Source organism: Caballeronia sp. GAWG1-1 (genome assembly GCF_023631465.1).
In the GTDB taxonomy this organism is placed as follows: domain Bacteria; phylum Pseudomonadota; class Gammaproteobacteria; order Burkholderiales; family Burkholderiaceae; genus Caballeronia.
In genome coordinates this window covers 1-416,642 of sequence record NZ_JALQDB010000032.1, presented here as the reverse complement: position 1 = coordinate 416,642, position 416,642 = coordinate 1, and the positions used below count along the sequence as shown (strand labels likewise).

370 protein-coding genes and 3 pseudogenes are annotated in these 416,642 nt (G+C 61.1%); 166 read left to right on the top strand and 207 right to left on the bottom strand.

The annotated features are described in order from the left end of the window. Positions 1-78: 78 nt before the first annotated feature. A pseudogene (locus NCT03_RS23085) lies at positions 79-906 on the bottom strand (DNA-binding protein); the annotation flags it as partial. Between the two features lie 189 nt (positions 907-1,095). On the opposite strand from NCT03_RS23085, the gene NCT03_RS23080 reads away from it, so the two are divergent. Next, positions 1,096-1,821, top strand: a complete 726-nt coding sequence (locus NCT03_RS23080) for a DeoR/GlpR family DNA-binding transcription regulator (protein WP_244831370.1) — start codon at positions 1,096-1,098, stop codon at positions 1,819-1,821. 54 nt (positions 1,822-1,875) lie between these two features. On the opposite strand, the gene NCT03_RS23075 is transcribed toward NCT03_RS23080, so the two are convergent. The 8 genes from NCT03_RS23075 to deoC all read right to left on the bottom strand — a co-directional run bounded on the left by NCT03_RS23075 (position 1,876) and on the right by deoC (position 11,536). Continuing rightward, positions 1,876-2,937: an ABC transporter permease gene (locus tag NCT03_RS23075; protein ID WP_244831369.1), complete on the bottom strand. Its 1,062-nt coding sequence runs from the start codon at positions 2,935-2,937 to the stop codon at positions 1,876-1,878. Next, positions 2,934-4,463, bottom strand: a complete 1,530-nt coding sequence (locus tag NCT03_RS23070) for a sugar ABC transporter ATP-binding protein (RefSeq protein WP_244831368.1) — start codon at positions 4,461-4,463, stop codon at positions 2,934-2,936. Before NCT03_RS23070 ends, NCT03_RS23075 begins: the two co-directional genes overlap by 4 nt. 55 nt (positions 4,464-4,518) lie before the next feature. Next, positions 4,519-5,523: an autoinducer 2 ABC transporter substrate-binding protein gene (locus tag NCT03_RS23065; RefSeq protein WP_250468013.1), complete on the bottom strand. Its 1,005-nt coding sequence runs from the start codon at positions 5,521-5,523 to the stop codon at positions 4,519-4,521. 63 nt (positions 5,524-5,586) lie between these two features. Beyond that, entirely contained in the window at positions 5,587-6,630 is a 1,044-nt protein-coding gene (locus NCT03_RS23060; RefSeq protein ID WP_250494051.1) for an ABC transporter permease, read from the bottom strand. Then, the gene (rbsK, locus tag NCT03_RS23055; RefSeq protein ID WP_244831366.1) at positions 6,627-7,559 is read right to left on the bottom strand and encodes a ribokinase; all 933 of its coding nucleotides are present in this window, start codon (positions 7,557-7,559) and stop codon (positions 6,627-6,629) included. Before rbsK ends, NCT03_RS23060 begins: the two co-directional genes overlap by 4 nt. Continuing rightward, positions 7,556-8,029, bottom strand: a complete 474-nt coding sequence (locus tag NCT03_RS23050; protein ID WP_244831365.1) for an RbsD/FucU family protein — start codon at positions 8,027-8,029, stop codon at positions 7,556-7,558. The genes rbsK and NCT03_RS23050 overlap by 4 nt, the downstream gene beginning before the upstream one ends. 73 nt (positions 8,030-8,102) lie before the next feature. Then, positions 8,103-10,493, bottom strand: a complete 2,391-nt coding sequence (locus tag NCT03_RS23045; protein ID WP_250494050.1) for an aldehyde dehydrogenase family protein — start codon at positions 10,491-10,493, stop codon at positions 8,103-8,105. Between the two features lie 32 nt (positions 10,494-10,525). After that, the gene (deoC, locus tag NCT03_RS23040) at positions 10,526-11,536 is read right to left on the bottom strand and encodes a deoxyribose-phosphate aldolase (RefSeq protein ID WP_250494049.1); all 1,011 of its coding nucleotides are present in this window, start codon (positions 11,534-11,536) and stop codon (positions 10,526-10,528) included. 170 nt (positions 11,537-11,706) lie between these two features. Here deoC and NCT03_RS23035 point away from each other — a divergent pair, with 170 nt between their 5' ends. Next, entirely contained in the window at positions 11,707-12,387 is a 681-nt protein-coding gene (locus NCT03_RS23035) for a RibD family protein (protein ID WP_250494048.1), read from the top strand. On the opposite strand, the gene NCT03_RS23030 is transcribed toward NCT03_RS23035, so the two are convergent. The 5 genes from NCT03_RS23030 to NCT03_RS23010 all read right to left on the bottom strand — a co-directional run bounded on the left by NCT03_RS23030 (position 12,384) and on the right by NCT03_RS23010 (position 18,131). Next, positions 12,384-13,247: an alpha/beta fold hydrolase gene (locus NCT03_RS23030; RefSeq protein ID WP_244831361.1), complete on the bottom strand. Its 864-nt coding sequence runs from the start codon at positions 13,245-13,247 to the stop codon at positions 12,384-12,386. The two genes, NCT03_RS23035 and NCT03_RS23030, sit on opposite strands and share 4 nt — an antisense overlap. A gap of 113 nt (positions 13,248-13,360) precedes the next feature. Then, positions 13,361-15,082: a ubiquinone-dependent pyruvate dehydrogenase gene (gene poxB / locus NCT03_RS23025; RefSeq protein ID WP_250494047.1), complete on the bottom strand. Its 1,722-nt coding sequence runs from the start codon at positions 15,080-15,082 to the stop codon at positions 13,361-13,363. A gap of 161 nt (positions 15,083-15,243) precedes the next feature. Beyond that, positions 15,244-16,515, bottom strand: a complete 1,272-nt coding sequence (locus NCT03_RS23020; RefSeq protein WP_250494046.1) for a TRAP transporter large permease — start codon at positions 16,513-16,515, stop codon at positions 15,244-15,246. Positions 16,516-16,527: 12 nt separating this feature from the next. Further along, on the bottom strand, positions 16,528-17,100 hold the full coding sequence (locus tag NCT03_RS23015) for a TRAP transporter small permease (RefSeq protein WP_250494045.1): 573 nt from the start codon (positions 17,098-17,100) through the stop codon (positions 16,528-16,530). Further along, complete coding sequence (locus tag NCT03_RS23010; RefSeq protein ID WP_244831357.1) at positions 17,097-18,131, bottom strand: TRAP transporter substrate-binding protein; 1,035 nt, start codon at positions 18,129-18,131, stop codon at positions 17,097-17,099. Before NCT03_RS23010 ends, NCT03_RS23015 begins: the two co-directional genes overlap by 4 nt. 327 nt (positions 18,132-18,458) lie before the next feature. On the opposite strand from NCT03_RS23010, the gene NCT03_RS23005 reads away from it, so the two are divergent. The 7 genes from NCT03_RS23005 to NCT03_RS22975 all read left to right on the top strand — a co-directional run bounded on the left by NCT03_RS23005 (position 18,459) and on the right by NCT03_RS22975 (position 24,933). After that, positions 18,459-18,884, top strand: coding sequence for a MaoC family dehydratase (locus tag NCT03_RS23005; RefSeq protein ID WP_244831356.1), 426 nt, complete (start codon positions 18,459-18,461; stop codon positions 18,882-18,884). 4 nt (positions 18,885-18,888) lie between these two features. Continuing rightward, a complete protein-coding gene (locus NCT03_RS23000) occupies positions 18,889-19,692 on the top strand; it encodes an enoyl-CoA hydratase/isomerase family protein (protein WP_244831355.1) in 804 nt (267 codons plus the stop codon). Then, positions 19,689-20,852, top strand: a complete 1,164-nt coding sequence (locus NCT03_RS22995) for an acyl-CoA dehydrogenase family protein (protein ID WP_250494044.1) — start codon at positions 19,689-19,691, stop codon at positions 20,850-20,852. The genes NCT03_RS23000 and NCT03_RS22995 overlap by 4 nt, the downstream gene beginning before the upstream one ends. 25 nt (positions 20,853-20,877) lie before the next feature. Beyond that, positions 20,878-22,071, top strand: a complete 1,194-nt coding sequence (locus tag NCT03_RS22990) for a CaiB/BaiF CoA transferase family protein (protein ID WP_250494043.1) — start codon at positions 20,878-20,880, stop codon at positions 22,069-22,071. Next, the gene (locus NCT03_RS22985) at positions 22,068-22,520 is read left to right on the top strand and encodes a MaoC family dehydratase (RefSeq protein WP_244831352.1); all 453 of its coding nucleotides are present in this window, start codon (positions 22,068-22,070) and stop codon (positions 22,518-22,520) included. Before NCT03_RS22990 ends, NCT03_RS22985 begins: the two co-directional genes overlap by 4 nt. A 113-nt stretch (positions 22,521-22,633) precedes the next feature. Continuing rightward, complete coding sequence (locus NCT03_RS22980) at positions 22,634-23,530, top strand: helix-turn-helix domain-containing protein (RefSeq protein ID WP_244831351.1); 897 nt, start codon at positions 22,634-22,636, stop codon at positions 23,528-23,530. A 170-nt stretch (positions 23,531-23,700) separates the two neighbouring features. Continuing rightward, a complete protein-coding gene (locus NCT03_RS22975) occupies positions 23,701-24,933 on the top strand; it encodes an AGE family epimerase/isomerase (RefSeq protein ID WP_250494042.1) in 1,233 nt (410 codons plus the stop codon). A 40-nt stretch (positions 24,934-24,973) separates the two neighbouring features. Here NCT03_RS22975 and NCT03_RS22970 read toward each other — a convergent pair whose 3' ends face one another. From NCT03_RS22970 to NCT03_RS22950, 5 genes are all read right to left on the bottom strand, one after another. Then, complete coding sequence (locus tag NCT03_RS22970; protein ID WP_244831349.1) at positions 24,974-25,768, bottom strand: transporter substrate-binding domain-containing protein; 795 nt, start codon at positions 25,766-25,768, stop codon at positions 24,974-24,976. 37 nt (positions 25,769-25,805) lie between these two features. After that, positions 25,806-26,534, bottom strand: coding sequence for an amino acid ABC transporter ATP-binding protein (locus tag NCT03_RS22965; protein ID WP_244831348.1), 729 nt, complete (start codon positions 26,532-26,534; stop codon positions 25,806-25,808). Next, a complete protein-coding gene (locus tag NCT03_RS22960) occupies positions 26,518-27,171 on the bottom strand; it encodes an amino acid ABC transporter permease (RefSeq protein ID WP_244831347.1) in 654 nt (217 codons plus the stop codon). Before NCT03_RS22960 ends, NCT03_RS22965 begins: the two co-directional genes overlap by 17 nt. Continuing rightward, positions 27,168-27,914, bottom strand: a complete 747-nt coding sequence (locus NCT03_RS22955) for an amino acid ABC transporter permease (RefSeq protein ID WP_250468002.1) — start codon at positions 27,912-27,914, stop codon at positions 27,168-27,170. Before NCT03_RS22955 ends, NCT03_RS22960 begins: the two co-directional genes overlap by 4 nt. Before the next feature lie 93 nt (positions 27,915-28,007). Beyond that, the gene (locus NCT03_RS22950; RefSeq protein WP_250494041.1) at positions 28,008-28,865 is read right to left on the bottom strand and encodes an NAD-dependent epimerase/dehydratase family protein; all 858 of its coding nucleotides are present in this window, start codon (positions 28,863-28,865) and stop codon (positions 28,008-28,010) included. A gap of 209 nt (positions 28,866-29,074) precedes the next feature. Between NCT03_RS22950 and NCT03_RS22945 the strand changes: the two genes are divergently transcribed. After that, on the top strand, positions 29,075-29,800 hold the full coding sequence (locus tag NCT03_RS22945) for a FadR/GntR family transcriptional regulator (protein WP_250494060.1): 726 nt from the start codon (positions 29,075-29,077) through the stop codon (positions 29,798-29,800). A 55-nt stretch (positions 29,801-29,855) separates the two neighbouring features. Here the strand turns inward: NCT03_RS22945 and NCT03_RS22940 are convergent, their stop codons facing one another. The 3 genes from NCT03_RS22940 to NCT03_RS22930 form a co-directional block, all read right to left on the bottom strand. Then, entirely contained in the window at positions 29,856-31,199 is a 1,344-nt protein-coding gene (locus NCT03_RS22940) for an MFS transporter (RefSeq protein WP_244831343.1), read from the bottom strand. 210 nt (positions 31,200-31,409) lie between these two features. After that, positions 31,410-32,309 carry an SMP-30/gluconolactonase/LRE family protein gene (locus NCT03_RS22935; protein WP_250494040.1) on the bottom strand — a complete coding sequence of 300 codons (900 nt, stop codon included), beginning with the start codon at positions 32,307-32,309 and terminating at the stop codon, positions 31,410-31,412. Beyond that, on the bottom strand, positions 32,309-33,136 hold the full coding sequence (locus tag NCT03_RS22930) for an NAD-dependent epimerase/dehydratase family protein (protein WP_250494039.1): 828 nt from the start codon (positions 33,134-33,136) through the stop codon (positions 32,309-32,311). The genes NCT03_RS22935 and NCT03_RS22930 overlap by 1 nt, the downstream gene beginning before the upstream one ends. A 186-nt stretch (positions 33,137-33,322) precedes the next feature. On the opposite strand from NCT03_RS22930, the gene NCT03_RS22925 reads away from it, so the two are divergent. Continuing rightward, complete coding sequence (locus NCT03_RS22925; RefSeq protein ID WP_309847794.1) at positions 33,323-34,324, top strand: LacI family DNA-binding transcriptional regulator; 1,002 nt, start codon at positions 33,323-33,325, stop codon at positions 34,322-34,324. A 61-nt stretch (positions 34,325-34,385) separates the two neighbouring features. Here NCT03_RS22925 and NCT03_RS22920 read toward each other — a convergent pair whose 3' ends face one another. Further along, entirely contained in the window at positions 34,386-35,669 is a 1,284-nt protein-coding gene (locus NCT03_RS22920) for an MFS transporter (RefSeq protein ID WP_244831339.1), read from the bottom strand. A 425-nt stretch (positions 35,670-36,094) separates the two neighbouring features. Here NCT03_RS22920 and NCT03_RS22915 point away from each other — a divergent pair, with 425 nt between their 5' ends. After that, entirely contained in the window at positions 36,095-38,050 is a 1,956-nt protein-coding gene (locus NCT03_RS22915) for a methyl-accepting chemotaxis protein (protein WP_250494038.1), read from the top strand. A 12-nt stretch (positions 38,051-38,062) separates the two neighbouring features. Here NCT03_RS22915 and NCT03_RS22910 read toward each other — a convergent pair whose 3' ends face one another. Both NCT03_RS22910 and NCT03_RS22905 read right to left on the bottom strand, forming a co-directional pair. Continuing rightward, a complete protein-coding gene (locus NCT03_RS22910; RefSeq protein WP_250494037.1) occupies positions 38,063-38,371 on the bottom strand; it encodes a non-heme iron oxygenase ferredoxin subunit in 309 nt (102 codons plus the stop codon). 22 nt (positions 38,372-38,393) lie between these two features. Continuing rightward, positions 38,394-39,452 (bottom strand): fatty acid desaturase family protein, encoded by a 1,059-nt coding sequence (locus NCT03_RS22905; RefSeq protein ID WP_244831336.1) that lies wholly within the window; start codon positions 39,450-39,452, stop codon positions 38,394-38,396. Positions 39,453-39,597: 145 nt separating this feature from the next. Here NCT03_RS22905 and NCT03_RS22900 point away from each other — a divergent pair, with 145 nt between their 5' ends. The 3 genes from NCT03_RS22900 to NCT03_RS22890 all read left to right on the top strand — a co-directional run bounded on the left by NCT03_RS22900 (position 39,598) and on the right by NCT03_RS22890 (position 42,692). Beyond that, positions 39,598-40,650 carry a LacI family DNA-binding transcriptional regulator gene (locus tag NCT03_RS22900; protein ID WP_250494036.1) on the top strand — a complete coding sequence of 351 codons (1,053 nt, stop codon included), beginning with the start codon at positions 39,598-39,600 and terminating at the stop codon, positions 40,648-40,650. 638 nt (positions 40,651-41,288) lie between these two features. Beyond that, positions 41,289-42,371: a glycosyltransferase family 2 protein gene (locus tag NCT03_RS22895; RefSeq protein ID WP_244831334.1), complete on the top strand. Its 1,083-nt coding sequence runs from the start codon at positions 41,289-41,291 to the stop codon at positions 42,369-42,371. Positions 42,372-42,428: 57 nt separating this feature from the next. Next, the gene (locus NCT03_RS22890) at positions 42,429-42,692 is read left to right on the top strand and encodes a hypothetical protein (protein ID WP_250467994.1); all 264 of its coding nucleotides are present in this window, start codon (positions 42,429-42,431) and stop codon (positions 42,690-42,692) included. A 3-nt stretch (positions 42,693-42,695) separates the two neighbouring features. Here NCT03_RS22890 and NCT03_RS22885 read toward each other — a convergent pair whose 3' ends face one another. Then, positions 42,696-44,093: an HdeD family acid-resistance protein gene (locus NCT03_RS22885; RefSeq protein ID WP_250494035.1), complete on the bottom strand. Its 1,398-nt coding sequence runs from the start codon at positions 44,091-44,093 to the stop codon at positions 42,696-42,698. A 171-nt stretch (positions 44,094-44,264) separates the two neighbouring features. Here NCT03_RS22885 and NCT03_RS22880 point away from each other — a divergent pair, with 171 nt between their 5' ends. The 5 genes from NCT03_RS22880 to NCT03_RS22860 all read left to right on the top strand — a co-directional run bounded on the left by NCT03_RS22880 (position 44,265) and on the right by NCT03_RS22860 (position 49,906). Beyond that, positions 44,265-44,849 carry a DUF1349 domain-containing protein gene (locus NCT03_RS22880; RefSeq protein WP_250494034.1) on the top strand — a complete coding sequence of 195 codons (585 nt, stop codon included), beginning with the start codon at positions 44,265-44,267 and terminating at the stop codon, positions 44,847-44,849. Positions 44,850-44,944: 95 nt separating this feature from the next. Continuing rightward, positions 44,945-46,015, top strand: coding sequence for a LacI family DNA-binding transcriptional regulator (locus NCT03_RS22875; RefSeq protein WP_244831330.1), 1,071 nt, complete (start codon positions 44,945-44,947; stop codon positions 46,013-46,015). A 54-nt stretch (positions 46,016-46,069) separates the two neighbouring features. Continuing rightward, positions 46,070-47,044: a substrate-binding domain-containing protein gene (locus NCT03_RS22870; protein WP_250467991.1), complete on the top strand. Its 975-nt coding sequence runs from the start codon at positions 46,070-46,072 to the stop codon at positions 47,042-47,044. Between the two features lie 9 nt (positions 47,045-47,053). Next, a complete protein-coding gene (locus tag NCT03_RS22865) occupies positions 47,054-48,571 on the top strand; it encodes a sugar ABC transporter ATP-binding protein (RefSeq protein WP_250494033.1) in 1,518 nt (505 codons plus the stop codon). Between the two features lie 69 nt (positions 48,572-48,640). Beyond that, positions 48,641-49,906, top strand: a complete 1,266-nt coding sequence (locus NCT03_RS22860) for an ABC transporter permease (protein ID WP_250494032.1) — start codon at positions 48,641-48,643, stop codon at positions 49,904-49,906. Positions 49,907-49,915: 9 nt separating this feature from the next. Here the strand turns inward: NCT03_RS22860 and NCT03_RS22855 are convergent, their stop codons facing one another. Further along, on the bottom strand, positions 49,916-50,701 hold the full coding sequence (locus tag NCT03_RS22855; protein ID WP_250494031.1) for an aldolase: 786 nt from the start codon (positions 50,699-50,701) through the stop codon (positions 49,916-49,918). Positions 50,702-50,943: 242 nt separating this feature from the next. On the opposite strand from NCT03_RS22855, the gene NCT03_RS22850 reads away from it, so the two are divergent. After that, positions 50,944-51,147 carry a cold-shock protein gene (locus NCT03_RS22850; RefSeq protein ID WP_008347993.1) on the top strand — a complete coding sequence of 68 codons (204 nt, stop codon included), beginning with the start codon at positions 50,944-50,946 and terminating at the stop codon, positions 51,145-51,147. A 240-nt stretch (positions 51,148-51,387) separates the two neighbouring features. After that, the gene (locus NCT03_RS22845) at positions 51,388-51,831 is read left to right on the top strand and encodes a hypothetical protein (protein ID WP_250467987.1); all 444 of its coding nucleotides are present in this window, start codon (positions 51,388-51,390) and stop codon (positions 51,829-51,831) included. Positions 51,832-51,982: 151 nt separating this feature from the next. Here NCT03_RS22845 and NCT03_RS22840 read toward each other — a convergent pair whose 3' ends face one another. After that, the gene (locus NCT03_RS22840) at positions 51,983-52,753 is read right to left on the bottom strand and encodes a sulfite exporter TauE/SafE family protein (RefSeq protein WP_250494030.1); all 771 of its coding nucleotides are present in this window, start codon (positions 52,751-52,753) and stop codon (positions 51,983-51,985) included. 88 nt (positions 52,754-52,841) lie between these two features. Here NCT03_RS22840 and NCT03_RS22835 point away from each other — a divergent pair, with 88 nt between their 5' ends. From NCT03_RS22835 to NCT03_RS22795, 9 genes are all read left to right on the top strand, one after another. Beyond that, positions 52,842-53,723, top strand: a complete 882-nt coding sequence (locus tag NCT03_RS22835) for a LysR substrate-binding domain-containing protein (RefSeq protein WP_250494029.1) — start codon at positions 52,842-52,844, stop codon at positions 53,721-53,723. Positions 53,724-53,805: 82 nt separating this feature from the next. After that, on the top strand, positions 53,806-54,108 hold the full coding sequence (locus NCT03_RS22830; protein ID WP_244831322.1) for a hypothetical protein: 303 nt from the start codon (positions 53,806-53,808) through the stop codon (positions 54,106-54,108). A 94-nt stretch (positions 54,109-54,202) separates the two neighbouring features. Then, positions 54,203-55,105, top strand: coding sequence for a LysR family transcriptional regulator (locus NCT03_RS22825; RefSeq protein ID WP_250494028.1), 903 nt, complete (start codon positions 54,203-54,205; stop codon positions 55,103-55,105). 137 nt (positions 55,106-55,242) lie between these two features. Next, complete coding sequence (locus NCT03_RS22820) at positions 55,243-56,595, top strand: MFS transporter (RefSeq protein ID WP_250494027.1); 1,353 nt, start codon at positions 55,243-55,245, stop codon at positions 56,593-56,595. A 19-nt stretch (positions 56,596-56,614) separates the two neighbouring features. After that, positions 56,615-57,655: an amidohydrolase family protein gene (locus tag NCT03_RS22815; RefSeq protein WP_250494026.1), complete on the top strand. Its 1,041-nt coding sequence runs from the start codon at positions 56,615-56,617 to the stop codon at positions 57,653-57,655. Further along, positions 57,652-58,320 carry an RraA family protein gene (locus tag NCT03_RS22810; RefSeq protein ID WP_250467980.1) on the top strand — a complete coding sequence of 223 codons (669 nt, stop codon included), beginning with the start codon at positions 57,652-57,654 and terminating at the stop codon, positions 58,318-58,320. The genes NCT03_RS22815 and NCT03_RS22810 overlap by 4 nt, the downstream gene beginning before the upstream one ends. 71 nt (positions 58,321-58,391) lie before the next feature. Further along, positions 58,392-59,039, top strand: coding sequence for a VC0807 family protein (locus NCT03_RS22805; protein ID WP_250494025.1), 648 nt, complete (start codon positions 58,392-58,394; stop codon positions 59,037-59,039). 272 nt (positions 59,040-59,311) lie between these two features. Next, positions 59,312-63,262: a response regulator gene (locus NCT03_RS22800; RefSeq protein ID WP_250494024.1), complete on the top strand. Its 3,951-nt coding sequence runs from the start codon at positions 59,312-59,314 to the stop codon at positions 63,260-63,262. A gap of 1 nt (position 63,263) precedes the next feature. After that, complete coding sequence (locus NCT03_RS22795; RefSeq protein ID WP_250494023.1) at positions 63,264-64,205, top strand: diguanylate cyclase domain-containing protein; 942 nt, start codon at positions 63,264-63,266, stop codon at positions 64,203-64,205. 10 nt (positions 64,206-64,215) lie between these two features. Here NCT03_RS22795 and NCT03_RS22790 read toward each other — a convergent pair whose 3' ends face one another. After that, positions 64,216-65,136 (bottom strand): response regulator, encoded by a 921-nt coding sequence (locus NCT03_RS22790; RefSeq protein WP_250494022.1) that lies wholly within the window; start codon positions 65,134-65,136, stop codon positions 64,216-64,218. A 408-nt stretch (positions 65,137-65,544) separates the two neighbouring features. Here NCT03_RS22790 and NCT03_RS22785 point away from each other — a divergent pair, with 408 nt between their 5' ends. Next, a complete protein-coding gene (locus NCT03_RS22785) occupies positions 65,545-66,930 on the top strand; it encodes a sigma-54 dependent transcriptional regulator (protein ID WP_250494021.1) in 1,386 nt (461 codons plus the stop codon). Between the two features lie 17 nt (positions 66,931-66,947). Here the strand turns inward: NCT03_RS22785 and NCT03_RS22780 are convergent, their stop codons facing one another. Next, a complete protein-coding gene (locus NCT03_RS22780; protein ID WP_250494020.1) occupies positions 66,948-68,135 on the bottom strand; it encodes an acyltransferase family protein in 1,188 nt (395 codons plus the stop codon). A gap of 734 nt (positions 68,136-68,869) precedes the next feature. Between NCT03_RS22780 and NCT03_RS22775 the strand changes: the two genes are divergently transcribed. Further along, the gene (locus NCT03_RS22775; RefSeq protein WP_284503409.1) at positions 68,870-69,769 is read left to right on the top strand and encodes a phytanoyl-CoA dioxygenase family protein; all 900 of its coding nucleotides are present in this window, start codon (positions 68,870-68,872) and stop codon (positions 69,767-69,769) included. A gap of 39 nt (positions 69,770-69,808) precedes the next feature. On the opposite strand, the gene NCT03_RS22770 is transcribed toward NCT03_RS22775, so the two are convergent. The 4 genes from NCT03_RS22770 to NCT03_RS22755 form a co-directional block, all read right to left on the bottom strand. Then, on the bottom strand, positions 69,809-70,987 hold the full coding sequence (locus NCT03_RS22770; protein WP_250494018.1) for an alpha/beta hydrolase: 1,179 nt from the start codon (positions 70,985-70,987) through the stop codon (positions 69,809-69,811). 65 nt (positions 70,988-71,052) lie between these two features. Then, positions 71,053-72,408, bottom strand: coding sequence for an MFS transporter (locus tag NCT03_RS22765; RefSeq protein ID WP_250494017.1), 1,356 nt, complete (start codon positions 72,406-72,408; stop codon positions 71,053-71,055). A gap of 35 nt (positions 72,409-72,443) precedes the next feature. Further along, positions 72,444-73,247, bottom strand: coding sequence for a sugar phosphate isomerase/epimerase family protein (locus NCT03_RS22760; RefSeq protein WP_250494016.1), 804 nt, complete (start codon positions 73,245-73,247; stop codon positions 72,444-72,446). After that, on the bottom strand, positions 73,247-73,990 hold the full coding sequence (locus tag NCT03_RS22755) for an SDR family NAD(P)-dependent oxidoreductase (RefSeq protein WP_250494015.1): 744 nt from the start codon (positions 73,988-73,990) through the stop codon (positions 73,247-73,249). Before NCT03_RS22755 ends, NCT03_RS22760 begins: the two co-directional genes overlap by 1 nt. Before the next feature lie 112 nt (positions 73,991-74,102). Between NCT03_RS22755 and NCT03_RS22750 the strand changes: the two genes are divergently transcribed. The 3 genes from NCT03_RS22750 (at position 74,103) to NCT03_RS22740 (ending at position 76,401) form a co-directional block, all read left to right on the top strand. Next, positions 74,103-75,017: a LysR family transcriptional regulator gene (locus tag NCT03_RS22750; RefSeq protein ID WP_250467971.1), complete on the top strand. Its 915-nt coding sequence runs from the start codon at positions 74,103-74,105 to the stop codon at positions 75,015-75,017. Positions 75,018-75,105: 88 nt separating this feature from the next. Beyond that, positions 75,106-75,987: an isocitrate lyase/PEP mutase family protein gene (locus NCT03_RS22745; RefSeq protein ID WP_250467970.1), complete on the top strand. Its 882-nt coding sequence runs from the start codon at positions 75,106-75,108 to the stop codon at positions 75,985-75,987. 120 nt (positions 75,988-76,107) lie between these two features. After that, a complete protein-coding gene (locus NCT03_RS22740; RefSeq protein ID WP_244831306.1) occupies positions 76,108-76,401 on the top strand; it encodes a DUF1330 domain-containing protein in 294 nt (97 codons plus the stop codon). A 59-nt stretch (positions 76,402-76,460) separates the two neighbouring features. Here NCT03_RS22740 and NCT03_RS22735 read toward each other — a convergent pair whose 3' ends face one another. Beyond that, positions 76,461-77,183: a haloacid dehalogenase type II gene (locus tag NCT03_RS22735; RefSeq protein ID WP_250494014.1), complete on the bottom strand. Its 723-nt coding sequence runs from the start codon at positions 77,181-77,183 to the stop codon at positions 76,461-76,463. 296 nt (positions 77,184-77,479) lie between these two features. On the opposite strand from NCT03_RS22735, the gene NCT03_RS22730 reads away from it, so the two are divergent. Continuing rightward, entirely contained in the window at positions 77,480-78,856 is a 1,377-nt protein-coding gene (locus NCT03_RS22730; protein ID WP_250494013.1) for a GntT/GntP/DsdX family permease, read from the top strand. Positions 78,857-78,871: 15 nt separating this feature from the next. Here NCT03_RS22730 and NCT03_RS22725 read toward each other — a convergent pair whose 3' ends face one another. The 9 genes from NCT03_RS22725 to NCT03_RS22685 all read right to left on the bottom strand — a co-directional run bounded on the left by NCT03_RS22725 (position 78,872) and on the right by NCT03_RS22685 (position 87,101). Next, complete coding sequence (locus NCT03_RS22725) at positions 78,872-79,744, bottom strand: isocitrate lyase/PEP mutase family protein (protein ID WP_244831303.1); 873 nt, start codon at positions 79,742-79,744, stop codon at positions 78,872-78,874. A gap of 35 nt (positions 79,745-79,779) precedes the next feature. Then, on the bottom strand, positions 79,780-80,397 hold the full coding sequence (gene leuD / locus NCT03_RS22720) for a 3-isopropylmalate dehydratase small subunit (protein ID WP_502800407.1): 618 nt from the start codon (positions 80,395-80,397) through the stop codon (positions 79,780-79,782). After that, positions 80,394-81,812, bottom strand: coding sequence for a 3-isopropylmalate dehydratase large subunit (gene leuC, locus NCT03_RS22715; RefSeq protein WP_250494012.1), 1,419 nt, complete (start codon positions 81,810-81,812; stop codon positions 80,394-80,396). The genes leuD and leuC overlap by 4 nt, the downstream gene beginning before the upstream one ends. A gap of 2 nt (positions 81,813-81,814) precedes the next feature. Next, positions 81,815-82,591 carry an ABC transporter permease gene (locus NCT03_RS22710; protein ID WP_244831300.1) on the bottom strand — a complete coding sequence of 259 codons (777 nt, stop codon included), beginning with the start codon at positions 82,589-82,591 and terminating at the stop codon, positions 81,815-81,817. Further along, positions 82,588-83,346: an ABC transporter permease gene (locus tag NCT03_RS22705; RefSeq protein WP_250467965.1), complete on the bottom strand. Its 759-nt coding sequence runs from the start codon at positions 83,344-83,346 to the stop codon at positions 82,588-82,590. The genes NCT03_RS22710 and NCT03_RS22705 overlap by 4 nt, the downstream gene beginning before the upstream one ends. Further along, positions 83,343-84,119, bottom strand: coding sequence for an ABC transporter ATP-binding protein (locus tag NCT03_RS22700; RefSeq protein WP_244831298.1), 777 nt, complete (start codon positions 84,117-84,119; stop codon positions 83,343-83,345). Before NCT03_RS22700 ends, NCT03_RS22705 begins: the two co-directional genes overlap by 4 nt. Positions 84,120-84,211: 92 nt before the next feature. Further along, complete coding sequence (locus NCT03_RS22695) at positions 84,212-85,219, bottom strand: ABC transporter substrate-binding protein (RefSeq protein WP_250467963.1); 1,008 nt, start codon at positions 85,217-85,219, stop codon at positions 84,212-84,214. A 224-nt stretch (positions 85,220-85,443) separates the two neighbouring features. After that, on the bottom strand, positions 85,444-86,172 hold the full coding sequence (locus NCT03_RS22690) for a GntR family transcriptional regulator (protein WP_250494011.1): 729 nt from the start codon (positions 86,170-86,172) through the stop codon (positions 85,444-85,446). Positions 86,173-86,213: 41 nt separating this feature from the next. After that, complete coding sequence (locus NCT03_RS22685) at positions 86,214-87,101, bottom strand: LysR family transcriptional regulator (protein WP_250494010.1); 888 nt, start codon at positions 87,099-87,101, stop codon at positions 86,214-86,216. A gap of 177 nt (positions 87,102-87,278) precedes the next feature. On the opposite strand from NCT03_RS22685, the gene NCT03_RS22680 reads away from it, so the two are divergent. Next, positions 87,279-88,052: a glutaredoxin domain-containing protein gene (locus NCT03_RS22680; RefSeq protein ID WP_250494009.1), complete on the top strand. Its 774-nt coding sequence runs from the start codon at positions 87,279-87,281 to the stop codon at positions 88,050-88,052. A 220-nt stretch (positions 88,053-88,272) separates the two neighbouring features. Then, positions 88,273-88,968, top strand: coding sequence for a GntR family transcriptional regulator (locus NCT03_RS22675; protein WP_250494008.1), 696 nt, complete (start codon positions 88,273-88,275; stop codon positions 88,966-88,968). A 6-nt stretch (positions 88,969-88,974) separates the two neighbouring features. Here the strand turns inward: NCT03_RS22675 and NCT03_RS22670 are convergent, their stop codons facing one another. Next, positions 88,975-89,478: a universal stress protein gene (locus NCT03_RS22670; protein ID WP_250494007.1), complete on the bottom strand. Its 504-nt coding sequence runs from the start codon at positions 89,476-89,478 to the stop codon at positions 88,975-88,977. 151 nt (positions 89,479-89,629) lie between these two features. Between NCT03_RS22670 and NCT03_RS22665 the strand changes: the two genes are divergently transcribed. Together NCT03_RS22665 and NCT03_RS22660 are read left to right on the top strand one after the other, a co-directional pair. Continuing rightward, positions 89,630-90,907 (top strand): LysR family transcriptional regulator, encoded by a 1,278-nt coding sequence (locus NCT03_RS22665; RefSeq protein ID WP_250494006.1) that lies wholly within the window; start codon positions 89,630-89,632, stop codon positions 90,905-90,907. Positions 90,908-90,991: 84 nt separating this feature from the next. Further along, entirely contained in the window at positions 90,992-91,660 is a 669-nt protein-coding gene (locus NCT03_RS22660) for an O-methyltransferase (RefSeq protein WP_244831290.1), read from the top strand. Positions 91,661-91,677: 17 nt separating this feature from the next. On the opposite strand, the gene NCT03_RS22655 is transcribed toward NCT03_RS22660, so the two are convergent. From NCT03_RS22655 to NCT03_RS22645, 3 genes are all read right to left on the bottom strand, one after another. Further along, positions 91,678-93,246: a SulP family inorganic anion transporter gene (locus NCT03_RS22655; protein WP_250494001.1), complete on the bottom strand. Its 1,569-nt coding sequence runs from the start codon at positions 93,244-93,246 to the stop codon at positions 91,678-91,680. A gap of 70 nt (positions 93,247-93,316) precedes the next feature. Beyond that, positions 93,317-93,958 carry a carbonic anhydrase gene (locus NCT03_RS22650; RefSeq protein ID WP_250494000.1) on the bottom strand — a complete coding sequence of 214 codons (642 nt, stop codon included), beginning with the start codon at positions 93,956-93,958 and terminating at the stop codon, positions 93,317-93,319. Between the two features lie 162 nt (positions 93,959-94,120). Continuing rightward, the gene (locus NCT03_RS22645) at positions 94,121-94,963 is read right to left on the bottom strand and encodes an oxidoreductase (RefSeq protein ID WP_250493999.1); all 843 of its coding nucleotides are present in this window, start codon (positions 94,961-94,963) and stop codon (positions 94,121-94,123) included. A gap of 225 nt (positions 94,964-95,188) precedes the next feature. On the opposite strand from NCT03_RS22645, the gene NCT03_RS22640 reads away from it, so the two are divergent. Both NCT03_RS22640 and NCT03_RS22635 read left to right on the top strand, forming a co-directional pair. Then, the gene (locus NCT03_RS22640; RefSeq protein ID WP_244831287.1) at positions 95,189-96,097 is read left to right on the top strand and encodes an AraC family transcriptional regulator; all 909 of its coding nucleotides are present in this window, start codon (positions 95,189-95,191) and stop codon (positions 96,095-96,097) included. A gap of 52 nt (positions 96,098-96,149) precedes the next feature. Further along, positions 96,150-96,956 carry an alpha/beta fold hydrolase gene (locus tag NCT03_RS22635; RefSeq protein WP_250493998.1) on the top strand — a complete coding sequence of 269 codons (807 nt, stop codon included), beginning with the start codon at positions 96,150-96,152 and terminating at the stop codon, positions 96,954-96,956. A 216-nt stretch (positions 96,957-97,172) separates the two neighbouring features. Here the strand turns inward: NCT03_RS22635 and NCT03_RS22630 are convergent, their stop codons facing one another. Continuing rightward, entirely contained in the window at positions 97,173-97,925 is a 753-nt protein-coding gene (locus tag NCT03_RS22630) for a FadR/GntR family transcriptional regulator (protein WP_244831285.1), read from the bottom strand. Positions 97,926-98,412: 487 nt separating this feature from the next. Here NCT03_RS22630 and NCT03_RS22625 point away from each other — a divergent pair, with 487 nt between their 5' ends. Beyond that, positions 98,413-98,817 (top strand): hypothetical protein, encoded by a 405-nt coding sequence (locus NCT03_RS22625; protein ID WP_250493997.1) that lies wholly within the window; start codon positions 98,413-98,415, stop codon positions 98,815-98,817. Between the two features lie 48 nt (positions 98,818-98,865). Here the strand turns inward: NCT03_RS22625 and NCT03_RS22620 are convergent, their stop codons facing one another. Next, the gene (locus NCT03_RS22620; RefSeq protein WP_250493995.1) at positions 98,866-99,111 is read right to left on the bottom strand and encodes a hypothetical protein; all 246 of its coding nucleotides are present in this window, start codon (positions 99,109-99,111) and stop codon (positions 98,866-98,868) included. Positions 99,112-99,248: 137 nt separating this feature from the next. On the opposite strand from NCT03_RS22620, the gene NCT03_RS22615 reads away from it, so the two are divergent. After that, on the top strand, positions 99,249-101,930 hold the full coding sequence (locus NCT03_RS22615) for an excinuclease ABC subunit UvrA (RefSeq protein WP_250493994.1): 2,682 nt from the start codon (positions 99,249-99,251) through the stop codon (positions 101,928-101,930). 4 nt (positions 101,931-101,934) lie between these two features. On the opposite strand, the gene NCT03_RS22610 is transcribed toward NCT03_RS22615, so the two are convergent. Further along, positions 101,935-102,651, bottom strand: a complete 717-nt coding sequence (locus tag NCT03_RS22610) for a YdcF family protein (RefSeq protein ID WP_244831281.1) — start codon at positions 102,649-102,651, stop codon at positions 101,935-101,937. A gap of 405 nt (positions 102,652-103,056) precedes the next feature. On the opposite strand from NCT03_RS22610, the gene NCT03_RS22605 reads away from it, so the two are divergent. The 5 genes from NCT03_RS22605 to NCT03_RS22585 all read left to right on the top strand — a co-directional run bounded on the left by NCT03_RS22605 (position 103,057) and on the right by NCT03_RS22585 (position 109,227). Beyond that, on the top strand, positions 103,057-103,308 hold the full coding sequence (locus NCT03_RS22605; protein WP_244831941.1) for an acyl carrier protein: 252 nt from the start codon (positions 103,057-103,059) through the stop codon (positions 103,306-103,308). Further along, positions 103,305-104,570, top strand: coding sequence for an acyl-CoA dehydrogenase family protein (locus NCT03_RS22600; RefSeq protein ID WP_250493992.1), 1,266 nt, complete (start codon positions 103,305-103,307; stop codon positions 104,568-104,570). Before NCT03_RS22605 ends, NCT03_RS22600 begins: the two co-directional genes overlap by 4 nt. 5 nt (positions 104,571-104,575) lie before the next feature. Next, positions 104,576-105,643, top strand: coding sequence for an amino acid--[acyl-carrier-protein] ligase (locus NCT03_RS22595; protein WP_370652278.1), 1,068 nt, complete (start codon positions 104,576-104,578; stop codon positions 105,641-105,643). Then, positions 105,640-106,653 (top strand): DUF1839 family protein, encoded by a 1,014-nt coding sequence (locus NCT03_RS22590; protein ID WP_250467948.1) that lies wholly within the window; start codon positions 105,640-105,642, stop codon positions 106,651-106,653. The genes NCT03_RS22595 and NCT03_RS22590 overlap by 4 nt, the downstream gene beginning before the upstream one ends. A gap of 75 nt (positions 106,654-106,728) precedes the next feature. Beyond that, positions 106,729-109,227, top strand: a complete 2,499-nt coding sequence (locus tag NCT03_RS22585; protein ID WP_250493991.1) for a glycosyl hydrolase 2 galactose-binding domain-containing protein — start codon at positions 106,729-106,731, stop codon at positions 109,225-109,227. A 12-nt stretch (positions 109,228-109,239) separates the two neighbouring features. Here the strand turns inward: NCT03_RS22585 and NCT03_RS22580 are convergent, their stop codons facing one another. From NCT03_RS22580 to NCT03_RS22560, 5 genes are all read right to left on the bottom strand, one after another. Further along, on the bottom strand, positions 109,240-110,406 hold the full coding sequence (locus tag NCT03_RS22580) for an ABC transporter permease (RefSeq protein WP_250493990.1): 1,167 nt from the start codon (positions 110,404-110,406) through the stop codon (positions 109,240-109,242). 9 nt (positions 110,407-110,415) lie between these two features. Beyond that, on the bottom strand, positions 110,416-111,570 hold the full coding sequence (locus tag NCT03_RS22575; RefSeq protein WP_250493989.1) for an ABC transporter permease: 1,155 nt from the start codon (positions 111,568-111,570) through the stop codon (positions 110,416-110,418). Between the two features lie 3 nt (positions 111,571-111,573). After that, a complete protein-coding gene (locus NCT03_RS22570) occupies positions 111,574-112,266 on the bottom strand; it encodes an ABC transporter ATP-binding protein (RefSeq protein ID WP_244831275.1) in 693 nt (230 codons plus the stop codon). A 1-nt stretch (position 112,267) separates the two neighbouring features. Beyond that, a complete protein-coding gene (locus tag NCT03_RS22565; protein ID WP_250493988.1) occupies positions 112,268-113,476 on the bottom strand; it encodes an efflux RND transporter periplasmic adaptor subunit in 1,209 nt (402 codons plus the stop codon). A 196-nt stretch (positions 113,477-113,672) separates the two neighbouring features. Further along, positions 113,673-114,593: a LysR family transcriptional regulator gene (locus tag NCT03_RS22560; RefSeq protein WP_250493987.1), complete on the bottom strand. Its 921-nt coding sequence runs from the start codon at positions 114,591-114,593 to the stop codon at positions 113,673-113,675. Positions 114,594-114,701: 108 nt separating this feature from the next. Between NCT03_RS22560 and NCT03_RS22555 the strand changes: the two genes are divergently transcribed. The 3 genes from NCT03_RS22555 to NCT03_RS22545 all read left to right on the top strand — a co-directional run bounded on the left by NCT03_RS22555 (position 114,702) and on the right by NCT03_RS22545 (position 118,169). Next, positions 114,702-115,787, top strand: coding sequence for a tartrate dehydrogenase (locus NCT03_RS22555; protein WP_244831272.1), 1,086 nt, complete (start codon positions 114,702-114,704; stop codon positions 115,785-115,787). A gap of 155 nt (positions 115,788-115,942) precedes the next feature. Beyond that, positions 115,943-117,262: an MFS transporter gene (locus NCT03_RS22550; RefSeq protein ID WP_250493986.1), complete on the top strand. Its 1,320-nt coding sequence runs from the start codon at positions 115,943-115,945 to the stop codon at positions 117,260-117,262. Positions 117,263-117,329: 67 nt separating this feature from the next. Next, positions 117,330-118,169 (top strand): hypothetical protein, encoded by an 840-nt coding sequence (locus NCT03_RS22545; protein WP_250493985.1) that lies wholly within the window; start codon positions 117,330-117,332, stop codon positions 118,167-118,169. 3 nt (positions 118,170-118,172) lie between these two features. Here NCT03_RS22545 and NCT03_RS22540 read toward each other — a convergent pair whose 3' ends face one another. The 7 genes from NCT03_RS22540 to NCT03_RS22510 all read right to left on the bottom strand — a co-directional run bounded on the left by NCT03_RS22540 (position 118,173) and on the right by NCT03_RS22510 (position 125,598). Beyond that, positions 118,173-119,660 (bottom strand): M81 family metallopeptidase, encoded by a 1,488-nt coding sequence (locus tag NCT03_RS22540; protein ID WP_250493984.1) that lies wholly within the window; start codon positions 119,658-119,660, stop codon positions 118,173-118,175. Positions 119,661-119,662: 2 nt separating this feature from the next. Further along, entirely contained in the window at positions 119,663-120,922 is a 1,260-nt protein-coding gene (locus NCT03_RS22535) for a Zn-dependent hydrolase (protein WP_250493983.1), read from the bottom strand. A 49-nt stretch (positions 120,923-120,971) separates the two neighbouring features. Then, positions 120,972-121,670, bottom strand: a complete 699-nt coding sequence (locus NCT03_RS22530) for an ABC transporter ATP-binding protein (protein WP_502800406.1) — start codon at positions 121,668-121,670, stop codon at positions 120,972-120,974. After that, entirely contained in the window at positions 121,670-122,437 is a 768-nt protein-coding gene (locus NCT03_RS22525; RefSeq protein WP_250467939.1) for an ABC transporter ATP-binding protein, read from the bottom strand. The genes NCT03_RS22530 and NCT03_RS22525 overlap by 1 nt, the downstream gene beginning before the upstream one ends. Next, on the bottom strand, positions 122,434-123,432 hold the full coding sequence (locus NCT03_RS22520) for a branched-chain amino acid ABC transporter permease (RefSeq protein WP_250468044.1): 999 nt from the start codon (positions 123,430-123,432) through the stop codon (positions 122,434-122,436). The genes NCT03_RS22525 and NCT03_RS22520 overlap by 4 nt, the downstream gene beginning before the upstream one ends. Positions 123,433-123,455: 23 nt before the next feature. Beyond that, positions 123,456-124,316, bottom strand: a complete 861-nt coding sequence (locus NCT03_RS22515) for a branched-chain amino acid ABC transporter permease (RefSeq protein WP_244831266.1) — start codon at positions 124,314-124,316, stop codon at positions 123,456-123,458. Positions 124,317-124,389: 73 nt separating this feature from the next. Next, the gene (locus NCT03_RS22510; protein WP_250493982.1) at positions 124,390-125,598 is read right to left on the bottom strand and encodes an ABC transporter substrate-binding protein; all 1,209 of its coding nucleotides are present in this window, start codon (positions 125,596-125,598) and stop codon (positions 124,390-124,392) included. A gap of 179 nt (positions 125,599-125,777) precedes the next feature. On the opposite strand from NCT03_RS22510, the gene NCT03_RS22505 reads away from it, so the two are divergent. The 3 genes from NCT03_RS22505 to NCT03_RS22495 all read left to right on the top strand — a co-directional run bounded on the left by NCT03_RS22505 (position 125,778) and on the right by NCT03_RS22495 (position 129,523). Next, on the top strand, positions 125,778-126,653 hold the full coding sequence (locus tag NCT03_RS22505; protein WP_250467937.1) for a FadR/GntR family transcriptional regulator: 876 nt from the start codon (positions 125,778-125,780) through the stop codon (positions 126,651-126,653). A gap of 157 nt (positions 126,654-126,810) precedes the next feature. After that, complete coding sequence (locus NCT03_RS22500) at positions 126,811-128,388, top strand: sensor domain-containing diguanylate cyclase (protein WP_244831264.1); 1,578 nt, start codon at positions 126,811-126,813, stop codon at positions 128,386-128,388. 85 nt (positions 128,389-128,473) lie between these two features. Continuing rightward, on the top strand, positions 128,474-129,523 hold the full coding sequence (locus tag NCT03_RS22495) for an FUSC family protein (protein WP_250493981.1): 1,050 nt from the start codon (positions 128,474-128,476) through the stop codon (positions 129,521-129,523). Here NCT03_RS22495 and NCT03_RS22490 read toward each other — a convergent pair. The 5 genes from NCT03_RS22490 to NCT03_RS22470 form a co-directional block, all read right to left on the bottom strand. Beyond that, on the bottom strand, positions 129,520-130,665 hold the full coding sequence (locus NCT03_RS22490) for a DSD1 family PLP-dependent enzyme (protein ID WP_250493980.1): 1,146 nt from the start codon (positions 130,663-130,665) through the stop codon (positions 129,520-129,522). The genes NCT03_RS22495 and NCT03_RS22490 overlap by 4 nt on opposite strands. A 176-nt stretch (positions 130,666-130,841) precedes the next feature. After that, a complete protein-coding gene (locus NCT03_RS22485) occupies positions 130,842-132,131 on the bottom strand; it encodes an MFS transporter (RefSeq protein WP_250493979.1) in 1,290 nt (429 codons plus the stop codon). Between the two features lie 283 nt (positions 132,132-132,414). Then, positions 132,415-135,453, bottom strand: a complete 3,039-nt coding sequence (locus NCT03_RS22480; RefSeq protein ID WP_250493978.1) for an FAD-binding and (Fe-S)-binding domain-containing protein — start codon at positions 135,451-135,453, stop codon at positions 132,415-132,417. 76 nt (positions 135,454-135,529) lie between these two features. Beyond that, the gene (locus NCT03_RS22475) at positions 135,530-136,294 is read right to left on the bottom strand and encodes a 2-keto-4-pentenoate hydratase (RefSeq protein ID WP_250493977.1); all 765 of its coding nucleotides are present in this window, start codon (positions 136,292-136,294) and stop codon (positions 135,530-135,532) included. Next, positions 136,291-137,511: a pyridoxal-phosphate-dependent aminotransferase family protein gene (locus NCT03_RS22470; protein WP_244831258.1), complete on the bottom strand. Its 1,221-nt coding sequence runs from the start codon at positions 137,509-137,511 to the stop codon at positions 136,291-136,293. Before NCT03_RS22470 ends, NCT03_RS22475 begins: the two co-directional genes overlap by 4 nt. Before the next feature lie 163 nt (positions 137,512-137,674). Here NCT03_RS22470 and NCT03_RS22465 point away from each other — a divergent pair, with 163 nt between their 5' ends. The 3 genes from NCT03_RS22465 to NCT03_RS22455 all read left to right on the top strand — a co-directional run bounded on the left by NCT03_RS22465 (position 137,675) and on the right by NCT03_RS22455 (position 139,941). Next, the gene (locus NCT03_RS22465) at positions 137,675-138,421 is read left to right on the top strand and encodes a GntR family transcriptional regulator (protein WP_250493976.1); all 747 of its coding nucleotides are present in this window, start codon (positions 137,675-137,677) and stop codon (positions 138,419-138,421) included. 119 nt (positions 138,422-138,540) lie between these two features. Beyond that, positions 138,541-138,909, top strand: a complete 369-nt coding sequence (locus NCT03_RS22460; RefSeq protein WP_244831256.1) for a hypothetical protein — start codon at positions 138,541-138,543, stop codon at positions 138,907-138,909. A gap of 108 nt (positions 138,910-139,017) precedes the next feature. Continuing rightward, positions 139,018-139,941, top strand: coding sequence for a DNA-3-methyladenine glycosylase family protein (locus NCT03_RS22455; protein ID WP_250493975.1), 924 nt, complete (start codon positions 139,018-139,020; stop codon positions 139,939-139,941). Between the two features lie 220 nt (positions 139,942-140,161). Here NCT03_RS22455 and NCT03_RS22450 read toward each other — a convergent pair whose 3' ends face one another. The 9 genes from NCT03_RS22450 to NCT03_RS22410 all read right to left on the bottom strand — a co-directional run bounded on the left by NCT03_RS22450 (position 140,162) and on the right by NCT03_RS22410 (position 149,551). After that, a complete protein-coding gene (locus NCT03_RS22450) occupies positions 140,162-140,545 on the bottom strand; it encodes a response regulator transcription factor (protein WP_250493974.1) in 384 nt (127 codons plus the stop codon). A gap of 37 nt (positions 140,546-140,582) precedes the next feature. Next, on the bottom strand, positions 140,583-142,046 hold the full coding sequence (locus NCT03_RS22445; RefSeq protein ID WP_250493973.1) for an ATP-binding protein: 1,464 nt from the start codon (positions 142,044-142,046) through the stop codon (positions 140,583-140,585). A gap of 54 nt (positions 142,047-142,100) precedes the next feature. Next, positions 142,101-142,520, bottom strand: coding sequence for a hypothetical protein (locus NCT03_RS22440; RefSeq protein ID WP_250493972.1), 420 nt, complete (start codon positions 142,518-142,520; stop codon positions 142,101-142,103). A 61-nt stretch (positions 142,521-142,581) separates the two neighbouring features. Then, entirely contained in the window at positions 142,582-143,538 is a 957-nt protein-coding gene (locus NCT03_RS22435; protein WP_250493971.1) for a helix-turn-helix domain-containing protein, read from the bottom strand. Between the two features lie 309 nt (positions 143,539-143,847). After that, the gene (locus tag NCT03_RS22430) at positions 143,848-144,534 is read right to left on the bottom strand and encodes a response regulator transcription factor (protein ID WP_244831250.1); all 687 of its coding nucleotides are present in this window, start codon (positions 144,532-144,534) and stop codon (positions 143,848-143,850) included. Positions 144,535-144,728: 194 nt separating this feature from the next. Further along, positions 144,729-145,691, bottom strand: coding sequence for an HlyD family secretion protein (locus NCT03_RS22425; protein WP_250493970.1), 963 nt, complete (start codon positions 145,689-145,691; stop codon positions 144,729-144,731). A 20-nt stretch (positions 145,692-145,711) separates the two neighbouring features. Next, positions 145,712-145,912, bottom strand: coding sequence for a DUF1656 domain-containing protein (locus NCT03_RS22420; protein WP_250493969.1), 201 nt, complete (start codon positions 145,910-145,912; stop codon positions 145,712-145,714). Next, on the bottom strand, positions 145,896-147,377 hold the full coding sequence (locus NCT03_RS22415; protein WP_250493968.1) for an efflux transporter outer membrane subunit: 1,482 nt from the start codon (positions 147,375-147,377) through the stop codon (positions 145,896-145,898). Before NCT03_RS22415 ends, NCT03_RS22420 begins: the two co-directional genes overlap by 17 nt. Then, entirely contained in the window at positions 147,374-149,551 is a 2,178-nt protein-coding gene (locus NCT03_RS22410; RefSeq protein WP_250493967.1) for an FUSC family protein, read from the bottom strand. Before NCT03_RS22410 ends, NCT03_RS22415 begins: the two co-directional genes overlap by 4 nt. Positions 149,552-149,745: 194 nt before the next feature. Here NCT03_RS22410 and NCT03_RS22405 point away from each other — a divergent pair, with 194 nt between their 5' ends. The 8 genes from NCT03_RS22405 to NCT03_RS22370 all read left to right on the top strand — a co-directional run bounded on the left by NCT03_RS22405 (position 149,746) and on the right by NCT03_RS22370 (position 158,577). Then, complete coding sequence (locus tag NCT03_RS22405) at positions 149,746-150,465, top strand: TetR/AcrR family transcriptional regulator (protein ID WP_250493966.1); 720 nt, start codon at positions 149,746-149,748, stop codon at positions 150,463-150,465. Positions 150,466-150,644: 179 nt separating this feature from the next. After that, positions 150,645-151,130, top strand: a complete 486-nt coding sequence (locus NCT03_RS22400; RefSeq protein ID WP_250493965.1) for a VOC family protein — start codon at positions 150,645-150,647, stop codon at positions 151,128-151,130. Beyond that, positions 151,127-152,356, top strand: a complete 1,230-nt coding sequence (locus NCT03_RS22395; RefSeq protein ID WP_250467920.1) for an FAD binding domain-containing protein — start codon at positions 151,127-151,129, stop codon at positions 152,354-152,356. Before NCT03_RS22400 ends, NCT03_RS22395 begins: the two co-directional genes overlap by 4 nt. A 16-nt stretch (positions 152,357-152,372) precedes the next feature. Continuing rightward, entirely contained in the window at positions 152,373-152,738 is a 366-nt protein-coding gene (locus NCT03_RS22390) for a DUF485 domain-containing protein (RefSeq protein WP_250493964.1), read from the top strand. Further along, positions 152,735-154,378 carry a cation/acetate symporter ActP gene (actP, locus tag NCT03_RS22385; protein ID WP_250493963.1) on the top strand — a complete coding sequence of 548 codons (1,644 nt, stop codon included), beginning with the start codon at positions 152,735-152,737 and terminating at the stop codon, positions 154,376-154,378. Before NCT03_RS22390 ends, actP begins: the two co-directional genes overlap by 4 nt. Positions 154,379-154,415: 37 nt before the next feature. After that, positions 154,416-155,519 carry an amidohydrolase family protein gene (locus NCT03_RS22380; RefSeq protein WP_250493962.1) on the top strand — a complete coding sequence of 368 codons (1,104 nt, stop codon included), beginning with the start codon at positions 154,416-154,418 and terminating at the stop codon, positions 155,517-155,519. 152 nt (positions 155,520-155,671) lie between these two features. Beyond that, positions 155,672-156,586: a helix-turn-helix transcriptional regulator gene (locus NCT03_RS22375; protein WP_250493961.1), complete on the top strand. Its 915-nt coding sequence runs from the start codon at positions 155,672-155,674 to the stop codon at positions 156,584-156,586. A 200-nt stretch (positions 156,587-156,786) separates the two neighbouring features. Continuing rightward, a complete protein-coding gene (locus tag NCT03_RS22370; RefSeq protein ID WP_250493960.1) occupies positions 156,787-158,577 on the top strand; it encodes an ATP-binding protein in 1,791 nt (596 codons plus the stop codon). Here the strand turns inward: NCT03_RS22370 and NCT03_RS22365 are convergent. The 4 genes from NCT03_RS22365 to NCT03_RS22350 all read right to left on the bottom strand — a co-directional run bounded on the left by NCT03_RS22365 (position 158,564) and on the right by NCT03_RS22350 (position 167,125). Continuing rightward, complete coding sequence (locus tag NCT03_RS22365) at positions 158,564-159,385, bottom strand: alpha/beta fold hydrolase (protein ID WP_250493959.1); 822 nt, start codon at positions 159,383-159,385, stop codon at positions 158,564-158,566. The genes NCT03_RS22370 and NCT03_RS22365 overlap by 14 nt on opposite strands. Positions 159,386-159,524: 139 nt before the next feature. Next, positions 159,525-165,110: an AAA family ATPase gene (locus NCT03_RS22360; protein WP_250493958.1), complete on the bottom strand. Its 5,586-nt coding sequence runs from the start codon at positions 165,108-165,110 to the stop codon at positions 159,525-159,527. Between the two features lie 38 nt (positions 165,111-165,148). Continuing rightward, positions 165,149-165,790 (bottom strand): HD domain-containing protein, encoded by a 642-nt coding sequence (locus NCT03_RS22355; RefSeq protein WP_244831936.1) that lies wholly within the window; start codon positions 165,788-165,790, stop codon positions 165,149-165,151. A 405-nt stretch (positions 165,791-166,195) separates the two neighbouring features. Beyond that, positions 166,196-167,125 (bottom strand): LysR family transcriptional regulator, encoded by a 930-nt coding sequence (locus tag NCT03_RS22350; RefSeq protein WP_250493957.1) that lies wholly within the window; start codon positions 167,123-167,125, stop codon positions 166,196-166,198. Between NCT03_RS22350 and NCT03_RS22345 the strand changes: the two genes are divergently transcribed. From NCT03_RS22345 to NCT03_RS22320, 6 genes are all read left to right on the top strand, one after another. Continuing rightward, on the top strand, positions 167,124-167,282 hold the full coding sequence (locus tag NCT03_RS22345) for a hypothetical protein (protein WP_250467912.1): 159 nt from the start codon (positions 167,124-167,126) through the stop codon (positions 167,280-167,282). The genes NCT03_RS22350 and NCT03_RS22345 overlap by 2 nt on opposite strands. Next, complete coding sequence (locus NCT03_RS22340) at positions 167,279-168,427, top strand: FAD binding domain-containing protein (RefSeq protein WP_250493956.1); 1,149 nt, start codon at positions 167,279-167,281, stop codon at positions 168,425-168,427. Before NCT03_RS22345 ends, NCT03_RS22340 begins: the two co-directional genes overlap by 4 nt. A 37-nt stretch (positions 168,428-168,464) precedes the next feature. Further along, positions 168,465-169,679 (top strand): MFS transporter, encoded by a 1,215-nt coding sequence (locus NCT03_RS22335; protein WP_250493955.1) that lies wholly within the window; start codon positions 168,465-168,467, stop codon positions 169,677-169,679. Between the two features lie 106 nt (positions 169,680-169,785). Beyond that, positions 169,786-171,063, top strand: a complete 1,278-nt coding sequence (locus NCT03_RS22330) for a c-type cytochrome (RefSeq protein ID WP_250493954.1) — start codon at positions 169,786-169,788, stop codon at positions 171,061-171,063. Beyond that, on the top strand, positions 171,060-171,536 hold the full coding sequence (locus NCT03_RS22325) for a (2Fe-2S)-binding protein (RefSeq protein ID WP_244831231.1): 477 nt from the start codon (positions 171,060-171,062) through the stop codon (positions 171,534-171,536). The genes NCT03_RS22330 and NCT03_RS22325 overlap by 4 nt, the downstream gene beginning before the upstream one ends. Beyond that, positions 171,533-173,794, top strand: coding sequence for a xanthine dehydrogenase family protein molybdopterin-binding subunit (locus NCT03_RS22320; protein ID WP_250493953.1), 2,262 nt, complete (start codon positions 171,533-171,535; stop codon positions 173,792-173,794). Before NCT03_RS22325 ends, NCT03_RS22320 begins: the two co-directional genes overlap by 4 nt. A gap of 99 nt (positions 173,795-173,893) precedes the next feature. On the opposite strand, the gene NCT03_RS22315 is transcribed toward NCT03_RS22320, so the two are convergent. Continuing rightward, on the bottom strand, positions 173,894-174,424 hold the full coding sequence (locus tag NCT03_RS22315; protein ID WP_244831229.1) for a DsbA family protein: 531 nt from the start codon (positions 174,422-174,424) through the stop codon (positions 173,894-173,896). Continuing rightward, positions 174,421-174,930, bottom strand: a complete 510-nt coding sequence (locus NCT03_RS22310; RefSeq protein WP_250493952.1) for a redoxin domain-containing protein — start codon at positions 174,928-174,930, stop codon at positions 174,421-174,423. The genes NCT03_RS22315 and NCT03_RS22310 overlap by 4 nt, the downstream gene beginning before the upstream one ends. Positions 174,931-175,457: 527 nt before the next feature. On the opposite strand from NCT03_RS22310, the gene NCT03_RS22305 reads away from it, so the two are divergent. The 4 genes from NCT03_RS22305 (at position 175,458) to NCT03_RS22290 (ending at position 179,787) form a co-directional block, all read left to right on the top strand. Next, positions 175,458-176,726, top strand: a complete 1,269-nt coding sequence (locus tag NCT03_RS22305) for an MFS transporter (RefSeq protein WP_250493951.1) — start codon at positions 175,458-175,460, stop codon at positions 176,724-176,726. A 44-nt stretch (positions 176,727-176,770) separates the two neighbouring features. After that, positions 176,771-177,469 carry a VOC family protein gene (locus tag NCT03_RS22300; RefSeq protein ID WP_250493950.1) on the top strand — a complete coding sequence of 233 codons (699 nt, stop codon included), beginning with the start codon at positions 176,771-176,773 and terminating at the stop codon, positions 177,467-177,469. Positions 177,470-177,628: 159 nt separating this feature from the next. Beyond that, entirely contained in the window at positions 177,629-178,759 is a 1,131-nt protein-coding gene (locus tag NCT03_RS22295; protein ID WP_284503407.1) for a porin, read from the top strand. Between the two features lie 98 nt (positions 178,760-178,857). Beyond that, a complete protein-coding gene (locus tag NCT03_RS22290; RefSeq protein ID WP_250493948.1) occupies positions 178,858-179,787 on the top strand; it encodes a LysR family transcriptional regulator in 930 nt (309 codons plus the stop codon). A 15-nt stretch (positions 179,788-179,802) separates the two neighbouring features. Here the strand turns inward: NCT03_RS22290 and NCT03_RS22285 are convergent, their stop codons facing one another. The 4 genes from NCT03_RS22285 to NCT03_RS22270 form a co-directional block, all read right to left on the bottom strand. Next, positions 179,803-180,537 carry an LrgB family protein gene (locus NCT03_RS22285; RefSeq protein ID WP_250493947.1) on the bottom strand — a complete coding sequence of 245 codons (735 nt, stop codon included), beginning with the start codon at positions 180,535-180,537 and terminating at the stop codon, positions 179,803-179,805. Beyond that, complete coding sequence (locus tag NCT03_RS22280) at positions 180,534-180,905, bottom strand: CidA/LrgA family protein (protein WP_250467901.1); 372 nt, start codon at positions 180,903-180,905, stop codon at positions 180,534-180,536. Before NCT03_RS22280 ends, NCT03_RS22285 begins: the two co-directional genes overlap by 4 nt. Positions 180,906-181,010: 105 nt before the next feature. Continuing rightward, complete coding sequence (locus tag NCT03_RS22275; RefSeq protein WP_250493946.1) at positions 181,011-181,196, bottom strand: DUF2934 domain-containing protein; 186 nt, start codon at positions 181,194-181,196, stop codon at positions 181,011-181,013. A 122-nt stretch (positions 181,197-181,318) separates the two neighbouring features. Further along, positions 181,319-181,699, bottom strand: a complete 381-nt coding sequence (locus tag NCT03_RS22270) for a hypothetical protein (protein ID WP_250493945.1) — start codon at positions 181,697-181,699, stop codon at positions 181,319-181,321. Between the two features lie 268 nt (positions 181,700-181,967). Between NCT03_RS22270 and NCT03_RS22265 the strand changes: the two genes are divergently transcribed. The 3 genes from NCT03_RS22265 to NCT03_RS22255 all read left to right on the top strand — a co-directional run bounded on the left by NCT03_RS22265 (position 181,968) and on the right by NCT03_RS22255 (position 184,636). Further along, positions 181,968-182,870, top strand: a complete 903-nt coding sequence (locus tag NCT03_RS22265) for an SDR family oxidoreductase (protein ID WP_250493944.1) — start codon at positions 181,968-181,970, stop codon at positions 182,868-182,870. 112 nt (positions 182,871-182,982) lie between these two features. After that, a complete protein-coding gene (locus NCT03_RS22260) occupies positions 182,983-183,684 on the top strand; it encodes an SDR family NAD(P)-dependent oxidoreductase (RefSeq protein ID WP_250493943.1) in 702 nt (233 codons plus the stop codon). Between the two features lie 31 nt (positions 183,685-183,715). Continuing rightward, a complete protein-coding gene (locus NCT03_RS22255; protein WP_250493942.1) occupies positions 183,716-184,636 on the top strand; it encodes a LysR family transcriptional regulator in 921 nt (306 codons plus the stop codon). A 177-nt stretch (positions 184,637-184,813) separates the two neighbouring features. Here the strand turns inward: NCT03_RS22255 and NCT03_RS22250 are convergent, their stop codons facing one another. From NCT03_RS22250 to NCT03_RS22200, 11 genes are all read right to left on the bottom strand, one after another. Further along, positions 184,814-187,723, bottom strand: coding sequence for an ATP-binding protein (locus NCT03_RS22250; RefSeq protein WP_250493941.1), 2,910 nt, complete (start codon positions 187,721-187,723; stop codon positions 184,814-184,816). 178 nt (positions 187,724-187,901) lie between these two features. Further along, on the bottom strand, positions 187,902-188,345 hold the full coding sequence (locus tag NCT03_RS22245; RefSeq protein WP_244831215.1) for a DUF3331 domain-containing protein: 444 nt from the start codon (positions 188,343-188,345) through the stop codon (positions 187,902-187,904). Positions 188,346-188,378: 33 nt separating this feature from the next. Beyond that, positions 188,379-189,344 carry an MBL fold metallo-hydrolase gene (locus NCT03_RS22240; protein ID WP_502800405.1) on the bottom strand — a complete coding sequence of 322 codons (966 nt, stop codon included), beginning with the start codon at positions 189,342-189,344 and terminating at the stop codon, positions 188,379-188,381. Positions 189,345-189,427: 83 nt separating this feature from the next. Next, positions 189,428-191,146 (bottom strand): FAD-dependent oxidoreductase, encoded by a 1,719-nt coding sequence (locus NCT03_RS22235; protein WP_244831214.1) that lies wholly within the window; start codon positions 191,144-191,146, stop codon positions 189,428-189,430. 22 nt (positions 191,147-191,168) lie between these two features. Next, the gene (locus tag NCT03_RS22230; protein WP_502799784.1) at positions 191,169-192,707 is read right to left on the bottom strand and encodes an alginate export family protein; all 1,539 of its coding nucleotides are present in this window, start codon (positions 192,705-192,707) and stop codon (positions 191,169-191,171) included. After that, positions 192,631-193,566 (bottom strand): VOC family protein, encoded by a 936-nt coding sequence (locus NCT03_RS22225; protein WP_502800404.1) that lies wholly within the window; start codon positions 193,564-193,566, stop codon positions 192,631-192,633. Before NCT03_RS22225 ends, NCT03_RS22230 begins: the two co-directional genes overlap by 77 nt. 27 nt (positions 193,567-193,593) lie before the next feature. Continuing rightward, the gene (locus NCT03_RS22220; RefSeq protein WP_250493938.1) at positions 193,594-194,274 is read right to left on the bottom strand and encodes a YoaK family protein; all 681 of its coding nucleotides are present in this window, start codon (positions 194,272-194,274) and stop codon (positions 193,594-193,596) included. Positions 194,275-194,294: 20 nt separating this feature from the next. After that, the gene (locus NCT03_RS22215) at positions 194,295-194,519 is read right to left on the bottom strand and encodes a DUF1427 family protein (protein WP_250493937.1); all 225 of its coding nucleotides are present in this window, start codon (positions 194,517-194,519) and stop codon (positions 194,295-194,297) included. Between the two features lie 111 nt (positions 194,520-194,630). Then, positions 194,631-196,100, bottom strand: coding sequence for a mechanosensitive ion channel family protein (locus tag NCT03_RS22210; RefSeq protein ID WP_250493936.1), 1,470 nt, complete (start codon positions 196,098-196,100; stop codon positions 194,631-194,633). Between the two features lie 18 nt (positions 196,101-196,118). Beyond that, positions 196,119-198,005 (bottom strand): amidohydrolase, encoded by a 1,887-nt coding sequence (locus NCT03_RS22205; RefSeq protein WP_250493935.1) that lies wholly within the window; start codon positions 198,003-198,005, stop codon positions 196,119-196,121. Between the two features lie 96 nt (positions 198,006-198,101). Then, a complete protein-coding gene (locus tag NCT03_RS22200; protein ID WP_244831207.1) occupies positions 198,102-198,737 on the bottom strand; it encodes a hydrolase in 636 nt (211 codons plus the stop codon). 371 nt (positions 198,738-199,108) lie between these two features. On the opposite strand from NCT03_RS22200, the gene NCT03_RS22195 reads away from it, so the two are divergent. After that, positions 199,109-199,930 (top strand): alpha/beta fold hydrolase, encoded by an 822-nt coding sequence (locus NCT03_RS22195; protein ID WP_250493934.1) that lies wholly within the window; start codon positions 199,109-199,111, stop codon positions 199,928-199,930. Between the two features lie 20 nt (positions 199,931-199,950). On the opposite strand, the gene NCT03_RS22190 is transcribed toward NCT03_RS22195, so the two are convergent. The 4 genes from NCT03_RS22190 to NCT03_RS22175 are packed head-to-tail and all read right to left on the bottom strand — an operon-like array spanning position 199,951 to position 209,756. Then, a complete protein-coding gene (locus NCT03_RS22190; protein ID WP_250493933.1) occupies positions 199,951-201,126 on the bottom strand; it encodes a hybrid sensor histidine kinase/response regulator in 1,176 nt (391 codons plus the stop codon). Next, the gene (locus NCT03_RS22185) at positions 201,123-204,065 is read right to left on the bottom strand and encodes a hybrid sensor histidine kinase/response regulator (RefSeq protein WP_250493932.1); all 2,943 of its coding nucleotides are present in this window, start codon (positions 204,063-204,065) and stop codon (positions 201,123-201,125) included. The genes NCT03_RS22190 and NCT03_RS22185 overlap by 4 nt, the downstream gene beginning before the upstream one ends. Positions 204,066-204,077: 12 nt before the next feature. Beyond that, positions 204,078-209,060, bottom strand: a complete 4,983-nt coding sequence (locus tag NCT03_RS22180; RefSeq protein ID WP_250493931.1) for an AAA family ATPase — start codon at positions 209,058-209,060, stop codon at positions 204,078-204,080. Positions 209,061-209,075: 15 nt separating this feature from the next. Beyond that, positions 209,076-209,756, bottom strand: coding sequence for a response regulator transcription factor (locus NCT03_RS22175; protein WP_244831202.1), 681 nt, complete (start codon positions 209,754-209,756; stop codon positions 209,076-209,078). A 265-nt stretch (positions 209,757-210,021) separates the two neighbouring features. Between NCT03_RS22175 and NCT03_RS22170 the strand changes: the two genes are divergently transcribed. Both NCT03_RS22170 and NCT03_RS22165 read left to right on the top strand, forming a co-directional pair. After that, positions 210,022-211,494 carry an ATP-binding protein gene (locus NCT03_RS22170; protein WP_250493930.1) on the top strand — a complete coding sequence of 491 codons (1,473 nt, stop codon included), beginning with the start codon at positions 210,022-210,024 and terminating at the stop codon, positions 211,492-211,494. Positions 211,495-211,567: 73 nt separating this feature from the next. After that, complete coding sequence (locus tag NCT03_RS22165) at positions 211,568-212,482, top strand: LysR family transcriptional regulator (protein WP_250493929.1); 915 nt, start codon at positions 211,568-211,570, stop codon at positions 212,480-212,482. On the opposite strand, the gene NCT03_RS22160 is transcribed toward NCT03_RS22165, so the two are convergent. Further along, positions 212,474-213,274, bottom strand: a complete 801-nt coding sequence (locus NCT03_RS22160) for an alpha/beta fold hydrolase (protein WP_250493928.1) — start codon at positions 213,272-213,274, stop codon at positions 212,474-212,476. The genes NCT03_RS22165 and NCT03_RS22160 overlap by 9 nt on opposite strands. Before the next feature lie 238 nt (positions 213,275-213,512). Here NCT03_RS22160 and NCT03_RS22155 point away from each other — a divergent pair, with 238 nt between their 5' ends. From NCT03_RS22155 to NCT03_RS22140, 5 genes are all read left to right on the top strand, one after another. Further along, positions 213,513-213,989, top strand: coding sequence for a YybH family protein (locus tag NCT03_RS22155; RefSeq protein WP_250493927.1), 477 nt, complete (start codon positions 213,513-213,515; stop codon positions 213,987-213,989). A 101-nt stretch (positions 213,990-214,090) separates the two neighbouring features. Further along, positions 214,091-214,222 (top strand): hypothetical protein, encoded by a 132-nt coding sequence (locus NCT03_RS33860; protein WP_255784980.1) that lies wholly within the window; start codon positions 214,091-214,093, stop codon positions 214,220-214,222. Between the two features lie 8 nt (positions 214,223-214,230). Continuing rightward, positions 214,231-215,790: an FAD-binding oxidoreductase gene (locus NCT03_RS22150; protein ID WP_250493926.1), complete on the top strand. Its 1,560-nt coding sequence runs from the start codon at positions 214,231-214,233 to the stop codon at positions 215,788-215,790. Next, positions 215,787-216,185, top strand: coding sequence for a hypothetical protein (locus tag NCT03_RS22145; RefSeq protein ID WP_250493925.1), 399 nt, complete (start codon positions 215,787-215,789; stop codon positions 216,183-216,185). The genes NCT03_RS22150 and NCT03_RS22145 overlap by 4 nt, the downstream gene beginning before the upstream one ends. 225 nt (positions 216,186-216,410) lie before the next feature. Further along, positions 216,411-218,618: a TonB-dependent receptor gene (locus NCT03_RS22140; RefSeq protein WP_250493924.1), complete on the top strand. Its 2,208-nt coding sequence runs from the start codon at positions 216,411-216,413 to the stop codon at positions 218,616-218,618. Between the two features lie 42 nt (positions 218,619-218,660). Here NCT03_RS22140 and NCT03_RS22135 read toward each other — a convergent pair whose 3' ends face one another. Then, entirely contained in the window at positions 218,661-219,275 is a 615-nt protein-coding gene (locus tag NCT03_RS22135; protein ID WP_250493923.1) for a septal ring lytic transglycosylase RlpA family protein, read from the bottom strand. Between the two features lie 43 nt (positions 219,276-219,318). Here NCT03_RS22135 and NCT03_RS33855 point away from each other — a divergent pair, with 43 nt between their 5' ends. Beyond that, positions 219,319-219,450, top strand: coding sequence for a hypothetical protein (locus tag NCT03_RS33855; protein ID WP_255784979.1), 132 nt, complete (start codon positions 219,319-219,321; stop codon positions 219,448-219,450). Positions 219,451-219,508: 58 nt separating this feature from the next. Beyond that, the gene (locus NCT03_RS22130) at positions 219,509-220,297 is read left to right on the top strand and encodes an SDR family NAD(P)-dependent oxidoreductase (protein ID WP_250493922.1); all 789 of its coding nucleotides are present in this window, start codon (positions 219,509-219,511) and stop codon (positions 220,295-220,297) included. Positions 220,298-220,490: 193 nt separating this feature from the next. Here the strand turns inward: NCT03_RS22130 and NCT03_RS22125 are convergent, their stop codons facing one another. Both NCT03_RS22125 and NCT03_RS22120 read right to left on the bottom strand, forming a co-directional pair. Beyond that, complete coding sequence (locus NCT03_RS22125) at positions 220,491-223,694, bottom strand: bifunctional diguanylate cyclase/phosphodiesterase (RefSeq protein ID WP_250493921.1); 3,204 nt, start codon at positions 223,692-223,694, stop codon at positions 220,491-220,493. Between the two features lie 385 nt (positions 223,695-224,079). Further along, on the bottom strand, positions 224,080-224,748 hold the full coding sequence (locus NCT03_RS22120; protein WP_244831191.1) for a TetR/AcrR family transcriptional regulator: 669 nt from the start codon (positions 224,746-224,748) through the stop codon (positions 224,080-224,082). Positions 224,749-224,889: 141 nt separating this feature from the next. Here NCT03_RS22120 and NCT03_RS22115 point away from each other — a divergent pair, with 141 nt between their 5' ends. From NCT03_RS22115 to NCT03_RS22105, 3 genes are read left to right on the top strand one after another with little or no spacing between them, the layout of a single operon-like run. Then, positions 224,890-226,017: an HlyD family secretion protein gene (locus tag NCT03_RS22115; protein WP_244831190.1), complete on the top strand. Its 1,128-nt coding sequence runs from the start codon at positions 224,890-224,892 to the stop codon at positions 226,015-226,017. Next, complete coding sequence (locus NCT03_RS22110) at positions 226,010-227,578, top strand: MDR family MFS transporter (protein ID WP_250493920.1); 1,569 nt, start codon at positions 226,010-226,012, stop codon at positions 227,576-227,578. The genes NCT03_RS22115 and NCT03_RS22110 overlap by 8 nt, the downstream gene beginning before the upstream one ends. Before the next feature lie 19 nt (positions 227,579-227,597). Beyond that, a complete protein-coding gene (locus NCT03_RS22105) occupies positions 227,598-229,100 on the top strand; it encodes an efflux transporter outer membrane subunit (RefSeq protein ID WP_250493919.1) in 1,503 nt (500 codons plus the stop codon). Between the two features lie 5 nt (positions 229,101-229,105). Here NCT03_RS22105 and NCT03_RS22100 read toward each other — a convergent pair whose 3' ends face one another. After that, positions 229,106-230,329, bottom strand: coding sequence for a GAF domain-containing sensor histidine kinase (locus tag NCT03_RS22100; protein WP_250493918.1), 1,224 nt, complete (start codon positions 230,327-230,329; stop codon positions 229,106-229,108). Between the two features lie 570 nt (positions 230,330-230,899). On the opposite strand from NCT03_RS22100, the gene NCT03_RS22095 reads away from it, so the two are divergent. After that, positions 230,900-232,027 carry a sensor histidine kinase gene (locus NCT03_RS22095; RefSeq protein ID WP_250467873.1) on the top strand — a complete coding sequence of 376 codons (1,128 nt, stop codon included), beginning with the start codon at positions 230,900-230,902 and terminating at the stop codon, positions 232,025-232,027. A 14-nt stretch (positions 232,028-232,041) separates the two neighbouring features. Here NCT03_RS22095 and NCT03_RS22090 read toward each other — a convergent pair whose 3' ends face one another. The 3 genes from NCT03_RS22090 to NCT03_RS22080 form a co-directional block, all read right to left on the bottom strand. Beyond that, positions 232,042-232,434, bottom strand: a complete 393-nt coding sequence (locus NCT03_RS22090) for a response regulator (RefSeq protein WP_250467872.1) — start codon at positions 232,432-232,434, stop codon at positions 232,042-232,044. A gap of 85 nt (positions 232,435-232,519) precedes the next feature. Then, positions 232,520-233,332, bottom strand: coding sequence for a transglutaminase-like domain-containing protein (locus NCT03_RS22085; protein ID WP_250493917.1), 813 nt, complete (start codon positions 233,330-233,332; stop codon positions 232,520-232,522). Positions 233,333-233,512: 180 nt separating this feature from the next. Beyond that, positions 233,513-234,244, bottom strand: a complete 732-nt coding sequence (locus NCT03_RS22080) for a GntR family transcriptional regulator (protein ID WP_250493916.1) — start codon at positions 234,242-234,244, stop codon at positions 233,513-233,515. Positions 234,245-234,625: 381 nt separating this feature from the next. Here NCT03_RS22080 and NCT03_RS22075 point away from each other — a divergent pair, with 381 nt between their 5' ends. The 17 genes from NCT03_RS22075 to NCT03_RS21995 all read left to right on the top strand — a co-directional run bounded on the left by NCT03_RS22075 (position 234,626) and on the right by NCT03_RS21995 (position 253,252). Then, positions 234,626-235,513, top strand: a complete 888-nt coding sequence (locus NCT03_RS22075) for an ABC transporter substrate-binding protein (protein ID WP_250493915.1) — start codon at positions 234,626-234,628, stop codon at positions 235,511-235,513. A gap of 33 nt (positions 235,514-235,546) precedes the next feature. Continuing rightward, positions 235,547-236,608, top strand: a complete 1,062-nt coding sequence (locus NCT03_RS22070; protein ID WP_244831181.1) for an ABC transporter substrate-binding protein — start codon at positions 235,547-235,549, stop codon at positions 236,606-236,608. Beyond that, a complete protein-coding gene (locus NCT03_RS22065) occupies positions 236,605-237,516 on the top strand; it encodes an ABC transporter permease (protein WP_250493914.1) in 912 nt (303 codons plus the stop codon). Before NCT03_RS22070 ends, NCT03_RS22065 begins: the two co-directional genes overlap by 4 nt. A gap of 1 nt (position 237,517) precedes the next feature. Beyond that, a complete protein-coding gene (locus NCT03_RS22060) occupies positions 237,518-238,348 on the top strand; it encodes an ABC transporter ATP-binding protein (protein ID WP_244831179.1) in 831 nt (276 codons plus the stop codon). Further along, positions 238,345-239,220: a carbon-nitrogen hydrolase family protein gene (locus NCT03_RS22055; protein ID WP_250493913.1), complete on the top strand. Its 876-nt coding sequence runs from the start codon at positions 238,345-238,347 to the stop codon at positions 239,218-239,220. The genes NCT03_RS22060 and NCT03_RS22055 overlap by 4 nt, the downstream gene beginning before the upstream one ends. 35 nt (positions 239,221-239,255) lie before the next feature. Next, complete coding sequence (locus NCT03_RS22050) at positions 239,256-240,803, top strand: amidohydrolase family protein (RefSeq protein WP_250493912.1); 1,548 nt, start codon at positions 239,256-239,258, stop codon at positions 240,801-240,803. Continuing rightward, complete coding sequence (locus NCT03_RS22045) at positions 240,803-242,038, top strand: ArgE/DapE family deacylase (RefSeq protein WP_502800403.1); 1,236 nt, start codon at positions 240,803-240,805, stop codon at positions 242,036-242,038. Before NCT03_RS22050 ends, NCT03_RS22045 begins: the two co-directional genes overlap by 1 nt. A 31-nt stretch (positions 242,039-242,069) precedes the next feature. Continuing rightward, positions 242,070-242,804, top strand: a complete 735-nt coding sequence (locus NCT03_RS22040; RefSeq protein WP_244831175.1) for an aspartate/glutamate racemase family protein — start codon at positions 242,070-242,072, stop codon at positions 242,802-242,804. Between the two features lie 209 nt (positions 242,805-243,013). Then, a complete protein-coding gene (gene hydA / locus NCT03_RS22035) occupies positions 243,014-244,459 on the top strand; it encodes a dihydropyrimidinase (RefSeq protein WP_250493910.1) in 1,446 nt (481 codons plus the stop codon). Positions 244,460-244,539: 80 nt separating this feature from the next. Beyond that, on the top strand, positions 244,540-246,180 hold the full coding sequence (locus tag NCT03_RS22030; RefSeq protein ID WP_250493909.1) for an ABC transporter substrate-binding protein: 1,641 nt from the start codon (positions 244,540-244,542) through the stop codon (positions 246,178-246,180). 73 nt (positions 246,181-246,253) lie between these two features. After that, positions 246,254-247,294 (top strand): ABC transporter permease, encoded by a 1,041-nt coding sequence (locus NCT03_RS22025; RefSeq protein WP_250493908.1) that lies wholly within the window; start codon positions 246,254-246,256, stop codon positions 247,292-247,294. Continuing rightward, positions 247,291-248,142 carry an ABC transporter permease gene (locus NCT03_RS22020; RefSeq protein ID WP_250493907.1) on the top strand — a complete coding sequence of 284 codons (852 nt, stop codon included), beginning with the start codon at positions 247,291-247,293 and terminating at the stop codon, positions 248,140-248,142. Before NCT03_RS22025 ends, NCT03_RS22020 begins: the two co-directional genes overlap by 4 nt. Next, entirely contained in the window at positions 248,139-249,806 is a 1,668-nt protein-coding gene (locus tag NCT03_RS22015; RefSeq protein ID WP_250493906.1) for an ATP-binding cassette domain-containing protein, read from the top strand. The genes NCT03_RS22020 and NCT03_RS22015 overlap by 4 nt, the downstream gene beginning before the upstream one ends. Continuing rightward, complete coding sequence (locus NCT03_RS22010) at positions 249,803-250,729, top strand: NAD-dependent epimerase/dehydratase family protein (RefSeq protein WP_250467861.1); 927 nt, start codon at positions 249,803-249,805, stop codon at positions 250,727-250,729. The genes NCT03_RS22015 and NCT03_RS22010 overlap by 4 nt, the downstream gene beginning before the upstream one ends. Before the next feature lie 23 nt (positions 250,730-250,752). Then, positions 250,753-251,511, top strand: coding sequence for an SDR family NAD(P)-dependent oxidoreductase (locus NCT03_RS22005; RefSeq protein ID WP_244831168.1), 759 nt, complete (start codon positions 250,753-250,755; stop codon positions 251,509-251,511). A gap of 47 nt (positions 251,512-251,558) precedes the next feature. Beyond that, positions 251,559-252,461, top strand: coding sequence for a polysaccharide deacetylase family protein (locus NCT03_RS22000; protein ID WP_250493905.1), 903 nt, complete (start codon positions 251,559-251,561; stop codon positions 252,459-252,461). A 71-nt stretch (positions 252,462-252,532) separates the two neighbouring features. Then, positions 252,533-253,252, top strand: coding sequence for a GntR family transcriptional regulator (locus tag NCT03_RS21995; protein WP_244831166.1), 720 nt, complete (start codon positions 252,533-252,535; stop codon positions 253,250-253,252). Here the strand turns inward: NCT03_RS21995 and NCT03_RS21990 are convergent. The 9 genes from NCT03_RS21990 to NCT03_RS21950 form a co-directional block, all read right to left on the bottom strand. After that, a complete protein-coding gene (locus NCT03_RS21990) occupies positions 253,249-254,058 on the bottom strand; it encodes a hydroxypyruvate isomerase family protein (protein ID WP_250493904.1) in 810 nt (269 codons plus the stop codon). The genes NCT03_RS21995 and NCT03_RS21990 overlap by 4 nt on opposite strands. After that, positions 254,058-254,477, bottom strand: a complete 420-nt coding sequence (locus NCT03_RS21985; protein WP_244831164.1) for a RidA family protein — start codon at positions 254,475-254,477, stop codon at positions 254,058-254,060. The genes NCT03_RS21990 and NCT03_RS21985 overlap by 1 nt, the downstream gene beginning before the upstream one ends. Positions 254,478-254,489: 12 nt before the next feature. Continuing rightward, entirely contained in the window at positions 254,490-255,257 is a 768-nt protein-coding gene (locus NCT03_RS21980; RefSeq protein ID WP_244831163.1) for a transporter substrate-binding domain-containing protein, read from the bottom strand. 75 nt (positions 255,258-255,332) lie between these two features. Continuing rightward, positions 255,333-256,061, bottom strand: coding sequence for an amino acid ABC transporter ATP-binding protein (locus tag NCT03_RS21975; protein WP_250493903.1), 729 nt, complete (start codon positions 256,059-256,061; stop codon positions 255,333-255,335). Further along, positions 256,058-256,732 (bottom strand): amino acid ABC transporter permease, encoded by a 675-nt coding sequence (locus NCT03_RS21970; protein ID WP_244831161.1) that lies wholly within the window; start codon positions 256,730-256,732, stop codon positions 256,058-256,060. Before NCT03_RS21970 ends, NCT03_RS21975 begins: the two co-directional genes overlap by 4 nt. Further along, positions 256,729-257,421, bottom strand: a complete 693-nt coding sequence (locus NCT03_RS21965; protein WP_244831160.1) for an amino acid ABC transporter permease — start codon at positions 257,419-257,421, stop codon at positions 256,729-256,731. The genes NCT03_RS21970 and NCT03_RS21965 overlap by 4 nt, the downstream gene beginning before the upstream one ends. A 27-nt stretch (positions 257,422-257,448) precedes the next feature. Further along, entirely contained in the window at positions 257,449-258,153 is a 705-nt protein-coding gene (locus tag NCT03_RS21960) for a substrate-binding domain-containing protein (RefSeq protein ID WP_250493902.1), read from the bottom strand. Between the two features lie 16 nt (positions 258,154-258,169). Then, complete coding sequence (locus NCT03_RS21955; protein WP_250493901.1) at positions 258,170-258,832, bottom strand: aspartate/glutamate racemase family protein; 663 nt, start codon at positions 258,830-258,832, stop codon at positions 258,170-258,172. A gap of 12 nt (positions 258,833-258,844) precedes the next feature. Beyond that, positions 258,845-259,789 carry a glutamate cyclase domain-containing protein gene (locus NCT03_RS21950; protein ID WP_250467853.1) on the bottom strand — a complete coding sequence of 315 codons (945 nt, stop codon included), beginning with the start codon at positions 259,787-259,789 and terminating at the stop codon, positions 258,845-258,847. Between the two features lie 312 nt (positions 259,790-260,101). Here NCT03_RS21950 and NCT03_RS21945 point away from each other — a divergent pair, with 312 nt between their 5' ends. Further along, positions 260,102-260,944, top strand: coding sequence for a GntR family transcriptional regulator (locus tag NCT03_RS21945; protein ID WP_250493900.1), 843 nt, complete (start codon positions 260,102-260,104; stop codon positions 260,942-260,944). Positions 260,945-260,959: 15 nt separating this feature from the next. On the opposite strand, the gene NCT03_RS21940 is transcribed toward NCT03_RS21945, so the two are convergent. Next, positions 260,960-262,294, bottom strand: coding sequence for an aminotransferase-like domain-containing protein (locus tag NCT03_RS21940; RefSeq protein ID WP_250493899.1), 1,335 nt, complete (start codon positions 262,292-262,294; stop codon positions 260,960-260,962). Between the two features lie 94 nt (positions 262,295-262,388). On the opposite strand from NCT03_RS21940, the gene NCT03_RS21935 reads away from it, so the two are divergent. Beyond that, the gene (locus tag NCT03_RS21935) at positions 262,389-263,003 is read left to right on the top strand and encodes a DJ-1/PfpI family protein (protein ID WP_250493898.1); all 615 of its coding nucleotides are present in this window, start codon (positions 262,389-262,391) and stop codon (positions 263,001-263,003) included. Between the two features lie 25 nt (positions 263,004-263,028). On the opposite strand, the gene NCT03_RS21930 is transcribed toward NCT03_RS21935, so the two are convergent. The 4 genes from NCT03_RS21930 to NCT03_RS21915 form a co-directional block, all read right to left on the bottom strand. After that, entirely contained in the window at positions 263,029-264,258 is a 1,230-nt protein-coding gene (locus tag NCT03_RS21930; RefSeq protein WP_250493897.1) for a Gfo/Idh/MocA family protein, read from the bottom strand. Between the two features lie 48 nt (positions 264,259-264,306). Then, the gene (locus NCT03_RS21925; RefSeq protein WP_250493896.1) at positions 264,307-264,966 is read right to left on the bottom strand and encodes a DUF1275 family protein; all 660 of its coding nucleotides are present in this window, start codon (positions 264,964-264,966) and stop codon (positions 264,307-264,309) included. 159 nt (positions 264,967-265,125) lie between these two features. After that, entirely contained in the window at positions 265,126-266,415 is a 1,290-nt protein-coding gene (locus tag NCT03_RS21920; RefSeq protein ID WP_250493895.1) for an MFS transporter, read from the bottom strand. Between the two features lie 221 nt (positions 266,416-266,636). Then, on the bottom strand, positions 266,637-267,644 hold the full coding sequence (locus NCT03_RS21915; protein ID WP_250493894.1) for a zinc-dependent alcohol dehydrogenase family protein: 1,008 nt from the start codon (positions 267,642-267,644) through the stop codon (positions 266,637-266,639). Positions 267,645-267,742: 98 nt separating this feature from the next. On the opposite strand from NCT03_RS21915, the gene NCT03_RS21910 reads away from it, so the two are divergent. Continuing rightward, on the top strand, positions 267,743-268,672 hold the full coding sequence (locus NCT03_RS21910; RefSeq protein ID WP_250493893.1) for a LysR family transcriptional regulator: 930 nt from the start codon (positions 267,743-267,745) through the stop codon (positions 268,670-268,672). A 23-nt stretch (positions 268,673-268,695) separates the two neighbouring features. Here NCT03_RS21910 and NCT03_RS21905 read toward each other — a convergent pair whose 3' ends face one another. The 7 genes from NCT03_RS21905 to NCT03_RS21875 are packed head-to-tail and all read right to left on the bottom strand — an operon-like array spanning position 268,696 to position 274,826. Beyond that, on the bottom strand, positions 268,696-269,946 hold the full coding sequence (locus tag NCT03_RS21905; RefSeq protein WP_250493892.1) for an NAD(P)/FAD-dependent oxidoreductase: 1,251 nt from the start codon (positions 269,944-269,946) through the stop codon (positions 268,696-268,698). Between the two features lie 40 nt (positions 269,947-269,986). Beyond that, the gene (locus NCT03_RS21900) at positions 269,987-271,243 is read right to left on the bottom strand and encodes an FAD-dependent oxidoreductase (RefSeq protein WP_244831147.1); all 1,257 of its coding nucleotides are present in this window, start codon (positions 271,241-271,243) and stop codon (positions 269,987-269,989) included. Then, positions 271,243-271,623, bottom strand: coding sequence for a RidA family protein (locus NCT03_RS21895; RefSeq protein WP_244831146.1), 381 nt, complete (start codon positions 271,621-271,623; stop codon positions 271,243-271,245). Before NCT03_RS21895 ends, NCT03_RS21900 begins: the two co-directional genes overlap by 1 nt. A 55-nt stretch (positions 271,624-271,678) precedes the next feature. Further along, the gene (locus NCT03_RS21890) at positions 271,679-272,332 is read right to left on the bottom strand and encodes an amino acid ABC transporter permease (protein WP_250493891.1); all 654 of its coding nucleotides are present in this window, start codon (positions 272,330-272,332) and stop codon (positions 271,679-271,681) included. Then, on the bottom strand, positions 272,329-273,015 hold the full coding sequence (locus NCT03_RS21885) for an amino acid ABC transporter permease (RefSeq protein ID WP_244831144.1): 687 nt from the start codon (positions 273,013-273,015) through the stop codon (positions 272,329-272,331). The genes NCT03_RS21890 and NCT03_RS21885 overlap by 4 nt, the downstream gene beginning before the upstream one ends. A 1-nt stretch (position 273,016) precedes the next feature. Next, positions 273,017-273,820, bottom strand: coding sequence for an amino acid ABC transporter ATP-binding protein (locus tag NCT03_RS21880; protein ID WP_284503405.1), 804 nt, complete (start codon positions 273,818-273,820; stop codon positions 273,017-273,019). Between the two features lie 28 nt (positions 273,821-273,848). Continuing rightward, positions 273,849-274,826 (bottom strand): ABC transporter substrate-binding protein, encoded by a 978-nt coding sequence (locus NCT03_RS21875; RefSeq protein ID WP_250493890.1) that lies wholly within the window; start codon positions 274,824-274,826, stop codon positions 273,849-273,851. A gap of 280 nt (positions 274,827-275,106) precedes the next feature. Here NCT03_RS21875 and NCT03_RS21870 point away from each other — a divergent pair, with 280 nt between their 5' ends. Continuing rightward, the gene (locus tag NCT03_RS21870; protein ID WP_244831142.1) at positions 275,107-275,721 is read left to right on the top strand and encodes a helix-turn-helix domain-containing protein; all 615 of its coding nucleotides are present in this window, start codon (positions 275,107-275,109) and stop codon (positions 275,719-275,721) included. Here NCT03_RS21870 and NCT03_RS21865 read toward each other — a convergent pair. From NCT03_RS21865 to NCT03_RS21845, 5 genes are all read right to left on the bottom strand, one after another. Beyond that, positions 275,694-276,704 (bottom strand): helix-turn-helix domain-containing protein, encoded by a 1,011-nt coding sequence (locus NCT03_RS21865; RefSeq protein WP_250493889.1) that lies wholly within the window; start codon positions 276,702-276,704, stop codon positions 275,694-275,696. The two genes, NCT03_RS21870 and NCT03_RS21865, sit on opposite strands and share 28 nt — an antisense overlap. A 36-nt stretch (positions 276,705-276,740) precedes the next feature. After that, positions 276,741-277,526, bottom strand: a complete 786-nt coding sequence (gene eutC / locus NCT03_RS21860) for an ethanolamine ammonia-lyase subunit EutC (protein ID WP_250493888.1) — start codon at positions 277,524-277,526, stop codon at positions 276,741-276,743. Further along, the gene (locus NCT03_RS21855; protein WP_250493887.1) at positions 277,523-278,917 is read right to left on the bottom strand and encodes an ethanolamine ammonia-lyase subunit EutB; all 1,395 of its coding nucleotides are present in this window, start codon (positions 278,915-278,917) and stop codon (positions 277,523-277,525) included. Before NCT03_RS21855 ends, eutC begins: the two co-directional genes overlap by 4 nt. A 121-nt stretch (positions 278,918-279,038) precedes the next feature. Further along, positions 279,039-279,701: an HAD family hydrolase gene (locus NCT03_RS21850; protein WP_250493884.1), complete on the bottom strand. Its 663-nt coding sequence runs from the start codon at positions 279,699-279,701 to the stop codon at positions 279,039-279,041. A gap of 16 nt (positions 279,702-279,717) precedes the next feature. Further along, positions 279,718-280,302 (bottom strand): hypothetical protein, encoded by a 585-nt coding sequence (locus NCT03_RS21845; RefSeq protein WP_244831137.1) that lies wholly within the window; start codon positions 280,300-280,302, stop codon positions 279,718-279,720. 199 nt (positions 280,303-280,501) lie between these two features. On the opposite strand from NCT03_RS21845, the gene NCT03_RS21840 reads away from it, so the two are divergent. After that, positions 280,502-281,038, top strand: coding sequence for a YbaK/EbsC family protein (locus NCT03_RS21840; protein WP_250493883.1), 537 nt, complete (start codon positions 280,502-280,504; stop codon positions 281,036-281,038). A 13-nt stretch (positions 281,039-281,051) separates the two neighbouring features. On the opposite strand, the gene NCT03_RS21835 is transcribed toward NCT03_RS21840, so the two are convergent. Together NCT03_RS21835 and NCT03_RS21830 are read right to left on the bottom strand one after the other, a co-directional pair. Further along, a complete protein-coding gene (locus NCT03_RS21835) occupies positions 281,052-281,417 on the bottom strand; it encodes a glyoxalase superfamily protein (protein ID WP_250493881.1) in 366 nt (121 codons plus the stop codon). Positions 281,418-281,424: 7 nt separating this feature from the next. Beyond that, positions 281,425-282,165, bottom strand: coding sequence for a DUF2278 family protein (locus tag NCT03_RS21830; protein ID WP_250493880.1), 741 nt, complete (start codon positions 282,163-282,165; stop codon positions 281,425-281,427). Between the two features lie 121 nt (positions 282,166-282,286). Between NCT03_RS21830 and NCT03_RS21825 the strand changes: the two genes are divergently transcribed. The 4 genes from NCT03_RS21825 (at position 282,287) to NCT03_RS21810 (ending at position 287,691) form a co-directional block, all read left to right on the top strand. Then, positions 282,287-283,957: a purple acid phosphatase family protein gene (locus NCT03_RS21825; RefSeq protein ID WP_250493878.1), complete on the top strand. Its 1,671-nt coding sequence runs from the start codon at positions 282,287-282,289 to the stop codon at positions 283,955-283,957. Between the two features lie 284 nt (positions 283,958-284,241). After that, positions 284,242-286,464, top strand: coding sequence for a TonB-dependent receptor (locus NCT03_RS21820; RefSeq protein ID WP_250493877.1), 2,223 nt, complete (start codon positions 284,242-284,244; stop codon positions 286,462-286,464). A gap of 60 nt (positions 286,465-286,524) precedes the next feature. Next, positions 286,525-287,211: a Fe2+-dependent dioxygenase gene (locus NCT03_RS21815; protein WP_244831132.1), complete on the top strand. Its 687-nt coding sequence runs from the start codon at positions 286,525-286,527 to the stop codon at positions 287,209-287,211. A 99-nt stretch (positions 287,212-287,310) separates the two neighbouring features. Further along, positions 287,311-287,691, top strand: a complete 381-nt coding sequence (locus NCT03_RS21810) for a TraR/DksA family transcriptional regulator (protein WP_250493875.1) — start codon at positions 287,311-287,313, stop codon at positions 287,689-287,691. Positions 287,692-287,702: 11 nt separating this feature from the next. Here the strand turns inward: NCT03_RS21810 and NCT03_RS21805 are convergent, their stop codons facing one another. Further along, a complete protein-coding gene (locus NCT03_RS21805) occupies positions 287,703-288,587 on the bottom strand; it encodes a LysR family transcriptional regulator (RefSeq protein WP_250493874.1) in 885 nt (294 codons plus the stop codon). Between the two features lie 144 nt (positions 288,588-288,731). Between NCT03_RS21805 and NCT03_RS21800 the strand changes: the two genes are divergently transcribed. The 3 genes from NCT03_RS21800 to NCT03_RS21790 all read left to right on the top strand — a co-directional run bounded on the left by NCT03_RS21800 (position 288,732) and on the right by NCT03_RS21790 (position 290,908). Next, positions 288,732-289,199 carry a cupin domain-containing protein gene (locus NCT03_RS21800; protein WP_250493873.1) on the top strand — a complete coding sequence of 156 codons (468 nt, stop codon included), beginning with the start codon at positions 288,732-288,734 and terminating at the stop codon, positions 289,197-289,199. Between the two features lie 172 nt (positions 289,200-289,371). Continuing rightward, positions 289,372-289,911, top strand: a complete 540-nt coding sequence (locus NCT03_RS21795; RefSeq protein ID WP_250493872.1) for an ester cyclase — start codon at positions 289,372-289,374, stop codon at positions 289,909-289,911. Positions 289,912-289,981: 70 nt separating this feature from the next. After that, the gene (locus NCT03_RS21790; RefSeq protein WP_244831127.1) at positions 289,982-290,908 is read left to right on the top strand and encodes a LysR family transcriptional regulator; all 927 of its coding nucleotides are present in this window, start codon (positions 289,982-289,984) and stop codon (positions 290,906-290,908) included. 18 nt (positions 290,909-290,926) lie between these two features. On the opposite strand, the gene NCT03_RS21785 is transcribed toward NCT03_RS21790, so the two are convergent. From NCT03_RS21785 to NCT03_RS21775, 3 genes are all read right to left on the bottom strand, one after another. Continuing rightward, the gene (locus tag NCT03_RS21785) at positions 290,927-292,774 is read right to left on the bottom strand and encodes an FUSC family protein (protein ID WP_250493871.1); all 1,848 of its coding nucleotides are present in this window, start codon (positions 292,772-292,774) and stop codon (positions 290,927-290,929) included. 156 nt (positions 292,775-292,930) lie between these two features. Continuing rightward, positions 292,931-293,719: a COG4705 family protein gene (locus NCT03_RS21780; protein ID WP_250493870.1), complete on the bottom strand. Its 789-nt coding sequence runs from the start codon at positions 293,717-293,719 to the stop codon at positions 292,931-292,933. Positions 293,720-293,795: 76 nt separating this feature from the next. Then, positions 293,796-294,380 carry a 4'-phosphopantetheinyl transferase family protein gene (locus NCT03_RS21775; protein WP_244831124.1) on the bottom strand — a complete coding sequence of 195 codons (585 nt, stop codon included), beginning with the start codon at positions 294,378-294,380 and terminating at the stop codon, positions 293,796-293,798. A gap of 424 nt (positions 294,381-294,804) precedes the next feature. On the opposite strand from NCT03_RS21775, the gene NCT03_RS21770 reads away from it, so the two are divergent. Beyond that, a complete protein-coding gene (locus tag NCT03_RS21770) occupies positions 294,805-295,467 on the top strand; it encodes a response regulator transcription factor (protein ID WP_250493869.1) in 663 nt (220 codons plus the stop codon). Then, positions 295,464-296,780, top strand: coding sequence for an ATP-binding protein (locus NCT03_RS21765; protein WP_250493868.1), 1,317 nt, complete (start codon positions 295,464-295,466; stop codon positions 296,778-296,780). Before NCT03_RS21770 ends, NCT03_RS21765 begins: the two co-directional genes overlap by 4 nt. 154 nt (positions 296,781-296,934) lie before the next feature. Here NCT03_RS21765 and tssF read toward each other — a convergent pair whose 3' ends face one another. The 9 genes from tssF to NCT03_RS21725 form a co-directional block, all read right to left on the bottom strand. Continuing rightward, positions 296,935-298,788, bottom strand: coding sequence for a type VI secretion system baseplate subunit TssF (tssF, locus tag NCT03_RS21760; protein ID WP_250493867.1), 1,854 nt, complete (start codon positions 298,786-298,788; stop codon positions 296,935-296,937). Then, a complete protein-coding gene (locus NCT03_RS21755; RefSeq protein WP_250493866.1) occupies positions 298,785-302,351 on the bottom strand; it encodes an ImcF-related family protein in 3,567 nt (1,188 codons plus the stop codon). The genes tssF and NCT03_RS21755 overlap by 4 nt, the downstream gene beginning before the upstream one ends. Further along, positions 302,332-303,612: a KPHS_23130 family T6SS system protein gene (locus NCT03_RS21750; RefSeq protein WP_250493865.1), complete on the bottom strand. Its 1,281-nt coding sequence runs from the start codon at positions 303,610-303,612 to the stop codon at positions 302,332-302,334. The genes NCT03_RS21755 and NCT03_RS21750 overlap by 20 nt, the downstream gene beginning before the upstream one ends. Beyond that, a complete protein-coding gene (locus tag NCT03_RS21745) occupies positions 303,612-303,872 on the bottom strand; it encodes a PAAR domain-containing protein (RefSeq protein ID WP_250493864.1) in 261 nt (86 codons plus the stop codon). The genes NCT03_RS21750 and NCT03_RS21745 overlap by 1 nt, the downstream gene beginning before the upstream one ends. Before the next feature lie 3 nt (positions 303,873-303,875). Further along, a complete protein-coding gene (locus tag NCT03_RS21740; protein WP_250493863.1) occupies positions 303,876-304,430 on the bottom strand; it encodes an XAC2610-related protein in 555 nt (184 codons plus the stop codon). A 213-nt stretch (positions 304,431-304,643) separates the two neighbouring features. Continuing rightward, the gene (locus tag NCT03_RS21735; protein ID WP_250493862.1) at positions 304,644-305,255 is read right to left on the bottom strand and encodes a hypothetical protein; all 612 of its coding nucleotides are present in this window, start codon (positions 305,253-305,255) and stop codon (positions 304,644-304,646) included. Further along, positions 305,252-307,666, bottom strand: coding sequence for a M23 family metallopeptidase (locus NCT03_RS21730; protein ID WP_250493861.1), 2,415 nt, complete (start codon positions 307,664-307,666; stop codon positions 305,252-305,254). The genes NCT03_RS21735 and NCT03_RS21730 overlap by 4 nt, the downstream gene beginning before the upstream one ends. 4 nt (positions 307,667-307,670) lie before the next feature. Continuing rightward, entirely contained in the window at positions 307,671-308,438 is a 768-nt protein-coding gene (locus tag NCT03_RS34195; protein WP_350030172.1) for a DUF2345 domain-containing protein, read from the bottom strand. Between the two features lie 6 nt (positions 308,439-308,444). Next, the gene (locus tag NCT03_RS21725) at positions 308,445-310,040 is read right to left on the bottom strand and encodes a type VI secretion system Vgr family protein (RefSeq protein WP_350030170.1); all 1,596 of its coding nucleotides are present in this window, start codon (positions 310,038-310,040) and stop codon (positions 308,445-308,447) included. A gap of 219 nt (positions 310,041-310,259) precedes the next feature. Here NCT03_RS21725 and NCT03_RS21720 point away from each other — a divergent pair, with 219 nt between their 5' ends. Further along, positions 310,260-311,360: a LacI family DNA-binding transcriptional regulator gene (locus NCT03_RS21720; protein ID WP_250493860.1), complete on the top strand. Its 1,101-nt coding sequence runs from the start codon at positions 310,260-310,262 to the stop codon at positions 311,358-311,360. Positions 311,361-311,375: 15 nt separating this feature from the next. Here NCT03_RS21720 and NCT03_RS21715 read toward each other — a convergent pair whose 3' ends face one another. Next, entirely contained in the window at positions 311,376-313,193 is a 1,818-nt protein-coding gene (locus tag NCT03_RS21715; protein WP_250493859.1) for an IlvD/Edd family dehydratase, read from the bottom strand. Positions 313,194-313,407: 214 nt separating this feature from the next. Here NCT03_RS21715 and NCT03_RS21710 point away from each other — a divergent pair, with 214 nt between their 5' ends. After that, positions 313,408-314,796 (top strand): MFS transporter, encoded by a 1,389-nt coding sequence (locus NCT03_RS21710; protein ID WP_250467818.1) that lies wholly within the window; start codon positions 313,408-313,410, stop codon positions 314,794-314,796. A gap of 52 nt (positions 314,797-314,848) precedes the next feature. Beyond that, positions 314,849-315,304 carry a YaiI/YqxD family protein gene (locus NCT03_RS21705; protein WP_250467817.1) on the top strand — a complete coding sequence of 152 codons (456 nt, stop codon included), beginning with the start codon at positions 314,849-314,851 and terminating at the stop codon, positions 315,302-315,304. Positions 315,305-315,612: 308 nt separating this feature from the next. Here the strand turns inward: NCT03_RS21705 and NCT03_RS21700 are convergent, their stop codons facing one another. Together NCT03_RS21700 and NCT03_RS21695 are read right to left on the bottom strand one after the other, a co-directional pair. Continuing rightward, a complete protein-coding gene (locus NCT03_RS21700; protein WP_250493858.1) occupies positions 315,613-316,653 on the bottom strand; it encodes an aldo/keto reductase in 1,041 nt (346 codons plus the stop codon). A 29-nt stretch (positions 316,654-316,682) separates the two neighbouring features. Beyond that, on the bottom strand, positions 316,683-317,480 hold the full coding sequence (locus NCT03_RS21695) for an SDR family NAD(P)-dependent oxidoreductase (protein WP_244831106.1): 798 nt from the start codon (positions 317,478-317,480) through the stop codon (positions 316,683-316,685). 183 nt (positions 317,481-317,663) lie between these two features. Between NCT03_RS21695 and NCT03_RS21690 the strand changes: the two genes are divergently transcribed. Then, positions 317,664-318,134: a MarR family winged helix-turn-helix transcriptional regulator gene (locus tag NCT03_RS21690; protein WP_250493857.1), complete on the top strand. Its 471-nt coding sequence runs from the start codon at positions 317,664-317,666 to the stop codon at positions 318,132-318,134. A gap of 26 nt (positions 318,135-318,160) precedes the next feature. Here the strand turns inward: NCT03_RS21690 and aqpZ are convergent, their stop codons facing one another. Further along, the gene (gene aqpZ / locus NCT03_RS21685) at positions 318,161-318,892 is read right to left on the bottom strand and encodes an aquaporin Z (RefSeq protein ID WP_250493856.1); all 732 of its coding nucleotides are present in this window, start codon (positions 318,890-318,892) and stop codon (positions 318,161-318,163) included. Between the two features lie 393 nt (positions 318,893-319,285). Here aqpZ and NCT03_RS21680 point away from each other — a divergent pair, with 393 nt between their 5' ends. Then, complete coding sequence (locus NCT03_RS21680) at positions 319,286-320,032, top strand: glucose 1-dehydrogenase (protein WP_244831103.1); 747 nt, start codon at positions 319,286-319,288, stop codon at positions 320,030-320,032. 48 nt (positions 320,033-320,080) lie between these two features. Here NCT03_RS21680 and NCT03_RS21675 read toward each other — a convergent pair whose 3' ends face one another. After that, complete coding sequence (locus NCT03_RS21675; RefSeq protein WP_250493855.1) at positions 320,081-321,652, bottom strand: alanine/glycine:cation symporter family protein; 1,572 nt, start codon at positions 321,650-321,652, stop codon at positions 320,081-320,083. A 290-nt stretch (positions 321,653-321,942) separates the two neighbouring features. Here NCT03_RS21675 and NCT03_RS21670 point away from each other — a divergent pair, with 290 nt between their 5' ends. The 5 genes from NCT03_RS21670 to NCT03_RS21650 are packed head-to-tail and all read left to right on the top strand — an operon-like array spanning position 321,943 to position 326,574. Continuing rightward, the gene (locus NCT03_RS21670) at positions 321,943-322,743 is read left to right on the top strand and encodes a class II aldolase/adducin family protein (RefSeq protein ID WP_250493854.1); all 801 of its coding nucleotides are present in this window, start codon (positions 321,943-321,945) and stop codon (positions 322,741-322,743) included. Positions 322,744-322,774: 31 nt separating this feature from the next. Beyond that, positions 322,775-323,779 (top strand): aliphatic sulfonate ABC transporter substrate-binding protein, encoded by a 1,005-nt coding sequence (locus NCT03_RS21665; RefSeq protein ID WP_250493853.1) that lies wholly within the window; start codon positions 322,775-322,777, stop codon positions 323,777-323,779. A 23-nt stretch (positions 323,780-323,802) separates the two neighbouring features. Beyond that, positions 323,803-324,618 (top strand): ABC transporter permease, encoded by an 816-nt coding sequence (locus NCT03_RS21660; RefSeq protein ID WP_250467809.1) that lies wholly within the window; start codon positions 323,803-323,805, stop codon positions 324,616-324,618. A 3-nt stretch (positions 324,619-324,621) separates the two neighbouring features. Then, positions 324,622-325,338 (top strand): ABC transporter ATP-binding protein, encoded by a 717-nt coding sequence (locus tag NCT03_RS21655; protein WP_250493852.1) that lies wholly within the window; start codon positions 324,622-324,624, stop codon positions 325,336-325,338. Positions 325,339-325,377: 39 nt separating this feature from the next. Continuing rightward, the gene (locus tag NCT03_RS21650) at positions 325,378-326,574 is read left to right on the top strand and encodes an acyl-CoA dehydrogenase family protein (RefSeq protein WP_250493851.1); all 1,197 of its coding nucleotides are present in this window, start codon (positions 325,378-325,380) and stop codon (positions 326,572-326,574) included. 24 nt (positions 326,575-326,598) lie between these two features. Here the strand turns inward: NCT03_RS21650 and NCT03_RS21645 are convergent, their stop codons facing one another. From NCT03_RS21645 to NCT03_RS21615, 7 genes are read right to left on the bottom strand one after another with little or no spacing between them, the layout of a single operon-like run. Next, positions 326,599-327,897 carry an NtaA/DmoA family FMN-dependent monooxygenase gene (locus NCT03_RS21645; protein WP_250493850.1) on the bottom strand — a complete coding sequence of 433 codons (1,299 nt, stop codon included), beginning with the start codon at positions 327,895-327,897 and terminating at the stop codon, positions 326,599-326,601. A 15-nt stretch (positions 327,898-327,912) separates the two neighbouring features. Beyond that, positions 327,913-329,142 (bottom strand): acyl-CoA dehydrogenase family protein, encoded by a 1,230-nt coding sequence (locus NCT03_RS21640; protein WP_250493849.1) that lies wholly within the window; start codon positions 329,140-329,142, stop codon positions 327,913-327,915. 10 nt (positions 329,143-329,152) lie between these two features. Beyond that, a complete protein-coding gene (locus NCT03_RS21635) occupies positions 329,153-330,520 on the bottom strand; it encodes an LLM class flavin-dependent oxidoreductase (RefSeq protein WP_250493848.1) in 1,368 nt (455 codons plus the stop codon). Further along, the gene (locus tag NCT03_RS21630; RefSeq protein ID WP_244831093.1) at positions 330,517-331,596 is read right to left on the bottom strand and encodes an ABC transporter substrate-binding protein; all 1,080 of its coding nucleotides are present in this window, start codon (positions 331,594-331,596) and stop codon (positions 330,517-330,519) included. Before NCT03_RS21630 ends, NCT03_RS21635 begins: the two co-directional genes overlap by 4 nt. Positions 331,597-331,627: 31 nt before the next feature. Further along, positions 331,628-332,482 (bottom strand): ABC transporter permease, encoded by an 855-nt coding sequence (locus NCT03_RS21625; protein ID WP_250493847.1) that lies wholly within the window; start codon positions 332,480-332,482, stop codon positions 331,628-331,630. Then, positions 332,479-333,384 (bottom strand): ABC transporter permease, encoded by a 906-nt coding sequence (locus NCT03_RS21620; protein WP_250493846.1) that lies wholly within the window; start codon positions 333,382-333,384, stop codon positions 332,479-332,481. The genes NCT03_RS21625 and NCT03_RS21620 overlap by 4 nt, the downstream gene beginning before the upstream one ends. Then, positions 333,381-334,460: an ABC transporter ATP-binding protein gene (locus NCT03_RS21615; protein WP_250493845.1), complete on the bottom strand. Its 1,080-nt coding sequence runs from the start codon at positions 334,458-334,460 to the stop codon at positions 333,381-333,383. The genes NCT03_RS21620 and NCT03_RS21615 overlap by 4 nt, the downstream gene beginning before the upstream one ends. Before the next feature lie 225 nt (positions 334,461-334,685). Here NCT03_RS21615 and NCT03_RS21610 point away from each other — a divergent pair, with 225 nt between their 5' ends. Beyond that, a complete protein-coding gene (locus NCT03_RS21610; RefSeq protein ID WP_250493844.1) occupies positions 334,686-335,567 on the top strand; it encodes an alpha/beta hydrolase family protein in 882 nt (293 codons plus the stop codon). Position 335,568: 1 nt separating this feature from the next. On the opposite strand, the pseudogene NCT03_RS21605 reads toward NCT03_RS21610, so the two are convergent. Beyond that, positions 335,569-336,258, bottom strand: a pseudogene (locus NCT03_RS21605) (GNAT family N-acetyltransferase); the annotation flags it as partial. 149 nt (positions 336,259-336,407) lie between these two features. On the opposite strand from NCT03_RS21605, the gene NCT03_RS21600 reads away from it, so the two are divergent. From NCT03_RS21600 to NCT03_RS21590, 3 genes are all read left to right on the top strand, one after another. Beyond that, positions 336,408-336,587, top strand: coding sequence for a CsbD family protein (locus NCT03_RS21600; protein WP_244831087.1), 180 nt, complete (start codon positions 336,408-336,410; stop codon positions 336,585-336,587). A 155-nt stretch (positions 336,588-336,742) separates the two neighbouring features. Then, entirely contained in the window at positions 336,743-337,210 is a 468-nt protein-coding gene (locus NCT03_RS21595; protein WP_250493843.1) for a zinc-finger-containing protein, read from the top strand. A 42-nt stretch (positions 337,211-337,252) separates the two neighbouring features. Next, positions 337,253-337,723: a hypothetical protein gene (locus NCT03_RS21590; RefSeq protein ID WP_244831085.1), complete on the top strand. Its 471-nt coding sequence runs from the start codon at positions 337,253-337,255 to the stop codon at positions 337,721-337,723. Between the two features lie 2 nt (positions 337,724-337,725). On the opposite strand, the gene NCT03_RS21585 is transcribed toward NCT03_RS21590, so the two are convergent. Genes NCT03_RS21585 through NCT03_RS21570 form a run of 4 tightly spaced genes read right to left on the bottom strand, consistent with a single transcriptional unit; the run spans position 337,726 to position 341,837 of the window. Then, positions 337,726-338,973 (bottom strand): enolase C-terminal domain-like protein, encoded by a 1,248-nt coding sequence (locus tag NCT03_RS21585; protein WP_250493842.1) that lies wholly within the window; start codon positions 338,971-338,973, stop codon positions 337,726-337,728. 4 nt (positions 338,974-338,977) lie between these two features. Then, positions 338,978-340,285 (bottom strand): MFS transporter, encoded by a 1,308-nt coding sequence (locus NCT03_RS21580; RefSeq protein ID WP_250493841.1) that lies wholly within the window; start codon positions 340,283-340,285, stop codon positions 338,978-338,980. A gap of 27 nt (positions 340,286-340,312) precedes the next feature. Next, positions 340,313-341,080 (bottom strand): SDR family oxidoreductase, encoded by a 768-nt coding sequence (locus tag NCT03_RS21575; protein ID WP_244831082.1) that lies wholly within the window; start codon positions 341,078-341,080, stop codon positions 340,313-340,315. A gap of 37 nt (positions 341,081-341,117) precedes the next feature. Beyond that, the gene (locus NCT03_RS21570) at positions 341,118-341,837 is read right to left on the bottom strand and encodes a FadR/GntR family transcriptional regulator (RefSeq protein ID WP_244831081.1); all 720 of its coding nucleotides are present in this window, start codon (positions 341,835-341,837) and stop codon (positions 341,118-341,120) included. A gap of 913 nt (positions 341,838-342,750) precedes the next feature. On the opposite strand from NCT03_RS21570, the gene NCT03_RS34190 reads away from it, so the two are divergent. Continuing rightward, complete coding sequence (locus NCT03_RS34190; RefSeq protein WP_350030169.1) at positions 342,751-344,133, top strand: hypothetical protein; 1,383 nt, start codon at positions 342,751-342,753, stop codon at positions 344,131-344,133. Positions 344,134-344,148: 15 nt separating this feature from the next. Here the strand turns inward: NCT03_RS34190 and NCT03_RS21560 are convergent, their stop codons facing one another. The 10 genes from NCT03_RS21560 to NCT03_RS21515 all read right to left on the bottom strand — a co-directional run bounded on the left by NCT03_RS21560 (position 344,149) and on the right by NCT03_RS21515 (position 354,351). After that, positions 344,149-344,913: an SDR family NAD(P)-dependent oxidoreductase gene (locus NCT03_RS21560; RefSeq protein WP_250493840.1), complete on the bottom strand. Its 765-nt coding sequence runs from the start codon at positions 344,911-344,913 to the stop codon at positions 344,149-344,151. Positions 344,914-344,930: 17 nt separating this feature from the next. After that, positions 344,931-345,572, bottom strand: a complete 642-nt coding sequence (locus tag NCT03_RS21555; protein WP_244831078.1) for an ANTAR domain-containing response regulator — start codon at positions 345,570-345,572, stop codon at positions 344,931-344,933. Position 345,573: 1 nt separating this feature from the next. After that, a complete protein-coding gene (locus NCT03_RS21550) occupies positions 345,574-346,728 on the bottom strand; it encodes a transporter substrate-binding domain-containing protein (protein WP_244831077.1) in 1,155 nt (384 codons plus the stop codon). A gap of 74 nt (positions 346,729-346,802) precedes the next feature. Continuing rightward, positions 346,803-347,789 (bottom strand): acetamidase/formamidase family protein, encoded by a 987-nt coding sequence (locus NCT03_RS21545; RefSeq protein ID WP_250493839.1) that lies wholly within the window; start codon positions 347,787-347,789, stop codon positions 346,803-346,805. 13 nt (positions 347,790-347,802) lie between these two features. Next, positions 347,803-348,510, bottom strand: coding sequence for an ABC transporter ATP-binding protein (locus NCT03_RS21540; protein WP_250493838.1), 708 nt, complete (start codon positions 348,508-348,510; stop codon positions 347,803-347,805). Beyond that, the gene (locus tag NCT03_RS21535; RefSeq protein WP_250493837.1) at positions 348,507-349,217 is read right to left on the bottom strand and encodes an ABC transporter ATP-binding protein; all 711 of its coding nucleotides are present in this window, start codon (positions 349,215-349,217) and stop codon (positions 348,507-348,509) included. The genes NCT03_RS21540 and NCT03_RS21535 overlap by 4 nt, the downstream gene beginning before the upstream one ends. After that, a complete protein-coding gene (locus tag NCT03_RS21530) occupies positions 349,214-350,194 on the bottom strand; it encodes a branched-chain amino acid ABC transporter permease (protein ID WP_244831931.1) in 981 nt (326 codons plus the stop codon). Before NCT03_RS21530 ends, NCT03_RS21535 begins: the two co-directional genes overlap by 4 nt. Positions 350,195-350,260: 66 nt before the next feature. After that, positions 350,261-351,130, bottom strand: coding sequence for an ABC transporter permease subunit (locus tag NCT03_RS21525; protein ID WP_244831073.1), 870 nt, complete (start codon positions 351,128-351,130; stop codon positions 350,261-350,263). 63 nt (positions 351,131-351,193) lie between these two features. Further along, positions 351,194-352,426 carry an urea ABC transporter substrate-binding protein gene (locus NCT03_RS21520; RefSeq protein ID WP_244831072.1) on the bottom strand — a complete coding sequence of 411 codons (1,233 nt, stop codon included), beginning with the start codon at positions 352,424-352,426 and terminating at the stop codon, positions 351,194-351,196. Positions 352,427-352,608: 182 nt separating this feature from the next. Then, the gene (locus NCT03_RS21515; RefSeq protein ID WP_250493836.1) at positions 352,609-354,351 is read right to left on the bottom strand and encodes an IlvD/Edd family dehydratase; all 1,743 of its coding nucleotides are present in this window, start codon (positions 354,349-354,351) and stop codon (positions 352,609-352,611) included. A 321-nt stretch (positions 354,352-354,672) separates the two neighbouring features. Here NCT03_RS21515 and NCT03_RS21510 point away from each other — a divergent pair, with 321 nt between their 5' ends. Genes NCT03_RS21510 through NCT03_RS21495 form a run of 4 tightly spaced genes read left to right on the top strand, consistent with a single transcriptional unit; the run spans position 354,673 to position 358,372 of the window. Beyond that, on the top strand, positions 354,673-355,779 hold the full coding sequence (locus NCT03_RS21510; protein ID WP_244831070.1) for a sugar ABC transporter substrate-binding protein: 1,107 nt from the start codon (positions 354,673-354,675) through the stop codon (positions 355,777-355,779). Then, positions 355,779-356,792, top strand: coding sequence for an ABC transporter permease (locus NCT03_RS21505; protein ID WP_244831930.1), 1,014 nt, complete (start codon positions 355,779-355,781; stop codon positions 356,790-356,792). Before NCT03_RS21510 ends, NCT03_RS21505 begins: the two co-directional genes overlap by 1 nt. Continuing rightward, on the top strand, positions 356,789-357,577 hold the full coding sequence (locus NCT03_RS21500; RefSeq protein ID WP_250493835.1) for an ATP-binding cassette domain-containing protein: 789 nt from the start codon (positions 356,789-356,791) through the stop codon (positions 357,575-357,577). Before NCT03_RS21505 ends, NCT03_RS21500 begins: the two co-directional genes overlap by 4 nt. Positions 357,578-357,628: 51 nt before the next feature. After that, positions 357,629-358,372, top strand: a complete 744-nt coding sequence (locus NCT03_RS21495; RefSeq protein WP_244831068.1) for a FadR/GntR family transcriptional regulator — start codon at positions 357,629-357,631, stop codon at positions 358,370-358,372. Here NCT03_RS21495 and NCT03_RS21490 read toward each other — a convergent pair. From NCT03_RS21490 to NCT03_RS21475, 4 genes are all read right to left on the bottom strand, one after another. Further along, positions 358,369-358,689, bottom strand: coding sequence for a DUF1330 domain-containing protein (locus tag NCT03_RS21490; RefSeq protein WP_250467785.1), 321 nt, complete (start codon positions 358,687-358,689; stop codon positions 358,369-358,371). The genes NCT03_RS21495 and NCT03_RS21490 overlap by 4 nt on opposite strands. A 90-nt stretch (positions 358,690-358,779) precedes the next feature. Continuing rightward, the gene (locus NCT03_RS21485) at positions 358,780-359,586 is read right to left on the bottom strand and encodes a family 1 encapsulin nanocompartment shell protein (protein WP_250493834.1); all 807 of its coding nucleotides are present in this window, start codon (positions 359,584-359,586) and stop codon (positions 358,780-358,782) included. A gap of 1 nt (position 359,587) precedes the next feature. Continuing rightward, complete coding sequence (locus NCT03_RS21480; RefSeq protein ID WP_250493833.1) at positions 359,588-360,637, bottom strand: Dyp-type peroxidase; 1,050 nt, start codon at positions 360,635-360,637, stop codon at positions 359,588-359,590. A 48-nt stretch (positions 360,638-360,685) separates the two neighbouring features. After that, a complete protein-coding gene (locus tag NCT03_RS21475) occupies positions 360,686-361,009 on the bottom strand; it encodes a DUF6566 family protein (RefSeq protein WP_250467782.1) in 324 nt (107 codons plus the stop codon). Positions 361,010-361,416: 407 nt separating this feature from the next. Here NCT03_RS21475 and NCT03_RS21470 point away from each other — a divergent pair, with 407 nt between their 5' ends. After that, positions 361,417-361,557: a hypothetical protein gene (locus NCT03_RS21470; protein ID WP_250493832.1), complete on the top strand. Its 141-nt coding sequence runs from the start codon at positions 361,417-361,419 to the stop codon at positions 361,555-361,557. Between the two features lie 26 nt (positions 361,558-361,583). Here the strand turns inward: NCT03_RS21470 and NCT03_RS21465 are convergent, their stop codons facing one another. Together NCT03_RS21465 and NCT03_RS21460 are read right to left on the bottom strand one after the other, a co-directional pair. Beyond that, the gene (locus NCT03_RS21465) at positions 361,584-363,215 is read right to left on the bottom strand and encodes an NYN domain-containing protein (protein ID WP_250493831.1); all 1,632 of its coding nucleotides are present in this window, start codon (positions 363,213-363,215) and stop codon (positions 361,584-361,586) included. 45 nt (positions 363,216-363,260) lie between these two features. Further along, a complete protein-coding gene (locus tag NCT03_RS21460; protein WP_250467778.1) occupies positions 363,261-364,670 on the bottom strand; it encodes a replication initiation protein in 1,410 nt (469 codons plus the stop codon). Between the two features lie 635 nt (positions 364,671-365,305). Between NCT03_RS21460 and NCT03_RS21455 the strand changes: the two genes are divergently transcribed. Together NCT03_RS21455 and NCT03_RS21450 are read left to right on the top strand one after the other, a co-directional pair. Further along, a complete protein-coding gene (locus NCT03_RS21455; protein ID WP_250494055.1) occupies positions 365,306-366,517 on the top strand; it encodes a ParA family protein in 1,212 nt (403 codons plus the stop codon). Beyond that, positions 366,514-367,491, top strand: a complete 978-nt coding sequence (locus NCT03_RS21450; protein ID WP_244831059.1) for a ParB/RepB/Spo0J family partition protein — start codon at positions 366,514-366,516, stop codon at positions 367,489-367,491. Before NCT03_RS21455 ends, NCT03_RS21450 begins: the two co-directional genes overlap by 4 nt. A gap of 3,387 nt (positions 367,492-370,878) precedes the next feature. Here the strand turns inward: NCT03_RS21450 and NCT03_RS21445 are convergent. From NCT03_RS21445 to NCT03_RS34185, 3 genes are all read right to left on the bottom strand, one after another. Beyond that, positions 370,879-371,601, bottom strand: coding sequence for an OmpW/AlkL family protein (locus NCT03_RS21445; protein WP_409014804.1), 723 nt, complete (start codon positions 371,599-371,601; stop codon positions 370,879-370,881). Positions 371,602-371,703: 102 nt separating this feature from the next. After that, positions 371,704-372,438, bottom strand: a complete 735-nt coding sequence (locus NCT03_RS21440) for an iron-containing redox enzyme family protein (protein ID WP_250493829.1) — start codon at positions 372,436-372,438, stop codon at positions 371,704-371,706. Positions 372,439-372,446: 8 nt separating this feature from the next. Beyond that, complete coding sequence (locus NCT03_RS34185; protein ID WP_244831055.1) at positions 372,447-374,801, bottom strand: EAL domain-containing protein; 2,355 nt, start codon at positions 374,799-374,801, stop codon at positions 372,447-372,449. Between the two features lie 523 nt (positions 374,802-375,324). Between NCT03_RS34185 and NCT03_RS34410 the strand changes: the two genes are divergently transcribed. From NCT03_RS34410 to NCT03_RS21410, 4 genes are all read left to right on the top strand, one after another. Next, entirely contained in the window at positions 375,325-376,134 is an 810-nt protein-coding gene (locus NCT03_RS34410; RefSeq protein ID WP_284503403.1) for an H-NS family nucleoid-associated regulatory protein, read from the top strand. Positions 376,135-376,332: 198 nt separating this feature from the next. Further along, the gene (locus NCT03_RS21420) at positions 376,333-377,607 is read left to right on the top strand and encodes an extracellular solute-binding protein (RefSeq protein WP_250493828.1); all 1,275 of its coding nucleotides are present in this window, start codon (positions 376,333-376,335) and stop codon (positions 377,605-377,607) included. Beyond that, on the top strand, positions 377,604-380,522 hold the full coding sequence (locus tag NCT03_RS21415) for a bifunctional diguanylate cyclase/phosphodiesterase (protein WP_250493827.1): 2,919 nt from the start codon (positions 377,604-377,606) through the stop codon (positions 380,520-380,522). Before NCT03_RS21420 ends, NCT03_RS21415 begins: the two co-directional genes overlap by 4 nt. A 225-nt stretch (positions 380,523-380,747) precedes the next feature. Continuing rightward, complete coding sequence (locus NCT03_RS21410) at positions 380,748-382,583, top strand: diguanylate cyclase domain-containing protein (RefSeq protein ID WP_244831925.1); 1,836 nt, start codon at positions 380,748-380,750, stop codon at positions 382,581-382,583. A 4-nt stretch (positions 382,584-382,587) separates the two neighbouring features. Here the strand turns inward: NCT03_RS21410 and NCT03_RS21405 are convergent, their stop codons facing one another. The 11 genes from NCT03_RS21405 to NCT03_RS21355 all read right to left on the bottom strand — a co-directional run bounded on the left by NCT03_RS21405 (position 382,588) and on the right by NCT03_RS21355 (position 394,777). Beyond that, positions 382,588-383,337, bottom strand: coding sequence for a tetratricopeptide repeat protein (locus NCT03_RS21405; protein ID WP_250493826.1), 750 nt, complete (start codon positions 383,335-383,337; stop codon positions 382,588-382,590). A 29-nt stretch (positions 383,338-383,366) separates the two neighbouring features. Further along, positions 383,367-384,341, bottom strand: coding sequence for a type II secretion system F family protein (locus NCT03_RS21400; RefSeq protein ID WP_250493825.1), 975 nt, complete (start codon positions 384,339-384,341; stop codon positions 383,367-383,369). 8 nt (positions 384,342-384,349) lie between these two features. After that, positions 384,350-385,336, bottom strand: coding sequence for a type II secretion system F family protein (locus NCT03_RS21395; protein ID WP_250467770.1), 987 nt, complete (start codon positions 385,334-385,336; stop codon positions 384,350-384,352). Beyond that, on the bottom strand, positions 385,329-386,711 hold the full coding sequence (locus NCT03_RS21390) for a TadA family conjugal transfer-associated ATPase (RefSeq protein WP_250493824.1): 1,383 nt from the start codon (positions 386,709-386,711) through the stop codon (positions 385,329-385,331). The genes NCT03_RS21395 and NCT03_RS21390 overlap by 8 nt, the downstream gene beginning before the upstream one ends. 3 nt (positions 386,712-386,714) lie before the next feature. Then, positions 386,715-388,007, bottom strand: a complete 1,293-nt coding sequence (locus tag NCT03_RS21385) for a CpaE/TadZ family protein (RefSeq protein ID WP_250467768.1) — start codon at positions 388,005-388,007, stop codon at positions 386,715-386,717. After that, on the bottom strand, positions 388,004-389,416 hold the full coding sequence (locus NCT03_RS21380; protein ID WP_244831919.1) for a type II and III secretion system protein family protein: 1,413 nt from the start codon (positions 389,414-389,416) through the stop codon (positions 388,004-388,006). The genes NCT03_RS21385 and NCT03_RS21380 overlap by 4 nt, the downstream gene beginning before the upstream one ends. 15 nt (positions 389,417-389,431) lie before the next feature. Beyond that, positions 389,432-390,394, bottom strand: coding sequence for a Flp pilus assembly protein CpaB (cpaB, locus tag NCT03_RS21375; RefSeq protein WP_250493823.1), 963 nt, complete (start codon positions 390,392-390,394; stop codon positions 389,432-389,434). Positions 390,395-390,423: 29 nt separating this feature from the next. After that, positions 390,424-390,930: a TadE/TadG family type IV pilus assembly protein gene (locus NCT03_RS21370; RefSeq protein ID WP_244831917.1), complete on the bottom strand. Its 507-nt coding sequence runs from the start codon at positions 390,928-390,930 to the stop codon at positions 390,424-390,426. A 109-nt stretch (positions 390,931-391,039) separates the two neighbouring features. Then, a complete protein-coding gene (locus tag NCT03_RS21365) occupies positions 391,040-392,755 on the bottom strand; it encodes a ShlB/FhaC/HecB family hemolysin secretion/activation protein (RefSeq protein ID WP_502800408.1) in 1,716 nt (571 codons plus the stop codon). 111 nt (positions 392,756-392,866) lie between these two features. Beyond that, a complete protein-coding gene (locus NCT03_RS21360) occupies positions 392,867-394,348 on the bottom strand; it encodes a collagen-like triple helix repeat-containing protein (protein ID WP_250493821.1) in 1,482 nt (493 codons plus the stop codon). A gap of 255 nt (positions 394,349-394,603) precedes the next feature. Beyond that, the gene (locus NCT03_RS21355) at positions 394,604-394,777 is read right to left on the bottom strand and encodes a Flp family type IVb pilin (protein WP_244831914.1); all 174 of its coding nucleotides are present in this window, start codon (positions 394,775-394,777) and stop codon (positions 394,604-394,606) included. Positions 394,778-395,259: 482 nt separating this feature from the next. Here NCT03_RS21355 and NCT03_RS21350 point away from each other — a divergent pair, with 482 nt between their 5' ends. Further along, on the top strand, positions 395,260-395,508 hold the full coding sequence (locus NCT03_RS21350; protein WP_250493820.1) for a DUF3613 domain-containing protein: 249 nt from the start codon (positions 395,260-395,262) through the stop codon (positions 395,506-395,508). 3 nt (positions 395,509-395,511) lie between these two features. On the opposite strand, the gene NCT03_RS21345 is transcribed toward NCT03_RS21350, so the two are convergent. Further along, entirely contained in the window at positions 395,512-395,961 is a 450-nt protein-coding gene (locus NCT03_RS21345; RefSeq protein ID WP_250494053.1) for a response regulator, read from the bottom strand. A 293-nt stretch (positions 395,962-396,254) separates the two neighbouring features. Between NCT03_RS21345 and NCT03_RS21340 the strand changes: the two genes are divergently transcribed. After that, positions 396,255-396,689 (top strand): NUDIX domain-containing protein, encoded by a 435-nt coding sequence (locus NCT03_RS21340; RefSeq protein ID WP_250493819.1) that lies wholly within the window; start codon positions 396,255-396,257, stop codon positions 396,687-396,689. A 28-nt stretch (positions 396,690-396,717) separates the two neighbouring features. Here the strand turns inward: NCT03_RS21340 and NCT03_RS21335 are convergent, their stop codons facing one another. Beyond that, entirely contained in the window at positions 396,718-397,809 is a 1,092-nt protein-coding gene (locus NCT03_RS21335; RefSeq protein WP_244831910.1) for a lipopolysaccharide biosynthesis protein, read from the bottom strand. A 743-nt stretch (positions 397,810-398,552) separates the two neighbouring features. Between NCT03_RS21335 and NCT03_RS21330 the strand changes: the two genes are divergently transcribed. The 4 genes from NCT03_RS21330 (at position 398,553) to NCT03_RS21315 (ending at position 402,357) form a co-directional block, all read left to right on the top strand. After that, positions 398,553-398,837, top strand: coding sequence for a hypothetical protein (locus NCT03_RS21330; protein WP_250493818.1), 285 nt, complete (start codon positions 398,553-398,555; stop codon positions 398,835-398,837). A gap of 27 nt (positions 398,838-398,864) precedes the next feature. Continuing rightward, positions 398,865-400,976, top strand: coding sequence for a phosphocholine-specific phospholipase C (locus NCT03_RS21325; RefSeq protein WP_250493817.1), 2,112 nt, complete (start codon positions 398,865-398,867; stop codon positions 400,974-400,976). A 131-nt stretch (positions 400,977-401,107) separates the two neighbouring features. Then, the gene (locus NCT03_RS21320) at positions 401,108-401,878 is read left to right on the top strand and encodes an AraC family transcriptional regulator (protein WP_350030168.1); all 771 of its coding nucleotides are present in this window, start codon (positions 401,108-401,110) and stop codon (positions 401,876-401,878) included. Between the two features lie 77 nt (positions 401,879-401,955). Then, a complete protein-coding gene (locus NCT03_RS21315; RefSeq protein ID WP_250493816.1) occupies positions 401,956-402,357 on the top strand; it encodes a cupin domain-containing protein in 402 nt (133 codons plus the stop codon). Positions 402,358-402,369: 12 nt separating this feature from the next. On the opposite strand, the gene NCT03_RS21310 is transcribed toward NCT03_RS21315, so the two are convergent. Both NCT03_RS21310 and NCT03_RS21305 read right to left on the bottom strand, forming a co-directional pair. Continuing rightward, a complete protein-coding gene (locus NCT03_RS21310) occupies positions 402,370-403,023 on the bottom strand; it encodes a hypothetical protein (protein WP_244831905.1) in 654 nt (217 codons plus the stop codon). Between the two features lie 155 nt (positions 403,024-403,178). Further along, entirely contained in the window at positions 403,179-405,503 is a 2,325-nt protein-coding gene (locus NCT03_RS21305; protein ID WP_250493815.1) for a penicillin-binding protein 1A, read from the bottom strand. A gap of 101 nt (positions 405,504-405,604) precedes the next feature. On the opposite strand from NCT03_RS21305, the gene NCT03_RS21300 reads away from it, so the two are divergent. The 3 genes from NCT03_RS21300 to NCT03_RS21290 all read left to right on the top strand — a co-directional run bounded on the left by NCT03_RS21300 (position 405,605) and on the right by NCT03_RS21290 (position 407,984). Beyond that, complete coding sequence (locus tag NCT03_RS21300) at positions 405,605-406,063, top strand: cupin domain-containing protein (protein ID WP_244831903.1); 459 nt, start codon at positions 405,605-405,607, stop codon at positions 406,061-406,063. Between the two features lie 83 nt (positions 406,064-406,146). Beyond that, positions 406,147-407,262 (top strand): nucleoside hydrolase, encoded by a 1,116-nt coding sequence (locus NCT03_RS21295; RefSeq protein ID WP_250493814.1) that lies wholly within the window; start codon positions 406,147-406,149, stop codon positions 407,260-407,262. A gap of 176 nt (positions 407,263-407,438) precedes the next feature. After that, on the top strand, positions 407,439-407,984 hold the full coding sequence (locus NCT03_RS21290; RefSeq protein ID WP_250493813.1) for a DUF2628 domain-containing protein: 546 nt from the start codon (positions 407,439-407,441) through the stop codon (positions 407,982-407,984). Between the two features lie 68 nt (positions 407,985-408,052). Here the strand turns inward: NCT03_RS21290 and ppnP are convergent, their stop codons facing one another. From ppnP to NCT03_RS21265, 5 genes are all read right to left on the bottom strand, one after another. Then, entirely contained in the window at positions 408,053-408,373 is a 321-nt protein-coding gene (gene ppnP, locus NCT03_RS21285; protein ID WP_250493812.1) for a pyrimidine/purine nucleoside phosphorylase, read from the bottom strand. A gap of 61 nt (positions 408,374-408,434) precedes the next feature. Continuing rightward, positions 408,435-408,974 carry a cytochrome b gene (locus NCT03_RS21280; protein ID WP_250493811.1) on the bottom strand — a complete coding sequence of 180 codons (540 nt, stop codon included), beginning with the start codon at positions 408,972-408,974 and terminating at the stop codon, positions 408,435-408,437. Then, positions 408,971-410,023: a catalase family peroxidase gene (locus NCT03_RS21275; protein WP_250493810.1), complete on the bottom strand. Its 1,053-nt coding sequence runs from the start codon at positions 410,021-410,023 to the stop codon at positions 408,971-408,973. Before NCT03_RS21275 ends, NCT03_RS21280 begins: the two co-directional genes overlap by 4 nt. Positions 410,024-410,181: 158 nt before the next feature. Continuing rightward, positions 410,182-410,961 (bottom strand): alpha/beta hydrolase, encoded by a 780-nt coding sequence (locus tag NCT03_RS21270; protein WP_250493809.1) that lies wholly within the window; start codon positions 410,959-410,961, stop codon positions 410,182-410,184. A gap of 75 nt (positions 410,962-411,036) precedes the next feature. Continuing rightward, positions 411,037-411,384 (bottom strand): DUF4148 domain-containing protein, encoded by a 348-nt coding sequence (locus tag NCT03_RS21265; RefSeq protein ID WP_244831897.1) that lies wholly within the window; start codon positions 411,382-411,384, stop codon positions 411,037-411,039. 465 nt (positions 411,385-411,849) lie between these two features. Between NCT03_RS21265 and NCT03_RS21260 the strand changes: the two genes are divergently transcribed. The 6 genes and pseudogenes from NCT03_RS21260 to NCT03_RS21235 form a co-directional block, all read left to right on the top strand. Further along, complete coding sequence (locus tag NCT03_RS21260; protein ID WP_244831896.1) at positions 411,850-412,236, top strand: response regulator transcription factor; 387 nt, start codon at positions 411,850-411,852, stop codon at positions 412,234-412,236. Positions 412,237-412,361: 125 nt separating this feature from the next. Continuing rightward, positions 412,362-414,191: a PAS domain-containing sensor histidine kinase gene (locus NCT03_RS21255; protein WP_250493808.1), complete on the top strand. Its 1,830-nt coding sequence runs from the start codon at positions 412,362-412,364 to the stop codon at positions 414,189-414,191. Then, positions 414,175-414,849 carry a response regulator transcription factor gene (locus tag NCT03_RS21250; RefSeq protein ID WP_350030167.1) on the top strand — a complete coding sequence of 225 codons (675 nt, stop codon included), beginning with the start codon at positions 414,175-414,177 and terminating at the stop codon, positions 414,847-414,849. The genes NCT03_RS21255 and NCT03_RS21250 overlap by 17 nt, the downstream gene beginning before the upstream one ends. A gap of 163 nt (positions 414,850-415,012) precedes the next feature. After that, a complete protein-coding gene (locus tag NCT03_RS21245) occupies positions 415,013-415,231 on the top strand; it encodes a hypothetical protein (protein ID WP_250493807.1) in 219 nt (72 codons plus the stop codon). An 84-nt stretch (positions 415,232-415,315) separates the two neighbouring features. After that, positions 415,316-415,708 (top strand): DUF3331 domain-containing protein, encoded by a 393-nt coding sequence (locus NCT03_RS21240; RefSeq protein WP_250493806.1) that lies wholly within the window; start codon positions 415,316-415,318, stop codon positions 415,706-415,708. A 746-nt stretch (positions 415,709-416,454) separates the two neighbouring features. Then, positions 416,455-416,642, top strand: a pseudogene (locus NCT03_RS21235) (Crp/Fnr family transcriptional regulator); the annotation flags it as partial.

Below are 416,642 nucleotides of genomic sequence, written 5' to 3'. Positions count from 1 at the left end.
TGAAAGATCCTCAAACCGCTACCCGCTGAAAAGCGGGTTGCCTTAACTGCCTCAAACACAAAAAATCTGACAGTCCCCGCCGGCATGATGACGGCCGTCGCCAACTTGCGCTTGCAAGACATCGACGGCACGGCGATGGTCCACATCGCGCTTGTCGGCCCGTTTGACCGCCTCGGCCAGTTCCTTTTGAAGCTTGGCCGTGACGCTGCGTTCGCGATCGATTTCGAGCAGCGCGCGTTTCTCCGATGCTCTCAAACGCTCCTCGGCGCGGCTCGCCGCTTCGCGCAGCTTCTCGAGATCGCGCGAAAAGCCTTCGCGCACCTTGTCCAGTTCTCGGGCGCGTGCGCTTGCTTCGTCGTTGAGCCGTTTGATTTCGGCATCGACTGCCTTTCGCGTGGCCGCGTCTTCGGCGCGTTGCCGCTCCAACTCGCGAATCTCGGCCTGTGCCGCCGACAATGCAATCGTGCGCTGTTCCAGCGTCGTTTCCATGCGCCCCAGTTCCTCGCGCGCCGCAACTACCTTCTGCTCGGCCTCGGTGCGTTGCGCGTCAAGCTCTTCGCGTTGCGCGTTGAGTTCGGCCTGTGCCGACGTAGTTGCGCGCGTCCAAAGCGTGCCGATGAGTTCGCCAGCGGCATCGCTCAAATCCGGCGGCAGGTCCGGATGCTCGATGCGTACCCGGCTCTTCTCTCGCAACTCGGCCCAGAACTCGCCCAGCACCGATGCCGGCGTGCTCATGGTGCCGCGCCGAACCAGGCTGTAAAGGCGATTGGCCGTCGGCGGCACGCCGAATCGAAAGAACAGGAGCGTGCAGACTTCCCGGTAGAGCTCGCGCGTTTTCGGGAATTCGACTTTCAGGCGGTCAATGGCGGCGGCCAGTCGTGCGTCATCGGAGAGCGGTTCGGACATTGCGGTTTGGTCAGTTCTTGGAGGAGCAAGAATATAACGTAGAGCGGCCGATAATTAACGCTCGCTCGACTGCTTGGCCATATGGACAACCCCGTACTTACCCGCGCCAGCGTTCACACGCCGGTCCGCATTGTTATAATCCTTTCAACCCACGACTAAAACCTAACACCGCATAAAAGCCGTAATCCGATGGCCAAACCCGAACGCCTGCGCGTGCTCTCAAGCGCGCTCGAAAAGCAGAACGTGATGCGCTTGCGCGATGCAGCCGCCTTGCTCGGCGTCTCCGAGATGACCGTTCGCCGCGATATCGCAGCGCATCCCGGTCAATTCACTTACCTCGGCGGCTATATCGTCAGCGCGGCGGATTTGCCCAATGCAGCAGGCTATACCATCGAGGAAGAGAAGGATCACTTCGCTCAGGCCAAGGCGATTGCATCGAGCCATGCCGCGCATCTGCTTACCGATAGCGAGACCATCTTCATCGATTGCGGCACCACGCTCACCACGCTTGCGCGGCAGATTCCCACGGACATGCATCTCACCGTCGTGTGCTATTCGCTCAACGTGGCCGAGATTCTGCGCCGCAAGCCCAATGTCCGGCTAATCCTTCTTGGTGGCGTCTATGTGCCGTCATCCGAATCGTTTGCGAGCGATGAAAGCGTCGAGACGCTGAGGCGTATGGGCATCAACAAGGCGTTCATGTCGGCGGGTGGCGTGGATGAAGCGCGCGGTGTGACGTGCTGGAACTTTCACGAAGTGGCGATCAAGCAGGCGGCCATGGCAAGCGCCGTGGAGCGCCATCTCGTCGTCGATGCAAGCAAGCTCGGCAAGGTCAAGGCCGTGCGCTTCTCACAGATTTCCGAGTTCGACTCGGTCATCACCGAGGAAGGGCAGCGCAGACGCAAGCACGCGTAAAAAAGCCCGCAAAACGCTATGCGGGCTCTCTGCGGCTTCTGAACGACCAACCCACTACTGCCGTCGTCCGAGCGCGAACAACGTCCCTGCGACGAGAATGAATGCGCCGATGATCACCTTCTGCCAAGTGCTCGGCACGCCCACCAGAATCAGCACGCTGTTGATGAGCGTCACGAGCACGACGCCGAGCAACGTGCCCACCACCGTTCCCGTACCACCGGTTATACGTGCGCCGCCCAAAATCACGGCGGCGATCACATCGAGTTCCGTGCCGACCAAGTCGAAAGGATTAGCAAGCCGGTTGGTCGATACATGCAGAATGCCCGCGACGCCCGCAAGCAATCCCGTATAGCCGAACACGAACAGATGGATCGCGCGCAAGTTGTAACCGAGCCGTTCGGCGATGGTGAGACTACCGCCCATCGCGTAGACGCCGCGACCCATCATCGTGCGATTGAGCAGCCACCATGTGACGACCGCCGCGATCACGAGCGCGAGCACGGAGACCGGCAACACGGCACGCAAACCATCGGACGTGTGATAGAAGAAGAGCGGCAGGCGTCCGAACGTATCCATGCTGTGCGGAATGTTCATGAAGAACTGCGTGCCCACGAAAGTCAGCAACAAGCCGCGATACAAATACTGCGTGCCGATCGTCACGATCAGCGAAGGCGCCTTCAACCGATGCACGAGCATGCCATTGATGATGCCAAGCAAGACGCCGCCCAGCGCGCCCGCGATCAGTATCAACGCGAACGGACACTCCGGCCACCATGCGAAGACGGCCTTGGTGATCGAATACATCGTGAGTGCCGCTATCGCCGTGAACGACACGTCGATACCGCCCGAAGCCAGCACGACGAGCGTACCCAGCGCAAAGAGCGATACGGTGGTCGCCGAATGCAACAAGTCGAACAACGTGGCGAATTGGAAGAACCGCGGGTTCAGGCCACCCACGATCAGACACGTTACGAGAATCAGACCTAGGGTGAACCACTCGGGATTGCGCATCAGCCGCGCATAAAGACTGCCCTTGCGCACGCGCGGCGCGACGTCGCTCACGGCTTGCGGCACCGGCTCGCTTCCCGTGCGGCGGATGGATTCGCTCATACTCATGCTGCCTCTGAAAGTAACGCGTGATAAAGCTCGGCCTCGCTCAGACGATCCGCGCGATACTCGCTCGAAATCCGGCCCTTCTTCATCATCAAGATACGGTCGCAGTTTTGCAGCAGTTCGGGCAAGTCGTCGCTGATCAAAATGATGCCGATGCCCTCCTTCGAAAGCCGCTGCATGATGCGGTAAATGATGTCCTTCGATCCCACGTCGACACCGACAGTCGGTCCGTGCAGGATCAGCACGCGCGGATCGATGGCAAGCCACCGCCCGATCAACACGCGTTGCTGATTGCCGCCCGAAAGCGATTGCACGGGCTTGTCGACGTCGGGCGTGGCGATCTGCAAGTCCTTCACGGTGCGCTCGGCAAGCTCCTGCGCGCGCTTGCGATCGATCTGACCGAAGCGGTCCCGCAAGCTCGAAATCATCGCGGTCACGACGTTATCGCGAATCGGTTTGTCGAGAAAAAGCCCTTCGTTCAGGCGGTCTTCCGGGACATAGCCTATGCGTTGCGTCTTCGCATCCGCCGGCGTTTGCAGGCGCACGCGCATGCCGTCGAGCGTGACCGTGCCCATGTCGGCGGGCGCGACACCTGCCAGTGCGCGCGCGAGTTCGTTACGGCCCGAATCGAGCAGCCCCGTCACACCGAGTATCTCGCCCTTGTGCAGCTTGAACGATACATCGGCGAACTGGCCTTTGCGCCCGAGCGCCTGCACGTCGAGCACGATCTGCGATGCGCCTTCTTCCCCTTGCGCGCGATAGCGCTCGGTTGAAAGATGCTTGCCCGTCATGAGCTCGCTGATCTGCGCCTTCGTATAGTTTTCGATAGGACCTTGCGCCATCTTCTGGCCATCGCGCAGCACGATCACTTCGCCGCCGATTGCGTAGCACTCGTCGAGCTTGTGACTCACGAACAGCACGGCGACGCCGTCGGCACGCAAACGCGCGAGGACGGCGATGAGATTGTCCACTTCCTTTTGCGTGAGCGACGTGGTGGGCTCGTCCATGATGACAAACTTCGCTTCGCTGGCAATGGCGCGTGCGATTGCCACGAGCTGCCGCGTGGCGAGCGGCAATTGCTCGATCAACGTCTTCTGAAAATCCGCATCGCCCGGCAAGCCCACGGCTTCCAGCGCCCGTGCAGCGGTTTCGGCAAGCGCGCGGCGATCGAACGTGCGCGCGAGCTTGCCGTTGTGTTCGGCGAGCTCGGATGTGAGCGCGACGTTCTCCGCCACGTTCATGTTCGGCAGCAGCGACAAGTCTTGATAAACGGTCTCGATACCCGCGGAAAGCGATTCGAGCGGCGATAGCCGCGCATGTCTCACGCCTTCGATCACGAGTTCGCCTTCATCGGGCGGTTGCGCACCCGAGATGATCTTGATGAGCGTGCTCTTGCCGCAGCCGTTCTCGCCGAGCAGATGATAGATCTGCCCGCGTTCAAACGAGAGGCTCACGCCACGCAGCGCATAAACGCCTGTGAAACGCTTATGAATATCGACGACTTCGAGGAGCGGTGTCTCTTTGGTCATGGCTTATAGAAAGCAGGCAGCGCGAGGTAATGAACCACGCGCCGCGTACGTCACATCAGAACGGGTACTGCTTGTAGTTGGTCTTGTCGACATCGACCCAGCCGGTGCCGCGCACGATCACACCCTTGCCCGGGCCCTTGCTCACGGTGACTTTGTTGTATCCGGTAATGCCGAGGTCCGTACCGTTGTCGATGGTCTTGCCTTCCACCAACATCTGCGCGACCTTGTTCATTGCGAGACCGGCGAGCTTCGGGTCCCAGAACGCGATGCCGTTGACCGCTCCGCTTTCGAGGAACTTGCCTGCTTCAGTCGGCAGGCCCGTGCCATACACGCAGATCTTGCCGACCTTGCCCGCTTCTTCCACTGCACGGCCAATGCCGATCACATCCAGCGACGACGAGCCCTGAAAGCCCGTCAGATCCGGATGCTTGCGCAGCACTTCCTTCGCGACCTGATAAGCACGCTCGCCGTCGTTATTCGTCTCGAGCTTCGGCTCGACCAGATCCATTTTCGGATACTTGGCCTTTGCATTGCCGATACCGCCATCGGCCCATTGCACTTGCGAGCGGCTGCCGAGCGAGCCCACTAGCACGGCCCACTTACCCTGGCTTCCCATGCACTTCGCAAGACGTTCGTTCAAGCCCGCACCGTAGGCGGTGTTATCGAACGCTTCGATATCCACCATGGTGTTCTTCGCGTTGTCCGCTTCATGCGTGACGACCTTGATGCCGCGATCCATCGCCTTCTTGAGCGCGGGTTCGAGCGTCGGCGGATCATACGGCACGACTGCAATCGCCGTGACTTTCTTCGCGATCAAGTCTTCGATGATCTTCAGCTGTTGCGCGGCATCGGCACGCCCCGGACCTGTCTGATACACGGAGATGTTCGGATTGTCCTTGCCGAACTGCTTTACGCCTTCGTCCATGCGATTGAACCAGTTGATGCCGGTCACTTTAACGACCGTCACGATGGTCTCGTTGTTCGCAGCTTGCGCGGCTGCAATGGCTCCTGCCGCAAGCGCGATTGCCGTGAGCGCGGTGGTGATTTTCTTGAGTTTCATAGTGCTGTCTCCTTTGCCTCTGTCACTTGGTCTCTTTATGAATCACGGGGAAATAAAAGCGTTTCAACGTCCGGTCGATGCGGGCGGTTGCGGCACCTTGCTGGAAGGCTTCGCGCCGCCTATACCGAAGATTGCGCGCACGCGTTCGCCACCTGCGAATGCAAGCGATGCAAGCAGCAAGAAACCCCACGCGCAGTCACCGAAGAATTGCGACACGCCGAGCAGATTGAACAGGCTCGACAGAAACTGCAAGACGGTCGCGGCAAGAAACACGCAGACTATACGTCCATAGCCGCCAGCGGGATTCACGCCGCCCATGACCGCGATGAGGATTGCGATCAGCAAATACGAATTGCCGTAATCCCATTTCGCGCTCGACGTATGCGTCGCGCTGATGAGTCCGGCAAGCGATGCAAGCACGCCACAAAGACCATACGTGACGATCAGCATGCGCGTGCGCGGAATGCCCGCATAAAACGCGGCCTTCGGATTCGTGCCCATGAGATACAGCCGCAGACCGAACGGCGTGCGCTTCAATATCCAACCGAGCAACAAGACGGCGGCGACGAAAATCCACAACGATATGGGTACTTGCAGGAAGGTGCCGTTACCGATGTTGGAAAGCGGATCGACATATTCCACCCGCACCGAAGCACCGTTACTCAGCACCACCGCGATACCCGTGAATAGCAGTTGCGTGCCGAGCGTGCAGAGAATGGGCGTGAGCCTCAGCTTTGCGATCACCACGCCATTTAGGATACCGCCAAGCGCACCCATTGCCACGACGATGCATACGAACACGCCGGTATAGAGCGCCGGTGAATCGTCGCCCGAGACCATTTGCGGCAGCAACATTGCCGCGACCATGCCAGACAGATTCGCGAGCCCCACTCCGGACAGATCGATCCCGCCGTTGCCCGACACCATCGACAGCATGATGCCGAGTGCGAGCAGCCCGAGTTCGGGCAACTGTCCGCCCATCGACTGAAGATTGTCGATGTCGAGAAACTGTCCTTTGGAAAGCCATGTCGCGATGATCACGACCAGCAAGTTCACGCCGACCAGAAAGTTCAGTTGGCGATCGGCGAGCCACTTCGATCCCTTCATCGCACCTCGCTCCTTTCGCCGAGCACAGCGTTGATTTCATCGAGACGCGGCATCGACGGAGCGGTGCCCGCGCGCGTCACCGAAAGGCTCGCCAGCGCGCAACCGAAGCGCACGGCAGCCAGCGCCGAATCGCCGCGTGCAAGCGCCGCTGCGAAGCCGCCTGTGAAGCCGTCGCCCGCGCCTGCGGTCTCGACTACACGGCCGCAGTCGAAGGCCGGCACGAGTTCGGATTTGCCGCCCGACGTATGCAGCAATGCGCCCTTTTCTCCGAGCGTGACGATCACCGCACGCGCGCCCTTCTTGAGCAAGACATCCGCTGCCCGGCGAGCGTCATCGACCGATTCGATCGCCACGCCCGTGAGCGCGGTTGCTTCCGTTTCATTGGGCGTGATGTAGTCGCAGAGCGGATAGATGTCGTCGGTGAGCGGAAGCGCTGGAGCGGGATTGAACACCGTTGTCACGCCATGCTTGCGCGCGAGTTCGAGACCACGACGCGCAGCGGGCAGCGGCTGTTCGAGTTGCGTGACGAACACGGATGCACGTGCGATATCCGCTTCGATCGCTTCGATGTCTTCGGGTCCAAGCGTGCCCGCAGCGCCGGCCGCCACGATGATCGCGTTGCCGCCCGTGTTTTCGTCGACGTAAATATGCGCGGCACCCGTGGCGATGTCGTCCAGCACGGTCGCACGCGATGCGATGCCTTCAGCCGCCCACGTTGCCTGTGCGATTTGGCCGAACGCGTCGTTGCCAATGCGCGTGCAGAAGATCACGTCGGCGCCCGCACGCGCGGCCGCCACGGCCTGATTTGAGCCCTTGCCACCCGGACCCATTGCAAACGCCGAGCCTGCCACGGTTTCGCCAAGCAAGGGCATGCGTTGTGCACGGAACGCGAGGTCGGTGACGTAGATGCCGAGAATGACCACGCTCATCGCGCTTCTCCTTCAGACGCGTCGGCAGCGAGCTGCACGCCCTTCTTGAAGATGAAGCAGCCATAACCGCGCGCTTCGCCCGTGGCTATCACGCAATACGCATTCTTGGCGCGTTCGTAGAACGCAAAACGTTCGATCGGCGCGAAAGCCTGTGCACGCCCTTCTGCGTCGTCCACTTCGCGTTGCGCCTCGCGTTGCACGGCAGGCAAAGTAGTTGCATTGCCAACTACTTCCATGCGGCCTGCCGGATCTTCGACGAACGTATCGAGCGGCAACACCGAAAGCACGGCACGCACCGCACGTGGCGCGCTCGCGCCATCCATGCGCAGCACCTTGCCTAACACCGTTTTCCGGGCCACCGAGTCAGCTGGAAAATGAGCATCGCAGATCACCACTTCGTCGCCATGTCCCATCGCGGCAAGCGCGTACAGGATGTCGGCATTCAATAGTGGATCGATATTCTTCAGCACAGCGTCTCCTCCATGCATGGGCGCGCTTCGTCCCGAAGTCTTCGCCCTTCAATTCTCACATGCGTACCGTCGATCAATCGCCGTACGGCACCCAGATATTCTTCACCTGCACGGCCTGACGCAAGAACGGCAAGCCTTCGCTCGATGCATCGTGCCAGTCGAACACGCGACCGTTATCGACGAACGTGCGTTTCAGATTACCCACCGACTCACGTTCGGCCAGCGTCGAAAGGGCCGCGCCGTGGAAGGACCAGAGCGCGTCGACATCGTCGTGCTGCGCGAGCGTTTGAGCCAGCGAGCGTACATCGCCCGTGACGATATTGAGCGCACCGCCTGGCACATCCGACGTTTCCGCGATCTGATAGAAGTCCGTCGCCATCAGCGGACACGTCTCGCTCGGCACCGCGACCACGCGATTACCCAGCGCAAGCGCAGGCGCCACCAGCGACACGAAGCCGAGCAACGGCGCTTCGTCGGGGCACACCACGCCGATCACGCCGAGCGCTTCGTGCATGGCGAGCGCCACACCGTGCAAAGGCGGCGCATGCACCGCTCCGTCGAATTTGTCGGACCATGCCGCATACGTAAAGAAACGCGCAATGGATGCTTCGACTTCGCGCTTCGCATCGCGTTCGCTGGACCCGCCACGCGTGACGAGTTGCCTTGCGAACTCATCGGCGCGCGCACTGAGATTCTCGGCCATGTAATACAGCACCTGCGCGCGATTATGCGCGCTTGCGGCCGTCCACTTCGTCATGCTGCGCGCAGCGGCCACCGCGTTCCGAATGTCCTTGCGATTGCCCTCGCCCACTTCGCCGACAATCTCGCCCGACGGCGAACGCACGAGCCGCGAATAGCCGCTATCGGGCCGCGCTTGCTTGCCGCCGATAAAGAGCTTCGCCGTGCGGTCGATGGTGCTGACATTGCCCGTATCGAGCAACGCATCGGGCTGTGCCGGCGTTGCCTTCATTTCCCCGCGAACTGGCAGCTTCGCCCAGGCACGCGGTTTCAGGTATTCATAGACGCCTTCGCGTCCACCTTCGCGGCCAAAGCCCGACTCGCGATATCCGCCGAAGCCCACGGCTGCGTCGAAGAGATTGGTTGCATTGATCCACACGACGCCGCATTGCAGGCGCGGCGCAACGTCCAGCGCGCGGCTGATGTTCTCGCTCCACACGCTGGCCGCGAGACCATAGCGCGTGTTGTTGGCCAGTGCGACGGCTTCCTCGGGCGTGCGAAAGCTCATCGTCACGAGCACCGGACCGAAGATCTCTTCCTGCGCAAGCGTGCTTGCAGGCGCCACGTTGGTCACGAGCGTCGGCGGAAAAAACGCGCCGCCTTCGGGCAACGTGAGACGCGACGGCTGGAAGATGGCGCAGCCTTCGCTTTCGCCCTTGGCGACGAGCGAACGAATACGTTCGAGTTGCACGTCATCGACGATAGCGCTCATGTCGATGCCTTTATCGAGCGACGTCCCGACCCGCAGCGTCTCCATGCGGCGCTTCAGCTTGTCGACGAAAGCCGCTTCGATGCCTTCCTGCACGAGCAAACGCGAACCCGCGCAGCACACTTGTCCTTGATTGAACCAGATGGCGTCGACCACACCTTCGACCGCGCTATCGAGATCGGCATCGTCGAATACGATGAAGGGCGACTTGCCGCCCAGTTCGAGCGTGAGCGATTTTCCCGAGCCCGCCGTCGTCGCGCGAATCTGTCGACCCACTTCGGTCGATCCCGTGAACGCAATCTTCGCGACACGTGGATGCTCGACGAGCGCCGCACCCGTGCGGCCATCGCCCGTCACGACATTGAGCACGCCTGCCGGCAAGCCCGCGCGATGCGCCAGTTCGGCGAAGAGCAACGCGGTAAGCGGCGTGTATTCGGCCGGCTTGAGCACCACGCAATTGCCGAGCGCGATAGCAGGCGCGATCTTCCAAGCAAGCATCAGCAGCGGAAAATTCCACGGCACGATTTGCCCGATGACACCGAGCGGCGCCCAGTCGGCGAACTCGCGATCCTGCAACTGCGCCCAACCCGCGTGATGCAGAAAATGCCTTGAAACAAGGGGGATATCGATGTCGCGCGACTCGCGAATCGGCTTGCCGTTGTCCAGCGATTCGAGCACGGCGAAGAGCCGCGCATGTCGCTGCACCATGCGCGAAAGCGCATAGAGATGCCGCGCGCGTCCCGCACCGCCAATCGCTTGCCAGCCTTCGAGCGCGGCTTGCGCGGCCGCCACGGCAGCCGCAACATCGGCATCGGTGCCTTGCGCGATGGACGCAAGTACGCGCCCTGTCGCCGGCTCGCGCGATTCGAAACGCTCGGCGTTGTCGTCATCGCGCCATGCGCCATTGATGAAATGACCGAAACGGCCGGCGTGTTGATCGAGCCACGTGCGCACGGCGCGATCGTCTTCCGGTGCGGGTCCGTATTCCATCGAAGAAAAATATTCGGCTACGCTCATGAGGGCTGTCTGTTGGATGCGTGATGCGTGATTCAGGCGACGGGATGGCGATTGAACGACGAATACCGTCCGCTCACGTGATGTTCGAGTTGCCGCTCGATATCGGCGAGAAGGCTCGACGCGCCAATGCGGAACAACTCCGGTTCGAGCCATTCACGCCCGAGTTCTTCCTTCATGAGGATCTGATATTCGAGCGCGGTCTTGGCCGTCGAAACGCCGCCCGCAGGCTTGAAGCCGATGGCAACGCCGGTGCGCGCCAGATATTCGCGGATCATGCGCACCATGACGAGCGAGACGTCGAGCGTGGCGTTGACGCTTTCCTTCCCCGTCGATGTCTTGATGAAATCCGCGCCGGCCATCATGCAGATCATCGATGCCTTGGCGATGTTCGACAGCGTGCGGATGTCGCCCGTGCCGAGAATCGCCTTGACGTGCGCGTTGCCGCACGCGGCGCGGAAGTCGCGCATCTCGTCGTAGAGCGCCTTCCAGTTACCGGTCAACACGTACTCACGGGTGACGACGATATCGATGTCTGCCGCGCCGTCCTTCACCGAGGCCTCTATCTCGCGCAACTTGAGTTCGTGCGGATTGAGACCAGCGGGAAAACCCGTGGAGACGGCCGCGACCGGAATGCCGCTCCCGTCCAGCGCGTTCACGGCGGCTTTGACATAGCGGTGATACACGCAAACCGCGCCTGTCCTGATCGATCCAGGCATCATGCCGAGCGCTTCGAGCAAATCGTCTCGCACCGGGCGACGCGCCTTTGCGCAAAGACGTTCGACGCGCGCGGTGGTGTCGTCGCCGCTCAACGTGGTGAGGTCGATGCAGGTGATCGCCTTGAGCAGCCACGCGGCCTGTGCGTCCTTCTTGACAGCGCGACGCGTGCCAAGCGTGGACGCGCGGCGCAGCACGGCGGACTGATTCACGCGCAAGCCATCGAGCCACGAGAGGTCGAAGGGCACGCCAGGATTACGATCGCTCACATGCCCGGCTTGGACTTTCCCGGGCCACGCGACGACGGACTTCGTTGCAGTTTCCAGCATGAGATCGGGGTGCTGCGGTCTTGTGCGACGCACAACATGTTTTGATAGATTGATCTCATTCTAAATCACATTTGTGAAGATCGTAACATAGGGAAAGTTCGGAGGCGCTATGAGAGGATTTAGGGCATGGGGCTTGCGGACGGTTTGCTTTCTCATACGCTGGAGCCCCCATGCATATCATTTGCCACATGATGTCCTCGCTCGATGGCCGCAGCCTTACCGACGGCTGGCATCTCGACTTTCCATCGCCGTGTTATGAAGAAACCGCCGCGACCTTCAAGGCCGATGCCTGGGCGTGCGGCCGCGTCACCATGCAGGAAATCTCACACGGCAAGGACAAGGATTATCCGCGTGGCCTCGCCAAAGGTCCTATCGAACGCACGGACCATTTCGCCAAACGCGACGCAAGCCAGTACGCAATTTCAATCGACCCTAAGGGCCGCGTGACGTGGAAGACGAACACGGCACTCGACTCGCATATCGTCGAAGTGCTCGCGGAAGATGTCGATGACGACTACCTCGCCTATCTGCAATCCATCGGCGCGTCCTACGTGTTCGGCGGAAAGAAGGATATCGAGCTCGCGCGCGTCGTGGAAACGCTCGAGCACGAGTTGAAGATTGGCACGTTGATAGTCGAAGGCGGCGGGCATGTATCGGGCGCGTTCGTCAATGCGCAACTCGTCGATGAAGTCAGCGTGCTGATCGTGCCGCTCGTCGACGGCCGCGAGGCGCATCCCTCTTCATTCGAAGTGGCGATGGACAAATGGCAAAAGCCCGCTTATCTCAAGCTCGATTCGGCGAAGACGCTCGATAACGACATGGTGTGGCTGCGTTATAAGCGCAAGGACTAGGCTAGCGCATCCACGCGCGCGAGGAACGCCAACAATTCGCCGACAATCGCTTCGGGCGCATCTTCCTGCATGAGATGCCCCGAGCACGCCACTCGCGTGAACCGCGCGCCCGGAATGCGCGAAGCCAATTCGACGCCGCGTTTCGCTGGAATCCACTGGTCTTCCTCGCCCCAAAGAACCGTCACGGGGCAACGCAAATCGCCAAAGCGTGCTTCGATTTCATCGGTATAACGCTGGTCCATCTGCGCGATCTGTCTGTAGAAAGCCGCCTGTCCCGGTTCGCCGATCCACGGCCGCGTGTAGATGCGCAGCACGTCTTCCGAAAGCGGCCGATGCGCCGCGCCTTGCACATAAGCATCGACCATGGCCCGATGTATGTAGGGCGGCACGCCCGCGAACGCACTCTCATGTTCACGAACGTGCAGCACGAAGGGCGATCCCCACGGCGACAGCGCGACAGGGTCGATCAGCATCAAGGAACGATAAACGCAGCCGTTCAGTAGCGCGGCCCGCAACGAAGTGGCGCCACCAAAGTCGTGCGCGAGCACGTCGGGCAACGCGCCCTTCCAGTCACGCTTCCAGTGATCGAGCAATGCCGCGAGCACGCGATTCTGCACGCCGAGCGATACGTCCTGCCCCTCGCGCTTGTCCGACTCGCCGTATCCCAGAAGATCGAAGTAATGCACGCGATGCGTCCGCGCCATCACCGGCGCAATCCGCCGCCATACCTGCGATGAGAACGGCGTGCCGTGCACCATCACGAGCGGCGCGCCCTCGCCTATCGCGCCATAACGGATAGCCTGACCTTCGAAGTCGAAAACCTGGTCGAGCGGCAATGCGCCCGCTGATGAATCGCTCATGGCTCGCTGTCTGCGTTGGATGTGGTCCGACAGCATAAACCACGAACGCGAAATCGGCCGCAACTCTGTTTGCAACCCGTTTTGATGATACGAGTCGCGGCCAGTTGCCTTGCTTAACGCAGATTCGTGCGCGCCAGCTCGACGATTTCGTCGCCACGGCCGCTCAAGATAGCGCGCAGCATGTAGAGACTGAAGCCCTTCGCTTGCGATAGCTCGATGGTCGGCGGCATCGCCAATTCATGCTTGGCGGTGACGACATCGACGAGCGCGGGGCCGTCGTGCGCGAAGGCATTGCGCAATGCGCCCTCCAGTTGCTCCGACTCTTCCACGCGCACCGACCATATGCCCGCGCCCTTCGCAATCTGCGAGAAGTCGGTCTTGCTGAGATCGACATTGGTGTCGAGATAACCGCCCGCCTTGAGCTCCATCGACACGAAGCCGAGCAAGCTGTTATTGAACACGACGACCTTGATCGGCAGCTTCAACTGAATGGCGCTCAAGAGATCGCCTAGCAGCATGGACAAACCGCCATCGCCCGACAGTGAGACCACTTGCCGTTGCGGATGCGCCGCTTGCACGCCGAGCGACTGCGGCATTGCGTTCGCCATGGAACCGTGATTGAACGAGCCATGCAACTGACGCTTGCCGTTCATCGTGAGGTAGCGCGCGGCCCACAACGTGGGCGTGCCGACATCGACGGTAAAGATGGCATCCTCAGCGGCGATGTCATCCACCAGCTTCGTGAGATATTGCGGATGAATCGGACGGCCAGGCGCCGAAGGTGTCGCGTAGTGATCGAGATCCTTGCGTGCATCTGCATAGTGCTTGAGCGCGTTGTCGAGGAAGCGTCGTTCCGTCTTGCGCGTGAGCTTGGGCAAGAGCGCCGTGAGCGTCTCCTTGATGGTGCCGACAATACCCATGTCGAGCGGCGTGCGCTTGCCGAGCTGCGCCCCGCGCCAGTCTATCTGCACGACCTTCGCGTGCGGCGGATAGAACGGCCGATAAGGGAAGTCGCAACCGAGCAGCACGAGCGTATCGCAGGACATCATGGCGTGATAGCCCGAGCTGAAGCCGATCAAGCCCGTCATGCCGACATCGAAAGGATTGTCGTATTCGATGAATTGCTTGCCGCGCAACGCATGCACGACCGGCGCTCCGAGTGTATCGGCAAGCGCGACCACTTCGTCGTGCGAGCCCGCCACACCGCTGCCGCACATGATGGTCACGGCTTCGCAGCCGTTGAGCATGGCCGCGAGTGTGTCGAGTTGCGATTCGGCTGGAACGATTGCGCTCGGTTCGCTTGCGGTCCACCGTGGTTCGACTCCGGGTCCGTCGCTCAAGGCAACATCGCCCGGCAGCACGATTACCGCGACGCCACGTTGATCGAGCGCCGCGCGCATCGCACGTTCGAGCACGCGCGGGAACTGCGATGCGTTCGACACCAGTTCGACGAAGTGACTGCATTCCTTGAAGAGCTCTTGCGGATGCGTTTCCTGAAAGTATCCGAGGCCGATTTCCGTCGATGGAATATGCGCGGCAATGGCCAGCACGGGCTGTTGGTTACGATGACAGTCGTAAAGCCCGTTGATGAGATGCAGATTGCCGGGACCGCAACTGCCCGCGCAGACGGCGAGCTTGCCGGAAGAAGCTGCGTCCGCGCCCGCGGCAAAGGCCGCGGCTTCTTCGTGGCGAGTATGCATCCAACGAATAGACCCGACTTTATCGAGGCTGTAGGCAAGCCCGTTGAGGCTGTCGCCCGTCACGCCCCAGATGCGTTCGACGCCCGCAGCGGCAAGCGTCTTTGCCAGATAATCGGCGATGGTGCTTTTGGCCATGTTCACTCCAATGACATACAGGTTCGTTGGACGGTTGCACGTGTACTTAGACAGAAGAAATATCACAGTGCACGCTGACACGTCGTAAACCGTGCTGTCATACCAAGGGCCCGGTCCGAAGACCAGGCCCCTGGTGAAGCGTTTTCAAAGGTCGTCGAACGTTATTTCATCGACATCAGATGCGGCAGAAACTGCGGAATATGCGGGAAGAAAATGATCAGCAGTAAGTCGATCACGAGCGCGAGAATGAAAGGCAGAATCGCACGCGTCGCCTTTTCGACCGATACACCACCAATGGACGCCGCCGTGAAGAGGCAGAAGCCAATAGGTGGAAGATTGATGCCGATAGCCGAATTGATCAGCACGATCACGCCGAATACGACGGGATCGATATGCATCTGCACGACGAGCGGCAGGAACACCGGGATTATCACCGCGATACTCGAAATGGTTTCGAGCACCGTATGCGCCGCGATCAGAAACAGGTTGATGAGAATGAGCAGGATGATCGCGCTCGTCGTGATCGCAAGGAAACTGTTCGCCACATGCAAGGGAATTTGCGCTTCGATCAGATACCGGCCGAGCACGAAGGCAAGACCCAACAGGAACGACACGCGCGTCGTGTTCACCGACGTCTTGACGAGAATCTCCTTGAAATGCGAGAGCTTCAAGGTGCGGAAGTTGAACGCGCTCACCAGCGTGACGTACACCGCCGCAACCACGCCTGCCTCGACCGGCGTGAAGATGCCGCCAAGAATGCCGCCCAGAATGATGATCGGCGTGAGCAAGGCCCAGAATGCTTCGCGAAACGTAGTCCACAACTTGCGTGCGCTGAACGGCTCGACCGCGCTGTAGTCGTTGCGCACGGCGGTCACGTAGTTCACGATCATGAACGAAGCGACCACTAGGAGCATCGGCAAGATACCGGCAATAAACATTGTGCCTACCGATACATTCGCCGTGTAAGCATAGACGAGCATGCTCATCGATACCGGCGAAAGCAGCCCGAGCGATCCCGCCGCCGATTGCAATGCCACCGCGAACGCACGCGAATAGCCCTTCTTCACCATGCCCGGAATCATCACGGAGCCGATCGCCGCCGTATCCGCCGTGGCCGATCCCGAGAGGTCCGCGAAGAACATGCTCGCAACAATCGTGACCTGTCCGATACCGCCACGCATGAAGCCGACGAGCGCTTGCGAAAACTCGATGATGCGTCGCGAAACGCCGCCCGAATCCATGATCGCGCCCGTGAGCATGAAGAACGGAATCGCGAGCAGACCCACGTTATTGAGGTTCGAGAAGAGCTGTTGCGGAATGACGAGCAGCGGCGTGCCATTGATCGACAACGCCAGCGTCGCCGCGATACCAATACAGATGGCCACCGGTACACCGAGGCCAAGCAGCCCTGCGCCTAGAGCGATTGCCCACATGATGTCTTTATCCTAGAGATGGTCGGACACGCCTTCGATCAAAGTGGCGTTGGTCTGCGTCTGCGGCGCGAGGTGCGACACGACGATGCGCACCAGCGAATGAAACACGAGCAACGCGCCGCACACGGGAATGGAAAGATACGGATAGACCATCGAGATGGGAATCGATGCGGCTGTCTCCGTGCCCATCAACGCGAGCATGTCCGAGCCATACGCGACGAACACGGCGCCGAGCGCGAGAATCGCGCAGTCCGTGAAGTCCTTGAGCAAGGGCGCGATCGCCGCCGGCACGCGATCGGCCAGCACGCGCACTTCAGGATGTGCGCGTAACTTGACGCCTGCCGCCGCACCCAGGCACGTGAGCCAGACGAAGAGATACGCCGCGGCTTCGTCGGACCACGAAAGCGAGTCGTGCAGCACGAAGCGGAACACGACCCCGAGACCGGCGACGATCACCGCTGCCAGCAAGAGGCAACTGCTGACGAACAGGTTCAGCTTCAGAACCATGTCGTCGATGAACATCAAGCCACGCGCGAGCTTTTCCATACGGGTTTCCTCCGGCACTTCCGGTGACAAAGGCGTCATTTGGATGCCACGGACGAGGCCTGCTTGGCCGCGTTCATCTCGGCGTAGAGCGCGGCGCCATCCGGAATCTTCGCAACGAGTTCGTCACGCGCGGACTTCGTGGCTTCGGCCCACGGCGCAGTGTCGACCATCGTCACTTGAATGCCCTTGGCCTTCATCGTCGCGAGTGCGGCGTCGTATTCGCGCTTGTACTCCTTCAGGTCGAAATCGGCGGCGACCGCGGCTGACTCTTGAAAAGCCTTCTGGTCAGCAGGCGACAGCTTGGTCCAGGCGCTCTTGCTCATCGCGAGCACGACGGGCAGGTAGTTCACGTGCGTCACATAGAAATGCTTGGCGACGTCGGAGAACTTGTCCTGCACGAATTGCTCGGGCGATGTGTCCGCGCCATCGACGAGGCCTTGCGACAGCGCGAGGAACAACTGGTTATAGGCGAGCGGCGTGGGGTTCGCGCCGAGCGCCTTATAGCCCGCGATATAGCCGGGGCTTTGCATCACGCGCACCTTCAGGTCCTTCATGTCGGCAAGCGACGTGACCGGACGTTTGGTCGTGAAGAGATTGCGTTCGCCGACAGCAAGCCACGTGAGACCGACCATGTTGACCGGCTGCATCATGTCGAGATACTTGCGGCCGACGGGTCCTTGCAGCACCTTGTTCGCCTCATCCATGCTGCTGAAGAGATAAGGCATGTCGAAAATCTGCCATTGCTTGATCGTATTGTCGATAGGCGCTTGCGCGGAGATCATGAGTTCCTGCGTGCCGGTGCGCAACGCCTGCGCCATCTGCACTTCGCCCCCGAGTTGCGATTGGGGAAAGAGCTGAATCTCGACATGGCCATGCGTGCGTTGCGCGACTTCCTTGGCGAAGACCTGCGCGGTCAGTTGATAGTGATTGTCCGGTGCGAGCGTATGGCCAAGCTTCATCACGACCTTGTCCTGCGCCATCGCGCTGCCTGTTGCGGCGACGCACAATGCGGCGAGCACGGCGCTCATCGTCACGCGCAACGAGCGATGCGCCTTGAAAAGCGAATTCATGTTGTCTCCTTCCCACGTTCTTCACGATATGGACACCGCCTTCTGCCTCTTCTTGTGCCTCATGTGTCGTGCATGTCGAAGAGCGACGGGTTGACGCAAGTATTTGTGATCGCGTCAACGGTGCGTTAGGACCAGGCTCCAGATTTCTTGTACTTTTTAACGCTGGTTTCCATGCAAACGCGACGTGACGCTAAAAAGTCCAAAAGATCGCGCGAACCGTCCTACCGCGTGAACCAAGCGCATCTTTAAAGTGACTTCCACGTTGACGGTGTGTCGCTCGCAAGCGATACGCCGTGTTTACCCCACCTAATACACTGGTTCGTCAACATGGCCAAACGCCCGCACATGGACTGTTATGCAATCGGCGATACCGCCGATTTCGCAAAGACCGTATCCGAATACGACATCTATGGATTTGCCGGGATAGTCGGCGACTTTTACGCCGTGCATCTGAACGAAGAGTTCGCCAAGACCACGCGCTTCGAGAAGCGCATTGCGCAAGGCTGTCTCTCGGTCGGCTTTCTTTCGACAGTCATGGGCCATATGGCGGCGAAGGCGCCGAGTCCGGGCGCGGTGTCGTATCGCTATGACATCACGTTCAATGCGCCGGTGTTTATAGGCGATACGGTCACTGCGCGTCTCACGCTCGAAGAGAAGGATGAAGAGCGCAACGTGTGCGTATTCGTCGCCGATGTCACGCGGCAAGACGGCGTGGTCGTGGCATCGGGCAAGACTTACCTCAAGGTGCTGTGACACGATGCTGATGAACACCTCGCCCGTCATAGCGGAACAGCACGGCGCGCTGCGTCTCCTGACGCTCAACCGCGCCGATAAACTCAATGCCTTCACGCCGGAAATGCTCGCGGCGCTCGAAGCAGGACTCGACGATGCACTCGCCGACGATGCAACGCGCGTTATTGCCATCACGGGTAGCGGTCCCAAGGCCTTCGCTGCCGGCAACGATATCGAGCGACTGGTCACGCTCGACAGCGCGGGCGCGTATCGTGACATGGTAGCCGGGCAGCGCGCGTTGTTGCGCCTGCATGAAAGCGCCAAGCCGACCATCGCAATGGTCAATGGCTTCGCGCTAGGCGGCGGTTTCGAATTGGCGCTTGCCTGCGACTTCGTGATTGCATCGACGAAAGCGAGCTTCGGGTTTCCCGAGATCACGCTCAATACCATGCCAGGCTGGGGTGGCACGCAACTTGCCGTCGCCAAGATGGGGCTCGCCTGCGCCAAGCGATTCGTGTTGAGCGGGCGGCGTCATACGGCTCAGGAATGCGCGTCGTTCGGCTTTCTGCACGAGATCGTCGAACACGATGCATTGTTCGATACAGTGCGCGAGTTCGCCGAAACACTCGCCGTCTACGACCCCTTCGCAATGGAAATGGCGAAGCGCGCGCTCAATCGCGCGAACGAAATGCCCTTGTCCGCAGGACTCGACTTTGAAGCAGCGCAATACGCGGTGAATTTCACGAGTGAAGGCGCGCGCGCGGGCTTGAGGCAGTTCATGGAAAAGCGCCTTGCACGGCGCGCCTCGACCGTGACGGTGACTGAATGAGCACGATACATCGTTTGCCTCACTGGCTCGGCGAAGAGCACGCCATGATTCGTGAAGCCGTTCGCCGCTTTGCCGACAAAGAGATTGCACCGCATTCCGAGGAGCTCTGGGAGCAAGAAGCCTTTCCCTACGATATCTGGCGTCAAGCCGGCGAGCTTGGCTTCACCGGCCTGCCTTATGCGGAGCAATGGGGCGGTGGCGGTGGCGACTGGCTTTCGTTTGTCATCGTGCTAGAAGAACTGGCGCGCGTGGATTGCGCGGTCGCGAACGCCTTGATGGCCAATTCGACTGTCGCGAGTCTCTTGTCGAACTACGGCACATCGACGCAAAAGGACCTTTATTTAAGGCCTATTCTCGAAGGCCGCCAGATCGGTTCGATCGGTTTGTCCGAGCCCGATGCGGGATCGGATGCGGCCAACATCGCCACACGTGCGCGCTTCGATGGCGAGCGCTGGGTCATCGATGGCGCGAAGACTTTCATCAGCAACTCGGGCACTGAACTCGGCGGGCCGGTGGTAATCGCGGCTGTGACCGGTACGCGTGCCGATGGCAAGAAAGAGATTTCGAACTTCATCGTGCCTTCGGGCACTACTGGCTATCAAACGGGCCGCAAGCTGCGCAAGATCGGCTGGCGCGCTTCGATCACGCACGAGTTGTTCTTCGAAAACTGCGCGATTCCCGCAGAGAATTTGCTTGGTGAACGCGGCGCGGGTTTGCGTCAGACGCTCGCGCAGATCAGCACGGGCCGCATTTTAATCGGCGCGCTTGCGCTCGGCATCTTGCAAGGCTCGCTCGAACGGTCCGTCGAATACATGAAGACGCGCCGCGCGTTCGGCCGCGCGATAGCGGAGTTTCAAGGCCTGCAATTCAAGGTCGCCGACATGGCGACGCACGCGCATGCCGCACGTCTCATGCTTTACGACGCCGCCACATTGAAGGACAGCGGCGCGCCGTTCGACATGCAGGCATCGCAAGCCAAGCTCTTCGCCTCGGAACAGGCGATGCACGCGGCGCATCAGGCATTGCAGATACACGGCGGTTACGGCGTGATGGCGGAGTATCCGGTAGCGCGTGCATTCGGCGACGCCAAGGTGCTCGAGATCGTCGAAGGGACATCCGAAATACAACGCATGATCATCGCGCGTGCGGCGCTTGCCTGATAACGCGCGGACGAAGGGGGAGTTTATGCTGGAAGGCATCAAGGTACTGAGTTTCACCCATTTTCTGCAAGGGCCCGCCGCCGTGCAGATGCTCGCCGATGTCGGTGCGGATGTCATCAAGATCGAGCCACCGGGCGGCGCGTTCGAGCGAAGCTGGACCGGCGCGGACGCTTTCGTCGAAGGCGTGAGCGTGTTTTTTCTGCTGGGCAATCGCAATCAGCGCAGCATCTCGCTCGACTTGCGTGAGGAAGCCGCGCGTGAAATCGTGTGGCGTCTGATCCGCGAAGCCGACGTATTGATAGAGAACTACCGCCCCGGTGTGCTCGACAAGATGGGCTTCGGCTATGCGCAAGTGCACGAGGTCAACCCGCGTCTCGTGTATTGCTCGTGCACGGGTTATGGATCGTCGGGTCCCTATCTCAAGCGCCCGGGACAAGACCTGCTATTACAAGCGATGAGCGGCATGACCATGCTTTCAGGTGAAGCCGATTCGCCGCCGACGCCTGTAGGCTCCGCTATTGTCGATCAACATGCAGCGGTGCTGGCAGCGTTTGGCGTGGTTGCTGCACTTCAGTCGCGCGAACGCACGGGTATGGGTACGCGTGTCGAGAGCAATTTGCTGAACGCGGCACTGGATTTGCAGATCGAGCCTTTCACGTACTACATGAACAAGGGTCCGCTCTGGCAGCGCACCCAGCCGCCAACGGGCAGCCGCTTTCATCCTGCGCCCTATGGCGTCTATAAAACGCTCGACGGTCATATCGCGATCTCGCTTACACCGACGCAGAAGCTCTCCAATGCGCTCGATGTCCCCGCGCTCGCCGAGTTCACGCATCCGAAAGACAACGTGCGGCGTCGCGATGAAATCAATCGACTGGTCTATGACGCGTTGACCAGGCGCACGACAGAAACATGGATGCGCGTCTTCGAGGAGCACGATATCTGGTTCGCGCCGGTCAACGACTACGAGCAGGTCGAGGTCGACCCTCAAGTCGCGCATAACCAGATGATCATGTCGTTCGAACACGAAGAGGCGGGACCGATACGCGTACTTGCGCATCCGGTGCGCTATGACGGCGAGGCGCCGCCCATGCGACGGCATCCTCCGCGACAGGGCGAGCACACACGTGAGGTGCTGGCCGAACTGGGTTATGACACTACGCGGATCGACGAACTAGTCGATGCCGGCATCGCGCTGACTTCGAGGAGAAATGCATGAGCGCCCAACTACACGCTGCTCCCGCAGCACCCGAACTGCTGCGCTTCGACGATGTGGAAATCGGCCGCTCGCAGGTGGACGTCCACACCGTGGTCGAATCGGCGGTCAATGCGTTCGGTCATCTGTCGGGCGATCTGAATCCCCTGCACATGGAGCAAGCGTTTGCGGAGCGCTCACCGTTCGGAAGACGCGTCGTGCACGGCCTGTTGACGGCCTCGCTCGTCTCGGCCGCACACACGCGACTGACCGGTCCGGGCTTCGCTTATGTCGGACAAGAACTGCGTTTTCTGGGGCCAGTGTTCATCGACGACACCATCACCATCAACGTGACCGTGGTGGAGAAGAAGGACGCCAAGCGAATTCTCGTGATGGACACCATGGTTCGCAATCAACGCGGCAAGGTCGTGCTGAGCGGGCTTTCCGCGCTAAAAGAACTCAAGTTCGAATGAGACGCGTCGGGGAATCCGCCAGTTACGGGCGGCGCAAGCATTCGTTAGACTTCGATGTAGCGCCGCGAAAACGAGCGCAGCACGAATGAAGCGCCGCCCGCAGGAGACGAAAGTTGAGTACCGCATGTGGTTGCCACGTTCCGGTCATCAAGATCGAGAACTACGAATATGGCGCGCACGTCAAGTCGATGGACTTCCACTTTGCGCCGCTCGAAGTCATGAAGTCGACACTGCCTTATCCGCATCGGCATGACTTCTATCACATCGCCTGGGTGGTGACGGGCACGGGTCATCATGTCATCGACTCGGTGCGTTACGAGGTGCGTCCGCAGTCGCTGTTCTTCATGGCACCAGGCCAGATACACGACTTCGTTCTATCCCCCGATACGGTCGGCTGGTCGATCAGCTTCTCATCCGAGTTCTTTTCGTTTCGCGTGCAGAACCGGCATTCGGAAACCGAAGTGCCGGTGCACGACTTCGATCAGCTTGCCGCAGCGGTCTATCTGAACGACGCGCAAGCGCATGAAATGATGCGTCTCATCGACGGCATGATGGACGAGTATCGCTCGGAACTGCACGGCCATCAGGATGCAATCTGGGCTTATCTGCGTATCTTTTTGCTCAAGGCCGCGCGCATGAGCAGCGCGGCAGCGGTCACGGAGTCGGGCACGTCGCGTAACGTGTTGTTGTCGCGCCGCTTCAAAAGCCTTCTGGAGAAGCATTTTCGCTCGATGAACGATGCCGCCGACTATGCGCGTCTGCTCAACGTGACCGAGCGCGCGCTCAACGAAGCCACGCGCGCGGCGCTCGGCAGCACGGCTGCAAAGCTGATACGCGAACGCGTCATGCTCGAAGCCAAGCGCTTGCTGCTGCATTCCGAAGTGAACGTCGCGGAGATCGCATCGCAACTCTCTTTCGACGACCCCGCTTATTTCAGCCGGTGCTTTCGCAAGCACACAGGCCGCTCACCGATCGACTATCGCCGCAGCCTCGACAAGTTGCATATTTGAACGCGCATTCGGTATTCCATGCAGAAATGTCCAACAGATCCCGCGTTTCATCCTAACGTCGCGTGAGCATGGGTTTTTAAAATCGACGTGCGTGTTCAACGTATTCTGCAACCCACTTGCATGAGACAAGCGCGAATTAAGCGCGTCCGCTCTCGTCCACAGGAGACAAAGTGTCGAACGCTACAACCCCGCTTTCCGATATCTATTCACTCACGCAGGACCAGACGCGGCTCTTTCGCGAAACGCTCGACCGCACGGCTGTAAAAGTCGCGGCCGATGAATTGAGTTTCGGTGTCGATTTTCCGCAAGTCACGGGTCCCGATGGCGAATGGGTGCGTCTGCCCGCTTCGCTATCCGCCGGCTATGACGGCGACGCCTGGAGTCACGGCAACTGGTTCTGTGGCTTCTGGGTAGGCCTTTTGCTCACGTCGCATCTTCATACCGGTGACGCGAAATTTCTCGAATGGGCGCGTGCGCGCATGCTGCTCGTCGAACAACGCGCGGACGATCCGAACACGCATGACATCGGCTTCATCTTCGACAGCAGCGCGGTGCCCGGTCATCACATCACGGGCGATGCACGCTTTGCCGATATCGCGTTGAAGGCGGCGGACAAACTGCGCGCCCGCCTCGTCACCACGCGCGATGGCGCTTATCTCGCGTCATGGGGACCGCTCGCCGATCCGCGCGGCAGAAGTGCATCCGCAATCGATACGATGGCCAATCTCTCGCTGCTCTACTGGGCGGCGAATCATGCCGATGACGGCAGCTATCGGCATGCAGCGGACGCGCATGCCGCGATGACTGCACGCGCCTTCGTGCGTCCCGACGACTCGACGTATCACGCCGTCGAATACGATCTCGAAACGGGCGCGCGCAAACGTGGCTACACTTTTCAAGGCGCATTCGACGAGTCTGCATGGAGCCGCGGTCAGGCCTGGGCGATCTACGGGTATGCGAATTCCGCGCGCGAAACGGGCAAGCTCGCGTACATTGAACTCGCCGAGCGTCTGGCCGAATACTATCTGCGCCGTCTCGATGGCCGTCAGATTCCCCCTTGGGACTTCGACGCAACCGGCAGCGATGCCGACATCAAGGACACGGCCGCCGCCGCTATCGTCGCATCGGCTTTGCTCGAACTGGCGCGCATTCATCCATCGGCGGATGCCGCGGCAAAATGGAGCCGTCACGGAGTCGCGATGCTCGAAGCGTTGTGCCGCGATGAGTTCACCAAGGACGGCGAACACGGCCTGCTGCACAACTCCTGCTATTCGAAGCCGCACAACATTGGCGTGGATGGCGCGACCATGTTCGGCGACTTCTTCTTTGTCGAAGCCTTGTGTCGTGTCGTGCATCCGGGCAAGCTGCGCCCGCTCGACGCACCGCGCATTCCTCTAGCGTAAAGAACAATGCCGGCGACATACGCATGTCGCCGGCATTCGTTCAGCCCTTGCGGACGGCGTCGGGCAGATCGCGTCCGTGGAACTTCTTGTAGATCGCGTTGAGGTTGCCGTTCTTCTGGTTCGTGCTGACCCACTTGTCCACCCACTCTTTCAGAGCCGGTTGATCCTTGTTCATCGCAATGCCGAGATCGAAGTTCTTCTGTTCGAACTTGAGTTCGATATTGCGTGCGGGCGCACGTTTCTGCATTTCCTGAAGGTTCGACGGCGTGCTGGAGAAGATGTCGATCTGACCCGCGACCATCGACGTGATGAGCGTGGCGTCGTCTTCATAGCGCTGAATTTGCGCGCCCTTCGCTTGCTGCGTCGTCAGCGTGTCGTTGACCGTTGCACGCGTGAGCCCGATGGTCTTGCCATCGAGGTCCGCATAGTCCTTCACCTTGATGCTCTTAAGCCCACCCACGATGATGGTGATCACCGCATAGGGAATCGAGAAATCGACGACCTTTGCGCGCTCCGGCGTGATCGACAAGTCGGCGATCACGAGGTCGGCGCGCTTTGCCTGCAAGGTCGGAATGCGCGCGGCGTTAGTGATCTGCACGAGTTCGAGCTTGACGCCGAGATCTTTTGCGAGCGCGGCGGCGGTATCGACATCCGAGCCTGCGGGCTTGAGGTTTTCGTCGGCGTAACTGAAGAGCGGCGTGCCCATTGCGATGGCAACGCGCACGACGCCGGCCTTCTTGATGTCATCGAGCTGATCGGCCATTGCGCTGTGAATGGCGCCTGCCATCATCAATGCCGCCACGCATGCGCGTGCAATGTGTTTCTGTGCTTTCAAGTGATGTCTCCGTCTTCTTGGATTGAAAAAATGCCGTTCAAAGGCCGTTGTTCAGAAACGCTCGCAATTCGGGCGTGCGTGGCGCATCGAGCATGCTGCCGTCGCCCACTTCCCACACCTTGCCCTGATGCATATAGATGATGCGGTCCGCCACGCGCTTGGCGAACGCCATTTCATGCGTGACGAGCAGCATGGTCATGCCATCGGCCGCGAGGTCTTCCATGACACGCAGCACTTCTCCCGTGAGTTGCGGATCGAGCGCGGAAGTCACTTCGTCGAACAACATGACCTTGGGGTTCATAGCAAGTGATCGTGCGATCGCCACGCGTTGCTGTTGTCCGCCCGACAATTGCTCGGGATAGGCATCGGCCTTCTGCCCAAGCCCGACTTGTTCGAGCACGTTGAGCGCGACGCGTCTCGCTTCGTCACGCGATAACTTCTTCACGTGCCGCAATGCGAGCATGATGTTTTCTTCGACCGTTAGGTGCGGAAAGAGGTTATAGCTTTGAAACACGATGCCGACTTCGCGCCTCAAGAGATGCAGATCCACCTTCGGATCGTCCACGCGAATGCCGCATACCTCTATCTGCCCTTGGTCGATAGTTTCCAACCGATCGATACAGCGTAACGCCGTGCTCTTGCCGGAACCGCTCGCACCGATCACGGCGATCATCTCGCCCTTGTTGACATCGAACGAGACGCCTTTCAGCACCTGATTGGAGCCGAAGCTCTTGTAGACCTCGTCGACCTTAACGATTGCTGACATTGAGCTTATTCTCCATCGATTGGCTCCAGCGCGAAAGCGGATAGCACAGGACGAAATAGAAAGCGCCGACCAGTCCGAAGATGAGGAACGGCTGAAAGATCGAGTTGTTGATGATCTGCCCTGCGCGCGTGAGTTCGATAAAGCCGATCACGGAGGCGAGCGAAGTCATCTTGATGATCTGCACGAGAAAGCCGACCGTGGGCGGCAAGGCGAGCCGCATCGCCTGCGGGATGATGACGAGCCTCAGACTCTGCCAGCGCGACAGCGACAGGCACTCGGCGGCTTCCCATTGCGGCTTGGGCATGGCTTCGACGCAGCCGCGCCAGATGTCGCCAAGATACGCGCTCGAATAAACCATCAGCGCAAGACCCGCCGCAACGAGCGCGGGTACCTGATAGCCATACACGGATAACCCGAAGTACACGATGAACAGCAGGATCAGCAACGGAATGCCCTGAATCGCCTCGATAAACACGATGGCTGTGCGCGCGAGCCAGAGGCGCGGCGAGATGCGCGCCAGCATGACGAGGAATCCACCGATACCGCCGAGCACGAACGCAAGCATGGAGAGCACTAGCGTCCAGCCGATCGATTGCACGAGGTACACAAAATGCGATGCCGTGAATCCGCCGCTCATGCCGCACCTCCGGGAATGACGGTATCGATGCGCGGGGAGTCCGGCGGCGTCTTGCCCGCGCGTTTTGCGGCAAGACGGATGGCGCGGCGCCGCTTGAACAGATGCTCACCGACAGCCCATGCAATGAGCTTAATGATGAGCGACAGCCCGAGATAGAGCAGCGCGACGACGATATAGGTTTCGAGCGAGCGGAAGGTATCCGACTGCACGGTGTTGGCAACGGCGGTCAGTTCCTCGGCGGAGATTTGCGAAGCGATTGCCGAGGCTTGCATCATCAACAGGAACTGGCTCGTGAGCGCCGGATAAACCTTCTCGATAGAGGGCTGCAACATCACATTCCAGCCGATGCGCCAGCGCGAAAGACCCAGGCACTCTGCTGCCTCGATCTGCCCGCGTGGCACCGATTCCAGACCCGCGCGAATGATCTCGGCGGCATAAGCGCCGATGTTGATGGTCATGGCGAGCGCAGCCGCGGCAAAGGTCGGCATGCGCAAGCCTATACTCGCCAGCCCGAAATACAGCAGGAAGATCTGCACGAGAAACGGCGTGTTGCGCACCGCCTCGATATAGATGATGCAGAGGCGCGTCAGCACCGGCACCTTCGCGCGCTTGGCAAATGCCACGAGCATGCCGAGGATGAGGCCAAAGAACACCGCCACGCACGTCATCTTGAGCGTGAGCCACGCGCCTAAAAGGAACGTCGGCCAGTACGGCAATAACGGAGCAAAGTCGAGAGAGAACATGGCGGTCGTGCCTCAGTTCGAAGGAGCGAGTCAGACACTTCTGGATGTATGACGACTGACTACGCGAGTTCGGCATTCTGTATGCCGCATGCATTACACCGGATCGAACGGACCCGTCACCGTGAACACGCCGCCCTGATACACCGCAACTGGATCGGTCGGTGCGGGCGCCGGCGTGGCTTCGACCTTGTCGCGGAACTTCTCGGACGAGTCGCGCGGCTCGAAGCCGAGTACCGACGCGTCACGGTTGTCCCACCAGGTATGCGAATTTGCCGACATGCCGAAAACGATCGTGTGTCCGACGTCCGGAGTGAACAGCGCGCGGCGCAGCAGATCATGGAAGTCGTCGTAGCTCATCCAGCTCGCCATCATGCGGCGGTCCTTGGCCTCGGGAAAAACGGAGCCGATGCGGATACTCACCGTCTCGATGCCATAGCGGTCGAAGTACAACTGCGCCATGTCCTCGCCGAACGACTTCGACAAGCCGTAGTAGCCATCGGGACGCTTGCGCGCGCTGGCATCGATTCGTTCGTCTTGCCGATAAAAGCCTGTGACGTGATTCGAGCTCGCGAACACGATGCGCTTTACGCCGTTGAGCCGCGCCGCTTCGTAGAGGTTGAAGACGCCCTTGATGTTGGCTTCGAGTATCTCTTCGAACGGACGCTCCACCGATACGCCGCCGAGATGGACAATGGCGTCGCAATCGGCGGCGAGTGCATCGACTGCTTGACGGTCTGCCAGATCGCACGGCGCGATTTCTTCGTGAGGCGCTGCATCGCCCGACAATACGCCGGGCAGATCCGACACTCGCACATGCTCTGCAAACTCTGCGACACGATGCCGAATGGCTTTACCGATACCGCCCGCCGCACCCGTGAGCAGCAAGCGGTCGAAGCGCAATTCGGGTTCGAGGGTGCCCTGCAACGGCAATGCGTCCGTCTGTGATTCCATGAGTTTTGTCTCCTGCGTGCAATGCTAGGGATTACCCTGCGCGCATTTCTTGTACGTTGTCATATCACTCTATGCCGCATATCATCATTTGCAGAATGATTTGTCAACGTGTTGAAAGACCGATTCCCAGAACCTCTGGAAAACACTAAGAGAGCGCTGTGACACTAACGCCCGAACCTTCCGTCGACGTGTTCAATGTATCCGCATCCATGGATGTCGCCGCCCCTTCTCACGGCACACGCCGCAGTCTGACCACACAGCTCGTCGATGCACTGCGCGCACAGATCGACGCGCGGGAATTGCGAGCAGGTTGCCGAATCGCGACCGAGGCGGAGATGGTGCAACGCTTCGGCGTGAGCCGCACCGTGGTGCGCGAGGCGTTATCGCGACTGCAGGCCGCGGGCCTCGTCGAGACGCGTCATGGCATCGGTACGTTCGTGTGCGAAGCGAGTACCTCGTCGCTATTGCAGCTCGATCCCGCCGACGTCGCCGGCTCCATGGATGCACTCGCGATCCTCGAATTGCGTATCAGTCTGGAAACCGAATCGGCGGGCCTTGCTGCCATGCGTTGCGATGCCGGCAGACTAGCGACCATGCGCACGGCGCTCGCGGAGTTTGCGCGCGGCGTGGGTCAGGAAGATGGCACCGTATCGCCGGACTTTCGCTTTCATCTGGAAATCGCGCATGCCACGGGAAATCGCTATTTCGTCGAGATCATGGAGCATCTTGGTTTAAGGATGTTTCCAAGGACACGGCTAACCGCGACCGCCATTCCACACGACCATTACGCCGATTATCTGGTTCGCGTGAATCGCGAGCACGAGCAGATTGCCGATGCGATCGAACGCGGCGATGCGGACTCGGCGCGCACGGCAATGCGCTTGCACTTGATCAACAGCAGGGAGAGATTGCGAAGAGCTCAGGCCACGGCGTGAATCCAGCCGCAAAATTGAAAAGGGCCGCCGAATATTCAGGCGGCCCTTAAGCGTTTTACCTTGCCAGATTCGGCTCGGCATCGACTTCGTCGTGCGGATCGATACTCTCAAGCGCCGGGTCGTGATGCAGCAGCAATACCGCCGCGACGCCCACCATCCCCGCGCCGGCCAGGCAAAGCAGACCTGCACCAAAGCCGCCCGTGCTGTCCTTGATCCAGCCCATTGCATACGGCCCGAAGAAGCCCGCGAGATTGCCAAGCGAGTTGATTGCGGCAATACCGCCAGCCGCCGCCGCGCCCGAAAGGAACGAAGCGGGCAAGGTCCAGATAATCGGCAGACAGCCGAAGATACCGAAGCCGGCGATGGAAAGCGCAATCATCTTTGCTACCGGATTATCCAGGCCAGCTGAAGCCGCGATACCGCCTGCCGCTACCATCAATGCAATGGCCACGTGCCAGCGACGCTCGAGCTTGCGGTCCGAGTGGCGACCCCACAGCACCATGCTGATCACACCGACCGCGTAAGGCATGGCCGTGACGAAGCCAGTCTGCAAATTCGTCAAGCCGAATGCCTTGACGATCTGCGGCAAGAAGAAGCTCAAGCCGTAATTGGTTGCGTTGGCGCCAAAGTAAATCAAGGCAATGGCAAGCACGCGCGGATTAAAGATCGCTTCCTTCACGCTAAACGCATGAACCGACTCGCGATGCGCGCGCTCATGCGCCTGACGTTCGACGAGCCACTTGCGCTCGTCTTCAGCGAGCCAATGAGCGTCGGAGGGCTTGTCGGTCAGATAGAAGAACACCACGAATGCAAGCACCAATGCGGGCAGCGCTTCGATCAGATAAAGCCATTGCCAGCCTTGCATGCCGGCCAAGCCATCCATTTGCAGCAAGGCGCCGGAAATGGGTCCGCCGATCACGGTCGAAAGCGGAATCGCGGCCATGAAGTAGCCCACCACTCGCCCGCGATACTTAGCCGGAAACCAAAGCGTTAGCAGGAAAATAATGCCGGGGAAAAAGCCCGCTTCGGCGATGCCAAGCAAAATGCGCAAGCCATAGAACACATAAGCGTTCGACAAGCCCGTTGCTTGAGCAATGTGCGGAATCCACGCCATCAAGGCCGCAAGAATGCCCCACGTGAACATGATGCGCGCGATCCAGCGGCGTGCACCGAAACGTTCGAGCAGCAGGTTGGAAGGGACCTCGAAGAAAAAATAGGCAATGAAAAAGATACCGGCGCCAAAGCCAAACATACTCGCCGAAAAGCCGAGCGCCTTGTTCATCTGCAAGGCGGCAAAACCGACATTGACGCGATCGAGGTAAGCGATGAAGTAACACAGAATCAGGAACGGCACGAGACGAAACATCACGCGCTTCATGGTGCGAGTTTCAAGCTCCATCTATGTCTCCTCCGAATTGAATAATCGGTAGTTGGCTGGCATACGTTGGGATACTCGCGCAGCCTACTCTTTAAGCGGAGACGACAGAAGTGGTGTTTAGCCTGCCTCACGAACTTTCGTTCGCTTTAGCGCTAAATATTTGCGCGCCATTGCGGTGCGGCGCGCATTGCTAAAGGTGCGGAGCGGACTTGCCGCTCCTTGAGGCCGTCGTTATGCGACCGGTAACATCGCACCGTATGCCGGTTCGGGCAGGCCTTTGACGCCGGGATTCAGCGCGAAGACGCAGCCGTCGTCTTCGGTGGCGTTCGCACCGGGGCGAATCGACGTTACGTAGAGCGTCGAGAGGTCGCTGCCGCCGAACGCGCACATCGACGGCTTGCTGGCCGGCAACGCGATTTCACGGTCGAGTTCGCCTCGCGGCGTGAAACGCAAAAGGCGGCCGGCGTCGTTGGCGCAAGTCCAGTAACAGCCGTCGGCGTCCACGGCCGCGCCGTCGGGACGGCCCGCATAGTCATGCAGATCGGCGAAGACGCGGCGGTTACGCGGTGTGCCCGTGTCGAGATCGAAATCGAATGCCCAGATCACACGCTTGGTTGGATGCGAATCCGACAGATACATCGTGCGGCCATCCGGCGACCAGGCGAGACCATTCTGGGTGACGAGGCCATCGACGATAGGCTCCGACAGCACGCCGTCCGTATCGAACCGGAACAGCGCGCCAGCCGGACTTGCGAGCGACATGTCCTGCACCATCGTGCCGGCCCAGAAGCGGCCCTGACGGTCGCAGCGGCCGTCGTTGAAGCGCATGCCCGGCGCGGGAAAACTCGGTGCGGCCAGCTTCGATGGTCGAATGTCTTTTGTCGACTGCATGCCGAATGCAAACAGGCCGCTCTTCATGCCCGCCACGACAGTTCCCGTCGGATCGAATGCAAAACACGCGATCTGCTCGGGCAACGTCCACTCGCTGCGCTCGCCGCTCGCGACGACGAGACGCACGAACTTGCGCGCCGGAATATCCACCCAGTAGAGCGCGCCCTCTTCCGCGCGCCACACCGGGCACTCGCCGACCGCCGCGTGTCCCGCCGCTTCGAGGCGCTCCACGCTCGCCATTACTTGCGCTCCAGCGGTTCGCCGAGGACGTATGGACCGCCTTGAAAGCGTTGTGCGGGGTCGTCGCGGTCGGCTGTCGGCGCGGTTGTGGGGAAGAGTCCGTTGAACTGTTCCGAACTGTCTTGCGGACGGAAGCCCAAAAACGCCGCGCCCGAGTTGTCCCACCACTTAACCGGATTGTTGGATGCGCCGTACACCACCGCATGGCCGACGCGGTTGGCGAAGAGCGAGCAACGCACGAGCTCGATGAAGTCGCGGTAGCTCAGATAAGTCACCAGCATGCGCGGATTCTTCGGCTCCTCGAACGACGAGCCAATGCGCAAGTTGACCGTCTCGATGCCGAAGCGATCGAAGTAGTAGCGCGACAGCGACTCGCCGAAACACTTGGTCACGCCATAGAGACTGTCCGGGCGATGCGGCGAATCCGTGTCGAGCACCTCGGTGACCGGATGAAAACCGATCGCATGATTCGAACTCGCGAACACGACGCGCTTCACGCCATGCCGGCGCGCCGCTTCGTAGATGTTGTAAGTGCCGCGAATGTTCGCTTCGATCAGATCGTCGAAGGGCGCGTCGATGGAGATGCCGCCGAGATGCACGATCGCATCGACGCCTTCCACCATGCGCATTACCGCGTCGCGGTCCGCGAGATCGACCGCGCTGACTTCCTCGTGGGAGACTGCGTCATCGAGCGGTGCGATGTCCGAAACGCGCACGACATCGGCCCACTGCGCAAGCGCGGGCCGCAACTGGCGCCCGAGATTGCCGGCCCCGCCGGTCAGAAGCAGACGCTTGAACGGTTTGCCCGTTGCGGATGGCTGGTTCATCGAAACTCCTTGAGATACGTGAGATAAATTGAAAGCTCTATGGAAGAAAACGTTTTCGGCTTTATAGTGATGCCGATACGGCCACAGCGAAGGCGCTCCTCATCGATTTTATCGATGCGACGTTTCCCGAACCGACGTCAAAATCCGTTAACATTGGAAAAAGCCAAAGTAAACGTTACCCTCCGAATGAAGAAAACTTCTACGACCATTCGCGATGTCGCCGCCGCAGCGGGCGTCTCGGTCGCGACGGTGTCCAAATACATCAACGGCGCGCAGCGCTTTTCAGCACCCGTCGAGGCCAAGCTCAAGGCGGCGATCGAAACGCTTGGCTATCGTTCGAACCCGCTTGCGCGCTCGATGATCACCGGCCGCACGCGCACTATCGGCCTCACGATTCTCGACATCAGCAACCCGCACTTCACCAACGTCGTGAAAGGCGCGAACCGCATTGCGCTCCGGCACGACTACACGCTCTTGCTCGTCGATATCGACGAAACCCAGGCCCGCGAACGTCCGCTGATCGAAGCCCTCGCGCAACGCGTGGACGGTCTGATCGTCAGTTCGCGGCTACCCGACGAAGAAGCACACTGGATGCTCGATCTCGGCAAGCCCGTCGTGCTTCTGCGCAACGCGGAAGCGCTGCCGATTCCAAGCGTCGGTATCGACAACCGCCTCGCCGCGCATATGCTCGCGCGGCACCTGCTCAACCTCGGGCACCGGCGCATTGCATACCTCGGCTTCGGCCAGGCGCGCATCAACGACGAGCGGATTCGCGGCGTGCGCGAGTGTCTCGAAGACGTGGGCCTCGAACTCGATGTCCACGACGCCCACGCGCCCACTTCGCTTGCCGGCGAACACGCCTGCTCGCGCGTGATGCTCGGCCCGAGGCGTCCCCAGGCGGTCATCTGCTACAACGACCTGATCGCGCTCGGCTTCATGAAGGAAGCCGCAACCCTCGGCATTCGCGTGCCGGAGGACGTCTCCGTCACCGGCATCGACAACGTGCCGTACGGCGCTTACGCCGCGCCCGGACTCACCACCGTCGATATCCAGAGCGAGAAGATGGGCGAACTCGCAATGCAGAAGCTCATCGATTCCCTCGCCGGTCATCCCGACCCGGGTAATTCCATGTTCGAGCCGCGCCTGATCGTGCGTGAATCGACAGCCGCGGTGACTGCTACTGCATGATGTATTCATAACGCAATATGCCGCCGGCATCTTTCGAGTGTCGGCGGCATTTTGCATGCGATCAGGATTCCAGCTTGGCCGGCGTCATTTTCGGCGTGAGCACGTGCATGATGGCGAACGCGATCAGGTAAGCCGATGCGCCGATGGCGAACAGCGCCCAATACTGACCGGTGCGTTGGAGCACTTGGCCGATCACTTCCGAGAACAGCACGCCGCCGATCGAGCCGGCCATGCCGCCGATACCGACCACTGCACCGACCGCGCGCTTCGGGAACAGGTCCGACGCCGTGGTGAACAGGTTTGCCGACCAGCCCTGGTGCGCCGCTGCAGCGAGACCGACGATAGCGACCGCGACCCACAGATTCTGCGCCAGCGAAACGAATGCAATCGGCAAAACACAACATGCACAGATGAACATGGCCGTCTTGCGCGCCGCGTTCACGCTCCAGCCCGCGCGCATCAGCGCCGATGAAATCCAGCCGCCGCCGATACTGCCCACCGTGGTGATCGCGTAGATCACGACAAGCGGCAGACCGATATGCTGCATGTCCATGCCGCGCGATTCGTTGAGCCACTTCGGCAGCCAGAACAGGTAGAACCACCACACCGGATCGGTCAGGAACTTGCCGATCAGAAACGCCCAGGTTTCACGCTTCTTGATGAGCACCTTGAAGCCGGGAGCGCCTGCGTGAGCGTTGGCGGCATCGGCGATTTCGGTGTCGTCGCGTTCGATATCGTCGTCATGCGCGCTCGCGTCCGGTTGGCGATACATCACGAACCACACCACGAGCCACACGAGACCGATCGCACCGATCATCACGAACGCCGCGCGCCAGCCGAAAGCAACGGCGAGCGCCGGGATGATCGCCGGTGCGAACACCGCACCGATGTTCGCGCCGGAATTAAAAATACCAGTAGCGAGCGCGCGTTCGCGACGCGGGAACCATTCGGCCGTCGTCTTGATGGCCGCCGGGAAGTTGCCGCCTTCGCCGATACCGAGCAGCGCGCGCACCATGGCAAAGCCCATGACCGAGCCGACCGCCGCGTGCAGCATGGCGGCGATGCTCCAGACGAACATGGCGAGGCCGTAGGAGATGCGCGTACCGAGCCAGTCGACGATACGCCCGAAGCACAACAGTCCGATTGCATAGAACGCCGAGAACGCGATCACGATGCGCCCGTACTGAACCTGCGTCCAGCCGATGTCATGTTGCAGAACCGGTGCGAGCAGACCGAGAATCTGCCGGTCCATGTAGTTGATGACGGTGGCGAAGAAGAGCAGCGCACACACGGTCCAGCGATAACGGCTGGCTGCGCGCACGACGCCTACGACGGCTGTTTGCATGAATGTCTCCGTACGCGGCGGCGCTCGTCGTGCCGCGTGACTTGTTGCATTGACGGCGACGAGCGCCGTGGGCTTCGGCTTATCGCGTGACTAGAACGCGCTTGCCGGCCAGGTTTTGGAAAACGTTTTTTGAAGAATAATGGCTTCAGTGCGTGTTGCCTATCCCTGTACTTTCCCTAATGCCGCCAGAGCCGCTCCACATAAGGCCCCGCTGCTAAACGAAATGTAGTTGAAAGATTGAGTTAATCGTTTTCTGCGTTGTTTCCAATAAAGCTTGGCGCCCACGCCGGTTGAATCTGGTGTTTTGCATTCAGTCATGCGGCATCTTGTCTTTCGCATGCCAAACGCGCCGCGAAACGCTAAAGGCAGGTGGCTTCGCTGCCGATAACCGTCACTTACGTCTTTCACATCGCCCAGTGCTCCCCATGCTTCGTATTTGTCTAGCCCGCTTGAACGTCGGCACCAAATTCGCCGCGCTGGCGTGTTCTCTCGCGGCCGTCGTCGTCGCCACCCTCACACTTGTCGTCACCCGCTCGGCCGGCGAGCAAGTCGATGCGCACGCGCTCGCACGCGTCGAAAGTGAGAATCGCTCGATCGCATCGATGATCGGCCTCTACAACACGGCCGTGAGCGCCGAAGTCTCGCGCTTCATGACGATGTTCTCGAATCGCCTGCCTGCTGCCTTCTCGCTCGACGAATCGCATACGGTCGACATCGGCGGCGTTGCGACGCCTGCGATCAACGCGGGCGACAAGCCACTCAACGGCGATTTCGCCATTCCCGATGCGTTTCTCGCGGAAAGCGGCGCAATCGCGACCGTTTTTGCGCGCACTGGCGACGACTTCGTGCGTGTGACGACCTCGCTCAAGAAGCAGGACGGCACGCGCGCCATCGGCACGCTGCTGGATCGCAAGGGACCGGCTTATGCACCGATTCTCGCGGGCAAGTCGTACATAGGCGTGGCGGCGCTGTTCGGCAAGCAGTACATCACCGAATACAAGCCCGTGACGGATACATCGGGCCGCGTCGTCGGTGCGCTGTTCGTGGGCGTCGATGTTTCCGCGGAAATCGCGGCGTTGCAGGACAACATCCGCAAGCTCACGATCGGTGCGACCGGCTATCACTTCGTCGTCGACGCTTCGAATGGTGCGAACCGCGGCAAGCTTCTGGTGCATCCGGACGCGCAAGGCGAGATGGCCGATGAACGTGTTGCGCCGTTCAAGGCGATGCTCGACAAGCAGGAAGGCCAGCTCAATTTCGAAGGCGCCACAATCGCGGGCGCGGATGCGCGCGTGCATGGCGGCGCGAAGGAAATCGTCTTTATGACCGTGCCGCAATGGAACTGGATGATCGGTGGCATTGCATATCGCGATGAACTGCTCGCCGATGTGCACGCGAGTCGCAACCGCTTCTTGCTGATCGGCCTCGTGGTGATCGCGGCGCTAGTCGGCGTGTTGCTCTATGCCGTGGCGAAGCTCGTCAGCCGGCCGCTCGACGACGTCACGCATGCCTCGGAACGTATCGCCGCTGGCGATCTGACCGTTCGTATCGATACCACGCGCGAAGACGATATCGGCCGCCTGATGCGCGCCATCGACGGCGTTGCGCGCGGACTGACGGGCATCGTCGCGCAGGTTCGCAGCGCATCGTCCGACATGAGCGATGGCACCGCTCGCATCGCATCCGGCAGCACGGATATCGCATCGCGCATCGCGACGCAGGCTGCGAGTGTCGAGGAAACGGCCGCGAGCATGGAACAGATCACCTCGACCGTGCAGCAGAACGCGGCAAATACGGCGCAGGCGGGCACGCTGGTCGCGTCGGCATCCGAAGCTGCACGTGCGGGCGGCGAAGCCGTGGGCCGCGTGGTTTCGACGATGGGCGAGATCGATGCATCGTCACGACGTATCGCCGATATCACGGCGACCATCGAAGGCATCGCCTTTCAGACGAATATCCTTGCGCTCAATGCTGCCGTCGAAGCGGCGCGCGCGGGTGAGCATGGCAGAGGCTTCGCCGTGGTGGCATCGGAAGTGCGCGCGCTTGCGCAACGCAGTGCGGGCGCGGTGAAGGAAATCGAAGTGTTGATCAGCGAATCGGCGGGCAAGGTATCGCACGGCTACAGAATCGCCGAGGAAGCCAGCAGCACGATGAACGGCATCGTCGAACAGGTGACGCGCGTGAACGCTATCGTTGATGAGATCGGCGTGGCATCGCGGGAACAGGCGAGCGGCATCGAGCAGGTAAACATGGCCGTTATGCAGATTGGCGAAGCCACACAGCAGAATGCGGCGCTCGTCAGCGAAGCGGAACACTCGACCGTCGAGTTGCGCGATCAGGCCGAGCGCCTTGCACGCGTGGTCAGCATGTTCCGCATTTGAGGCATCGGCGCTTCAGATCTCCACGAAGATGCGTCCGTCCTGCACTTTCGCGGGGTATGTCTGCAAGTTGATGCAAACGGGCCCACCGAGCGCGCGGCCGTCGCGAATATCGAATTGCCCGTTGTGCTTCGGGCATTCGATCACGTGGTCGAACAAGAAGCCCTCGCTCAGATGAACCTGTTCGTGCGTGCACAGGCCGTCGCTTGCAAACACCTCGTCGTTCACTCGATAGATCGCGAACGTGCGGCCATCGTGATCGAAGCGTTTGACGTCTTCATCGTCGATGTCGTCTAACGCGGCGGCGTCGATCCATTGCGTCATGGGGCATGTCTCCTTTTCATACTCAGCTTTGCGTGGCGGTGGGCACCGGCCTCTCGACGTGATACGACGGGTCCCGCGTCTGCCGCATGAGCGCCGGGATGATCTCGGCATAAGCCGCGATGGAACTCGTGTAAGGCGGCGGCATGTCGTGCTTGACGGCATCGTGCAGATCCGGCAGCGCGTGATACGGCACCATCGGGAACATGTGATGTTCGACGTGATAGTTCATGTTCAGATAAAGGAAACGAAACACGGGATTCATCATCACGGTGCGGCAATTCTTGCGATGGTCGAGCACGTTCTCCGGCATGCCCGCGTGTTGCGTGAGCCCGAAGTACAGATAAAGCCATGCGCCGTAAAGACTCGGCAAGCCGATATAAAGCAGCGGCAACACACTGCGAAACGCAATGCATGTCACGATCACTGCTGCATAGATCGCGAGCCAGATGCGCGCCTCGCGCACGACCTTCGGCCATTCCGTCTCAGGCACGAAGGTCTTTTCTTCTTCACCGATATTGCCGAACGCAGACGCCACGACCTTGGGCAATTCGTTCGCCACGTGCTTCAGCGCGAAGACGTTCAGCACCAGCGCAAGCCAGTCCGTCGGCAATTGCGCACCGATTTCGGGATCGCGGCCCACTACCAAGGTATCGGTGTGATGGCGCGCATGACTCCAGCGCCATACGGTCGGTCGCCGAAACACCTGAAAGGACGCCACTTGATAAAGCGCCTTGTTCATCCACGCGGTCTTGAATGCGGTGCCGTGTCCGCTCTCATGCCAGCGCGAATCGGCGGGGCCGCAGTAAAGCGTCCCGTAGAGCAGAAACGCGGGGATGGCCCATAGCGAATGCGCCTGCCATGCGAACCAGGCAAGGACGCCGCTCGCGACGATGGCTGCGTACCAAAGAACGGTGTCGCGAATGGCTCGCGCATCACTGCGTTGCGTGAGTTGCTTGAGCACGGGGCGCGGCAAAGGGCATCTATACCAGGTGCCATTGGCAAGGCCCGCGGCTTTCGCCTCTTCGCCTGCCCCGCCTATCAGCCGATAGCGCCGCCGCTGCGTCTCCTCCAATTCCATCATGTCACCTCATCCGATGATTGGAATACATCATTTATTTTTATTGAAGTCGATGATATGAGCGAGCCCGTGCATGCGCAAGGAACGGTTGAATTTGCTATCTTTAAGCATCATTGCGTGCCCTCGCAAATCCATCATTTCCATCAAAATGACCAAGCGTCCCACGCTTCAGTCGGTGGCGGAAGCCGCTGGCGTCAGTTCGGCCACGGTGGATCGCGTGTTCAACGGACGCCTGACCGTGCGCGAAGGCACCGCGTTGCGCGTGATAGAAGCGGCAGAGCGCATCGGCTATCACGGTGCTCAACTGATGCGCGAACGCATGCGCGCTCAACTCGGAGCCATCGATGCCCCGCGCACGCTCGGCTTCTGTCTGCAGAAACGCGCCGACCCGTTTTATCAGGCGTTCGCGCGCATTCTGACGGAGACGGTCACGCGTCACGAACCGGAACGTTGCAAGGCAGTGATCGCGTATATGGACGAACTCGATCCCGCGTCCATCGCGCGTACGTTGCTGTCGCTTGGAGAAGAAGCGGATGCGCTCGGCGTCGTGGCGGTCGATCATCCGCATGTAACCGCGGCCATCGAAACCTTGCATGCAGCGGGCAAGCCAACGGTCACGCTATTGTCCGACCTGAGCGCGCCATTGCGTGCAGGTTATATCGGCGTGGACCCACGCAAGAGCGGCCGCACTGCGGCGTGGGCCGTGTGCCGGCTCACGCATCGCAAGGCAGGTACGGTTGGCGTATTCGTCGGCACGCCCCGCTATCTGGGACAAGAAAGCTGCGAAATCAGCTTTCGCTCTTATCTGCGTGAACATGCACCCGGGCTGCGAGTGCTCGACACGCAAATCAACCTGGAAGACAAGCAACTGGCCTATGAAGCGACGCTTGCCATGCTTGCGCGGCATGACGATCTCGCTGGTCTTTACATTCCTGGCGGCGGCGTGGGTGGCGTGATACGCGCACTGCGCGAGGAAGCAATAGGACGACACATCGTCACCGTTTGCTCCGATCTCATGCCCGACCGTCACGACGCGCTCGTGGACGGCATCATCGATCTGGTCATCGATACGCCATTGCAACAGATCGCTCAGACCGCAGTGCTTGCCATGCTTCGCGCGTTGAATACCTTGCCTGGAGAGACAGCGCAAGCAAGCCAATATCCACTTCCGGCGCAACTTTTTACGTCCGAGAACGTCTGACCGTCCTTGCATGGCATTCGCCTTGCTGAAGAGGTCATGCTTAGTGAACTTCTCAGAGCGTTCGCCAAGCACCGAATCTTTCAATCGGCTTGAGGTTACTTAAACAAGCGGTATCGCATGGGCGCATACGCGTTTCATAGACGCATCAACTTATATTTTGATGTGCTTAAGCGCACGGAGCGCAGCAATATGAAGGACAAACATCGATGAGATTGCAAACGAATGAGATGACTAGCGCTAAAGCGCCTGAACAAAACCGACAGGTAATCGCTGCAGCTTCTTTGAAGAATGCATCGCAATTCTGTTGGAGTCGCTGCGTCGACTAGCCGACATGTCATTGTCATTACATTGTTTTTTTGACCCGGTAATATGCAGCAGAACCCGGTCCGAAACTTGGGCCTTCCTCTCTGCCCAAGCCGACAATCACAGCTTGCGGGAACCTGCTTCAATCAATCTGATCTACTGCGATTGCTCTTCGCATCGCGCACAGCAAGCCGAAGCCAATGAGCCTCGGCAGTCCGGCCAAACAGGCGTGCAAATCGACACGCCGGCCGCCAGAAGGAGACCGCGTAATCAGGCCAGTGCATTGGCATGCACTGGCACGCCCCTGAGCCCCTTCATCCGACGGAGCATCCGATATGCCGTTTGAAAGTGACTCTTTGCGAGACACGGAACCGCTACTGACCATCGTGGTCGCGGCGTACAACATCGAGGGATACATCGAGGAAGCACTCGAGTCCCTACTGTCGCAACCCCATATCGACGCCATGCGCATCATCGTGGTGGACGACGGTTCTCGCGACGAGACCTATGCGGCCGCGGAAGCGATCGTGGAGCGCGATGGCGGCCGTCATATTCAGCTCATCAAGCAGCGCAATGGCGGTCTGAGCGCGGCACGCAATACCGGGCTTGCGGCAGTGCGAACGCCCTACGTCGGCTTCCTTGACGGCGACGACATCTATCTCGAGAATTTTTCGAGCAGCGTTATTCCCGCACTCAAGGAACGCGTGTGGGACCTCGTCGAATACAACGTGAAGATCATCGACGACGACGGCCGCCATATCGACGGCATCGATCTCGTCATGCATCACGCAAGCGGCGGTCACGCGATGAACCGCGCCGCGCTTCAGCACTTCGCGGACGGCTTCCATACCTTCGTCTGGGCGCGTATCTATCGCACGGACATGTTCAACGGCACGCAGTTCCCAGTGGGCCGGCACTACGAAGACATGGCGGTCGTGCCGTCCATGTACCTTCGCGCAAGCAGTATCTATCGCATTGCAGACCCGCTGATCGGTTATCGCCGACGTTTTGGGAGCATCACGCAGAAAGCGACACTCACCGACATGAAGGACCTCCGCACGAACGGGCTCGAAGCGCTCGCGCGTTGCGACGGCGGCGAGATGGACGATTACTGGCTCACGATCTTCGACAAGGCGTTTCATCGCGCATGTCATGTGTGCGCGCGGGTGGATCGCGGACAATTCAAGGCGGCATCGGAGACACTGGCGGCAATGGCGGTGGATCATCGCAGAACTCGCGCCAAGCTCTCGGAACGCAATGGTCGCGAAGTCGTCGCACTCAAACCGTTCGATTTCAACGTGCGCGCCGATCGCTCGATCTACTTCATCAAGGGCCTGCTGAAGAAGATGCTGCGCCGCAGTCTCGACCATCATCAGCGCGAGCGCCGGCATAGTCCGACGAATCAGTTTAGCGGCTAGAAACACGCGCCCAGGCCCGCCCGCGAAGCGCTTTGCGTTTCGCGGTAAACTGTTTGCATGGAAAAATGTCCTTACTGCGAGCGAATTCGCGATGAGTGGGACTGCCATGGACAGACCTGTCGCACGCTCATCGCGCGTGCCCTGCGCCGCCAGCGCCTGGGTCTGCCCATGGTGCCCAAGGTCATTCGCAACGAGATTCCGGCCGGCGCGAGCACGGGCGAGGTCATTACGCAGCTGTCGAAGCAGCGACTGCGTGCACGCCGCGCCAACGAAGCGCGACGCGAACGCAAGGCCGCAGACGATCTCGACGAAGGCGCTTGAATCTCAGGCGTTTGCAGGCGGGTCCATCGACGAAGAGCCTTCATGCCGCCATTGACGCCGCGATTGCCGCATCTTCGCTATCGCCATGCGCGCCACCTTGAGCCAGCCATACGGACGTGGATCGGCAACCATGCTAAGCGCACGCGCATAGTCGAGCGTGAGGCCAGGAGTCCAGGCCATCGTCACTGCACGCTTTCGGATCTGCGCGGCCACCCATAGTTCAGGCGTCACCAGCATACGAAACAGCGCGCCCCAGCCCGCCCGCGCGCCATAGAGCCGCCCAGCCGCCCCTTCGAGCGCCGCCTCCAGTGCGCGCGAGACGCTGCTCGAACAGTTGCGATGCGTGAGGTTGTACGTCGTGTCCTCGCGATACGTGCTCCAGAAGCGCGCTAGCCGCGTTGGATCGTAATTGCGAATGCGCACTCGCGTGGTCGAAGGACACCATGTCTTCGACTCGATCGGGTAGCTCGGCTGAAACACGCCTGGCACGTCGTTATCGCTCGTGGCACGCAAGAGGCGCGCAAAGTCATCGGGCGAGCGGTCTATCTCGACTGCCGGATAAAGGCTCACATATACGCCCTCAGGCGATTCGAGCGCGGCATGTCCCGTCGATATCACTCCATTGCAATCCACCGCCGCAATGTACCGGTCGACGATCAGATGCCGTTGCACCTCGCCCTTCGATGTACCCACGGGCGTCCACACATGCACGGTCAATGCGGGCTCGTTGTCCGCGGGCGGCCCGTCCCATTCGCTTGCCGGCAAGACGACTGGCGTACCGTCTTTCGTATCACTCGCTGCGCTCGCGGCCTCGGCGCTTGCATCGCCCCAGACTGCCGGATTGCTGTTCAGCTTGCGTACGCGCGACGCGATCATCACGAGATTCCAACCTGCGAACATGAAGAGCACGCCCACGCAATACACCACGGTGCTCTTGTAATGCGTCGGGTACGGTTGAATGACGAAGACCGCCAGCAATATTTCGAAGATCGCAAAACCAAGCGCCACGCGCCAGCGTCGATATCGCACGACAACAGCGGATGCGGCTTGCAAGAGGCCATCCGAGAGAAAGGCCGCGCCAATGAACAACGAAAGAATGAAGTTGGCGTGATGACGCGGCCCCTGAAGCACCAGCACGGCCGCAAGGACGAACACGATACCCTTCGAATAGCGCAACCTGCGTTGCCCGCCGACGCCGGCCCATGCAACCGCAAGCGTCAGCGCGCCTTCGATCAACAACAACCAGCCAACGAGTGGAATCGGAAAGCCGAGCGAACCGTCGAGTGCATCGATGAATATGCCCAAGCCAACGACAAGCAGCAGCCATCCTGTCACCATCAGACTGCGCCAGCGTCCGCGCAAATAGTCCACGCCCAGCAGGATCATCATTAACTTGACCATGGATTTGCCTTTCGTGTCGTTGCATGAGCGCAGAGAAGCCTCGCGCATTCATGTTAGTGCAGTGCGGGCCTTAAATGAAATCGCTCTGTCCGCTTCGTTAAGTACGACCATTCGATTCGGCATGCACGATGTGCCATACTGCCAACGCCCTTTCCACGTAGCGAGGCTGCCATGTTCGACCAATGTCAGTGGATCAACGAGCCCGCGCAATGGCGCATTGAAGACGGCACGCTGTTCGTCACCACGGACGCCAGCACGGACTTCTGGCGCAAGACGCACTACGGTTTCATCCGCGATAACGGCCATGTTTTCGCCGCGAGCGCGAACCGTGACTTCAGCGCCGAAGTCACCGTCGATGGCGATTTCTCCGCGCTCTACGACCAAGCGGGCCTGATGGTGCGCGAGAGCGCCGAGCGCTGGGTCAAGGCAGGCGCGGAGTACAACGACGGCGCGCTCACCTTCAGCACCGTGCTGACCAATGATTTCTCCGACTGGTCGCTTGGTTCGCCCGCCAGCGGCAACCGCTTCAGGCTGCGCATGACCGTCGCCGATGGCGTGCTCAAGATGCAGTGCAGCGCGGACGAGCGTCATTGGACCCTCATGCGTATCGCGCCCTTCGCGTCGACTACCGCGTCGCCGCACTGGCTCGTCGGACCCATGTGCTGCACGCCCGAGCGCGGCGGCCTCACCGTGCGCTTCTCCGACTTCAAGATCGGGCCGCCTATCGTAAAGGACCTGCACGATACCTCTCTGTAGCGCGGTAGCGTGCTCCGTACAAGTACTCACTTGCCCCGTTTGCGAACGCTTTCTAGAATTCTGAAACGTTTCAAAAAAAGACGGCAAAAGCACTCGTGGACTCACGTAAAAAGACTGCCAGCACCTTGAAGGATGTCGCCAGTGCGGCGGGCGTCTCGCTTGGCACGGCGTCGAAAGTGCTGGCAGGCGCCGAAGGCGTAAGCGAACTTCGACGGCAGCAAGTATGGGAAGCGGCGCGAGCGCTGGGTTATCGGCGCAACAGTCTTGCGGCGGAATTGCGCAGCAATCGTTCGACGTCCATCGGCTTCGTCGTGCCGGATCTCACGAACTCGTTCTTTATCGAACTGCTATGCGTGGTGGAGGATCATGCGCTGGCAAGCGGTTATCGGCTGCTGCTCGCGCATGCGCAGGAAGACCCCGAGCGCGAGGCCGAGCGCATACGTTTCGTGTTGTCGCGTCAGGTGGCGGGCATGATCATCATTCCGTGTCATGGCTATGCACATGCCATCGACGAATTGCGCGAATGCGACGTGCCGCTCGTGATGGCGGACCGCGTGGACAACAGCTTTCCGGCGAACACGGTGACGACGGACAGCCGCCGCGCCGCGAGCGATGGCACGGAACATCTCATCGCGCTCGGGCATCGGCGCATTACATTCATCGTCAATGCGCTCGATCTCGTGAATAGCCGCGAACGCGCGGACGGCTATCTCGACGCCATGAAACGCGCCGGTCTTACGCGACATGCGCGCGTGGTGGTATGCGGCATGACGGATACGGAAAGCCACGCGGCGACGCTCGGGCTTTTGTCTGCAAGCGAACGCCCCACCGCGCTTTTTACCGGTGCGAACGTGGCCACGCTTGGCGCACTGCGTGCCATACGCGATGCCGAATTGCGCCTGCCTGGAGAGGTTTCCTTGCTCTCTTTCGACGACGCCCCGTGGATGTCGGTGCTTCATCCGCGTATCAGTTCGATACATCAGCCGGTAGAAGCCGTGGGGCGTGCGATCTGGCAGTTGCTCCACAAGCAGTTGCAAGGTGAAACCGGCGAGCATGTGCATCTGCGCATGAAGGCCGATCTGCTCGTGCGTGAAAGCACGGCGCCTCCGATGAAAGCCATCGATCAAGCTGCTCGAAAGCGAACGCGCAAATCCGCCACGCTATAACGTTTTATTCGCCAATGCAGGGCCCGCAACCATAAGACGAAGGAGAGAGACAAAATGGACAGCAAACGACGCATCGTTACCGCAAGTCTTCTCGCTATACCGCTTGCCGGCGCAGTGGGAACGTTCTCCGCACTCTTCACGCAAACCGCATTCGCGCAGCAGAAGAAGTACCGTTTCGGCTTTTCTCAGGTCACGACCGTCGAGCCGTGGCGCGTGCAGTTCAACAAGGACATGCGAGCCGAAGCGGCAAAGCATCCGGAAGTCGAACTCATCATTGCCGACGCGGGGGACCGTACCGATAAGCAAAACGCCGACATGGAGAACTTCATCGCGCAGAAGATGGACGCGATCTTCATTTCGCCGAAGGAGTCCGCGGGGCTGACGGGCGTCGTCGAAAAAGCCTTCAAGGCGGGCATTCCCGTGTTCGTGCTGGACCGCGAAGTGAACGGCGATCAATACACGGAGTTCATCGGTGGTGACAACGTACAGATCGGTCAGGAAGCGGGCAACTTCATCGTCAAGGTGATGGGCGGGTCTGGCAAGGCGCAAGGCAATCTCGTCGAGATATGGGGCGGCTTCGGTGCGCAGCCCGCGCACGATCGTCACGATGGCGCGGATAAGGCCATCGCGCCGGAGAAAGGCATCAAGCGCGTGGGCGAACGCGTGGATTGCGACTGGAAGCAGGACAAGGCGTACGACTACATGAAGACCGTGTTGCGCGTGCAGCCGAAGATCGACGTGGTCTATGCGCATAACGACCCGATGGCCTACGGCGCATATCTCGCCGCGAAGGATGCGGGACGCGAGAAGAACATCAAGTTCGTGGGTATCGACGGCTTGCCGCAAGAAGGCGCGACGTGGGTCGAACAAGGCCTGCTCGCGGGCACCTTCATGTATCCGACGCCAGGCGCGGAAGGCATCCGTCAATCGCTCAAGGTGCTGAAAGGCGAGAAGGTGGAAAAGAAGCTTACGTTGCCGACGCAAGGCATCTTCAAGGACAACGCGAAGCAATATATCGCCACTCACTGAGTTCGATCGATGGCCACCGTAGCCACGCCGCTCATCGAAGCCGAAGGCCTGTCGATATCCTTTAACGGCAGCGCCGCGCTGTCGGGCGTCGACTTCGATGTCGCGGCGGGCGAGATACACGCGCTCGTCGGCGAAAACGGCGCGGGCAAGTCGAGCTTGATGAAGATCCTGGGCGGCCTCTATACGCCGGACGCGGGCAGCATCCGCGTGCGCGGCGAAGCAACGCGTCTTGTTAGCGTGAACGATGCGGCGCTCGCGGGCGTCGCCATCATTCATCAGGAATTGAATCTGGTCGACACCTTGTCGGCGGTCGACAACATCTTTCTTGGCAAGGAACTGCGTACACGTTTCGGCTTTCCGGATCGGCGCGCGATGCATGCGGCGGCAACTAAGGTCCTCGCGCAACTTGGCTTTCGTGTGCCGCCGAGTGCGCTCGTGGGCACGCTGCGTGTAGGCGAGAAACAACTCGTCGAGATTGCGAAGGCTTTGCTTGCCGATGCTCGCGTGCTCATCATGGACGAGCCCACGTCCGCGCTATCCGATACCGAGACGCAGGCGCTGCTCACCCTCACACGCGATCTGCGCGAGCGCGGCATGGGTATCGTGCTGATCAGCCATCGGCTTGGCGAAGTATTCGCGGTGGCGGATCGAGTGACCGTATTGCGCGATGGCCGGCGCATCGCGACCTTGCAGATGCCACAGGTCGAATCGTCGGCGGCGCTGGTCTCGATGATGATCGGCAAGGACTTCGCGCCGCCCGAGCGCAGCGAAGCCGAAGCGCCGCGTGAGCGCGCGTGCGCCCTCGATGTGTGCAACCTGACGCTCTGGAATGCGGCTCGCGCGCTCGTGGCGGACGTGTCGTTCGCGGTGCAGGAAGGCGAGGTGTTCGGCATCTCGGGGCTGCTCGGCGCGGGCAAGACCGAGATACTGGAAGCGATCTTCGGTGTGTCGCCGTATCGTCGCGATGGAGAGATACGCGCCGCCGGTCATGCGCATGCATTCGATTCACCTGATCGCGCGGCCGCGGCGGGGCTTGCCTTCGTCACCGAAGACCGCAAGAAAGACGGCCTCGTGCTCGATCAGTCGCTCGAGGCGAACCTGCTGTTGCCTTCGCTTTCGCGCGCGCCGGGCTTTCCGTTTTATCGACGCGGCGGGCTACATGCATGGGCCGATGCGCAGGCGCACGCTTCGAACGTCAAGCATCGCAGTCTCGCGCAGGATGCGAGCACCTTGTCGGGCGGCAATCAGCAGAAGCTCATCATCGGTAAATGGCTGATGACGAAGCCGCGTCTCCTTTTGCTCGATGAACCGACGCGCGGCGTCGATGTAGCAGCGAAGGCCGAGATCTATCGCCAGATTCTCGCCGCCGCGCGCGAAGGCGTCACGGTGATCGTGGCGAGTTCGGAGATCGACGAACTTATGCTGCTTGGCGACCGCATTCTCGTCATGTGCGAAGGACGCGCTCGCGGAATTTTGCCGCGCGAGCAATTTTCAGTCGATGCACTCGTCAGAATGGCGTCGCCCTGACGGCATTTTGAATGCCAAATGCTGGGATGCCGAATGCAAAACGCAACATGCAAAACGGAGAAGGACACCATGCTGCACGCCCGGGACCAACTCGCCGAGCCGGTGACCACCGCGCGCCAGCGGCGCCTGAGCGCATTGCTGACTTACCTCAAGTATTACCTCGGTTTGATTGTGTTGCTCGTGGTCGGTGCGTTCACGTCGCCTCACGCGGCCGATGGCAGCAATATCTTTTTGTCCAGCGCGAACATCTCCGACGTGTTTCGCCAGGTGGCGAACGTAGGCGTGATTTCCATCGGCATGACGCTCGTCATCATCACGGCGGGAATCGATCTCTCGGTGGGCGCGATCATGGGTCTCGGCAGCGTGCTCACGGCCATGCTGCTCACCACGGACGCCTGGAATCGCGCGGTGTCGGCATCCATAATTTTGAATGCAATCGCGGTCTTTGCGATCGCGCTCGCCGCGATGAACGTCGTCCGCGGCTTCAGGCGTGCTCGCGGCGCGCCCGCCACGCAGGCACCGCTCACGATGGACCTCGGCATAGCGCTCGTCGTGGCGGCTTTTGCATGCGCCTATATTGCGTTACATGGCGGGCATCGCATGCCGCTTATAGCCGTGCTCTGGATCGTGCCGCTCGCGGGCTTCACGCTCGGCGCGCTCAATGGCTGGATCATCACGCGTGGCCGCATGCAGCCGTTCATCGTCACGCTCGCCGCGATGGTCGGTGTGCTAGGCGCGGCGCGGCTTATCGCCGGGCAGGACACCGCCGTGTATTCGATTTACAGCGGCAGCAACGCCACCACCGATATCGAAGCGCTGCGCGCGCTGCTCTTCGACATCGTTCCCGTGCCCGCGCTGTTTTTTTTGGCAATCGCGCTGGTCGTCGGCTTCGTGATGAATCGCACGATCTTCGGCAAGTATCTGTATGCAATCGGCGGCAACGAGAAGTGCGCCGTCGTCTCCGGCCTGAACGTGGGACGCCACAAGATGGCGGCCTATGCCATCTCGGGCATGCTCTCGGCGCTCGTTGGCGTTTTGTATGCAGCGCAGTATCGACAGGGCAAGGCCGATGCCGGAATGGGCTGGGAACTGGATGCAATCGCCGCCGTGGTGATAGGCGGGACGAGTCTTTCCGGCGGCGTAGGACGCGTCTCGGGCACCGTGGCGGGCGTGCTGATCTTCGGCTTTTTGAGCAATATCCTTCTGCTCAATAGCATCGACAGCAACACGCAGCTTGTGCTGAAGGGCTTGATTATCGTGATCGCGGTATTTTTACAACAGACCGACGTCGGGCGGCGGCGCGGCTGGCTTAAGCGCCTCGTGCGCCGGTCTTGAATACTGCGCTCAGATGTCGAACGCGATACCCCGCGCCCGCAACTGCCGCATGCCGCTCGCCAGATGCGCCCGCGCGCTCTGCGCATCGCCCGCGCGCATTTGCTCGTAGGCGGCCTGCGCTACTTCATGCGGCACGGGCTTGAGCGGGCGCTGCGTGTTCATCGCACGGAGCTGCACTTCGGCCGCGCGCTCGAGGTAGTAGAGATCGTCCCAGGCCTCGGCGATGCTCGCGCCCGCCACCATCACGCCATGATTCTTGAGGAAGAGGATGTCCGCGTTGCCCATTGCCGCGGCGATACGGTCGCCCTCCGTTGCATCGAGTGCGAGGCCGTTGTAGTGCTCATCCACGGCCGTGCGGCCGTAGAACTTCAGCGCCGTCTGCCCAAGCCACAGGAGCGGCGGCCCTTCGAGTAGGCAGAGCGCGGTCGCGCTCGGCATATGTGTGTGGAATGCGGCCTTCACGCGCGGCATCAGCCGATGCAGCCTCGCATGAATAAAGAATGCAGTTGCCTCGGGCTGGCCTTCACCTTCGATCACGTTGCCGTCGAAGTCGCAGATCAGCAGATGCGACGCCGTGATCTCGCTAAAGGCATAACCATAGGGATTAACCAGAAAAAGGTCGTCGTGCCCTGGCACTGTCGCGGAAAAATGATTGCATACGCCCTCCTCCAGCCCATGCAGCGCGGCTAAGCGGAAACACGCCGCGAGTTCGCAGCGAGCCTCGGCGATAGCGGGTGCATCGAGCCGATGCGCAGACGCTAAAGCGGCTGTACCGGTGACAAGCGTATGAGCCATTGCATGTGGTCTTCTGTCTGAACGTGTTCTGCCTATAAAAACGGCATTTCTTTAAGCAACATCGGCAAATTGGTCCGTATGCAAAGGGCGATCAGGAAAAATCGCCCGTTATGACGCGCGTATGACCATAACCTTAGCAAAAACGCGTATTGGAAAAAAACTCTTTGGCGTGGTAAAAATCTATGCCGCTCGAAATTAAGGGCGCATTTTCAACGTAACTTGTCTCAATAGGGTTTGGACAAATGGCAACAGGTACTGTTAAGTGGTTCAACGATGCAAAGGGTTTTGGTTTCATCACGCCGGATGACGGCGGCGAAGACCTGTTTGCACATTTCTCCGAAATCCAGTCAAAGGGTTTCAAGTCGCTCCAGGAGAACCAGAAGGTGAGCTTCGAAGTCAAGCAAGGCCCTAAGGGCAAGCAAGCTTCGACGATCCAGCCGCTGTAGTAGCTGCTGATCTCGCCTTAGCGCAGGAACGGCCCTTCGGGGCCGTTTTTCATTGGAAACGCCACAAAATCTTAGGCGCGTCGCCGTCAGTTTTCTTAATAACTCAGTAGAATCAGCGCCAGCCGACGCGAGCCTTCGAAGTTCGCCTCATCTGCCCAAAAAACCATCCTCGTTACTTGCGTGAACTCGCGAAGCAATCGACAAATCGGCCGCGTATCGACGCGGTACACAACAAATGCATTGCTCGCGCTGCTGTGGTTTTTGACCGCAAGCGCCTACGCCGAAGGCTATGTGCCAAACGCTCGCGCCGCGCGCTTCGTCAATGCAATCGTCATGAACGACTTCCATACCGCGCAGGCAGGCGGCGGATATGTGTTTTCTTACGACAAGCAGGACACGGAAGCCACGCTCGAAGCAAAGCTCGACCGATGGCTGTCGGGCGCCGATCCCAATGCCATCGGCATGGAACCGGCCGAGAAACAGACGCTCTTCAGCTTCTATTGGGCCGCAAGCATGATGCCCGCGAACGGTGCCTGCTTCACCGACATGGCGAACCCCGCCTGCGGCACGGATTTGTCGAAGTGGATGGCGCGCGAACTCGGCGACGATCCGCGCTTCGTGCGTGCTTATGAAGCCGCGAAGAAACCGCTCGGCCTGCCGCCGCTTCAAACTGGCGGGCATTGAGCGGCTTTGACGGCGCTGATTGCAGAGCGTGCACGCGCGCGTCACCCGCCCACGCGATTTTTGCCGCCACGCTGGCCAGCACCGAAAGCGCTCCCAGGGTTTCGAGCAAGGCATCGATCATGGCGGCTCTCCCATCGAGTAAACGGACGCATCAGGCCCGATGCGCCAACATCGGGCCGTACGTTCGTATAAAGAATGCGATCGTGATACCAGCGCTCACCAGCATCGTACCGGCGCGAATCACAGCGGGCGGCGCGCGGCGTCCCACTTGCGCGCCGCCGTATCCACCTGCAATGGCAGCGACGAGCATCGCGATCGTTTCCGGCCAACGCACCGCTTGTGCCGCCGCGAAGGTCAGCACCGCGACCGAATTCGCCGCGCTCACGAGCAAAGTGCGTGGCGCGTTGAGGCTTTTGAGGTCGCGCGAGTCGAAAAGGCCCCACACAGCCATCATCATGATCCCCACTGCGCCGCCAAAGTAGCCGCCATAGACGCCAAGCACGAATTGAATCGACAACACCGCACCCGCGCCGATACGAAACCGCCGTCGCAATACCTCACCGAATTTGCGGCCGAATGCCAGCGCAAGGCTCGCGCACAACAAGAGCCACGGCAGGACAAACGAAAAGGTTTTGGAAGAGGTACAGAGCAAGAGCGCCGCGCCCGCCAAGCCGCCGATAAGCGTCACGACGAGCATCTTGCGGATCGCGACCGAGCCGACTGGCGCGAGGCCATCGCGATAGGCCCACGCGCTCACCAGGCCGCCTGGAAACAGCGCGACCGTGGACGACGCATTCGCCTGAACCGGTGGCAAGCCCGCGGCGATCAGGGCGGGCAGACTGACGAACGAGCCGCCACCGGCAAGCGCGTTCATCGCTCCCGCCAGAAACCCCGCGCCAATGACGATGAGAAGAGGTTCCATCGCCCGATGCTAGCGTCGCGTGAGCGCGCATACAATCTGGCTTTTCCAATGAGAGACTTCGGCTCAACCGAAGCGACCGGAGACAAACATGCGCTTCGACCTGACCGACATGCGGCTTTTTCTGACCGTGATCGAGCGTGGCACCATTACGGCGGGCGCGCAGGCCATGCATCTCGCGCTGGCATCGGCGAGTGAGCGCATCGCGGGCATGGAGTCCGCGCTCGGCGCGTCACTCTTCGAACGCAATCGACGCGGCGTGCAGACCACTGCCGCAGGCGATGCCTTCGCGCGCCATGCACGGATGATCCTTGCTCAAGTCGAGCAGATGCGCGGCGAGTTGCGCACTTATGCAACAGGTCTCAAAGGACGCATCAGGTTGCTGTCGAATACCGCTGCGCTCGCGGCGTTTCTGCCGCCGCGGCTTGCGCGCTTCCTTGCGGCTTATCCCGATCTTTCCATCGATCTCGATGAACGGCCTAGCGCCGACATCGTGCAAGCCATAGCGGAAGGACGTGCGGATCTGGGCATCGTCGCGGACTTCACGGACCTCGGCAATCTGCAGACGCATCTCGTGGCGGAAGATCAGCTTGTGGTGATGATGAACCGTGCGCATCGCATGGCGAATGAGCACGCAGTGGCCTTTGCGGAGATTGTCGGCGATGCATATGTCGGTCTTGCCGATGCCGCGCTCGAAATGCATCTCGCCGAACGCGCGTCGCGGCTCGGACGCCAGCTTGAATACCGCATTCATATGCGCAGTATCGACAACGTGGCGATGCTAGTGGAAGCGGGCATTGGCTTGGCGATTCTGTCGCAAGCATCCGCAGAGCTCGTTCGAAGGCCGGGTCTTGCCGTCGTGCCGCTTTCCGAACCGTGGGCAACGCGGCGCCTGCATCTGTGCGCACGCGCCTTCGATGCGCTCACGCCGCACGCGTCACTTCTCGCGCAGCAACTGATGTTGCATACGTAATGCATCATGCTGGGCGCAATCCTTGCGCATGCTATCAGTAGGTTGTCTGATTCTTGCAGACAGCCGCTTGAAGGAGGTCATCATGAGAAATCATCGCAACGGTATGCCGTGGCGCATTGCAATGGCGTTTGTCGTCGGCACGGCAAGCCTTGCCCTCACCACAGCCGCGCAGGCCGACAATCGCGCGGCGCAGAAGCTCGGGCAGATCGGCGTTATCAATCAGTCGCTTCAGCCGAAGCAGCCGAAGTCGTCGCCGGGATACTCGAACGGGCAAGCGAATTCCGCGAATGCCGCAAACGCGGCAAATACCGCTAATACGCCCACTCCTGTCACGGGCGGACCACATGTTCTGCCGGGTACGGGTGGCACGCCGCCGTCCAGATAATTGCAAGGCACATTTCCCGGGCTCTCAATGCGGCTCCCCTTTATCATGAGCGATGCCATTAATCGGAAGCGGGAGCCTGGGGAGCCTTTTTGCAATGAATCTACGGGGACTGCAATGCTTTATCGTGCTAGCTGAAGAACTGAACTTCAGCCGCGCGGCCGAGCGTTTGCATATCGCGCAGCCTGCGTTAAGCCAGCAGATTCGCGCGCTAGAGGAACGCCTTGGCAGTCAGCTCGTCGATCGTGGAAGCCGTCCCTTGCGGCTTACCGAAGCGGGCAGTTATTTTTATACCGAAGCGCGCCAAATTCTCGACCATTGCGAACAAGCGACGCAAGGCGTGCGGGCGATCGATGCCGGCACGCATGGTTGGCTCTCCGTCGGCTTTACGCGTTCGGCGATGTACAGCGTCTTGCCGCCCGCGTTGAAGGCCTTCCATGCGGCTTATCCGAAGGTCGAACTCAAGCTCTTCGAGATGCTCACCGAGGAGCAAGCCGATGCACTGCGCGATGCACGCATTCATATCGGCATTGGCAGACAAGCACCCGAACGTCCTGGCTGCACGAGACGCATCCTGCTGCATGAGCGCGTGATGGCGGTTCTGCCCGTCGATCATGCGCTTGCCGCACGTGACAGCGTGCGCGTGGATGACCTCGCGACATCGCCGCTCATTGTCTATCCGAAGCATCCGGCTGCGCAGTTTCCGCGCTTCATCGCCACGCTCTATCGCGACGCCGGCATCACGCCCATTGTCGGACATGAAGCCTACGAGATACAGACCGCGATTGCACTCGTGGCCGCGGGCCTTGGCGTAACGTATGTCGGTGAATCGGTGGCGCGGCATGGGCGCGCCGACGTCGTCTGCAAGCATCTCACGGGACCGGGCGCGAGTCAGATCACATCGTTGACAGCGAGCTTTCGTGAAGATGACAGCTCGCCGCATCTGCAAGCGTTTCTCGCTTGCCTGCCGAACGAAGCTCACGCTGCCAGCGCGCTATAAGCTAAAACGCATAGAAGCATGCGCAATCCGTGTTGGACGGAGGACGGCTCACGTCCCTATCATGTCCCTTGCGCTCTGCAAACAGGAGCGCGGATTGCAAAGACGCCTGCATCGAGCAAGCGCGGCATGGAGACGACATGATTCAGCCAACGAACGCAGCAATAGCCACGAGCGACTCCCCTATAGCGAAAGCGACCATGGCCAAGGTGTATCGCCGCCTGATGCCGTTGCTCTTCGCGATGATGTTCTTCAACTATCTCGACCGCATCAACATCGGCTTTGCAGCGCTCGATATGAATCGCGCGCTGAACTTCAGTCCAGCGGTTTTCGGCTTTGCGGGCAGCGTGTTCTTCGTCGGCTACATGCTGCTCGAAGTGCCGAGCAACTTGCTCCTGCATAAGGTCGGCGCGCGACGCTGGCTTGCACGTATTCTGATCACATGGGGCGCGGTCGCGGCGGCCACTGCGTTCGTCTTCAACGATACGACCTTCTACACCGTACGTTTTCTGCTCGGCGTGATGGAAGCAGGTTTTTTGCCGGGCGTCGCCGTGTATTTGACCAAGTGGTTCCCCGAACGTTATCGGGCGCGTGCAGTGGGCGGCTATATCATCGCAGGCTCGTTTTCAGCGGTGCTGGGTGGACCGATCTCGACGACGCTCATGACCTACGGCAACGACATTCTCGGTCTGCAAGGCTGGCAGTGGATGTTCATTTGCGAAGGCGTGCCCGCCATTCTTCTCGGCATCATCACGTTGCGCGTGATGCAGGAACGTCCCGCCGATGCCGACTGGCTCACCGCTGAAGAAAAGCACTGGCTCGAAGGCACGCTCGAAACGGAACGCGCGGCGCTTGGTGGCAGCGGTCATGTTTCGATGTGGCGTGTAGCCGCCGATATTCGCGTGTGGAGCCTTGCATGTCTCTTTGGCTGCGCGCTCGTTGGCATCTATGGACTCTTTCTTTGGCTGCCGCAAATCGTGAAGAGCCTCGGCCATCTGTCGAATATCGAAGTGGGCTTTCTTTCTGCTGCACCTCCGCTCTTCGGCGTGCTCGGCACCTTTCTCATCAGCCGCAGTTCTGACCGCACGGGCGACCGCAAGAAGCATCTGGCCTTCGTCTATGGCATGAGCGCCATCGCTATTGCAGGGAGCGCTTATGCGCCCTCGCCGATCGTTGCTTATGCGCTTCTGTGCGTGACTGGCCTCTTCATCTATGCGGGCAATCCGTTGTTCTGGAGTCTCGCTGCTTCGTTTCGCACGGGTGCGGCAGGCGCGGCGACCATTGCGCTCATCAATACCATCGCGCAGTTTGGCGGTCTCGTGGGACCGTGGAGCATCGGGCTCGTGCGCAACGCAACGGGCAGCTTCAAGTTCGCGCTCGTCACCATCGCCGCGTTTCTCGTGGTCGCGACGATCATCGCGCTCGTGATGCGTGTACGTCCGCCAGAAGACGAAGCCAGTACCACGCCTCGCCGCGCCCAACAAACGCTTTAAACATCGCGAGACTCATTCCATGATCATCGATTGTCACGGTCACTACACCACGTCACCGCCAGAACACGAAGCCTGGCGTACGAAGCAGATCGCCGCGCTGAAGGACGGCGTGCCCGTGCCGCCTCGTCCATCGATCAGCGACGACCAGATACGCGAGACCATCCAAAACGGGCAATTACGCGTGCAGGGCGGACGCGGTATAGACCTCACGATCTTCTCGCCGCGTGCGGCCGGCATGGGCCACCATCTCGGCGATGCAAGCGCCAACGAAGCATGGTCGAAGGAATGCAACGACCTCATTCATCGCGTGGTGTCGCTGTTCCCGCGGCAATTCATCGGCGTATGTCAGTTGCCTCAGGCACCGGGCGTCGATCCTGCAAATTGCATTGCCGAGTTGCGACGCTGTGTCGAAGAGATGGGCTTCATCGGCTGCAATCTCAATCCCGATCCTTCGGGCGGTCACTGGTCCGGTTTGCCGATGACCGACCGCCACTGGTATCCGCTCTACGAAGCGCTCGTCGAACTCGACGTGCCTGCGATGATCCACGTGTCGTCATCGTGCAATCCCAACTTTCATGCGACGGGCGCGCACTACATCAACGGCGATACCTCGGTGTTCATGCAGTTGCTGGCGGGTAATCTCTTCAAGGACTTTCCGACGCTGAAGTTCATCATTCCGCACGGCGGCGGCGCGGTGCCGTATCACTGGGGACGTTATCGCGGGCTGGCGCAAGACATGAAGCAGCCGCGTCTCAATGAGCATTTGCTCAACAACGTGTTCTTCGATACCTGCGTTTATCACCAGCCTGGCGCCGAGTTGCTTGCCAAGGTCATTCCGGCGAAGAACATCCTTTTCGCTTCGGAGACGATCGGCGCGGTGCAGGGTATCGATCCAGAAACGGGTCATCACTACGACGATACGCGCCGCTATATCGACGGCATTGCATGGCTCGCGGATGAAGACCGGCAGCGTATCTTCGAGCACAACGCGCGCACTGTTTATGCGCGTCTCGATTCACAAATCGCACGTCAAAGCTCACGGCAAGGAGTCTCGCAATGAACGCCCCCGGATGGCGGCAGAATGAATCTGCCGCGCAGGCAAGTCCCGAAGTGCTCGCGGCATTGAAGTCGCTTGCGGTATCGCTTCTCTCCGACAGCATGGCTCGCAGTTCGGGCACGATAGGACTCACGCCTTATCATCGGCCAAACACGCTGGCGGGCACGGCTGTCACGGTGCGCACGCGGCCCGGCGACAATCTGATGATTCATCGCGCGTTCGACTTTTGCCGCCCCGGCGACGTCCTCGTGATCGACGGCGGCGGAGAACTCACGCAAGCGTTGATGGGCGACATCATGTCGAGCTATGCAGAGAGCATCGGCATTGTGGGCCTCGTCATCGACGGCGCGATCCGCGATGTCGCTTCATTGCGTTCGCGCGATTTTCCAGTGTATGCACGCGGCGTTACGCATCGTGGGCCTTATAAGAACGGACCCGGTGAGATCAACGTGCCGGTGACGGTGGGCGGCATGGTCGTGTATCCGGGCGATATCATCGTCGGCGATGAAGACGGCGTGCTCGCCATCGCACAAGCCGATGCAGCCGATGTGATCGAGCGCGCGCGTCAGACCGAGCAAAAAGAAGCACAGGCTTTGCGATCCATCGCTGAAGGCACGTTCGACCGAAGCTGGATTGCCGCGCAACTCGAACGGTCGATGAAGGGCTGAAACAGCCGGTCGCGATCTTCTATACTCGGGCTCAAGGCCGCCTCATCGCGAAGGCGTCACGTCATGAGTCCATGAAAAAGATCAAACCCGCACTGGCACTGGAACTCGTCGCCAACCTGCTGCTGCCGTGGGTTGTATATCGCCTCGCCCTGCCGCATTGGGGCAACGTCGACGCGCTCTATGCGTCCGCCGCGCCACCACTTGCATGGAGCCTATTCGAGTTCACGCGCTCACGGCGCGTCGATGCGGTCTCTGCGCTGGTGCTGTTCGGCATTGCTCTCTCTATCGTTTTGCTCGCGCTCGGCGGTAGTCCGCGCATCCTGCTCGTGCGCGAATCGCTTGCGTCGGGCGCGACGGGCGTCGTATTTCTCGTGTCGATGCTGTTCGAGCGTCCACTGATCTTCTATCTCGCGCGCGCGACCGTCGCTCGCCAACAGAAAGGCGGCGCCGAACGTTTCGAGAGTTACTGGCGCGACAGCGCAGCGCTGCGCGACTCATTGCGACTCATGACGCTCGTCTGGGGCGTTGGACTGTCCATCGAAACGGCGTTGCGGTTCTGGTTAGCGTGGAACTGGCCCGTCGAACGCTACCTCGTCGTCTCGCCTTTCATCAGCTACGCAATCTATGGCGGTCTGCTCGCATGGACGTTCTGGTTTCGGGGACGACTCGTCAATCGGCAGCGTGGAGGCGATCCGTCGCGGGATGGCTTGCTTGGCTGAACGTGCTCGCGCCTGGAATTTTGCATGCCGAATGCCGGCACCATGCATGCTGCATGCAAAACACGATTCCTCCTTTTTACCGATGCCGGGACATACCGCCATCAAGATTTTTCCTGTGGCTGCCGTAAACATGTCGGATAACCGCGCACGACCCCGTACACGCCAGGCCCGCCCCTCGACGGTCTCCTCCGAATGGCACGATAAGATACGGCAGCGTTCAGAACAGAACCCCGGCCTGCGCCATTGGCACTCGCTTAAACGGAGATTCCGGCGTGTCCAGTCGCCAATCCCTCACTTTCAGGATGACGGCCTTCATCGTGGCCGTCTGTGTCCTGCTGTTCGGCACCGACGTGTGGCGCAGCATTGCCGCACGGCGCGTGCAGCTCGAAGAAATGACCACGGCCACGGCCAACCTCGCGCGCGCCATGGCGCAGCATGCAAACGACACCTTCAAGGAAGCCGATACCACGCTCATCGGCATGGTCGAACGTGTCGAGCAGGAAGGCACCGAACCGGCCGCGCTCGAACGGCTGCATCGCTCGCTCGTGACGCGGGTCGAACAGTTGCCTCAACTCAACGGTCTTTTCATCTACGACAAAAACGGCGCGTGGCTCGTCAACTCGCGCCCGGCGCTCAGCCAACGTTTCAACAATGCCGACCGCGAGTATTTTGAATACCATCGCACGCACACCGGGCGCGGGCCGCATATCGGCTTGCCGGTGAAGAGCCGCTCGTCCGGCAAGTGGATCGTGCCGATATCGCGGCGCATCGATGCGCCCGACGGCAGCTTCGCGGGCGTGGCGCTCGCCACCATCGACGTGGCCTTCTTCTCGCGCTTCTACGACAGTCTCGACCTCGGCCAGGGCGGCGCGGCGGCGCTGGTTTCGAATGACGGCGCGATGATCGTGCGCCGACCGTTCGAGGACCGTTTCGTCGGTAAGAGCATGGTCGACACGACGCTCTTTCGCATGCATCGCGCCGATAGCCGCTCAGGAAGCTTCATAACCAGTTCGTCGCAGGATGGCGTCACGCGTCTGAACAGTTATCGCGAGCTCGAGGATTACCCGCTTTTCGTGGCGGCGGCGCTCTCGCGTGACGAGATCGTCGCACCGTGGTGGCGCGACACGCTTTGGCATGCGGCGGTCACCGCATTGCTGGCACTTGCGCTCGCGCTGTTCGGCTTCAAGATCGTGCGGCAGATTACGAGCCGCATCAAGATCGAGCAGGAGCTCGCGCGCAGTCTTGCCACTACCCGAACCGTACTCGATACGGCGATCAACCCGATCATCACCGTCGACGAACGCGGCGCGATACGCTCGTTCAACACGGCGGGAGAGAAGGTCTTCGGCTATGCCGCGAGCGAACTGATCGGACAGAACATCCGCCTGCTCGTGCCGCCGGCCTGGCTCGAAACGTATAACGAATACATAACGCAATTCACTACTGGCACCGGCGTGCCCACGGCGAATGGCGAACTCGCCGGGCTTCGCAAGGACGGCACGTCGTTCCCCGCTCATGTCTCCACGGGCGCGATGCAACTAGATGGCGCTTTGCATTTTGTATGCGTCATTACGGACATCTCGCGGCAAAAGAAGGAGCGCAGTGAACTCGCCGATGCGCGCGACCAGCTGTTGCTCGCGGCCGATATCGCCGAACTCGGTATCTGGTCATGGGACATCGTTACCGGGCGGCTGCACTGGACGCCGCGCATGTTCGAGATTTACGGCTATCCGCCCGAACTACTCGACCACGGATTGAATATCGAGCACTGGCAGCAGCGCATCCACCCGGACGATCGTGACGCGACGCTGCAAAGTCTGCAGGCGGCCATCGACGGAGCGCCTGTCGTCATGCCGCCCTTTCGCATCGTTCTGGCGAATGGCGCGATCCGGCGCATTCAGAGCGGACTGCGCATTCAACGCGATGCGAGCGGCCGCGCCGTCTCGATGACCGGCGTAAATTACGACGTCACCGATCAATACGAACTCGAATACCACCTGCGTCACGCGAAGGAACAGGCCGATGCAGCGAGCGCGGCCAAATCCACCTTCCTCGCCAACATGAGCCACGAGATCCGTACGCCGATGAATGCGGTCCTCGGCATGCTGCATCTGGTGCAACTGACTTCGCTCAATCGTCGTCAGCAAGACTACGTGAGCAAAGCCGAAACCGCAGCCAAGTCGCTCCTCAACCTGCTCAACGACATTCTCGATTATTCGAAGATCGAAGCAGGCAAGCTGCAACTCGACAGTCATCCGTTCGAGCCTGAAAAGCTGATGGAAGAACTCGGTGTCGTACTCTCCGGTAATCAAGGCACGAAGGACGTGGAAGTACTGTTCGACCTCGACCCGGAATTGCCCGACACGCTCTTGGGCGACGGCTTTCGCCTGCAGCAGGTGCTCATCAACCTTGCGGGCAACGCGCTCAAGTTCACGACGGCCGGGCAGATCGTCGTGAGCGTGCATGGCATCGAAGCGGTCAAAGACGCGTCGGTGCGCGTGCGCGTGGCGGTTAGCGATAGCGGCATCGGCATCAGCGCGCTTCAGCTCGAACGCATTTTCGAAGGCTTCACGCAAGCGGAAGCATCGACTACACGCCGTTTCGGCGGCTCCGGGCTCGGACTCGTGATCTGCAAACGGCTCGTCGCGATGATGGGCGGCGAACTGCAGGTAGAGAGCGAAGTGGGCGTGGGCAGCCGCTTCTGGTTCGATATTGAATTCGGCATTCAATCGGCGGTACACAAAATTCAAACGGATGACATCGACTTCGATCATCCGGTGCGCCTCCTGATCGCCGACGACAACCCCATCGCGGGCGAAATCCTATTGCGCACGGTGCGCTCGCTGGGATGGCACGCCGATGTGGTCGAGAGCGGCATCGAAGCCGTGGAACGCATCGGCGATGCGGCACGCGACAACCAGCCTTACGACATCGCCCTGATGGACTGGCGCATGCCAGGGCTCGACGGTTTGAATGCCGCACGCCTGATCCACACGATGAAAGGCCGCGCCGCGCCGCCGCTCGTGTTGCTCGTCACCGCTTTCGGACGCGAAGTGCTGAGGGAAACGCAAGAAGGCGGCGCGCCGCCCTTCGCCGGCTTTTTGACCAAGCCGGTCACGCCCAAGCAACTCGTCGCCGCGATTCGCGTGGCAAGATCGAATGCAAACGACAAAGAGGCACTGCCTGTCCCGGTAAGCGCGCCGCGCACGCGGCGTCTCGCCGGACTCGAACTGCTCGTAGTCGAAGACAATGCGCTCAACCGGCAAGTCGCGGAAGGTTTGTTGCGCGCGGAAGGCGCCACCGTGACGCTTGCGGAAAGCGGACGTGAAGGCGTGAATGCCGTGCTCCACGGCAACGCGCGCTTCGACGCCGTTCTGATGGACGTGCAGATGCCCGACCTCGATGGACTGGAAGCCACCCGACTGATACGTGCGGATGGCCGCTTCGGCGCGTTGCCGATCATCGCGATGACGGCGAATGCATCGAATGCGGATCGCGACACCTGTCTCGCTGCGGGCATGAACGATCACGTCGGCAAGCCGATCGATGTCGAGCGGCTGGTGGCAGTGCTCAGTGCACGAGCCGTCGTGGAAGACGCGGCATCGAGTCATGCGGAAGACGATGACATCGTCGAGCCATCCGCGTCGCTGCTCGCGCGATTCGGCGGCAATCATGATCTGATTCGTAACGCGATTGATGGCTTTGGACCGCAGACCGCCAAGCATCTGACGCGGCTTGTTGCACGGCTTGCCGCGCGCGATGTTCAGGGCGTGGCATCGGTACTGCATACGCTTAAGGGTAGCGCGGGCACTGTTGGCGCATCGGCATTGGCAAAGCTCGCTGCGCGGCTCGAAGACGATCTCAAAGCCTCGGACGATACGGCGCGCGCGCTCGCCTCCATCGACGCACAACTCGCGCGCATGCAGCAGTTGCTTGCAACGAGCGTCGAGCGCCTCACGCAAGCATTCCCGCAAAGGCATGCAAGTACGCAAGAGAAGCCGCAAATACAGCCTCTCGCCGACGAAGACTGGCGCGCGCGCCTCAACGACATTGTTGCGTTGCTCGATTCATCGAATCTTCAAGCGATTGCAATGTCCGAGAGTTTGTGGCCGCAAGCGCCGGATGACCAGCGCGTTGCCTTTGAACAATTGCTTGCGCGCGTACGCGCTCTCGACTTTGAGCGCGCATCAAGACTCGCGCGCGACATGCTGGAGCAAAACTGATATGGAAGAGCTTGAGCAATGGCTCATGCATGTGCACCGTCGTCCCAAGCTTGTAATCGCGGACGATCAGCCTGTCAATATTCGCGTGCTGTATGAACTCTTTCGCGACACGTGCGACATCTTCATGGCGACGAGCGGCGCGCAAGCTATTCAAGTCGCGCAAAACGAACTGCCCGATTTGATTCTGCTCGATGTCGTGATGGACGATCTCGACGGACACGAAGTATGCCGCCGCCTCAAGTCCGATCCGTTGACGCGCGATACACCCATCATCTTCATCACCTCGCAGGATCACGAAGACGACGAAGTTAAAGCGCTCGAACTCGGCGCCGTTGATTTCATCACTAAGCCGATCAATCCTGTCATCACGCGAGCACGCGTGCGCACGCATCTGACGCTCAAGCTGCAAGGCGACCGCTTGCGCGCAAGCGCCCTGCTGGACGGTCTTACCGGTGTCGCTAATCGACGCAAGTTCGATGAAGACTTGCTTGCGGACTGGCGGCATTGCGCACGTGAGAATTCGCCGCTTTCGTTGATCCTGTTGGATGTGGATTACTTCAAGCGCTTCAACGATCACTACGGCCATCAGGCCGGCGATGCTTGTTTAAAGACGATTGCCAAGACTTTGGGGAAGAGTCTGCGCAGGCCCTATGACAAGATTGCGCGCTATGGCGGCGAAGAGTTCGCGTGCCTCTTGCCCAATACGAATGTCGATGGTGCCAAACTGGTCGCGCAGAAGATGCTGGACGCCGTGCGTGCGTTGGCCATTGCGAATCGCCTTTCGGACGTCGATGAGCATGTGACTTTGTCGGCGGGTGTGGCCGCGGTTTTGCCATCGCGCGAACTGCTGACCTCCGCTGTGCTCATCAAGGCCGCAGACGACGCTCTTTACGAAGCAAAGCGCGCCGGACGTGCGCGCTTCGCTCTTGCACCTTTAGAATAAATCGCAGCGCTCACGCATCACGGCCTTCGCGCGAAGCCGCTGGAAACGAATGCACGCTCGCGCCGCCCGGCGATTCACGAAGCGCATTGATTTCCTCTTCGACTTTGCGCGCCGCCGTCAATGCGTTGAGCACGCGAGCCTGCAATACTGCGGGCTTTGCCGGCTTGGCGATGACATCCGCCGCACCGCTATCCAGCGTGCGCTGCTCGATTGCGACATCGCATGCTTCGACGAGTACGACTATCGGCACATGCGGATGTGAGGCTTCCAATTGGCTCAAAGTTTCGTCGATACCATGTTCGCAGCAACGTGAATCGAGCACGATCGCGGCGGGCGCATGGCGGCTTGCAAGAACCAGCGCGGATTTGCAATCGGCCACGATGTCCAGCGCGCCGATCGCTTCGAGCGCGTCGCGATGCGCATCGGCTGTATCGTCCGCAAGAATGCCCACGACATAGATGCTCGCTGCCTTGCGTTGAACCTGCGGCGTTGTGTCTGCGCTCACAGCTTGCGTCCGTGCTTCCGTGACTCGGCGGCGCAAGCGCAGTTGAGCACGCACACGTGCCTGCAGTCGTGCAGCAACCAGCGGCTTGATAACGTAGTCGGCCGCGCCCATGCGAAAAGCATCGACCTCTAACGCGGGCGCGTCATGACTCGTCACGAAGATGACGGGCACGTGTGCAAGCTTAGGGTCGCGCTTAAGAACCTCGCAAACGTCGAAGCCCGTCATGTTTGGCAGATTGGCGTCGAGCAAAATCAGGTCGGGGATTGATTGACGAGCGAGCGTCAAGGCCGCTTCGCCTGTCATGGCAAAGCGCTGATCAGGAAATTCCGCAAGCATTTCGCCCACGATGCGAATCATGGCCGGATCGTCCTCGACGAACAGCAAACGCGGCTGACGAGAGGATGCAAGGGTGCTGAGCTGATCCATTTTCTGACTGGTATTCATCGGGCGGGCACACTCCACGACGTTACGCCTTGCCTTCAAAAATTCTGGTGTCTGGCAGACGAGTTCATTTGAGAATACAAATTATCCGATATTTCCGCTAAGGCTCAAACCAGCGCTAAAATTCGTTCACCCGATGCGGTCCCTGAAACCAGCAAGTAAAATGTACGGCGCGTTTTCAACGTTTGCCCTTGCTCCGACAGGGCCGATCGGCAGTGCGCAAGCGTACAGACACAGATCGCAAACCGCATCCGCAAATTTTTCTCTTTCGTTTTTAATCGATTTGTACAGATCAATGCAAACATTCAAAAACGCGTTATCGTTTGCGGGGCGTTTAAGCTCTTAGGAATAAAGCGCATACTATCGGCATATACAAATACGATGAGAAAAGCCATGCACGGGGAAAACAGGACGCTTTATTATGCCGGGCGCACCGTATCGGAAGAACTTTCCGAGCGCTTGCATGCTCGCGGCTGGACGATCGAGCAAATCGATCCCGCCAAGCCACCTAAAGCCGCCCGTCATGGCAAGCGCGCTGCCGCCGGCATTGTCGACCTGACTAAACGCGGGCTCGCAAAAGATACGGCCGTTGTCGCCGAATTGCTTGCACTCTGCCAGATTGGCTGGGTTGCAACGGTCGACGCCGAGCATGTCGAGAATCCCGAGATCTGTCGGCTTATCCGCGACTTCTGCTTCGATTACGTGACCGTGCCTTCATCGGCGGATCGCATAGTCGATGCAGTCGGTCATGCGTATGGCATGGTCGCCTTGCACGATACGGCGAGCGGCGCGACCGGCAACGAATTGCGTAAGGACGATGGCAAGGAAGGCAGCATGGTCGGTTCATGTGACGCCATGCAGGCGCTTTATCGATCAATCCGTAAAGTCGCCATGACGGACGCACCGGTGTTCATTTCCGGCGAATCAGGCACCGGCAAGGAATTAACGGCGGTTGCAATTCATGAACGCTCGGTACGTCGCGATCAACCATTCGTCGCAATCAACTGCGGCGCCATACCACCGCATCTGCTTCAATCCGAATTGTTCGGCTACGAGCGCGGCGCATTTACGGGCGCAAATCAACGCAAGATCGGTCGTGTGGAAGCCGCGGATGGCGGTACGCTCTTTCTCGATGAAATCGGCGATCTGCCGCTCGAGAGTCAAGCGAGTCTCTTGCGCTTTCTTCAAGAACGCAAAATTGAACGTCTTGGCGGCCAGACCTCGACGGACGTGGATGTGCGCATCATTTCGGCCACGCACGTCGATATGCAAACCGCGATGATCGAAGGCCGTTTTCGCGCGGACTTATACCACCGTTTGTGCGTCTTGCAGATCGACGAGCCCCCTTTGCGCGTACGCGGCAAGGATATCGAACTGCTCGCCAATCATATGCTCGATCGCTATAGAAAAGATGCGAGCCGACGCTTGCGTGGCTTCTCGCCGTGCGCCATCGCGGCGCTTCACAATTACGGCTGGCCGGGCAATGTGCGTGAATTGATTAATCGCGTGCGTCGCGCCATTGTCATGGCGGAAGGACGTCAGATTCTCGCTAGCGATCTCGAACTCGGCGAATACGCCGAAGCTGCGCCGACGACGCTTGCGCAAGCACGCGAAGCCGCAGAGCGGCAAGCCATTGAAGTCGCACTCTTGCGTCATCGCGGCCGCTTGGGTGAAGCGGCCGATGAGTTGGGCATTTCGCGAGTCACGCTTTATCGTATGTTGACGGCTTATGGTCTGCGCGCTAAAGCAGATCGCACGCTTGAGGCATCGAGCGCTTAAGACGCACGAGGCGAAGACTAATCAAAGCGTCTGTCGAGCGCTGCCAGTAAGTGCTGCGAGAGCCGCGTCGCGCGGCCCTGAATCGCTCGATCCGATAATCTCGACAACGCATACGACGCCGCCAGCACCGCCGTCAGCGTAGCGCCGTATAGCGCCAAGGCTGTCTCGTTGCTTGTCTCCTTGAACCTTCCCTCAAAGAAATGGAAGGTCACGTAGACACAAATGAAATGCCAAAGATAAATGCCGTAGCTCTCACGGCCTAACGCGGCGGCACAGCGGCGGATCATCGACAGGCTTTGTGTCTTGCGCATGATAGGCCGCGTACTTGCTTTGCGCGCGCTGCGCGTGCAAACGAACAGCAGGAAAGCTACGGCGCTACATGCCGCGAACAACGGTGCGAGAGCATGAGCTTTAGCGAGCCATACGCCGAGCATCGCGGTCACGATGGCAAAGCCAAGCGCCAGCGAAGCGTAGAGGTACGACTTAAGTCGCGTCACTCTTTCGTCGCCCGTCAAGTGCGAACGAAAGGCATACCACGCCCACATGCCAACGATGAAGCACGGTCCCTGCACGGGCAGCCAGAAGTAACTGTACGAGTTGTTCGTCACATCGCAATCGAGCACGCCGTGGCATTCGCTCATCGATGTAATGGCAAAGGAAAGCGCTAGCAATAAAACGGAGGCGAGGAGCAGACGCTTGCGATTTATCGCCAGGAAAAACAATAGCGGTGCAATCAAGTAGAAGAGCATTTCGACGCCAATAGACCATCCTCCCGGGACCACGTTATTGATGGCCGTTGGCGAGAGCGCATGCAGGAAAAGCATGTTGAGGAGGATATCGACCGGACCATGCACGCCGAGCACCCAGGCGTGTTCGTAACCGGAGCGCGTCGCCCCGTAACTGATAAGGCCGTAGATGACGATGGCCGCATAGTAAAGCGGAGCGATGCGAAAAAAGCGCTTGATATAGAAGCGTAGCGCGACGTGGCGCGCGTCGACACATCGCGCATGGTCCATCTCGAGGGTCATGAAGATCGTGATTGCGCTGATGACGAAGAACAACTGCACGCCGTACTGCCCCATGTGCGTCAGCAGCGTCACCGCCCCCGGCAGATTGGGGAACTGAAACGATAGATGTACTGCGACAACCCCGACAATCGCGAGCGCACGACCAGCGTCGAGTGCGGCAACGCGTCCTTGCTGCATCGATATCCTCCTTGCATGCATAGCGGCCTTCACAGCCGCGAGGTGCGTGGACATAGATGACTTTCAACGAGTTCCCTGATTTCTCCAGCGCGCGCAATTCGATACATGCCGAAACACCTTTGCGTAAATGTGGCCGGTATCGCTGTTGGCGGAGAATTGTTCGAGTTGAATATGTCTTAGCGGCATGTCTGCGATTCGCAACGATACTAAAAAAATCATCGAGATTACATCGCGATCAAATCGTTGCAACCGCTTAACAGTAAAACGTTTAAGCGGGAAATGTTGCTTGCTGATTGCCGCTCTCAGCCAGGCTTTGTCCGCCAATGCCGCTCGAATCCGCCAGATGGGTGCGTTGCAAGCGACTGTAACGCGCCAACGAATGAAAGCATGATGTATGCTCCACCACGTAGACTAAGGTTGGCGGCTAGCACATTTGATGGACCTCGGCGCGATTGCTAGCGATTTCTTCAAGATTAGCGTCAATTTGGTATCGCTTGTTGTTCTCTCAGTAAGCGGCAGCGAACAAAGGTGAAAGCACCTTTCGCGTAAAGTTCAACCGTGTGCTGCGTGCTAAAGACTTCAAAAAATCAAAGTCGGCAAGTTCAGCCAGACGTCGAGGGCCATGGGGGCGCTTTGTGCGAGACCGTACAGAACGCTGTTTTGTGTGCTGTTTCACTGTTGAAGCTTTATTCCAGTGATATGCATTTCTTTCTTTGAGCGGGGCGACAAGGGAGATGACATCGTTATCCCAAGCGCAATGCGAGGGCTTTTGGAAGGACGGATTTCTTCGTCTTGAGAAAGTTGCGGAGCATGCGGAAATTAAGACCTTGCGTACAATTGGCGACCGCCTGCTGCGCGAAAAGGCGGGATTCAAGCAAGGCATGCTGTTCGACTTTTATCCGGAAGGTGAGGGTCCGGACAAGCCTAAGCTCGCGCAATTGCATGGTCCGTCGCATTTCGAGCGAAGCCTCATGGAGAGCGAGCTGAATCGGCGCGTGCAACGTGTCGCCATGCAACTGCTCGGCCCCAAGGCACGCTTCGTGAGCGACAGCTTTTTTCATAAGCCCGCTCATACCGAGGCCGTGACACCCTGGCATCAGGATGAAGCATTCACCGACCCGCGCATCGAACATCGAGAGGTGAACTTCTGGTTCCCCTTGCAGCCGGTGTCGCTGACCAACGGGTGCATGCAGTTCATCGCCGGCTCTCATATTGGACCCGTGCTTCCGCATGGCCCCATTGGTGGCGATCCGAGCACGCATGGCCTTGAATGCGTCACGGGCTTCAATCCTGGCGAGGCGGTCGTTTGTCCGCTCGAACTCGGCGACTGCACCATTCATGCGGGACGTACGCTGCATTTCGCGGGTCCGAATCATTCGGATGCACCGCGCTATGCGTATTCGATGGTGTTTGGCTTGCCGCGACGGGCATCGAAAGAAGTCCGCAGCTTTCCCTGGAACGACAATCGCCGTCTCTCACGGCAGGCGCGTGTGAACGACTCCAGGACGCGAGACAGCTTTTGGCCATATTTGTCCCGCAAGGTGCGCGAGTTCGACTACACGAATCCTTATGAATGGCGGCTCGGCGCCGAACGCGTGGCGCGTCTTATCAAGGGTAAGCGCACCGCCGGTTGAGTATTAGAAGCATCAGGCAAAGAGGACGCGTGCGGCAGTCTAAAAGCCGAACGCGTCCTGCCTGAGAAATCGCAGAATCCGGTTAGCTACCGTGACCGGCTGTTCTTGCTGCACCCAATGCCCGGCACCTTCAATCATATGCACCGCGCGGAAATTGCTGCATGCGCGCATGCGCATCGCTTCGTATTGGCCAGGCCGCTGATACACGCCCCAGTCGCTACTTCCAGCAATGAAACATGCAGGCACGTCTATCGTGCTGCCTGACCATGTCTTAAGCGCGGCCGTGTGAGCGTCGCTAGTCGCGCAGCGATACCAGTTAAGCCCGCCTTGAAAACCGGTGCGCGAATATTCCCCCGCATAGACGTCGAGATCGCATTCCGGCATCCATGCGCATGATGCGATCTGCTCCTCCGAAGGCATATGCGGTGCGACCGTCTCATGCATGCTCTTATCTTTCTCCATCACATAGTAAGTCGGCAACGTAGCGAGTTCTTCCGCGCTCAACGCCGCTAAAGGATGAGGATGATTTTCCGGCCAGTCCGCACTCTTCACGTGAAAATAAGCGCGCAGAAATGCGGCCATGCCTTGCGGCGCGTGCCACATGTCTTCATTCGCATCGACACCCGAGTAATACCATTGATAGTGCTTACGGGGCGGGTCGAGCGCGTCTAGCGCCGCCAAGACAGTGGCCATCTCGTTCAATGCCGTATCGCCCGCCTCATGCAGCGCATGTTCCGATGCGGTGCCAAATGGAAATGTCGGCGGCCCCGCAAACGGCGCGCTAAGCATGACCACCGACCTGAAGACATCCGGCCTGATCAACGCGCACCAAGCTGCTACGGGCGAACCAAAATCATGGCCGATGACCGCTGCCACGCTGTGATAGCCCAAGGCACTTATAAGCCCAAGCACGTCCCGCACGAGATTTGGAAAATTGAAGTCGTCGAGATCCGTATCGAATATAGCAGCCGCGCCCGTGGTACGCCCGTAGCCGCGCTGATCGGGCGCGACGACATGATAGCCGCCATTGGCAAGCGCCGGCATCACCTTGCGCCAGCTAAAAGCAAGCTCGGGAAAGCCATGCAAGAGCACGATGCATGGTCTGCCCGGCGTTTCGAAACCTGCTTCCAGCACGTGCATGGAGAGGCCATTGCCGTTGTCGATCAGACGTGAGCGGATGCCATCGGGCAACGGCAGATCCTTCAACGTTTCGGTCATGCATGGCTCCTGTCGAGTTCGGAGCCATTATGCTTCATGCCGCGAGGGCTGCGTTGGCGTCAGCGCTAGAGGATCGAATTACGTTTGCCGAGCTGCTCGAGCGGAACGTCATAAGTCTCCCGCATAGAAAAGATGGACACTGCGGACAACAGACACACCAGCACCGCGAATGCAGCCGGCATGACCCACGACGCCGTACTGTATTTACCTATGAGCGCGGATTCCACTAGCGGCGCAAACCCGGCCACGGCGAAGCCAAACTGCGTGCCGATCGCCATGCCGGAAAGGCGGACTTGCGTCGGAAAGCGTTCCGCGTATGTCGCCGGCCACACGGCATTCGTGATGCTATAAGCGAAGCCGCCGAGCACTACTCCCGCTGCAAAGACGAGCGCATTGCTCCCCGTCGTGATCGACCACAAAAAGATCACGACGCTAACTGCGCACAGCAAGTTTCCCGCGATAAATACAGGTCGTCGGCCGATACGGTCGGATAGCGTGGCCCATAACGGAATGGTGAAGACCGCGATGAAGTTAGCGACGATAGCCGTCCACAGCATGACCGAAGTGCTGATGGGTTGCGCCTGTGCGCGCGAAAACGAAAGCGCAAACACGGCGAACGTCGTGCCTATAGACGCAATGAGCGCGGCAAAGAAAACCTGTAGTAATTCCTTGCGATAACCCGTAAGCAGCGTCTTGAGCGGCATATTCGGCACCTCGCCATGCGAGGCTTCGCTTTCGAAGGCAGGCGTCTCTTCGAGTCGGCTACGCACGATAAAGCCGACGATCACCACCGCCACACTCAACCAGAAAGGCAAGCGCCAGCCCCACGACAGCAATTGATCTTCGGGTAACAAAGCCGCAAGCGGCAAGACTACAGCGGGCGCAAGCACCTGACCGCCCTGCGTCCCGCTTAAAGTCCAACTCGTGTAATAACCCCGACGATGCGCGGGCGCGTGCTCGAACGACATTGAATTCGCCCCGGCTTGCTCCCCTGCTGCGGAGATGCCCTGCAAGATTCGCATCAACACGAGTAGCGCAGGTGAGAGCAGTCCCGCGGTCTGATAAGTCGGCAAGCATCCCACTAAGAACGTCGAGAGCCCCATCAAGAGCAAGGTGCCGACCATCACGACCTTTCTGCCGAGCCTGTCACCGTAGTGGCCCATGAGGAACGAGCCTAAAGGACGTGCGGCATAAGCCACGCCAAAGGTCGCCATCGATGCAAGCGTCGCGGCGGTCATGTCGCCGGGCGGGAAGAATATCTTTGGAAAGACGAGCGCGGCGACAGTGCCGTAGATAAAGAAGTCGTAGTATTCGAGCGCGCTGCCGATCCACGCCGCGATTGCGGCCTTTCTGGCATGCTTGCCGCCTGGCACGCTCGATGATGTCGTTCCCGAGGTTCGACCAATCGTTTCTGTCGTCATGTTGTCTCCTTGTTTTTTTATGGAAGTCGAAGCTTCTATCGTGTTACGCGAGCGCTCGTCTCAAGAAGGCTTTGACTAGCATGTTGTACGAGTATCGCGCGTTTAAGCGGATTGGTTTCGCGCTTAAGCGGCACTTCGACTGCTAGCGGAAGGTTATCGGGCAACACGGCAAGCAGCGCGCGTAAGGGCAACTCCCCTTCCCCGGGCAACAACCGATCTCCACGTGCCTCTGCAACGATGTCAGCGGGAGACGCCATTGGCGCATCACAAAGCTGAACGCTGCCGATGATTTGCGGATCAAGCGCCGCGACCTCTTCCACCGTTCCGCCTGAACGGATGAGATGAAGCGCGTCGATCAGAACAAACGCATTGGGCTTGCCAGAGCACAGCACGATATTCACAGCATCGGCTAGACGCGCGACAGGACGCCATAGCATGAACTCGACATCGAGCGACAAACCGAATGGCGCCGCGAGATCGCATAATGCGCTGAAGCGATCGATGACGCGTGCGCGGTCGGTATCGTCGATATTCACGCATGCACGGTGTGCTCCGAGTTCCGCGCCTGCCTCGAATGTGCTTTCATAGTCACCAATGGAAGTATTGGCCGCAAGAGTAATCACTTCGATATCGGTCACCTTCACGTCGAGCTCATGCAGCAAGCGCTTGGTCGAACGCAATTCAGATGACCTCGCAAGCAATGGATACTCGATACCGCCGTGCACGGGTGAGCAAAGACGAATGCTGATCGCTCGAAAGCCAGCGCTCGCCGCCAGTTCGATAAGATCTGGCGGGCCTACGTCCAGTACCGTGAGATGAGCGAGCGATAGGGGTTTCATCAATACGTTGCCCTTCCACCCGTCAAATCGAACGCCGCGCCGGTGGAAAACGAGCATTCCTCCGTGGCGAGCCATGTCACCATCGACGCAACTTCGTCTGGACGGCCCGCGCGTCCTAGCGGAATCTTGGCGAGCACGAAGTTGCGTGCATCCTCGGTCATGCCGCGCAGCATGTCGGATTCGATTGCCGCGGGCGTCACGCAGTTGACGCGAATCTCGGTATCCGCGAGCTCCTTGCCAAGCGACTTCGTCAATGCGATCACGCCTGCCTTCGACGCGCCATAAGCACCCTGGTTCGGGTTGCCCTCCTTGCCCCCGACCGACGACAGACTCACGATACGTCCATGCCGCGCGCGACGCAGATAAGGCAGCACTTCGCGGCAACAAATAAAAACGCCCGTAAGATTGATGTCGAGTACGCGCCGCCATGCGTCGATCGAATATGTCTCTACTGGACCGATATCTCCATTGATACCCGCAGCGTTGATCAACACATCGATTGATCCGAAGCGCTTGTGTGCTTCCTGCGCCGCGTTGACTACACTGGCGGCATTCGTCACATCTACTTGAGAAGCGAACGCCGCGCGAGCCTGCTCGGCCTTGGAAAAGGCAGCCTCGCTGTCGATATCCCAAAGCACGACCTTCGCACCCGACGCAACGAAGCGCTCAGCAATCGCATACCCGATACCACCGGAGCCGCCGGTGATGACACATACACGGTCCTGCAAATCCAGTTTGTTCATGGTCCCTTTGCGATAGAAATCACTCGAACCGATACTAAGGACAAACGCTGGCTTTGTCGTATGCTGAATTTCCTTTAAGCTATAACTTTTAGTTAAGCTGTACGGCGAACCGATGCGCTTCAAACTCCGCCATATGGAAGTCTTTCGTGCGGTCATGCTCACAGGCTCCATCAACGCGGCAGCCAAGTTGCTCTACGTATCGCAGCCTGCAGTGAGCAAGCTCGTGTCTCACATCGAGACGACATTGGACCTGCGCTTATTCGAGCGCTCCAAGAGCCGCCTCATTCCCACGGCCGAGGCACATGCGTTATTCAGGGAAATCGAGCAGGTTTATCAGGCTGCCGTGCGCGTGGATGAATTCGCGCGCGCGCTTTCGCTAGGGCCGTCGAGCCTTTTGCGCGTCACTTGCAGTGCATCGCTCGCAATGAGCGTCGTGGCTCCCGCGCTCGTCGATATCAAGGCCAAGCTGCCTGCACTGACCGTAGGCTGGCAGACCACACTAATGGCGGACATGCCGATGGAAATCTTGAGCAAGGAAGCAGAGGTCGCCGTTGCCGCAATGCCGGTCACGCACGAACATCTGGAAAACGTTTCGTTCATGTACGGCAGCATGGTTTGCGCCTTGCCAAGGGGGCACAGACTTGAAGCGGCATCGGTCGTGTCGCTTGCCGATCTGGTAAGCGAACCCGTGGTGCTGTTCAAGCGAGACATTCCGTTTGGAACCGTGATCGCACAGACGTGCCAGCAAGCGGGCGTCGAACTCAAGTCGACAATCGACGTGATGCGCGCCGATCAGGCACTGGCGCTCGTCGAAGGCGGGCTCGGCGTGACCATCGTCGATGATTTCGCCACGGCAGGCACAGCTCTCACCATACGCCCGCTACGCGAACACATACATTTGACGGCAAGCTTCGTTTATTCGCGCTTTGCGCCGCCATCGCGCAACGCGGTTCTATTCATGCAGGCAGTCTATAAGAATGCGCAGCGCCTAGGCCGCGCCATTCCCGATGCGCGTGTCCCCGGTTAAGCGACGACGCGCTTGACGCCAAGCGCCAAACCGCTGCACGCTTTAACATGAACCAAACGCAAAAATCTCTTACTTACGGAATCAAGCCATGACCACGTCATCCTCTCGCCGCCGCGCCGCCTTTCGCGAACTGGTCAACGCGCGCCGCGCACTGCTGTTACCGGGCGCTTTCAACGCGATGAGCGCACGCGTGGCCGTCGACCTCGGCTTCGAAGCAATTTATATAACCGGCGCAGGCGTTACGAATATGTCGCTAGGACTGCCCGATCTTGGTTTCATCAGCCTCGCGGAAGTCGCGGAACATACCTCTCGTATTCGCGATGCCGTCGATGTTCCGCTCATCGTCGATGCGGATACCGGCTTCGGCAATGCACTCAATGTGCGCCACACCGTACGCACGCTCGAGCGCGCGGGCGCGGACGCCATTCAACTCGAAGATCAGGTGATGCCTAAGAAATGCGGCCATTTCGCGGGTAAGAACGTGGTCTCGACCAGCGAAATGGTCGGCAAGATCCACGCCGCGGTCGACGCACGCGAGGACGCGAATTTCCAGATCATTGCACGCACGGATGCCTGCGCGGTGGAAGGCTTCGACCGCGCCATAGAGCGGGCGCGCGCATTTGTCGAAGCCGGGGCCGACATTCTTTTCATCGAGGCCATCGAGACGCCAGAGCAAATTGCCTCGCTAACCGAACTCGTCGAAGCGCCGCAACTCATCAATCTCGTCATCGGCGGAAAGACGCCGGTAACAGCGCGAGAGGACCTCGAGCGCCTTGGCTTTAGCCTCGTCCTTTATGCCAACGCCGCGTTGCAAGGCGCCGTGCGTGGTATGCAGACGGCGTTGTCGGCACTAAAGACACAAGGCCGTCTCGATGAAGATCCAGGCATAGTTGCACCTTTTTCGGAACGTCAGCGGCTCGTGAACAAGCCGCTGTACGACGAGCTGGACCGCAAATACGCAGCCGATTAAAGGCTGCTCTTAGCGCTCGCATGCCTCAAGCGAGAGTTTGCTATGCTGCCTTCGAACCGGACGAGTCGCACGTGACGAAGTCCGGCGCTCAATCACTCAGGTAACAAAACGGAGATAGAGATGGCAAAGGGATATTGGGTCAGCGCATACCGCAAGATCATCAACGCTGATCAGGCCGCGGAGTACGCGAAGCAGGCGACGGTTGCGATCAAGGAAGGCGGCGGACGCCCTCTCGCGCGCGGCGTGGCGTCGTTCATTCAGGGCGATGGCGTTAAGGAACGCACGGTAATCATCGAGTTCGACTCACTCGATGCTGCTAAAGCCGCTTACGACAGCAAGACCTATCAGGACGCGCTCGTTACGTTAGGCGATTCAGTGGAGCGTGATTTCCGCATTGTCGAAGGCGTTGAATAACGTCCTGCGCTTTGTTCGAAAGGCGATGACGTCCCCTCGTCATCGCCTTGAGTCGCCATTCAAGCGCCGGCTGCATCGGCCAGTTCGTTCAAGTCGTTCACGATGAAGTCCCAATCGCTTTCTGCTTTGAGGTCTGTGGCTTGTCGCGCACCGTGCTCATAAGGCCGAGCGATAAACGCAGCCTTCAGGCCGCACGCCCTTGCCGCGACGAGATCGCTATTATGGGCCGCCGCCATGCACACCTCTTCAGGCTTGAGCATGAGCGCATCGACCGCACGCAGATAAGCCTGCGGCGTTGGCTTATAAGCCTGCGCTGTTTCCGCGCCGAGAATCGCATCCCATGGCAGACCACCGTGTTTCGCCATGTCCACCATTAACTTGATATTGCCGTTCGATAACGGCGCAATGATGTAGCGCGTCTTGAGGCGCGCAAGTCCTTCTACGGAATCGGGCCAAGGGTCCAGACGATGCCACGCGAGATTCAACTCATCGAGCACATGCGTTGGAACGGCATCTTTGTTGATGCCGAATTCGGGCAACACGTCGTCCAGATTTTCTCGATGCAAGACATCCAGCCTTACGAACGGTCTTTCGCCACTGCGGACTTTCTGCATTGCGGGCGCATAGCGACTGCGCCATGCATCGGCAAACGCTTCCGGCGACGCGTTCGCTTGACCGAGAGCGTTTAGAAACGACGCAGCTTCCCGCGCTATGCCGCCGCGCCAGTCCACCACGGTACCGAAAACGTCGAATACGAAAGCCTTTACTAAGGGCTGGGTCACGAGACTTCTCCGTTGGCTTCAATTCTCAAAGCTAGTCTAGCAAGGCCACAGCTCCCTGCGCTTGGTTCTACCGCGTAAGACTGTTCGCAGTATGGCCAAAGCGCGTTAAATGACACTGCATTTTGTCGATTGCATGCATCATGCAAGACACCGAATGCAAAACGTGACGACGCCATATTTTGACCATCGCGAAAAAAAATGCTATTACGACGAGGCCTCGCGTCTGCTCAAGAGCGGACGAAAGCAAACCGTAAGCGCTCCGGCATGCCGCCGCCGCGCGCCAGCACAAAGTCACTGTGAACCCAACGACAACTCTTGCTTCGTGGTCAGCCCACGATACTCAGCTTCTGATCGCCTGCGCGCTCGGCCTTGCGGTCATCATCCTCTCAATCGGCGTTCTCAAGCTCGCGCCGTTCCTGTCTATCCTAGTGGGTACATTCGTTGCCGGTTTCGCTGCGCATCAACCGTTGGAAGCCATTGCGCAGGCCTTTAGCAAGGGTGCGGGAGCGTTGCTCGGCGATGTCGGCATCATCATCGCGCTCGGCGCCATGCTCGGTGCGCTGATGGCCGAGTCGGGGGCAGCGGATCGGTTGGTGACGACCCTGCTCGATCTTTCCACGCCCCGCAGTCTGCCGTGGATGATGGCGCTCGTCGCGATCATCGTGGGCCTGCCGCTCTTCTTCGAAGTGGGCCTTGTAATGATGGTGCCGATCATCTTCGTGATGGCACGGCGCTCCAAGCAGCCGATCCTGCGCATCGCGATCCCCGCGCTCGCCGGCATGACGACTTTGCATGCATTATTACCGCCGCATCCAGGGCCGCTCATTGCCGTGAGCGCATTGCATGCAGATCTTGGACTAACGCTCGGGCTCGGTTTGATCGTTGCGCTGCCGGCCGTGATTCTGGCGGGTCCGCTCTACGGCATCTGGCTTTCGAAGCGCATGCACGTCGAAGAGCCAGAAGAGATGGGCAAACTCTTTACCGAGCATGCGGATGGCGCAGCGACACCGGGCTTCGCAATCTCGCTTATCACGATACTTCTACCCGTCGTGATAATGCTCGGCCGCACTATCGCCAAGCTCGCGCTTACCAAGGACACGCTGCTTTACGACACGCTCGACTTCGTAGGCGAACCGTTGATTGCGCTTGCTCTAACGGTACTCTTCGCCATCGTGATGCTCGGTTGGTCGCGCGGCATGGCGCGCGATCGCGTAGGCGGCATCTTGCGCAAGAGCCTGCCGCCAATCGCGGCGCTTCTGCTCACCATCGGCGCAGGCGGTGGACTCAAGCAGACACTCGTCGCCGCAGGCATCAGCACGACCATCGGCAAGATCGCCGTGGGCGCGCATCTGCCGCTGGTCTTGCTTGCGTGGCTGATCGCAGTGGCGCTAAGGCAAGCCACCGGATCGGCAACAGTCGCCACGACGACGACAGCCGGTATCGTGGCGCCCGTGGTTAGCGGCTTGTCTGCCACGCACAACTCGTTGATGGCGCTTGCCATCGGCGCCGGCTCCGTGTTCTTCTGTCACGTCAACGACGCGGGCTTCTGGATGGTGCGCGAATATTTCGGCTTAACGCTCAAGCGCACCGTAGCCGTTTGGTCGGTCTTGCAGACCATCGTGTCGGTCGTCGGACTCGTGCTGACCCTCGCCTTGTGGGCGCTGCTCAACTAGCGATGTCTTTAATCTTTACGAGGTCGCAAAGTGCTTCTCGACTTCCATCGCTTTGTCGAGCCCGACAAAGCGGTTGTATTCCTCGAAGGTCGTGAGCCGGTCCGCAATGGCATCTGTCGTGCCTTCGCGCATGAAGTCGATCATGACTTCCTTGACAGCTTTATGCATGGCAAGCATCGACTCGATTGGGGCGAGGGTGTAATCGAAGCCTATTTCGTAGGCCTCTTTCATCGAGACGAACGGACTCTTTCCCGTTCGCGCCTGATTGAAAAGAATCGGCTTGCCTAACGGCTTAAGACGACGCGTGAGCTCGCGCATGTGTTCGAGGCTTTCGGGCGCATCGGCATAGAGGCCATCCGCGCCTGCTTCGGCGTAGGCTTCGAGCCGCGCGATCGCATCGTCGATTCCGGTTACTGCAATCGCATCCGTACGGGCCACGATGAAGAAGTCCGGATCGGTGCGCGCCTCGATCATTGCGCGCAACTTGAGCACCATCTCGTCCTTCGATACGAGCTGCTTGCCCGCATAGTGTCCACATTTCTTGGGCAATGCTTGATCTTCGAGATGCAGCACCGATGCGCCCGCTTCTTCCCATAGACGGATCGTGCGCTGCACGTCGAGGATGCCGCCGTAGCCCGTATCGGCATCCGCGAATATGGGCACTGTCGTCACGCGACAAATGCGGCGGATATGCTCGAACATTTCCGTCTGCGAGAGTACGCCGATATCCGCCTGCCCTGCAATCACGCCGGATGCAACGAAACCGCTAACGTATAGCGACTTGGCGCCGGCCTGTTCCGCCAGCATCGCGGTCAACGCATCGTGCGCGCCCATGCAGACGAATGGGCCCTCTTTAAATAATTCGCGAAAACGGGCTGAACGGGTCAAGATGATTCTCCGGCAAGTTGAATGATGTCGATGTGTCAAGCGAAGTAAGCCCAACTGCGCGCTTTTCGATCCCTCAAAAGAAAGCGCGCAATAACGTCTTTAAGAAGGCGCGTCTGATCGATCTCGTCGAGTCCTTCCAGAAGCGCTCGCTGCTGTGCCGGATCGAATTCGAAGTGAATCGTTTCCAACCCATGGGCGCGAATTTCGAGCACACCGAGATCGACCTCGATGGGCGTTCCATCGCTAGCAGCAACCGCTATGCGCTCGATCTCGGCAGCGTCGAGTCGCACAGGAAGCAGTCCGTTCTGAAGACAATTGTTATAGAAGATGTTGCCGAACGATGAAGCGATGACGCATCGAATACCCGCTTCCTCTAGCGCCCACACCGCCATTTCGCGCGAGCTGCCACAACCGAAGTTGCTACCACCGAGGACTGTGCATGCACTTCTGAATGCGGGCTGATTGAGAACGAAGTCCTCACGTTCACCACTTTGCGGACCGTCGCCGCGATAACGCAAAGTCTCGAGCAGATAGGGTCCCAACTGTCCGCGCACGAGTTGCGAAATTCTTTCGATGCGGATGATGAGATCCGTATCGACGTTATCTCGCATGAGCGGAGCCGCTGCTCCGGAGATGATCGTCACCGCTTTCATTGCGACGCCCCTTCCGTTTGACGCACACGTGGCGCGGCGATATGCCCCGCAATGGCGCTAGCTGCGGCAACTGCAGGGCTAGCCAGATGCGTACGCGCACCGGGACCTTGCCTGCCAATGAAATTGCGATTCGAGGTCGATACGCAACGTTCGCCACGCCCAACCACGTCGCCATTTGCGCCCACGCACATCGAACAGCCCGGCTCGCGCCATTCGAAGCCAGCGGCACGGAAGATCGCATCGAGCCCTTCCTGCTCGGCTTGACGCGCCACCGTGAGCGATCCCGGCACGACCCAAGCCTTCACGTTGCTGGCGACATGCTGACCATCGACCACATGTGCTGCCGCACGCAAGTCTTCGATGCGGCTATTCGTACACGAGCCTATGAATACGCGGTCCACGCTTAGTTCATCCAGATGCTGTCCGGCACGCACGCCCATGTAGTCGATCGCATTTTCGGCGGCATGACGGCGCGATTCATCATCGAGCGATGCGGGGTCGGGTATGACATCGTCCAGCGCAATCACGTGTTCGGGACTCGTGCCCCACGTGACCTGTACGCTGATGGACGACGCATCGATACCGATTTCGCGATCGAACTGTGCCTCCGAATCGCTTGCAAGCATCCTCCAGTCGGCGACAGCCTGGTCGAACTGCTCGCCTTGCGGTGCATAAGGCTTGTCGCGCAGATAAGTGAACGTAATTTCATCGGGCGCGACGAGGCCAAACTTGGACCCCAGCTCGATGCTTAGATTGCACAGTGTGAGGCGGCCTTCCATGCTCAATGCTTCGACCGCATCGCCCGCGTATTCGACGGCATAGCCCGTGCCGCCAGCCGCGCCAATCTTTCCGATGAGATACAGAATCATGTCCTTCGCGGTCACGCCTTCGCGCAGCTTGCCATTGAAGCGCACACGCATCGTCTTTGGGCGCTTCTGTCGAATGGTTTGCGTCGCAAGCACATGCACGACCTCCGTCGAACCGATACCGAAGGCAAGCGCGCCCATTGCACCATGCGTGCATGTATGACTATCCGCGCAAACGATGGACGTTCCTGGCAAAGAAAGGCCGAGCTCCGGTCCGATCACATGCACGATGCCCTGAAGGCCTGCCTGGCCTATGTCAAAGATGGGAATCGCGTGATGCGTCATCTGCGTGCGCATCGATTCGACCATCTCGGTGCTCCAGTCGGCATCGCCTGCGCGGCGTCCTGGGGCCGTCGAAATCACATGATCGACGGTGGCGAAGGTAAGCGCGGGACTATCCACGCCAAGGCCGCGCTTTTCAAGCACGCGGACCGCTTCCACGCCGGTGAGCTCGTGCATCAGATGACGATCCACGTGCAGCAGATCGGCGCCACCTGCGAGATGAGCAATGGTATGACTGTCCCACAACTTGTCGAAGAGCGTATGCATGATCAATCGCTATGCGTGAGATGACGCTGCCATTTGAGGAACATGAGATTTACCAGTGTGGCGAACACGAAAAGCATGAGCGCAAGCGCCATGATCGTGCTCGTTTCGTTGCGGTTCATGGCGATCATCAACATGCGGCCGATACCGCTTTGCGACGCGAACATCTCGCCGATAAGCGTGCCAAGCAAGGTAAGCGAAAAGCCGATGCGCAGTCCCGCTACGACTTCAGGCACGCATGCGGGCAGCAACACATGACGCGCGAAATCCATCGGGTTCATGCGGTAAGTGCGGGCCGCGCGTGCGTATATAGGCGGCATATTCTTTACCGCGTTCATGGTGAAGAGCGTAATCGGAACGATCCCGTGTATCACACCGAATACGATCTTGGCCCATAACCCGAGACCGCAAGCGAGCAGCACGACCGGATAAAGCGTGACCTTGGGAATGGAATAAAAGCCCATCATTAGCGGCTCCATCACCTCACCGGCCAAGCGTCGCACGCCAAGAAACAGACCGAGAAAAACGCCTGCTACGGCAGAGATGGCGAACGCCGAAGCAAAGGCAAGCGATGTGACATAGAGGCTTTCCGGAAAATCCGGGTCGCTGACTATATGCATTGCACGTTGGACGGTATGCAGCGGCGTGGTCAGCACATCGGGGCCAAGCCACCCGCTTGCGCCTTGCCAAAGCCCGACCAGCACCACGACGAGCACGAGCGCGTCCATCCATCGCCGCGTGTGTCGCGGCCTTGCCGTATGCGTGACGACGACAGTGCTCATGCGGCCTCCCTTCTGATGCGCCGATAGAGACGCGTTTCCGCTGTGCGTAAAAGGGCGTTGAGCGTGGCAACGAAGATCAGCATCAGGAGCATGAGGCCGTACATCGTCGAATTGTCGAACGCGTTGTAGGCGAATGCGATTTGATAACCGAAGCCCGACCCGGACAACACGAATTCACCCGCTACCACCGCGATGAACGCGTAGACCACGGTGAGCTTGATGCCTGTAAATACGAACGGAAGACTCGCGGGCAAGGTGATGAGGCGCACCTCGTCCAGCGTATTCAAGCGGCATACGCGCGCCGTGCGCAACAGCACACGAGGCACACGTTCAAGACCATTCAAAGTATTTACGGCCATGGCGACGACCGCAAAGAGAAACCCGATGCCAACCAGAGGCCAGCGGTTCAAGCCGAAGATCACGATCAAGATCGGATACAGCACGAAGACGGGCACCGCATAGTAGGAAAGCAGCAAGGGGTCCAGCACACGCCTTGCGCGCGGCAATCTGAACAGCAACACGCCGCCGATAAAGCCCACTACCACCGCAAGCGCAACCGCCAGCAATGCGCTGCTAAGCGTCTGCACGATATCCACGGTGTATTGCCCTGACGCGAGAATGTCCCAGGCACTCACCGCCATACGCGAAGGCGGAATGAACGAGACAGGATTGATCCATGCAAAACGAGTCGCTATCTCCAGCAACAAAATGAAGCCGATGACTATTCCCACGCGCCAGCGTGCGGCAACGCTCATGACTGGCTCCCTAGCGCTTTCATGGCCTCTTCGCGCAACAGCCCCCACACTTGCGCGGTCAGTTCGCCGAAGCGCGCATCGAGTGCGATCTTGCTGTCGCGAAGACGCGGCCAGCAGGTTTCAATGGTCGATATGAAGCGTCCCGGACACGCTGACATCACACCAATGCGATCGGACAGCAGCACCGCTTCGTCGATCGAATGCGTAATGAGCATGATGGTCGCGCCCGTATCGCGCCAAAGCTTGAGCATTTCATCGCCCATGAGGAGACGTGTCTGCTGATCTAATGCGCCGAATGGTTCGTCGAGCAACATGAGACGCGGACGCACGACCATGGCGCGCGCGATGCAAACGCGTTGCCGCATTCCGCCCGAGAGTTGCGCGGGATAAACACGCGCGAAAGACTTGAGACCCATGAAAGACAATGCATGATCGACGCGCGCCTTTACTTCGTTCTCTGCCACGCCTGCGCGACGCGCGGCAAAGGCTGCGTTGTCAAAAACGTTGAGCCATGGAAAGCTCGCGTCTTCCTGAAACACGACGGCCACGCCATCCGGAACCTCGCGTCCCACTGCATGCCCTTCGAATTCGACAGTGCCGCCGCTTGCGGGATTAAGGCCTGCGAGCACATCCAGCAAAGTGGACTTACCGCAACCGGAAGGGCCGACAACCGAAAAGAATTCACCCGCGCGCAATTCCAAACTTACGGGGCCGAGCGCATGAAAAGGAGGCTTGCCTGCAATGCCGGGATAAATGCGCGTGACATCGGTCACGCGCGCTTGCACACGATCCCCCGCCTGTGTCGCAGCGTCTGTGGAAACAACGGAAATTCGCGTGCGACGTGACAATACGCTCATCGCGTGCCTCACTTTTTCGTTTGCAGATCGGCGGGAAGCAGAGACTCGTCGACGATCTTCGACCAATCGAACGGGCCTTCCGGAATGGCCTTGACGAGTATCAGGCCCTTGAGCACTTCTTCCATGCCTTTGCGATCGAAGCTTCCTTCGCTCCAGTATTTCGGATCGGACTCGAGCACGTTATTGACCGCCGACGTCGCGACAGCGGGGTCCATCTTGTATTGCTTCGCCAGAATCTGCGCCGATTCTTCGCGGTGCGCGGCAATGTACTGCACCGCCTTGCGACGTGCATTGATAATTCCGCGTATCACCTCGGGATGCGACTTGAGATAGTCGGTGCGCACGATGCCCACGGTCTGTGTCTCGTTAGGCACGATATCGGAAGAGCGAAAAGCTATGCGCAACTGATCTTTTTTCCCGCTATAGGAAGGCTCCGTCATGTAAGCGACATCGACAGCGCCTTGTTGCAGCGAAGTCAGCATACCGCTAGAACTACCGACCGGCTTGCGCTGCACTTGGCCTGCGAGACCTGCACGGTCTAACGCAATCGTCACGACCGTATCCGTAGTCGACTTCGGGCTGCTATAGCCGATAGTCTTGCCCTTCATTTGTTTGATGTTGGTGATGGTGCCGTTCTTTAGTTCCACCCAGACAAGGTCGGCGAGACTCTGCACACCGCCATGCACAATTGTCAGATCAACACCTTGCTTGACTGCGGAAATAGCGGCCGGCAGGGCGACCTCGCCATAAGGAATCTCGGAAGCCATCGCATTGCGCACGGTGGTGCCGCCGCCTTCCGATGTGATGAAGCCTGTTACGTCCACGTTGGCTTCCTTAAAGAAGCCTTTTTCCATTGCGACCGCAAAAGGCACGCCATACATGCCGTCACCCCAATGCGTCACGGTAAGCGGCGCGGCCTGCACATGCGTCGCGCAAATGGACGCAGCAGCGAGAGACATTAAAAGAACACTACGGGCAATTCTCCGTATTCCAGACATGTAGGCGTCTCCATCCATGTTGGGCGGTCTCGCATTGTGCTTGGCGCATGCGGTCGCACTATGTTTTTAAGCTTCTTGACTAAGCGGACTATTCAGCCGCGCGAAATTGAGCTCGCACGACTGCCTTAACCGTGCAAGTTAATGTATGCATTAAATTCTTTAAAGTCCAGAAATGCCGGGGGCGGACATACCCGTGCTCGAGCTGGCTCGACTCTTGTCACGTGCCTTAGGAAGGCGCCGCCTTAGGCCTGTTGGATGCCGAATTGTTGCAGTACGCTCGTTTGGTCGCGCCAGCCACGCTCTCGATGTGCACGATATAGCGCGCTTGCCTTTGCCGCATCGCCGCATTGAATCGCGTCGATGATGCCGTAATGCTCCTGCACGGATTTCACGGGTTGCGGATGCGGTTTGACCATTTGCGTAAAGCGTCGCACGCGGTGCACTTGATCGCGACAATTCATGACCACGCTTTGCAATCGGGTATTCCCGCTAAGCGCAACGAGCGTTTCGTGAAAGACTTCGTCCGCGGCAGCCCAAGCCAACATGTCGCCGCGTTCGTATGCCGCGCTCATCGCCTCGCACGCGGTGACAAGGGGTGTGATGTCCACGCCCTTGTTCGACGCAATAAGGCTGGCAGCCGTCGATTCCAGGCTGATGAGGACCTGGTAGATGTTCCTGATGTCGGAGATGGAAGTTGGCACGATACGAATGCCATGCCTAGGCACGATCTGCACGAGTCCCTCGCCCTGCAGACGAATTGCGGCTTCGCGGATCGGCGTGCGGCTGAAGCCCAGCATCAAACCGAGTTCCTGTTCGAGCATGTAGGAACCAGGCGTCAATTCGCTTTCGATGATTCTGCGGCGCAATTCGGCATATGCAAGCTCGGTCGTGTTGCGCTTGACGGGTTTCGTTCCGTTAGCGGTTGCGACCGGTGGCTCGTCCTGCACGATCTTTACGCGCGTGGCGCTCATGGTTTGCGTCTCCTTAGCCGATGTTAGCACCGGCAATGACGTTATACGGCTGCCAGATGCGCGACGAGTTTTCTGCAGGCTTCGGGCAGGGCATCGAGCGACCGCATTCCTATCAGGAGTTCACGCGCGGCCCATTTATCCGTTAAAGCGACGACGCAGAGTCCCGAGGACCTTGCATGTTGGCGTGCGACTGCATCGGGCATGACACCAAGACCAAGGCCTGCACCGATCATCAGACATTGGGCATCGTAGCCTGTCACCTGAATGCGCACGTTGACGGCGCGGCCATCTTCGTTCGCGGCTCGCGTAAGACATTGGCTTATAGCAGTATCGGCTGGCAAGACGACGAATTCGAAGTCTAGTGCTTCGGCGAAAGCTATCGAATTTCTTAGCGAAAGCGCGTGACCCGGCGGCGTGACGAGCACGAGATTGTCGGTACGATAGGGAAGCGTCTGAATAGCACGACCATGCGGCACGGCTGTAAAGACGCCTATGTCGGCCGCGTTATCGGCGATCGCGCGCACGACTTGCATACTGGGCTTTTCGTCCACTTGCAAGCGAACATTGGGATAACTGGCCGCGAAAGACTGAATATCCTGAGGCAGGAATTGCACGATGGACGAGTTGTTCGCCGCGATGCGCACCATACCGCTAAGGCCATTGGTGAAGTCGCGCATTTGCAGTGCAATATCGTCGAAATGATGCAGCGCGCTAAGCGCTAAAGCAGCGAGGCGTTCACCCGCTTCGGTCGGCACTACGCCTTTATTCGTGCGATGCAATAAAGGCACGCCGAACATGGCTTCAATCTCGCTGATACGTCGACTTACCGCGGCAGCCGCAATGTGTTCACGTTCAGCCGCGGCGGCAATGGTGCCCGCCTCGGCAACCGCGACGAAGAGTCTCAGCGAAAGCGGATCGATCGAATGCATAGGGCTTGTTCAGGCCGTTGATGATCGTTAAGAGCGGCAATCGCAGTGTACTGAAAATTGACTCGTCATCGCATATCGCGATGGCGGCATGACGAAGCGTTGCTTTGCGACACTCACCGCATCAAACAGAATTAGCTCCAGCACGTCGTTGAAGGCCTTGACCTTAGGAGCATGAAAATGGAAGCCGAAGTCGCTCAAGCCACGCGTATTCGCGTGTTCTGGCAACCGGGATGTTCGTCGTGTCTGCGGACCAAGGAATTTCTTACGCGTCAGGGCATCGAATACGAATCGATTGACGTGCATAACGATCCGGAAGGCCGCGCGGCGCTCTTGGCGCTTGGTGCACGTAGCGTTCCGGTGGTCGCGCTCGGGCAGAAATACACGTTTTGCCAATCCATCAACGACGTCATCCGTTTTCTCGATCTCAAGACCACGGCAGCGCCGCCGTTGCCTCCCGAACAGCTCGTCGCAAAGCTCGCGCACGTACTCGAGTCGAACGCGCGCTATGCGAGGCAGTTCGGTCTTGAGCATTTTCGAAAGCCGTTTCGTAATCGCAATCGCACGCCGGCTGGTTTGACGTTTCACGTATTCCGCGTCGCCGAAATGGGTGTGCAAGCCGCGCATCAGATTGAATTGCGCTTCGAGGGCTTTGACGATGTGCCGCCTGACAATTGGACCGCAGAAGACATCGCGCGTTGGGGAGAAAGCGTGCGCGTCCGACTACTAAAGTGGTGGGAACAGGAAACCGATCGCACGCTTGCCTATGACGTGCCGACTTACTACGGCCGCCGCTCAATGCACGAAGTGCTTGAACGCACCGCATGGCATAGCGCGCAACACACCCGGCAGGTAATGCTCATGCTTGAAAGCGAAGGAGTCACTGTGGACCGACCCTTGAGCGCGGACGACCTCGGGGGCCTGCCTTTGCCGGACGAAGTCTGGGACAGATAATTTCAGGCCAAGACGGAAGCGAGCAGGCCCATTCAGCCGCCCGCCTAGGGCGGCTTTTTTTAGTCTGATGTTAAGCAAATCATCCGCCTTTTCGCTGCGGCATAACGTATACGTTGAGCGATACAAGACGCTTCTTCTCTTATAATGCAAGGCATTCCGTCCGTCTTCCTAGGCGGATTTTCGTCCATGCCCGGGCGATAACGCATCTGGAATGCCCATCATGGCTGAAGCCCGGACCGCCGAAGCGATCAGCAAGCCGCGAGAAAAATCGACCGCTACGGTCTACCAGAGAATTCGCGAGATGATCCTGCGCAACGAGCTGCGCCCGGGTACGCAATTGCTCGAGCAAGAACTGGTGCAGATGTTCGGCGTAAGCCGCACACCCGTTCGCGAGGCGCTCATCAGACTGCAAAACGAACATCTCGTACAGATCATTCCACGTCACGGTGTGCGCGTGCGCAATGTGTCGATGGCGGATCTCGAAGAAGTTTTCCAGGTGCAGACAAGTCTCGAAGCAACTGCGGTGGCAGCAGTCGCTTCGCGCAAACCAAGCGCGCGTGATATCAAAGCACTCGAAAAATCCTGCGCGGATATGGAGCGCGCTTTTGCTAAAGACGATCGCGATGCGTGGGCGGCGGCATGCGAGCTTTTCTATGCGCACCTCGTCGAAATGAGCGACAACCCGAGGCTGGCGCAAATAGTCGGTGAATGTGCCGATCAAGTGCGCCGCGTGCGCGAACTCACGCTAAAGCTCATCAAGCTCGACGACGCAAGCACCAGCGTCCTGCGCGATGTCATCACCGCGTTGCGAAATGGCGATGCCACGAATGCCGAAATGCTTTGCCGTGAACATCGCGCACGGAGCCTTCAAACGCAGATCGAAGCCCTGCAACGCTACCGGATTCTCGACGTGTGAGACCGATTACGCGTGACTTGCTTCCCACACCGTGCGTGACAGAGGTTCAGTGCAAGCCCGCTCATTCGCGCGCTCCGACGCAATCAGCACTTCACGGTCGGTATGACGGCACACCACATGGCTTACGCGTCGCACGCCGATGCCAAAGAGACTGCGCTTGCCGCCACCGAGCACGATGAGATCCGCTTCGAGCTCGTCTGCAGCCTCTGCGATGATACGCCCGACGTTGTGTCCATCGGCAGGCGTTCTGCGCGTCTCCCAGTGAGCTTCGACCCCTGCCTCCTCCAGCATCTTGGTGCTACTGCGATAGACGACGAGCGCAAGCTGGTTGACGAGATCGACCGTATCGCAGCAAATCACATCGGCTTGTGATGCCGTCCACCACGGAGCGCTGTCGATGACATGCAGCATGGTCAGCCGGGCATTGCTTTCACGTGAACGCGCGATCGCGACGGACAACGCGGCTTCGCTGAAGCCAGGACCCACGGCGACGAGAATATGTTGGTACATGGCGCTAGCTCCTGTCGATACGTTTGTTGGTTGGTGCATGTCGTCATCATCGTCGTCAAGAATTAGCAAACAGTGAGGAAATTGCATTCTGCATGCACCACGTCGGGGCGATAAATTAAACTGATAGGCTTCTACCCTCATTGCGGCTCGAATGGACCATCGCGAACTGCTCAATCTCGCCTATCTGCGCGCTTTCCGGCTCGTTGCGCAGACGGGCAGCGCGACGCGCGCCGCCGTCGCTTTGTTCCGCGCTCAGTCGGCAGTCACGCGCTCGCTACAGGAACTCGAAGCCGCCGTTGGCGAGACGCTGCTCGAACGCCGGTCATCGGGCATGCTTCCTACGCCGGCCGGCCGCGCCGTTCTTCTGCGTTGCGAACGCATCTTCACGGAGCTGGAAACCCTTGCACAGTGGTGTGCAGCGCGCCAGTCACGGCGCCGCGCCAGCAGCGGCGACGGCCTGCCGGCGTTTCTGCTGAACACGCGGCGCCTCCAGTTGTTTTCCGCGCTGGCGCGTCATCGACATATGCCGAGCGCGGCGCAGACGCTCGGACTTAGTCAGCCCGCGGTGTCTAGCGCCATTCGCATCATGGAAACGGGCGCGGGCATGCAGCTTTTTTATCGCAGCCCGCGCGGCTTGCTGCTCACGAGCGAAGGCGAAACTTTTGTCTTGCACGTGCGTCGCGCGCTTAACGAACTGCGCCATATTCCCGACGATATCGCCGCATTGCGCGGGACGATTCAGGGCTTCGTCACGGTCGGTTCGCTGCCGCTCGGGCGTACGTTGATCCTGCCGGGCGCGATAGCGAGAGTGGCCGCGCAATATCCGGGCGTGCGCATCATCACCGACGAAAGCGCCTATGAGACGCTCGTTGCCGGCTTGCGGGCGGGCGATATCGATTTCGTGCTCGGCGCGCTTCGGCAGAACGATGCATCGAGCGGTTTGACTAACGAACGTTTCATGTCGGAGGACATGGTCGTGATCGGGCGGCGTGGTCATCCGCTTGCCGAAATCGACGGACTCACTCTTAAGGAACTCGTCTCGGCACAATGGATTTTGCCGCGCAGCCACGCCCCCGCGCGTGGCATGTTCGAGGCGCAGTTCAAGCGATGGAAAATGAAGCCGCCCATGCCGACCGTCGAAACCGCCGACCTCGCGGTCATTCGCGGTTTGCTGATGAACACCGACATGCTCGCGGCGGTCTCAGCGCAGCAATTGCATTATGAATGCGAGTCGGGCCCGCTCATGGTGCTCGACATAGCGATGCAAAATACAAAACGCGATATTGGACTGACCTTGCGCGCCGGTAGCACTCCCTCGCCAGCTGCCCGAGCGCTGATCGACGCCATTCGGCTGACGGTGGACGAGGTCGGCCATACATTGCGGCGTGAAACGGCTCGGAAGGAGACCGGCACAACGCATCGTGTTTAGAATTTTGAATGCCACCGCGTGGTTTTTTGCATGCATGTCGGCGGGCGGAGTATCGTGGCAGTTCGCTCAAGACGAGGATTTCGGATGGACCAGCAGCAATGGGATGCCATGGACGCCTACCTGTGCCAGCAAACCCAGGCACACGACGAGGTACTCGAAGCAGCGCTCGCGGCGAGCAGTGCGTCGGGACTGCCCCCCATCAATGTCGCACCGAATCAGGGCAAGCTGCTGAACCTGCTCGCACGCCTGCGTAGCGCACGCCATATCCTTGAAATAGGCACGCTAGGCGGCTACAGCACCATCTGGCTCGCACGCGCCTTGCCGCCTGACGGCACGCTGCTTTCGCTTGAGGCCAATCCCGACTACGCCGAGGTGGCGCGCAAGAATCTCGAACGCGCTGGACTTGCTTCGGTTGCAACAGTCGTGGTCGGCGCGGCGGCCGCATCGCTTGAAGGGTTCGTGCGCGAAGGCATGCGCCCTTTCGACTTCATATTCATCGATGCCGACAAGAAAAGCTATCCCGAATATCTGCAACTCGCGTTGAGCCTTAGCAAGCCGGGCACGGCGATCGTTGGCGACAACATCATCCGTCGTGGCCGAATCGCCGATGCTGACAGCACCGAGCCCGATGTGATCGGATTGCGCGCCTATTTCGACATGCTCGCAACCGATCCACGGCTCTCCTCCACCGCCGTGCAAACGGTGGGCAGCAAGGGATGGGACGGATTCTCGCTGTCCATCGTAATGAGCTAGCAAGCTTTATTAGAAGCTCAAGCCGGGCGCCTTCTCCACTGCTGCCAGCGGGAACGCATGCGCGGCATGGCAAGCCGCGCTTCTGCAAGCGGCATTTGCCTGCACTCGACATGCATTCCTCTGGCGGGTGCTTCGCTCACGAAGTCATCGATGATCTCGCGTACGTCCGGGTCGATATGGTCCGCACGCGAAGCATCGAGAATGACAGTCGCGTTGTCAGGAATGGAGCGCAGAAGATGCTTTAGCGTGACCTTGCCGAGAAACGACACGTCCTTTCGAAACGAGAGTAGGTAATGATCGTCGTGCTGCGTCATCGTGATCGGCCGCTTGAGATTTGCGCGCACGGCAAGCACGAGACTACATGCGATGCCAAGCACAATACCCATGAGCAGATCGGTCAGCAACACGCCAGCGATTGTCACGACGAAGGGTGCAAATCGCTCGAAGCCTTGTCTGGCGATGGCGACAAACAGCGACGGCTTGGCAAGCTTGAGCCCGGTGAAAATCAATATCGCAGCCAGACATGCAAGCGGGATGAGGTTGATCACGCTCGTCAACGCAAAGACGCTTGCAAGCAGCAAGACACCATGTACGAATGAAGACCAGCGACTTTGCGCGCCCGCGTGAACGTTTGCCGAGCTACGCACGATGACCGATGTAATTGGCAATGCGCCGATAGCGCCCGCCATCATGTTGCCAATGCCTTGTGCTTTCAATTCGCGATCGGGATGTGCACTACGTTTCTTGGGATCGAGTTGCTCGACCGCCTCCAGGCTCAACAATGTTTCAAGGCTCGCGACAATGGCAAGCGTGAATGCGAGACGCCAGACATCCGGGTTGACGAATTGCGAGACGTTGGGCAATTCAAGCGCATTCGTGAATGCTGCGAACGTTTCAAGCGAAGGCAATGCCACGCGATGTTGCGCGGGCGGCGCCAAGCCCGGCGCGAACATGTCGAGCAAAAGCGTTACGCCGATACCGAACGCCACCACGGCAAGCGGCGCGGGCACGGCGCGCACCACGGCAAAACGTCGCATGGCGCGCGTTTCCCAGCCGGCGAGCATGACAAGGGACATCACGGCTACGGCACAAGCAGCGAAAGATACCGGACCGAAAGGCGTATCGAGCACGCCCGGTCCGCTCGCGGCTGGTGCGCCTGCATTGGCGAAGCCCGCGGCCAGGGGTATCTGCTTGATGACGAGCAATAGGCCAATGGCCGCAAGCATGCCCTTGATCACCGACGACGGCACATACGCTGCAAAACGTCCCGCCTTGAGCAAGCCAAAGCCGAATTGAATTGCGCCCGACAAAAGCACCGCAAGTAGAAATGCAGAAAAACTGCCTAGTCCCGCGATGCCATCGACCACGATGACGATAAGCCCCGCTGCCGGCCCGCTTACGCTCAATTGCGAGCCGCTAAGCAATGCCACGACAATGCCGCCTATGATTCCGGACAAAAGCCCCGCAAAGGGCTCCACGCCCGACGCATTGGCAATGCCAAGACACAGAGGCATCGCTACGAGAAATACGACTGTGCCGGCGAACAGGTCGCGCGGGAACTGGCTTAGACGATTGCTAAGGTTCATATGGATTTAGCCATGTGGGTGCCTGCTACGTTCAACGAATTCACGCAGCATGAAATGAGCGACGATCGAATCAGCGTCCCGCGGCTTCGACGACTTCCGCGTACAACGGCACCATACGGGGCGCGTCATAGCCGGAGGCAAGCACTTTGATAAGCCCGTCGTGCAGGCCGAAAATCCAGCCGTGCACGAGCGGCGGCTCGTCGCGATCGATTACGATCCGCGTCTGACGCAGAAGCCGCACTTGTTCGAGCACATTGAGTTCCGCAAGGCGATCAGCGCGCGCATCGAACTCTTCCAAGTCGTCGAGTTCACGTCGATGCCGCTCGCCTAAAGCGCACACCGGGGCAATACGGCGATTGACGTGCGGTATTTCATTCGAGAGCGGCAACAACGATGCTCGCACACCGCCGCATCCATAATGCCCGCATACGATCACATGATCGACCTTCAGCACTCGCACCGCATATTCAAGGACGCTCACAGTGTTGTCGTCCGACGGCGAGAACAAGTTCGCGATGTTGCGATGAACGAAAAGATCGCCTGGGTTAGCGTTCGTGATCGTTTCGGCAGGCACGCGACTATCCGAACACCCGATCCACAACACCTTGGGGTTTTGCCCCTCTGCAAGGCGTGGGAAAAATTGCGTGTCCGCCTGCGCGGTTTCGCGAGCCCAGGCAATGTTTTCCAGAAGCATGCGTTTCGGTCGATTCATGGCGTTCTCATGACGAGCATTCGATGGATTGCACCCGCGTTGCAGTGCAGCGAATCCTTACGAATCACTTTCGCCGAGAAAGTTCAGCGCCGTCCAAGAGAAAATAATTCGCCTCGCGATTTATTTCTCTTGAGATTTTCCTTGGACGACGCTAACACACGCTCAAGAAAAATCGGTCGAGCGCGACAAATGCTCCCACTTGTCGATTTCTTCGTTGAGCGCCACTAGCTTCGTTTTGACAAGAGAGATTGCATCGCTCCCAAGAAGAAGATGCGCAGGTGCATCATGGGCTTCGATGAGGCTTAGCAAGGCTTGGCCGGCCTTGGCTGGATCGCCCAATTGCTTGCCGCTCTTGGCCTCACGCGCCGCGCGGATCGGGTCGAACAGCGCGTCATAGTCTGCGATGCTGCGCTCCGTTCTGACCATCGAGCGGCCAGCCCAATCGGTACGAAACGATCCGGGCGCGACGGCCGTTACCCTAACGTTGAAGTCCTTGACCTCTTTGGCCAACGTCTCTGAAATGCCTTCCAGCGCGAATTTGCTGCCGCAATAGTACGCAATGCCCGGCATCGTGATGAAGCCGCCCATGGACGTGATATTGATGATGTGGCCGGCACGGCGCTTCCGCATGGAAGGCAATACGGCTTTGATCATGGCGACCGCACCGAATACGTTGACATCGAATTGCCGGCGCATTTCTTCCAGCGGCGATTCTTCAAGTGTGCCTTCGTGGCCATAGCCAGCGTTATTGACGAGCACATCGATCGGGCCGTATGTGCGCATTACTTCCTCGACAACCGGGCCTATGCGGTCAAACGCCGTCACGTCGAGCACGACTCCATGTGCCGATCGGGGCTTGATGGCCTCGAATTCCTTGAGGGCGTCACCATTGCGAACTGTGCCGATAACCGTGTGTCCTGCATCCAGCGCGCCTTGCGCGAAAGCGCGTCCAAAACCCGAACTCACGCCGGTGATGATAAACGTCTTGCCGTTTGTGTTTTCCATGTGAATCTCTCCTATTCGACTCGTCGCGCGCACCATGCCGCAACACCTGTCCCATATTAGAGAGCGCGCATCGTTCTTGATACGCCGGTTCTTCTCGCATGTTTGCCTAAAGCTATTGGCGTATGGATTCGCGGCTGCAAAGCTGGCAAATTAAGGGCTGTCGACACATCTTGCGGAGCCACCGTGATCACCCGCCGAACGCTAGCCACCGAAACCAGACGCCGCATGATCGAGCTGCTGATGCGGCTTGCCCCTTTGGAAGGCTATAACCTCACAGCATTGCCAGACGTGCGTTTTCTGCGTTCGAACAGACCACTGCGTCGCACGCCGGTACTTTATGACCCGGGCATCGTTATCGTCTGTCAGGGCCGCAAGCGTGGCTATTTCGGCGAGCAAGTTTATCTATACGATGAGCAGCATTACCTGGCCGTGTCGGTGCCCGTACCCTTTTCAATGGAGACGGATGCCAGCGCGCAAAAACCTTTGCTTGCCATCTATTTCCGGCTAGATCTCAACGTTGCAGCAGAGTTGATCATGCAACTCGATGAACACGGCGCAACCGTAACGTCCGAACCTCACGGCATGATCTCAACGCCGCTGGACAAACAACTCGGCGCGACGGTTCTGCGCTTTCTCGAAACCATGAGTGACCCGCTCGAAGGTCCGGTTCTTGGGCCGGCTCTCGTGCGCGAGATTTATTTTCGAGTGTTGACGGGCGAACAAGGTCCTTCGGTGCGCGCGGCTTTGACACGGCAAGGTCAGTTCGGGAAAGTCGCGCGAGCATTGCGCAAGATCCATCAAAGTTTCGATGAGCCGCTCGATGTTGCGCTGCTTGCAAGCGAAGCCAACATGAGCGTGCCCGCGTTCCATTTGCATTTCAAGACCGTGACCAACACGTCACCAATGCAATATTTGAAGTCAACCCGGCTGCATCAGGCGCGGCTGCTCATGGTGCGGAACGATGTCACGGCAGCCGTCGCATCGGCGCAAGTGGGCTACGAAAGTGCTTCGCAATTCAGCCGCGAATTCAAGCGTTTGTTTGGGCGCAGTCCCGTCGATGAAGCCCAGCGTCTCAAAGACAGTTTCGCGCTGCCAGATCCCGGACCGGGTTCGGGCTACGTGTCATCGCATTGATGCGTGGATCGTCTGTTAATCTTCCACGCAGAACAAACCTGCTACCAAACGCATGAACGAAGCCTTCGTCGAACTGAACTGCGGACCCTATCCGTTGCGCATCGAATATAAGTGGATCAATCCTTCGCGCATCGATGCTCCAATCGCGGTATTTGTGCATGAGGGGCTGGGTTCAGTTGCATTGTGGAAAGACTGGCCGCAGCGGCTATGCGACCGATTGAACTGCCGTGGTCTCGTCTATTCGCGTCCTGGCTATGGACGGTCGACGCCGCGCCCTCCGCATGAAAAGTGGCCTGTGACCTTCATGCATCGTCAGGCGACGAAGATATTGCCTGCGCTTCTAGATGCGCTCAAGGTAAATGCGTTCGAACGTTCTCGCATGTGGCTCGTAGGCCATAGCGATGGCGGGACAATCGCACTGCTTTACGCAAGCACCTTTCTCGAAGCGCTTGCCGGACTGATCGTGCTTGCACCACATGTATTCGTGGAAGCGATCACAGTCAAAGCCATAAAGGAAGTGCGAAGCGCCTATGAGCACGGTGCGTTGCGAGCAAAGCTCGCTGGCTACCATGAGGACGCAGATTCCGCCTTTTATGGCTGGAACGACGCATGGCTCAATCCGGAATTTCTGCGTTGGGACATTACAGACGAAATTCGCTCGATCAAACGGCCATTGCTCGCAATACAAGGCCACGACGATGAATACGCGTCGATGCTTCAGATCGACAAGATCAAGGCGTCCGTGAATCACACTCATCTCGTCAAGCTAGCGGCTTGCGGACATTCACCGCATAGGGATGCCACTCAGGCGGTCAATGATGCAATTGCAGATTTCGTTACCCGCTCGTCTCTGCCGTGAACTCGAGCGATCAATCGAAAGGCCGTCTGCGCCATGATGCCATCGCGCAAGCCCGCACGGCGATTAAGTGACCGTGCCGCGCGTTTGGGCAGATGATCGCAGTCGGTCCAATGCATCTTTTATTGCGGTTAAATCGACGTTGTTCGTCTCGAGCGAGCGAACCCTCAGGGGCTCTAACTGCTTAAACAAACCACTCGCCCGAAGGACGAATGCGGCTCAAGCCTCCGCAGGCTTAACCGCTGTTTCTTGTGACCGCCGCAAGCGTTCGCGGCTGTTCGACAAATGCATGCGCATGGCGGCGCGGGCAGCTTCCGGATCACGCCGCTCGATGGCGTCGTAGATATCCTCGTGTTCGCGGTTCACGCGATCGAGGTAACTGCCGGGGTCGTTATGCGCAAGCGCAGCGGAATTTACACGCGTGCGTGGAATGATCGTGTTGCCCAACTGGCTAAGGATGCTGTGGAAATAACGGTTGCCCGTAGCCTTGGCAAGCTCGAGGTGAAATGCGACGTCCGCGGCAACCGCGTTGCCCGTGCCTTCTGCAATGTGCCGCTCGAACTCGTCCAGAGCATGACGCATGTGCTTCAGATTCTCTTCGCTTCGCCGCATTGCCGCGAGACCTGCGGCCTCGGCTTCGAGACTGATGCGTAGTTCGAGGATGGCCATGACGTCGCGCACGGTGAGATCGCCCGCAGCTTCGATCTGGAAGCGATCGTGATCGGTCGCTTCGAGTACAAAAGTGCCAATGCCATGACGCGTTTGAACCAGGCGCCCCGCTTGAAGGCGCGATATCGATTCTCGTACGACCGTACGGCTAACGCCCAGTTGCGCCATGATCTCCGATTCGGTCGGAAGCTTGTCGCCAGGCTGAAGCGCGCCGCTGCGAATCCGTTCCGAAAGTTCGGCGACAACTTCCTCGGTCAGATTGCGAGAGCGGCGGAGACCGCCGGCTGCGAGAGCTGGTGACATAGGGCGATTGAAAAAGGTAGACGAGCCATTATAGGGGCGCAGACTTGCTTGTACGACGACTGATGCCTGATCGAATACAAAATGCCTTAAGCCCTCAACGCAAAACACAAAAAAACCGTTATGGTTCAGGCAACTAAAAATGTAACAAACTGTTGATCAACCATTTGACCGAGCGTAAAGTTCAAGTACCGCTTGAAGTCAAAGCGCGTGTGTCATGTTTTGCAAGGCATGTAAGCATTCAAGGCGCGCGCCTCGCTTTCAAGCGGTCGACTTCCGATCGAAGGCTCGCGAATCCTCGTCCGCATCCGTTGGATTCGCCATCACCTCGCGCACTCGCGAGCCTCCCTGAAGCGGTTCACCGGCTTACCGCGTCGCGCCTCTCACTCTCCGATTACGCGGCAAACCGGTGTGCTTAGAGCCTCCAAGTTGCGTTCGTGCGAACGCCTTCGTGGAGCGCGGCACCAAGTGGGCAGCAAGGAGACAAGCAATGATGCGTGAAGTGACTGGAGCTTTTTTTGGCTCCCGCAAGTTGGACGAAGCACTGGAAGACCTCAAGGCGGAGGGCATCACGAGCGACCGCGTTCGCGTCGCGAGCATGTCCGGGTTCGCCGATTTCACCGCCAGCATGGAACTGAGCACCAGTTCACCGACACAGTGGATCACCGCCGAATTTGCAGGCTATGCCGATCTAGCCACCACCGACGGCGGGTATGGGATTGCATCGACGGGCAGCGACGACATCCTACCTGGCTTCGATAACGATGAATCCGCTGCATACGGTATAACCCGAGTTTTCGTCAGCATTCGCGACGAAGCCGAAATGCGCGCCGTATGCGATATCTTCTCGCGCCTAGGCACTGATGATATCGACGCGGAAGTCGCGGCGGCCTGACCCGCCGCGATCACATTCAATCGTTTGTATGCAATAAACCTTGCTTGATTACTGCGCTGGTGCGGTCACGGGCTTCGCTTTCTTCTTGTGCTTGAAGTGAAAACCCTTGCTCGTACCAGTGGCAGCCGAAGTATTGTCACCGCCTGCCGTCGGCGCGGCCGTCGCTGCGCCGTGCGCGTTGCCGCCGCCAGCGCCGCCATTACCGTTGCCACCTTGCGCCATCGCCGCGCCCGACGCGCCCAGCATCAAACCCGCAGTGAGGGCGATAAGTGCTGCCGATCCATTCGTCTTCATGTCGTTCCTTTTTGCGTAAAGTCAGTCGAGTGTGTATTCACCGTGCAGGCTTTTGAATGCCGAATGCAATCGGCGAGCGGCTTGGCATGAGACCTGCTCGCCAGACGTATTCGCCTGCAAAGTCCAAAAGCCATAAGATGGATGCGCCCAAAGTCAAAAGCCCAGCCAAGCCGCCTCGGCGCAATAAAGCCGAAACGCCGACTGTCTCTCCAGCAGGTTTCGTGCGCGTTCGCGGCGCGCGGGAGCATAACCTCCAAAATGTCGATGTAGACGTCCCGCGCGATGCGCTGGTCGTCTTCACAGGCGTGTCCGGATCGGGAAAGTCGTCACTTGCATTCGGAACTTTGTATGCAGAAGCGCAGCGGCGGTATTTTGAATCAGTCGCGCCCTACGCGCGGCGTCTGATCGAGCAGGTCGGCGTACCGGAAGTCGATTCCATCGAAGGATTGCCGCCCGCCGTCGCCCTGCAGCAGCAGCGCGGCACGCCCAACGCACGTTCGTCGGTGGGAAGCGTGACCACGCTTTCCAGTCTCGTTCGCATGCTGTATTCACGCACGGGCAGCTATCCGCCGAAGCAGCCCATGCTCTACGCGGAAGACTTTTCTCCCAACACGGTTCAGGGCGCGTGCCCCGTCTGCCATGGTCTCGGCCGCGTCTACGAAGTGACCGAGAAGTCGATGGTCCCCGACGACTCGCTCACCATCCGCGAACGCGCCATCGCCGCATGGCCGCCAGCGTGGCACGGTCAGAATCTGCGCGACATACTCGTTACGCTGGGCTACGACGTCGACACGCCCTGGCGCGATCTGCCGAAGAAAGACCGCGACTGGATTCTCTTCACCGACGATACGCCCACCGTGCCGGTCTACGCGGGCCTCACACCCGCCGAGACACGTGCCGCACTCAAGCGTCGCGCGGAGCCGAGTTATCAAGGCACCTTTACGGGCGCGCGTCGTTATGTGCTTCATACCTTCGCCCACACGCAAAGCGCGCTCATGAAGAAGCGCGTGTCGCGCTATATGGTCGGCAGCGACTGTTCGTCGTGTCACGGCAAGCGACTGAAGCAGGAAGCGTTATCGGTGACCTTCGCGGGACTGGATATCGCGGAGTTCTCGCGTCTGCCGCTTACGCGGCTTGCGCAGATGCTCGCGCCCATTGCGCGCGGCGAATGGCCCGATCATGAAGAAGCACGCGAGCAAGACGTGCTTGCCAGGGACGTGCGGCAGGCGGCGATTGCGAAGCGTGTCGCGGCGGGTGGATCGGCGCATAAAGCATCGCCCGATGTACGGCGCACGCCCAACTTGTCCAATGAGAAGCGCGCCGCCGCCGAGCGCATAGCAGCCGATCTCGAAGAACGTCTTGGCACGTTGATCGATCTCGGCCTCGGCTATCTTGCTTTGGATCGCGCGACGCCCACCTTGTCGTCAGGCGAATTGCAGCGCTTGCGGCTAGCCACGCAACTAGCCTCGCAACTCTTTGGCGTGGTGTATGTGCTCGATGAACCCTCCGCCGGTTTGCATCCCGCTGACAACGAAGCGCTCTTTGCCGCGCTGCAACGGCTCAAGGCTGCCGGCAACTCGCTTTTCGTGATCGAGCATGACATGGAGACGATGCGTCGCGCAGACTGGCTCGTCGATGTCGGTCCCGCTGCGGGCGAAGCCGGTGGACATGTGCTTTATAGCGGCCCGCCCGCGGGTCTCGCATCGGTGGAGGCGTCACAAACGCGTCTGCATCTGTTCGCGTCCCATTCGAACACCGACCGCGCGCCACGCACGCCGCGCGGCTGGCTGAAGCTCGCGGGCATCACGCGAAACAATCTGCATGAGATCGACGCTGCGTTTCCGCTCGGTTGCTTCACGGCGGTGACGGGTATATCGGGCTCGGGCAAGTCGAGTCTCGTCAGTCAGGCATTGCCCGAACTCGTGGCGCAACATCTGGGAAGAGCGCTCGATGAGCCCGACGAAGACGAAGCCGATCCGCTCTTCACGGTCGCCGAAGCGCCTGCGGAAGGCTCAATCGTCGAAGGCATGGACGCCATACGGCGCCTCGTGCGCGTCGATCAGAAGCCGATTGGCCGCACCCCACGTTCGAATCTTGCGACTTACACGGGACTTTTCGATCACGTGCGCAAGCACTACGCCGATACGCCGCTCGCGCGCAAACGCCATTACAGTGCCGGCCGATTTTCCTTCAACGTCGCGCAGGGGCGTTGCCCGACTTGCGAAGGCGAAGGCTTCGTGAGCGTCGAACTGTTATTTTTGCCGAGCGTGTACACGTCATGTTCGACGTGTCACGGTTCGCGTTATAACGCCGAGACACTCGAAGTCACGTGGAATGGCAAAAACATCGCCGAGGTGCTGGCGATGAGCGTCGATGACGCCTGTCTCTTCTTCGCGGATGAGCCCAATGTGATGCGCGCGCTTGCCGTGCTGCGCGATATCGGCCTCGGTTATCTGCGGCTCGGTCAGCCTGCCACCGAACTCTCGGGCGGCGAAGCGCAGCGCATCAAGCTGGCAACCGAACTGCAGCGCGCGCATCGCGGCGACACGCTCTATATCCTCGACGAGCCCACGACCGGACTACATCCTGCCGATGTCGATCGTCTGATGGCGCAACTTCAAGGACTCGTCGACGCAGGCAATACGGTCGTGGTCGTCGAACACGACATGCGCGTCGCGGCCCAGAGCGACTGGGTCATCGATATCGGTCCGGGCGCGGGAGAAGATGGCGGCAAGATAGTCGCGGCCGGCGTGCCTGCGAGTGTGGCGACGCTGGCCGCAAGCCGCACGGCGCCTTATCTACAAGACGCATTGACCTGAGCAATCAATACAAGCCTAGCCAGCGCCACACGTGAAACTTCAACGTGCCGAGCATCTCGTGCAATCCGCTGTCGGAATCGATCCATCCTTCCGGGTGCGGCACGAGCCATGACTTTGGATTGCGCACGAATGCAACCGCAGGCTGCGGGTGTAGGTCGAAAGCATCGAATGCGAGCAACGCGCGGCGCATATGCAGTGAGGACGTGATGAGGATGGTCGTGTCGTATTGACGCGAGCGTAGGATTTTGTACGTATTGCGCGCGTTCTCGTAAGTGTCGAGACTCTGATCTTCGAGGATGAGATCCGCAGGCTTCACGCCACGATCCACGAGCAGACCGCCGTATAGTTGCGCTTCGGTTTGTTCGTGATGCTGCGGATTTCCGCCGCTCATGATGACCTGACACTGCTTGTCCGTTTCGACACAGGTTTTGTACAGGGCGGCAGCAAGGTCGACGCGATAGATGGAATCGGCCAGTGGAACGAGATGTTTGTTGCGATCGTATTCGGTCCCACCGCCCAGCACGATGATCGCCGTACGGTCCGCGAGCCGGGGCGCCTGCTTCGACCCATAGCCGATCTGCGCGAGGCTTATCATCGGCCCTGCAAGCCAGCTACCGAAGAGCCAGAACACGGTTCCGGCCACGAGGAAGATCACGAGGCGGCGTTTGCGCCACACGATGAACAAGGCGACGAAGACAAGCAGCAGGCAGAGTAGATCCAATTACGTTTCCCGTCGTTTTAAGGTTTCAAATACCTTGCATCATGCGCATGAAACTTGCAAGGCGAGGCTATGCAGTACGAATACCGTCGTAACGCCGCGACAAGTATCAGTCTGAACGATTTGCGTGACATCAAGCGTGGTCGATATCGCACACGCAACGCGTTGTCTTCCGGGCCTCACCGTGCGCCATCGCACGGACGATCACCCCCCGTAATTCGTTAAATACGATCAAACAAGATTCGACGGTGTTGCGAGTGCTCTTGAGTCGTTTGACCAGCGATTCACCGAGTGCACCACCGCCCGTTAGCAACGGGACTGAGCACGGTCCAAAAAATCGAATATTCGTTTGATACCCGCTTCAGTCCGTTTGCACCGTTGGCCATGGTTCAAGGGAAACCAGAGAAAATGAAAACTGAATTGCGCCGCATCCTTGCCGAGTCCGCACGCCTCGACGTGTCGATCGACACTCTCTCCGACAGCGACGACCTGTACGCAGCCGGCCTCTCCTCGCTTGCAACCGTGCACGTCATGCTCGCGATCGAAGACGAGTTCGGCATCGAAATTCCGGATCAAATGCTTACGCGACGTCTGTTCTCGAGCGTCGATTCGCTCGCGGCCGCCGTCAAGGAGCTGCAAGGTTCGCAGGCGGACGCATGAACGCCGCCACGCAAGAACTCGAAGCAGCAGGACACGTTGAAGGCGACGGCGTGATCGCGCCGCGCAGCGAAAGCGAGCTGCTCGAAGCCGCGCGTCGCGTCTCGGCCATCGCCGGCAAGCATGCGGCAGCGGTCGACAAGGATGCACGCTTCCCCGCTGAAGCCGTGGCCGCAATGCGTACGGAGCGTCTCTTCTCTGCAATGGTGCCGGCAAGCTTCGGCGGCGACGGGCTCTCGCTCACGGGCGTGGCCCGCTTGTGCGAAACGCTCGCGCAAGGCTGCGCATCCGCCGCGATGATCTACGCCATGCATCAGAGCCAGGTCGTCTGCATCGTCGATCACGGCGCGAATGTGCCCTGGCAGCGCGCGTTTCTCACGCGCATGGTGAACGAGCAACTGCTGTTGGCATCGGCGACATCGGAAGAAAATATCGGCGGCAACATGCGCACGAGCGCATGTGCGGTCGATCTTGCCGATGACGCCTTCAACATCGAAAAGCTCGCGCCGACGATTTCGTATGGCACATATGCCGATTGCATTCTCGTAACCGCACGCCGTCATCCCGACGCGCCGCCGTCCGATCAGGTGCTGATCGTCGCGCCTCGTTCGACGTGCACGCTCGAATCGCGCGGTACTTGGGACACGCTCGGCATGCGCGGCACGTGCAGTCAGGGGCATCGTCTCACTGCAAGCGGCAAGGCCGAACAGATTCTGCCCTCGCCTTTCTCGAAGATCGCCGATGAAAGCATGCTGCCGGTTTCGCATACCTTGTGGTCCGCGGTGTGGATCGGTATTGCGTCGGATGCCGTGAATCGCGCGCATCAGTTCTTCCGTAATCAGGCGCGTGGCAAGCCGGGCGCATTGCCGCCTTCGGCCGCGCGTCTTTCGCAAGCCGTCACGCTCGTGCGCATGATGCAGGCGCGTCTGCGCGAATCGCTCGCCTCGGTCGAGGCTGCGCAAGCGGAACGGCTCGCAAGGCAGGCATTGCAGACCGACGACAGCGACGCACCGTTGACCGCGTCCATCGGCATTGCCTCCGATCTGAACATGCTGAAGCTCGCCATTTCGCAATCGGCCGTGCACGTCGTGCAAGAGACGCTGATGATCTGCGGCATGGCGGGTTACAAGAACGATACGCCCTTCAGCGTGGGGCGGCACTTGCGCGATCTCCACTCGGCGCCGCTCATGATCAGCAATGACCGCATCGAACTGAACACCGCGAATCTGCTGCTCGCGCAGCGTTCCGCAACCGGGACCCTATAACGATTATGAACATGCCGAACGAACAGGCCGCGCTCATGCAGGCCGAAGAACAAGCACATAACGAGACCAGTCAAGTGCCCTACGATAAATCGGATTTGACCTTGCGCGACCGGCTGATGGCCGCCGGCATTCTCATCGATACGGGCGAAGACGGCCTCTATGGCCGCAGCGCGGTGTTCGAGGATGTGGTGGACCGTCTCAACAACGCGATCACGTTGCTCGGCGCCGACCAGCACGCGGAATCGTTGCGCTTTCCGCCGGCCATGCGCCGCCGCGACTTCGAAGACAGTGAGTACCTGAAGAGCTTCCCGAACCTTGCCGGCACGATTCACTCGTTCCAGGGCAATGATCGCGGACATCATCGTCTGCTCGAAGCGCTCGACAAGATCGTGCATATCGGCGAAGAAGAAGAGCGTTCCGATGACTGGATGGATCAGCAAAAGCCGACGCGTCTCGTGCTCACGCCCGCGGCCTGTTATCCGATCTATCCGCTCGTTGCCAAGCGCGGCAACCTCGCCGAAGACGGCGCGATCTTCGATGCGTTCTCGTATTGCTTCCGTCACGAACCGTCCATCGATCCGGGCCGCATGCAGATGTTCCGCATGCGCGAATACATTCGCGTGGGCAGCCCCGAGCAAGTAATGGCATTCCGTCAGAAGTGGATCGAGCGTGGCTCGCTGCTCGTGAATCTGCTGCAACTGCCGTTCGAAATCGATCTGGCTAACGACCCGTTCTTCGGACGCGGCGGCAAGATCGTGGCCGACAGCCAGCGTGCGCAAGAACTCAAGTTCGAACTGCTCGTGCCGGTTGCAACGCCCGACCGTCCGACCGCATGTTTGTCGTTCAACTATCACATGGACCACTTCGGCGAGTTGTGGAACATCCGTCAGGGCAATGGCGAAGTGGCGCATACCGCATGCGTGGGCTTCGGCATGGAACGTACGACGCTTGCGCTCTTCCGTCATCACGGTCTCGACGTGAACGCGTGGCCTGCCGCAGTGCGTGAACTGCTGTGGGGCAATGCGGCGCCGCTCGTCGCCGATGGCCTCGGCACACTGGGCAAAGACGCATGAACGCACGCTCGCCCGAGCACGCCGTGACTGGCGCGTCCAACGAACAGTCTGCCGCTCAAGACGAAGCGAGCCGCCATGCGTTGCATCGCGGCGAGCGCGTCTGGCTGGAGACCAACTGTTACGTCGATCTGTGGATCGAGCTCTTGCACCACTACGGCTGCGATCCGCACGCCGCATTGAGCTTCACCGTGACGCAGGCGTTCGAAGGCGATCAGTTCACGTTCCCCAAGTTCTCGCTCGACGATATCTCGCGGCTTTACGGCTTGCAGGCCCAGGAGCTCGCGATTTTCGACACGCTCGAAGCTCACGTGCGCGAGCAGACCAAACGCGGTCACGTAGTGGTCGCCGAAGTGGATGCGTTCTATCTGCCCGACACGCGTGCAACCGCGTACAAGCAGTCGCATTCGAAGACGACCATTGCAGTCGACTCCATCGATGCAGCGGCAAAGCGCATCACGTACTTCCATAACGCGGGCTATTTCGCGTTATCGGGCGAGGACTATGACGGCGTGTTTCGCCTGATGCCAGACCTTGCAAGCGACGTGCATGCGCTCTTTCCGTACGTGGAGTTCGTCAAGCGCGCGCGTGCGCCGCTCGAAGGTCAGGCGCTGGTGCAACGTTCGGTCGATCTGCTCAAGCTGCGCTTGCTCGATCGTCCGACATCGAACCCCGTCTCGCAGTGGCGCGCGGAGTTTCCCGAGCATCTACGTGCATTGCTCGAACGGGATGTGTCTTACTACCATCTCTACACGTTCAACGTGATGCGCCAGCTCGGTTCGAACTTCGAGTTGCTGTCGAAGTATCTGGTGTGGCTCAATGCGCACGGCGTCGAAGTGCCTGACGCAATCCAGACGAGCGCGCAATCCATGGCGAACGAAGCGATGGTCATGCAGTTCCGCCTTGCGCGGGCGCGCATGCGTTCACGGCTCGACCCGTGTACCGACTGCCTCGATTCGCTCGAAGCATCTTACGAGAAGGTCATCGAACCGCTCGCCGCGCGTTTTCTTTGAAGCACCGGGGCCACGCTGCTCGCGTGGCCCGTGCTTCGTTCATCATGTTCATCTTCGCCCATAGAAGGAAGGAACATGCATTCCATGTCCGATATGTCCAACGCTTGCCTGCCGCAACGCCTCTCCGAAGGGTGGACGTGCACGAGCACGGCTGCGGGCGCTTGTGCGACGCCTGCATCGCTCGATGAAAGCGCGCATTGGATCGATGCGCCCGTGCCCGGCACGATTGCATCGGCGCACCGTGCAAACGGCGTTGGCGAAGATGCGCTCGCGCAGCCCTACGCGATGTCGGATCACTGGTATCGCGTGCGCTTGCAGGGTGAAGGCAAGCGGCGCGTGCGCTTCAATGGCCTCGCGACGATTGCCGAAGTGTGGCTCGATAACGACAAGCTGCTCGACTCCAATTCTATGTTCGTCGCGCACGATGTCGATCTGAATCTGCAAGGCGACGCGACGCTTTATCTGTGCTTTCGTTCCATTCAGCCTGCACTTGCCGCAAAACGCGGCCGTGCGCGCTGGCGTCCGAAGCTCGCGCAGCCAGCGACGCTGCGCAACGTACGCACGACCTTGCTTGGACACATGCCCGGATGGTGCCCGCCGATTCAGCCAGTGGGTCCGTGGCGCGCAGTGGAACTGATTGGCGAAGCGCGCAATGGCATCGAGCGTATCGAGCTTGCGCCTTCAATCGATCGTGCCGATGGTCTGCTCGACGTCACTGTACATTTCTATCATCCGCAAGAGCCGGAGGAAATGCACGTCGAATGTGGCGATGGCGAGGCCACGGCGCCGCTGCAATGGCGTGACGCGCATACGCTCACGGGACAAGTGCGCGTGCCGCAAGCGCGGCTCTGGTGGCCGCATACGCATGGCGCGCCATCGCTCTATGCCGTGACCTTGACGAGCGAAACGCTTGGTCGTATCGCGCTTGGTCAAATTGGCTTTCGAAATATCGAAGTGGATCGCGGTGCGGACAAGACGGGCTTTCAGATCATCGTCAACGGCGTGCCGGTGTTCGCGCGCGGCGCATGCTGGACTTCCGCCGATATCGTCGCGCTCGACGCATCGCGCGACAAGCTCGCGGCCATCTTCACCCTGTGCCGCGATGCGGGGCTCAACATCATTCGCGTGAGCGGCATCACGCTTTATGAATCCGATACCTTTTACGAACTCGCGGACGAATTCGGCATTTTGATCTGGCAAGACTTTGCGTTTGCCAACTTCGACTATCCCTCGGACGAGGCATTCAACCGAAGCGTGCAACTCGAAGCAGAACAGTTTCTTGCGCGCACGCGGCGTTTTGCATCGCTTGCAGTGCTATGCGGCGGCAGCGAAGTGCATCAGCAAGCGGCCATGCTGGGTCTGCCATTCGATGCCTATCAACAAGGCCTTTTCACGCAACTGCTTCCGGAAGTCATCGCCAAGCATCGCGCCGATGTGGCGTATGTCGTGAACTCACCGAGCGCCGCGCCCGGCGACAGCGTCTCGATGCCCTTCGGCACGCGCAGCGGCATCACGCATTACTACGGCGTCGGCGCATATCAGCGCCCCTTCGACGACGCGCGTCGTGCGCAAGTACGTTTCGCTTCCGAATGCCTTGCGTTCGCGAATGTCCCCGACGATGTCATGCTGCGCTCTGTACCCAATGCGGCGCGCGCGCATGAGCCACGCTGGAAGACAAGCGTGCCGCGCGATCCCGGTTCCGCATGGGACTTCGACGATGTGCGCGAGCACTATTTGCGCGAACTGTATCGCGTCGACGTGGCGCGTCTGCGTTATGAAGACCCCGAGCGCTATCTCGAACTGTCTCGCGCCGTCGTCGCCGATGTGATCGGCGCTGTGTTTTCCGAATGGCGTCGCGAAGGTTCGACCTGCGCGGGCGGCATCGTATGGAATCTGCTGGATCTGCGTCCGGGCGCGGGCTGGGGTGTGATCGATGCGCGTCACAAGCCCAAAAGCGCGCTGCATGGGCTTGCGCGCGTGCTTCAACCTATTCAGGCGCTGATTACCGATGAAGGCCTCGACGGCCTCGATGTGCATCTCGTCAACGAGACGGCTCGCGAGATACGCGCACGCGTCGAACTGTCGTGCTTGCGCGATGGCGCGGTGAAGGTCGCAGGCGGTGCGAGCGATGTCGTGCTATCTCCGCGCAGCGTGCAGCGTATCAAATCGGCTTCGCTGCTGGGCGCGTTCTTCGACATCACCTATGCATATCGCTTCGGTCCTCGCGCGCACGATTTCACGCATGTGCTTCTGCGCGATCAGGATACCGGCGCGGTATTGTCAGAAGCTTTCCATTTTCCCGATCCTTCCATTGGCGAGCGACGTGATGTCGGATTGAACGCGACCATCGGTCAGGATGACAAAGGCTGGTTCCTCGACATTGCAACGACACAGCTTGCACGATGGGTGCACGTGGTCGATCCGGACTATTACGCGAGCATCGACTGGTTCCATCTTGCGCCCGGCGTGCCGCGTCGCGTGCCGCTCGTCGCGCGAAGCGCACATGTTCGCGCGGCGCCCGAAGGCGATGTGTTCGCGGTCAATGGATCGAAAGGTGCGGTGTATCGCGGTTGAGCAGTCTCGCGATTATCGGGCTCGCAACGCATCGACGATACTCAGCCTCGCAGCACGTACGGCAGGCAGAAAGCCACCGACGAACCCCATGATCATCGAGAATAAAACCGTTTGAATAACGACCGATGGCGTGAGCACGAACCGGAACGATAGGTCCGCGAACGTCTGAAAATTGGTCGTCGAAAACGAAGCGAACTGCATGAGTGCCGCGCAGCCGAGGCCAACGAGTCCACCGGCGAGTCCCAAAAGCAGCGCTTCGAGCAGAAACGCAATCAACACATCGAAGCGCTTGAAACCTAACGCGCGAAGCGTTCCAATCTCCGCGACCCGGTTCGCGACCGAGGCATACATGGTGATCATCGCGCCGATCATCGCTGCTATCGAAAAGATAATCGAAAGCGTGATGCCGAGAATATTGATGAACGTGGATAGCGCCTTCGACTGATCGCCGTAGAACACTTGCTCGCGCTTGGCTTCATCGGCAAGACGAGGATCGACGTCGATATCCGCGCGAAAGCGGTCGAAGGCATCGCTGCGGGCAAGCCTCACGACCATCGACGAATAACTCGTGCGGCGAAACGACTGCATGAGTTGATCGACATCGCCCCAAATCTCCGAATCGAAGCCGCTGCCGCCTGCATCGAAGTGGCCCACCACGGTCCAATCGCGCTGAGCGAAGCGCAGATGATCGCCAATGCGCGTGCCCGCAAAGCCCTTGGCGATACTGCTGCCGACGATGATCTCCGATGACCCGTGACTGAACATGCGCCCCGCCGTAAGCTTCACTTGCGGCCGCAGTTCGACGCCAGTCGGCGATACGCCGCGTATCACCACATTCGCTGGCGTATTCGAACCGAGCTTATAGAGCGAGATGAGCACCACGGTCTCTTTGGATGCGAAGGGCTCACCCTCGCCATTCATCGCGACAGACGGATGCATCTCCATCACGTTCGCCTGACTGCGGTCGATCGAGCTTTGAATCTCCGTTTCCGCGCCTTTGCGAATGACCACGACGTTATCGCGTTCGCCCGTGGACACGAGCGTTTTCTTGAGTCCCGCATCGAGCATGAGCACGGTCGAGAACACGAAGACGACGAGCGCGAGACCGCCTGCGGTCAACATCGTCGTGAGACGGCGAGCCCATAGGTTGCGCGCGATGTATGAAACGGGAATGGCCATATGCTCGCCTTATCCGATCGCTCGCAAGCCTTCGACGATCCTCACGCGGCTCGCCTGCACCGCCGGTACGATCGCCGCCGCCAGCGCGATGACGAACGCGCAGGCAGCTTGCAGCATCATCGTTTCGTGCGAGACGCGAAAGACCGGAAACACGCCGCCTGTCGCATTCTTGAAGAAATCGGCGACCGGCGGTGTCGCGAGTATACCGATTGCACCGCCCATCGTGCAAATCGCCAGCGACTCGCCGAAGACGAGCACGCTAAGAAACGTGGGTCCGAATCCAAGCGCCTTGAGCGTGGCGTATTCGACGGTGCGTTCGCGTGCGCTCATGGCCATTGCATTGGCCATCACGGCCATGATGATGAGAATCACCACGTAAGAGACGACACGTATGGCCGCAATGATCTGATTAGACATCGCGACGAAGCCCAGCTGAAACGCTTGCTCGGTTTCGGTAAGCGTCTCCGCAAGCGAGTTCTTGAAGACGTTATCGACATTGCGCGATACGGTGGCCGCCTGATCCGGATTTCCGATGCCCACGACATACACGCCGACCTGATCCACTTGACGCTTGGTGGTCTTGCGAATCGTCTCGTTGAGATACTCCCAGTGAAAGATGAGTTGCCGCGTGATGGTCGATTCGTCGCGCCCTTCCATGATGCCGCGCACCACGAAGTCCCACGTTCCTGGATAGATCGTCCCCTTGAGAGGAATGACGTCGCCCACTTTGAAGCCGTATTGCGTCGCAAGCTGTCGCCCGATGAGCACGCCCTTGCGATCGCGCTGGTAATCGGAGCGCGCTTGCGGCGTGACGATGTACTCGGGATAGAGATCCAGATAGTTGTCCGATACCGCGAATTGCGCGAAAAAATTCTTGGGGTCGCGATAGATGCCGCCGAACCAGTTCGAGCGTGCAACCCGCGTCACACCATCCACGCCGCGAATGCGATTCTCGTATGCAAGAGGCAGCGGAAACACCAGCGAGATCGCATTGCGAGTGACCAGGCGCGCGTTGGATGCCGCAGCCGCGCCCGCGTACCACGCATCCACGACCGTATGCAGCAGGCCGTATGCAAGCACCGCAATCGTGAGGCCCAGCACGGTCAGCGCCGTGCGGAGCTTGTGACGCGTGGCATTGCGCAGAATGAGCTTGAAGACGAACATGATTCAGCGCACCGCGCCGTCGATCAACTCGCCCTTCTCAAGATGCACCAGCGCCTTCGCGGCATTGGCGGCATGCGCGTCGTGCGTGACCATGATGATGGTCTTGCCAACGCGTTCATTCAGGCGTTGCAGCATCGTTAGGACTTCGGCCGCAGAGGTGCGGTCGAGATCGCCCGTGGGTTCATCGGCGACGATCAGCTTCGGGTCGGTAATCAAGGCGCGTGCAATCGCCACGCGCTGCTGCTGGCCGCCGGATAGCTCCGACGGATAGTGAGTCGTGCGCTCGCTCATGTTGACCATGTCCAGCACCATCGCGACACGTTCACGCCGTTCGGCGCGCGAGAGGCGCGTGAGCATCAGCGGCAATTCGACGTTCTCGAATGCGGTGAGCACCGGCATCAGGTTATAGAACTGGAAGATGAAGCCAACGTGAGCCGCGCGCCAGTCGGCAAGCGCGGACTCCGGCAAACGCGTGATATCGAGCCCGCCGACAAGAAGCTCGCCGCTGTCCGGCCGGTCGATGCCCGCGATCAGATTGAGCAACGTGCTCTTGCCCGAGCCGGACGGTCCCATCAACGCGACGAAGTCCCCTTCGGCGATGGACAACGAGATGTCGGTCAGCACGGGCACCGTCTGCACGCCGCGCCGGTATGACTTCACGACGTGACTGATCTGGACCAGAGGTGCAGTGCTCACGTTACTTCTTCGCCAGCGTAACGCTGGTGCCGTCTTTGATCTTGTCGTTTGGCGCGAGTACCAGCGTATCGCCTGGCTTGACGCCTTGCACCGCGAGCAGGTCGCCGATATGTTCGCCCGTTGTCACGGGCCTCTGAAGCGCCTTGTCGTTCTCGACGATGAACACGACCTGCTTGCCATCGCGCGTGACCACTGCTGCGGGCTGAACGGCCACCAGCGCCTTCTTCTGTTCGGGCGGTACGGGCTTCGAAAGGAACGCGACCTTCGCGCTCATGTCGGGCAGCACGCGTGGATCGTGTTCGACGAAGCGCACTTTCACGAGGACCGTGGCCTTCGAACGATCGACCGTTGGCACGATGCGCGATACACGTCCCGAGAAGCGAACATCGGGCAGCGCGTCGAGCTGCATTTCGCATGGTTGATCGACCATGATCTTGCCAATGTTCGACTCCGCGACATCCGCCTCGACTTCGAGCGTCTTCATGTCCGCAATCGTCACGACCGCACCCTTGCTGTCCGATGCCGACGAGAACGGCGTGATGTTATCGCCCACGTTCGCATGCTTTTCGAGCACGACGCCATCGAAAGGCGCACGAATGATGGTCTGGTCGACGGCTACGCGCGCCGCGAGCGCATTGGCTTGTGCCGACACGATCGTGGCTGCGTCGCTATTCACGGCTGCCTTGGCCTTGTCGAAGCGGGCGCGGTCGCTGTCGTGCTGAGACGCGGGAATCGCGCCTTGGGGAGCGAGGATATCGGAGCGCTTGAGACTGATCTCTGCGTCCCTCAACTCGGCGCGTTGCAACTCGAGGTTGGCTTGAGCAACTTTAACTTGCGCCTCGGCTTGTGCAAGCGAAGCGGACACATCATCGCGTTCGAGCCGCGCAATCACCTGGCCTTCCTTTACAGGCGTACCTTCGAGTACACCAAGCCATTCCACGCGGCCCTGTCCCTTCGATGCGACCGCCGCCTTGCGTTGCGGCACGACGTAGCCAGTCGCGTTGAGAAGCGTATAGCTTTGCGATGGATAAACCGACGTGACCGTAGCGGTCTCCACCGTTTGCGGCCCGGCAAAGCGCAAGCCGATGCCCACGAGTACGAGAATGATCGCCGCGACGAGCACATAGCGAAGCCACGGACGCCTGCGTCGCGGGACGACGGCAGCGGGACTGCGGTCGATCTTGAGTTTGTCTAAATCGTGTTCAGCCAATTTATCTGGAGTCGCGCCGCAGGTGACCTTGGAGCCGCTTGAGGACGGCTATCCGGTCGTGGGTCGTCATGCAATGGACAGGCAACCAGTATAGCGCCCGCAGGCCGCCCGCTTTCATTGCCTTTACTGGGTCGACGGAATTTTGCATGCGGTATGCCGACTACAAAATGCCATGCCTTTAACGATAGTCGGAAGTTCAAGTGCCGCGCGCATGCTTGAGATCGAGCGCAATGAAATCGACGAAAGCCCTTATGCGCGCGGACATCTGATGCCGTCCGGAGTACACGGCGTAGATGTCCGCATTGGGCGTCTCGTAATCGGGCAATACGGCGACGAGCCGGCCATCCGCCAGATAGTCTGCAATGTCCCATTCAGCTCGCATCAGAATGCCGTGTCCTTCGAGCGCCCATTTGACGGCGATTTCGCCATCGTTGGTCGTGAGATTGCCCTTGATGCGCACCGCCTCCGTCTTCTGCGCAGCACCCCGCCCGCTCGTCAGCCGCCAAACGCCGTACGCTTCGTCGCCCTGCCGGATGCCGATGCAGTTATGCCGCGTGAGATCGTGCGGCGTCGCAGGCAAACCGTGCGTGGCGATATAGCCCGGCGCCGCGCATAGCAGCCGACGATTCGACGCGAGACGCCGCGCGACCACACGCGTATCCGGTGGCTCGCCGAAGCGAATGCAAACGTCGAATGTGTCGTCCGTGAGCGGCGGCGGCGCGACCGACAACTGCAATTGCACCGACACTTGGCGGTGCCGCGCAACGAATCGAGAAATGGCGGGCGCCACATGACTGCGCCCGAAGCCGAGCGTCGCATTCACGCGAAGCAGGCCCTTTGGACTCTTCTTCGCGCTGCCAAGCAGCTCCGCAAGTTCGTCGATTTCGTCGAGAATGCGCCGCGCGCGCTCCAGATAAAGCTCGCCCTCGGGCGTGAGCATCATGCGGCGCGTCGTGCGATTGACGAGTGGCACGCCTGCCCGCGCCTCCATTTGTGTCAGGCGCTTGCTTACTGCCGCTGCCGTGAGGCCCAGCTCCCGCGCCGCTGCGCTCAGGCTGCCCGATGTCGCGAGCGTCGAGAAAAAGCTCAGATCGGCCGGCTGAACGGTCTCGGCCATGCGCCCTCACTTGTGAATCAAAGTTAAAGATGCTTTGAGTTTAGCACCGGTTTCTTATCCTTAAGTTGGGTAGAGTGAGCTCACACACCCACATCGAGGAACGGAGACATGAAAACTTATCGCATCGCAACCATCCCCGGCGACGGCATCGGCAAGGAAGTCATCCCCGCTGGCCAGCAAGTGCTCGAAGCGCTTGCCAAGACGTCGCGTAATTTTGCATTCGAATTCGAGAGCTTCGACTGGGGCGCGGACTATTACCGTCAGCACGGTTCGATGATGCCCGCCGATGGCCTCGATGCCATCCGCGACAAGGACGCAATTCTCTTCGGTTCGGCAGGCGACCCCGGCGTACCCGATCACATCACGCTGTGGGGCCTGCGCCTGAAGATCTGCCAGGGCTTCGATCAATACGCCAACGTGCGCCCGACGCGCATTCTTCCCGGCATCGACGGGCCGCTCAAGCGTTGCAAGCCCGAGGACCTCAATTGGGTGATCGTGCGCGAGAATTCCGAGGGCGAATATGCGGGTGTGGGTGGCCGCGTGCATCAGGGTCATCCGATCGAGGCGGCAACCGACGTCTCCATCCTCACGCGTGCCGGTGTCGAACGCATTATGCGTTTTGCATTCAAACTCGCGCAGTCGCGTCCGCGCAAACTGCTTACGGTCATCACCAAGAGCAATGCGCAGCGCCATGCCATGGTGATGTGGGACGAAATCGCGCTGCAGATTTCAAAGGAATTCCCGGACGTGAAGTGGGACAAGGAACTGGTCGATGCCGCCACCGCGCGCATGGTCAACCGTCCCGCCACGCTCGATACGATCGTCGCGACCAATCTGCATGCCGACATCCTGAGCGACCTGGCCGCCGCGCTCGCGGGCAGCCTCGGCATTGCACCGACCGGCAACATCGACCCGGAACGCCGCTATCCGTCGATGTTCGAGCCGATCCACGGTTCCGCTTTCGACATCATGGGCAAGGGGCTCGCCAACCCGATCGGCACTTTCTGGTCGCTCGTCATGTTGCTCGAACATCTGGGCGAAACGGAAGCCGCCAAGCGTGTGATGGATGCCGTCGAAGCCGTGACAGCCGATGAATCGCTGCATACCGGCGATCTCGGCGGCAAGGCGACGACAGCGCAAGTGACGGCTGCCGTGTGCGCGTTTGTCGAACGCGTGGAAGCCGCAGCCGCCTGAATCCGCATTTTGTATGCGATGGACCCCGGCCGCGTGCCGGGGCGCTTGACCGCGATGCAACGCACATCGCGGCAACAGGACGCTCGCGCCTAACGCCTGAGTCTTTCCGCACCGTTCCTTAGAAGAGCACCGCTCGCCTCCCAAGGAGGAGACACATGCATACCCCATCCGAGTCCGGCGTGGAAGCCCGCGTCAATCGCAAGCTGGCATTGCGCATCATTCCGTTCGTGATGCTGCTTTACTTCATCAGCTTTCTTGATCGCGTCAACGTCGGTTTTGCCGCCATGACGATGAACAAGGCCATCGGCCTCTCGCCCACCGCCTTCGGACTGGGCGGTGGATTGTTTTTCATCGGCTACTTTCTGTTCGAAGTTCCGTCGAATCTAATTTTGCATAAAGTCGGCGCGCGCATCTGGATTGCACGCGTGATGGTCACGTGGGGCATCGTCTCCGTTGCATCCGCATTCGTGGCAGGTCCGACGAGCTTCTACGTCCTGCGCTTCCTGCTCGGCGTCGCGGAGGCCGGATTCTTCCCCGGCGTGATTCTTTATCTCAGCCTCTGGTTTCCGGCCAAGCAGCGCGCCGTGGCCGCCGCATGGTTCATGGCAGCCGCGCCGATCTCGACCGCCATCGGCTCGCCGTTGTCTGGCGCGATCATGCAGATGCCGCCGATCTTCGGGCTCGCAGACTGGCAGCTGCTCTACATCATCGAAGCGATTCCGGCTATCGTGCTCGGCTTCGTCGTCCTCAAATATCTGACCGACACGCCCGCCCAGGCACATTGGCTCGCGAGCGAAGAGCGCGAATGGCTCATTGCAAGGCTGAAAAGCGAAGCCGACGCGAAGCAAGCGAATGCGGGGCATACGGAAGGCGCTTTGAATGCATTACGCGATCCGCGTGTGCTAGCGCTAGCGCTCATTTATTTCGGCACGTCGGCGGGTCTTTATACGCTCGGGTTGTGGGCGCCGCTCATCATCCGTCAGTACGGTTTCAGCGCGCTGGAGACGGGGCTCATCAACGGCATTCCGAGCGTGATCGCCGTCATCGCGATGATCCTGTGGGCCCGGCATTCGGACCGCACGCAGGAACGCACGTGGCACGTGGTCATTCCATGTGCGTTGGCTTGCGTCGGCTTCTTCTTTGCAGGTCAGGCGACGACGGCGCTCTTTATCGTACTCGCGCTCATCGTGGTCAACGTGGGCATCAGCGCCGCCAAGGCTCCGCTCTGGGCCATGCCGAGCATGTTCCTTTCCGGTGCAGGCGCGGCGGCAGGCATTGCGATGATCAACTCCATCGGCAACCTGGGTGGCTTCGTGGGACCGTTCGCCATCGGCTGGCTAAAGAATTCAACCGGTAGCTATGCCGCGGGCCTGTACGTCGTGGGCGCGACGCTCGCCATGTCGGCGGTCATCACGCTGATGTTGAGCCGCAAGGCGAAGAGCGAGCGGGAGCATGCGGCGGCCGCGCGAATGTGAAGCTGCGCGGCTTTTATTTTAAGATAGCCGCTTCATCAGACTCAGCGCGTGCGCCAGAGGAAGCGAAGTGCTTTTATCGAAGAGAAAGAGTAAGACGGCTATCGGCGCGGCTGGCATGCTGCTAAGTGTATTCATTATTTTGCATGCACCTTGCGCGTGGAGTGCTTCGGCCGATGCAGGCGTTGCGAGCGGCGCGGGCATTTTGTCGGCGGACGCACTCCCTGCCGACTTCACCGGCGACGATCCTCAACACGTCAGAGACGCGCTTAGCGGCAAGCCGTCGCCCAGCCAGCCGCCTTCCATTACTAGCCGCCTGCGCGGCTTTCTGGACCGTCCGCTGCAACGCTTGCGCAAGTCCACGCAATCCGCATCCGCGACGCAGACAGCGGCGCAAGCACAGGCAAATGCGCAAGCCGATCCCACTTTTGCATTCGTTATTCCAGCGTCTTACGGCGTCCGATACCAGACGAAAAAGAAGCTGCTTAGTGTGAACGTCTCCCTTGCCGCGCCCACGCAACCGGACGCCATCCTGCTCAAGGAGACGGTGAAGGGCCAGAGCGGTCGCAAACTGGTCGTGGCGCCCGAGGCCAAGGCTAAAGGCTTCGTCCAGACTTTCGACGTGATACAGCTTGGCGTTGAAGGCCGCGCAAGAACGAACGTGCGCGGCGGTGCAATCCTGGCCGATTTCGATAAGACGCACGGCGACGGCGACTTTGCGATTCTGCTGATCTGCACGCTAGAGCCGCCATATCTCATCGACCGCGTCGAACATAACGACCCCACGGATGAAGAGCCGACCGACATCACGCGTAGGACATCCACGCTGCATGGTCGCGTCGACGCCGTCTGGCTCATCGATCGCAAGACGGGAACCATCGTCACCAAGCGGCTCAATCTCGTGAAATGACGCTCAAGCGTCGAACGTCGCGTTCGAATCCAATGGATAAACCGGCCGCTTGAAATTGCTGAACGAGAAGAGCTCATAGTCCGAGCTCGTGACGCCCCGGCTGTCGCACTCCACCAGACCACCGGCAATCGGCACGAACACCGGCCGGCAATACATGCGCGACTTGAGGATAAGAAAGCGCGCGCCGCGTGGATCGATACCGACGCTCTCGAATACACCGAGATCCCAAGGCTCATGCGTGCGTTCGGTGACAAGAATCCGCGCGGCCGGTGTCTCGATGACGGCGGCGCGGCCCATATAAGCGCGTTGGCCGGTATAAGTCGGACCGCTGATGATGTACTCGCCATTCGTCAGGGCACGCACCACGCCTGTCACCTCGAGCGGAGGCTTGCCGCGCGATGCGACGCTCGGGAGCTTGTTGCCTATGCCGACTGTGACCGTCGCGCCGATGCCAGCATCGAATAAGGTTGCCACTGCTTGCGGGTCGCATAGCGGGCCGACGACGATGCCATCGAGCCCTTGTACAAGGGCTTCTTCGAATGCGTCGGTGGTGTCGCACGTGCCGCCCGACATGCAATTGTCGCCGTGATCGAGCAGCAAGACGGGCTTGTCGGCTTCTTGCGCCAGCTTCACGCCTTCCGCGATAGATGCTGCAAGCGGTGCGCTGCGATAAACGAAGGCCTCGCGTTCATTCCAGATCTGCTGCGCGATCTGGTTCGCGACTTTTTGCGCTTTGTCGATGTCGCCATTTGTAACCACGACTACGCTAATGCAAGGCGACGCGATATCCGCGAGAGAAAAGCCCGACAGCACCGAGACTGCGAGCACTCCTTCCTCTCCCTCCGCTGCGCGTGCCGCTTCGATGGCGCGCTTCATCGCACCGCTTGCCGTCGCGCTTCTCAACGTATGCGTGAGGAGCGGCGGTTGCGCCCACGCGATGACCGGGGTCACCTTTTCATCGATGAGATTGAAAAGCAGGCGGGCCGCGTGCTCGCCGCTTTCATACATATCCACGTGCGGATAGGTCTTGAAGCTCACGATCACATTTGCATTGTCGATGATCTTCTGCGTGACGTTCGCGTGCAGATCGAGCGAGACCGCAATGGGCGCGTGCGGCACCGCCTTGCGTACACGTTCGAGCAAATCGCCTTCGCCGTCCGGCGAATTTTCCGCAACCATGGCGCCGTGCAGGTCGAGCATCACTGCGTCGCATCCTTGCGCGGCTTGGACGATAGATGCGCATATCGCGTCGTAAGCTGCTGCGGCGACCGGGCCGCTAGGATTCGCCGATGCGGAGATAGGCGTGACGATCTCCGCTTCTACGCGTTCAGCGGCGTCGATGAAAGCAGACATCGCGGTGCGCATACCCGCGTTTTCCTGATATGCGGCTTCGTTATAGCAAGGGCCGTCGTGCCCGAATGCTTCGAGCGGTGTCGCCACAGGCGAGAAAGTATTGGTCTCATGATTCATCCGGGCGATCAGAATTTTCATGCTTACGCTCCTTCTTGAGCCGGTGCATTTGCGGCACGCAGCATGACTTGAAGCAGCACGTTACAGCCTGCTTCGAGATGATCGGCCTGCGCATCCTCTATTTCATTGTGGCTGATGCCATCCTTGCACGGCACGAAGATCATGGCAGCGGGCGCGACGCGCGCAAGGTACACTGCATCGTGACCCGCGCCGCTTACCGCATCCATCGACGTATAGGCTAGTGCGTTGGCGCTGTCACGCACCGAATCGACCAGCGATGCATCGAACGGTTGCGGTGCAAAGTAGACCACTTCGTCTACCGCTACAGGCAACGACGACTTGGCGCACATGTCACGCAGGGCGGCATCCATCTCATCGAGCGTGGCGTCGTCGGCAGCGCGGAAGTCGACGGTTAGCTTCACACGGCCCGGGATGACATTGCGCGAATTCGGATGTACGTCCACCCAACCGACCGTACCGCGTCCATGCGGAGCATGCGAGATCGCAATGCGATTGACCTCGCGGATAAGATCGGCTGCCACGAGCAACGCGTCACGGCGCAGTTCCATCGGCGTAGGTCCTGCATGCGCCTCCATCCCCTCAATGGTCACGTCGTACCATCGTTGACCGAGCGCTCCCTGCACCACGCCAATTACTTTGTCATTCGCTTCGAGCACTGGCCCTTGCTCGATATGCGCTTCGAAATAAGCACCGACGCGATGCGCCGCGACGTGTTCACCCTCATAACCGATCGACGCGAGCGCATCGCGCACGGAGATGCCTTCGCGATCCTTTTGCATTAGCGCGTAATCGAGCGTGAACGCGCCAGCAAAGACGCCTGAGCCCATCATGACTGGAACGAAGCGCGACCCTTCCTCATTGGTCCAGACCGCGACTTCGAGCGGCGCGACAGTGCGTACATCGTTGTCGTTCAGGGTGCGCAGGACTTCGAGGCCGGCGAGTACGCCATAGTTGCCATCGAACTTTCCGCCTGTCGGTTGTGTGTCGATATGACTGCCGGTCATAACGGGAGGCAGGTCGTCACGCAAGCCCGCACGACGCGCGAAGATGTTGCCGATTGCATCGATGCGCACCGTACATCCAACTCCCTTCGCCCAAGCGACGAAGAGATCGCGCCCTTTCTTGTCGAGTTCGGTTAGCGCCAGGCGACACACGCCACCTTTATGCGTCGCGCCGATGCGCGCGAGTTCCATCAGGCTGTTCCAAAGTCGCGCGCCGTCGACGCGCAAGCCAGCATGCGCTGGCAGATCGAGCACTTGCATCGGAATTCCTTCGATAGTTGCAGATGAAAATTGTCAGCCTTCGATGCACTCAAACAACGCCGACACCTAGATAGCGGTCTTTGACGGAGTCGTCGGCAATGAAAACGTCGTTGCTGGCTTCGTACACGATACGGCCTTGCTCGATGATGTAATGTCGATCCGCAAGCTGAGTACAGACCTCGAGATTCTGTTCGACCAGCAGGATTGCCACGCCCGCTTCCCGAATCAGCTTGAGTTGCGTCACGATTTCTTCGACGATCACGGGGGCAAGGCCTTCGACGGGTTCATCGAGCATCAGAAGCCGCGGATGATTCATGAGCGCACGGCCGATCGCCAGCATCTGCTGCTCACCACCCGACAGTTGACCACCGCCATTCGTGCGGCGTTCCTTCAGACGAGGAAAGATGCGATAGATGTCCGTCAACTGCCAAGGCGATTGCTTACGGGCGCCAAGACGAAGATTCTCTTCCACTGAAAGCAGCTTGAAGATACCGCGATGCTCCGGAACAAAACATATCCCGTGCGCGGCAATCTTGTGCGGCTGCATTTTCGCTACTTCAATGCCTTTGAATTTCACACTGCCCTGTTGCGGGGTTACGACGCCGGCAATACTCTTTAACGTCGTCGACTTTCCCGCGCCATTGCGGCCAAGCAAAGTGACAGTCTCGCCGTCCCGAACGCTAAGCGTCACGCCTTGCAAGACGTGACTTTTCCCATAGTATCCGTGGATATTCTGTGCTTCGAGCATCAGGCACGGCCTCCGGTAATCATGTTGCCGAGATATGCGGTACGCACGCGCTCGTCGCCGCGAATATCGCCAGGCTTGCCTTCGACCAGTACCCGCCCCTGCTGCATGACCGTGATCGTGTCGGAGATATCCATCACGATATCCATGTTGTGCTCTATGAGAACGACGGTATAGTCGTCGCGCAAACTGCGGATCAGTTGCTTCATGTCGTCGAGATCGTCGATTCCCATCCCGGAAGTCGGCTCATCGAGAAAAATTGCCTTGGGACGAGCCGCGAGCGCCATGCCTACTTCAAGTCGCCGCTGCTGACCATGCGAAAGCGCGCTTGCGAACGTCGACGCGAAACGTTGCAAAGAAAGGCGTTCAAGCACGGCATCCACCGTCTCGCGATGCTCAAGCGCACCACGCGGCGGCGTCCACGCATTGAGCGCGCGCTTTGCGTCCACGCCTTGCGCCGCGAGGCGAAGATTCTCGCGCACGGTCAGATTGGCGAAGAGACTCGTTACCTGGAACGATCGCGCGATGCCACGCTTCACGCGCCGATGATCGGGCTCATGTGTGACATCGTGTCCGTCGAACACGATATTGCCTGCGGTGATGGGCACGGTGCCCGTGAGCACGTGGAATAGCGTTGTCTTGCCCGCGCCATTCGGACCGATGACCGAATGGACCGTATGGCTCGCTATACGCAAGTTCACCTCGGTCAAGGCGGCGAATTTCCCATAGCGCTTGACGACATTCCTTGCTTCGAGAAGGGCCGTGCTCATGTTGCCTCTCCCCGATTGCGCCTGACGGCGCGCCAGACGCGTTCGCCAAGGCCCCACAAGCCACGCTGCATGAAAAGACTTACAGCGATCAACACGAGCCCAAGCAGGAGCAGCCAGCGCGGCCAAAGCGTGCTCAACCAATCAGCGAACAGCACATAGAAGGCCGCACCGAGGACCGATGAAAACAGATTTCCCGTACCGCCGATCACCGTCATCACGAGAATCATCTCGCTCGTGTGATAGTCGATGTTAGACAGCGGCGCGATACCGGTCATCATGGCGTGCAGCGCGCCCGCCAAACCCGTGACCGCACCGGAGATGACAAAGGCCGCGAGCTTGAAGCGCCTGACGTCGTACCCAACCGCGGCCGCTCGGGCTTCATTGTCGCGAATAGCCAGCAATGTGCGACCGAATATCGAATGCGAGACACGCATCATCAGCCAGAATGCGAGCAAGAAAAGCACCGCCACGAACGCGTAATACTGCCAGGGTGAGGTTATCGAAAAGAGCGTCTTGCCGAAGATGGACAAAGCGGGACGGGGGATATCGAGAAGACCGTTGTCACCGCCAGTTAGATCGGGCGTCGTGTAGGCGAGAAAGTAAAACATCTGGCCGAATGCGAGCGTCAACATCACGAAATAGGCACCGCGCTGACGGATGGAAAACCATCCGACGATGGCTGCGGCAACCGCTCCGGCAAGCACCGCCCCTAATAAGGCGACGGGAGCCTGTAGACCGAATTTCGTCAGGATGAGACCCGCGCTATAGCTGCCTAGTCCAAAGAAAATGCCTTGTCCAAAAGAGAGCAACCCTGTGTGTCCCAGGAGCAGATTGCACCCCAAGGCCGCAAGCGCGTAGACAAGTACTTCGGTCGCAAGCGAACCCGAACGTATCGTCATGGGTAATATGCAAACGACCAATAAGGCAAGCAGCAAGAAGCGATAGCGATGAAGCGCTTGCCGGGGCGACGAGCTTTGCGGCGCGTCGACGTCCAGCGCGTTCGAATCCTGTTTAGAAATCAAACTGCCCTCCCGAGCAATCCATTCGGACGCAGCAATAGGACAGCGGCCATCGCGACATAGATCATGAGCCGCGCGCCTTCGGGCCATAACGTGCTCATCACGCTCTGAACAATACCGACCAACAAGCCGCCAACAAGCGCGCCAAGGAAATTACCCATGCCGCCCACCACGACAACCACGAAGGCCACGCCCAAAGCTTCGATACCCATGAATGGATCGACGCCGCGTATGGGTGCGGCAAGGACGCCTGCAAGCGCTGCCGTGCCCGCGCCGAGCGCGAACACGAGACTGAAGACCCGCGTCACATTGATACCGAGCAAGGACACCATCTCACTGGATTCACTGCCCGCGCGAACGGCGCTACCGAGCCGCGTGCCTTCGAGTACCCACCAGAGAATGGCCGCGAGCACAGCCGTGAATCCGATCACGAAAAGGCGGTATTTCGGATAGACGAAGCTGCCCCAGATCACGACGCCATTCAGCACATCCGGCACCGCTACGTTGTCGCCGAGCGGTCCCCATAGGATGATTGCGCACTCCTGCAGCACGAGTGCGAGGCCCACTGTCGCGAGAATATGAAACTCGTGCTGCTGCGCATAGACGTGCCGCAATACGATCTTTTCTACTATCCACGCAAGCACGCCTACTACAACCGGCACGACGATGAGCGCCATCCAGAAGCTCATTGACCACTGCATCGCCTGATAGCAAAAATACGCACCAAGAAGGTAGAACGCGCCGTGCGCGAAATTCACGAAGCGCAGGAGCCCGAATACGATCGACAAGCCGACCGCAAGCAGAAAATACAGCATCCCCACGCCGATGCCGTTCACGACCTGCAACAGATAAACGTTCATGGCCTTGGCTCAAAAGAGAAACGGCGCGAACGCGCTTCAGGCGCATTCGCTTCCAGCTTGTGCCTAAGCATTGTCAAGCCATCTTGCATTGCGTCTTGTCGAGCGGAAGGAACGATTGTCCTGAACTGACGATATCGGCGTAGTCGTCCTTGTCTTTCATCTTGCTCTTTGGCTTACCCTTGAGCAAATAATAATTCTTGAGCACCTGATGGTCGCCTGCGCGGATTTCCTCAGGGCCCGTCAGACCTGAATACTTCATTCCTTCCAGCGTCGCGATGACTTTCTTGGGGTCTGCCGTACCTGCCTTCACGATGCCGTCCAGCAAAATCTTGGTACAGATATACGATCCCGCAAGACTGTAGTTCGGGTTCGCCTTGAAGGCCGCATTGGCGCGCTTGACGAGATCCTGATTGAGCGGGGAATCAATTGCGTGCCAGTACTGCGCGCCGAAATACACCCCTTCGCAGATGTCCGGACCCAGCGCTTCGAACTGCTCCAGACCGGACGCCCAGGCCATGAGAATCGTGCAGTTGTTCTTCATGCCGAAGCTCACGGCTTGTCGCAACGTATCCGACGACTGTGAGCCAAAGTTCAGAATAAGCAGGACGTCCGGCTTGGCCGCGACAGCGTTGGTCAGATATCCGCTGAATTCTTTTTCGTTTAGCGAGTGATAGCTGTTGCCCACATGCTCGATGCCCTTTTCCTTGAAGATGGCTTTAGCAGCGGATAAAAGACCATCGCCAAAGACGTATTGTGGCGTGATGGTGTACCAACGCTTGGCCTTGGGGAACGTCTGAATGAGCGGTCGAACCGTCTGCTCTATTGCGCCGAAGGTCGGCACCGACCACCGAAACGTCGCGCTATTGCAGTCTTTCCCCGTGAGCTCGTCGGCGCCCGCCGTAGTGATGAAAACGCCGCCGGCCTTCTCCACTTCCTTACCCATTGCAAGCGCTTCGGACGAAAGAATGCCGCCTGCAAAATAGCGCGCGTTTTTCTGTTGGGCTATTTCCTGAACGCGACGCACCGCGGTCGCGGGCTTGCCTTCGGTATCGAGCGTGGTATATGCGAGCGGCTGACCGAGCACCTTGCCATACTGTTCGATCGCGAGCTTCATGCCGAGATCGGCGTATTTGCCGTTTGCCGCAAAGGGTCCGGACATCGGCACCGGGCAGGCAAACTGAATCGGCGAACCTTGAGCGAGCGCGCTGCGCGACATGAGCGCCTCAAACGATCCGGGAACGGCCGACAGCGCGGCCAGCTTCAACATATTTCGGCGATTCAAAATTGACGCTCCTTGAGAAGAAGACCTGCGCGGCCACCTTGCGTTTTTTTCGTGGTACGTTCATGCGTCGGTTTAGCTTCATCCTATTTATCATGATAAATAGAACGAATCCGATGCTAGGTACAATAAATTCGGGTGTCAATAAGGCAATATTCCGGGGTGTGTAAAGGAGCATCGATATGGTGATGGACCGTGCTAAGCGCGCCAGCGCGGCGGCCGGAGTCGACCCGACTCAACAGGAAGTCTCAAGGCAGCCGCTTGCCAAGCCCATCAAGCAGCCCAAGCGCGCAGACCTCGTCGCTGAGGAAATCAAACGGCTCATTACGGAAAAAGATCTCAAGCCGGGCGACAAGCTGCCGCGCGAAGTCGAGTTGCAGCAGTTGTTTTCCGTTAGCAAGAGCACGATTCGCGAAGCGCTCAAGTCTCTGGAAGTGCAAGGGCTTATCAAGGTCACGACCGGTCCTTCGGGCGGCGGCACCATCGTTGAAGTGCCGCTAGATAGAACCCTTCAGCTCTTGCAAAATTATTTGTTCTTTAAGGACGTAAGCATCGACGACATCTATACGGTGCGTCAGTTGCTCGAACCCGAACTTGCTGCAGGGGCAGTGCCGCATTTGACGGAAGAGGATTTGGCCGCGCTCGAAGAAAATATAGCGAGTTGCGACGAACCCGCTTGCGCGCACGAGAGCCGGGATATTGTCAGGCAACGTCAGGAAGACGTGAATTTCCACGACATTCTCGCTGCGGCCAATCCCAATCCGTTCTTGCGGTTTAGCTGCGAGCTGATCAACGAAATGATCCGGCAACTGATCGAATTTCGAAACGATACACCGCAAGCGGAGCACGAACGTTTCGGCCGTGCAAACGTCAAGATTCACAAGGCCATCACCGAAGCGGCACGTGCGCGCGACGCTGAAAAAGTACGCGAACTGATGGTGATACACATGACGGAAGCGCCGCGCTACGTCAAACGCATGAAGGGCAAAATTCGCGGCAGGCTCATACTCGATTCAGAGATTCGCAAGCGCGTTATTAAGCGCGGCGGTAAAGCTTAAGCGAATTTCTTCTTCCGATTACAATCCTGTTGACGAGCGCGCCGCTCTCCAAGCGCGCATTTGAACCCTGTTTTTGTGGGGTTTTCGAAAGTTTCACGCTTGCAGCGTCGTGCTAATGGCGTCGCCTGAGCGAAGCGTGTCTCACGCGGAGAGATGAATGTCCCCGAGATTCGACGTCGTGCGCAAAACGGGCCGTGTGGTCCGGCGTCGGCTAGTCCGACGCAATAGCACCGCCACGATGCGCGTGGCAGATGCCTTCTCGCGCTTTCCCTTGCTTGCCGGCCTGATCGGCACGGCTATCGCTATTTCCATGGCGGTGCTTTCCTTTGCCGCGCTTTGGCAAGGCCGTGCGCAGGCGTTGCAGAACGCACATGAGGCGTCCGCCAATGTTGTCGCGACGCTCACTGCCGATATTTCACGCAACATTGAATCCATCGATCTTTCTTTGCGCACCATCGTAAGTGGAATGGAAAATCCGGCCGTGATGGCCTTGTCCGACGACTTGCGCAAGCTCGTCCTATTCGATGGCGCAACCGCAACGAATTACATAGGCGGCGCATTCGTGATGGACGGGCAAGGACGTATCGTAGTCGAGCGCGATGCGTCCGTTCCTAACGAATTGCGCTTTAAAGACCGCGACTATTTCACGGCGCACGCAGCAAGAGCCGACGTCGGGCTCTATATTTCAAAGCCGTATCAATCGCGCTTGCGCAACGGCGCATATTCGCTCGCGCTAAGCCGCCGCATTAACGCACCGGATGGCTCGTTTGCGGGCGTGGCGGTGATCGCGCTCAATATCGACTATCTCAAGGCGTTACTCTCTCGCGTCAATGTCGGCCGAGCGGGCTCCGTTTTCATCGTGCAGCCAGACGGCCTGATGCTTGCCCGCAAGCCTCCCTTGCCCGCTGGCGCCTCCAGCACCGTGGTTCGCTCGCCTACCTTTTCGTCGATGACGGATCAACTCAACGGCTCTTATATTTCGACTTCGCCCCTGGACGGCGTGCGCCGCATCTATACCTTTGCGCATGTGCCGGGCACGCAACTCATCGCGGCGGTCGCGCCTGCGGAAGATGATGTACTCCAAGGCTGGCGCGAACGCAGCACGATGATCGGCGGCCTGACTCTCATGTTCGGCGCTGGCTTCATCGTTCTGTCGTGGCTGCTTGCAATCTCGCTGCGTTCGCGCGCCATCGCTCAGGAAAAGTTGCAAAGGCTCGCAGGGACCGATTCACTCACCGGTCTCGCTAACCGGCGTGCGTTGGATCGCCGTCTCGACGAGGAATGGCGACGTGCGCGGCGCGCGGATCAGCCGCTTTCCGCATTGTTCGTCGATGTCGACCACTTCAAGCTCTACAACGACACCTACGGTCATGCGATGGGCGACGATGCGCTCGTCGCCGTGGCCGATTGCATACAGCATTCAGTCAAGCGACCGGGCGATATCGTCGCGCGCTACGGCGGTGAGGAATTCGTGATCGTGCTGCCTTCAGCAGCGGAGGAAGGCGCGGTGACCTTTGCTGAACGTCTGCGGATGATGGTCGAAGCGCTCGAGATTCCGAACAGCGGTTCGCCGAGAGGCTTCCTTACCGTGAGCATTGGCTGCGCGACGGCCCATCCGCGCCATAGCGATGACGCGCTCAAGTTGCTGAACAACGCGGATGCGGCGCTCTACCGTGCGAAGCGCGCAGGCCGGAACCGGGCTGTCCACGAAAATAGCGCAGCGGGCGGCGGCTGACGCGCTCGAATCCTCTCTCGAGATCAATCGACCAGTCGCGCTCCATTGGCATAATGCATACAAAATATCGTCGTCCAGGGACCGCATGAACGCGTTGACCTTCATCCGTCGCGGACCTCGCGGCATGTTCAGCGTCCCCGAGGGGCGCCGGCTTGCACGTACGCTCCTGGGCTGCGCGATTAGTTACGGCGCCGCAAAACTTATCGCGCTTCCCGAAGGTTATTGGGCGCTCATCACCACGCTCGTCGTGGTCACTCAGCCCAGCCTCACGCAGGCGCTGGGAGCCGCGCGCGATCAGATCGTCGGCGCTTGCATCGGCGCGGTGGCGGGGGTAATTGGGCTCATCGCCATCGAGCATGGCGCCGCGCCGCTCGCCGTATTCGCGATCGAACTCGTGCCGCTCGCCGCGCTTGCTGCGGCGCGGCCCGCGTTGCGGCTTGCATGCATCACGCTTGTCATTGTCGTGCTGATTCCGACAGGCGGCGGGCCCTTGTTTCAGCGGCCGCTGCATCGCGTGCTGGAGATTCTCATCGGCGCGGCGTCCGCGTTCATCGTCGCGGCTATCTTGCCGAACCGCTCGCTTACGACCGCGCATCGCTGCGTGGCCGACACGCTGAGGTGTCTTGGCCAGTTAGTCGCCTTGCATCTTTCCGACGACGCAGACGACCATGAAGCCCGAGCGGCGCAGCTCGAAAAGAAGAGCGCTCAGGCGCAGCAAGCGCTCGACGATGCCCTCGAGGAAGCGGAGCGCGAGCACATCATCGTGCCCCTGCAAAGCCGCCGCGCGGATGCCATCGACAAGGCTGCGCCCTTTCTGCGGCGACTGCACAGCGACACCCTCTTTCTCGCCAAGGCAGTCTCGCGTGACCCGCAAGCGGCACGAAGCGATCATCTGCAAGAAAGCGCTGCGGCGCTGCAGACCCTCTTCGACAAGCTCGCGCAAGTGCTCGGCAACGTGCATCGGGATGACGCCGAGCTCGACCACGTGCGTGCAACGTTGGAATCGCTGAAGGACGCGTGCATGAGAAGCGAAGGCTCGCACGATGTCGCGCAGTTCGTCATCAAGCTGATCGTGTCGGATGTCGATGCGTTGATCTCGGCCATCTATCCCGCCGCGCCGTCCGCGCCGGCTTAGCGCGAAAGACCGCGGGCATCCACCGGCCACAGGTCGACGACGCGATCACCGCGATAGCACACGTATTGATCGTAGAGGTTCACGGTGGGATCGCAATGGCCGGGCGGCAGAAGCAGACGCGCGCCGATAGCACCGCTCATGTTCACAGTCGTGCCGGCTTCCAGCATGCCGTGCTCGTCGTTGGCCGAGATGTATGCCAAAGCGGGTGCATCGTCCGATGCATGCAACCAACGCACGCTGCGCGGTAAGCCAGAATCGACCGCCAGCCCCTTCAGGCCGACATCGCAGACAGCCATGCCGGGCCGCGTCGCGCTCATGATGGTCGACAAAATGAATAATGCATGCCGCCAGCGAAGTGCGCCGTCCCAATCGAGGCGCCCATAATCCCCGTCGATGAAGAGGTAGGAACCGGGCTGCACTTCGGTATAGACACCGCTGGCCGCGTCGAACTCGACTGTACCGGTGCCTCCGCCGGTCACGATGCCGCATGCGATTCCGCGCGCTTCGATGGCATGAACATAGGCTGCCGTGCGCTCGGCGGCGCGCTGCGCTTCTTCCTTGCGGGCGCTCCACTGCACAATGTGCTGAGCGCCGCCGTGGTATGCCTGAATGCCAGTGAAGCACAGCGCGGCTTGCGCATGAATCGCGTCGACGAGCGCGAGAAGGGCATCTTCATTGGTGACGCCGCACCGATGCTGGCCTGCATCGACTTCCGGCAGCACGTCGATCTCGACGCCCGCGCGTGCGGCGGCATCGCCGAGCGCTGCGACTTGCGGCAACGCGTCGACGCAAACGGAAAGCCGTACATGCGCGGCGAGTTCCACTGCCATCGCCAGTTTGTCGGCGCCCACGAATTCGTTGCTGATATGAATGCTTCGAACGCCCGCCGCCGCGAAGGGATAAGCCTCGGAGAGCTTCTGGCAGCATACGCCAACGGCACCCGCCTCGATCTGCTTGCGGGCAATGACGCTCGATTTATGCGCCTTCGCATGCGGTCGGAGCGCGACACCCTTCTGTTTCGCAAACGCCGCCATGGCGGCGAGATTGACGTCGAAAGCATCCAGGTCGAGAAGCAACGACGGCGTGGCAACGGCGTCGAGTGTATCGCCCGGACGGGCAGCGGGAGGAGGAGCGAACGTCATGCGGTGATCGGTCGGGTTGGTAGACAAAATGCATGATAGCGCCCGACGGTGCTTTGCATATTGCATGCAAGCAGTAGGCACCCGCCTTCTGCCGCTTCGAAACATGCAAACGCGAAACCCGGCCACCGTAAATGCGCACGGCACCAGGTTTCACTTACAAGGTCGGCCCGGCGCGCTCAAACGTACTTTCGCGCCGGTGTTGTGTCCGGCTTCTCCTCGTCGACTTCGAGCGCTCGGTCCGGACGCATCGTGAACGAGAGGATGATGCCCGCCGCCATCAGAATCATCGACACGGTGAACGGCAGATTCCAGTTGCCGGTGCGGTCGATCAGCCAGCCACCCACCACCGGACTGATGATCGCCGCGAGCGCCGAACCTGAATTCATAATGCCGGATGCCGTTCCCGAGTGCTTCGGCGCGATGTCCATCGGCACGGACCACATTGGACCGATCGTCATCTCATTGAAGAAGAAGCCGGCCGAGAGGCAGACCGCGGCAAGCGTGATAGAGATGTCGGACACAAGCATGATCGGCGCAAGCGAAAGAAGCGTGAGCAGCATGCAGACGCCGACCATCACGTTACGAGCCATGCGCACGTTGCCGCTCTTGCGAAGGATACGGTCCGTGAGAGAGCCGCCGAGCCAGTCGCCCAGCACGCCCGCGAAGAACACGCCTGACGCGAATAGCGCCGACTTGCCGAGTTGCATGTGATAGCTGTGCAGGAAGTATTGCGGAATCCACCCAAGGAAGAGCCAGAGCACCCATCCATAGCAAAAGTAGACGGCGGTCACGGGTGCCATGCGGCCGAGCAGAATGCGCCACGGCACCGGCGAGCGCTGTTTCACGCCGGAATAGCTCGAAAGCGTCGCACACTCCCCTTCGGTGATACGCGGATGATCGCGCGGATTATCGCGGAAGTAGAAGACCCACACGAGCGCCCAGATGAAGCTGATGATCCCCGTGATGATGAACGCGCCGCGCCAGCTGGTCGCGACCATGAGCCACACGATCAACGGCGGCGCGACTGCATTACCAATGCGTGATGCTGCATGCGTAATACCTTGTGCAAACCCGCGCTGATCGGCCGGCATCCAGTTGGACATGGCACGCGTTGCGGTGGGAAAGGTCGCGCCTTCGCCGAGGCCGAGCAGCACGCGCGCGACGATCAGCGAAAGAAAGCCGCCGGACAAGCCGGTGAGCACTGTCGCTCCCGCCCAGATGATCGCGCAGAGCGTGAGCGTGCGGCGCGGACCGAAGCGGTCGCCCACCCATCCGCCGATGATCTGAAACACGAGATACGGATAGGCGAATGCCGAAAACACGAAGCCTACCTGCGTGTGCGACAAGCCCAGTTCGGCGCCGAACTGGCTTGCCGCGGTGCTTACATTGACACGGTCGATATAGGTGATGAAATACATCGCGCATAGCAGCAACAGCACGCGTGTGGTGGCTCGACGGAACATCATCGTCTCCTTGAGTAGTGGCGAGCGTGTCCGAGGCGTGTGGCACGATGCCAGATGCCCTTGAACGTGGCCTGCAAATCTGATCTCGGTACGTCTATGAACTGCTTCGATCGATGGCGAACGGATACGCCATGAGCGTGTTATTCCGTGCGGTCATGGAACCGTCGGATGCGTGGCTTACGCGGCGTTGTCATTGCGTGTCTCCTTTCGCGGGTCGTCGATGGCCCGTTGTCATGTTGTCGATGGTTCAACTCATATGCACGTCGTTTTGCGGGCTCAGGCGACCTCATGCAAGCGCATTGGCAAGCACCCGCGCCACGTGCAACGCTTCGGTCTGTGCACCATCCGCGATCTGATGACGGCAGCTCGTGCCATCCGCGACGATCACGGCATCGCGTGCATCTCTTGCCTTGCGTACCGCCGGCAGCAGCGACAGTTCCGCCATCGCCTGCGAGGCTTCGTAATGCTCCGCTTCGTAACCGAAGCTGCCCGCCATGCCGCAGCATGACGATTCGATCGTCTTCACTTCGAGACCGGGAATCCACTTGAGCACGGTTTCGACCGGACGCACGGCATCGAATGCCTTTTGATGGCAATGGCCATGCAGCAACGCGCGACTGTGATCTAGCGGCTTGAGGTCGATATCGAGTCGTCCCGCAACGCGCTCGCGAACCAAAAATTCCTCGAAGAGAAAGGATGCCTCCGCGAGCTTGCGCGCGGCATCGCCGTAGCCGTAGCCGAGGAACTCGTCGCGCAGCGACAGAAGACACGAAGGCTCGAGGCCGACAATTGCCACGCCGCGTTCGACATATGGCAGAAGCGTATCGAGCGTGCGCCGTGCTTCAGTCTTGGCTTCGTCGACGAGCCCGGCGGAAAGAAACGTCCGTCCGCAACATAACGGCCGTTCTCCCGCTTTCGTATTGAGATGAACCGTGTAGCCCGCCGCCTCGAGCACGCGCTGTGCGGCACGCGCATTGGCCGGCTCCATGTAGTTGTTGAAGGTATCGACGAAGAGCAGGACCTCCTTAGTTGCATTTGCAACTATTGTCGTCGACGCATCCGACAGAAAGGCCTTTTCAAAACGGGGAAATGCGCGTTGAGGCGCCAGGCCGAGTTTCGTCTTTAGCCAGCGCGCCAAGACCGGCATACGCGCTTCGATAGCGCCGCTCATGAACGGCCAGCGGCTCGCATAGGGCGCATAACGCGGCAGATAAGCGACAAGACGTTCACGCACGCTCACACCGTGACGTGCGGTGCGCGCAGCACGCGCTTCGATCTTGATGCGCGCCATATCAACGCCTGTCGGACAATCGCGTTTGCAGCCCTTGCACGACACGCACAGATCGAGCACGTCCTTCACGTCCTGACTCGCAAGACCCTCTTCACCCAATTGTCCCGAGAGCGCGAGACGCAAAGTGTTGGCACGTCCACGCGTGACATGTTGCTCGTCTTTCGTAATGCGATAGCTCGGGCACATGGTTCCCGCATCGAACTTGCGGCAATGGCCATTGTTATTGCACATCTCGACTGCCTTGGCCAGTCCGTTCGAAAGATCATTGCCAGAGCCCGGCGCACCCTCCAGGCCTGTCAACGGATCACGCGTCACGTTCCAAGCCGACCAGTCGAGTTGCGGCTCGAATGCACGTTCACGATACGACGGCGGAAAGCGGAAATTCACCGTATCGTCCATTTTCGGGGGCGCCACGATTCGGTCCGGGCTCAGGCGATTGTCCGGATCGAAGAGCTGCTTGATCTCGCGAAACGCCTCGTTGATGCGCGGCCCATATTGCCACGCAACCCATTCACCACGGCATAGTCCATCGCCGTGCTCGCCCGAGAATGCGCCTTTGTATTCGCGCACCATCGCAGCGGCTTCTTCGGCGATAGCTCGCATCTTTGATCCGCCATCGCGACGCATATCGAGGATCGGACGCACATGCAACGTGCCGACGCTCGCGTGGGCATACCAAGTGCCTTCGGTGCCATGCTTTCTGAAGACATCGGTAAGACGGCTCGTGTATTGCGCCAGATATTCGAGCGGCACCGCGCAGTCTTCGATAAAGGACACGGGCTTGCCATCGCCCTTCATGCTCATCATGATGTTGAGGCCGGCCTTACGCACTTCCCACAGCGCTTTCTGCGGGCCGGCGTCGGGCATCTGCACGACCGAATCGGGCAGGCCGAGATCGCTCATCAGATCGACAAGGCTTGCAAGTTTCGTCACTTGTTCAGCGCGATCGGCGCCCGCGAACTCGACCAGCAAGACTGCTTCTGGCTCACCCACCAGCGCCTTTTCGATGACAGGGCGAAACGCCTGATTCGACATTGCTAGATCGATCATGGTGCGATCGACCAGTTCCACGGCAACAGGTCCGAGCTTGACGATGTGTTGCGTCATCTCCATTGCATCGTAGAAGCTCGGAAAGTTCACCACGCCAAGCGTCTTGTGCTCGGGCAAAGGCGCGAGCTTCAACGTAAGTTGCCGGCTAAAGGCAAGCGTGCCTTCCGATCCCACCAGCAGGTTCGCCAGATTCGGCTCGCCGTCTTCGCTGAAGGGCAACGGGCTTTGGCATTCGAACAGATCGAGGTTATAACCAGCCACGCGGCGCAGAACCTTGGGTATGCGTTCACGCATTTCATCGCGTTCGCGCAATGCAACGTCGCGCACGCCTTCTACGAGCTCACGCATGCGTGCATCGAACTTCATTGCCGAGAGCTTACCGAAGCTGCCCTCGTATCCGTCAGCAAGAATCGCGTCGATGGCGAGCACGTTATGCACCATGATGCCGTATGCCATGGAGCGCGATCCGCACGAGTTATTGCCCGCCATGCCACCGATCGTGCATTGCGCGCTCGTCGAGACATCGACAGGAAACCACAAGCCATGCGGCTTGAGCCATGCATTCAGGTGATCGAGCACGACGCCCGGCTCGACTGTCACCGTTCGAGCGTCCTTGTCGAAGTGCACGATGTTGTTGAGCCACTTGCTCGTGTCGATGACGAGCGCCTCGCCTATCGTCTGACCGCACTGACTCGTCCCGGCGCCGCGCGCGAGCACGCTTGCCTTTGCCTCGCGCGCGATCTCCAAAGCAAGCCGCAAGTCTTCCTGATCCCTCGGCACGACCACACCTTGCGGCATGATCTGATAGATCGACGCGTCGGTTGCATAGCGTCCACGCGACGCGCGATCGAACAGCACATCACCCTTCAGCTCGCGTTGCAGACGCATCTGCAAAGGGGTCGGCGCCGCTGCGCGACCGGCGCGCGCGGACGCTGGCATCAGATGGATCGGCTTGACGAGTCGGTCTGTGGGTGTATTGAGCATCGTCGCTATCGGTTAGTGCGGGAGGCCTGCTTGGGCTTTTGCATGCTGAATGCTTTATGCCGGCACACCGCATGCATCATTCGAAATGCAATTCGACGGTAGGCAGGCCGTCGATCGAGCCCACGGCGTGGCCCGCCCCATCCGGGAAGGCAAGTCCGGTGTAAGAGCCCGCCGTGATCACCGTGCCCGCGGCGAACGCGACGCCATGCGAGACCGCGTGATTGACCGTCCACGCAAGCAGACGACGCGGATCGCCCGCCGGGTTCGCCGGTGGGCCTTCGAAGAGCGGCTTGCCGTCGAATTCGAAGCTCATCGTCGGGGCGACGAACGGGAACGCTTCGTCGTAAGGCACGCCCGCGCCGACGAGCAGCGCGCCGTGATTTTGCAGATCCGCGAGTTGCCACGGCTTCTCGACGTCTGGCCACGCGGCGAAGCGACTCGCCACCACTTCGATCGCCGCATGCACGGAATCGATCGCGCCGATGATGTCGGTATCGCTATACGGTCCGCTGCCTGCCTCGAATGCGCGATTGAATACAAAAGCCACTTCGAGTTCGAGCCCTGCTCGTCCGAAAGCCGACATCGATAGCCGCGCGCCCGAGGCATGCACGCCATCGGCCGGGAGCAACGCAGCCTGGATCGGACCATCTGGCGTCTTCGCGCCGACCTTCCACCCGCCGACGCTCGCGCCGAGTGCATGCAAAGTCGCCTTTTGCGCGGCGTAGGCTTCTTCCGCGTTCGATGGCCGCGCGTCTTCCGGCAATGCTTCGAGTTTCGCGCGATGCGCACGCGCTTCCACGAAGAGCCGCGCGAGCGCGTCGGCGTCGAAGGCCGCGCTCATGCCGCCGCCTTGAGTTCGGGTTTCGCGACGTGGCTCGTCAGATAGTCCATCGCCGCGGCCACGCCGCTCCCTTCGAGTTTGATGCCCGCGAGCTTCAGTCCCATCTCGCAGCCGGTGAGCGCGGCCATCAACGTGAGATCGTTGCAATCGCCCAGATGCCCGATGCGGAACATGCGGCCCTTCACCTTGCCGAGACCCGTGCCCAGCGACATATCGAAGTGCTCGTAGATGAGCTTGCGTACCGCATCCGCATCGACACCTTCGGGCGTCATCACACCGGTCAGCACCGGCGAATACACGGACGAATCCGCGCACTGGATTTCGAGCCCCCACGCGGTGACTGCCGCACGGCAGGCGGCCGCGAGCCGCTGATGGCGCGCGAACACGTTGTCGAGCCCTTCGCCGAGAATCATGTCGAGCGCTTCGGACAGGCCGTACAGCAGGTTGGTGTTCGGCGTGTAGGGCCAGTAGCCCTGTTTGTTCATTTCGATGATCTCTTTCCAGTCCCAGAAAGCACGCGGCAGCTTCGCCTCTTTCGATGCCTCGATCGCCTTCTGCGACACCGCGTTGAAGCTGATTCCCGGCGGCAGCATCAAGCCCTTCTGCGAGCCGGACACGGTCACGTCCACGCCCCATTCGTCATGACGATAGTCGGCGGATGCGAGACCGGAGATCGTGTCGACCATCAGAAGCGCCGGGTGGCCAGCCGCGTCGATGGCGCGCCGCACCGCCGCGATGTCCGAGGTCACGCCCGTGGACGTCTCGTTGTGAACGACGCATACCGCCTTGATCGTGCGCTGCTTGTCTTCGGCAAGGCGCGCTTCGATCATGTCGGCCTGCACGCCGCGGCGCCAGCCCTCGATGCCGGGCAAGCCCAGAAACTCCGGCTTCAGTCCAAGGTTGACCGCCATCTTTTGCCATAGGGTCGCGAAGTGGCCGGTTTCGTACATGAGGACCGTGTCGCCGGGGCTGAGCGTATTGGCGAGCGCCGCTTCCCATGCACCGGTGCCGGAAGCCGGATAAATCACCACCGGCTGGCTCGTCTTAAAGATTTTCTTGATGCCATCGAGCACCTTCAGGCCGAGTGCACCGAACTCCGGCCCGCGATGGTCGATGGTCGGATAACTCATCGCACGCAAAATGCGATCGGGCACCGGGCTGGGTCCCGGAATCTGCAGGAAGTGACGGCCAGCGGGGTGGTAATCGAGTTTCAGCATGGATGCGCATCCTCTTAAATTGAATTTTGCATGCAAAATACTGTAGCGCAGCGATGCGGCCGCGGAAAGGTTTAAATAGGCCAAATGGCCTAGGGATAACCCGCTGGAGGTTTTTTCCGGCAAGCTAGGGTTAAAATTGCCGCAAACGAATTCGAGGTATTGAATGCAAAATCGCGACTTACCCGACGCCAGTCTTTCGCCGCTCCTCCAGAAGGTCGAGCGCATGCGTTTGCACGACACGGTGGTGGATCACTTGCGTGAATTCATCGTGGAAGGCCTGCTTGCGCCGGGCGTGAAGCTAAACGAGCGCAAGCTTTGCGAGACACTCGGCATTTCGCGCACGCCCTTGCGTGAAGCGCTGAAGGTGCTGGCCGCGGAAGGGTTGATCGAGATAGCGCCGAACAGGGGTGCATCGGTCTCGCAGATGAGCGAACTCGAAATCCGCGAGATGTTCGAACTGATGAGCGGACTGGAGGCGTTCTCCGGCGAACTGGCTTGCGAGCGAATCACGCCGCAGGAGATCGCGGACATCAAGGCGCTTCACGCGGTCATGCTGGAATGCCGCGCGCGCAATGATTTGTCGGGCTATTACAGCCGGAATCAGGCTATTCACGACAAGATCAATGAAGCCGCGCGCAACACGGCGCTACGGCAAACCTACGTGTCGATCAACCGGCGCTTGCAGGCCATGCGCTTTCGATCGAACTTCCAGACGCCCAAGTGGGATAGCGCGATACGAGAGCATGAAGAGATGATCGAAGCGCTGGAAACGCGCGATGGCAGGCGCATGTCGACCATTCTTCGTCATCACCTGCTCGGCAAACGCGATGCCGTTCTCGCCGAACGCACGCTGACCACGGTGAAGGCGCCGGTTGCCAGGAAGCGGACGCACACCGGCGACGCTGGCTGAAAACGCCATACTCAAGCGCATCGAACGCTGCGTTCCCCCGCGCACAGTTCGATCGGCCGAATCCTCGCAAGCTTCGCTACGATTCGCGCCAATGGCCGAAGAGCCTGACATCGGGGGACATGTTGAACACAATAAGAGGTACATGCCTGGCGCTTGGGGCGGCGCTCGTCGTTGGCGGCTTCACGCTCTATTACGACGATCAGGACGTGAGCGTCGCGCAAGCCGATACGGACCGCGCAACGGTCGATTGCCTCACGCAGCAGCTCACGCATGATGAGAAGGTCAGCATTGCCCGCCTGACCGTCGATCACGATAACGCGAACATGCGTCGCGTCTACACCGATGTTCTGTCGCGCTGCGTACTACGCGCCGATCAGTGGGACCGGCGCTCGCAACTCGTCGCGAGCGCGCGTCAAACTCTCGCCTACGATACCGAGTTCCGGCGCATGCTCAGCGAAAGCACGATGCGCATTGCACAGCGACCCTGACATCGCCTTCTCGAAGCACGACGTTGGTCGAACGACATAGGCCGCCAGGCGATGGAGTAACATCGGCATCCATTGCGCGGCAATCGCATGCATCATTCGGCATTCAGAATGCAATCCACATCTCACGGCGATTCGACGACGATCGAGTTGCCCTTCAAGCGGCCCTTCGACTGGACTCGCCTGCTCGCCTTCATAGGCGGCCGGGCGGCGGCGGGCGTCGAGTCGGTGGAAGGCGGCGTTTATCGACGCGCGATCGAATGGCATGGCGATGAAGGCACCGTCGAAGTCAGGCCGCATGAGCGCAAACATCGCCTTGTCGTGACCGTCGACGGCGATGCGCAGCGGCATGCCGATGAACTTGCCGAGCCGCTCGCTCGTATGTTTGATCTGCATGCCGATCCCCGCCGGATTGCAAGCGTGTTGTCGCGCGACCCGTTGTTGGCGCCGCTAGTCGATGCCTCGCCGGGGCTACGCGTGCCGGGCGCATGGTCCGGGTTCGAGTTGGTGGTCAGAACCATCGTGGGCCAGCAAGTGAGCGTGAAAGGCGCTTCGACGATCATGGGACGAATCGTGCAGCGCGCGGGACGAATGATCGATGGGCATTCGCATGAGGCCACTGCCTGGCGGTTCCCGACGCCCGCCGAGCTCGCCGCCGCGGACCTGGATAAGATCGGCATGCCCACGAAACGTGTCGAAGCCGTGCAGCGGTTTGCGAATGCGGTGTCAACAGGCGCGTTGCCGCTCGACGAACCGGACGCTGATGCCGATGCGTTGAAGCGCGATCTGCTGGCGCTGCCGGGTATCGGTCCGTGGACAGTCGGTTATGTCGCGATGCGCGCCCTACGCGATCCAGACGCATGGCCCGATGCCGATCTCGTGTTGATGCAGGCCATCGCGCGGCGCAATCCGGCCCTGCTCAAGCCCGCGCAGCAACGGGCGCATATTGAGCGTTGGCGGCCTTGGCGCGCTTATGCCGCAGTACATCTGTGGAATGGAGTGGCGATGGAGACTGGGGCAGCGCGAGGCGGGTAGATCGAATACCAGACGAATGTATGCGGTCGACTGCATGCAATGCCACCGGCCAAACGAAGCTCCAGGGAACCTGAATTTCGCCAAGCCACCAGACGCCATCAGGTTTGAACAAGATCGCATTCGGTCGATTGAATACCACGCAAAGGCATACGGTCGACTGCATGCAAAAGTCGCGTGCGAGCCAGATTTCAAGAAACTGATCCGCCTTCGACCGAAAGGCTTAAGCCCCTGCCGCACCCCTTCTTCCCGCAGCAATCGCAAGCTCGATCGAAACCAGCAACCCCTCTTCATCGAAAGGCTTGCGCAGAAAACCCACCGCGCCACGCTGCATGGCTCGCTGAACCGTATCGTCGTCACCGTGCGCGGACATGAACACCACCGGAATGTCCCGATGCTCGGCGTTCAATCGACGTTGCACATCGAGCCCCTGCATCCCTCGCATTTTGATATCGAGCAGAACGCACATGGCATCGTCGACGGCCGACGATGCAAGGAACTCCTCGCCCGACGAGAACATCGCGGTCGCGTAGCCAACGGCCTTGAGCAAATTGCCGACGCCGCGTCTTACCGAGGCGTCGTCATCGACGATGCAGACAAAGCTCATGTATGCCAATGCTCCCGTGGCTCGCGTCGCGGCAGATTCATCGGGAAGCGGCCGATACCAACACGAGCCTGCCGCCGCGCGCCGCAGCACCTAGCGTTCGCATGCGCGGCTCAGTGCGTGCAGACGTCACGACGCTAGCATCGTCGGACTCGCCCGACTTGCGCAACGCATAGTCGCGCGTCGTCTCCAGCAGGAAATAGTCACGAGTCGTGCTGTCGAACGAAGTCATCAGAAGACACTTCGAGGCGAGGCCGACGATCGCCTCCATGACCTCGTTTCGCGATAACCATTCGCACGCGGCGACTGTACAAGCCTCATCCAGCGAAAAGCGGTCGGGGAATACGGCGAGCCGTCGCAGCACTACGCGTTCGGCCGCGCCGAGCAGTTTGTAGCTCCAGTCGAGCGAAGCGGCCAAGGTCTGCTGCCGAGGCGGCGCAGTCCTGCGCCCGCCCGTCAGCGACTGGAACCGATCATCGAGTTCCGCAGCCAGCCTGCGTATGCCGAACACAGCCGCCCGCGCCGCGGCGAGTTCGAGTGCCAACGGAATGCCGTCGAGCCGGCGGCAGATCGTCGCGAGCATGTCGAGACTGCCACGGTCCCGTTCGACCGACACATTCAACGCGCTCATCTGCGCGAGAAACATCCGCACCGAGGCGCTGGCGAGAATCGCTTGCGAGGTGGACTCGACATCGGGCATGTCGAGCGGCGCGACCCGGTAGCACTTTTCGTCGTGCGTGCGCAGTGGCTCACGGCTCGTCGCCAAAATTCGCAGCGCCGCGCACGCTTCCACGAGTTGTTGGGCGAGCGACGCGGCTGCCTCGATTACATGCTCGCAGTTGTCCAGCAACAGCAGTATCTTGCGGCTCTGAAGATCCGTGATGAGCGCTTTGATCGAACCATCGCTCATGGAACGGTCGATGCCAAGTGCTTCGGCGATGGCATACGCGACCATGCGCGCATCGTTCACGGCCGCGAGCGAGACGAAGCACACATCGATCTTTGCGTTAGCCGCAATCGAACGCGCCGCCGCGATGCCAAGCTGCGTCTTGCCAATACCGCCCGAGCCCAGCAACGTGACGAGATGCGCTTCCTGCAAGGCACCGACGATCTCTGCAAGCGCGCTCTCGCGTCCGATCAAAGCCGCGCGACCATGCGGCAGGGCATCGAGATGCGTCGCTTTCGGATCCATTGAATCGGCAGGCGCGGACACGTCGACCGCATTCGCGAGCCGATAACCTCGACCGGACACGGTATGGATAGCCTGACCGTCAGCGCCGAGGACACGCCTGAGCGTCGAAAGCTGCACATGGATGTTGTTCTCGCCGACCACCGATTTCGGCCACACGTGGCGCAGAATCTCATCCTTCGTGACCGTTTTGCCATTTGCGCGAATCAGCAATTCGAGGATGTCGAACGCGCGCGAGCCGACCTCGAGCAGTCGCCCATCCAGACGCGCCTCGCGCATTTCCAGCGACACTACGATTCGACCGATCTTGATCATGCCGCACTCACGCCTGGTTGATTAACGGAACCGCCACGTTGCGCGCATGCGCAATCAGTCCTCGTACGGACGAGCATCCGCGGATACGAGACACACGAAGGCGCTCGCCTTCAGCACGCATTCCACCGAAGACAGCAGAAACAGCAGCGGCGACACGCGGAACTCGACCGGCAGCCCGAATGACATTGCCATCAGACCGATCGTGCAGAGCAACGCATAGACGATGCGCGCGACGCGGCTGCCAGTCAGCACGAACCCAACGAGCGCCAGCCACAAGAGTTTGCCGACGATGCATGCAAGCGCATCGCGCGCCGAGAGACTGATCCATAACTCGAACGGCAACTCGACGAGCGCCCATAGACCGGTCGCGAGAATCAAGCGGCGCGTCCACGCCCCAAGCGCGATGCGGCCGCTCAAGAACGTATCGGCAGAACTGGCTCGTCGTGAGGAGACTGGATCGTCGAGAAAGCGCATGACAGTGGTTCCTTGGCGGACTTCCGCGCGTAACGACGCGGCCTTTATCGAACAACACGCATTACCCGGCGACGTTCGTCTTCGTCTTCCAGCAGTACGGGGTATCGCCGACCATTCGCTTGAATACGGTCGTGAAGTGAGCCTGCGAGCGGAAGCCGCAACTCAGGGCGACATCGAGCATGTTTTGCTTCGACTCGCGCAGCAGGCGCTGCGCGTATTCCACGCGGCGGCGCAGGAGAAACTCGTGCGGCGGCATGCCCGTCGCGCGGCGAAACTGCGAGGCGAAATGCATGCGCGTGAGCCCTGTGCTGCCGGCGATATCCGCGAGGCCGATCGAATCGGCGAGATGGGCATCGATAAATTCGATCGCGCGATTGAGCCGCCACGCGGGCAAGGCGCTGGCCTCGCGCTTTTGCCGGTCGGCCAGCGTGAAGTGCCGTGCAACCAGGCGCGACACGATGGCGAAGCTGACGCTATCGGTGAACACCTTGCCCACCGCCGCGTCCTCCGATTGCGATACCGCAAGCGCCTGTCCGAGCCGTTCCAGCGCGGGGTCGCGCACGAGCTTGGGATCGTCGATACGAATATCGCCTGCATGCGGCCGCCTGAACATGTCCTCGAAGCATTCGCTCAAGACCTGTTGCCCGACGAAAAGATGCAGCACGTCGGCAGGCGACTCGAACACGGCGCTGCAGCGCACGTCGGGCGCCGTGATCTGCACGGCCCCGGCGGCGACGCGTCCGCGCACGAGCGTCTTGCCTGCATGAGAAAACGTGAGTGACGTGCACTTGAGACTCAGTGCGATGCAATGATGCGTCGCGCTCTCGACACTTGCGACTTCCACCGGCGACTTGTCGTTGCAGGTCCATCGCGAGAGGAGAATGCCGCCGCGCGGACGGCTGCTGGCAGCGTCGTCGGGAGGTGTGCGCCATGCATGTTCCATTCCGATTCCGTTCGCCCAACTCTTCTGCGCGACCTCGATTACGGGTTCGGGATACGACATCGACGAAATGGTCATGACCGGTCATCCAGTGAAGTTGTTTGAGCGACTTTGCATGGACTCCACGGTATCGCACGGCAATTCGTACAGCCAGTCGTACGTTGGGGTGGCTTGAATGACCGATGGTTGGTTCAGATCATACGGAGGTTTAGTCGGGTTTCGATGCGGCGCGGGCGGGTTGACTAGCGCGAGGTCTGGCGCGGTGCGGTGTTCAGACGGAGGCGGTAGGTGAGTTATACGTGCGTATAGGGTGTGAGCGGTTCGTCGTCGCGTGATTCAGTACGCACACTGCGCAGTGCCAGTCGCCCTCGCCCAAGGCCAACCACCTCAAACCCCACCCCGCGCGCGCCTCACCGGCAATGCGACTCCCAACGCCTCCGCCTTCCTCACGAAATCAGCAAGGGAGCGCGCCCCCATCTTCCGCATGGCCTGCCCGCGATAGATTTTCACGGTGATCTCGCTCAGGCCCATCTCCGCCGCGATCTGCTTGTTCATGAGGCCCGAGGCGACGAATGCCATGACCTCACGCTCACGTGCCGTCAACGTGTCGTAGCAATGCCGCAAATCCGCTACCGAACGGTTCGTCGCGCGACGCTGCGCATCGTTGGCCAGCGCCTGTTCCACTGCATCGAGCATGTCCTGATCGCGGAACGGCTTGGCCAGGAAGTCCTGCGCGCCGGCCTTCATCGCCTTGACCGTCATCGCGATATCGCCATGCCCCGTCATGAAGATGATCGGCAGACTCAGTTCGCTCGATGCAATCTGCTCCTGCACCGCAAGTCCGCTTTGTCCCTTGAGACGCACGTCGAGGATCAGGCAACTCGGCACATCCGGCATGTCGAACGCCAGAAACTCCTGCGCGGAGCCGAAGGTTTCGACCTTGAGGCCCACCGAACGCAGGAGATTGCTGACGGCTTGGCGCATCGATTCGTCGTCGTCCACCACGTACACCATGGCGCTCGCGGTGTTGTTACTGGCGTCAGCGCTCGCATCGCTGCGCGGATGACTGCTCATCACATCTCCCTTCGTGAGCGGACAGAAGAAGATGTAAAGGCGCGCGGCCTTTTACATCGCCGAAAGCGCGCTGGAAGGAGCGGTCGAAGTGACGCGCTCCAGGAAAAGCGTGCTTCCCAAGCGATGATGCGCGAGGCCATCCACGCGACGGTACTTATTTTTCCTTAATCGTTCAAAAGGCGGCGCCGCGACGCTCACCCACGACCGCTCCCATGCGGCTGCAACGTCACCGTGCAAGTCATCCCCATCGCGAGCCTCATTCCCTCGGGAACACGATCGATATGAATCCGCACCGGCACTCGCTGCGCGAGCCGCACCCACGTAAAAATCGGGTTGACGTCGGCGAGCAAATCGCCGCTCGTCGGATTGTCACGGTCGGCGATCCCGCTTGCGAGACTATCCACGTGACCTTGAATGTCTTCACCGCCCGATAGCAGTCTGATCGTCGCCCGATCGCCCACTTGCACGTGCGGCAGCTTCGTTTCCTCGAAGTAGCCGTAGACCCAGAACGAGTGCGAGTCGATCAGCGCCATGCGCGCGGTCCCGGCCGTGGCGAAATCGCCCGGATAAAGGTTCAGGTTCGTGATGAAACCATCGGACGGCGCGCGCACCTCGCTGCGCGTCAGGTTCAGCGCGGCCGTCTCTTGCGCCACTACCGCTGCCTTCACGGCTGCCTCGGCCGCGTTGTAGGCGGCGACATCGGCGGCATGATCCGACGCCGATTGCCTCGCAAGCGATGCCGAATCCAGCCGGTTTTCGTCCGATATCACGTCGCCCGCAAGATTGGCGCGGCGCGCCGCCTGAGCGCGTTTCATCGCAAAACCGGATTCGCTTGCGGCCATGCGCGCCTTCGCCTGCGCCATTTGCGCCTGCGCACGCGCGAGATCGGCATCGGCCTGCGCCATGGCGTAATGGAAGCGAGCCGGATCGAGCACGAACAGAATGTCGCCCTTGCGCACGAGCTGGTTGTCCTTCACGCGCACGTCGCTGACGAGGCCGGAAACATCCGTCGCGACTTGCACGACCTGCGCGCGCACGCGTCCGTCGCGCGTCCACGGCGAGTACATGTAGTCGAGCCACAGCATGCGAACCAGCACGATCGCCACGACCAGTATCGTGAGCGTGAACCCCGCGCGCAGGATGGATTGCGTTTTCATCTTGATGTCATTGGGTGGTTTCATCGCCATGCGAGCAGCGAAGCGCCGCTGAACATCGCAGCGAAGAGCGCGACGCGAAAGAGGCTCGCGTGCCACGTAAAGCGATAAAACCCGAGCCGCGCCAGCACGAGATCGAGAACGACGAACAGCAGCACGCAGCCAGCAAGTATCGGCAGCAAGCCGGGCATGAGAAGCGAGAAGACGTCAATCTCGCGTGGCATCGGCGACTCCTTGGGTTGCTTCCCGCGGCATGGACGATGCAAAGCCGCCGCCCAGTTCCTTCATCAATAACGCCCAGGCATCGAGACGTTTCGCCCGAATCGTCGCGAGGCTTTGTTCCTGCTGCAACTGCGCATCCTGCGCGGCCAGCACGTTCAAAAACTCGGTGATGCCGCTGCGATACCCCGTGTCGGCAAGCTGAAACGACTTGCGCGCCGAATCGAGCGTGTCCTCGATCGACGCCTGCTGCTCGCCGAGCGAACGCAAGGTTACGACTTGCGTGGCAACGCCCTGCATCGCGCCGATCACGCTCTGGTTGTAGGCGTCGACGGCGGCATCGCGCGACGACACCGCGACGCCGTAGTTGCCGCGCCGCCGTCCGCCGTCGAAGATCGGCAGCGAGATCGCCGCGCCCACGCCGTGGCCCATGCCGTTGCTATCGACGAAGTTGAAGAAGCCGCCGAAAGTCGCCGCCGATCCCAGCGATGCCGTCGCCAGCAAGTTGATGTCCGGATAGAAATCCGCATGCGCCGCGTCGATGCCCTTGTCCGCTTGCAACACGCGCCAGCGCCCGGCCACCACGTCCGCGCGATGCCCGACGAGCTCGGCCGGCAGCGTCGCCGGCAGATCGACCGGCACGCTCAGCGCGAGGCCGGGACGGCGCAAGGCATCGGCATAACCCGGCCCCTTGCCCGCCAGCCCCGCAATGCCGATGCGCGAAAGCGCGAGTTGTTGCTGCGCTTCCTGCACGCGTGTCGTGCTCATGGCAAGTTGCGTCTGCGCCTGACTGACTTCGAGACCGCTGCCGACGCCCGCATGCCAGCGGCGCGTGGCGATATCGAGCGTGCGCTGCTGTTCGTTCTGCACGTCGCGATAGACATCGAGCAATGCGTATTGCAGCGACAACTGCACATAGCTGCGCACCACGGCCGTCTGCAGCTCGACTTCGGCGAAGCGCGCGTCGGCCGCCACCGCTTGCACGTTGTCGAGCGCGGCTTCGCGGATCGCGCGATTCTTGCCCCACAGATCGAGATCGTATGAAAGGTCAGCCTCGACGTTGTTGCTCCACACGGTCGTGCCGCCAGGCGGCGCGGGCGTGGTGTAGCGGGCATAACGTCTGCGCTCGAAGCTGCCGTTCGCGCTGACTTGCGGCAACTCGGCCGCGCCTGCGATCTGCGCCTGAAAACGCGCCGCGTCAATTCGCTCTTGCACCGCGCGCAGCCCGGGATTGCCTGCGGTCGCGTCCTGCACCAGCGTATCCAGCTGCGGGTCGTTCCATTGACGCCACCACGCGTCGGCGGGCCATTTCGCATCGGCTTGGGTCGCGCGCAGAGCGGCACCGGCGTCGAGCGTGGCGGGGTCGATCATCGACTCGTGTGGGTGGATGCCGCCGCTCGTGATGCAGGCGGAAAGAAGCAGCGCGCAGCCGCTCGACGACAAGACCCACGACAGGCGGCGCGTCTTCATGCCGGCGTCTCCTTCGTTTGCCATAACGCGAGGCTGTCATCGCGCAAGGTCAGCTCGGTGAAATGCAGCAACGCGCGCATGCGATACCGCTTGAGCGTCGCCGTATCGGTCGCGATGTTGTCTCCGAGCGGCAGCATGTCGAGCGCCCGGCGCGTCGCTATGAGCGCGTTCTGCGCGGCTTCGGGTGTCGTGTTCGAGAACACACTCGCCAGCGCCGCAAGCCATGCGTCCTGTTCCGCCGCCCAGCCTTCCGGCAAGGTCGCGCCGAGTTGCTCGGTGTCGAGACGAATCTGAATCATCGAGCGGCCGATTTCGAGCGCCGCGAACGCCCAGCCGATCAGACGGTCACGATTCACGCGGGCATCGACCGGCGCGGATGCAATCTGCAAGATGAAATCGCGCAAGCTCAGTTCGAATGTATAGAGCAGGTCGGCCAGGTCGCCATTGCGCGCGTCATGCACGATCAATCCGCGAATCTGCTTCATGTACTGCGCGGAGATCCAGTCGCCCGCGCGCGGCACGAGCACCGAGAACGCGACCGCCGCCACCGCGATTCCGCCTAGCAGCGCGAAGCCGGTGTCGAGATAAGCGCTCGGGTTATAGATCGTCGGGTTCGTAATGCCGACGATGAAGCAGAAGTACAAGCTGAAGCCGAGCCCGAGTATCGCCGTCTTCGGGAACGTGTTCAGATAGCTGCCGATCATCACCACGATCGCCATCGACGCCGCCAGCAACTCGAACGTCTCGATGCGCGGCAGCACGAAGAAATTGAACGCGAAGCCTGCAAGCCATCCTCCAAGACAGCCGCCGAAAATTTGCCAGCTCGCAACCGTCGGGTTCGGTGCAAGCGCGAATAACGCGCTCGTGATCGCCACCGCGACGATGGCGGTTGCGCCTCCGACCCAGCCCGAGGCGATCCACGCCGCGCCGACCGCAAGCACGGCGACGGCGGCGCGCGCACCGGCGATGGTCGCGGCCGTGCGATTAGCCGTGGCCCGAGTCCTGCCGATGCGGCCGATTGCCTGCAGCACCGACTGCGACCACGGCAAGCGGCCGATGGTGCGCGCGTCGATATAGCTTCGGCACATCAGGCGCAGATCGGCCATCGAAAAGAACAGTGCCGCGCCCGTCGTCGATACGAACTGACGCTGATGCGCCGACAGATCCGCGAGCGCCTGCAACAGCTTGCCGAGGCGCGTGGGCAAGGCATCCTCGAAGGCATCGAGATCGCGCATCAGCGTTTCCACCGCTTCGAGCGTGACGAGTTGCGCGTCTGCCTCGTTCGGCACGACGGCGAGCAACGCGTCGATGAGATCGTAAGCGGCCGCGAGAGCGCGCGGGTCAGCTTCGGCGGCGACACTTAACTTCAGTTGATGCAGCGCGTGAATCCACGCGACGGTATCGAGAAAACCGCGGTCGAGATCGAGATAGACATGGTTGTGAAGACGGATAGCCGGGTCTTCGAACACGGCGCCGCTGCGCAGGCTTTCCACTTCCACACGCTCGCGAATCAGCGAGAGGAAGGTGTCGAAACCGGTAAGCGTCGCGGTGCGGTCGAGCATCGCGTGCATGGCGTTGAGCAAGTCCGTGAAGTTCTTGCGGCTGGCCGCATAGAGCGCGGGCGTGACAGAGCGCGGAAAGATCACCGCGCTGACCACGCTCGCGCAGACCACGCCGATCACCACCTCGCTCACGGTGAATACGACGTTGTCGTACACGCCATAAGGATTGGACCACGCCGGTATGGCCGTGATGGCGGTGCCGTATCCTGTCAGCACGAAACCATACGACTGAAAATTGCGGTAGTAGGACGCGCCGAACACGCACACGCCGATCCACACCGCGAGCGCGATCAAAAAAAGCCACGGCTGCTGCGGAAACAGCGCGATGAGCACGAGCCCCGCAAAGCTGCCGCACACCATGCCGAGCCCGCGATAGAAGCCACGCGCGATCACCATGCCGCTTTGCTGATGCATCATCACGATGATGCACGAGACCATGGCGGTGGCCGGCGTGCGCAGTTCGAGCCGCATGCACACGCCCATTGCAAGCGACATGGCAAGCGCCACTTTCGCGATATGCCTGAAGCGGGGTCCGTCGTCGTTCCAGTATGTCTTCAGCTCTTCCCGCCATCGAGGCAGGGCCGCGCTGCCGGCATCGGCTTGCAGGGTCATGGGGCGCTCGTCGCTTGTTCGTGCGGATATTCGCGTGGTATGGAGTCTGCTGCGAACGCGGACCAGGCAATTGCACAATCGCACGCTTTTTGCGCATGCGCTGCATGAAATGACCGGCCATGAGACGTGCTCGCGTAGTCAGGTCCGGCTAATCTTTGTATGATGCGTCCCAACACAACAGGTACCAGCCAGCCATGCCGAGAAAAGCGCGGAACAGCGAAACCCCGCCGAAGATCGAAGACGTCGAACAGGAAAAGCTCGTCACGCGCCGCTTGGCGCCGGAGGTTCGCGAACGGCAGATCGTGCTCAAGGCCGTCGATCATTTCGCCACGCATGGATTCTCCGGCAGCACGCGTGAACTCGCGCGTCAACTCGACATCACGCAGCCGCTTCTGTACCGCTACTTTCCGAGCAAGGAAGCGTTGATCGACCGCGTGTATGAAGAGGTCTATCAGTGGGACACGAGCTGGGAGAACCTCATCAAGGACCGCGACCTGCCCATTCAGGAACGCATGGTGCGTTTCTATTCGGCGTATTCGGTGGTGATCCTGCGGCGCGAGTGGATTCGCATCTTTATCTTCGCGGGACTGACGCGCGAAGGCATCAACTCGAAATATCTGACGCGTCTGCGTGAGCGCGTGTTTCTTCCGGTGATGGCGGAGATTCGTCTTGCCTATGGACTGCCCGCGCCCGCCAGCGCGCGTCAGCGGGAGATCGACCTCGAACTGATCTGGAGTCTGCACGCCAGCATTTTCTATCTCGGCGTGCGCAAGTGGATCTACGGTCTGCCCGTCACCGACGACGTTGAAGATCACATCGCGCGTCAGGTCGACGCCTTCTTGAACGGCGTGCCCGCCGCGCTCAAACGCGCAACCAAGCAGCCCGCGCGCATCAAACCGGGCGCCAAAGCCTGAGTCCGCTTCCAGGCCGGCAAACGCGCCGGCCGTTCGTCTTATTCCCATCGCATCACTCCCGCCTCGTGGTTTTTCAGGGTAAACACCGGCGATGCGCCGCTTTATCCCGCTCCCCGCTTCACCTACAATTTATCAAACGATCACTAATCGATCGATAAATAATTTTTCAGGAGCCGAAGATGCCTGTTACGAAACTTGCCCACTACTCGATCCGCACGACCGATCTCGAACAGTCGTGCCACTTCTATGAACGCATCCTCGGCTTCAAGCGCGGCTATCGTCCGCCCTTCGACTTTCCCGGCGCGTGGCTCTACAAAGGCGGCGACGAAGTGGACTTCGGCACGGTTCATATCATTGGCGTGGATCCGAACAATCCCGAAGGACTCACCGCATATCTCGGCGACAAGGCCTTGCCCGCGAGCGGAACGGGCACGGTCGATCACATTGCGTTTCTCGCGACGGGCGTCGAAGAGACGTGGCAGACGCTGACGAGCGAAGGCATCGCGTGGCGCGATCGCACGGTGCCGAGCCTCGGCTTGCATCAAGTGTTCATCGAAGATCCGTCGGGCGTGACTATCGAACTCAACTTCCCCGCCGAAGAACTGAGCCGCCTCACGCATGCACGACCGTCGAGCAGGCAAAACCCCGTCAGCGAAGGAGAATGAGCATGGTCCAGAGTTCCAAACGATCCAGAGCGATCATCGTCGGCGGTTCGCTCGGCGGCCTTTTCGCAGCGAACCTGCTGGTGCGTAACGGCTGGGATGTAGACGTGTTCGAGCGCGTGCCGGATGAACTCGCCGGACGCGGCGCGGGCATCGTGACGCATCCCGAACTTTTCGATGCACTCGGCGCAGCCGGCATTCAAATCGACGATGGCATCGGCGTGAAGGTGCGTTCACGCGTGACCTTTGCGCAGGACGGCGCGGTGCTGTCCGAACGCGATCTGCCGCAAACGCTGACCGCGTGGGGCAAGATGTATCACGTGCTGCGCGCTGCGCTTCCCGACGTGCACTATCACGCTGGAGTAACGGTGGCATCGGTGGAAGATGACGGCGATCGTGCAACCGTCACGCTCGGCGACGGGGCGGTATTGCATGCCGATCTCGTCATCGCGGCGGATGGCTTCAAATCGGCTATTCGCGAGCGCTTGATGCCCGAAGTGAAGCTGCAATATGCCGGTTATATTGCGTGGCGCGGTCTTGTCGATGAAGCCTCGCTTTCGCGTGAAACTCGCGACGCGCTCTTCGACAAGTTCGCGTTCTGCCTGCCGCCGCGCGAGCAAATTCTCGGCTATCCCGTGGCCGGCCAGGGCAATAGCACGACGCCCGGCGAGCGCCGCTACAACTTCGTGTGGTATCGCGCAACGAGCGAAGATGTCCAGCTTCCCGATCTGCTGACCGATGCATCGGGCAAGCGCTGGACCGGCGGCATTCCGCCGACGCTCATTCGCGCCGACGTGCTCGCCGACATGGAAGACGCCGCGCTCACGCTGCTCGCACCGCAATTCGGCGAAGTCGTGACGCGCGCGACGCAACCGCTCTTTCAGCCTATCTTCGATCTCGAAGTGCCGCGCATGGCGATCGGCCGTATCGCGCTGCTGGGCGATGCCGCGTTCGTTGCGCGCCCGCATTGCGGAATGGGCGTGACCAAGGCAGCCAGCGACGCCATGACGCTCGTCAAGGCACTGAAGACGCACGGCGATGTGCAAGACGCGCTTGCCGGCTACAGCCTCGAACGCACGCAAGTGGGCACGGCTATCGTGCAGCACGCGCGCCATCTCGGCGCATACATGCAGGCGCAGTTGAAGACGGAAGTCGATCGCGAGATGGCCGAGCGCTACCGCACGCCCGATGCCGTCATGCGCGAGACCGCCGTTCCCGCGCGGTTCTGATGACAAAGGAGACGACGTGGATCACAGCGCCCCAACCTATGCGATGAACGCGCACGTCATCGCCGAAGAACCGCCGCCGCACATGGCGAACCCGTTGCTCGACGACCCGCGCTTTCACGCGCTCGTGCAAAAACGCCGCGCCTTCTCGTGGATGCTCACGCTCCTCATGCTCACGGTGTACTTCGCCTTCATCCTCACGCTGGCATTCGCGCCCGCGTTGCTCGGCCGGCCGATTGCCGCCGGTTACCCAGCGACGTGGGGCATTCCAGTCGGCTTCGGCATGTTCGTCTTCACGTTCGGCATCGTGGCGGTGTATGTCGCGCGAGCCAACACTTTCCATGACCGCGCCGTGAACGAAATCCGGCAAGGAGCACGGCAATGAAACGTATCTCTCTTTCGCTCGGCGCGTTGATGGGCGCTGTCACTTCGATCTCTGCCGATGCCGCCGAAGTCGCGTCGGCGTCACGCTCGCATAATCCGATAGCGATCGGCATGTTCCTCGTTTTCGTCGCATCGACCTTGTTCATCACGCGCTGGGCGGCAAGAAAGAACCACAGCGTGTCCGATCACTACGCTGCGGGCGGCAAGATCACCGCGTTCCAGAATGGCTGGGCAATAGCGGGCGATTACATGTCGGCCGCGTCGCTGCTCGGCATTTCCGCGCTGGTCTTCACGAGCGGCTACGACGGCCTCATCTATTCCATCGGGTTTCTCGCGAGCTGGCCGATCATCCTCTTTCTGATCGCCGAACCGTTGCGCAACCTCGGCCGTTATACGCTCGCCGACGTGGTGTCCTATCGCCTGCAACAACGGCCGATTCGTGCGTTCGCCGCGTCGAGCTCCATCGTGATCGTGCTGCTATACCTCGTCTCGCAGATGGTCGGCGCGGGCAAACTCGTCGAATTGCTGTTCGGCTTCGACTACACGGCGGCGGTCGTGCTGGTCGGCGTGCTGATGGTGGTGTACGTGTTCTTCGGCGGCATGCTCGCCACCACATGGATTCAGATCATCAAGGCAGCGCTTCTACTGGCGGGCGCGGCTTTCATGGCGTTCATGGTGTTGAGCCGCTTCGGCTTCAGCATGAACGCGCTCTTTGCACAGGCGATCCTCGCGCATCCGAAACACGCCGCGATCATGAGCCCTGGCGGTTTGGTATCCGATCCCGTCTCCGCCGTTTCGCTCGGCCTCGCGCTGATCTTCGGCACGGCCGGACTGCCGCATATCCTGATGCGCTTCTTCACGGTCGGCGACGCCCGCGCCGCGCGCAAGAGCATTCTGTACGCGACGGGCATCGTGGGAATCGGCTATGCGCTCATCATCGTCATCGGCTTCGGCACGATTGCGCTCGTGGCGACCGATCCGCTCTATCACAGCGCATCCGGCGGCGTGATCGGCGGCGTGAACATGGTGGCCCTGCATCTGGCGCATGCGGTGGGCGGCAACGTGTTCCTCGGCTTCATGTGCGCGGTCGCGTTCTCGACGATCCTGGCCGTGGTCGCGGGCCTGACGCTCGCCGGTTCCTCGGCGGTATCGCACGACCTGTATGCGAACGTGCTGCGCCGCGGACGCGCGACGGACCGCGAGGAAATGCGCGTGTCGCGGCTCACCACGCTCGTGCTCGGCGTGCTGGCCATCTTGCTTGGCATTGCGTTCGAGAAGCAGAACATCGCGTTTATCGTGAGTCTCACGTTCTCGATCGCGGCAAGCTCCAATTTTCCGGTGCTGTTGCTGTCGATCTACTGGCGCGGCCTCACCACGCGCGGCGCGGTGATAGGCGGTTCGCTCGGTCTGATCTCGGCCGTCACGCTCACCATCCTGAGCCCGACCGTCTGGGTCCAGGTGCTTGGTCACGCGCACGCCATCTATCCGTACGAATATCCCGCGCTCTTTTCCATGCTCGTCGCCTTCGTGAGCGTGGTCTTCTTCTCGATCACCGATCACTCGGCGCGCGCCGTGCGCGAACGTGCGCTCTATGGCAATCAGCTCGTGGACTGCGAGCTCGGCATGATCAAAAACGGCTGAGACAGGCCGATCGAATTCCATCACGGAGACATGACTCATGGATTGCACTTGCTGCATCTCGCCGAAGCGCCGTCGTCTGCTTGGAACCATGGCCGCGCTCGCGGGCGGCTTCGCTTCGGGCCTTCCGAACGCATCCGCCCGAGCCAATGCGACAGTCAAAGGCAAATCGATCGACATTCACGCGCACTATTACCCCGAAAGCTATTGCGAACTCGTCGGCAGCGACGGCGATAAATTCGGCGGCAAGTTCACCTGCGATGCGAGCACCTTCAGCTTTCAGACGCCTGCTGGCGGCCTCGGTCCGCTGCCGCTCAAATTCATCCGTATCGACGAACGGCTTGCCGATATGGACGCGTCCGGCGTCGACGTACAGGCGCTCTCGCTCAGCGTGCCGATGGCCTATTGGGCCGACCGCGCCTTCAACGCGAAGCTGGCAACGACATGGAACACGGCAGCATCCGCGGTGCACGTGCAGCATCCGACGCGCTTCGTCGTCCTCGCGACGCTGCCGATGCTGAACGCGCACGACGCCATCGACGAACTCGAACGTGCGTCCGAATTGCCGGGCGTACGCGGCGTCTATATGGGCACGAACATCAACAACCGCGATCTCGACGATCCGTTGTTCGAGCCGGTCTTCGCGCGCATCGAACAACTCGATTTGCCGGTGTTCCTGCATCCGCAACAGACGGTCGGCGGCGCGCGGCTCACCGACTTCTACCTGAGCAATCTGCTCGGCAATCCATTCGATACCGCCATTGCCGGATCGCATTTGATTCTCGGTGGCGTCATGGACAGGCATCCGCGACTCAACGTCACCTTGCCGCACGCGGGCGGCGCGTTGCCTATCCTCATGGGCCGTATCGATGCGGGCTGGAACGTGCGGCCCGAAACGCGGAGGCTTGCGCAGAAGCCGAGCAGCTACCTGCGCCGCTTCAATTACGACACGGTGTCGCATTCCGGGCCGGTGCTCGATTTCCTGATAAAGAACATCGGCATAGACAGGCTCGTGCTCGGCAGCGACTACTGCTTCGATATGGGTTATGAACAGCCGGTCACGTTTCTGGACCGCCTAGAGCTGCCGCCCGAGCAGAAGAATCTGATCCTCGGCGGCAACGCGGCGCAATTGCTCAAGATATGAGATTGACGCCCGGCGACTGAACGAAAATTAATATTTGTCGCGGACAATTTCCAAGATAATCCACGGATTCCGCCGGTTATGACCATCGCTTGATTATGGCAACGCAAACGCCGCATGCGTGAGTGCAGCGTGACGAGCAAGGGTGACGGACCATGTTCAACCAGACAGATATTTCCAGCACCACGGCGCCGCGTCAGAAAGACTCGCTCGGCTGTCTTTCGACGCAGCTGCACAAGGACCTCGAACTGCGCGCGGGCGACTTCACGTTCTATCGCAAATGCAGGCGCGAGGAAAAGACGAGCGAAGTCGTCACGCCCGCGTCCGATCGCGGCTTTCTCATCGGTGTCTCGCTCGCGGCGGGACATCGCCGGCGCATCATCACGGGTAGCCGTTCGGCGCTGCACGAGTTCAGGAAGGACTCGGTCTATATCCGCAATTTCGAGGACGACTACCGCGCCGATCTGCATGGCGCGTTCGACTTCGTGCTGATGGAATTTTCGCGGTCGTTCATCGTGAACACGGGCTATGAGCGAAACGGCACGACCATTTCCGGCTTCTCGGTGCCGCCCGGACGCGAGGACGCCATCTTCGGCCAGCTCGCGCAGGTGCTCGCGCTGACGCTGGATCGTTCGTCCGAGACCAGTGCGCTTTTCCTCGAACAACTCGGCGTCACCATCGGCACGCATCTCGTGGATCGATACGGCGACGCGACCGTGAAAGCGCTCAAGCCGGGGCCGCGTCTTTCGAGTATTCAGGAAGCGCGCGCCAAGGAGATGCTGCTCGCCAAAACCGATGACAACGTATCGCTCGAAGCCATCGCGAGTGCATGCAACTTGTCGCGCAGCTACTTCATCCGCGCGTTTCGCGAGACCACGCAGCGCACGCCGCATCAATGGGTGCTGGAGCAACGCATCGAACATGCGCGCATGCTGCTTCGCAAATCGACGTGGTCGCTTGCGGAGATCGCCATTGCATGCGGCTTCTCCGATCAAAGCCACTTCAGCCGCACGTTCTCGCAACTGGTCGGCACGCCGCCCGGAAACTGGCGCAGGCAAGCGGGCAATTGACACAGCCTTTCTTCAGTCGATACCTCGCGTCGTCACATCCATAGACTTTCATACAAAGCATCGCACTTACGTGCAATACGCATGAACGGCGCTGCGCTAACTTGATCGTGCCGAGGCTGCGCACGCCACTTTCTTATCCTGCGCCGACCTTAGCTTCTCCCTCCCGTCTCGCTCCCTTTCCCCAACCTGGAAACGTCACGATGCAAATAGGCGGATTTCAGATCGATCTGGAGATGCGCGCCTTATGGCGAAACGGCGAACTCGTGCGTCTCGGCTCGCGCGCTTTCGATATCCTCGCCGTGGTCGCGGCGGCTGGCGGCCGTCTCGTCTCGAAGGACGAGGTGATGAACGCCGTATGGCCCGACACCGTCGTCGAGGAGAACAATATTCATGTTCATCTCTCGGCGTTGCGCAAGGTGCTCGGCGCGGACCGCGACCTGATTCTCACCGTGCCCGGCCGTGGCTATCAACTCCTGCAACGCAAGCCGAGCACGCCATCCGATGAAGCGCGGCTCAAGCCCGCTTGCGGCCGCCGTCTTCCGCCGCAAAAATCCGCGTTGCTCGGACGCGATACGGAAATCGCCACGATCCGCGCCATGCTGCGCAACTCGCACGTGTTGACGGTGACGGGCGCGGGCGGCATCGGCAAGACGCGGCTCGCTATCGAGGCGGCCCGTCATAGTGCCGAAGACTTTCCAGAACCGGTGTGCTTCGTCGAACTCGCCGCGTTGACGACGCGCGAGGGCGTGCTGTGCGCCATCGCGGAGAGTTGCGGCATTGCCTTGCCCGATACGCAAATCGATGTAGCGCGCGTGGCCGCGACACTCGCCGGCCAGTCGAAACTCCTGCTGCTCGATAACGCCGAACATGTGGTCGGCGCCGTGGCGCAGATCGTCGATGCACTCGTCGCCGGCAACGAAAAGCTGCGCGTGCTGGTGACGAGCCGTGAGCCGTTGCGCGTGATGGCAGAGAGCATCTTCCGAGTGGAACCGCTCGACGTGCCTCCCGCCGATGCCGCGGACGCCGATATTCTCCGATGCTCCGCCGTGAGCCTCTTCATCCTGCGCGCCGATTCGTTGCAGGAAAGCGTGGCGACCGACAGCGCGGAGATCCGGCTCGTCGGTGAAATCTGCCGGCGTCTGGACGGCCTCCCGCTTGCCATCGAACTGGCCGCCGCGCGCGTCGCCGCGCTCGGCGTGGAAGGCGTCTGCCGCAGGCTGGACGACCGCATGGCGATTCTCGCGGGCGGTTACCGCACCGCGCTGCCGCGTCATCAAACCTTGCGCGCCACTTTCGACTGGAGCTTCGCGCTGCTGGACCGCGACACGCAATCCGTGTTCTGGCGGCTCGCGCTTTTTAGCGGCAGGTTCTCTTTCGAGTCGATGTGCGCGGCAGTCTGCGACGAAGAGCACACGACAGCGGACGCCATCGGCGGCATCACCGAACTGGTCGCGAAGTCGCTCGTGAGCGTCGAATTCGAGCGCGCCACCGCGCGCTATCGTCTGTCGGAATCGACGCGCGCCTATGCGCTGGAAAAGCTGCGCGCCAACGGCGAATTGCGCGAGATCATCCGCCGCAATGCGCGTCATGTTGCACGACAGATCGCGGCCACAGCTTGCGGCCTCGACGACCATCCGGCCGCCTTCCAGCACACGCTGGACGATGCGCGCGTCGCGCTCGACTGGGCGATGTCCGTGGACGGCGATGTCCGCGTGGGTATCGAACTGGCGTCGCATCTCGTCGGCGCACTAAGCGACGCGCATCTGTTCGAGGAGTGCCGCATGCGCGCCGCGCTCGCCGTCGATGCCATCGCGAAGCTGCCGGCGGGAACGGCAGACGCAGCGATCGAGAAGCGGCTGCGCGCCGCGTTGACAGCGGCGGCGCCCGTGGTCCACGAGACGCCGCCGCTGCCTGCGCGACCCGCCCGCTGGTCGCTTTCCAGGCGCTTGCACAAGCCTGCGCTGACCGCCACGCCGCTTACGACTGGATGAACTCCAGCAGGTCCGCGTTGACGCGATCCGCGTGCGTGGTGCACATGCCATGCGGCGCGCCTTCGTAAATCTTCAGCTTCGCGTTCGGCATGAGCTTCAACGAGAGCTTGCCGGAATCGTCGAGCGGAACGATCTGGTCGGCGTCGCCTTGCAGCACGAGCGCGGGCACCGTGACCTGCTTCAGGTCTTCGGTGAAGTCCGTCTCCGAGAACGCCTTGATGCAGTCGTACATGCCTTTGATCGAACCCAGCATGCCGAGCAGCCAGAACGAATCGATCGTGCCTTGCGACACTTTCGCGCCGGGCTTGTTGAAGCCGTAGAACGGCATCGCGAGGTCCTTGAAGAACTGCGCGCGGTTATGGTGCACGCCTTTGCGAATGTCGTCGAACACGGATAGCGGCAGGCCGCCCGGGTTCGCTTCGGTCTTGAGCATGATCGGCGGCACGGCCGAAACCAGCACGACCTTCGACACGCGCTTTGCGCCATGACGCGCGATATAGCGCACCACTTCTCCGCCGCCGGTCGAATGGCCGACCATCATGATGTCTTGCAGATCGAGCGCTTCGACCAGCTCGGCAAGATCGTCGGCATAAGTGTTCATCTCGTTGCCGTTCCACGGTTGCGATGAACGGCCGTGGCCGCGACGGTCATGCGCGATCACGCGATAACCGCGTTCGGCGAGGAACATCATCTGCGCGTCCCACGCGTCGGCATCGAGCGGCCAGCCGTGAGAAAACGTGATCGCCGGGCCCGTGCCCCAGTCCTTGTAATAGATTTCCGTGCCGTCCTTGGTCGTGATGTAAGCCATGTCCGCTACTCCTTCTCGATTGATTGACCGGCCCGTGCCGGTGTGTCATGCGTGAAGGGAGTATTCGCGATTCGTGGCACGGCACGCTTGGTTATCGCCCGGCTTTTGTGGATTTGCACGATAGCTTCACGCAACGACTTCAAGCGACCGCCGACAGCGTGAAGACGAACGCCGTCCCACGCGGATACGCCGGTCCCGCGGTGAGCGTCCCGCCATGCGCCTCGATGATCGACCTGCAAATGGCGAGCCCCATGCCCATGCCGGTGTCCTTCGTGGTGAAGAACGCGTCGAAGATGCGCTCGGCAATGTCTTCGCGAATGCCATCGCCGTTGTCCTGCACGGACACGATCACGGTGCCCCTGTCGTCGATGCAGGACGTGACGGCGAGCAGGCGCTGACGCGCATCGAGATGGCTCATGGCATCGGCGGCGTTCATGACGAGATTGAACAGCACCTGTTGCAGTTGCACGCGATCAGCCGTTACCGAACAACGCGCAGCCAGATCGAGCCGCACGAAGACACCGCGTTGTTCTATTTCCGCCGCCGCCAGTTCGAACACTTCGCGCACGACGTAATCGATATAGACCGGCGCGAAAATAGGCTTGGTTTCCTTCGCAAGCGTCTGCAATGCGCGGATGATATCGCCCGCCCGCTTGCCGTCCTTGACGATCTCGCGCAGGCCGCTCGATGCCTCGGCCAGATCCGGCTCGGGCCGGTTGAGCCAGCGCACGGACGCACTCGCGTTCGACACGATGGAAGCCAGCGGCTGATTGATCTCGTGCGCGATCGAAGCGGCGAGTTCGCCCATCGTCGATGCGCGCGATGCCTTCGCCAGTTCGCTCTTCGCGTTCTGCAAGGCGAGTTCGGTCATGTGCCTTTCGGTCAGGTCGGTGACCACGCCGACGAAGCTGCTCACGCCGGACGGTTCGCCCAGCACTTCGAGATGCTTGATGGCGCCGTCCGGCGCGACCACGCGAAACTTCTGCCGGAAGGGCACGCGCTTGTGCGCGGCACGCTCGACCATCTCCCGATAAAACGCGACGTCCTCGGGATGAATGCGCTCCATGATCGCGCGTGTCGCGGGACCGCTCGCTTCTATTGGCAAGCAAAACACGTTGTAGAGTTCTTTCGACCAATAGCGCTCGCCCGTCAGCGTGTTCCAGATATAGCTTCCCGAGCGGCCTATCCGCTGCCCGAGCGCGAGCGCTTCCTCGCTCATGCGCAAGGCCGCTTCCGTTTCCTTGCGACGCTTGTTTTCTTCGAGCAACTCGGCATAAAGACGCGCCGTTTCGAGCGATATGGCCGCCTGCGACGCGAGCAATTCGAGCACCGAGGTGCGGCTCTCCGTGAACACGCCCGTCGTCAGATCGTTTTCCAGGTAAAGCGCGCCGACGGCATGCCCTTGCTTCACGAGCGGCAGACAGCATACGGAACGAACCGGCCTGCTGGACAAGGCTGCATCGAAGGAAAATCGCGGATCGTGCTGCGCGTCTTCCACCACCACGGGCTTACGCGTGCGCAGCGCCGTGTACAGGACCGAAGCGGGCAAATCCTCGCGCACGGGCGCTTCGCCGGCCAGCTGAACCTGTACGCCCTCGGGCGTCTCCTGTCCGCGCGCTTCGGCCACGGGCACGTTGCCTTGCATGAGAATCAGGATGCCGCTGCGCGCGCCGGCGTGAACGATAGCGAGCGTGACGAGCGTGCGGATCAGCTTGTCGAGCACGATCTCCTCGGAGAGCGCTTGCGACGACTTCAGCGCCGACAGCAAATCGAAGCGATGCTGCGCATCCTCGATTTCGACCGATGGACGGGACGCCACCGGAACCTCGGGCAGCGCTTGACGCACGGCCGTCGCGCGTGCCGAACCCGCATCGCGTTCGAGTCGGCCGACGAGCGCATGCGCGCCCCAGCGCGCATAACCGTCGATCGCGCGCCGCCGATGTTCCCGCGCGGCCGTAAAGAGCCCGTTCGCTTCGCAGCACGCGCACGCCAGCCGATGCGCGAGTGCATCGATATGACTGAAGCCGCTTTCGGACGCTGCGGCTGCCGCTTCCTCATAACGCGCCAGCGCTTCGAGCGGCTTGGCGAGCAGACGAGCGATTTCGGCTTCGACCAGCAACAGCTTGTCGAGAAACGTCGCCGGATTGAGTTTCGCCCAGACCGTAAGCTTCGCGAGATGCGGTTCGATGCGCGCAATGGCTTCGTCCGCTTCGTACATTTGCGCGAGATTGAGCGCCGAATAGAAGTGATAGTCCAGTTGATGCACGTGCGCGGGCGTCGCCCACGTCAGCTCGCCGGCTTCAGCGAGGCAATACGACGCGTTGCGGTAATCGCCATGAAAGTAGCAGGACATGCCCTTTAGCAGCCAGATCCAGAAACGCAGCGTCGTCATCTGCGTGTCGAGCAGATCGGCGTCGAAGGTCATGCGTCCGTCCACCACCGAGCCGAAATTGCCCGGCAGTCCCGGCCCGCCCGTCAGGCTGTGTACGTATCGCTTTTGCAGTTCCAGGATGTCCTCGACATCCCGGAATCTCACGCGTCGCGCGAACGACAAACCCAGGTCGATTTCGCGATCGACCTGTTCGAGCGGTGCGCCCATCGTCAGCAGATCGGAGACGATGTGATTGCATGCGTAACAACTCATCGTGAGGTCGCCGCTCGGCCTGGCGGATTCGAACGCATCGCGCGCGCAGGCCAGCACGTAGGGCAGCGGCTGGGTCCAGACGGCGACCGTATCGAGCGCCACCAGCGTGCTCGTGGCGACCGTGTTGAAGCCGCGCGATTCGACCAGCGTGCGCGCCAGCCGCGAGAACTCGAAGCCTTCCTCGTAGCGCCCGAAGAACTCGGCGACATAAACGCCGAACCACGACAGACAGTGCGCCGATGCTGCCGTGATGCCGTGGTCGATGGTCATCTGCACCATGTGGCACAGATGCAGAAAACCGAGCCGTTCATCGACGAACGATGCGGGCGCGTAGACGCTCGCGAGCAGGTTCATCTCGGACTCGATCTTCTCGTCGCGCAACGTCGGCAGGTTCGCGAGCGAGGCGATGCTTCGCGATGCAAGCGACGCGTTGAGCTTGCCATACGCGGCTTCGACATCGGCGGCTTGCGGAAAGCGCGGCAGAACCGTGCCGAACAGCCGAACGCCTTCGAGCGCGGTTTCGACGGCGGCTTCATAGTCCGACAGATGCTGCTGCATGTCGACCTTGAGCTTGTAGACCGACGCGCGCGCGACGACAGACAGGTCCTCGCGCAAGAGCGTGGCGATCTCTTTACCGGCAGCGTCGAAATCGGCGTTCAGGATGTGACACTGCACGCGCAACACGCCCATTTCATAGGTTGCGGCGTGGGCCTGCGCCGCGCCGTTCGCGTGCAGCAGCGCCTGCACGACGTCCAGATAATTCAGCGCGGAACGGATAGCGATCGCTTCTTTCGCCTGACGCGCCGCTTGCAAACAGACCGTGGCGAACACGTCGGTCTCGTCTGCATCGAGTTCGAGAAGCGCGCCCGCCGCCTGAGCGCGTTCGATATGGTGCGCCACGTCGAACGCCGATTGCAGCGTCCGCGCATTGAAGTCTCGCAGCAAAATGCGCGCGATGCGGGCGTGTTCGACACCGCGCTCGTGCTCGGGCGTCAACGCATACGCCGCCTCTTGCACGCGGTCGTGAGCGAAGGCGAAGCCCGTGCGGTCGGATACGACGAGCCCTGCTTCGAGCGCGGGTTGCAGACGCCGCGCCGACTCGACGCCATCGCCGGGATCGATCAGCATGAGTGTCGAACGGTCGAGCCGTCGTCCCATGAACGCGAGCAGCCTGAGCACCGCCTGCGCCGCTGGCGGCAGGCGCGAAAGCCGCGTCACCATCAGATCGACGACGTTATCCGACGATTCGTACTCGCCGATACGTTCCAGGTCCCACGTCCAGCGACGCGCCTCGCCGTCGTAGACGATCATCCGATGTTCCGCCAGCACGAGCAGCAGTTGCTTGATGAAGAACGGGTTGCCGCCGGTTTTTTCGTGCACCACCGCCGCGAGCGGAAAGACATGCGCGGCATCGGAATGAAGTGCGTCGGCGAGCAAGGCCACGACATTCGCCGGATCGAGCGGCCCGACAGCCAGCGAACTCACGCGCGCGCCGGCATCGGGCAACGAATCGAGGAACGCCTTGAACCGTGGCGAGCGATCCACTTCGTTATCGCGATACGCGCAGATCAGGAGCACATGACGCATATCGGCATGCGCCACGAAAGCGGCGATGAAGTTCAGCGTGGCCTCGTCGAACCAGTGAACGTCGTCGAAGAAGAGAATCAGCGGATGCGCTTCTGTCGCGAACACGGACAAAAGCCGCGAGATCAGCGCCTGAAAGCGCAACTGCGCTTCCACGGGCGGCAACTCCGCTACGTCGGGCGGCTCGCCGAGCACGAGTTCCAGCTCGGGAATGAAGTTCACGATGAGTTTCCCCTGCAAACCGACCGCCTCGCAAAGCACGGCGCGCCAGCGGTCGAGTTCGCTGTCGCTCTCACCGAGAATGCGCTGAAAGAGCGAACGGATGGCCTGCATCAACGGCGCATAAGGCGCGTTCTGACCGTACTGTTCGAGCTTGCCGGAGGCGAAGAGCGCGGCACTCTGCGCGGTCGCGCGATGCACGCTGCGCACGAGTTCCGACTTGCCCGCGCCCGAATAGCCGGACACGAGGATGAGTTCGGCGGCGCCCTGTCGCGCGTTACGATCGAAGGCGTCCCGCAGCGCCTGATATTCATGCACACGTCCGAACAGACGATGCGTAAAGGCGAGATTCTTGACGTTGTCTTTCGCGGCCGGTTCGAACGGGACGATATGCTGCATCTCGTTCCAGTCGGCAAGACAGTGCCGCAGATCGGCTTCGAGACTCGACGCACTTTGATAGCGTTCCGCAGGACTCTTGGCAAGCAACTTGAGTACGATTGAACCCAGCACATCGGGCAATGACGCGCGGTAGCGGCGCGGATCGGCGGGCTGCCGCGCGACGTGATTGAAGATCCATTCAACCGCATCCGCCGCTTCGAACGGCAAGTGGCCGGTCAATAGCTCGTACAGGGTCACGCCGAGAGAATAGAGATCGCTGCGCTCGTCGGCCTGTTCTTCCGCGCGTCTCGCCTGCTCCGGCGACATATACGCCAGCGTGCCGCTCAAGGTATCGGCGTGGTCGATAGACTCTGCAGCTTCGCTCGTCGAAGCGCGAAAGCCGAGCAAGCGCACCGTGCCATCGGCGCCTTCCAGCAGGTTCGAAGGCTTGATGTCGCCGTGCAGAACGCCGCGTTCGTGCGCGAGCGCGAGCGACTGCGCCGCGCCCACGGCAATGCGCAGAAAGCGGCCGAGTGCAATCGTGCCATCGGCGCGTGGAAGAATCGGCGCGCCACCCTGGTCTTCATAGACGAGCACCGGCCCGCGTTCGAGCCTCAAGAGCGCGAGCGGCCGCACGGCCCACGCGGAATCGAGCTTCCCGGCCGGCGCAAACTCTTGCCCGAGACGCCGCAACACGGCATCGGAAGAAGGACCGGCAGGCGCCGCGACGAGCCAGGACCGCGCGCCGTCTTGCGTTCTCGCGCGATGCCGCACGATCTCGCCATCCACGAGCAGCGCTTCGAGTACGAGCTGATCGAACCAGAGCTGATCGAAATGCACGGCGATGCCGGAGCCAAACGACGCCTTGCGCGTCCCGTCGATGAATGCCTCGGTGCTCAATTCATCTCTCCTTCGGCCATGTGCAATAGCCTTCGATTTCAGTTCGGCCAGTCCGATCCCAACACCAGCCCGCAGAAATTCAGTCGCCGGTAATTCGGGTCCCAGCGATCGAGCACGTCGGCGTTCACCGTGCCGAAGGTCGTATCCGGCCGATGCTCCATGCCGCGCGCATACGCTTCGATCAACTTCTTCTTGAAGCCGGTTTCCCGCGGATACGCCTGCACGATCTCATCGCGCTCAGGCTCGCTGAACTGGTCGTAACGCGCGCCCGTCACGTCCATCTGCACGCCGGCGGCGATGAGCGCGACCAGCGTCGAAAGATGTTCCGGAATGCCGGGCGTCGTATGCAACGCGATGCCGAGCCACACCTCTTCGATCTGACGCTCGGCCACGCCGTGCTGACGCATGAAGTCGCGCGCGGCATCGGCGCTGTCCACTTCGAAACGGTTCGGCGAGTGCTGGAAGCGCGTGTTCAGTCCGACATCGTGAAACAGCGCGCCGAGGTAGAGCAGTTCGGCATCGAAGGGCCTGTTCTCGCGGTGGCCGGTCAGTGCGCCGAACAGGAACGAGCGAAGCGCGTGATGAAACATCAGGACGGATTGCGTGGCGCTGATCAGATTCGTGGCGGCCTGAGCCATCGCGGTATCGGGAATCGCCACGCCTGCAATCGTCAGCTTCATGCCCGCTCCTGTGTGTCGAGACATGGCGAGCGGTCCGTCACGACGCGCTGCATTCGCATGACGTCGAGGACCGTTCGCAGTCCGCGTTCTTTGTCAGAGGGTAGCGAAACGAATCTTTAAAGGCTTTGGCGGGTTCTAAAAAAGCCTTAAGCGCTGCGAGGCGGATTGGCGCCAAGAACCGTGAACGAGGGTGAATACGCGAGATGCCAGGCAGTCTCAACGCACCACGCCCGAACCACGCGCCAACTAAGCGCCAACTAAGCGCGACGGTCCTTAAAACTTCTTAATCCGATGCGCGGCGAAGCATGTCGTTCAAGCGTCTTTCCCGCGCCCACGCGCCGCCTCAGAACATTTCACGTTTTTTGCAGGACTTTAGCCGCGCGGCGTTCCTACACTGCACTCAGTTCAAGAGCCTCGGTCTTCGCCCGAAGCGCGCAGACGCGTTTCGAGAAACTGCACGAGCGCGCGCACCTTGCTGGATTGCCGGCGATTGGACAGATACGCGGCGTAGACCACGGCATCGCCCGAGTGAGGACTGGCGTCGAACTGTTCGAAGAGACGCACCACGCGGCCCGTGCGAATGTCGGGCGCGACTTGCCATTCGGGCAGCAACGCAATGCCTCGTCCGGACACGACGCCTTCGAGAAGGATGTCGAGATTATTCGACAGCAGATGACCGCGCACATCGACACGCTGTTCGTCGCCATCGCGCCGGAAGGTCCAGACCTGGCGCGTGCGATAGCCGCCGCCGTACGCGAAGCGCAGGCACTCGTGCGCGTCGAGGTCCTGCGGTGTCTGCGGCGTGCCGTTGCGGGCGAGATACGCGTGGCTTGCCACGACATGGCGCGGATTGTCCGCGAGCTTTTTGACGATGAGATTGGCGTCGCGGTCGGCGCGGCCGATGCGGATCGCAACATCGATTCGATCGAGCGCGAGGTCCGTGAAGTGATCGGCGATGACGACATCGAGAAACACGCGCGGATGCTCCGCGAGAAACGTCGCAAGATGCGGCGCGAGGCACAGGCGGCTGTACGTGGATGGCGCCGAGATCCTGAGCGTGCCCACGGGCGCCGCGCCGCTGTCGAATACGCTTTCGTCGGCTTCGGCGAGGTCGTCGAGCACTTTCGAAACCTGCTCGACATACGCGATTCCGGCATCCGTGAGGCTGACTTTGCGCGGCGTGCGCGTGAGCAGCGCGGCGCCGAGCGAGTCTTCGAGCGAATCCATGAGACGCGTGACCGATGACGTGGCTACGCCCAGACGTTGCGCTGCCTTCGAGAAGCCGCCAGCGTCCGCGACTTCCAGCAGCGTCCTGACCGCGAGGAGCTTGTCCATGTTCGCCCTCAATCCACATTTCGTTGCGCCCGACGCAACGCGAACTTGCATTCTATCCATATTCAACAATCGCGACGCAACGCATAAGCTGCGTGCATCGGCTCCAGAAGGGTTCATCACCGCGCGGCGTTTAGCGGCGCAAAGGAAAGCAGCATGAACGCGTTCGATAAACCGCGTGCCGTCGTCATCGGCGGATCGCTTGGCGGCTTGCTCACGGCCAACGCCCTGCGCGCGGCAGGCTGGCATGCCGATGTTTTCGAAACTTCGCCGAACCAAATCGAAAGCCGGGGTGGCGGAGTCGTGTTGCAGCCGGATGTGCTGGAAGCGCTCGCATTTGCGGGCGTCGCGGTGCCGAATCCGCCGGGCGTGAATTCGGGCGATCGCATCTATCTGGATCGCGAAGACCGCGTGCTCGAACAGTTCCTCATGCCGCAGATGCAGACGTCGTGGAGCCTGCTCTATCGCGCGATGAAAAACGCCTTGCCCGTGCAGGCGCTTCATGCGGGCGAGACCTTCGTCGATTTCGATCAGGACGGCGAGCGCGTCGTCGCGCGCTTCGAAAGCGGCCGCAGCGTCGAGGCCGATCTGCTGATCGGCGCGGACGGTATCCGCTCGACACTCAGGCGGCGGCTCTTGCCCGAGATCGTGCCGGTCTATGCAGGTTACGTGGCGTGGCGCGGACTTGTCGAGGAACCCGACCTGCCGATTTTCGCCGCGAACATGCTGCGCGACCGCTTCGCGTTTCAGGACGGCGACGGGCACTCGGGACTTTCATACCTCATTCCCGGCGATGACGATTCGACCGTGCCCGGCGAGCGTCGCTGGAACTGGGTCTGGTATCGCAAGTACGGCGCCGAACGGCTCGGTGAACTGCTCGTCGATCGTCATGGCGAGAAGCGCGCGTTTTCGCTGCCGCCGGGTTTGACCAAGAACGCCGACATCGTTCAGTTGCGCGACGAAGCGCGGACCATGCTTGGCCCGACTTTCCGCGCACTCGTCGAATCCACGGACGATCCGTTCATGCAGCCGATCGTCGATCTGCGCTCGCCGCAAATGGTGTTCGGACGTGCGCTGCTGCTGGGCGATGCGGCATCCGTGCCACGGCCGCATACGGCGGGCAGCACCGCCAAGGCGGCGGCCAACGCACATGCGCTGGCGCTGGCGTTGTCGGCGGCGGCGGATGGCGGCGAGACCATCGATACCGCTTTGCGACGCTGGGAGCATCAGCAATTGCAACTCGGCCGGCGCATGACCGATCTAGGAATTTCGCTCGGCAACCGCCTGATGAAGGTCGGGCATTGAGCGCGCCGCTTTCTTCTTTTTGATTCGAGGAGTCGTCATGTCGACCCAGGCATCCACCACGACGGGCAGTAGCAACCCCGTCAAGCTGACACGCGGCCTCATTGCGTTGTTCGCGTTCTGTTGCGGCGCTATCGTCGCGAATCTTTACTATGCGCAGCCGATCACCGAGCTAATTGCACCGGACATCCATATGTCGGGCGGCGCGGCGAGCATGATCGTGTCGCTCACGCAGATCGGCTATGCAATCGGCCTGTTCTTTCTCGTACCGCTCGGCGATCTGCTGGAAAACCGCAAGTTGATGATTATCACCGCGCTGGTGTCGATCGCGAGCCTTGCCGCCGCGGCGTTCACGCATCAGGCGGGCTTGTTTCTCGGCGTCTCGCTCCTGGTCGGCTTCAGTTCGGTTGCCGTGCAGATTCTGATTCCGCTTGCCGCGCATCTTGCGCCCGACGAGTCGCGCGGCAAGGTGGTCGGCACCATCATGAGCGGACTCTTGCTCGGCATTTTGCTGTCGCGCCCCATATCGAGCGTGGTCGCCGGTCACTTCGGCTGGCGCGCGGTATTCGGCTGCGCGGCCGTGTTGATGGCGGTCGTCACGAGCGTGCTCGCGTTGACCATTCCGCGTCGCCAGCCGGATCACAAGGCCACGTATTTCGAACTCATCGGCTCGCTTGGACACTTGATTCGCACGATGCCCGTCTTGCGGCATCGTTCGTTTTATCAGGCGCTCATGTTCGCTTCGTTCAGCCTTTTCTGGACCGCGATTCCCGTCGAGTTGACGCGTCACTTCGGACTGTCGCAAACGCAGATCGGCATCTTCGCGCTGGTCGGCGCTATAGGCGCGACGTCGGCACCGGTAGCGGGACGGCTCGCGGATGCGGGCCACACGGTGCGCGCGACGCTCATCGCGCTGGTGGTGGGCGCGCTGGCATACGCGCCGGCGTTGATTCATCCGGCATGGGGCGTGATCGGATTGGTGGCGACAGGCATCGTGCTCGACTTCGGCGTGCAGATGAACATGGTGCTCGGCCAGCGCGAGATCTATGCGCTGCACGCGGCGAGCCGCAATCGTCTCAACGCGCTTTACATGACGAGCATCTTCGTGGGCGGCGCGGTCGGATCGGCGCTGGCGAGTCCGCTTTACGAGCATGGCGGCTGGCCGCTGGTGGCAACGGTGGCAACGGCGTTTCCGTTGATCGCGCTCACGCACTATCTCGCCATCGGACGGGGACATGCGGCTCGTCACGCTTAATGAAAGCTCGTTTGCCTTAACAAGATTTCAGCGCCGCTTCAGGACATTTTCGCGGGCGGTCGATACTTTGACCGGTAGTTGCATGACCACTTCCAAAGGTGCGTGAATGACTCGCAAGTCCCGATTGCTGGCGGGCGTAAGCGTGGTGGTCGCCGCCGCGCTGATGATCGCCGCATGGCTGATGTGGCAACCGGCCATCGCACCGGTCACGCCACCCGCGCCGGCGTCGTTCGACGCAAACACGCGGCTCGCGGGCGCGCGCGTCGTCGCGTTGGGCGACTGCATCGTGTGTCACACGGCCAAGGGCGGCAAGCCGTTCGCGGGCGGCCTGCCGCTCGCCACGCCCTTCGGCACGATCTACGCGACCAACATCACGCCGGACGTTGCGACAGGCATCGGCGACTGGTCGCTCGAAGCCTTCACGCGCGCGTTGCGCCATGGAATCGCGCGCGACGGGCACCTGCTGTATCCCGCGTTTCCGTATATCCACTTCACGCGTATGCCTGACAGCGATATCGCGGCAGCCTATGCCTACCTGATGACGCGCGAACCCGTGAAAGCAAGCGCGCCCGCCAATCGGCTCATCTTTCCGTTGAACTTCCGGCCCTTGCTCGCCTTCTGGAACGTGCTCTTTTTACGGCCGGGTCCGGAGCATCCGGATGCATCCAAAGACGCCGAATGGAATCGCGGCAAGCTGCTCGTAGATGGCCTCGGTCACTGTGCATCGTGTCATTCGCCGCTCAATCCGATCGGCGGAGAAAAGGCCGGCCATGCGTTCGATGGCGGCATCGTCGACGGCTGGGAGGCGCCCGCGCTCAACGCACTGTATGCAGCACCGAAGCCGTGGACGCGCGAGCAACTCGTGACGTATCTGCGTACCGGTCGCGCGAGCGAACACGGCGCGGCCGCCGGCCCCATGCTGCCCGTCACGCGCGATCTCGCAACCGTGCCCGAAGAAGACGTGCAGGCAATCGCCGCGTATCTCATGTCGATACAGAAAGCGCGGCTCGCCATCGCCATTGGCGTCGCGCCGGAAGACACATCGCCCGCGATACGACGTGGCGCGACGCTCTTCGCCGCATCGTGCGCGCAATGCCACGGCCCGGCCGCGCCGATGCAGTCTATCGGCGAGCGCCCCACGCTCGCGTTCAGCAGCGCCGCCAATGCCGCGACGCCGCGCAACGCAATCCAGATGATGTTGAGCGGCAACGGCTGGCATGGCGAAGACAGCACGAACTACATGCCCGGCTTCGGCCAGATTTACGACGACCGGCAGATCGCCGATCTCGCGTCCTACATTCGGGCGACGTACTCGCAACGCGATCCGTGGACCGGCATCGACGCCATGGCGGCCAGCATCAGAAAGGAGAATCACGCGCGATGATCAACCTCACCGTCAACGGCGCGCAGCACGCGCTCGACATCGATCCTTCGACACCGCTGCTCTATGCCCTGCGCGAGAACCTGCAACTACATGGCGCGAAGTTCGGCTGCGGCCTCGGGCAATGCGGCGCTTGCACCGTGATCGTGGATGGCGAAGCCGTGTTCTCATGCCTGATTCCTGTCGCGGCCATCGGCAAGCGGCCTGTGCGGACCATCGAGAGTCTCGGCACGATCCAGCATCCCGGCGCGCTGCAAAAAGCGTTCATCGATCATCAGGCCGCGCAGTGCGGCTACTGCATCGCCGGCATGATCATGCGCGCGCAGGCGCTCATCGACCGCAATCCGCATCCGACCGAGAGCGAACTGCTCGAACACATGGAGCCGAACCTTTGCCGGTGCGGCACGCACATGCGGATTCTCGCCGCGATCCGCGAAGTCGCGCATCTGAGCGCACCGAACGGAGGCGCGCAATGAGCGTCGCGGAAGACAGGATCGACGAGAAACGGCGGCGCTTTCTCATGTCCGGCGCGCTCGTCGTGAGCTTCAGCATGCTTCCCGGCGTGAGCGCCATGGCTCAGGAAGTGATCGCCGACGAAGGCGCCGAAGTGCACATCGGCCGGGCGACGCAGGCGCTCGCGGGCAGCCTTAAGACCAATCCGTATCTCGATTCGTGGATCAAGATCGATCGTACGGGCAAGGTCACCGTCTACACCGGCAAGGTCGAGCTAGGCACGGGCGTACGAACCGCGCTCCTGCAGATCGCCGCGGAGGAACTGGACATGGCGCCCGCGCTCATCGACTTCCTCACCGCCGATACGGGCGCCTCGCCGGACGAAGGCCTCACCGCGGGCAGTCACACCATTGCCGATAGCGGCAGCGCGTTGCTGAACGCATCGGCACAAGTGCGCGGGCTTCTCGTCGATGCGGCCGCTCGTCATTTCGGCGTCGCCAGGAATGTGCTCCGCACGCACGATGCGGTCATCGAAGCGCCAGACGGACGAAGCATGACGTATGGCGAAGCGGTCGGCATGATCGATCTGCATCGCGTGGCGTCGGCGGTCTCGCCGCTCAAGAATCCCGCGAGCTTCGACATGATCGGCACGTCGTTGCCGCGCGTGGATATTCCGCGCAAGGTCACGGGCGGCGTGAGCTATGTTCAGGACATGACGATGCCCGGCATGGTCCACGCCCGCGTGGTGATGCCGCCCGTGTACGAGGCGCGGCTCATGGAAACCGACACGCCCGCCATCATGAAGATGCCGGGCGTCATCAAGGTCATCAGAAACGGCAGCATGCTTGCCGTGGTGGCCAAAGGCGAATGGCAAGCGGTGCAGGCGCAACGCGCGCTCGCCGCGGAAAGCCAGTGGAGCGCGGGGCGTGCGTTACCCGATCCGGCCACCGTGCATCGCGATTTGAAGACGATCTCGACGCAGCATATCGAGATCGCCGATACACACGGCGCGGCTGGCACGCCGGCAAAGACGCTCGACGCTCGCTACACGCGCCGTTACATGATGCACGGCTCGATCGGACCATCCTGCGCCGTCGCTATGTTCGAGCACGGCGCGATGACTGTATGGACGCATTCGCAAGGCGTGTATCCGTTACGCGACGGCCTCGCCGAGATGCTGTCCATGCCGAAGGAAAAGGTACGTTGCATCCATGTCGAAGGATCGGGCTGCTACGGTCACAACGGCGCGGACGATGTCGCCGCGCACGCCGCGCTCATCGCACGGGAACTGGAAGGCCAGCCCGTGCGCGTGCAATGGATGCGCGAACAGGAGCACACGTGGGACCACTACACGCCCGCGATGGTCACTGAAGTGAGCGCGTCGCTCGACGCCGGCGGGAATATCGTCGACTGGAATTATGCGCTTTGGAGCAGCTCGCATAACGAACGGATCGTGAACGCGGGCCGGTTGATTCCGGCGCAGATGCTGGAGCATCCGTTCGCGCCCGCGCCTTCGACGCCGATGGTGCAGCCTGAAGGCGGCGGCGACCGCAACGCCATTCCGCTCTACACGTTCCCCAATCTTCACGTGATGAACAACTTCTCGCCGACGATGCCGCTGCATACGTCAGCCATGCGTTCGCTCGGCGCGCATATGAACGTGTTCACCATCGAGATGTTCATGGACGAACTGGCGGCCGCCGCGAACGCGGACCCCGTCGCGTTCCGGCTGAAGCATATGCACGACCCGCGCGCCCGCGATGTCATCGCGCTTGCGGCGGAGAAGTTCGGCTGGCCGCGTGCGCCGCGCAAGCGCAATCACGGCGTCGGCTTCGCATTCGCCAAGTACAAGAATCTGATGGCTTATGTGGCGATAGCGGTCGAGGTATCCGTGGTTCCCGAAACCGGTCAGGTGGTGCTGGAACATGCCGAGGTTGCGGTGGATTCCGGGCAGATCGTGAATCCCGACGGTATTCGCAATCAGATCGAGGGCGGCGTGCTGCAGTCGGCGAGCTGGACGCTGTACGAGGAATTGCAGTTCGACACGAAGCGCATCCGCAGCTTCGACTGGAGCAGTTACCCGATCCTGCGATTTTCCGCCGTGCCCCGCGCGGTCAACGTGCATCTGATCGATAGACCGGGCGCGCCGTTTCTCGGTGCAGCGGAAGCGTCGATGGGACCGACCGCGGGCGCGCTCGGCAACGCGCTCTTCGACGCCACGGGGAAGAGGCTGCGCGACATGCCGCTAGCGGGCGACGAGCTGCGGCGGCGGTTGGACTAGCCGCCGCGCACGAATGCAGCGGGTTGAAACGCAAGCCGCTGGCTGACGAGAACTCACGCAATGCAGCGCCCCGGAAGACTTGAGGCGCTCGTGCTTCGGTTATTGCACGCGATCGAGCACCGCCCGCAACGCTTCGAGCAAGCTCGCCGCATCGCGCTCGCCGTCATAGCGATGCCCGTTGATGAACAACGTCGGCGTGCCATTCACGCCGCTTCGCAAGCCGCCATCGAAGTCTTGCTGGATGCGCGCGTCGAAGGCGCCATCGAACGCATTCGAAAGCGCGTGCGCGGGCACGCCGAGTTGCGCCGCGTATTGCGCGAGCGCGCGATCGCCAAGCGACGCCTGATGCTCATACAGCACATCGTGCGCTTCCCAGAACTTGCCGATGCTCGCCGCGGCTTCCGCGAACTCGGCCGCATGAAGCGCATGCGCGTGCATGTCGGTCAACGGAAAATGCCGGAAGACGAACCGCAATTGCGCGCCCATGGCCGCCTGCACGGCCTTGATTACGCCGTACTCGGCGCCGCAATAGGGGCATTCGAAATCGCCGTATTCGACGAGCGTCACGGGTGCTTCGGCGTCGCCCTGAATGTGATCGAGCGGGCCGACCGGCGGAGAAAGATGGCTCATTGCGCGTCCTGTTTCGTGGATGAGTTCAATTGCTCGAGCGCGTCGAGAATTCCATCGACGCCCGGATTCACGGTGATCGGAGAAACGTAGGCCCAGCGCACCACGCCGTTGGCATCGAGCACGAACAACGCGCGCTCGGCGACGCCTTCGGCCACGCGATACACGCCGTAGCGTCGCGCCACTTCGCCTTTCGGCTCGAAGTCGGCGAGCAGCGGAAAGTGCAGCTTGCGTTGCGATGCGAACGCCGCGTGCGACCACGCGCTATCCACGGAGATGCCGACGAGCTGCGCACGCAGCCGATGGATCGACGATAGCGCGGCGTTGAAGAGACCGAGTTCATCGCCGCAAACTGGACTCCAGTCCGCCGGATAGAACGCGATGACGACCGGCGTGCCGCGCAATTCGGAGAGCGAGATTTTCTGATCCGGCGTGGCCTGCAAGGTGAAGTCCGGCGCGCTCGTGCCAATCTGAACGATGGGTGCCGCTTGAGAAAGCGAGGTGGTCATGGCCGGCTTGTTTCCTCCGATGTGGGTGAACCGCCCTGCCGCAGCGGTCGTCGTGTAGAGGAGGATAGGCCGGATGTCGCTGCGTAAAAAGCTATCCGTGGGGATTGCCGGATCACGACCGAGGTGGATTTTTATAGACCTTCGTATAGTCAGCGACGCTGCCGTGCGTTTAAGGAACGGTTTTGCAAAGAATGGGGCGGTGGGCGATGCTTGAGTTGCCGCCGCGACTCCGTCTTTCTTCTTCACGTCCCTATTCTGCCGGCATTGGCGCGCCTGCTTCCGCGCCGCTTCAACCCCTCTGCATGGCAGCGAATGCAATGCTGCGTTGCCTTGAAGCCCCGTTTATCAATTTTTTTGGCATCAATAAGCTACATAACAAGTGGAGATACACCGGGTCCTCCGGTTCAAGTGGAATCGTGAGTTCTGTTCCATCTTGAGCTGTCTGCCTTGCTGAACGCTCAACGCTGCGCACATTTACGCGTCGTGCCGAACTTCTATTGATCAACCGATAATTGGCGATTGCTTCCATGAATGTCTCAACGAACACACCAGGCGAATTCAGACGCGGATGGGCGCAGTTGATCGGCTCGACCGTCGGCCTTGGAATTGGCGTAATCGGCCTGGGCTCCTACAATCTCGGCCTGTTCGCCAAAGACCTGCAAAGTGCGGTCGGCCTGACGAAGACGCAATACGGCGCGGGCTATCTGGCATTCACGCTCGGACTCGCCATCGGCCTGCAAATGTGGGGACGGCTGCTTTCGCGTTTCGGCGCCGCCCGCACCGCAGCAGGCAGCGCCCTCGCTCTGGCTGCGTGCTTTGCAGGGATGGCGGCGTTCATCTCCACGCCCATCGCGTATATCGTGCTCGTGGGCCTGGCCGGATTTTTCGGCGGCGGCACGAGCGGCCTCACGTTCACACGGGTAATCAGCGGCTGGTTCGACCGCAGTCGCGGATTCGCGCTGGGTCTGACACAAGTCGGGCTGGGACTGTGCGGAGCCATTTTGCCGCCGATCATCGCCATGACGATCGCCCGATCCGGCTGGCATGCCGGTTATCTGATGCTCGCGGCGATCGCGGCTATTGGTGCACCCGTCTCGCTCCTGATCCTTCGGGACAATCAGCAAGACATCTCGAACGCTTCAAACAATCCCGAAGTCGCCGATCCGAAAGCGCTGGCGAAGGAGTTTGCCGCGGTCAAGCGAAGCCGGACTTTTTGGCTCATGTTCGTGGCCTTCACGTTGTCGACGCTATTCGTTGCAGGCAGCGCGCAGCACATGGCGCCGATGCTTCGCGAACTCGGTGCGACACCGACCTCGGCGGCGAAGTATATGAGCCTGATCGGCGTGGGCACGATCTGCGTGCGCCTGATCGTCGGTTGGCTCTCCGACCACGTGCATGCGCCGCGCCTCATGGCGTTCTCCTGCCTCGTCGGGATGGGCGGCGTGCTGTCGCTCAAACTGGGCGGCCTCGCCTTTGCACCGCTCTATGCCTTCACGGTCGGCTGGGCATTCGGCGGAGAGATCGATCTGGTCGCTTATATGTGCACTCGCTACTTCGGGTTGCGCATGTTTCCACGCGCTTATGCATGGCAGTACGGCTCGTTGTGCATCGCGGCCGGTGTGGGCCCGCTTGGCATCGGCTGGCTCGCGGATCGTCTCGGCAGCTATCAACCGGCGCTCGTGCTGTGCGCCGCGCTGGCCGCTGGCGCCGCCTTTACTTTCCTCTTGCTGCCACGTTACGACGGCACCGCTGCCGCGCACCGGCAAGAGAACTTCGGACTGACCTCGACCGATTGAGCAGTCACATAACGAGTACACACCACTTCATCAGGAATGACGCAATGATCCACTTCGACCATGTCTGCCTTGCAGCGCTCAACGTCTATGAAGCCACGTTCCGGCTCAGCCGTGAAACCGGCTTAGGCAACTACGACGGCGGCTTTTTTCCACTCTACGGCATCGGCCATAAAGTCGTACCGCTCGCGCCGGATATTTATATCGAAGTGGAAGGAATCGTCGATCACACCGTTCTCCAGCGCGATCAACCTCTGCCAAGGTTTTTCGAGCAACAAACACGAAATGGCGACTGTTTCGTCGGCTGGTGCCTGCGGACCGATTCGCTCGATGAACTGAAAGCGTTCGCCCGGCATCACGGAACAGTGATCGATGAAAGCACGACCGGCAAGGATGCCGGGCGCCAGATGATGAACGGCAATCGCGGCTTTGCGCTGCAAACGCCCAGCGCGATGACAGCGTGGCCTATTGGCAAGCCAAACTTGTACTTCAAGCCCGGTAACGCTCCGCATACCGCGAGTCTGCCCGTGGAACCGGGAACCGGAAACGTACGCGGCGAAGGTCTCGACTGGATCGAGATCGGCGAAGACGAAAGCGCGCTGGCCAAGTGGCTCGGCGAGATTGCACGACCTTCCGATTTCCCGTTCGAGATTCGTTACAACGGCAAGACCTCGGGACTCTATGCGCTCGGCGTGAGAACGAGCGACGGAGAACGGGAGATCCGCCGCGCGTCCGTGCAGCTTTGAGCTTCCCGACATCGCAAACGGCGCAAAGGCAGTGACCGGCCTTTAGCCCGACGCCCACGTCCGTCTCACCGTGACGGGTGGGACAACCGCATCGACCCATTTCGTATTGCCGATATCGATCGTCGCGACCATGACGAGCCCGTTTGTCGCGCCAAAATCATGGAGTATCACGTGAAGTTCAAGCACCTCGCTGTTGCGGCAGGATTTTTGACTGGCCTGCAAGTCCCGATTGCGCATGCGCAAAGCAGCGTTACGTTGTACGGGTTGATATCGGTGGGCGTCGCTTATTCGCCGAATCAATCCGGTCATCATACGTATCAGGCCATCACCGGACAAAATCAGAGCCCGCGCTGGGGACTGCGTGGGATCGAAGATCTCGGCTCGGGCCTGAAGGCAGTATTCACGCTAGAAAACGGCTTCAATGCGTTGAACGGCGCATTGAGCAACAACGGCCGCGGGTTCGGCAGACAGGCTTTTGTCGGCCTTTCGAGCGACGCGTGGGGTACGCTTACCGCTGGCCGTCAGTACGATGCCGTCGTCGACTATCTGGGACCCAATACGGCATGGAGCTGGCTCGGGAGTATTGGCGATAGCGACAACACCTTCAACAATATTCGCATCCAAAATTCGTTGAAGTATGCGAGCCCGGACTTCCACGGTATCAAGGCCACTGCCTTGTATGGCTTCAGCAACTCATCCGGCGGCTTTGCGGACAATCGTGCCTTCAGCCTCGGCCTCCGATACGACCACGGTCCCTTCAACTGGAACGTTGCGTATGCGGAGTACGATTCGCCCTACAGCAACACCAACCAAACGGGCGCCGTCGACAACGATTACTCGCCCACGTACCTGCTATTCACGCACAGCGCGTTGCCTTCGAAGGCCTATGCCAGCAAACAAAGAATTCTCGGCACCGGCGGCTTCTATGTAGCAGGCCCGCTTCGCTTAGGCGCAATGTTCACGAACGTGGATTACAGCTATCTCGACCAGAGTCATCTGAATCTGAAAAACTTCAACGTGAGCGTCAACTACAACATTCGGCCCGACTTGCTGATCGGCACCGCCTACGTTTTCACGCGCGGAAAATACGACAATCCCGACCAGTCGCCGATGTGGCACGAACTGAACATCACGGTGGATTACATTCTTTCGAAGCGCACGGATATCGCCATGCTCGCCTTCGCCCAGCAAGCTGCGGGCGATGCCACGCACGCCACCGTGCTCGGCTACGGACCGTCGAGCAGCAAGCGTCAGCTCGTGGTGACGCTCGGCATTCGTCACAAGTTCTGAACGCGATCATTCGATGCACCGAGTCTGCCCTCCTCTTTCTGGATGAGTACACTGTCAGCGACGCTCGAAGGTCGCGGCGTCGAACTCATAGAGAGCACATGGACAAGCTGTTGGCATTGAGAACCTTGCTGGCGGTAGCGGAATCCGGCGGCTTCACGGCAGCCGCGCATGAACTCGGCAAGACGACGTCTTCCGTCATGCGACTGATGGACGGACTCGAAGCGTCGCTCGGCACGTCGCTTTTGACACGCACGACGCGCAGCGTCACGCTCACCGACGCCGGTGTGACCTACGTCGAGCAAGTGCGCCAGGTGCTGGCCGATCTGGCGGGCGCCGACGATAGCGTCATCGACACCGGTATCGATCCCATGGGCTCGTTGCGCGTGAGCGTATCGGCAACTTATAGCCGGCTGCATATCGCCCCGCATATCGCGACGTTTCTACGGCAGCATCCGCGCGTGAACCTGGAACTGGTCGTGTCTGACAGTCACATGGATCTGGTCAGCGAGAAGATCGATCTGGCCTTGCGCGTTGGCGTGCCGACCGCCGACCCTCGTCTCATCGTGAAGCGGCTCGGCCACAGTGCGCGATGCGTCGTGGCAAGTCCGGCGTACTTGCAGAGGCGAGGCCATCCACACGCAGCTTCGGAACTCGTTGCACACGACTGTCTGCGGTTTGCGTATAAGCCCGGCAACCGGCAGAAGTGGGTATTCCGCTACCCTGACAGAACCGAATCCGTCGATGTCGGCGGTCAATTGTTGACGAACAATCTCGACATGCTCGCGGGCGCGGCGCTCGGCGGGCTGGGCATCGCTCTGCTGCCGCAATGGCTCATCGGGGCGTCGGTACGCGACGGATCGTTGACTGCCTTGTTCGACGGCGCGCAGGTCACGCCGGAAGGCGGCGACGCTTTCGTCTATGCGACTTACCTGCCTAACCGGCGTCATTCGCGGAAGGTGCATGCGTTCATAGACTTCGCACAGCGCGCGATTGCGGCGCCGGGTCATGCGGTCAGAACCGGGCCTTAGTCCGTCGATACCGCATCAAACAAACCGCGCCAGCATCGGCAACAACACCGGCACGACGAACGCCGTGAACACACCGTTCAGCCCCATTCCAAGCCCGGCGAACGCGCCCATCTCCTCGCTCACCTGAAACGCGCGCGCCGTTCCGATGCCGTGCGACGCCACGCCGAGCGCAAACCCGCGCGCTTCGACTTCGTTCACACGGAGAAGGTTGAGGATGCCCCGCGCGGCAACCGCACCGAAGACGCCCGTCGATATCACCAGCACCGCCGTGAGCGACGGCAAACCGCCGACCTGTTTGGCAACCGCCATGGCGATAGGCGTCGTAGCCGACTTCGGCGCAAGCGATGCCACCGTCTGGCGCGATGCGCCCATGAGCGCGCCCACCGACACCGCCGAGACGATCGCCGTCAACGAGCCCGCCGCAAGGCTTACGATGATCGGCAACGCGAGCCGCCGCAGATTCGCGAGCTGCCGGTAAAGCGGCAACGCGAGCGCGACGGTCGCGGGTCCGAGCAGAAAATGCACAAACTGCGCGCCGTCGAAGTACGTGTCGTACGGCGTGTTGCTGGTCTTTAGCACGACGACGACGATCGCCACCGCGATCAACACCGGGTTTGCCAGCGGATTGAATTTGAAGGCTGCGTAGATGCGCTGCGCAATGAGGTAAGCGAGCAGCGTGATCGTGAGCCCGAGCAGCGGCGTGGCCGCCAGATAGACCCAAATACCTCCGAGGCGTGGGATCGCGGTCATGCGGCGCCTTTCGTATCGTTGGAGAGGCGGCGCTGTCGGCGCAGCATCGCACGCATGACGAGCGCGGTGACCGCAATCGCCAGCGTCGTGCTAACCGCGATGGCCACGACGACCGCGACGAGGTCGCCACTCAGCGCTTTCGCCGACACCATGATGCCGACGCCTGCAGGCACGAAGAGTAGCGAAAGATGACGGAGTATTTCGAGCGCGGTGGGTTCGAGCGCGTTGGCGGCCTGCGGACGTATCGCAAGAAAGCCGAGCAGCATGAGCATGCCGACTACAGGTCCCGGAACGGGAATGCTGAACAAATAGGAGACGCCTTCGCCCAGACACTGGAAGACGAGCAAGGTGGCTAGCGCTGCGAGCATGGAGTCTGTGTGGTCCGATTGAGAGAACGCGTTGCGCCCGTATTCTAGTCAATCGAACTCCGATGCGCCGCGTGACGCATCGGATGCCTTGCCTGCGAAGAGACGTTATTTGCCTTGCATGGCGCTGGCCGTGGCAGGTTCGTCGCTCGTGGAACTATCCGGGTCCTCGGCTTCCAGTTGAGTGCGTGCCTGCTCCCAGAATTCTTCGGCACGTCCATCGGGGCTGCCTTCTCGCTCCCATAGTTCATAGGCGCGGCGGCGAATGCGGTCCTGTTCCTTATGATCTTCCATGTCTTCTCCATGATTGGCTACGAACCGGCGCCGACGCGCTACTTAGAGTCGAAGCCCCGGCAATTGTGAATACCCTCAACAACGCTTATTGCCGCGATACCAGTCCGACCAACGAGGTCTTGTCATAGATCGCCACTTTCCAGCACGACGAAGCCGGATCGGCTGCGCGCCTGCTTGATCATCGCCGCCCGGCCGATTGCCGGCGCATGCCTGATGAACAGAGCGAGTTCGGGCTCGGACACACCTGGCACGCCGTGACGATCGCGCAAGGCGTCGTGCGTGACGGCTCCGCGGTGTTCCACGCCACGCACATTGAAGCGAAAGTTGACCGCTTCGGAAAAGCTGTCGTCGACCGCGCCGAATACGTCGGCGGAATCGATGTTCCTTTGGGCAGCGCTTTCCTCATCGACCAGACCTTTTCCCTTCAGAAACTGGGAAAACTGGCGACCCATGTCGAATGACACGCGTTCGAAGTCCACGTTTTGAAGAAATGCGAATCTCATGGCTCTCTCCGTTGCAGCATTTGAGTTATGACAAGCAGGCGGCGTGCCGGGACGGACTTTCTCTCGGACGACTGTGCGCAAGCGCACGGCCGCGGTGCGTTTCACATGCATCGGAAGACTGTGGATCGGGCTACGAGCGACTACCGCTGTCGCTAGGCATGGCCATTGCAGAGCCGAGCCGTAACCGTCGCGTACGCTAAATCCAGAATAAGCGCCCTGAAATGACGCCGCGAACACTCATCCCTTTTTGCAAGTAAGGAACGAAACGATGACCGCAACGAAGAACCAGTACACGATGCAGGACCCGCTCAAGCAGTACCCCGGTCCCGACTTCGAGCGCCAGCCGCAGTCCGCGCCCGGCCTCGCTCGGGACATGAAGCCGCGTCCCGATCACGGCGAGGAAAGCTATCAAGGGTTCGGCCGTCTCAAGGGCCGCCGCGCACTGATCACGGGCGCCGACAGCGGCATTGGCCGCGCCGTGGCGATTGCCTTTGCGCGTGAGGGCGCGGACCTCGTCCTCAATTATTTGCCGTCCGAGGAGCCGGACGCGCGCGAAGTGCTTGAACTCGTGCAGGCGGCAGGCGTGAAGGCCGTGGCGCTGCCAGGCGACATCGGCAGCGAAACCTTCTGCGGCGATCTCGTCAGCCGCACGGTTGCCGAGCTGGGTGGACTGGATATTCTCGTCAACGTGGCGGGCAAGCAAACGTCGGTGGAAACCATCGACGAACTGACGACGAAGCAATTCGAAGCCACTTTCCGCACGAACGTCTTCGCGATGTTCTGGCTGTGCAAGGCGACGCTCCCGCATATGCCGCCGGGCGGGACCATCATCAATACGACGTCCATCCAGAGCTATCAGCCGAGCCCGTCCTTGCTCGATTATGCGCCTTCGAAGGCCGCGATCACTGCGTTCACGCATGCACTCGCCAAGCAGGTCGCATCGAAGGGCGTGCGCGTGAATGCGGTGGCGCCGGGCCCGGTGTGGACGCCGTTGCAATCGAGCGGCGGCCAGCCGCAGGACAAGATCGAGGTATTCGGTTCCGAAGTGCCGATGAAGCGGCCCGGTCAGCCCGCCGAACTCGCGCCCATTTACGTGCTGCTTGCATCGCAAGAGTCTAGTTTCGTGACTGGAGAAGTCTATGGTGTGACAGGCGGCAATCACTTGCCTTGATGCCTCGGTGCGGGCGGGCGCGATTGGCGATCAACATTTATGATGCTCGTCATGGCTCTGGCGCCTCGACGCCAGAACCGAACCGAACCATGCTCTCTTAGGCGAAGAAACCATGACCGAGATGCCCTACCGCAACGCGTTGATCATCGGAGCGGGCTCCGGCATCAGCGGATCGCTCACCCGGCTTTTGCGCGACGCCGGTCTGCCGGTCGTGATTGCCGCGCGCAACATCGACAAGCTGAAGCCGCTCGTCGATGAAACCGGCGCCATCGCCCTGACCGTCGATGCCGCCGATCCCGCTCAGGTCGAGCGGCTCTTTGCGGAAACCGAAGCGCGCATCGGCGCGCCGGAGATCGTCGTGTACAACGCGAGCGGGCGAGTGCGCGGTCCCATTGCGGAACTCGATCCGGCGGAGGTCGGGAAAGCGCTCGGCGTCACGGCGTTGGGCGCGTTCTACGCGGTGCAGGCAGCGGCGAAGCGCATGACGCCGGCGGGCAAAGGCGCCATTCTGCTGACGGGCGCGACAGCGGGCATCAAGGGCTTTGCGCTCTCCGCGCCTTTCGCGATGGGCAAGTTCGCGCTACGCGGTCTTGCGCAGAGCGCGGCGCGCGAACTGGCGCCGAAGGGCATTCATGTCGCGCATATCGTCGTCGATGGCGGCGTGCGGGCGGAGCATCGGCCTGATCCCGTGGACAAGCCCGACAGCACGCTCAATCCGGATGCCATCGCGCAAACTTATCTGGATTTGCTGCGACAGCATCGCAGTGCGTGGTCCTGGGAGATCGAGGTTCGGCCTTGGGTGGAGACGTTTTGAGGGGATTTTCCTTTCGATACCGATGCTCCCCATGAACCTCTCCTTCGAAGTCCTCCAGGCCCTCGACGCCATCGACCGCACCGGAACCTTCGCAAAAGCGGCGGAAGCGCTTCACAAAGTCCCCTCGTCGCTGACGTATCTCGTTCAGAAGCTGGAGCTCGATCTCGGTGTGACGCTCTTCGACCGCACCGGGCGGCGCGCGACGCTCACGCAGGCAGGACGCCTCGTCGTCGATGAAGGCCGCCGTTTGCTCGAAGCCGCCGCCGATCTCGAACGCAAAGCCAAACGCGTGCAGCACGGCTGGGAAACGGAACTGCGGCTCGGCATCGACGAAATCATTCCATTCGACATGTTGTGGAAGCCCGTCAGCGCCTTCTACAGTCTCAAGCTCGACACGCGCCTCGTGCTCTCCAAGGAAGTGCTCGGCGGTTCGTGGGACGCGCTGCTCACGCGCCGCGCGGATCTCGTCGTCGGCGCGACAGGCGAGCCGCCGCTCATTCCCGATCTCATCGCCAAGCCAATCGGCTCGCTCAAGCATGTGTTCGTGGTCGCGCCCAATCATCCGCTCGCGTCGGCAAAAGGGCCGCTTTCCGCCGATACCGTCGCGCAGCACCGCGCCGTTGCCATCGGCGATACCTCGCGTGAACTCGCGCCGCGCACCATCGCCATCGGGCCGAATCAGGAAGTGCTCACCGTGCCGTCGCTCGAAGCCAAACTGCACGCGCAGTTGCAAGGCATCGCGGCCGGCACCATTCCCGAATGTCTCGCCGATGAACATCTCCGGCGCGGCACGCTCATCAGCAAGGAAGTCATCGGCATGCGAGATATCACGTACTTCTATCTCGCGTGGCGCAGCGATCGCGTCGGACGCGCGCTGCAATGGTGGGTCGATCAGCTCGATCGCCCGGACCTGATCGATGAAGCCGCGCATCAACGCATCGCGGCCGCGTGATGGCGATGCGGTTCTGAAAGGCGTGCGGCGGACGCATCGCCGCATGGCGCTCGCGTGAGATCGGCTCAACGCCGCCTTCCATCGAATGCGCCGAATCGAACGCGTTCTTAGCGTATTCAGAGGGCACGAAGCCGCGCACAAGTTTGTCCAACTCGCGCGCCAGAGCAAGCAGATGACTCAGCGCCGCGCTTCCCTCGAATCCGCGGAATCCGCCGAATCCGCTGAATCGCACGCGGTCTTGAGCGTGTTCAAAAGGCGCAACGCCGCGCGAAAATCGTCCCACTCGCGCCATTGCGGAAAGCGCGCGCACGCCGTTTCCAGCACCGTCATCGCCTGCGCGTTGCGGCCGCTCACATGCAAGTGACGCGCGTAGCTCGTGGCCGCGGTCAGATAGAACGAATCGCTACCCTGCATCGACGCCGTTTCCAGCGCGGACGCAAAGCAGACTTCCGCATCGAGCGACACGGCCTCGCCCGGCGGCCCCATCAGCAGAAGTTCGCCCTGCGTGCGCAAGAGTTCGCTCGCATACCACGCGTCGCCGTTGTCGTTGCAACGCTTGAGCGCGCGCACGGTCGTGTCGATGGCTTCGCCGTGCCGTCCCGCCTGCCCGAGCGCACGCGCATATTGCGCGGCAAGCATGGAGCGCGGCGCGTTGAAGCCGAGCGTATCGAGTTCCTTCAAGGCCGCGTCGAACGCTTGAAGGACGTCGGGCGTGATGTCATCGAGCGAAATCAGGTACGCGTCGAATGCCGCGCCGCACGCCTGCGCAACGTTCAAACCCGTGCGCATCGAAATCCGAAGCAGCATGTCGATAGCCTGCCGCGCCGCCTCCCGTTCGCGCGAGAGCAACGCCAGCGGGATGCGCGCTTCGATCAGCACATAAGCGGTCACGATAGCCTGCTCGGCGGCGCATGCATCCACGACGCACGCTTCGGCCAACCGCCGCGCCTCGTCGCGCGCGCCTTGCAGCCAGAGCACGCGCGCAAGCGTGGCCTCCCCGACGATCCGCTGATCGACCGATCTCCCAAGCGGCATACGCGTCTGCAAGCGCGCCGCATGCTGCAGAAAGTGTTCGAGCGATGCCCGCGCCTTCGCCTGTTCGCCCGCATAGTGGGAAGCAATGCCGAGCAGCCGGTAGCCGAGCAGCACATCGGTCGATTCCGGCTCGGCGTCGGTGGTCTGCGAATCGGCGGCGAGTGCCGCAAAGCGCCGGGCGAACGACAACGCGCTGCGCACTTCGCCCGCGCTTTGGCTCGCGTTCCACATGCCCCAGAGCGCGCGCGCCTCGAAGACGCGATCCGCCAGCGCCAGCGACAACGCCAGCACCTCCGACCACAACGCGCGAGTCTCCTTGTCCGGACCATGCACATAGACGAGCGCGGCAGCAAGCGCCGCCTGCAGACGCATCCGCACGCGCATGCAGCGATGCGAGAAAGCTTCCGCCTCGCGTCCGGTTTGCAGCGCGGCAAGCGAGCGCCGCGCCCACACGCAGCATTCCTCGACGAGCGAGAGTTCGAACAGCAGCGAGACGAATTTCACGCACAGCGTTTCCGCCAAAATGGCATCGCCTTTGGGCGAAAGCGTCCATGTCAGCGCGGCGCGCAGGTCGCCGAGCATGTCGCGCATGCGCCGCTGCCAGCCTTCGGAGTGATGTCCGCCGCCATGCTGCGCGTCGTCGTTCAGAAGACTCGCGAAATGATTGGCGTGACCGAGCGATACGCGTTGCCGCTCGCCGTTGTCATCGAGTTTTTGCAAGGCGTAGGCGCGCGTCGATTCCAGCAGACGATACGCCGCGCGGCCATTCCCCGTCTGCCGTGCGACGAGCGATTTCTCCACGAGTCCCGATACCGCCGCGATCACATCGAACTCGCGCAATGCATCGTCGCCGACGATGGCGACCGCCGCTTCCATCGAAAAGTCCGCCACGAAAATGCCGAGACGGCGCAGGGTCGTGCGTTCGGCGTCATCGAGTAAGGCGTGGCTCCAGTCGAGCGTCGCGCGCAAGGTCTGATGCCGTGGAAGCGCCGTGCGATTGCCGCCCGTGAGCATGCGAAAGCGGTCATCGAGATGCGCCGCAAGCGTTTCGACACCGAGTATCGTGGCGCGCGATGCAGCCAGTTCGATGGCGAGCGGTATGCCGTCCAGCCGCCGGCAAACGGTGCCGATGAGTTCCATACTGCGTTCATCGCACGAAAAGCGCAGGTCGATGGCGCGCGCGCGAGCCAGAAACAGTTGCACGGCGCTGCATCGCTTTATGTCGACGCCCGAGGCGCTTGGCGCGGGCACGCTGAGTGGCGCGACCCAGTAAAGATGCTCGCTCACCACCTTGAGCGGTTCGCGGCTCGTGGCCAGTACGCGAATGGAATCGCTCACCGTGCAAAGCGCATCGGCGAGACTCGCCGCAGGCGTGAGAACGTGTTCGCAGTTATCGAGCAGGACGAGCATGCGGCGCTCGCGCAATTCCTGCGCGATGACGGCAAGCGAGCGCGACCCCGCCGCCGGATTGATGCCGAGCGTGCCGGTGAACGCCGCCAGCACGCTTGGCAAATCTTGCGCGGGCGAAAGCGAAACGAGATACACGCCGTCGGGGAAGCGGTCGAGCGAGCGCCGTCCGGCTTCGATGGCAAGCCGCGTCTTGCCGATCCCGCCCGCGCCGATCAGCGTCACATGCCGCGCCGCTTCGAGCGCGAGCAGGATATCGGCGATGGCGGTATCGCGTCCGACGAGCGGAGACGTATTCGAAGGCAGGTTGTGTGCAACGCCGGCGTTGGCGACGCTCGTGGGCGCATCGGCCGGTTGCCTCGTCCTGACGAGCCGGTAACCGCGTCCCGAGACGGTCTGGATCAGCACGCGGTTCGCGCCCAGCACCTTGCGCAGCGCCGACATGTGCACCTGCAGATTGTTCTCTTCGACGAGCGTATCCGGCCATACCGCCGCGAGCAGGTCGTTCTTCGAGACGAGCGCGCCGTCGGCGGCCACGAGCACGGCGAGAATATCGAACGCACGGCTTCCGAGTCGAACAGGTTCGTCATCGAGCAGCAATTGCCGACGCTCGAGATCCACCTGAAGCGGTCCGATGCGAATCATGCGCAATGGTCCAGCATATGAAGGTTTGAACGTAGCCCCGGCGCCGCACCCAAATTCTGGCGCCCGGAAAGTGCCCCCGAAGCATAGAGCACCCGCCTTCTCCCATGTTTGGAAAAAACCGGGCTTATCGTTCAATAATTTTGCACATGCGTTTTGTACATGCGGCGCAGCGTCGAACCTAGTCGGGCAACGCGGAAGCCAAGATCATGGCGCGTGCATTGCCCAACGAAGCGCTGCGCCGTTGCGGCTTGTAGACGATATCGCCACGTACGATCCCCGCGCCCGTGAGCGCGCAACGGCCAATCTTGCGCGCCTGGCAACGCACCCAGACCTGATCCGCATAGCGGCAACGCGTCGCGTCCTGCCAGAGAATCGCGATGGTTCTCGACGACAGGCGCTCCAGCACCTCGATGCGCGCATGGTCCGCAAACGGCTGCGTCTCGCGTCCGCGCATGCGCTTCAAAGCTTCCAGCGCCGCACGATGCGCCATGTCGTTGCCGCCTTGCAGCGCATCGATCACATGCGTCCAGACCGCGCCGCGCGTGAGATTCGCGATCACCTCCGCCCCTCTTGCGGCACGCGGCGGCAGGGTTCTACGTTCTGCTACGAGGGCTTCTGGCATCGCGCATCTCCGCGTGGTCAGGCGCCGGGCGCGTCAATGGCCCGGATCGCCTTCGTAGTTGACGGGCACCCACTCGTAGCGGGCGCCCTCCTTTCTCACATGTCCCAAACCCGGAAACGCGATGTGCGCCGCCGCCACGAGATCGCCCTCGCGCGCCACGAGATCGAGCGCGGCGCGACGCGAACGGCGCGCGGCCGGTGCATCGGTGTCGTACTCGACGGACGCCTGCGGATTGCGCAACTGAATGCTCGCCACGTGGATCACGTCGCCCCACGCGAGCATCGTCTTGCCGCCGCTTTCGATGCGATACGTCGTGTGTCCCGGCGTATGACCCGGCGTCGCGATGGCGCGAATGCCGGGTTCGAGTTCGACATCGCCCGAGAACGGCACGAAACGGCCCGCCGCCACGTAAGGCGCGACGGATGCGCTCGCGGCATCGAAGAAAGTCGAGAGGAACGCAGGCGCCTTCGGCTTGTTCGCGGCATCGAGCCAGTAGTCCGCCTCGGTCCGGTTCACGCGCAGCACGGCGTTTGGAAACGCCATCGCGCCATCGACGATGACGCCGCCCACGTGATCCTTATGCAGATGCGTGAGCAGAATCTCGTCGACGTCTTCCGGCCGATACCCCGCCGCCCGCAGGTTCGCCATCATCCGGCCGCAGCACGCGCCGTACAACACGCCCGCGCCGGAGTCGATCAGAATCAGCTTCGCGCCCGTGTTGACGAGGAACGCGTTGATCGAGCCTTGAACCGGCGCATCGAGGAAATCGCGCCGCAAGTCCTCGGCGATTTCCTTCTTCGATACACCCTCCACCACCGTATCGATGGGAAACGGATGCGTGCCGTCGGACAGCGCCGTGACTTCGAATCGCCCGAGCATCAGGCGATAAAAGCCCGGCCCTTGCGTGCCGACCATCGGCGCGCGGGCGAATGCCGCGTCCGTCGTCATGAAGGCGCTGACGCAAAGCACGAGGCATCCGAGACTTCTCCACTTCGACATGAGCGTTTCCCTTGCACGCACCGGTTCTCACGAAGCATAGCCACGCATAAATCGGCAGACGCGCTAATCGTCCTTAAATGTTATTAATCGGCGGTGACCGACAAGCTCAGATACGCATGAATCTGACTGACCACCGCCGCGCCGTCGCCGACCGCGGAAGCCACGCGCTTGGCCGATTCCGAGCGCACGTCGCCAACCGCGAAGATGCCCGGCACGCTCGTCTCCAGCGCGAAGCGCAGCCGCGTGCCGTGTTCCGTGCGACCCGATCCCGTCATCACGAAGCCGCGGTTGTCGAGCGCGACGCCGCTCGCCGCGAGCCAGCGCGTCTCCGGGTCCGCGCCGATGAAGAGGAACAGATGCCGCGTCGCGATGGCCTCGTCACGCGCCTCGTCCGCATGATGGACGCGAACGTGCGTGAGGCCCGCCTCGTCGCCTTCGAGGCCGCTCAACGTGCAGCGCGTGCAGAGCATCACGTTCGGCAGGGAAGCAATGCGGTCGATCAGATACCGCGACATGCTCGCGCTCAGGCTTTCGCCGCGCACGAGCACCCGCACGCTGCGCGCGAAGTTGGCAAGAAAGACGATCGCCTGACCGGCCGAATTGCCGCCGCCGATCAACACGATGTCCTGCCCCTTGACGAGCCGCGCCTCGATGGTCGACGCCCAGTAGTACGTGCCGCGCCCTTCGAAGCGGTCGAAGTCCTCGACGTCCGGCTTGCGATACGCCGCGCCGCTCGCCGCCACGATCGTGCGTGCGCTCACGCGCTGGCCATCGGTGAGCGTGACGACGAAGACGTCGTTCTCGGGTGTGACGCACGTCACCTTGCCCGGAATGGCGAGGTGCGCGCCGAACTTGAGCGCCTGCTGAAACGCGCGGGCCGCCAACGCCTGGCCCGAGATGCCGGTGGGAAAGCCGAGATAGTTTTCGATCCGCGCGCTCGCGCCCGCCTGACCGCCCGGCGCGCGCTGATCGAACACGGCCACCGAAAGCCCTTCGGTGGCCGCATACACCGACGCCGCGAGCCCGGCCGGTCCCGCGCCGACGATGGCGACATCGTAGATATGCGAAGGCTCGAACGCCGGCACGAGTCCCAGGCACGACGCGAGTTGCGCCTCGTCCGGCGCGCGCAACACGTAGCCGTTCGGGCAGAAGACGAGCGGGAAGTCGTCCGGACCGGTCGTCATGCCGGAGAGCAGCGTCACCGCTTCGGGATCGGTGCGGGCATCGACCACGGTTGCCGGGTGCGCGTTGCGGCGCAGGAAGCCTTGCAGACGGATCAGCCGCGCATCGTCTCCATTGCCGACGATGATCGGCCCGAGCCCCTGCTCGATCAATCCGAGCCGCCGCAGGATCAGCGCACGCATGATGTGCTCGCCGAGTTGCGCGTCGGCGACGATCAGCGCGCGCAGCTTGTCGGGTTCGATGACGAGCGTTTCGGCGTCGGTGAGCGCGACGCCGTCGATCAGCGCGGGCTTGCCCGAGAGTTGCGCCATCTCGGCCATGAAATGCCCGTCGTCGTGTTCGGTGACGAGCGTGGAGCGCCCGAAGCTGTCGCGCGAAGAGATACGCACGCGCCCCTTCAGCAACACGAAAAGACCGAGCGCCACCTTGCCCGTTTCGAAGATCATGTCGCCTTTTTTGAACGACATGGGCCGCGCGAAACGCCGCACGCTTTCGATCTCGGTATCCGAGAGACGCGGAAACATCTGGTGCTGACGAAATTCAAGCGAGGAAAAAGGCACTTCGAGTTCGGATGGCGTCGCGGCACGCCCGAACGGCCTCGGTAGATCGGAATCGCTCATGACTCAGGCTCCATCGAATGCTTTACCAGCCGAACTTGAGTTCGGCGCCCACGTAGTCGGCATTGCTCGCGCCGAGATCGCGCAAGGACGAGCCGACTTGAAAATGCACGGCCTCGACCGAGGCCACGAGATTCGCCGCGACGTTATAGTCCGCGCGCACTTGCGTATAAAAGCCGGTCCAGCGCGAGCCGCGCCCGGCTGTTCCCGGCACGACCGCCGAGCCTTGTCCATAGACGGCGTCCGCGGTGGTCTCACGCCATTGCAAGCCGACGCCCGCGAGCAGCGAGAGCTTGCTGTTGGGCTTGAGCGTGAGCGACGGCTTGATATGAATCAGGTTGGTGTATCCCGTGTAGCCCGCGAGCGTGAAATAATAGCCGTTCGGAAAGAGCGGATTGAACGTGCCGACGCGCCCATCGCCCGGATGACGGTCGCCCGAGGCGGCATCGATCTGAATGCCCAGACGCGGGGTCCAGGGCGCCGCCGCCAACGTGTAACCGGCGAGCGAACCCACGGCCCATGCGCTGATCGTCTTCTCGCCGACATGACCGCTTTGATACATGCCTTCCACGTCCCAGTCGATATGCGAGACATTGCCCGCGTATCGCATGTCGAAGACATCGCGATGCTCGTCGCCGCTGGCATCGAGAAAGCGCGCATTGCTGCGGTTATAGCGCGAGTAATACGCGGACAGATCGCCCGGCCCCACGCCCTGACGTTCGACGCGCGCGCCGCTGAAGGTGAGATGACGATTGGAGACATCGTCGAAATCCGTGTTGAAGCGATACTGCACCGGCTGCGTTGCATAGGCGATCCAGCGCCACGGACCGGTCTCGTAGTCGCCCCAGAAACCGTCGAAAGCCTGCCGCACGTTCGGGCCGTCGCGCACCGATACGAAGCGCTGCAAGTCGAACGCCATCTCCTGCCGCCCCGCGCGAAATTTGACGAGCCCGCCCGCGAGCGGATGCGTGAACGCAATGAACGCCTGACGCAGATCGAGCGGATTCTTGTCGACGGAGGTCACGTTGTCCTTGCCATACGGACGCGCGTCTTCCAGTTGCGTGAACACTTGCACATAGGGGCCGAGATGCACATCGGCGTGGACTTCGAGACGTTGCAGCACGTAGGTATCGTCGCGGCCGGAGCCTAAGCCGAAGAGCGGCGCGTCGTTCATCTCGACGCGTTCCCGCAGCACCGCGCCGAGCGACACATACGCATCCGGATTGCCGAACAGCGGAATGTACTTGAGCGCGTCGAGCGGGCGTTTCGGCACGCAAGGCAGACCGAGCACGGACCAGTCTTCCTGCCAGCGATTGAACTTGATCGCCGGCCGCGCGCACGATGCCCCCGGCGCGGCGCTGGCGTTGGTATCGTCGCCTGCGCTGCCGAGCGCCGTATCCGCCGCGGATACGGGCAGCGCCGCCGCGATCCCCGTGCCGATCAAGAACATACGCAGCGAACGCAGCGCACGGCAGCGTCTGGAACGATCAGCGGCCATCGTGGATTTCGGCGATATATCCGCCCGGGAACTCGACCATCGCCGTCTTGTAGCTTGCGCTCGCATAAGGCGGGACCAGCACCTTCGCGCCTGCCGCTTGCGCACGTTGCAGGGTCGCGGCGAGGTCATCGACACCATAGCCGGTCGTTTCCTTGCCGAACGGAAACGGCAGCTTGCCATCGGTCACGAAGACGACCATGCGCCCGAAATTCGAGTCGATGCGAATCTGCCGGAACGTCTCGCCCGGTTTGCCGATCGCGCCCGCATCGGCACGCGCATTGTCCGAGACCACCTTGCCGTGAGAAAAGCGCAGCCAGCGGCGCACGAAGTTATTCGCTTCGTAACGCGAGACATAGACGCGGTTGTCGGGCACGCTTTGCAGCGGCGCGTAGTTCGGCGCCTTGGTGTGCCAGTAGAGCTGCATGACGAGGCCGCCCGGCCACTGGATGATCGCGTCCTTGCCGATGGGGTCGTCGAACGGTTCGACGATCACGTCCGCGCCCGCCGCGCGCGCGGCCTTCACGGCGTCGTCGATATCGGTCACGAGATAGCCCGTGCGCTCGTTGCCGAACGGATAAGGCACGGGCGTTTCGAAGCCGAACACGGACAGCATGCCCACGGGCGTCTGCACGTATTGCGAAGCCGTCTTGCTCGGCGTGGGCGTCACGGTGAAAACCGCCTTCTGCGATGCCTTGCCGCCGAAGGTCGCGAGAAAGCTCTGCACGAAGGTATCGACATCGGCGGATGCGACGTAGACGTGGGTCGTATCGTATTGCGGACCGACCGCGACTCGACCCTTGATGGCGGACGCAGCGGTAGCGTCATGCGGACCGGCATCCGCGAACGATGCGAGAGGCGCAATGCCGATGAGAAATGCCGCCGCGATGGCGCTTGAGCGAACGAGCTTGATCATGTCGATACTCATTGATGTTTGAAGTGAGCGAACCGTAAGTCACGCCGCCCGGGCAACGCGCGGCGGCCATGCGAGCAACAGAAGCAGCGCGATGGGCAAGATCAGGCCGTAGAACGAGAGATGCACGAAGGCGAGCGCGCCGCCCACCGCGCCGATAGCAAAGGCAAGCATGGCCGTGAGCGTGGCGCGCAAACGCGCAAGCACTTGCGGCCCTTCTGCATGATGCGAACCGCGATGCGCGAGATCGACCAGATCGAGCACGATCTGCGTGACATTGCCGGTCATCACTGTGTTGGGCAGCCCGGGCTTCTGCAAGACTTTGGGGCGCGCGTTCTGCACGCCCATTGCGGTGGCGCCCAACACGCCGCAGAGCAGCACCATGCCCGATGAAGCGTCATCGATAGGCAACGCGAGCAGTCCTGTGCCGAAGAACGCGAACAACAGCAACGCTTGCCACAGATGCAATGCTGCGGCGATGTAGGCGTCGCCACGTGCCTTCATGATCTTTGCCGCCACGCTCGCCGATCCCACGCCGACGATGAACGCCGGAAACGCCAGCAGCTTGAGCAGCACGCCTTGCCCCACGCCCGCGACCTCCGCGCCGATCAGCACGAAGTTGCCCGTCACATGCGCCGTGAAGAGGCCGAACAACGCGACGAATCCCAGCGTATCGACGTATCCCGCTATGAACGCGAGCACCGTCTCTTCATGCTCTTTCAAGGGACTTCTCCGGTGAAACCTCAGCCGCCTTCACGCGACGTGCCTGCCTTGTCCTTCGATACGACGTTCACGCTTTCGGTTTGCGCGAAGAACTGCGACTTCACGACCGGTATTGCGTGTTCGCCGAGCACCATGCCGAGCAGTCCCGCTAACGCGATCAAAGGCGGCGCGGGTGACTGCACGCGCAAGAGCCAATAGAGCATGCCGACCGCGAAGCCCACACCGAGTGAAATGACATAGCCCATGTTCTCTGTTCCATCCTTTCCTAAAGAAGAAACGCTGTCTCTCCCTTAAGGGAAAGCCTAGCAAGCCGATTGATAATTGGCCTTGGATAAAGCTTAAAAAACCTTAAGACCTCAAAAGGTCAATTGATGAAAACGCTTCACGCTCTCGCGGATCCATCCGAAAAGACTGCTATGTTCCGATGCCTGCCCGGCAGGCGCCGCGCGCAACATCTGGTCGCTCGCCCGATGCTCGGAAAGCAGCCTGCACATCTCGCTCGTGACCTCGGGACGTCGCGCGAGGATGGGCGTGAGCGCCTCCTTGTCGAGCCGGTACACGACGACGCGCGTCGTCGCACGCACGGTCACATCGCTTTGCACGCCCGCGAGAATGCCGGATTGACCGATGGAATCGCCGGGTGCAAGTCTTCGCACTTCGAGATCGTGCGATGCTTTCGGCACCGTCACGCTTGCCACGCCACGCGCAATGATGTGCAACGCCTGACCTTCGTCGCTGCCCGCTGCAAACACCGTTTCGCCCACTTCGAAAACATGACGTGTGAGGCGTTTGGAGAGCTCGTTCAGTTCGTCCGCATCGAGCGTATGAAAGATTGTCACGTCGCGCAACAACACGAGCTTCTCGTCGATGGCTTGCGTCGTTTGCCGTGGCGCCGACAACGGACGCAACACGACCGCACGCGAACCTAGATGCCGATGCGCCAGATCGAAGAGATCGCTGCGCACCGATACTTTCTTGTCGAGCGAATCGACGTAACAAAGAATCTCGTATTCGATGGCGTATTCAGTCGCGCGCCGCACACTTACGACCGGCGCGGGACGGTCGATAACGTCGATGCAACTCGCTGCGGCATCGCCGAGCGCATCGAGCACGACAGCGGGACGCACCGATGGATCCACCGAGAGCACGACGCTGATGCCGTTCGTATCGAACGGCTGATTCGAATTAACGATGTTCGTGCGCGCCGCGACGCTGTTCGGGATCACGACGATGTTGCCCTGCCCGTTGAGCAGGCTTGTCGCGCGCCAGTTGCTCTCGACGACCTTGCCTTCGGCATCGCCGATAGTGATCCAGTCGCCCAGACGAAACGGCTGCGTGGCGTTGAGCACGATGCCCGAGAACACATCGTTGAGCGTGCTCTGAATTGCAAGGCCGATGACAATGGCCACCGCGCCCGAGGTCGCCAGCAACCCGCGCACGGGCAACTGCAACACGAACGCAACGGCCGCGACCGCGGCAGCCAGATAGACGAGCGCACCGAGCACGTCCTGAAAGAGCCGCTCCTTGTGCCACGCCTCGGGCAGCACGATGCGGTCGAGCATGATCGTGACGAGCCGCGCGCCTTGCAGCCACCACATCAACTCCAGCACTTGGGCAAGCAGATGCCGCAGCGGTTCGTTGGGCCAGGGCGCCGCAAAGAGCGGATTCATGCCGTGCGCGAACAACACCCACGTCGATAACGCGAACATGGACGCACGAAACGCGAGCCGCATGGGCTCGCTTCTTCGGTCCATGAAGCGCCACGCGAGGAAGTCTACGACGAGTATCGCGATGCCGAAGAGCAGGCCGTCGGTCAGGGTCGGCATCGCGTCACTCGCCCTTGTTCAAAACGCGAAACAACTGCATCCCAGCGCGCCCCAGAAGCCGTTCGAGTCGCTGACAGGTATCTTCTTGCGCCACGCGAAACCGTGCGCATGCGCATGCACGTTGCAAAGATTCACGCAACCGTCCACGCAGGCAACCGCGGTCGGCTTGTAACGGCTATAACCGCCGAACTCCGCCACCGGCGACCATGACGGACTCACCGGCAAGTCCGGGGGACCGTATGGGGTGAACTCGTCGCTTGCATAGACGACCTTGCCGCCCACCACGGTCATGACCGAATCGAGAAACTTGATGCGGCTTTCATCGACGGTGAAGAAGTCTTCCGATAGCACCGCGAAGTCCGCGAACTGCCCCGCGACGAGCGCGCCCTTGCGATCGTCCTCGCTTGAAAACCACGCGCTGCCAACGGTATAACGGCGCAATGCTTCCATGCGGTCGAGTTTGTTCGCGCCGTCGTACATGGCCGTGCCGCCGACCGTCTTGCCCGACACCATCCAATAAAGCGAGACGAACGGGTTGAAGCTCGCCACGCGCGTGGCATCGGTGCCCGCGCCCACGGGCAGACCGGCATCGAGCATGTGGCGGATAGGCGGCGTGCGCTTCACGGCTTCCTCGCCGTATCGTGCGATGAAGTACTCGCCCTGATACGCCATGCGATGCTGGATTGCGATACCGCCGCCAAGCGCCTTTACACGGTCGATATTTTTCTGCGTGATGGTCTCGCAATGATCGAAAAACCAGCGCAAGCCATCGAAGGGAATGTCGGCATTCACACGTTCGAACACATTGAGGAAGCGTTCGATCGATTCGTTATAGGTGGCATGCAGACGGAACGGCCAGCGGTTTGCAACGAGCAGACGCACTACCGCTTCGAGTTCGGTTTCGAGCGTGTCGGGCAGGTCGGGGCGCGGTTCCAGAAAGTCTTCGAAATCAGCCGCCGAGAACACCAGCATTTCGCCTGCGCCGTTCACGCGCAGGAAGTCGTCGCCTTCGCCGGGCTTCGTCATCTTCACCCACTTCGCGAAGTCTTCAATCTCCTTCTTCGCGTTCTGCGTGAAGAGGTTGTACGCGATACGCACGGTCAATTCGTTGTGCTTCGCCAAGTCCATGATGACAGCGTAATCGTCGGGATAAGCCTGATATCCGCCGCCTGCATCAATCGCGCTCGTCACGCCAAGACGATTCAACTCGCGCATGAAGTGGCGCGTGGAATTGCGCTGCTCGTCGGGCGGCAGCTTCGGACCCTTGGCGAGCGTCGCGTAAAGAAGGCCCGCGTTGGGCCGCGCGATCAGCATGCCGGTCGGATTGCCGCGCTTGTCGCGCTGAATTTCGCCGCCGGGCGGATCGGCTGTTTCCTTCGTATAGCCGACCGCGCGCAAGGCCGCCGCGTTGAGCAATGCGCTGTCATACAGATGCAGGATGAACACCGGCGTGTCCGGTGCAATCGCGTTGATCTCTTCGAGCGTCGGACCACGGCGCTCCGCAAACTGAAATTCGTTCCAGCCGCCGACCACGCGCACCCATTGCGGGGCGGGCGTGCGTGCAACCTGCTTCCTCAGCATGTCGAGCGCGTCCGCAAGCGACGGAACGCCATCCCAACGCAACTCCATGTTGAAGTTGAGGCCGCCGCGTATGACATGCAGATGCGAATCGTTGAGGCCGGGAATCACGGTGCGCCCGTTGAGATCGATGAGGCGCGTCGCGTCGTTCGCATGACGCATCACGACTTCACGCGATCCTGCTTCGATGACCTTGCCATCGGCAACGGCGAGTGCATCCGCGAACGAACGCTTGTCGTCCTGCGTGGCAATCTTGCCGTTGAAGAATACGGTATCGGCGCGCGCGGGCGTGCCTGAACCCGTGCCTGAGCTCGTGCTTGAATTCATGGGCGTTCTCGTGTGAGGCGTGCCGCGACGCGGCGCTTGCTGGAAGCCGGCGCGATGAACTTCGCGCCAGCCTTTTCGATACGACTGCGAGCCGATTCAGCCCGCTTCGCTTGCGTGTTCGCCGAGAATCGATTTCGCATAACGCACGCCGATGCCATACGCGCTATGCGACTTGAGAATGTCCATGCAACCTTCGTAAGTCTCGGTGCGGCCCCAGTCGCGTTGCAGTTCGAACATGAACTGAAGCGACGTCATTGGCACCGCGCCGGCCTGGATGATTCGCTGCACGGCGCGTTCGTGCGCTTCGTGCGTGATGTCGCCACAAGCATCGGTCGGGACGTAGATTTGATAGCCTTCCGCGATCATCTGCACGGTCGGAAACGTCACGCACACTTCCGTCCAAAGACCCGCGAGCACGATCTTCTTGCGGCCCGTCGCTTCGATTGCTCGGCGAAAGCCCGCGTCTTCCCACGAGTTCATCGAGGTACGGTCAACCGGCTGCTGCTCCGGAAACACGCCTTGCACTTCGGGCACCATGTCGCCGCTAAAGGTTTTGGCGGCAACGGTAGTGAGAATGGTCGGCACCTTGAACAACTTCGCCGCCTTGGCGATAGCCTGCACGTTATGCAGGATGGTGGTGCGTTCATGCGAGGTCGTGCCAAAAAACATCTGCGGCTGATAGTCGATCAGCGCAACCGCGCAGGTATCCGGGGTCAATAGTTCTTGCGGCATTTGCAGGCTCCGTTGGAAAAGATGCGGCAGTCAGGACGAACATGCCGTGCTCGGGTGAGCGGCTGGAAGGATTGAGATGGATGATAGCCACGCGTCTTCGCCGAGTCCTTGAAAAATCCCTTAATTGTTCTTAACGAATATTCGCTAAGAAAATGCACTTCGATTTTTAGCGCGTGGGATTTTCAGGAAATGAATTTCAGGACTTCGCCTTTCGCTGGCGGGAGCATGCACCGCGATTAAACCGCCTTAAGAACAATTAATCTTTTCTCAAGTTCAGGCGTCTTCCACGCGGCTAAGATTCGGTCAACGCGTCGCGCTCAAGGAATGATTCTTAGCGCACGCGCTCGACCAACATCGCTAAAGGACACGCCATGAGCACCGTAAAGACCAAGGACAGCACGAATATTTTTTATAAGGACTGGGGCAGCGGCAAGCCGGTGGTCTTCTCGCATGGCTGGCCGCTTTGCGCGGATGCATGGGACCCGCAAATGCTGTTTTTGGCGCAGAAGGGATACCGCGTCATTGCGCATGACCGTCGCGGTCATGGCCGCTCCGACCAGACTTCGGAAGGCAACGACATGGACACGTATGCGGACGATCTAGCCGCCGTGCTCGACGCGCTCGATCTGAAGGACGCCATGCTCGTCGGCCATTCGACGGGCGGCGGCGAGGTTGCGCATTACATCGGACGTCATGGCAGCGGGCGCGTCTCGAAGGCCGTGCTGATCGGAGCGGTGCCGCCGATGATGCTCAAGTCCGAGAGTAATCCGCTCGGCTTGCCGATGTCGGTGTTCGACGGCATCCGCGACAATACGGCTTCGAATCGCTCGCAATTCTTCAAGGATCTGGCCGTACCGTTCTTGGGCTACAACCGTGACGGCGCGAAGGTCATACAAGGCAACATCGACGAGTTCTGGCGGCAGGGCATGATGGGTTCGATCAAAGGCCAGTACGAGTGCATCAAGCAATTCTCGGAAGTGAACTACACCGATGATCTGAAGAAAATCGACATTCCCACGCTCGTTTTGCATGGCGACGACGATCAAATCGTGCCGATAGAAGCGTCGGGACGACGCACGGCGGAGATCGTGAAGAACGCGACGCTAAAGGTTTATGCTGGCGCGCCGCACGGCATGTGCACGACGGAAGCCGATCGCGTGAATGCGGATCTGCTGGCGTTCTTGCAAAGCTGATGCTGCACGTGACATGCTCGCTACGAAGCGAGCATGTCAGCCGACCGAATAGTCAGTACCGCGCTTAATCCCGGATGCTTATCGGCGAATTCGATTTTGCCGTGATGCAACGTCGCCACCGCCTTGACGAGCGCGAGCCCAAGTCCCACACCGGGCGTCCCACGGCTCGCGTCGCCGCGATAGAACCGCTCGGTGACCTTGTGCTTTTCCGCGTCGGGAATACCGGGGCCATCGTCGGATACGGATAACTCTATGCCGTCATCGCGCGCCAGGAGCGACACTTCGACCTCGCCATTTTCACGCGCGAACTTGATAGCGTTATCGATCAGATTGCCGATAGCCTGCGCCAGCAGCAAGGGATCGACCACAGCGTACAGTTCGTCCGCCTGCGTCATGGAAAGCGTCACGCCACGCAGTTCCGCCACGGGCTGATAGAACTCGACTGCATCCGAGACAATGGCGAGCAAATCGCTGGACTCGAAACCCGAGCGACGCACGCCCGCATCGATTTCGGCGAGCCGCAAGAGCGCATTGAAGATGCCGATCACGCGATCGACATCCGCAAGCGCGGGCTCCAGTTGCGCGAGCGTGGCTTCATTCCCTTCCTTGCGCAAGCCGATCATCAGCACTTCGAGACGCGAACGCAGTTCGGCAAGCGGCGTACGCAAATCATGGGCGATTGCATTCGACACGTTGCGCACGCCGTTGATGACTTCGATCAGCGCTTCCTGCGCCTGCTTGCGCGTGTTGACCTCTTCCTGGAGCCGCACATTCTGCTCGCGCTGCAACTTCTGCAAAGCCCGCAACTTGAGATGCGTATGCACTCTCGCGGCGACTTCCTCCATGTGCAGTGGCTTGGTGACGAAGTCCACGGCGCCAGCGCTGAAGCCCGTGATCTTGTCCTCGGTCTGCGTGAGCGAGGTCATGAAGATGACCGGAATGTCGCGCGTGTTCGGGTTGGCCTTGAGCTGACGGCAGGTCTCGAAACCGTCGAGACCGGGCATCATCACGTCGAGCAGAATCAGATCGGGCTGCACGAGTTCGGCGCGGCCCAGCGCCTCGCGGCCATCGCGCGCAACGGTCACGCGCAGGTTGTTTCCTTCGAGCGCATCGACCACGAGGCCGAGATTCGTTGCGGTATCGTCGACAACGAGAACGACTGGCGTGGCGGTATCGGGTAAGTCTTGCGTACTCACGAGCTTGGGTCCAGATGTTCTTCGATCAGGGACAACAGCGCTTGCGATTCGTACCCGGCGGCAAGACATCGCAGACGCGTTGCGAAAATTTCATAGCGCTTGTCGAGTACCGTCAGATGCTCGGCCCGCTCGATGATGTCGCGCATCGAACCGAGCAGCGCAAAGCGATGCAGCAGCGCCATTTCCTCGGGCGGCGGCACGACGAGCGCTTCATCGGCCCGAGCATGTCTTCCCGTACGCGGCGCCCATTGCAACGCCAGAAGGCCGGTGATCTCCTTGAGCAGCACATGCAGATTCAGCGGCTTTTCGATGAACACATTGGCGCCCGCCGCGAGATTGGCCTGCGCATTGCCGCGCGATGCATCGGCCGATACGGCGATCACCGGCACGTCGCGCAACGCTTCCAGCGCGCGCAGACGCTCCAGCATCTCGATGCCACCCATCACCGGCATGAGCGTATCGACGACGATCAGATCGGGCCGGTCCTCGCTCGCCATCGCAAGTCCCTCGCGGCCGTTTTCTCCTTGCGATACGCGAAAGCCGCTACGTTGCAAGGTATCGACGAGCAGGATGCGATTGGCCGCGACATCGTCGAGCACGAGTATGTGACGCTCGCGGCCTTCATAGCGCGTGACGCCCACCGGCAGAATCGCGGGCACGGGTTGCGCCGTGGCGCCGGGCGCGTCGAGTTCGAACCAGAACGCGCTGCCTCGGCCAAGCGAACTCGCGACGTGAATATCGCTTCCCATCATGCGCACGAGTTGCCGGCTGATGGCAAGACCGAGTCCCGCGCCGCCGCTCCGACGCGTGAGTTCGCCCGCCTGCTCGAAGGGCTGAAAGATCACATCGAGCCGGTCGGGGCTGATACCTATTCCCGTGTCCTTCACTTCGAAGCGCAGACGTCCGGGCCATATTTCCGAAACCGCGAGACTGACTTCGCCCTGATCCGTGAACTTCACTGCATTGACGAGCAGATTGAGCAACACCTGACGCAAGCGCTTTTCATCGACGCTGATCGCGCGCGGCAGATTCGGCGCCGCATGATAGTGGAGTTGCAGGCCCTTTTGCTGGGCGCGCACGCCGACGATCTCCGCGATGACATCGAGAAACGGACCGAGTGGCACATCGCGCACCTGCATTTCGAGCTTGCCCGCACCGATGCGCGCGAAGTCCAGCAAATCGTTGATGAGCATGAGCAGATGCTCGCCACTCTGTTCGATCACGCCGAGACTAGCCAACTGTCTGCGGCTCAACGTTTCATCGCGTCGCAAGATTTGCGCATAGCCGAGAATGCCGTTGAGCGGCGTGCGCAATTCGTGGCTGATATTCGCGAGAAACTGATCCTTCGCCTTGTTGGCCGCTTCGGCGGCGTCGCGCGCCACGCGCACCGCATCCTCCAGTGCCTTGCGCGCCGAGATGTCCTGAATGATGGCGATGGTGTGACTCGTGTGCCCGGCAGAGTCGTATTGCAGCGCCACCGATAAATTGACCCACACGCGCTGACCGTCGCGTCTCACGAGCGGTTTCTCTTCCGAGTAATGCGAAACGCCGCCCTCGGTCAACATGAAATAGCGTTGCAGGCTTCCGGTCACGAAGTCGTCGTCGGTGACATCGCGCAGGCGCTTGCCGAGCAACGCATCGCGTTCGTATCCGACGATCTCGCAAGCACGCTGATTCACGCGCAAAAAGCGGCCTTCGAGGTCGCAATGCGCAATACCCACTGCCGCGTTCTCGAAGGTGCCGCGAAAGCGTTCCTCGCTCGCGCGTAGTTCGTTCTCGGCGTGCTTGAGCTCGGTGATGTCCACTAGACTCCCGACGAAGCGCACGGGCTTACCGCTCGCATCGCGCCTTGCCATGCCGCGTACCAGCACCTTGCGATCGCTGCCATCGCTATGCAAGAGGCGGTTCTCCATCTCGAACACGCCATCCGCATGTTCGAGGTAACGCTCGACGGCCGCTTCGGTCGCGGCCCGTTCCTGCGGATGCACCACGCTCATGTACGACTCGTAGTCGAGCAATGGCTCCTTGCCGCCATAGCCGAGCCATTCCCAAATGTTCGAGAAGCGTGCCTTGCCGTGGCGAAAATCGCCGTCGGGCATGTCGATTTCCCATACGCCGACATTCGATCCGCACATCGCCGCTTCGAATCGTGCATTGGTCTCACGCAAAATCTCCGCTTCTTCCGCGCGCCTCCGTTGCGTGACATCGCGGAACACGAACACGATGCCGAGCCCTTCGCCGCGTTCATCGACGATAGGCGAACCGCTCGCTTCCACCGGCACTTCCTGGCCGTGACGCGCGATCAGCAGATTGCGGCTCGGCAAGCCGATGTCTTCATCCGCGCGCAAGAACGACGACACCGGCTCGCGCGTGATTTCATCGACGACGCAAAAGACCTCGCCCAGCAAGCGGCCGCGTGCTTCATTGCGTGGCCAGCCCGTCAACCGTTCGGCCACCGCGTTCATGAAGTCGATGCGCCCTTCCGGGTCCGTTGCGATCACGCCATCGCCGATACTCGACAGCGTCACCGCATAGCGCTCGTCGCTTTCGCGCATGCGCCGCTCGGCCGCGTATTTGTAGAGCGCCATTTCGACCACGGTGCGCAATTGCGTGTCGTCGAATGGCTTGAGCACATAACCGAACGGCTCGGCCGTGGTGGCGCGCTGCACGGTTTCCTCGTCGGCATAAGCGGTCAGGAACACGACCGGCAGCCTGAATTGCTCGCGCAGAAGCCGCGCGGCGTCGATACCGTCGAGCTTGCCTTCGAGCCGCACATCCATGAGCACGAGATCGGGACGCACTTCCTTCGCCAGCAGGAGCGCATCTTCGCCGCGCGCGGTCGAGCCGACCACCGTATGACCGTTGCGGATCATTTGCTGGGCGATATCGCGGGCGACCACTCGGTCGTCTTCCACAATCAGGATGCGTGCAGGTGCCATCGTTCGTTGAGGTCAGCTTGCTTCGGCTTCGAAGGCTATGGTGAAGACCGTGCCGCCTGCGCGGTTCACATCGACATTGCCGTGCAATTGATGCGCGAGATCATGCACGAGTTGCAGCCCGAGCGTGTCGGCCTGATCGAGCGAAAACGCGGGCGACAGTCCCACGCCATCGTCGGCGATCACGAGGCGGCAACGGTCCTTGTCCGTGATACGAAGCTCTATACGCAACAGTCCGCCGCGTCCCCCCGGAAACGCATGTTTGAGCGCATTGGACACGAGCTCGTTGATGATGAGCCCGCACGACACCGCGCGATTCATGTCGAGCTGGATATCGTCGACGACCACGTCCATGTCCACGCCGAGACGCCGCATGTCGTAAGCCTGCGCGAGATGCTTGCACAGGTTCCTCACGTGCGGCGCCATCATGATGCGAGCGAAATTGCCAGCACGATAAAGGTTTTCGTGCACCATCGCCATCGATCGCACACGGTTGCGGCTTTCGGCGAAGAGTTCGGCTACCGCCTTGTCTTCTACACGCGAAGCCTGCAGATTGAGCAGGCTGCTGATGAGTTGCAGATTGTTCTTCACGCGATGATGCACTTCGTGAAGCAACGCTTCCTTCTCTTCGAGCATGGCCTCCTTCTGTTCGAGCGATGCGTTCTCGAGCGAAATAGCCGCCTGCGACGCAAGCAGTGTCAGCACCGTGATACGCGCTGCCGTGAACACGCCGGGCGCGAGATCGTTCTCGAGATACAGCACGCCCTTGAGCTTGGCCTGCTTGATGATGGGCACGACGAGCACCGAGCGCGCGCCGCTCGAACGCAGATACTCGTCGGCGGAGAATTCATTGGGCAACGTGGCGTCGTCGATATGCACGCGCTCCCGCATGCGCATGGCGAAGTGCACGATGGATACCGGCAATTCACGCGGCGTCATCGGAGCGCTTTCCATGCGGACCTGCACACCGTCCCTGCCGGATACGGCCTGCGCCTCAATCCAAAGTTTCTCTTCGCGCGGCAAGACGAGCACCGCGCGACGCGCGCCCGCATGTTCGAGCACGATGGTCATGAGCGTGCGCAAGAGCCGTTCGAGCACGATCTCGCCTGAGATTGCCTGCGACGCCTGCACGACGGTTTCCACATCGAAGCGTTCCGCCACGACATTCCTTGCCGTCAGGCTTTCGGCAGGGCTTTCGACGAGTTCCGGATAAAGCCGCTCCAGCGCGTGAACCTTCGCCATCGCGCCCCAGCGCAGATACGCGCGCCGTGCATGGCCCAGATAGACATGAGCGATAGTCGTGAATTCGCGTTCGATGTAAAAGCGCGCGGCCGTTTCATGGGCCAGCGCTTCGATCTGCACAAAGCGATGTTCGCGTGCGAGCGCGATAGCGTCTTCGTAATGACGCATCGCGTCGAACGGCCGGTTCTCGATGCGCGCGACTTCGCCTTCCACGAGCGCCGCCCGGCAGCCGAAATTCGCCGGACCGTGATAGGCCCAGACCTGCAACTTGCCGTGATACTCCGCAAGTGTTGACGACACATCGTGTTTGCGCGGATCGTGCATGCGTGCAAGCACCAGCGCCGCATGAAAATAGTATTCGGCCATTTCGAAGTGGCCGGCGGAGGTCCACAAGAGCGGCCTGGCTTTATCGCCCGCGGCGGCGGCGCCCGCTATGTCATCGGCGAAATGGAGCCATTGCTGCTTGCGAATCCAGTACCAGCATGCGGCAATCGCGAGACTGGCATCGGCTTCGAGGCGGCGCTCGAACTCGGCTTCGTCGAACCCCGCGAGAAGCACGCTGTCGCCACGCAAGTGACCGATCAGCCGCAACTGCGAAGTAATGATATCGACGATAAGCCCGAACTTCGCGCTCTTCACGATCGACAGCCGCTCTTGTGCCTCGCGCTCCACGTCTGCAAGCGGTTCGCCCGCAGCCAACAGACTCGTGATCAACGTGCAACTGCTGAAGCCCGTATAAGTCAGATCGCCGCTCTCCGTCGCGGCATCGAACGCGCGGCGCAACAAGGGCAGATTCGTGCGAATGTGCCGCGTCCACGGCGTGACGTGATAGGCGAAGCACATGTAGACGCGCGCCTTGAAGCGGTCTAGCGCGCGTTCGTCGACGAGCGCAAGTCCCAGGCGCCCAAAGCCGAACCCAGCCTGATAGTCGCCGAAGATAGGACCCGTCACCATGCCGAGATAGGCATAGCCGAGCGACGATGCATCGCTGTTGCCGTGCGCCACGCTCAGATTCGCCATGCGGCACAGCACCAGGCAGACGAGGTCTTCGTCGCTGAAGAACGCGGGCGGCAGCACGGCCGTGAGCACATCGAGCGTGGCGGCGAGATCGGACGCTTCGAGCAAGGGCAGGTCGATCAGGCGTTCGATCGGCTTCGAGCCGATCTGCCGAAGCAGCGCGTCGTATTCGAGGCGCGCGGCGGCGCGTCCCGGATGCGGCTCCCACTCGATACCGACGTGCCGCAAATACTCCAGACACGTTTGCACGGCAAGCTGCATCTGATCAAGCGCGGTGTAGAGCGTGACGCGCAGGAACGTGACAATGGCGCGATCCGGCAGCGTGTTTGCCCGCTCGGCGAGTTCGGTCAGTCGCTTGCACGCTGCTTGGGTATCGCCTGTCAGGAACTCGCACTCGGCGCGGTTGCTTTCCAGCGTGAACTTGCGCGCATAGTCGTCGTGCCATCGAGCGGTATCGAGAAGATCGCTTCCCGTCGAGAAGTACGTCAAGGCGGAACCGAACGCCGACGAAGCCTTCGCGCGCTTGCCCGCCTGCAAATTGAGCTCGACGATTCGCTCGCGCTCCGCCGCGTTATCGACCAATGCGATCGCGCGATCGTACTGGTTGACGATCTCGAAGATGTCGGCCTCGGCGTCATGCGCTTCGGTCGCATCGAACATTCGCGCGATTCGCAAGTGCGCGAGCGCGCGCTCGCCCGGCGGAATCATTGCGTAGGCTGCTTCCTGCACGCGGTCGTGAACGAATGCATAACCGTTCTCGCGCCTATACACGAGACCTGCTTCGACCGCATTGCCGAGCGCGGCGTCGATGTCGCCTTCGGCATCGGCGCACACTTGCGCGAGCGTCGCATCCGTTGCCGCGTTGCCGAGACACGCGAACCACTTCAGCATGTCTTGCGTCGCTTGCGGCGCGCGCGCAATGCGCTCCACCATCAGATCGACGACGCTTTCCGCAAGACGCGCCGCACGAATGCGGTCGATGTCCCAGCGCCAGACGCGTGTATCGCGGTCGAAATGCAACAGCCGTTCCTCTTCGAGAATGCGCAGGAACTGCACCACGAAAAAAGGATTGCCACCGGTCTTGTCGAATAGCAGGCTGGCGAGCGGTTCTGCTTCAGCGGCGTCGGCATGCAGCGTGTCGGTCAGCAGATTCGATACATCGCCGGGCGCAAGAGGCGCCAGCAGAATGAGATGCAGCGGCGTGCTGGTTTCGCGCACCGTCGCGAGCACGCGTGAGAGCGTGTGCGTGGGACCCACTTCGTTGTCCCGATACGCGCCGATGAAGAGCACGTGACGCGTATCCGCGGACGCCGCCATATATTCGATCCAGCTGCTCGTGCCGGAATCGAGCCATTGGAGATCGTCGAGAAAGAGCACGAGCGTCTCGCCTGGACCACAGAACGTGCCGATGAAACGCGCGAGCACCGCTTGCAGACGCACATGCGCCTCGCGTGGCCCGAGCGCCGGCACAGCGGGTTGCGGACCGATCACACGTTCCAGTTCCGGCACGAGATCGACGATGAGTTGCGCATGCGCGCCAAGCGCATCGGCAAGACGCGTCTGCCATGACGGCAGGTCGAAGGCTTTATCGTCGAGGAGTTGGCGGATCAATTGCCGAAAAGATTGCGCGAGGGTGGCGTAGGGAATGTCGCGCTTGTATTGATCGAACTTGCCTGATGCGAAGCGCCCGTTACCGGCCACGAGCCTCTTTTGCAGGTCGCCAACGAGCGCCGATTTGCCGATACCCGAGTAGCCCGACACCAGCACGAATTCCGAGCGACCTTGCTGCGCCACGCGCTGAAATGCGTTCGCGAGCGCCGCGCTTTCGACTTCGCGTCCGTAAAGGCGTTCGGGAATGAGCAAATGTTCGGGCGCGTCGTGCTCGCCCGGCGTGAACGCTTCGATACGCTCGCTGCGTTGCCATGAATCGAGACAGCGGCGCAAATCGTGTTCGAGCCCGAGCGCGGTCTGATAGCGTTCCTCGGCGGCTTTCGCGAGAAGCCGCGCGACGATGGCGGCCAACTGTCGCGGGACGTGAGGCGCTTGTTCGACAAGTGGAATCGGCTGACGCGCGATATGACAATGCAGCCATTCGGCGGGCGACGCGGCGCGATACGGCAGCTTGCCCGCGAGCATCTCGTAGAAAACGACGCCGAGCGAATACAAGTCACAGCGCGAGTCCACACCGCGATTCGTGAGCCCCGTTTGCTCGGGCGAAAGGTAAGCGAGCGCGTCCATGGTCACGGGCGCGAGTTCCGTTGCGGGACGTTCGCGCGTTGCTCTCGATGCGCGTCCGAAACCCGTGAGCGCCACTTCGCCGCTCGCTACATCGACGAGTATGTTGGCCGGTCGCAAGTCCTTGTGCATGACGCCGCGCGCATGCAGCACCTTGAGCGCCGCTGCAAGATTCACCGCGATGCGCAAGCTCTCATGCACGCCGAGTGTTCCCGCAGATATCGATGCAAGCGAAACACCGCCGCGATCTTCGAGCAGAAGCGTGGCCGCGCCACGCAACTCCACCAGCGCATGCGGCCGCGTGAGAACCGGGCTGTCGAGTAGCGCGCGCAGCTCGAACGCACGCGTGAGCCGCGCCTGACTCTCCACGACTTGCGCCACGTGCGCCACAGGCAGCGCCACGGCAAGCCAAGTCTGCGCGTCTTCGCGACGCCACAGCCGCGACAGGACGAACTCGCCGTCATCGCACAGGGTTCGCCGCTCGAAGTTCCGCAGTTCCAGCATGCTCGCGCCCTCCCGCTACGCTTCTGCGGTCAGCATATAGCCGGCATTGCGGACGGTCAGGAGCAGCGACTTGTCGAAGCCGGTATCGATCTTCTGACGCAGCTTGCTCACGTGCACGTCGATCACGTTGGTCTGCGGATCGAAGTGATATTCCCAGATATTTTCCAGCAGCATGGTGCGCGTCACGACTTGTTCCGCGTGGCGCATGAGATATTCGAGCAGCTTGAATTCGCGCGGCTTGAGCACGATAGCCTTGCCCGCGCGCACGACCTTGCGCGAAAGCAGGTCGATGCTCAGATCGCCTACCTTCAACGCCGTGTCCACGAGGTTTTCTTGCGAGCGTCGCGTTAATGCGTCGAGCCTCGCCGCGACTTCGCCCAGCGCAAAGGGCTTGACGACGTAATCGTCACCGCCGGCCTTGAGGCCGCGAATGCGTTCATCCACTTCGCCAAGCGCGCTCAGAATGAGGATAGGCACCTTGTTGCCGGTCGCGCGCAACGCGGAGATGATGCCGAGGCCGTCGATACCGCCCGGCAGCATGCGGTCGAGGATGATCGAATCGTAGGTCTCGCCGGCCGCGAGAAACATGCCGTCGCGGCCATTGTCCGCGCAATCGATGACATGGCCCATTTCGGCCAAACCCTTGCGCAAGAATCCGGCGACTTGCTCGTTGTCTTCGATGACCAGGATTTTCATTTTATGGCTCGTAACAGGCTCGAAGCGCACTCTGATTTTCGAGTACAGGGCTTCCCGCCGTGCATTATGCGCCCGCATGGTCCGCGCATAAATCGGGTCATTATTAAATTAAGTTAACGTGCGCGCGGAAAATGGCAAGGCATTCACGAATTACAAATGAAGGCGCGGAGTTAACTAAGCTTAATGATTTTCTCATCGGGCGCAAAGGCTGGGAAGCATAGGATCGGTTATGTGATCGGACATCCATCGCAAACGGAACGACACCATGAACGCCATTGCCAAGTTGCCCTTACCCGGATCGCACAGCGGCATTATCGATCTGGGCGGCATACGGATCGACCTCGAAGCGCGTACCTTGCACCGTCAAGGAGAGATCATGTCCGTGGGCTCGCGCGCATTCGATATTCTCGTCGTGCTGGCTAAAGCGGAAGGGCGCCTCGTCACCAAGGACGAATTGATGAGCGCAGTCTGGCCGCGCACCGTCGTCGAAGAAAACAATATCCAGGTTCACTTATCCAGCCTGCGTAAAAACCTGGGCAGCGATCGCGACATTATCGTGACCGTGCCGGGCCGTGGGTACAGACTGACAAGGCGAACTGTCAGACCTTCGTGTCCGCATGCCGAGGCGCGTTTCGCTCGACCGGTACTCATCGGACGAGAAGACGCGCTTGCCCGTATTTCCACGATGCTCGCCGCGACGCAAGTGCTCACGCTCGTGGGCGCGGGCGGCATCGGCAAATCGGCGCTCGCGCTCGAAGCGGCGCGTCAATGGACAGCGGCGCGCGCAGAGCCGATCTTCTTCGCCGATCTCGCGCGACTCGACCACCCGCGCTCGGTGCAAGAAGCCATCGCGCGCGCATGCGGTTTGCCGGAACACGAGCCGCTCGACTTCTCGTCGCTGCCCGAGCGTGGACTCGTGTTCATCGACAATGCCGAGCATGTGATCGCGCATGCCGCGCAAATAGTCGATGCGCTCGCCGCCGCCAATGACGGCATCCGCGTTCTGGTTACGAGCCGCGAGCCATTGCGCATCATGTCCGAGACGCTCTATCGCGTCGATCCGCTCGACGTGCCGCGCGCCGGATCGACCGATGCGCAAGCGCTCGAACATGCTTCCGTGCGGCTCTTTCTCCGCCGTGGCCGCGCCGTGCAGCGCAATCTCGGCGACGACAGCGCGCAGATCGGCCGCATAGGGACAATATGCCGGCGGCTCGACGGCAATCCGCTTGCCATCGAACTGGCGACGGCGCGTCTTGCCGCGCTCGGCCTCGAAGATATTCATCGGCGGCTGAACGACCGTATGTCCATGCTCGCTGGCGGATACCGCACCGCGCTGCCGCGTCATCAGACGTTGCGTGCGAATTTCGACTGGAGCTACGGGCCGCTCGCCGCGCAGGAGAAGACCTTGCTGCGCAGGATGGCCGTTTTCGAAGACTCGTTTTCGTTCGAAGCCCTGTGCGCTGTCGCATGCGATGACGGACTTGCGCTCGCAACCGTGATCGACGCCGCGAGCGAACTCGCCGCGAAATCGCTGTTGATCGTCGAATATGGCGGCCCCGTCGTGCGCTACCGGTTATCGGAATCGATGCGTGCGTATGCGCTGGAAAGACTCGCGGCGGAGAACGACAGCACGGCAATCGCCAGGCGTCTCGCGCATTATCTGGAACGTTGCGCCGACTTCTCCGGTGCCGACGAAGCGAATGAGCCCGACACCCCGCGAGGTCTCGTTGTCGAGTAAGGTTAGACGTTAAGCGAAGCGTGAGAAGATCACGCGGCACCAGGTCAATCCCGCCACGAAAGCCGAGGAACGCATGGACCGCCTGACCGGCATCGAAGTATTCGTCGCGACCGTCGATGGCGGCAGTTTCGCCGCTGCCGCGCGACGTTTCGGGTTATCGCCCGCGATGGCCGGCAAGTACGTGAGCGCAATCGAAGCCGAACTGAACGCGCGGCTTCTGCATCGCACGACGCGCAAGCTGAGTCTGACCGAGGTCGGCCAACACTATTACGAGCGATGCAAACGCATCCTCGAAGCCTACGAAGAGGCCAATCGCGAGGCGAGCGACGCACAGGACACGCCGCGTGGCGTGTTGCGAATCGCGGCGCCCGTCACGTTCGGAGCGATGCATCTCGGCGACGTCCTCGCTGCATATCTTGAGCAGCATCCGCATGTCACGATAGAAGTGTCGTTGAACGACCGCTATGTCGATCTGCTCGAAGCCGGCGTGGACGTGGCGATACGTATCGGTCGCCTCAACGACTCCGGCCTCGTCGCGCGCAGGCTCGCGCCGTGTCGAATGGTCATCTGCGCGTCGCCCGGTTATGTCGAACGACACGGCACGCCGCGCAGCCCCGACGACTTGCGGCAAGCGCCGCGACTCGCGTTCAGCGAAGCGGTGTCGGTGGGAGACTGGACGCTCGCCGATACGAAAGGCCGCGCGCATGTCATCGACGGGCCATGCCGCATGGCCGCGAACAACACGCAGATGCTGCTGGCTGCGGCGCTTGCGGGCGCGGGTATCGCGTATGGGCCGACCTTCGTGTTCGGCGAACACATCGCGCGGGGGAATCTCGTCGCGCTGCTGCCGGACTATCGGACGCCGGAGTTGGCAATTCAGGCGGTTTATCCGAGCGCACGACATATGCCGCTGAAAGTGCGGCTTCTGCTACATAGTCTGGTTGCCGCGTTCGGCGACGAGCCGCCTTGGGACCGCACGTCACGCTGATTCCGTTCCACGCGCTTGCAGTTCGTCGATGAACTTTTCGATAAGCGCAGCGACCGCTGCTGGCGCTTCAAGTGGCGATAAGTGCCCGACGCCGGGCAAGACATGAAGGCGCGCGTCCGCTATGCGAGGCAACAGTTCCTTCCGCAAGGTCTCGACGCGGTCCACCTGGTCGAGTTCGCCTGAGATCACCGTGACGGGAACACTGATCGACCCGACTTCATTCGTGATGTCTTCGAGCATGGCGGCGTTCGGCCACGCCGCCTTGGCTTGCGGCGCGCCACGCAAGCTGTCGGCAATCACTTGCTCGCGCAACTCGGGCGCAAGCGGACTTGCGGTGAGCACGTTATCCATGACCCATTCGACCGATTCGCGCGAGTCGTAGGCTGCGGCCATCGCGGCTCGCTGGGCATCGGGAAGCTGCATCGGCGAGGGCGGCGAGGGCGCGATAAGCACGACGCCCTGCAATCCGCGAGGCCTGCGCGATGCGAGCAATTGCGCGACCTTGCCGCCCATCGAATGGCCGATCAGGATGTAGCGATGCAAGTGCAGTGCTTCGACGACGTCTGCTGCGTCGTTTGCAAGATCGGCTATTGCGTAGGCTTGCTCGGTCGCGCTGGATTCGCCCCATCCACGATGATCGAGCGCGATGGTGTGTCGAGCGTTCGACAATGCGCCGATAACGCCGTCCCATGTCCGTGACGACCCGCCCCAGTAGTGGAGAAACACGAGTGCCGGCTCGCTGCTTCCTTGTTCCTTGACGTGAATCCTCGCGCCGCGTGTTTCGATGTTCATGGCGATGCTCCTTGGGTTTAGTGACGAAAGAGCATCTTAGGTGCGATCGTCTGGATTGATAATTCGCTCAACATGATCGGCACTCGATCACGCTGGGATCGAATTCGATGCCTTGGCAAAGCGCCGGACAGCGCGAATCGTGGACGTAAGGGAGGAAAGCAGAGCACCGCGGATGCCGCTCGACACCATGCATCTCACTTAGAATCGCCATCGGGTCTTGTCGACTTGGAGCGTTTTCATGATCAAGAGAGTGCTGACGACCGGTGCAATGCTCGCGAGCATTGTCTTGACGACGCCCGCTCACGCCGATGCAAACGCCGACAAGGCCGCCATCGCGCAAAGGCTGCAAGCATGGTCAAAGGCTTTCAACGCGCGCGATGCCAAAGGCGTCTGCGATATCTTCGCGCCCGACCTGGTCTCGACCGTCCCGGAAGCACTCGATGGCAATCGCGACACGATCTGCAAGAAGCTCGCGGTGCTGTTTGCAAAGCCCGGACTAAGCTTGAAATACGACAGCCCAGACATTCGCGAGATCATCGTTTCCGGCGATATCGCCATCGTGCGATTGTTCTGGACGCTCACCGCCCGCATGGGTGACAAAGAGAGCGTGACCGAAGAAGCAGGCATGGACATTTTCCAGCGGCAACCGGACGGTCAATGGTCCATCGCCCGCTTCATGTCGTTCAGCGCGACGCCTAACACCGTACTCGAATAAGCGAGAGCAGAACCAAGGGAATATTCCGCGCGCCCGGTTCGTTTAGATGGAGGATGCCGTGTCTTGCGGCCGCCTCGTAGCTATTCGACCTGGAGTGACCCATGAAACTCGTTCGTGCGTTTTCGCTATTGCTTGCCGTGCTCGCCCTATCCCTCGCTGGCTGCCAGACCGACGGCGCCGGTGCAAGCTCGTCGGGCACGTCATCGAGCAGCGGCAGCAGCGGCGGCTATTGACCCGCGCGGTGGCGACGCCGCCTCCGCGCGAATTTAAAAGCGCGCTGACTGCGTTCATCGACATAGTTGGCCGCGCCGCCGTGCTTTCGTCGAATGAGGCGCAGCCTGCTTATCTCGATCCTTTCGCTCCCGGCGATGCCCGCATGTGGCAAGCGTCAGCGGTCGTCATGCCATCAAGCGTGGAGCAGATCCGAGCGGTCCTGCAAGTGGCGAACCGATTCAAAGTGCCGCTGTGGAGCGTATCGACGGGACGCAACTTCGCTTACGGCGGCGCGGCGCCAAGGCTTGCGGGCAGCGTCGTGCTCGATCTGCAACGCATGAACCGCATACTCGAGATCGACGAAAAGCTGGCTTATGCGCTCGTCGAACCCGGCGTGAGTTACTACGACCTGTATCGTGAATTGAAGGCGCGTGGCACGCGTTTATGGCTCGATCCGCCAGCGGCGGGCTGGGGCAGCGTCATCGGCAATACGCTCGAGCGCGGTTACGGCACGACGCCGTATGGCGACCACGCCGCGATGCAATGCGGCATGGAAGTGGTGCTTGCAAACGGCGATGTCGTGCGCACCGGCATGGGCGCCATGAACGCGAGCCGCGACTGGCAAGTGTTCAAGCCCGGTTTCGGTCCTTCTTATGACACCATGTTCGCGCAGTCGAATCTGGGCATCGTGACCAAGCTCGGCGTGTGGCTCATGCCCGAGCCCGAGGGCTACATGATCGCGCGCTATGCCTTCAAACGCGATACCGACCTCGAACGGATCGTCGAAACGCTGCGGCCATTGAAGCTGGACGACACGATACAGAGCAGCGCTGTCATCGAAAGCGCGGTGCGCTGGGCGGCGGGCGTATCGACACGCAAGCGGTGGTACGACGGCCCCGGTGCGATGCCCGAAGCGGCCATCGACGCAATGGCGCGCGACATCAACATCGGCCGCTGGAACCTGCGCTTCTGTCTTTATGGACCGCGCGAACTGGTCAACGTGCGGCGCGACATCATCCATCGGCGCTTTGCATCGATTGCCGATGCACGCCTCTTCGACATGCCCTATCGCGACGCATCCGATGAACCGACAGGCGGCGGCGATCGCAGTCAGGTCGGCATTCCCGGACTCGATGCGTTCAACATGCTGAACTGGCGCGGCGGTTCGGGCGCGCATGTCGACTTCTCGCCAATATGCCCGCCAACCGGCGCCGATGCAACCAAGCAATACATGATGGTGCGTGACCGCGCCGCACAGTTCGGCTTCGATTACTACGGCGGCTTCACGGCGGAACGGCGACACATGCATCACATCTTCGCGGCCATTTTCGACCGCGACGACAGCGCTCGAACAAATGCTGCGGGCACGCTGGTGCGCACGCTGATCGAGGATGCGGGCCAGGCCGGCTATGGCCAATATCGCACGCATCTCGCGTATATGGACCTTGCGGCTTCGCAATACGACTTCAACGATCACGCGTTGATGCGGCTCACGAACACGCTGAAAACCGCGCTCGATCCGAATGGCATTCTGTCGCCCGGCAAGCAGGGTATCTGGCCTGCCGCTTGGTCGAAGGATGCTCGATGAGACGCGCCCGCCGCGAATTCTTGACTGGCGCATCCCTGGCGGCGGCGTATGCGTGGGCCATCGAAAGCATCGGCGATACGAAGGCGGCACGCATGCGTCTCCTCGTCGTATGCGATGAACGTTGCTCGGATAGCCGCGCGTTTGCGCATCGCGCGAGCTTGAACGGTGCGCGCGTCGTTGCATTGCGAAACGATGCCGGCTTGCTATGGCACGAACGCTTGCTTCCGGATGCATCGCTCGGCGTACCCCTTGCCGGTCTGACGACATACGCGGATGCCTTCGTTCTCTCGCGTCTCGCATGGACGTGCGGCCTGCGCATGACGAAGCTTGCATGCAATGCCGAGGCGCTCGTCGCATGGCGCATGGAGCAACTGAACCAATCCTCTGTTGATTGAAACACCGTCTATCTGCCGATCGATCGACGCAAACGCTTTCGGTTGTCGACCTGCAACACCGCTCGACGCGTTTGAAAAAACGTATATGCGAATCGTTCGCATTTCACTAAAATCGCAGCACGCATGCATCCGTCCTCTCGCGACGACCGCATCGCATCTTCTCAGCACCACACGTGGCAACGCATAGCACCTCTAACAGCGGTTCTCCTTCGGATTTTCTTCGCTATGTCAGCAACTGCTCTGTCGCGCCCGCGCGTTCGCAAAGTTCATGCGGCGGTTCTTCGACTCTTTGTCTGCGCCGTGTTGCCCGCCTCGTTAAGTGTCACCGCACGAGCGCAAACGGAGCCGCAGGCATCGCCGGCCAATGCAGACACCGCGTTGCCCGCCGTGAACGTGCGTGGCGTCGCCGAAACGCTTCCCGGCCATTTCGAACCCGCATACGCGGGCGGACAGGTTGCGCGCGGCGCCCAGTTCGGCGTGCTGGGCAGTCAGAAGCTCATCGATGTTCCGTTCAGCATGACGAGTTATACGGCGAAAGCGATCGAGGATTCGCAAGCGCGCACCATCGGCGATCTGCTGGCGCATGATCCCGCCGTTCGTCCCGCCTACGGCTTCGGCAACTTTTCTGAAGTATTCGTGATTCGCGGCTTCCAGCTCAATGGCGACGACATCTCGCTCAACGGCCTGTACGGCATCACGCCGCGTCAGCTCGTCTCGCCTGATGTATTGGAACGCGTCGACGTATTCAAAGGCGCCAACGCGTTCCTGAACGGCGCGTCGCCGACTGGCTCGGCAATCGGCGGCGGCATCAATCTCGAACTCAAGCGCGCCGACGATAAACCTCTCACGCGCGTCACCGTCGATGGCAGCGCGTCCGGTCAGATCGGCACGCACGTCGACGTGGGCCGGCGCTTCGGCAGCGAAGGACAATTCGGCGTTCGCGTGAATGGCTCGATAGACGGCGGCGAAACCAGCATCGACGACGAGTTCCGCCATAACCAGACCACCGCCGTTTCGCTCGACTGGCGCGGCGACAAGCTGAGGCTGTATGGCGATTTCCTTTACCAGCGCAAGAACATCGACCAGGGCCGCTCGACGGTTTCCGTCACGGGCGACGTGGTGCCCGAGCCGCTGTCCGCCACGCACAACTTCGCGCAGCCGTGGACGCATAGCACGCTGGAAGACACGGTAGGCATCGCGCGCGCGGAATACGACTTCTTGCCTGGATGGACCGCATACGCCAGTGGCGGCATCCGGCGCACACACGAGGACGGCACGTATTCGTCACCGACCTTCAACGCGCTCACGGGCACCACGAGCACGCGCGGCGACGTATTGCGCACCACCGACGCGCTGTCCGGCGAAGCCGGCGTGCGCGGCCGCTTCGTGACGGGTCCGGTCTCGCATCTCGTCTCGGCGGGTTTTGCCATCACGAGCGTCGAAGACCGCGAGGCATTCGCCTTCAGCGGGCCCTTCCCGACGACGCTCTATGGCGGCGGCGTCGTGCCGGAACCGGCGGCGACGAGCTTCGTCGCGGGCAGTTTCTCCGATCCGGGTCTCGCGGACCGCATCCTCACGCGCAGTTTCGCAGTATCCGATACGCTCGGCTTTCTCAACGACCGCGTGCTCTTCACCATCGGCGCGCGTCATCAGCAACTGCATCAGAACAACTATACGGTCGGCACGGACGCGATCTCGAACACCTACGATCAGTCGATCAACACGCCGATCTTCGGTCTCGTCGTGAAGCCGACCAACACGATCTCTCTCTTCGCGAATCGCGCCGAGTCGCTCGCAGCAGGACAGACGGCGCCGTTCGGTGCCGCCAATGTCGGGCAGACGCTCTCGCCGAACCGCACGAAGCAATACGAAGTGGGCACGAAGTACGACACGAATCGGTTTGGCGCGGAGCTCGCGCTGTTCCAGATCGAGCAGCCCACGGCGTACACGGACAGCACGAACAACATCTTCGCCACGAACGGAACGCAACGGCATCGCGGAATCGAAATGTCGGTGTATGGCGAACCGCTCAAGGGCGTGCGCGTGCTCGCGGGCGCGACGTTGCTGAACGCGAAGCAACTCGACACGAACGGCGGCGCAACCGATGGTTATCGGCCCATTGGTGTGCCGAGTTATCTCTTCAATTTGGGCGGCGAATACGATCTGCCTTGGGTGCCCGGCCTGACGTTCAACGCGGCGTGGATCCACACGAGCAATCAGTATCTGGACGCGGCCAACCATTTATCGATACCCGCGTGGGACCGCTTCGATCTCGGCGCGCGCTATACGACGACCGTGTTCAAGCACGTAACGACGCTGCGCGCCACGGTTGAAAACGTGACGAACAAATCGTACTGGTCGTCGACGACGGGCGCCTATCTGACAATGGGAAAACCGCGTACGTTGCTGATGTCGGTGACTGCGGACTTTTGATGCCGCGCGCGATCTTCGTTACGCCGATAATCGCGCGCCGGTTCAGTTAGAAGAAGTCGCGCCTGCGCCCGGCTTCACCGTACCATCGGCCTGTGGAACTTCCACGGGTTTGACTTCGACGGGCGCGGTGCCGTTTTCCTTCAAGCCGAGCTTATCGGCGGTTTTCGGCGATACATCCACGATCCGGTCTTTCACGTAAGGACCGCGATCCCTGATCTCGACTACGTCGCTATTGCCGTTCTCCAGATTCGTCACGCGCGCTTTCGTACCGAGCGGAAGCGTCTTGCTTGCCGCCGAATTGGATTGCGGATTCATCGGCGTACCGTCGGCCATTTTCTTCTTGTAGAAGTTTCGGCCGTAATACGAAGCCTTGCCCTTGCGTTCCTTGCCGGAGCGGTCGAGATTCACGGGTTCCGCGGCTGCCGCTTTTGCTGTCGCATTCACGTTTGCCTGGCTATGACGCGCATGCTTCTGCGCGCGCTTATGCGCGTGTGTGTGCGTTTGCGTTTGCGTTTTTTCCTGCGCCGCCGGGAATGCGGCATTGAGCCAGCACGTCAGCGTGACGAAGACAAGCGCTCGAATCTTCGATCCGCTTTGCGCTCGTTCCTTCAGATGTATCGTGCTAAGGGTGTCATTCCCCATCGTACGAAGTCGCATTCGTCTCTTCTCCTTGGGCTTTGTGCAGCCATTGACGCCTCGTATGTTTGATTTTGATTATTCGTACGACGAGCATGCGATGCTCTACGTGCTTTCCATCCATTCGCTACGCGTGCCGTGGATGCACGAATCGCTCCCGAACGACAAGTTGACGCTCGATGGGACCACGCTCTAACGTAAGATCTTTGGTGCGCGATACGCGCGACCTAGATAACGATGACGGAGTCCACGCAATGAGCCATGATCTCGACAACAAAATCGCCCTCGTCACGGGAACATCGGGAATAGGTGCGTCTGTCGTCTTGCGAATGGCTGCGGGAGGCGCGCACGTCGCGGCGTTAGGCATCGATGAAACGTTGAACGCCGCCTTGCGTCGACGCGCCGAGGATGCGGGGCTGAAAGTGACCGTGCTCAAGGCGGATGTGTCGGACCCGGCGCAAGTCGAAGCGGCGATGCGCGAGACGGTCGAACTATTTGGCGGGCTCGATATCATCGTCAATTCGGCGGCCATTCATCCTTATGGCGATCTCGTCGAGACATTGCCCGAGACGTTTGCGCGCTGCATGAACGTGAACGTAGGCTCGATTCATCTGACCGCGCACTTCGGCGTGCCCGAAATGCGCAAGCGCGGCGGTGGCGCGATCGTCAATATATCGAGCGTTCAGGGCTTTAGTTGTCAGGCAGGCGTTGCGGCCTACGTGGCATCTAAAGGCGCGATCCATGCAATGACGCGAGCGATGGCAATCGACTTCGCACCCGACAAGATTCGCGTCACGTCGGTGAGCCCCGCATCGGTACGCACGCCGATTCTCGAACTCGCCGCGCGAACCTTCGACGGACCGGACGCGAACGTCGAGGAAGCCTTCGCGCGATTCGGCGCAGCGCATCCGCTCGGGCGGATCGGCGAACCCGAAGAAGTGGCCGAACTGGTCGCGTTCCTCGTGTCGGATCGCGCGCTTTTCATCAGCGGCTCGGATCACAAGATCGATGGCGCGTTGCTCGCGGGGCTTGGAGTTCGGTAGATGAATGGCACGTTCGCGGCTTTATGGAATCGCTGTATCAAGCGGTGGAGGTGTATAGCGGATCACGTTGCGATGAAGTTTTCGCGAAGCTTCCTCACCGCCTGACAGTGAGGCCGGCAATACGCCGGCTTCCGATGGTCGATCATCATGGCAACCGTCTACCAACTCGACGACAAGTCGCCCGGACGCGCTTTCAGGGCTCCATCGAAAGTACAGGCGTTGCGTCGAGCGCGCTGGCCCATACAAGCAACTCGTTCGCTGGCAATGCTTGCGAGAAGAGAAAGCCTTGCAGTTCATCGCAACCGATGCCGCGCAGCGTATCCGCCTGATGTTCGCTCTCCACACCTTCCGCAACCACACGCAAGCCCAATTCGTGCCCGAGATCGATGATCGCCTTCACGATAGCGAGATCGGCTGGCGCATCGAGCATGTCGTGCACGAACGCTCGATCTATCTTGAGACGGTCAAGCGGAAAGCGATTGAGGTAACTGAGGCTCGAATACCCGGTGCCGAAGTCATCGAGCGAGAGCTTCACGCCGAGCGCACGAATCGCGCGGATGGCCGCGACGTAGCTCTCGGCGTTATCCATGAGCACCGTTTCGGTGATTTCGAGTTCGAGGAACTGCGGCAACACGCGATACTTCGTGAGACTGCGCGCGAGCACGCCCACGAGTTCGGGATCGCGCAATTGAATCGCCGATACGTTCACGGAAGCGCTTATTTCCAGACCATCGCGCTCGCGCCACGTTGCAATCTGACGACATGCTTCGTCGATGACCCACGCACCCATCGGAATGATGAGCCGCGTCTCTTCGGCCACGGGAATGAACTGCGAAGGCATGACGGAGCCAAGCGTCGGACTATCCCAACGTAACAGGCCTTCGACGCTCGTCAGCATGCCGGTGCGCGCATCGAGACAAGGCTGCCACGCAATGCGCAATTCGTTGCGTTCTATCGCGGTACGCAGACATGCTTCGAGCGAGAGCCGATAACGCACGTGCTCTGCCATGTCGGCCGAAAAGAACTTCACGAGATTGCGCCCCGCCGCTTTGGCCTGATACATCGCGGAGTCGGCGTTTTGCATGAGCGTGTCGATGTCCGCGCCATCTTCCGGATACAGCGCGACGCCCACGCTGCACGATACCTGCAACGTCACGCCGCTCACTTCATGCGGCTCACGCAAGAGCGCGAAGAAACGCTCTTCGACGGTACGCAGCACATCGGCTGCGTTGGTCACGCCGTTGAGAATGACGGTGAACTCGTCGCCGCCAAGACGGCTGACCGTATCGTTGCTGCGCACGGCCTTGAGGAGACGCCGCGACACCGAACGCAGCAGACCATCGCCGATATGATGACCCAGCGAATCGTTGATATTCTTGAAGCGGTCGAGATCGATGAACAGCACCGCTACGCGTTGCCGCGTGCGTTGAGCTTGCGCGATCGCCACTTCGAGACGCGTGCCGAACAACGCGCGATTCGGCAGTTCCGTGAGCACGTCATGCTCCGCCAGAAACTGGATGCGCGCCTCACTCTTCTTGCGGTCCGTGATGTCGATCAACGTGCAGATATAGTGCGACACGCTGCTATGCTTGTCGCGCACGGTGCTGACCATGAGCCACGCTGGATAATCGCCGCCTTGCCTGCGTCGCACCTGCGCTTCGCCGTTCCACGTACCGCTGCGTTCGATTCGATTCGCAAGCCGCGCGATGATGCCGCGCTCATCGCTTGCGTCGTGTGCCGCGATAAACGCGGGCGGCTTGCCGACCACGTCATCGCTGCGATATCCGGTTGCACGATAGAACGAGGGATTCGCGGTGACGAGCCGCGCGTCGGCATCGAGAATGACGATCGCCTCCGACGATGCCTCGAACACCCTGCCCCAAAGCTCAAGACGTTGCTCCATCAGCTTGATCTGGTTGATCGGCGTAAAGGCCGTGAGAATGGCGTCGCGGCCCTGGAAATTGAGGCGGCGCGCGGAGAGCATCGCCCACGTGGGTTGCGCCGTGGCTTTCCAGTGAACCTCGAATTCGTCGATAGCCTCGCGGTCGGACAGTTGCTGGAAAAAGCGTGCACGCGTCGATGAATCGAGACCGAAGGCCCACGGGTCTGTTGCGCAACCGTTGAGCCAGAAGAGGCCGGGCGTATTCGCGTGCAGCACTTCGTGGCCGGGAACGGCGGTGACGACCATCGGCACGGGCGTGGCTTCGACGAGTGCGTATTGCGCGGCGGATGCGCGCGTCGTGGCCGCGAGTTCCTTCTGCACGTCGCGTTCGTGGTCGAGTTGCGCAAGCATCTCGTTGAAGCCACGCACCAGTTGACCGATTTCGTCCTGACTATGCCAGCTTGCACGTTGCGAATGGTCGCCCGTTCGCCGCACGATATCCATCACGCGCGCGAGCTTGCGCAAGGGCGACGAAATCTGCTGCGCGACGCAATACACCATCGCCAGAATGCCGCATAAGAGAAAGAGCGCGGTGCCCAGATGCAGCCACATGCGTGAGAACAGCATATGTACACGCACATGCAGCAGCTCGTCGAGTTGCGTGCCTGTCACGCGCCAGCTCGTGCTTGCGCTTGCGACGAGCGCTTGCTGCGCGGTATCGACGATGGATACGACAGCGGGATCGGGCGCGGCGTTGCCATCCACGACGATGCGCGCCGCGTGACGAAACGCTTCGACCGAGGTACGCATGCGTGCAAACGAAGGCGTGAGCGCTGCATCGAGTTCGTGATTCGCGGCGCCTGCTTCAGCGAAGTCGGAGCGCAGACCTTGCATGACGCCATCGAGTTGTCCTTCGAGCACGAGATAGCGCGTGCGTACTTCCTCCCGCGAGCGTGCCGGATCGAGCCCTTCGTGCAGATGTTTGCCGATGCCATCGACTGCATCGATCAGCGCCGGATAGCGCAGAATCGATTGCGACATTGCGTAGTAGCTGTCGAGGTCGGGATCGAGAATCAGGTTCGATTGATTGCCGATGCGTGTGATGAGTTCGCGGCAGGCATCGAGCGCGGCGCTGGTCGTCGCGGGCTTGGGCGGCGTTTCGTGAGAGAGCGCGTCGAGCGCTTCGCGCAAGGTCCCGTTGAGCTCGGCGCTCTTCATGTGCTCGCCGTATTGCGCTTCCGCGTTCGCGAGATCGTCAATGGACTTGCGCCATGCACCCGATGGCAGACGTTGCCCCGCGCCCGCGAATGCGACTTCGACGAGCGCGTCTTTCACCACATGCACATAGGCGTTGCCGACGATCTCCTTGTTCGAGAAATCGATGGCTAGATACTTCTCGTGGATCAGGATGCCGCTGATGTAGATCACCGCGCTCAGGTCGAGCAGATAGATGAGCAGCAGCTTGTGCCCGACCCGCAGGCGCGCGAGCAGCCGGAAGAAAGGATTGCGCTTCATGGAGCGCTTCGCTTCGCGCGACTCAGCGGGATCAAGTGAACCTCGTGCAATGGTTGGCGCGCCGGCACTCGATGAGCCGGACCGATATCACGCGCTAACGGCCGGAGGTTATTGAACTTTAGTTATTGATCGAAGTTCACTGTTCGGGTGCTGGAGTGGGCGATTGAGGTGCGTAAAATGCGCTAAAGATGCGCGGAAATTTGCGTTTCACGGTGCTTAGTGTCGGTTCACGATCCTCAATCCAACTCGTGTATGCCATCCCATCGGCCGCCTCGGCCACACTCGACGACGCCCTCCTCAATCGCAAGGCTTCCGGCGTTTCGTTCAGCTCTTCGTCGCGCCCTTCTACTCCCGCGAAGACAACATCGACGAATAACGAACGACCTCACCCCGCAATCGACGCCTCCACCGCCGCGAGATACGCCGACAAAGCGCGCCTCACTTCACGCAGATAACGGCCGGCAAGCTGCACATCGCCCATGGCGGGACGCAGCTTGATGGCAAGCGCGCCCGTCGCGAGCGCATGCAGCATGTCCACATACAACGCGCGCTCGGACGCTTTCACGCCAGGAATGCGCGCGTCGAGGACCTTGCGTAACGTGCCCGCCTTGCGCTTGTTTTTGTGATCGTCGTCGTGCGGCATGATCGACATGAGAATCAGGCAGTCGGGATGCTGCTCAAGGTACGTGATATACGGCGTCATGAAGCGGTCGATCACCGCTTCCGCAGAAATACCGCGCCAGTAATCCGTGTCGAGTCCGACCAGCTCCGCTTCGATCTCGTCGGTCGCCGCCATATGGCGGTCCCACAGCGCGTTCAAGAGACTGTCGCGGTCCGGAAAGAAGTGATACATCGAGCCGATCGGCGTGCGTGCCTGACGCGCGACGCCGTGCATGGTCACGCCAGTCAGCCCCTTTTCGACGATCAGTTCAGCCGCCGCATCGAGCACCGTCTCGATGCGCGCGCGGCCACGCGCCTGCAATGGCGCACGCGCGCTGCTGCCGCGATCGCTCGCTGTCGTGGCTTCTTCCCGTGGCGACGATGGCTTCTTCATTGTCAATCCCCTCCATGATGAAACTGGACGCGTCCGTCTAGTCTGCGTCATACTAGACGATATCGTCTAGTATCAGCGGCCCCGATTGCTTGCCTTACACGCGTAATTATCTCGCGGTCGCGTTAAACGTTGGAGAGAAACATGGCAGCAGAAGCGCCCGCCGATAGCGGCAAGATCAACGACACCACCACGCGTAAGCCTTCGCGCAAGGGCGTGCTTATCGTCGTCGGTATCGTCGCGGTGGTAGTCGGCATCGCATGGGGCGTGCGCTGGTGGACGGTCGGCCGCTTCATCGAAACCACGGACGACGCCTATCTCAAGGCCGACAGCGTGACCGTCGCGCCGAAGGTGAGCGGCTACGTCACCGAAGTGCTCGTCGCGGACAATCAGACGGTCGCCGCCGGCGCGCCGGTCGCGCGGTTGGACACTCGGCAATATCAGGCGCAACTCGATCAGGCCAAGGCCACGCTCGACGCCCGCGCCGCCGACATCCTCCGTGCCGAGGCCGAAGTCAAACAGCAGCAGGCCAACGCAGAACAGGCGAAGGCGCAAGCGGAGGTATCGCGCGTGAGTTTGCGGCAAGCCGAAGCCGACGTGCGCCGCTACGAGCCACTTGCCGCGAGCGGCGCGGAAACCGCCGAACGTCTTGCCAATCTCGTCAGCACGCGCGATCAGGCGCGCGCCACGCTCGCCGCGAATCTCGCGGCGGCGCGTTCGGCCAGCACACAGATCGGCGCGACCGAAGCGCAAATCGTGCAGGCGAAGGCACAGATGGAAGCCGCACAGGCGCAACTGGATCAGTCCAGCCTCGACGTGCACGACACCACGCTTTATAGCCCGCTCGCGGGGCGCGTAGGCGACCGCAGCGTGCGCGTCGGTCAGTATGTGCAGCCGGGCACGCGGCTCATGACCATCGTCCCGGTCGAAGCGCTCTATCTCGAAGCGAACTTCAAGGAAACTCAAGTGGGCCGCATGCGCGTAGGCCAGCCGGCCACGCTGCATGTCGACGCCATCAAGGGCGCCGATCTGCATGGCGTGGTCGAGAGTTTCTCGCCGGGCACTGGCGCGCAGTTCGCGCTCTTGCCGCCGGAAAATGCCACCGGCAACTTCACGAAGATCGTGCAGCGCGTGCCGGTGCGTATTCGCGTGGATACGGGTCCGCAAACGCGCAAGGTGCTGTTGCCGGGTCTGTCCGTCACCGTCGATGTCGACACGCGCTCCGCCACCGACGACAGCCGCCATATCGCCGAAGAGAACAGTCATGACTGAGGCCCGTGCCGCGCGCGCGAGCGCCGGCGACTGGATCGCCGTCACGGCAGGCGCGCTCGGCGCGCTGATGGCCACGCTCGACATCTCCATCACCAACTCGGCGTTGCCGCAAATTCAGGGCGAAATCGGCGCGACGGGCACCGAAGGCACGTGGATCTCGACGGGCTATCTGATGTCCGAAATCGTGATGATTCCGCTCGCGGCGTGGCTCACGCGAGTCTTCGGCCTGCGCAACTTCCTCCTGAGCAACGCAACGCTCTTCACCTTGTTCTCGGTGATGTGCGGCTTCTCGCACTCGTTGCCCATGATGATCGCCGGCCGCATCGGCCAAGGCTTCACCGGCGGCGCGATGATCCCCACGGCGCAGACCATCATCCGCACGCGGCTGCCGCGCGAGCAGATGCCCGTGGGCATGACCATCTTCGGGCTGATCGTGCTGCTCGGGCCGCTGCTCGGTCCCGTGCTCGGCGGCTGGCTCGCGGAGAACATCTCGTGGTCGTGGTGCTTCTTTCTCAACATCCCCGTGGGCGTCGCGCTGATCGCGTTGCTGATCACCGGTCTGCCGCAGGAAAAGCCGCAGTGGGACGCCTTTTTCAAGGCGGACTGGCTCGGCATCGCGGGACTCGCCATCGGGCTGAGTTCGCTTACCGTCGTGCTCGAAGAAGGTCAGCGCAATCAGTGGTTCGAGTCGAGCGAGATCGTCTTGCTCACGTGCGTCACGGCATTCGGCTTTTTGCTGATCGCGCTGTCGCAAGTCTTCGCGAAGCGGCCTATCGTGCGGCTGTCTCTGTTGCGCAATCCTCGCTATGCAAGCGTGATTCTCATTGTCTTCGCGGTCGGCGCGGGACTTTACTGCGTGTCGTTTCTGCTGCCGCAGTTCCTGAGCATCGTCGCGGGATACAACGCGTTGCAGTCCGGCTCGATCATGCTGGTGTCAGGCGTGCCGGCGTTTCTCATCATGCCCGTGTTGCCGCGTCTGCTCGGCAAGTTCGATTTCCGCGTGCTCGTCATCACCGGCTTGCTGTTCTTCGCGGCGAGCTGTCTGCTCGACATATCGCTGACGGCGCAAAGCGTCGGACACGACTTCTACGCCTCGCAAATTTTGCGCGGCTTCGGCCAGATGCTCGCAATGATGCCGCTCAATCAAGCCTCCATGGCCGCGGTCTCGCGCGAGGAATCCGGCGATGCCGCGGGCCTCTACAACATGGCGCGCAACCTCGGCGGATCGGTCGGGCTCGCGATCATCGGGACGGTCATCGACCGGCGTAATGACTTTCACGGCGAGGCCATCCGCGAGACGCTCACGGCCAATTCGGTGCTCGGCCAGGACCGGCTCGCGGCCAACGCGGCGGGATTTTTCGCGCAAGGCGGCGACATGGCGCACGCCAAGATGCAGGCGCTAGGGCAATTGTCCGTGCAGATCGGCCAGCAAGCCATCGTCATGACCTACTCCGAAACCTTCTTCATCCTCGCGATCGCGTTGCTGGCCTGCGTGCCGCTCGCCCTTCTGCTCAAAACGCCGCGTCATCAGGCTGGCGAAACGCCATCCGCCGGCCACTAATGTCATGAACGATTCAACGATGTCTCTCAACTCCTTCCGCAGCCGGCGCGCCGTGCCGTTCTTGCTTGCGCTCATTTGCTCCGCGTGCACGGTGGGCCCGGATTACCGTGGCGCGCCGGATATCGCGGCGGAATCGCTCAAAAGCGGGACGTTCGTGCGTACGCCGCCGCAGGGCGTCGACGTCTCGCATGCACCCGCCAAGTGGTGGCTCGCGCTGAACGATCCGAAGCTGAACGATCTTGTCGATGCGGCGCTTTCCAGCAATCCCGATGTGAAAATCGCGCAGGCGAAACTGCGGCAAGCGCGCTCGCAATTGCGCGGGCAAGAGGCCAACGGCATGCCGAAGGCGTCGGCATCGGCGGCGGCGTTGCGTATGCGCTCGCCCGATCTCGGCAGCTTCGCGGCATCCAATGCGGGAGGTTCGGATCAGGGCACGGCGACATCCAGCGGGCGTGGTCCGCTCGACTTCTACACCGCCGGCTTCGATGCCTCGTGGGAACTCGATCTCTTCGGCGGCACGCGTCGCGCGGTCGAAGCGGCATCCGACGAAGCCGACGCCGTCAAAGCGGATCTCGCCGACACGCAGGTGTCGCTCGCGGCGGAAGTCGCGTCCACCTACGTCGGCTTGCGCGACCAGCAACGACGTCTCGCGCTCGGCCGCAGCACCGCCGAATATCAGCAGCAAATGCTCACGCTGACCGAGCAGCGCCGCGCGCGCGGCACGGCGGCCGACGTGGATGTCGAGCGCCTCACGACGCAAGTGGATACCACGCGCGCGACGCTCGTGCCGTTGCAGGTGCAGATCACCGATTCGCTGGATCAACTCGCCGTGCTCACGGGCCGCGCGCCCGGCGCGCTGGACGCGCAACTCGGTGAGGCCGCGCCCTTGCCCGACCTGCCAGCTTCGGTGGCTATTGGCGAGCCATCGGCGATGCTGCAACAGCGTCCGGACATCCGCGCGGCGGAACGGCGCCTCGCATCGAGCAATGCGCAGATCGGCGAGCATGTCGCGGACTATTTTCCGAAGGTGACGTTGCTCGGCGATATCGGCTTCACGGCGTCGGACCCGGGACATTTGCTGCGCAAGCAGAATTTCTCGTGGCTCGGCGTGCCGTATCTGCAATGGAACGTGCTGGACTTCGGCCGCACGGCGGCGAGCGTGGATACCGCGAAGGCTTCGCGCGACGAAGCCGAGGCGCGTTATGAAAAGACCGTGCTGGCCGCGCTCAAGGACGCCAATTCGGCGCTCGCGCGCTACGGCTATCAGCGCGAGCATCTAGTGCGGCTCGAAGAGGTCAATGCGTCGTCGGAGCGCGCCGCCATCCTCGTGCGTCAGCGCTACAAGGCCGGCGTGTCGACCTTGATCGATCTGCTCGATGCGCAGCGCACGCAGTTCGCCGCGCAGCAGGACGTGGTTGCGGCGCAGGGCGAATTGCTCAAAGACTTCGTGTCGCTACAAAAGAGTCTTGGCCTCGGCTGGCAACAGGGAGATGACGCGAACCAGCTTGCGGCGGCGCATTGAGCCGTTTAGAAGCCGGCGTCTCGTGCGCGAACCGGAATGCGCGCGGTGAATCTCGTGCCGATCTCGGCGCTCGATTCCACTCCGAGCGTTCCGCCGTGCGCCGAGACGATCTGCTTGCAGATATAGAGCCCGAGTCCGAGCCCGCCGCCCGGCGCGCTCGTCGCGGGACGCCAATAAGGCTCGAACACTTTTGAGAGCGTCTCCGGCGCGATAGGCTCGCCGCCATTGGTCACCGACAGCGTGAGGTGATCGCGCTCTACCGCAATCTCCACCGTGACGGGCGTATCGGCGGCGCCGTGAGTCATCGCGTTGCCGAGCAGGTTTGAAAGCAACTGCTGAATGCGGACGAGATCGCAACTGACCGCGGAATCAACCTGTATGGCGCGATTCACCGCGCGCGACGGGTTCGCCACGCAAAGCTCGTCGACGACCGCGCGCAGGTAAGGCGCGATGTCATCCACCGCGACGATGCTAACCGACATGCCCGAGCCGAGACGGCCGCGCGCGAGATCGAGCACGTCGTCGATCAGCCGCGCCATGCGCGCCGCCGTCGCCTTGAGCCGATTGCCGATACCGACGAGATCCGGCTCGCTCTTGCGCCGGCTCAACAATTCGCCATTCGCGCTCACGGCGCTCAACGGATTGCGCAAATCGTGACCCAATACCGCGATGAACTGCTCCCGAAGATGCGCCGTCTCGCGCTCGTCGAACAGTTGCGCTTCAGTGGACCATTGCCGCTTTTCGCTGGCGAGCTGCATGCCGATGAGATTTGCGAACACCTCGAACATGCGCACGACGCGCGGCTCGGATACCTTCGCCGGACGCGGATCGACTGCGCAGAGGTTGCCGAAATACTCGCCGTCCGGCAAAACGATAGGCACGGAAATATAGCTTTCGAGACCGTAAATGGCGGGTGTGTGATGATCGCGATACGTGGTGTCGCTGCTGAATCGATCGACGATGATCGGCGCACGCGAGGCCCGCGATTCCGAGCAGAGCGTGGTGCGCAGTTCGAGTTGTCCGCCCGGCACCAGTCCGAAATTGATGTTGTCCTGAACGGCGCAGGCTGTCCAGGTCGAGTCGGTGACGCGCGCGACGGCCGCGAAACCCATTCCGGTTTCGTCGCAGATCATCTTGAGTATCGACGGCACCGCGCCGATTCCAGCCACGGCGCCCATGTCGCGCGCCAATGCCTCTCGTGAATCCGCCGGTAAAAGTGGTCTATTCACGGCTTCCCTCCTCATCCGCGACATTGTGACAGAGCACGCTCATGCGGTACCAAAGTTTTACGGATAACCGTGCGGCAAATAGCCGATCGATCTGCGCTGCCATGCACCGCAAAGGTTTGCGCATCGCGGGTTAAACGTTATTCAGCGGGTTTGAACGTGCAAGCCGTTAATAAATACGCTGTGAGCCCGATAACAGGTGATTCCCGCTTATTTAAAGGATGCGAGGGACGTGGTGCGCGGCTCGCGTGCGAGTTGCATGATAATGAATCTTCATGCATAGAACTAAAACGATCTGGGGCCGACGAAATGCCGGCTGCGGTTATCAATCTCGCAAAGTGCACGGTGAATCCACTCACGGATTTGCAACATTGGACGCGCGGAATCAAATAACTTTTTCTCGGGAACCGGCTGCGTAGCATTGCAGCGCGAGCGCGCAAGGCGCTCTTTGGTTCGGCTCGGATCGCTCGGTCTTGTTCGAGCAATCGCGCCTTTTGACTCTCACTCTCACTGGCATAGCTGCTTCCTCCACATGGCCGGCCGGTCACGCGCGTGGCGCCAAGGACATAGGCCATGATGCACAACTTCCTCTCCAATAATCGCTCAGAGCTGGTGGAGCGGTGTCGAGCCAAGGTCGCGAGCCGCCCGACGCGCGCAGCCTCCGATGCGCAGCTCGAAAACGGCGTACCGATGTTTCTCGACCAATTGATCAAGACGCTGCGCATCGAGCAAGGCAGCGATCCGCTCGCGAGTCGCGCGGTATCGGGTGCGGCCGGCGGCATCATGACGGAATCGGAGATGGGCGCAACGGCCGGACAGCATGGTCACGCGCTGCATTTGCTCGGTTATACGATCGCTCAGGTCGTGCACGATTACGGCGATCTTTGTCAGGCCATTACCGATTTGGCGCACGAGCGCGATGTGCCATTCCAGATCAATGAATATCGGACGTTAAACCGCTGTCTCGATAACGCCATTGCGAAGGCTGTCACCGAATTCAGTTATCAACGCGCGCAAAGCACAAATCAGGAACAACAGCGCGCCTCTCAGGAACGGGCGGGTGAACTTGCACACGAACTGAGAAACGCACTGTCCATCGCGACAACGGCCTTCGAAGCCGCAAGAACCGGAAGTCTGAGCCTGACGGGCGCCACGGGAACGGTACTTCAGCGTGGCCTGGCTTCGCTGCGCACGCTAATCGACGGCTCCATTGCGGACGTCAAGGAATTGGCGGACGGCGGGACGTCGGCGGCGACGTTTTCGTTGGCCGACTTCATTACCGAGGTAGCGCACGCGGCTGAACTGGCAGCGCAAGTGCGAGGCGTGAAATTCACGGTGTCTCCCGTCGACAGCACGCTTGCCGTCAGCGCCGACCGCGATGCGCTTTATTCGGCACTTGGCAATCTGCTGCAAAACGCGTTCAAGTTCACGCGCCCGCAAAGCGAAGTGTCGCTCAACGCTTATGCCGTGGCCGGCCGCATTCTAATGGACGTGAAAGACCATTGCGGGGGACTTCCGCCCGACTCCACGCTCACCATGTTCGAACCATTCACGCAGCAGTCCGCCGACAAGAGCGGCTTGGGCCTGGGCTTGTCGATTTCCAAAAAGATCGTCGAGACGTATGGCGGCGTGTTGAGCGTGGCGAACCTACCGGGCGTCGGGTGTATCTTCACCATCAACCTGGCGCGCCATTCGGTTTGACGACGGCGCTCGAATCAGCGGGCGCTTTTTAGCGAACTGGCGTGAAGCGCCAGCGTTTCGAGTAGCGCGCTCAACCTGAGCGGCTTCGTGAAGTGGTAATTGAAACCGGCGCGTATCGATGCCGCGCGTTCCGCCATCGAAGACAACGCGGTCACGGCGATCAGGAGCGTCAGTTTGTGCTCGTCGGCCTGGCGCAACTGACGCGCAACCTCGCGCCCGTCCATGAGCGGCATTTCGACATCGATCAGGGCAATCTCGGGGCGCCACCGGCGAATCTCGGCCAGCGCGGCGCAACCGTTTTGGGCCGTATGGACATCGTAGCCTTCGAGCGATAGTGCTGAAGCGCAGGCCGCACGAATGGCGGCATCGTCGTCCGCAACAAGGAGACGGGGCAGGTGCTTGCGCATGATGGTGCTCGCTTTTTTAATGGCTAATACATCTATTCGAGCATTGAGCATTCCCGACCATGCAGACTATTCGTGCGGCGCGCCTCTAATAGCCCTGCTCGGGCTCGCAAACGACATGAAAATTGACGAGCGTGGTCTGCCCGAACGTGTTGCTGAGCGCGACATCGGCGGCGTCGCGGCCGTACGCCATCAGCACGCGGCCAACGCGCGGCGCGTTATTGCGCGGGTCGAAGACCTGCCACGTGCCGCCGACATAGGCCTCGAACCACGCCGCGAAATCCATCGGCGCATAAGGCGGCGGCAAGCCGACATCGCTGATATAGCCGGTGCAGTAACGTGCCGGAATATTCAGCGCGCGGCACAGCGTCACCGCGAGATGCGCGAAGTCGCGGCACACGCCCACGCGCTCCTGGTAAGCCTCCCAGGCCGTCTTGGTCGGGCGCGCATGGTGATAGCCGAACGTGATGTGATGATGCGCGAAGTCGCAGATTGCCTGCACGCGGGCCGCGCCCGGCGCGGAATTGCCGAAGAGTTGCCAGGCGGCTTCCGATAGCAGATCGGTTTCGCAGTACCGGCTGCCGAGGAGAAAGACAAGGCACTCGTCGGGCAGTTCTTCCACCGCGTGTTGCCGGCCATCCACGGGACGCGTTTCGAACTCGCCCGATACATTGAGCAATGCGGAAGTCGACAGTTCGAAACGCCCCGGCGGCGCCACGATCCGGCTGCACAAATTACCGAAACCATCGCGATACTGAGTAATCGGCACCGGCGGATTGGTGGCAAGCACGTCCGCCACGATCACATCGTTGGCATGCGAGTAATGCGTGTTGAGCATCAGCATCATGGGTGTCGGCTGCGGACACTCATAGGCAAGATCGTAGCCAACGCGGAGTCTCATCGGACGTCCTTTGCTGTGATGATTCGTGTGGGGCGTCTCGAAGGACGCCGCAAGCGAGGCGCTTGCAGCCACACTATACTGCGCCGCCCTGAAGTCATTAAAGCCGGAAAATTAATGTGGAGCGTGCGGTATCGCGCGGTTCAAAAGCGCGCGCCCGGCACGCATCGCACACATCGCACGCTACGCGCCACGCAGCAGGATAGCTTCGAGATCGTCCTCCTCTTCTTCCGCCGTATGCAGGCGCAGGGTAGCTTCGATGTGCGCGAGATGCTCGACCATGAGCTTTTGAGCCAGCTTGACGTTGCCGGCTTCGAGCGCATCGATCAGGCGCGCGTGCTCGTCGTGCGGACACGCCTCCGAGGTCGGCGCGTTGTAGAGCAGGATGGTCAGACACGTGAGCATCTGCAGGCCGCGCATGGTGCGCTCGATGAAGCGATTGCCGCCAAGCTGCGCCAGCAACACATGAAACTCCCCCGAGAGCCGTACAGCGGTGCGCCGGTCATTGCGCTTGCGTGCATCTTCCTCGCGCGCGACATGCGCCCTCAATGACGCAATGTCCTTCTTCGTCGCGGACCGGCAAACCTTCTCGACCACGGGCAGTTCTATCTGCCGCCGCGCCTCGAAAAGTTCGCGCGCTTCTTCCACCGTCGGGCTCGCGATAAACGCGCCCCGGTTCGGCACGATAGTCACCACCAGTTCATGCGAAAGCTGTTGCAGCACCGCGCGCACCACCGTGCGGCTCACGCCGAAGATGGCGGCGAGCCGGTCTTCCGCGAGCTTCGTCCCCGGATGCAGGCGATGTTCGGCGATGGCGTTCATCAACCGTTCGTAGATGGGATTGCGTTGAACGCCATCGAATGACCCTTTGACGTCGAGTTCATTCGATGCGCTTCGTTTCTTGTCTGTGGGCATGAGGTCTTCCTGAGTCCTGCGGTATTCCTGGCGCGATTATCCGCTTAGATTGCATACGATTCAAATCGGGATTGTATGTATCAGCACGGTGAAGCGCCGAACAAACCAAGCAAAAAGCAGCATTGTTGGTGCCAAAAAGCATCGCGAAGGTGCAGCGTTACACGCCGATGGTGCGAAATGGTCCAATTGAACCGCAGCAAGTCTCGTATACAAACGTAGCTGATTTTGTAGTCAATAATATTCATCGCTAGTAAACAAAGGCAGTCGCGGCTAACGTCAACTTACGTATGCAAAAGTGGCACGGTCTTCGCTAAAGCTCTCGGGCGATGCCTCTAAGCGCTGCACGACGTCTCACGGAACGAACCCACCACTGGGAACACGATGCGAAAGTTGTTGCTGGCGCACGGCGGTGCGCTTTCCAATCTGCCGCTCTTCGTCGCCATCGACGCGGGCTTGCTCGAAGCGCGCGGACTTCATGCCGAAGCACCAGAGCTGGCCGAATTCAAATCGACGGCCGCGCTGTTACGTACCGGTGCGGCGCAACTCGGCACCACGGGCTTCACGCAAGCGTTAGTCGATCACGCGTTGCCTGATCCGCTGCGCATCGTCGGCGGCAGCGGCAAGCTCGGCATGGCGCTGGTCGGGCAAGGCGGTTTGACCGTCGAGGCACTGCGCGGCCAGCGCGTGGGCACCTTCGCCGACGACCCCATGGAAGCCCTGCTCTACGACGCCTTGCGCATTTACGGCGTCGGCATGAGCGAGGTCGAGTGTGTGCACTTCGGCTCGCTGACCGCCGCCGCCAGCGATCTGCTCGCCGGCCGCATTGCCGCGTTGACGCTGGTGGAACCGTATATCTCGCGCTTCGTGGCGCAAGGCTTCGATGTGCTCTGCGACGGCATAGAAGCATGGGGCGGCGACTATCCCGACACACTGCTCGTCGCGCGTGAAAGTTTTCTCGTGGCACAGCCGGACATCGTGCGCGAAGTGCTCGCCGGCATGCTCGAAGCGCAAGCGCTCATCGAGCGCGATCCGCACGCCGCGTTGCGCGCGAGTGCGCATCGATGGCCCGAGTTTTCGCATGACGAGTTGCTCGCGGGCATGGCGCGTCAGCCATCCGATGTCGACATTCGGCCGTTACGCGCCAGCGTGCTCGCGCGGGCATCGGCACTCGAAGCGCTTGGACGCATGCGTATCACGCCGCGCTTGAGCGACATCTTCGCCCTCGATCTGCTCGACGGCTTGCTCAAGTCCGGACCGATTTTCCAATGAAACGCCTTTGTTCAATTTGACGGGGATATCACGATGTTCAGGAAATTCATCGATAAAAACGCGGCATCGCTGCGTCTTAGCGCAATCAGCCACGAGCGGCGCGACTTTCTTGCGCGCAGTGCCTGCATGGCGGGCGGCGCGATGCTCGGCGGCGCATGGCTCACCAACGCCAGCGCGGCCGGCGGTCTCACGCTCAAGGCGACGCACGGCACGGGCCTCTGTAATTGCCCGTTCTTTCTCGTGAAGGAGCGCAATCTGGCGCAAGGCGTGACGCTCGATTTCGTGACCACGCCGACCAATGCCGACATCGCGGCGCTCTTCGGCGCGGGCGTCGTGGATGTGAGCGTCGTGCCGTACACCAACTTCATGACGCTCTACGATGCGGGCGCGCCCATCAAGGTCGTCGCGGGATCGGGCGTGCAGGGCTGCGTGATCGTCGCGCAGCCGGGCATCACGTCGGCGGAGCAGTTGCGCGGCAAGACCATCGGCACGTTCCAGGCCGATACGCTCGAAATGCTGCCCTACGACTATCTGAAGAAAGCGGGCATGAGCTTCAAGGACGTCAAGGTGCGCTACTTCGGCACGTCGCCGGAACTGGCGCAGGCGTTCATCGCGGGCAATATCGATGCGATGTGCCATATCGAGCCGTACGCCACGCAGGCGCTGAAGTCGCGCGCGGGTTCGGTCATGCTTTCCAATGGCGTCGATGTGTACGGCGCGAACTATTCCGACTGCGTGCTCGCGGTGCGCGAGAAGTTGCTGCACGAGAATCGCGATGCCGTGAAGTCGCTCATCAAGGCCATGATGGTCGCGCAGCATCAGGAAGAACAGGATCGCGCGACCGCCGTGAAGGACACCGTCGGCAAATACTTCAAGACGAGCTACGACGCCACGCTCGACGCCGCCACCAAGCAGCCGCCGATGATCGATCAGCGTGGCAACGAAGCGTTCATCCTCGGCCGCGCGGAAAATCTGAAGGAGCTTCGCTACATCAAGAAGCTGCCAGGCAAGGACATGTTCGACTGGGGGCCGCTCACCGAAGTCATCAAGGAAAACGGCGACCTGTACGCGCAATTGCAGCGAAAGACCGCATGAGCAGCCTCATGGGATACGCCACTTCCCGCCTGAAGCGCGCGAGCGACAAGACCGCCGATGGACGCATGCGGGCGCGGCGCGCGCCGCTCCTTGCGCGCATCGTGCCGCTTCTGTGGGGCATCGCTTCGCTTGCGTGCTTCATCGCCGTGTGGGAAGCGGCCTGGGCGCTGCACTGGGCCGATCCACTCCTGCTGCCGCCGCCGCATATCTTTTTGCGCAACTTCGGCTCGCAGGCGCAGTACTTTTTGTCGAGCGATGTGATCGGCGAGCAGTCGAGCGGCACGGCGTTCGGCGCGCTGGCGATGACCATCGCCGCGACTACCTTGCGCGTGCTCGCAGGTCTCACGCTCGGCTTCGTTTGCGCGGTGGCGATGGGCGTGGCCATCCGTTACTTTCGTCTCTTCGGCAATCTCACGCTGCCCACCATTACGCTGCTTGCGCCGATCTCGCCCATTGCGTGGCTGCCTGTCGCGATCTTTCTGTTCGGCATCGGCAATGGGCCAGCGGTGTTCATGGTCTTCATCTCGCTCTTTTTCGTGATGACGGTATCGACCATCGGACAAATAGACAGCGTGAGCCGTACGCAGCTGAACGTGGCCGCCGTAATGGGCGCCACGCGCGCGCAGACGTTTCGCCATGTGATCCTGCCCGCGATTCTGCCGTCGCTTTTCATGGTGCTGCGCATGAACCTGTTCGGCGCGTGGATGGTCGTGCTGATTGCGGAGGCGACCGGCGTGGGCAGCGGGCTCGGACAAGTGGTGATGCTCTCGCGCAATACCTTCAACGCGAGCCTTTCGTTCTTCACGATGACGCTGATCGGCGTGCTCGGTTTCGCGTTCGATTACCTGTTGCGCATCGTGCAGCGCAAAGTGCTGTTTTGGGTGCCGGAAAGCGGCCTGAGGAAATGACATGACCGAACAAGCCTTTGCCGACGTTGCACCGAAGCGCCGCGGCCAGCCACCGCTCGTGACCTGCACGGGCGTCGGCAAGACGTGGGAGACGGACGGCGAACCGTTCGTGGCTTTACGCGACATCGACCTCGAAGTAGCGCGCGGCGAGTTCGTCGTCTTTCTGGGTCCGAGCGGATGCGGCAAGAGCACGCTGCTCTTTCTCATGGCGGGACTCGAACAGGCGACCGAAGGCCGCATTGTGTGCGGCGGCGCGGAAGTGCATGCGCCGGGCACGGATCGCGGGCTCGTGTTTCAGGAGGCGTCGCTTTATCCATGGCTCACGGTTGGCGAGAACGTCACGTTCGGCCTGAAGATGCAGCATGTGCCAAAGGATCGCCGCCGCCAGGTCGCGCAGGAGATTCTCGAACGCGTGGGACTTTCCGAAGCCATCGACAAGCGGCCGGATCAGTTGTCGGGCGGCATGCGGCAGCGCGCGGCCGTGGCGCGCGCGCTTGCGCTCAAGCCGGAAATCCTGCTGCTCGATGAACCCTTCGCCGCACTCGATGTGCAAACGCGCGCCCGCATGCAGGACTTTCTGATTCAGGTGTGGCGGCAAGCGGGCGTATCGATGGTCTTCGTCACGCATCATATCGACGAAGCCATTGCGCTCGCGGATCGTATCGTCGTGTTCACGGCGCGGCCCGGGCGGATCAAGACGATCATTCCCGTCGACATGCCGCGTCCACGCGATTCGCGCAGCCCGGCCTTTCACGCGCTCGCCGATCGATTGACCGACCTGTTGCGCGACGAAGTTGACCGCGCGTTCGCGGAGCAGGAGCGCATCAAGTGACCGACGACGTGCTTCGCGTAGCCGCGATTCAATCGCCGCCCTGCACCACCGATCTCGCGCACAACGCGGCCATCGCTTTCGATGCCGTCCGCCGCGCCGCAAACGAAGGCGCGCGTCTCATCGCGCTGCCGGAACTCGCGACGGTGCCGTATTTCGCGGGCTCGCCTGCGGGACGTTATCGCGAATGGGCGAATCCCGCGCAAGGCGCTTTCGCCGATAAGTGGGCCGCGCTCGCAAAGGAATGCGATGCCGCGCTCATCGTGCCGTTCTACGAGCACGATCCGGCGAGCGGTTGCTATCACAACGCGGTGCTTGGCTTCGATGCCAAAGGCTCAACGTTGCGTGCGAATGCAGGCCCGGTTGCCCGCAAGCTGCACTTGCCCGTCGGCGACGATCCCCCGCCCGGCTATGACGAGCCCGCGCATTTCACGCCCGGCTCGGGTCTGCATGTGGTGAACGTCGGCGTCTGGCGCGTGGGCGTGCTGGTTTGCTATGACCGGCGTTTTCCCGAGTGCTGGCGCGCGCTGCGGGCACAAGGCGCGGACCTCGTGATCGTGCCGGTGGCGGGCAGCGGCGGCGACGACATGGACTTCTTCGTCGGTGAAATGCGCACGCATGCCCGCGAAAACGGCCTCGCCGTGCTGTGCGCGAACAAGGCCGGCGACGAGTTTCTCGATGACGCGCGTATCGACAACTTCGGCGAATCGTGTGTGATCGCGGCCGATGGAGCGGTGCTCGCGCGACGGTCCGGCATGCTCGGCGCAGGCATCGTGAGCGCGACGCTCGTGCACGCGGATATCGCGCGCACGCGGCGTCGGCTCAATTATTACGCGCATCGGCGGACCGATCTATACGGCACGCCGTCGTTCTGATTTTCCCCATTCACTTCGAGAGAGCAGAGAACGCGATGTCCGAATCATTGATCGTGGCAGGATGGATTGTGAAAGGCGCGGCCGACCGGCATGCGGCCGAGGTGGTGCGCGACGCGGCGCTGTATCAACGCGATGGCGTGATCGTCGAGATCGGCCCGCGCGATGCGATGGTGCAGAAGTATCCGCACGCGCTGCGCCTCGGTTCGCCCGACACGGTGCTGATGCCGGGCTTCGTCAACAGCCACCATCATGTCGGTCTCACGCCGGTGCAACTCGGCTCGCCGGACCATGCGCTCGAACTCTGGTTCGCGAGCCGCATGGGGGCACGCGATATCGACTTGTATCTGGACACGCTCTACTCCGCCTTCGAGATGATCGCCTCGGGCATCACGACCGTGCAGCATATTCACGGCTGGCGTCCCGGTCCGCTCGATGCCATCCATCGGGCCGCGTCGCGCGTGCTCGATGCTTATCGCGATCTCGGCATGCGCGCGTCGTACAGCTTCGCGGTGCGCGATCAGAACCTGCTCGTCTACGAAGCCGACGACGACTTTTGCAACCGCCTGCCGTCCGAAACCGGCGATAAGCTGCGGGCGCATCTGCGGCGTTTTCGCATCCCGCTCGCGGATTATCTGCAACTCTTCGATGCCCTCACCCGCGAGAACGAAGGCCATGCGCTAACGGCCATTCAGCTCGCGCCGGCCAACCTTCACTGGTGCAGCGACGACACGCTGCTCGCGCTCAAGGAGAAGTCGGCACGGCACGGCGTGCCCATGCACATGCATCTGGTCGAAACCGCGTATCAAAAGGAATATGCGCGGCGTCGCTCGGGCAAGACGGCAGTCGGCCATCTGAACGATCTGGGCCTGCTCGGTCCTTCGCTCACGCTCGGCCACGGTGTCTGGCTCACCGAGGCGGACATCGAGACCATCGCGCATACGGGCACCTGCATCTGCCATAACTGCAGTTCGAACTTCCGGCTGCGCAGCGGCGTCGCGCCGCTTAACGCGTTTGCGCGGCATGGCGTGACGGTCGGCATGGGGCTCGACGAAGCGGGCATCAACGAAGATCGCGACATGCTTCAGGAGATGCGTCTTGCGCTCAACGTTCACCGCACGCCGGGCATGGACGACGACGTGCCGACATGCCCGCAGATTCTCAAGATGGCAAGCGAGGACGGCGCGCGTACGACGCCGTTCGGCGCGCGTATCGGCAGGCTCGAAGAGGGGCGTCTCGCCGATCTCGTGCTGATGAACTACAAGACCGCGACGTGGCCGTATCAGGACGACGACATTCCCATGCTCGACGCGTTGATGATGCGCGCCAAGACCAATGCCGTCGATGCCGTGATGATCGGTGGCGAAGTGGTGTATCGCGAAGGCCGCTTCACGCGTATGGATCGCGATGCGGTGCTCGAAGACATCGCGCGTACGCTCTCGCAGCCGCGCAGCCCGGAAGAGACCGCGCGCCGCGAATTGGGGCGCGCCGTGTTTCCGCACGTCAAGGCGTTCTATGATGGCTATCTAACCGGCGAAAGCGAGACGCCGCGCGAGCCGTTTTACGCGCCGTCGTCGCGCATCTGATGCGGAGACCGAACGTGCAGGCGCTTTTACAATCGATCGACACGCGCTTCGAAGCGCAAGTGGAATTTCTCGCGGCGCTCGTGCGCAAGCCTTCCGACAATCCGCCCGGCGACTGCGCGCAGCACGCGCACATGACTGCCGGGCTGCTCGAAGCGCTCGGCTTCGAAGTCGAACGTCACGCGGTGCCGCAAACGCTCGTCGAGGCGGCGGGCATGCAGAGCGTGACGAATCTCGTCGTGCGGCAACGCTTTGGCGTTGGACCTGTCATCGCGCTCAACGCGCATGGCGATGTGGTACCGCCCGGCGAGGGGTGGTCGAGCGACCCGTACGGCGCGCAGATTCGCGAGGGCGCGTTGTACGGGCGCGGCGCGGCGGTATCGAAGTCGGATTTCGCCACGTATGCGTTCGCGTTGAAGGCGCTGGTCGAAAGCGGCGTTGACCTCAAAGGCACGATCGAGCTGCATCTCACCTACGACGAGGAAACCGGCGGTCTGCTCGGGCCGGGATGGTTGCTTGCCGAAGGCATCGTCAAGCCGGATTACGCCATCTGCGCGGGCTTCAGCTACGCCATCACGGTTGCGCACAACGGCTGCCTGCATCTGGAAGTCACGGTGAGCGGCAAGTCGGCGCATGCGGCGCGGCCCGATACCGGACACGACGCGCTCGAAGCCGCGACCGTCGTGCTGAACGCGCTGTATGCGCATCGGCGCGAGTTGCAGGAGATTCGCTCGGCCACGCCCGGTATCGAGCATCCGACGCTCGTCGTCGGGCTGATCGAAGGCGGCATCAACACCAATGTCGTGCCCGACCGCGTGAAGCTGCGGCTCGACCGGCGCATCGTGCCCGAGGAAGATCCGACGCGCGCGCGTGAACGCCTGGAAAGCGTCGTGCGCGATGCGGCGCGCGAACTGCCGGGCATCACCATCACCACGCGCGAAGTGCTGGCCGCGACGCCCATGCGCACGCTGCCGGGCGCGGAACGTCTCACGCACGCGTTGCAGGACGCGGCGCTCACGATCATGGGCATCGACATACCTGCCGAAGGCGTGCCGCTCTATACCGACGCGCGCCTTTATTGCGAAGCGGGCGTGCCGACCGTGATCTATGGCGCGGGGCCGCGCACGCTGCTGGAAGCGAACGGACATCGCGCGGACGAGCACGTCAAGCTCGAAGACATGCGTATTGCGACGAAGACCGTCGCGCTCGCGCTGACCCGGCTTTTGGGCGGCGCTTGAGTTCAGGCCACGAATCGAACGAAAGGAAGTCATGCGCATCAAGCTCATCAATCCCAACACGACGCAAGGCATGACCGACGCGATGGCCCGCTGCGCGCGCGCGGTCGCTTCGCCCGGCACGGAAGTCGTGGCAGTCAGTCCGACAATGGGCCCGCCTTCGATCGAAGGCCATTACGACGATGCGCTCGCCACGCCCGGCCTCCTCATGGAAGTGGCGCGCGGCGAGCAAGAAGGCTGCGACGCGTATGTGATCGCCTGCTTCGGCGACCCCGGCCTCTACGCCGCACGCGAACTCGCGCGCGGACCGGTGATAGGCATCGCGGAAGCGGCGATGCATGCCGCGAGCGTGCTTGCGCCGGGCTTTTCCGTGGTGACGACGCTCGGACGCACGCGCGGACTTGCCTGGCATCTCGCGCAGCGCTACGGCATGGAGCGCTTTTGCCGCAACGTGCGCGCGACCGAACTCGCCGTGCTCGAACTCGAAACGCCCGGTTCGGCCGCGCGCGCCACGATCCTCGAAGAATGCCGGCGCGCACTCGACGAAGACGGCAGCGAGGCGATCGTGCTCGGCTGCGCGGGCATGGCCGATCTGTGCGCGGAGTTGCAGGACACGCTGGGCGTGCCCGTCATCGACGGCGTGACGGCCGCGCTCAAGTGGTGCGAGGCGCTCGTCACGTTGAAGCTCAATACCGCCAAGCGCGGGGAATTCGCACGGCCGCTGGCCAAGCGTTACGTCGGGGAACTCGCGGCATTTAGTCCGCTTTGATCGGTAAGACTCAACGCCCTCCGCTTCAAACCCTTCCTTCCTCACAAAACCACGCGCGCCCGGACCGTTGAACGTCCCGGCGCGCGTTGCCGCTGATCGGCTAGGAATCTAGTCAACAACGTTGTTAACAACAAAAGTATTTTTGACACGATATTTTTCGGTGTAGTTTACTTGAACATGTCAACAACGCCCGCTACACCGGAGCATGCATGGACGCAGAATTCGACCTCGTGATTCGCAACGCCCAAGTTGCCACCGCAAGCGATACGTTCCTCTCCGACATAGGTGTGAAGGACGGCCGCATCGTGCAGATGGGTTTGTCACTCGGCGCGGGCAAGCGTGAAGTGGACGCGCAAGGCCGCATCACCACGCCCGGCGGCATCGACGCGCATTGCCATCTGGATCAGCCCATCGCGCCGCCCGCCCGCATGACCGACGACTTCGAGTCCGGCACGCGCTCGGCGGCCTGCGGCGGCACCACGACGATCATCCCGTTCGCGGCGCAGCAAAAAGGGCAAACGCTGCGCGCGGCCGTAGACGACTATCACCGGCGCGCGGAAGGACGGGCGAGCATCGACTACGGCTTTCACCTGATCGTCTCGGACCCGACGCCGGACGTCATGGCGAATGAGTTGCCGCAGCTCATCGCGGAGGGCTACACGTCGTTCAAGATCTACATGACCTACGACGACATGAAGCTCGACGACGGCCAGATTCTGCGGCTGCTCGCGCTGGCCCGCGCGCACGGCGCCATGGCAATGATCCACGCGGAAAACAGCGAGTGCATTGCGTGGCTCACCGAAAGCCTGCTCGACGCGGGTCTCACCGCGCCGCGCTATCACGCCGCCTCGCGTCCCATGCTCGTGGAGCGCGAAGCCACGCATCGCGCCATCAGCTTGGCCGAACTCGTCAACGTGCCAATGCTGCTCGTGCATGTCTCCGCGCGCGACGCGGTCGAGCAGATTCAATGGGCGCGAAGCCGCGGCCTCAAGGTGCTGTCCGAGACCTGCCCGCAATATCTGTTTCTCACGGCCGAGGACCTCGGCATGGACGACGGCTACGAAGGCGCGCGCTGTGTGTGCAGTCCGCCGCCGCGCGACAGCGATAGTCAGGAAGCGATCTGGAGCGCGCTCGCGGACGGCACGTTCACCGTGTTCTCGTCCGACCACGCACCCTTCTCCTTCGAAAGTCCCACGGGCAAGAAGCCCGGCGGCGAGGAAGTCGCGTTTCCGTATATCCCGAATGGCATTCCGGGCATTGAAACGAGACTGCCGCTGCTCTATTCCGAAGGCGTGATGACCGGGCGCATTTCGATCAACCGCTTCGTCGAACTCACCGCGACCAACCCCGCGAAGACCTACGGGCTGCATCCGCGCAAAGGCACCATCGCGATCGGTTCGGATGCCGATCTCGTGATCTGGGACGAGCATCCCGACGACCCCGTGCGCCTGACCAACGCCATGCTGCATCACGCCGTCGATTACACGCCATACGAAGGCCGCTCGCTCGATTGCTGGCCGGCCTACACCATCACGGGCGGCGAAGTCGTGTGGGACGGAAGGCGCTACTTCGGCACGCCGGGACGCGGACGCTTCTTGCCGCGCGGCCTGCCCACCATCGTTCCGGCCAAACCTACCGGCCGCGCGGCGCGATGAAGCGCGACGCGTCTGTTTCGAGTTCGCATCAACGGTTCCATCCGATCCCACCGGTCTCATCTTCACGCAAGGAGCGTGTCATGTCGCAAACCTACGACGCCAAGCCCGCGTCCGCATTGACGCGAGCGGGTTCCATCCAGCTTGCGCGGCTTATCGCGGCGGCCGCCGCGCTCGGCATCGGCGCGCTTGCCATGCCCGTCTTCGCGCAGAACAACAATTCGGTTCTGGTCGTGGCCGGGCCGCGCACGCCGGAGTCGCTGGATCAAGAATATCCGCCGACCGAAGCCAGTCACGAGGCGCGCCGCAACGTGTTCGAACGCTTGCTCACCTATGAGATGAAGCCGGGTGAAAACGGCGTGACCGTCGAGGACTTCAGCAAGCTCAAGGGTGCGCTCGCTGAAAGCTGGGAGACTTCGCCCGACAAGACTTCGATCACCTTCCATCTGCGCCCCGGCGTCAAGAGCTATGCGGGCAACACGCTCACCGCCGACGACGTCATGTGGACCTTCCAGCGCGGCTGGAATCTGAAGGCGACGTTCCGCTGGTATATGACGCAGGTGCTGAAGATCACCGACTTCGACACGGCCTTCAAGAAAATAGACGACCACACGGTGAAGGTCACGCTGCCGGGTTCGTCGCCGCTGATCGAACGGCTGTGGGTGAACAACGATCTCGGCATCATCGATTCGGTCGAGATCAAGAAGCACATCACGCCGGACGACCCGTGGGGATCGCGCTGGCTCGCGAGCCATTCGGCATCGTTCGCGCCGTATCAGGTCACGAAGTATTCGCCCGGCCAGGAAGTGGTCTACGAGAGCAACAAGAACTACTATCGCGGCGCGCCGAAGCTCACGCGTATCGTGTTCCGCGAGATGCCGACGTCGGCCAACCGTCTCGCGGCGTTGCAGGCGGGCGCCGTCGATGTGGCCGAATGGCTCGCGCCGCGCGAACAGGCCACGCTCGAAAAAATGCCCGGCGTGAAAGTGTGGAAGGTCTACGGCAACTACATTCAGCGCGTGGAAATGAACAACGCCGTTGCGCCCTTCAACAACGACAAGGTGCGTCAGGCGCTGAACTACGCGGTGCCGCGCGAGCAGATCCTCAAGTCCGTGTTCTACGGCACGGCGCGGCCCACCAAAAGCCCGGTATCGGAGATCTATCCCGCGTACACGGATCAGTACTACCACTACACCGAGGACCTCGACAAAGCGCGTGCTTTGCTGAAGGAAGCGGGCTACGAGAAGGGCTTCAAAACGCAGTTGGGCTATCCCACCGGCGACCAGACCGAGGAAGAACTGGCGATCATCCTGAAGACGGCTTTCTCGAAGATCGGCGTGGACGTGGAATTGCAGAAGCTGCCTGCATCGACGCTCGTCGAGCGCTATTCGAAGGGCACCATTCCCATGTACTTCTTCCGCGACATGGCTATCGTGCCGGATGCCGCTTACGTGACGAATCTCTGGCTCAACAGCGCGTCGCTCATCAACTATTCGCATTACAAGGATGCGGAAGTCGACAAGCTCATCAACGACAGTCTTTCGATGACCGACGAAGCCAAGCGCAAGACTTCGATGGAGCGCGTGCAGCAACTCGTGATGGGCGAAGCACCGTGGGTGTTCCTCATCAATCCGGGTTATCAGCTTGCCACGCGCGCCAACATCAAGGGCTATAGCTGGAACACGACCAACGGCAATACCTGGTACGACTTTTCCAAGAACTGAGGTCCTGACGCCGTGACGCCGCCGCGCAAGCCAGCGGCGGCTTCGCGGCGCGATCCTCCTGAAGGAGTTCGCGATGTCCCTCTTCACCGCGTGGCGTTCGGCGCCGCGACCGCTTCGCATCGTCGTCGCGCGGATCGGCATTCTCATCCCGCAGATGTTCGGCGTGATGTTCGCGACCTTCCTGCTGATCCGCCTCCTGCCGGGCGACCCCGCGTTGCTCATGCTCGGCAACATGGCGACGCCAGACGCCATTGCATCGTTGCGCGAGAAGCTGCATCTCAACGGCACGGTGTGGTCGCAATTCGGCGGATATCTCGTCGCGTTGATGCACGGCGACCTCGGCACCTCGATGTTCACCTCGAACCCCGTCACCGTGGATCTGCTGCAACGCGTGCCCGCCACGCTCGAACTCATCACCTATTCGATGATCCTCACCGTCGTGCTCGGCGTTGGGATCGCCGTGACCTCGGCGGTGCGAGCGGGCGGACTGGTGGATCGCGCGAGCCGCGTCTACGGACTTGCCGCCGGCGCGATACCGGACTTCTGGGTCGGGCTCCTCCTCATCTACGCGCTCTTTCATATGGCGGGCATTGCGCCCGCGCCGTTCGGACGCGTCGATTCATTCGTCACGCCGCCGCCCACCGTCACCGGCTTCTACACCATCGACAGCGTGATTGCCGGGGACTGGGAAGCGTGGCGCTCGGCGGTCGCGCATCTGTGGCTGCCGGTGCTCACGCTCACCATCGTCAACATGGGCGGCCTGATGAAGCTCACGCGTTCGACTTTCGAGGGCATCTATCGCAGCGAGTTCATCCGCCATGCGCGCGCGTCCGGGCTTTCCGAGCCCATGCTCGTGCGAAGCGCGCTGCGCAACAGCTTGCCGCCCATCATCACCATGATCGGTTTTCTGTTCGGCTTCCTGCTTGGCGCGGCCGTGCTCGTGGAGACCATCTTCGCGTGGGGCGGCCTCGGGCAATACGCGGTGCAGGCCGTCATGAACAGCGACTATCCCGCGTTGCAGGGTTTCGTGCTCGTCGCGGCGGCCTTCATTCTGCTCGTCTACACGGCGGTGGACGTCCTCTACGGACTCGCCGATCCGAGGATCGAAATATGAAACCGATGAACGCGCTCTCCGCTTTTCGCCAGCGTCTCGACAAAGCGCTGATCTTCGGGCTTGCGCTGCTCGTGTTGCAGATCGTGCTGATCGTGTTTGCGCCGCTCATCGCGCCGCATTCGCCAATAGAAGCGGACCCGTCCAACATTCTGAAGGCGCCTTCGTGGCACTACTGGTTCGGCACCGATGTATCGGGCATGGACATTCTCTCGCGCGTGATCTACGCAACGCGCATCAACCTGCTGATCAGCGTGACGGCGGTGGCGATTGCCTTCGTGATCGGCGTGCCGATTGGTCTTTTCATCGGCTACTACCGGAGTATGTTGAGCACACTCGTGATGCGCGTGTTCGACTTCATTCAGTCGTTTCCGGTGTTCGTTATCGGCATGGCGCTGGTGTCTGTCATGGGCCAGGAAATCTGGAACGTGGCGATCGTGCTCGCCGTGCTTTTCATTCCGATGTTCGCGCGCCTGATCCGCGCCGAAGTGCTCTCGTTGCGCGACCGCCCGTTCATCAGCGCGGCGCGTTGCAGCGGCGCGACGGACGCGGGCATCATGTTCCGCCACATTCTGCCGAACGCGATCACGCCGGCCATCGTGCAGGTTTCGATCAGCATCGGCATGGCGATTCTTCTGACCGCGGGTCTTTCGTTCGTCGGCGCGGGCGTGCGCATGCCGACGCCCGAATGGGGCTTGATGGTTGCCAACGGCGCGCAGCAAATGATTCTCGGCGTGTGGTGGGCGGCGCTCTTTCCGGGCCTTGCCATCATCGTGTCCGTGCTGACCTTCGCCATTCTCGGCGATGCCGTCAAACGTATTGCGGAACCCGTCTCGCGAGGTGAGCAATGAACGCGTCTTCGCGACCCGTACTGCTGGAAGTCGAACGGCTCACCGTCTCGTTCGGCGATACTCCCGCCCGCCGCGTTCTCGATGAAGTGAGCTTCACGCTGCGCCAGGGCGAGATTCTCGGCATCGTCGGCGAAACCGGCGCGGGCAAGTCGGTGCTGGCGCGCTCGATCATCGACCTGTTGCCGGAGGGCGGACACATCGACGGCGGGCGGGTGATGCTCGCGGGGCAATCCGTGCTCGACATGCCCGCGCGCGAGAAGCGGCGCTTTCGCGGCGGCGAGGTCGCGCTGATCGGCACCAATGCAAAGATGCTGCTCGATCCGGTGGAGACGGTCGGCGCGCAGATCGTGCGCGTCTTGCGCGTGCATAAACGCATTGGACGGCAGGCGGCGTGGCGCGAGGCGATCGAACTCTTTAAGCAAGTGGGGATCGTGAATCCGGAAGCGCGCGCGCATGCTTATCCGCACGAACTATCGGGCGGCATGGCGCAGCGCGTGGTCATTGCGATGGCGTTGATCGCCCAGCCCAAGGTCTTGCTCGCCGACGACGCCACGCTCGGTCTCGACGCGACGATCCAGTTGCAGGTGCTCGATCTGCTCGCGCAGAAGGGCCGTGATCTGGGCCTCGGCGTCGTGATGGTCACGCACGATCTCGGCGTCGTCGCCAACTATTGCGACCGCGTGGCGATCATGAAAGACGGCCGGCTGATCGAGCTCGCTTCGGTCGGACCTTTTCTGCGCAGCCCGCAAGAACCGTACAGCCGCGAGTTGCTCGATGCCGCGAAAGCGCGCCCCGCGCCGCGCGAACCCGATCTGCGCACGGACGCCGACAAGGCCGCCGCGCGCCGTCCTTTGCTCGAAGTCGAACACCTGGTGAAGACCTTCGTCTCGGACCGCAATCATGCCGTCGTGCACGCGATCGACGATGTGTCCTTCGCCATCGCGAAGGGCGAAACCCTCGCGCTCGTCGGCGAGAGCGGCTCGGGCAAGACGACGACCGGCCAATGCTTGTTGCGTCTGCTCGATGCGGACTCCGGCGTGATTCGCTTCGATGGTGTGAACACGCTCGATCTGTCGGAGCGCGCGTTCCGGGCCGTGCGGCGGCGCATGCAGATGGTCTTCCAGGAGCCTTATGTATCGCTCAATCCGCGCTGGCAGGTCCGCGATCTGATTGCGGAGCCGTTCGCGCTCGGCGAGAAGCTCACGCGCGCCGACCGCGAGGCGCGCGTGCTGCATCTGCTCGATCTCGTGAATCTGTCGCGACGGCGCGCGACTGCATATCCGCATGAGTTGACGGCGGGCGAACAGAAACGCGTGGGCATTGCGCGGGCGCTCGCGGCCAATCCCGACTTCGTCGTCTTCGATGAATGCACGACCGCGCTCGATATTCGCGTGCGTGCGCAGATCATCGACCTCGTGCGTAACCTGCAGGCAGAGATGGGCTTGTCCGCCTTGTTCATCACGCACGATCTGAACTCCGTGCGCTCGCTCGCGCACTATGTCGCGGTCATGCGCAACGGCAGGATCATCGAAACTGGCGAGGCTGAAACCGTATTCGAGCGGCCGGTCGAAGAGTACACGCGCAAGCTCCTGAAGGCCGAGTTGCCGATAGAGGAAGTCGCAAAGACGGTTCACCATCTCGATGTCGCGGGAGAAAGACAATGAGCGTGCCGCAGAGAATCATCGTAACGGGCGCGGCGGGGCTCGTGGGCCGCGCGGTGGTCCGGCTTTTAAACGCGCGTGGCGATGAAGTCGTCGCGATGGATCGCAGCGGCGGGCTGCGCATAGACGATGTCACCGTCGCCGAATGCGATCTGCGCCACGTGCACGGACTGCATGCGCTGGCGCGCGGCGGCGTGTCGGGCGTCATTCATTGCGGTGCGTTTTCCGGGCCGATGGTCGCGCGCGATAACCCCGCCGCCATGTTCGACGTGAACATCGGCGGCACGGCCAACATGCTGGAAATAGCGCGCATACATGGCGCGCGCCGCTTCGTGTATTGCTCGTCGACGAGCGCTTATGGCGATACGCCGCCTGGTCCCGTCCCCGAAGATGTCGTGCTCGCGCCCGCCAGTCTTTACGGCGCGAGCAAGGTCTGCGGCGAGCAACTCGTCAGCGCCTACGCGCGGCAATACGGCGTGGATGGCGTGAGTCTGCGGCTGTCGTGGGTGTACGGCCCGCATCGCACGACCGACTGCATGATCCGCCGCATGCTTACCGACGCCATGACGAAGCAGCCGACGCACGTGCCGTTCGGCCTCGACTTTCATCGCCAGTACATTCATGTCGACGATGCCGCCGCCGCGCTCGTCGCCGCGCTCGATGCGCCGTCGCTGCCGCGCCGCACCTATAACATCACCGGTGGCGTGCGCGCGACGCTCGGCGAAGTGGCGGATATCGTACGCCGCGTGATGCCCGGCGCGGATATCGAACTCGCGCCCGGTCCCGATCCGCTCGACGAGAATCAGGAACGCTTCGACATTTCGGCGGCGGCCACGGACTTGGGTTACAGGCCGCGCCTCGATCTCGAAGCGGGCATTCGCGCTTACGCGCAATGGCTCGCCGAAACATCGGCCGAAACCGCATGATCGAATCAAGGAGGAGCATCAGCATGGAATCGTTCTCGCTGAAGGGCCGCACGGCATTCGTGACCGGCGGCAACACGGGTATCGGCCGCGCCATCGTGCAACTGTTCGCGGCTCAGGGCGCAAAGGTCGGCATTTCGCATATCGGCGATGCAGCCGGCGCGCAAGCACTCGCCGACGAACTCGCCGCCAGCGGTGCAGAAGCCGCCGTGACCGAATGCGACGTCACCGATGCCAATGCCGTCGCGCGCCTGAACGCATGGAGCCGCGAGCATCTCGGCCCCGTCGATATTCTCGTGAACGCGGCGGGAATCAGCGGCGAGACGCCGTTCGTCGATCTGTCCATCGACGAATGGGACCGCATGATGGCCGTGAATCTGCGCGGCACGTTCCTCGTCACCAAGCAGTTTTTCGCGGACATGATCGCGCGGAAGTACGGCCGCGTCATCAACATCGCCTCGCAACTCGCGTACAAGGGCACGTACGACATGAGCCACTATTGCGCGTCGAAGGCGGGCGTGGTCGGCTTCACGCGCGCGCTGTCCTACGAAGGCGCGCCGCACGGCGTGACCGTCAACGCCATTGCGCCGGGCCCCGTCGAAACCGCGATGCTCGCGAGCTTCACAAACGAATGGCGCGCGATGAAGTTCGCGCAGCTTCCCGCCGGCCGCTTCGGTGAAACCGGCGAGATCGCGCCCACTGCGCTCTTGCTCGCATCGGAAACGGGCGGCGCGTATTTCATCGGTCAGACGCTCTCGCCCAATGGCGGCGACGTGATGCTTTGAGCCCGCTCATCCTTTCGAAACACCACGACACGACACAGGAGTGCAGCATGGATCTCGATCGCGATTTCATCGGTTATGGCGCGCATCCACCCAACGCGCGATGGCCGGGCAACGCGCGTATCGCCATCAACTTCGTGATGAATTACGAGGAAGGCTCGGAGCCTTCCATCGGCGATGGCGAAGCCGCCACCGAGACCTGGTTCACCGAATCGCACGGCTTGAACTCCGGCGTGCGCGGCCGCGATCTTGCAGCCGAAGGTCTCTTCGAATACGGCAGCCGCGTGGGGTTCTGGCGCCTCATGCGGCTTTTTCGGGAGCGCGGCCTGCCGCTCACCGTGTATGGCTGCGCGCTGGCGCTCGAACGCAATCCGCAGGCAGCGGAAGCCATACGCCATTCAGGCTTCGACGTGTGCAGTCACGGCTGGCGCTGGATCAAGCATTACGACCTGAGCGAGGAAGAGGAACGCGAGCATATTCGCCGCGCGATCGAGTCGCTTGAGCGCACGACGGGCGAGCGTCCGTACGGCTGGTATTGCCGCTATTCGCCTTCGATAAACACGCGAAGGCTGCTCGTCGAGGAAGGCGGCTTTCTCTACGATTCCGACTACTACGGCGATGAATTGCCCTTCTGGAAGGTGGTTCAGGGCCAGCCGCATTTGGTGATACCCTACTCGCTGACCACGAACGACGGTCAGTTCGCCGGGTCGGTAGGCACGGCCAATCAGTGGTTCGAATTCATGCGCGACAGCTTCGACATGTTGTATAGCGAAGGCGCGACACAACCGAAGATGATGTCGGTCGGGCTGCATATGCGGCTCATCGGTCATCCGGCGCGCGCGGCGGGTCTCCAGCGTTTCCTCGATCATGTGATGAAGCACGAGGACGTGTGGGTCACGCGGCGTATCGACATTGCGAACCACTGGATCAAGGAACATCCGTTCGTGCGGTAAGCGGTCGGGCGAAGCGAGCCTGACCATCGGCATGTCTCTTTCGACATGCGCCAATCCATCAGACGCGGCACATGCTAAAAACCGTCGGCGAAACGCAGAAACTCAAGCCCCGCAAGACAGGCGACGGCGACAACACCAGCGAAGAGATTTACGAACAGATCTACGTCGCACTACTGGAGCATCGGCTCGTGCCCGGCACGAAGCTCGCCGAAGAACGTCTGGCCAGTATCTTCGGCGTGAACCGGGCACGTGTGCGCGACGCGTTGAGCCGGCTTGCATATGAACAGATCGTCGAGGTGTATCCGAAGAAAGGCTGGTTCGTCGCGAAGCCTTCGGTGGACCAGGCGCGCGATGTTTTCGAAGCGCGCAGGGTGATCGAACCCGCAGTCATTGCGCGGCTCACGCGCAGCATCACGCCTGACAAGCTCGCGCAAATGCGCGAGCACTTGCGGCTCGAAATGGACGCGCGCGAGCGTTCGGACAAGCGCGCGGTCATCCGGCTCTCGGGCGAATTTCACAATCTCGTGGCGACGCTCGCGGGTAACTCGTCGTTCACGCGCAGCGTGCGCGAACTATCGACACTGACGTGCCTCGTCATCCTGCTTTATAACGCGCCGATAACGTCGAGTTGCCGCGCCGATGAACACACCGCTATCGTCGATGCCATCGCCAAGGGCGACGGCGACAAGGCGGCGGAGTTGATGCTGCATCACCTCGATCACATTCAAAGCGCGCTCAATCTGGATGTGGTCGAGGAGGAAGTGGACCTGGAAGCGATATTCAAGCGCTAGGGTGCTTCTTTGAAGGCATTGAGCCACCCGAGCCCCGCGACCGTCGATTCACGAGGCCGATACTCGCAGCCAATCCAGCCTTCGTAACCCTGCGCCCGGATACTCGCGATCAACTCGTTCCACGGCATGTCGCCGGTGCCGGGTTCGTGGCGGCCGGGTGCGTCGGCGAATTGAATGTGCGCGACGTCGGGCGCATACAAGGCGAATTGCTCGACCACATCGAGACCGCTCATGCGGCAATGATAGGCATCGAAAAGCAGGCGCAACTTAGGTTGCGCGATCTCCTTCATCAACGCATGCGCCTCTTCGAGGCTGCGCAGAGCATAGCCCGGTACGTCGATCTGATTGAGGCATTCGAGCAGCAGCGTGACGCCGCTATCGCGCGCCGCATCCGCAGCCCACGCGAGATTTTCACGCAACGTATCGCGCACCTGTTCAACGGGCACGCCGCCTGGCGCAAGTCCAGCCATCACGTGAATGAGCCCGCACTTCAGCGCCGACGCGTAATGCAGCGCACGCAACACGCCATCGCGATACCGCGCCCGTTCGCCGGGAATGCATCCGAACCCGTTACTGCCGATACTTCCAGGCGGCGCGGCGGGCGTGTTGATCAGCACTTGCCGAAGCCCCGTGGCATCGAGCGTCGCCTTGAGAATCGCAGGCTCGAACTCATAAGGCGACGCGTACTCGACCGCGCTAAAGCCCTGCTTTGCGGCCGCCTCGAAGCGTTCGAGAAAGGGCAGCTCCGTAAAGAGCCACTTGAGGTTCGCGCAGAACCTGAGCGAAGTACCGTTCGATGTCTGCATCACTTCAGTCCGACGATCAGCTCGACTTCCACCGGCGCGCCATGCGGAAGCTGCTGCACGCCGATCGCGCTGCGTGCGTGGCCGCCGACTTCGCTGCCCAGCGCGTCGATGAGTACGCGCGAGGCCGCGTCGATCACCTTGCCCTGCGCCGTGAAGTCCGGCGAGCAGGCAACGAAGCCGGTCAACTTGAGCACGGCCGCGATTTTCTCGCGCGAGCCGAGCGCGCGCTCCAGCGCCGCGAGACACGCATGCGCGCAAAGCGCGGCCGCGGCTTCGGCGTCGGGCATCGCAATCTCTTCGCCTACCTTGCCGCGATACTTCAGTTCGCCCGCCTCGCGCGGAAGCTGTCCGCTTACGAACGCAAGATTGCCGAATAGCCGTACCGGCGTGAGCAGGGTGGAAGCATTCGATGAATTCATGTCACCGCCCGTTCAATAAACGCTGCGCGAAATGTCGATTCCGAAGTACTTCTTCCAGACCGCGTTGAGCTTGCCGTTCTGAAGATTGCTCGCAACCCACGTATCGAGCCAGCCTTGCATGGCGGCATCGTTTCGCTTGAGGCCGATGGCGAGCGGGTCTTCGGCCACCTGGAACTGATACTCGAAGTTGGATGCGGGGCTCGTCTCTTTGACGGCAAGCGCATCGGCGAGCGCAGCCACGAAGATGCTCTGCTGACCCGACGACACCGCCGTACGCTCGGTGGCCTCGTCCAGATAGCGGACGATGTTCACGTCCTTCACGCCCTTGTCCTTGATCGCCGCAACGAGATCCAGATCGGCCGTGGTGCCGCGCGCCGTAGCCACCGTCTTGCCGGCAAGACTCTCGACATCCTTCAGCGTGTTCTTGCCCGGCGCGACGACGAAGATCGGCTCGGTGGCATACGGGCGGCTGAAGCCGATCACCTTCTTGCGTTCATCGGTGACCGAGAACGACGCAACGACGATATCCGCCTTGCCCGTCAGCAAGAACGGAATGCGGTTGGGTCCGTTCACGGGGACGATATTCAGCTTCACGCCGAGGTCGTTCGCAATCAGGCGCGCGATATCGAGGTCGGTGCCGGTCTGCACGGCGTTCGCGTCGATCATGCCGTAAGGAGGATGTGTGAAGTCGATACCCACGTTGATGCTGCCGCGCGACTTGATGTCGGCGAGCGTGTCGGCGCTGGCCGCGCTATTAAGCGCGCATAAGGTCAAGGTCATTGCAAGGAATCGGGTCCAGCCGCGCTTCAGGTTCATTTCGCGTGCCTCTGGTTCAAAGGTTGATGAGTAAAAGGGTTACAGCCCGTTGCCTACGAAAATTTGAAGCTCGGCGGTTCTGGGCGCTTCGAGCATCGCGCCGCTACCCGCTTCCCAAACCACGCCGTCGTTCATAAACACCACTTTCTGCGCGACCGAACGCGCAAACGCCATCTCGTGCGTGACGATCAGCATGGTCATGCCATCGCGCGCAAGCCGTTCCATCACGCGCAGCACTTCGCCGGTGAGTTCGGGATCGAGCGCGGATGTCACTTCGTCGAACAGCATCACGGCAGGTTGCATGGCGAGCGAACGCGCAATCGCCACGCGTTGCTGCTGACCGCCCGAGAGTTCATGCGGATACGCCGATGCACGCGCGCCGAGTCCCACCTGATCGAGCACGTGTGCCGCGAGTTCGTCAGCGGCGGCGCGCGCGAGACGGCGCACCTTGAGCGGCGCGAGCGTGATGTTCTGCTTGACGGTCAGATGCGGAAACAGGTTGTAGCTCTGGAACACGATGCCCACGTCGAGCCGCAATGCGCGCAGGTCCACTTCCGTATCGCCGAGCTTGTGCCCGCATACTTCCAGCGTTCCGCCAGTGATGCGTTCGAGGCCGTTCACGCAGCGTAGCGCCGTGCTCTTGCCGGACCCCGAGCGGCCGATGAGCGCGACGACTTCGCCCTTGCGCACATCGAGATCGATACCCTTCAGCACTTCGGTCGAACCGTAAGCCTTGCGCACGCCCTTGAAAGTGACGATGTTGTTCATTGCGTCGAATCCTTGCCGAGTCTCGCACCGAAGCGTCCCATGCGTTCCAGCCGGACACTCATGCGCGCCACGGGATAACAGAGAATGAAATACACGCCAGCCGCGAGCGTGAAGATGACGAACGGCTCGAACGTGGTGTTGTTGACCATGCGCGACGTGTAGGTCAGCTCGCTCATGCCGATGACGACCGCATACGACGTGTTCTTGATGAGCGCGACGACGAAGCCAACTGTCGGTGGCACCGAAATGCGCAGCGCTTGCGGGAGGATCACGTGCACCATGCGCTGCAGATACGAGAGCGCGAGCGACTCTCCCGCTTCCCATTGCGTGGCGGGCACGGCGAGAATCGCGCCTTTCCATATCTCGGCGAGATAGGCGCCGGCGTTGACGGCGAGCGCGACGGATGCGGCAATGACCGGCAACACGTCGAAGCCGAAGAGCCCGATGCCGAAGTACACGACGAACATCGCGACAGGCAGCGGAATGCCCTGCATCACGGTGACGTAGGCGCGGCCGAGCCTCAACGCAATGCCGCGTCCCGACACGAGCAAGAGCGCCACGGGCAAGCCGATGATCGCACCACCCACCGCTCCCGCGACCGACAATTCGACGGTGGCGAGCGTACCCTTGAGCATGTAGGCGAGCTGGGCGTCCGTGAGGTTGAAGATCATGAACGTCCTCCGCGCGCACCCGCAAGACCCAGACGCGGAAACATGAACGCGCCTGCCGCAAGCAACGCCCAGCGCAACGCGCTGGCGAGCGCCAGATAAGCGAGCGCGATCACCATGTACGCCTCGAAACCACGAAACGTGATCGACTGAATCAGATCGGCAATGCCCGTGAGTTCCTCCGCCGATATCTGCGACATGATGGAAGTGGCGAGCATCATCAGGATGAACTGACTCACGAGTGCGGGATACATCTTCTCCACCGCCTGCGGAATCTCGACATGCCACAACACTTGCCGCCGCGACATCGCGAGACACGACGCCGCTTCGATCTGGCCTTGCGGCACCGCTTCCAGCCCCGCGCGCATGATCTCCGCCGTGTAGGCGCTGACGTTGACCACGAGCGCTGCAATGGCTGCCTCGAACGCGGGTACGTGCAACTTGATCGCCGCGAGCCCGAAGAAAATCCAGAACACTTGCAGCACGAGCGGCGTGTTGCGGATCACCTCGACATACGCGCGAATGGCACGCGAAAGACCGGCGCCGCCATGCAGACGGCCCACGGCGAGCGCCACGCCCAAGGCGAACCCTGGCACGGTCGCGACGATGGTCATGCGTATCGTCAGCCAGATGCCGTAGAGCAGATCGCCCCAGTACTGCTGCAGGAAGCTGAAATCGAATTGATAGTTCATGGCCGGCGGAAGGCTGTGGCTGCTGAATTAATCGAGACACTCGAGGCCGAACTTCTCGTAGGCATCGCGTGCGGCGGGCGAATCGAGTGCGAAGAGCAAGGCTTCGGTTTCAGGCGTTTCGTCGGCACCCGCGAAGGCGGCGATGGAGAAGCACGTGTACGACTGCACTTCCTCGGGCAGCGGACCGGCGATCTTTACGCCCGACACCATCGCAAGTTCGCTGAGTTGTTGAATGGCCACATCCGCATCGCCGCGCGTCACGCATTCGCCCGTGAATCCCTTGGGGATGACGGTCGCGTTCGTGTCGATCTGCTGCGCGATTCCGAGCCGCCCGAGCAAGGTCGCGAAGTAGACGCCGCTCGCGCCGCTGCGTGAATACGCAACGGACTTGGCCGCTAGCAGACAGCGCTTCAACTCGTCGACGGTGCGAAGCGGCGGCACAGACGCATCGCTCGCGACCGCCACGCCTATCCCGGTGCGCACGATTGCACGCGCCCCGCGCGGGCTCAGAACACGTTGCGCGATGAGATCGTCGATGGCGGAGGTCACCGCGACCATCACGCTCGCACGCTCGCCACGCACGATGCGTTCGAGCAGCACGTTGGTGGGATCGAACGTCGCGTTCACGGAAAAGCCGTGGTGCCTCTCGAAGGCGGGCAACACGCTTTCCGTAAGCGCGCCTTTCACGGCCAGCGTGCTCATGAGCGTAAGCGGCCTTGTCTCGTGGATCATCGGTTAGCTCCTTCTCTCAGAGACCAAGGCGGCTTTTGAGCCGCCGCACCGCGCTTTGCGGAGCGGCGAACACGGGAACGCGCACCGCTTCTGTCACGAGCGCCTGCGCACGCGAAGTGGAGAAATGCGCGAGCAGGATCGCGTCGTAGCCATGCAGCTTCGCGGCTTCCTGGGCCACGAGCGCGTTGTGTGCCGATGCATCGCCCGCACGCAGCTTCGTCATGGCTTCGGCGGCCACGAACGTATCGAGCGTCGCTTGCGGATTGATGCGCGCGGCTTCCTCGGCGAACTCGGCTTCCATCGTCGGCACAGCCGGGGCGAAGGTCGCGATCATCGCGAGACGGCTGCCGCAGGCAAGCGCGTCCTGAAACATCGCGTCGTTCGGCTTGCAGACCGGCACCGGCAACTCGCGATCCGCTTTCTCTATGGCCGGACCAAACGCCGAACAGGTCGCGAGAATCGCGTCCGCGCCCGCTTTGTAGCCATAGCGCACGAGATTCACGAAGCGCTGCATCAGCGCCGGCGTGAGTTGCTCGTCCGCTGCGCGCGCGGCCGTGAGACCGTCGTCAAGCAGATTGCTCAAGCGCGCTTCGGGCCAGTCCGCTGCGAACGCGCGATGGATAGGCTCCATCGCGACCGGCGTGGCATGCAGCAATACGATCGAAAGATCCTGTCTCATGGCCCGTGCCCCCTAGCGCGCCATGCCCGGCGAAGACGAAGGCGCGACGAGCGCCTGAATGCCGTCGATGATCGCAACGTGGTCTTCCAGCGGCAACCGGTCGATGGTCATCTGCAGCTTGCCGGGACGATCCACGCGGCTGTCGTCGATGGCCTGACCGATCTCCACGGCCGCCGCCAGCACCTCCTTCTCGAACGCGCCGTTGAAATGCGCGAGAAGCGGCTGTGCCAGCTCCGGCTTTAACTCCGCGACCGCGCCGAGCAAGCCATACGCGCCCCAGTTGGCGACGCCAGACACGATCAGATAGTCGGCCGGCGTGCGCGCGGCGATGAGCGGCCCGTTCGGGATGTCTGTTTCGACGATCTCTTTCGGCAACACGCCCATGCCGATCTCATTGCCGCCGTCGCCGATCCCGATGGTCTTCCACGGCGCCTGCCATCCTTCGTCGGCGAAGAGGTAGTCGAGCGCGGCGGTGTCGTCGGAGATATCCCAGCCATGCTCGCGATGCGCGCGCCCGTCGGAGCCCAGCGAACAACGTTCGATGGCGATCAGATGCGTAATCGGATGCTCCGCCGTTTCGAGGCGCTTGCGCAGATCGCGCACGGCGGTGTCGTCGACATCGACCACTTCGAGCGCGACCTTGCCCGGCAACACGCGCGTCACGGCCCATGCGGCCTTGGCGCAAGGCGCATCGGTAATGACAGTCACGCGCATGCCCGCTTCGACAAAACCCGCTGCCAGTTGCGCCATGCCGTTGAGCCCGTCCGTTTCGGGCGAAGGCGGCTCGGCATGACGCACGAAAAATCCGCAGACGATGCCGATATGCGGCTCACGTTGTCCCGCAATGCTCGCGGCGGCGCGCGCCAGATTGCCCTTCGCGAAGGCGACCAGACGGCTGATGTCGCGCCGTACTTTCTGGCCGACGAGCGTTTCGATTCCTTCTATTGCGTCGCTCAACTCGTTCTCCTTTATTGGTGTGTCGTGCACGAACGGCCTGTTCGCAGGCGTGCCAGGGTCCTTCCGGGTCAGCGCCAGAATGTGTTTGGAACCTGGGTCGTCAGTGAAGAAGCCGGGTGCTTCGAATTGCTCGTCGATGAGCAACGACCCAACCTTAGCATGTGAATATACGTCGCGTATACTTTTCAAAAAAATAGTTGTTCATGCGCGCAAGAGCTTTATTGAGCATGGCGAAGGCGTAATAGCCGACATCCTATATACTTCGCATATACGAAGTTGAGCGCCTGCGCCAGCGCGGGAAAACGAGAGACTATGCCGAAGCTGAAAACCGCCGCCGCGAAGACCCCCGGCAGAACCGTGTCGCGCAAGACGTCGGCGAAAGCCGCGCTCGTGTCATCCGACGATCCATCGCAATCGATACTCGATGCAGCCGAACCCGTCGTCGCCGAAAGCTCGATGAGCCAGACCGATTCGGCCGTGAACGCCATTCGCTCGCGCATCATCGATCTGACGATTTCGCCGGGCAGCCGTATAGACGAACCCATGCTGCTGAACGACTTCATGCTCGGACGCACGCCTGCGCGCGAGGCCATCAACAGGCTGGTCGCGGAAGGCTTCGTGAATATCGTGCCCAACCGCGGCGGGACCTTCGTGCGCCGGCTCGACTTCGAGGAGATCGGCGAGATTCTCGTCGCGCATCAGCTAGCCGAGAATATCCTCGCGCAGATGATGCGGTTCGAACCGGGACTGGCGGAAGACTTGACGACGATTCAGACGCAATACGTCACGCAGGTTCAGGCGCGCGCGTTTCTGAACATCACCGCGCTCAACGAGAAGTTCCACATGCGAATGAATCAGGCCGTGGGCAATGGCTTTTTCTATGAGTTTGCGCAATCGACGCACCGCCATGTCCGGCGGCTTTTAGTGCATCTCTACAAGATGGAAGCCGAATTGACGCCCGAAGAGCAGGACCTGCAGTTCGACAGGAACTTGCGTGAGCACGACAAGATCATCGATATCGTGAAGCGCAAGGACCGCGCGGCGCTCGTGAAGTATCTGCCCGCGCATGCGCGAGCGACACAGGACAGGTTCGTGCATCTGCTCAAGAGTCGCAATGCCCCGCCGTTCGATCTCAACGTCAAGCAGTTTCCCTGACGCGCCGGTGCATCTTCAATACGCGTACTCGCCGATCACCCGCCTCACTGTCTCGAGCGAATCGCGCAGCACATCGCGCTCGACGGAACCCAGCGCCAGCCGAATGGCATGCGGCACATGCGGCGAAACCGAATAAGGTTCAGCGGTTGCCACCGAAATGCCCTCGCGCATGAGTGACGCTGCGACCTGATCGGCGCGAACCTCTTCCGCGAGCGGCAGCCACACGAAATACGACGCAGGATGACGGACGCATCGCATGCCCGCGAGGATGTCGGCGGCCATTGCCTGACGATGCTTCGCGTCGCGACGCTTCTCCGCTTCGAGCCGGCGCACGGTGCCATCGGTGAGCCATCCGCAAGCAATTGCCGTCATCACGCCCGGCGTGTTCCAAGTGGTCGCTCTGATAGCGCGTTCGATCGCTTTCATGGCGTCGGCGAATGCCACCACGAAACCCACGCGCAAGCCCGTCGCGACGCTCTTCGAAAGCCCGGAGACATAGACGGTCGACTCGGGTGCGAGAACGGCCAGCGGTGCGGGAGGATCGTCGACGAGGAAGGCGTATGCGGCGTCCTCGATGATCAAAAGCCCGTGCTTTCTTGCAATCGCCACGAGTTGCTTGCGACGATGCGCGCTCATCACCCAGCCAAGCGGATTGTGCAGCGTGGGCATGGCGTAGACCGCCCGCACGCGGCGCCTTCTGCATAAATGGTCCAGCGCATCCAGATCAGGCCCGGAGCCGGTCGTTGGAATCGGCGCGAGTTCGAGCCCGTGCGCCTCGGCCAGTACCTTGAAGCCGGGATACGTCAATGCATCGGCCGCGACGACATCGCCGGGACGAAGCAAGCCCACGACGGTCGCCGCGAGCCCCGCTTGCGCGCCGTTGACGATGGACACTTCGTTCGCGCTCACCGCAAGCCCGCGCGCCTTCAGATGTCGCGCCACGATTGCCCGTTCATGCGGACGGCCACCGTGAGGCTGGTAACGAAGCAGACTTTCGAGATCGCCCGAAGCGGCGAGCTGGCGCAAGGCGTTGCGCAGCAACTCGGCCTGACCCGGCAGCGACGGATAATTAAAGTTGAGATCGATCATGTCCGATCCCAACACGTGCTGATCGACACCCAGGCCCGGCGGCAGCGAGATTTCCCGCACGAAAGTGCCGCGCCCGGTCTCGCCGCGCACGAGGCCCATGGCTTCAAGTTCCGCATAGACGCGCGACGCCGTGACGAGCGCGAGGCCCTTCGTGGCCGCAAGCTGGCGATGCGTGGGCAGGCGCGTGCCGGGGCGCAAACGGCCCGCGCGGATATCGGCGGCCAAGGAATCGACGAGCGTCTTGTAGCGGGGCTGGGCCATGCGAAGATGTATCCATGACAATTATTTGATTGTAATGGACTCCTGGTTTAGCATCGGCTCATTCGATCATTCAAACGCTCAACGGTGCGCCATCATGCATATCGCCATTCTCACGTTCGAAGGCTTCAACGAACTCGATTCGTTCATCGCGCTGGGCATTCTCAATCGCATCAAAAAGCCACACTGGCGCGTGTCGATTGCGACGCCCGAAACGCGCGTGAAGTCGATGAACGGCGTGGTAATCGAAGGCCACATTTCCCTGCGCGAGGCGAGTGACGCGGATGCGGTCATCGTTGGAAGCGGGTTGTTGACGCGCGAAGTCGTCGCCAATGCAGCGCTCATGGCGCAGATGCGGTTCGATCCGGCGCGGCAGTTACTCGGCGCGCAGTGTTCGGGCACGCTCGTGCTGGTAAAGCTCGGGTTGCTTGGGGGCGTTCCCGCTTGTACCGATCTGACGACGAAGCCGTGGGTCGAGGCAGCCGGCGTCGATGTGTTGAATCAGCCGTTTTTCGCCAACGGCAATGTGGCAACCGCTGGCGGCTGTCTTGCTTCGCAGTATCTGGCAGCTTGGGTTATTGCGCGATTCGAAGGCGTGGAAGCAGCCGAAAGCGCGCTGCATTATGTGGCCCCTGTGGCCGAGAAAGAAGACTACGTTGCGCGCGCCATGCGCAATATCACGCCGTACCTGGCGCTCTCGCCTACGCTTTGATGTGCGGCGAGAGCGCTTTGAATCTTCAAGCGCTCTCGGCCACCGCAATCGGCCGCCCTTCTCGCGCCGACCGATAAATCGCCTCCATCAATACCTGATCGCGCAGACCTTCTTCACCCGGTGTGTCGGGCTGGCGATCATCGCGCACGCACTGCGCGAAGTGGTCGATTTCGAGCATGAACTGATCCTTGAATTCGAGCCGCTGCTCTTCGACCACTTCGAAATCGTCCTTGCGTCGCGCAATGCGCATGCGCTGTCCCTTGTACGCAAACGCGTTCTCGATATCGATCCAGCCTCTCTCAAGACGGATACGCATATCCTTCGATTCATGCGCGCCGTAACTGCTTGCGCATTGCGCAATCGCGCCCGAGGAAAAGCGTAACGTGAACGCGATTGTTTCCTCCACTTCCCGATAGCGTTCGTCATCGGCGGGATTCACGATCTGCGCATAGACCTCGACGGGTTCCTCGCCGAGCACATGACGCACGCCATTCAAACAGTACAAGCCGATATCCGGCAACGCGCCGCCGCCCGCCAGGGCCGACCTCAAACGCCATTGACCGCCGGGACCTTGCACCTGCGCATTGGTCGCCTCGATGATGCGCGCCCTTCCCAGCTCGCCCGATTGCACGAGTTTCGTCGCTGCACTGTTGAAGACTTCGAATTGGCAACGGTAGGCCACCATGAGCTTGACGCCCGCCTTCGCGCAGGCGTCGATCATCTGGCGCGCCTCGTCGGCGGTGTTGGCCATCGGCTTTTCGCATAGCACATGCTTGCCGGCCTTCGCTGCTGCAATGACGTGCGGCAGATGCAAGCCGTTAGGCGTGACGACGTATACCGCTTGAATGTCGGGATTGTCGGCGAGACGCGATATGTCATCGTAGTCATGGACGGCCGCTTCGTTCACGCCGTATTGCGCGGCAACCGCCCGCGCCTTGTCTGGACTGCCCGACACCAGCCCCGCAACCCGCGCGTGCTTACTGTTCACGAACGCCGGCAAAATCTGTTCGAGCGCCAAACGTCCCAGACCGACGATTGCAAAGCCAACACGTTTGTCCGGCGATGTCGGTGCTGGCGGCGGAGGCGATGGCTTGTCCGCATCGCCCTTCCAGTTCGGGAACTCGACCTTGCCGTCCTTGACGCTGCCCACGTCGATCTCCGCGGGCGCTTGCCATTCGCCGGATGCGGGCAGCTTCGGGCCATCGGCGGTGCCGGGGCCGGTGACGGAATAGGGAGTCGTATCGTTGCCAGACATGAGTAGTTTCTCCATCGTTGAACGATTGCTGGACGAATCGAACAGCAATCAATGCGCGAGCCGTTCCGCGTGCATGGTGCTGCCATACACGGTCGCAGTGAGTGCGCAGACGAGTGCAACAAGCGCAATGGCCGCCAGCGCACCAGGGCCGAACAGAATATTCAGCACCGTGCCCGCAGCTGCGCCGACGATCCACGATATCCAGCGCAGCATGCCGAGCGCAGCCGCGCCGAACTTGCGGCTAGCGAGTTGCCTGCCGACGCTGATGAACGTACCCGTAATGAACGTGACGCCCGGCTGATCGGCGAGCGCCTGATTGATCGCGCCCATGCCTGCCGCGACGAGACACGTCGTGAGCGGCGAGAACTGCTCGCCCGTGAGCGGCACGGCGCAAGCGAGGAGGATTGCGGTGAGCGTGAGGGACAGGGCGGCGCGCCATCGGGGAAAGCGCGTTCCAAGCCACGCGGCAAGCGTCGTGAACGCAAGAAAGCACGCGATGACGCAGATGAGCGGAATCGTCTTTTCGAACGCGCCTTGAACAAGCGACTGACTCAGCTTGGTGGAATTGCCGGTCATATAGACCGCGAGCCATTCCTTGCTGTGAAGCATGACGAGCGCATCCGTGCCGCCAGCGATAGCAACGAGCACGAAGACCGGAAGAGGCGAACGAGCGAGCCGTTCGAGTATCGAAGAATTGGGTGAAGGCAAGGCGATGCTCCGTGACTGGCGGCATGGCGAAAGCGGTGCTCCGCGATGCAGGTGCGCGTGACGAACATCGTTCGCCAGGACCCTTTGCCTTGAGCATCGGGCGCAAGATCGATGCCCGACGCTTACCAGTCAGCTTGGCTTCTACCTTCGTTGACTTCTTCAGACTGGCGCGCCACGCAGCCGCATGACTTGGGTTTCACGCACGGCGACCCACAAGATCAGCATGCCGAGTGCCGACAACGCGCTTGCGAGAATGAAAGCCGACGAGTAACCCGCGCCGTACTGAATCAGAAAGCCGGTAATGCTCGGCGAGAGAATGCCCGCGAGATTCGCGAGCAAATGTACGAAGCCGCCCGTTGCGCCAATGCGATCACGCGGCACGATGTCCTGCAACAGCGACCAGCACGCTTGCGGCGTCATGAAAGCGAAGAGACTCGCCACCGCGATCAACGCGACGGCAGGCGCAAGCGAACTCACGCGCGACACCAGCAACACGCAGATTGCCGCCACGCCAAGCCCCAGGATGATGACCGTCTTGCGCGCGAAGAGCACGTTGCCGGTCTTCTTGTAGAGCGCGTCGGAGATGATGCCGCCGAGCACGAAGCCCGCCGTCGCGCCGAGCCACGGCAGGATGCCGATCACGCTCATGTGCTTGATGTCGAGATGCTGATAGTCCACGAAGTAGCTCGGCAACCATGACAAGAAGAAGTACAGCACGTAGTTGAACGCGAAGAACGCGGCAGCCACGCCGAGCACCGGCAACGACAGCAAATAGTGCATCACGCCCGCTTGCGAGCCTGCTTCAGCGGAACCCTCCGCGTGATGCGGCACGAGCCTGTCGCTCGCGATATGCGCGGCTTCCTCGCGCGTCACGGCAGGATGATCTTCGGGATGATCGCGAAAGCACCGCAACCAGAACGCAATCCACACGAAGCCGAGCACCGCGATCACGACGAAGGAAATGCGCCAGCCGAACTGCAAAGCGACCAGCCCGACGATCGGTGCGGCAATGGCGGCGCCCAACGGCTGACCGGCGTTCGTGAGACCCACGGCGCGGCCCGCTTCACTGCGCGGGAACCAGTTCGAGATCGACTTGTTGGTCGTCGTGCCCATTGGGCCTTCGGCGACACCGAACGCGACGCGCGCCACCATCAGCGTGGCGAAGTTGCCCGCGAATGCCGTGGCGCCGCAGAACAGCGACCAGAACGCGGCAGCAATGGCGAACACCTTGCGCGGACCAAACTTGTCGGCCGCCCATCCGCCGATAAAGCAGAACACGCAGTATCCGATGAAGAAACTGCTGAACAGCACGCCGAGTTGCGCGTCGTTGATATGCAGTTCGCTCTTGACGAGCGGTGCGACCACGGAGAGCGCCGCGCGGTCCAGATAGTTGAGCATGCCGGCAAAGAACAGCAGCGCGGCGACTATCCAGCGGTAGCGGAATCGCATGTCTTCTCCTTTGGGTGCTATTGAAGCGCGTGAGGAATGCGCGCACGCGAGACCTGACGACGAATCTGTAAAGATACGTCATCATACAAGTCAGTTGCTTGCCTCGCTTCCGTGAAAACCCTACGAACCGCCGGTTTCATGCGGTCCTTAACACACAGAATGCTTTCCTTACATAGCGCCAAAAGGTGCATTACGATTGACTAGTTGTACGACAACCGGCATCAAGTGGCGTCTATCACCACTTTTCCAAAGTGGCCACCCGATTCGAGATAGGCATAGGCTTCCTGCGCGGCATCGAAGGGAAAGACGCGATCGATCACCGGTTCGATTCGGGACTGTGCGATGGCCTTGACCGCATCGGCGAGATTGGCCGTCGAGCCAGTCTGATTACCGACAATGCGCAAGGTCTTCACCATGACCTTGAGCAAGGGCATCTTCGTTTCCTCGCCGCCTATCAGCCCGACGACGAAGATCGTTCCACCGATTGCCGCCGCGTTCACCGAGCGCTCGAAAGTCGCCACGCCGACGGTTTCCACGACGAGATCCGCGCCACGCCCTTCCGTGGCTTCGAGCAACGCGACGTCCCACGCGGGCGTGGTCCGGTAGTTGATGGTGACGTCCGCGCCCAGCTTGCGCGCGCGGGCGAGCTTCTCGTCCGATGAAGACGCGATGATCACGCGCGCGCCCGCCGCCTTGGCAAGCGGCAGCGCAAACAGACTCACACCGCCCGTACCCAGCAACGCCACGGTGGACCCCGGCCGCACATTGCCCGCGACGATGGCGTTCCATGCGGTCGTCGCGGCGACCGGCAAACTTGCGGCCTGCACGAACGGCATGGCAGCGGGAATGGCGACGAGCGCAGTAGCGGGCACGACCGCATATTCCGCGAGCGAGCCCGGCATGGTGACGCCGCGAAGACGCTCGCCGTTCGTTACCGTGAGCGGTCCTGCGGCCCAATCCACGATCATTCCGGCGATCACGCGATCGCCCGCCTTCCAACCCTTCACGCGCGATCCGACCTCGACGATCTCGCCCGCGCCATCCGCACCCGGCACGAAGCTCGCGTCCACGTTGCCGAAGCGCGCGTTCGCCACCATGAGATCGAGATAGTTGAGTCCCGCCGCGCGAATGCGGATGAGCACTTCGTCGCTTTCCGGTACGGGCTCGAGTGCGTTATCGGTCAACGTCAATTCGTAGGGCTTGCCTGCCTTCAGTCGATACGCTTTCACGGTGCGCTCCTTTTTCGTTAAGCACAGCGATCATGCTAACGAAGACGCGCCTCTATAATCGACCCATACGGCATAACATTCGTGCGTGGGGTGCATCAATGAACGGCATCGAAACGGATCAGGTTCAGGCGTTTCTCGCGGTGCTCGCGACCGGGAGTTTTACGGCGGCAGGCCGCCAGTTGGGGCGCGACGGCTCGGTCATTTCCCGACGTATCGCGGAACTGGAAACGCGTCTTGGCATTCGTTTGCTCGAACGGTCCACACGTCGCGTATCGGCGACGGAAGCAGGCACGCGTTATCGCGATCGCGTGCGCGAAGCGTGGGACATCATGCGCGATGCGGAAGACGAAGCGCGCTCGCAAGCTGCGACGCCGCGCGGGCTCTTGCGCATCAACTTGCCCGCAGGGTTCGGGCGCATGTGGATTGCGCCGCGCATGCCGGAGTTCCTTGCGCGCTATCCCTCGCTCGATGTCGAATGCACGTACACGGACCGTTATGTCGATCTGATCGAAGAACGTTTCGATGTAGGCGTGCGTATCGGCAAACTGGAAGACAGCCGGCTTGTCGCGCGGCCGCTTGCGACCATGCGGCGCTTACTGTGCGCATCGCCGGATTATCTCGCCGCGCGCGGACGTCCCACGAAGCCCGAAGACCTGATGCGCCATGAATGCATCGGCTTTTCGCGGCTCTCCACGCATCCGGTATGGCATCTGAAACGCGACGACATGCACCGCGCCATTCGCATCAACGCGAGAATGACGACCGATGAGATCGATGCCGTGCTGCATGCGGCACGCGCGGGCGTCGGCATCATATACGGGACGGACTGGCTCGTCGGCCGCGAATTGCAGAGCGGAGAGCTGGTGCAAGTGCTGCCCGGCTGGAAGGTGGACGCGGGCGAACAACTCAGCGTGGTGCGCGCGTCTTCCAAGCATGCGGCCGCGAAAACGCGTGCGTTCATCGACTGGGTGGTGCAATCGTTCGAGACGCCGCCGTGGGGGACTACGCGCAGACGTCGAGCGAAGTAAGACGCGCGCGGCGGCAGTATCGATTATTTAAAGCGGTCCGCGGAGAAGCGCTCGATTGCGCCGGGACTCTTGCCGTGAATCAATCGCGCGACCATGTCGCCCGTGGTTCCCGCCAGCGTGATGCCGAGATGCTGATGCCCGAACGCGTAGATCACGCGCTTGTCCGCCGAAGATGGTCCGATCACCGGCAAGTAGTCCGGCATGGTCGGCCGGATACCGAGCCAGCTACTGGACACGGGCGCTTTGATATCCACGTTGCGGCGGATGCTTCGTTCGATGAACGCCGTGCGCGAAGGGTTCAACGGTGACTTGATCCCGCTCAACTCGATAGTCCCCGCAGCACGCAGCCGCAGGTCCCGCAACGGCGTCATATAGAAGCTCGACTCAACGACGCAAGTCGGCCGCGTGAACATCGGCTTATCCAGTTGGAACTCGACATGATAACCGCGCTCCGCGCCAAGCTGGATGGAATCGCCCATTTGCGCCGCGAGCTTCGCGGACCATGCGCCGCCCGCAATCACCACTCTGTCGGCGTGTAGCGTTTCGCCGGCAGCGGAACGCAGGCAGATGCCCGCGGTGCTGCTTGAAATATCGCTGACCTCCATGCGTGCGTAACGCTTCTCGTCGATCAGCGGTTTGGCCAGCGCCTGCACGAAGCCTTGCGGATCGACGAGATGGCACGCGGCAGGAAATAGCACGCCGCCCACCGTGCGCTGCTGCATGGCGGGTTCCAGTTGCGTGAGTTCGGCCGCGCTTATCACCTCTTGACGAATGCCCAGCAAGCCACGCAGTTTGATATCGCCCGCGGCGCGCTCGAACGCTCCTTGCGTGCGATAAGAGTAGAGACAACCATCGCGCCGAATGAACGACTCAGCGTGTGGATTGTCTTCGAGAAGCGGCGCATATCCCTCGTGCGTACCATGCAGCAACGACGCAAGCGCTTCGCTATTGGCGACATAAGCGCGCCGGTTGCATTGCCCGAGAAACGCAGCGAGCCATCCCGCATAGCTTCCCAGGCGCGACCAGCGAATGGAAAGCGGCGAGTCCGCGCCGAACAGCAAGCCGGGAATGTCGCCCCAGATTTTCGGCTGCGGCACGGGCGTGCATGCGTAGTCCGCAATGGTGGCCGCATTGCCGAACGAAGCGCCGCCCGCTATCTCGCCCTTATCGACGAGCAACACGTCGAGACCCGTTCTTCGCAACCACAACGCGCACGCAACGCCGACCACGCCCGCACCGATCACGATGACTTCGCGTCTTCCCTCACCCGACATGACTTGCCCTCTTGCATTGACTTGATTATCGCGCTTCGTTTCACCAGAAGCTGCGCGTGAGACTGAACGGCGTGTCGCGCGCATCGCTCTGGCTCGTGATCATCGACGTAATTAGATCGGCCGAGCCGCACGCAAGCGTCCAGCCGAGCGCGCCGTGTCCCGTGTTGACGAAAAGACGCGGCACCGCTGTCGGTGAAATGATCGGCAATCCATCTGCCGCCATGGGCCGCAGCCCGCACCAGGGCCGCACTTCGGCAGGCATCCGGACCTGTGGAAAAAGCCGCGTCAGCGCGCGTTTCAGGTTCTCCACGCGACCGGGCCGCAGCGTCTTGTCGAAGCCATCGAATTCGACGGTGCCCGCCACGCGCAGCATGTCCTTGAGCGGCGTTACGCCGATATGCTCGTAATCGTCGACGATAGGCCGTTGCGGCAGAAATCCCAGTTCGTCGGCACGGAGCGTAAGCGAATAGCCTTTGACGGGCGCCATCGGCAGGCGCACGCCGAGCGGGCCGACGAGCGACGGAGACATCGCGCCCGCGCATATCACGACGCTATCCGCGCTCAGATAATCGTCGGCAAGACGAACGCCGGCAACAGAACCGCGCTGCAGGTCGATACCGCTCACCGCGCTTCCCCACCGAAACGTCACGCCTTCGTGTTCGGCTGCGGCGGCGGTCGCGACACTGAACGCATGCGCGTCGCCCCAGGCATCGGATTCGAGCAGGAGCGCCGTGCCAATGCTATGTGCAATGCCTCCGAGCGATGGTTCGAGCGCCACGCTTTGCGCTGCATCGAGTCGCCTGACCTTTGCGCCCATGCGCTCGAGCATGCGCGCGAACGATTCCGCGCGCCGCTCGGCGTCCTTGCCGCGAATCAGTTCAAGCAGGCCGCCACGCTGGATGCCCGCGTCTATGCGCTTCTGGCCGAGCAGACGCTCCATGGCCGCGAGGCTTTGCTGACCGAACGCGGTGAGCGTCGCAGCCGTCTTGTAGTACTTGGCAGCGCGGCAGTTGGCCAGAAAGCGCACACCCCACATGCCGAGACCGGGGATTGCGCGAGGCCGCAGCAGAAGCGGCGCATCTTCGCGGCCGAGCCATTTAAGCAATTGCATCGGCGTGCCGGGTGAAGACCACGGCAACGCGCTGTTGGCCGCGAGCAAGCCGCCGTTGGCGAAGCTGGTTTCCAGGCCTGCTTCACGGCGGCTGTCTATCACGGTGACGCGGCAGCCCGCGCCCGCAAGCGCGAGCGCGGTCGTCGTCCCGATGATGCCCGCACCGATGACGATCACATGCTTCATCAGGCAACCTTGCTCACATCGGCATGAGCCAGGATTTCGATCTTGCCGCCTTGCACCATGAGATCGGCGATGATGGTCGCGCGGTTCGGATACGGCTTCGTGAAGAAGCGGCGATAGACCTCGTTCATGCCTTCGAAATAGCTCTTGTCCGTGAGAAAGACCTGCACCTGCGTGACGTCGTCCATGGTCGCGCCCGCCGACTCGACGATCTGCTTGAGATTCGCGAACGTCAGTTCGGCTTGCGTGGCGATGTCGCCATCCTCGATCGAACCGTCCGCGCGAATGGGAATGCTCGCCGTGTAGAGCGTGCCGTTCGAGACGGTCGCCCATTCGACCGGCGCGCTTCCGTTGGGCAAGCCGGTTTCGATGACCTTGCGCATACACTTACTCCTTCTGTTCTGTCTTGAGAGACTCTGGTTGGGAAAGACCGCCGTATCAGCCGTGAGCAGGCTGACGTCGCTCGATATGACGCATCAATTGCGACAGCGGATAACACAGCACGAAATAGAACGCCCCTACGGTGACGTAGATTTCGAACGGCATGAAATACTGCGAGCTCAAGTCCTGAGCGCGCAGCATGAGGTCGGGCGCGGCGATGAGCGAGGCCACCGACGTGTCCTTCAAAAGCGAGATGGCGACATTGCCCGAAGGCGCGAGCACCAGCCGAATGGCTTGCGGCAGCACGACCCAGCGCATGGCCGCGCCGCTCGTCATGCCGATGCTCGCGGCTGCTTCGCTTTGTCCGCGTGGCACCGCTTCGATGCCCGCGCGAAAGATCTCCGCGAAATACGCGGCGGCGTTCATGCCGAGACCAAGCACGGCGGCCTGATACGAATCGAAGCGAATGCCAATGGCAACGAAGCCGAAGTACACGAGAAAGAGTTGCACGAGCGCGGGCGTGCCGCGAAACACTTCGATATAGACACGTGCTATACGCGCGGCCATGCCACGACTGCCCATCCTGACGATGGCGAGCACAATCCCGAGCACGACGCCAATAGCGATGGCGCCAAGCGCCAGACGCAGCGTTGCCCATGCCGCCTGAAACAGCTCGTCGTGCATGGAAGACCAGAGTTCGGAATAGTTCATGACAGCGCCGCCCTCGGTTTGCCGAGTCCGCGCTCGGTCGCCGTCGAAAGACGCGACAACGCCAGACTCAGCAGCAGATAGATGATCGCCACGATGAAGTAGATGAGGTTGGTCTGATACGTCTCGCTCACGAGCATCCTTGCGCGGAACACGAGTTCCGGCACCGCCACGGCGGAAGCGAGCGACGTATCCTTCAATAGCCCGATGGCGAAGTTGGCGAGCGCGGGCAAGGCGAGCCGCATCGATTGCGGCAGCACGACGGTTGCGAGCGCCATTGGCCATGTCATGCCGATGGCAAGCGCCGCCTCGCGTTGGCCTCGGTCGACGCCGTTGATCGACGAACGGAACACCTCGGAGAGAATCGCCGCGCCGTTGAGACCGAAGCCGAGCGTTGCGGCCACGAATGCGGGCAGCGTGACGCCGATCCGTTCGAGCCCGAAGTACAGCACGAACAACTGCGTCAGCAAGGGCACGTTGCGGAACAGTTCGAGATAGACGTTCGCCACCGCCTTCAACACGACACTGCGCGACAACCGCATGAGCGCGATCACGAAGCCCAGCAAGAAGGCCACGCAGAACGCGCTCGCGGTCAGCACCACGGTGGTCACCGCGCTCACGCACAACACGCGCACGAAATACGGCAGAAAATGCAGGCTGTGAGCCCACGCGGTGAGAAGCGCCATGTCAGTGCTCCAACACCGCGCGCAAAAACGCGCGCGTGCGTTCGACCTTTGCATCGTGAAAGATCTGCCGTGGCGGTCCTTCCTCGACGATCTTGCCATCGGCCATGAACACGACCTTGTCGGACACGCTTTCAGCGAAGCGCATCTCGTGCGTCACGATGATCATCGTCATGCCTTCGTCCGCGAGCTTGCGCATGACGCCGAGCACTTCGCCCACGAGCTCGGGATCGAGCGCGGAAGTCGCTTCGTCGAAAAGCATGAGCCGCGGCTTCATGGCGAGCGCGCGCGCAATGGCCACGCGTTGTTGCTGGCCGCCCGACAATTGATCGGGAAACGCGTTGCGCTTCTCGTCCATGCCCACTTTCGTCAGCAACGCACGCGCTTCGTCGATCAACTCGCGGCCGCTGCGCTTCTGCACCTTGCGCGGTCCGAGCAGGACGTTGTCGATCACACTCAGGTGCGGAAACAGGTTGAAGCGCTGGAACACCATGCCGATATTCGCGCGCATGGCGGCGAGTTCGCGGCCCGACATCGCTTGCCAGCCGTCACCGTGACGACGCTCGCCGATAGCCGCGCCGTCGATGAAGATATGCCCCGCGCTCGGCGTCTCGAGAAAGTTCACGCAGCGCAACAGCGTGGTCTTGCCCGAGCCGCTCGGTCCGATCAGCGACACCTTTTGCCCCGGCATCACATCGAGGTCGATGCCCTTCAACACATGATGCGTGCCGAAGGACTTGTGCAGGCCGTCGATACGCACGAGCATGCGCGTATCGACCGAAGGAGTGGCGCTTAGCGTCGCAGACATATCGCGGTGTCCCATGATGATCTGGCCTTCAGGCGAAGGCTTTGCTGAAGTCCCGCGAATCGTGCGCGAACGGGCCAATCAGCGCGCCCTTCGCGTCGCGGTCCACGCCGGTGCGCGGGTCGGTCGGCAACGGCTGCAAGTAGTCGGGATTATCGATCCCGTACTTCGCGAGAATCGGCTTGATCTGGTTGGTGCGCCAGAGCCAGCGCACGCCTTCGTTGATGCCGTCGAACAGATCCTTCTTGTCCGGACTCACGCCCCAGATCGACGCGAACTTGCCCGTGAGGCTGGGGTACGCTGCGTCGAAACCGATGGGAATCTGTTTCAGTCCCCACGACGGATTCTGCTGGATCATGTAGTCCACGGTCGGCGCGTCGAGCACGGCAAAGTCGAGACGCCCCGCGACGACATCGCGCAAGCACGAATCGATACCGTCATACAGTTTCACTTCGACGATGCCCGGAACCTTCTTCATGTCGGGCACGACCGAATAACCCGTCGCCGTGCCGATGGTGTGCCCGCTCAAGTCCGCGATGGCAAGCGAACTCTTCTGCGTCTGGTTTTGCCGCATTATGACGTAGGCGCCCGTGTAGAAAACGGGATCGGTGAGCAACAACAGCTTGGCGCGGATCGGCGTCCACGCGAAGTTGCCGCCGAACCAGTCCACGCGGCCCGACTTCACCGCTTCGATCACGGCGGAAAAGGTCATCTGCTGCACGTCGATCTTCAGTTGCAGACGCTCGGCGATCAACTGCAGCATGTCGAAGTCCGTTCCCACGAGCTTGCCGTCGTGCACGGATGCAATCGGCATGTCGCCGAGGCACGCAGCGGTCAGATAGCCGGGACGCACGGTTTTGATCGGCGCGAGCGTCGGTGCGGCGAGTGCCGCGCGACCGAGCGTGCTTGCGCCGAGTCCCGCGACGACCCCGTAACCCGCCGTCTTGAGAAAGCCTCGCCGGGATGACTTGAGTGCGTCGATGGCGTGGGTGAGAGGATCGTCGAACATGGTGGTCAGCCCTTCCTGAATGGATTGATCGGGTAACGTCGGCGGTTTTTGCGTATATGCAAAACCATGAAAACCATCGTATTGAGCTAAAATTTGATGGTCAAGAAAAACTTTTGCATATACGCAAAAACATGCAAACGCCGGGCGCTTATGTCACCATGTCGTGATGGCGAAGTGGCGGCTCCCCGCATATCGAACGAATACAAGAGACACCATGCAAACAGAAAATCGCCCGCGGAAGGCGGCGCAGAGAACGAGCCCTGCGGCAAAGGCGGCGGTCGTGCGCAAGCCCAAGCGCAAGCCAGAAGCCGAGGCGGCGCCCGCACCCGCGCCTGTTGAAGAAACAAGCGAAGCGAGTCCCGGGGAGACCATCGCGCATCATCGGCACGCGCGGGGCATGACGCTCGCGGCGTTGTCGGAGTTGTCGTCGGTGGCGATCTCGACCATCTCGCGTATCGAGAATGGCCGTATATCGCCGACTTATTCGGTGTTGTCGCGGCTAGCGAAGGCGCTCGATATCCGTTGGCCCGACATGGTCGGCGGCAACGAAAAGTCCTTTGCGCAAGGCTGTCGGGCAGTAAGCCGCGCGGGTCATGGCGTGAAGCATCCGACCTCCACCGGTATCTTTGAATGGCTCGGCGCGGACCTCGTGACGAAGTCGATGGAGCCGACGCTCATCGAAGCCAGTGCCGATACCGGCAAGCATGTGCTCTCGGCGCATGACGGACAGGAGTTCATCTACGTCACCGATGGCTCGTTGATATTCATGATGCGCGACTACGCACCGCTCATGCTCGAAAAAGGCGACAGCGTGTATTTCGATGCAGCCACGCCGCACGCATGCTATGGCGTCAAGATGCCGGCGCGCTATCTGTCGATCGTGGCAAAGCCGTGAGCTCGCGCGGTTGCGGTGTTGAGCGTTTCCGAAGGACGCATGCCGAAAAGCTTGCGATAGTCGAGCGCGAACTGGCTGAGGTGCCAGAAACCCCATGCAGCGGCAGCGTCCTGAACGGTTTGCGTCTTTTGCGCGGCACCGGCATGTCGTAGCTGACGTCGCGCACCGTTGAGGCGTATGGCGCGCAAATAGACATTCGGCGCCATGCCGAATGCTTCCTGAAAACAGTATTGAAGCGTGCGGCGGCTCACATGCAGATGCGTGCACAGTTCGGGCACGTTCACGGCGCGGTCGTGATTTTCGAGCACATAGTGACGCGCTTGCGTTGCGATCGCATGACGACGCGAGGCCACGGGCAGCGCGACCGGCTCGCCGCATTGCAGCGCGCCGCACTCGAAGAGCCACGACAACAAGGACGAGCGCATCGACTCGGTCGGTGTGATTTCGCTTCGTAACATGGTCATGAGCGATGCCGCGAGTCGCGCACGTTCTCCCGCACCCACGACGACGATCTCACCGCGCGACGTGGCGCATTCGAGATCGATATGCTCGACGTCTTCGGCATGACGGCGCAGCGCATCATGCGTTGCAACCACGCCGAGAATTTCGTAGCCGGACGGCGTCAACAGTTCGAACTCGACGCCGCCCGGGCGAACCGCAAGCGCGTTTTCATCGATGGCGCGCGACTGTATGCGCCCGGCGCCATCGCGCAAGAGCGGGATGCCGAACCAGCACGCATCGACCGGCACTTCGCAGCTTTGGCGCAAGGTCTGGCTCGTCGTCTCGCGAAACAACTGCACGTCGTCGAAGTCGATCTCGGCAAGCGTGCCGACGAAGCGTCCGGCGCTCAACTGATCGTAGACCTGCCGCCAGCCGCGCAGATTGCCCGCCTGCTCGTCCGCATCGTGCGAGACGAGCCGATGCACGCACGGACCGCGCGGCGCGTCAGCATTCGGCTTGGATGGTCTCGCTGCGCTTCTCATGGGACGAATATAGATCACCAAAATGAAGTGTGTCGTTCAGGCGTGGCACGCAATCGACGTCAGTGGTTCTTTCGCGGCGATAGCCGCGTCGCTGTCGTCCTTGAGCGCGACGCCCGTAAGGCCCAGACGACGCGCATGCGTCAGCAGATAATGCAGCTTGTACGCGGCCGCGTCGTGGTTCAAACCTTCCGGACGCACGTTGGATATGCAGTTGCGCTCGGCGTCGCTGCGGCCTACCGCTGGCGCGTAAGTCACGTAGATGCCGAGACTGTCCGGCGAGCTCAGGCCCGGCCGTTCGCCGATCAACATCACGACGATACGCGCGCGCATTACTTCGCCGATCTCGTCGGCGAGCGCGACGCGTCCTTGCCGGGCGATCACGACAGGTCCGATGTTCCAGTCGTCGAGTTTCGAAAGAATCGCCTGCAAGAAAGGCACGGCCTGCTTCGATGCGGCAAACGCCGACAAGCCGTCCGCGATCACGAAGAGCACGTCATGGTCTCGTGCACACGTTGCGTCGAGCATTGCGCGGCTTTCATCGGCGAGACGGCGGCCAAGGTCGGGGCGACGCAGATAATGCGCGCGATCCGGCGCCGCGCTATGCACATCGACGACGTTCGCAAAGCCGGCATCGGCAAGACGCGCGCGAAGTGCGTCGACATCGAGGGGATGATGCACGGCGTCGCGCGCCTGCGCATGCGCGAGATTGAACGCAAGCAACGGTTCGGTCGGCATGCCACTGCCCGCGCGGCCGAGCGCAATGCGCGCGTTCGTGAATTGCCGCAACGACTGCCACGGGTTCTTGACGAGCGTATCGCTCATGCGGCCCCCATCCATTCGCGCGATGCTTCGAGCAAGGGCTGACGCGTCGCCGAATCGATCAATGCGCCGCGCGCATTAGCTATCTGCATCGTTTCGAGCCAGGTTTCGAACTCGGGCGCGCGGCGCAGGCCGAGCACTTCGCGCGCATAGAGCGCGTCGTGAAACGAGGTGCTTTGATAGTTGAGCATGACATCGTCCGCGCCTGGCACGCCGATGATGAAGTTGATGCCCGCGACACCGAGCAACGTGAGCAGGCTGTCCATGTCGTCCTGGTCCGCTTCGGCGTGATTGGTGTAGCAAATGTCGCACCCCATCGGCACGCCGAGCAGCTTGCCGCAAAAGTGATCTTCGAGACCGGCGCGCATGATCTGCTTGCCATCGTAAAGATACTCGGGACCGATGAACCCGACCACCGTGTTGACGAGCAGCGGTTCGAACTTGCGCGCGACGGCATACGCACGCACTTCGCAGGTCTGTTGATCGACGCCATGATGCGCGTTCGCCGACAGCGCGCTGCCCTGTCCCGTCTCGAAGTACATCACATTGTCGCCCACGGTGCCGCGTTTGAGCGAGCGCGCGGCTTCGAACGATTCTTGCAGCAACGCGAGCGAAATGCCGAAGCTCGTATTGGCCTTTTCGGTGCCCGCAATCGACTGAAACACGAGATCGACAGGCGCGCCCTTCTCGATGGCCGTGATCGTGTTGGTCACATGCGTGAGCACGCAGGACTGCGTCGGTACGCCGAAGCGCTCGCGAAATTCGTCGATCGTCACAAGCAGGGTCGTGATCGCGGCAAGATTGTCGCTGGCGGGATTGATGCCGATGACGGCATCGCCGCAACCGTACATCAGGCCATCGAGCATGGATGCCGCGATGCCCTTCACGTCATCGGTCGGATGATTCGGTTGCAGACGCACCGACATGCGCCCCGGCAAACCGATGGTATTGCGAAAGCGCGTCACGACCGGCCGCTTGCGTGCAACCGCGATGAGGTCCTGATTGCGCATCAGCTTCGACACGGCCGCGATCATTTCAGGCGTGAGACCAAAGGTGATGCGTTCGAGCGCGGCGGTATCGGTCGTGTGGCTCAAGAGCCAGTTGCGGAAATCGCCGACGGTGAGATGCGCGATGTCCGCGAAGGCCTCGCGCGAGTGTTCATCGACGATCAGCCGCGTGACTTCGTCCTGCTCGTAGGGAATGAGCGGTTCTTCGAGGAACCTTTGCAAGGGCACGTTCGCCAGCGCTAGTTTAGCGGCGACACGTTCTTCCTCGCTCGTCGCGGCCACGCCCGCAAGTTGGTCGCCCGAGCGCATAGGGCTTGCCTTTGCCAGCAGGGATTTAAGGTCGGCGAAGCGGTAGGTGCGCACGCCGATCGTTTCGGTAAAGCTCATGGGCGGCTCGCTCTTGGAAGGCCTCGTCGAAGGCCATCCTAGCGGCTCAAAAACCGGGGAGTTATCGAAAATCGGCAAACTTGGGCGATGCGCGCGGCTTCGCCCGAGGTTCATCGCGCGCTTAAGCTTTCAGCTTCTCAACCAGTTCACCGAAGCCCTGCAATACGATATCCGGCTCCATCGCCGTGCAACGCGCCTTGTCGCCGTAGCCATACGCGGCCCAGCAAGCAATGGCGCCGATGTTGCGCGCAAGGCCCAGATCCGCTTGCGTGTCGCCGACGACGGCAATCTCAGCTCGGGGCACATGCAGATAGCGAGGCGCGATAAGTTGCTCGTAACACGCCGCATCCGGCTTCTTCGGCAAGCCGGGCGGGTCGCATACGAGCATGTCGAAGAAGTGGGCGATCCCGTAATGATCGATTGCCTTCTTCACCGACGCTTCCGCCTTGTTGCTCGTGATCACCAGGGCAACGCCCAAGGTCTGCAACTCCGTGAGCACGCGTTCGACATCGGCGAAAAGCTGCGTATGTTGCAGTCCACGTTCGACGTAATACGCGCGATACGTGGCCGCCCATTCATCCGCTTGAGCCACGCTCAGACGCGAGCCCATGAGCTGCCGCATGGCCTCGGACATGACCACGCCCGCTTCGATCACGTGCTCGACGCGCGCGGCATCGGGCCGCTCCACACCGTAATGATCGAAGGTCAATTCGATGCAGGTGCGAATTGCGTCATGCGTGGCGCACAACGTTCCGTCGAAATCGAGCAGGCAGAGTTTGATCATGCTTGGGTCATGTGCCTCAGGCCTTCACGATGCCCAATGCGACCAGCGCTTGTGCGACTGCCGCGCGCATTGGCCAACTCCATTCGGCTTCGTGCTCTTCGGTATAGCCTTCGAGCACGCTGCCAGCCGCCACCGCGCCGGGATCGGCAATGGCATACGTAAAGATGAGCGAGTTGTCGCGCGGACGGCGCGGCAGGTCCACAGGATGCTGCTCGTAAATGAGCTTGCCCAGATTGCCGTATTGCACATTGGCGCCGCGATAGCTGGCATAGCCCGCGGCCTTGGCCAACTGCATGGCGGTGATGGTGCGCGCGGGCGCCTGATAGTGCGCGACGAGCATCTTCCGCTGCCCTTCGCTGACGGGCAAGATAGCCTTGAACGCCGCGATGTAGGCGTCCACTGCCGCATCTCCCGCGCCGGTCGCCGGTCCCATTTCCGCATCGATCGCCGCACGCACGGTGCGTTCGGCGTCGTCGAGCGTCTCTCCGGTTTCCTTGAACGCGGCCTTCTGATCCTTCCACGCCCAACATTGCGCCACACCGTTGGACGCGTTCTTGATAACCAGCTCATAGCCCCGGTACGTGACCGTCGATCGACTCATTCCAGCCCCTGAACAAAGATATCTTTTCGAGCGCGAACGCGGCTTGCTTGCCTGTTCGCATTCGATTCCACGAGGGACAAGTATATCCGGTCGATGCTTCCAGCATGGTTGCAGCGCTGCGCGGCTCACTGGATTCGGTTACGCTTGGCTTTTTTTCGGCACTTCGGGCCTTTGCCTGAAGCCTCTTTATCGAACGCTCATGAACACGCCACAAGCCGATTACGCTCTGAATCTCGACATCATGTCCGCCGACGAAGCGGCCGCGCGCCTGCCCGCATCCGTGCTCGCGCCGCTGAACGGCGCAAACGTCGATGTGTTTCGCGTGCCCGACGACGCCTCCGATACCGCCGCCTGCAGCGCGCGCTTCGGTATCGATCTCGACGACTGCGCGAACACCATCGTCGTGCGCTTCAAGAAGGACGGAGGCGAACAGTTCGCCGCTATCGTCACGCTGGCGACGCGCCGGCTCGACGTGAACGGTGCGGTCAAACGCGAACTCGGCGCGCAACGTATTTCGTTCGCGTCGCGCGAAGCGGCCACGGAGTTGTCGGGCATGGAGTACGGCGGCATCACCGCGTTTGGCTTGCCTGAGTCGATGACCGTGCTCGTGGAAGCGTCCGTGATGGAGCGCGAGCGCATCGTGATGGGCGCAGGCATCCGCGAGGCAAAGCTGCTGCTCGCGCCGCAGCGTTTGCTCGCACTGCCGCAAGTGATCGTGGCGGCGTTGGCCGTGTAGCCTGGGATTGCCGTCAGTTCTTCGCCAGTTCGCAGAACCGAATGCGATTGCCGAACGGATCGGCGACTTCCATCACGCGTCCCCAGTCCACCGTTTCGACGCCGGGCTTCGCATATCGATACGCCTTCGCTTCCAGCTCGCGATGCAACGTATCGATATCTTCCATCGGCACGAAGATGGTCGAACCGGGTGTTGCATCGCCATGATGCTCGCTCAAGTGCAACGTGAGGTCCGAGCGCCTGATCTGCGCGTAGAGGGGAAAGTTCTCGCCGAACGTATGCTCCCATTCGAGCGTGAAGCCGAGGAAGTCGAGATAGAACTCCTTGGCCCGATCGACGGCAAAGATGCGGATGATCGGTATGGCAGGATGAATTCGCATGCTGAGTTCAGTCGAGTATAGGATGCGACTCGCCCGGAATCGGAAAGCCGCGATTATCTGTCGGCACGAGTTGCGTTTGAAACGCCACGAAGAGCGCCTGATACTTGCCATCCACTTCGACGATCACGGCACCATCCTGCGACACACCGTTTTCATTCGAATGATCCTTCACGTGGCTACCCTTCATGGGCTTTGGATTGCCCTGATTCATATGCGTCTCGTGAAGCCCGTCTTCTCCCGGCTGAAAGAGAAAGCCGAAACCATAAACCGTGACGTCCTTCGTTGGTTTCCAGCCGCGCCGTTCATCCTTGTAGCTCGGCGTCGGATAAACATAGTTCACCGGATCGGCTGACATATCGAGCTGCAGCATCTCGTTGACGAGCGCGTTGATGTCGTTGTGCTCGCTTGCCGTGTCGAGCGGAATCGGACGCATGGCGCTTAGATCGACGAGGCCTTCTTCGTGCACGTAGTCGAGTTTAGGAAAGCTCGATGTGGTGACGCCCGCATTCAGTTTCGCGAGGTCTGCCGTGATCGCGTTGTCGAAGTTCTGATTCAGCACATACAACACGAGGTAACCCGCAGGACCCGTCAGCGAGCTATCCGACTTCACGTTCGTGACGATGCGAAACTCGTTGCCCTTCTCGTCGTCGCTTACGATCACATAGTGCGGGTCGCCTTTGTAACCGTCCAGAAAGGGAACGCCAAGCCTTACCTTTCCCTTGAACACCACGTACTCGTTGCTTGCCATTCTTCGCTCCTGTTTTCACCTAAGCCGGTCGTGCAGGCCGTTTGTCATAGCCGGGTCATACCGATAGTAATAATGTCTCCGGACACATCGCGTCCTGATCAAACGAGGAGACGGCCCGTCCATGGTAACGAAGAACCCGCAAGACTCCGCATCTATTGCATCGCGCAGAGGCTTTCTCAAGCTCGCCGGTGCGTCCGGCATAGCCACCGCGGCCAATGTCATGAGCGCGACGGCGAACGCGGCATCGCCCGGCCCGGATGGCACGCCCGAACAAGTGCATCTGACTTGGGGCCAAGACCCGACGCGCGAAGTCGTCGTGAGCTGGGCATCGCTTGCGCAGGCCGTGCATCCGCGTGTTCGCATCAGAACGCACGAAGGTCATGCAAGCGTGATTCACGGCGTACAACGCACTTATACCGATGGTCTGAACGGCGAGATTGTCTGCACGTATCATGCGCGTCTTGGCGACCTTCATCCGGACACGACGTATCACTACGAAGTCACCGCCGATAACGACAGCAACGCGGCCCAGCCTTTCAGCGCGAGCTTTCGCACGGCGCCGCGCGGCCGTCGCAAGTTCCGCTTCACGAGTTATGGCGACCTCGCGACGCCGAACACGGGCTGGGTGTTGTCGTCGCCGCAAAGCCGTTTCGCGGTGCAAGCTGTGGAACGTTTCGACCCGCTCTTTCACTTGCTCAACGGCGATCTCTGCTACGCGAATCTCAACGCCGCTCATCAGCCTGAAGTGTGGCGCGACTTCGGCAATAACGCGCAGGTCTCTGCCGCGAATCGTCCGTGGATGCCTTGTCCGGGCAATCACGAAGTCGAGTTCAACAACGGCCGCCAGGGCTTCGATTCCTATCTCACGCGCTACACGTTGCCCGACAACGGCACGCAGTTTCCGGGGCGCTGGTATAGCTTCCGCGTGAGTTCGGTGCTGTTCGTTTCGCTCGATGCCGACGACGTCGTGTATCAGGATGCCGCCGCATTCGTCGCCGGTCCCGCTCCGCTCGTGCCGGCCGCGAGCACGGGCAATCCGGCCATCGAACCGGGCACGTCGTTCTACATTCGCGGCTACAGTCAGGGCGAGCAGACACGCTGGCTCGAAAAGACGCTGCGCGATGCGTCGCGCGACGACGACATCGACTGGATCATCGTGCAGATGCATCAGGACGCGCTGAGTTCGTCGAAGACGGGCAATGGCTCCGACAAGGGCATTCGCGAAGCATGGCTGCCCTTGTTCGACCGATACGGCGTGGACCTCGTGCTGTGCGGCCACGATCACGATTACGAGCGCAGCCATCCCGTGCGCGGTTGCAATCATCACGCAGGCCGCGATGCGACGACCGGCGAACGCGTCGACACCTTGCAACCGCGTCCGGTGATGACAGCGCATCGCGCGAACGATCCTATCGATACTTCGCACGGCACGGTCCATCTGATTCTCGGCGGCGGCGGCACCAGCGCGCCGCTCGACGTCTACGGCACGGACGCGGGCACGGGCAATCCGCAAGCGCAGGTCTTCACGAAACGCAACCGGCCCATTCCGGGCGCGACGGCGGGCACGTTCGTGCGTCCTGTCGCGGATGCGGTGGAAGACGCCATCTGGTCCGCGCAACGCGATACGGGCACGGGCTACGGCATCGCCGTTTTCGATTGCGATCCGGGCGAGCATGGCGGCAAGACATCGATCACGATGAACTACTACCACGCGCCGGGCGCGGACCAGACGCCCACTGCGGACTACGAGTTGTTCGAAACCATCGTTCTCGAAAAAGGATGCCGTCGCTGATTGGCCGGCATTCATGCCCGCAGCGCCCGCGCGTTGCGGGCGTTTTGCTTCTTACGCATCTAGTACAGGCACTGTACGCACCCTTACAATCGCCTGACCATTTCGGAAAAAGTTCCCTGGAATTGTGAAATTCTTTCCAAATATTTCGGCCTTTGTGTAATGATAGTGATTCGCATTCACCTGAATTAACGGCTTATTTTTGATTCGTGGATGCCGAGCCAAGAACAAGTCAATTGCGCATGCGTCAGCGACACGCATGCGGTCGAAAAAATTTGAGGAACGACATGTTGAGGAAAACACCGCTTGCCGCGGCGTTGGCCGCGCTTACCGTTGCGCCGATTGCGGCGCCGCTTTACGCGCAAACCGCCCCGCAAGTGACGCAGACGACCCAGGCCGATGCCCCGGTGAGCAACGCATCCGCACCGGAAACCGCCGCGCTGCCGGCGGTCAAGGTCACGGGACAGGCCGATCAGCAAGCCGACTTCCAGCCGGAAGTCTCGAGCGTCGGCGCCAAGGTTCCGACAGCGCTGCGCGACATTCCGCAGGCCGTCGTGGTCGTGCCGAAGGCAGTGCTGCAATCGCAAGCGGTGAGTTCGTTTTCCGACGCCTTGCGCAATGTGCCGGGCGTGACCCTCGGCGCGGCCGAAGGCGGCCAGATCGGCAACAACATCAACCTGCGCGGCTTCACGGCGCGCACCGACATCTATCTCGACGGCTTCCGCGACCGCGGCCAGTACTATCGCGATACCTTCAATCTCGAATCCATCGACGTGCTGTATGGCCCGTCGTCGCTGTACTTCGGGCGCGGTTCCACGGGCGGCGTCATCAATCAGGTCAGCAAGCAGCCGAACCTGAAGCCTCGCGCCGATGTTTCCGTGCAAGCGGGCACGCACGACCGCTATCGCAGCACGGTCGACATCAACCAGCCGCTCACGGATACCTCCGCGTTCCGTATCAACGCGTTCGGACAGGATCTCGGTTCGACCCGCGATCAGATGAAGAACAAGGATTACGGCGTGGCCCCGGAAGTGAAGTTCGGCATCGGTACGCCTACGCAGGTGACCTTGTCCGCGCTGATCCAGCATAACTACGATCAGCCCGACTATGGCATTCCGCCGCTGAACGGCCATCCCGCGCCGGTCGATAGGAAAACCTTCTACGGCTTCACGGACGACCGCACGATCCAGGACGTGCAGACGGTGAACGCGCGTGTGGAACATCGCTTCAACGACATGTTCACGCTGCGCAACCAGACGCAGTTCAGCCACTACAGCACCGAGGCGCGCGCGACCAACGCAGCGGCCGTGCTGACGGGTCCGCTCGGAACCTCGACCGCGCTTGCGAACGGCAACTACACGGCACTGCCGCTGTCGTCGCTATTCGTGCGGCTGCAGGGCAAGGACCGCAACATCAACGATCACTCGGTCTATAACACGACCGATCTTCAGGGCAAGTTCGCAACCGGCTTCCTGAAGCACGACATGCTCGTCGGCGTCGATCTGAGTCACGAGACCTACAGCAACCAGAGCTTCACGGCGACCACGCCCGGCCTGCCTTCGAATACGCTCGCCATCGTGCCGCTCGTCGATCCGGCATACGTGCCGCGCCCGGCGAATTATCGTGAAGTCGCGACGAATCTGGCCGAATCGAGCGCGAACGGCATTGGTCTTTATTTGAACGATACGGTGTCCATCGGCGAGAACTGGAAGTGGATTGGCGGTGTGCGCTGGGACCGCTATGAAGCGTCGATCAACAATTCGATCAACGCGCCCGGTTACGCCACGCAGACCAACTTCTTCACGAGCGTGCGTACCGGCGTGGTGTGGCAGCCGGCCGACTGGCAATCGTATTACGTGTCGTACGGGACGTCGTTCAACCCGTCGCTCGAAGCACTGACGCTCACCAACAATCAGCAGAACACGCCGCCTGAAAAGAACCGTTCTTACGAGGTCGGCTCGAAGTGGGACTTGCTGAACGGCGGCCTTTCGCTGACGCAGTCGCTCTTCAACATCGAGAAGACCAACGCTCGCACGCAGGTTTCGACCGGCGAATACACGCTCGATGGCGACGTCCGCGTGCGCGGTTATCAGTTGGGCGTCGCGGGCCACATCACGAAGCAGTGGCAGATGTTCGGCGGCTACACCTACATGGACGGCACCGTGCAGAAGGCGCTCGACGGCACGACCGGCAACACGCTCGCCAACACGCCGCATCACATGCTCAACTTCTGGACGACCTACGACTTCACGCCGGCATGGCAGATCGGCGGCGGGCCTTCGTATGTGTCCTCGCGCTATGCAGCGAACAACAATCTCGTTCAGGTGGGCGGATACGTGCGCTGGGACGCGATGGCCGCCTATCATCAGAAGCGTTACGATATCCAGTTCAACGTGCTGAATCTGACGGACAAGCGTTACTACGACGCGCTGATCCCGTCGGATGGCGGACGCGCGGTGCCGGGCTACGGCCGCACCTTCCTCGCGACGTTGAATTACCGCTTCCGTTGATGTGCCTGCGCGCGCCACGCCGAATCAAGGCGCGGCGCGCGCAGTTGAAAAGCCAGAACGATGATCCTCTCCATACCCGGCGTTCTCACGCCCGAAGATGCCGCCGCCATGCGCGCACGGCTTGAAGCCGCCACGGACTCATGGGTCGACGGCCGCGCAACCGCTGGCTATCAGGGCGCGCCGGTCAAACATAACCGGCAGATCGCGGAAGGCTCGCCCATTGCGCATGAAATGGGCGACGCCATCGTCGGCGCGCTCGAACGGCATCCGCTCTTCATCAGCGCGGTGCTGCCCAATCGCGTGTATCCGCCGCTCTTCAATCGCTACGAAGGCGGCATGCACTTCGGCAGTCATGTCGATGGCGCAATCCGTATCGTGCCGGGTCATGGCGCACGCGTGCGTACCGACGTCTCCGTCACGCTCTTCCTGTCCCGTCCCGAAGACTACGATGGCGGCGAACTCGTCATAGAAGACACGTATGGCGTGCAGGAAGTGAAATTGCCCGCGGGACATGCGATCGTTTATCCCGCGACGAGCCTGCATCAAGTACGGCCCGTGACGCGCGGCGCACGCGTGTCGAGCTTCTTCTGGGCGCAAAGCCTCGTGCGCGACGACGCTCAACGCGCCCTCCTCTTCGATCTCGACAACTCCATTCAACGCCTGAACGCCACGCAAGGCGATGAAGCCGCAAAGCGAACGCTGGTCGGCTGCTATCACAATCTGCTGCGCATGTGGAGCGAGACCTGAGCGGCCCTGCTTTTGTAGGAGCAGGGCCACGAACAAGTTGCCTTGACAATGCCGACTGCCGAAGCGTACGTTTGATGAACACTTACTCGAGGCACCATCATGGCCACCGACGAAAACGGCTTGAGTGACGAGTTCATCGCAAAGCAGCGCGAACGTCTGGAAGCATTGCAGCGCGAATTGCTCGGCAACGAAGAAGACACGATTGCGAGCGAGCGAAATCTACAGGAAGAACAAGGCGCCGAAGCCGAGGAATACGAAGACGACGCACAGCGACGCGAGCAATACATATCGAATCAGGCACTGCGCAACGTGAACGACTTGCGTATCGCCGACATCCAGCGCGCGCTGCAAAAAATCGAGGAAGGCAGCTACGGTCTTTCCGACGAAAGCGGCGACCCCATTCCCAAGGCGCGCCTCGAGGTCATGCCCGAAGCCATTCTCACCGTCGCCGAGCAGAGCAAGCGCGAAACGGGCCATTGAGGCTTTGCGCGTCAGGCACTTGCCGTGAATGCTTCGACCAACGCGCGTACCCGCGCGGGCCGCACACGCGAGCCCGGCAGCACGAGATTCACGGCAAGCGGCGCGGGGCGGCAACTCGCCAGCACTTCGACGAGCGCGCCCGCCGCGAGATACTGACGCGCGAAGAACTCGGGCATCTGCGCAAGGCCGATACCGAGCAACGCCGCCTCCGCCAGCGCCTCGCCGTGACTGATGCGAAACGGCGCTTGCGGTTCCACCGATACCTTTTCTCCGTTCTCGATGAATTCGAGCGGCCGGTCGCGCCCGTTCGTCGGCAGACGAAACGCAATCAACGTGTGATCTTCGAGGTCCCTCACCGCGCGAATTCTTGCGTGCCGCGAGAGGTACGTCGGGCTCGCGCACAACACGAGCGCCTGCTCGTCGATCTTTTGCGCAATCAGCGACGAGTCTTCGAGCTCGCCGAAGCGGATCGACGCATCGAGTCCTTCGTCGGTGAGACTCACGCGTCCATCGGAAAGACGCAGATCGAATTCGAGTAGCGGATAACCTTCGCGCAGACGCGCGAGCACCGGCAACACGACACGCACGCCATAGCCTATCGGAGCGCCAATGCGCAGCACGCCTGCGGGCTCGTCGTTGTCGCTGACAGAGTCCAGATCGAGCGCTTCGATTTCTTCGAGCAAGCGCGCGCTTTTCGCAAACAGCGCGCGTCCTTCTTCGGTGAGCGTGACGACGCGCGTGGTCCGGTGAAAAAGCCGCGCCCCGAGATCCTTTTCTAAGCGTGCGACGCTTTTCGCCACGGATGAAGGCGCAAGCCCGAGTTCACGTGCTGCTTGCGCAAAGCTGCCGTGGCGCGCCACAGCAGAAAAATTAACGAACTGGCTGAGATTCTTCATGGCGTCATTCGCGACAGATTAGCGTGAAAGACGTGGCACGGCTGCCCCCAATGCATGGCCGATATTCGCTTAGAGTAGCGCGGTGAGAGCGATTTCGGCTCATGTCTCATTAGTATGTCATACGAACTATATGGAGAATTTTGCATGTTCATGTTGAACGATAACCCGGTCGAATACGATTTCGGCGGTTCCCGCGCTCGCCTGCTCGTGTCCGGCAATCATACGGACGATGCTTACTGCATGCTGGAAATGTTCTCGCCTGCCGGACGCGCCACGCCCATGCATCGTCACGAGAATGAGGAAGAGACGCTGCTGATGCTGGAAGGCGAACTGGATGCCATCGTCGATGGTACGCGGCATCGCTTGCTGGCTGGCTCGACCGTGGTGCTGCCGCGTGGCTCGCAGCATCAGCTCATCAATTCCGGGGCGCAGACAGCCCGTTATCTCGTGATCTGCACGCCCGCAGGCTTCGACCGCTTCGTCGATGCTTGTGCCGATGCGCAAAGCGGCCAGGTCGTCCCGCACGACCCGACCGACGCGGACAAGGCCCGCATGCGCGAGGCCGCGTCGCGCTTCGGCATCACGCTTTATCCGCCGGCCGCGAAGGCTTGAAGACGCGCGGCACTTTTTGGTTTCGCTGAAGAATCATTCAAGAGGCAGACCCATTATCAAGCGACATCGAGGAACGCAGAATGGCTTTCATGCAAGGCGCATTGCAAGCAATAACCGAAGTCCGCGTTGCGCCGCGTAAACCTCATACGAACAGCCATTCACGGAGAACATCATGTCGCTCTTACGTATTGTGTCCGCTGCCCTTGGTGCAGCACTTGTTGCAAGTGCGCTGCCGGCGTCCGCCGCCGACAGCCTCGTCGAGCCGCAGACGCTTATCGTCGACAAAACTCTGTCGAAGCAGCAGGCGGCGCGGCAGATTCACGCGGCCCGCACCTACGACACGTTCTGGACCACCGGCGACGAAGCGCAGGCACGCGCCGCGCTCGCCGACGACTTCACGGACCGCACGCTGCCGCCCGGCCGCCCGCAGGGCATTGCCGGCCCGCTGGCTGCATCGAAAACGTTTCATGCAGCCGTGCCGGACGTCCTCGCTTCGGTCGAACAGATGATCGTCACGGGCGACCGCGTCGTCACGCATCTGCACTTCACGGGCCATTTCACCGGCACGTTCAACGGCGTGCAGGGCAACGGACAACCGGTGGATTTCATCGCGACCGATATCTACCGTATCCGCGACGGCAAGATTACCGACAATTGGCATCTCGAAGACAACCTCGCTTTCCTGCAGCAACTTGGCGTGGTGAGCAAATAAGGGCGCGGGTATGATACCCACGCGCACCTCGGCGCGATCGTCCCACCTACCAAACCTGGAGCGGCAGCGCGTGGATAACCTGGGTGACATCCGGCTTTTCGTCGAAGCAGCGGCGCTCGGCAGTCTTTCGGCGGCCGGCCGCAAGCTCGATCTATCGCCGGCTGCGGCCAGCGCGCGGCTCGTGCGACTCGAAAGCGCGCTCGGCGTGCAACTCTTCGAGCGCACCACGCGCAGTCTGAGACTGACCGACGAAGGCCGCACATACCTGTCGCACTGCCAGCACGCGCTGCAAACACTCGACGACGCCCACGCCGCGCTGCACGCCGGACGCGCCGTGGTGAGCGGCAAGTTGCGCGTCTCGGCCACGTCGGATTTCGGCCGCCATGTCCTCACGCAATGGCTCGACGCCTTCAACGAGATGCATCCCGAGGTGAGCATTGCGTTGGTGTTGTCGGACTCGCTGTCGCATTTGCTACTCGACGATATCGACCTCGCGATACGTTTCGGCGTGCCCGCCGACAGCACGATGATCGCCAAGCGCATGGCGCCGAACCGTCGCACGCTATGCGCGTCACCGGCTTATATCGAGGCGCATGGCAGGCCAGAGAACGTCGCGGCGCTCGCTCGGCATCGCTTCATTTTGCTGAGTTCAGCTGCTGGCGTGGCGAACGAATGGCGTTTCATGCGGGATGCCCACAGCGAGAATTTCACCGCTCCGCTCACGCATGCACGCGAGACGAACGATGGCGCACTCGCGCGGCAATGGGCGCTCGAAGGACATGGTGTGGCGATGAAGTCCATATGGGACATCGGCGCGGATCTGCAGGCTGGCAGGCTCGAGGTTCTGCTGCCCGAATGGCGTTGCCCCGACACGCCCGTGCATGCGTTGTTTCAGCGGCGTCAGTACATGGCGCCGCGCGTGCGTGCGCTGCTCGATTATCTGAGCGCCAAATTCGCGGATGCGACGCGAGACCTCGCGCCTTATCTCGACAATTAACCGCACGTGTCGTCTGCCTCAATGGAAGCCGATTCGCGCCCGTAACGAAGCAAGCGTGCGCCACGTGACGGAGATATCGCGGCTGGCTTGTGCATCGCGAATGCGTGACGCAAGCAGCGCGACGGCGCCATCGAGCGAGACGAGCGCATCGCTGGTGCGGGTATCGATAGGCAGCGTGTTACGTATCGGCCGTGCATAACGCGCGCGTACGCTTTCCAGCCGCGCCATCACCGAGCCGAAGCTGTGTTCGCTGCCTGCATCCTGTCGCGTATCGGAGCGCTCGCTGAGCATGGCGCGCACGTTGTGGACGCAGCACTGCAAGGCTCCGGCGATCTGCTCGTAACGCGGCTCCCAAACAAAGACGCGCTGCGGACGCAATGCAACGCGGAAGTCGTGCCATTGACGATCCAGCGCTCTGACCGCGGCGGCGGCCCGTCCCTGGTTTTCATCCGCATTGGCTGAAGCCGCGCTCACGCCTTCGATCAAGGCATCGACCACGCCGACGAAGCGCGCCTCGATATGGCTCGTGGTATCGAGCGGCTTGACGGTGAACGCGGCGATCAAGGCGGCGAGGCATCCTATGGCCACTTCTTCGATCCGCAGTTCGACGAGCGGTTGCACGGCAAGGCCGAGACCGCCATAGACCAGACCCACGAGCACGGTGATGAAGAACACGCCCGGCCCGTATGCGCTCATGATGAAGTACGCCCAACCGAAAACGCAGAGCAGCATGGCGGCTGCAATCGCGGCGGGCTGATCGTGCAGACTCGTCACCAGAAGCGCGCTGACCAGTCCGCCCGCGAGTGTTCCGGCAATGCGCTGCATGGCGCGATACAGCGTGTCGCCGCGCGAACGCGTACCGAGGAACACGACGAACACCGTGATGACGGCCCAGAACCAGCGCTCCGACGACAGCACGTGACCCGCGAGCATGGCCATCAGCGCTGCCGCGCCCGTGCGCAAGGCGGGCAGCCACGAAAGGCTCGTGCGTAGCTGGCTCATGTCGATTCTCTTGCGCGGCGGCGGCGCGTTCTTGCGCTTCGAATCCGTCGTCTCAATGCCTTCGAGCTTCGCAATCGCCGAGCGGAAGGCGCTTTCGCGTGCGGGGCGGCTCGTTGCATCGAAGACATATTGGCCTGCGGCGACTTCGAGTTCCACGAGCGCTTCGCGCAGCGCGCCGGCTTCGTCCGGGTCTAGAAGCGCGAGCCGGTCTTCGAAGGCGATGGCCGCTTCGTTCATCGAGGACAGCGCCGTGTGCATGCGCCCCGCGCGGTGCGTTTCGCGGAGCACGTCTCTTGCGCGCAAGGCGACGGTGCGAATCGCCAGTTGTATCGCGGCGATACGGCGTTGCGGCACGATTCCGCGCGCGACGCACACGATCACGCACGGCGCCACCATCGACAGCGCGAGAATCGAGCCAGCCTCGTTCGCCGATGGATGCAGATACACGCCAAAGTAAAAAGCCACGATGCCGATCAGCGCGCTGCCAAGCGCTCGAGGTCCGCAAGCCTGCACCAGCATGCCGGCGAAAAGCAGCGCGATGAACACCGCATCGGCGACGAACGGCACGGCATCGAGCGCGGCCGCCGTGGCGAAGCTCGACACGGCGACGAGATAGAGGGAAGAGAGGGAGACTAACCAGCCGCGCAGCGTGTGATCGCGCAAGAACAGCGGGGCGATCATGCAGAACAGCACGGCTAGTCCGGCAACCACCGGCGGTGACCCGAATCGCGCGGCCACTTCGATGCAGATGAAGGCGCTAATCAACGTGGCGAGCGTCGCACGAAGCGCCGTGACGAAGCGCGCGAGGCCGGGATCTGCTACGAGCAGCCGGTCAGCCGCTCGTCGAAAGACGATCGCAATCATGGGTCGACATCCGGTCGGAGATCGGACACGGCTTTTGGCCGGCGCCGATGCAAAGGGACAATGCCGATTCATCGTCGGCCGGGATCGCCGGCACTCGGACAAATACGGGTTTTCCCGGATGATAGCGCGTCAAAATTCTTTTTTGCGTGACTCAGATCACGGATACGCCGCTGCCTTGCGCTTATCGACTCGATCCGTGATCCACACAGCCGCGACCATCGCCACGATGAGAACGACCGAAGCCGTGAAGCGGCTGAAAGCAAGTCCACCCTGGTCGATGGGTTTATCGAAGAAATCGCCCAGCGTGGCGCCGAGCGGCCGCGTCAGCACGAACGCGAGCCAGAAGAGCAGCGTGTGGGAAATCTGCGTAAAGAAGTACATCAGGCACACGGCAAGCAGCAGCGTGCCGAAAATCAGCGCGCTCACTTCGTAGCCGAGGCCGAGACCGCCGCGATCGTCGCCTGCGAGCCAGTCGCCGACGGCGGTGCCCAGCGTTTGCGAGAACAGGATCGTGATCCAGTAGAACCATTCGGCGCGCGGTGTGGTCACGCTCGACACCGCGACCGTTCCTTCCACGCGATACCAAAGAAAGATGCACAGCACCAGGCACACGACGATCAACGAGACGCCGCCCGGATAACCGAGCCCAACGGAGCGATCGGCAAAGTCGGCGAGCGTGGTTCCGAGCGTCGTGGTCGCGACGATGGTGATCCAGTAGAACGACGGATGGAAGCCCTTCGCCCGCACCTGCGCCATGACGAAGCCGACGAACAGGATCGCGAAAATCGCGGAGCCCACCAGATAGCCGAGATTCAGCGACATCGTGACCCAATCGCCGCCCGTCTCGCCGAGCGTCGTCGCCGCGATCTTGATGAGCCAGAAGCCGAGCGTGACGGCCGGCACCTTGAGGTCGTGTCGGTCCTGCGTTTCCGTATTGATTTGCATGTCGAAGTATTCCATGAGAGCCGTGAGTCTCCGCAGAATAACAATCGATTCCTTAGCGGACGCTTAGCGCCGTTGGTCAAATTGCATCGAACGGACGCTCCCAGCCAAACGCTCGCACGCGTTCGAACGGTCTTTCGAGCACGACAGCGCCACGCGCTTCGCCCGGCAAGAGCAGCGGAAGCGTATGCCACGTCGTCTCCTGCGCGGCCCGCTCTTGCAGCGATCGCACCTCACCGCGTTCCGCGCGCGCTCGTGCGGCTGCGAACAAATCCTTCGTATCGCGCGGCGCGAACAGATTCGGCGCTATCTTCAGCCCTACTCTGTCAGCCGCCATCGCAATGACGATCCAGATACCGCAATAAGCGATGTCGACGCCGACCGACTGGCCATCGCGCAGATTCGCCACCACGATGCGTTCCTCGGGCCCTTCCTCCAGCTTCACTTCGTGTTGCCGGCACGCGAGCACCCCGGAAAGCAGCAGCCGAAGCGTCGCCCGTCCGACGCCGAAGCGCCGTCCCACCGCCGCGTTTGGATGAATGCGCGCGCGTTTGCGCTCGGCGACCGTGAGCCAAAGACCGACGTTCGATGCGGACACGAAGCGGAATTCGGTAGGCACGAGCCAGAGCGCGAGTTCGCCCGGCGCGGGGAGCCGTTCGAACATGACATTCGATTGCGAGAGATCGTAATGTTCCCAGGCCAACGGGCGGGCGAGAACGGCGGACGGCGGCCGTCGCGGGGCTTTTTTCGTGGGCGCGGTGGTGGTCATGTCTGTCTTATGGGCGAACGGGCGGGCGATGATTCCGTGCAGAGCGACACCGTTGCAGCCGAGACTTAGCTCAAGCTTAGGATTGGCGGCGATGCGGGTTTTCGCGGATGGCATGGCCCATCGAGCAAACGATTCGCCTGGTCTTTTATTCCTAAGCACCAGCTAAGTCTACGCTTCGAGACTTCAGACTCAGTCAAGAAGACGCATCCTCCATGCCGATGTCCCCATCCCCCTTCTCACTCGGTGTAAAGTCCCTTGTGCCGCCCTTTTCGCAGATGTTTTGCGCGCGGGGGCGAAGGTGAGCCCACGGAGAAATGGCATGAGGGTGTTGCTGGTCGAGGACGACCGCATGATCGGCGAAGCTGTGCAAGACACCCTCAAGGACGGCAGCTACGCCGTCGACTGGGTGCGTGACGGCCGGCTTGCGTTGACGAGCCTGGAAACGCACAGCTACGACGTTGCCCTGCTCGATCTGGGCTTGCCGGGCAAGGACGGCATCGACGTGTTGCGCGCGGTGCGGGCCGGCGGCAATCTGGTTCCGTTACTTATCATCACCGCGCGCGATGCGGTGGAAGAGCGTATTCGTGGCCTCGATGCAGGCGCGGACGATTACATCCTCAAGCCCTTCGAGATGTCCGAACTGCTCGCGCGGATGCGCGCCGTGGTGCGGCGGCGCAGCGGTCAGGCGGCGCCCGTCATGTCGAACGGCATCATCTCGCTCGATCCCGCCACGCGCGAAGTCACGGCCACGGGCAACGTCACGCGTCTGTCGAGCCGCGAGTTTGCGTTGCTTCAGGCGCTCATGCTGCGCCCCGGCGCCATTCTCTCGCGCACGGAACTCGAAGACCGCATCTACGGCTGGAATGAGGAAGTCGAAAGCAACGCCGTCGAATTCCTGATTCATTCGCTGCGCAAGAAGCTCGGCGCGCAGGCGATCAAGAATGTGCGCGGCGTGGGCTGGATGGTCTCGAAGCAGACATGAACCGTTCGCTCCAGTTTCGTTTGTCGGCATGGCTGTCGGTGTTGATCGTGGCGATTGCGCTCATCGGCGGCTTCATCGCGTTCAAGACGGCTTTTCACGAGGCGAACGAGTTGCAGGACGGGCAGCTCAAGCAGATCACCGCGCTCGTGACGCCGCGCAGTCTCGCCGTCATGCGGCGCGAAACGCTTGCCGATGTGCCGGGTGTGGACTTCGCATCGAAGATCGTGATTCAGACACTCGATGAACGCGCGCCGCTCGCGCTCTCCGCCGACCTGCGGGACGGCCTTCAGTATGCGAACGTGGCTGGCCTGCGCTGGCGGATCATCGTGAAGACGCTCAAAGACGGCGTTCGTGTCGTGGTCGGACAGAAGACCATGGGGCGCGACGAGATCGCGCGCAACAGTGCGCTTGCCACCGTCATTCCGTTCGGCACGCTCGCGGTGGTTTTGCTCATCACGCTTCATTGGCTCGTGCGCCGCATGTTTCGTCCGCTCGCGCTTTTGGCGGGCGATCTCGATCAGCGTCCCGAGCACGATCTCTCGGCGCTCACGGAAGATACGGTTCCTTCCGAGATCACGCCGTTCGTCGTGGCGATCAATCGCCTGCTGATCCGCGTGGATATTTCGCTGGCGATGCAACGCCGCTTCGTCGCCGATGCCGCGCATGAACTGCGCTCGCCGCTAACGGCGCTTTCGCTGCAAGCCGAGCGCCTCGACGCCTCGGAAATGCCCGCCGCCGCGCGCGAACGATTGTTCTCGTTGCGGCGAGGTCTCGCGCGCACGCGTGCGCTGCTCAATCAGTTGCTCACGCTCGCGCGCGTGCAGGACAAGACCGTGGGCAAGCCGAGCAGGCTGCGTGTACAGGAAGTTTTTCGCAACGTGCTCGAGGATTTGATGCCGCTTGCCGAGGCGAAGCGTCTGGACATCGGCGTGTCGAGTACGGAGGATGACGTGGTGATCGACGTGCCCGAGGCCGAGCTTTCGATCTTGCTGAAGAACCTCGTCGATAACGCCATCCGCTATACGCCGGAAGATGGGCGCGTGGATTTATCGGCCGGCGTGATCGATGGCCGCGCGTTCATTCGCGTGGAGGACTCCGGCGCCGGCATTGCGGCGGAAGAAAGGGAGCGTGTGTTCGATCCGTTCTATCGCGTGCTCGGCACGGATACCGAAGGCTCGGGTCTTGGTTTGTCGATCGTCGCCACGGTGGCGGCGCGGATCGGCGCGGAGGTTGTGTTAAGGGATGCGGAACCGCATGGGCTGGTTGTGGTGGTCAGGTTCGCGGCGGAAAGGGAAGTGCGGAGAGCGGCTTGAAGCGGTCTCTCACGCAAGTACGGACAGTGTGCGACGAAGCCGTCGTCTACCGGCAGCGCCACGCCACAATTCCAGACAACACAGGTATTGTGCAAGCCGCCGGCAGACGACGCGGGCGACGACCGTAGTGATTGACGCGCTGCGGTAACGCGAATCAAAATGGCGCCCCCTCGAACTCCATCACCGGATACACGGTCTGCTTACCCTCGACGTCCAGCACCAACCGCATCGCATGATGAAAACTTGCATAGCGGCCCACGAACCGGCTTAGCACATCACCGAACAGCGCTGCGTCACCCGGCCCGTCGAATGCCCTAGCGTCGAGGCGCACGTACACGCGAACCTCGCGTCGCATATGTCCTCTGCCCACCGACTCATGCTCGGCCAACCACACATCTTCGATAGCATCGATGCGCCGCTGAGTACTGTCGTCAGGCGACCAGTCGTAAAGCTCCAGCGCCTCGCGAAATGCCGGTGCGCCCACCATCCCGATCATGTTCAATTCATTCGCGCCGCCCGCCGTGAAATGACCGAGCAAGCGCCAGTCGTACTCCGGGTGATGGCGCGGCGGATACAACGGCAGCGTCGGCGCGCTCAGGTTGCGCACCGACGCGATACCGGTAAAGCCCGACACTGTCTCGGTGATCGTCGCCTCGGAAAGCGCCATGCGCGGCAAGCGTCCATTGTTCGCCAGTGCCCTCACCGTCAGATGGCGATCCGGTTGCGGACGGTTCTCATCGTGCGCAGCGTCCGCGTGGAGACGCTCCCACAACTGCCCGGATAGCGTCAGCCAAAGCTGCCGGCCCGCCACGCCCAAACGCATCGACGTATGGAAATAGCGCTCTGGCTTCTCGTACTGCAGCGTCCAGCCGCGATGGCGAAAGCTCGTGAAGGCGCTATATGCGTGACGTGCGCTGTCCTCCGGATCTGCGGCGGTCACTGCGAGCACGTGATACGGCTCGACGTGCCCCGCCGCGCCGGGTTGAACGCGATGTTCGCGATCATGCCAGTCCGTAGGTCGCAGCGGCAGCGCATCCACTTCGAACAGGTTGATCACTGGTGTGCAGAACAGACGGAAGCTCTTGCGACACACCGGATAATCGCCCGGTACGCGCCCGCTCAGTTCGATTTCAAACGTCATCTGCGATTCGCCCGCCGGCAGCATCGAGGCGTCGAAGCCGCACAGATCGACGAAGTGAAATTTTTGCGGAAACACGAAGTATTCCAGCAGCGTCTGCTCGCGATCCAGGGCTCGGTCGCGCTCGGGCTCGGTGACCGGCCACAGCCGCGTAGTCGGGCCAAAGCCCGCCCCTTCGAATTGAACGCCCTCGAGCGGCTGCAACTCGCCATTGCGCACCGAAGGCAAGCGCAGGCTAATCGAGGTGACCTGACGCGTTAGCGCCGCATAGAGCGCGGCCGCGGCGGCCCGCTCGCCGTGCAGATACAGACGAATGCGCGACAGGTCCGTCGCCTCACGTTGTTCGCTCAGCCACAACTTGAATGTGACGCGGATGACCGTGCATCCACCATCGCGCACCGCAACCTCCGCGTCCTCGACTGAGAGTGGCAGTAGCTGGACGGCCTGCGTCGTGCGGTAGAGACACTTTATCTGATCGGGACCGACAGGCGCCGAGCGCACCACGGCACCCGCAGGAATCTGCACCGCGCGCTCGGTGCCGTGTCCAAGCGGCATGCATTCGATGATCGACAGCGAGGGAATCGCCCGCGCCGCATGCTCGTACAAATTGTCGATCAGCGCTTCGGTGAATTCCGGACCGCCATCGTCGAGCTTCATGCGCAAACGCGCCATGAGCAGCGCAAAGCCCTCGAAGGTGGCGCGCACGCTGTCGCCCACCTCGCCGTAGCGCATACCCAGACGACGGGCAGCATCAGGATGGGCCTTGGCAAACTCGCCCGATGCGGCGCGCAAATAGCGCATTTCCGCGTCGAAGTATTCGAGAAACGGATTCTCGTGCTCAAGCGCGGAATGCTTCCAAGGCGCGGTCATGGTCGCATCTCCGGCGGCAGAGGTGGCAAGGACAGTCCGCCGGCGGGCATCATCACACCCTTGCCGACGAGAAACACGCGCTGCGGCATCTTGAAGCCGCGCAGCTTGAGCAAATCGAGCGGCCCCGCGCCGACCTGCGCTTTGAGGTCGTACTGCAGAGGAAAACCGTTGCCTTGATTGAAGGTCAGCTCATAGGTGGTGCTGTCAAGCGGCTTGACTTGAGCAGTAGCGAGCAAGCGCAGCCATGCCCAGTCACCGTTGGCGGCGAAAGCAATGCGTGCTCCCGCGTCGAGCGACTCCCACGTCAGTTGTACACGGCCGTTCTGGCCGCTGGAGCCGCTTTGCCCGATCGCCGGCCACTCAATCGAGGTATATGTCTCCAATTGATTGAAGTACTCGATCTTCGCGCCGTCGATGCTCAGGATATTGCGGGTGACGTCCGGATTTGGATGCGGCATGAGCTGGAACCGGTAGCTGGCATCGCCCTGCGCGTACAACTGCGCGCCGAGCGTCGACAACTGGCGCAGTGCCGAGAGGAACTCCGGATCGAACTGCAATGCTTGTGGCGCGAGTTCGTTCGGCGCCCACGCATTGCCTTCAGGCTGAAGCGTGCCTGCGAGCTGTGTCGTCACAAAGCGCGAGATCAGTCCGGTGTCGGGCTTGATGTAGCGACCCAGCTCGGCAAACGAGGCATCTGCGTCGGTGTCCGAGAATGGGTAGTGCCCGTTGAAGCTGCTCGCAAACGGCGCGGCGATCGACAAGCGCCACGCCTCGTTCAAACTGGCCGCGGCCGGCTGCAGAATGGTTTGCCACGCCACGTCGAGGGGCCGCGAGAACAGCGCGTCGCCGAAGCCCGACCATTGCGAGCCAAGGCTTGCGGCAGTGAGCGCGGCATCGTCGCGTGCCTGCGTGAGTTCCGAGAGCTTGCCCTGAAACACCGCCTGCGCCATTTGACGCGCCATGGCCTGGGCGTCGGTGCTGGTGGCGATTTGCTGCAGCTTCAGGCGCATGGTCGTGGCCACCGTCAGGAAATGCGCGAGGCTCACGCCGCTGAAGTCGGCGACGCTTTTCGTGGGCTTGCCGTTCGACTTGCTGGCCGTGCCCGTCACCACATCATCGCCCATCAACGCGAGCAGCGGGCCGAAAGATTTGTCCAGCGGATCGACTTCCTGAGCACTCGCGATGCCTGTCTTGTTGCCGATCAGGTCCTGTGCTTTGCGCACTAGCGTGTCCGAGAGCGCTTGCGAGGGACGTCCCGCCTGTGCCTGATACTGAACCGATTTCATCAGCGCAATCAGCGGCGAGGTCTGCGCATCGGTCAAGCGCGTGAGCTGCGTGATCGCGCTGCTTAGATTGGTCGCATTCTGCCATTGCAGGCTGTTCAGCATCGCCTGCCACGCGGCGGTATAGCTTGCGAAATAGCGCGCGCGCAGGCGCTGCCTCACTTCCTCGATGTCCTGATGCGCTTCGAGCGCCGCGCCCGGCACGCGCGCGGCGCGTTCGTCGGCGAGCACCCAGTCGGCCGCCACGCGCCCTTCCTTGGCGGCCTTGTCGATTGCCTCGCCGATCATGCCGTCCCATGCGGCGCGCGTGTAGATGCCCGGTACGGTTTGCGTCGTCGTGAATAAGCCGCGTGCGTCCGCTCCGTTGATCAGCGTCACGAGCGACATATCGGCGTATTTGCCCTTCGCCTGCTCCAGCACGGATTGGTAGAGCGTGTCGTCGGAGTTCTGCAGGCCGATCTGATTGACGAGCATGTTGCGCGCGGCTTGGGTCAGATCATCCGATGCATGGAGTCGCCATTCAGGATGCGCGCGCAAGTGCGACGCGTAGAACGACGCGAGCCGTTGCGAGGTGTCGAGCCATTCGCCTGCGCTCATGCCGGCGATTGCGGGCCACGTGGTCGGCAACTGCTTGGCGAGGTAGGCAGCGTCTGCATGTTGAGGCTGCGCCAGCATCAGATACGTTTTGAGCGCGTCGTAGTCGTGCTGCTGTTCTTCGGTGCTGGGCAGTGCGTCGGCGCGAGACTGAGCGAGTTGCGTGAGCGTGGCTTCGAGTTGATGGGCGGACGGATCGCGCAGGTTGCGTATGGCCACGGTCTGATACGGTTGCCAGAGCGCGTCGAGGAGTTCATCGTTGCGCGCGAGACCCGCGCGCAGATGCCACGGTACGCCATGATCCCGGCGGTATTCGAGCGTCTCGATCTGCTGCTGCAGGGCGAGTTGCGCACGCATTGCCTGTGGCGAACCTGGCGCTGCCTGCAGAGCCGCCCACGCGGTCGCTTCGGCATCCTTGATTAGCGCGTGGTTACCGAGGCCCGAGACGACCAGCGCGACCGCCCATACCACGGCCCCGGTTAGGACCGCCATTGCAACCGCATCGCGCCAGTACAAGCCCGCGCGCCGGCCCCGATAACGGGGCGCCCTGGCAGCGATCTCTTTCCATACCGGAAGCAACGCGGCTGGCTGCTCGCGCGTAACCGTCATTACCTGCGGAGCATCGGCAGGCTGATCCGGCGTGGCGTTTGCGTCCTCGTCCCCGACCGGTATCGGTACCGGTACGACAGTTGGCACCGGAAAGACCGGCGCGAACATGACGCCTGCGAGCGGCGCACGCAGCCAGTTCGACGAGGCAAGCGTACCCAGGGTCGTAGCAATCCGCGCGGCATGGTCGCAAACATACTTCGAGATTTGCATCAACCATATCGCCTTCTCGCGCGTATGAAGGCTCACGCCCGCGTCTGCCGACCTCCACTGAACGTGGTCGAGCAAGTCAGGCACGCATTCGGCGGCATGCTGCGCCTGCCTGCGCGACTCGTTCGGCATGAAGGCGCCGATCGCTTCGAACCGTTCGGATGGACGACCCTCGGTCTCGACCGGGTGAAGGAACGTGATGGGCGCGGCCCAGCCGAGCGCGGTGGCAATCAACGAGAGCGTGCGGGGCAGGTCCGCATCGGGCTCGTCGGCATTTGCGACGTGGACCAGACCATCGACCGGGCGACGACTACGCAATCTGCGTATCTGGCCGAGCCACTTCTCTTTTGCGATACCGTCCGGCGCGGCGTGAACGAGGACGGTCTCGTCGACGTGTATAACGCCTGCCTGCTTGAGTCCCGGTGCGACCTGATCGACCCGCGTATCGCTGCCGTCGACCATCAGCCAGCGCAGACGGCTACGCCAGAACCTGCCATGCGCGACGCGCATTTCCTCGGCCACGCGTTGCAAGCGTGCGTCGTGCTTGAGCGGCTTCGCCGTCGTGGTGCGGTCGCCGGTTTCGAAGCGAAACAGTCTGGCGGCCCCAGCATATGCACCCGTCGATACCGAGAACAGATGCGCGATCACGATGACGACTAGCCCGATTGGGATGCCGATCAACAGCCGCATGCGGGATGCGCCATCCGCGATGTCAAAGCGGCCATTCCCGAACCAGATCAGCAGAAGTGCCGCAATGGCGAGGACGAGCGCGGCGAGGGGCATGCCCCAGATCGCCACGCGGCTTGGAGCCGGGTTACTGGCGACGGCGTCGGGTTGCATGTTCTGCAGGTTATTTTGGGGAGTCGTCATGCGAGGAAGCGTTGGTGTTTTCTGCGGGTATGACGTGGAGGATGGCCGACTGTAAGCCATCGACAACAAGTTTCGGGCCGTCTGTGGCGCCAGCCTCTATGGCAGCTGCAATCGCTAGCAGGCCGTTTGCCGCGCCCACGTTGCCGACAATACGATCGAGCCGGTGCTGTGCAGCGTCCTTCGATGCGGTCTGAAAACCTGCGGCAGCGAGCGCGCGGTCGCTGTGTTCAACGGGGCGCGTGATCCACGCGCGTGTCACCGCTGTGGCCCTGGCCTTGCCCCAAATGGTGGCATTCGCGAAGCCGTATTCAGCCCCACCGTCGATTGCTTGGACGGGCCGGTGCAACACGGCCTTGTGGCGGACTTCCGGCGGGAGCCTGAAGTAACCGGGATCGAACAGCACTGCCGCACACCCTTCGGCACAGCCTTCGTCGATGCCCTCGTCGTACCATGCTGCGGCGACTGCGAGGAGCGGACGACTCTCGCGCGCGTCGAGCCAGCCGTCGGCCACCAGCAGGCCGTCGGTCGCGGGGACGGCCTGCACCTCGAGCGGCGGAAGCGCATCCAGCCGCAACGCCTCCCGAACATGAGCCACATACAGGCCCGCTGTCTCTGGCGCGGTCAGCACGCGTACCTGTGGCCAGTACTGCTTTTCATATCGGGTCAACGCCCGGAGACTTCCGGCCAGCGGTTCAATCGCGACACGGATCATCTGGACAGCGGGAGCAACCTCGATCAGCACACCTGCGTCGTCGCCCTCGCTTCCCTCTTCACCGACCAGTGCCGGCCCGGACAGCAACGGGTCATGGTCCTCAAAGCGGTTGCATGAGACCTTACCCGAGCCATGTCGGGCGCTCTGCAACTTCAGGAGCGACTGTCTACCTGCAAGAGCTTCGGCAAGGGATTTGCCCGTCAGTGGTAGGCAATACCCAGCATCAACGACATGCAGCGGGCGCTGTGCGAACCTTATTTTTTGCGCTAGCCAGAGGGCGCGATGATGGTTGAGCCAGTACGCGCGATACCACAGCACCTCGTAACCCGCGCGTGCGAAGCCAAGCAGGACCAGGAACACGCCGTTCGGTGCCCCGGCTACCCAGCTCAAGAACGCGAGGCCACGCGCAGGCTCACCCTTCGGCCACGCAAGCAGCACAAATACCGGCCCGAACACGTTAAATACGAACCACGTTGCCGCCCATGGCCAGAAACGCATTCTCGGCGGATACCCGCTGGGACGTCCGGCGGGAGAGAGATCGACCGGCATTACTCGACGCTGAAATTCATCAGCGACGAGAGCAAGCGGCAACCGCACGCGCAGCGATAATGATGGAGGGCGACCTCTTTGCCGTCGCGATCGGGAAATTTCGCATAGCCCTCGTTGATAGTGGTCGGTCCGTGCTGCTCGCAGATCGCGTCGTCGCCCTTTCGGGCAAGCGGGCGGCCCATCACCTCAAACCACGGCGAGCCGCCTGTCACTTCGCCGCCGTGTTCGAGTTTGTCGCCTTTACGGATAGGGGTTTGCATAACTTAGTGCGCCAACTGGCTATCCACGGGCGAAATTTTCGAAGAAATTTTTTTACCATTTCGAAAACGATCGATATAAGCATATCCCTGCCCATTGGTCGGATCGCAATAAGTCCCTTTTCGCTCCACGAGAGAAATATTCCCATTCGAAGAAACAGAATAGTGCTCCTCCCAATTTTCACAAGAGCTTTCATGGAAGCACTGCCCGATTAATTCTTTGTTCTTTTCGTCAACACTCAAACACGGAACATCGCTGAGACGCTTATTATAAATATACTCGTCCTTCTCTTTTGAATACAAATAAACGTCATAGAATTCCTGATTCGCCCCGCTATCTCTAAGCATCACAAAATCAGCATAACCATTGAATGTTAAGTCAATAAACTTCGCATCTGATTCCATCGCTCGATTTTTCGCGGATATCATCTGGCTTTTTCCGCGCGGCGTAGTCACGAACGCATGACCATTTGATAGGGTCACGCTTGGCAAATTTTCTGCCATCACAGCGCCGCCAAGCAAGAAAAACAATGCTGCGCAGACATATTTTCGGATCGCCATAGTTCATCCAGCTAATTACCTAACTCACAATATGATTTTTCACTCTTTCCGAGAGTATGCCCACAGATCGCATCGGCGCCCTTTCGGACAGCGGCGGCCCGTTACCTCGGACCACGGAAAGCCGCCTGTCACTTCGCCGCCGTTCCTTCGCTGAGCAAACGTCAACGCACGCAACGAGCACAGCCAAAATTGAAGCAATAGCTAAAAATACCCTCATTTAACGCTATTTTCGATTGAATTGAAGATTTCAATTCCTCGAAGCGCCTCAGGAATCCGATTACTCTCTTTTTTACTAAGTTTAAATTTGACAATTTCGAATGAGAAACAGGTTAATTCGTTTTTATCGGGGCATATCAAAAAATAGTCTGGAATTCGTTGCTTTCGCTGATCACCGTAAAGTGCATTGACGTAAGCGATCGTTCCATTCCATCCTTTACCTTCATATTTTCTCTGCCACGCTACTTCTCGCGCATACCGACCACCAGAATCTTCCAAAGCAATCTCGTCGGAAGCCGTAGTTTTTTTTAAGCTTTTCTGCTCTGATACTTCCGCTTTGGTCGTCAGGCAAGCAAATGTTAACTTCCCGTCGACATCCCTCTTCGATGGTCTTATCGCTATATAAAAGTCAATCGAAATGGTGTTTTCATTGACTTTTGATGATGATTTTGATACGCGATTTATAAGATTTTTATCCAACTGATATCGACACTGCGTTCCCAAGGACGAAAGATTTTTTTTCAAGTCACCGTCATCAACCATCGATGCCGCGCGTGCGGTTCCGGTGACTAAGGAAAAAACCACCCATAGCAGAGCTATTCTTCTCATGCGACGCGTCTCCTTTCAAAGTTCTCTGGCCACGATACGTCTTCCTGATTTTGTCCTTTGAAGAGAGTAACATCAGTCAAGACTACCAACGCATTAACAAACGACGTTGACCGGTCGACAAGTCCATTCATATTTGGTGGATTTCGGCCGGTCGCACCCGGGTAGTTAACTGCCGTTGCGCAATTCGTGAAAGATTGGTTGTAGTACCAGACTTTGATTCCTGAATTTGTATTGATCGTCCTTCTCTCATTTATAGAAGGAAGATCGGCATACTTGTTCGCACTATCGACCTGGGGAAGTGATGGATTGTGTCCCGTGGGTGCTGATTTATTGGACCATACCCAATATGCACCTGCACTATGGCTTGCATGGAAAGCGTCTCTCCCGATCTCGTTACGCCACAGCAGCTCTTGCGGCCCCGTTGGCAGCGTTGGATTCCGGCCTATAAATTTGAAATATTTATAGTAGTTGTTATTCCCGCCCCCCATATTTCCGCCAGGATTAGTTAGCTGAAGAAAACCTCGCCCAAACCAGCCATTATGTAAGTCCGTCGCATTATCGCTACGATTTCCTTCCGTGAGATAGTGAAACCAGCCGGTTTCTTGCGTTGCGTTCCCAATAAAGCAAGCTCGGCGAATGGGGGTATTGAGCTTGAATTTCCTCATCGAGTTATTCAAACTAACGCCAAAATTATCGAGCACAGACGCGGCGGATCCTAGGCTAGGTTGCTCCCACACGCCCGAATTCATAGAGCTATGCGACCCCGGCTTCCTGATCACGAAGGACGGAATGAGTTGAAGCATTTCTCTCTTGCTCAACCATCCGCATTTCCTGAAATGCCGAATAAATGCCAGCGGATGAAAGAACCAAAGTTGCTCCCCCGCAAGCGGCGTCTTGTCCAGAAACTGGAACTTGCTCAAAAAATTGGTGAATTTGGCGTACCCATCAGGGTTGGTGTCTTTCTGCCTCCCAAAAAAACCATATGGATCGTTCAAGTCCTTGTAGCGTTCTTCGTTGTTGGACGAATCCCACTCGCTGCGTGCTCTGAACACCATCCCCCGGAGCTTTGCGTCCACACCCTCCGTGTTCTGTACATAACTGGCAAGCTGTAGGTCAAGCGCATTGTTATTGTGCGGATCGGCTTCGAGCGGTTGCGCTGACGACAGCGAATCCTGGATGCCGGTCAGCTGGCAAAGCGTGGCGTGATCACATCGTCCGGCGTCGCTGAACGGCGTGTTGTCGCCATCGACCTTTTGCCAGCCCGTAAAGAATGGAAAATCCGCGTCGGACAGCTTCTTGATGGCATCCGGGGCGATGTTGATATAGCCCAGTGTGCCGTTCTCGTCAAACGGCACCGCGAGCCAGGTGGCACAAGCCGCCCCGGTCAGCGTTCGATGGTCCGACAAGATGCGTCCAAACCGCAGCATCTCATAGCCATCGCTCGGGCACGCCGGATAAAGGGCCATCGCGCGCTCATACATGTCATATTCGTAGTGTTTTTGGGCATTGTCATATGGGTCCGCAACGGGCGCGGGCGTGAGCAAGGTCACGTTGCCACTGCCACCCTTATCGATCCACACGCGCGTAAAGCGCTGCCCCTTGTTGAACCATGCCTCGACATAGAGCGTATCGCCTGCACCAAGCGAGCCGCCTGGCACGCGGGGAAACCACATCTCATCCGTGCCTGCCGGCTGCGGATAAAACTCCTGCGGGCCAGAAATCACGAAATAGCTGTGCCCCCAGTAGTCGCCCGTAGTCGGTTGGGCCGGTTCTTTTACCCCGATCTGTACCTTCTCGAACCAGGCCGTGAAATCGGCGTCCGTCATGAAGATTTCGAAGTGCAGATGTGCCACGCCCTGATGCTGGCCAACGTAGCCAAGCATGTCCTTGCGATACACCTTCTTCGTGCCGCCGATCTGGACCACGCCGTCCTTGCCTCCTCCCGTATCGAGCAACCACCTGGGTAAGGCGTTCGCCGAGCCAGTCTCCGGCGGATCGTTAGGTTGGGGGACAATGTGCTCCTGGTTGGTGATATCCAGCAGGTGCATGTAGAGCGAGTAGTACGTGATCGTGCGCCCGTCGCCCGTGTCGGTCTTATGCCGCAGCAGGACGAAGCCAGCATTCGAGTTCAGCACCGGCTGCCCGGTCGTCGTATCAGTCGTGCCATCCGAGATGGCGTTCCTGCAGATCCGGTATGCAACGACTTCCCCATCGGCGATCGCGCGGACAGGTTCCGTCTGCTCGCCCGCATTCAGATGGATGGCGCAATGAGAACGCCGGTCGAAGGTGACTGGCCAGGCTCCGTGATGACCGATCTCGAACCGGTCGATGAGGTCCATCATGGGGTCCGGGTTCGACGCGTCGCTGGTCGTCAGGCCCGACGCCGGAAGAAAGGGAGGGCTGATGATCATGGCTTCAGTGAGATGACGAATACGGGTCGGATATCTTCAGGCTGCTTTTCGGCAGGGACGGCAACTGGGTCGGCATGTTGTCGGGGCCAACGAACATGAACGAGCCCGCCTTGATGGTGAACGCGCCAGGACAGTGGAATGTCATGTTGCCGTTCTCGATCACGAGCGAGGCCCCGCCGCTGTTAAGCGTGATTTTCGACTTCGCGGCCACCTGGACGTCCGCGCTCTCGCTCGCAACGCGGAGCTGCTTCTGCGCGAACAGGTCCATGCCGTCCGTCAGTGCTGCGGCGGTCAGTTTCCCTTTCGCCGCCACCAGATTGATACCGAGCTTATGCGCGCATAGCGAAATCAGCTCGCCCGCCACCATGCGCAGACGTTGCGCCATGCTGACGTCCATGTCTCGGGCGGTCGCGATCAGGTTCTCGCCCGCCGAGTGCTGTATCGACTTCGGCGTCACGAATGCCATGCCGCCAGGGGCGCTCGCGAGCAGCCCCGCGTCGCGAAGCTGGTTCAGGCTGTCCTGGAGCGCCGCCTGCTTAGCCCGGTCGGCAGGATGGGCACCGGCCTGTGTCGTCGCCGCCGCAAGGTCCGTTACGCGCTGTAGCGCGGCCTTCAGTTGCGCGACGGCAGCAGGCATCTCCAAGTGCGGCGTATCAGCGCCAGCCGCCGCATCGGCCGAAAAGAACAGTCCTTTCGCTGCGCGCACGGTCCCCCACGCCTGGGTGGTCGCTTCAAAGCCCTCGCCTCGCGCGAGCTTTTTACTGTTGAGCAGATAGCCCTAATTGAACGCCGTCTGGCTGTAGACCGTGGCGATACGCGCGCTTTCCTTGCCTCGCAGATCATTGAAGACGACCTCGGCGCCGAGCAACGGCGCGCGCCAGATTGCGTAACTGAACATCGCATCGGCGCCGTGCACCACGTCCGGATGCGAGTAGTCATGGAGCGCTCCCACGATATGCATGCGATCTACATCGGCATGCGCCGCACCAAGCAAAACCTCCGTGGACGGCAGCAAAGGCGAATGGAAGCCACCTTGATACGACGAAGACGGACGCAGCAGCCGCAGCTTCAGCAACTGCTTGTCCGTGTTAGCCGTTCCCTGCAGGAACTTCGGCAACACAGGATATCGGCCATGCTCGTCCATGCAGCCATAAGGCGACGAGTCAAACGTCGTGACGACGCCAACGACCGGTCCCTTCAGAAATCTCCAGTCGCGTTCATAAACGAAGTCGGGTCGGTAGGCCAGATGCGCGGGCATCGCCTTGAAGCGGACATGCGCCGGTTTCGATCGGCTGCCCTTCATCGTGATCGACTCGACCACGAATCCATACGGAGCGCTCGCCAGCTTCGTATTGGTCAGCTTGACCACCACGCCAGGTGCCATGCCCTTCGCGTTGCTCTTGCCCGAAAGCTTTACCTGCTTTGCAATCTGCTCATCGCGCCGCGTCTGTGCTCGCGACTCACCCTGCTGAGGCGTCAGATGAAATTCCGCGCTACCGCTGATTCGCCCGAAGACCGATTGGTCATTGGCCTCATGGGAAACGCTCGCGCTTGCCCGCAGCGGATCTTCCGGCGTGCGGTAATTGCGTTCCCACAACTCGATGGCGGCCGGCACCAGCGTACGCGTCTCGCTGACGGAGAGTGCAGCCTCATGCCAGTTGCTGTTCATGCCCGAGTCAGAGAGCAGGGGTACGTCGATCGAGCGCACGTACCCGCGCGGATTGTCCGTGAACACGAGCGTGTCGAGTTGACCATCCTTGCCTCGACCCTGCTTGTAAAACCAGCATATGCCTCGACGTTTTGCATGACGTGTCACGAAGGCCCACACGGACTCCTCGTACATCACAACCTGCTCCATCTTCTCTTGCGCGCCTTCCAGATGGAACTCGATATCGAAGGCATCGATGTTCTTCCGGTCGACCAGCAGTCGCGTCACCATCTCCTGAAAGGTGATGTCTTTGAATACATCCGAGCCATGCACGCGCTTGCAAAGCGCGGCAAACCGAGGTTCGATCCGGAGTTTGTAGGTCGCCTCATCGCGGCTCGCTTTAATGCGTTCGAAGCGCGTGACGATGCCATTGAAAGTGGCCGCCTCGTGATCGACAGGCTGGACATAATTCACCGACGGGACGGCTACTCGCTCGTCGATCTGCAAGCCCGCACGCCGGCCCACGCAGAGCTTGCCTTCGATATCGAGACGCGGCGAGGTAACGGTGACCTCCGCCTTGTAGTCATCGCATAATCCTGCTTTGACCTTGAACTTGAGCACGTCGAGCTCGAGCTCGAGCGTACCGATCCATATGCTCAAACGCTGGGTGAGTCGCGCGCTTGGATGCTGCAGCGCGTCCGTCAGTTTTTTCGTTACAGCATTCATTCGCTTCCCGTTCAGTTGAACGCAACGTATGGAACCGTCGCGCCTGGAGCTTTTTAGCGCAGGAATTTAGGGCTGCAACAAAAGAACGTCAATCGATCGGCTGACAAACAGGAATAGTCTCAAGTAGCCAAGGTCACGCGTCATCGTCTGAACGCGAACTTGCCCCCCACAAGCCGGTATGATTACCCCCATCGAATCATCACCGCGCAACGCCCCGGCATGACATCAGTCAACGATCCCACATCGCCCACCGCCGCCCCCGTCCGCATGGCCGATGTCGCGCGTATCGCCGGGGTGTCGAAGATGTCGGTGTCGCGCGTTTTGACAGGCCAGCACGTCAGCGAAGAGACGCGCGCGCGAGTCATGGATGCCGTGCTGAAAACCGGCTATGTCGCCGATGCCATCGCGGGTGCGTTCTCTTCCGGCCGAACGAATGTCGTCGCGGTCATCGTGCCGTCGTTATCGAGTTCGAATTTTGCGGAGACCGTGCGCGGCATCAACGATGTCGTCGAGGCGCGCAGTCTGCGCCTCTTGCTCGCCAACACGGACTATCTGCTCGAAAGGGAAGAAGCGCTCATCCGCGCGCTCCTGAGTCATCAGCCGCGTGCCGTCGTCATCACGGGAGGTCAGCACACGTCCAAGGCGCGCGCCATGCTCAAACAGGCGCGCATTCCAGTGGTCGAAATCTGGGAGATTCCCGCGAAACCCGTGGATCGCGTCGTCGGCTTCTCCAACGCGGACGCGGCCGCCGCGATGATGCGCTATCTCTATGCGCGCGGCTATCGGCGCATTGGCTTCGTGAGCAGCGCATCGCACCTGGATTTGCGCGGCGTCGCGCGGCGCAATGGCTATCTCGGCGCCGTGAAGGAAGCGGGTCTGCACGACATCCGCGAAATCGCGCACACGGACTGGACCACGGACATGGCGCACGGCGCGGCCATGGGTCACGGCGGCGCGGCGCTCGAACAGATCCTCGACCGATGGCCCGATACCGACGCCATCATGTGCACGAGCGACATCCACGCGTTCGGCGTCATCATGGCGTGTCATCGGCGCGGTATGTCGGTGCCGCGCGATATCGCGGTGGCGGGCTTCGGCGACTTCGAAGTGTCGCGCCATTGCTATCCGACCATCACCACCGTATCCGTCGATGCCTACGGGATCGGTCACGCCACCGGCGAATCGCTGCTCGCCGCGCTCGACGAGTCCGAGACACCCAACGCGTCGCGGCGCGAAATCGCGCAGGCGCGTCCCGACCGGCAGGACGTGCCCACGTTCACGCGTGTGCCTTACGAAGTCATCCCGCGAGAAAGCGCGTAAGGACCTCGCTACGGCTCAGTGGTTGTGCCGCGACTCGCCGCGCGTCTCGATGATGTCCTGATAGCCGAGCGCCGGCTCAAGACACGCGCCGCTGCCCTGCTGCCCGACCATGCTGCGATAAATCTCTTCCCACGGCGTCTTGTTCTGCAACTCGATAGGCACGTATGCTTCGCGGCGCTGCGCCATTTCATCATCGCCGATCAGCACGTTGACCTTGTAGTTCTGCAAGTCGATTCTCAAGCGGTCGCCCGTCTTCAGCAGCGCGAGGTTGCCGCCCACCGCCGCTTCCGGCGATACGTTGAGAATCGAAGGCGTCGCGCAGGTTCCGCTTTGGCGGCCATCGCCCAGTGTCGGCAACTGCGTGATGCCTTGCTTGATGAGCGCGGCGGGCGGCTGCATGTTCACCACTTCCGCGCCGCCCGGATAACCCACCGGCCCGCAATTGCGAATCACCAGCACGGAACGTTCGTCGATCTCGAGCGCGGGGTCGTCGATACGCGCGTGATAATCCTCCGGTCCCTCGAAGACGATCGCCTTGCCTTCGAACACGTTCGGATGCTCGGGATCGGAGAGAAAGCGCTTGCGGAAGGCGTCGTCGATCACGCTGATCTTCATCACCGCGCTGTCGAACAGATTGCCGGAGAGCACGACGTAGCCCGCCGCCGGCTTAAGCGGATCGTCATACGCGCGAATCACTTCGCGATCCACGTCTGCGACGGCGGCCAGGTCTTCGCCGAGCGTCTTGCCCGTGACCGTACGCACGCTCGTGTCGAGCTTGCCTGCCGCCTGCAGTTCGCGCATGACGGCCGGCACGCCGCCCGCGCGATGGAACGCCTCACCGAGAAAGCGGCCAGCGGGCTGACAGTCCACCAGCAAGGGAATCTCGGGACCGAGGCGCTGCCAGTCATCCAGCGTGTGATCCACGCCCATGTGCCGCGCAATCGCGATCATGTGAATCGGACAATTCGACGATGCCCCGAGCGCCGCCGCCGCGACCACGGCGTTTTCGAAAGCGCCCTTGGTCATGATGTCCGAAGGCCGCAGATTCTCGTGCACCATGCCGACAATGCGCTGCCCCGTGCGATACGCCACCCAGCCGCGTTCGCGATGCGGCCCGGGAATCGCGGCGCAACCGGGCAAGGACATGCCGAGCGCTTCGGCGAGCGAATTCATCGACAACGCCGTGCCCATGGTGTTGCAATGCCCGACAGAAGGCGCGGACGACGACACTTCGTCCATGAACGTCTCATAGTCGATCTCGCCGATGGCGTGACGCTTGCGCGCGTCCCAGATGATGGTGCCCGAGCCCGCGAGCTTGCCCTTCCACCAGCCGTCGAGCATGGGACCGCCCGACAGCACGATAGCCGGAATGTTGACGGTCGCCGCGGCCATCAGACACGCGGGCGTGGTCTTGTCGCAACCGGTGGTGAGCACCACGCCATCGAGCGGATAGCCGTGCAGGATTTCGACGAGCCCGAGATACGCGAGATTGCGGTCGAGCGCGGCGGTCGGGCGCTTGCCGGTTTCCTGGATCGGATGCACGGGGAATTCGAGTGGAATGCCGCCTGCATCGCGGATGCCGTCGCGCACGCGCGTCGCCAGTTCCAGATGATGCCGGTTGCAGGGCGCGAGATCGGAGCCCGTCTGCGCAATGCCGATGATCGGCTTGCCCGACTGCAATTCCTCGCGCGTGATGCCGTAGTTCATATAGCGCTCGAGATAGAGCGCGGTCATGCCGGGGTTCGAGGGATCGTCGAACCAGCGGCGGCTGCGCAGGCGCTTATTGTTCTGCGCGTCTTCGGATTGGGGAGCTGAGTTATTCGTTGGTGTCATGACAGTACTCGCGATACGTTGACGACGGGGTTACAGCCTACGCGCATCCGGGCAAATGCCCATTAGCGCTTTCTTGTAGATCGGCATCCCTCCATGTTAGATTTTGTTGACGGTTACCGATAACCGGGTTTATCCGAAGATGCCGGTTTTCGTCCGGCTTTCAGATCGAGTGTCGTCAGAGAGACACCGCGCAGGAATCAGGAGACACGAGAAGATGACGTCCCACCACGATGCGTTGGCGCATGCCGGCGCGCTTCCGCTCGATCGTCCTTCCGACGGCGCTTCCGCGCCCGTTTCCGCGAGGCAGCTTCGGCGCGCGATTCTCACGAGCGCCGTCGGCAGCGCGCTCGAATACTACGACTTCGCTATCTTCGGGCTGGCCACGGCATTGATCTTCAGCCGCGTGTTCTTTTCCACGCTCGACGCGAGCGCAGGTCTGCTCGCGAGCTTCGCGACCTACGGCGTGGGCTTTCTCGCGCGTCCGCTCGGCGGCTTGTTCTTCGGCTCGCTCGGCGATAGGAAAGGCCGAAAGTTCGTCCTCTTGCTGACCATCGCGATCATGGGCGTATCCACGACGCTCGTCGGCTTGCTGCCCGCCGGTCCGCTCGGCGCGGTCGGGCTCGTCTTGCTGCGCCTCACGCAAGGATTCGGCGCGGGCGCGGAACAGGCGGGCGCATCCACCTTGATGGCCGAAGTCGCGCCCGTGAAGACGCGTGGCTTCTTCGCGGCGCTTCCGTTCGTCGGCATCTTCGCGGGCTTCGGCATTGCGACGGCGACGTTCAGCATCATGCAGCACTCGATGGATCAGGCCACGCTCCTCGCCTGGGGCTGGCGCATTCCGTTCCTCGCGAGCGTCGTGCTGATCGGCGTCGCCATCTGGATACGCTTGCGTCTGCGCGAAAGCCCGACCTTCGCCGCGCTCGAAGGCGGACACAAGGTCGCGCGTTCGCCGATGCGGCTCGTCATCAAGGACGCGCGCCGCACCGTCGTCGCGGCCGTGCTGATGCGGCTTGCGGAACAAGGCGGCTCGACCATCTATACGACCATCGTGATCGCGTTCCTCAGCGGCACCGTGGCGGCGCGGCACGGCGTGCCGCCAGCGGAACTGGCGCGCGTGGGCACGAGCGGCGCGCTCATCGCTACTTTGTCGAGCGTGATTACCACACCGCTTTTCGGGGCTTTGTCGGATCGGCTCGGGCGCAAGACGGTGTATCGCGGCGGCGCGATCTTCATGCTGCTCTGGGCGTTCCCCGCGTGGTGGATGGTGAGCACCGGCAGCTTCTGGTGGGTCGCGCTCGCGATGTTCGGCGGGCTCGCCATCGGCGCAAACAGCATGCTCGGGGCGCAGTGCGCGCATTTCGCGGAACTCTTCGGCAATCGCTATCGGTACTCGGGCGTGGCCTTGTCGCGCGAGATCGGCGCGGTGTTGTCGGGCGGACTCGCGCCAATTCTCGGCATCTATCTGATTGGCCGCGCGGGCGGCGGCTTCTGGGTCATGGGCGCATACACCGCCGTGTTGTCGGCGCTCACGCTCGTCGGCGTCGCCATGTCCACCGAGACCCGTGGCCGCGATCTCACCGACTTGCGCGACGCCGTTCGTTGAGCGTTGGCATCGGGAGTATGATCGGCGTCTTCCTTCGAGCGGACGCCAGTCAATGGAAATTTTCGTCGATGCCGACGCCTGCCCTGCCATCGTCAAGGACATTCTGTTCCGCGCCGGGCCGCGCGTGGAAGTACGCGTGACGCTCGTCGCCAATCAATTTTTGCGCACGCCCGCGTCGCCGTGGCTGCGCGCGATTCAGGTTCCAGCGGGCTTCGATGTCGCGGATAAGCGCATCGTCGAAATGGCGCAAGCCGGCGATCTCGTCATCACCGCGGACATTCCGCTTGCGGCCGCCGCGCTCGCGAAAGGCGCGCATGTGCTCGACCCGCGCGGAGAATGGATGAACGCGGAAAATATCGAGGAGCGACTCTCCATTCGCGCGATGATGGATCAGTTGCGCAGTTCCGGCGTGCAGACCGGCGGCCCGCCGCCCTACGCTCCGCGCGATGGCAAGAAGTTCGCGGGCGAACTGGACAGATTTCTCGCGAAGCGGTCCGCCACAAAGTAATCTTGTTGCGCAAAACGCATCACATAACGTAATCGTAAAGTTCGGTTGATACGATGGCGCCTCCTCTCAATCCCCTGATAATCGACGTCATGAAGAAAGCTGTTTTCGCCGCACTGCTGGCTGCCACCACGTTCCTTTCCGTTACCACCGCTTTCGCGGCCCCCCACCATCATGCCGAGTGTCACAAGGTGCGCGTGCATCATCATTGGGAACGCCACTGCAAGTAACGGCTGCCTCGTGCGGTCTTTGAAAGCCTCGCTTCATGCGAGGCTTTTTGTTTTTTGCGGCCGAGGCTCGCGCCCCTTTCCTTATCGAACCGGCGTCAGCGGATAATCCAGCAAATCCGCCTTGCCGCCCGCCAGCCGGCTGCGCGTTCTCTCCGCGTTCACCACGTCATGCGGAAAACCGAGCGGCGTGGCGCTTGCCGCATCCAGACGCGCGAGCTGCTCCGCACTGAGCGAGACCGCGAGCGCACCGAGGTTGTCGTCCAGCTGCTTCAAGGTACGCGGTCCGATGATCGGCAACACGCCCTTCGCGAGCACCCACGCGATCGCCACCTGCGCCGCCGATACACCCAGCTCATTGGCGATGGCGAGAACCGCGTCGACCGTGGCGGTCTTGCGCGCGTCGCTTTCGTCGTGGATCACGACACCGAGTCCTTGCTTGCGCCCCGTCTCGCCTTGCCGATACTTACCGCTCAGAAGCCCGCCTCCGAGCGGCGACCAGGCCACCGTGCCAAGACCGAAAGCCGCGGCCATTGGCAGCAACTCGCGTTCGACGGTGCGCTCGACCAGGCTGTACTCGATCTGCAACGCGCTGATCGGCGCCCAACCGCGCATCTCGGCGATCGTCGCCGCCGTCGCGACGCGCCAGGCGGGAAAGTCCGATAGCCCCGCATAGAGGATCTTGCCGGCGCGCACGAGGTCGTCGAGCCCGCGCGCGATCTCCTCGCTTGGCGTCACGCCGTCGGGCATGTGCACCCAGAGAAGATCGATGCGATCGGTATCGAGCCGTTTCAGGCTTGCATCGACCGCCTGCACCATCGCCTTGCGGCTGTTGCCGGTGCGCTGCAGACCCGCGTCCGGCGACGCCCCGAGCGAGAATTTGCTCGCGAGCACGATGTCCTCGCGCTCCGCCTTGATGAACTCGGCGAGGATGGTTTCGCTATCGCCGAACTGATAGCTGTCGGCGGTATCGATGAAATTGCCGCCTGCCGCACGATACGTATCGAAGACCGTCTTCGCTTCGTCGCGCTCCGAGCCGTATCCCCAACCCGTGCCGAAGTTGCCCGTGCCCAGAGCCAGCGACGATACCTTCAGCCCCGTACTTCCGAAAATGCGATAACGCATGTCGATCTGCTCCTCTCTGTTTCCGGCGATCAGGCGCGATAGCGCGGCGCGGCGGTGCCGTTCTGCGATGCGCGGAATAGCGTTTGACGCGCTTCTTCGAAGCTGTGCAACAACTGCGCGTCGTGTACCGACGGCATGGTGATGGCTTCACCCTGATCGAAACCTTCGAGCGCGGCATCGACCATGTCTTCGGTGCGCATGACCGTGCCCGCCGCCAGCGAGTCGAGCGGCACGCCCGATTCGTCCCAGATTTCCGTGGCCGTCGCTGCGGGCAGCACCGCTTGCACCTTCACGCCGGTGTTCGCGAGTTCCAGTTGCAAGCCGCGCGTGTAGTTCAGAACGAAGCCCTTCGTGCCGCTATAAACTGCGCTGACCGGCAAGGTGTCGAGCGCCAGCACCGAAGCAATGTTGATGATCGCGCCTTCGTTGCGCGCGACGAAACCGGGCACCACGGCTTGCGTCAGACGAACGAGCGCGGTGATATTGAGCGCGATCTGCGTGGCCGTATCCGCCACCGATGACTGCGCCACCGGCCGCAGCCGCGCGAGTCCCGCGTTATTGACGAGCACGTGGATGTTCGCTTCGGCCGCGATGCGCTGCTCGACGCGTTGCAGATCCGCCTCGCTGGTCAGGTCTGCGACGACCGTCTCGACGTTCACGCCATGCGCGCCGCCAATCTCGCTCGCCAGTTCGCGCAGACGGTCGGCGCGACGCGCGACCAGCCACAGATCGTAGCCGCGCGCGGCCAGACGTTGCGCATACACCGCGCCGATACCCGACGACGCGCCCGTGACAACCGCAATCTTGCGGGATGCTTGATTCACCATGACTTCTCCCTGACGAAGGAATAAACTGGAGTTAGTTGAGGGCTCAAGTATATGTGTATTTGCCCGAAGCTTGTCAAGCGCGAGGCAATCAACCATCCTATGCGTATGGAAAAGAAAGCTACATCTAAGGCACGAGCAAAGCGTGCCGAGTCCGTCCCGACTATCGAGTCCGGTGCCGCTGACGTGTTTGCACCGCTCGCCTGCACGAACACGGCGCTGCGCCGGGCATCGCGTCGACTGAGTCAGCTTTATGACGAGGCGCTCGCGCCGCTCGACATGAAGGCGACGCAAATGGCGCTGCTCTCGCAGATCGATCGATACTGCAAGGAGCATGCGAGCGAAGGACCGTCCCTGCAGGAACTGGCGTCGCGGCTCGGCATACAGGTGTCGGCGGTGACGCATGCCATGCGTCCGCTCGTGCGTGACGAACTGGTGGAATTACGCGCGGATGCCGAGGACAAGCGCTCGAAGCGCTGCGTGCTTACGGCGTTGGGCAGAAAGCAATTGAAGGCCGCGCTCGCGTATTGGGTGGCTGCGAACCGGCGCGTGGATCGCGTGCTCGGAGCGGGCGCTGCGGCGACGTTGCGGACGCTTGCGGACAAGGTCGCATCGGATGATTTCTTCGAGGCTTATCAGGCCGACAGCGCGCGGTAGCTTCACCGCGCGCCTGGGGCTTGGCGTCAGCTCACCTTGCGGCCCACGATAGGCGCGGTGGGCGACAACGACCCGGACATCGCCGGATAGATCAGGCCCGCGAATACCGCGCCTATTATTGGCGCCACCCAGAACATCCAAAGTTGCTGGATTGCCCACATGCCCGCGAAAAGCGCGGGACCGGTCGAGCGCGCCGGGTTGACCGAGGTGTTGGTCACCGGAATGCTCACCAGATGAATGAGCGTAAGGCAGAGTCCGATGGCGATCGGCGCGAAGCCGACCGGCGCGCGCTCATGCGTGGCCGCGAGAATGACGAACACGAACATGAACGTCATCACGACTTCGGACACGAGTCCCGCGCCTAGCGTGTACTTGCCGGGTGAATGATCGCCGTATCCGTTGGCGGCGAATCCCGCGAAGCGGTCGAAGTCTGGCGCACCCGCTGCGACATATGCGAGCACGGCCGCACCCGCTATGGCGCCAAGCACCTGAGCGACGATATAAGGACCGACATCGCGCGCGGGAAAACGGCCCGCAACCGTCAGGCCGATTGTGACAGCGGGATTAACATGGCATCCGGAGATGGGACCGACGGCGTAGGCCATCGTGAGAAGGCTCAGTCCGAACGCGAGCGACACACCAAGGAGCCCGATTCCGACAGTCGAGAATTTTGCCGCGATAATCGCGCTGCCGCATCCGCCCACCACCAGCCAGAACGTTCCGACGAACTCCGCTAACATTCGATTCTGTAGAGGCATGGCTTTTCTCCGCAGGTTAGTCGCAGTTTAGTAAGTAATACCAATCTATCTGAAGTATGTGGAGCCGCTGTTGAATCCGCAGCCGCCGAAATCGCACCTTCTGTGCTCCTTAAGAGTATGCGAAAGTACGCCGATTGCTAGCCGGATGTTTCAGAATCGGTAATGCTCGCCATTGGGCCCCTTCACCTCTGAAGAATGCGCAAGCCGCGTGGTAATTCATCGTTCAATGAATAACCAGCGTCCGATTGTTCGTTAAATCCCGCAAATCAATTCGTCATATCGGGCTTTTTCAAGATGCCGCTCACGGATACATTGCTTCTCAACGCAAGCCGGCCTGAACCTGATTCAACGCCGGCTTAACTTTCAGCGAATCATCGATAAAGGAAGACAGACATGGGCAAGCTCACCGGCAAGGTTGCAGTCGTAACGGGTGCATCGAAGGGAATCGGCGCGGCAATCGCCAAGGCGCTCGCGGCAGAAGGCGCTTCCGTGGTCGTGAATTACGCAAGCAGCAAGGCGGGCGCGGATGAAGTGGTCGCGGCCATCACCGCGGCAAACGGCAAGGCGACCGCAGTGGGCGGCGATGTGTCGAAGTCGGCGGATGCGCAAGGAATCGTCAATGCCGCCGTCGAAACCTACGGACGGCTGGATATTCTCGTGAACAACTCGGGCGTGTACGAGTTCGCACCGGTCGAGGAAATCACCGAGGAGCATTACCATAAGCAGTTCAACGTGAACGTGCTCGGTGTGCTGCTGACGACCAAGTTCGCTGCGGCGCACCTCGGCGAAGGTGGAAGCATCATCAACGTGAGTTCGGTCGTGTCGCGTATCACGCCGCCGCAAAGCGCGGTTTATAGCGGCACGAAAGGCGCGGTCGATGCCATCACCGGTTCCCTCGCCCGTGAACTCGGCCCGAAGAAGATCCGCGTGAACTCCATCAACCCCGGCATGATCGTGACAGAAGGCACGCAGAGCAACGGCATCATCGGCTCCGACTTCGAGACTCAGATCGTCGCTCAAACGCCGCTTGGCCGCGTTGGCCGCCCGGACGATATCGCGACGATCGCGGTATTCCTGGCCTCGGATGATTCGAAGTGGATCACCGGCGAGCAACTGATCGCCAGCGGCGGTATGCGTTAAGTTGAGCGTTAACGGGTCCTCGCGAGAGGACCTTCGATCACGCCGCCGTCAGCGGGTTGTCTGCTGCGGCGGCGTGGCGCTTTTCCGATCGTCCAGCCAATATTCTGTCTTCACGCCGATGTTCGCCGAGACGAACCTTCCGCCGCTTCCCTTCCGATAATCCGCCAGCGCGCGATACACGAGCCTTTGCCCGGCCAGCACGATCGGAACGTTGAGCAGCACCATGACGATATTCATCAGGTCCGACAACGCCCACAGGTTCGGCAATTCAAGACCTGCGAGCACCGTCAACGCGCCGAACGGCACGAACACGAGCGAGCCGACGACTCTTATTCCCACGATGAACGCGCGCCCACGCGAGATGAAATTCGCGGAAATCTCCGCGAACGAAATCATGCCGAGCAACGTGGTGAACGCGAAAAGGCCGTAGCACAGACACATCACGATGCGGATCACGTGGCCCACCGACTCAGGCACCAGCGCCTGCACGGAAGCCAGATAAACCGTGATCTTCGATGCCCTCACCGATTCCCACGCCTGACCATCGACCGTGCCGGTCCACACGTGCGCCATCACGACGATGAAGCCCGTCATCGTGCAGATGACCATGGTGTCGAAGAACACGCCCAGGCTTTGCACGAAACCCTGTTCGCACGGGTGATCGTTATCGGCAATGGCGGCCGCCATCGTAATGGTGCCCTGTCCTGCTTCGTTCGACATCAGCCCGCGCTTCACGCCCTGCGCGAGCGCCGTGCCAATAGCGCCGCCGAACAATGCATGCGGCGCGAACGCCCCGACCACCACTTCGCGAAAGAAGTACGGAATGAGCGGCAGATTAATGAGGATGATGACGAGCGACATCAGGCAGAAGAGCGCGGCCTTGATCGGCACGAGTACATCGGTATAAGCCGTGACTCGCCGAATGCCGCCCATGATGATGAACGAACACGCGACGATCAATCCGCCCGCAATGAAGTAATACACCGCCGATTGCCGCGCGAGATGCGTGCCGGCGACGGTATCGGCAATGGTGCCTATCGCGGTGAACACGTTGAACGTTTGCGGCGGCACGTTGAAAAGCGCATAGACGATAAACACGAGCGACAGAAACGTGCCGACAATTCGCCGGTCGCCGAGAATGCGGCGTCCATAAAACGGCAAGCCGCCGACGAACTCGTTCTGCTTTCTCTCCTTGAAGAGTTGCGCCAGTGTGGATTCCATGAAAGCGGTCGCCATGCCGAAGAACGCCGCGACCCACATCCAGAATAATGCGCCTGGTCCGCCGACGGAAATCGCGCCCGTGATGCCGACAATATTTCCCGGTCCCGCGCGCATCGCAAGTCCCAGCATGAACGATGCAAGCGCGCTTACGCCCGTGCTCGATGTCTGCCGGCGCAACATGATACGCACGATCTTGCGCATGTTCATGGTCTGGACAAAGCGCGTGCGAATGGAGAAGTAAATGCCGACGCCAACCAGCAACAGTATTGCGAAGGGGAACTGTCCGAGAACCGGAATCTGTGAATAAGCTTTGAAGTTGGTGGGAAAGTCCCAGAGAAAATCGGAGATGGGCGCGATGAATGCGAAGAACGCATTCACGGATTGGAAAAGATTTTCCACGCAGGCTTATCCTTTGTTGCTGCGACCTGTCCTGTAGGACGATCGAATTGCAAAAATCTGGCTGATTGCGAGAGCATTGATGCGACCGGCTACGGGCGCGGGCGCTCATTATACTGTCACGCCGCGTCTCAAATAGTCCTGCATTCACGCGCGATTATTTACAAAGCTGTCCCCATCGCATAACTAATCAAGCCGCGCGCTCAATAGCGACTCACCTTTCGATGTTTGTTCGCGCACCTGCACGCCAGCAGAATGCTCTTCTCCATCGAATGCAAGGAAAGGTGACTACAATGGCCGAAGCGGACAGCGCGACGCTCGAAGATATCGCGGAAATCGAACGATTCGAACAGACAGGACGCATCGATCTTGCGGCCGCGCATCGCGCAGCGGTCATGCACGATCTGCACGAAGGCATCGCCAATCACTTTTCGCTGTCGCTGCCCGATCCGCGCGGGCGCTTTCTCGTCGCGCCATTCGGTTTGCATTGGTCAGAAGTCAAGGCCAGCGATTTCCTCACGCTCGATTACGACGCCAACCGCATTGCCGGAGAAGGCGTGGTGGAGCAATCGGCGCTATGCATTCACCTGCCGATCCATCAGGCAGATCCAGTTCGTCATGCCGCCGTGCTGCATACGCATATGCCCTATACGACCGCGCTAACGCGTCTTGCGGATCAGCGGCTGTTGCCTATCGGCCAGGCGGAATTGCTGCTGCTCAAGCACATTGCCTACGACGACGAATACACCGGGCTAGCCTACGACATCGAGGAAGGGCGGCGTCTTGCCGACCGTCTCGGCGACAAGAGCATCTTGTTCCTGGCGAATCATGGCGTGATCGTCACGGGGCGCAGCGTGTCGCAGGCGTATGACCGTCTTTATCTGCTCGAACGCGCGGCGCGCTTTCAGGTGCTCGCGTATTCAACCGGCAAACCGCTGCGGCTTTTATCGCAAGAGCAGCAAGACAAGGTGCATCGCCAATACACGGAAGCGGCAAGGGAAGGCGCGGCTTGGTCCGGCAAGCCCGACCACGTGCTGCATTTCGAAGCCCTCAAGCGTCTGCTCGATCAGCGCAATCCCGGTTACGCCCTCTGACTTCCCGCCACTCTTCTGCCGACATATACACGTGACCGACCAATCGACCAACACCGTTTCAACTAACGACACTCCCGGCTCTTCGACTCGCCGCAAGCTGATTCTCGGCGGCCTCGCCACGGCGGCGGGCTTCATGATAGGCACGTCCGCGCGCGCGGCTCCGGTGCTGCGCGTGGGCGACATGAATTCCATCGGCTGGAAAGCCTTCCTCGAAGCCTCCGGCGAAGCGAAGAATCTGCCGTACGAAATCGAGTGGAGCAAGTTTCCCGCAGGCCAGCCGGAATTGCAGGCCTTCAACGCCGAAGCACTCGATGTCGGTCAGACCGGCGACAGCGTGTTCCTCTTTGCATATGCGGCGGGTTGCCCAGCGCGCGCGGTCAGCGCGATTACCTTCGCGCCGAGCTTCATTCCGCTGCTCGCGCAACGCGACTCGGGCATCCGCAAGGTCGCGGACCTGAAGGGCAAGAAACTCGCGGTCAATGCAGGCGGCGGGCCGCAACTGATGGCTTACGGTCTTATCGAAAAGGCGGGGTTGAAGCGGGAAGACGTGAACCTCGTGTTCCTCGATCCCGGTGCCGCGAAGCCCGCATTTGCCGCCGGCGCCGTCGATGCGTGGCTCACCTGGGCGCCATATTCGACGCTTGCGATCCAGCAGAACGGCGCGTATCCCATCGCCGATCTGCGCGACGTCGACTATCTCTATAGCGGCAACAACTTTCTGCTCGTGCATGAGAAAGCGGCGCGCGACAAGCGCGATGCGATCCGCGACTTCCTCGCTCGCAGCGAGCGCGCGCAACGTTGGGCGCTCGCCAATGTCGATGCGGCCGCCGCCGCGCTCGTGAAGGACACGCATCTCGATCCCGCCACCGCGAAGTCCTTGCTCGCCGAGTACAAGCCGACGCCCGCGCCGCTCGATTCCAACGTGCGCAACGCGCTCCAGCACGCCGCTGACGGTTTCTATCGCTACGGCATGATCAAGCAGTCGATCGGCAACGTGAGCACGGCCTTCGACGGCCAGCTCGCGACGCGGGCATGAACACTTTCCGGAGGAATCGTCTCGTGTCGCATCCAACACTTGCCGTCGAAGGCCAAGCCGCGCCCGCGCCGCGACGCGCCGCCGGATTGCGCTGGCGGCGGCTCGTCGTGCCGGTGGCGTTGTTGTCGGCATGGCAACTGGCGTCGTCAACCGGGTTCGTCAACGAACGGCGCTTCTCGTCGCCCGCGCAGATTGCCACGACGCTCTGGGAACTCGCGGCCAGCGGCGAACTCGGCACGCATCTGCTCGCGTCGCTGGCGCGCGCGGGAAGCGGGCTTGCCATCGGCCTCACGCTCGGTGTCGCGCTTGCGCTCGTTAGCGGTCTCTCGCGCCGTGGCGAGGATTCCGTCGATGCCCTTTTGCAAATGACGCGCACCTTGCCGCATCTGGCGCTCGTGCCGCTGTTCATCCTGTGGTTCGGTATCGGCGAGACACCGAAGATCGCGCTCGTCGCGCTGGGCTGTCTGATACCGGTCTACCTCAATCTGTTCGCGGGTATCCGCAGCGTCGATGCCAAGATCGTCGAGATGGCGAGCACGCTCGGCCTCACACGTGCCGAGCAGATTCGCCATATCGTGCTGCCGGGCGCATTGCCTTCGTTTCTCGTCGGCTTGCGCTATTCGCTGAGCATTGCGTGGCTCTCGCTCGTGGTGGGCGAGCAGATCAACGCGTCGAGCGGGATCGGCTATCTCGCGATCACGGCGCAGAACTACATGCGTACCGACATCATTATGGCGTGTCTCCTGATCTATGCACTGCTCGGACTCGTCACCGATGCCCTAGTGCGCGGCGCCGAAAAACGTCTGCTTGCATGGCGGCCATCCACGATCAAGGACTGAGCGATGACCACACGCGATCCCATCATCCGTATCCGGCAACTGACGCGGCGTTTCGGCGCGCACACCGTACTCGACCGGCTCGATCTCGACATCGAACGCGGCTCTTTCGTGGCGTTGCTCGGCCGTTCGGGTTCGGGGAAGTCCACCTTGTTGCGCACGCTGTCGGGCCTCGATGAAGCACCCGCCGGCACGGTCGACGTGCCGGACAAGCGCGCGGTCGTGTTTCAGGAGCCGCGTCTCGTACCGTGGAAAACCGTCGAGGAAAATCTTGCGCTCGGTTTGCGCAAGCCCGACGCGCGCGCCGTGATCGCCGCGGCACTCAACGAAGTGGGCGTCGGGCATCGGCTGCATGCGTGGCCGCTGACGCTGTCGGGCGGCGAAGCGCAACGCGTGGCGCTCGCGCGTGCGTTGGTCCGCGATCCGAAAGTCTGGCTACTCGACGAACCGTTCGCCGCGCTCGATGCCCTCACGCGCATCCAGATGCAGCGGCTCATTGCGCACGTGTGGAAAGCGCATGCGGCGACGGTGCTGCTCGTCACGCATGACGTCGATGAAGCGCTGCTGCTCGCCGACCGCGTGCTCGTCCTGGAGCATGGCCGCATTGGCAGCGATATCGACATCGCGTTGCCGCGCCCGCGCGTGTCCACCGATCCCGCGTTTGCGGCGCTACGCGACCGCTTGCTTGCGACGCTCGGTGTGCCCGCCGAAGCGCACGCGTAATCCGACATCTTTCCCTCTCATCGTTCAAGGAAGATCAACGTGACCAACACCGCACCATCTGCACTCGATGTCCGCGACTTGCGCGCGCTTTTGCCCTGGGTCGCCGATCAGGAAGCGCAACCCGGCCGCGACACGGCCGCCTTCAAGGCCACGATGCAGCGCCTTAAAAACGCGCGCATCGGCGCATTGCGTTTGCCGCGCGAACGTGGCGGCGCCGCGTTGACGCTCACGCAGTTATTCGACTTCGTGATCGATCTTGCAGCAGCCGATCCGAATGTCGCGCACGCGTTCCGCAACCATCTGAACCTGGTGGAGAGCCTGCTGATCGACCATAAACGCCTCCCTGCATTCGATACCTATCTCGACCGCGTCGCGCGTGGCGAAACTTATGGCGCATCGGCGACGGAACTTGGCAAGCGCAACGTAGGCAACTTCGATTACGACACAGCGGTCACTTCCGGCCCTTACGGCCTGCGTCTGAACGGCAAGAAGTTCTACAGCACGGGCAACCTGTATGCGGACCACATCTACGTCTTTGCAGTCGATGAGGCCGGCAAGCAGATCAAGGTCGTCGTGCCCGCCACGCGCGAAGGCGTGGATATAGCGGACGATTGGGACGGCTTCGGTCAGCAGTTCACGGCAAGCGGCTCGACCAACTACACGAACGTGAAGGTGTTGCCCGACGAGATCGTCGATAACAGCCGTGTCACCGCGCTGCCGTATGTCGCGACCTTCGCGCAGTTGTATCTCTCGGCGGTGGTGGCGGGCATTTTGCAGCGCGTTGTTTCCGATGCCGCGCACTTGCTGAAGTCGCGCGAACGCAATTTCTATCACGGCGTCGATGAAGTACCCGCCAACGACCCGCTTCTGCAAGCAGTGCTCGGCCGCATCGAAAGCGTGGCGCATCTGGCGCGTGTGAGTGTGCTTGAAGCGGCGCAATGGCTCGAACGCGGCTTCGACAGCGCCGCGTCGGGCGATGTCTCCTCGCATGCGTTCGAGCGCGCCGCCAACAGCACGGCGAAGTCGAAAGTGGTGATCGACGAACTCGCCTTGCGCGCGGCGGGCGAACTCTTCGAACTCGGTGGCGCTTCGAGCACGCGCGTGAGCCAGCGGCTCGACCGGCATTGGCGCGCGTTGCGTACGGTGACGGCCCACAATCCGCTCATCTTCAAGGCGCTTGCAATCGGCAGGCAGGCGGCGCATGGCACGCCGCTGCCCAATCTCTCCTACTTCTGAATCCATGCTCGCGTGCCGTGCAAGTCAACCCGCCTTCACGCGTTCGCGCAACGTCGCATGTTCATACGACGCGGGCCGCAAGCCGCGTCGCCGCAATTCGGGGACCACGAGATCGACGAACTCGTCCATGCAGGCAGGCAACGCGTGCGTGATGCAGATAAAGCCATCGCCGCCGCCTTCATCGAGCAAGGTCTGCAACTGATCCGCGACTTCCGACGCCGTACCCACGACATGCGGTCCCTGTCCCGCAGCGAAATGACGCGCGATCTCGCCGAGCGGCGTATGCGGCGCGAAGTCTTCGGTGATGGTGGAAAGATGCCCGCGAATGCCGCTCGTTTCGCCGATATCGGGAAACGGCGCGTTGGCGTCGAAGCGCGAGAGGTCGGTGTTGAGAAACGCGGACAACATGGTGAGGCCCGCTTCGACCGTCACGTTGTCGCGAATGGCCTTCTGCTTCTGCAAGGCTTCTTCGCGAGTCTGCCCGACGATAGGCACGATACCCCACAGAATGCGCACATCGCCCGCGCTACGTCCGGCTTTCGAGGCTTCGCCCTGCACCTTGTCGACGAACTCGCGCATGCCGCGCGCCGAATGCCGCAAGCCGAACACGAGTTCCGCATGCCGTCCCGCGAATGCCGCGCCCGCGCTCGATGAACCCGCCTGCGCAATCAACGGCCTGCCCTGCGGCGAGCGCGGCACCGTGAAGCGCCCCTGGCTCGCGAAGAAGTCGCCGTGAAAGTCGATCCTCGCGACTTTCGATGGATCGGCGAACACGCCCGACGCGCGGTCCGCGACGATCGCGTCCGGCTCCCAGCTATCCCATAGCGTCTGGCACAGCTTGAGATACTCCTCCGCGCGCCGATACCGCGTGTCGTGTTCATCGAGCTTCTGCCCGAACTGACGTGCTTCGGGTTCGCCCGCCGTGGTCACGAGATTCCACCCCACGCGCCCTTCGGTCAGATGATCGAGCGTCGCGAACTGCCGCGCGACCCAGTACGGCGGCAGAAACGCGGTACTCAGCGTCGTGATGATGCCAACCGACTGCGTCACACGCGCCATGATCGGAATGAGCGGCAGCGGGTCATGTCGCGGACATTGCACGGCCCAGCGCAAGGTGTCGTCACTGTCGCCGCGATACGTCTCGTAGATCGAATACGAATCCGACAAGAAGATGGTGTCGATGCCGCCACGCTCCGTCGTGCGCGCAACGTGCTCCCAATACGCCGGACGGTCGTAGCGCAAGCCCTGGAACGAGCGCGGCAGACGCCATTGCCCGACCGTGTGCGGCGAAGCCGAATGCGACAGAAAGAATGCAAGCAGCACGATACGTGTCCTTGTTTAGCGCGTGGAAACGTTCGGACGCTCGACGCCGAGCACGTGTCGCGCAACCACGCCTTTTTGCTTGTCGACCGAATCGTGCAGCGTCAGCGTGCGCGCGTTGCGCCAGTGCCTGTCCGCCGCGGCGCGCCTCGTAGCCGAACGCGCGCCGCCGATCTGAAAGAGCCGCGAACCCGCTTCAATGGAACTGCCGCTCGCATGCACCTTCGCCTGATAAACGGCGACCAGCACCTCGGCAATATCCGCTTCGCCGCGCGTGAAGGCGTCCATCGAACGGGCTGCTTCGTTGATCAGCGCGCGGCTCGCACTCAGCGCGATGCGGATATCGGCGACATGCGCCTGAATCGCGGGCTCCTCGGCGGCGCGTGCGTAACCGTTGGTCGGCTTCTGCACGTGATTCACGAAGTGCAAGGTATCGTCGAGCGCCGCTTCGCCGATGCCCGCGAGAATCGCCGCAAAGCCGAGTTGATAGAGCGGCGCGAAGATAGCCGCAGCAGGCACGCTGGCCGGATTGCCCGCAACCCAGCGGCCATCGATCACGCTTTCGTTCACGACGAGCCGACCGCTCGATGTGGCCCGCTGACCGATGCCGTCCCACGTATCGAGCACGTTCACCGCTTCGTGACTGCGCGGCAGCAGCACGAGAACGGACTCGGGCGGACGGCCTTCGTCATCGGTCACGGTCGCGCACTGGAAGAGCGCGTAAGTGCAGCCGACCGAGCCTGTCGCGAAGGCTTTTTCCGCCTTGACGCGCCAGCGGCCGTCGTCGAGACGCTCGGCATACGACTTGAGGTTCGTGCGCTTGTTGTCGTACGTGAAGCGCTCGTCGGGTTCGGCGGCGGTGAAGCAGAAGGTCGCGCCATCGTCGCGCACGGCGGCGGCGAGTTCATCCACAAGTGCGGAATCGGCCAGCAATTCCAGCGTGAAAAGCGCGCCTGTCTGCACCGTATAGAGCTGCGCGGTGTTGCTGCAGGCGCGCGCGATCGATGTCACCGCATCGAAGAAATGCGTGAAGCTCGTGCCGCGTCCGAAGCCCGCTCCGCCGCGTTCCAGCGACAGACCCGCTGCGAGTAGACCCGCATCGTGCAAGGTGCGGATGTTGTCGTAGGGAAACGTCGCGGCTTCGTCTGTTCGCGCACTGCGTTGCTTGAGCACCGGCGTGGCTTCGGCAGTTCCACGATGCAGGCGCGCGATGGCATCGGAGAAAATGGTTCGATCGATCTGGTTCATGTCGGCTGGCTCAAAGGTCGCGATATTGCGCGCCCGGATGCGTCGCTCGCAGATGAGGTCCGCGCCCGGCAAAGAGCTTCTCGCGCAGCGTGCCCTCGGCATACTCGGTGCGATAACGCCCGCGATTCTGCAGTTCCGGCACGACGAGATCCACGAACGCATGCAGGCTTTCGGGCATCACGAGACGCCGCAGATTGAAGCCATCGACGCCGGTTTCATCTATCCATGCAATCAACTGATCCGCCACCTCGCGCGGATCGCCGACGATGAACGGCCCGCGTCCGCCGATCTGATCGAAGCGGCTCATGTCGCGCGGCGTGATGGACCGGCCTGCATGCTTCGTGAGATTCTCGACGGTCGACTGCAGCGCGTTGCTCTTCACATAGCGAATCGGTTCGTCCAGATCCAGTTCCGCGAAGTCGATGCCGGTCCAGCCCGACACCAGCGCGAGTTGCCCGAGCGTATCGACGTATTCGGCATACTCGGCCTGCAATTCGCGCGCTTCCTTCGACGTGCGCGCAACCACGACGGTCGCGCCGAGATAGAGCAGCACATCGTCGGCAGCGCGGCCTGCATCGACTGCATGCTGGCGGATGTCGCGCGCCGCCGCCGCGACGATGGCAGGCGTCTGTCCTTCGAGAAACACGCATTCCGCATGCTTGCCCGCGAACGCCTTGCCGCGTCCCGACGCACCGGCCTGATACAACACCGGCGTGCGCTGCGGCGAAGGCTCGGTGAGATTGAAGCCATCGACACGGTAATACGGGCCTTCATGCTTCACGCGCCGCACGCGCGACGGGTCGGTATAAGGATGTCCCGCACGCTTGTCGCGCACCGCCGCGCCTTCGGCCCAGCTTCCTTCCCACAGCTTGTAGACGGCTTCGAGGAAGTCCTCGCCGGCCGCGTATCGCTCGTCGTGCTCGCGCGCTTTCGCGAGACCCATGCCACGCGCCGCGCTTTCCAGATAACCCGTCACGACGTTCCAGCCCGCACGGCCGCTCGTCAGATGATCGAGCGTGGAAAAGCGCCGCGCGAACTGATACGGATGCTCGTAGGTAAGGTTCGCCGTCACGCCGAAGCCGATGTGCTTCGTCGCATAAGCCATGGCGGGCACGGTCAGCAACGGATCGTGCGAAGGCGCTTGCGCAGCCGCGAAGAGCGTGGCGTCGGTGCCGCCGCCGTAGACATCGTAGATGCCGAAGACATCGGCGAGAAACACGCCGTCGAAGAGACCGCGCTCGGCCGTCTGCGCGAGTTCGACCCAGTAGCCGAGCGTGTTGTGTTCGAGCGAGCGGTCGCGAGGATGCCGCCAGAAGCCCGCCCACGAATGCGCGGGTGCGTTCATGTGGAACGCGTTGAAGTGGATGTGCTGGGTCATTTTCTGGAGACGATGGTCCGGTTCCACGAGTCCTGCGCGCGATCGAACGCGCCCCAGAACTTGTTCCAGTCCGGGTGATAGAGCGCCTGGGCTTGCTCCGGCTTGTAGATGAGCTTGGCCGCGAGTTGCGGGTCGGCTTCGATCACGGGCGCGAGCAGGCGGTTGGTCGGGCCGTAGTAGAAGTCCGTTGCGTTGCCGAGCTGATAAAGCGCGCCGTAGATCTCGTTCAGGAACTGCGCCGCGAGTTCGGGATGCGGCGTGCCCTTGACGATATCCGCCGTCGATGCGAACGCAATGGAGCCTTCCTTCGGACGCACCGCGCGCGCGGGCTTGTAGGCATCCTGAAGCGCGTAGGCACGGCCATCGGCGATGACGGTAAGCCAGATATCGCCGGACTTGATGAGTTGCTCCGCCTGTTGCGAGGTCTGCCAGAACGTGCGCGCATTGACCTTCGCAATCTCCGCAACGGCCTTGTCGAGATTGCCTTCATCGCCGCCATTCAGACGCGACGTTTCGATCAGCAGCGCGCGGCCCGCGCCATTGGCGAGATCGGGCAACGCAACGTGACCCGCGAGCTTCGGGTTCCACAAGTCCTTCCACGATGACGGCGCGGGAATGCCTGCTTGCTGAAACTTGTCCGCGTTGTAGACGAAGATCGCCGAGACGAAATCGAAGTCAGGCGCATAGCCCTGCGCGTTCTTCGCGAGATCTAGCGCGAAATTCACGTTCGGCACTTTCGCCGGATCGAGCTTTTGCAGCACGCCTGCCTTGATGGCTTGCGCGCGCACGTCGCCGTCGAGCAGCACGACGTCATAGGGCACGTTGCGGCCGTTCGCGGCGACGAGCTTGGCGACGTGATCGATCGACGCGCCATCGATGAATTGCACCTTCACGCCCGTTTTATTGGTGAAGATGTCGCCCGCGTATTTGATCTGCGTCTGCGTGGACTTGCCGCCCCACGACGACACGCGCAGCACGATGTCTTTGGGGTCTGCGCTCTGCGCATGCGCGAGCCCGGCAACGAGGGATGCGGTCAGTGCGAAGAGCCCGAGCGCGAGCCTGGCGATAACTTTCAAGAATGGCCTCGTGAGGAAAGAAGGAGAAGGCTCAACGCCGCGAAAAGAGACGTTCGAGACGGAAGAAACGATTGAGCAGCAACGCGAGCGCGGCCCAGAACGCAACGATCAGCGTGGACAGCGCGGTAACCGCGTTATCGAACTCCACTTCCATCGCGTTGAAGAGCTTGACGGGCAAGGTCGGACGGCTCGGGTCGCCCATGAACCATGCGACCACCACGTCGTCGAACGAAAGCACGAAGGCGAACAGCATTCCCGCGATCACGCCGGGCAAAACAAGTGGCACGGTCACGCGCCAAAACACTTGCCAAGGCGTGGCGCCAAGGTTCTGCGCGGCTTCGTCGAGCGCATTGTCGTAGTGCGCGAAGCTCGCGACCACCGAGCGCACGACGAGCGGCAAGGTGAACACGGCCTGCATCAGCACGATGGCCGCGCTCGTTCCGTTGAGTCCGATGTCGTGCCAGTCGGCGGCGAGCATGAAGAACTTGAAGCCCGCCACCGCAATGACGATAGTCGGCACGCCCAGCGGCGCAACGCATAGCGCATTCACGATGCCGCGCCCCGCATAACGTCCGCGCACGATCGACAACGAAAGCGGCACACCGACGAGCGTGGCGAGCGCGGTCGTCGCCGTGCCCAGCGCGACGCTGTAGCGCAGCGCAGCGTAATAGTCCGGCGAGATCGAGCGATACCAGTGGAGCGTCCAGTCGCTCGGCGGAAACGCGAGCGCGCCGCTCTTCGAAAACGAAGCACTGACGATGCCGATAAACGGCAGCAGCAAAAACACGGGCACCGCGAAGGTCGCGATACGCAGCAGCCATTTCAACGCGCTCGATGCGGCATCGCGATGCCACACGACGGACGACGTACTCGCTTGGGTACTCATGTCCGCGCTCCGCTCATTCGCACGGCGAGCAGCATCGATGCGAGCGCGGCGATCATCGTCAGGATGGCGGCGGTCGAGCCGACCGTGTAGTTCAGCACGCCGTGCATCTGCTGATCGATGTAGAGCGCCATGAACATCACCCGATGCCCGCCGAGAATGCCGGGCGTGACGAGCGCGCTGATCGCGGCCATGAAGACCATCGACGCGCCCGCCGCCAGTCCCGGCCGGCACAGCGGCAAGACCACGCGCACAAACGCCAGAAAAGGCGTCGCGCCGAGATTGATGGCGGCTTCCTCGAGCGCGGGATCGATCTTGCGGATGGCGCTCGTCAGCATCAGCACCATGAAGGGAAACTCCACATGCACCATGCCGATGAGCGCGCCGGTGTAGTTGAAGATCCACTGCACGGGTTCCTTCACCACACCGGAACCCAGCAAGAGCGTATTGAGCATGCCGTGTTCGGTAAGCACCGGAATCCAGCCGAGATTGCGGATCACGGCGCTGATGAGCAACGGCAACACCGTCACGAACAAAAGCGGCGTGCGCCAGCGCGAACGCGTGCGCGCAAGGTAATAGCTGAACGGAAAGCCGAACACCGCGCAGATGATCGCCGTCAATGCGCCGAAGACGAGCGTGTCGAGCAGGATCTGGAGGTAGTACGCATCAGAGAGAAAGCGCGCGTAGTTGGAAAGCGTCCATGTGTCGTCGACACGGCCCATCGAGCCGCCGCCGTGCAGCGACAAGATCAGCAGATAGCCAATAGGCGCGACGAAGAACACGCCAAGAAACGCCAGTCCGGGCAAGGCGAGCGCGCCGTAGGCGGCGCCCCTGCGCTTCGTCGCCGAAAGCGGCGAAGGCGTCGCGGCGAGATCGCCGCCTGTCAGCAAGGCATCGTTGCTCATGTGGCGGCCTCGTCGCGCAAGAGGACGGCATCGCCGTGGTGCCAGCCGAGCGTGACGGTATCGCCAGCGGCGGGTGCCGCGCGGCCCGACGTGCGCACGATGAGCGGCTCGCTTGCCTGCGTGCGGACTTCGAGATACCAACCGTCGCCCGCATACGTGGCGAGTTCCACGCGGCCCTGCACGCGGTTCGGCAAACCCGCGCCGATCTGAATGCGCTCCGGCCGCAACGCGAGCAACAGCGGTTCGCCGGGCGCGGGCGTTGCGCCGCCGGCGAGATCGACATCGAATGGTTCGGCCGTCTGGCGGCTTTGCACGCGCAAGCGGCCATCGGCGCCGAGCGCGCCCGCCGTCACCGCGACGAGATTGATCTTGCCGATGAAACTCGCGACGTAGCGATCCACCGGCCGGTCGTACAGTTCCTGCGGCGAGCCAATCTGACTGATACCGCCCTGCCGCATCACGACGATGCGATCCGAAAGACTCAGCGCCTCGCTCTGATCGTGCGTGACGAAGATGGTCGTGATGCCCACTTCGCGCTGAATGCGCTTGATCTCCGCCTGCAATTCCTCGCGCAGTTTCTGATCGAGCGCGCCGAGCGGTTCGTCGAGCAACAGCACGCGCGGATTGATGACGAGCGCCCTCGCCAGCGCGACACGCTGCTTCTGCCCGCCCGATAGCTGGTCCGGGTAACGATCCGCATAACCCGAAAGGCGCACGCGGTCGAGCGCTTCGGTGGCGCGCCGTTTGATCTCCTTGCCCGGCAGCTTGCGCACGCGTAGACCGAAGGCGAGATTCTGCGCGACCGTCAGATGCGGAAACAGCGCGTACTGTTGAAACACCATGCCCGTATTGCGCCGATGAGCCGGAACCTGCGTCACATCCTCGCCGCCGATATGGACCGAGCCCGCATCCGGCGTGACGAAGCCCGCAACCATGCGGAGACACGTCGTCTTGCCGCATCCGCTCGGGCCGAGCAAGGTAAGGAATTCGCCGTCGCGCACGGAAAGCGAGACCGCATCGACGACCGGTGCGCCGTCGTAGCGCTTGATGACGCTATGCAATTGAACCGTTGCCATGGACGCTCTGAGATGCAGCGCGTGGCCGCGCCGGTTGGATGGAACGAGCACTGGAGAGACGCGTCGTCGCAGAACAAAAAGAATAAGAGCCCGCATGCCGAGGCCAAACCAATTTTCCTGGCTTAGAAAAGTGACGGCGCGGTGATAAACGAATTCACCGATGGGTGATTAACTAAGGAGACGATCTGATACATTGCGCATCACCCAGACGCTCGAACTCCGCTCATGCGCCTTTCAGCCCTTGTGTTTGTCGCGCTTGCCGCCGTCTCCGTCGCGCGCGCGGACGAACCCGAAAGCCTCGCCGCCGATTTGCATGAAACCGTCGTGCAGGTTCCGATGATCGAGAAAGGCTTGTTCGGCGACTCGCGCCGTGAGCTGGTCGCGACGCTCTATCAGCCGGATGGCGCGGGGCCGTTTCCGCTCATCGTGCTGAGTCACGGCAGTCCGCCCGATCCGCTCAATCGCGTGAAGACCGGGCGTTATCGGCTGATTCCGCAGATTCGTACTTTCGTGGAAATGGGTTTTGCCGTGATCGTGCCGATTCGCCGAGGCTATGGCGCGACGGGCGGCACGTATGCCGAGAGCACTGGCAAGTGCGCCACTGCCGACTACGAAGCATCCGGCAATGCAGCCGCACAGGACATTCTCGCGACCATCGCGTATGCGAAGACCCAGCCGCAAGTGGACGGCAACCGGATCGTGCTGGCGGGGCAATCTGCGGGCGGGTTTTCTTCGCTGGCGGCGGCGAGCTTCGATCCGCACGGCGTGATAGCGGTGCTCAACTTCTCGGGCGGACGCGGCGGCGATCCGGCAAGGCATCCAACCGTGCCGTGCGCCCCGGACAACATGCTGAGAGCGATCACGCACTTCGCGGGCACCGTGCGCGTGCCGGTGCTTTGGCACTATGTCGAGAACGATCAGTACTTCGGCCCGGACTACACGCGAAGCTGGTTCAACGCATTCCAGCAAGCAGGCGGCCAAGGTCAGTTCGTGATGGAGCCGCCCTACGGTGAAAACGGTCACGGAATGTTCGCGTCCCGCGCGGCCATTCCGATCTGGCTGCCTTACGTGCGCAATTTTCTCGCGCCTGTCATTCAGATGCGTTGACTCTCAAGCTCGCAAGCGATGCGCGTTGCTTGCCGTCGGCGTCGAAGTTGTCGTCGGCGAGCCAGCGTTCAAATGCGGCGCGCACCGTGGGCCAGTCTTTATCGATGATCGAATACCACGCGGTATCGCGGTTACGCCCCTTGTACACGATAGCTTGCCTGAAGATGCCTTCGAACTCGAAGCCGAGTCGCAGCGCCGTCTTGCGCGATGGCGCGTTCAGGCTGTCGCATTTCCATTCGTAGCGCCGGTATTGCAGGGCTTCGAACACGTAGCGCATCAGCAGATACTGCGCTTCGGTCGAGATGCGCGTTTGCTTGAGCAGCGGCGAAAACGTCACGCTGCCCACTTCGATTACGCCATGAACCGGCTCGATGCGCATCAGCGCGAACGTCCCGACTGCCTTGCCGCTGGATTTATCGATGACGGCGTAGTGCAACGGATCGGCCGATGCCGCCGCTTGTGTCAAATACGTGCGAAACGCCGCAAACTCCTTAAACGGACCGGTGAACAGATAGGTCCAGTCGCTCGGCTCGCTGTACGCGTGGAAAAGATCCTGCGCATGTGCGTCGACATCGAGCGGCACGATCTTGCAGTGCGTGCCTTCGACGACGATTCGCGCGGGCCGCTCGCGCGTTTTCCAGTCGGTCACGGCATCGCCGATAGCTTGTTGGTACTCGTTGGTTCTTGCCATACGCCGGAAGTCTCCTCTTTCAGTTGAATTTGCAGTGTAGTGTGGCACGAACGAAAAACGACCGATCGTTCGCAGGGCAGGCCCGTGTTTTGCGATAAGGATATTCGTGGAGGCAAACCGTCCCACGCAACCATTCAAGGAGGTTCACCATGAACAAGGATCAAGTTAAGGGTACCGCCGAAAAGGTGAAGGGCAAGGCGAATGAGGCGGTCGGCAAGATGACTGGCGACACCGCCCAGCAAGTGAAGGGTCAGGTCCAGCAAGGCGCCGGCGAAGCTCGCAAGCAATACGGCGACGTCAAGGAAGAAGTGAAGAAGGACCAGCGCTAAGTCGCTAAATGCCTCCAGGAGCGAGCCTTGAGCCGCTCCCTGCAAGTTGAGGTTTGATGCCGGCACGAGAGCTTCGCGCTCACTTGCCGGCATCGTTTCGTTTCGCAGTTTGCGTTTGATATATTGGCCGCTTCCGTCCCTCGACTTATTCAACAATGCGAGTCGGCCGCCCGGTCAAACCTCTGCCTCATCCCGATTGCGACTATTGCGGCGTGCCAGCGACGCTTGTTCGTTCGGGCGATGAAATCTACCCGTATCGCGACGATCACGGCCCGCTCTGGGTCTGTGCGCCTTGTCAGGCGTGGATCGGTGTTTTCCCGCGCAGCACGCGCCTGGTTCCGCTCGGGCGTCTGGCCGATGCCGCTTTACGCGATCTGAAGACAAAACTACACGCTGCCCTCGAACCGCTCGCCCAGGCAAAAGTGCGCCGCGACGCGTGCAATATTTTCGAAGCCCGCGCAAAGGGCCTGAAGTGGCTCGCGCAGCAAATCGGCGCCGATACGGTAAAACCGTCCATCCACTCGCTGGACGCGGCGCAGTGCGAGCGCGCCATTGCGATCCTCGAAGAATTTGCACGCTTACGCCAAAACAACCCTTCAGAAAACGCGTGGGACGAACGTTAACGAGAGAAGTCAACCACGACGGCGCTTCTTTCGCTTATACGCATGTCACGCACCCTTCCTTTTCAGCGTTCGCCGCAGGCTTCGCGCGCGCGGCTGTCCAAAGCGCAACTGCTGCCGATTCCTCGCGCGGTAGCCAACGAACTCGCGTTGCAAGTGCATCTGTCATTGCAAGCGCTGCGTGCCGGCGCCACCGACATCGCACCCGCCCAGCAGATCACCGAAGCGATGCTGCTCGCGCGCTTCCTGTCCGAAGCGGGTCACGGCGACTTCTCCCACGACGCGCTGATGGCCGCGGACCGCATCATGGCCGAAGTATTCGATGGCGGCCGCGAATCCGGCACGTGGACCCTTGCGCCGGAAGCATTCGAGCAGATCGCGGCAATCGTCTCCTTGTACGATCATCAGTTGCAGCGCGCCACGCTCGCCGCCCTGACGACGGCAAGCGAGCGCCTCGACCGCTTCAAGGCTGGCGAAGCGTATCAACCGATGCAGCAACGCCGCGCCTTGAGTTAGCTTCAAGGCGTTTGCAGGCCGCCGTCCATGAGGCGCGTTTGCGTCCATACGGTAACGGCGGCCTCGCAGGGATATTTCGCGGCTTCCTTCTCGTCGATATCGACGCCCAAGCCTGGCTTGTCGTTCGCATGAACGTAGCCGTCGCGAAACTCCGGCAGGCCGGGGAACACATCGAGCAAGGCGGCACGCGGCCCTTTCAGATTCTGGATCACGAAGTTGGGCGGTTCCGTGCCCGACCATTCCTGCACGCCGAAATTACGCGACGCCAGATCGATATGAATATTCGCCGCATGCGCGAGCGGCGACATATCGCCTGGACCGTGCCATGCCGTGCGCACGCCGAACTGCTCCGCGAAAATCTGCAGCTTGCGTCCCGCCGTGATGCCGCCTATCTGACTCAGATGCACGCGCACGAAATCGATCAACCGTTCAGTGATCAGAAAACGCCATTCATAAGGGTTGTTGAACAACTCGCCTTGCGCGAGCGGCGTCGTGGTCTTCGCGCGTAGCTGGCGCATCCATTCGCCTTCTTCCAGCGCGATCGCATCTTCGAGAAAGAAAAGTTCATACGGTTCCAGCTCGCGTGCGAAGCGAATTGCTTCCACTGGCTTCAGGCGCTCGTGCACGTCGTGGCACAACGCGACATCGAAACCGATCTTGCTGCGAATTCCATCGAAGAGCTTCAGCGTATCGCGAATATATTTTCGGCTGTCGAGATAGATGCCATCGGGCGCGCCGCGCGGTGCGCTCTGCGGTGCCTTGCCAAAACCGCCACCGCCATAACCACCGCTTTGACAGCGAATATGCGTGATGCCCTGCTCGCGATATCGCTGAATGTTCTCGCAGAGTTCGTTGAGATCGCGACCATCCGCATGACGATAGATCGGCACGCCTTCGCGCACCTTGCCACCGAAAAGCTGATAGAGCGGCATGTTCGCGAGCTTGCCCTTGATGTCCCACAAGGCCATGTCGATGCCGGAGATCGCGTTGTTCTCTATCGGCCCGTTACGCCAGTAAGCGTTTTGATGCATGAGCTGCCATTGCTCTTCGATAGCTTGCGCATCGCGCCCGATGAGCAGCGGCCGCAAATACTCTTCGATCAGACATTTGACCGCGAGATGCCGGTAGGCGAAGGTCGCGCAGCCGAGCCCATGGAGACCGTCCTGATTCGTCTCGACCTTCACGACGAGCAGATTGATGCCTTCCGGCGCGGTCAGTATGACTTTGACATCGGTGATGAGGATGGCCATGAGGTTACTTCGCAAGAACGGAAGGCGTGGAATTGCCCGCGCCTCCCTTGGGCGTGGAACGTTCACCGGTGGTGGCGGGCACGAGCATCATCAGCACGACCGAAGCGAAGAGCGCCGCAGCCATGAACACATACGATGCGGACGGACTGCCCGTCGCGCCATTCAGATAGCCGACGACCCACGAACCGCAGAACGCGCCGAGTGCGCCGCACGCATTGATGAGTCCGATCGCCCCGCCGAGCACGTTGCTCGGAATGAGTTCCGGCACGAGCGCGAAGAACGGTCCGTAGGGCGCGTACATGGTGCCGCCCGCGATCACGAGCAAGCCGAACGAGAGCCAGAAGTTGGAGCTGCCGACGAGATAGGAGCCGACGAACGCGATCGTTCCGATTAGCAGCAGCGGCCACACGAAGAGCTTGCGATTACGCGTCTTGTCGGAGAGCCACGATGCCAGCAGCATCAGGATGATGGCCGCGAGATAAGGCACCGCCGCGAGCCAGCCGACCGACACGATGTCGATGGTCGAGGCCGCCTTCAGGATGGACGGCAGCCACATGATGAAGCCGTACACGCCGATACTCCACAGCGCGTGGATAGCGCAGCACTTGAGCACGATGGACGACCGAAACGCCGACTTGTAATCGCGCACGGGTGCGATGTGCGCCTGTTCCGAGACGAGACGCGCTTGCAGTTCGGCTTTCTCGGCGTCGCTCATCCAGGTGACTTCGGAGGGACGGTCCTTCACCGTGAACCACCACACCACGGCCCATGCAATAGCCGGCACGCCTTCGATGATGAACATCTCGCGCCAGCCGAAGCTCTTCACGAGATAGCCCGAAACCACCGACATCCACAGCACCGTCACGGGGTTGCCGAGAATGAGGAACGTGTTCGCGCGCGAGCGTTCGGTGCGCGTGAACCAGCGGCTGATGTACATGAGCATGGAAGGCATCACCGCCGCCTCGACGATGCCGAGCACGAAGCGCAGCACCATCAGCATCGGGATATTGCTCACCATGCCCGTCAACGCGGCGCACACGCCCCAGAGCACGAGGCTGATGAAGATGAGTTTCTTGACGCTGTTCTTTTGCGCGTAGATCGCGCCGGGCACTTGAAACAAGCAGTATCCAAGAAAGAACAGCGAGCCGATGAGCGACGACGTCGCATGCGTGATGCCGAGATCGCGGTCGATGCCCGCCGCAGCCGCGAAGCCATAATTCGCGCGATCCAGATACGCAAGACTGTATGTGATGAAGATGATGGGCATGAGATACCACCATCTTTGCGGTGCCACCGTTTTGACGCTATCCATGTTGTCTCCAAGATTCATGGTGATACTTCAAAGCACGGCGAGCCAACCGCCATCGACATAAATGATCTGGCCGTTCACATAGCTCGATGCAGGCGACGCGAGATATACCGCCGTGCCGACGAGTTCCTCGGGCTTGCCCCAGCGTTGCGACGGATTGCTCGCCTTGACCCATGCGTCGAACTGCACGTTATCGACGAGCGCCTGATTCATGTCGGTGAGGATGTAGCCAGGGCCGATGGCGTTCGCCTGAATATCGAACGCGGCCCATTCGGCGCTCATGGCGCGCGTGAGCATCTTCACCCCGCCCTTGGCCGCCGTATAAGGCGCGACGGTGGCGCGCGCGCCTTCGCTCGTCAGCGACCCGATGTTGATGACCTTGCCACCCTTGCCGCGCGCGATCATGCGCCGCGCCGCTTCCTTCGCGACGATGAACGCGCTCGTGAGATTGGTGTCGATCACGCGTTGCCAGTCCGCGAGCGCGAGTTCGACGAGCGGCTTGCGAAACTGGATGCCCGCGTTATTCACGAGGATATCGACCTCGACGCCTTCGGCGTCCCACGCCTCGAAGGCGGCGGCGACCGCGGTTTCATCGGTGACATCGAATGCACGGCCTTGCGCCGTGGCGCCCCGTTCGCGCAGACGGCGCACGGCTTCATCGACGGTATCGGCCCGCGTGCCGTTCACGATGATGCCCGCGCCCGCTTGCGCCAGGCCTTCCGCCAGCGCAAAGCCGATGCCGCGCGCCGATCCCGTTACGAGCGCGGTGCGGCCGCTCAAGTCGAACAACTGTGTCATGCGTAAGTCCTCGGTTGAATCGTTTCGCGTTGCAGGTTCAAAGCGGCTTGTCGTTGAGCGTGCGCGTCATCGCGGCGCGATCGTCGAAGTCCTTCTCCGCCCGCTCGATGAGCGTAAGCACCGCGCGCTCGGCGGCGGCGGTATCGCCCTGTTCGATTGCGACGCAGAGCGCTTCGTGCATCGGCAACGAACGCGCGGGACCGCCCGCGATCTCCGAGCTCAGTTCGAAACTCGTACGCAGGATGGCCGACAGCGCGTTCTGCATCTGCTGGATGAACTGGTTATGGCAAGCGGTGAGAATCGCGCCGTGAAAAGCAAGGTCGGCGGGAACGTATTCGCCCTGGCCCGCGACAGCCCGCTCCATTGCCTTGAATGCGCGTCGAATGTCCTTGCGGTCCTGCGCGGTCGCCCGTTTCGCGGCGAGCTTCGCGGCATTCGGTTCAATGATGAGCCGCAACTCCATCAGGTCCTGAATGAGCGCGTCGTCGATTGCGCCTGCGCGTGCGCGCCACGTGATGACGTCGGGATCGAAAAGCTGCCACTGCGCGCGCGGCAGCACGATGGTGCCGTGGCGGCGGCGCACCTGAAGCATGCCCTTCGCCGACAACGACTTCATCGTCTCGCGGATAGTGATGCGGCTCACCTGCATCTGCTCCGCGAGTTCTGTCTCGGCAGGCAGGATGTCGCCGGGCGCGAATTTGCCGGAGCAAATCTGTTCGCCCATCTCGTTGAGCACTTGACTATGCAAAGTCGGCATTTTTCTATGTCTCTAGATCATACGTATGATTTGGAAGGTATCAATCAAACGGCCGTCAGAACAATGCGGGTTGTCCCTAGCATGGCGTCAGCGAAGGCCGGGGCACCAGGATTCGGCGGTTAGTTGCGCGGCGTCGATCAGACGGCCGTATCTCGCTGGACTTGAGTGCCGCATATGCGCTGAACAGAAAGTCGAAAAGGCATCACCTTCACCGATTGAAAGGCGAGCACAAGCATTAAACTTTGTTCCGTGGTGCTGATCAACGCACCGCACGAAAGCGGACCCGGCGAGTGCTGAACACACGGCCTCACCTACCTACCTTGACCGAAGCGCAGCCAAGCCAAGGTTCGCTTGAAGCAGTTGCAAACAGAAGTTGTCTGAAACCAACGCGTTATCTTTATCGCAACAAAGCGCAGCACGTTTTCCCGCTGTAGCCGTAATGCAGGCCTGAGCGCAATGGTCAGGAAGTGAGCAATGAGCAAGTGCAACGACGAAACCCCGTTCGGCCGATGGCCCAGCGGGGTTTGGTTTTTTTGGACTTTGAAACCGGCGTGATGAACTTCGTTGTCATCGTTCCCTGAATGCCTAAAGTTCGCCACTGCCGCGCCGATAACGTACTTGTTGCAGCGATGCTTATAGGACGATCGGTCGTTCTTGCAACATCGGTTCAAGAGACTTTTCAAGCTTTTCTCAAATGCGAGCTTCGAGGCAAACGATTGTCCGACGCTCGCCGCCCAGGGCCGCGCGTCGTGGAAGACGCAGGCTGACGTGATACCGCTTTAGTGGTCCAGCACCGATCTTCGTGTCGGACGGTTTCGTTCGTCCTCGGATTTGCGTTTATACGGATGACTAACTTCCGTTGCGTCTGGTCCGTGCGGATGATCACGCCTTCTTTAAGGGATTCTGTATCGTTATGAAGACCGTGCCTCTTTCCTTTGCAACCCGTTTTACCGCGCCAAGCGCGATCAAGCTTGCTGCAGCGCTCGCCGCGAGCCTCGTTCTCGCGGCATGTGGCGGCGGCGGTGGCGGAGGCGATGCGAAGGAAGCGTCGAGCACCTCGGCGGCAGGCACTAACTCGTCCGGCTCCGCAGCGACGACTACAACCACGACCACGACCCAAAGCGGCGCTGCATCGGCTTCGGCCGCGACCACCACGACGACGACGGCATCCACGAGCGACACGACGTCGTCCGCGCATACGGTCAGCGGCAGCAACTCGACCAGCAGCAACGACACGACCGTCATCGCGCCCACGGCGCCCGCAGCGCCCGTAACGCCCGTAACGCCCATTGTCCCGCCCGTTGCAAACAACCCTCCGGCGTCATCAGGCTCACCCGCTTCCGGCACGATCGTCACGCCCGTCACACCCGTGACCGTGCACTCGATCTTCTATGGCGCGAACGGCCACAACAACGAAGGCGGCGCCTACGACATATCGAGCCCCGCGCTGCAACTCTCGCAGTTGCAGGATCTAGGCGTGAAGATGTATCGCAACGAAGTGTTCAGCGCGTTTGGTGCGACCAAGCTCGCCGGCATTGCAACGACGATGGCCGCGGGCGGCGTGACCGTCTACCCCGTCATGCTGATGGACCTGAACTACAGCAGCGAAGCCGATGCCTATAACGCGGCCTTCACGCTCGGTCAGCAGACGGCGGCCGCATATCGCTATCCGTACTATGAAGTCAGCAACGAGCTCGAAGCGCTATGCCTCACCGGGAACGTGGACGGCATCTATCCGCAGCACTACGACAACGCGAAGTTTCAGATTGCACGCGGCGTGATCCGCGGCATGATCGCGGGCGTGAAGTCCGTCGATACGGCGGGCAAGATCGTCATGGGCGGCGGCGCGTGGATGCACTACGGCTTCGATCAGATGCTCGCCAACGGCACGCAACCCGACGGCACCACGAATCACCCCATCGTGAGCTGGGACATTACCGCATGGCACTGGTATTCGGATCAGGGCGACATCGTGAACGCTTGCGGCGGCACCGGATGCCACAACGTGCTCGCGGCGCTCGCGCAGTTCAATAAGCCCATCTGGATCAACGAATTCGGTGTGCGTCCGAGCTATGGCACGGACACGCAAACCGCGAACTATCTGGTCGGCAACCTTATGATGGCGGAGTTCGTGCTGCTCGCGAGGCAATACAACATCCAGTCCATCCAGACTTACGAGCTCTATGACGACCCGGTGGGCGGCGAAGGTCCCTACGGCCTGATGCAGAACGACGGCAGGACCATCAAGCCGAAGTACACGGCGTTCAAGAACTTCGTCGCCGCGAACCCAATGTAAGGGCCGCTGTGCCGCTCAAAGCTGCACGCCGCGAGTGAGCGCGCCATCGACGACGAAGTTGGCGCCGCTCACGAAACTCGCCGCCGGACTCGCGATGAACGCAACGGCGTTCGCGATCTCCTGCGGCTTTGCCATACGTCCTGTCGGGTTCAACGCGAGCGCCTTGGCGAAGAGCTCGGGATCGTTATGCTCGATCCAGTCCCACACGCCGCCTTCGAAGTACACATTGCCGGGCGACACCGTGTTCGCGCGAATGCCCTTCGCGGCAAGCTGATTCGCAAGCCCCTGCATGTAGTGAACGAGCGCCGCCTTGAAAACACCATACGGTCCCGCCGCGAAATCGATCTCGCGTCCCGACACGCTGGAAATGGCCACGATAGACGCAGCCGCGCTCTGTTCGAGGTAGGGCATGGCGGAATTGACGAGATGAACCGTGCCGAGCAAGTCGGTCTCGAACTCCTTGCGCCACGATTCGATGTCGTTGCCGATAGCGAGCGCGCTCACATTGGCGACGATGATATCGATACCGCCCCAGTCCTCTCCAACGCTTTGCACCCAGGTCTCGAGCGCCGCGCCGTCGGCGACATCGACGGCTGCGCCCAGCGAACGCGCGCCGCTCAGTTCCGCGAGCGCATCCGCCGTGCTTGCCACGCTTGCCGCATCGCGCGCACAGATGGCGACATCAGCGCCCTCCTTCGCCAGCGTCTGTGCAATGGCCAGGCCAATGCCCTTGGTCCCGCCCGTGACGATCGCTTTCAATCCCTTGAGTTGCAAGTCCATGTCCGTGGCTCCTGTGCCTAACTTTCCTCTCCGGGCGCGGCGCAGCGTTTGAGCTGCAGCACTTCGCCCGCTTGAATGACCGAGTGACAGATATCGTCGATAGTCACGCGCTTTTCCATCGCCTGCGCCCTGAGCATGTCGTAAGCCTGACTCTCGCTGATCTGATGCATGAGCATGAGGATGCTCTTCGCCTCGCTCAAATGCCGACTGTCGAGCAGCTTCTGTTCGAGCTTCGCAATACGCTGCGTATGTTGACGCGCGCGTCGTGCGTGATAGAGCGCCATGACGATGGCCGACAACAAGCCTGACGCGCGTATGGGCGTGGTGATGATGCCGTCCGATCCCATCTTGATGGCCTGATCGATAAACGTCGGGTTCTCGTAGCCGATGACGCAGATGAGCGGCGGCGCGTCGGGACCGAGCCATTCGTCCTGCGGCGCGCGTTCGTCGGGCCGCAACGCGCGAAACACGAGATCCACGTGATCGGGCAGCACATCCGTGGGCGGCCACACGCGTTCGACCTCGAAGCCAATGCGTCGCAAATGGCTCGTCAACGTGAGGCCGTCGTCATCGTCCGGATGCACGACGATCACGCGCGGACTGCGCTCCAGAATGGAGCCAGTCAGACTGCGCTGTCCTCTGTCGCCTCGCGTGCTCACGTCAGTAGTCCCGCAAGCTCAGCTTGGTCACCCAATCGCCGAGCGTCTGGTGCGTCATATAAGGATCGGGCGCGACCGCGATCTTCGACTCGCGCAACACGCTGAAGTGACCGTCTTCATTCGCGCGGCCAATACGCGGATACAACGCCATATGATGATTCACCGGGTCGATACGCACGCGTCCCTGCGGCGCCGCATACTCCGCGCCGAGCAGATGCGGCATGATCGTGCCGATCTCGTCCGAGCCCGCGCGCGCGCAGGCTTCGGCGAACATGTGCATCTGATAGTACGCAGCCTCCCAGTTCATGTCGGTGGGTGTATCGGCGCCAAAGCGCGTCTGATGATGACGCACGGCGGCGTGATTCTCCGGCGTATCGATGCTTTGAAAATAAGGCGCGGCCGTGTAGTGTCCTTGTGCGATTCCTCGTTCCATTGCATGAATCTCGGTCTCGGACGTGTTGAGGCTAGCAATGGGCATCACCGCGGGATCGAGGCCGGCGCGCGCATAGGCTTCGTAGAGATACGGCACCGTGGCGCCGATCAGCGTGCAAAAAATCCAGTCGGGCGATTTGCGTTTGATGTCCGCGATGACTTCGGCGAACGGCTCGCGCGATACATCGAGCGGAAGATAACGTTCACCGAGAATCGCGCCTTCCGGATGCTGCAACAGCAACTCCTGCATCGTGCGGTTGCACTCATACGGATAGACATAGCGCGAGCCGACCATATACACACGCGCACCGAACGTCTCCGTCATGAAGTCGGCCAACTGCACGCCATTTTGATTCGGCGATGCCCCGCTATAAATGATGTTGTCCGAATACTCGAAGCCTTCATACTGCTGCGAATAAATGAGCAGACGATTGTGCTTCTCGACCACCGGCAACATGGCCTTGCGGCTCGTGGACGTGTAACCGCCGAAGATCACGTTCACGCCGTCTTTCATGATGAGCCATTCCGCCCGCTCTCTGAATGCCGCTGGGTCGGACGCGGGATCGTAATGAACCGCCACGAGTTCGCGCCCGCCAATGCCACCGCACGCGTTGATCTCGGCCATTGCAAGCGCCGCCCCGCGCCATTGCGAACGTTCGAGCAGTGCAGTCGCGCCGCTCGTGGAAGAAAGCAGGCCCACTTTGATGGGATCGGACAAAGCCATAGCGTGACACGCTCACCGGAAATGTACGGACGCGCAACGCGTGAACTCGAGCGTCGCACGCCTTTATTTGAGTGTTATTTCAGGTAGCGCTTCGCGACCATGGCGCCCACCGTGTATTTCGGATCGACGAAGTTGCCGAGCCGAACCTTGCCTACCTGACTCAGCATCATATATGCATCCCACTTGTCGAAGCCATATTCGGCGGCCATCCACAACACGAGCTCACGGTACGCAATGCGCGTGGCGTCTTCCAACGGACGCGCACTACCGATACTCATCAGCGCGTCTTCGTTTTCGAGTCGCGGCCAATCGATCTTCCAGCCCTTGATGAGATCGACGCGCACCGTCGTCGTGCTTTGATACTCCACCGCCGTGCCGCACACTTCGCCATCGCCCTGGCAGGCGTGTGCATCGCCGATAAAAAGCCGTCCGCCTGGCGAGCGCACCGGCAAGTAGGTGATGCTGCCTGGCCCCATGTCGGGCACATCCATGTTGCCGCCGTGCGAATCCGGCGTGAGCGAGTTGATGGAGTCGATCTCCGGCGAAAGACTCAAGGTGCCGATATGCGGCTTGTACGGCAACGTATTGCGCTTGCTCCAATAGACGTTCTCTTCGTCGATCTTGATCTTGCGCACGATCTCGGGCAGCGGCTCGTTGAGAAGCGCCGTGTAGTCCGTGCCCGTGAGGCCGCCGAAGTTGGGGATCATGCAGCAGAAGCCGTGCGGGTCGTCACCGCGCGGCGACATCTTTTCGATGTACACGGCCACCACGTCGCCCTTCTCCGCGCCTTCTATCATGACGGGTCCGTTCTGCGGATTGAGAAACGGCACGGTCAGCAGTTCGGACGGCTTGTCGGTCTCTTCCTTGATCTTGCCTTCGAAGGCATCGCGCGTTTCAACTACGATACGGTCGCCCGGTTTCACATGCAGCACCGGTTGCGAATAAGGACCGATGGTGTAGTGGAATGTCTGCTGCAACTCTTCCGTGAGATGGTGCTCAACCGGCTCGCGGTTCGCGCCGACGCCACGTTTCATCATGATCGAATCTTCAAGCCATTTCATGTCCGATGCTCCTTCACAGTGCCAGATACTGGCGAATCAGTTGTTCGTCTCCGAGTTGCGCCGGGCTCAGGGTATCGACTATGCGGCCCTTGTCCATCACGCAGCAGCGCGACGCAATGCGCTCTACCATGCCCATGTCCTGCTCGACCAGCAATACGCCGATACGCGCCTCCCGCGCAATCCGTTGAATGGTGTCGCCGATGAGCGTGACGATCGACGGTTGAATGCCCTCGGACGGCTCATCGAGCAACAACACCTTGGGCGCGCTGATCAACGCGCGCGCAATCGCCAGTTGCTGTTGTTCGCCGCCGCTCATGGTGCCCGCCCTTTGCCGGTAACGCGCCTTGAGAATCGGAAAGTACTCGACGACTTTCGCCTTCATCTCGGCGGCCTGCGCGCGATTAGCCTGTGCACCGACCTGCAGGTTCTCGGCCACGGTCAACATGCCGAATATCTCGCGCCCTTGCGGCACATAACCGATGCCTTGCTGCGCTCGCACGTAAGGCTTCGCATGCCCGAGCTCGACGCCATCGAGCGCAATGCTTCCCGCGCTCAACGGCACGAGTCCGATCAACGCGCGCATCAACGTGGTCTTGCCCACGCCGTTGCGGCCGATCATTGCGAGCACTTCGCCGCGTTCTATGCCGAAGGACACGCTATTCAACACGCGTCCGCCGCCATAGCCGCCTTCCACGCCCGATACCTCGAAGAAGGCGCTCATTGCTTCTTCCCCAGATAAACCTCGGCAACATCGTCGCGCGCGAGAATTTCATCGAGCGGACCATCGGCGAGAAGGCGTCCGCCGTGCAGCACGCTCACGCGCGTTGCGATCTGCTTCACGAAGGTCATGTCGTGTTCGACGACCATCATCGTGAGACCATCGTCGCGTAGTTGCTTGATGAGTTCGCCGGTCGCGTGCGTCTCTTCCACCGACATGCCGGCCACGGGTTCATCGAGAAAGAGTAGCTTCGGGCGCAGCGATACGGCCATCGCTATTTCAAGCCATTGCTTCTTGCCGTGCGAAAGATTGCGCGCCGGTACATGCTCTTCCTGCGCGAGCAAGAAGCGTTGCAAGAGTTCGTCGATGCTCTCGGGCCTGTCATCTTTCGCGCGATGCAGCGACAGTTGCAGATGCTGGCGCACGGTGAGGTCCGGGAACACGCCGGGTATCTGAAACTTGATGCTCATGCCCATGCGTATGCGCTCATGCGGCAACACATGGTTCATGTCGCGGCCGAGAAAATACACGCTGCCGTCCGATGGTTTATGTTCACCGGTAATGAGCTTGAAGAACGTGCTCTTGCCCGCGCCATTGGGACCGATCACGCAACGTATCTCGCCCGCATCGATCTGAAAGTCGATACCGTTGATCACATGCGCGCCGCCGAAGTGCTTCTTGAGCGCGCGCGTTTCGAGTAAGGCCGTCAAGATTTGCTCTCCTTGTGCGCATTGATCGCGCCATGCGAATGCGTCCGGTCGCGTTCGAAGAGTCGTCGCAGCAACTTCGCCGACGATGGCAGCAAGCCTTCGGGCGCCGCGAGCACGACGATCAGCAGGATCGCACCCATCAGAATGAGCGCGTACTGGCTGCCGTACACCGCGAGGTTCTGCGAGAGCCACACGAGCAATGCAGTGCCGATGATCGCGCCGCCGATGCTCTGCCTGCCCGCGGTAGCCACCCAGATGACGGGCATTGCGGCTGCGGTGAGTCCCATCGTCGATGGCGTGATATAGGACCCCCAGATCGTATAGAGCGCACCGGACAGGCCGCCGAGCGTGGAGCCGAATACGAAGATCATCCACTGATGCCGGCGGATATCCACGCCCAGCATTTCCGCGCGCTGCGGGTTCTCGCGGATCGCGACGAGCGTGAGTCCGAAGGTTCCGTCGAGCAGGCGTTTAGTGATCGCATACACGATCAGCAGCAATACCAGCACGAGGTAATAGAAGCTCGCGTTCTCCAGCGTGAGCGTGCCGCCGGGCCACGGAATGGTGAGCTGCGGCATGCCGCCCATGCCGTTGTAGCCGTTGAGCGGCGCCTGTCCGATGGTCCATTGCGGCCCCGCCGTCTGCGCCATGAACGTTTCGAGCACGAGCGTGACCGACAAGGTCACGATGCCGATGAACACACCCTTGATGCGCCCGTAGAAGATCATGTAGCCGATCAACGCGGCCACCACGACGCTCACCAGCAAGCCGACGATCACGCCGAGCCACGACTGATACCAGTAGTCGCCGAAGTTGAGCGTAAAGACGCCATACGTATAGCCTGAAAGCCCGAAGAACGCGGTCTGTCCGAACGAGAGAATGCCGCCGTGGCCCCACATCGCCGCAAGTCCGACGGCGCTGAAAGCCCACACGAGACAGTAGGCGAGATTGCCGCTTGCGGTGGCGTCGATCACCATCGGCAAGCAAAATGCGACGAGCCACGGCAGACACTTCAATGCGATTGATTTGTTCACACGAGGCTCCTAACGCAAGCGGGTGAACAGATTGCCGAGGCCTTGCGGCATCAGCCGGATGACGACGATCACCGTCACCAGCAAGCCGATCTGCCCGAACAACTGACCATACGATGCAGTGAGCGCCGTCTGTATCACCGCGAGCACGGCAGCGGCAGGCGTGGTGCCCGCAATGACGTTGGCGCCGCCGACCACCACCGAGACGAACGCCTGCACGATGAAGTTGCTGCCCATCGTGGGCACGGCGGTCATGGTCGGTGCATAGAGCGCGCCGGTCAGCCCCGCGAGCCCCGCACCGAGCGCGAAGGTCAGCGTGTAGAGCCGGTCCGTGCGCAAGCCGAGACATTGCGCGATGTTCGCGTTCTGTATGGTGGCCCGTGCGCAGACGCCATAGTTGGTCTTGAAGAACAGGAGGTACAACGCGAACAGAATCACGAGCGCGATCACCGGCAGGACGGCGCGATACACCGAGAACGAGTATTCGCCGACATAGAACGATCCGAACGGCGTGCCGATGCCTTCTATCGACGGCCCGGCGACCAGCAGCATGGTCTGTTGCACGATAAGGCTGATGGCCCACGTTGCGACCACCGAATCGAAGAGACGGTCGTAGAGATGACGTATCACCAGACGTTCGATGACGACACCCGCTATCGCAGCGGCGATCGCGCCGAGCAGCATCGCGAGCGGTAAGGGCACGCCGCGCTTCGCCGCGATGATCGTCACATACGCGCCGCACATGATGAATTCGCCATGCGCAAGGTTGATCACGCCCATCATGCCGAAGATCACGGCAAGACCGAGCGCTGCGAGCACGAGATAAGCGAAGCTGTCGCCGAATTGATAAACGAGCGAATAAAGTACGGACACCGTGGCCATGAATGCGTCACCCAGGTTGCCGGCGCGTTTCGCTCGTGACGAGCGGCGCGCCGTTTCCTCAACTTACGACTTCTTCGGCAGATTCGTCGGCGTGTACTGACGATGATCCGGCTTGTTCGGCAGATCGCAGCCGACCTTGCCGAGCCAGTAAGGCTGCACGTCGTCCCATACTTTCGGAATGTCGACCGAGTGATCGTCCTTCACATGCACGAGGTAGATCGTGTGGCTCACGTGATGGCTCTTCGGATCGATACACACCTTGCCCTGCGCGCCTTCCGTGCAGATGCCGCTTTCCAGCGCCTTTTGCACCGCCGCCTGATCAGTGGTCTTGGCCTTTTCAGCCGCCGCCTTGTACAGATAGATGGCGTCGTAAGCGTTGGCCGCTTCCTGGTTGATATACGGCTCGTTCGGGAACTTGGCGTGGAAGCGCTTCTTGAAGTCGTTGCTCGCGGGGGTATCGACTTCCTCGACATAATTCGCCGTCACGTACATGTCCTTGAGCGCGGGCGGTTTGAAGCGCTTGTGCTCGTAGGCCTGGCCCACGTTGACCGAACTCGCCATCGGCAAGTTCAGATGCGCGGACGCTTGCTGCTCGTAATAAGAAGCCTGATTGGCGCCCACCAGCAAGGTCACGACGAAGTCGGGCTTGGCCTTCTGAATGTTCTGAATGGTCTGGCCGAACTGCGAAACGGAAAGCGGAATGAATTCCTCGCCGACCATCGTGCCGCCATTTTCCTTGACGATATTGCGCACCCATTCCGCCGAGATCTGGCCGAAGTTATAGTCGGCCGCGATGGTGTACACCTTCTTGCCGAACTTCTGCATCATCCACGGCAGCAAGGTCGAGAACTGCTGTTCGGGAACGGCGCCCGTGACGAATGTGGTGCTGTCGCAGACGCCGCCTTCGTACTGGTTATCGTAGAAATAAAGTTGCTTGGCGCGGTCCATGATCGGACGAATGGCCTCGCGCGACGCGCTGGAGAACGCGCCGAAAATCACGTCGGGTTTGTCGGTCTGAACGAGCCGCCGTGCAAGCTCCTGGAACTTCGTATTGTCGGACTGCGTGTCATACGCGATCAACGTGATGGGGCGCCCGAGAATGCCGCCCTTTGCGTTGATTTCATCGACGGCGAGTTGCGTCGCGTGGATCTTCGGGATGGTCGCAAGCGCAAAGTTGCCCGAAGCATCTTCGAGCAAGCCGATTTTCACGGGGTCCGCCGCGCTGGCAGCAAGCGACGAGAGACCAAGTCCTGCAAGCAGGGCCAGACGCATCCAGCCAGACGGCTTTGGCAACATTGAGGTTCTCCAGGAAAACAGACAAAAAAAAGCCCCCTGACGAACGCACGGTTCGTCAGGGGGCTTCTACGCCGGGTCCTCAGGCGGACATCGTTGTCGGGCCGTAAGGAATGGAGTCGATACTAGTGCGCCGAAATTCGCGTTGTCAACGAGAAATCAAAATAGTTCGGTGCGCTTCGTGTCTAGTGCGAGTGACGCGGCACCTCCGCGCCCCGGCAGCCCACGAGAAAGTCGAAGTCACAGCCTTCGTCGGCTTGCAGCACATGATCGACATAGAGCTTGCGATAACCGCTCTGGTCCGCGGGCGTCTCGGTCTTCGCCGCCTTCCATGCTTCGAGCCGAGTGTTGATCTCCGCTTCGTCGATATCGATACGCAGCACGCCCTGCATGGCATCGAGCTCGATCCAGTCGCCGTTGCGCACGATAGCCAGCGGACCGCCCGCGCGCGCTTCCGGTGCAACGTGCAGCACGACGGTGCCATAAGCGGTGCCGCTCATGCGAGCATCGGATACGCGCACCATGTCGGTCACGCCTTGCGCGAGAATCTTGGGCGGCAAACCCATGTTGCCGACTTCAGCCATGCCCGGATAACCCTTCGGTCCACAGTTCTTCATCACGAGCACGGAGTCTTTCGTGACCTCGAGTTCGGGATCGGCAATTCTCTGCTTGTAGTCGTCGAAGTTTTCGAACACGACCGCGCGCCCGCGATGCTTGAGTAACGACGCCGTCGCCGCCGACGGCTTCAGCACCGCGCCATTGGGCGCGAGATTGCCGCGCAGCACGCACAGGCCGCCGTCTTCCACGAGCGGTTTGTCGAGCGGCCGGATGACTTCGTCGTTATAGAGCGGCGCTTCCTTGCAGTTCTCCCAGATCGAGTGGCCATTCGCGGTGAGCGCGTTTGGATGCGGCAGCAAATTCGCTTCGCCAAGGCGCCGCAGCACCGCAGGCAAGCCGCCCGCGTAATAAAACTCCTCCATCAGAAAGCGGCCCGATGGCTGAAGGTCGACGAGCGTGGGCGTGCCGCGTCCGACGCGCGTCCAGTCGTCGAGTTGTAAATCGACGCCAATGCGCCCCGCAATCGCCTTCAAGTGAATGGCCGCATTGGTCGAACCGCCAATGGCCGCGTTCGCGCGGATGGCGTTCTCGAATGCTTCACGCGTGAGGAGCTTCGACAGTCGCAAGTCTTCGAGCGCCATTGTGACGATACGCATGCCGGACAAATGCGCGAGCACATAGCGGCGTGCATCGACGGCAGGAATCGCGGCGTTGTGCGGCAAGGTCACGCCGAGCGCTTCGGCCATGCACGCCATGGTCGATGCGGTGCCCATGGTGTTGCAGGTGCCCGCCGAACGCGACATGCCCGCTTCCGCCGACATGAATTCGTGAATCGATATCTTGCCCGCCTTCACTTGCTCGCTCAGTTGCCACACGACCGTGCCCGAGCCGATGTCGCGCCCGTGATGCTTGCCGTTCAACATCGGCCCGCCCGACACGACGATGGCCGGCACGTCGCAACTCGCCGCGCCCATCAGAAGTGCGGGCGTGGTCTTGTCGCAACCGACGAGCAGCACGACCGCATCGACCGGATTGCCGCGAATGGCTTCCTCGACATCCATGCTCGCGAGATTGCGTGTGAACATGGCCGTGGGACGCAGGTTCGATTCGCCATTCGAAAACACCGGAAACTCGACGGGAAAACCGCCCGCCTCGAATACGCCGCGCTTCACGTGCTCGGCGAGCTTGCGGAAGTGCGCATTGCACGGAGTTAGTTCGGACCACGTATTACATATGCCGATGATCGGCTTGCCTTCGAACTCGTGATCGGGAATGCCCTGGTTCTTCATCCAGCTTCGATACATGAAGCCGTTCTTGTCCGCGGTGCCGAACCAGGCGGCCGATCGAAGCTTACGTTTTGGCTCATCCATGTCTTTTACCCACTCTTTGAGAGATGCTGGAAATAGCATGACTATTGCGCTTCATCTTACCGGGAAAACGCTAATCGAAACGTGCGTGAACGCTGCATATAGTTTGGCTAATTCGGCGAGAGGCAATGCTGCAGCGAAGCAAACCGAGTGCTTCGAGCTTCACCACGCCGAACCTGAGAGCGCGATGAATCGAAGAAATAGAACAACGTCGGAGCTGCACGAGCATCCCATCATTTGACGCAAACCCGCACCACTCACTATCTGAACATGATCGACGATCAGTCGACCCATCGACCAACGAGAAAGGGCTAGGAGGAAGACATGGCGCATGATTCAAAAGACGCGGAAGACAACAAGAGCACTATCAACAACGGCCGTCGCGGCCTCATGCAGGGTGCGGGTCTGGGAGCAGCGCTGTCGCTTCTCGGCGCGGCCGGCGGCGCGGGCGGATTGATCTCGTCGGCGCAGGCCGCGGAAACCGCATTTCCGCAGCACAAGAAATGGAAGATCGTGTTCGTCAATCACGTGACCACGAATCCTTTCTTCGTGCCAACGCAATACGGCATTCAGGACGCCTGTTCGCTGCTCGGCATGGATTATCAGTGGACGGGCTCCGCCACTTCGGATGCAGGCGAAATGGTGCGCGCGGTGAATTCCGCCATCGCGGCCAAGGCGGATGCCATCGCCGTTCCTATCGTCGATCCGACCGCCTTCGACAAGCCCATCCAGGCCGCCCTCGATGCGGGCATCGCCGTGTTCGCCTATAACGCCGATGCGCCGCGCGGCAAGACGAGCCCGCGCCTCGCGTACATCGGGCAGGACTTGTATCTCTCTGGCTATCAGATGGGCGAGCGTATTGCGAGTCTCGTCGACAGCGGCCTGGTGGCGCTTTTCATCGCGACGCCGGGACAGTTGAACATCCAGCCGCGCCTCGATGGCGCGAGCGACGCGATCAAGAAGTCCGGCAAGAAGATCGACGTTCAGACGGTCGCCACGGGCGCCACGGTCAACGAAGAGCTTTCGAAGATCAAGGCGTTTTATCTCGGCCATCAGGATCTGAAGGGCATGTTCGCGGTCGATGCAGGCAGCACGCAAGGCGTGGCGCAAGTGATGAAGGAGTCCAACCTGCCGTCGAAGGGCGTGCACGGTGGCGGCTTCGATCTGTTGCCCCAGACCGTTCAGCTAATTCACGAAGGCTTCCTCGATTTCACCATCGACCAGCAGCCTTATGTGCAGGGCTTTTATACGGTCGTGGAAGCGTTCACGTTCCTGGCTTCCGGTGGACTCGTCGGGCCTGCCAACATCAACACGGGCCTGAAGTTCGTCACCAAGGGCACGGTCGAGCCGTATCTCAACACGTCGACGCGCTATGAAGGCAAGTCGACCAAGCCGCAGATCGTGCCGATGAACGGCGCGATCAAATCATGATGAACGCGGTCAACGAACCGCAGAAGACACAAGCTCCCGCGCGCGTTCCACGGCCGCGCGGGGCCTTGTTGTCGAACTGGGCGGCGGAGTTGCGCATCCTGCTCGTGGCCGTGCTGTTGTGCGCGTACTTTCAGGTCATCAATCACGACTTCCTGTTGAGCAACGCGAGTCTCGTCAACCTCTCGCAGTTCATCGCGCCGGTGGCGATCATCGCGTTCGGCGAAGTGATGCTGATGATCGGCGGCGACATCGATCTGTCGGCGGGCATGGTGTTCGCCTTCGCGCCGTTCATGATGGTGTTCGCCAACGACGCGGGCGCGCCCATGTGGCTCGCGGTGATCGCGGGACTCGTCGCGGCGGCGATCATCGGCTTCGTGAATGGCGCGGTGACGGTATGGCTGCGCCTGCCTTCATTCGTCACCACGCTCGGCACGCTGTTTCTCATCAACGGCATCACCTTGACGCTTTCACGCGGCACGCCGGTGGCTACGCCGGGCGAACCGGGCTTCGCTGCCGTGATGGGCGGATGGGGCTATAGCGAGATCATCTGGACGGTGGCGATAGGCTTCGTCATGCACGTGCTGTTACGTCATACGCGATGGGGACTGCATACGCAGGCGGCCGGCGCGAACGCCATTGGCGCGAGCGAGGCCGGAATTCAGGTGAACCGCTTGCGGCTCGGAAACTTCGTTCTCGCCGCAGTGCTCGCGGGCTTCACGGGCATTCTCGAGGGCTACCGCATTACGTCCATCGACCCGCAAGCAGGCGGCAACCAGATCATGTTTCTGGCCGTCGCGGCGGCCGTGATCGGCGGCACGCCACTGACCGGCGGCTCGGGCACCATCGTGGGCGGGCTCATCGGCGCGGCCGTGCTGGGCATTCTGAACGATGGCTTTACGCTCATCGGCATCAACGCGTTCACGTTCAACATCATTCTGGGCGCCGCCATTCTCGCCGCGATGATCTTCAACATCCATATCGGCCGCGTTCGCCGCAAGGGAGGCCGGGTATGAGCGATGTTTCGCAAACCGCCCCGGCGAGCTATGCGCTGCGCGGCGACAACCTCGTCAAGCGCTTCGGCGCGGTGACGGCGCTCGATGGCGTGTCGTTCTCGCTCGGCTCCGGCGAAATTCTTGGCGTGCTGGGCGACAACGGCGCGGGCAAGTCCACGCTCGTCAAGATACTCACGGGCTACCATCAGCAGACCGATGGCAAGCTCGAGATACACGGTGAAGAAACCTTGCTGCGCTCGGTCGATCATGCGCGTTCGCTCGGTATCGAATGTGTGTATCAGGATCTCGCGCTCGCGAATTCGCTGAGCATCTATCACAACATGTTCCTGAATCGCGAGATCGTGAAGCCGGGCCCGTTTCGTCTGCTCGATCACAAGCAGATGCGCGAGCGCGCCGCGCAATGTCTCGACGATATCGGCGTGCATGTGCCTTCCGTCGATCTGCCCGTGGAGCGTCTTTCGGGCGGCCAACGTCAAGCTATCGCGGTGGCGCGCGCCGTCAATTCCAACGCGAAGATTCTGTTGCTCGACGAACCGCTCGCCGCCATGGGCGCACGCGAGGCTGCGCTCATCATCGATCTCGTCTTGCGTCTGAAGGAGAAAGGCGGCCTGTCGATCATCATGATCATGCACAACTACGCGCAGACGCTCGATATCGCCGATCGCATCATCCTGATGCAACGCGGACGCGTGACGTATGAGCAGCGGAGCGCGAATACGTCGGTGGCGGAGCTGATGGAAATCGTGCGGCGGGAATATCGCGCGATGCGTGCGACCACCGCGTAGCGGACGCAACGGGCGCAACGGGCGCGACTTCAGGACATCGGCCGGATCGATATGGACTACCGGAACCCGGCGAAACGCAAGAGCATGCACGGACGGATCGTGCAGGAACTCGGCATGCAGATCGTGAGCGGCGTGTTCGCGCCGGGACAACGTCTGCCTGCCGAGCCCGCGCTCTGCGAAACCTATGGCGTGAGCCGTCCCGTGCTGCGTGAAGCCACGCGCGTGCTGGTGGCGAAGGGACTCGTCGTCTCGAAGCCGCGCGTGGGCAGCGTGGTGCGTGCGCGCGACGAATGGCACATGCTCGATCCCGATGTGCTCGTCTGGACCGTCGGCAATCTCCGTGAAGGCGAGTTCTTTCGTTCGCTGATGACGGTGCGGCAGATCATCGAGCCTGCCGCTGCCGCGCTCGCCGCCATCTCTGCAACGAACGAGGATATCGAGCGTATCGGCGCGGCATATAAGAGCATGGAAGCCGCGCAGACCGCCGAAGAGCTGCTCGAACCGGATCTGTATTTTCATCGCGCGATCATGTCCGCGACGCACAACGACATGCTCGCGTATATCGGCAATATGCTGTCGCTCGCGCTGTCGGAATCGATCAAGCTGACGAGCCGGCATCCGAACACGCATGCGCTGTCGCTGCCGCGGCACAAGGCCATTCTCACTGCAATAGCGCATCGCGATGCGCTCGCCGCGCGTCAGGCGAGCCTCGTGCAACTCAACCACGCGCGCGCCGATGCAACGTCCATTCTGGGCGGCGCAGCCCTGGAACCCGAGCGGCCGCTGTCGGGTTAAGTCAGGATGTCGGTCGCTTTGTGATCCCTATCCACGCCATCGATGAAGAACACCGCGCTGCTCGCGTGCTTCGTGCGTAGCGGCAGGATGCGTTGATAAGCGTCGGATTCGTACCAGGCGCGCACTTGCGCGAGATCGGGAAAGGCGATCACGATGAGATCGCCCCTCCACTCTCCCTCGCGCATTTCCGGGCGTTCACCGTGAATGATGAAGTGACCGTCGAAAGGCGCGAGCGTCGCATCGATCGCTTCCAGATATTGAACGATATCCGCGCACATCTCGACTTCGTGCAGTTGGCCCACGGCGTATGCGGTCATTCGAATGTCTCCCGTTTGATGAGGTGAAGACATCTTCGCGTGCGCCGTGCCGTGCGTCGATTACCTGAGAGGTAAGGCGTGGCCCGCGCTTTAAGCCGATGCAGCGACCACTGCCACCGACGCCTCGCTCGTCAGCATCAGGAAGGTTAGCGTTTCGCGCAGATAAAGTTGCACGGTCGTGTCCGTATGGCTGGTATAGCCTATGGAGAGGTCCTGCCCGAGATGCAGTTCGTAGTCGCCACCGCGCGTGGAAAGCACGCAGCCGCCTTTGATGGCCGGCGCCCAAATGAGATCGCCATCCACTATGCGCTTGATATGCTGGATCACCGGATAGCCCTGATCGCTGGCTTCGGCGAGCGCCGTGTAGGCATCCGCGCCTAGCAGCACCGTGTACGGACCGTCCACGCCCGCAAGCCGCAATTTTTCGAGCGACTCGCTAATGGCACGCGGATAGTCGCTTACGTCGGCAGGGAGTGTCGTCGCGTCGTTGGACGATCCTTCGCGGATGCCCGTGATGTCCGCCGCGCGGAAACCATCGAAAACGGCGCTGTCTTCGGCGATAGCCAGTTCGCTCGCCGCCGTCTTCGCGGGCTGCCAGTCGCCGTCGTTCGAACCGCGCTCGACGCTGTCGATCGATTCGCGCTGCAACGTGAAAGGCACCGTCAGTTCGATGAGCGTCCTCACGTCGTAACGCTTCGCGCTTACGCCCTTGGCAGGCGATGCAATCGCCGTCTGATGTCCCGTTCCCACGCCCGAAAGATCGACACCGCCGGGACCTTTCACATCCACCACGCGCCGGCCGGCAAGCGAGCGCTTGAAGGTGCGCGCCACTTCCGCTTCGATTTGCGACCATGCCGCGCTCGAAATGGGCGCGAGCTCGCGATGCAGGTTATTCATGTCAGGACTGTCCTTTGAGTGAACCGATGTTCAGTGAGCCGTCCGCACGGCTCGGCGTTGCATCGGAAGAAGACGACGATGACGATGCGGGCGCGGGTTGCGCGGCGGGATCGCGGTCGGCGAGTGCTTCGAGCAAGTCGGCCGACGGTACGAAGAACAAGCCGCCCGTGACGGCCCGACTGAAGTCGAGCAGCCGGTCGTAGTTGCCGGGCGGCCTGCCGACGAACATGTTCTCCATCATCTGCTCGGTGGGCGCGGGCGAACGCGCATAGCCGATGAAATACGTGCCGAATTCGCCCGCGCCGGGCCGTCCGAAGGCCATGTTGTGACGCAGGATTTTCACTTCCTGGCCGTTTTCATCGAGCGTGGTGAGCGAACTGTGCGAGCACGAGGGTTTCACGGCTGCGTCGAGTTCGATATCGGACAGCTTCTTGCGGCCGATGATCTTCTCCTGCTGCTCTACCGTCAGCGCGTTCCAAGCGGCCATCTTGTGCAGATACTTTTGCACGATCACATAGCTGCCGCCCGCAAATTCCGCATCTTCCTCACCGATGATCGCGAAGTGCTGCGCCGCGCGGCCCGATGGATTTTCGGTGCCATCCACGAAGCCGACCATATCGCGCAGATCGAAGTAACGAAAGCCGTGCACTTCATCGACGACGGTAACGGCATCGCCGAGTGCCTCGAGCATTTGCGCGGCAAGCTCGAAGCACAGGTCCATGTGGTCCGCGCGGATATGCAGCAGAATGTCGCCGGGCGTGGACATGGCGCGCCGCTCACCCGAACCGAACTCGCGGAACGGATGCAGCGCGGCCGGGCGTGGCGAGCCGAACAGCGAGTCCCAAATGTCGGAGCCGAAGCCGCACACGCAAGAGAGATTCGCGGTTGGAGCTCGCGTGCCAACTGCGCGGACCAGCGCGGCGATATCGCCGCACCAGGAGCGCACGGTGTCGCCGTGCTCGCGTCCGTGCGCCACCGTGGCGACGATAAAGATCGCGCTGCGCGAAATGGGGTTACAGACAGCTTGCGATTCCGGAATCTCGTTGGGCATCTGTTCTATTCGATTGCAAGGAATGATGTTGTCGTAGGCGAAGCGGCTTCAACCGACGCGCACCACGACCGCTCCGGGCCGATGCTCGAGTTCGTCGTTGAACCAGGTTTGCGCGCGCTCGCGCTCGGCTACGTCGGAGTGGGAAGGATCGTTGAGAAAGCGATGCCGGATGGTGCGACGCGCCCACTCTATGCCGTCGCGTAGCGCTTCTTCGACGGTGCGCCATTCCGGCTGCGTGGTCTGCGGCCATTCGTCGATGACGGACGCGCCATCGCGACGAACGTCGATATCCGCGACCCACGCTTCGCGCTCGTTGCGCTTGGCGCGCACGGAAATCTCGAACCCTGCATAAACGTCAACGGCTGACTCCATGGCTTCCTCCACTCGGCATACATGGACATGGTTTCGAAGTGCGTCGTGCCGCCGTCTTTTTCCTGCTGATGACAGAGCGGTGAACGAAATTCTAGATTACAACAAGTTCGTGAAAATGACGTTGAAACGTGCACTCGGTTTGTTGCCGCAGCCCTATCGAAAATCATTGTACGGATGGACGCATGATTTATTTCTTCGTCATCCGAATCAGTTTCGGCGGGAAGGAAGCCGCCTTCGATTCACGCTTTCATTGCGCGACCGGAATCCATCGCGCGTCACTTCGCGCTTGAAAGAGCCCTTCGTGTATCTCGACGATGAATGCGAACGTCAGTCTATTCGTCGTGTTCGTTGGCGGTGCGCGTCTCGTTGCGCAAGTGCCGCCCGAATAAAATCGGGGCGACAAAACGATGAAGCGTTTCGTCATTCCCCTCATCGTGCTCGCGGTGTTGATTGCGTTGCTTTCGATGAACTCGCGGCGCTTGCCGTCAGCGCTCATCGACTGGGCTTCGAGAGCGATTGAAGTGGTCATCGACGAAGTCGTGTGCTGAAACGACTCCGTCTCGACTGAGGTTGCTTACTGCTCGTCGGTTGGCGTGGTGGCTTTGCGCGACCGGCTCGTGCGTGACGTCGTTTTGCGCGCTTTTTTTGCGGGCTTCGGAATGTCGGTTGCATCGCCAGGCTGCACGAAAACGCCTGTATCCGAGGACGCGGCAGCGCTTTCGGCAGCGGCCTTCTTTGCAGCGGTCTTTCGCCCGCCGCGTCGGCTCGCTGAGGGCTTCTTCTCGGTGTGAGATGCAGCGGTGGGTTCCTGGTTGATCGGCGCGGCGGGTTCGTCGGTGACTTCAGACGCGTCGTTATCACTCGATGCGCGACGCTGCGCGTCTCTTCGGCCATTTCGCTTGCCCCGCCCGCGTGGATAGCCCGTGGGTTCGTCGGCCAGTGCGGACGCGTCGTTGTCAGGCGACGCTTGCAAGCGCTCCGACGCGTCTTCGCGACTATCGTGATCGCCGGGTACGACTGCGTGGCCCGCAACTTCGAACGTGTCGTCGTCAGCCAAAGCGCGTGCGAATTCGGGCGCAGGACGCTGCGATCCCCGGCGATCATTCCGCCTGCCACGTCCACGCAAATGGTGGCCCGAGGGTTCGTCGGCAATTGCGAGCGCGTCGTTGTCGGCCGACTCTTGCGCGGGATATTGCGCGTCTTCGCGGGTATGCTCCGTGAATTCATCCACGACTTCGAATGCGTCGTCATCGGCCGAAGTTTGCACGGCCTCTGCAACGGCATGCTGCTTGTCCTTACGGCCGCCACGCTTATCGCGTCGGCGCTGATTGCCCTGAGGCTCCGCCACCGATGCCACCACCGCTTCTCCCTGCCCCGCATCCGCGCTCACCGTCTGGGCCGCACGAAAGACAAAAGAGCCGGACTTGTCATCGCGACCGACTTCCAGCAGACCGCGCGAACGCGCCTCGTCGAGCAGATTCCCAAACGCGCGAAAGCCATAATGCGATTCGCTGAACCCCGGCTTGCGACGCTTGATCGCGCTCTTGAGCACCGACGCCCAAATCTTTTCGCCCTCGCCTCGCTCAGACACCAGCGCCTCGAACGTCTCCACGGCGATCGCGACCGCCTGCGACTTGCGCGCGTCGGGCTCTTGCTTCGGCTGCCGGTCGGCATCGGCGGGACGCTTGGTTGCCACGTTCGCCTCGCGTTTGGCGAGCGCGCGCTGCTGCTCGCGCACGAGGTCGTCGTAGAAAATGAATTCGTCGCAATTGGCGACGAGCAAGTCGGAGGTCGAGTTTTTCACCCCCACGCCGATCACCTTCTTCGCGTTCTCGCGCAACTTCGAGACGAGGGGCGAGAAGTCCGAGTCGCCGCTGATGATGACGAACGTATCGACGTGCGACTTCGTGTAGCAAAGGTCGAGCGCATCGACGACGAGCCGGATATCGGCTGAATTCTTGCCCGACTGCCGCACGTGCGGAATCTCGATCAGCTCGAAACTTGCCTCGTGCATCGCGGACTTGAAGCCCTTGTAGCGATCCCAGTCGCAATAAGCCTTCTTCACGACGATGCTGCCTTTGAGGAGCAATCGTTCGAGCACGGGCTTGATGTCGAACTTTTCGTACTTCGCGTCGCGCACGCCGAGCGCGACGTTTTCGAAGTCGCAAAAGAGCGCCATGCTGACGCTATCCTGATTCGCGGGCATACAGCTTCCTGTTGAGACGCGGGAGCGCTGTCCCGCTGGCATCGGTCACGCTGGCTTCAAGCCCGCTCTGACCTTCTTCATCTTGTTGAAAACGTGCGAGCAGAATGCATCCGCGACCACGCGATTGACGGTGAGGATATTGTCGGCGCTCAGGGTTTCACGCGAGACGCCCTGCTTCTCGATGAGACGCTGCGGAATCAGTTGACTCACGAACGACTGACACAGTTCCCGCCGCAGCGGCGCATCGGCGGCTTCGAAAAACTCGCGGCCCGCCTTCGTCTCTTCGCCCATCTTCGCGCGGGCCGTGTCGTTCTGAGCCTGGATGCTGGCTTCGAGCTGCGCTTGCGCGTCGGTGTGATCGCGGCGCGTCTTCTTGTCGTCTTCGAGTTGCTTCGCCTTGATCGACGCCATCTTGCGATCCGCCTCGCCGATCCGGTAATTGCCCTCGAGCGCCTTGAACAGATAGCCGCGCGGACTGACCGTGACCTTGCCTTCGTTCAGCTTGAAACGCGTGTATTCGATAGCTTGCTGAAGACGCTCGTCGGTCCAGAGGTCGCGGCGGCTCGCGAGGCGCTCGAAGTCGGGGGTGTCGAAGGCGAATTCGTTGTGGAGCACGAGATACATCGAGTCCTGAATGCCGGCTCGGGCTGCATCGGCGCCCTGCTTCTTCGTGAAGCGAAAACGAATCTTCAGCTTGTCGCCCGATACGCGTTCCGCATTGGGTTCCCAGCTGACATCGAAATCAGATACTTCATTGAGCTGATCGATGGCGGGTTCGAGAAAGCGCTTCTTGAACTCCTTTACCTCTTTTCGCGATTCGCCGACCTTGCCGGGCCACTCGATCACTTCCGAGAACGGAAACCATTCGGTCACGCCGTGCCCTTCGCAGGGAATCAGACGGTCGTAGATGGCGCGCGCAAGCGACAATGAAAATGCCGTCGATGCGCGCAAGCTCAGCCAATGCGCTTTGTACGGGCTGATCAGGTACTTGATGACGCGCCCTGCCAGCAGAATGCAAACGACGTTGCGCTCGATATAGCAGTCGCCGAGCAGACTGATGGTGCCCCACGAATCCTTCTCGGTGAGTTCTTCGATAGACGGCGCCGTCATGATTTCGACCCGCGCCCGTGCCGCCGAGCGCATTTGCGCGATCAGGTGGCTATGGTTGCGGCTGTCGTAGCGCATCAGCCACTTGAAGTAGTTGATGTCGGCTGTGAAGGTGTAGACCTTGTCGTCGATCAGTTCATCGGGCGCCTTGGTGGCCACGATGAAGTAGGCGGCGTCCAGCACGCGGCGTGCGGCGATGCCGAGGCCACCGACCCGCGTGAAAATGTTGTTGCGCAGAAAGCCTATGTCCCTCGTGGACTCGCAAATAGCCGAGCCTTGCGAGGACATGTCTTCGTAGATGTCCAAGGCGAGTTGCTGCGGCGTAGCGGTGAGGTCCTGAGCTTGCATGCGTTTGGTTCGGTTCAATTCCCCGGCACTCTATCAGGCAACAAAGGCGTGTCAACACAAAAACCACCCCGGTTGCGTGCGAAGCGATCCGCACAAAAAGCGCCCCGACCGTCGGACGGCTTGCCCAATTTCCGCCCCACCGCCCACAATTTCCGCCCTGTCGTTCACATTTTCCGGCCTATCGCGCACAAAAACCGCCCTGTACAGCACAAAAAGCGTCCCTATCCACAGGGGTGATCGCTGATTCGAAACGGTTTTTCGGTCTCTGTTTGTAGGTTTGCCGGTTAAAGTTTACAAAAGAACAGAACAAACCGGATCTCGCGGAAAATAGGGATCTTCGAATTTTGATATATAAGTCCTTGAAATCATTGATTAAGTCGTGTTGCACAAAAAACGACCCCGGGGTGGTTTTTGTGCAGCCGTTCTAAGGTGGACGATGTGTGCGGGCGTCATTGGTCAATAGTAGGCATTGGCGACAAAGTTTGACGCGTCTTCGGCGACAATAAGTCGCTAATAAACAAGGAGTTAGACCGTGCGTGTGTCTGTGTGCGATTAGCTCCGATTTTCGCTACAACCTTGTTTACGCGTTATCGTGTATTCTGCGCTTCGACATCAAAACTAGGAGGAAGCGCAGAATGGCCAACGTAGGCACCCTACCGATGGAAGACCGCAGGGTCACGCTTCGCGAAGTCGCGGAGTTCGCCGATAACCTCGACCCCTTCTCGGACAATCTTCGCGAACAGATCCTAGCGCCTCGTCCGCGTAAACTTGCGCCGTATTACACGATCGGCGAGCTTGCGGAGATGTGCAATCTAACGCGGCAGCAGATTCAATATCTTGTAACCAAGGGCGAAGGCGGCTTGCCGCAAGGCACGCTCAACGGCAACGGCCGCAGCCGTACGTTCACGCTGCCCGAGGTTCGTCTGTGGGTGAAGATGGCGTCCGATATCTATCAGACTCGTCTCGCGGATGGCGAAAGCGATTTCCGAGGGAAAGTGCTGACGACTGCACAGCTCAAAGGCGGCTCTGCTAAGACGACGACGACTGTATGTCTCGCGCAGGCATTGACGCTGTTGGGACGTAAGGTACTGCTCGTTGACTTGGATCCGCAAGCATCGGCTTCCGAGCTTTGCGGACTCTACGCCGAGAAAGAAATCTCCGGAGACGACACCGTGCTCCCCTACATATATGACCAGAATGTCGAAGGCGGTCTGGGCGCAAGCGTTCAGTCGACCTATTGGGATGGACTCGACATCATTCCAGGTCACACGTTCCTCTATGGCGCGGAGTTCTTGCTGCCCGCGCGTCAGAAGACGATTCAGGGATATCGCTTTTGGGCGGTCCTCCGTGAAGGTCTTGAGCCTTTGAAGGCGCAGTATGACTACATACTGATCGATACGTCGCCGTCGCTCTCGTATATGAATCTGAACGCGTTGCTCGCAGCGGATGCGCTTGTCATGCCGATGATTCCCGAGAACCTCGACTTCATCAGTTCGCTCGCATTTTGGCGTCTGTTCTCCGATGTCGCGGAAGACTTTCTGCCCTATGAGGAAGACAAGGTCTATGACTTCATTTCGATCTTGTTGTCCAAGGTCGATTACGGGAAGACGTCTTCAGCTCCGGTCGTTCGTCAGTGGGCACAGAGTGCGTATGGACGGTGGCTCGATCCGTTCGAGATCCCGGCAAGTTCTGTCATGAGTGGAGGAGCTTTGTCCTTTTCGACTGCGCTCGATGTAGTGAGCACGCACTCGATCGCCAAGTCGCTTCAGCGTGTTCGTCAGCCGATGATGCAGTATGCCAAGTGGCTAGATGACATGTTCGTCAAATCCTGGAAGGAGTCGGCATGAGCAATAACATCAGAGAACAACTCATGGCCAAGACGGCCAACTTGCCGAAGCCGGCAGACTTCAAAGGCGAGACGAAGAAGGACAAGTCGGCGCGCGGTCCGCAAACCATGCCGGGAATTACGAGTGCCTTGGCGGCGGCCCAACTTCGGATTCAGGAGTTGGAGGGGAAGGGCGTCGAGACTGAGATTCCGGTGAGTGAGATCGTACCGAATCCCTGGCAGCCTCGACGGCAGTTCAACGAAGCCAAGCTCTCGGAGCTAGCACGTTCGATTGATGAGGTCGGCTTGCTGCAGGCTGTTACCGTCCGTCGTTTGGGTGATGGGTTTCAGTTGGTTGCGGGCGAGCGGCGGCTTCGCGCTCACAAGCTGATCAATCGCGAGAACATCAGGGCGGTCGTGATCGAGTGTTCGGATCAAGACATGGCGGCGCTTGCGCTGATGGAAAATGTCACGCGAGATGATCTTTCCGATTATGAGATCGCAATCTCGATTCGACGGGCTGAAGCTGAGTTTCCTAATCGAACCCGACTCGCGCAAGCGATGGGTATCTCGCGTAGCGACCTATATCGTTTTCTGGCCTATGACGATCTGCCGGATTTTGTGAAGCGTGACCTTGATTTGAATCCGGCGGTGTTGGGTGCTTCATCGGCACAAGATACGGTTAATGCGCTCAAGAAGACCGGTGAATCTGGAGTGCGAGCCCTCGAAGAGTTGTGGCCGCAGGTTGTGTCGGGTGATCTAGTCCAAACAAAGCTCGCGGCTAGTTTGAGCGCGCAGGCGGGGCAGCGTGGTTCTTCCACGGATGCTGGCGGAAGAAGCATTTTGAAGATTTTCGCGGGGAAGGTTCAGGCTGGAAGCATTACCAAAGACGTCAAGGGACTTACGTTTAAGTTCAAGTCTGGTGTGATGACCGAGGAACAGGAAAGTCAGCTTAGGGAACATATTGGGAAAATGTTTTCGATCCGGTCGGAGTGATAATTTGAGTCTCTTTAGCCCGCCGCTGGCGGGTTTTTTTTCGCACGAAGCTTTTACTTTAGCGGGAGCCATTCCAAAGTCGCATCGAAGTGTGCGAATTCGGACAGTGTTCGGAATACGCGTGCGCACTTCAGCGTACGAAGTCATTTTTTGCAAGCGGGTCACACTCGGTCGGGTGCGGCGATTTTCGCTTCGCAGTCTCATGTGCTTCTTGCGCATTGTCGACGCGTAAGAGCACGGAGGTTCTAACAATTTCTCGCGATGAGTGCGGAAAGGTTACTCGCCGTCGTGCGATGAATGTACAAGCGAGATAGATCTCTCTGTTTCCGCGCGACAAAATATCTCGACTGACGCTGCCGGCTTAGCGAGCATTAGCGTGACGCCTGACGTGGTTTTCCTCCGCTACCCTGCCGGCATCGATGTGGACGCTCGCAAACACTCTGCTGTCCAACAATACTTTAAGCAAATTCGAGTTGAAGAGACCTGCACACCACCGGTACGAGGCGCCGTTTCGCTGGTACGAAGCAACAACTAATGAGCAATTCTAGCGAGCGCTTTAGTTAACGTGCAGCACACTCCTCTCACCTTGCCCGCGCTTCTCATGACTGTCCGAATTCGGACAGTTTCGTCCGCGAACGAAGTTTGCAGATCGAGACACACGTGCCAGTCCACGATCGCGCGTCATCGCGAAGACACAATCTACGGTGCCGGACGGATGACGCCACGCTCGCAAAATCTCGAAGCATTGACATTGCGTGTATGCATAACTTTAGGCGATAGCGCTCCGACCGTTATGGGGTGCAGCTGCACGCCGATGATTCCGCACCACGGGCGAGGATCGAATGAGCGCTCTTGAGGCGCCCGACCTTGGGTGTCCGAATTCGGACAGGCAGCGAGAGAAGTTGATAAGCTGATCTTGAGGCTTCTGCAACGCATGAACGGACGCAGCAAAATAGCGCGATACGCCGACCAGTTCGGGGTGAATTAGTGTCCGAATTCGGACACGCGAACATGGGCTTGTAGGGTTCTTTCGTCCAAGAGGCATGCATGGTCATCTTCTTGCGCGACTTTGACGGTGGCTTTCCTGATGCTCGCAGATTCTTCCCGAGTTTCGACGGCTATTAATCACCGGATCGCGCACGCGAAACAACAGGTGACTCACGCAATCCAGTGCATGTCACGGCATGTGAAATCACGGCGCTGCTCAGGGTTCGTTGAGTAAGGCTGATGGGTATGCGTCGGCCTGGCTTTCATCTAGCGCAAGCGTCCCGGCATCGCCGGGCGATAAACAGATATGGCAGCGAAACCTTCTGTGGTCGGATTTTGTTCATTCGCGCGGCGGTAATTTCCCATCCGCGTTTAAAATCGCATTCCTTAAGCGCCGCTGCTTTTTTTGAGTACATGAGGCAGTGAGGTCGGATACCTGTCGCTGACGAATGCTGCCTAAGTGCCTTGGACTCCCAGTTGCCGTCTGATTGAGTCCACCTCCCTAACTGTCGGTCGTCCTGCCCGCAGAGACTTAACAATCGATCACAACGATGCCGACACTGCCGTGTACTCGGTGAATTTGCCAAAACTGGACGCGGTCCTCCCACGGGACAACAACGACTCCGGAACTCGAGAGCAGGCTTTCGAGATGACGTTTGCATGGTCGTGTAGCCGAGACGTTAATGCAGAGAGCGCATTTAAAAGTCGATGATGATATGTGTCGAATGACGTTGGGGATGAATGCTCATCCAAAGGGAGTACGTATATTCAGGCGAGTGGACTGCTCGGACTTACTTCGGCGCTGTGTAAGTGACTGGACAATTAAACTCAAGCGCTGCGTTGGAGACCAATTTCCTCGGCGCTGACTGAGTCGAAGCGTGTCCGAACGCAAGCCCCAGGCGCATTCAATCTGCGCTCTGTCCGCTCCAACTGGCCAAAAGTGAAGGAAGTCCAAGCGTGCAATCGCAACTATGTGCATAACAGCAATATCGACGCTATCTCCGTAAAACTAAGTTAATGACGCAATACGCCGCGCAACTTGAGTTGCGCTCGAGAAGAGGGGAGGGGCGGCAAAGAGCAGCCGCATTTGGTTGGCTGGGTTCGAGTGTCTTTAACCTCCACGCCCCTCGCCGAATAAGGCAGCTAAGAAACACTATGAATCGACTCGCCTGTATGCGCACCGAATTTGACACGCACGGCTACTTCCATGGCGCGAGCTTAGACGGCACCTCAGGTATGCCGCAGCATCACGGCGGGGACCATGAATGCTTCACCGCATCAGAGAGACCAAATACCGCCGCACCTTCGTGAAACAGCAAGGCAGAAAGCGACTGGCAGATTTAGCATTCGATGACAGATGGCATCCAGCGGCTTTGCGCCGAGTCGCCAACTACCTTTGCACAGCTTCGCATATCGTTGTAACGCTGCTGGGGGAAGCGCGAGACGCATGCCACATTCGCTGAGTCTGTAATGGCCAGTCGATGGTTAAAAGGAACGAAGCTAGGCAGCGGCTAGTCGGCGACTAAGGCATGATCCTGCAGAGGAAGAAAGGCCTCTTAACAAAGGCCTGGCTAGCCGTCGATCGACGAACAACACCAGACCGAGACTCGCATCGCGGAATGCTTTTGCACGCGTAGTCGGGTTAAACGATGATCACGATCAGGCGTCATGAGCTCTACGCAGCAGAGAGTGCCGCGAAAGCCTCCAAACCGGTTTAACTCTCGACCATTAAACAGCTTTGCAGTCCAAAATCGCTTGAAGAAATGCTGAGATATCGATGCATCTGCAAGCGCGCACAGTCGCGACCGTGAAACAATGTCGTCTCCCTGTGAATTCAAATTATTCGTTTTAAATCAGTTAGTTAAGCGTATGAATGCAAGTTGTTTCACGCAACTATGCAGCTTTTGGCCGGTCAGAACTAGCCGACTTGGCAAAACCTGAACGCAAAACAACATGCAAGCGCTTGATTTCAATTCGACGTATCAAACAATACGCTTTTCGTACTTAAATTTGAGAATGCGCAAGACGCCTCGTATGAGCTCCGACGCGAATTAGCAACCGCTGATCGGCGAACCAACACATCTGCGGTTCAACAAAACAACCAAAACTCTCGCCGACTCGCGCCTCGGTCCTTCGGAAAGTTGGACACCAACAGCGACACACGCATCGGGTTTATTCAAAAAGTTCGTCGCAATACAAAGCCCTTGCGCGACGCTGATAAACCGCCGCTCATACCCTAGCACCCGCCGAACCCAATTTGACCCACGAAGAATCAAAGTCCCTAACCGAAGCGTCAACCATATCCACGAACAGCAACAACGCACTCACCCCGTCGCCAAATCGCCACCCGCGCATACGCCATCAACCAACACAACATCAAACTCGAAAAACAACAACCCATCAAAACCGATACCCCACCGAAAGAAACGTCACGATCGGATCGAGCTTGATCTTCGATTCACTCCGCACCGTCCCCACCGCTGAATTCGTCGTCAACGTCGCTCGTGCCGACAGCCACATATAAGACACCGAAAACGCCGCCGACCAATGCTGCGTGAAGTTATAGGCAAAGCCCGCATTCACCACCGGCGCAAACGAACTGCTGATATGCGCAGTCGTCGGTCCAGTCAGCGCGGTTCCAAACTGCGGCGAGTAAAGAAACGCGCCATTTGACATCGCCGAACTGAGCTTTACATCCGAGAACCACACATAAGACGCGCCCGCGCCGACATAAGGCCGGAATTTGCTCTGCGCGCTCATGAAGTAGTACTTCAGCAAGAGGGTAGGACTCCACTCGCGCGCCGTGCCGAGTTCGCCCAGGCGTCCGAGGGTGCCCTTGCCATCGAGATGAAATTTCGGCGCCACGCCGGCGACTCCCTCGACCGCAATGTGATCGGTGAAGAAGTAAGCCGCCGTGAGTCCGAGCGTGTCCGAGTTACTGACGGAAGCGCCCGCGCCCGGCGATGTCATCGATTGTCCGAGCGCCGAGATGTTGAACGGATCGCTCGAATCCTGCGGCGCGAAATGCATCCAGCCGGCGTTGAGCTGAATATCCCCGGCGGCCTGTGCGTGTGCACCTGTCGCGCAAAGCGCCGCCATTGCTGCACATGCCATCAATTTGATCTTCATTCTGCTGTTCCAGATTCGGTTCGGATTACGGCCGAGCGCATCCGAACCGCTCAGGCAGCGCCTGCGGAACCGGAGCACCACAAAGGAAAGCAAGCCTCAAAAACAGCAGTCGAGGCTCACCTTGAAATACTCGTAACTCATCTCGATGCTGCGCTTGACCGCATGCACTTCATCGACGCCCGGTGCATTGCCGAGCAACGTCGCCACGATCTCCAGCGCTTCCCACGGATGCGCATCGTCGTAATGGGCGTGCAGGGTGAGCCAGCGCATCGCCTTGCGACGCATCGAAGGCGCAAAGCTCATTGCGTAGGTATCGGTGCTGCAAACCAGCGTGGACCATTCGCCCGTGACGCCTTCGATAGCGAAATTCGTCGCGGCGATGCTCGCAGCCAGCGCATCCGTGCTACTGCTTTTCCAGCACCAGTGGCTGAGCGCATAAGCGAGCGACGGGCCATTGCCCTTCATCAACGCGCGCTTGCTGACATCGTGAGCCGCGGCCCAATCGACCCAATAATCCGCATGGTTTTGCTCGACGCGAATGTTGCGCGTCAGATAGCGACGCGCCAGATCTTCGCCGCGCGAATGTCCATAGCGCACCTTCTGCAGATTCATCGCCATGTATTGCGGAAACTGCTCGACGACCGGCCAGCCGTTCACGAGGAACGCTTCGGCCTGACGCGGTTCAAGACGCGCTTCACGCATCGCCGCGAAAATGGGATGGTCGACGACCCGTTGCTTGGCCGCATGTGTTTCAGCCAGGACATCCGCGAGCCATGCCGGATAGCTGGCAATGTCCTTGAGGTCACCAACCCGCTGAAAAGTGGGATCCAAAACTCCTCCTAGTTGATCGCAAGGAACTCGACGTTCTGCGCCCAGAGAGCCGGGCGGCCGACGTGAAAGCCCTGAACGAAATCGACGCCCATCGCGGCGAGTGCGCGCAAGATCGCTTCGCTCTCGACGTATTCCGCAATGGTCAAGCGTCCCATCGAATGGCCGATATCGTTGATTGCCGCCACCATGTCTCGGTTAACGGCATCCTTCAACATGTCCTTAATGAATCCTCCGTCGATCTTGATGTAGTCGACCGGAAGATGCTTCAAATAACCGAACGAGGACATGCCCGCGCCGAAGTCGTCGAGCGAGAACTTGCAGCCGCGGCTCTTGAGTTCGCGGATAAAACGCGCGGCCGTCGCGAGGTTGGCCACGGCCGTCGTTTCCGTCACTTCGAAGCAGATCGACGAAGGCGCGATATGGCTGACCGCGAACTGATCGTTCAAGAACTGCAGGAAGCGCTCGTCGCCAATGGAGGCGCCCGAAAGATTGATCGCGTACTGCACGCCCTCGTGATTTCCGGTCTTCGCGAGCACCGCGAACACGGCGCGCACGACCCATCGATCGATGGCGGACATGAGGCCATAGCGCTCGGCCGCTGGCATGAAGAAGTTCGGCGGAATGATCTTGCCGCCTTCGCCCACCATGCGCAGCAGCACTTCCACATGCCGTGGATGCGACTCGCAGTGCTCGGGCGCAATCGCCCGAATCTCTTGCGCGTAGAGGCAAAAGCGATTGTTGGCGAGCGCGTCCTTGATGCGCCCGCACCACGACATCGCGCTTGCATGGCGCGTGAGTTCCGCGTCGCCGCGCAGCGCGAGATGAACGCGATCGCGTCCGCGTTCCTTCGCGAGATAGCAGGCAATATCGCCGAATCGCATGGCGGTTTCGACATCGAGTCCCTTGAGATCGACGAGGCCGATGCTCACGCTCGTCGATAACGTGTGCGTCTCGCACGACCACTCGAAAGCGGCTATTTCGCTGCGCAGACGTTCGGCGATCTGCAAGGCGTGGTTTTCGTGGCAGTCGAACATGAGCGCGGCGAATTCGTCGCCGCCCAGACGCGCGAGCGAATCTTCGTCGCGCAGACATTTTTTGATGAGCGCGGCCACTTCGCGCAGCATGGTGTCGCCGGCTGCGTGACCGTAGGTGTCGTTGACGACTTTGAACTGATCGAGATCGAGCATCATCAGCATGCAGGCGCGTTCGGTTGCGCTGTCCGCTTGCGGATCGAGCGATGCCGCGAGACGCCGTTCGAATTCCGTGCGGTTGAGCAGCCCCGTCAAGCCATCGTGCGATGCCTGCCACGAAAGGCTCGACACGTACTCGCGCTCGCGCGTCATGTTGCGCAAGAGCAGCACGACGCCGGTGATCGTTTCGGACGTATCGTGCACGAGCGACGTAATGGCCTGCACGACGGTTTCGACGCCATGCACGTTAGTCAGAATGAGATCGCCGCCCGGTTCTTCGCGATCCGCGCCGCGCAGCGCCTTCTCGATGAGATCGACAGGCCGTCTGTCCCATTCCCTGACGATGGTTACGAGATCCGTGAGCGGGCGCTTCACGCAAGCGGCGGCCTCGCGGCAAAGCAGGCGTTCGGCGGCGGGATTGATGAACTCGACCAGTCCCATCGGGCCGACTGAAATGACCGCTTCGCCAATCGACCCGAGTGTCGCTTTTGCGCGTGCCTCGCTTCGACGCAAGGCGTTTTCGGTGGCGATGCGTCCGGTGATGAAGCGCCGCGCGTACCACACCGACAGCGACACCAGAATGACGGCGACCAGCAGATTCAAGACGAACAAAAGCAGCGCGGTTTGCCGGAACGCGGCACCGAGAACATCGGCGAAAGCGCGCGAGATTGGCGCGATGGACGCGTTGATGTTCCACACTTCGCCCGTCAAATAGTCCACTTCATTGCGCGCCGAAACGCCCGCCGCCTTTGCCGTGCGCAACTCGCGCGCGGCGACGGTCAACCGTTCGACGTAAAGATCGCCGCTCGTCCAGTAGCCGACGGCCTGCTCGAAGTAACTCGCGCGGCGAAACGTGCGAAAGACCCAGATCACCGAACCGACATCCGCGGGATAGACGCCGCTTTCAAGCAGCGCGGCGCGCGCCGTTTCGACATCGGGATGAGCACGGTCGAGCGCGAGCCGCGCGCGCTTCAAATTGAGCGGGATTGCGATCGAGCTTTCATACTGCCGATATGCCTCTTCGTCGCCCGTTTGCGCGTAGCGGATGAGATAGAACACGGCGTCTTTCTGGCCTTTCGACCAAGTGCTTTCGCCACCGATATACGCGCGCACCGACGACATGATCGAAAGGCTCGTCGCCACGAGCGTGAGCAACGAGACCACCACGGCCACGAAGGGCCATGTCGTTCTGAACAGCTGTCGATTGGTTCGGGAGGCCGCAGGCATATCGAGCCTTTCTTTTCCGTTTCATTCCGGGGTGGGGCGATGCAGGTCCTGCCGCATGGCAGCCTTCTTGACCTCCGGCTAAGACTTTCTGCGCAGGAAAAGTCCTGTCGCTTCGAGTACTAACGGCACTTTCGGCGCAGAGTTGAGGCTCTATTTCGCAAGAAGCATGAATGGGAATAATAGCCGCGAAGCTGGCGGTTTTTTAATTCGTCAGAAGAAATAGTGGCGACCGTTTTATCAGGCGGTAAGCCTTGCGAGGCGCGTCGTCCACGAGTGCGCGCTAAAAAATGCTTCGTCCTCTTTAGCGAAAACACGCTTTGGTTCGCGTAGTGTTCACGTAAGCGAATCTTTATATGCGTGACGGGCAAGCTTAAAGTCCGGCGCCGCGTCATGGACTTTATGAAGCAAGCTTTTATGCGTCCCGATTTGATGGCATAGTTCAGCACAAACATTCCAAAGGAACTGCGCCATGACGACCATCAAGCAGATTCAATCGAGAATACAAAAGCTGCAAAAGCAGGCCGATGCCATCATCGCAAAGCAGGCGCAGAAGGTGGTCGACCAGATTCGCAATCTCATGCTCGAGCATGGGCTCACTACGTCCGACATTGAAAACGCCGCGCGCAAACGCAGACAGGGCACGGCGCTCGCATCGAAGGACGCGGGCGATCAAACCGGGTCGGCTGGCAATAGCAAAGTCGCTGTCAAATATCGCAATCCGAAAACCGGCGAAACATGGAGCGGCCGCGCAAGACCGCCGAAATGGATTGCGAGCGTGAAGAATCGCAGCAAATTTCTGATTGATAAGAGCGAGGCTTTAGCGAGCAGCGTCGTCAAGACGGGCGCCAAAAAGCGCGCTTCCAGCAAAAACGCAGGCGTCGCGCAATATAGAGATCCCGAAAGCGGCGCGACCTGGACCGGACATGGCCGCGCACCTGGCTGGATCGCAAGCGCAAGCGATCGTTCTGTTTATCTAATCGGCAAAGCGGCTAAGACTGCTAAAAAAGCCGTGGAAAAGAAAGCGGCCGTCAAGAAAACCGCAGCAAAGAAAGCGGCTGTTAAAAAAACCGCCGTAAAGAAAATAGCGGCAAAGAAAACAGCGGCAAAGAAAACCAAAGCCAACGCGGCAAGCAAGACGGCACGCAAGGCGCCGACCGCGACAAAGCGCGTCGCGGTACCGCGAAAGAAATCGGCCGCGAGCAAACCGACTGGCGCGCTCGATCCGCAAAACGGCGCCGCATCGTCCACGCCCGAGAGCAACCAGGCGTCCGCGGCCTGAAGTCAACGAGCATCGCTGTCGCGCAATAGCGGCGCGTTGTCACTAAAGAACTGAAATTGTTTGCCGATAAGCAGTGCTGGTGCTGCATCGGCAAATTGCGTCGCAACACCGCAGCCGATCCGGTCCAACAACAACACAAACACAACGAGCGAAGCGCAAGTGCGACGAATCGGGCTTGCTTCCCTGCTGGCGGGTTTCTTGAGCCTGATACTGCTGTCCTTCGCGGGCTGCCGTCAGGACGACCGCGCCACGTCCGCTGATCCCGCGAATGACGCGGCAGCCGCGCACGAGGTCACGACGATCTCCGCGCTCGTCTGGGCGCCCGACTGGACGGAAGAAATGCTCCAGATCGCGGCGCAATTCAACAAGTTGAATCCCGACATCCGCGTGAACGTGCAGTTCATGATCGGCAATTCCGTTGAAGAAAATATCAAGCCGCGCGTGGCATCGGGCAATCTGCCGGATTTCGTGAGCGTCAATCCAAACGCTTACGCCGCCGAACTGGCCGATCAAGGCATTCTCGCGGATGTCGGGAATACGGCGGCTTGGAAAGCCATGCTCACGCCGCTCAAGAGCGATTGGACGAGCCGTCAAGGCCGGCACTTCGGCATATCCGGCGGCGTGGCGACGACGCTCATCTATTACAACGAGGCGATGTTCGCACTCGCCGGCATAAAACAGCCGCCGACCAATTTCCGCGAGTTTCTCGCCGCCTGCGCACAACTCAAACGCGCGGGATTCACACCGATCATGTGGAACGGCGGTTTTCCGAACATGCTCGGTAATGGTCCTTTCGGCTCCGGCTTCGCGGATAACGTCGTAGCCCGCGATCCGGCATGGAAAGCGAGAATCGCGGACGGTACGCTCGATTTGAATACGCCCGAAGTCGCCGATATCTTCTCGAAGATTCTTTTATTGCCCGCGCGTCACTACGTGCAGGACGGTTATATGGCAACCGATTACGACGAAGGCATCCGTCTATTCAAGGACGGCGAAGTCGCGATGGCGTTTCATGGAAGCTGGGCCGCCGGTCTTTTGCTGCACGGCAATCCCTTCGAAGTCGGCGTATTCGTGCCGCCGTGGAATGCGCCGGGCAAGGAAGCGGTGCCGGTCGTCGGCAGCGAGACGGGCTTCGCGGTTTGCGAAACGGCGAATAAAGCGGCTGCCACGCGTTTCCTGGATTTCATCGCGGGCAAGGGCTTTTCGGTGATGCAGAGAAAACGCCGCAATATCGCGCCATTCACGCAGGCGTCGGACGCCAGTCTGAGCGATCCGAAAATTGCCGAATACACCGTCATGGTCAGTCATTACCCCGTGACATCCAGCCCGTATTATTCGGTGCTGCCGTCCAATTCGATCGAGCGGCTGCATCGTCTGATGCAGGATGTGCTGCTCGGAAAGATCACGCCCCGGCAGGCCGCGCGCCTCCTGGATGAGTCAGTCAAGAACGAAGCAAAGATGCATTACAAATGAGCTCAATCCTTGGTTCGCTACGACGCGCGTTCGAATTGCTGTCTCTAGATCTTCTGAGACGCGTCGAGATTCGCTATCGCCTGATCGCGGCATTCATTCTGGTTGCGCTGCTGCCCATTCTGATTTCGGGCTATATCTCCTACGTGGAATCGACGGCCGCGATCAAACAGAATGCGGAGATGTTTTCGAAGGAAGTGGTGAAGCAGGTATCGCGCAATATCGCGCTGCGCATGGAGCAACTGGAAACGGAAAGTGCATTGCTCGTGTTGTCGGATCGCGTGCAGGGTGCATTGACCAAGGCTGCGAATGGCAGCGCAAAGGAACGCAGCGAAGCGCGGCAGGACATGACGCGCCTCTTGCTGGATCACTATGGTTCGCTCGGTTATATCAACCAGAAGTATTTGCTGGATCAGCATAACCGCATTTTGGATACACAGGCGTTCGCGCAATTGTCGCGCGGCGTCACGCGTCTAGTCGCTCAGGTGCCCGATCGTAACGGACGCCCTTATTGGGGCAGTTATGACGACGGCGTCGGCCAGCAAAATCTCGGCATGGTGCGCGCGATCTTTGGCAAGAACAACAATCGGCAAATCGGGAATCTCGTGCTGGTGATTCGCCCCGAGCATTTCTCGACGATCTTCTCCGACGTCGCGCTCGGCAACAAGACCGAAATCTATGTACTCGATGCCGGCAACAACAAGGTGATCGTGCGCGCGGAAGGCGGCGCAAGCACCGATGCATCCGCCGCGAAAGACCTCGTCGAGAAGATCGCGCACACGCGGGATGGCGCGCAGCCGAACGGTTTCGTGCCCTTTGAAGGCACGCGGCAGGACCGCTATTTCGCGGCTTACACGCGCATTCCCGGCACCAACTGGTTCGTGGTCAGCACCATTCCCGAGGAGAAACTGACCGCGCAAGTGCAGTCCGTGCGCAACCAGATCATGCTGGTCGGTATCTCGGGCTTTCTGCTTTCGATCATCCTCGCGTACTTCATCTCTTACAGCATCTCGGCGCCGCTCAAGGACCTCGTGCGCAAGATGAACGATGCCGGCACCGACGCAGGCGCGCCTTCGCAAGACCATACGGACGACGCGAAAGACGAACTCGGCCGGCTCGCGCAACGCTTCGAGAAAATGCGCGAAGCGATCAAGCAGAAGATCCAGAAGATCAACGAGATCAACACGACGCTCGAACAGGCTGTCATCGAACGCACGGCGGAACTGGTGACGCGCGAACAGGAATCGCGCACGCTCATCACGAACTCGCCGGACACGATCACGCGATACGACCGCAATCTGAGGCGTATCTATGCCAATCCGGCGTTCTGTGCGTGGACCGGGCGCAATCCTGGCGAACTGCTCGGCAGGCGGCCTTCCGAAATTCCGGGCGGTCCGAACGCGCAACTCTACGAGGAACGCGTACGCGAAGTGATTGCGAGCGCACGAAGCGCGCAATTCGAACTGCGCGCGGTGACGAGCGACGGCGAGGAGCAGTGCACGCACTTTCGCCTGACGCCGGAAATCGACTGGTCGGGCAAGGTAATCTCCGTGCTCGTGGTGGGCCGCGATATCTCCGAGCGCGTGGCTTTCGAAGCGACCATCTGGAAGCAGGCCAACTTCGATGCGCTCACGCATCTTCCAAACCGGCAGATGTTCCTGAGCCGGCTGGAATACGAAGCGCGCATGTCGCGTCTGTCGGGGCGGCGCATGGCGCTGATGTTGATCGACCTCGACCGCTTCAAGGAAGTGAACGACTCGCTTGGTCACGACACGGGCGATGTCCTGCTGATCGAAGCCGCGCGCCGCATCACGTCCTGCGTGCGCGGCACCGATACGGTCGCCCGTCTAGGCGGCGACGAATTCACGGTGATCGTGCCGAACGTGGATGACGACAGCAAAAGCATCGAAGAGATGGCGCGCACGATCATCGACACCTTGGCGGAGCCGTTCACGCTCGGTCCCGACGAGGCGTTCATTTCCGCAAGCGTGGGTGTGACGTTTTATCCGGACGACGCGGGCGAACTCGACGTGCTCTTCAAGAATGCCGATCAGGCGATGTACGCGGCCAAGAACGCCGGGCGCAATCGCTTCAGCTACTTCACGCCCGACCTGCAAGTGGCAGCGGAAAAGCGCCTGCGGCTTACGAGCGATCTGCGCACCGCCTTGGCCGAAGAGCAATTCCGCGTCTACTATCAACCGATCGTCGATCTCGCGACCGGGGAAATTCATAAGGCCGAGGCGCTGATTCGCTGGCTGCATCCGGAACGCGGCACCATCAGCCCGCTGGAGTTCATTCCGCTTGCCGAGGATACGGGGCTGATCGTGCCCATCGGCGACTGGGTGTTCAGGCAGGCGGCGCATCAGGCGCGCGACTGGCGCGAGCGCTTTCATCAAGACTTCCAGATCAGTATCAACATGTCGCCGGTGCAGATTCGGCACGACAGCCAGATTTGCACGGAGTGGTCCGACTATCTCGCCCGCCACGGCATGTCCGCGCAAAGCGTCGCGGTGGAGATCACCGAAGGTCTGTTGCTGCATGCCGAAGCAAACATCGACGAAAAGCTGCTGGCTTTCCGCGATGCGGGCATCCGCATTTCCATCGACGACTTCGGCACCGGCTATTCATCGCTGGCTTACCTGACGCGCTTCGACATCGATTATCTGAAGATCGACCGCTCGTTCGTGCACAACCTCGATTCCGACCGGGACAACCAGGCGCTTTGCGAAGCGATGGTCGGACTCGCGCACAAGCTCGGCCTGAAGGTGATTGCCGAAGGCGTGGAGACGATCGAGCAACGCGATTTCCTCGCGGCCGTGGGCTGCGATTTCGCGCAAGGTTTCCTGTATTCGGAGCCCGTGCCGCCCGCGCAATTCGAGCTGCTGATGTGGCCCGACGCGGTGATCGTCGACGTTTGAACTCCACGAAGCGCCGGATAAACGGCGTGAAAAAGCCCCTAATCGGCGAATTGGTTTTCATTCGAGAACGTTAGAGTGCGATGCAAGAAACCCCCGTTGCGTCGCCAGACAGCGCAACGGTTCATCGCAACCGTAACGAGCATTCGACCGATCGTGAATACATGGCATGTAGCGCCGCTGCCCGCGAACGAAAAAAAGAGGCTGCGATTATTGCGGAGTATCGACGTGCTCGATACGCCGCCAGAAGAAGTATTCGACCGCATTACGCGCGTCGTCGCGGAGCTGTTGCAGGTGCCTATCGTGCTGGTGTCGCTCGTCGATGAACACCGGCAGTGGTTCAAGTCGCGAGTAGGGCTCGACGTGTGCGAAACCGCGCGCGACGTGTCGTTCTGTTCGCATGCGGTGCATTCCGAGGCGCTTCTCGTCGTCGATGACGCCCTCGCGGATGAACGCTTCGCGAGCAATCCGCTCGTCACGGGCGAGCCCTTCGTGCGCTTTTATGCGGGCGTGCCGCTGCGTTCGGCCGAAGGTCTCGTGCTCGGCACACTCTGCGCCATCGATACGAAGCCGCGCACGTTGTCCGCCAATCTGCGTGCCGCGCTGTGCGATCTGGCGGCGACAGTCGAGCGCGAACTCGTGCAACGCGAAGCGGCCCGTGATACGCGCGAAGTCCAGGAGAACGACCGCCGCCGTTTGAGGCTTTCGGAAACGCGCTTCCATACGATCTTCCAGCAGACGCCGACGGGCAAGGCTATCGTCGATCTCGACGGGCGCTTCATCGAAGTGAATCCGAAGCTGTGCGAGATCACCGGCTACAGCGCGAGCGAACTCGTGCACATGACCTTCCAGGAGATCACGGAAGAAGCGGATCTTGCCGCCGACTTGCAACTCGTCGCGGAACTGCTGAGTGGTGCGCGTCAAACGTATTCGCTTGAAAAACGCTATCGCAAACGAGATGGCGGCACCGTGTGGATTCACCTGAGCGTCGCGCTATTGCGCGATCACGACGGCACGCCGAGCCACTTCGTGAGTGTCATGCAGGACATCACGAGCCGCAAACATAGCGAGCAGCTTTTGCGCGACTATCAGCAGGAACTTGAACGCCGCGTACTCGAACGCACCTGCGAACTGACGAGCAGCCGCATGGCGTTGCAGACGATCACGGACAACCTGCCGATTCTGATCGCTCACGTCGATGCGAATCTCTGCTACCGCTTCAACAACGAGGTGTATCGCGATGTATTCGGCTTCGATCCCATGGCGCTGCGCGGCAAGTCTGTTCGCGAGACCGTGGGCGATGAAGTTTTCGAGCGCAGTTATCCGCTGTTCCAGCGCGTGCTGGCAGGCGAGCGCGTGACGCATGAGGATATCGTCTACAACGTGGAATCCGGACGTGTGTGGAGCGCGACTTATATTCCCGACATGGAGCGCGGCAAGGTGGTCGGCTTCTATGTGATGTCGCAGGACATCACGGAGCGCAAGCAGCGCGAGAATCAAATGCATTCGGAAATCATGCTCGATGCATTGACCGGCCTGCCGAACCGCCGCGCGTTACAAGAGCAGCTGTCGCTGGCGGTGCACTCCGCGCGCGATGAAGAAATTCCGTTTGCGCTCTTCTTCATGGACCTCGACGGTTTTAAAGCCATCAACGACCAGTACGGTCACGACGCGGGCGATGCCTTGCTGAGACAAGTCGCGCACCGCCTGAAGAAAGCGACGCGCGCGACCGATCTGGTCTGCCGCCTCGCGGGCGACGAGTTTGTCTTGCTGGCGCGCGACATTGCATCGGCGAGTGCTTGCAGCCGTATCGCGCAGGATATCTGCCGCGCTATCGGCAAGACGTTCGATCTGGGTCAGCGCGAGGCGCAGCTCGGCACGAGCGTGGGTATCGCGATGTGCGCGGCGGGTTATGCGACATCCACGGAAACGATGCTCGCGGAAGCCGACCGCGCCATGTACGAAGCCAAGCGCAAGGGCCGCAACGGCTTTCGCTTCGCGCCCATATCGGCCGAAGCCGAACTCGCGGCGCGGCGCATGGCGGCCGTCAGCGCCGCGGCGTAGTTCCTCACAGCGCTGCGCTGGCCATGCTTGCCGGGCGATGCGAGCGCGCCGCATCCGCGACGCGTTTTGCATCGTCGGCAATAGCCTGCTGCGCGTTCGGCGAAAACTTCTGCTGCGTCATCAGGCTCTGCGCATTCGCGGCCTGACCGCTCGCGAGCAGATACAACGCCACATTGCTCATGGTCTTCGTGCTGTTCGGCGCGAGTTCGGACGCCTTCATCAGCGGCACGCGCGCGCCCTCCACATCGCCTGCACGCAGCAGTGCATAACCGAGATCGGAAAGAATCGGCGCATCGGTCGGGGCGAGATCGGAGGCGTGCGCGAATTGCGCGGCGGCCGCGTCGAAATCGCCTGACTGACCCGACAGCAAGCCCAGTCCACGATAGCCACGCGCGGCGAGCGGCGTCGACAAAAGCGCTTCGTACGCGGCGCGGCTCGCGGCCGCTTGTCCCGTCTGCCGCAATGCATCGGCGCGGCGCAAGGTGGAATCGGCGGAGCGGTTGAAGCGCTTCTCGTAAGCGTCGATATGCGCGAGCGATGCATAGAACATCCCTTCGCTCTGCATCTTGTCGATCAACGCCAGATACATGCCGGGCGTGTCGGGCAACGCGCTCTCACGGTTCGTGCGTTCGAGCGTTGCTTCGTGCTCGGCCTGCGCGCCGAGACCATAGCCGCGATCCTGCTTCGAGGCGCATGCGCCAAGCAAGGCACAGAGAAGAATGGCGCCGATGCGCGCGTGGGTCGTGAAGTTCATGTCTGATCTCGTTGAAAAGGTTGGCCGCGTTACCTGTGCAAGCCGGCCAGCGAATGGAATACGGCGATGAAGCCCGGCCCCGCCGTCATGATGAGAAGCGCGGGCAAGAGCGTCAGCACCATCACGCCCGTCATCTTCACGGTCAATTTGCCGATGCGTTCGCGCAGGCCCGTGCGGCGCATTTCGCGCAGCCGGTCGCCGAATTGCCGCAGCGGTTCCTGCACCGCGCCGCCATGCTGTTCGATTTGAATCATGAGGCGCAGCACGGCGGCGAGATCGTCGCTTTCGTAGCTCGTGGCAAGGCGTTTCATGGCCTGCTCACGCGTGCGGCCCGTTGCGTATTGCCGTTGCGCGAGCGCGAGTTCCTGCGTGAGAATCGGCATCACCTTGGCAAAGTCGCTGACGATGACCGAGATGCTCTGATCGAGCGAAAGTCCCACGCCCTGAAGAATGCGCAACAGGTCGACGAACATCGGCAATTCACCGATGATCGACCGTTGCCGCTTCGTTGCCTTGCGCTTCACATACCACTTCGGCGCCATGAAGCCTACGAGGAGCGCGGCGAAGCACGTCAGCATGAAGCGCGAGCCGTGCACATTGCCGTGCGATGCGAACACGACGAAGGCCGGTAGCACGAACGATGCAACGAGCCGCGCGGCGAGAAAGCGGGCGCGGGAGCTTGCATCGGTATGGCCGCAGCGGTCGAGCAGGCGGCGGTCTTCGTCGGCGACGATCATCCGTCCGAGCCGCGATTCGAGCCACTTCGAGCCGACGACATGAGCCATTCCCGTGAGCGAGAAAAAGCGCGGAAATGGTCGCCGGTTTGCGTCGTCTTTTTGCACGGGCGCACTCTGACGGTCGAGCGCGCGTTCGAGCACGCCGGACGCGCGGCGCGAGCGTAAGGTCCGCGAGAACGCGTTCACGCCGATAAGCACGCAACCGAGTGCGGCGGCGACGGCGGCAAGCGCGATAACGAATTGAGCGGGCACGATGCTGTTGTCCATGTGTTGTTTCAATCGCGCAGACGCGCGAGGCGATACAGCAGGAACGCGCCGAGCGTCTGCAGAGCGAACGCGCCGTAGACGAGCTTCTTGCCGAGCACGTCCGTCCACATTGCATCGAAGTAGGCGGGGTTCAGCAGGATGATCGCGGCGCCGAGTCCGACCGGCAGCGAGCCGAGTACCCACGACGAAAGCCGCGTCTCGGTGGATAGCGCGACGAGTTCACGATCCGCCTGTTCGAGATCGCGCATGAACGCGGCCATGCGTTCGAGCATTACGTCCGAGCGGCCACCGAATTTGACCGAGATGCGCAACACCGAGCCGATCAGTTCGAACTGCTCCACGCGATACATGCGCGCGACGGCCGTCAACGCCTGATCGATATCCGCGCCGCCCTTCAGACGCGGCATGACCTGTTCGAGGCACTCGCGCAATGGATCGTCGGCGGATGCGGCCGCACCTTGAAAAGCCGCCGGAACGCTATTGCCGATGGTCACGAGCCGCACGATGCCTTCGAGAAACGAAGGCAACTGGCGCACGATGCGTTGATTGCGTTTCTGCGCGCGCCACGTGAGGATCGCGTAGAAGCCGACCGCCGACATCGCGATGGCAACGAGCGCCATCACCATGCCGATACGCGTCCAGCATACGAGCGCCGCCACGCCGGTGAACGCCGCCCACATGGTGAGCGCCGCGCGCGGCTTGCGCACGCTTGCGCGGTGAAAGAGCGCGCCGAGTTCGCCCATGACGCGCTCTATCGCGCGATGAACGTCGCTGCGCGGCGCGACGGCTTCACCCGCTTGCCGATGCTGCGCTTGCGCCACGCGCGCGGAAAGCGGCGGCAACGGTGTCTGCGTACCTGCCGTTTGCATCTGACGCGTGAAGAAATGCTGCGCGAGGCGTGCGTCGCGTTTTTGCAAGCCGCGCATCCACAGCAGCATGCCGCTTGCGGCGCACAGCACGGCGATCATGCAGACGAGTGCGATTCCGCTAGACACCGAAGCCTCCGCTGAAATTGAAGCGGCCTTCCTGCGGCGGGAAGTCTTCGGCGCGCGTCAAGGCGGCAAGCGACTGACGGAACTTCGCAAGCTTCGGTGAATGCGGTTGCAGTCCGAGCGAGGCCCAATTGTCCGTATCGGCGCCATCCGCCGACGTGACCGCTTCATAGCGATAAAGCTCTTGCGTCGCGATGATGTCGTCGGACAGGCCGGTCACTTCCGTCACCGAGAGAATGCGCCGCTTGCCGTTCGAGAGCCGCCCGATTTGCACGATGAAGTCGATGGCATTGGCGATCTGCCGGCGCAAGCTGGCTTCGGTGCCCTGAAAGCCGGCAAAACCCGCAAGCATCTCCAGTCGATAAAGACACTCGCGCGGCGAACTCGCGTGCACGGTTCCCATCGAGCCATCGTGGCCGGTGTTCATCGCCTGAAGCATTTCGAGCACTTCGCCGCCGCGCACTTCGCCCACGATGATGCGGTCCGGCCGCATCCGCAACGTATTGCGCAAGAGATCGCGGATAGCGACGACGCCCGCGCCATCGAAGCCGCCCGGACGGCTTTCGAGCCGCACCACATGCGGATGATTGAGCGACAACTCGGCGGTGTCCTCGATAGTCACGACGCGTTCGTGCTTCGGGATGAAGAACGCGAGCGCGTTGAGCAGCGATGTCTTGCCCGAACTCGTGCCGCCCGAGACCAAAATATTGCAGCGCGCTTCGACGGCAGCCTTCAGCACCGCCGAGATGTTTTCATCGAACGTGCCGTTGGCTAGCAGATCGTCGGGACGCAAAGGGTCGCGGCGAAACTTGCGGATGGAGATCACTGGTCCGTCTATCGACAACGGTTCGATGATCACGTTCAGGCGGCCGCCATCGGGCAGACGCGCGTCGACCATCGGGTTCGACTCGTCGAGCCGTCTGCCGATAGGCGCGAGAATGCGCCGCACGATACGCAGCAAATGCGCATTGTCCGCGAAACGCACGGGCACTTTTTCGAGCATGCCGTGACGCGAAACGTACACGTCGCTATAGCCGTTGATGAGGATGTCTTCCACGGCGGCATCGGCGAGCAAGTCTTCTATCGGACCGAAACCTGCGAGCTCTTTAGTCAACGCGGCGGCGACCAGGCGCACTTCGCTTTCGTTGAGCGGTATGCGCCGTTGCCGCACGAAGCTGTCCATTTCCGTATCGACGAACTGTTGAATCGCCTGACGCGACCAGCGGCCGAACTCGGCGCCCAATTCCTCGATGCGCGTAAGCAGATGCTCGTGCGCGGCGCTCGCCACATCCTGGAACTGTTGCGAGTGAGCGAAGGCCACGGTTTCGGGGCCTGCTTCGCTCGCGAAGGCAACATCCTGATCGAAGGAAGAGATCATCGCTTAGGCTCGCTTGAAAAGTCTGGCCGACAAACGGGCGAGGCTTGCGGGCGCGACATCGTTCGACGCGCGCACGGGCTCTCCCGCGAGTTGCGCGGCGAGGGCATCGACGGCGCGGACGTAGGGATCGGCGGGCGCGGTATCGCCGAGCAATTGACCTTGATTCACCGCGCGCACGAGTGCTTGCGCACGCGCGGGCAACGTCGCCACGAGCGGCAGCCCAAGACGCGCGGCGAGTGCCTCGGGTCCGAGATTGCAGGCCGGATCGTGCTTGTTGACGATGAGTTCCGGCTTGCGATGACTCGTGCTTTCGGCATCGCGCGCGCTTTCGAGCGCCGTGCAAAGACTCGCCGCCGATACCGCCGACGCGATGTTGGCATCGCAGACGAGCCAGAGCGTGTCGGCGGCTTCGATCAGATGGCTCACGAATTCGAGATTCGAGAAGCCACCGAGATCGACGACCTGATGATCGAAGAACGCGCGCAAGCGTTCGAGCGTTTTGACCGCGGCCGCGTAAGAGACGGTGCGCATCTCGGCGAGATCGGCGGGCAGCGTCATCAACGCAAGGCCGCTCGCGTGACGCGCGAATGCGGTATGCACGAAGGTTTCATCGAAGCGGCGCAGGTTGTGCACCGCGTCGTGAAAATGCAGTTCGCTGCGCGTGTCGAGCAGCAGCGTGCTGTCGGCGGCGGGCAGGCCGAGGTCGAGCAGCGCCGCGCCCTGGTTGCGTTTGCCAAGGCGTTTTTGCAGCAGCACCGAAAGGTTCGCCGCAAGCGTGCTGACGCCCGCGCCCGTGCGTGCGCCGAGCAGTACCGTGAGCTTGCCGCGCCTTGCAGGCGCGCTCATTGCCGATGCTTGCGCCATGATGCGGCTCACCATGTCGAGCGCGCGCAAGGCGGCGATCTGCATGGCTTCGGGCGTCGCGTGGCGCGGTTCGATGTCGAGCAGATCGCGTGCGCCCGCGCGCATTGCGGCAAGCGCGATTTCACCGACGGCTTCCGAACCGAGCGCGATCACGGGCAGCAATGGAAACGCGCGATGAACCTCGGCGACGAGCATCGTGGCTTCCACGGGCGTATCGAAGTCGATGAACACGAGCGCGGGCGCGGCCGATGCAATCTCTTGCACGAGTTGCGCGGCAACGGTCGAGGCGAGCATGACTTCGCCTACCGTGGCGAGCGCGGCGGCGAGACGCGCGATGCGTCCGGGTTGCGCGCTTGCACACAGAAGTCGAGGTCGTGCGCGCTCATCCGCCGATACGGCTTCAGGCGCGAAGCTTTGCGTGGCTGCGGTCATTTGGAGAATCCCGGTGCTTCGTCATCGGATGCCGCGCCTGCCGCGAAGCTGCGCCACACGTTGCCGTCGCGTTGCTCGGACGCGCCCGGCAACGGCGGCACGGCTGCGCCCTTCGCGATAGGCGTGACGAGATGCGGCGTGACGAGAATCACGAGTTCGCGATCCGTCTGCGAGTACTGCAAAGTCTTGAAAAACGTGCCGATGATCGGCAGATCGCCGAGCAGCGGCACCTTGCTCACGTTCGACGCGGTCTCGCGATCCACGAGTCCGCCGATCACGAAGCTCTCGCCATCGCCGAGTTCGACGGTGGTTTCGGCGCGGCGCGTGGTGAGCGCCGGCACCGAGACGCCATCCAGCGTGATGGCGTGTGCGAAGTCGAGCTGGCTTGCTTCGGGCGCGACCTTGAGCGCAATGCGATGCGGTCCGAGCACGGTCGGTGTCAACGTGAGACCCACGCCATACGGCTTGTACGTGATGGTCGTGGTGCCGAGCGACTGCGGCACCGGCACGGGAATTTCACCGCCTGCGAGGAAGTTGGCGCTTTGTCCGGAGAGCGCGACGAGCGTCGGTTGCGCGAGCACGCGCGCGAGATTATTGCTTTCCAGAAGGCTCAAATTGGCGAACAGACCACGCGAACTCGAATTGAGCAGCAGGTTGAACGCGGCGCCGATGGGCGAGGCGGACGTGACATCGAGTGTGCCGCCCGCATTGCGCGACGCGCTGCCGAGTGAACTCGGCGCGAACGTACCGAACGCAAAGCCCGCGTTGTTCTGCGAGAACAGGTTGAAGCCCGCTTCCTTTAACACCGACTTGCTGAACTCGACCACTTTGACATCGACCTGAACGACGCTCTTGGTGGCAACGATGGAGGTATCGACGACCGCGCCGTCCTTGCCCACCGATGCCTTCGCCGCCGCGACCGCGCGTTCATGCGTTTCCATCGTCGCGGCCGAGCCTTGCACGAGCGCCGTGTTGCCGAGCACGTTGACGGTGGGCGTCGCGCCATCGACGAGTGCCGCGCTTGCTTGAGACTCGACTTGCACATGCCAGGTGAGCGGCGTCTTGCGGCCTGGTTCCCACAGCATGACGTCGGTGTTGCCGGGCGCTTTGCCGACCAGCATCACGCCGTCGTTGCCCTTCAGCACGAGCACGTCCGCGACGGCTGGATCGCCCACGGCGACGCGTTGCAACGCGCGTCCCAGCATGAGCGGCTTCTGTGCGCCGCTGGTCAGTTTGATGGCTTCGGCTTGCGCGGGCGACTGGTTTGGCGTCGTCTGCGGCTTCTGTGCGTTCGGCTTCTTCGAGGACGCGTGCGAATGACGCGCTTCTGCGGGCGTGGCCGCAAGCATCGAGAGTGCGCAGGCGAATGCGATACGACGCGCGGCGCGGGAAAGAGGAAGTTGATACATGATCTCGATGGCCAATCAGGGGTTCGACACGGTTTCGCTATGCGAGCCGCGAATGACTTCGATGCCGCTCGCCGACGCGACCTTGCGCGACGCAACTGCACCGCCGGTTGCGAGCGCGGCGGGAAGCGGCGGGAGCATCGGCGCGCCGGCGAGCATTGCGGAAGCTGGTGGCGCAGGGCGCGATGTGCCGCCCGAAAGTGTCGCGAGCGAGACGCCCGCCGCAGCGCGCGCTATGGGCGACTGAGCGGATGCATTGCGTGCCTGCGAGTCCGTGCTGGCCGTATCGGCGGGATTACGCAGCGCGAGCAAGAGACGGCCGCTGTTTTCTGCAAGCGTGAGCGTGTCGATGTCGTCGACGCGCACGCCGAGCACGGCGGTACGCGCGGCCGTTGCATGGTTCGTTGCGTTGGTGGCGTTAGCGGCATTAGTGGCCGCATCGCCCGCGATGACGCTGTCGCCAAAGCCGAGCACGCGCACTTTCGAAAGCAGCAAGCGTGCGTGGCTCGCGGGGATTTCTCCGTCCGTCACGGAATCGCGCTTGAACACGACGAAGACATCGACGGCATCGCCCGGCTTCACGAGATTGTTCACCGCGTTCGATTCGTCGACGCGAATCGCGATTGCGCGCTCGCCCGGTTCTATAGCCGCCGTGAGTCCGCCCGCGAGCGCACCATCGGTCAACGCGCTGCCAGCCGGGACGCGTACAACCGGCACACGGCCAAGCAATATGGATGCCGAACTAAATGCATCCGTGGGCAGAACGGCTTGCGCCTGCATGGTGAGATCGTCGGCGGTGAGCGCCTTGCCGGGCAAGAGATCGTGCGCCGCGACGATCACCGTCACCGCGGGCGAAGCAGCCGGCATGACGAGTGGCGCGCGTGGCGCGGGCGCGGCGCGCGTCAACGTGACGGCATAGAGGCCGAGCAGTGCAGCCAGCGCGAACAGTGCGATTGCAATGATGCGGGAAACGTTGGCCATGACATCGGTTCTTCAAAAAAAGTCAGCGTTCAAAGCACGCTGTCGGGATTGAGTTGCACGCTCGCGTTCGCCGTGAGTTTCGCCGGCAACGCTAGCGATAAAAGCGGCAGCGTCGGTACGAGCGGATTCGATGCGTAGTCGTAAGACAGCGCGACGGCGACGCATTGCATCGTCGTGTCGTAGGTACACGGCGCGCGGCTTGCCGTACACGTCGATGCAGAGCCGAGCCAGTTCTTCAGGCCGTTAGCCGTGGTGCAGGTTGCAGCTGTGCGTAGATCGAGCGCTTGCGCCGCGGTGGTCGCGCCACGCTGATAACGCAACGCGGCGCGCGCACCTTCTTCCGCCGAGAGCGTGAGCGACTGCTGCGCGACGAAGATGAGGCTATAGGTGACGATCGCGTAGAAGATGAGAAAGAAGAGCGGAAACACGATCGCGAATTCGAGGGCCGTGGCGCCTTCTTCATCACGCGCGAAACGCGGCACGAAGCGACTTGCGGTCGATTCGTCGTGCGTGTTTCGGATCGTGGTGTCGTTCATGGTTCTCTGCTCGCCAATGCTCTGTTATGTTCGACTGCTAATAACTACTTAACGGTACTGAGTACCTGTCCTTGAGCGCGATAAACGCCGTAGAAACAGGCCTTATCGCTCAATTCAACTGGTACGAGAATGTCGCGTTGACACGCGGACTACGCGATGAACTTTCGATGGGCGCATCGCCTATGGCACGCGCCACCGAGAGGTCGATGTTGTAGTGCTTCGCATCCGAAATGCGGAAGCCGATGCCCACCGAAGACAAGCGACGCGGCGTCGGCGTACCTCCATGCAGGAAGATGCGCGCCATGTCGACGGATGCATACGGCGTGAGCGATTTCAAATACGCCCATTCGAGTGGCAGCGGCCGGTTCACTTCGAAGGACGCGCCCCAGCCCGAATCGCCCGACACTTCGCCCGGTTGATAACCCAGCGCGAAGCGCTGTGCACCGAACGAAATCTGTTCGGAGGTCGGCAAGGTATCTGGCGAGAACTGCCCCGTCATGGCGACCACCGTGCCGATCTTGAACGGCCAGTCGTTGGTCTGCGTGTAGGTGGCGCCCGTGCGCAGGAAGGTCAGCGAAACCGGGTTCTGCAGTTGCAGGCCGACGATGTTGCTTTCCGCCGTCTTCGATGCGCCGAGCACATCGAATGCCTTCGCTATCTGAACATTCACACGACGCGTGACGCCTGTCTGAATGCCGGTGTAGTCGAGCGACAACTGCGCGACGCGAATTTGCGAACGTTGCGTAAGTTGCGGATTGCCCGCGACAATCATGTTCTTCAAGCGGTCTTCGTCATGCGTGGCGTACACGGTCGCCGTGCCGAGCAGACTCTTCGAGTTGCTCAAAATGAACGGATAGATCGCCGACAGCGCGAGCTTGTCGTTCACCACCGTGCGTTCGATATACGAAGGCAGGCCGGGGTTATCGACTGGATGGCCGTAGTAGTGCGAGGCATCGACTTTCATTGCGAAGCCGTCGGAACCGACGGGCGCCATCGCATTGATGCCGTAGTAAGTCGAATCGTTGCGGCCCTTCGGTGCGAGCGCGGATGCCGTGATCGATTCGCCGAGTCCCAGCAGCCCGTTCTCCGTCGCACTGAAAATGCCCTGCAGCCCCGGATGATTCACGTCGATACCCGTGCTCACGTTGAAGCGCTTGCGCGTGACGTTGAGCTCCATCGTCGTGGCGCCGTTGGTGTTCTGCGGCGGCGCGACGGTGGCATCGATCTTCGCGCCGGGAATCATGCCGAGCACGTTGATATAGCGCTCGAAGGTGGCTTGACGCAAGGGACGGTCGGCGGCAATGCGCTCTGCGATCGCACGAATGCGCTTCTCGAGATTGCCGGGCTCGCCCTTGATCTTGATGTCCGATACGTAGCCCTCGACGATCGTCACGCGCACGACGCCTTTCTCGAAGGTCTGCGCAGGCACGAACGCGAACGAGAGTGCGTAGCCGCGTTCCCTGTAGAGCGCGGTCACGCCGTTCGCGGTTTCCACCAGTTGCCCGATGGTGATGTCGGTGCCCACGAACGACGTGAAACGTTTGGCGACTTCATCGAAGGGAATCGACTTCACGCCTTCGATCTGAATCGACGATGGCGTGATGTGCCGCGCGAGCAGCTCCTGAAGCTGTTGTTGCGGCGCCTTGACTTCGACTTCGACCGAGGGCGGTCGCGCCGGAGCGTTCACTTGCGGTAAAGCGTCGAGCGGGTTGCTGCCGACGCTCGAGCGCGGCGCGGCGGCCGGTGTCTGGGCGTGCGCAATCTGCGTCATTGCGAGTGCGGCCACGAGTGCGGTCGTTTTCCAGGTACCCATTTCAGTTCCGATTCTCTTCGTATGTCGTCTGACTGTTGATCGCGCGACGCACGCCTCGCGAAGTTGCGGTCATTTGCAGGATCGCGAGGCTGCGTGTCTTGCTTCGTGCTTCGTTGCTTCGACTTAGCGACGCAGGCCGCCGAGCGCGCCGCCGAGCGTCGTGGTGACGCCCGTCAGCAGGCCGCCCACGACGCCGCCGTTGGTCGAACCCGTGCTCGCCGTTGCGCCCACGCCAGCAGTGACAGTTGCCGTCGTGGTCGTGGCGGCGGCTGCGGGCGCGGTCGTCGTCGCGGGCGCGGTTCTTACGCCGCTTGTGACCGGCGCGAGCACCGTGCTGACCACGGTCGTGACCGGAGCCAGCAGCGAGGTCGTCGCAGGCGATGACGTCACGGTGTTGACGGTGCCCGCCACGGTGGATACGACACCGCTCACGACGCCCGCGACCGGTGTGGTGCCGGTTGCAGTCGTCACGCCGGTGACGGTGTTGCCAAGCGAAGTGCCGAGCGTCGTTGCCGGTTTGCCGCCGACGAGCGTGCCCGTGGTCGCGACCGTCGTGCCGACAGCCGAAACCAGCGTGCCCGTGCCGGACGTGACCGGATTCGAGCTCGCGGTCAGCTTCTGGCCGCCCGCGGCGAGGTTCGAACCGAGCGCAGTCAAAAGACCAGCGGCAGGTGCGCCGACACCGGTTGCCGTGCCGACGGTCTGCGTCGCGGTGCCGATCATCGAGGTGATCGGCGCGATGGCGGTCGTCGCTTGCGTCGTCAGTTGCTGGACAGGTGCGCTGGACAACGCGGCCGTCAGATTGCCGCCGGTTTGCGAGACCACGCCGCCGACACCGCTCGTGAGCGCGCCAACGGGCGTCGTGATGGCGGCGAGCGGAGCAAGCGGGCCGCTGCCGAGGCCCGTGACGGCGCTTCCGCCGCTCGTGACGGCATCGCCGAGTTTTTGCACCACGCCGCCGACGCTCGTCACGGTCGTGCCGACTGCGTTCGGGTTGGAGCCAAGCGAGCCGATGCCATTGCCCACGCCGTCGCCGAGCGTCGAGACCGCCGCGCCCACGTTTTGCACGACGCCGCCAAGGTTCTTGGTGGTGCCGTCAGAAAGGCCGGGCACTTTTGCACCGCCAACAGCCGTGCCGAGACCGGTGACGGTTTCGCCTGCGGCGGTCACGATGTTGCTAGCCTTGTCGACCACTTGCGCGACCGGCTGCGGCGTGACGGTGGGCGTGCCGCCGTTGCCACCATTGCCGCCGCCACCGCCTCCGCCGCCGTTACCACCACCGCCGTTACCGTTACCGCCACCGCCGTTACCCCCGCCCGTACCGGTCTTGACCGTCGCGCCGACAGTACCGCCTGCGCTGGCTTCGATTGTCGTGGCGTTTGCGTCGGTGTTCGACGCGGTGCTGGTATCGCGTGCGCCGGTGGTGGGATGCTCCTGCTGCGTGCCGTCGGTCGAAGCGGTGGCAGCCGGATGGCTGGCTGCTCCGCCCGTCGATTTGTTGACCGAGCCCGAGCCCCCGCAGGCGCTCAACGCCAGAAGCAGGGCCACGGCCGCGGCTGCCCCGGTCATGCGAATGGTTTCGCCTTTGAGACTGGATGTCTTCATTTTTCTCTCAGATATATATTTTTGATTCGACGGCTATCCGTGGTAATTGCATCGAGCAAATACCGGTTTGAATGCCGCTTTTTAAAAGCACGTCATTTGCGCGCGGATGAAATCGGAGTTTCGATTGCGCGTAAATAAACGCGCGCCGGCCTGCGGAATGGCTACAGGCGTGCACGGACCACCGCGACTTGTGATCGCGGTTCATCGACGGCAAGGCGCTTCCCGACGGAAATGGCGGGAGTACGACGTCCGGACTTAATGGACGGTCGCTAGCTTGGCCGTGATGCTGTTGAAAGTGGTCTCGAGTTGACCGGCAAGGCCGCCGACAGCGGTCATGATGCCAAGCGCAAGTACGCCGGCGATCAGGCCGTATTCAATGGCGGTAATGCCGCGCGTATCCTTGAGATAGCGCTTGAAGAAGTGCGTCATGATGATCCTCGGGTTCTACGTTTTGCTGTCTTCTGCCCGGTGCACGGGATTCTTCGTCTGCATCGGTAGCCGCCTCTCTCAGTTGACGGATCCGAAGTTTGTGTGTGCGCAGACGCTTCGTCTAATGCCCAGGCCTCTCTAAGGCTCTGGTATTACTCTCGCCCGCTATGTCGGACGACTAGAAGTAACGGTTATCGAGTTCGGCATGCTGCTGGCGGAACCGCAACCTGACTTCATATTTTTGATTACGGCCGTCAACTTGAGGACATTAGGTTTTTTGTGGAAATTTTTGGACCGCATGGTTAACGCTTACTTCGTTTTTACCGATTAGCCGTTTTCAAAGACTTGTCTTGTTGTAAATCCTGTCTTTTGGCTTGAATCAGCCGATAAAACATATATCGGCGCGCGTTGATTTGGCACGTGCGTCCGAATTTTCTGTTTAACGCGGATATTCAAAAATGAAACGGCTTATATTCAGCTTGATGGGCGCTGCGCTGGTAACGAACGCGGGCGCTGTCTTTTCGGAAGAGCAAGAAGCGAGAATAGGCGATGCCGCCAGCGCGTGGTTTGCCATGCAGGCGCAGGGAAGCGCGTCGGCACCATATGAACCGATGCTCGGTGTCGAGGCGAGCGCCGCCCGTGCGCGCTACCTCAAAACCTTCGAAAAAGAGATTCCAGATCGGTTCGGATCGACGGTGAAAGACAGCGGCGCGTCGAACGGCGGAGGTTGAGCCTTATGGTTCGCGGCGGGGAGAACCGGGCGGCGTCTCGTTGAGCACGGCCCAGAACATCCCCAGATCGCTGATCGCGCGGAAGAACTCGGCAAGCTCGACCGGCTTCACGACGTAGGCGTTCACGCCGAGTTCATAGCTGCGGATGAGATCGCGTTCTTCGCGCGACGAAGTCAGCATGACGACGGGAATGGTTTTCAGCGACGCGTTCGCGCGGATCAGCTGCAGCAATTCGAGTCCGTCGATTTTCGGCAGCTTCAGATCGAGCAGGATGACGGCGGGATTGCCCGGCACGCGTTCGCGCCACTCGCCATCGCCAAGAAGATAGTCGAGGCCTTCCTGGCCGTCACGCGCCACCACGATGTCGTTGGCGAGATGGGTCTTTGCAAGCGCAAGCAGCGTGAGTTCGAGATCATTCGGGTTGTCCTCGACGAGCAGGATCGGCTTGAACATCATGGTCTCTGCGGTGGCGGCTCGTGAGGGTGCGCGCATTATGGCGCAAGTGGCGTGTGCTTCAAACTGTTGTGCAACGTTCCGTCCGCCGTGTTTGCATAACAAGCGGCAAGACCCGGCAAATACGCCTCATATCAAGTTACTTTCGGTCAATATGACGGCCATAGCGGCGTCACGGATTGCATCGCATGCACGTTCTGCGTTAAAAGAAACGATGCCCGCCGAATCTGGAATCATTCTCAGACGAGCGCGGCCAAAGCAAGCATGCAAATCACGACTGGGAGACGGGGACAATGAGGGTTCGCGCAACTGTGCTGGTGGTTCGCCATGACGCGGTGTTGCTCGTCAGGCAACGCGGTGGCCCGTGGTATCTGCCGGGCGGTGAAGTAAGGCATAACGAGTTGGTGATGGCCGCGGCGATCCGCGAACTGCACGAGGGAACCGGCGCCGAGGCGAGCGCGGCGGCCTTTATGTGGCAGCACGTATCCGCGCAGCATCTGCACCACGTTTTTCGCGTCGCCATTCCAGCGGATGCTCGGCTGTTCACGAATCCGGGGCAGGGCGTCGACGAGGTGCGCTGGGTCAACATCCCCCTGCTGCACACCATGCCGGTTACGCCCGGCACCAAGGCGATCCTTGCACGCGCCGCCGGTATCAACGGCAGCGTGGGCCGTGCACCGCCGTGGGCGAACAAGGGTTTCGGCGCGGGCAGACCGGCCGACTTCTGAAGCCGGCGCGGTCCGCCCGCTCTCTGCATCACCTCGGGTTGCTCTGCACGAAGCTCCGGTAGGCCCAGTACGCGTCCTTCTGCGTCTTGCCGTCCGCTTGCAGCATGCCGTAGTTGCCTTCGCTGTCGTCGTATAGCTCGTACGCCTGGATCGACTGGATGTTGTACTTCGACGCCACGCTTACGAACTGCGCCATCATGTCGTTGCCCGTCAGATACGACGCGATCTGCTGATCCGAGCCATAGTTCGGACGCACGCCAAACTCGTTGATCCAGATCGGTTTGCCCATGTTGTGAAGCACGGCGAGTACATCGTGACAGCCCGTGCCGCCGCATGCGTTCGTGATGTCGCCTTCATTCGAATACCAGTGCCATGCGGTGATGTCCCAGCTAACCGTTGGATGGCCCCATGTGCCGTCAGGCTGCGAGCCGTCCGCAAGCATCTGGTAGAACGAGTAGTGCAGCCACGTTCCGCCAAGCACGATCTGTCCGCCGCTATCCACCGAGCGCACGCCCGCAATCAGGCCGCGAATGACACCGCGTGCAACCTGATACTGGTGGTTGTTGTACTGCTGCCAGAAAACGCCGTCGACGTTGCCATTCAGCGTATTGGCTTCGAGTTCGTTGGAGATCTCGTAGTACGGGTAGTGATACGCGTTGGCCGTTTGCTGGCCGAGCGTGAACGCGGCGTTGTAGGCGTCGTCTTCGCTGTTGAAGTCGATACCCATCATCATCACGGGATACACCGTCACGCCGCCGTCGGCCATCGTCTTTGCAATGCCGGCGAGCTTCGTCGCGGATGCCTGGTTGTACACCTCGTTGCGATAAATCTTCGCGCCCAAATCCTGCAATTGCGACAACTGTTGCTGGGGGCTGGATGCGTCGTAGGCGCCGCCGCCGTTGTTGTGGCCATTCATGCCGTAAAAAATAGAGCCATTGTTCGCGGCTTTCGACGTGGCTTTGAGCTCGGACGCGCTCTTGCCCGTGGCGGCATCCACCGCGCTGTCGCTGCTGCCGCCGCATGCCGCGAGCAACAGGCTCGTCGCGACGGCTGCAGCGATAACCGTGGCCTTAGGCGTGGCGAAGTAAGGAAAAACCGGAAGCGATGTAAGTTTCTTCATAAGATTTCGGCGTACTAATGAAAGTATGGGCGTCCATGCGCGAAAAGGCGCTTGCCGATGCTGCATGCGGCAGGATGGATGCCTCGACGACCGCCAACCACATGTCCCATTACTACGGGATGCGAACGGTCGTTAGCAGAACGAACGATTCGTTTCTGCAGTTGAAAAGGGGCTGACCTGCGCCAGACGGATAAACGTTGGCGGGCAACCGCGGCGGCAATACGTATGTGCTGATGCGGCTCATGCCTGCCGCTGCCCGACGGATGACAGCCTGTGAAGCGCATGTCTTCAAAGGCTCGTCGAAGGTCGTGCAAGACGGTCGAGGAGATACGCGCGAAGTCCGCCAGTCATGGCAGCCCGCCCGTGTACCGCACTGCAAACAGCAATGTTGCTGTTGAAGATTTACCGATTTTCCCGCTGCTTCGGCAAGGCTTGCCGAAACTCCTGCAGCGGTCGAAAGAGTACTGCCTCCGGAACTCGATGTAAACCGATGTCACATTTTTTACGCATTATTCCGTCACCGACCAGCCATTTTTGCTTGGTCATATCATCAGTGGGAACACGTTGAATCCGGTAATTAATAAATCGGAAAACTAATCAATTTACCAATTGGCCGAGATGTATCGACCTCGTTACATTTGAGAATTGAATGATGCGGGAAAGAATCGTCATATTGCTTACATAAGCGACCGATAAGCTTCCCGGCGCTGTGAGACCTTCACGCGCTTTGCGGGAGCCAGATCATGTCGACTTCATCACGTCGCTACTTCAGCGTGGCGCGCTTCGCTATTTGCGCCTGCGCAATCGTTGGCCTGAGTGGCTGCGGCGATTCGAACTCGACCGACATCAAGCCGCCGGCATCCGTCTCAGCAGCCAGCAGCGAAGCGCCCACGACAAACGCAACGAGCGATCTCGAGGACTGGGCGAAACAAGCCACGTCCGGTGCTCCGGTGCAAGCCGAGCAAAGAGGTATTGCGCGGGCTTCATCGGAAGCGCTCGCAACCCCGGTGATCCATACGGTCGACTAGCATCCCTTCTACTTCCCCACTACTCAAATGACGAAGAACCGACGTGAATTTCTGCGCACGGCGATGGAGGCCGCAGGCGCAGCGGCAGCGCTCAACGTAATGCCGCTCGGCATTCGCCAGGCGCTTGCCATTCCAGCGAATCAGCGACATGGTTCGATCGAGGATATCGAGCATATCGTCGTGTTGATGCAGGAGAACCGCTCGTTCGATCATTACTTCGGAACCTTGCGCGGCGTGCGCGGATTCGGCGATAAAGCCGCCGTCACGCTGCCGAACGGCAAGCCGGTTTATCACCAGCCTATCGCGGCGGGTGCGGGCGAAGTGCTGCCGTTTCATCCGGGCGCATCGAATCTCGGCTTGCAGTTTCTGCAGGACTTGCCGCATGACTGGGTAAGCGGACAGGGCGCGTTCCATAACGGTCTTTACGATCAGTGGGTGCCGTACAAGGGCACGACGACGATGGCGCATCTGCGTCGCGACGACATTCCGTTCCACTATCAACTCGCCGACGCCTTCACGATCTGCGACGCGTATCACTGCTCGACGAATACATCCACCGATCCGAATCGCTATTACATGTGGACCGGTTATGTGGGCAACGACGGCACGGGCGGCGGCCCGGTGGTCGATAACGCAGAAGCGGGCTACGGCTGGTCCACGTTTCCCGAAGTGTTGGAACGTGCGGGCATCTCGTGGAAGGTCTATCAGGATCAGGGCACGGGACTGGATTCGAAAGGTTCGTGGGGCTGGACCGACGACGCCTATATCGGCAACTACGGCGACAACTCGCTTCTCTACTTCACGCAATATCAGAACGCGCAGCCCGGCAATCCGCTCTATGAAAAGGCGCGGCGCGGCACGAATGCCGCCGCGGGCGACGACTATTTCTCCATTCTGAAAAACGACGTGCAGAGCGGCTCGCTGCCGCAAGTCTCGTGGATCGTCGCGCCCGAAGCCTTCTCCGAGCATCCGAACTGGCCCGCAAACTATGGTGCGTGGTACATCGATCAAGTGCTGCAAGTGCTGACGGCGAATCCGGAGGTGTGGAGCAAGACGGCGCTGCTCATCAACTACGATGAGAACGATGGTTTCTTCGACCATATCGTCCCGCCGTTCCCGCCTTCATCGAACGCGAACGGTCTTTCCACTGTCGATACGAGTCTCGAGATTTTCCCCGGCAGCGCGAAGTATGCGAGCGGCCCGTATGGCCTCGGCGCACGCGTGCCGATGCTCGTCGTCTCGCCGTGGTCCAGAGGCGGCTGGGTGTGTTCGGAGACGTTCGATCACACGTCGGTGATCCGCTTCATTCAGAAGCGCTTCGGCCGCGCGCATGGACTGGCCGAGCCGAATATCTCGCCGTGGCGTCGCGCGATTTGCGGCGATCTGACCTCCGCGTTCGACTTCCGCAATCCCAACAGCAAGCTGCCGACGCTGCCTGCCACGACCTCTTACGTTCCGCCCGACAAGGCGCGTCATCCGGATTACGTGCCGCTGCCGCCCGTCGATCAGCAATTGCCCGTGCAAGAGCCCGGCGTGCGTCCGTCGCGTGCATTGCCTTACGAATTGTTCGTGCGCTCGAAGCCGGATGCATCGAAGGGCGCGGTGTCGTTCGACTTCATCAACACGGGCGATGCAGGCGCGGTCTTTTTGCTGTATCGCAATGCCAGTACTGCTGTTCCGCACACTTACACGGTCGAAGCGCACAAGCGCCTGTCGGATCGTATCGATGCAAACGCGGATGGCAGCTTCGACTTCGTCGTGCATGGGCCGAACGGTTTCTTGCGCCGTGTCGCGGGCAAGGCGAAGGCGCAACATGGCGGCTGGTGGTCGCACGATGACGCCGCGCCGGAAGTCGCGGAAGGCTACGACGTCGCTAACGGCAATCTGCAATTGAGGCTGGAAAACAAGGGCTCGGGCGCGTGCACCTTCAGTATCGTGAATGCCTACGATGCCGCGAAGACCATCACCAAGCGTGTGCGAGGCGGCGACACCGCGCAGCTGTATCTCGATTTGCGCAGCGCGCACGGCTGGTACGACATCGAAGTCAAGGTGGACACGGACAGCGCCTTTCTGCGCCGTTTTGCGGGCCACGTCGAAACGGGCAAGGACAGCCTGAGCGATCCGGCACTGGGCGGCTAGTCGCGCCGACGCGCCGCGCGAACAGTCTCGCGCGGCGTTTTTCACGTTCGGGCATATCATTGCGTATCGTCTCTGCGATACCGCAACCATGAACCGACGCACCGCTCCACAGAATTCCGACTGGGTCCGCCATGCCGAATCATCGGCGGGCATCGAACTGGATCGAAGCCTTTTTCGGCGGCAAGGCATACGGCTGGCATCGGCACGACACCTATGCCATCGGCCGCACCATGACGGGCGTGCAGAGCTTCAATTACCGGCGCGAATTGCGTCACAGCTTGCCCGGCCAGACGATGGTGCTTCATCCCGACGAAGCACATGACGGCCACGCCGGCACCGGCGATGGCTTTCGGTATCGCATGCTCTATGTCGAACCCGCGATGATCCAGGCCGCGCTCGGCGGTCGCGCGTTGCCGTTCATCGCCGGTGGAACGACGATGGATGCGCGCGTCAGCGCCGCCACCGAAGCGCTGCTCGCACAGACGCTGCGCGAACCGCTCGCACAAAACGATGCGCTCGCCGAACTCGCATTCGCGCTGGCGCAAGCAGCGGGCGTGACCACCTCGCGCGACACGGGCGACTACGCAAGCGCCGTGCTGGCGAAGGACTTTCTGCACGCCCATTGCGATCGTATCGTCACGATGGAGGAACTCGAACGCGCGACGGGACGCGACCGCTACAGCTTGTCGCGCGACTTCAGGCTCTTTTTCGGCACGAGCCCTTACCGCTATCTGACGATGCGCCGTCTCGATGTCGCGCGCCGTCTCGTGCTCACGGGCGCATCGTTGGCGGATGTCGCCGCGAGCGCCGGTTTCGCCGATCAAAGCCATATGACGCGGCAATTCACACGCACCTTCGGCATGCCGCCCGCGCGTTGGCGGGCCTGTGTTAGTACGCGTTAGAGCTTGCACGATCGTTCAAGACCCTTTAGGTGTGACAGCGGTAGCCTTGAACGAATTCATCGTCAGGGAGCCGCATCATGCAAACACACGCAGGGACAGCCGAAGCGACACGTGGCCAGCGCGCCGCCATCGATCCATTAAAAAAAGCGCGTTTGATCGACGGCTTCTGGCAGCAACGCGTTATCGCTGAAATGAACGACTATCAGTTCAAGGTCGCGCGTCTGGAAGGCGAGTTCCTGTGGCACGCGCACGCCGATACCGACGAGACGTTCATCGTGCTGGAAGGCGAATTGCGCATCGACTTTCGCGATGGCGAGATGGTGCTGAGAGCAGGGGAGATGGGAATCGTGCCGAAGGGCGTCGAGCACAAACCCCATGCCGCGCGCGAAGTGAAGATCATGCTGATCGAGCCGCGCGGCGTCGTCAACACCGGCGACTCGCGAAACGAGCGCACGGTGCCGAACGACTTGTGGATCTGAAGCGAAAGCCGCTTAGAAGCGATACGTCACGCCGACCTTGACGATCGGATAAAAGCGCAACTTGTCGGCCTTGTCCTGCAAGTCCTGCTTTTCCTGATCGACGAAAGCCTGACCAGTGATCGCGACGACTTCGGCGGGCACGTCGTAATCGACATGCGGACGGCCAAAAGCCACGCCTGCATCGAAGAACGCGGAGAAGCCTTTCTGCGCCACCGGCGTGTGACCGAAACCGATGCCGACATACGGGCGCACCGTCGGGAATCGCGCCTTCGCGTGGATCTGCTCGCCGGCCACGTTGTAGGTCGTGCCGTGATACGTGTAGGTGTCGGTCGGGCTCGTCGCGACGGCGTCCACGTTGTCGCCGCCTATCAGCGCGCCAGCGGTCAGGCGGAAGGCCACCGTGTTCGGTGCGGGAAAGAAGTCGAGATAAAGACCGCCGTGATAGATGTGCGCGGTGCCGTCGTAATGCAGCCCGCCCGCATTGAAGTTGTGCGAGAAGGCGATGCCGTTGAATTCGGCCCGCACGTTATCACGAGTGCCAAGCGGTTCCGAATAGCCGATACCCACGCCTTCGGTGCCGACTTGTCCATAGATTTCGCGTGCGTGCGCGAGAGGGGCGGAAAGCGCGGCGATACCCGCCGCAAGCGCGACCAACGTTTTCATCATTGCAAGATTTCCTTGAGGATAAGACCCGAGCGCGTCTGTGCGATATGGCAAGAATTGCCGCCGGAGAGGCGGACGCCATGATTCACGCGGTCATGTCAGGAGACATCCGAGTTAACGGAGCGGTACAAGGAAACTTTAGAAAACGTTTGCTAACCTTATTCCTGACGTGTCGGCGAGGCCGGTTCCGCAGGCGCGGGAAGTATCGGCGGCAATGTGTCGAAGACGGGCGGCTGCGCTTTTTCCTCCGTGACTTCAGCAGCGGGCGCGGTACGCGTGGCGGGTGAACGACGCGCGCGCGGTGCGTGCTGAGGCGTCTGCGCGGGTTTCGGCGCTTTCGAAAACGTCTCGGCAAACCACGTCTTCACACGCGTCGCCATGATGTCCCACATGCCCGGCACTTCCTGCGTATCGAAGCGTGCACGGGCATCGATCAGATGCGAACGCATCGCCCGTTGCGTGAAGTCGCCGATCATCGGCAATGCGCTGTGTGCGCCTTGTCCCCAGTAATCGCTACGCAAGGTCACGCGGCTGTCGTTGAAGCCGACCCAAGCGCCCGCCACGAGTTGCGGTTGCATCAGGATGAACCAGCCGTCCGCGTTGTCTTGCGTCGTGCCGGTCTTTCCCGCGACGTCGCCGCGAATGCCGAAGCGCGTGCGGATCAGCGTGCCCGTGCCGCGATTGATGACATCGCGCATGACGTCGACGAGCTTGCGCGTGGCATCGACCGACAGCGCGCGTTCCGGCTTGCTTTCGAATTGCGCGAGCACCTCGCCATCCTTGTTCTCGATGCGCGTCACGAGCAGCGGCTCCATGTAGTTGCCGTCGTTGGCGATGGTGCCGTAAGCCGCCACCATCTCCTTGAGCGTCACCGGACTCGTGCCGAGCGCAAGCGAAGGCACCACGTCGAGATGACTTTCGCGCACGCCCATGTCGCGCGCGAGTCGCGCCACGCGCGCCGGACCCACTTGCTGCATCAGTTGCGCGGTGATGCGGTTCTTCGAATACGCGATGCCGTCGCGCAGACTTACTGGCCGGCCGCTTGGCGGCGAATCGTCGGTGGGACGCCAGGTTTCCTCGCCCTTGATGGGAATCTCCACCGCCTGATCGATGATGGTATCCGTGGGCTTCGAGCCGCGCGCGAAAGCCGCGCCGTACACGAACGGCTTGAATGTCGAGCCCGGCTGACGGCGCGCCTGTTGCACATGATCGAACGGGTCTTGCGTGAAGTCGCGGCTGCCGACCCACGCCTTGATCTGCCCGTTGCGCGGATCTAGCGCTAAAAAGCCGGCCTGCACGCGCGTCTTGTTCTCGCATAACGCCTGCATGAACGTGCGATTCGCGCTAAGGCTCTTGATGACGTCGGCGTCGTTCGCGCCGCCATCGCGCGCCACGCGATACTCGCTCGTCTCGCGGATGAACGCATGTGCAAGGTCCGCGTTCGCATTCGCGCAGCCACCGCGCCCGCCCCAAGCCGCATTGGCGATGGACTGCAACTGATTGCCTTGCCACGTAAGCGATTGCGTGGCCATCGTCTGCAAACGCGAGTCGAGCGTCGTGCGCACGACGAGACCATCGGAATAGATATTGAAGTCGTTGTCGTCGGCCCACGCAATAAGCCACTTGCGTAACTGTTGCGCGAAATGCGGCGCGCGTCCCGGCTCCTCGGTCTGACGTTCGAAGTCGATGCGCAACGGCTTCTTCTGCAACGCTTCGAGCTTCGCAGGCGCGAGATGGCCGAAGCGCACCATCTGACCGAGCACGATATTGCGTCTGTCGAGCGCGCGTTCAGGGTTGATCACAGGGTTGTAGTAGCTGTTGCCCTTCAGCATGCCGATAAGCGTCGCGCTTTCGAGCACGTCGAGTTCGCTCGCGGATTTATCGAAGTAAGTGCGTGCGGCCATCTCGATGCCATACGCGTTATACAAGAACGGCACCGTGTTCAGATACGTTTCGAGAATCTCTTCCTTCGAATAGACCGCTTCGATCTTGAACGCGGTGATGGCCTCCTTCACTTTGCGCGTGAGCGTCTGCGAGCGGCCGATGTCATCGGGATAAAGATTGCGCGCGAGCTGCTGCGTAAGCGTGGAACCGCCTTGTTTCTGGCCTTTGAACGTATGCAGCGCGGCCGATGCCGTGCGTCGCCAGTCAATACCATGATGCTCATGAAATCGCCTGTCTTCAGTTGCGATGAGCGCGTCGATCACTTGCGGCGAGACGTCCTTGAGGCTCACCCATTCGCGATGCGTTGGCTTGAATTCGGCGAGCAGCTTGCCATCGGCGGAATAGATTTGCGCGGGTTGATCCACCTTCGCGCGGCGCAGGTCGCGAATGCCGGGCGTGAAGGGAATCAGCACCAGCACATAGAGCACGAAAAGCGCGGGCAATAGCAGCAGCGTGCGCACATGCGCATGCGGGCGAAGCTTGACGGCAAGGCGAACGAGGAATGCGCGCGCCAGGGCTTTGAATTCAGAAGCGGTCACGAAGATACGGCGGGCTTGCGAAGAAAACGTGCATCGTAGCGTATTCTTTCTACACCCTTGCACAAGCGCTTTTTCCGCGACTTTCCAGAACGAGCCGCATCATGCCGAAAATCGATCTTGCCAATGTGCCCGAGCACCAAGGCTCCGGCTATCCACCGCCTTACGATCAACCATGCGCCGCGCGCATCCGTCGGCGTCTTGGCGATGCTGGCGGCTTGACGGACTTCGGCGTGAATCTGATGCACTTGCCGCCGGGAAGCTGGTCGAGTCAGCGTCACTGGCATTCGCACGAGGACGAGTTCGTATATGTGCTGCAGGGCGAACTCGTGCTGATCGAAGACGAAGGCGAAACCATGTTGCGTGCGGGCGATTGCGCCGCGTTCGCCAAGGGCACGGGCAACGGGCATCACATGATCAACCGGTCGCGGGAAATGGCCGTGTATCTCGAAGTCGGCTCGCGCGCGTGGCCCGATCTCACCACGTGTTCCGACATCGACATGATGAGTGCCAACGCCGATGGCCGGTTCGTGCGCAAGGACGGCTCGCCGATCGAAGCGTAGTCGTATCTGCTCAAACGGTCGTAGAATGAATCACCGTCCGCGATGACGTGATCACTCGAATATAACGATCCGGAGACAGCATCATGCGACGTTGCACTGCAGCAGGCTTGACCCTTTCCCTTTGCGTCGTCGCGGTGCTTGCCGCTTGCGGCGGCTCATCCGACGACCACAACGCATACACGAACGCGCCGAAGATCGTGATCGACTCCGACTTCAACACCATGGGCGACGACGGCCAGCTCTTCGCCATGACCACGCAGTTGATGGGACAGGGCAAGGTGAATCTGCTCGGCCTGTGCGTGGTGACGGGGAACGACTGGTTGCTGCAAGAAGAAGCCGATGCGTTGAAGGCCGTCGAACGCATGGGCGTGCAGAACAAGGTCGGCGTGTATGGCGGCGCGGATTATCCGCTGCAATACGATGTGACGAGCATCCGCGCGCAGCAGGCCGCGAATCCGAACGGATACTTCGGCGCGTGGTCGCGTCCCGAGCCGACTTCGCAAGCCCAGCTCACCGCGCCGCCGGACGGCTTCGCAACCTCGACCAAGCTACAGACGCAAGCCGCCGCCGACTTTCTCATCGACACGATCAAACGTTATCCGCATGAAGTGACGATTCTCGAAGTCGGGCCGCCGACCAATCTCGCGACGGCGGTGCAGAAGGCGCCGGAGATCGTGCCGCTCATCAAGCAGATCGTCTACATGGGCGGCGCGATGAACGTGCCGGGCAACGCCAATGCAGTCGGCGAGCTCAACTGGTGGTTCGATCCGCTCGCGGTGCGCATGCTCTTGCAGACGTCGATTCCGCAAACTGTCATTCCGCTCGATGTGACCAACACCGTGCCGTTGACCGAGAGCATCTACAACCAGATCGTCAACCCGCCGACCGGGCAGACGGCCGTGACGAAGGCGTATGCAACCGTGAATGCGGGTGCGTTCGCATCGAGCACGGATCTCTACGACACGCTGACCATCGCTTACTTCAGCGATCCAACTTACGCGACGCAGACGCAGAGCGCATACCTGGATATCGACACGACGCCCGGCGAGGATCAGGGTCATGTGCGGGTGTATCCGGACACGCCTGCTGCGGGGGCATCGCCGCAAAAGATCACGTATGTCACGAAGTTCGATAATGATCGATTCTTCAAGCTGTACGTGGACTTGCTGACGAGGCCGGTGCCAGTGGTGTTTCAGTGAGCGGTCTGGCTTCGAAGCTCGCCTGAACACGGCGACAAGCAAGCGCAAATTTTTGTAAGGCTCGCGCGTCCTGACTTTTCAAGTGCGGGTCGCGCGTGTATTGTCTGCTGCCCGAATTAAACGCGTTCTAAACGTCGTTCGCATTCGGTAATTCGAGTCCGCTTCCATGCGGACAGATGCAACAGCAACTAAAGCAAGACATGGAATTCGATAACAACGAAGGCATCAAGGGAACGGTTACGACTGCGGCAGCGGCTGGCTTGGATAAGGATATGGCCGCTTTTGTCGGAAAGAACGTGGAGTATTACGCGGGCAAGTGGTCAGCCAAGGACAAAAATGGAAACATTAAGCCGACGTGGAATGTCGCGGCGTTCTTTGGCGGTCCCGTATGGTTTGCGTATCGCAAGATGTACTGGCAGGCGGTCGCGGTCTTCGTTGGCGGCACGTTTCTGAACCTGCTGCTCGGCTTGATCAGCGATTCACTTGGCGAGGTGTCGAGTTACGCATTGATGTTCGCGTGGGCTTTTTCAGGCAACTTGATTTATCGCGCGCATGTCGAGAAAGCAGTCGAACGGATCAAGGCTGAGGTGTTGCTGCCGGGCGAGCGCGCAGAGCAACTGAAGCTGCGCGGCGGAACGAGCGCGATGGCCGGCTGGATAGCGTCGGCAGTCTCTCTCACGATTCTCATCTTCAGCGTCTGGTCGATGATCGGTGCTGTCTGACCGCAGGCGCCGAGAAAAACGGCCAATCACGCCGGATCAGCCGCTTCGCCCCTAGCCTCTAAACCAGGTCAAAGATAACTGCAAACATAATCCAGCGTCTCGACCACTTCTATATCGAAGCGGCTCTTCCCCGGCACCGAGAAAGACTCGCCGGCGCCGTAGGTCTTCCAATCATCGCTACCTTGAAGACGGATACGGCATTGGCCCGCCTGCACTTCCATCAGTTCCGGCGCATCGGTGCCGAAGTCGAGCGTGCCGGGCAGAATCACGCCAAGCGTCTTCTTCGAGCCGTCGGCGAAAAGCACCGTATGCGAGACGCACTTGCCATCGAAATAAACGTTCGCGCGCTTGATGACGGAAACCTGATCGAATTGCGATGCTGCGCTCATGGCGATGAATCCTCGAATGATGGTGGCCCGCCATCATACAGAAGCGCCGCCTGTGTACGCGTCAGCGATCGCTCCACGGCGCCATTGCCTGAAACACGCCGTCGCGCCGGACGAGCGCATGAAACAGCGCCGCCGCGAGATGCACGACGATCAGCGCGAAGAAGCAAAGCGCCAGGTACTTGTGCGCGTCCCAAAGCAGCGAATGCAGCGAGTTGCTATGCGGAAGAATGGAGGGCAATCGCACGCCGAACACCACGACCGGATAATCCGCCGCCGACAACATGCCATAGCCGATGAGCGGCAAGCCGATCATCAGCGCATAAAACGCGAGATGCGAGAGGTGGGCGGCGAGCTTCATCGGCTCCGGCATATTGGCGGGCAACGGCGGCGCGCCGCGCACGAGCCGCACGACCAGCCGGATCAGTGCGAGCATGAGAATCGTCACGCCGAGCGGCTTGTGGATCGACACCAGCGTGAGATAGTCGGGCCGCACGGTGGACACCATGCCGACGCCGATGAACAGCATTGCCAGAATGCAAATCGCCATGAGCCAGTGCAGCGCGCGTTGTAGGGGCGAGAAGCGTGTGTGGATCGTGCTCATTGATTCGCTCCTTGCGCCGGTTGATGCGGATAGTCCTTGTCCTCGGCGGTTCTCCGGTTGAACGACACCGAATAGGCAGCCGAACGCGCGGCAGGGAACGGATCGTCGGAAACGTGCATGCCGGGCGGAAGCACCACCGGATCGAAATTCAGATCGCGGCACGGGCCATCCGGCTCGGCCTCGATCGCGGTGACGACCAGCGTGCCCGCTTCGACCTTCTGGCGATCGTCCGGCCACGCCTTGCTCGGGTCCGCCGTGGGGTCGCCGGGATTGGCCACCGTCACGACCATGGTCCAGCGTTGCGGCCCGCTCTGCACGCGCTGCGTGATGTCGGCATCGAGAAAGTTCGCGCCTTTCTGCTTCAGCTGATCGCCCGTCAAGGTCTCGGGCTTGGCCACCGGCACGAACGACCAGCGCACGACGCGGTCTTGCCCGGAGGCGTCCGTGAAGACGAAGCTATTGAGGCTGTTGTACTGATCGTCCGCGAAGGAGCCGGTGAACGGCGCGCTCGACGCCCATTTGCCGAATGCGCCGATCTCCGGATGCGCGGCGGCGAACTGCTTCATCGCGTCGGGATCGTCCTTGCGGGCGGATGCGCGCTGCAGTTCATAGAACGCTTCCGGCGTGGCGACGGGGAAGAAGGGCGCGTCGATCATCGCGGAGCGCCACTCGCTGTGGTCCGGCATGACGATTCGCAAGCTCAGTCCGCGCACGCGCGCCGATGAATCGGCGGTCTTCGGGTCGGGCGTCGCAAGGTTGAATCGGCCGGTCACGGGGTAATTGCCAGGCGCGAAAAGCTGCGCCTTGGATAGCGAAGCCGCGCCGCCATTCGACTCGAAGTCGCCCGTGAAGCAGACGCCCTTCGCATGGTTGCGTCTGAAGCCGAGCGCGGGTCCGCCCGGTGGCGCGAGGCTGTTGACGATCTTCGCAGGCGTGAGTCGCGTAGGCGACAGCCAGCCGGCGGTGTACGCGAACGCGGCGACCACGACGGCCACGACGATAGCGATAAGAATGAGCGGGCGTATTGGGGATGCGGGTTGTTCAGCCATCGGATTCTCTCGATCGGTGGTTTGGCTGGCCCCTAATTTAACAGCAGAAGAAAAACCGCGCCTGAATCCTGCACAGTCGCGGCTCGAGCGCCATGCAAAAGACATCGGCACCTTTGAAGTGTCGATGTCTCGTCTATCCAAGGTCGCGTTATTGCAGGTTATTGCGCGTGCTTCGCGGCGTCCTCGATCACTGCGGCCACCTTAACCGGCTGCGATTCGTACACCGAGTGGCTCACGCCCGGAATCACGGTCATGTGGCTATGCGCTCGCTCGTAGTACCAGCGCTCCAGATCCGGATTGATGATCTTGTCCGCGCCCGCGACGATGCCCCAACTCGGCTTCGTGGTCCACGCAGCGGACGTGAGCGGCTCCGAGAAGACTTTCGCTGCGGTCAGCATTTGCGAATGCGCTTCGAAGGTCGCTTCCTTTGAAGAAAGATCGGCGGCAAAGTCCTTGGGGAACGCGGAAGGATTCAGGAACGTATAACCGTCGCTCGTCTTCTCGATCGCGCCGGCCTGCTTCGAGGTGAAGCTCGGCTTGCCCTTGCCGAGCGTGCTTTCGTCCTCGCCGACATTGGGCGCATGCGCGGCCACGTACACGAGTCCGACCACATCCGGATGCTCGCCTGCCTCGGTGATCACCGAACCGCCATAACTGTGTCCGACGAGGATCGTCGGTCCGTGCTGCAAGTCGAGCACGCGCTTGGTGGCGGCGACGTCGTCATCGAGCGAAGTCAGCGGCTCCTGCACGATGCTGACATGGTAGCCGTCCTTCTTGAGAATGTCGTAGACCGGCTGCCAGCCGGAACCGTCGACCCAGGCGCCGTGCACGAGCACGATGTTCTTCACGGGCTTTTCGCCTTGCGCCATGACGGGCGCCGAGGTGAGAAAAGCGGCGGATACCGCGAACATCGCGGCAGAGAGCAACAGGTTTTTCATGTGGAACTCCGAGTGGCATTCAGTACGCGTGTGCGGTCCGGCATGCCGCAGTGACCGGCGCCAGACCGCTTGGCTTTAGCTGCCGAAATACGGCACGCAGTAGTCCGCGGGGCCGACGCAGTTTCTGGAAGCGGCGGACACCTTCGAGCCGCTGGCGGACGCACCGGTCAATGCCACGCCGCCTACATCGCTCGTGCCGTGCGTGGCCGCGTAGCTCGCCGCGACCTTGGCTTCGGCTGCCTGAATGTCTGCGGGGTAGGTTGCGTCGTCGTTCACTGCGGGCTTGTACCCGGCCTTCTCCAGGCGCACGAGATCGGCGCGCACTTCGGCGCGCGTCACCGGCTGATTCGACTGCGCATACGACATGGCGGGAGCGGCAACGGCGCTGACTGCGAAAGCGAGACTGACGAGAAACTTGTTCATTGTGATACTCCTTTAAAGGCTCGGCGTTTCCGTGTGGAGCCGAATGACGTAATGGACAGATGGCATTACTTAGGAAACCGATTCACTGGCTTCGCATACGATGAGGTCGTCTGCTTGAGCGGTGGAGCTTTCGTTGCTGCGACCTTGGAGTAACTTTATGTCCGGATGCGCGGTGAGCCTATCCCTACGTGCGTTCGCTCATGCGGCCGTTAGAGATGACGCGCCTAAACGTTTGCATGAGTAGTCGGCACGGCGTCGTTGCCTGCGCCGAATGGTTAGGCCGTGCGTATGAAGCGGTATGAGACGCAAGGTTAGACGGCTCATACGAAGGTATTAGACCGGCTTCGTCTCATACATAAATATGATTCTCACGTCCGATGCTTTTACTTAACATGGCATCACGGTCGACGGCCCGCCGCCTGGTTTATCGCCGCCACCGCACACTAGGCTCGAGGACTTTGTTGCGTGTTCAATAACCCAGTCGTTTCGATCATCGACGATGACGAATCCGTCCGCATCGCGACCTCAAGCTTGGTTCGCTCGCTTGGCTGGGAGGTTCGGCTCTACGACTCCGGCGAAGCGTTCCTGAATTCGGGTTCGATCGCGGATGTCGCGTGTATCATTTCGGATGTCCAGATGCCAGGCATCTCGGGCGTGGAGATGTACCGCAGACTCGTCGATCGCGGCGTCGCGCCACCTATCATCTTCATCTCCGCGTTCGCTTCGGACGCCATGCGCAAACAGGCGCTGGACGTCGGCGCGCTGTGCGTGCTCGGCAAGCCTGTCGACGGTGCACAGGTAATGCACTGTCTCGACGACATCCGGGCCAGCGGCGCTGGCGCTCATCCTTGAAGTGGCCCGCTTTCCGGGCTCAGGCTCTCTCGTCCTATGAAAGATCCGCGCAATGTGAATCTGGGCAGTCCGTTACTCGGGCCATCGAGCATGAATGAGCGGCCGCTTTCCGCAATGAGGCCGCGATGAAGCTCGATCAGGCAGCCGAGCAGTCTTTCCTCGGCAATCCCACCACCCTCAAGGCGATGGCCACGGTAGTCGGCCTCGCGGTGTTTCTCATCGACGCATTCACGCCGCTCGATATCGCCATTGCCGTGCTTTATGTCGTAGTGGTGCTGCTCGTGGCTTCGGTCGCATCGCGGCCTGTCACGATTGCAGTCGCGTGGGCCTGCGTCGCGGCGACGGTGCTCGGCTTCATGCTCTCGCACAACGCGCAGGACCCTGGCAGTTCCATCGCGCGTTGCGGTGTGAGTCTCATCGCCATTCTGACCGTGTCGTTTCTCGCGCTGCGCAATCAGACGAGCACCGCCACCTTGCGCAAGCAGGTCGAACTGCTCAATCTCACGCACGACGCGGTGGTCGTGTACGACATGGACGACCGCATCACGTTCTGGAATCAGGGCGCGGAACGGCTGTACGGATGGACTTCCGAGCAGGCTATCGGCCAGCCCATTCACGGACTCACGCAGACGGATGCGGCCATGCCCGTCGACGACATTCGCCGCGAAACGCTTACGCGTGGGAACTGGCAAGGCGAACTCAAGCGCGTGAAGAAGAGCGGCGAGACGGTGGTCGTGTCGAGCCGCTGGACGCTTTCGCGCGACAAATGGGGCAAGCCGCTCGCCATTCTCGCGACGAACAACGACATCACCGACGCCAAGCGCATGGAAGGCGAGCTATTGCGCCAGAAGAACGAACTGCGCGCGACCATCGACGCCATTCCCGGCATGGTGTGGAGTTCATCGAACGATGGCCGCCTCATTTATCTCAACCGCCGCTGGAACGAGTACGGCGTGAAGCTCGCGGACGACGGCCACGACATCTGGCAGGAGATCGTGCATGCGGAAGACTTCGCCGCGTTGCAGGCCGCGTGGCGCGAGGCGCTCGCCACCAGCAGCGGCTTCGAAGTGACGGCGCGCATCCGGCGCGGCGACGGCGTGTTTCGCTGGATGCACATCGGTGCCGCGCCGCTGCGCGATTCCGAAGGCAATCTCGTGCGCTGGTATGGCGTGAACACCGACATCGAGGAACGCAAGCGCGCGGAACAGGCGCTCGACCGCTCGCGCTCGGAACTCGCGCATGTCACGCGCGTGACGACGCTCGGTGAGATGGCCGCGTCGATTGCGCACGAAGTCACGCAGCCGCTCGCCGCCATCGTAACCGCGGGCGACGCCGCGTTGCGCTGGCTCAACCGTCAGCCGCCGAATGTGCACGAGGCGGTGCAGTCGATCAGTCAGATGACGAGCGACGCCAAGCGCGCGACGGACATCATTCGCCAGATTCGTTCCATGGCGCAAAAGCGCGATCCGCAACCCGCGCTGGTCGATCTGAATATGATCGTGAGAGAATCGGTCGAACTCGTGCGGCGCGAATTGCAAAGTCAGCGCGTGGAGCTTTCCGCTGCGTTTGCCGAGCCCGCGCCAGTGGTTTGCGGCGACCGCGTGCAGCTTCAGCAAGTCGTCATCAATCTGCTGATGAACGGCGTGCAGGCCATGTCCGGCGTGAGCGGACGCAAGCGCGTCATGCGCGTCGCCACCCGGCTCGCGGACGAGCGTCACGCGCAGCTTTCGGTCGAAGATTCGGGCATTGGCATCAGCGAGAAAGATGCGGGCTCGCTCTTCAACCCGTTCTTCACCACCAAGAAAGATGGCATGGGCATGGGGCTGTCGATCTGCCGATCCATCGTCGAGGCACACGGCGGCCGCATCTGGGCCGAATCGCAGGAAGGTCAGGGCGCGTCGATGCAGTTCGTCTTGCCGCTCGAAGAGGAGACATGCAGTGAGCCACGAAACTGAGGAAGGCGCGAGCCAGTCGATCGCCTACGTGGTCGACGACGACGACTCCATGCGCACCGCGCTCACCATGCTGCTGCGCTCGGTCGGCCTGCAGGTGCAGGCGTTCGGGTCCGCGCAGGAGTTCATGGCCTTCGACATGCCGGACGTTCCAAGCTGCCTCATTCTCGACGTGCGCCTCAAAGGGCAAAGCGGGCTTGCCGTGCAGGAGCAGATTGCGGCGGGCGACCTTTCCGTGCCGATCATCTTCATCACGGCGCACGGCGATATCGCCATGTCGGTGAAGGCGATGAAAGGCGGCGCCATCGACTTTCTCGCCAAGCCGTTCCGCGACCAGGACATGCTCGACGCCGTGGCGAACGCGCTCGCGAAAGACGAAGTGCGGCGCAACGAAGACCGCTCCGTGGCGGACTTGCGCCGCTGCTACGCTCGCCTTACGCCGCGTGAACGCGAGGTGATGGCATTCGTCGCGAGTGGTCTGATGAACAAGCAGATCGCCGCCGAGATGAACCTGAGCGAGATCACGGTGAAGATTCATCGCGGTGCGGCGATGAAGAAGATGGAGTCGCGCTCGCTCGCCGACTTCGTGCTCAAGGCCGAAGCGCTCGGCGTGAAGCCATCCGCGTCCGCGACCACGCCGTCGCGCGTGCAGCGCACCTGAGCATCAACCACACTAAACCTTGATATAGGTTGTCCAAACCTTTCAGCGACGCCGGCAACCCAAGGTACGGCTAGTCGCAGCGGGTCCGTTTGATTAACTTTGATGCATGGGTTCCGGTCTTCCGACCGAGCCGGCAAGCCTCAAGGAAACGAACGGATTCGCCATGATTCTCTTCCAGGAAACTTCAGGCAGCGGCGATGCGCGTCACCGCATCGCGAAGCGCGCACGTCATTCGGTGCGGTGCATCGAACAGGCGCGAGAACTGCTCTTCTTATCGCAGCACATCATCGATATCGCGCTTTCGTGCGGTATTCGTTTTCAGCCTCGTCACACCTCGGCATTCAAGCGAACGGTCAGCGCCACGTCATCAGCGGGCGCGTGAAGACGCGCGCTCTGGGCTGACGTTTCATACGCCATTTGCAAATTCTCAATCGAGCAGGTTCATCCATTTTTGAGGAGTCAGACCATGCAGGCAAGCGCGAAGATCATGGACCCGTGGGCACGGACCATTTTCATGCTGGGCGTGAAGACAGAAGACGCGAGTTTGAGCGGCATTTTGAAGAAGCCGCCCGAGCGTCTGACCAAAAGCGATCTGCTGGAGAAGCGCGGGTTGTCGATCAGCCTGATCGAACGTCCTTCGTCGACGACGGCGATCATCGCGTGGCGCGATTCCACGCACTGCTGTTATGGCGATCAGATGTGGCGCGTCTCGCATGCACGCACCACCGGCGTCTGCGCAATGAGCGGCCAGCCGGTATTGATCGGCGACGCGGTGTATCGGCCGAGTCGGCGCACCGCGCCACGCAACGCCCACGCGATGATTCTGGCATCGGTTCTCGAAGGCGAACTGGTGGAGTGAGCAACATGGACGCGCGATGCCGATTGGACCTTCGCGCTTCGACAAAACCTTGCTCTCCTCAAAAGTGGTTCAGTCTTGAACACTTTTTGCCGATATCGCGGAAGAGCCGCGGCGCTCTTGTGCGCGATGCAACACTTTCAGCAATTTCGCTTGCGGGCCGCCTGGCATCGTTCACAACCCGCCAGGCAAACGGTCGAAGTCGCGCCGAACGCGCCTCACCGGGCTACTGGCCGCATTCTTGCTCGTACTCCGCGACTCGCGCCTTCGCGGAATGAACAGGTTTGCAACATTTTTGGCCGTTCCCGCTGACGCGTGCTCCCAGGCACGTTTGCATAGCGCGCAATCTGCGTTTGATAAGGTGAAACGCGCCGGAAAGCTAAGCCCGGCAAGGCATCCCACAGACAAAAGCCGTTTCGGCCGGTAGTGCCCCGCCATTTGCGCCCCTTCAGCAAATGTTCAGAATTGAATCAAAAATGCATCGCGCGCTTGGCCGCCGGCCGCGCATCTTCCGTGCATCGCCGTCTATGCCTTATCGGACATAGATCGGACACTTCCTGGCACGTCTCTCGCTTATGTACGACAAAGCACGAACATCACTGTAGCCGGTGACGGCACGAAGCGGCGATGCAAGGCTCACGGGGCTGGCCCCACATGTTTCGATGTACGCCACCAGATGCGCTCACGAAACCTGCGAGCGGACCAGATAAAAGTACGGCGCGAAAGCGCTCTTATAAAGCGAATAAAAAATGTTGACCCTTCAATCCGATCTGCATGGCAACCATCTGCTGGCCGCACTTCCGACTCAGGAATGGCAGGCTCTCGCTCCCCATCTGGAACTCGTCCAGTTGCGCACGGAGCAGTTGCTTTGCGATTCCGGACAACGCATTCACCACGTGTACTTCCCGACCACGGCTATCGTCTCGCTTCTGCATAC

What these genes read in the sequence shown, in the direction of transcription:
- NCT03_RS23080 (WP_244831370.1), top strand. Translation starts at nt 1,096, where the DNA reads ATGGCCAAACCCGAACGCCTGCGCGTGCTCTCAAGCGCGCTCGAAAAG.
- NCT03_RS23075 (WP_244831369.1), bottom strand. Translation starts at nt 2,937, where the DNA reads ATGAGTATGAGCGAATCCATCCGCCGCACGGGAAGCGAGCCGGTGCCG.
- NCT03_RS23070 (WP_244831368.1), bottom strand. Translation starts at nt 4,463, where the DNA reads ATGACCAAAGAGACACCGCTCCTCGAAGTCGTCGATATTCATAAGCGT.
- NCT03_RS23065 (WP_250468013.1), bottom strand. Translation starts at nt 5,523, where the DNA reads ATGAAACTCAAGAAAATCACCACCGCGCTCACGGCAATCGCGCTTGCG.
- NCT03_RS23060 (WP_250494051.1), bottom strand. Translation starts at nt 6,630, where the DNA reads ATGAAGGGATCGAAGTGGCTCGCCGATCGCCAACTGAACTTTCTGGTC.
- rbsK (WP_244831366.1), bottom strand. Translation starts at nt 7,559, where the DNA reads ATGAGCGTGGTCATTCTCGGCATCTACGTCACCGACCTCGCGTTCCGT.
- NCT03_RS23045 (WP_250494050.1), bottom strand. Translation starts at nt 10,493, where the DNA reads ATGAGCGTAGCCGAATATTTTTCTTCGATGGAATACGGACCCGCACCG.
- deoC (WP_250494049.1), bottom strand. Translation starts at nt 11,536, where the DNA reads ATGCTGGAAACTGCAACGAAGTCCGTCGTCGCGTGGCCCGGGAAAGTC.
- NCT03_RS23035 (WP_250494048.1), top strand. Translation starts at nt 11,707, where the DNA reads ATGCATATCATTTGCCACATGATGTCCTCGCTCGATGGCCGCAGCCTT.
- NCT03_RS23030 (WP_244831361.1), bottom strand. Translation starts at nt 13,247, where the DNA reads ATGAGCGATTCATCAGCGGGCGCATTGCCGCTCGACCAGGTTTTCGAC.
- poxB (WP_250494047.1), bottom strand. Translation starts at nt 15,082, where the DNA reads ATGGCCAAAAGCACCATCGCCGATTATCTGGCAAAGACGCTTGCCGCT.
- NCT03_RS23020 (WP_250494046.1), bottom strand. Translation starts at nt 16,515, where the DNA reads ATGTGGGCAATCGCTCTAGGCGCAGGGCTGCTTGGCCTCGGTGTACCG.
- NCT03_RS23015 (WP_250494045.1), bottom strand. Translation starts at nt 17,100, where the DNA reads ATGACGCCTTTGTCACCGGAAGTGCCGGAGGAAACCCGTATGGAAAAG.
- NCT03_RS23010 (WP_244831357.1), bottom strand. Translation starts at nt 18,131, where the DNA reads ATGAATTCGCTTTTCAAGGCGCATCGCTCGTTGCGCGTGACGATGAGC.
- NCT03_RS23005 (WP_244831356.1), top strand. Translation starts at nt 18,459, where the DNA reads ATGGCCAAACGCCCGCACATGGACTGTTATGCAATCGGCGATACCGCC.
- NCT03_RS23000 (WP_244831355.1), top strand. Translation starts at nt 18,889, where the DNA reads ATGCTGATGAACACCTCGCCCGTCATAGCGGAACAGCACGGCGCGCTG.
- NCT03_RS22995 (WP_250494044.1), top strand. Translation starts at nt 19,689, where the DNA reads ATGAGCACGATACATCGTTTGCCTCACTGGCTCGGCGAAGAGCACGCC.
- NCT03_RS22990 (WP_250494043.1), top strand. Translation starts at nt 20,878, where the DNA reads ATGCTGGAAGGCATCAAGGTACTGAGTTTCACCCATTTTCTGCAAGGG.
- NCT03_RS22985 (WP_244831352.1), top strand. Translation starts at nt 22,068, where the DNA reads ATGAGCGCCCAACTACACGCTGCTCCCGCAGCACCCGAACTGCTGCGC.
- NCT03_RS22965 (WP_244831348.1), bottom strand. Translation starts at nt 26,534, where the DNA reads ATGTCAGCAATCGTTAAGGTCGACGAGGTCTACAAGAGCTTCGGCTCC.
- NCT03_RS22960 (WP_244831347.1), bottom strand. Translation starts at nt 27,171, where the DNA reads ATGAGCGGCGGATTCACGGCATCGCATTTTGTGTACCTCGTGCAATCG.
- NCT03_RS22955 (WP_250468002.1), bottom strand. Translation starts at nt 27,914, where the DNA reads ATGTTCTCTCTCGACTTTGCTCCGTTATTGCCGTACTGGCCGACGTTC.
- NCT03_RS22950 (WP_250494041.1), bottom strand. Translation starts at nt 28,865, where the DNA reads ATGGAATCACAGACGGACGCATTGCCGTTGCAGGGCACCCTCGAACCC.
- NCT03_RS22945 (WP_250494060.1), top strand. Translation starts at nt 29,075, where the DNA reads ATGGATGTCGCCGCCCCTTCTCACGGCACACGCCGCAGTCTGACCACA.
- NCT03_RS22940 (WP_244831343.1), bottom strand. Translation starts at nt 31,199, where the DNA reads ATGGAGCTTGAAACTCGCACCATGAAGCGCGTGATGTTTCGTCTCGTG.
- NCT03_RS22935 (WP_250494040.1), bottom strand. Translation starts at nt 32,309, where the DNA reads ATGGCGAGCGTGGAGCGCCTCGAAGCGGCGGGACACGCGGCGGTCGGC.
- NCT03_RS22930 (WP_250494039.1), bottom strand. Translation starts at nt 33,136, where the DNA reads ATGAACCAGCCATCCGCAACGGGCAAACCGTTCAAGCGTCTGCTTCTG.
- NCT03_RS22925 (WP_309847794.1), top strand. Translation starts at nt 33,323, where the DNA reads ATGAAGAAAACTTCTACGACCATTCGCGATGTCGCCGCCGCAGCGGGC.
- NCT03_RS22920 (WP_244831339.1), bottom strand. Translation starts at nt 35,669, where the DNA reads ATGCAAACAGCCGTCGTAGGCGTCGTGCGCGCAGCCAGCCGTTATCGC.
- NCT03_RS22915 (WP_250494038.1), top strand. Translation starts at nt 36,095, where the DNA reads ATGCTTCGTATTTGTCTAGCCCGCTTGAACGTCGGCACCAAATTCGCC.
- NCT03_RS22910 (WP_250494037.1), bottom strand. Translation starts at nt 38,371, where the DNA reads ATGACGCAATGGATCGACGCCGCCGCGTTAGACGACATCGACGATGAA.
- NCT03_RS22905 (WP_244831336.1), bottom strand. Translation starts at nt 39,452, where the DNA reads ATGATGGAATTGGAGGAGACGCAGCGGCGGCGCTATCGGCTGATAGGC.
- NCT03_RS22900 (WP_250494036.1), top strand. Translation starts at nt 39,598, where the DNA reads ATGACCAAGCGTCCCACGCTTCAGTCGGTGGCGGAAGCCGCTGGCGTC.
- NCT03_RS22895 (WP_244831334.1), top strand. Translation starts at nt 41,289, where the DNA reads ATGCCGTTTGAAAGTGACTCTTTGCGAGACACGGAACCGCTACTGACC.
- NCT03_RS22890 (WP_250467994.1), top strand. Translation starts at nt 42,429, where the DNA reads ATGGAAAAATGTCCTTACTGCGAGCGAATTCGCGATGAGTGGGACTGC.
- NCT03_RS22885 (WP_250494035.1), bottom strand. Translation starts at nt 44,093, where the DNA reads ATGGTCAAGTTAATGATGATCCTGCTGGGCGTGGACTATTTGCGCGGA.
- NCT03_RS22880 (WP_250494034.1), top strand. Translation starts at nt 44,265, where the DNA reads ATGTTCGACCAATGTCAGTGGATCAACGAGCCCGCGCAATGGCGCATT.
- NCT03_RS22870 (WP_250467991.1), top strand. Translation starts at nt 46,070, where the DNA reads ATGGACAGCAAACGACGCATCGTTACCGCAAGTCTTCTCGCTATACCG.
- NCT03_RS22865 (WP_250494033.1), top strand. Translation starts at nt 47,054, where the DNA reads ATGGCCACCGTAGCCACGCCGCTCATCGAAGCCGAAGGCCTGTCGATA.
- NCT03_RS22860 (WP_250494032.1), top strand. Translation starts at nt 48,641, where the DNA reads ATGCTGCACGCCCGGGACCAACTCGCCGAGCCGGTGACCACCGCGCGC.
- NCT03_RS22855 (WP_250494031.1), bottom strand. Translation starts at nt 50,701, where the DNA reads ATGGCTCATACGCTTGTCACCGGTACAGCCGCTTTAGCGTCTGCGCAT.
- NCT03_RS22850 (WP_008347993.1), top strand. Translation starts at nt 50,944, where the DNA reads ATGGCAACAGGTACTGTTAAGTGGTTCAACGATGCAAAGGGTTTTGGT.
- NCT03_RS22840 (WP_250494030.1), bottom strand. Translation starts at nt 52,753, where the DNA reads ATGGAACCTCTTCTCATCGTCATTGGCGCGGGGTTTCTGGCGGGAGCG.
- NCT03_RS22835 (WP_250494029.1), top strand. Translation starts at nt 52,842, where the DNA reads ATGCGCTTCGACCTGACCGACATGCGGCTTTTTCTGACCGTGATCGAG.
- NCT03_RS22830 (WP_244831322.1), top strand. Translation starts at nt 53,806, where the DNA reads ATGAGAAATCATCGCAACGGTATGCCGTGGCGCATTGCAATGGCGTTT.
- NCT03_RS22825 (WP_250494028.1), top strand. Translation starts at nt 54,203, where the DNA reads ATGAATCTACGGGGACTGCAATGCTTTATCGTGCTAGCTGAAGAACTG.
- NCT03_RS22820 (WP_250494027.1), top strand. Translation starts at nt 55,243, where the DNA reads ATGATTCAGCCAACGAACGCAGCAATAGCCACGAGCGACTCCCCTATA.
- NCT03_RS22815 (WP_250494026.1), top strand. Translation starts at nt 56,615, where the DNA reads ATGATCATCGATTGTCACGGTCACTACACCACGTCACCGCCAGAACAC.
- NCT03_RS22810 (WP_250467980.1), top strand. Translation starts at nt 57,652, where the DNA reads ATGAACGCCCCCGGATGGCGGCAGAATGAATCTGCCGCGCAGGCAAGT.
- NCT03_RS22805 (WP_250494025.1), top strand. Translation starts at nt 58,392, where the DNA reads ATGAAAAAGATCAAACCCGCACTGGCACTGGAACTCGTCGCCAACCTG.
- NCT03_RS22795 (WP_250494023.1), top strand. Translation starts at nt 63,264, where the DNA reads ATGGAAGAGCTTGAGCAATGGCTCATGCATGTGCACCGTCGTCCCAAG.
- NCT03_RS22790 (WP_250494022.1), bottom strand. Translation starts at nt 65,136, where the DNA reads ATGGATCAGCTCAGCACCCTTGCATCCTCTCGTCAGCCGCGTTTGCTG.
- NCT03_RS22785 (WP_250494021.1), top strand. Translation starts at nt 65,545, where the DNA reads ATGCACGGGGAAAACAGGACGCTTTATTATGCCGGGCGCACCGTATCG.
- NCT03_RS22780 (WP_250494020.1), bottom strand. Translation starts at nt 68,135, where the DNA reads ATGCAGCAAGGACGCGTTGCCGCACTCGACGCTGGTCGTGCGCTCGCG.
- NCT03_RS22775 (WP_284503409.1), top strand. Translation starts at nt 68,870, where the DNA reads ATGACATCGTTATCCCAAGCGCAATGCGAGGGCTTTTGGAAGGACGGA.
- NCT03_RS22770 (WP_250494018.1), bottom strand. Translation starts at nt 70,987, where the DNA reads ATGACCGAAACGTTGAAGGATCTGCCGTTGCCCGATGGCATCCGCTCA.
- NCT03_RS22765 (WP_250494017.1), bottom strand. Translation starts at nt 72,408, where the DNA reads ATGACGACAGAAACGATTGGTCGAACCTCGGGAACGACATCATCGAGC.
- NCT03_RS22760 (WP_250494016.1), bottom strand. Translation starts at nt 73,247, where the DNA reads ATGAAACCCCTATCGCTCGCTCATCTCACGGTACTGGACGTAGGCCCG.
- NCT03_RS22755 (WP_250494015.1), bottom strand. Translation starts at nt 73,990, where the DNA reads ATGAACAAACTGGATTTGCAGGACCGTGTATGTGTCATCACCGGCGGC.
- NCT03_RS22750 (WP_250467971.1), top strand. Translation starts at nt 74,103, where the DNA reads ATGCGCTTCAAACTCCGCCATATGGAAGTCTTTCGTGCGGTCATGCTC.
- NCT03_RS22745 (WP_250467970.1), top strand. Translation starts at nt 75,106, where the DNA reads ATGACCACGTCATCCTCTCGCCGCCGCGCCGCCTTTCGCGAACTGGTC.
- NCT03_RS22740 (WP_244831306.1), top strand. Translation starts at nt 76,108, where the DNA reads ATGGCAAAGGGATATTGGGTCAGCGCATACCGCAAGATCATCAACGCT.
- leuD (WP_502800407.1), bottom strand. Translation starts at nt 80,397, where the DNA reads ATGAAAGCGGTGACGATCATCTCCGGAGCAGCGGCTCCGCTCATGCGA.
- leuC (WP_250494012.1), bottom strand. Translation starts at nt 81,812, where the DNA reads ATGCATACGCTCTTCGACAAGTTGTGGGACAGTCATACCATTGCTCAT.
- NCT03_RS22710 (WP_244831300.1), bottom strand. Translation starts at nt 82,591, where the DNA reads ATGAGCACTGTCGTCGTCACGCATACGGCAAGGCCGCGACACACGCGG.
- NCT03_RS22705 (WP_250467965.1), bottom strand. Translation starts at nt 83,346, where the DNA reads ATGAGCGTTGCCGCACGCTGGCGCGTGGGAATAGTCATCGGCTTCATT.
- NCT03_RS22695 (WP_250467963.1), bottom strand. Translation starts at nt 85,219, where the DNA reads ATGGATGGAGACGCCTACATGTCTGGAATACGGAGAATTGCCCGTAGT.
- NCT03_RS22690 (WP_250494011.1), bottom strand. Translation starts at nt 86,172, where the DNA reads ATGAGCGCCACGCGCGTAAAGATCGTGCAGGACGAGCCACCGGTCGCA.
- NCT03_RS22685 (WP_250494010.1), bottom strand. Translation starts at nt 87,101, where the DNA reads ATGCATTCGATCGATCCGCTTTCGCTGAGACTCTTCGTCGCGGTTGCC.
- NCT03_RS22680 (WP_250494009.1), top strand. Translation starts at nt 87,279, where the DNA reads ATGGAAGCCGAAGTCGCTCAAGCCACGCGTATTCGCGTGTTCTGGCAA.
- NCT03_RS22675 (WP_250494008.1), top strand. Translation starts at nt 88,273, where the DNA reads ATGGCTGAAGCCCGGACCGCCGAAGCGATCAGCAAGCCGCGAGAAAAA.
- NCT03_RS22670 (WP_250494007.1), bottom strand. Translation starts at nt 89,478, where the DNA reads ATGTACCAACATATTCTCGTCGCCGTGGGTCCTGGCTTCAGCGAAGCC.
- NCT03_RS22665 (WP_250494006.1), top strand. Translation starts at nt 89,630, where the DNA reads ATGGACCATCGCGAACTGCTCAATCTCGCCTATCTGCGCGCTTTCCGG.
- NCT03_RS22660 (WP_244831290.1), top strand. Translation starts at nt 90,992, where the DNA reads ATGGACCAGCAGCAATGGGATGCCATGGACGCCTACCTGTGCCAGCAA.
- NCT03_RS22655 (WP_250494001.1), bottom strand. Translation starts at nt 93,246, where the DNA reads ATGAACCTTAGCAATCGTCTAAGCCAGTTCCCGCGCGACCTGTTCGCC.
- NCT03_RS22650 (WP_250494000.1), bottom strand. Translation starts at nt 93,958, where the DNA reads ATGAATCGACCGAAACGCATGCTTCTGGAAAACATTGCCTGGGCTCGC.
- NCT03_RS22645 (WP_250493999.1), bottom strand. Translation starts at nt 94,963, where the DNA reads ATGGAAAACACAAACGGCAAGACGTTTATCATCACCGGCGTGAGTTCG.
- NCT03_RS22640 (WP_244831287.1), top strand. Translation starts at nt 95,189, where the DNA reads ATGATCGAGCTGCTGATGCGGCTTGCCCCTTTGGAAGGCTATAACCTC.
- NCT03_RS22635 (WP_250493998.1), top strand. Translation starts at nt 96,150, where the DNA reads ATGAACGAAGCCTTCGTCGAACTGAACTGCGGACCCTATCCGTTGCGC.
- NCT03_RS22630 (WP_244831285.1), bottom strand. Translation starts at nt 97,925, where the DNA reads ATGTCACCAGCTCTCGCAGCCGGCGGTCTCCGCCGCTCTCGCAATCTG.
- NCT03_RS22625 (WP_250493997.1), top strand. Translation starts at nt 98,413, where the DNA reads ATGATGCGTGAAGTGACTGGAGCTTTTTTTGGCTCCCGCAAGTTGGAC.
- NCT03_RS22620 (WP_250493995.1), bottom strand. Translation starts at nt 99,111, where the DNA reads ATGAAGACGAATGGATCGGCAGCACTTATCGCCCTCACTGCGGGTTTG.
- NCT03_RS22615 (WP_250493994.1), top strand. Translation starts at nt 99,249, where the DNA reads ATGGATGCGCCCAAAGTCAAAAGCCCAGCCAAGCCGCCTCGGCGCAAT.
- NCT03_RS22605 (WP_244831941.1), top strand. Translation starts at nt 103,057, where the DNA reads ATGAAAACTGAATTGCGCCGCATCCTTGCCGAGTCCGCACGCCTCGAC.
- NCT03_RS22600 (WP_250493992.1), top strand. Translation starts at nt 103,305, where the DNA reads ATGAACGCCGCCACGCAAGAACTCGAAGCAGCAGGACACGTTGAAGGC.
- NCT03_RS22595 (WP_370652278.1), top strand. Translation starts at nt 104,576, where the DNA reads ATGAACATGCCGAACGAACAGGCCGCGCTCATGCAGGCCGAAGAACAA.
- NCT03_RS22590 (WP_250467948.1), top strand. Translation starts at nt 105,640, where the DNA reads ATGAACGCACGCTCGCCCGAGCACGCCGTGACTGGCGCGTCCAACGAA.
- NCT03_RS22585 (WP_250493991.1), top strand. Translation starts at nt 106,729, where the DNA reads ATGCATTCCATGTCCGATATGTCCAACGCTTGCCTGCCGCAACGCCTC.
- NCT03_RS22580 (WP_250493990.1), bottom strand. Translation starts at nt 110,406, where the DNA reads ATGGCCATTCCCGTTTCATACATCGCGCGCAACCTATGGGCTCGCCGT.
- NCT03_RS22575 (WP_250493989.1), bottom strand. Translation starts at nt 111,570, where the DNA reads ATGTTCGTCTTCAAGCTCATTCTGCGCAATGCCACGCGTCACAAGCTC.
- NCT03_RS22560 (WP_250493987.1), bottom strand. Translation starts at nt 114,593, where the DNA reads ATGGCCGAGACCGTTCAGCCGGCCGATCTGAGCTTTTTCTCGACGCTC.
- NCT03_RS22555 (WP_244831272.1), top strand. Translation starts at nt 114,702, where the DNA reads ATGAAAACTTATCGCATCGCAACCATCCCCGGCGACGGCATCGGCAAG.
- NCT03_RS22550 (WP_250493986.1), top strand. Translation starts at nt 115,943, where the DNA reads ATGCATACCCCATCCGAGTCCGGCGTGGAAGCCCGCGTCAATCGCAAG.
- NCT03_RS22540 (WP_250493984.1), bottom strand. Translation starts at nt 119,660, where the DNA reads ATGAAAATTCTGATCGCCCGGATGAATCATGAGACCAATACTTTCTCG.
- NCT03_RS22535 (WP_250493983.1), bottom strand. Translation starts at nt 120,922, where the DNA reads ATGCAAGTGCTCGATCTGCCAGCGCATGCTGGCTTGCGCGTCGACGGC.
- NCT03_RS22530 (WP_502800406.1), bottom strand. Translation starts at nt 121,670, where the DNA reads ATGCTCGAAGCACAGAATATCCACGGATACTATGGGAAAAGTCACGTC.
- NCT03_RS22525 (WP_250467939.1), bottom strand. Translation starts at nt 122,437, where the DNA reads ATGAGCACGGCCCTTCTCGAAGCAAGGAATGTCGTCAAGCGCTATGGG.
- NCT03_RS22515 (WP_244831266.1), bottom strand. Translation starts at nt 124,316, where the DNA reads ATGAACGTTTATCTGTTGCAGGTCGTGAACGGCATCGGCGTGGGGATG.
- NCT03_RS22505 (WP_250467937.1), top strand. Translation starts at nt 125,778, where the DNA reads ATGGTGATGGACCGTGCTAAGCGCGCCAGCGCGGCGGCCGGAGTCGAC.
- NCT03_RS22500 (WP_244831264.1), top strand. Translation starts at nt 126,811, where the DNA reads ATGTCCCCGAGATTCGACGTCGTGCGCAAAACGGGCCGTGTGGTCCGG.
- NCT03_RS22495 (WP_250493981.1), top strand. Translation starts at nt 128,474, where the DNA reads ATGAACGCGTTGACCTTCATCCGTCGCGGACCTCGCGGCATGTTCAGC.
- NCT03_RS22490 (WP_250493980.1), bottom strand. Translation starts at nt 130,665, where the DNA reads ATGACGTTCGCTCCTCCTCCCGCTGCCCGTCCGGGCGATACACTCGAC.
- NCT03_RS22485 (WP_250493979.1), bottom strand. Translation starts at nt 132,131, where the DNA reads ATGATGTTCCGTCGAGCCACCACACGCGTGCTGTTGCTGCTATGCGCG.
- NCT03_RS22480 (WP_250493978.1), bottom strand. Translation starts at nt 135,453, where the DNA reads ATGCTCAATACACCCACAGACCGACTCGTCAAGCCGATCCATCTGATG.
- NCT03_RS22475 (WP_250493977.1), bottom strand. Translation starts at nt 136,294, where the DNA reads ATGAGCGCGGCCTTCGACGCCGACGCGCTCGCGCGGCTCTTCGTGGAA.
- NCT03_RS22470 (WP_244831258.1), bottom strand. Translation starts at nt 137,511, where the DNA reads ATGCTGAAACTCGATTACCACCCCGCTGGCCGTCACTTCCTGCAGATT.
- NCT03_RS22465 (WP_250493976.1), top strand. Translation starts at nt 137,675, where the DNA reads ATGCAAAATCGCGACTTACCCGACGCCAGTCTTTCGCCGCTCCTCCAG.
- NCT03_RS22460 (WP_244831256.1), top strand. Translation starts at nt 138,541, where the DNA reads ATGTTGAACACAATAAGAGGTACATGCCTGGCGCTTGGGGCGGCGCTC.
- NCT03_RS22455 (WP_250493975.1), top strand. Translation starts at nt 139,018, where the DNA reads ATGCAATCCACATCTCACGGCGATTCGACGACGATCGAGTTGCCCTTC.
- NCT03_RS22450 (WP_250493974.1), bottom strand. Translation starts at nt 140,545, where the DNA reads ATGAGCTTTGTCTGCATCGTCGATGACGACGCCTCGGTAAGACGCGGC.
- NCT03_RS22445 (WP_250493973.1), bottom strand. Translation starts at nt 142,046, where the DNA reads ATGATCAAGATCGGTCGAATCGTAGTGTCGCTGGAAATGCGCGAGGCG.
- NCT03_RS22440 (WP_250493972.1), bottom strand. Translation starts at nt 142,520, where the DNA reads ATGCGCTTTCTCGACGATCCAGTCTCCTCACGACGAGCCAGTTCTGCC.
- NCT03_RS22435 (WP_250493971.1), bottom strand. Translation starts at nt 143,538, where the DNA reads ATGACCATTTCGTCGATGTCGTATCCCGAACCCGTAATCGAGGTCGCG.
- NCT03_RS22430 (WP_244831250.1), bottom strand. Translation starts at nt 144,534, where the DNA reads ATGAGCAGTCATCCGCGCAGCGATGCGAGCGCTGACGCCAGTAACAAC.
- NCT03_RS22425 (WP_250493970.1), bottom strand. Translation starts at nt 145,691, where the DNA reads ATGAAAACGCAATCCATCCTGCGCGCGGGGTTCACGCTCACGATACTG.
- NCT03_RS22420 (WP_250493969.1), bottom strand. Translation starts at nt 145,912, where the DNA reads ATGCCACGCGAGATTGACGTCTTCTCGCTTCTCATGCCCGGCTTGCTG.
- NCT03_RS22415 (WP_250493968.1), bottom strand. Translation starts at nt 147,377, where the DNA reads ATGAAGACGCGCCGCCTGTCGTGGGTCTTGTCGTCGAGCGGCTGCGCG.
- NCT03_RS22410 (WP_250493967.1), bottom strand. Translation starts at nt 149,551, where the DNA reads ATGACCCTGCAAGCCGATGCCGGCAGCGCGGCCCTGCCTCGATGGCGG.
- NCT03_RS22405 (WP_250493966.1), top strand. Translation starts at nt 149,746, where the DNA reads ATGCCGAGAAAAGCGCGGAACAGCGAAACCCCGCCGAAGATCGAAGAC.
- NCT03_RS22400 (WP_250493965.1), top strand. Translation starts at nt 150,645, where the DNA reads ATGCCTGTTACGAAACTTGCCCACTACTCGATCCGCACGACCGATCTC.
- NCT03_RS22395 (WP_250467920.1), top strand. Translation starts at nt 151,127, where the DNA reads ATGAGCATGGTCCAGAGTTCCAAACGATCCAGAGCGATCATCGTCGGC.
- actP (WP_250493963.1), top strand. Translation starts at nt 152,735, where the DNA reads ATGAAACGTATCTCTCTTTCGCTCGGCGCGTTGATGGGCGCTGTCACT.
- NCT03_RS22380 (WP_250493962.1), top strand. Translation starts at nt 154,416, where the DNA reads ATGGATTGCACTTGCTGCATCTCGCCGAAGCGCCGTCGTCTGCTTGGA.
- NCT03_RS22375 (WP_250493961.1), top strand. Translation starts at nt 155,672, where the DNA reads ATGTTCAACCAGACAGATATTTCCAGCACCACGGCGCCGCGTCAGAAA.
- NCT03_RS22370 (WP_250493960.1), top strand. Translation starts at nt 156,787, where the DNA reads ATGCAAATAGGCGGATTTCAGATCGATCTGGAGATGCGCGCCTTATGG.
- NCT03_RS22365 (WP_250493959.1), bottom strand. Translation starts at nt 159,385, where the DNA reads ATGGCTTACATCACGACCAAGGACGGCACGGAAATCTATTACAAGGAC.
- NCT03_RS22355 (WP_244831936.1), bottom strand. Translation starts at nt 165,790, where the DNA reads ATGAAGCTGACGATTGCAGGCGTGGCGATTCCCGATACCGCGATGGCT.
- NCT03_RS22345 (WP_250467912.1), top strand. Translation starts at nt 167,124, where the DNA reads ATGTTCGCCCTCAATCCACATTTCGTTGCGCCCGACGCAACGCGAACT.
- NCT03_RS22350 (WP_250493957.1), bottom strand. Translation starts at nt 167,125, where the DNA reads ATGGACAAGCTCCTCGCGGTCAGGACGCTGCTGGAAGTCGCGGACGCT.
- NCT03_RS22340 (WP_250493956.1), top strand. Translation starts at nt 167,279, where the DNA reads ATGAACGCGTTCGATAAACCGCGTGCCGTCGTCATCGGCGGATCGCTT.
- NCT03_RS22335 (WP_250493955.1), top strand. Translation starts at nt 168,465, where the DNA reads ATGTCGACCCAGGCATCCACCACGACGGGCAGTAGCAACCCCGTCAAG.
- NCT03_RS22330 (WP_250493954.1), top strand. Translation starts at nt 169,786, where the DNA reads ATGACTCGCAAGTCCCGATTGCTGGCGGGCGTAAGCGTGGTGGTCGCC.
- NCT03_RS22325 (WP_244831231.1), top strand. Translation starts at nt 171,060, where the DNA reads ATGATCAACCTCACCGTCAACGGCGCGCAGCACGCGCTCGACATCGAT.
- NCT03_RS22320 (WP_250493953.1), top strand. Translation starts at nt 171,533, where the DNA reads ATGAGCGTCGCGGAAGACAGGATCGACGAGAAACGGCGGCGCTTTCTC.
- NCT03_RS22315 (WP_244831229.1), bottom strand. Translation starts at nt 174,424, where the DNA reads ATGAGCCATCTTTCTCCGCCGGTCGGCCCGCTCGATCACATTCAGGGC.
- NCT03_RS22310 (WP_250493952.1), bottom strand. Translation starts at nt 174,930, where the DNA reads ATGACCACCTCGCTTTCTCAAGCGGCACCCATCGTTCAGATTGGCACG.
- NCT03_RS22305 (WP_250493951.1), top strand. Translation starts at nt 175,458, where the DNA reads ATGAATGTCTCAACGAACACACCAGGCGAATTCAGACGCGGATGGGCG.
- NCT03_RS22300 (WP_250493950.1), top strand. Translation starts at nt 176,771, where the DNA reads ATGATCCACTTCGACCATGTCTGCCTTGCAGCGCTCAACGTCTATGAA.
- NCT03_RS22295 (WP_284503407.1), top strand. Translation starts at nt 177,629, where the DNA reads ATGGAGTATCACGTGAAGTTCAAGCACCTCGCTGTTGCGGCAGGATTT.
- NCT03_RS22290 (WP_250493948.1), top strand. Translation starts at nt 178,858, where the DNA reads ATGGACAAGCTGTTGGCATTGAGAACCTTGCTGGCGGTAGCGGAATCC.
- NCT03_RS22285 (WP_250493947.1), bottom strand. Translation starts at nt 180,537, where the DNA reads ATGACCGCGATCCCACGCCTCGGAGGTATTTGGGTCTATCTGGCGGCC.
- NCT03_RS22280 (WP_250467901.1), bottom strand. Translation starts at nt 180,905, where the DNA reads ATGCTCGCAGCGCTAGCCACCTTGCTCGTCTTCCAGTGTCTGGGCGAA.
- NCT03_RS22275 (WP_250493946.1), bottom strand. Translation starts at nt 181,196, where the DNA reads ATGGAAGATCATAAGGAACAGGACCGCATTCGCCGCCGCGCCTATGAA.
- NCT03_RS22270 (WP_250493945.1), bottom strand. Translation starts at nt 181,699, where the DNA reads ATGAGATTCGCATTTCTTCAAAACGTGGACTTCGAACGCGTGTCATTC.
- NCT03_RS22265 (WP_250493944.1), top strand. Translation starts at nt 181,968, where the DNA reads ATGACCGCAACGAAGAACCAGTACACGATGCAGGACCCGCTCAAGCAG.
- NCT03_RS22260 (WP_250493943.1), top strand. Translation starts at nt 182,983, where the DNA reads ATGACCGAGATGCCCTACCGCAACGCGTTGATCATCGGAGCGGGCTCC.
- NCT03_RS22255 (WP_250493942.1), top strand. Translation starts at nt 183,716, where the DNA reads ATGAACCTCTCCTTCGAAGTCCTCCAGGCCCTCGACGCCATCGACCGC.
- NCT03_RS22250 (WP_250493941.1), bottom strand. Translation starts at nt 187,723, where the DNA reads ATGATTCGCATCGGACCGCTTCAGGTGGATCTCGAGCGTCGGCAATTG.
- NCT03_RS22245 (WP_244831215.1), bottom strand. Translation starts at nt 188,345, where the DNA reads ATGCCAGAAGCCCTCGTAGCAGAACGTAGAACCCTGCCGCCGCGTGCC.
- NCT03_RS22240 (WP_502800405.1), bottom strand. Translation starts at nt 189,344, where the DNA reads ATGTCGAAGTGGAGAAGTCTCGGATGCCTCGTGCTTTGCGTCAGCGCC.
- NCT03_RS22235 (WP_244831214.1), bottom strand. Translation starts at nt 191,146, where the DNA reads ATGAGCGATTCCGATCTACCGAGGCCGTTCGGGCGTGCCGCGACGCCA.
- NCT03_RS22230 (WP_502799784.1), bottom strand. Translation starts at nt 192,707, where the DNA reads ATGCGAGCGCAAGCTACAAGACGGCGATGGTCGAGTTCCCGGGCGGAT.
- NCT03_RS22225 (WP_502800404.1), bottom strand. Translation starts at nt 193,566, where the DNA reads ATGAGTATCGACATGATCAAGCTCGTTCGCTCAAGCGCCATCGCGGCG.
- NCT03_RS22215 (WP_250493937.1), bottom strand. Translation starts at nt 194,519, where the DNA reads ATGGGCTATGTCATTTCACTCGGTGTGGGCTTCGCGGTCGGCATGCTC.
- NCT03_RS22210 (WP_250493936.1), bottom strand. Translation starts at nt 196,100, where the DNA reads ATGCCGACCCTGACCGACGGCCTGCTCTTCGGCATCGCGATACTCGTC.
- NCT03_RS22205 (WP_250493935.1), bottom strand. Translation starts at nt 198,005, where the DNA reads ATGAATTCAAGCACGAGCTCAGGCACGGGTTCAGGCACGCCCGCGCGC.
- NCT03_RS22200 (WP_244831207.1), bottom strand. Translation starts at nt 198,737, where the DNA reads ATGCCGCAAGAACTATTGACCCCGGATACCTGCGCGGTTGCGCTGATC.
- NCT03_RS22195 (WP_250493934.1), top strand. Translation starts at nt 199,109, where the DNA reads ATGAGCACCGTAAAGACCAAGGACAGCACGAATATTTTTTATAAGGAC.
- NCT03_RS22185 (WP_250493932.1), bottom strand. Translation starts at nt 204,065, where the DNA reads ATGGCACCTGCACGCATCCTGATTGTGGAAGACGACCGAGTGGTCGCC.
- NCT03_RS22180 (WP_250493931.1), bottom strand. Translation starts at nt 209,060, where the DNA reads ATGCTGGAACTGCGGAACTTCGAGCGGCGAACCCTGTGCGATGACGGC.
- NCT03_RS22175 (WP_244831202.1), bottom strand. Translation starts at nt 209,756, where the DNA reads ATGAAAATCCTGGTCATCGAAGACAACGAGCAAGTCGCCGGATTCTTG.
- NCT03_RS22170 (WP_250493930.1), top strand. Translation starts at nt 210,022, where the DNA reads ATGAACGCCATTGCCAAGTTGCCCTTACCCGGATCGCACAGCGGCATT.
- NCT03_RS22165 (WP_250493929.1), top strand. Translation starts at nt 211,568, where the DNA reads ATGGACCGCCTGACCGGCATCGAAGTATTCGTCGCGACCGTCGATGGC.
- NCT03_RS22160 (WP_250493928.1), bottom strand. Translation starts at nt 213,274, where the DNA reads ATGAACATCGAAACACGCGGCGCGAGGATTCACGTCAAGGAACAAGGA.
- NCT03_RS22155 (WP_250493927.1), top strand. Translation starts at nt 213,513, where the DNA reads ATGATCAAGAGAGTGCTGACGACCGGTGCAATGCTCGCGAGCATTGTC.
- NCT03_RS33860 (WP_255784980.1), top strand. Translation starts at nt 214,091, where the DNA reads ATGAAACTCGTTCGTGCGTTTTCGCTATTGCTTGCCGTGCTCGCCCTA.
- NCT03_RS22145 (WP_250493925.1), top strand. Translation starts at nt 215,787, where the DNA reads ATGAGACGCGCCCGCCGCGAATTCTTGACTGGCGCATCCCTGGCGGCG.
- NCT03_RS22140 (WP_250493924.1), top strand. Translation starts at nt 216,411, where the DNA reads ATGTCAGCAACTGCTCTGTCGCGCCCGCGCGTTCGCAAAGTTCATGCG.
- NCT03_RS22135 (WP_250493923.1), bottom strand. Translation starts at nt 219,275, where the DNA reads ATGCGACTTCGTACGATGGGGAATGACACCCTTAGCACGATACATCTG.
- NCT03_RS33855 (WP_255784979.1), top strand. Translation starts at nt 219,319, where the DNA reads ATGTTTGATTTTGATTATTCGTACGACGAGCATGCGATGCTCTACGTG.
- NCT03_RS22130 (WP_250493922.1), top strand. Translation starts at nt 219,509, where the DNA reads ATGAGCCATGATCTCGACAACAAAATCGCCCTCGTCACGGGAACATCG.
- NCT03_RS22125 (WP_250493921.1), bottom strand. Translation starts at nt 223,694, where the DNA reads ATGAAGCGCAATCCTTTCTTCCGGCTGCTCGCGCGCCTGCGGGTCGGG.
- NCT03_RS22120 (WP_244831191.1), bottom strand. Translation starts at nt 224,748, where the DNA reads ATGAAGAAGCCATCGTCGCCACGGGAAGAAGCCACGACAGCGAGCGAT.
- NCT03_RS22115 (WP_244831190.1), top strand. Translation starts at nt 224,890, where the DNA reads ATGGCAGCAGAAGCGCCCGCCGATAGCGGCAAGATCAACGACACCACC.
- NCT03_RS22110 (WP_250493920.1), top strand. Translation starts at nt 226,010, where the DNA reads ATGACTGAGGCCCGTGCCGCGCGCGCGAGCGCCGGCGACTGGATCGCC.
- NCT03_RS22105 (WP_250493919.1), top strand. Translation starts at nt 227,598, where the DNA reads ATGTCTCTCAACTCCTTCCGCAGCCGGCGCGCCGTGCCGTTCTTGCTT.
- NCT03_RS22095 (WP_250467873.1), top strand. Translation starts at nt 230,900, where the DNA reads ATGATGCACAACTTCCTCTCCAATAATCGCTCAGAGCTGGTGGAGCGG.
- NCT03_RS22090 (WP_250467872.1), bottom strand. Translation starts at nt 232,434, where the DNA reads ATGCGCAAGCACCTGCCCCGTCTCCTTGTTGCGGACGACGATGCCGCC.
- NCT03_RS22085 (WP_250493917.1), bottom strand. Translation starts at nt 233,332, where the DNA reads ATGAGACTCCGCGTTGGCTACGATCTTGCCTATGAGTGTCCGCAGCCG.
- NCT03_RS22080 (WP_250493916.1), bottom strand. Translation starts at nt 234,244, where the DNA reads ATGCCCACAGACAAGAAACGAAGCGCATCGAATGAACTCGACGTCAAA.
- NCT03_RS22075 (WP_250493915.1), top strand. Translation starts at nt 234,626, where the DNA reads ATGCGAAAGTTGTTGCTGGCGCACGGCGGTGCGCTTTCCAATCTGCCG.
- NCT03_RS22070 (WP_244831181.1), top strand. Translation starts at nt 235,547, where the DNA reads ATGTTCAGGAAATTCATCGATAAAAACGCGGCATCGCTGCGTCTTAGC.
- NCT03_RS22065 (WP_250493914.1), top strand. Translation starts at nt 236,605, where the DNA reads ATGAGCAGCCTCATGGGATACGCCACTTCCCGCCTGAAGCGCGCGAGC.
- NCT03_RS22060 (WP_244831179.1), top strand. Translation starts at nt 237,518, where the DNA reads ATGACCGAACAAGCCTTTGCCGACGTTGCACCGAAGCGCCGCGGCCAG.
- NCT03_RS22050 (WP_250493912.1), top strand. Translation starts at nt 239,256, where the DNA reads ATGTCCGAATCATTGATCGTGGCAGGATGGATTGTGAAAGGCGCGGCC.
- NCT03_RS22045 (WP_502800403.1), top strand. Translation starts at nt 240,803, where the DNA reads ATGCGGAGACCGAACGTGCAGGCGCTTTTACAATCGATCGACACGCGC.
- NCT03_RS22040 (WP_244831175.1), top strand. Translation starts at nt 242,070, where the DNA reads ATGCGCATCAAGCTCATCAATCCCAACACGACGCAAGGCATGACCGAC.
- hydA (WP_250493910.1), top strand. Translation starts at nt 243,014, where the DNA reads ATGGACGCAGAATTCGACCTCGTGATTCGCAACGCCCAAGTTGCCACC.
- NCT03_RS22030 (WP_250493909.1), top strand. Translation starts at nt 244,540, where the DNA reads ATGTCGCAAACCTACGACGCCAAGCCCGCGTCCGCATTGACGCGAGCG.
- NCT03_RS22025 (WP_250493908.1), top strand. Translation starts at nt 246,254, where the DNA reads ATGTCCCTCTTCACCGCGTGGCGTTCGGCGCCGCGACCGCTTCGCATC.
- NCT03_RS22020 (WP_250493907.1), top strand. Translation starts at nt 247,291, where the DNA reads ATGAAACCGATGAACGCGCTCTCCGCTTTTCGCCAGCGTCTCGACAAA.
- NCT03_RS22015 (WP_250493906.1), top strand. Translation starts at nt 248,139, where the DNA reads ATGAACGCGTCTTCGCGACCCGTACTGCTGGAAGTCGAACGGCTCACC.
- NCT03_RS22010 (WP_250467861.1), top strand. Translation starts at nt 249,803, where the DNA reads ATGAGCGTGCCGCAGAGAATCATCGTAACGGGCGCGGCGGGGCTCGTG.
- NCT03_RS22005 (WP_244831168.1), top strand. Translation starts at nt 250,753, where the DNA reads ATGGAATCGTTCTCGCTGAAGGGCCGCACGGCATTCGTGACCGGCGGC.
- NCT03_RS22000 (WP_250493905.1), top strand. Translation starts at nt 251,559, where the DNA reads ATGGATCTCGATCGCGATTTCATCGGTTATGGCGCGCATCCACCCAAC.
- NCT03_RS21995 (WP_244831166.1), top strand. Translation starts at nt 252,533, where the DNA reads ATGCTAAAAACCGTCGGCGAAACGCAGAAACTCAAGCCCCGCAAGACA.
- NCT03_RS21990 (WP_250493904.1), bottom strand. Translation starts at nt 254,058, where the DNA reads ATGCAGACATCGAACGGTACTTCGCTCAGGTTCTGCGCGAACCTCAAG.
- NCT03_RS21985 (WP_244831164.1), bottom strand. Translation starts at nt 254,477, where the DNA reads ATGAATTCATCGAATGCTTCCACCCTGCTCACGCCGGTACGGCTATTC.
- NCT03_RS21980 (WP_244831163.1), bottom strand. Translation starts at nt 255,257, where the DNA reads ATGACCTTGACCTTATGCGCGCTTAATAGCGCGGCCAGCGCCGACACG.
- NCT03_RS21975 (WP_250493903.1), bottom strand. Translation starts at nt 256,061, where the DNA reads ATGAACAACATCGTCACTTTCAAGGGCGTGCGCAAGGCTTACGGTTCG.
- NCT03_RS21970 (WP_244831161.1), bottom strand. Translation starts at nt 256,732, where the DNA reads ATGATCTTCAACCTCACGGACGCCCAGCTCGCCTACATGCTCAAGGGT.
- NCT03_RS21965 (WP_244831160.1), bottom strand. Translation starts at nt 257,421, where the DNA reads ATGAACTATCAATTCGATTTCAGCTTCCTGCAGCAGTACTGGGGCGAT.
- NCT03_RS21960 (WP_250493902.1), bottom strand. Translation starts at nt 258,153, where the DNA reads ATGATCCACGAGACAAGGCCGCTTACGCTCATGAGCACGCTGGCCGTG.
- NCT03_RS21955 (WP_250493901.1), bottom strand. Translation starts at nt 258,832, where the DNA reads ATGAGACAGGATCTTTCGATCGTATTGCTGCATGCCACGCCGGTCGCG.
- NCT03_RS21945 (WP_250493900.1), top strand. Translation starts at nt 260,102, where the DNA reads ATGCCGAAGCTGAAAACCGCCGCCGCGAAGACCCCCGGCAGAACCGTG.
- NCT03_RS21940 (WP_250493899.1), bottom strand. Translation starts at nt 262,294, where the DNA reads ATGGCCCAGCCCCGCTACAAGACGCTCGTCGATTCCTTGGCCGCCGAT.
- NCT03_RS21935 (WP_250493898.1), top strand. Translation starts at nt 262,389, where the DNA reads ATGCATATCGCCATTCTCACGTTCGAAGGCTTCAACGAACTCGATTCG.
- NCT03_RS21930 (WP_250493897.1), bottom strand. Translation starts at nt 264,258, where the DNA reads ATGTCTGGCAACGATACGACTCCCTATTCCGTCACCGGCCCCGGCACC.
- NCT03_RS21920 (WP_250493895.1), bottom strand. Translation starts at nt 266,415, where the DNA reads ATGCGATTCCGCTACCGCTGGATAGTCGCCGCGCTGCTGTTCTTTGCC.
- NCT03_RS21910 (WP_250493893.1), top strand. Translation starts at nt 267,743, where the DNA reads ATGAACGGCATCGAAACGGATCAGGTTCAGGCGTTTCTCGCGGTGCTC.
- NCT03_RS21905 (WP_250493892.1), bottom strand. Translation starts at nt 269,946, where the DNA reads ATGTCGGGTGAGGGAAGACGCGAAGTCATCGTGATCGGTGCGGGCGTG.
- NCT03_RS21900 (WP_244831147.1), bottom strand. Translation starts at nt 271,243, where the DNA reads ATGAAGCATGTGATCGTCATCGGTGCGGGCATCATCGGGACGACGACC.
- NCT03_RS21895 (WP_244831146.1), bottom strand. Translation starts at nt 271,623, where the DNA reads ATGCGCAAGGTCATCGAAACCGGCTTGCCCAACGGAAGCGCGCCGGTC.
- NCT03_RS21890 (WP_250493891.1), bottom strand. Translation starts at nt 272,332, where the DNA reads ATGAACTATTCCGAACTCTGGTCTTCCATGCACGACGAGCTGTTTCAG.
- NCT03_RS21885 (WP_244831144.1), bottom strand. Translation starts at nt 273,015, where the DNA reads ATGGCGCTTCTCACCGCGTGGGCTCACAGCCTGCATTTTCTGCCGTAT.
- NCT03_RS21880 (WP_284503405.1), bottom strand. Translation starts at nt 273,820, where the DNA reads ATGTCTGCGACGCTAAGCGCCACTCCTTCGGTCGATACGCGCATGCTC.
- NCT03_RS21875 (WP_250493890.1), bottom strand. Translation starts at nt 274,826, where the DNA reads ATGTTCGACGATCCTCTCACCCACGCCATCGACGCACTCAAGTCATCC.
- NCT03_RS21865 (WP_250493889.1), bottom strand. Translation starts at nt 276,704, where the DNA reads ATGAGAAGCGCAGCGAGACCATCCAAGCCGAATGCTGACGCGCCGCGC.
- eutC (WP_250493888.1), bottom strand. Translation starts at nt 277,526, where the DNA reads ATGAGCGATACGCTCGTCAAGAACCCGTGGCAGTCGTTGCGGCAATTC.
- NCT03_RS21855 (WP_250493887.1), bottom strand. Translation starts at nt 278,917, where the DNA reads ATGAGCTTTACCGAAACGATCGGCGTGCGCACCTACCGCTTCGCCGAC.
- NCT03_RS21850 (WP_250493884.1), bottom strand. Translation starts at nt 279,701, where the DNA reads ATGATCAAACTCTGCCTGCTCGATTTCGACGGAACGTTGTGCGCCACG.
- NCT03_RS21845 (WP_244831137.1), bottom strand. Translation starts at nt 280,302, where the DNA reads ATGAGTCGATCGACGGTCACGTACCGGGGCTATGAGCTGGTTATCAAG.
- NCT03_RS21840 (WP_250493883.1), top strand. Translation starts at nt 280,502, where the DNA reads ATGAACACGCCACAAGCCGATTACGCTCTGAATCTCGACATCATGTCC.
- NCT03_RS21835 (WP_250493881.1), bottom strand. Translation starts at nt 281,417, where the DNA reads ATGCGAATTCATCCTGCCATACCGATCATCCGCATCTTTGCCGTCGAT.
- NCT03_RS21830 (WP_250493880.1), bottom strand. Translation starts at nt 282,165, where the DNA reads ATGGCAAGCAACGAGTACGTGGTGTTCAAGGGAAAGGTAAGGCTTGGC.
- NCT03_RS21825 (WP_250493878.1), top strand. Translation starts at nt 282,287, where the DNA reads ATGGTAACGAAGAACCCGCAAGACTCCGCATCTATTGCATCGCGCAGA.
- NCT03_RS21820 (WP_250493877.1), top strand. Translation starts at nt 284,242, where the DNA reads ATGTTGAGGAAAACACCGCTTGCCGCGGCGTTGGCCGCGCTTACCGTT.
- NCT03_RS21815 (WP_244831132.1), top strand. Translation starts at nt 286,525, where the DNA reads ATGATCCTCTCCATACCCGGCGTTCTCACGCCCGAAGATGCCGCCGCC.
- NCT03_RS21810 (WP_250493875.1), top strand. Translation starts at nt 287,311, where the DNA reads ATGGCCACCGACGAAAACGGCTTGAGTGACGAGTTCATCGCAAAGCAG.
- NCT03_RS21805 (WP_250493874.1), bottom strand. Translation starts at nt 288,587, where the DNA reads ATGAAGAATCTCAGCCAGTTCGTTAATTTTTCTGCTGTGGCGCGCCAC.
- NCT03_RS21800 (WP_250493873.1), top strand. Translation starts at nt 288,732, where the DNA reads ATGTTCATGTTGAACGATAACCCGGTCGAATACGATTTCGGCGGTTCC.
- NCT03_RS21795 (WP_250493872.1), top strand. Translation starts at nt 289,372, where the DNA reads ATGTCGCTCTTACGTATTGTGTCCGCTGCCCTTGGTGCAGCACTTGTT.
- NCT03_RS21785 (WP_250493871.1), bottom strand. Translation starts at nt 292,774, where the DNA reads ATGATTGCGATCGTCTTTCGACGAGCGGCTGACCGGCTGCTCGTAGCA.
- NCT03_RS21780 (WP_250493870.1), bottom strand. Translation starts at nt 293,719, where the DNA reads ATGCAAATCAATACGGAAACGCAGGACCGACACGACCTCAAGGTGCCG.
- NCT03_RS21775 (WP_244831124.1), bottom strand. Translation starts at nt 294,380, where the DNA reads ATGTTCGAACGGCTCCCCGCGCCGGGCGAACTCGCGCTCTGGCTCGTG.
- NCT03_RS21770 (WP_250493869.1), top strand. Translation starts at nt 294,805, where the DNA reads ATGAGGGTGTTGCTGGTCGAGGACGACCGCATGATCGGCGAAGCTGTG.
- NCT03_RS21765 (WP_250493868.1), top strand. Translation starts at nt 295,464, where the DNA reads ATGAACCGTTCGCTCCAGTTTCGTTTGTCGGCATGGCTGTCGGTGTTG.
- tssF (WP_250493867.1), bottom strand. Translation starts at nt 298,788, where the DNA reads ATGACCGCGCCTTGGAAGCATTCCGCGCTTGAGCACGAGAATCCGTTT.
- NCT03_RS21755 (WP_250493866.1), bottom strand. Translation starts at nt 302,351, where the DNA reads ATGACGACTCCCCAAAATAACCTGCAGAACATGCAACCCGACGCCGTC.
- NCT03_RS21750 (WP_250493865.1), bottom strand. Translation starts at nt 303,612, where the DNA reads ATGCCGGTCGATCTCTCTCCCGCCGGACGTCCCAGCGGGTATCCGCCG.
- NCT03_RS21745 (WP_250493864.1), bottom strand. Translation starts at nt 303,872, where the DNA reads ATGCAAACCCCTATCCGTAAAGGCGACAAACTCGAACACGGCGGCGAA.
- NCT03_RS21740 (WP_250493863.1), bottom strand. Translation starts at nt 304,430, where the DNA reads ATGGCGATCCGAAAATATGTCTGCGCAGCATTGTTTTTCTTGCTTGGC.
- NCT03_RS21735 (WP_250493862.1), bottom strand. Translation starts at nt 305,255, where the DNA reads ATGAGAAGAATAGCTCTGCTATGGGTGGTTTTTTCCTTAGTCACCGGA.
- NCT03_RS21730 (WP_250493861.1), bottom strand. Translation starts at nt 307,666, where the DNA reads ATGATCATCAGCCCTCCCTTTCTTCCGGCGTCGGGCCTGACGACCAGC.
- NCT03_RS21725 (WP_350030170.1), bottom strand. Translation starts at nt 310,040, where the DNA reads ATGAATGCTGTAACGAAAAAACTGACGGACGCGCTGCAGCATCCAAGC.
- NCT03_RS21720 (WP_250493860.1), top strand. Translation starts at nt 310,260, where the DNA reads ATGACATCAGTCAACGATCCCACATCGCCCACCGCCGCCCCCGTCCGC.
- NCT03_RS21715 (WP_250493859.1), bottom strand. Translation starts at nt 313,193, where the DNA reads ATGACACCAACGAATAACTCAGCTCCCCAATCCGAAGACGCGCAGAAC.
- NCT03_RS21710 (WP_250467818.1), top strand. Translation starts at nt 313,408, where the DNA reads ATGACGTCCCACCACGATGCGTTGGCGCATGCCGGCGCGCTTCCGCTC.
- NCT03_RS21705 (WP_250467817.1), top strand. Translation starts at nt 314,849, where the DNA reads ATGGAAATTTTCGTCGATGCCGACGCCTGCCCTGCCATCGTCAAGGAC.
- NCT03_RS21700 (WP_250493858.1), bottom strand. Translation starts at nt 316,653, where the DNA reads ATGCGTTATCGCATTTTCGGAAGTACGGGGCTGAAGGTATCGTCGCTG.
- NCT03_RS21695 (WP_244831106.1), bottom strand. Translation starts at nt 317,480, where the DNA reads ATGGTGAATCAAGCATCCCGCAAGATTGCGGTTGTCACGGGCGCGTCG.
- aqpZ (WP_250493856.1), bottom strand. Translation starts at nt 318,892, where the DNA reads ATGCCTCTACAGAATCGAATGTTAGCGGAGTTCGTCGGAACGTTCTGG.
- NCT03_RS21680 (WP_244831103.1), top strand. Translation starts at nt 319,286, where the DNA reads ATGGGCAAGCTCACCGGCAAGGTTGCAGTCGTAACGGGTGCATCGAAG.
- NCT03_RS21670 (WP_250493854.1), top strand. Translation starts at nt 321,943, where the DNA reads ATGGCCGAAGCGGACAGCGCGACGCTCGAAGATATCGCGGAAATCGAA.
- NCT03_RS21655 (WP_250493852.1), top strand. Translation starts at nt 324,622, where the DNA reads ATGACCACACGCGATCCCATCATCCGTATCCGGCAACTGACGCGGCGT.
- NCT03_RS21640 (WP_250493849.1), bottom strand. Translation starts at nt 329,142, where the DNA reads ATGAACCAGATCGATCGAACCATTTTCTCCGATGCCATCGCGCGCCTG.
- NCT03_RS21635 (WP_250493848.1), bottom strand. Translation starts at nt 330,520, where the DNA reads ATGACCCAGCACATCCACTTCAACGCGTTCCACATGAACGCACCCGCG.
- NCT03_RS21625 (WP_250493847.1), bottom strand. Translation starts at nt 332,482, where the DNA reads ATGAGTACCCAAGCGAGTACGTCGTCCGTCGTGTGGCATCGCGATGCC.
- NCT03_RS21620 (WP_250493846.1), bottom strand. Translation starts at nt 333,384, where the DNA reads ATGAGCAACGATGCCTTGCTGACAGGCGGCGATCTCGCCGCGACGCCT.
- NCT03_RS21615 (WP_250493845.1), bottom strand. Translation starts at nt 334,460, where the DNA reads ATGGCAACGGTTCAATTGCATAGCGTCATCAAGCGCTACGACGGCGCA.
- NCT03_RS21610 (WP_250493844.1), top strand. Translation starts at nt 334,686, where the DNA reads ATGCGCCTTTCAGCCCTTGTGTTTGTCGCGCTTGCCGCCGTCTCCGTC.
- NCT03_RS21600 (WP_244831087.1), top strand. Translation starts at nt 336,408, where the DNA reads ATGAACAAGGATCAAGTTAAGGGTACCGCCGAAAAGGTGAAGGGCAAG.
- NCT03_RS21595 (WP_250493843.1), top strand. Translation starts at nt 336,743, where the DNA reads ATGCGAGTCGGCCGCCCGGTCAAACCTCTGCCTCATCCCGATTGCGAC.
- NCT03_RS21590 (WP_244831085.1), top strand. Translation starts at nt 337,253, where the DNA reads ATGTCACGCACCCTTCCTTTTCAGCGTTCGCCGCAGGCTTCGCGCGCG.
- NCT03_RS21585 (WP_250493842.1), bottom strand. Translation starts at nt 338,973, where the DNA reads ATGGCCATCCTCATCACCGATGTCAAAGTCATACTGACCGCGCCGGAA.
- NCT03_RS21580 (WP_250493841.1), bottom strand. Translation starts at nt 340,285, where the DNA reads ATGGATAGCGTCAAAACGGTGGCACCGCAAAGATGGTGGTATCTCATG.
- NCT03_RS21575 (WP_244831082.1), bottom strand. Translation starts at nt 341,080, where the DNA reads ATGACACAGTTGTTCGACTTGAGCGGCCGCACCGCGCTCGTAACGGGA.
- NCT03_RS21570 (WP_244831081.1), bottom strand. Translation starts at nt 341,837, where the DNA reads ATGCCGACTTTGCATAGTCAAGTGCTCAACGAGATGGGCGAACAGATT.
- NCT03_RS34190 (WP_350030169.1), top strand. Translation starts at nt 342,751, where the DNA reads ATGAAGACCGTGCCTCTTTCCTTTGCAACCCGTTTTACCGCGCCAAGC.
- NCT03_RS21560 (WP_250493840.1), bottom strand. Translation starts at nt 344,913, where the DNA reads ATGGACTTGCAACTCAAGGGATTGAAAGCGATCGTCACGGGCGGGACC.
- NCT03_RS21550 (WP_244831077.1), bottom strand. Translation starts at nt 346,728, where the DNA reads ATGGCTTTGTCCGATCCCATCAAAGTGGGCCTGCTTTCTTCCACGAGC.
- NCT03_RS21545 (WP_250493839.1), bottom strand. Translation starts at nt 347,789, where the DNA reads ATGAAATGGCTTGAAGATTCGATCATGATGAAACGTGGCGTCGGCGCG.
- NCT03_RS21540 (WP_250493838.1), bottom strand. Translation starts at nt 348,510, where the DNA reads ATGAGCGCCTTCTTCGAGGTATCGGGCGTGGAAGGCGGCTATGGCGGC.
- NCT03_RS21530 (WP_244831931.1), bottom strand. Translation starts at nt 350,194, where the DNA reads ATGGTGATCGACGCCACCGCAAGCGGCAATCTCGCCTACTGTCTCGTG.
- NCT03_RS21525 (WP_244831073.1), bottom strand. Translation starts at nt 351,130, where the DNA reads ATGGCCACGGTGTCCGTACTTTATTCGCTCGTTTATCAATTCGGCGAC.
- NCT03_RS21520 (WP_244831072.1), bottom strand. Translation starts at nt 352,426, where the DNA reads ATGTTGCCAAAGCCGTCTGGCTGGATGCGTCTGGCCCTGCTTGCAGGA.
- NCT03_RS21515 (WP_250493836.1), bottom strand. Translation starts at nt 354,351, where the DNA reads ATGGATGAGCCAAAACGTAAGCTTCGATCGGCCGCCTGGTTCGGCACC.
- NCT03_RS21510 (WP_244831070.1), top strand. Translation starts at nt 354,673, where the DNA reads ATGGCGCATGATTCAAAAGACGCGGAAGACAACAAGAGCACTATCAAC.
- NCT03_RS21505 (WP_244831930.1), top strand. Translation starts at nt 355,779, where the DNA reads ATGAACGCGGTCAACGAACCGCAGAAGACACAAGCTCCCGCGCGCGTT.
- NCT03_RS21500 (WP_250493835.1), top strand. Translation starts at nt 356,789, where the DNA reads ATGAGCGATGTTTCGCAAACCGCCCCGGCGAGCTATGCGCTGCGCGGC.
- NCT03_RS21495 (WP_244831068.1), top strand. Translation starts at nt 357,629, where the DNA reads ATGGACTACCGGAACCCGGCGAAACGCAAGAGCATGCACGGACGGATC.
- NCT03_RS21490 (WP_250467785.1), bottom strand. Translation starts at nt 358,689, where the DNA reads ATGACCGCATACGCCGTGGGCCAACTGCACGAAGTCGAGATGTGCGCG.
- NCT03_RS21485 (WP_250493834.1), bottom strand. Translation starts at nt 359,586, where the DNA reads ATGAATAACCTGCATCGCGAGCTCGCGCCCATTTCGAGCGCGGCATGG.
- NCT03_RS21480 (WP_250493833.1), bottom strand. Translation starts at nt 360,637, where the DNA reads ATGCCCAACGAGATTCCGGAATCGCAAGCTGTCTGTAACCCCATTTCG.
- NCT03_RS21475 (WP_250467782.1), bottom strand. Translation starts at nt 361,009, where the DNA reads ATGGAGTCAGCCGTTGACGTTTATGCAGGGTTCGAGATTTCCGTGCGC.
- NCT03_RS21470 (WP_250493832.1), top strand. Translation starts at nt 361,417, where the DNA reads ATGAAGCGTTTCGTCATTCCCCTCATCGTGCTCGCGGTGTTGATTGCG.
- NCT03_RS21465 (WP_250493831.1), bottom strand. Translation starts at nt 363,215, where the DNA reads ATGCCCGCGAATCAGGATAGCGTCAGCATGGCGCTCTTTTGCGACTTC.
- NCT03_RS21460 (WP_250467778.1), bottom strand. Translation starts at nt 364,670, where the DNA reads ATGCAAGCTCAGGACCTCACCGCTACGCCGCAGCAACTCGCCTTGGAC.
- NCT03_RS21455 (WP_250494055.1), top strand. Translation starts at nt 365,306, where the DNA reads ATGGCCAACGTAGGCACCCTACCGATGGAAGACCGCAGGGTCACGCTT.
- NCT03_RS21450 (WP_244831059.1), top strand. Translation starts at nt 366,514, where the DNA reads ATGAGCAATAACATCAGAGAACAACTCATGGCCAAGACGGCCAACTTG.
- NCT03_RS34410 (WP_284503403.1), top strand. Translation starts at nt 375,325, where the DNA reads ATGACGACCATCAAGCAGATTCAATCGAGAATACAAAAGCTGCAAAAG.
- NCT03_RS21415 (WP_250493827.1), top strand. Translation starts at nt 377,604, where the DNA reads ATGAGCTCAATCCTTGGTTCGCTACGACGCGCGTTCGAATTGCTGTCT.
- NCT03_RS21405 (WP_250493826.1), bottom strand. Translation starts at nt 383,337, where the DNA reads ATGAACTTCACGACCCACGCGCGCATCGGCGCCATTCTTCTCTGTGCC.
- NCT03_RS21400 (WP_250493825.1), bottom strand. Translation starts at nt 384,341, where the DNA reads ATGGACAACAGCATCGTGCCCGCTCAATTCGTTATCGCGCTTGCCGCC.
- NCT03_RS21390 (WP_250493824.1), bottom strand. Translation starts at nt 386,711, where the DNA reads ATGATCTCTTCCTTCGATCAGGATGTTGCCTTCGCGAGCGAAGCAGGC.
- NCT03_RS21385 (WP_250467768.1), bottom strand. Translation starts at nt 388,007, where the DNA reads ATGACCGCAGCCACGCAAAGCTTCGCGCCTGAAGCCGTATCGGCGGAT.
- NCT03_RS21380 (WP_244831919.1), bottom strand. Translation starts at nt 389,416, where the DNA reads ATGTATCAACTTCCTCTTTCCCGCGCCGCGCGTCGTATCGCATTCGCC.
- cpaB (WP_250493823.1), bottom strand. Translation starts at nt 390,394, where the DNA reads ATGGCCAACGTTTCCCGCATCATTGCAATCGCACTGTTCGCGCTGGCT.
- NCT03_RS21370 (WP_244831917.1), bottom strand. Translation starts at nt 390,930, where the DNA reads ATGAACGACACCACGATCCGAAACACGCACGACGAATCGACCGCAAGT.
- NCT03_RS21360 (WP_250493821.1), bottom strand. Translation starts at nt 394,348, where the DNA reads ATGAAGACATCCAGTCTCAAAGGCGAAACCATTCGCATGACCGGGGCA.
- NCT03_RS21355 (WP_244831914.1), bottom strand. Translation starts at nt 394,777, where the DNA reads ATGACGCACTTCTTCAAGCGCTATCTCAAGGATACGCGCGGCATTACC.
- NCT03_RS21350 (WP_250493820.1), top strand. Translation starts at nt 395,260, where the DNA reads ATGGGCGCTGCGCTGGTAACGAACGCGGGCGCTGTCTTTTCGGAAGAG.
- NCT03_RS21345 (WP_250494053.1), bottom strand. Translation starts at nt 395,961, where the DNA reads ATGTTCAAGCCGATCCTGCTCGTCGAGGACAACCCGAATGATCTCGAA.
- NCT03_RS21340 (WP_250493819.1), top strand. Translation starts at nt 396,255, where the DNA reads ATGAGGGTTCGCGCAACTGTGCTGGTGGTTCGCCATGACGCGGTGTTG.
- NCT03_RS21335 (WP_244831910.1), bottom strand. Translation starts at nt 397,809, where the DNA reads ATGAAGAAACTTACATCGCTTCCGGTTTTTCCTTACTTCGCCACGCCT.
- NCT03_RS21330 (WP_250493818.1), top strand. Translation starts at nt 398,553, where the DNA reads ATGTCGACTTCATCACGTCGCTACTTCAGCGTGGCGCGCTTCGCTATT.
- NCT03_RS21325 (WP_250493817.1), top strand. Translation starts at nt 398,865, where the DNA reads ATGACGAAGAACCGACGTGAATTTCTGCGCACGGCGATGGAGGCCGCA.
- NCT03_RS21320 (WP_350030168.1), top strand. Translation starts at nt 401,108, where the DNA reads ATGCCGAATCATCGGCGGGCATCGAACTGGATCGAAGCCTTTTTCGGC.
- NCT03_RS21315 (WP_250493816.1), top strand. Translation starts at nt 401,956, where the DNA reads ATGCAAACACACGCAGGGACAGCCGAAGCGACACGTGGCCAGCGCGCC.
- NCT03_RS21310 (WP_244831905.1), bottom strand. Translation starts at nt 403,023, where the DNA reads ATGATGAAAACGTTGGTCGCGCTTGCGGCGGGTATCGCCGCGCTTTCC.
- NCT03_RS21300 (WP_244831903.1), top strand. Translation starts at nt 405,605, where the DNA reads ATGCCGAAAATCGATCTTGCCAATGTGCCCGAGCACCAAGGCTCCGGC.
- NCT03_RS21295 (WP_250493814.1), top strand. Translation starts at nt 406,147, where the DNA reads ATGCGACGTTGCACTGCAGCAGGCTTGACCCTTTCCCTTTGCGTCGTC.
- NCT03_RS21290 (WP_250493813.1), top strand. Translation starts at nt 407,439, where the DNA reads ATGCAACAGCAACTAAAGCAAGACATGGAATTCGATAACAACGAAGGC.
- ppnP (WP_250493812.1), bottom strand. Translation starts at nt 408,373, where the DNA reads ATGAGCGCAGCATCGCAATTCGATCAGGTTTCCGTCATCAAGCGCGCG.
- NCT03_RS21280 (WP_250493811.1), bottom strand. Translation starts at nt 408,974, where the DNA reads ATGAGCACGATCCACACACGCTTCTCGCCCCTACAACGCGCGCTGCAC.
- NCT03_RS21275 (WP_250493810.1), bottom strand. Translation starts at nt 410,023, where the DNA reads ATGGCTGAACAACCCGCATCCCCAATACGCCCGCTCATTCTTATCGCT.
- NCT03_RS21270 (WP_250493809.1), bottom strand. Translation starts at nt 410,961, where the DNA reads ATGAAAAACCTGTTGCTCTCTGCCGCGATGTTCGCGGTATCCGCCGCT.
- NCT03_RS21265 (WP_244831897.1), bottom strand. Translation starts at nt 411,384, where the DNA reads ATGAACAAGTTTCTCGTCAGTCTCGCTTTCGCAGTCAGCGCCGTTGCC.
- NCT03_RS21255 (WP_250493808.1), top strand. Translation starts at nt 412,362, where the DNA reads ATGAAGCTCGATCAGGCAGCCGAGCAGTCTTTCCTCGGCAATCCCACC.
- NCT03_RS21245 (WP_250493807.1), top strand. Translation starts at nt 415,013, where the DNA reads ATGATTCTCTTCCAGGAAACTTCAGGCAGCGGCGATGCGCGTCACCGC.
- NCT03_RS21240 (WP_250493806.1), top strand. Translation starts at nt 415,316, where the DNA reads ATGCAGGCAAGCGCGAAGATCATGGACCCGTGGGCACGGACCATTTTC.